Origin of the sequence: Streptomyces sp. NPDC050439 (genome assembly GCF_040655335.1) — a bacterium.
Classification (GTDB): Bacteria; Actinomycetota; Actinomycetes; order Streptomycetales; family Streptomycetaceae; genus Streptomyces.
The window spans coordinates 506,943-961,297 of the sequence record NZ_JBFAJT010000003.1; the positions used below are offsets into that span (position 1 = coordinate 506,943).

The window sequence follows — 454,355 nt, forward strand, 5'->3', positions numbered from 1 at the left end:
GCGACCTGGAGGGCGCCTACCAGCAGGTGATCGAGGACGTCCTGCCGTCGGTCGTCCAGATCGACGCCTCCGACAGCCTCGGCTCCGGTGTCGTCTACGACGACGAGGGCCACGTCGTGACCAACGCCCATGTCGTGGGCAAGGAGGAGACCTTCAAGGTCACGACGGCCACCGGGGAGCAGGCCCTCACCGCGAAGCTCGTCGCCACCTATCCCGAGCAGGATCTCGCCGTCATCAAGCTCGACAACCCGCCGAGCAAGCTGAAGCCCGCCAAGTTCGCGGACTCGACGAAGGCCGAGGTCGGGCAGATCGTGCTCGCCATGGGCTCACCGCTCGGCCTGTCGTCCAGCGTCACGCAGGGCATCATCTCCGCCACCGGACGGACCGTCAGCGAGCCCCGTACGGAGGGCGCGCCCGGCGCCACCATCGCGAACATGGTGCAGACGTCCGCCGCGATCAACCCGGGCAACAGCGGCGGCGCCCTGGTCACCCTGAACAGCGAGGTCATCGGCATCCCGACGCTCGCCGCGACCGACCCGCAGATGGGCGACAGCGCGGCGCCGGGGATCGGGTTCGCGATCCCGTCCTCGATGGTGAAGACCATCGCCGACCAGATCATCAAGGACGGCAAGGTCACCGACTCGGGCCGGGCGGCGCTCGGCATCACCGGGCGCACGGTCCTCGGCGACGACTACAAGCCCGCGGGCGTCGCCGTCGTCGAAGCGCAGAAGGACGGGGGCGCGGCCAAGGCCGGCCTGCGCGACGGCGACATCATCACCAAGCTCGGCAGCTCCGAGATCACCACGATCACCTCGCTCTCCGAGGCACTCGCCGGGGAGAAGCCGGGCGAAAAGGCCCAGGTGACGTACGTACGGGACGGCTCCGAGAAGACGGCCGACGTCACGCTGGGCGAGATGTAGGGGCCCTCGACGCAGAACGCAGGAAGGGGCGCCCGCTCGCAGCGGGCGCCCCTTCCTGGTCAGGCGTCACTCATCCCTGCGCCGCATCCTCCGCGTGCAGGCTCATCGGCCCATAGATCTTGTTCGCGTCCTCGAAGAGCGACACCTGGTCGGCGCCGCCTTCCGCGAGCTCCTTCCAGAACTCGCCGAGCCACGACTCCGCGTCCCCCTGAGTCGTGAACTCCTCGGGTGTCAGAGCGGGCTGGACCTCCGTCCCGTCCGCCTTCTCGAACCGCCACGTCCATGCCGCCATGCCAGCCTCCCGATGGTCCGACAGCTGTGTGAAGCCCTTCGCAGCCTAGCCGGGCGAGCGGCGCTCGCGGTGACGCGGGAGGATCTTCCTGTGGAACTGACTCTGCTCGGCACCGGCGCCCCCGAAGGCCTGCCCCGCCCCGACTGCCCGTGCGCGGCCTGCGCGACCGCGCTGGGCAGCTCGGCGCGCGCCGCCACCGCGCTCCTGGTGGACGGCGTCCTGCTGCTCGACCTCACTCCTGGCGCCGCCTTCGCGGCCGCCCGCTCCGGGCACTCGCTCGGCGGTGTACGCCAGGTTCTGCTCTCCCATCCGCACGACGGCCCCTCCGTGGAAGTGCCCGCGGGTCTGCCGCAACCGGGCCGGGTGCCGGACGGGCGGGAGCTCGCGCTGCTCACCGGGCACCGGGTGCGCGCCGTGGCGATGGACCACCCCGGCACGGGGTACGAGGTCGTGGGCCCCGACGGGGAGCGGCTGCTGTATCTGCCGCCGGGTGGCGCGCCGGCCGGGCTGCCGGACGAGCAGCCCGCGTACGAGATGGTCCTCGCCGATGTGGTCGGGCGCCCCGACGGGCTCGCGCGGCTGCGGGCCACCGGGGCGATCGGACCGACCACGGACGTCGTCGCCGTCCATCTGGGCCATGAGGTGCCGCCGGGCGCGGAACTACCGCGCAGGCTGGCCGCCGCCGGTGCGCGGGCCGTGCCGGACGGGGCGACGCTGGTGGTCGGCGCCTACGAGGACGTACCGGACGTGCCGCGCCGCACCCTCGTGCTCGGCGGCGCCCGGTCGGGGAAGTCGCTGGAGGCCGAGCGCCGCCTGGAGGCCTTCCCCGAGGTGTTGTACGTGGCCACGGGCGGCACCAGGAACGGCGACTCCGAGTGGGCGGACCGGGTGAGCGCCCACCGTGAACGGCGGCCCGGGTCGTGGAGCACGGCCGAGACCTGCGACCTCGTGCCGCTGCTCACGGAGAGCGGCCCTCCCCTGCTCATCGACTGCCTGTCGCTGTGGCTGACGTACGCCATGGACGAGGTGAACGCGTGGGACGACGACGAATGGGCGGGCGGTGGCGAGCGGGCGCTGCGCAAGCGGGTCGCCGAGCTCACGGACGCGGTGCGGGCGACCCGGCGCACGGTCGTCGCCGTGTCGAACGAGGTCGGCTCCGGCATCGTCCCGGCGACCGCCTCGGGCCGCCGCTACCGCGATGAACTGGGCCGCCTCAACGCGGCGTTCGCCTCGGAGTGCGAGCACGTGCTGATGGTGGTGGCGGGGCAGGCGCTTGCCCTGCGCGGCTGAACCGGCCGCTCACGGGGCCGTTCACGCGGTGGGGTTGCGGCGGGCGATGATCCGGTAGGCGTTGGAGAAGCGGGTGCGGCTCACCACGGGGGCGAGGATCCGGTCGGTCAGGGCCGCCGCGGCCAGGAGCGGCACCGCGATGCGGGCCGCCGCACGGATGCGGCCGAGGGCGACGGCGAGCCGTGCGGTCAGGTCGAAGGGGATGTGCGGCTCGCGCCGGTCGGTGGCCACGACGGTGTAGCCGAGGCTCTCCAGCTCGGCGTGCAGGGCCGCGGCCGGGATGCGGTGGTAGGGCTGGGGCCTGATCCATCCCGTGTCGAGGATCCTGGCGTACCGGCTGCGCGGCACCGGGACCTCGATCATCAGATGGCCGCCGGGCCGCAACACCGTACGGGCGGCGATGAGTTCGATGCGCGGGTCGGCGCTGCGCTCCAGGTAGTGGAACATGCTCAGCGCGTCGTAGCGCCCCGCGAGCTTCGGCGCCAGGTCGGCGAGGAGCCCGCGGTGGGCCTCCTCCACGCGGCCTGCCCTGCGGCCCTCCTCCACGCGCCCGGTGAGGTCGAGGCCGTCGAAGGAGGTGTACGGATGCACCTCTTGTGCGACGGCGGGGAAGTGCCCGAGCCCCGTCTCGACGTCCAGCCAGCTCTCGGGCTCGATGAACCGGCCCATCGCGCGGGCCCGTGCCCGGTGGCGGCGGGTGGAGCACGGGACGGCGAAGATCTTCTCGGCCTGGGCGGCGGCGGCCTGGGCTGCGTTCATGGACGTGGCGGGCTCCTCTGTCGGGCGGTGCGGGCGGTACGGGCGGTACGGGCAGTGCGGATGGTGCACGTCATTCCCATGCGACAACTCGCCCCAAACGGTACGTAAAGGATCATCGGCACGGGTGCAACGACACCGTGGAGGGCTGCTGCCGGGCCGTTCGAGTCGGGCCCGGACCCTGCCGGTACTGTTCGGCGAATGAGCTCGCTGAATCTCGACGACTTCACCGACCTGATCGAGCGGCCCGACGGCGGGATCCGCCGCGACGCCGAGGAGCGCAGGGAACGGCAGAGCGTGCCGCCCGGAGCGCTCGGCCGCCTGGACGAACTGGCCGAGTGGCTCTCCGCGGCCCAGTCGTCGGTGCCGGTCAAGCCGATCGAGCGACCGCGCGTGATCCTCTTCGCCGCTGACCACGGGGTCGCTGGCCTCGACGTGTCCGCGAGGCCGGCGGGCAGCGCGGCCGAACTCGTGCGCGCCGTGCTCTCCGGCGCCAGCGCCGTGTCCATCCTCGCGCGCCGTCTCGATGTGCCCGTCCGGGTCGTCGACATGGCCCTGGACTGCGACCCGGACGAGCTTCCGGCGGAGGTCGCGGGGCACCGGGTGCGGCGCGGCTCGGGCCGCGTCGACATCGAGGACGCGCTGACGACGGAGGAGGCCGAGGCCGCCGTGCGCGCCGGGATGGCCGTCGCCGACGAGGAGGCGGACTCCGGGACGGACCTGGTCGTGCTCGGCGACGTGAGCGTCGGCGGCACGACGCCCGCGGCGACGCTGGTCGCCGCGCTGTGCGGAACCGACGCCTCCGTGGTCACCGGGCGGGGCGGCTCGCCGATCGACGACCTCGCGTGGATGCGCAAGTGCGCGGCGGTACGGGATTCCCTGCGGCGGGCGCGGCCCGTGCTCGGGGATCAGCTGGAGCTGCTCGCGACGGTGGGCGGTGCGGACATCGCCGCCATGACCGGATTCCTGCTGCAGTGCGCGGTGCGGCGCACGCCGGTCGTCCTGGACGGCGTGGTCGCGTCGGCCGCGGCGCTCGTGGCCCAGCGGGTCGCCTTCCGGGCGCCCGACTGGTGGCTCGCGGGGCACAACAGCGGGGAGCCCGCGCAGGCCAAGGCCCTGGACCGGATGGCGCTCGACCCCGTCCTTGAGCAGGGGGTGCAGGTCGGCGAGGGTGTGGGCGCGCTGCTCGCGCTGCCGCTGGTGCGGGCCGCCGCGGCACTCTCCGCCGAGCTGCCCGAGCGCGAGCCGGAGCCGGAGCCCGAGCCGGAGGTGGAGCCGGAGGCCGAGGTGGAGCCGGAGGCCGACACCAAGCCGGGGGCGGACCCCGAGCCGGAGGCCGACACCGAGCCGGAGGCCGAGCCTCGCACCGGGGCCGCCTCCGAGGTGCCGCCCAGGGCCGGGGACCCCGCAGCGGAGTAGGCGGCGCGTACGAAGCCGGGTGAGCGGAGTGAGCGGCGCGTCCGCGCGCAGCCGATGACGGCCCGGCGTGCCCCATATGATCCCTTTTCATGGGAGATGAGCAATCTGCTGCCGGGCGCCGTCAGCGCCTCGCCGCGGCCTTCAGCGTCTGGTACCTCCGCGCCGTCACCTTCATCAACTTCCTGAGCGCGGTCTGGGTCTCCCTCGGGCAGGATCTGCGGCGGCACAACACCGAGAACTACTTCACGCCCTATCTGCTCACCGCGGGCTTCGCCTCCGGCGCGTTCACGATGTTCCTGGCGATCACGATGCGCCGCCGCAAACGTGCCGCCTGGATTCTCAACCTCGTGCTCAGCGGTCTCTTTCTGCTCCTCTTCGCGTTCGCGATGGTCTTCCCGGAGATCCGCCGGCACGCGCAGAACTGGATCTCCCTCGCCCTGACCGCCGCTTTCGTCGTCTCGCTGATCGTCGGGCGGCGCGCGTTCTACGCCAAGGGCGACCGCTCCAACCCGAGGCTCGCGGCGGCCGTCGCCGTCGGCGGACTGCTCGTGACCTCGCTGATCGCCGCGCTCCTGGTCACCGTCACCAACAGCGCGCACGACGACGGCCGTTCGACCTTCCTCGACCGCTGGCGCTACGGCACGATGCGCCTGGTCTCGCTGGCCGCCGACGACCGGCGGTTCGAGGGCATCGCCACGCCCGGCTGGGTCAACGTCACCATCAACGTGCTCAGCACGCTTCTCCTCCTGGCCGTCCTGTACGCCGCGTTCCGCTCGCGCAAGGCGGTCGACCCGCTCACCGAGGACGACGAGCGGGGGCTGCACCACCTGCTCGACAAGTACGGCGAACGCGACTCGCTCGGCTACTTCGCGCTGCGCCGCGAGAAGAGCGTCGTGTGGTCGCCGAGCGGCAAGGCCGCGGTCGCCTACCGGGTCGTCGGCGGTGTGTCCCTGGCCTCCGGTGATCCCATCGGGGACCCGGAGGCCTGGCCGGGCGCCATCGAACCCTGGCTCGCCGACGCCCGCGAGCACGGCTGGATCCCGGCCGTGATGGGCGCGAGCGAGGAGGCCGGCACGATCTACGCCCGGCACGGCCTGGACGCGCTCGAACTGGGCGACGAAGCCATCGTCGAGACCGATGAGTTCACACTGGAGGGGCGGGCCATGCGGACGGTCCGCCAGGCGTACAACCGGGTCAAGAGGGCCGGTTACGAGGTGCGGATCAGGCGCCACGAGGACATCCCGGCCGACGAGATGACGTACCTGCTCAAGCGGGCCGACGACTGGCGTGACGGGGCCACCGAGCGCGGCTTCTCGATGGCGCTCGGACGGCTCGGTGATCCCGCGGACGGGCGGTGCGTGATGCTCGAATGCGCCGATGGCGACGGTGAGTTGCGGGCCGTCCTCTCCTTCGTGCCGTGGGGGCCGAACGGGCTCTCGCTCGACCTGATGCGGCGTGACCGCGACTCCGAGAACGGCCTGATGGAGTTCATGGTCATCGAGCTGCTCCAGCGCGCGGCCGAGATCAAGATCACTCAAGTGTCCCTCAACTTCGCGATGTTCAGGTCGGTCTTCGAACGTGGCTCGCGGCTCGGCGCGGGCCCGGTCCTGCGGCTGTGGCGCTCCCTGCTCACCTTCTTCTCGCGGTGGTGGCAGATCGAGTCGCTGTACCGCGCCAACGCGAAGTACCGCCCGATCTGGGAGCCCCGCTTCCTTCTCTTCGAGAAGAGCGGGGACCTGCCGCGCATCGGCCTCGCGTCGGCCCGCGCGGAGGGCTTCCTCGAAGCGCCGGGCCTGCCGAAGTGGCTGCACCGCAAGCATTTGGAGTCCCGACGATGAGTTCCCCGGCCGCCGGACGTCCGACCCGTCCGACCCGGCTGGCGCGTACCGAATGGGGGCCGCTGTACGCCGCCGTGCGCGACGGCATCGCCGAGCGGAGGTGGCGGGCGGCGCCCATGACGCTTGCCGCGGTCTGCCTCACCGCTCTGCTCCAGTTCACGCAGAACCAGTCGTGGGGCTATCAGTTCGTGCAGAACATCGGCTCCGTACGGGCCGACGATCCGCTCTGGCTCGCCCTCCTCCGCACCCCGCTCTCGCTCTTCGTGCCCGCGCTCGACCTGCCCGTCTGGGGTGCGCTCGCGCAGATCCTGCTGGTGTTCGGCATCGCGGAGATCTGCGTCGGCTGGTGGCGCACGCTCGTCGTCGGCTACGCGGCCACCCTCGCGGGCACGCTCTACGCGCGCGTGGGCATCGCTCTGGGGCCCGGCCACCCGCTGGGGCTCCCCGCGTCCGACGCGCAGGTCGTCGACACCGGGCCGTCCGCCGCCGTGGTCGGCCTCGCGGTGTACGTGTGCTGGCGGTACCGGGCCTGGTGCACCGCCGGGCTCGTCGTCGCCGTGATGGTGGTGGAGGTGATCGTCAAGGACAACCTCGCGGGCAAGGAGCATCTGGCGGCGATCGCGGCCGTGCTGGTGCCGTGCGCCTGCTCCGAGGTGCTTCAGCGGCGTGGCGGGCGGGGCAGTTCCGGGTCGGGCCTGCCGCCGATCAAGTCTTGAATCCTGCGGCGCGGCCCGGACCAGCGGCGGTCGTGGTGGAAGGCGCGCAGGCCCGACTTGGCGCGGGCGCGGGGGCGGTTGCGGTAGAAGCGCCTGGCCCACGCCGATCCCGGGCGGGCGAGGCGGATCGCTCCCACCAGCGCGACCAGCGGGATCACCATGCCGATGAGGGCGGTCCGCAGCTTGCCCTTGGCCAGGGCGATCAGGGCGAAGCAGCAGTTGACGGCGATGTTCAGGGCGAAGCCCGCGCGGTTGCCGCGTTCCTCGGGCGTCAGGTCGTTCACGCCGAACGGCGTGAAGCCGGTGAGGATGAGGACCACCAGGGCCGCGGTGAGCATCACGACCTCGACGCTCTTGCGGCCCTGTTCGCTCCAGTAGACGTCGTCCAGGTAGAGGATCAGGGCGAACTCGTCGAGCACGAGGCCGGCGCCGACGCCGAAGATGACCGCCGCGAACATCGAGGCGAGGCTGTGCCGGCCGGCGGCGACCGCCCAGAAACCACCGACGAGCATGAGGAAGATGCCCGGTACGACGTGGTGGATGTGGACGTCTCCCGAGCTGATGTTCCGGAAGGGGCCCTTGCCGGCGCGGATGAGGCGCGTGATGGTCCGCGTGACGAGAAAACAGCCCACAAAGGAAAGCAGCGCCAGAAGCAACGGCAGCTTCCCGGGCTCCGTGATGTTCCGGTACCACCAGTCGGCCATAAGGCCATCCTCGGCCGGGGTCCTGCTTGCCGCATTTCGCTGCGGGCGGGTGGATCATCACCCCCGCGACCGCCTGGGCCCGGCCCGACGGTGGCCGGATACTCTTCCGCGGTGTCCCGAACCTCCCCTGCCGACAGTCTTCGCTTTGCCTTTGGCACTCTTACCGCGCTTCCGGTCCATGTCAGCAAGTGGGATCGTGACGCCGCTCGTGGCGGCATGCTCTGCGCCCCGCTGGCCGGGCTGGTCGTCGGGGGCTGCGCGGCCGCGCTCGGCGCCGCGCTCGTGGCCCTCGGGGCGGGGCCTCTTCTGGCCTCCGTGGCCACCGCCGCCGTACCGGCGGCGCTCACCCGCGGCCTCCACCTGGACGGCCTCGCCGACACTGCCGACGGGCTCGGCAGCGCCAAGCCGGCCGACCAGGCGCTCCGCATCATGAAGCAGTCCGACGTCGGCCCCTTCGGCGTCATCACGCTGCTCTTCGTCCTGCTCGCCCAAGTGGCCGTCCTCTTCCAGCTCTACGAGGCCTCCTGGACCCGGGGCGCGCTCGCCGCGATCGTCTCGGCCACCGCGGCCCGCCTCGCCCTCACCCTGGCCGCCCGCGACGGCGTCCCCCCGGCCCGCCCGGAAGGGCTCGGGGCGGCGGTGGCAGGAACGGTTCCCCGGGGCGCGGCCCTGCTCACGGCGGCGCTCGTCACCGCCGTGGCCGCCCTCGCCGCCGTGCCCTTCGGGGCGCAGGAGGCGGTGCAGTACGCGGCGGCCGTCCTCCTCGCCGTCGGCGCCGCCGAACTCCTGCTGCGCCACTGCGTCCGCCGCCTCGGCGGCATCACCGGAGATGTCTTCGGCGCACTCGCCGAGACCGCGGCCACTACGGCCCTGGTCGTCCTCGCCCTCGGCTGATTCACGGATGCTGCCGCTGAAACATAAAAGCGCCGACACGAACGGATGAATCTGCGCCGACACGATCGAATGGGCGCGACGCGCGTAGGCTCATGTCCGGCGCCTTTCCGGCCCGTTCTAGGCTGGCGCCGGGCGGGTCGACCCACCCCATCGGCCAAGGAACTCAACGGAAGCGAGAATTCACCACCGTGACTGCTCTGACTCTCAGCACTGCCGCCGCGTCCGGCCTGCGCGCCGACGCGATCGTCGTCGGCGTCGCGAAGGGCGCCAAGGGTCCGGTCGTCGCACCGGGCGCCGAGGCCGTGGACAAGGCGTACGACGGCAAGCTCGCCTCCGTCCTGGAGACCCTCGGCGCCTCGGGCGCCGAGGGCGAGGTGACCAAGCTGCCCGCGCCGTCCGGCTTCAAGGCCCCGGTCGTCGTCGCGGTCGGCCTCGGCACGGTGCCGGAGAAGGACGAGACGTACGGCACCGATGCCCTGCGCCGCGCCGCCGGTACCGCCGCGCGTGCCCTGTCCGGCTCGAAGAAGGCCGCCTTCGCGCTGCCCGCCGAGGACGCCGAGGACACCGGCGCGATCGCCGAGGGCGCCCTGCTCGGCGCGTACGCCTTCGACGCGTACAAGGAAAACGGTTCCGCGAAGGGCAAGAACGGCAAGGACGCCAAGGGTCCGCTCGCCGAGATCGCCCTGCTGGGCGGCAAGCCCCGTGACAAGGCGTACAAGGCCGCCGTCGAGCGCGCCACCGCCCTGGCCGAGGAGCTCAACCGCGCCCGCGACCTCGTCAACACCCCGCCGAACGACCTGAACCCCGAGGCCTTCGCCGCGGTCGCCACCGCGGCCGCCAAGGAGCACGGCATCAAGATCCAGGTCCTGGACGAGAAGGCGCTCACCAAGGGCGGCTTCGGCGGCATCCTCGGCGTCGGCGTCGGCTCGGACGCCCCGCCGCGTCTGGTGAAGCTCTCGTACACGTCGTCCAAGGCGAAGAAGCACCTCGCCTTCGTCGGCAAGGGCATCACGTACGACTCGGGCGGCATCTCGCTGAAGCCCGCCGGTCACAACGAGACCATGAAGTGCGACATGGCCGGTGCCGCCGCCGTCTTCGCGGCCGTCGTCACCGCCGCGCGCCTGGGCCTCGAGGTGAACGTCACCGGCTGGCTGGCGCTCGCCGAGAACATGCCGTCCGGCTCCGCGACCCGCCCCGGCGACGTCCTGCGGATGTACAGCGGCAAGACCGTCGAGGTCCTGAACACCGACGCCGAGGGCCGTCTGGTCCTGGCCGACGCGCTCGCCAAGGCCTCCGAGGACAAGCCCGACGCGATCGTCGACGTGGCCACGCTGACCGGCGCGATGATGATGGCGCTCGGCAGCCGCACCTTCGGCATCATGGCCAACGACGACGCGTTCCGCGCCGCGATCCACGACGCCTCCGAGGAGGCGGGCGAGCCGTCCTGGCCGATGCCGCTGCCGGACCACCTGCGCAAGGGCATGGACTCCCCCACCGCCGACATCGCCAACATGGGCGAGCGCATGGGCGGCGGTCTGGTGGCCGGTCTCTTCCTGCGGGAGTTCATCGGCGAGGGCATCACCTGGGCGCACCTGGACATCGCGGGCCCGGCCTTCAACGAGGGCGGCCCGTTCGGCTACACGCCCAAGGGCGGCACCGGCACCGCGGTCCGCACCCTGGTCCGTCTCGCGGAGCGCACGGCCGCGGGCGACCTGGGCTGACCAGCTGATCTGCCGTACGCGCGGCAGGGCCCGGACATCCAGATGTCCGGGCCCTGCCCGATTTCGCCCTCGACGAAATCCGTACGTTCATACGCCTGGGTAACGCTTGAACGTGGCGAATCAGACGTCTCACAGCCCGGCCCGCCGTCCCACCTCCCGCCGACAAGTGCGAAGATGGGTTCTCGGCAGGACAGGGCCCCCACCACAGGGCCGAAACAAGAGCGGCCGATACCAGCCGACCGACCGGTCGTCCCCCGCGATAAGGGGTCCGGCGTACGGCGCACATGCATGGAGGACGTGACGTGGCGAACGACGCCAGCACCGTTTTCGACCTAGTGATCCTCGGCGGCGGTAGCGGCGGTTACGCCGCGGCACTGCGCGCGTCGCAGCTGGGCCTGGACGTCGCCCTGATCGAGAAGGGCAAGGTCGGCGGCACCTGCCTGCACAACGGCTGCATCCCGACGAAGGCGCTGCTGCACGCCGGTGAGATCGCCGACCAGGCTCGCGAAGCCGAGCAGTTCGGTGTGAAGGCCACCTTCGAGGGCATCGACATGGCGGCCGTCCACAAGTACAAGGACGACGTGATCTCGGGCCTCTACAAGGGCCTGCAGGGACTCATCGCCTCGCGCAAGGTGACGTACATCGAGGGCGAGGGCAAGCTCTCCTCCCCCACCTCGGTGGACGTGAACGGACAGCGTGTCCAGGGCCGCCACGTGCTGCTCGCGACCGGCTCCGTGCCGAAGTCGCTGCCGGGCCTGGAGATCGACGGCAACCGCATCATCTCCTCGGACCACGCCCTGACCCTGGACCGCGTGCCGAAGTCCGCGATCATCCTGGGCGGCGGCGTCATCGGCGTCGAGTTCGCCTCGGCGTGGAAGTCCTTCGGTTCCGAGGTGACCGTCGTCGAGGGCCTCAAGCACCTCGTGCCGGCCGAGGACGAGAACTCCTCGAAGCTTCTTGAGCGCGCGTTCCGCAAGCGCGGCATCAAGTTCAACCTCGGCACCTTCTTCGAGAAGGCCGAGTACACGCAGGACGGCGTCCGCGTGACCCTCGCCGACGGCAAGACCTTCGACGCCGAGGTGCTGCTCGTCGCCATCGGCCGCGGCCCCGTCTCGCAGGGCCTCGGCTACGAGGAGCAGGGCGTCACGACGGACCGCGGGTACGTCCTGGTCGACGAGTACATGCAGACCAACGTCCCGACGATCTCGGCCGTGGGCGACCTCGTCCCGACGCTCCAGCTCGCGCACGTCGGCTTCGCCGAGGGCATCCTGGTGGCGGAGCGCCTGGCCGGTCTCAAGACCGTCCCGATCGACTACGACGGCGTGCCGAAGGTGACGTACTGCCACCCCGAGGTCGCCTCCGTGGGCATCACCGAGGCCAAGGCCAAGGAGATCTACGGCGCGGACAAGGTCGTCGCCCTCAAGTACAGCCTGGCGGGCAACGGCAAGAGCAAGATCCTCAAGACCGCGGGCGAGATCAAGCTCGTCCAGGTCAAGGACGGTGCCGTGGTCGGCGTCCACATGGTCGGCGACCGCATGGGCGAGCAGGTCGGCGAAGCCCAGCTGATCTACAACTGGGAAGCGCTGCCCGCCGAGGTCGCCCAGCTCATCCACGCCCACCCGACGCAGAACGAGGCCATGGGCGAGGCTCACCTGGCCCTCGCGGGCAAGCCTCTCCACTCCCACGACTGATTCAGTCACACGGGCGCGACGACCAGACTTCCGCAATTTTCGTAAGGAGCGACTGAAACCATGGCGGTTTCCGTATCCCTTCCGGCGCTCGGCGAGAGCGTCACCGAGGGCACTGTCACCCGTTGGCTGAAGGCCGAGGGCGAGCGCGTCGAGGCCGACGAGCCGTTGCTCGAGGTCTCGACCGACAAGGTCGACACCGAGATCCCCTCCCCGGCCGCAGGCATCCTGGCCTCCATCAAGGTCGCCGAGGACGAGACCGTCGAGGTCGGCGCCGAGCTTGCCGTCATCGACGACGGCTCCGGCGCCCCCGCCGCCGAGTCCGCCCCGGCCGCCGAGCCCGCGCAGGAGGAGGCCCCGGCCCCCGCCGCCGAGGCTCCCGCGGCTCCGGCCCCCGCCGCCGAGGCCCCTGCCGCTCCGGCAGCCCCGGTCGGCGGCGCCTCCGGCACCGACGTCACGCTGCCCGCACTGGGCGAGTCGGTCACCGAGGGCACCGTCACCCGTTGGCTGAAGGAGGTCGGCGAGGAGGTCGCGGAGGACGAGCCCCTGCTCGAGGTCTCCACGGACAAGGTCGACACCGAGATCCCCTCCCCGGCCGCGGGCGTGCTGCTCGAGATCGTCGTGGGCGAGGACGAGACCGCTGAGGTCGGCGCCAAGCTCGCCGTCATCGGCGCTCCCGGTGCCGCTCCCGCTCCGGCCAAGGAGGAGGCCCCGGCCGCCCCCGCGCAGCAGGAGGCCCCCAAGCAGGAGGCCCCGAAGCAGGAGGCCGCCCCGGCCCCCGCTCAGCCTGCCGCTCCCGCGCAGCCCGCGGCTCCGGCTCCGGCTCCCGCGCAGCCCGCCGCTGCCGCTCCGGCTGCCCCTGCCGCTCCGGCCGCTCCGGCCTCCCCGGCCGACGAGGGCGCGTACGTCACGCCGCTGGTCCGCAAGCTCGCGGGCGAGCACGGCGTGAGCCTGTCGGACGTCAAGGGCACCGGCGTCGGTGGCCGCATCCGCAAGCAGGACGTCATCGCGGCCGCCGAGGCCAAGAAGTCGGCTCCGGCTCCGGCCGCCGCCGCTGCCCCGGCCGGTGCGAAGGCTCCGTCCATCGAGGCGTCCCCGCTGCGCGGCCAGACCGTCAAGATGACCCGCATGCGCAAGGTCATCGGCGACAACATGATGAAGGCGCTGCACTCGCAGGCCCAGCTGACCTCGGTCGTCGAGGTCGACATCACGAAGCTGATGAAGCTGCGCGCCAAGGCGAAGGACGCGTTCGCGGCCCGTGAGGGCGTCAAGCTCTCCCCGATGCCGTTCTTCGTCAAGGCCGCTGCCCAGGCTCTGAAGGCCCACCCGGTCGTCAACGCCCGGATCAACGACGACGAGGGCACCATCACGTACTTCGACTCGGAGAACATCGGCATCGCCGTTGACGCCGAGAAGGGTCTGATGACGCCGGTCATCAAGGGTGCGGGCGACCTCAACATCGCCGGTATCTCCAAGAAGACCGCCGAGCTCGCGGGCAAGGCCCGTGGCGGTGGCCTCACCCCGGACGACATGTCCGGCGCCACCTTCACGGTCTCCAACACCGGCTCGCGCGGTGCCCTGTTCGACACGGTCATCGTGCCGCCGAACCAGGCCGCGATCCTCGGCATCGGTGCCACGGTCAAGCGTCCGGTCGTCATCAACCACCCGGACCTCGGCGAGACCATCGCGGTGCGGGACATGACGTACCTCTCGCTCTCCTACGACCACCGTCTGGTGGACGGCGCGGACGCCGCCCGCTACCTGACCACGGTCAAGGCGATCCTCGAGGCCGGCGAGTTCGAGGTCGAGCTCGGCCTGTAGTCCCACAGTCTGTAGTTCTACGTAGTCAGGGCTGTAAGACTCGTCTCATCAGCACGTACGCCCCCGTTCGGAGGTTTCCGAGCGGGGGCGTCGCCGTATTGTCTAGGGGTCACCACGCCCTGGGGCGCTGCCCCCGCCGGAGGAGCCCACATGACCGCGCCCGTCGTTCACTCGCTGCGCGAACAGATCCGCGAGCACATCGTGGAGGGGATCGTCAGCGGGCGCTGGCAGCCGGGCGAGCGGATCGTGGAGCGGCGGATCGCCGTCGAGCTCGAGGTCTCGCAGACCCCCGTACGCGAGGCGCTGCGGGAGCTGGAGACGCTGCGGCTCATCGAGTCGGCGCCCAACAAGGGCGTGCGCGTCCGGAACTTGACCGCGGCGGACCTGGAGGAGAGCTACCCCGTCCGCGCGGGCCTGGAGGCCATCGCCGCCGAACTCGCCGCCCAGAGCCTGGCGGCGGACTGCTCGGCCCTCGAACCCCATGTCGCCGCGCTGTACGAGGCGGACCGGGCCGCCGACGGCACCGCGCAGGTGCGGCACACGGTCGGTTTCCACCGGGAGTTGGTGCGGGCCGCGAACAACTCCGTGCTGCTGCACACCTGGGAGGGCCTGGGCATCGAGGTCTTCACCGCGTTGTCGATCCGGTGGCTCGGGACGGTGCAGCAGTCGTACGCGGAGGAGCACGAGGCCCTGGTCACGGCCTTCCGGCAGCGGGATCCCGCGATCGCCGAGCTGGTGAAGGCCCACGTACTGGGCTGCGCGCCGCGTCCCTGACCGGCTCCCCCGGAGTCTTCGCGGGGCTCGCGCTCATCCGTGACACGCCCGCTCAAACGTGCTCTCACCTGCGACGATCCTTGCATTCGAAGGCACCGCGTGCCCGCATTAATGGCACCGGATGCCTACTTTCTCAATATGAAGGAGTTTTCGCCTTCAACCCTTTGATCGATCATCGATCACGGAGTTAGAGTCTCCGACGGGCTCCCACCCGAGCCTTACGCCCTGTCCTGCCAAAGACCTAGGGCACCCCCACCCCTTACCGAACAGGGGACCCCCTCCGACTCAGGAAGGCGGCGACATGACCGACCCCTCCGCAATCCAGCCGAGCGAGCTCGACCAGCTCCCGGACCGCGACCCCGAGGAGACCGCCGAATGGCAGGCCTCCCTGGACGCCGTTACCCAGGCGGCCGGGCCGCACCGTGCTGCATACCTGATGCGCCGCACGCTGGAGCGCGCCGAGGGCGCGGGCCTGGCGCTGCCCAAGCTCCTTGAGACCGACTACGTCAACACCATCCCCACCTCCGCCGAGCCGGCGATCGAGGGCGACGAGGCGCTGGAGCAGCGCATCGCCGCGTGGAACCGCTGGAACGCGGCCGCGATGGTGACCCGGGGCAGCAAGCACGGCGTCGGCGGCCACATCGCCACCTTCGCCTCCGCCGCCTGGCTGTACGAGACGGGCTTCAACCACTTCTTCAAGGGCAAGGAGGGGGACGGCTCCGGCGACCAGCTGTACATCCAGGGCCACGCCTCCCCCGGCATCTACGCCCGCGCCTTCCTCGACGGCCGCCTGAACGAGGGGCACCTCGACAACTTCCGCCAGGAGGCGGGCGGCAACGGCCTGCCGTCCTACCCGCACCCGCGGCGACTGCCCTGGCTGTGGGAGTTCCCGACCGTCTCCATGGGCCTCGGCCCGCTGTCGGCGATCTACCAGGCGCGCTTCAACCGCTACCTGACCAACCGCAACATCAAGGACGTCTCCCCCTCGCACGTGTGGGCGTTCCTCGGTGACGGCGAGATGGACGAGCCCGAGTCGACGGCAGCCCTCGCGCTCGCCGCCCGTGAGGGTCTCGACAACCTCACCTACGTCATCAACTGCAACCTGCAGCGCCTCGACGGCCCGGTCCGCGCCAACTTCCGCGTGGTCCAGGAGCTGGAGGCCCAGTTCCGCGGTGCCGGCTGGAACGTCATCAAGGTCCTGTGGGGCAACGCCTGGGACGAGCTGTTCCAGCTCGACACCAACGGCGCCCTGGTCCGCCGCCTGCGCGAGGTGCCGGACGCGCAGTTCCAGACGTACGCGACCCGCGACGCCGCCTACATCCGCGAGCACTTCTTCGGCTCCGAGCCCGCGCTCGTCGAGCTCGGCAAGCTGCTCAGCGACGACAAGATCAGCGAGTGCTTCCACCTCTCGCGCGGCGGCCACGAGGCCCGCAAGGTCTACGCGGCCTACCGTGCGGCGCTCACCCACAAGGGCGCGCCGACCGTGATCCTCGCGCAGACGGTCAAGGGCTTCACGCTTGGCAAGGGCTTCGAGTCCAAGAACGCCAACCACCAGATGAAGAAGCTCACGGTGGACGAGTTCAAGGACATGCGCGACCTCCTCGAGCTGCCGATCTCGGACAGCCAGTTCGTCGACGGCGTGGTGCCCTACGGCCACCCGGGCGCCGACTCCCCCGAGGTCCGCTACCTCCAGGAGCGCCGTGCCGCCCTCGGCGGCCCGGCCCCGGCCCGCCGCACGCAGCCCCTCTCCCCGCTGCCCGCCCCGGCCGACAAGTCGTTCGCCGCGTTCGACAAGGGCTCCGGCTCGCAGTCGATGGCGACGACCATGGCCTTCGTACGCCTGGTCAAGGACCTGATCCGCGACAAGGAGTCCGGCAAGCGCTGGGTGCCGATCGTCCCCGACGAGGCGCGCACCTTCGGCATGGAGTCGCTCTTCCCGTCGCTCGGCATCTACTCGCCCAAGGGCCAGACGTACGAGCCGGTCGACCGCGACCAGCTGATGTACTACCGCGAGGCGAAGGACGGCCAGATCCTCAACGAGGGGATCACCGAGGCCGGCTCGATGGCGGACTTCATCGCCGCGTCGACGTCGTACGCGACGCACGGCGAAGCCATGATCCCGTTCTACATCTTCTACTCGATGTTCGGCTGGCAGCGCACGGCCGACCAGATGTGGCAGCTCGGCGACCAGCTCGGCCGCGGCTTCCTCGTCGGCGCCACCGCCGGTCGTACGACGCTGACGGGTGAGGGTCTGCAGCACGCGGACGGTCACTCGCCGGTGATCGCCGCGACGAACCCCGCCGCCATGTCGTACGACCCCGCGTTCGCCTACGAGGTCGCGGCGATCGTCAAGGACGGTCTGCGCCGGATGTACGGCGAGGCCGCCCCCGGTGAGGACCAGAACGTCTTCTACTACCTCACCGTCTACAACGAGCCGATGCCGCAGCCCGCGAAGCCCGCGGGTGTGGACGAGGGCATCGTCAAGGGCCTGTACCGCTTCAACACCGCCGAGACGGCGGGGCACTCCCCCGCGGCCAACGCCTCGCGCATCCAGCTGATCGGTTCGGGCACGGCCATCCACTGGACCCTCGCCGCGCAGAAGATGCTCGCCGAGGAGTGGGGCGTGGCCGCCGACGTGTGGTCCGCGACGTCCTGGACCGAGCTGCGCCGCGACGCCCTGGAGGCCGACGAGGCCATCCTGCGCGGCGAGGAGCGGATTCCGTACGTGCGTACGGCGCTGGAGGGTGCGCAGGGTCCCGTGCTCGCGGTGTCCGACTACATGCGGCAGGTTCCCGACCAGATCGCGCAGTGGGTCGAGCAGGACTACTCGTCCCTGGGTGCGGACGGCTTCGGTCTCTCCGACACGCGTGACGCGGCTCGCCGCCACTTCGGCATCGACGCGGAGTCGATCGTCGTGGCGTCGCTGGCGCAGCTTGCGCGTCGTGGCGAGGTGCAGGCTTCCGCGGTGAAGGAAGCTCGGGCCAAGTACGGTCTGTAGCCTTCGGCTTGGTGCGGGTGCGGGTCTCTGTCTTTTCGGCAGGGGCCCGTTCCCGTGTGCGGGTGCAGTTCTGAGCCGCCGCTTCGCGGCGGATGTTTTCCCGCCCACCCACCCGATTACCGGTAGCGATCAGCCATTCTGTGTGCCGCTTGTGCGAATCGCTCCCTGAGCGTCGTCGGCTCCAGGACCTCCACCTCCGGGCCCAGGGACATGAGCTGCGTGTACGCCACCGTCTCGTTCTCCACGGGGAGGGTCAGCGTCACCCAGCCCTCCTCGTCGGGGGCGCTCGCGGTCTCCAGTGCTTCCTGGGTGGACGCGGAGTCGGTGGCGTGCGGGAGCTGGCGCACGCCTGCCTCGGAGAGCCGCAGCACGACTTCGGAGTGCAGGATCGCCCGCGCGAACTGCGCGGCCCGTTCCTCCCAGAAGCCCGGCAGGTCGAACTCCTCGTCGCGTACGAAGCGGTCCTCGTCGGCGGCGATCGCGGTGAACCGGTCGATGCGGTAGACGCGGAAGGAGCCCGTGTCGGGCACCCGCGCGCACAGGTACCAGACCCCGGCCTTGAGCACGAGGCCGTAGGGCTCCAACTCCCGTTCCACCTCGGTGTCCTGGCGCCGGTAGCGCGCGGTGACGCGCCGGTCGTCCCACACCGCGTCCGCCAGCGCGGGCAGCAGCTCGGGCGCGGGCGTCTCCTTGAACCAGCCCGGCGCGTCCAGGTGGAAGCGCTGCGACGCGTTCTGCGAGGCGTCGCGCAGCGAGGGCATCAACGCCGCCGACACCTTCAGGCGGGCCGCCGACGCCGCGTCCTCCAGGCCCATCTCGCGCAGCGCGCCCGGCACCCCGGAGAGGAAGAGGGCCTCCGCCTCGCTGCGCCCCAGGCCGGTGAGCCGGGTGCGGTAGCCGCCGATGAGGCGGTAGCCGCCGGCCCGCCCCCGGTCCGCGTAGACCGGGACGCCCGCCTCCGAAAGGGCCTGGGCGTCCCGCGTGATGGTCCGCTCGGACACTTCGAGCTCACCCGCGAGCTCGGCGGCGGTCATGGAGGGGCGGGCCTGGAGCAGAAGCACCATCTTGATGAGGCGTGCAGCGCGCATGCCCCCATGATGCCGTCAGCCGGTGGGCGGGAGGCGGCTAGCGGTAGCCGGTGACGTCCGCGGGCTTGCCCTTCTGCTCGACCTCCGCGATGTAGCGCCAGGCATCCGGCGCCGAACCGTCGACGTCCGTGAAGCCGTACTCCTTGGCGAGACCGCCACTGGAGAGCGACTCGCCGTTCCAGCGGGCCACTTCGGGGTCGGCGGCGAGCGCGACCAGGGCCCGGCCGACGAAGGTCGGGGTCTCGGAGATCGCGAAGTGCGGGTTCTGCTCGCGGCCGTCGAGCCAGTTCTCCTCGGTGACCTTGAAGTGCGTGTCGAGCATTGCCTCGGAGCGCAGCCAGCCGGGGGTCAGGCAGAGCGCCGTGCAGCCGTACTCCTTGACCTCCTGGGCCAGTCCCCATGCCATCCGCAGCGGGGTCGACTTCGCGAGGTCGTAGTAGAAGGGCTTGCGGTAGTTGGGGCCGTTGTACTCCTCGGTGCCGTCGGTGACCTCGACGACCAGGCCGCCGGGGTTCTTGATGAGCAGCGGCAGCGCGTACCGGCTGGTGACGATGTGGGTCTCGATGCCGAGGCGCATCAGGCGCAGCCCCTTGTCGAGGTCGTGCTCCCACATCTTCTTGTCCCACTCGACGTGGATGTCGCCGCCCCAGATGTCGTTGACCAGGATGTCCAGGCGGCCCTGCTCACGGTCGATCCGGTCGACGAGGGCCTCGACCTGCTCGGGCTCCAGGTGATCGGTGGGCACGGCGATGCCGGTGCCCGGCCCGCCTGCCTCCCGGCCCGCGGCGGTGATCAGCTCCGCGGTCCCCTCGATGGTCTCCTTGGTGCGCCCGACCTCACTGGTGTGTGCCCGGGTCGTACGGCCCGTCGCGTACACGGTGGCCCCCGCGCGGCCGAGTTCCACGGCCATGGCGCGGCCCGCGCCGCGGGTGGCGCCGGCGACGAGGGCGACCTTTCCGGTCAGGGGGTGCGCGGGTGCGTGCGTGGTGTCCATCTCTTCGCTCTCCATGACGTCGAGGCTGCCACCCAATGCCGACACCTGCTGTCGGGTTTTCCATGGGCATGTGCACGCATAACGAGACAGTCGCATCCGCCGCACTCCGCGTGCGTACCCACCCCTCAGGACCGATGCTTGTCCCGTGATGGACGAGACGGAGTTCTGGGAGATCGTGGACCGCACCCGCGTGGCCGCCGAGGGCGACCCCGAGGACCACGCCGACCTGCTCACGGAGAAACTCCTGGAACTCGAGCCGGACATGGTGCTCGACTTCGCCCGTCACTTCGAGGCGCGCTACAACCGGGCCTACCGCTGGGATCTGTGGGGCGCTTCCTGGGTCCTCCTCGGTGGCGCCAGTGATGACGCCTTCGACTACTTCCGCTGCTGGCTGATCGGTCAGGGCCGCGAGGTCTTCGAGGGAGCCCTGCACGACCCGGACTCGCTCGCGGATCTCCTCGACGACTTCGACGAGGACATCGACGGCGACGGCGAGGAGCTCGGCTACGCGGCGGACGAGGCCTACGAGCAGCTCACCGGCGTGGTCACCCCCGATCTCGGCATCGCCCCCGCCCCGACGGAGCCACAAGGGACGCCGCTCGACTTCGAGAACGAGGCGGTGATGGCCGAGCGCTACCCGAGGCTGTGGGAACGCTTCGCCGAGGCCGACTGAGCCCGAACCCCGCACCTGCCCTGACCGGCCCGTACCCCCTCTCACCGTCCCTGCAGCCGTGCGGCCTTCTCCCTGATCGCGGGGAGCGCGGCCGTCAGCGCCGCACCCGGGCAGGAGGTGGTGTAGCCGTCGCGGTGCCCGGACACCGCGCTGAACGCCTCGACCGCCCCCGCCGGATACCTGCTGAGGCTGTTCGTGGAGACCAGCCGCACCGTGGAGCGCGGGTCCACGCCCGAGAGGCCGAGTTTCCACGCGATCAGCCCGGCGATGGCGTCGGTCATGGCCTTGGGGACAGGCGTCCCCTCCGTGAACGTCCCGATGGCCGCGATCCCCACCGACCCCTTGTTGTAGCCCTGCGTGTGCGCCCCTACGACGGCCCTCTCGATGCCGCCCGCACGCCCTTCGTAGACGGTCCCGCACCGGTCGACGAGGAAGTTGTAGCCGATGTCGTCCCACTGTCTCCCCTCGGTCTGGCCGGTGTGCAGATAACGGATGGTGCGCGCGGCATCGGCGCAGTCGTAGCTGTTCGGGGTGTCCGTGTGGTGGATGAACACGGCCTGGACCCGGCCGGCGTACCGGGCGGGCGGCGTCTCGCCCGTCGCGTCGCCGAGCCACTCGGCGCGTGGCACCACGCGTGGCCGTGCCGCGGGATGGTCCGCCTCCCGCCGCACCGGAGCCGCTGCCGCGGGCATCATCGAGTGCCGCCCGGTCACGCCGGCCCGCTCACCGAGCCCGGCCAACGCCACCGCACCGTCACCCGCCCGCACCGACGCCCCTGAGACCCCCGGTCCCACGAACCACGCGCACAGCAGCAGAAGCGCCACGGCCGCGGCTCCGGGCACACAGCCGAGCACCGCACGCACCACCACCGGCACGCGCGCCGCGGACGACCCACGGAAGACACGCATGCTCCGACTGTCCGGCCCACCCCCTCCACCCGCGATCCGCGCTCGGCCGATCGAGTGAACCGGAGGGCGGGCTCAGAAGTGGGTGCCGCCGTCCACCCGGACCTCGGTGCCGGTGATGAATTTGCCGTCCCGCGAGCCGAGCAGCGCGACGACCGATGCCACCGATTCCGGCCCCGCGAAGCCCTGGCCGATGGCCGGCGCGAGCTTCACGAACAGGCTCATGTCGGCGTCCGCGGGCAGACCGGGGCCCACGCTCTGCCTGCTGGCACCGCTGCCGTCGGTCATGCCGCTGGATATGGAGCCGGGCTGGACGGAATTGAAGCGGATTCCCCGCTTGCCGTACTCACTGGCCAGCGCGTGCGTCATGGACTGGATGCCGCCCTTGCTCGCCGCGTAAGCCGCCATGTACGGGTGGGCGAAGACCGCCGAGGTGGAGCTGAAGTTGATGACGGCGGCGTCATCGCCCGCCAGCAGCGCCGGGATCGCCTCGCGGATCACCAGGAACGTGCCCACCAGGTTGATCCGGATGACGTGCTCGAAGGAATCCAGGCTGGTCTCGTGCGTGTGCGAGGAGCGGAGCACGCCCGCCGCGTTCACCAGGACGTCCAGGCCGCCGAGCGCACTGACCGCGGCGGCGACGCCTTCGCGCACCGAGGTCTCGTCCGAGATGTCGACCACGAGCGTGGTGAGGCGGTCGGCCGCCGCGCCCGCCTTCTCGGCGGTGTCCTTCAGGCCCGCCTCGCTGACGTCGGCGGCCACGACCCTGCCGCCCTCCTCCAGGACGCGCAGGACGGAGGCCTGCCCGATCCCCGAGCCCCCGCCGGTGATGAGTGCGCGACGGCCTGCGTACCGGTTCATGAGATGCCTCCGATCAACTCCGGGCTCCCGGGTCCTTGCATGGCTCCGGCCTTCCCGATCTGATTTCAATGTACGCCTTCATGGCACGTTTTGCCATGACGACAATTCATGTATCAGGGTGAGGATCGCGCGTAGGCTGCGGGGGTGAGCACCCACCCGTCGCAGTCATCGCAGCCCCCGGCGCCGGCTCAGCCGTCGCTGACCGAGCGCCGCAAGGCGGCCACGCAGCTCGACATCGCCCGCGCCGCGGCCGAGCTCTTCGCCGAGCGGGGCCCGGACGGCACCACGGCCGAGGAGATCGCGGGCCGGGCGGGAGTGGCGCTGCGCACCTTCTACCGGTACTTCCGGAACAAGCAGGACGCGGTCGCCCCGCTCCTCGCGGGCGGCGCCGCCGAGTGGCGGGCTCACCTGGCGGCCCTCGACCCGGCCGCCGGGGTGCCGACGGCCCTGGAGCGGTCGATCGCGGACGCGCTGACCGCGGGCGACGACCACGCGGCCGAAGCCCTGGAATGGACCCGCGGTCTGCTGCGCGCGGCGCAGGACGACCCGGCGCTGCGCGCCGTCTGGTACCGCGTGAACCAGGAGTCCGAGGAGCAGCTCGTGCCCGTGCTCGCCCGGCTGGCCGGGGACGACGCCGACGAACTGGACGTACGCCTGGCCGCCGCGGCCGCCACCGACGCCATCCGCCTGGCCCTGGAGACCTGGGCCGCGGGGGACGCGCCGGCCGTGGGGCCCGGCTCCCCCGCCGTCCTCGCGGTGCGCTGCCTGCGCGAACTGACGGGCGGGCTGCGGCTCCTGGCCCCCCGCTAAAGCCCCGGGACCACCCGCGGGTCCGGCCGTCCGTCCGGCCCCAGGTCCAGGGAGAACGCCAGCAGGGCCACGTCGTCCCCGACCCCGCCGGAGAAGCGGACCAGGTCCTTCCAGACCGCGGACGTCATCGCCGCCGGGTCGTCCCGCAGGTCGGCGCAGAGCACCGGAAGGCGTTCGGTCAGCGGGTAGAAGGCGCCGGAGCCGTCCCGCGCCTCGGTCACCCCGTCGGTCACCACGAGCAGCCGGTCGCCGGGCCGCAGGCCCACGGTCACCTCTTCGGGCGGGGCGACTCCCGCGATCCCCAGGCCCAGCGGAGCACCCGGCGCCACGGCGAGCTCCTGGACGGACCCGCCCCGCAGCAGCAGCGGGGGCGGGTGGCCGCAGGAGACGACGCGCAGCTCGGCTGCGTCGTCACGGAATTCGAGGAGCACGGCGGTGGCGAAGAGCTCGGCGTGCTCGGCCTCCTCGGAGTCCACCACGAGCCGACGGTCGAGCCGGGCGGCGACCCCCTCCAGGTCGGGCTGGTCGAGCACCGCCTCCCGGAAGGCGCCGAGCAGCGCGGCGACCGTGCCGACGGCCGCCAAGCCGTGCCCCTGCACATCGCCCACCAGCGCCCGTACGCCGCTGGGTCCCTTGCGCACGTCGAAGAGATCACCGCCGACCAGCGTCCCGCCCTGGGCCGCGCGGTAGAGGCCCGCGCAGCGCACCGGACCCACGCGTTCCGGCAGCGGCGGCAGGACGGCGAACTGGGCGGCCTCCGCGACGGTCCGGACGGTGACGAGCTGCGTGTCACGGCGGCTGCGTACCCAGGCGAACACGATGCTCAGCAGCGCCACGAAGGCGACCGTCAGCACATCGCTGTCCCCGGGGCGGCCGAGCCCGAAGCCCGGCAGGTAAAGGAGCAGCACCACAGTGCCGCCGAAGAGGGCCGTGACAAAGGCGCCGTACGACAGCGCGGCCAGCGGGGGCACGGCGGCGAGCAGGAAGCTGAGATCGACCGTCTCCGGAGTGGACAGCTGGATGACGCAGGTCACGACCAGGAGCACGGGCGGAGGCCAGCGCACCCAGGTGGGCGGCGGCGCGCCGCGCAGCCAGCCGGGCTCGTCCCGGTCCCGCCGGCTGGCAGCAGCGACCCTGAACATCGGTTCGCTCCTTCCGGTCGGCCATTCCACGCTCCTACGCGCGCGTGCCCGCCGCACGCCGGGCCGGTCCGTCGGGTGGCAGCTCCCGGGGGGTGCGGGGGGGGTGTCAGAGCACGCGCCCCATCAGCACGTCGTCCACATAGGCGCCGTCGAGGAAGAACTCACCCGGCAGCACCCCCTCGATCACGAACCCCTCGGAGGCGTAGAGCGTCCGGGCCGGGATGTTGTGGCCGAGCACCCGCAGCGTGATGCGCCGCGCGCCCTGACGGCGGGCCTCCTCCACCGCGGCCTGGACCAGACGGCGGCCCACTCCCTTGCCACGCGCCTCGTCCGAGACGGCGAAGCCCAGGATCTGGCGCACATGGGCGTTGGCCAGGACGGAGGTGGGATATCCGAGCCGTATGTAACCGACGACCACGCCGTTCAGCTCGGCGACCAAGTGGTCGTGCGGTCCGAAGCGTTCACTGAAGAAGGGCGGGTACGGAAGCTGCGGCGCAGGCTGTACCGCGTGCAGGGTGGACCAGGTGACGCGGTCGATGCGGCCAAGGGCTTCTTCGTCGTCCGGCAGAGCGGTACGTATGAGCATGTCCTGCATGGGCGTCACTGTACGACGGCCGCCTGACGCCTTTGCGGGGGTTTCCGGGGCAGGATGACTTCATGGCACCCACCGATCCCGAGAGTTCAGCCCCTTCGCCGCAGCGGTCACGAATCGCCGTGGCCGGAGCGTCCGGCCTCATCGGAACGGCGCTGACACGCGCCCTCGCCGACGACGGCCACGACGTGGTGCGACTGGTGCGCCGGGCGCCTCGTACGCAGCAGGAGGTGCGCTGGGACCCCAAGAAGGGGTACGTCGACACGGCGGGGCTCGCGGGCTGCGACGCGCTGGTCAACCTGGCCGGAGCCGGGATCGGTGACCGCCGCTGGACGGACGCCTACAAGCAGGAGCTCCGCGACAGCAGGGTGCTCGGCACCACGACGCTCGCCGAGGCGGCCGCCGCCCTCGACGAGAAGCCCCGGGTGTTCCTGTGCGCCAGTGCGATCGGCTACTACGGAGACACCGGTCAGCGGGCGGTGGACGAGAGTGCCCCCTCCGGAGAGGGCTTCCTGCCGTCCCTGTGCGTGGAGTGGGAGGGCGCGGCCGCCGCGGCGCACGCGGCGGGCATCCGCACGGTCTTCGCGCGCAACGGCCTGGTGGTGGCGCGCGAGGGCGGGGCCTGGCAGCGCATGTTCCCGCTCTTCAAGGCGGGGCTCGGCGGACGGCTCGGCGACGGCAGGCAGTACTGGAGCTACATCTCGCTGCACGACGCGGTGGCCGCGCTGCGGCACCTGCTCGACACGGATTCGCTCGCGGGCCCGGTCAATCTGACGGCGCCCGACCCGCTCACCAACCGCGAGGTGACGGCCGCGATGGGCCGGGTGCTGCACCGGCCCACGCTCTTCGCGGCGCCCGCGCCCGCGCTGCGCGTCGTGCTCGGCGAGATGGCCGGTGACGTGCTCGGCAGCCAGCGGGTGCTGCCGACCCGGCTCCTGGAGTCGGGCTTCTCGTTCGCGTTCCCGGGCATCGAGGAGACGCTCCGCGCGGCGCTGCGGTAGAGGGCCTGGCCTCAGCCACAGGTTCTTCGCCCCGACCGTCGCGCTACCGCCGCGCGCCCGGCGTGCGACCGTGCCCGGTCGATGCGCGACTCCCCCCGGCCGTTCGTGCTCCTACCCTCGTGCGGAACTCGGTGATTCCGAAGCCCTGTTGAGGGCATGACGTCCCCAGCAGCCGCGCAACCTCGGGGAGGGGCACGTGCCAGAGCCTGCGCACCATGCGGATGTCGTCATCGTGGGAGCCGGCGCCGCCGGCCTGTCGGCCGCCCACCAGCTGACCAGTGCTGGTGTAACGACCGTCGTCCTGGAAGCCGCCCCTTACGTCGGCGGGCGCATGTCGACGGAGAAGGTCGACGGCTTCCGGCTCGACAGGATCGGGCAGCTGCTCACCACGTCCTACCCCGAGTTGCGTCACACGCCGGGGCTCGACGCCCTCGTGCTGCGCCCCTTCGTCCCCGGCGTCCTCGTGCACAGCGACGGCCGGCACCACCGCGCCGTCGAGCCCACGAGCCCCCGGCGCGCAAGGGGCGCACTGACCGCAGCACGCGCCCTGGCAAGCGCCCCCAGGGGTCCGCGCACCGCACGGACCACGCCCCGTACCGCCCCCCTCGGCGGCGCGCTCGACCAGGCCCGGCTCGGTGCCGCCCTGGCCAGGCTCGCGGCGACGGACCCCAGGCGTCTGCTCGCCCGCCCCGAACTCCCCGCCTCGCAGGCCCTCTTCGCCCGGGGCCTGCCCGCGCGCACCGTCACCGGCTTCCTGCGCCCGCTGCTCTCCGCGCTCCTCTGCGACCCGGACCTGACGACATCGAGCCGCTGCGCCGACCTCGCCCTGCACTCCTTCGCCCGCGGCCGCCTGTGCCTGCCCGAGGGCGGCGCCGAGGTGCTGCCCGAGCTCCTGGCGGCCGCGCTGCCACCGGGGACGGTCCGCACCGGCGTACGCGTCACGGGCGTCTCCACGACCTCCGTCACCACCGCCGAACACGGTGAGGTGCGCTGCCGCGCGGTCCTGCTGGCCACCGACGCCCGGGCGGCCGCCGCCCTGCTGCCCGGCCTGCGCGTGCCGTCCTTCCACCAGGTGACGGTGCTGCACCACGCGGCACCCGAACCACCGCTCGCCGAGCCCGCGCTGCTCCTCGACGCCGACCGTTCCGGCCCCGTCGCGCACACGGCCGTCGTCAGCCACGTCGACCCCTCGCGCGCGCCCGCGGGCAGGACGCTCGTCTCGTCGACGGTCCTCGGCCCGCCGCCGGACGAGCGCGCCGTCCTCGCCCATCTCGCCGATCTGTACGGCACGTCGACCGCCCGCTGGGAATCCCTGGCCGTCCACCACACCCGCGAGGCGGTGCCCGCGATGCCGCCGCCGCACGATCTGCGCCGCCCGGTGCGGCTGCTCTCGGGGCTCTACGTGTGCGGCGACCACCGGGACACCAGCACGGTGCAAGGCGCCCTGTACTCGGGCCGCCGCGCGGCGCGGGCCGTACTCGTGGACCTCGGCGTGGACCCCGCTCAAGGCGAGGGGCAAGTACCGATGGCGGCCTGACAGCCATCCGACCTCTGGTTCACCCCTGGAAGCCCTCGCGTCCCCACGCGAGGGCTTCCCCCTTTCCCGTACGCCCCCTCCCAGTACGCCTCACCGAACCTCACCCGCCCCTGCAACTTCCCTTGCCACACCGGTACCCCACGGCTACGGTCCCACCGGATCGCCAAGCCGCGGGAGGACTCACGTGCGTCGCACCATCCCGGTGATATCACTCATCCTCGGCCTATTCATGGGAGGTCTATCGTTGCCGACCGCCACAGCAGCCACAGCAGCCACAGCGGAAAGCGCACGGCCCGAAGGGACCGGCGCGCCTGGCGTGCCCTCCGTGGTCCCCCGCCCCACCGATTGGACCGCGCTCGACGGCCGTACGCAGCTCACCGAACGCACCCGCATCCTGATCGACCCGCGCGCCGGATCCACCACCGCGCTCCCCTCGGGCCGCGCCGAATTCCCGGGCCCCGCACACCAGTCCGTACGCAGGCTCGCGGACCAGCTCCGTACGGAGATCAAGCAGGTCACCGGCATCACGCCCCGGATCGCCCACACGGGCCGACCGGCCGCCGGCGACATCACGCTCGGCCTCACCTCCAAGGGAGGCCTCGGAGCCGAGGGTTACGGCTTCGACAGCGCGGGCCCGATCCGCATCGAAGCCGCGTCCACCCACGGCCTCTACTACGGCACCCGCACGCTCCTCCAGCTCCTGCGCTCCACGGTCGACGACCACCGCGCCGTCCCCCGCGCCCGCTCCACCGACCGCCCCGCGCAGGCCGTCCGCATGGTCCACCTCGACGCGGGACGCAAGTACTGGAAGATCTCCTATCTGGAGAACCTGATCCGCAGGATGGGCGACCAGAAGCTCAACACCCTGTTCCTGCACCTCTCCGAGTCCGAGGGATTCCGCCTCCACAGCCCGAAATTTCCGGGTCTCGCCGACCCCGACCACAGCTACAGCCGCGCCGACATCGAGCACCTGAAGGCCTTCGCGGCCCGCCACCACGTCCAGTTGATGCCCGGCCTCGAACTCCCCGGCCACGCCACCGTGATCAGCGACGCCTTCGGCATCGGCTTCGGGTCCGGGCCCGGCGCGTGCACCGGCGCCCATACGCACTCGCACCTCACGCCCGACTGGATCATCGACATGACCAGCGACAAGGCGATCGCGAAGTCCAAGGAGATCGTGGACGAGTTCGCGGGCTGGTTCGACGCGCCGCTGTTCTCGATCGGCGCCGAGGAGGTCCCCGGGCAGCTCGCCCAGTGCCCGCGCGTGAAGGATCACCTGGCCGGGAGCCCGGACGTGGACACGCTCGGCGACCTCCTGAACCGCTACATCAACACCCTTGACGACGTCGTCACTTCGCACGGCAAGCGCACGGCCGTATACAACGGCTCCGAGCACCTCGACGCGCCCCGCCAGAAGGTGCACGCCCCGGTCGTCTTCCTCACCTGGGAGGGCACGGACGCCGAGCCCGCGATCCCCGGCCACGACGAGATCGCCATCGGCCCGTTCTACGACACCCCGAACAACTACCACCACCTGTATCCGGACGAGCCCTGGATGTACGACTCTTGGGCGCCGAACACCGACCCCGACATGCTCGGTTCCGGCGTCACCAACTGGGCCGACTACAACTTCTGGGCCGACGACGGCTACTTCGAGCAGAGCATGACGGGCGCCCGCGCGATCCTCGCCGACCGCACCTGGAACAAGTCCGCGACGCCGGACACCCTCGCCGACTTCCGGGCCCGCGCCGCCCGCATCGGCGACCCTCCGGGCACGACGCCCGCCCCGGTGCCGCCGAGGGTGGAGGGCCGGCCGAGCCACCACTGGACGTTCGACGACGCCACTTACCCCAGCGGCTGGACGTACGCGGGCAGCCCCGGCAACACGATCCTCGCCGAGGACGTGGCGGGCTCCCTCCCCGGCACCTCGTACATCATCAACAACCCCACCCCCGTGCAAGGCGTGCTCGGTCAGGCCTGGCGCTTCGACTCCGACCGGGACGGGGTGGGCTTCGGCGGTCTCGACGTCGCCGAGCCGTGGACCGTGTCGGTGCAGGTCCGTCCGACGGCCCGGACCGGGGACCAAGTCCTTCTCAGCTCGAAGGCTGGCGCGCTGAAGCTGATGCAGCACGGCACCGGAAAGGTCGGCTTCACGCGGTACGGAGCGGCCGACTTCAGCTTCGACCACACGCTGCCGCTCGACCGCTGGACGCGGCTGACGTGGGTGACGACCCCGGGACACACCACTCTGTACGCCGACGGGAAGCGGATCGGGTCCGTCGACGCGTCGATCCCCTTGCCGCTGCGGTCCATCGGCACGGAGAAGGCGAGTCTGCGCGGCGACCTCGACGAACTGACCACCTGGGACGAGGCGTTGTCCCCCAAGGAGGTCGCGCGACTGCGCTGAGCCCCGATCACACACCGGTACGAGTCGCGCACATGTGTAAGGGGCGGGCCTGCGCAGGCCCGCCCCTTACACACCATCCTCGGATGTCAGCCCAGCGCCGACACCCGGTCGCGATACCCCCGCACCGCCGCGGCATCGCGGTACGGCTCAAGACGCCGCTCAAAGTCGCGTACGTACTCGACGGCACGCACCGACCGCATCTCGCCCGCCGCCTGCGCCGCCTCCGCGCCCAGCTGGCAGGCCTGCTCCAGCTCGCCGAGGGCCAGGCGCGAGGAAGCAAGCACGACCCGGCAGAACAGGCGGCTGCGGGCGTACCCGGGGGCGCGCAGCTGGAGCGAGCGCTCCGCGTGCTGGGCGGCCACGCGGTACTGCTGGAGGTCCCGGTGACAGTGCCCGAACTCGTCCGCGAGCTGGGCCTCGTCGAAGAACCGCGCCCAGTGGGGGACCTCGTCGCCCGGCCGCGACGTCTCCAGTGCGCGCTCGGCCCGCACCATCGACGCCGTGCACGCCCGCACCTCGCCGAGCACTCCGTGCCCGCGCGCCTCGACCGCGTGCAGCAGGGCCTGTACGACGGGCGGCGCCGATGACCCGACGCCCTGCTGGGCCACCCGCGCCAGCTGTACGGCCTCTCTGCCGTGCCCCAGGTAGACGGCCTGGCGGCTCATGGTGACCAGGACGTACGAGCCGTACGCGCGGTCGCCCGCCGCCTGCGAGAGCCGCAGCGCCTGGACGTAGTAGCGCTGGGCGAGGCCGTGCGCCGCGATGTCGTACGAGGTCCAGCCCGCGAGGCGGGTGAGGTCGGCGGCGGCCGCGAAGAGCCGCCGCCCGGCCTGTTCGCCGTACGTGCCGCGCAGCATCGGCTCGGCCTCGTGCTCCAGATAGCGCACGAGCGCCTGCCGGGCGTGCCCGCCGCCGTACGCGTGGTCGAGCGCCCGGAAGAGCTCGCCGACGGAGCGCAGGGCCGAGATGTCGCCGCTGGTCACTCTGGCCCCGGCGCCCCGCTCGGGCTCCTTGCGCTGGCGCGGTATGGCGGGCCGCCCCTGGGTGGGGACGCGGGCGGCGCTCGGCGCGTAGTCGCCGCGGCTCACCCGGTCGTCGGCCCGGCCGATCAGCCAGTCCCGGCTGGGCACGACGAGGCCTGCCGGGGTGAACGCGATCTTCCGCAGTTCGGCATGGCTTCCGGAATCCTTGCGCCAGAGTCCGCCGACGATGTCGATCGCCTCTTCGGGGCTCGCCGCGAACTCAAGACCGGCGTACACCGGCGCACAGGCGTCGAGACCGAGATCCTGTGCGGAGAGGCGGCGCCCTAACCGCCGGGTGAAGACCTCGGCGATCAGGGCGGGGGTGGTGCCGCGCGGCTGCTGCCCGCGAAGCCAGCGGGTCACCGAGGTCTTGTCGTACCGCAGGTCGAGACCGTGCTCGAGGCCCAGCTGATCGACGCGGCGCGCGAGGCCCGCATTGGAGAACCCGGCTTCTGAGATGAGCGCGGCTAGCTGGCGGTTGGGGGTGCGCTGCGGAGGTCGTTCCGTCATCAGCTGTGCGGTCTCCTGCCTTTCGGGCGTTGCCTTGAGCAGCCCTTATGGCTCTGTGAACGGCGTGAATGTAGCGGCCCCCACTGCCCTCATCGCGGCCTTCGACCCGCATTCATCCGATCGTGTGAGGATTGACCGGACGACTGACGAGAATCCGCTGCCCGTACAGTGGCTGGGGGCGCGATATGTGCACGGTGCAGGTTCTAGGGAGGCACTTGCCGTGAGTGAGTTTCGGTTCGTCCGGCTGGGCTTCGGCCCGGATTCGGTCGAGTACCAAGAGGCCTGGGACGAGCAGCGCCGCGTGCACGCCGCCCGCTTCGCCGACGAACTGCCCGACACGTGTCTGCTGCTCGAGCACCTGCCGGTCTACACCGCGGGCCGCCGCACGCAGGACAGCGAGCGTCCGCTGGACGGCACCCCCGTCGTCGACGTGGACCGCGGCGGCAAGATCACCTGGCACGGCCCCGGACAGCTCGTGGGCTACCCGATCCAGAAGCTGCCGCGCCCGGTGGACGTCGTAGCACATGTGCGCCGTCTGGAAGAGGCGCTTATCCGTACGTGTGCGGAATTCGGCCTGGAGACGTCCCGTGTGGAGGGTCGCAGTGGCGTATGGGTCCTCGGTGACCCGGTGGACGAGCGTCCGGCGCTGGGCGGCCTGACGCTGGACCTCGACCCCCGGACGCAGGACGACGAGTTCGACGCCCGGTTCAACGGTCCGGAGTACGCCCCGTCCAACGCGGGCCAGCGCCGCGAGGACCGCAAGATCGCGGCCATCGGCATCCGTGTCGCCAAGGGCGTGACGATGCACGGCTTCGCGCTGAACGTGAACCCGGACAACACCTGGTTCGACAAGATCATCCCGTGTGGCATCCGCGACGCGGGCGTGACGTCCCTCTCGTACGAGCTGGGCCGCGAGGTCACGATCGCCGAGATCCTGCCCGTCGCCGAGAAGCACCTGCGGGACGTCCTGGAGAACGCGGAGCTCAAGCCGCGGACCGTGGAGAAGACCGCCGGACAGACCGCCGGACAGACCGCCGGACAGACGGTTGAGAGCCCGGAAACCGAGAAGGCGACCGCCTAGAAAACCGGTACGGCCGGGCCTGCCGGAAGCTTCGGGGAATGCACCCCGTCGGCCGGAGGTTGGCCGGACGTCAGCCCAATGACATCACGGGCGTACCCTGGTGTGCGCCGAAGAATCGAAGCTACAGGGAGCCGATGTGTCCGCAGTCGCACCGGACGGACGCAAGATGCTGCGCCTCGAGGTCCGGAACGCCCAGACCCCGATCGAGCGCAAGCCCGAGTGGATCAAGACCCGGGCGAAAATGGGCCCCGAGTACACGAAGATGCAGAACCTCGTGAAGAGCGAGGGCCTGCACACGGTCTGCCAGGAGGCGGGCTGTCCCAACATCTACGAGTGCTGGGAAGACCGCGAGGCCACCTTCCTCATCGGCGGTGACCAGTGCACCCGGCGCTGCGACTTCTGCCAGATCGACACGGGCAAGCCGCAGGCCCTCGACCGCGACGAGCCGCGCCGCGTCGGTGAGTCCGTCGTCACGATGGACCTGAACTACGCCACGATCACCGGCGTCGCCCGCGACGACCTGGAGGACGGCGGCGCCTGGCTGTACGCGGAGACCGTGCGCCAGATCCACGCGATGACGGCCGAGCGCGCCGAGGGCAAGACCAAGGTCGAGCTGCTCATCCCCGACTTCAACGCCGACCCCGACCAGCTGGCCGAGGTCTTCTCCTCGCGCCCCGAGGTCCTCGGGCACAACGTGGAGACGGTGCCGCGCATCTTCAAGCGGATCCGCCCCGGCTTCCGCTTCGAGCGGTCGCTGGAGGTCATCACCCGCGCCCGTGAGGCCGGCCTGGTCACCAAGTCGAACCTCATCCTCGGCATGGGCGAGGAGCGCGCGGAGATCAGCGAGGCGCTGCACGCGCTGCACGAGGCGGGCTGCGAGCTCATCACGATCACGCAGTACCTGCGCCCGACGCCGCGCCACCACCCCGTGGAGCGCTGGGCCAAGCCGCAGGAGTTCGTGGAGCTGAAGGAGGAGGCCGAGGAGATCGGCTTCTCCGGCGTCATGTCAGGACCGCTGGTCCGCTCCTCGTACCGCGCCGGGCGTCTCTACCAGATGGCGATCGAGAAGCGCGGGGCGTACGTGGCCTCGCAGGCGGTGTGATCCTCCCCGGAGATCTTCCGGGAGTCCGACTGTGTGAATCGGCGCACAAGTAACTACTGACGAGTAGTGGCCGAGATGACGCGGCCCTTACAGTCCCCGCAGGTGAGGGGTTCGTACGGGCCGCGTCAGGGTTTTGCGGCTCGGCGTCAAGGCTTCATCCGGGTTTGACCGGTCAGTCACGCCCTGGTAACACCAATCAGTGACCCTGGAATTACCCCACGTACAGCCCTACCCATAGCCGCCCAGGAGGGCCCCACCATGCAGGCCGCGCCCGTACGCGCCACCGCCATCCCGTCCGTCACCGACGCACTGCGTGCCGTCGAGTCGATTCTCATGAGCAGCGGTCAGCGCACCGCTCGCCGCAACGCCTGGACGTCCGTGCTCGACGACCGGCGCCGCGCCAAGGACCGGGCCGAGGCGCTGCGCGTGCTCGAAGAGGCGATGACAACCCGCACGTCGTAGTCACCTCCAGGGGCACGTAGACTTCACGGCATGGCGAGGAAGGAAACCGCGGCGGACGCCGCGAACCCCGGGCGACTCAAGCAGATCGCTCAGACCTACAAGATGACCCGCAGGGCCGATCCGCGGATCGGTCTCATCATCGCGGCTGTGGGAATCGTCACCTTTGGTGTCTTCCTCGGAATCGGCTTCTTGATCGGTCACCCGATCTATCTCGGCATTCTCGGCTTTGTGCTCGCCTTCCTCGCGATGGCGATCGTCTTCGGGCGCAGGGCCGAGCGTGCGGCCTTCGGGCAGATGGAGGGTCAGCCCGGTGCGGCGGCCGCGGTGCTCGACAAGATCGGCCGCGGCTGGACGACGACTCCGGCGGTGGCGATGAACCGCAGCCAGGACGTCGTGCACCGCACGGTCGGCAAGGCGGGCATCGTGCTCGTCGCCGAGGGCAACCCGAACCGGGTGAAGAGCCTGCTGGCCGCCGAGAAGAAGCGCATGGCCCGCGTCGTCTCCGACGTCCCGGTCCACGACGTCATCGTCGGCACCGGCGAGGGCCAGGTCCCGCTGAAGAAGCTGCGTACGACGCTTCTGAAGCTGCCCCGCGTCCTCCAGGGACCGCAGGTCACGGCGACGAACGACCGGCTGCGCGCGATGGGCGACCTGATGAGCAACATGCCGCTCCCGAAGGGGCCCATGCCGAAGGGTGCTCGCATGCCTCGCGGTGGCCCGAAGATGCGGTAGCTGCCCGCCTCTTTCCCCCTCTCCTGTCTCTACTGCCCGTACGAACGGCGAAGGCCCAGGAACCGATCGGTTCCGGGGCCTTCGCCGTCTGCGGGCTCGGGAGGGCTCAGATGCGCACCTGGACGGCGCGGCCGAGGCGGTCGTGGAGGCCTCGGCCGTCGCGGTCCCAGATCAGGGCCGGGACGGCGACGCAGAGCAGCACGCTACGGATGAGGACGCGGGCGATGCCGAGCCGGCCGCCGCCCTCGGCGATGACGCGCAGCCGGAAGAGGGCCTTGCCAGGGGTGCAGCCGACCGTGCCGACCGTCAGGACGGTCATGACGAAGAAGATGCCGAGGGCCCAGTTGCCCATCGCCTGCTGGTCACCGCGAGCGAACAGGCCGTATGCGATGAGCATGCACAGGGCCCAGTCGACGACGATGGCGCCCATGCGCCGTCCGGGCCGCGCGATCGATCCCGGCCCCTCCTCCGGCAGGCCGAGCTGCTCGCCCCGATACCCGAAGTCGACACCCGCGTCCTCTGCCGCCGCACGAGGGCCGGAGAGCCACGATCCGATTGCTTGCCTGTTGTCCACCCGTCCACGGTACTGCGCCCGATTTCGTACGAGGACGGGCGGGGTAGGGCGAATGACACCTGACGTGAACCCGCCTCGGTTAACTTCCGCGAAACAAATGGGTCATGCTTGAGAAATCCCCCGTCCCTATGGTCGGGTCCCAGCGTGTGCCACCGCACTGGCCGCACAACGAGCTGCAACCCCGTCCCCGCCTGGGGGTCGGGAGTAGGAGGAGTTGGATGTTCCAGAACGCCGACGACGCAAAGAAGTTCATCGCGGACGAGGACGTGAAGTTCGTAGATGTCCGGTTCTGCGACCTGCCCGGAGTGATGCAGCACTTCACGATCCCGGCAGCGGCGTTCGACCCGAACGAGGAGCTGGCGTTCGACGGGTCGTCGATCCGCGGCTTCCAGGCCATCCACGAGTCCGACATGGCGCTGCGCGCGGACCTGTCGACCGCCCGGGTCGACCCCTTCCGCCGCGACAAGACCATCAACATCAACTTCTTCATCCACGACCCGATCACGGGCGAGCAGTACAGCCGTGACCCGCGCAACATCGCCAAGAAGGCCGAGGCCTACCTCGCGTCGACCGGCATCGCGGACACCGCGTACTTCGGCCCCGAGGCGGAGTTCTACGTCTTCGACAACGTCCGCTTCCAGACGTCGGCGAACGAGAGCTTCTACCACATCGACTCCGAGGCCGGCGCCTGGAACACCGGTGCGGTCGAGAACAACCGTGGCTACAAGGTCCGCTACAAGGGCGGCTACTTCCCGGCCCCGCCGGTGGACCACTTCGCCGACCTGCGTGCCGAGATCTCCCTGGAGCTGGACAAGAACGGCCTCCAGGTCGAGCGCCAGCACCACGAGGTCGGCACCGCCGGCCAGGCGGAGATCAACTACAAGTTCAACACGCTGCTCGCCGCGGCCGACGACCTGATGCTCTTCAAGTACATCGTGAAGAACGTCGCCTGGCGCAACCAGAAGACCGCGACCTTCATGCCGAAGCCGATCTTCGGTGACAACGGCTCGGGCATGCACGTCCACCAGTCGCTGTGGGCCAACGGCGACCCGCTCTTCTACGACGAGCAGGGTTACGCCGGCCTGTCGGACACCGCCCGCTACTACATCGGCGGCATCCTCAAGCACGCCCCGTCGCTGCTCGCCTTCACGAACCCGACGGTGAACTCGTACCACCGCCTGGTCCCGGGCTTCGAGGCGCCGGTCAACATGGTGTACTCGCAGCGCAACCGCTCGGCTGCCATGCGTATCCCGATCACGGGCTCGAACCCGAAGGCCAAGCGTGTCGAGTTCCGCGCGCCGGACCCGTCCTCGAACCCGTACCTGGCGTTCTCGGCGCTCCTGATGGCCGGCCTGGACGGCGTCAAGAACAAGATCGAGCCGCCGGAGCCGATCGACAAGGACCTCTACGAGCTGGCTCCCGAGGAGCACGCGGGCGTCGCCCAGGTCCCGACCTCGCTCCCGGCGGTCCTCGACGCCCTCGAGGCGGACCACGAGTACCTCCTGGCCGGCGGTGTCTTCACCCCCGACCTGATCGAGACGTGGATCGACTACAAGCGCACGAACGAGATCGCCCCGATCCAGCTGCGCCCGCACCCGCACGAGTTCGAGCTGTACTTCGACATCTAGAACGGCCGGGGCCGGGTGAGCCCGGCGCCGCATCAGCAGGGACGGTGGGCCGTCTCCCGGAACGGGAGGCGGCCCGCTGTTCTCTCTCCCCCCACGATCTGCCCAGACCAGCCCCTGCCTAGGTGAGCGCCCCACATGAGCGAAAAAGTGACATTTCCGAGCGTCGTCGGTCCCGCACTGGCCGGCGTGATCGATCTGCCGGAGGGCGAGGTCCGGGGCTGGGGGCTCGTCGCGCATGGATTCACCCTGGGCAAGGAATCGCCGGCCGCCGCGCGCGTCAGCAAGCAGCTGGCGCGCGAGGGGATCGGCACGCTGCGCTTCGACAATCTCGGGATCGGGGACTCCGAGGGCGACTGGGGGGACGGTTCCTTCACGGTCAAGGTGCAGGACACCGTCCGTGCCGCGGCTTTCATGGCGGAGCGAGGGACTCCGGTGGACTTGCTGGTGGGGCACTCGTGGGGCGGCGCCGCCGCCATCGCGGCCGCCTGCGAGATCCCCGGCCTCCGCGCGCTGGCCACGATCGCGGCGCCCGTCGACCCCAGTCATGTCGAGCGGCAGTACGACTCCGTCCTGGATCGCGTCCTCAGTGACGGCGCGCACGAGTGGTTCGTCGGCGGGAGGACTCTGGTCCTCAAGCGCGCCTTCGTCGAGAACGTGCGCCAGGCTCATTTGCGCGACCGGATCAGCGAGGTGGACGTTCCGCTCCTCGTGGCGCATTCGCCCACCGACTCCACCGTCGACATCTCCAACGCCGCGGAGATCTTCCAGGAGGCACGGCACCCGCGCAGCTTCATCTCGCTCGAAGGCGCGGACCATCTGCTGACCGCGCGAGGGCAGGCGCAACGGGCCGCTCACATCATCAGCGCCTGGGCCGACCAGTACCTCGACGAGCCACGGCCCTAGGGCAGCCGAGGCCCGCGTAATTCGGGCGACCGCGGCGGCTTGCCGCACCCTACGATCGCCGTCTCGATGGGCGGGGCGAGGGGGGCGGTGGCGATGAGCTGGTTCGGCTTCGGCGAGGGCAGGGAGAGCGAACTCCTGCGGGTTGTCCGTGGGGCTCCCTTGCGGGATGTGCTGGACGTGCTGGATGTTTCGGACCCTTCCGCCTGGATCGCGTTCGATGTCGACGTGCGCGGACTGTATACGCGCTGGGACGCGTTGGAGCCCGGCGAAAGTCGGACCGCGCTCGATCTGTGCGCCTGCGACGGCCGGGTGCGCGAGGCCGCGTTGCGGCGGGTCGCGTCGTATCCGGTGCTCCTGCCGCTGGTCGTCATTCGCTGTGCCGACTGGGCCGCACCCGTACGGGAGAAGGCGCGCGGCGTGCTGCGTGAGGCGCTGCCCCGGCTCGGTGCCGGGGAGCTGGCGGCGCTCGCGCCCATGGTGTTGCGGGTAGGGCGCCGGGAGCGCGGGGTCTTCGGTGTGGGGCTGTTGCGGGAGGTCCTGAGCGGGGCGGCGGGCCGCGATCGGCTCGTGGCGTCGCTCGGCCACGCGGATCCCGCGGTACGCCGCTTCGCTCATCGCATCGCCGTCGACGAGCAGGTCCTGTCGGCGCCGGAGCTGGCCCGTATCGCCGCTTGCGACAGCGATGTCGTCGTCCAGAACCTCTGCGCCGATGCCGCGCTCGCGGGTGTGCGCGAGGGGGATGAGCGTGCGTATCAGCGCGTCGTCTCGCCGTTGCTCGCTGCGCGCAGCCCCCGTGTCCGGTCCGCCGGGGTCACCGCTCTGCGGCGCGTCGGGCGGGCGCGGGAGGCCCGGTCGTATCTCGTCGACCGTTCGGCGCTCGTGCGGGCCTGCGCCCGTTACGTGCTGAAGCAGGCCGGGGTCGATCCGTTGCCGCTCTACCGGGAGTGGTGTGCCACGCCCGATGACCCGGCTCTGCCGCCCGGTGCGGCCGTCGGTCTCGGTGAGTGCGGTGCGCGTGCGGACGCCGAGTTGCTGCTGCCGCTGCTCGCGCATCCGGTGCCGGCGGTACGGGCGCGTGCCGTGGCCGGGCTGCGTGTGCTCGACGTCGCGGTGACCGAGCGGCTGCGGCCGCTCCTGGACGATCCCGCACCCGCCGTCGCCCGCGAGGCCTGCACGGCGCTGCTGCCCTCCGCGCGGCAACTCCCCACCGAGTGGTTGCTGGCACGCATCGGGCCGGAAGCGCCCCGCCCCACCCGCGTCGCCGCCTTCCGACTGCTCTGCGCGCAGGGCGGTGCCGGTCAACTGCAGGCAGCCAAAGCCCTGCTGCAGGATGCCGACGTCAAACTCCGGCTTCGGGCCGAGCAGATCGTCCGGGGGCGCTGACACGGGTGACGGAGGGCGCCACGGAGGGGTCGGACCAGCCCGCACCCACCGTCGTGGTCGAGGGGGCGCTGACACCAGCAGTCGAGGGCTCAGGGGCGTAGGAAGCGGATCGTTGGGTGAGTTTCCGTTGGGTGTTGCGTTACCTTCGCCCTTACCCCGTACACCTTTGCGATCAGTTCCTCCGTGATTACCTCCGACGGTGTGCCCGACGCGTGGGTCGCTCCCTCGTGGAGGACCAGTACGTGGTCGCAGAACATGGCCGCCAGGTTGAGGTCGTGGAGGGCTATCACGCTGGTCAGGGGGAGGTCCGAGACCAGGGTCAGGAGGTCCAGCTGGTGTTGGATGTCCAGGTGGTTCGTGGGTTCGTCCAGGAGGAGTTCCCGGGGGGTCTGGGCCAACGCCCGCGCTATCTGGACCCGTTGGCGTTCGCCGCCGGAGAGCGTGTGCCAGGACTGGGTCGCACGGTCGGACAGACCCGTGCGGGTCAGGGCCTCCCGTACCGCCTCGTCGTCCCGGGCTGTCGGGGCGGACCACGCCCTGCGGTGCGGGATGCGGCCCAGGCGTACGACCTCCTCCACCGACAGCTCGACCTGTGTGGTTGCCTCTTGGTCCACCACCGCCACCCTGCGCGCCATCGTGCGGCGGCCCACGTCCCGCAGCGGGTCGCCGTCCAGCGTGACCACCCCTGACGTGGGGGCCAGGACGCCTGCCAGGATGCGCAGGAGGGTGGACTTGCCCGAGCCGTTCGGGCCGAGCAGTCCGACCGTGGCTCCGGGGGACGGGGCCAGGGTCACTCCGTCGATGATGAGCCGGCCGCCTGCCTCTCGGGCCACGCGGTCAGCCCGTAGGCCTGAGTCGTTGTGCGGGGTCATGTCGTCTTCCTCGTGCGGTAGAGGACCAGGACGAACGCCGGGACGCCGATCAGGGACGTCACCACCCCCACGGGGACCTCCTGGGGGTCGAGGACCGTGCGGGCCAGCGTGTCCACCCACACCAGGAACACCGCGCCCGCGAGCGCCGTGACCGGGAGCAGGCGTGCGTGCCCGGCGCCGACCAGGGCGCGGGCCGCGTGCGGCAGGACCAGGCCCACGAAGCCGATGGCGCCCGCGCTGCTGACCAGCGCCGCCGTGAGCAGGGCCGTCACGGAAAGCAACAGCAGGCGGACCCGGGCCACATGGACGCCCAGTGTCGCCGCCGCGTCCTGGCCGAACGCGAACGCGTCCAGCGTGCGGGCCTGAGTCAGGCAGACGGCGAGGGACGCGAAGAGCACCGCCGCGCACAGCGAGACGTCCGTCCAGCCCACCCCGCTCAGCGAGCCGAGCAGCCAGAACAGGACACTCCGCGTCGTCTCCGCGTCGCCCGAGGTCAGGATCACGAACGAGGTGATCGAGGAGAAGAGCTGCATGGCCGCGACCCCGGAGAGCACCACCCTGTCGGCGCTTCCGCCCAGGCTGTGGCTGAGCAGCAGCACCAGCGCGAAGGAGACGACTGCCCCGACGAAGGCCCCCGCCGACACCGACACCACTCCCCCGCCGACCCCCAGGACGACGATCGCGACCGCGCCCGTGGACGCCCCCGAGGAGACGCCGAGCACGAAGGGATCGGCGAGCGGGTTGCGCAGCAGGGACTGGAGGACGGTTCCGCAGACCGCGAGGCCCGCGCCGCAGACCGCCGCGAGGAGCGTGCGCGGCATGCGCAGATTCCAGACGATGCCGTCCCGGATGGGCGTCAGCGTCGCCTCGCCCCAGCCGAGGTGCGCGGCGACCGCCGACCACACGTCGGGTACGGAGATGTCCGCGGGGCCGATGGTGACGGCCACCGCCACGGAGAGGGCGAGGGCGGCGACGCCCGCCGTCCAGAGCAGGACGGAACGTATGCCGCCCGCGGCGGCCGCCTTCACTTGTCGAGGCCGAACTCGCGCAAGGCGCCGGCGACTTGTTCGATGCCGTCCACCGTGCGGATGGTGGGGTTCATGGCCTGGCCGCTCAGCAGCACGTACCGCTTCTTCTTCACGGCGGTCAGGTTCTTGGTGACGGGGTTGGACTCCAGGAACTCGATCTTCTTCTTCGCGCTCTCGGCCGTCTGCGACTTGCGGGTGAGGTCGCCGATGACCAGGACGTCCGGGTCGCGGTCGGCCACCGTCTCCCAGTTGATCTGGGGCCACTCGTCGCGGGTGTCGTCGAAGACGTTCCGCACGCCGAGTTCGCGGGTGATGATGCCCGGCGCCCCGCAGCAGCCCGCCATGTAGGGCGCGTCGGAGTTGGCGAACCAGTAGAGGAGCGACGTGTCGGACGCCTTGCTGTCCTTGATCGTCTTCGTGGCTTTCGCCACCCGGCCCTTGAGGTCCGCGATCAGGCGTTCGCCGCGCTTCTCGACCCCGAACGCCTTGGCCAGGTCACGCACTTCGCCGTAGACGGTGTCCATGGTCAGCGTCTTGACGCGGCTGCCGTCTCCGTCGCCGCTGTTGTCCTTGCCCGCGCAGTCGGAGGGCGAGACGTAGGCGGGTACGCCGAGTTCGGCGAACTTGGCGCGGTCGGCGACGCCGCCCTTGCTGACCGTCGCCACGAAGGAGGCGGTGACGAAGTCCGGCTCCTTGGCGAGGACCTTCTCGAAGGAGGGGTAGCTGTCGGCGAGCCGGTCGACCTTGGCGTTGTCCTTCTCCAGGCCCTTGAGCACCGGGTCCGTCCACGTTCCGGTGCCGGCCATGCGGTCCGCGAGGCCGAGGGAGAGCAGGATCTCCGTGGAACCCTGGTCGAGGGAGACCGCTCGCTGCGGCGGCGCCTTGATCTCCGCCTTCTTGCCGCAGGAGGTGAGGGTCAGCGGGTAGCCGGCGGCCTTGTCGTCCGTGGTGGAGGTGGTCGCGGAGCCGCCTCCGCACGAGGTCAGGGTGACGGCCAAGGCCGTGGCGAGAAGAACAGACGTACGTACACGACGGGCAATGGAGGACACGAGATCCCTTGAGTCTCACGGCTCATACGCGGAGCCTGGCCTGCTTCGTCACCTCCGCCGCCCGGTGTGCGGACGAAGGTGCCAGCAGGTCTTCGGACTCGGGGATCGGCCGGGCGGGGCGCCTTCCCAGGCGTCCATGGACGCCCAGTGGCCGTGGCCCCGCCCGTTCCCCCTCACCGCTGCGCGTCAGTTCCGGATTCGCACCGGATTCCCTGGCCCTGGTGTGGGTTGACTGGCGTGCGCAAGCTATCACGCGAGGTCAGGACGGCTGCTGGGGCCTCGGTGCGCCGCGGTAGGTGCCGAAGGACCATTTGTTGCCCTCGGGGTCGGCGATCGCGAACTCCCGGCTTCCGTACGGCTGGTCCTCGATCTCGCGGATGATCTCGACGCCCGCGGTGCCGAGCCGCTGGTAGAGGTCGTCCACGCGGTCGGTGACGACGTACGCGCCGAAGGTGCCGGGCTTCAGGCACCAGGCCTGGGACTTCTCGTCGTACGAGCCGAGCATGATCGCGCCGCCTTCGGGCCAGTCGAGCTCGGCGTGGGCCACGCGGCCGCCGTCCTCGTAGACGGCGGTGCGCAGGAAGCCGACCGTGCCGACCAGGAAGTCGATCAGTGCGGGGGCGTCGTGCGCCTGGAGTGTCGGCCAGACGGCGGGGGCGCGCCCTTCAGGACTTGGGGCTGAGGCGGACTGGGGCTGCTGGTTCTGCTTCTCGGTCGTGTTCATGAGTCCTACTCTTCGCCCCCGCCATGGCTCCCGGCTTGGATATTCCGGCACTCTTCGGCCAGCCAGGCGCTGGGGCTGGCGCCGGTGTACTGCCGGAAGTCCCGCACCAGGTGGGAGTGGTCGTAGTACCCGCAGTCCGCGGCGACGCGGGCCAGGTCGGGGGCCGCGCCCGCCGCGACGGGGCGTACGACGGCGTTCCGTGCGCGCTGGAAGCGCATCAGGCGCCCGGCCTGCTTGGGGCTCAGGCCCGTCTCGGCGCGGAAGAGGGTGGTGAGGCGGCGTTCGCTGAGCGCGACGTGCCGGGAGAGCCCGCGCAGGGTGCCCACGCCCTGGTGCCGGGCCAGCCAGGCCCATGCCTCGCCGACCTCGGGCCGTACGGAGCCGGCGGAGGTGGCGGCGGCCGCACGCTGCCTCAGGTAGGCGGAGAGGGAGGCGAACCGCTCCTCCCAGCCGTCCTGCTCGCACAGCAGCTCCCGCAGCTCGGCGGCGCGGCGCCCCATCACCTCCGCGCCGGGCGTCACCAGCTCACCGGCGAGTTCCGCCGCCGGTACGCCGAACAGGGCGCGGGCGGCCAGCGGGTGCACGGCGAGCTGGATGCCCGCCTCGTGCTCGGGCCGTACGACGTACGCCGGGGACTGGTGGAGGCCGCCGAGGACGATGTCGGTGCCGATGGCGCCGCGGGTTCCGGCCTGCTCGGGGGTGGCGCCGGTGACGACGGGGCCGTCCAGCGAGAAGATCAGCGTCAGGTACGGGGACGGCAGGCCGCGGTGCAGACCCGGCCGCTCGCCCCGTGTGCGGTAGCCGACGGCGGACACCACCATGCCGTCGAGCCGCGGGGCGGCCCGCACGAACTCCCGGGAGACGGTCTCCATGTCTTCCAGTATGCGATGAGCGCCGCCATGGAGCAGGCCCGAAAGCGCGGTGGGCGTCCGTCTCCCCTACCCGCGCACGGCGGTCCCATGCCCGTTCCGTCCGGTGATGTCGATCATGGGAATCCGTGGGGCGACCTCATACGATGACCCGCCGCTCCGGACGGGGCGCAGACCGCTCTCAGGGGGCACCGAACCATGGCATCTAAGGCAAAGGGCAAGCTGGCCGTCATCGGCACGGCGGGCGCGCTCACCGCGGCCGTTCTCGCGGGGACGGCGCTCTGGCCGGGCAAGGACGCGACGGCCGCGGACGCCTCCGCGAAGTCGGCGAGGACGGCGAAGGCCGCGACGTCCGAGCTGAAGCACTGGCCGAAGCCGGTCGCGAAGAAGCTGGGCAAGGTCATCGCGAAGAACGAGGACAAGGGCGCGTACGCCGTCTTCGACGCGGACAACACGACGTACCGCAACGACCTGGAGGAGTCCCTCCTGCCCTTCCTGGAGATGAAAGGGGTGCTGACCCGCAAGTCGATGGACCCCTCGCTGAAGCTCATCCCCTTCAAGGACACGGCGAAGCACAAGGAGAGCCTCTACAGCTACTACAACCGGCTCTGCGAGGTCGACGACCAGGTCTGCTACCCGTGGGTCGCGCAGATCTTCTCCGGCTTCACGCTGAAGGAGCTCAAGGGGTACGTCGACGAACTCCTCGCCCGTGACGAGCCGATCCCCGCCGAATACTACGAGGACGGGAAGCTGACGAAGACCGAGGTGAAGCCGCCCGAGTTCTTCACCGGCATGCAGGAGCTCCACAAGTCGCTGCGCAGGCACGGCATCGAGGTCTACGTGGTCAGCGCGGCCAGCGAGGACCTGGTGCGCATGGTCCTCTCCGACCCCAAGTACGGCTACGACGTGAAGCCCGAGAACGTCATCGGCGTCGGCCTGCAGCTCAAGAACCGCAAGACCGGTGAGATCACCAGCTCCCGCAAGGAGATCGCGGAGGGCCGCTTCGACCAGAAGAAGCTCGCGGGGCATGAGCTGACGCCGAACCTGTGGGCGCCTCTGACCTGGTACCAGGGCAAGCCCGCGGCCATCAACACGTACATCGACGAGTGGAAGAAGCCCGTCCTGGTGGCGGGCGACACCCCCAAGAGCGACGGCCCGATGCTGTTCCACTCGGCGGACGTGGAGCACGGCGGGGCGCGGGTCTGGGTCAACCGCAAGGACGCGTACATGAAGGAGCTGGACGGGATGAAGCGCGAGAACGCCGACCGGCAGCGGGAGCTCGGCCAGAAGGTCACCGCGGACAAGCGGTGGCTGACGGTGGTCCCGGACGAGATCCGCTAGGCACCTGTTGCAGCTTCTGCGTCTCCGGTTTCCCGGCCCGCGGCGGTGACCAGGCCCGAGGAGATCGCCTCGGTCAGCGCCGCGTGGTCCCGGGCGTTCTGCGCGGTGTAGAGCAGCCCGAAGTCCGCTATCGCCCGGTCGAAGGTGTCGGCGCCGCCCAAGTAGGCGGCGATGGCGATGCGGTCGCCGGAGCGGGCGTGGGCGCGGGCCAGGGCCGTGCCGCAGAGGCGGGCGTAGGAGCGCAGTTCCGCGGGGGACATGGACTCGACGTCCGCGGAGCCCTTCATGTCGCGCAGCTGGCGCCAGTAGAAGGCACGGCCCTGGGGGCCCGTCATCCAGCCGAGGAAGATGTCGCCGGCCGCCTGGAGGAGGCGCTGGCCCGCGACCACGCGGTGGCCGGGATGGATGTACGGGCCCGCCGGGAGGTGTTCCTCGACGACCGAGGGGACCGCCTCCTTGATCTGGAGGAAGAGCGGGTCCCCGGCGTCGCGCCCGGCGAGCAGCACGATGTAGCAGCGGGTGCCGACGCTCCCCACGCCGACGACTTTCCGCGCGGCGTCCACGAAGTGGTAGCGGTCCAGGAGGAGTCGGCGCTCCTCGGAGAGCGTGGAGCGGTAGTCGCCGAAGATCTTGCGGAGCGCGGCGAGGTCCGCGGCGCTCACGGGTTCGATGAGCGGCGGGTCGTGGATGATGCGGCGGAGGCCGGGAGCTCCTTCGACCTTCTCGGTCAGCTTGCCGAGCGCCTGGAGGTTCGTGCGGCGGCGGGCGCGGTCCATGGCGGTCGCCGCGCGCTTGCGGTGGCCTGCGGAGCGGATGAGCGGCAACAGGTCGTGTGCGTCGGTCCGTTCGTACCAGACCGCGAGTTCACCGAGTCCGGCCAGACGTCTCATGGAGGTGCGGTACGCCGCCACCGCCGCGAGGCAGGCCACGCGTGCGGCGCCCCGCGGGTGGGCGTTGTCGCGGGACGCCACGGCGATGCTCGCGGCCAGGCGTTTGACGTCCCATTCGAAGGGGCCGGGGCAGGTCTCGTCGAAGTCGTTCAGGTCGAAGAGCAGGGCGCGCTCCGGCGAGGCGAACAGGCCGAAGTTCAACAGGTGCGCGTCGCCGCAGAGCTGGACCGTCAGGCCGGAGTCCCACTGGACGGCGAGGTCCCCGGCCATGACGGCGGCGGCGCCCCGCAGAAAGGAGAACGGGGAGGCCGCCATGCGGGCGTACCGGATGGGCAGCAGGTCCTGGACGCGGTCCGCGCCCTGCCGCTCCAGGACGGCCACCGGGTCTGCGCGGTCGGCGGAGGGTATCCACGCCCCGTGCGAGGAGCGCGAGGCACGCTTGCGGGCGGCCTTGCCCTGGCGGGCACGCTCTTGCGGAGTGGTCATCGCCCCACGCCCCTCTCCGTCGGCGGCACCCGGCAACAGCCTCCCCTCAGGAGCAGCCAATGCCGCCTCCGGCGCGTACGCATGCGGGGTACGCCGAACGGGTGACCGCGCCCGAGGTGTGCCGGTTGTGTCGGGACCTCAGCTTCCGCCCGCCACCGCCCATGCCGCCACCCTCTTGGCCAGCGCTTCTCCGGCCCGTGTCCAGACGAAGTGGTCGAGGCGGGCGCCCGCCTCGGCCACGGAGTACCGCAGGCGGGTGACGCGGGCCGCGGGCACCTTGCCGACGAGGTGGTCCAGGGCGGCCACGGGGGCCCAGGTGTCGCCCTCGACGGAGACGGCGAGGACGGGCAGCGTGAGGGTGCGCAGGGCCGCCTCGTAGTCGTGCGGGGAGCCGGGGGACGAGTAGCGGCCCGTACGCCCCTGACGTGCCCAGTCGCGCATGACGCCCTTGGGCTGGTTGCCGCCGAAGCCGAGCTGCTTTCCCGGCCACCGGCCGAGCAGCGTCGACGCGGCCGCGGTGAAGAGCCCGCCGATGAGCAGCAGGGGTCCGCGCAGGGGGCCGTACGGCCGGAAATAGACGGAGCCCGAGGCGACGAGGGCGACTCCGTCGACGCCGGGGCCGATCCCCAACGCGGCGTGTATCAGGCCCAGTTGTCCGCCCATGCTGTGGCCGAGGAGGTACAGCGGTGACTCCGGGCCCAGTTCGGCGCGTATCGCTTCGACGACCGCGACGAGGTCCTGCTCCACGATCGTGCCGTATCCGTGGTCGAGGGCGTCCGCGTCCGTCACGCGCGGGGTGCTCTCCCCCTGGCCCCGCATGTCCACGGTCAGGGCGGTGAGCCCTTCGGCGTTCAACTGGCGTGCGAACGCACGGTAGTAGCGGGCTGGGGTGCCCATGGCGGGGAGGATCAGGACGGCCGGCGCGGGGCGGGGCGATGCCTCGCTCCCGCGCAGGCCCCGGACGGGAAACCTTGCCCCGTCCGGGAGTTGGGCGGTGACGAGCAGCGGCAGTTCGTCCGCGGGCTCCTGCTGGGCGGGGGCGGATTCCGGCTGAGTCATGCGGACAGCATGACCCACGCCCACGGGCGGCGGCCCTTGGGCCCCCGCCCGTGCGCCCGCGCGCGCGTCCGTTCAGCGGCTGTACCGCATCAGGGCGCGCACCATGTGGCAGGTGATGTCCGACGGCGGGTGGATTCCCACGTCCTCCGCCATGCTCCGGATCCTGGTGTTGTTCGCTTGGTTCGCCAGATAGACGCCGGAGTCGAGCAGGGCTATCGCGAGGCGCATGGCCTTCAGGCGCCGGTTGTGCGTGATGTACCACTCGCGCGGCCGTCCGGCCGGGAGCGGTCGCTTCTCCAGTGGTGCGTACGTCGGGTCGATGAACACGGGCCGGGAAGCGTTGCGCTTCGACTTCGATGTAAGTGCGGCAGCGGGCACAGGCATCCTCCTGTCGCGATCAGGACCCCCGTCGGGAACCCTCGAACATTGCTTCAATTCTACTGCCAGGCACTGACAATCGCCGCTGGCCAGACGGCCTTTGAGGCCATGGGGCGGGTGGGTCTTGGGTGGGGCGCGGGTAGCGTGTGGGGTATGGAGATCTGGATCAATCCCGCTTGCTCGAAGTGCCGCAGCGCGCTCACTCTGCTCGATGCCGAGGGCGCCGACTACACCGTCCGCCGCTACCTGGACGACGTCCCCACCGAGGACGAGATCCGCGCCGTCCTGGAGCGGCTCGGCCTGGAGCCGTGGGACATCACCCGTACCCAGGAGGACGCCGCCAAGGAGCTGGACCTGAAGGACCGTGAGGCCTGGCCGCGCGACGCGTCGGGGCGCGACCGCTGGATCACGGCGCTCGCCGAGCACCCCAAGCTCATCCAGCGGCCCATCATCACCGCCGACGACGGCACCGCGGTGGTGGGGCGCACGGAGGAAGCGGTGCGGGACGCGTTGTCCCGGTAGTCGCGTTGTCCCGGTAGTCGCGGCGGTCTCGCGTGAGACGGCAGCGGCAGCGGCAGATGACGGGCGACTGATGTGCCGCCTCCGGCAAATCGTTACATACAGCCCCATACGGTTGGGCACTCCCCGAAAGGAGTGCACCCGTGCGGAAGCTGACGTCCGGAGGTGTCTACGGGACCATCCTCGCGAGCGCGCTCGTCGCGGCCCTGCACTCGGAGAAGCAGGCCTACACCCCCTTCTACGACGCCGCCTGGATCATGGTCACCGCGGGCACGGCCGCCCTCGCGCATGGCTACGCGCATCACATGTCCACGCACCGGCCCGGGTCGGGCCTGCACCGGTGGCGGCAGCTGCTGCGGGAGCTCATGGACGAGTGGCCGGTGATCGTGGCCTGCTGGCCCACCGTGGCACTGCTCGTCCTCGCCGGGACCTTCGGCTGGCCCGAGCCGCCCGTCACCTACTCCGCGCTTCTCCTGAACGCGGCGCTCCTGTTCGGCTGGGGCACCTTCGCCGCGCGCCGGGCCGGCTACCGGCGCCGCTCGGCCGTGCTGCTCGGCATGGCCGACGCCACGATCGGGCTGCTGATCGCGGCCGCCAACGCCGTCATCAAGTGAGGGCCCTTGGCGTGAAGTGGGCCACATCCACCGCAGGTAACACGGGGTTCACATTCGAGCAATGGACGGGAAATCGCGCGTTGGCAGGCTGCGCGACATCACCACGGCACCGCAGCACCCGCACGTTCTGCGCCGTACCGAGCTTTTAGAGGATGGGCCCCGTGACCTTCAAGGCTGAGTACATCTGGATCGACGGCACCGAGCCGACCGCCAAGCTCCGTTCCAAGACGAAGATCATGACGGACGGCGCCGAGCTCCCGAACTGGGGCTTCGACGGATCCAGCACGAACCAGGCCAAGGGTCACGCATCCGACCGCGTGCTCAAGCCGGTCTTCACCTGCCCGGACCCCATCCGCGGCGGCGACGACGTACTCGTGCTGTGCGAGGTCCTCAACACGGACATGACGCCGCACGAGTCCAACACCCGCGCCGCGCTCGTCGAGATCGAGGAGCGGTTCGGCTCGCAGGAGCCCATCTTCGGCATCGAGCAGGAGTACACCTTCTTCGAGGGCGACCGCCCGCTCGGCTTCCCCGTCGGCGGCTTCCCCGCCGCGCAGGGCGGCTACTACTGCGGTGTCGGCGCCGACGAGATCTTCGGCCGTGACATCGTCGAGGCGCACCTGGAGAACTGCCTCAAGGCGGGCCTCGGGATCTCCGGCATCAACGCCGAGGTCATGCCCGGCCAGTGGGAGTTCCAGGTCGGCCCGCTCGCGCCGCTCGAGGTCTCCGACCAGCTGTGGATCGCCCGTTGGCTGCTCTACCGCACCGCCGAGGACTTCAAGGTGTCGGCCACGCTCGACCCCAAGCCGGTGAAGGGCGACTGGAACGGCGCGGGCGCGCACACCAACTTCTCGACGAAGGCGATGCGCGAGGGCTACGACGCGATCATCACCGCCGCCGAGTCCCTGGGTGAGGGCTCCAAGCCGATGGACCACGTCAAGAACTACGGCGCGGGCATCGACGACCGCCTCACCGGCCTGCACGAGACCGCCCCGTGGAACGAGTACAGCTACGGCGTCTCGGACCGCGGCGCCTCGGTCCGCATCCCGTGGCAGGTCGAGGTGGAGCAGAAGGGCTACATCGAGGACCGCCGCCCGAACGCGAACGTCGACCCGTACGTCGTGACGCGCCTCATCGTCGACACCTGCTGCGCCGCCCTGGAGAAGGCCGGCCAGGTCTGATCGCGTGCTTCGCCACGTCCCCGGAGGGGGTGCCCGCCAGGCCGGCGGGCACCCCCTCCGGCATGGCAGCGTGCGAGAGGGAGCGACCCCGGCCCCCCTCATCTGCTTCAATGGACTCATGGGCAGCCACGGGAACAACGCGACGGGTCGTGATCACGACCTGGAGCCGTTCTGGCCTTCCCGTCAGCACCACGACTTCGACCGGGTGTGTTGCCGCGCGATGAACGCGCAGGCCCTCTAACGCCGTTCACCCGGCTTTCGCCTGACGCGCACGACGTACGTACGTCCTCGACGACTGACGACTCCTTCGCGCGAAAGAGCTGACTTCCATGGCGAACTCCCGTTCCTTCCCGGCCTCCACCGCTTCGACCGCCGCCCTCACGGCCACCGCGCCGCCCCAGGCCGGCCCCGGCCGGGGGCGGCTGCGAGCCGTCGCCCCGGACGAGGTGGCGCAGATCACCGACTTCCTGCCGCCGGGCGCGACCTGGCTGCCCGCGCCCCAGCACACGCTGCCCACGCTGCCGGGCCAGCCGCCGATGATCGGCTACCTGGTCCTCGTACCGGCCGGACAGGAGCCGGTGGCCGCAGCCGCCGCCCCTGCCACCGCCACCGCCACCGCCGCACCCGAGCCCCGGCAGACGTCCGGCGACCCCGTGTGGATCGACGCCGTGCAGCGCGCGGCGCGGGTCGGCGACCGCCCGCTCGACCTCACCTACCTGGAGTTCGAGCTGCTCGCGCATCTCGTGGCCCACCCCCACCGGGTGCACACGCGCGACCAGTTGGTCACCACGGTGTGGGGCTACGGGCATGTGGGCGACGGGCGCACCGTGGACGTCCACATCGCGCGGCTGCGGCGCAAGCTGGGGGCCGAGCACCGCAGGACGATCCAGACGGTGCGGCGGGTCGGCTACAAGTACGCACCGCCGGCATCCCGCTGACCTCCGGTTTCCCGGGGCGGGCCGGGCTCTGCCGCCAGCAGAACCCGGTTCCCCCGACGGCCCGCAGCGTGCAGAGTCTGCGCCATGAGACTTCTGATGCTGGGCGGTACGCGGTTCGTGGGTCGGGGCGTCGTCGAGGCGGCGCTCGCGCGTGGCTGGGAGGTGACGGTCTTCCACCGGGGCCGGCACGAGGCGCCCACCGGCACGGTGTCGCTGCTCGGTGACCGTACGGCCGAAGGCGGCCTGGACGCCCTCGCCGCCTCCGACGGGGAGTGGGACGTCGTCGTCGACACCTGGTCGGGGGCGCCGCGCGCCGTACGGGATACGGCGCGGCTGCTCGCGGGGCGGGCCGGGCGCTACGTGTACGTGTCGAGCGCGTCCGTGTACCGGTATCCGGGAGTGGCGGGTTCGGACGAGAGCTACCCGCTGGTCGAGGGGGATCCCGACGCGGATTCGGTGGCGTACGCGGAGGACAAGCGGGGCGGCGAGCTCGCCGCCGTCGCGGAGTTCGGGGCCGAGCGCACGGTGCTCGCCCGCGCCGGACTGATCCTCGGTCCGTACGAGAACGTCGGGCGGTTGCCGTGGTGGCTGAACCGGGTCGCGCGGGGCGGGCCCGTACTGGCGCCGGGGCCACGGGAGTTGGGCCTTCAGTACATCGACGTGCGGGACCTCGCGGAGTGGGTCCTTGATGCCGCCCTCGCGGGTCTCCACGGCCCGTACAACGTCATCTCCCCCATCGCGCACACCACGATGGAGGAGTTCCTGGAGGCGTGCGTGGCCGTGGTGGGCGCGGCCGACGTAGAGCTGCGCTGGACCGACCCCGCGGTGATCGCCGAGCACGGCATCGAGCCGTGGTCGCAGCTTCCGGTGTGGCTCCCGCCGGGCGAACTGCACGACACCATGCACCGCACGTCGACCCAGAAGGCGGCGGCCGCGGGGCTGCGTGCGCGGCCCGTGGCGGAGACGGTCGCGGACACCTGGGCCTGGATCCAGTCCCTGGGCGGGGTGGCCCCGCAGCTCCCCGACCGCGGGGCGAAGGGCGTCGACCCCGAGGTGGAGGCGAAGGCGCTGGGTCTGTAACGGGGGAACGGGGCGGCGGCCGGGCTGGAGTTTCCAGCCCGGCCGCCGCCCCGCCCCGTCAGGGGCCACGCGGGTCCTACACCCTGGCCGAAGGAACCCGCTGGGGTCCACGCTGCTCAGGTGCCACCGGCTCCTCGCCGTGCGAGATCCTCGGCAGCCACGACAGGTACCGCGGCGTACGCCAGTTGCGCTCACCGAGGAGCGTCATCAGGGACGGCAGCAGCACCATCCGCACGACCGTCGCGTCCAGCAGGACCGCCACGCCGAGGCCGACGCCCATCTGCTGCATGTCCTGCATGGACAGCGTGCCGAAGACCGCGAAGACCGCCACCATGATCACGGCCGCGCCGGTCACCGCGCCCGCGGTCCGTGTGATGCCCTCGCGGATCGCCGCGCGGTTGTCCAGGCCCCGTTCCCGCGCCTCGCTGATCCGTGAGACCACGAACACGTGGTAGTCCATCGACAGGCCGAAGAGGACCACGAGGACGAACAGCGGCATCCAGTTCTCGATCGCGCCCACCTGCTCCGAGCCGATCAGCTCCGCGCCCCAGCCGTGCTGGAAGACCGCGGTCATCACGCCGTACGCGGCACCTACCGAAAGGAGGTTGAGGCCGATGGACGTCACCGCGATGACCACCGATCGAAAGCTGAAGAGCATCAACAGGAACGTCACCGCCGCGATGAAGGCGAACACCGGCACGATGCCCTTGCTGAGCTGGTCGCCGAAGTCCTCGGACTCGGCGAGGTCCCCGCCGACATACGCCTCCGCGTCCAGGCCGTCGAAGGCCGCGGGAACCACGTCGTCCCGCAGTTCGCCAAGGGCTTCCTTGGACTTCGCGTCGCTGCCGTCACCGGGCAGCGGTACGTCGATCTCGGCCACGCCCGCGCTCTTGTGGACGGTGAGTTCGGCACCCTTGCCCGCGTCCCGCACCACCGCGGCCAGCGCGTCCCGGGTCTCCTTCGACCCGATGTCGTCCGCCTTGACGACCACCCGGGCCGGCGCGGGGCCACCCGGGAACTCCTGGGTGATCTCCCGGAAGGAGACCGAGAGCGGGGCGTCCGAGCCGAACTGCTTCTCCAGGCCCAGCTGTTCGGTCTTCATGCCGAGCGCGGGAGCCGCCAGGGCGAGGAGGAGGATCGCCGAGCCGACGGCGAAGATCTTCGGCTTGGCGAGGACCGGCCGCAGCAGCTTGCCCGCGATGCCGCCGCTGGCGTGTGCGCCCTTCTTGTTCTTGCGGTTGAGGAACGGGATGCGCCCCGCGTTGATCCGGTCGCCGAGCGCGGACAGCAGCGCGGGAAGCACCGTCACCGAGCCCAGCATCGCCACGCACACCACCAGGATCGTGGCGACCGCGAAGCCCTTGAAGAGCAGCAGGCCGGAGAGGAACATGCCCGCCATCGCGACCATCACCGTCAGGCCGGAGACAAGCACGGCCCGCCCGCTGGTGGCCGCGGCGATCCGCAGCGCGGTCTCGGCGTCATGTCCCGCCGCGCGCTCGTCCCGCTCGCGCCGCAGGTAGAACAGGCAGTAGTCGACGCCGACGGCGAGCCCCATCAGGAACATCACCGAGTACGTCGTCTCGAACAGGTGCAGCTGGTGGCTGGCGAGCGAGAGCAGGCCGAAGGCCGCCACGCACGCGGTCAGCGCGAGCCCGACCGGAAGCAGTGCGGCGACCACCGCGCCGAAGGCGACCAGGAGAATGCCGAGGGCCAGCGGCACCGCGGTGAACTCGGCCCTCGTGAGATCGTCCGCGAGCAGGTCGCTGAGCTCTTTCTCGGAGCTGGCGTCGCCGAACTGGTAGACGGAGACGCCGTTTTGGGCGCCGTCGTCCTTGGCCTTCTGCACCGCGTCGAGCACCGGTTGCACACGGTCGGTCGCCTCGTCGGAGGCGCCCTTCATCTGGAAGCGGAGCAGCGCGTCCTTGCCGTCCTCGGAGGGCAGCGGCGCCTGCATCTTCTGCGTCTCGCCGGTGGCGGTCAGCGCCTTGGAGAGGTCGCTCGCCGCGTCCCGCCAGCCGTCGGCCGTCTTCGAACTGACCATGACGAGCTCACCGGCGGGCTCCTCGACGCCCGCGTCCTTGAGGATCGTCGCGGCGCGGCCCGATTCGCCGACCCCCATCTCGTCGTCGGTCGCGGTGACCATGCCCGAGGCCCCGCCGATGGTCGTGGCGAGCACGACGAAGAGCAGCCAGCCGAGGATGGCCGTCTTGCGGTGGTGCGCGCTCCACACCCCGAGTCGTGCCGCGAGGTTTGGCCTCATGGCGTTTCGCCCCCATAAGTAAGCAGTGGATAAGCCGGTGGTTGACGAGGACAACGCTAGAAATCCGGGGGCCGCCCACCCAGCCGCCGAAGCCCCCACTGTCCGAAGCACAGGGCGAGGTCAGGGGGTGTCGTCAGGTACACCCCCGGCCCGGGTGCCGGACCCAATGACCGTTGCCTGGCCCAGCGGCGAGAATGTGTTCATGCCACTGGAAGAGATGGGGATCAGAAAATGACGAGGGTCCGTGAATCCGTGATCGCGGGAGCCCGGGGGTTCTTCCTGTCGGTGATCATGCTCGCCGGATCGATCACACTCTTCGTGCTGGCGGTCCTGTCCATCGCCTTCATCCCGCTCGGGATCGGGGTCTTCACGACCCCCGTGGTGCTCTTGGGCGTACGCCAATGGGCCGACCTGCGCCGCCGCCAGGCCGATGCCTGGTCGGGTGTACGGATCCCACGCCCCTACCGTGCCTTCCCACCGGATCTGCGCAACGGCGTCACCGGGCAGGTGGAGCGCACGTCTCTGCTCCTGAAGGACCCGGCGACCTGGCGTGATCTCCAGTGGCTGCTCGTCGACATGACCGCCGGCTACGTGACGGTGATCTTCGCGCCGGCGCTGTTGCTCTACCCGCTGTACGGCTACGTCCTGGCACTCGGCGTCTGGCGGCCGATCTACGACGCGGGCGGCGGCGACTGGTACGGCTTCATTCACGTCACCTCGCAGACCGACGCCAACATGGCGGCCCTGCTCGGCACCGCGCTCGGGGTCGTCGGCATCTTCAGCAGCCCCGCCATCCTCCGCGCCCACTTCCTCCTGACCCGCACGCTCCTCGCGCCCACCACCTCCATGCGGGAACGTGAACTGGCCCAGCGCGTCGACCGGTTGACCGCGACCCGGCATGACGCCGTGGACACCTCCGCCGCCGAACTGCGCCGCATCGAGCGGGACCTGCACGACGGGGCGCAGGCCCGCCTGGTCGCGATGGGCATGGACCTCGGCACCATCGAGGCGATGATCGAGAAGGACCCGGCGAAGGCCAAGGAGATGATCGCCAAGGCGCGGCAGAACTCCGGTGAAGCGCTGACCGAGCTGCGTGACCTGGTCCGCGGCATCCATCCGCCCGTGCTCGCCGAGCGTGGCCTCGGTGACGCGGTGAAAGCCCTCGCGCTGCGGCTCCCGGTGCAGACCGACGTGGACGTGGAGCTGTACGGCCGTGCCGACGAGCCGGTGGAGTCTGCGGCGTACTTCGCGGTGAGCGAGGCGCTGACCAACGCCATCAAGCACTCGGGGGCGGACCGCATCTGGGTGGACGTCCACCACGCGCAGGGCATGCTGCGCGTCGCGGTCACCGACAACGGCAAGGGCGGCGCGTCCATCGGCGCGGGGTCCGGGCTGAGCGGGATCGAACGCCGACTCGGTACATTCGACGGCGTACTTGCCGTCAGCAGTCCCGCGGGCGGCCCGACCATGGTGACCATGGAGATCCCTTGCGAGTTGTCCTAGCCGAAGATCTCTTCCTGCTGCGCGACGGCCTGGTGCGGATGCTGGAGGCATTCGACTTCGAGATCGCCGCGGCGGTGGAGACCGGGCCCGAACTCACCAAGGCCCTGGCAGAGTTGAAGCCGGACGTCGCTGTCGTCGACGTCCGGCTTCCGCCGTCCCACACGGACGAGGGACTGCAGTGCGCGCTGGCGGCGCGCAAGGCACGGCCGGGGCTTCCCGTGCTCGTGCTCTCCCAGCACGTGGAGCAGCTGTACGCGCGCGAGCTGCTCGCCGACGGGAACGGCGGGGTCGGCTATCTCCTGAAGGACCGGGTCTTCGACGCCGCCCAGTTCATCGACGCCGTACGCCGGGTCGCGTCGGGCGGCACCGCGATGGACCCGCAGGTGATCCAGCAGCTCCTGTCGCGCCGGTCGGCGGACCAGCCGCTCGGCAAGCTGACGCCACGCGAGCGCGAGGTGCTCGAACTCATGGCGCAGGGACGGTCGAACGCGGCGATCGCGGCGGAGCTCGTCGTGACGGAACGGGCGATCGCCAAGCACACGTCCAACATCTTCGGGAAACTGGACCTTTCGGTGTCGGACGACGACAACCGGCGCGTTCTCGCCGTACTCGCCTATCTGGATCAAGGGCGCTGAGCGGAAATTCCGCGCCTGATTGAACGGGGCCGACTCCTGTTGCGTACGTAGTCCCATGGGACGCACTCCACGACGCACATCACGAAAACGATCAAAACTCGCCGGGCGCGCGATCGCCGCCTCGGCTGCGCTCATCCTGGGCGGCGGCGGAATGGTCGCGGTGAATGTCTACGCGAACGCCGGCGAGAGCAATGGTCCGCCGTCCGCCTCCACCCGGTCCGGCGAGCAGGGCGGCGGTCCGGGGGTGGGGATGGCGACCATCAGCTGCCCGGACGTGGGCACCCAGCTCTCGGACGTACCGGACGGGGCCCGCGAGGACGTGGACCGGCGGCTCGCGGAGCTGGACACCCAGATCACCGCCGCCTACGAGAAGTTCGCCGACGCGCAGAACACCGAGCAGGCCAAGGCCGTGCTCGAGCCCCTCGAGGAGCAGCGGCGGCCGACCATCGAAGGCATCGGGTCCTCGATCGACCAGGCGGGCGGGCAGCCGCCGCAAGGGATCGACGGCATGGCGCCGTGCACCATGCGGGCGGACGACTCGGCCGGGCAGCAGCAGCCGCCGCAGGACGGGGGCGACGGCCAGGAGCAGCCCCCGCAGGACGGTGGTGACGACGGGCAGGAGCAGCCGCCCGGCGACGGCGGTGACGGCGGCGACCAGGAGCAGCCGCCCGGTCAGAACGGCAACGGCCCCGAGGCCTCCGACTTCGTCGACATCAACTCCGTACAGCCCAACGTCAACCGCCCCGACAAACGACGCGGCGCGTCACGCGGCACCTTCACCACGAAATGCGGGACGAACGAGAACGGCAAGTTCAATCCGGACAATGTCATCGCCGCCCCCGGCGTGAGCAATGGCGCCCACCACATGCACGATTACGTCGGCAATCAGGCCACGGACGCTTTCTCCGGTGACGACGATCTCGCGAACGGCGACACCACCTGCCGCAACCAAGGGGACAAGTCGACCTATTACTGGCCGGTCCTGAGGCTGCAGAACGGGCAGGACGAGAACGACGCCGACGCGGACGGCGGCGGAAAGGACCAGAACGTCGGCGAGATCCAGACCCCGACGTCGGTCACGCTGAAATTCGCCGGGAATCCGACGGGCAAGGTCGTCGCGATGCCGCGCTTCCTGCGCATCATCACCGGTGACGCGAAATCGCTGACCAACGGGGACGCGAACGCCAACGCGTCCTGGAGCTGCACCGGGTTCGAGGACCGGCAGCTGAAGGACAAGTACCCGATCTGCCCCGAGGGCAGCCAGGTCGTCCGGACGTTCAACTTCCAGAGCTGCTGGGACGGCCAGAACACCGACAGCGCCAACCACCGTACGCATGTGGCCTTCGCCGACGAGCAGACCGGCGCGTGCCCGCAGGGCTTCAAGGCCATCCCGCAGCTGGTGCAGCGCATCGTGTACGACGTGCCGCCGGGCCCGGGATTCGCCGTCGACTCGTTCCCCGAGCAGCTGCACAAACCGGTCACCGATCACGGTGACTTCATCAACGTCTTCGACCAGAGGCTGATGAAGCGCATGGCCAAGTGCATCAACAGCGGTCAGCGCTGCAAGTGACCCGCGCCGAGCGGTACTGAGCCGAGCCCCTCGGCTCAGTACCGCAGGCCGGCCCCCATACCGCTGCGCGGTCAGCCCGTGTGGTGACCGGAGTGGCCCGAGTGCCCCGGGCCTCCGTCCTCGTGATCCCCACCACCGCTACTCCCCGAGTGGTGCGAGGACTTCTCCACGGTCCCACCGAGCCGGCCGCGCAGCCGCATGACCACCTTCTCGTCGCCGACCGCGATCCACTTCTTGCCGACGAGGTACGTACCGCCGTAATCGGTCGCCTCGTCGAACCATTCGGCCTGGCCACGGGCATTTGTAAAGGTTACTAGGACGTAGCGGCGGGCACCTTTGTCACAGGTGGCCTGCCGCAGTTCGGCCGCGTCCGTCTGGATGTCGGGCTCGCAGTGCGCCTTGGCCGCTATCTGCTCCAGGCTGCCGCTCGCCGTGTCCGGTGGCGCGTCGTCGCCGTCGGAGCCGCACGCCACGAGCACCGTCAGCAGTCCCGCACCCATCCCCAAAGCCATGCCCGACCGCATGCGCCCACGCATGCCCCCACTCGCGCCCGCAAGCGTCTTTCGCGCTGCCTTCATCGCCCCATCAGTCCCTTCGGGCGAGGTGAACTCGCCATGTCCGTATGCACCGTTGAGCGCAGGACGCCGCACGGATACCGTGCGCCGCACCATTCGACCCAGGGGGTACACATGACCGATCCGTCCCGACGTTCCGTGCTCGGCACCGCCGGGGCCATCGGCCTCGGTGCCGCCGTCGGCGGGGTGGCGGTTCCGTCCCACGCCGCCGAGGGGCCCGTCCAAGGCCCCGCTGTCGCCCTCGATACGGATTCCGCGCGCTCAGCACTCAACAGACTCCTGCCGCATCACGCGGAACAGTTCCGTCTCAGACTCGTCCCCGCGAAGGGCGGCACGGACCGTTTCCGCGTTTCCGGCACGACTGGACGCATCGATGTGTCCGGCACGACGCCTGCCGTGCTGCTCACCGGGGTCCACTGGTATCTGAAGTACGTCTGCGGGGCCCATGTCGCCTGGAACGGCAGCCAATTGGACCTGCCGCGCAGGCTTCCCGCGCCCGCCCGCCCCTTGGAGCGGTCCACCGGGCTCGCGCACCGGTTCGCCCTGAACGACACGAACGACGGGTACACCGCGCCCTACGCCGACTGGGCGTACTGGGAGCGGATGATCGACGTCCTCGCCCTGCACGGCTGCAACGAGGTCCTGGTGATCGCGGGGGCGGAGGCCGTCTACCACCGGGTCCTGAAGGACTTCGGCTACAGCGACGCGGAGGCACGCGCGTGGCTGCCCGCGCCGTCGCACCAGGCATGGTGGCTGCTGCAGAACCTGTCCGGGTACGGGGGCCCGCTGTCCCCCGCCGTCATCGCGGACCGGGCCGAGCTGGGCCGCAAGATCGTGGACCGGCTACGGTCGCTGGGCATGGCGCCGGTGCTCCCCGGCTACTACGGCCACGTCCCCGACGGCTTCGTCGCGCGCAACGGCGGGGACGCGCGGGTGATTCCCCAGGGCATCTGGCACGGGTTCAGGCGACCGGACTGGCTCGACCCGCGCACCTCGGCCTTCGCGAAGGTCGCCGCGTCCTTCTACCGGCACCAGGAGCAGCTCTTCGGGGCCGCCGAGAACTTCAAGATGGACCTCCTCCACGAAGGCGGCACCCCGGGGGACGTCCCCGTGCCGGACGCGGCACGCGGCGTGGAGGCGGCCCTGCGCAAGGCCCGCCCGGGCGCGACCTGGGTGATCCTCGGCTGGGAGGCCAACCCGCTGCCCGAGCTGCTCGACGCGATCGACCGGCGCCGCATGCTGATCGTGGACGGGGTCTCCGACCGGTTCACGAGCGTCACCGACCGCGAGAAGGACTGGGGCGGCACGCCGTACGCGTTCGGGACCATCCCCAACTTCGGGGGCCGCACGACGATCGGGGCCCGCGCCCACATCTGGAACGAGAAGTTCTTCGCGTGGCGCGACAAGGGCGGCAGCGCGCTGGTGGGCACGGCGTTCATGCCGGAGGCGACGGACCGGGACCCGGCCGCCTTCGAGCTCTTCTCCGAACTGGCCTGGTCCAAGGAGAAGCTCGACCTGAAGTCGTGGTTCGACGGCTACGCGGGCTTCCGCTACGGCGGCCACGACTCCGACGCCCGGCGCGCTTGGCGGGCCCTGCACGACACCGCCTACCGGCACACCGCCGTCGAGCGCAGCGACCCGCACGACTCACTGTTCGCGGCCCGCCCCGACCTGGCGGCGAACCGCGCCGCCGAGTACGCGCCGCGCGCGCTGACCTACGACCCGGGCCGCTTCGACGCGGCGTTCGCCGGGCTGCTCGGGGTCCGTGGTGGGCTGCGGGGCAGCGCCGCCTACCGCTACGACCTGGTGGACGTGGCCCGGCAGGCGCTCGCGCACCGGAGCCGGCAGTTGCTGCCGCAGCTGCGGTCCGCGTACCGGCGCAAGGACGCGGACACCTTCCGTGTGCTGTCGACGCTGTGGCTGCGGCTGATGCGGCTCTCGGACGAGCTGACGGCCACCAACTCGGCTTTCCTGCTGGGCCCTTGGGTCGAGTCGGCGCGCAGGATGGGCACTTCCGAGACGGAGCGGGCGGAGTTCGAACGGACCGCGAAGGTGCTGATCACGGTGTGGGGCGACCGGGCGACGTCCGACGGCGGGAAGCTGCACGAGTACGGGAACCGCGAATGGGCCGGGCTCATGGCCGACTTCTATGTGCCTCGCTGGCAGAAGTGGCTCGACGAGCTGGCCGACGCGCTGGCCGCCGGGCGCGAGCCGCGGGCGGTGGACTGGTTCGCGGTGGAGGAGCCCTGGACCCGGGAGCGCAAGGACTATCCGCTGCGGGGCACCGGTGACCCGTACCGGACCGCCTCACGGGTTCGGGACGTGCTGGCACGGGCGCCGTACCAGGGGTCCCTGGAGGTCGTCGCCGACCCGCCGTCGCTGCCGCCCGGCGGGCACGCGCGGGTCGAGGCGGTCTTCCGCAACGTCAACGGACTGCGGGCCACCGGCCGTGTCGACTTCCGGCTGACGGGGGTCGACGCGGAGCCTTCCGGCCCGGTGTCGCTGCCCCGGGTCGCTCCCGCGGCCACGGGCAAGGTGGTGTGGCGGGTGAGCGCGCCGGGCACCCCGCTCGACCGTCCGCTGCGACCGCTCCCGTACGAGATCGCCGTGCGGTACGGCCCCGCGGGCGAGCGGCGGGTGGAGGCGGTCCACGAGGGCGTGCTGTTCGAGGCGGGCCCGGTGAGGGCGGGCTGGAAGAAGTACACCAACAACGCCGCGGTCTTCGGCGAGCTCGACGGCCGGTACGCGATCAACGGCGGGGGCGCGGACCTGTGGAAGGGCACGACGGAGTTCGGCACGCAGTACCGGGAGGGTGCGCTGCGCGGCGGCGTCTCGGTGACGGTCCGGGTCGACACCCAGGCGGTGACGGGTCCCTGGGCCAGGGCGGGCCTGATCGCGCGCAACGAGATGGGGGTCGCGGGGTCCCGGGGCTTCGTCGACCTCGCGGTCACGCCGTCGAACGGGGTGGTCCTGTCGTACGACACGAACGGCGACGGCACCCTGGACACGTACAAGCGCATCACGGGCATCAAGGCGCCGGTGCTGTTGCGCCTGACGCGGGCGGTCGACGCGGTGACGGGCTCGTGCTCGACGGACGGCGGGAGCACGTGGCAGGTGGTGGCGAGCGTGCCGGTGCCGGGGGCCGCGGCGGCGCAGGACGTGGGGCTGTTCATGAGCGCGACCAACGGGGGCGACGGGGCGCGGGGGACGGTGGAGTTCAGCGAGTGGCGGGTCGACTGAGGCACGCCGTGCAAAGGTGTGGCCATGGATATCGCGTGGGAGCAGCGGGTGGCCGAGGCGTGGGCCTCGGTGGAGCAGTACGACGACCGGGGCGAGGAGTTCCGCAAGATCATCGACGCCTTGGCCGAGGAGCTACCGGAGGGAAGCCCCGTCGCCAGCTTCGAAAGGGCCTGCGCCTTCGACTCCACCGGCCACTCGGACCGTGCCGTCCCGCTGTACCGGGAGGCCCTGGCGAACGGCCTCGACGGGTACCGGCGGCGCCGCACCGTGATCCAACTCAGCAGTTCCCTGCGGAACATCGGGCAGGCCGAGGAAGGCGTCGCACTGCTGGAGCCCGAACTCGACGCGCCCAGCGACGAGTTGGACGACGCGGTGCGCGCCACCCTCGCCCTCTGCCTCGCCAGTCTCGGGCGTGAACGCGAGGGCCTGGCGCTGGTGCTCGGCGCCCTCGCGCCCCACCTCCCGCGCTACCAGCGGTCAATGGGCAACTATGCTCGAATGCTCACGGAGAGGTGACCATCCGACGATTCGCTCGTTTTGCTGAACGTGTCGTCGAATGTGAAGTCCCCCTCCCCGCCCCAGGATCTCTCCGGCGTCGTCGATGTCGAGCAGGCCGAGGCCGCCCTCGTCGAGCACTACCCGCGTCTGGTGCGGCTCGCCTATCTGGTCCTGCCGCCCAGCCTCGGGCGCAACCGGCGTGTCCTGACCGCCCACGCCCTGACGCAGCGCGCGCTGCCCCGCAACGGCAGGCCGGCCGACGCCGAGGTCATCCCGGAGCAGCGCGCGGGTGACGGACGCAACGGCGACCCCGGGTACGCGTACGTACGGCTGCGGATCGTCGCCGCCGCCCTCGACGCGGGGCTTCCGCTGCGGCGCAAGGCCTGGCCCAAGCGCGCGCAGCTGCCGCCGCTGCTGCCGCAGGTGTGGGGGCTGCGGCTCTTCCCGCGGTCGGGCGGCGCCGACGAACTCGCCCTGGACCAGCGGCTCTCGGCGCTCTCGGGCCCCGCTCGGGCCGCGTACGTGCTGCGCGGCCTGGAGCGCCTCCCCGACGCCGACGTACGCAAGGCGCTCGCCGCCGCCGGAGTCGACGAGCCGGGCCAGGCGCTCGCCGAGGCCGACGGCGTGGACGCGGCGTACGAGCTGCTCAGGTCACCCGAGTTCGACCCCTGCTCGCTTCAGGCGCGGCCCACCGACCTGATGCGCCGCAGGCAGCACATGAAGGCCGCGGGTGTCGCGCTGGCCGCCGCCCTGGTCTGCGGGGCGCTGCTCGGACTTCCGGGCGAGGGATGGGGTCCCGACGGGGCCGCCGCGCCCGCGTACGCGCAGAATCCGGCGGGGCAGGCCGCCCTGGACCCGGAGCAGGTGACGAAGGTCGCGGCCGGTGCGTGGGAGAAGTCCGCGCGCGCGGACTTCTCCGTGTGGCCCGCCAGGGGCGCGCTCGTCGACGACGACGCCCTGCTGCGGCGCGCCCTGGCCGTCTGGGCGCGCCCCGGAGAGTCGGTGCAGGTCTCCGCCACGCCCGGCACGGCCGCGGGCGCCCCGCCCGGCCCCGCCCAGCTGCTCTTCGCCGGTGAGGTCGACGCGGCCCGGGTCGTCCTCCTCTACGACGGACTGCGCATCGTGCGGTACGCCGAGCCCAAGGACGGCACCAGCGGGGCCGCGCTCGACTTCGCCCGCGTGGACGGCGCGACGAGCGCCGAGGCCGGAGCCCTGGTGGTGAGCCGCGTCGACGGGAACGTCCGCTATCTGACCGCGCCTTGGGTGAGCGGTGTCGGCGTACGGGACCTGCTGAAGCCGCAGCGGAACGCCGATGCGTTGAAGCGGGACGGGGAGGGTGTCACGGAGCCGTTCGCCAGTCCGGCGCAGGCCCGCGCGTGCACCTCCTGGAACGCCCTGCAACTGCGGGACGACGCCGGGGTGAATCGACTCTCCTCCGACCTGGGCGAGCTCGTGCCCGCCCATCTCACCGCCGGGCGCCCGCAGGCCCCGCGCGAGGCCACGGCCGAGAGCTGGTCGACGGCCGCCTGCTCCCTCGCCGACGCGCGCTCGAACGGCGTGCGTTCCGTCAACTCCTGGCAGTACGCACGCCAGGCGCTGCCCGAGGCGAACGGCGCCGCGGCCTGGCTCTGCACCCGCGCCGACACCTGGCGGGGCGACGGAGGCCGGGCCCTCGCGCAGTTCCAGGCGGCGGGCGCGGCGGCGGTCGCGGCGAAGGCGGAGGACTCCGCGGCGTGCGGGGCGCGACAGCCTTCGGTGCTCGCGGGAGTGCGGTGGAAGTCGCGGGGCGGGAACTGGTATCTGCTGGGGGCCGGCAGCAGGGACGTCGTCTCGGTGCAGGCTTCCGGCGGGTCCCGGACCCCCGGGAACACCGTGGCCGCGCCCGTGAAGCGGGGCGCTCGCGCCGGGCTCACCGGGCGTCTCGCGGACGGCTCGAAGGTGTCGACGCTGCGATGACGCCGCGTTGATGTCTCAGGCGTCGGACGGGACCGGGCCCCGCAGCTCCTTCTCCAGGAGCAGCACGCCGTACGTGCTCCCGTCCGCCGCCACCTTCCCCGGCAGCTCCCCCACGACCGCGTAGCCCGCCGCCTCGTAGTACTCCCGCAGCCGCGGGTTGGACGTCACGCAGTCCAGGCGGCAGCGGTCCCGGCCGGCCTCCGCTATCCGGCGTTCCGCGCGGGCCAGCATCGCGCGGCCCGTGCCCGCCGGGGCGCCGCGCCGGGTCATCAGGCGGTGCACGTAGCCCGCGACGGGCGGCTGCTCACCCCAGGCGGGCTCGTCCGCCCACCACACCTCGTAGGCCCCGGTGACCATCGCGCCGTCGTAGGCGAGCCAGACCTCGTCCGATGCGATGCGCCCGCGGAAGTGCTCCGCGCCCTTGTCGCCCGGCTTCCACTGGTCGATCCCCCGGGCCCGCATCCAGTGCGCGGCTCCGTCATAGAGGGCGACGAGGGTGGGGATGTCGTTCTCGTCGGCCAGGCGGTGGGTCAACTGGCCTGCTCCTGCGGGACAAGGCCGATCAGCCGGGTGATCAGCGCGGCGAACGGTCCGTCCGGCGGCTCCTCGGCGAGGATGCGGCGCAGGATCGCGGCCATCTCCTCGTCGTACGCGGCGCTCACGGCGGCGAGCGCCGCGAAGTCGTGCACCAGTTGCAGCTCCAGCTCGGCGCGCGGGATGCGGCGGCCGTCGAGCCAGATGAGCGCCGTGGACTCGGCGAGCGAGATCCAGGAGCGGATCACCAGTTCCAGCCTGGCGGGCGGGTCCGTGACGCCCAGGTGCGCGAGGATCTGGACGTACGCCGCCTGCCGCACCGAGTCGATGAGCGCGTTGGTGGTGGACGAGCCGACGGCGGGACCGCCGCGCATCAGTGCGGAGAAGCCGGGGCCGTGGCCGTCGACGAAGTCCAGGAAGCGGCCCATCACCCGCAGCAGGCGCGCGCCGAGCGGGCCTTCCCGCGGCTCCACGAAGCGGTCGGCGAGATCGTCCGCCGCCCGCTGCAACGCCGCCTCGTACAGGCTGAGTTTGCCCGGGAAGTAGTGGTAGACCAGCGGACGCGAGATGCCCGCGGCCGCCGCTATCTCGTCGATGGACACGTCGTCGGGCGAGCGGTGGCTGAACAGGTCGAGCGCGACCCCGATCAACTGCTGCCGCCGCTCCTCGACACCCATTCTGCGGCGCACCCCGGTAGTCATGCGAACACCTTACCGAGCAGATCCAGCCGTCCAAGGGGTCGGTCCACCCCAACCGTTCACATCTCGCGCCCCATGTCTCACATGTCGAGCACGATTCGGTCGCCGCTCGCCCTCGACACGCAGATCAGCATCGAGTCGGCACGCTCGGCGTCCGTGAGCAGTTCGTCCCGGTGGTCGATCTCCCCTTCGAGGACGCGCTGTTGGCAGGTTCCGCAGAAGCCCTGCTCGCAGGAGTACGCGGTGTTGGGCAGCTCGGCGCGCACCGCGGACAGGACCGTGGAGTCGGCGGCCACGGTGAGGGTCCGCCCGCTGCGGCGCAGTTCCACCTCGAAGGTGCCGTTGCCCTCCGTGGAGGTGTGCGGCGCGAATCGCTCCAGGTGCAGCTCGGCGCCCTCCGGCAGCGTCGCGGCCACCGCCTCCATCAGGCCCTCGGGGCCGCACACGTGCACCGCGGCGGCGGGCGGCAGGTCAGCGAGGAAGGCGGCCAGGTCCGGGCGGCCGCCCTCGTCCTCCGCGACGACCGTGACCCGGCCCGGCATGGCGCCGGCCAGTTTCGCCACGTCCTCCAGGAACGGCATCGAGGCCCGGGAGCGGCCCCCGTACAGCAGCCGCCACGCACGGCCCGCGGCCTCGACCTCCCGCAGCATGGGGAGGATCGGGGTGATGCCGATGCCGCCCGCCACGAAGACGTACGCCTCGGCGTCGGCGAGCGGGAAGCGGTTGCGCGGCCCGCGCACCTCGACCTCCGTGCCCTCCCGGAGCTGCTCGTGCACCTCGCGCGAACCACCGCGGCCGCCCTGCTCCTCGTCGATGAGGCGGGTCGCGACGGTGTACGAGGAGGTGTCCTCCGGGTCCCCGCACAGCGAGTACTGGCGGACGAGTCCCGAGGGGAGGACCAGGTCCAGGTGGGCGCCCGGCTCCCAGGCGGGCAAGTGAGCGCCTTCCAGGCGCAGTTGTACGACGCCGTCGGCGACCGGCTCGTGCCGGGTGACGACCAGGCGCAGCGCGCGGGAGCGCGGGCGGCCCGAGACCGGCTCCTCCAGGGCGGGCAGCGGCCACAGCGGGGAGGCGTCGATGCGGCGCCGCATGGCCCGCTTGGCGAGCAGGGCGGCGCCCGTGACGAGCAGCACGGTGCGGATGCGGGGCATGTCAGCGTGCTCCCTTCGGCGCGGGCAGCGATTCCGTCGCGGCCTCGGCGGCGGTGGCCGCCGGGGACGAGGCGAGATAGGCGACGGCCTGGGCGGTGCTGCCCTCGTGGGAAGGGTGATAGGCCCGGCTCAGATAGCGGGGGATGGAGCGGATCATGTCCGGGGTCGTGGGCAGCGTGCCCTGCTTGCCGCCCCGGTAGAAGTCCTTGAACGAGGCCTTGCCGCCGATGAGGGTCGGGTCGTTCTCCATGAAGAAGCGCGCGCCGCGCTGCCAGAGGAAGACCAGGGCGGTGAAGGCGGTGGCCCAGGTGCGGGCGCGGCGGCGGTAGCTGCCGTCGACGTGCATGAAGAGCTCGAAGGCGACAGAGCGGTGCTCGACCTCTTCGGCGCCGTGCCAGCGCAGCAGGTCCAGCATGGTCGGGTCGGCGCCCCTGCGGTCCAGCTCGTCCGCGTTCAGGACCCAGTTGCCGAGAAAGGCGGTGTAGTGCTCGATGGCGGCGATCATCGCGACGCGTTCCATCAGCCACCACTTGCGGGCCTTGCCGGGCGGCAGCGTCCGGTCGCCGAGCATCTTCTCGAAGAGCCAGTCGACCTGGGCGGTGTACGGGGTGGGGTCCAGGCCCTGCTCCTTGAGGTGCGGCAGCACCTCGTCGTGGGCCTGCGCGTGCATGGCCTCCTGGCCGATGAAGCCGATCACGTCCGCGCGGAGCCGGTCGTCCCGGATGTACGGCAGGACCTGCTTGTAGACGTGGACGAACCAGCGTTCGCCCGCCGGGAGAAGCAGGTGCAGCACGTTGATCGTGTGCGTGGCGAAGGGGTCGCCCGGCACCCAGTGCAGTGGAGTGTCCTCCCAGGAGAAGGAGACTTTGCGTGCCTTGAGCGGTATGTGCTCGGACGCGACGGGCTTCGGCTCCCGGCTCTGCGTATTAGACATGGCGTCAATGTACTGACGGGTAGGCACGTGGGTACAGATCCTTGCGGCGGTTAATTCGAAGGTTGATCCGGTGGTCGATCCGGCGGTCGATCCGTCGGTGCCGGGTCAGTTCGTCCTGCGCAGCGCGAGAAGCGCGATGTCGTCCTCGCGTTCACGGCCGAAGCACGCGAGGAGCGTGTCGCAGAGGTCGGCGACGCCCCGCGGCGCGCCCGCCGCCGCGATCCGCAACTGCTCCATCGACACCGCGAGGTCCATGCCCCGCGTCTCGATGAGCCCGTCCGTGACCATCAGCAGGCGTTCGGTCTTTCGCAGGATGAACTCGCTCGGCTCCGGCCTTTCGAGGCCGAGACCCAGCAGCGGCCCCCGTACGTCGACATACCGGGCCGTGCCCTCGTCCCGCACCACGAGCGGCGGGATGTGCCCCGCGTTGGCGATCCGGACGCGTCCGGTGGCCGGTTCGATCAGGCTCAGGCACATGGTGGCCGTCACGCCCGGGTGGTAGTGCTGCAGCATCCGGTCGAGGCGTCCGGCGAGCGCGCCGGGGTCGGGGTCCTCGACGCAGTAGGCGCGCAGCGCGTGCCGGATCTCGACCATCACGGTGGCCGCTTCGAGCGAGTGTCCGACGACGTCACCGATGCCGGTCAGGACGCCGCCGGGCGTCGGAAGCGCCGCATAGAAATCACCGCCGATCTCCGCCTGGCGCGAGGCGGGTTCATAGCGGACGACGACATCCGTGCCGGGCAGCTCCGGAAGCTTCGACGGCAGGAAGCTGCGCTGGAGGGTCAGCGCGACGTGGCGCTCCTCCTCGTACATCACCAGGGGTTCCGCGGCCAGCGCGGTGGCGTGGGCGAGCCGTTCGACGAGGTGCTCCGTCTCGTCGGAGAGTCCTTCGCGGTACGCGGGCGTCGCGAGGCACACCAGCGTGCGCCCCTCGTTCAGCCGGGCCAGGACGAGGTCGGCCTCCTCCGGCGCCCCGTCACCCCACTGCCCGACGCCGCCGACGGAGCGGAAGAACCCCGCCGGCCACAGCGGTGCCGGCACGACCGTGTGGCGCACGCCCGTACGCCCCGACATGACGCGCCGCATCAGCCGCGCCACCGCCTCGTGCGCCCCGGGGTCCGGCAGCAGGGCGGCGGCTCTGCGCCGGGAGAGCCCCCGGTGGATCTCACCGTCCGCGCCGAGCACGAACACCGTCGCGGGACTCTCGGTCAGTCGCTCCGTGCCGGTGGCCGCCGCGTCCGCCAGCTCGCCCAGGCAGCGGGCGGACTGCACGGCCAGGATCGTCCCGGCGAGCAACGCTAGCCGTCCGGCCCGGAGTTGGGCGTCGCTGCGGGACCGGGCGCCGCGCGCGGCGGCCCGTACGACCGCCTGGATCTCCTCGGGTTCGGCGGGCACCGTCAGATAGGACTCGCCGCCCGCGTCCAGGCCTCGGCACCGGTCGGCCGGCGGGCGGGCCGCCGCCGAGAAGTGGACGACGGGCAGGCTCGCGATGGGCGGCAACTGCTTGATGCGGCGGCACAGTTCGTAACCGCTCATGTCGGGCAGGCCCACGTCCACGAGCGCGACGTCCGGCAGATCCCCGGCCCGCATCCGCACGTCGAGCTCGATCAGCGCCTCGCTCGCGCTCGCGGCGAGCACGACACGGTGGCCGTCCCGGCGCAGCACGGCGCTCAGCGCGTACCTGCTGGCGGGTGCGTCGTCGACCACCAGGACCGTGCTGACTGTGTTCACTGCCTTGCCCTTGACGCTCACGCGGGACAGCCCCTCGGCGCAAAACGGCGCAGGCCGACTCGTGCCTGCCTCATCAAGTTAGCGCGCCGCCGCACGCGCCGGGAGAAGACGGCGGCACTACGACCCCAACCGGTGGAGGTGGACGAACCGGCCGCACGCGCGGCTCGCCTGACAGTAGAATTCCTGGCTTCGGCCTGCGGGAAGGGCGCGCCGGCGCCCTCTGGCAGCCCTTCGCGGCTCCCGGCAGCGGGCGCGGCGGCGTCCACCGCGCGTCCCGCGTCGTGCGGAGGCCGGGAGCGGGGCCGGGCGCACGCGTCCTCAGCAGTTCGCGGTAGTGGTCCTGCGCCTGTTCGACGGGCGATCCGCGCGCCGCCCGGACAGCACACCACCGGTGAGGAGGACATCCTCGTGACCTTCGCCTTCCGCGCGGCGTTCAACAAAGCGCCGCCCGCCCCCGTACTCCCGAGGACTTCATGACCCAGCACGTCACCGCCGCCCTTCCCGCAGACGCCGAGGCCGACGGCTCCGCGCGCCACGAGTGGTGGCGCGATGCCGTCATCTACCAGGTGTATCCGCGCAGCTTCGCCGACGGGAACGGCGACGGCATGGGCGACCTGCCGGGCGTCACGGCCCGCCTCCCCCACCTGCACCGGCTCGGCGTGGACGCCGTCTGGCTCTCCCCCTTCTACGCCTCGCCGCAGGCCGACGCGGGGTACGACGTGGCCGACTACCGCGCGGTGGACCCCATGTTCGGCGCGCTGCCGGACGCCGACGACCTCGTGCGGGAAGCGCACGCGCTCGGGCTGCGGGTGATCGTCGACCTGGTGCCCAACCACTGCTCGGACCGGCACGCGTGGTTCAAGCAGGCACTGCGCGAGGGCAAGGGATCGTCGCTGCGCGAGCGCTTCCACTTCCGGCCCGGCAAGGGCGACGAGGGTCAACTGCCGCCCAACGACTGGGAGTCCGTGTTCGGCGGGCCCGCCTGGACGCGTGTCGCGGACGGCGAGTGGTACCTCCACCTCTTCGCGCCCGAGCAGCCCGACTTCAACTGGGACCACCCGGCGGTGCGCGACGAGTTCCGCTCCATCCTGCGCTACTGGCTCGACCTGGGCATCGACGGTTTCCGCATCGACGTGGCGCACGGCCTGGTCAAGGCCGCGGGGCTGCCCGACATCGGCCACGAGCAGCAGGTGCGGCTGCTCGGCAAGCAGGCCGTCCCCTACTTCGACCAGGACGGCGTGCACGAGATCTACCGTGACTGGCGGGGAATCCTCGACGCGTACGCGGGCGAACGGATCGCCGTCGCCGAGGCGTGGACGCCGACGGTGGAGCGCAGCGCGCGCTACCTGCGCCCGGGCGAGCTGCACCAGGCGTTCAACTTCGAGTACCTGACGACCGGGTGGGACGCTGACGCGCTGCGCTCCGTCATCGACCGCTCCCTCGTCGCGATGAACGCCGTGGGGGCGCCCGCCACCTGGGTGCTGTCCAACCACGACGTCGTACGGCACTCCACGCGCTTCGCGGACGGCGACGCGGCACGGGGCCTGCGCCGGGCGAGGGCCGCCACGCTCCTGATGCTGGCCCTGCCCGGCTCGGCGTACATCTACCAGGGCGAGGAGCTCGGCCTGCCCGAGGTGACCGAACTGCCGGACGAGGTGCGCCAGGACCCGGCGTTCTTCCGCAGCACGGGGCAGGACGGGACACGGGACGGCTGCCGGGTGCCGCTGCCCTGGTCCGGGGAGCGGGCGCCGTTCGGCTTCGGTCCCGTCGAGGGCGGCCCGAGCTGGCTGCCGCAGCCCGCGAGCTGGAAGGACCTCACGGTCGAGGCGCAGGAGGGCGACCCCGCGTCGACCCTGGAGTTCTACCGCCGCGCGCTCGCCGCGCGCCGCGACCACCCGGCGCTCGGCGCGGGCCGCAACGTGGAGTGGCTCGAAGCCCCCGAGGGCGTCCTGTCCTTCCGCCGTATGTCTGCGCGCGGTGCGGTGGTCTGCACGGTGAACCTCACGGCTGCTCCCGTCACCGTCCCCACCCCCGGCACCATGCTCCTGTCGAGCTCCGACGCGACCCCCGGAGCCGACGTGACGATCGTGCCCGCGGATTCAACGGTCTGGTGGGCAGCCTGAGATGTGACCGGTACAGTCCAATCCTGTGACCGCGCGACTGGCCGACATCGCAGCGCAGGCGGGGGTCAGCGAGGCGACGGTCAGCCGGGTGCTCAACGGCAAGCCCGGCGTCGCCGGGGCCACCCGTCAGTCAGTGCTTGCCGCACTCGACGTCCTTGGCTACGAACGTCCGGTGCGGCTTCGCCGGCGCAGCGCGGGTCTGATCGGGCTGATCACGCCGGAGCTGGAGAACCCGATATTCCCCGCGCTCGCCCAGGTCATCGGGCAGGCCCTGACCCGGCAGGGCTTCACGCCGGTCCTCGCCACCCAGACGCCGGGCGGTTCCACGGAGGACGAGCTGACGGAGATGCTCGTGGACCGCGGCGTCTCCGGAATCATCTTCGTCTCGGGCCTGCACGCGGACACCTCCGCCGACATGCAGCGCTATGAGCAGCTCCGAGCGCAGGGCGTGCCGTTCGTGCTCGTGGACGGCTTCTCCCCCAAGGTGCAGGCTCCCTTCATCTCGCCGGACGACCGGGCGGCGATGCGCCTCGCGGTCACCCACCTCGTCTCTTTGGGTCATACACGCATCGGACTGGCCCTCGGCCCCAAGCGGTTCGTTCCGGTACAGCGGAAGATCGAGGGCTTCGTACGCACGGTGCAGGACCAGCTGGCACTGACCCCCGAGGAGATCGAGACGGAGCTGGTCCAGCACTCGCTGTACACGCTGGAGGGCGGGCAGGCCGCGGCGTCCGCCCTGCTCGACCGCGGCTGTACGGCCGTGGTGTGCGCGAGCGACATGATGGCCCTGGGGGCGATACGGACGGCACGGCAGCGCGGCTTCGAGGTCCCGGACGACATATCGGTGGTGGGGTTCGACGACTCCCCGCTGATCGCGTTCACCGATCCGCCCCTGACCACGGTGCGCAAGCCCGTTCCGTCGATGGGGCAGGCGGCGGTCCGTACACTCCTGGAGGAGATCGGCGGCACTCCCGCCCCGCACAGCGAATTCGTCTTCATGCCGGAGCTGGTCGTTCGAGGTTCAACCGCCTCGGCCCCTCGGGGACGCACTCGTCCGTAGGGCGTAGAGAATGCGGCCTGAACCAGACCTTGGGATGATCGGTCGGAGGGTCGGTATCTGGCAGACTCTGTGCCTATGGGTGAGATGACTGTGACGACACTGGAAGGCCAGCAGCGGCCCACCACATCACCCGTCGCGGGCGAGCAGGAGGACCGCAATGGGCGGACTTTCCTGCGCCGTCTTCGCACTCCCCGGCGCCCTCGTCTCTGGTTCGAGATCCTGCTGATCGCGGTGAGTTACTGGACGTACTCCCTGGTCCGTAACGCGGTGCCGGAACAGAAGTCACAGGCCCTGCGCAACGCCGACTGGATCTGGCGCGTGGAGCAGCACCTCGGGATCGCCGTGGAGCAGAGCGTCAACCACGCGGTGGACTCGGTGACATGGCTCATCGTCGGCATGAACTACTACTACGCGACGCTGCACTTCGTGGTGACTCTCGGTGTCCTGGTCTGGCTGTTCCGCAGCCATCCGGGACGCTACGCGGCCACGCGCACGGTGCTCTTCGCGACCACGGCAGTGGCCCTGCTCGGTTACTACCTGTATCCCCTGGCTCCCCCGCGCCTGATGAACGGCCAGGATTTCATCGACACGGTGCTCGTCCACCAGACCTGGGGCTCGATGGCCTCCGGCGACCTCAAGCACATGTCGAACCAGTACGCGGCGATGCCGTCGATGCACATCGGCTGGTCCCTGTGGTGCGGCCTGACGATCTTCGCCCTGGCCTCGGCACCGTGGGCGAAGATCCTCGGCCTGCTCTACCCCACGGCGACCCTGATCGTGATCGTGGCCACCGCCAACCACTTCTGGCTGGACGCGGTGGGCGGCATGATCTGCCTGGCGTTCGGCATCGCGGTGGCCTGGGCGTGGTACGGGGCGCTGCCGCACAGGCTGCCGCGTGAGGTGGCGCCGCGGGACGACGACGGGTCGCCGCTCCTGCCGGCCAGGCTCAGGGCCCGTTTCAGGTCCTGAGCGGGCTCCCTCTCCCTGCGCCCCGGCTACGCCCCGTAGAACCTCTCCTCCATCACGGCCCGTGCCCTGCGGGTGGTCCTTCGGTAGTCGTCGAGCATGTCTCCCACATGGCCGGGGTCGTAGCCCAGGTACCGGCCGACCGCCGCCAGCTCCCGCCCGTCCGAGGGGAACGTGTCCCCGGCCCGGCCGCGCACCAGCATCACCGCGTTGCGCACCCGGGCGGCCAGGACCCACGCCTCGTCCAGGATCGCGGCCTCCTCGGTCGGGATCAGCTCGGCAGCGCAGGCGGCGGCGAGGGCCTCGCGAGTGCGGGTCGTGCGCAGGCCCGGTTCGACCCAGCCGTGGGTCAGCTGCATGAGCTGGACGGTCCACTCGACGTCGGAGAGGCCGCCGCGGCCCAGCTTGGTGTGCAGGGTGGGGTCGGCGCCGCGCGGCATGCGCTCCGCCTCCATGCGGGCCTTCAGCCGGCGGATCTCGCGTACGGCGTCGTCACCGAGGCCCTCCGCGGGATAGCGCAGCGGGTCGATGAGCTCGATGAAGGCGCGGCCGAGATCGGCGTCGCCCGCGACCGGCTCGGCCCGCAGCAGCGCCTGTGACTCCCAGACCAGTGACCAGCGGCGGTAGTAGGCCTCGTACGAGGCGAGGGTCCGCACCAGGGGGCCGCTCTTGCCCTCCGGGCGCAGATCCGCGTCGATCAGCAACGGCGGGTCGGAGCTGGGGAGTTGGAGCAGCCTGCGCATCTCGGAGACCACCTGCGAGGCCGCCTTCGCCGCCTCGTGGTCGCTGACGCCCTCGCGCGGCTCGTGGACGAACAGGACGTCGGCGTCCGAGCCGTAGCTCAGTTCGTGGCCGCCGAAGCGGCCCATGCCGATCACGGCGAACCGCACCGGCAGCGTGTCGCCCCAGCCCTCGCGGACCACCGCGCGCAGGGTCCCGGCGATCGTGGCCGCCGTGAGGTCGGAGACCCCGTCGCCCACCCGGTCGAGCAGGGCCCCGGGGTCGGCCGCCACGGGGCTCTCCTCCGTGCCGTACGAGCCGATGATGTCCGCCGCCGTCGTGCGGAACAGTTCGCGGCGCCGGACGCCGCGCGCCGCCGTCACGGCCTGTTCGGCGCCGTCCGCGCGGCCCACCGCGGCCAGGACCTCCTGCTCCAGGTGGGCGTGGTCGCGCGGTTCGAGGCCACGCTGGTCGCCGAGCAGGGCCACCGCTTCGGGGGCGCGCATCAGCAGGTCGGGGGCCAGGCGGCCCGCGGACAGGACGCGGGCCAGATTCTCCGCCGCCGCTCCTTCGTCGCGCAGGAGCCGCAGGTACCAGGGGGTCTTGCCGAGCGCGTCCGACACCTTGCGGAAGTTCAGGAGGCCCGCGTCGGGGTCCGCCGAGTCCGCGAACCAGCCGAGGAGGACGGGGAGCAGGGTGCGCTGGATGGCCGCCTTGCGGGTGACGCCCGATGCCAGGGCCTCCAGGTGGCGCAGGGCCGCGGCGGGGTCGTGGTAGCCGAGGGCGACGAGGCGTTCGCGTGCGGCTTCCGTGCTCAGCCTGGTCTCCACCGGGGCGAGTTGGGCCACGGCATCCAGGAGCGGGCGGTAGAAGAGCTTCTCGTGCAGGCGGCGCACGACGGAAGTGTGCCGCTTCCAGGCGCGGTTCAGCTCGGTGATCGGCTCAGTGCGCATGCCCAGGGAGCGGCCGATGCGCCGCAGGTCCGCGTCGTCCTCCGGGATCAGGTGGGTGCGCCGCATCTTGAACAGCTGGATGCGGTGCTCCAGGGAGCGCAGGAAGCGGTAGGCGTCGTCGAGCTGGACCGCGTCCACCCGCCCCACGTAGCCGCCGGCCGCGAGGGCCTCCAGGGCCACCAGGGTCGAGCCGCTGCGGATCGAGGTGTCACCGCGGCCGTGCACCAACTGCAGGAGCTGTACGGCGAATTCGACGTCCCGCAGCCCGCCGGGACCCAGCTTCAGCTCACGGTCGACCTCACCCGCCGGGATGTTCTCCACGACCCGGCGGCGCATCTTCTGCACGTCGGGCACGAAGTTGTCGCGCTCGGCCGCGTGCCAGACCAGGGGCGCGAGGGTTTCCACGTACTCCGCGCCCAGAGCCAGGTCACCGGCGACCGGGCGGGCCTTGAGCAGCGCCTGGAACTCCCAGGTCTTGGCCCAGCGCTGGTAGTAGGCGAGGTGGCTGCTGAGGGTGCGCACGAGGGGGCCGTTGCGGCCCTCCGGGCGGAGGTTGGCGTCGACCGGCCAGATCGTGCCCTCGACCGTGGTCTCCGAGCAGATCCGCATCATGTGCGAGGCGAGCCGGGTGGCGGCCTGCAACGCCTTGCCTTCGTCGGCGGCGTCCACGCCGCCTGGGCCCTCTGCGGGCTCGCCGACGAAGATGACGTCGACGTCCGACACGTAATTCAGCTCGTGTCCACCGCACTTGCCCATCGCGATGACCGCGAGCCTGCACAGCGCGGCGTCCTCGGGCGCCGCCTGTTCGGCCATGGCGAGCGCGGCGCGCAGGGTCGCCGTCGCCAGGTCCGCGAGCTCGGCGGCCGCCTCGGGCAGGTCGGTGGTGCCGCAGACGTCACGTGCCGCTATGGCGAGCAGGCAGCGACGGTAGGACACGCGCAGCGACACCGGGTCGGTGGCGTCGGCGAGGCCGCGCTCGAACTCCTCGACGCCGGGGTGCAGGTCGGCCAGTTCGTAGGTGACCAGGGCCTGCCAGTCGCTGGGGTGACGGGCCAGGTGGTCGGCGAGGGCCTCGGAGGCGCCGAGCACGCCGAGCAGCCGGTCACGCAGCGGCTTGGCGCTGACCAGGGTGTCGAGCAGCTCCTGGCGGCTGGTGTCGTCGGGCTGGCCCTCGACCAGCCGTACGAGGCCCAGGAGCGCCAGGTCGGGGTCCGCGGCGGCGCCGAGCGCGTCCAGGAGCACCGGGTCGGTCCGCACCGCCGACAGCTCGGGGGCGCCGAGCAGCCGCTCGGCCGCGGACGGATCGGTGAAGCCATGCCGCAGCAGCCGCGTGAACGTACTGCTTCTGCGCCCTTGCGGCACCGTCATCCCCGCGCCTCCGTTCGATCATCCTGGCCCGAGCCTACGGCCTGACCGATGAGTTCTGCCCGCGTGCGGAGTCCGTACTTGGACGGAAGCATTGGTGGCAGCGCCAGGGAGGCGGACCATGCCGAGCAAGGAACCCCGTACAGAGCTGGATTCCCGGTACAGCAGTGCCGGGGCCGCGGCGACCCCGTGGTCCGACGCCGTGCGGCAGCTCAGGGCGGCCGAGCTCTTCTGGATCTCGACCGTACGCCCTGACGGGCGCCCGCACGTCACCCCGCTGCCCGCGGTCTGGCTGGACGGCGCGCTGCACTTCTGCACGGGCCCCGAGGAGCGCAAGGCGCGGAACCTCGCGGCCAATCCCGAGACCGTCCTGACCACGGGCGTCACCTCTGGGACAAGGGCCATGACCTGGTCGTCGAGGGGACCGCGGTCCGCATCACCGACGAGGAGAGGCTGCGGCGCCTCGCGGCGGCCTGGGAGGACAAGTACGGCAGCTTCTGGCACTACGAGGTGCGGGACGGCTGCTTCCACCACGGGCCCGGCCACGCGTACGTCTTCGAGGTGGCTCCCCGTACCGCTTTCGGCTTCGGCAAGGGCGAACCGTTCAGCCAGACGCGCTGGAGCTTCGGCTGACGGTTCCGGAGCGGACGCGGCCGTTCACGCTGACAGGACCCCGGAGCCTTGATGTACTCGGACCATGGAATACACACTCGAGGTGATCCCGCTCCCCGTCAGTGACGTCGACCGGGCCAAGGAGTTCTACCGCGACAAGCTCGGCTTCCACGTGGACATCGACCAGGAGGTCATGCCGGGCATGCGGATCGTCCAGCTGACCCCGCCGGGTTCCGGCTGTTCCATCGCCCTCGCCGACACCCTCTGGGACACGATGGACGGCCCCACCCCGGCCCCCGGCTCCTACCAGGGCCTCCAGCTGTGCGTCGCCGACGCGAAGGCGGCGCACGCCGAGCTGACCGCACGCGGCCTGGACATCGCGGAGCCGGTCGCCCACGCGCCGCAGGACGGCGGCACGTTCATGTACTTCAAGGACCCGGACGGCAACGGCTGGGCGATCCAGGAGTACCGCGTCCGGGCGGAGACGCCCCTGCGGGCGGCGATCGTGAGCGCCCCTTAAGGGGCGCGGGGAACGGCGCGAGCAACCACAAAAGAGCCGCAGACGCATCTGCCGGGCGACCTGGCAGATGCGTCTGCGGCTCTTCTTCGGGCGAAGCCCTACAGCACCGGCAGGTTCTTGCGGAGCTCGAAGGCGGTGACCTCCGAGCGGTACTCCTCCCACTCCTGCTTCTTGTTGCGCAGGAAGAAGTCGTACACGTGCTCGCCCAGCGTCTCCGCAACCAGTTCCGAGCGTTCCATCAGGGCGATCGCCTCGCCCAGGTTCTGCGGGAGCGGCTCGATGCCCATCGCACGGCGTTCCGCGTCGCTCAGGGCCCAGACGTCGTCGTCCGCGCCGGGCGGGAGCTCGTAACCCTCCTCGATGCCCTTGAGGCCGGCGGCGAGCAGCACCGCGTACGTCAGGTACGGGTTCGCGCCCGAGTCGATCGAGCGGACCTCCACCCGCGCGGAGCCGGTCTTGCCGGGCTTGTACATCGGGACGCGGATGAGCGCGCTGCGGTTGTTGTGGCCCCAGCAGATGTACGAGGGGGCCTCGCCGCCCGCGCCCGCCGTGCGCTCCGAGCCGCCCCAGATGCGCTTGTAGGAGTTCACCCACTGGTTGGTGACCGCCGAGATCTCCGCGGCGTGCTTCAGGAGACCCGCGATGAAGGAACGGCCGACCTTGGAGAGCTGGTACTCGGAGCCGGACTCGTAGAAGGCGTTGCGGTCACCCTCGAAGAGGGAGAGGTGCGTGTGCATGCCCGAGCCCGGGTGCTCGGAGAAGGGCTTGGGCATGAAGGTCGCATTGACCCCCTGCTCCAGCGCGACCTGCTTCATGACCAGGCGGAACGTCATGATGTTGTCGGCCGTGGAGAGCGCGTCCGCGTAACGGAGGTCGATCTCCTGCTGGCCGGGGGCGCCCTCGTGGTGGCTGAACTCGACCGAGATGCCCATGGATTCGAGCATCGTGATCGCCTGGCGGCGGAAGTCCATGCCGACGTTCTGCGGGGTGTGGTCGAAGTAGCCGGAGTTGTCGGCGGGGGTGGGCCGCGAGCCGTCCAGCGGCTTGTCCTTCAGGAGGAAGAACTCGATCTCGGGGTGGGTGTAGAAGGTGAACCCGAGGTCGGAGGTCTTCGCCAGGGCGCGCTTGAGGACGTAGCGCGGGTCCGCGAAGGACGGGGAGCCGTCCGGCATGAGGATGTCGCAGAACATACGGGCGGTGCCGGGGGCCTCCGCGCGCCAGGGCAGGACCTGGAACGTCGACGGATCCGGCTTGGCGATCATGTCCGACTCGTACACCCGGGCGAATCCCTCGATCGCCGAGCCGTCGAAGCCGATGCCTTCGTCGAAGGCCTGCTCCAGCTCGGCGGGAGCCACCGCGACCGATTTCAGGAAGCCGAGGACATCCGTGAACCACAGGCGTACGAACCGGATGTCGCGCTCCTCCAGTGTCCGGAGCACGAATTCCTGCTGCTTGTCCATCTTCCGCTTCCACCCATCCTTGCTGGTCAGGCCACCTGCGTCCGCGCTGTGCTCGCGCTGTTCTCGCGCTGTGCTCTCGTCCGGGGACACCGCGGGGCACATGAGCATCCCACCACACCGTTTCGAGCGCGTTGCGGGCCATGTGCCGCCCTGTGCCCATAGTGCCTGCTGATCGGCGCGCCCGTAACAGCGGGCGGCTCGGATTGCCCCTACAGCCCGCCGGGCTCGCCCATTACGATCAGCGAACCGCTCCACCCTGTTCCGCAACGCGCGTCCCGCCCTTTCCGTCGCATCGCCGCATCGCCGAAGGACACATCATGGGTTCCGCCAAGAACACGAGCAGCTCGTCCCGCAAGACCCGGATAGAGGAGATGCGCCGGGCAGAGCGCGCACGCGACCGCCGGGGCCGCGTCATCACGATCACCCTGAGCGCGGTGGTGGTCGCCGCGCTCGCCGTGGGCGGTGTCATCCTCTTCCAGAAGGCCGATGACTCCGACTCGGCGGCCTCCGACGGGAAGTCCGCGCCGACGTTCAAGACGACCGCGGACGGCGAGAAGGTCTGGGACGCGAAGAAGCTGGGCCGCACGCACGTCACCAAGGACGTCAGCTACGCGATGACCCCGCCGGTGGGCGGCGATCACGACCAGGTGTGGATGAACTGCAACGGCGACGTCTACAAGGACGAGCTCCCGGAGCGGCACGCCGTGCACTCCCTGGAGCACGGCGCGGTGTGGGTGACGTACAACGACAAGGCGAAGGCCGCGGACCTGAAGAAGCTCGAGGCGAAGGTCAAGCAGACGCCGTACACGCTGATGAGCCCGGTCAAGGACCAGAAGGACCCGATCGTGCTGACGGCGTGGGGCCACCAGCGCACGGTGACCGGCGCGTCCGACCCGAAGGTCGCCTCCTTCCTCTCCACGTACGTCCAGGGCAAGCAGACCCCTGAGCCGGGCGCCGCGTGCACGGGCGGCAAGGGCCAGTGAGGCGGCGCACCTGCTGGGCGGTGGGGGCGGTCGCCGCGGTGGCCGTGGCCGGCGGCGGCATCACGGTCGCCGTCGCGTCGTCGGACGGCTCGTCCGCCGCGTCATCGCCCTCGACGGACTCGGCCGACGCGGGCTTCGCCCGAGACATGGCCACGCATCACCAGCAGGCGGTGGAGATGTCGTACATCGTGCGCGACGGCACGAAGGACGAGGAGATCCGCCGTCTCGCGTACGACATCGCCCAGACCCAGGCGAACCAGCGGGGCATGCTGCTCGGCTGGCTCGACCTGTGGGAGCTGCCGAAGGTGCCCGACAAGGCGCCGATGGAGTGGATGGGGATGGGGGACATGCCGCCCGGCGAGGACGGCGCCCTGATGCCCGGGATGGCGACGAACACGGAGCTGAAGAAGCTCGGCGAGCTGAACGGGCGGGCCGCCGAGGTGCGCTATCTGCAGCTGATGATCAAGCATCACAAGGGCGGGGTCCACATGGCCGACGGGTGTGTGGACCGGTGCGAGGTGGGGGCTGAGGTGCGGCTCGCGCGGGGGATGGTGGAGTCGCAGGAGTCGGAGATCGAGCTGATGACGGACTTGCTGAGCGCGCGGGGCGAGAAGCCGTAGTTTTCCCCAAACCCGCCCCTTCCCGGGTATGACCTTTGCGGCTCCGCCGCGCAGGGGGGGGCTCCGCCCCCAGACCCCCGCTCCTCAATCGCCGGAGGGGCTGAAAAATCCAGCCCGTCCGGCGTTTGAGGACGAGCTCGGCGGAGCCGGTGATGGGCGGCGGGCAAGCCCTCGCCCACCAGAACCCTTCCTACGCCAATCGCCCCAGCTCCTCCCGCACAAGTCTCCCCCTCAACGGCGCCCCCGCCAGAAACCGTTCCACCTCCCCCACCGCGAACTCCCCCAGCCGCCGCACCTCACTCCCCTGCGCCCCCGCGACATGCGGGGTGACCAGGACGTTCGGCAGGGTCAGCAGAGGATGCCCCGCCGGCAGCGGCTCCGGGTCCGTCACGTCCAGGAAGGCGTCCAGGCGCCCCGCCCCGCACTCCCTGGCCAGCGCCTCCGTGTCGATCAGTGCGCCGCGTGCCGTGTTGATGAGCGTGCCCCCGTCGGGGATCAGCTTCAGCATCTCCTCGCTCACCATGCCCCGTGTCTCGGGCAGTTGGGGCGCGTGGACGCTGACGATCGAGCTGCGCCGGCACAGCTCCGAGAGGTCGACCAGCTCCACGCCGAGGCCGGCCGCCTCCTCCCGGGTGACGTAGGGATCGCTGAGCAGCACGCGCCACCCCGCGTCGGACGCGCGCAGCGCCGCGATGACCCCGCGGCCGATGCGGGAGGCGCCGATGATGCCGATGGTCCGCGCGTCGGCGCCGGTCCGCTCGGTGAAGGGCGGCCACCCGGCGGCGTACCCCGCCGCGGTCGGCAGCGCGCCCTTCGCCGCGAAGGTGATCGCGGCGAGCGTGTAGGCCACGACGGGCCCCGCGTTCGCGTCGGCCGCCGACGAGACCACCACGCCCCGGTCCCACAGCGCGTCCGTCACCACGGGTTTCACCGATCCGGCGGCGTGCACGAGGGCGCGGAGCCGGGGGGCGTGGGCGAGGACCTCGGCCGTGACGGGCGGGCAGTTCCAGCCGGTGACCAGGATCTCCGCCTCGGCGAGCACCGCGCGCGCCTCGGCCCCGGCGAGTGATCCGGTGAGCAGGCCGGGGACCAACTCCACGCTGCGCGCCAGCCGTTCACGGATGTCGGGGGCGAAGACCCGCTCCGCGACGTCCGCGCTCATCGCGAGCGCCGCGTTCGGTCGGCCCTGCAACTCTGCCTGGTCTGCCACGCGTGACCATCCCTCGTAGTAACCGGTTACCCAACATCGCCTGGAGGCTAGGCCGAAGCTGGGACAGCGGTCAAGAGATCGCGGGGCCAAGGGGGTTGACCAGGTTTAGTAACCGCTTTAGATTCCGGTCACCTTGTTCCGACGACGGAGGGGCTGCCGTGTCAGCGGTGACGAAGGACCGGACGGAAACCGAGGCGGTGAAGCCGCCCGGCAAGCGCATCAATAGGCCAAATGGCAACAAACCAGAGCGTGATGAGCGATGGAAACGGTTTCGCTCCTCGCGAGTCCTGCTGCTGCTCATGGTCCCGGGGGTCGCGTACTTCCTGGTGTTCCACTACGGCGCGTTCATCGGGAACGCCGTCGCCTTCAAGGAGTACGTCCCCTTCGACGGGCTCTGGGCCAGCCCTTGGGTCGGCCTCGAGAACTTCGACCGGATGTTCGGCGACCCGGACTTCTGGCACGCGACCTGGAACACGCTCTTCCTCGCGGTGCTCCAGCTGGTCTTCTTCTTCCCGGTCCCGCTCGGCCTCGCCCTGCTCCTGCACAGCCTGACCTCGGACCTGACACGGCGCTTCGTGCAGTCCGTGGTCTACCTCCCGCACTTCCTGTCGTGGGTCATCGTCGTCGCCCTGTTCCAGCAGGTGCTCGCCGACACCGGCCTGCTCAACTCCGTGCTCGGACAGGCGGGTCTGCACTCCGTCGACATCATCGGCAACCCGGACGCGTACCCGGCGCTGGTCGTCGCGCAGGTCGTCTGGAAGGACGCCGGCTGGGGCACGATCATCTTCCTCGCCGCGCTGATGCAGGTGGACGAGCAGCAGTACGAGGCCGCCGCCATCGACGGGGCGGGCCCCTGGCGCCGCTTCTGGCACGTGACGCTGCCGTCGATCCGGCCGGTCGTCATCCTGCTGCTGATCATGCGGCTCGGCGACATCCTCTCCGTCGGCTTCGAACAGATGCTGCTGCAACGGCAGTCGGTGGGCCCCGAGGCCGGTGAGGTCCTCGACACCTTCGTCTTCTGGCAGGGCATCGTCGGCGGCGACACCGGATACGCCGCGGCGGCGGGCCTGTTCAAGGGCGTGGTCGGCGCGATTCTCGTCTTCGCGGCCAACAAGGTCGCCCATCGCCTCGGCGAGCAGGGGGTCTACAAGTGAGCACGAAATCGACGGCGATACGTGCCGTTCGCGCACCGCGTCCCGTACGCCCCGCACGCCCCGTACGCCCCTCCTGGATGGAGAAGCCGAAGCCGGTCACCCAGGTGGCCAAGGCGCTGGCGATCGTCACCATCCTGGTCATGGTCTTCGTGCCGTTCCTCGTGATCGTCTCGACGTCGTTCGCCTCGAACCGCGAGGTCATCGCCAACGGCGGCTGGGTCCTGTGGCCCACGCACCCCACCCTGCGCGCCTACGAGCAGGTCTTCGAGGGCGGCATCGTCACCAAGGCGCTCGGCGTCAGCGCCGGCATCACGGTCATCGGCACCCTCGCCTCCCTCGCGTGCACCACGTTCCTCGCGTACGCGCTGAGCCGCCCCAAGGTGTACGGCGGCAAGCCGGTCCTCCTGATCATTCTCTTCACGTTCCTCTTCCCGCCCGGCATGATCCCCGCGTTCCTGCTGGTCAAGGGCATGGGGATGCTGGAGAGCTACAGCGCCCTGATCGTCCCGGTCCTCATCAACGTCTTCAACCTGGTCGTCCTGCGCGGCTTCTTCCAGGGCGTGCCCGAGGAGCTGTACGAGGCGGCGCGGCTCGACGGCGCGAACGACTGGCAGATCCTCTGGCGGGTCGTGCTGCCGCTCTCCAAGGCGGCCCTCGCGGTGGTCGGCCTCTTCTACGCGGTGAGCTACTGGAACGCCTGGTTCCACGCCTCGATCTACCTGGAGTCCGACCACTGGCCGCTCCAGCAGGTCCTTCGTACGTACGTCATGGGCGGCTCGCAGATCGCGGACACCGGCCTGAGCGACGCCGCGAACGTGTCGGCGCCGCAGACGATGCAGATGGCCGTCCTGGTGATCGCCACCGTGCCGATCCTGATCGTCTACCCCTTCCTGCAGAAGTACTTCACCAAGGGCGTGCTCACGGGCGCCATCAAGAGCTGAGCCAACTTCCCCGTACCTTCGAAAGGTCGTCACTGTGTCCGGTTCCTCAAGTTCTTCGATGTCGCGCCGTACGCTGCTGCGCTCCATAGCCGTCGGCGGGGCCGCGGTCGCGGCTCCCTCCCTGCTCACCGCCTGCTCCACCGGCTCGGGCGGCGGCGGTTCGGTCAGCAACGCCAACAAGAAGGCGGCGCCCTGGCCGACGTACACGCCCGCCAAGGGCCCGACGCCCGACCTCGCGCCCACGGCCGAGGGCGTGCAGCCCGGCTTCACGAAGTACCCGCAGAAGCTGGTCGCCGCGACGGCCGAGAAGCCGGGCAACGGCAAGCAGAAGATCAAGGTCATGACCATCACCTACGGCACCCCGCCGAAGCCGGTCGGATCGAACAAGTTCTGGCAGGCGATGAACGAGGCCCTCGGCGTGGAGGTCGAGTTCTCGGTCGTGCCGGACGCGGACTTCCGCTCCAAGATGTCCACCCTGATGTCCGGCGACGACCTGCCCGACATGATCAACTTCGGTGGCGGGTACGTCCTGCCGCGCGAGTCGCAGTTCGTGAAGTCGCGCTGCGAGGACCTCTCGGAGCATCTCTCCGGAGACGCGGTCAAGGACTACCCGAACCTCGCCAACATCCCCACGTACGCGTGGGAAGGCATGGGCCGCGTCTCCGGGCGCATCTACGGTCTGCCGGTCGAGCGCGCCAAGGTGCAGGGCGCGATGTTCATCAACCGCGAGGCGTTCGACAAGGCGGGCTACGAGCCGGGCATGGCGGCGACCGACTTCCAGGCGATGGCGCGCGAGGCGTCGCGGAACAAGAAGTCCGCGCTCGGCGCCTCGTCGGTCGGCTTCTTCGGCTACCTCTACCACGCGATGTGGCACGGGGCGCCGAACCAGTGGCAGATCAAGAACGGCAAGGTCACCGACATGTACGGGACCGACGAGTTCAGGGCCGCGCTCGAGTACATGTCGAAGATGCGCAAGGCGGGCTCGTACAACTCCGACGCCACCTCGATCTCGCAGGTCGACCTGAAGACGCAGTTCTACAACGGCACGGTCCGCTCCATGACGGACGGCTGGGGCGCGGCCATCTCCAACGCGCAGGGCATCAAGGGCGAGTTCACGCTGGATGCCGCTGTGCCGTACGTGGTGGACGGCGTGACGCCCGTCTACCAGCAGAACCGCGGCTGTTTCGGCTACACCGTCATCAAGAAGGCCTCCAAGGACCGCGTGAAGCTGATGCTGCGGGTGCTCGACTGGCTGGCGTCGCCGTTCGGCTCCAAGGAGTACGAGCTGATGCACTCCGGAGTCGAGGGCACGCACTTCGAGTACGACAAGAAGGGCGACCCGATCCCCACGTCGCTCGGCCTGGTGGAGAACCGCACGAATCTCCCCTTCGCCTACCTCATGGACGCGCCGCAGCCGCTGTACTTCCCCGGCTTCGCCGACCTGACCAAGCGGCTGCACACGTGGGAGAAGGCGGTCGTGCCGAACCTCGTCCGCGACGACCACTGGGGCCTGATGTCGGACACGTACAACCGGCAGGGCGCTTCCATGCAGCAGGTCATCGAGGACGGCGTGACGGCGATCGTCTCGGGCCGCAAGAAGCTGTCCGACTGGGACGCCGTCTACAAGAAGTGGCAGACCCAGGGCGGCGAGAAGGCACGCGCGGAGTTCGCGAAGGAGTACGAAGCCGCGCACTGATCCGGCGCGGGAGCGGGATGATGGTCCGGGGCGGGGACGGGATGATGGTCCGGGGCGGGCTGTTGTGGGACAGCGCGGGTATCGCGGGCAACGCCGTTCCGGACGCTGCTACTTGAGGACTTGAGGAGACACAGTGGGTGAGCGGGTCACCATCCGTGACGTGGCGGCGCGGGCGGGCGTCTCGGTCGCGACGGTCTCGCGGGTTCTCGCGGGCAACTACCCGACGTCGACGGCGTCACGGGGGAAGGTGCTGCGGGCCGTCAAGGACCTCGACTACGTCGCCAACGCGCACGCGCGCGCGTTGGCGGGCGCGGGCCGCAAGACGATCGCGGTGCTGATGTTCGACGTGGTGAGCTCCTTCTACGCGCATGTGGCGCAGGGCGTGGAGATGGAGGCGGCCCAACGGGGCCGCCTCACCCTCATCTCGTCGACGAACAGCGATCCGTCCCGTGAGCTGGCCCTGGTGCAGATGATGCGCGAGCAGGCCGCGGAGGCGGTGGTGCTCGTGGGCGGGGTCATCGAGGACGACGAGTACCGCGAGCGGATGGCGCGGTACGCGGAGGCCCTCGCCGCGGCGGGCTCCCGCCTCGTCCTGTGCGGGCGTCCGGCGCCGGCGCCGGATGTCCCCGCGCTGGTCGTCGAGTACGACAACGAGGCGGGCGCGTACGCCATCACGAGCCACCTGCTGGGAGCCGGGCACCGCAAGATCGCCCTGATCGGCTACCAACCCGGCCACACCACGGGCGAGGACCGCGTCGCGGGCTACCTGCGTGCGCTGGCCGACCACGGGGTGCCGCGCGAGGAGGCGATCCTGCACGGCATCGGCTTCGGTCAGAATCACGGGTACGAAGCGATCAAGGACCTCCTCAAGAAGGCGGACGGACGGCCGGACTTCACGGCGGTGTTCGCGGGCGACGACAGGGTGGCGGCGGCCACGGTGATCGCCCTGCGGGAGCATGGGCTGCGGGTGCCGGAGGACGTCTCGGTGGTCGGCTACAACGATGATCCGGTGGCGGCGGACATCACTCCCGGCCTGACGACCGTGCACATCCCCGCGGAGGAAATGGGCCGCACGGCGGTCCGCCTGGCCCTGTCGGGCTCCCCCCGAACAGGCCAGGAACGCCACCTTCTGGGCACGCATATCGTGATCCGGGAGAGTGTGCGGGGGGTTCGGGGGGTGGGGTTGTAGGGGGGTGCTGTGTTCCTGCCGGGCGCAGCGGCGGTATGCCCTGAACCGCCGCTGCGCGGCGCCGCACTGCCCGAAGTGCGCGTCAGATCCCCGCTCCGCGGCAAGATTTTCCCACCCACCCACCCGATCACCCGGCATTAAGGCACCGCGAGGCACGCGGGTGGGTAGGCAGCAAAACCGCCGCCACGCTGCCACGAACTAGGACCAGGGACGACGCGACGAACCCCCGAGGGGGACATCCGCTGCAGGGTGCTCGGCTCGGTAGGTGGGAAAAAATCGCCACGCAGCGACGAACACACCGCGGCAACCGCCCGCTGCCGGGCAATAGGGCGGGTGGGGAGGTCCCGCCGCGCAGCGGCGAACCGGGACTACGGACGGCTCGCGCCCGAAGGGCAACCCGCCCCGGACGGGGGGACCGGTCGCTGCCGGGTGATCGGGCGGGTGGGCGGGGAAACCCCGCCGCGCAGCGGCGAAAACCGGGACCACGGACGGCGCGCGCCCGAGAGGCGACCCACCCCCGACGGGGGAACCGGTCGCTGCCGGGCAATCGGGCAGGTGGGCGGGGAAACCCCGCCGCGCAGCGGCGAAAACCGGGACCACGGACGGCGCGCGCCCGAAAGGCGACCCACCCCAGACGGGGAACCGGTCGCTGCCGGGCAATCGGGCAGGTGGGCGGGGAAACCCCGCCGCGCAGCGGCGAAGCAGGGCCACGAGCGACGCGCGCCCGAGAGGCAACCCGCCCCCGGACGGGGGATCCGGCCACTGCCGGGTGGGCTGGTGGGGAAGTCTCGCCGCGTAGCGGTGGGTCGGGGGCGGGTCAAGGTCCAGGGGCCAGTACCGCCTCCGCCACCACCCCCGGAGCATCCCGCATCACCAAGTGCCCCGAAGGCTCCGCCACCCGGAACACCGCGCCGAGCGACGCGGCAAGCCCCCGCTGCCGGGAGAGCCAACCCACCCCGCCCCCACCCCCGTACGCCGCGAGAACCGTCACCGGAAGCCCGCCCCGCAGGGGGAAAGCTCGCCGCAGCGAGGCGAGTTCAAGCGCCGCGTCACCGTACGTCGCGTACTCCAGCAACGCCCCCCGCCACACCCGGCTCACCCCGTAGACGCGCCGCACCGGCCCATCACCCCCCACCGCCACCCTCCGCAGCGCGGGCCCCACCGCCCACGGCAACCCCGCCCCACCGAGTACCGCCCCGCCCGCCCGGGCCGCCCCCACCCGCACCCCACGCGGAACCCGCACCCGAGGCCGTTCCTCGACGCTGGAGTCGACCAGGACCAGGCCCGCCGTACGCTCCGGGAAGAGGCGCGCGAACGCCTCGCAGTGGAATCCCGCCAGGGAGTGTCCGACCACGGTGGCCGGACCGGCGAGGCCCACCGCGTGCAGGACCCCCGCGATCCGCTCGGCCTCTCCCACAAGCGTGGGCGCCACGCGCGCGTGCCCGCTCAGCCCCGCCCCGGGCCGGTCGAAGCGGACGACGGTCCGCCACGGGACGAGGCGCTCCACCACCGCGTCCCAGTCGAACCACGCGAGCCCGAGCCCCGCGCTCAGCACACACACCGGCCCGCTCCCCGCCACCTCCACGTGATGCGGCACTCCCCCGACCCGTACGAAACTCACCCGCGCCGCACCACCGCACGCGCGAGGAACCCCAGCCAGACCGCGATCAGCAACACCTGGAGCCGCTGCCCCGCCCCCAGCGCCCACGTGCCGTACCCCGCGTCGAAGGCGGCGATGGCGGCCAAGGTCCAGACGGTGGCGGCGAGTTCGAGGCCAACGAGGGCGAGGCCGAGGGGGCCCGCGAGGGAGGGCAGGAGCCCGTGCCTGCGAGCCGCGAACGTCAGCGCGACCATCCCCACCAGCGCCCCCGTCACCGCGACACTGCTGCTCACCACATGCGCCGAGTGCGCCACGGGCACGAGCCCCGCCCGCTCCCTGGCCACGCAGACCACGTCGGCGGTCGGCGCGCAGCTCAGCGGCAGCCGCGAGTCGACGGCGGTGGCCGCCCCGAACAGGACGAGCCCGGCCCACCCCACGACCCCGCTCCCCCGCCGCGGCAGCCACAGCAGCGCACCCACCGCACCCGCGAGGACCAGCAGCCCCGCGGTCAGGTCGGTCGTGCGGAACAGCGTGCCGTACGGCTGGTCCTGGGCCCCGAGTTCACTGACGTACGAACTCAGCGGCGACAGCCCCGTACGGAGGAAGGATTCGAGGAGCCAGGTGCTGTAGGCGACCGCGCCGAGCACCAGGAGGGCCGAGACGATGCGGGCGCGAGCGTGGATGCGAGCGCGGGCGCGGCAGGACTCCATCGGCGTGGCCGGCACGGCGGGGCGGCGGACGGCGCTAGTCGGCGACGACACGCGCGTACCCGCCGTCCCGGAACACCAGCACGCGCCCCAATTTGTCCGTAATCGTCATAGGGTCATGATCAGCGGCATGCAGGGGGTCCGCATGTTGTCCCATACCCGGCGGGGGTAAGGTTCCGCCCATGGCGGCCACGAGGAGACCAGGGAACGGCAGGCAACTCCTGCTGCTCGCCGCCCTGCTCTTCGGCATCGTGACGATGCATACGCTGGGCCACCCGACAGGCCACGCGTCGAGCTCGACGACAGCCCACGCGTCGACCCCTGCGCCGGGCCACTCTCCGAGCCACACGAGCCACACGAGCTCCACGACCCTCACGAGCCCCGCGACGAGCCACTCTCAGACCCACCCGAGCCGGCCAAGTCACCATCCGAGCGGGCCCCAACAAGCTGCCGCGCAGCACGAAATGAGCGCGAGCGACGCGGCACCGCCGGGCATCGCCGAAGTCACCGCCCCCGCCGGGATGGACGGGATGGACCCGCTGTCCGTCTGCCTCGCCGTCCTTGCCGCACTCACCCTCGTACTGCTGCTCAAGGCGGGCCTGCTGCGGCCCGGCGGCTTCGCCGTCCCCGCACGTCCGCTCGCCCGGCTGCGCGACGGACTGCGGCCCAATCCCCCGCCGCCCCGCATACTCCTCTCCCACCTCTCGGTGCTGCGCATTTAGGCCGACGCACCGGCTGCTTCACCCTGCCCGCGTCCTGACGCGTCCGTGATCGGGAACCTCCGGGCGTCGAGCGGTGTATCAGAAGCAGCAGATGCGCCCATCTGCACGCACCACCATCACGACGAGGTGTACTCAGCCATGCGCAATCAACCCCCGCGCACCCCTTCGCGCCGCACCCCTTCGCGCCGCGCCCCTTCGCGCCGCGCCCTGCTCGGCGCCGCGACGGCCGTCGCCGGTTCGGGACTTCTGACGGCCTGTTCCGAGTCCGGCCCCGGCTCCGGCGCGGACTCCGCGCACGCAGGACACGGCAGCGGGTCCGAGCCCGAGGGCGTAGACCCCGAGGGCTATGTAGACCCCGCGGGCAAGGAAGTCGCCGCCGCGGAGAAGAAGCGGACCGGCGGCGGCACGGTCCACGAGGTGAAGCTGACGGCGACGGCGGCCAAGCTCGACCTCGGCGGCCGCGGCCGCACGGTCAAGACGTGGGCGTACGGCGACCAGCTCCCCGGCAAGGAAGTCCGCGTCACCGCGGGCGACACCCTCGCCCTCACGCTCGCCAACCACCTCCCCGAGGCCACCTCCCTGCACTGGCACGGCCTGGCGCTGCGCAACGACATGGACGGCGTCCCGGGGCTGACCCAGAAAGCCGTGAAGCCCGGCGCGGAGTTCACCTACCGCTTCGCGGTGCCGCACCCGGGGACGTACTGGTTCCACCCCCACTCGGGCACCCAGCAGGACCGCGGTCTGTACGCACCACTGATCGTCGAGGACCCCAAGGAGCCGTTGCGGTACGACAGGGAGTGGGTCGTCGTCCTGGACGACTGGGTCGACGGGGTGGACGGCTCCACACCGGACGCCGTGCTCGCCGAACTCAGCAAGGGCATGGGCGGCCACGACATGGGAGGCGACAGTGAGGAGGGAGGCAGTTCCGGCGGGGGCGGCGCGGACCACGGCGGCCACGACATGTCCGGCATGACGCTGCGCACGGCCGCGAAGCCGAGTCCCTCCGCGACGCCGAGTGGCCCTACGTCGTCTGCCTCTGCGCCGACTCCCCCTTCCCGCATGATGATGGGCGCCAAGAGCGACCTGCTGGGCGGCGACGCGGGCGACGTCGCCTACCCGCACTACTTGATCAACGGCCGTACGCCGGACGCCCCGTCCTCCTTCAAGGCCCGCCCGGGCGACCGCATCCGCCTGCGCATCATCAACGCGGGCGGGGACACGGCCTTCCGGGTGGCGCTCGGCGGCCACGAGATGACCGTGACGCACACGGACGGCTTCCCGGTGGAGCACGCGAAGACGGACGCGCTGCTGCTCGGCATGGGCGAGCGCTATGACGTCCTGGTCACCGCCGGGGACGGCGTCTTCCCGCTGACCGCGGCGGCCGAGGGCAAGAAGGCGGCGGCGCTCGCGGTCCTGCGCACGGGCGGCGGCCGGCCACCTGCTCCCTCGACCCGCCCCAAGGAACTGAAAGGCCGCCTCCTGACGGCGGACAAGCTCCGGGCGGCACGGTCGGTGGCCCTCCCGTCCCGCGAGCCGGACCGCACGATCAGGCTGCGACTCACCGGCGGAATGGCGAAATACGACTGGGCCTTCGACAAGACCCCCTACTCCCCCGACCGCCGCCACCCGGTCCGCGCGGGCGAACGGGTCCGCCTGGTCTTCGCCAACTCGACGACGATGTGGCACCCGATCCATCTGCACGGCCACACGTTCACCCTGGCCAACACGCCGAACGGCCCTCGCAAGGACACCGCGGTCATCTTGCCGAACGGCACCCTGACGGTGGACTTCGATGCCGACAACCCGGGCCTGTGGATGATCCACTGCCACAACGTCTACCACTCGGAGGCAGGAATGATGACCGTCCTCGGCTACCGCGCCTGACCGTCCCAGGCCACCGCGCCTGACCGGCGGCGAGTGTGTGGGGTGCCCCGCGTGCGGCGCCCCACACCCGCCCCGCAAGGCATCGCGTCGCTCTGACGATTACACTGGGCCCCGTGCCTCAACTACGCCTCGCCCTGAATCAGATCGACTCGACCGTCGGCGATCTCGCCGGGAACGTCGAGGCGATCGTCCATTGGACCCGGCACTCCGCCGAGCAGGGAGCGCACCTCGTCGCGTTCCCCGAGATGGCGCTGACCGGCTATCCCGTCGAGGACCTCGCCCTGCGGTCGTCCTTCGTCGACGCCTCCCGGGAGGCGCTGCGCGCGCTCGCGGCGCGGCTGAACGACGAGGGGTACGGCGAGTTGCCGGTCGTCGTCGGCTATCTCGACCGCACCGAGGAGGCCAAGCCGAAGTACGGCCAGCCCGCGGGCGCCCCGCGGGACGCCGCCGCGGTACTGCACCGCGGCGAGGCCATCCTGACGTACTCCAAGCACCACCTGCCGAACTACGGCGTCTTCGACGAGTTCCGCTACTTCGTGCCGGGCGAGACCCTGCCGATCCTGCGCGTGCACGGCGTCGACGTCGCGCTCGCCATCTGCGAGGACCTCTGGCAGGACGGCGGCCGTGTCCCCGCCACGCGTACCGCGGGCGCGGGGCTGCTGCTGTCCATCAACGCGTCGCCGTACGAGCAGAACAAGGACGACGTACGCCTTGAGCTCGTGCGCAAGCGCGCGCAGGAGGCCGGCTGCACCACCGCCTACCTCGCCATGATCGGCGGTCAGGACGACATCGTCTTCGACGGTGACTCGGTCGTCGTGGACCGGGACGGCGAAGTCATCGCGCGGGCGCCGCAGTTCTCCGAGGGCTGCGTGGTCCTCGACCTGGAGCTGCCGGCCGCCGCCGCGCAGCCGCCGTCGGGCATCGTGGACGACGGCCTGCGCATCGAGCACGTCACCGTCTCGCAGGAGCCCCTGCCGGCGTACGAGCCGGAGCTCACGGGTGGGTATGCCGAGAGGCTCGACGACGAGGAAGAGGTGTACTCGGCGCTGGTCGTCGGGCTGCGTGCGTACACCGCGAAGAACGGTTTCAGCAGCGTCCTGATCGGCCTCTCCGGAGGCATCGACTCCGCGATCACGGCCGCGATCGCCTGTGACGCGCTCGGCGCGCAGAACGTGTACGGCGTCGCCATGCCCTCCCGTTACTCGTCGGAGCACTCCATCAGTGACGCGGAGGACCTGGCCCGGCGTACGGGGCTGAACTTCCGCACCGTGCCGATCGCCCCGATGTTCGACGCCTACATGGGGTCGCTGGGTCTCACCGGGCTCGCCGAGGAGAACCTCCAGTCGCGGCTGCGCGGCACGATGCTGATGGCCCTCTCCAACCAGGAGGGCCACATCGTCCTCGCCCCGGGCAACAAGTCCGAGCTGGCGGTGGGGTATTCGACGCTCTACGGCGACTCGGTGGGGGCGTACGGCCCGATCAAGGACGTCTACAAGTCCCTGATCTTCCGGCTCGCCGAGTGGCGCAACCGCGCGGCGCTCGACCGGGGCCAGACGCCGCCGATCCCGGAGAACTCCATCACCAAGCCGCCGAGCGCGGAGCTGCGTCCCGACCAGGTGGACACGGACTCACTGCCGGACTACCCCGTCCTCGACGCGATCCTGGAGATGTACGTCGACCGGGACCTGGGCGCGGACACGATCGTCGCCGCCGGTTATGACCGGGAGCTGGTCGTGAAGACGCTGCGGATGGTGGACACGGCCGAGTACAAGCGGCGGCAGTACCCGCCGGGCACGAAGATCTCCGCGAAGGGCTTCGGCAAGGACCGCCGCCTTCCGATCACCAATCGCTGGCGGGAGAAGTCCGTCTGACGGTGCCGGGCCGGTGGGTGGGCGGTTCAGTCGCCCGCCCACCCGTCACCCAGCCAGGATCGAGGGCCCCTGGCGACTAGCGCCTGGCCGTCTCCCGTCGCGGCTCGCCCGAAGCCACCAGCCGCTCACCGCCCGCCGCGGACACAGACGCGGACACCTGCGCAGACGCGGGCGACCGCAGGTCCACCACGTACGCCACGCCCGCCACGGCGAGGCCGAGGACCGCAAGGCCCGCGCCCACCACGGCCGGTGACGTCACGCCGAAGCCCGCGGCCAGCGCGAGGCCGCCGACCCAGGCGCCTCCCGCGTTGGCGAGGTTGAACGCGGCCTGGTTGGCGGAGGAGGCCAGGGACGGGGCCGCCGACGCCTTCTCCATCACCATCAGCTGCAGGGGCGAGCCCGTCGTGAACGCCGCCATGCCGAGCAGCGTCACCGCGAGCGCGGCGCTCCACGCCGTACCCATCAGGACGGGGAACAGGGCGAGGACCACGACGAGCGCCATGAGGCCGCCGAAGAGTGTGCCCCGTAGGGAGTGGTCGGCGAGCCGGCCGCCCAGCAGGTTGCCCGCCGTCGCACCGACACCGAACAGCGCCAGAAGCAGCGTGACGCTGGATTCGGCGTAGCCCGCGGCGTCGGTGAGCATCGGCGTCACGTAGCTGTAGGCGGAGAACAGCGCCCCGAAGCCCGCCACGGTGGTGCCGAGCGCGAGCCACACCGGAACGCTGCCGAGCGCCCGGATCTCCCCGCGCAGGCCGCCGCTCTCGCCGTGGCCGTGGTCGGCGGGGACGAGGAGGGCGAGCGCGGCGATGGCGGCGAGGCCGATCGCGCTGACCGCGAGGAACGTCGCACGCCAGCCGAGCTGCTGGCCCATCGCCGTGGCGACGGGCACGCCCACGATGTTGGCGACGGTCAGGCCGAGGAACATGAGCGAGACGGAGCGCGCCTTGCGCTCGGGGGCCACCAGGCCGGTGGCGACGACCGCGCCGACGCCGAAGAACGCGCCGTGCGGCAGGCCGCTGAGGAAGCGGGCGGCCATCAGCCAGTGGTAGTCGGGGGCGGCGGCCGAGAGCGCGTTGCCCGCGACGAAGAGCACCATCAGGCCGATGAGGACGCGACGGCGCGGCATGCGCGCGGTGACCGCGGCGAGCAGCGGGGCGCCGATGACGACACCGAGTGCGTACGCGGAGACCAGGTGTCCCGCGGTGGGGATGGATATGTGCAGGTCGTCCGCGACGTTGGGCAGCAGGCCCATCATCACGAACTCGGTCGTGCCGATGCCGAAGGCGCCCACGGCTAGGGCGAGCAGGGCCAGGGGCATGAAGAACCTTCCGGGGGAGCGCATGAGGGGGACGGGTGTTCCGTAAGTTTACGTACGGAACAAAGTCGCTCGGGCTCAGTATTCCGCAAGGTGGCAAGAGGTGAGGCTAGAGGTCCACCCGCGCCGCGATCGGCAGATGATCGCTGCCCGTCTCCGGCAGCGTCCACGACGACAGCGGCTCGACGCCCTTCACCATGATCTGGTCGATCCGCGCCATCGGGAACGACGCGGGCCAGCTGAAGCCGAAGCCGTCGCCCGCCGCGCCCTGCGTGGAGCGCATCTGGGAGGTGACCGCGTTCAGGGCGCGGTCGTTCATCGTGCCGTTCAGGTCGCCGAGCAGCACGACCTTGGAGACCTGCTCATCGGCGATCGCCTCGCCAAGGGCGTCCGCGCTGTCGTCACGCTGGTTGGCGGTGAAGCCCGCGTCCAGCTTGACCCGCACCGACGGCAGGTGGGCGACGTAGACGGCGACCTCGCCCTTGGGGCTGTTGACCGTCGTGCGCATCGCGCGCGTCCAGCCCAGCTTGATGTCGACGGGCCTGGTGCCGGTCAGGGGGTACTTGCTCCACAGGCCGACCGTGCCCTGCACCGAGTGGTACTTGTACGTGCCGGCCAGCGCCTTCTCGTACGTCGGGACGGCGGCCGCCGTGAGCTCCTCCAGGGCCACGACGTCGGCGCCGGAAGCGGCGACGTCACGGGCGGTGCCCGACGGGTCGGCGTTCTCCGCGTTCACGTTGTGGGTGGCGACCGTCAGATCGCCGCCGGCGCCGGACTTGTCGCTGATCAGGCCGCCGAAGGAGCTGACCCAGACGACCGAGGGCAGCAGCACCGCGATCAGCGCCGTGGCGGACTTGCGCACGAAGCCGACGACGAGCAGCACCGGGATCAGCACGCCGAGCCAGGGCAGGAACGTCTCGATGAGGCTGCCGAGGTTGCCCACGCCGTTCGGGATCTGTGCGTGGAAGAGCATCACCAGGGTGAGCAGCACCGCGATCCCGGCCGTGACGAGCCCGCGTCGCCAGATGCCCCGGTCGCCCCGCCAGCCATCGACCAGGCGCCGGAACCGAGACCCCTGGCGGCCGGGTTCCGAGCCGCCGCTGCCTGTCTCCGTCACATACGCCTGCGCCATACGCTCGTCGCCTCACTGGTGCCGTGCAACCGTCCTCGCCCCTGAAACCCTAGGCGATGATCGGGTGTCCTCCCCGCCGTCCGTGACGGCCGTACGGGACGAGGACGAGCGGCGCGGCGCGGCGGGTTCCGCATCTCACCGCACAACGGGCCGCTGTGACGAAACGCGCACATTCACCCCGTGGGCCGCAGTCCCGCGAGCACGGTGTCCACGATCCGCTCGGCGAGGTCCTCCTCCAGCGGTGCGTCGGAGCGCAGGACGGTGCGTACGAGCATGGGGCCGACGAAGAGATCGTTGGCGAGGACGATGTCGACGTCGGCGGGCAGCTCGCCGTTCTCCGCGCCCCGGCGCAGCACCCCGAGCATGACGCGGCGCTGGGGTTCGACGACGGTCGCGTGGTACGCCTCCCACAGCTTCGGCAGGCTCTTCATCTGCGCGAACACGTTGTGCAGCAGCGCGGAGGAGCGCATGTTCACGCCGCGCCTGCGCAAGTGGTCGAGGAGGACGATGATGTCGCCGCGCATCGAGTCGCCCGCCAGCTCGGGCGGCGGGTCGTCGATGCCGCGCAGGATGTCGACGAAGAGTTCCTCCTTGCCGCTCCAGCGTCGGTAGATGGTCGCCTTGCCGACACCCGCCGTGCGCGCGATCCGCTCGATGGAGAGATCGGCCAGGGGCACGCCGTCCTCGATCAGCTTCAGGACGCCCTCGACGATCGACCGCTCCACGGCCTCACTGCGGGGGCGCCCCCGGACGCCTTTGGCGATGTGGCCCACGTCAACTCCGTCTTCTCGTCGTCCGGCGCTCTGCCGTGGCGATTCTCCCCTGCCCTCCTCCGCCCCGGTCAGCGCCCCGCGCCCACGGGGTCGGCTTCCGGACGGTCCGTCTCCGGCTCCTTGGGCGTGCGGCCCGGCAGGAACAGGGCGACGACCACGACGCCGACCAGGGCGACGCCCGCGCCGCAGAGTGCCGTGATGTGCATGGCGTGCAGGAACGAGTCGTGGGCCGCTGTCACCAGGGGTTCACCGCGCGGGCCGAGCTTGGCGGCGACACCCAGGGTGGCCTCGATGGACTCGCCCGCCGCGTGCCGCGCGTCGGCGGGCAGGAGCGTGAGCTTGTCCTCGACGCCGCTGCGGTAGGCCGCGGAGAGCACCGAGCCGAGCACCGCGATGCCGAGGGCGCCGCCGACCTGCCGGAAGGTGTTGCTCAGCGCGGAGGCGGAACCCGCCTTCTCACGGGGCAGCGCCTGCATGATGACGACGCTGGCGGGGGTCATGATGTGCGCCATGCCGGTGCCCATCAGGAAGAAGATGACCTCCAGGATCCAGATCGGCGTATCGGCCTCAAGGGTCGTGAAGGCGGCGAGCATCGCGGCCAGGAGCAGCAGCCCGCCCGAGCACACGGCGCGGACGCCGAAGCGGTCGACGACGAGGCGGGCACGCGGCGCGAAGATGAGCTGGGCCGCGGCGAGCGGCAGCATCAACAGGCCGGTCTGCAAGGGCGAGTAGCCGCGCACGCTCTGCGTGTAGAAGACCGCGAAGAACGTCACGCCCATCAGCGCGAAGAAGACGAGGGCGAGGCTGCTGATCGCCGCCGAGAAGACACGGTTCTTGAAGTACGAGATGTCGATGGACGGGTGGTCGCTGCGCTTCTCGTACAGCACGAAGCCGACGAGTACGGCGAGGCCCGCGACGACGGTGCCGATGACCGCGGGGTCGGTGAAGTCGGCGAGCTGGCCGCCCTTGATGATCCCGTAGACGAGCAGGACGAGTCCGACGACCGACAGGGCGACGCCCACCAGGTCGATCCGGCCCGGCTTCGGGTCGCGCGACTCGGGCACGAGCCAGATCATCAGCCCGATCGCGACGATCACGATCGGCACGTTCACCAGGAAGACCGAGCCCCACCAGAAGTGGTCGAGCAGGACGCCGCCGGTGATGGGGCCGATCGCGATGGCGAGGCCGACGCCACCCGCCCAGATGCCGATGGCCTTGGGCTGCTCGTCGCGCTCGAAGACGTTCATCAGGACGGCGAGGGTGGCGGGCATCACGAAGGCGGCGCCGAGGCCCATCACCGCGCGGAACAGGATGAGTTGGACGGGTGAGCCGGACTCGGCGGCGAGCGCGGAGCCGATGCCGAAGACGGCGAGACCCGCGAGCAGCACCTTCTTGCGGCCGAGCCGGTCGCCGAGCAGGCCCGCGGTGAAGAGGAGCCCCGCGAAGACCAGGGTGTAGGAGTTGATGGCCCACTCCAGGTCGCCCTGGGTGGCGCCGAGGCCCGTGGGCTCGGGGGTCGAGATCGTCTTGATGGCGACGTTCAGGATCGAGTTGTCGAGCACCACGATCAGCAGGCTCAGCATCAGGACGCCGAGGATCGCCCACCGACGCCGGTGGACGGCTTCCGGGATGCGTGGAGTGGAGGCGGCGGGAGTAGTCATGACTGCCAGCCTAAGGCCATTTCGATACGAGACCGTCTCGTATTGTAAATACTTTACCGAAGGGTCCACTAGCCGACGGGCGCCGCGCGATGCCACCATGGAGGTGATCCGGGGACGCCGTCAGGGCGCCTCGAGATAACAGAAGGAGCCGTTGCGATGACGCAACTTTCGGCTGCCCAGAACCAGCCCGCGGGTTCCGCCGGCCAGTCCACCGACAGCAGCAAGGCGCTGTACGGAGGCAAGAGCACCCGCCGCATCACCGTCCGGGACATCACCGCCGCCAAGGAGCGCGGCGAGAAGTGGCCCATGCTCACCGCGTACGACGCGATGACCGCGTCCGTCTTCGACGAGGCCGGCATCCCCGTGATGCTGGTCGGCGACTCGGCGGGCAACTGCCACCTCGGGTACGAGACGACCGTGCCCGTCACGCTCGACCAGATGACCATGCTGTCCGCGGCCGTCGTACGGGGCACCTCGCGCGCCCTGATCGTCGGCGACCTGCCCTTCGGGTCCTACCAGGAGGGCCCGGTCCAGGCCCTTCGCTCGGCGACGCGCCTGGTGAAGGAGGCCGGGGTCGGCGCGGTGAAGCTGGAGGGCGGCGAGCGCTCGCTCCCCCAGACCGAGCTCATCGTCTCCTCCGGCATCCCCGTCATGTCCCACCTGGGCCTGACGCCGCAGTCCGTGAACACCATGGGCTACCGCGTCCAGGGCCGCGGCGACGAGGCGGCGCACCGCCTGCTGAGCGACGCGAAGGCCGCGCAGGACGCGGGCGCGTTCGCGGTCGTCCTCGAACTGGTCCCCGAGGAGCTGGCGGCCGAGGTCACCCGCTCCCTGCACATCCCGACGGTCGGGATCGGCGCGGGCGCCGCGTGCGACGCGCAGGTCCTTGTCTGGACGGACATGCTGGGTCTGACCGGCGGCAAGATGCCGCGCTTCGTTAAGCAGTACGCGGATCTGCGGGGCGTGATGAGTGGCGCGGCCAAGGCGTTCGCGGAGGACGTGGTGGGCGGTACGTTCCCCGCCGCGGAACACGCGGTCCACTAGCTCCTCCCCCGGGCGTCTCGTCCACGCCCGCCCCTGAGCCATAGCGGCACCACCGGCAGCCCGTCGAACTTCCCCCGTCGACGGGCTGTCCGCTTTTTCCTCGCCGGGGGGCGTTGCGGGGGGCTCGGTGCTTGCTTGCCTCTCCGCCCGGCCGCGGGGCCTTTCGTCCGCCGCTTCGCGGCGATGTTTCCCGCCCACCCGCAGGTGAAAGCAGCCCCCGAAGCCGCCCCACCCCCGGGCAACAGATGACCCGCAGCAGGCCCCCCGGCCAGGTGCAGGCGTCCTGTCGGTGGCTTGTCGGTGGGTTGTCGGTGGGGGCTGACAGCCTTGCGGCATGACGCGAATCGACAACATCCCCGGCGGCGCCGGAAGCGCCGTCACCGTGAGGGGACTGGTCAAGCACTACGGCGAGACCAAAGCACTGGACGGCGTGGACCTCGACGTACGCGAAGGCACCGTCCTCGGCGTGCTCGGCCCGAACGGCGCCGGCAAGACCACCCTCGTACGCTGCCTCTCCACCCTCATCACCCCCGACGCGGGCACGGCCTACGTGGCCGGGTACGACGTCGCCAAGCAGCCCCGCCAGCTCCGCCGGGTCATAGGCCTCACCGGCCAGTACGCCTCCGTGGACGAGAAGCTCTCCGGGCGCGAGAACCTCTACATGATCGGCCGTCTCCTCGACCTCTCCCGCAAGGAGGCCAGGGCGAGGGCGGACGGCCTCCTGGAGCGGTTCTCGCTCACCGAGGCGGCGAACCGCCCGGCCAAGACGTACTCCGGCGGCATGCGCCGCCGCCTCGACCTCGCGGCGTCGATGATCGGCAGCCCCTCCGTCCTCTATCTGGACGAGCCGACCACCGGCCTCGACCCCCGTACCCGCAACGAGGTGTGGGCCGAGGTCAAGCGCATGGTCACCGAAGGTGTCACCGTGCTGCTGACCACGCAGTACATGGAGGAGGCCGAGCAGCTCGCCTCCGAGCTGACCGTCATCGACCGCGGCAAGGTCATCGCCAACGGCGGCATCGACGAGCTGAAGGCGAAGGTCGGCGGCCGCACCCTGCGCATCCGCCCGGCCGACCCGCTGGAGCTGCGCCCGCTGGCCGGCGCGCTCGACGACATGGGCCTGACCGGCCTCGCCACGTCCACCGTGGACGTCGAGTCCGGCACGGTCCTGGTGCCGATCCTCAGCGACGAGCAGCTGACCGCCGTGGTCGGCGCCGTCACCGCGCGTGGCATCACGATCGGCTCGATCGGCACCGAACTGCCCAGCCTGGACGAGGTGTTCCTCTCCATCACCGGCCAGAAGGCCAGCGCCCCGCAGGACGCCCGCCCCGAACTCGAGGAGGTTGCCGTATGAGCAGCACCACTCTCGCGCCGCCCCTCCACCAGGGAGAGGCCGACGCCCGCATCGGTCTTCGCGACCACGTCCGGCACACCAGCGCGCTGGTCCGCCGCAACCTGCTGTGGATCCGCCAGGACCCGGAGTCGATGTTCGACGCGGTCCTGATGCCGATCGTCTTCACGCTCCTGTTCGTGTACGTCTTCGGCGGCTCCATCGGCCAGGCCCTCGGCGGCGGTCAGGACCAGTACGTGCAGTACGTGGTCCCCGGCATGATGGCGATGATGAGCATGAACATCGCCATGGCCGTCGGCACGGGCTTCAACCAGGACTTCCAGAACGGCATCATGGACCGTTTCCGCACCCTGCCGATCGGCCAGGGCTCGGTCCTCTTCGCCAAGATCGTGGTGGAGCTGATGCGTCTGCTCATCGCGACGACGATCATGATGATCGTCGGTGTCCTGGTCGGCTTCGACATCACGAACTGGGGCGGACTGCTCGCCGCCGTGGGCCTGTCCGCGCTCTTCGGCACGTCCATCATGTGGATCTTCCTGGTCCTCGGCGTCTCGATGAAGAGCGCCCAGTCCGTGCAGGCGATGGGCTTCCTGGTCCTGATGCCGCTGCAGTTCGGTTCGTCGATCTTCGCGCCGACGCAGTCGATGCCGGGCTGGCTGCAGGGCTTCACCGACTACAACCCGCTGTCCTCGCTCGCGGACTCCGCGCGCGGCCTGATGGTGGGCGGCCCGGTCGCGCACGACGTCTGGGTGACGGTCGGCTGGTCGGCGGTGCTCACCCTGGCGATGGCGCCCATCGCGATCCACAAGTTCCGCACGAAGAACTGAAGTCGGGCGCGCTAGCCGATGTGCCGGTCACAGAGGGCGGCGGCCTCCTCCACGGAGAGGCTGCCGCCTTCCGCGTACGCGGCCTCGTACGCGGTGTCGCCCAGCGCCCCGCGGGCCGACTTGACGGCGGTGTCGCGGATCTCGCGCTCCGCGGCGGGCGCGAAGTGACCGGGCGGCAGCTCACGGTCGGCGACCGCGATCAGCCGGACCGCGTCGTGGGCGTGCCGGCCGTCGTCCAGGGCGGCCAGGGCGCGGGCGGCGGTGGTGAGGTGCACGGACGTCATCTGCGGCGCCATCATCTTGACCAGCGGGTCGAGGGACTTGCCGAGCGCGTCGCGCGCCGTGGACAGGCCCTCGGCGTGGCGGCCCTCCACGGTGTCGATCCAGGCCTCGGCGCCCAGCATGAAGCCCTCGAAGATGACAAAGTCGACGGCCTTGAACTCCTCCCTGAGAAGCTGGAGTTGCTCCCGCGCCGCCGTGGTGCGGCCGGTGCGGACGAGCAGGTCCACGAGGAAGAAGCGGGCGGCGGGCAGCGACTCACTGGAATTCGCGGCGGCCTGACCGTCGTGCTCGAGGACCGACCAGAGCAGCTCCTCCCCCCGGGCCTCTTCACCGCCCTCCGCGAGCACCGCCCCGAGCCGCGCCGTGAGCACGCTCACCTGCGCGGGGGCACCGAGCCGCTCCGCGTGCCCGATGGCGGACGCGAAGTCCTCGGCGGCCAGGGCGAACCTGCCGCGCCGCTCGTGGGCCTCGCCGCGCGAGGAGAGCGCCTCGGCCATGCCCCACACGTCGTCGAGCCGGGTGAAGATCTCCAGGGACTCGTCGGCGTCACGGCGCGCGTCGCCCGCACGGTCGGCGCGGTTGGCGAGGACGTTGGCGCGCTGCTGCAAGGACGCGGCGAGCTCCCAGTCGTACCCGCGCTCGCGGCAGGTGGCGATGGTCGCGTCGATGATGACGTGCAGCTTGTCGATGTCACCGTCGAGCAGGACCGCGAAGAACCACAGGCTCCCCGGCGTCCAGCAGGTCTGCGGAAGACCCGGCCGGTAGGCCTCCCTGATGCCCGCGAGTTTCTCCACGGACTCCGGTGTGTGCCAGGACTCCAGGTTCATGTCCATGCAGGACAGCTGAATGAGGTGCACGCCGCGCCGCGCCTCCTCCAGCACCTCGGGGCGCATGGGCGGCGGGTTGTCCGTGCAGCGTTCGTAGAGGGGTTCCACCGGGGTGACGGGCCGCGCGAAGGGGTCGGGGCCGAGGGCGACGACGTCGCGGGACCAGTTGCGGGTCTCGATGCGCAGGTCGCGGATCGTCCAGAACCAGGAGAGCGAGAGGACCAGGCAGAGCGCCTCCTGCTCGTCCCGGGCGGCTACGGCGTGCCGCAGGGCGGTGCGCAGATTCTCGTACTCGACCTCGAGCCGTTCGACGGCCTCCCGCTGCCCGCCGCCCCGCAGACGCGGCTCGGTCGTCCGGGCCAGCTCGCGGAAGTACACCAGGTGGGCCCGCTCGGCGGCACCGCGGTCACCGGCCTCGTCGAGCCGCTCCCCCGCGTACTCGCCCACGGTCTCCAGGAGCCGGTAGCGCATGACGCCTTGGGGCGAAGGGGCGGCGACGACAAGGGACTTGTCGACGAGCGAGCCGAGCACGTCGGCGACGTCGGGCGACTCGGCCGGGGCCCCGCACACCGCCTCCGCGGCGGCCAGGTCGCAGCCGCCCGCGAAGACGGAGAGGCGGCGCAGGACGGTGCGTTCGGGGTCGTCCAGGAGGTCCCAGGACCAGTCGACGACCGCGCGCAGCGTCTGCTGGCGGGGCAGGACCGTGCGGGCGCCGTTCGTCAGGAGGCGGAAGCGGTCGTCGAGGCGGTCGGCGATCTGGCGGGGGGTGAGCATGCGCAGGCGGGCGGCGGCCAGTTCGATGGCCAGGGGCAGGCCGTCGAGGCGGTGGCAGATCTCCGCCGCCGCGGCCCTGTCGTCCTCGACACGGAAGCCCGGGCGGGCCGCCGCGCCGCGGTCCGCGAGCAGGCGCAGCGCGATCGGCTCCGGCAGCGGCTCCACGGGGCGCAGCAACTCCCCCGGTACGCCGAGGGGTTCGCGGCTGGTGGCGAGGACGGTGAGGCCGGGGCAGTGCGCGAGCAGCCGGTCCGCGAGGCGGGCCGCGGCGTCGATGACGTGCTCGCAATTGTCGAGGATGAGGAGCATGCGGCGTGCGGCGCAGTGTTCGGTGAGGCGTACGACGGGGTCGTCGCCGTGCCACTCCGAGACCGCCCGCAGCTCTTCGGCGCCGGCGCCGCGCAGCACCGTCTCGCGGGCGCCGAGCGCGGTGAGGACCGCCTCCGGCACGGCGTCCGGGTCCTCGACCGGCGCGAGCTCGGCCAGCCATACGCCGTCGGGCATGCCGTCCGCGTGGGCCTCCGCTGCCTCCTGCGAGAGGCGCGTCTTCCCGGCGCCGCCGGGCCCGAGCAGGGTGACGAGGCGGGCCCGTGCCAGGTCGCCCCGGATGGCCTCGATGTCGCCCTCGCGGCCGACGAAGGAGGTGAGCCTGGCCCGCAGGTTGCCCTGCGGTCTCTGGGGCGGCCGGGTCCGGGCCGCGGGCGGCCGCGGGACGTCGGCCCGCAGCAACTCCTCGTGCAGCGCACGGAGTTCGGGCCCAGGATCGGCTCCGATACGGTCCGCGATGAAGCGGCGTACTCCCTCATACGCGGCGAGGGCCTGCGCCGGGCGGCCCGCGTCGCGCAGCGCCCGCAGCCGCAGGGCCTGGAGCGGCTCGTCGAGGGGGTGGTCGTCGCACAGGGCGGCCAGCTCGGGCAGCGCCTGCTCGGCCCGGCCGAGCGCGAGGGCCGCGGCCAGCCCGGCGCGGCGGGCTTCGAGCCGGCGGGACTCCCAGCGGGCCGCCTCCGCCGTGCGGTCCGGCAGGTCGGCGAGCACGGGGCCCTGCCAGAGGGCCAGCGCGTCGTCCAGGACCGCCGCCGCCTTGGCCGCGTCGCCGTCGGCGAGTGCGTCGGCTCCCTCGGCCGCGAGGCGGTCGAAGCGGTACAGGTCGATGTCGTCCGGGTCGGCGCACAGCTGATAGCCGCCGTCGGTGGAGACGACGGCCCCGGCTCCGACGGCCCGCCGCAGCCGCCCCACCAGGGCCTGCAGCGCACCGGTCGCATCGGCGGGCGGATCACCGTGCCACACCTCGCCGACGAGCACGGACGCGGGAACGGCCCGGGGAGCGCGCAGAGCGAGGATCGTCAGAAGAGCGCGCAGCCGTGATCCACCCACGGCGATCGGGGTGCCGTCGGTACGAAATGCCTGGGTGGTGCCGAGAATGCGGTAGCGCACGGGGTCCATTGTCTCTGGTGGCGATGCGGAGCGATGTCAGGCGCCGCGCCGGGTCGAACACACGGTCGGCGGTCAGGCGGTGTCCTCTGCGACCTCCAAGGAGACCAGCGTCCCCACCTCCCTGCGGAAGCGCCCCTGCTCCCGGCTTCCGTCCACCGACCGCACCCGGCCCACCGTGTCAGGCCCGTACTTCCCGTGCCGTTCGACGGAGTAGAGCGAGGGTCCTCCCCCGAGTTGAGTCATGCCCCCACCCTCCCTGGAACCACCCACCCGGTGCGAGACGTTTTCGGTGTGGGCCGGGGTACGGTCCCGTACGTCAACAGGTCCGCCAGCTTCAGGAGCCTCGCCCCATGACCACCGCTCCCACCCGACCAAGCGACCGGCGGATCAGTCCCGTCTTCCTCGGGATCGCCGCCGTCACCGCGGTCTCCGGCTGGGCCGCGTGGACCGGGTTCGCGGACAACGCCGGGCTCGCGGTCTTTCTCTTCGTGACGGCGGCCTGGATCGTCTCGCTGTGTCTGCACGAGTACGCGCACGCGCGCACCGCCCTGCACAGCGGCGACATCTCCATCGGCGCGAAGGGCTATCTGACCCTCAACCCGCTGAAGTACACGCACGCACTGCTCAGCATCGTGCTGCCGGTGCTCTTCGTGATCATGGGTGGCATCGGCCTGCCCGGCGGCGCCGTCTTCATCGAGCGCGGCCGGATCCGGGGAAAGTGGAAGCACTCGCTGATCTCGGCCGCCGGACCGCTCACGAACGTGGCGTTCGCCGTCGTCTGCACCGCGCCCTTCTGGCTCGACGCGCTCTCCGGCGTCCCCGACACCTTCCGCTTCGCGCTCGCCTTCCTCGCACTGCTCCAGGTGACGGCCGCGATCCTGAACTCGCTGCCCGTCCCGGGCCTGGACGGCTACGGCGTCATCGAGCCCTGGCTCTCGCACAAGATCCGCCGCCAGGTGGAGCCGTTCGCGCCGTTCGGCCTGCTCGCCGTCTTCGGCATCCTGTGGATCCCCGAGGTCAACGGCGCCTTCTTCGACGCGATCGACGCGATCCTGCGCGGTCTCGGGGTCGATGACCTGGAGACGTACTGCGGGCAGGACTTCTATCGCTTCTGGGACGGCGACCCGAGCCAGTCCTGCACGCTCAACCCGTAGCGGTGCGCGCGGCGTCCCGCTCGGCCTTCGCGCGGCGCAGGTAGTACCACGCCATGTTCGAGGAGAGCCCGGCGAGCAGCACCCAGACGACGCCGATCCAGTAGCCCTGGACGAAGGAGACCACGGCCGCGGCGACGGCGAGGGCGCAGACCGTGAGGGCGTAGAGAGCGAGGCGGGGCATGGGGGTCGGCTCCTGTCGGGGGTCGGTCCGTGTGGTTCGACGGTCGGTCCCAGTGTCCCCCATGCCCGCTACGCCCTAGACGTCGGTCACCCGCAGCCCCGCGTGGGCCTTGTAGCGCCGGTTCACGGAGATCAGGTTGGCCACCAGGGACTCGACCTGGTGGGCGTTGCGCAGCCGCCCCGCGAAGACGCCCCGCATCCCGGGGATGCGGGCGGCGAGCGCCTGCACGATGTCCGTGTCCGCGCGGACCTCGCCGAGGACCATCACGTCGGTGTCGATCTCCTCCACGGCCGCGTCCTGGAGCAGGACCGCCGACAGGTGGTGGAAGGCGGCGGTGACCCTGGAGTCCGGCAGCAGGGCGGCGGCCTGCTCGGCGGCGCTGCCCTCCTCGGGCTTCAGGGCGTAGGCGCCCTTCTTGTCGAAGCCCAGCGGGTTCACGCAGTCGATGACGAGCTTGCCGCTCAGCTCCTCGCGCAGCGCCTCGAGGGTCTTGCCGTGTCCGTCCCACGGCACGGCGACGATCACGATGTCGCTGCGCCGCGCGCACTCCGCGTTCTCTGCGCCCTCGACGCCGAGCCCCAGCTCATCGGCGGCGGTCTGCGCCCGCTCGGCCGCGCGGGAGCCGATGATCACCTTCTGGCCCGCGCGGGCCAGGCGGTAGGCGAGGCCGCGGCCCTGGTCGCCGGTGCCGCCGAGTACGCCGACGACGAGCCCGGAGACGTCGGGCAGCTCCCAGGGGTCCTTGGCCGGGGGCTTCTGCGCATTGTCGTTAGAGGTCATGCCGCCGACCTTACTCACCGGTTCGGCGTCGCCACCCTCAGACCAGCGCGCCCACCGGTATCCGCCGGAACGTGATGGTCTCGTACGCGCTGAAGTCTCCCGTCTCGTAGAGGAGTCCGACGGTTTCGTCGTCGACGCGGACGAGGTCGGAGTACGCGGCGGGCAGCCCGTCCACCGTGTACGCGTCCTGCCACGTGGTGCCCCCGTCGTGGCTGCGGCGCACCGTCATCAGGGCACGGAAGCCGGGGTCGGCGGGTCCGGAGAACAGCAGCACGTCCGGCGTACGCAGTTGCAGCACGCTGCATTCGACGACCGGGCCGACGAGCCCTGCCTGCGGCCGGAAGGGCTTGACCAGGCTCTGGCCGCCGTCGAGGGAGTGGGCGTCGGCGCGGGTGCCGGGTGCCGGGGAGTCGTTGCGGGTGTTGAAGTAGAGCCGCCCGTCGGGGAGTTCGGCGGCGGTGGTCTCGTTCACGTTCACATGGCCGTCGGTGTTGTCGTCGACGTAGCCGATGCGCCAGGTCTGCCCGAGGTCGTCGCTGAGCAGGCAGTGACCGCCGTTGTACTTGCCCTCGGTGCCGTTGTCGGTGCCGGCCGGGGGCAGGGAGTGATTGGCGGGCACGACGACGCGCCCCGTGCTGAGCTGCACCGCGTGGCCCGGCGTGGTCGCGTACCACCGCCAGTTCGCCTTCTTCACCTGCCCGGTGATCTCCCTGGCGGCCGACCAGGTCAGCCCGTCGTCGTCGCTGTGCCGCACCCAGATCCGCCGTCCGTTCGCGGCGGAGACCTTGCCGCGCCGGATGGCGTCCTCGGTCGCGGCGGCGGCGTTGCGGACGTGGACGAGGAGGATGCGGCCGGAGTCGAGGACGACGGGGGCGGGGTTGCCGGCGAGGTTCGCGCCGTTCTGGACGACGACCTGGAGCGGGCCCCAGGTGCGGCCCCCGTCACTCGATCGCTTCAGCACCACGTCGATGTTGCCGAAATCCTCCTGCGAGCCGACCCTCCCCTCGCAGAAGGCCAGCACGGTGCCGGAGTTGGTGCGCACGACGGCGGGGATGCGGAAGCTCGCGTAGCCCTCGCGCCCGGCCCGGAAGGGAACAGTTGTCTCATCAGCCATCCCCGGTCCGTCCCCACCCCGGACGAATTCCCGGTGAACTCCGCCTGACGACTCGCCCGTTGCGGCAGGATGCGACCCCATGGACGCCGTACGGGTCGCGCTGCTGCGCGAAGTGCTCGCGGGAACCGAGTGGGTGGGCGCGACGCGCCGCTTCGCGGGGACGCTGCGGTCCTCCGTGGTGCCGCACGGAGGCGGGCTGCTCCTGGTGGGCACGCGGGAGTACGAGCCATGGCATCTGGCCGCCCACCTCGTGGACGAGGCGGCGTGGTCGGGCACGCCGGAACTGACGCCGACGCTCGTACGTCACCGGGTGCGCGAGGGCGATCCCGCGCATCTGTCGACCGGGCTCGGCCGGATCGAGGCGGCGCGGCGCGGCGAGACCCTCCTGGTGGTGGCGCCGGACACGCCCGCCCCGCCCCCGGGGGCGGACCTTCTGGAACGGGTTCACGACGCCCGCGCGGCAGGGGCGACGGTGCTTTCCCTGGGTTCGGGGCACGGCGATCTGCGGGCCATGGCGCACGAGGCCCTGGCGGTCCCGGAGTCCCCCGACCTCGACCTGGACATGGTCCAGCACCTGGTGAGCGCGGCGGCGGGCGAGAACTCCCTGCCCGCGGCGCACGGCCGCAGGCGGCTGCGCGACCGGTTGTCCCGCCTGGCGGACCAGCTGACGGCGCCACCACCGGCGCGGTGGTGAGAGGGCCACACGTAGAGCGCCGCAGAATTCGGTTGCCCCACCCCATGAGCAGCACTGACCATGGCTGTTCGTGTCCCTCTCCTCGATATTGCCCGACCTTTCTCCCTGGCGTTCCACGCGTGACTTCCGGCTGCTCTGGGTGCAGGGGCTCGTCACGACCTTCGGCAGCTTCATGGCCCTGGTCGCGCTGCCGCTCCAGATCAAGGACCTCACGGACTCACCGCTCGCCGTCGGCGCGATGGGCGCGGTCGAGCTGGTGCCGCTGATCGTCTTCGGGCTCTACGGGGGCGCGCTCGCCGACGCGGTGGACCGGCGCCGGGTGATTCTCCTGACCGAGGCGGGGCTCGGCCTGCTGGCCGCGGTGCTCCTGGTGAACGCGCTGCTCCCGGAGCCGATGCTGTGGCCGCTGTACGTGGTGGCGGCGGGCGTCTCGGCGCTCGCGGGGCTCCAGCGGCCCGCGCTCGACTCCCTGATGGCCCGCATCGTGCCGCACGACCAGCTCATCGCCGCCTCCGCGCTCAACTCGCTGCGCTGGAACGTCGGCGCGATCGCGGCCCCCTCCCTGGCGGGCCTGGTCGTCGCCTACGCCGGACACGCACCCGCGTACGCGGTGACGGTGCTCTCCTTCGCCGTCTCCGTGGCCCTGTGCACCCGCATCGCGCCCGCGCCTCCCGCGCACGACGCGGAGAAGCCGTCCTTGCGGGGCCTGGCCGAGGGCGCGCGGTACGCGTGGTCGCGGCCGGTGCTGCTCGGCACGTACGCCATCGACATGGCGGCGATGTTCTTCGCCTTCCCGAACACGATCTTCCCGTTCCTCGCCGAGGATCTTGACGCCGAGTGGTCGCTCGGCCTGATGTACGCGGCCGGGGCGGTCGGTTCGCTGCTCCTGAGCCTGACCAGCGGCTGGACGTCACGGGTGCGGCGGCACGGGCTGCTCGTCGTGTTCGGGGCGGCGGGCTGGGGTCTCGCGATCACGGCCGCCGGATGGTTCGGCAACGTCTGGCTGGTCCTCGTGTGCCTGGCCCTGGCCGGCGCGGGCGACATGCTCAGCGGGCTCGGCCGCTCCACGATCTGGAACCAGACGATCCCGGACGAGCTGCGGGGCAGGCTCGCGGGCATCGAGGTGCTGTCCTACAGCGTCGGCCCGCAGCTCGGCCAGGTCCGCGCGGGGGCGGCCGCCGGCTGGACGGGCACCCGCAGCGCCATCTGGTCCGGCGGCCTCGCTTGCGTGGCCTCGGTCGCCGCCCTGACGGCGGTGCTGCCGAAGCTGCTGTCGTACGACGCGAGCACGGACGAGGACGCGGTCCGGCGCCGGGAGGTGTCCGCCACCCGGTAGCCGGCGGCGTCTCAGCAGCCGGCTGTGCCCCGGCGGCCTGCCTCGCCCCCGCGGCGGATCAGGCGCTGCCGGGGTTCTTGTCGTGCCACTTCGGGTCGGTCTCCCACTCCAGGTTCCGCTCGGCGGCGGTCTCCATCGCCCGCTGGGCCTCCTCGCGCGACGCGTAGGGCCCGAAGCGGTCCTTGCCCGGACAGTCCGGGCCCTCCTCGACCTTCTTGTGCTCCAGGCAGTAGAACCACTCGCCCGGTTTACCGACGGTCCGCTTCTTGAACAGTGGCATGTGATCTGCTCCTCTCTCTCCAGCCATGGTGCCCCGAGACCGCTGGTTAGACTCGCTGGCATGTCTGGCCAGTCACTGCTCGTCCCAGGGGAGCTCTCCCCCATCCGCCCCGTTCCGGGAAACATCAGGCGCCCGGAGTACGTGGGGAAACCCGCGCCCACCCCGTACACCGGGCCCGAGGTGCAGACCCCCGAGACCATCGAACTGATGCGCACCGCGGGCCGTGTCGCCGCGCGCGCGATGGCCGAGGCCGCCAAGCACATCGCGCCGGGGGTGACCACCGATGAGCTCGACCGTGTCGCCCACGAGTACATGTGCGACCACGGCGCCTACCCCTCCACGCTCGGCTACCGCGGCTTCAAGAAGTCGCTGTGCACCTCCGTCAACGAGGTGATCTGCCACGGCATCCCGGACTCCACCGTCCTGAACGACGGCGACATCATCAACCTCGACGTGACCGCGTACATCGGCGGCGTGCACGGCGACAACAACGCCACGTACCTGGTCGGGGACGTCGACGAGGAGTCCAGGCTGCTCGTGGAGCGGACCCGGGAGTCCCTCGACCGCGCCATCAAGGCGGTCAAGCCCGGCCGCCAGATCAACATCATCGGCCGCGTCATCGAGTCGTACGCCAAGCGTTTCGGCTACGGCGTCGTCCGTGACTTCACCGGCCACGGCATCAACACGTCCTTCCACTCCGGCCTGATCGTCCCGCACTACGACAGCCCGCACGCCACGACCGTGATCAAGCCCGGCATGACGTTCACCATCGAGCCGATGCTGACCCTCGGCACGCACGAATACGACATGTGGGAGGACGGCTGGACGGTCGTCACGAAGGACCGCAAGCGGACCGCGCAGTTCGAGGAGACGCTCGTGGTGACGGACAGCGGGGCGGAGATCCTTACGCTTCCCTGAGCTCAGGGCGGGTAGCGTCTTGGCGGAGCGTTTTACCGACAGGACGTCGGGAACCAGTTGACTTAGGTAAGCCTAACTTGGATGATCGGTGGAGGTCACCGGTTCATCCGTTCTACGTCACTGGTTCCTGCCTTTCTTCGGCGTTCCTCGCTTTCCCCGGCTTCGGAGGTCCCTCATGGATCCGTTCTCGACGGTCATCCGCACCGCGTCGCACGAGCAGCACACGGAGGCGGAGACCTCGACGTTCATGAGCGACCTGCTCGGCGGCAGGCTCGGCGTCGACGCGTACGCGCGCTACACGGAGCAGCTGTGGTTCGTGTACCGCGCCCTGGAGGAGGGCGCCGCCGCGCTCAAGGACGATCCGGTCGCCGGACCGTTCATACAGCCCGAGCTGCTGCGGGTGGCGGAGCTGGAGCGGGACCTCTCGCATCTGCGGGGCGCGGGCTGGAAGACCTCCGCCGCTCCCCTGCCCGCCACGGCCGCGTACGCGGCGCGGGTCGCGGAGTGCGCCGAGGAGTGGCCCGGCGGTTACGTCGCCCACCACTACACCCGCTACCTCGGGGATCTCTCCGGTGGCCAGATCATCCGCGGCAAGGCGGAGCAGACGTGGGGCTTCGCCCGCAAGGGCGACGGCGTCCGCTTCTACGTCTTCGAGGGCATCTCGAACCCGGCCGCGTTCAAGCGGGGTTACCGGGAACTGCTCGACGGCCTGGGCGAGATCGTCCCGGACGAGCTGGAGCGACAGCGGATCCTGGACGAGTGCAAGCGCGCTTTCGCTTTGAATACCGGGGTGTTCCGCGAGCTGGGGGATGAGTTCCCGCTGTCGGCGTAGGGCGATCCCTGCGGGGCCTTCCCCAATCCCGCCCCTTCCCGAAACTGGGGCTCCGCCCCAGACCCCGCTCCTCAAACGCCGGAGGGGCTGAATCTTTCAGCCCGGGAAGGGGCGGGATTGGGGAGAGCCCCGCAGGGATAGCCCTCAGCCCCCTGCCAGCCGCACCCGTCCCCCCACCTCGATCACCCCGCCAGGACCCGGCGCCGCAAGGATCTGCGAGCCACGCCCCTGCGTGATGTTCAACGCACGGCCCTGCTCGGCGCACAGCAGCAACGCCGCCGCCCCCGTGGCCTCGTCCTCCCGGATGCCGTCGTCCCGGCCGGGAAAGGCCCTGGCCCGGACCCGGCCCGCCGCCTCGTCCTCCCACGCCCACGCGTAGATCCACTCCCCCGGCGGGGGCACCACGAGCGCGTCCACCTCGGCCGGGCTGTCGAAAAAACGCAGCGTCCGCGACGGCGCCCACGCAGCCCGCGCAGCGATCCAGCTGAACTCCCCGTCCTGACGCGCCTCCACGACCCCCGCGGGCGTCACGAGTTCAGGGACGTCGAGGAGCCAGGACGTACCGACGCACGGGTGCCCGGCGAAGGGGAGGCGCAGCGTGGGCGTGTAGATGTCGATGACCCCGCGCTCGGGGTCATCGACGAACACCGTCTCGCTGAAGCCCAGCTTCCCGGCGACCTCCTGCCGCTCGCCCCGCCCCGGAACACGGGCCCCGTCGCGCACGACACCCAGCTCATTGCCGTGCCGACCGTCGGGCCCGCAGAACACCCGGAGTACGTCGAGACCGTCAGGCAGTTGCGTCATCCCGGCATTCAAGCATCCCCGGGAGTCAGGAAGCCCGGCGGCGAGCCACGTACACCGCCCCGGCGCCCGCGGCGGCGATCGCCCCGGCGGCCCCGAGCAGCGCACCCGTCGGCACCGACGAACCGGTGGACGCCAGCGAGCCCCCCGTACCGCCGCCGACCGTACCGCCGCCGCCACCGAGGTCCGACGAACCCCCGCCCGTGGACCCGGAGTCGCTCGAACCGCCCGTCGAGCCGCCGCTGCCGCCCGGCAGTTCCGCGCCCTCGGCGACGGAGAGCGCCACCGTCACGGGGTCGATCGCGTCGCCCGCCTTGTAGTTGGACGGCGCGTCCTCGCTCGCGAACTGCTTCGCGCCCGCCGCGGTGAACGCCGCGGGCACCTTGTCGAGGACGACGACGTCGTTCTTCGCCGCGTACGACGCCTTGGAGAGGTCGAGGGTCGCGAACTTCACGTTGTCGGCAGTGCCCTTGGGCGTGGTGACGTCCACGCTCAGCGTGCCCTTGGCGCCGTTCGCCGCGATCTTGATGTCGCTGAACTTCATGTCGATGCCGTGCGCCTTGTACGCGAAGCGGACGGCACCGCCGAAGGACGCGTTCAGCTTCTTCGCGTCGCTGTCCACGTCGCCGTCGGCGTACGGGAAGTCGTAGCCGTTGTCGTTCTTCTCGGCACCGCCGGAGAGCGTGGCGCCGCCGCCGGACTCGATGTAGCGGCGGAAGCTCTCCTTCACGCCCCAGGCGAGCGAGCCGTCGTGCACCTCGCCCGCCTCCTGCGAGGGCGCGGGCTTCGAGGTGGACGACGTGGGAGCGGGCGTGGGCGAGGACGTCGTCGTGCCGGACGGCGTGGGGGTGGCCGTCGGCTTCGGCGTCGAGGTCGGCCCGTCCGTGGGCGTCGGGGTGGGCGTCGGCGTCGGGGTGCCCGTCGGAGGCGTCTTCGGCTCGACCGTCAGCGGGTCGCCGTCCGCGCCCGTGTACCGGCCACCGCCGCCGAGCGCCGCGTCCGCCTCCTTGGTCAGCTTGGTCTTCATGCCGGTCATGGTGCGCGTGACGGTGACGTCGGCGAGGGGCACGTCGTCCTGGGGCGTACCGCCGTCTCTGGTGACGTCAGCGGTGATCTTCGCCTTCGCGCTGTCGAAGCGGACGTCCGCGAGCTTGACGTCGAAGCCGTGCAGCTTGGAGGTGAAGTTGACGCTGCCCTTGAAGGTCAGGTCCACGGTGTTCTTCTCGGAGTCGTAGGACCCCGCGCCGTCCACGAAGGTCAACGGCCCGTTGCCGGCGGCCTGTTCGGCACCGTCCGCGACAGTGATCTTCCCGGCCGCCATGCCGGTGACGTAGCTGCGGTAGCTCTCCTTGACGCCCCACGTCAGCCGGTAGTCCTTCAGCGGCACTTCGGCCGCGGACACGGGGGCGGCCGCGAGGACGGTGGCGCCGAGCGCCACGGCGGTGCCGGCTGCTGCGGCGAGGGCTATCGGGCGGCGAATGGCTGCCATGGTCAGTGGTCTCCTTGTTGAGATGAGGCGTGGTGAAGGGGGCTGCCGGACAGGGCGGTAGAGGTGCCCGGCAGGGCAGGACTGTGAGACGGCAGGACGGTGAGGTCAGGCCCGGTCGGCGCCGCGTCGTTTGCGCAGGACCCCGAACGTGACCGCCGCGGCGAGCAGCACCGCCACGCCCGCGCCGACGCCGATCGGCACGGCGGGCGACGAGGAGTCGGACGAGTCGGCGGCGTTCTCGGTCTTCGGCCCGGCGGCCTTCTTCGCCTGCGGGGACGGGCTCGCGGACGAGCCGAGGTCCGGCAGCGCGGGCAGCTTCGCTTCGGCGTCGAGAGCGACGGCGAGGGAGAGCGGGTCCATCGCGGAGCCCGCCTTGTACATGCCGCCGAAGGCCTTGGAGCCGTCGGCGGTGAGCTTCGACGGCACCTCGGTCAGGGAGACGAGCCCGTCCTTCGGCTTCAGGTCCTTGGCCGCGAAGGTGATCAGCGGGGCCTTCTTCAGCGTGACGCCCCTGTTGCCCTTATCGCTTTTGTCGCCCTTGCTCTCGACGTTCGCGAAGAGCGTGCCCTTGCCGTCCTTCACCTCGACGGCGACCTTGCTCAGCGCGAGGTCGAGTCCGTGCTCTCCGGTGAAGCGCACCGCGCCCGCGAAGTCGGCGTCGAGGGTCTGCTTCTTCTTGTCGTACGTCCCCTTCCCCTCGGGGAAGCGGAAGAGCGCGCCGCCGTCCTCGGCCCCTGCCGACAGTTTCCATTCGCCCTTGGCGATGGAGCCGGTGACGTACTCGCGGAAGGTGCGGCGCACGCCCCAGTCGACGGCGGCGTCCTCGATCCGGCCCGCCTTCGTCTCCTTTTTCCCGGCCTTCGAGGACTTCGCGGGCTTCGGCGCGGGCTTCTTCGACTGCTTGTCGGAGGCGGACGGCTTCGCCGCGAGGTCGGTGGACAGGCTCACCCGGTCGAGCTCGGTGCCCGCCGTGTAGTACCCGGCGAACGCCTTCGCGCCCTGGGAAGTGAGCGTGGCGGGGAGGTTGTTGAGGGCGATCGTTCCCGAGCCGCCCTTCATGTTGACGCCGGACATGCCGAGGGTCGCGAGCGGCACCTGGGCGTTGGTCGTGACCTTGCCCGTGCCCTTCTCCTTGCTGACCATGTCGGCGTAGAGCGTGCCGGAGCCGCCGGAGATCTTGACGGTGGGGCGGCTGATGGTCAGGTCGAGCTCGTACGAGCCGCCCTTCTTGTGCCCCAGGAAATGCACGCCTCCGGAGAACCCGGCGTTGAAGGCCCCGCTGTCCGGGTCGTACGAGCCCTTCGCCGAGTGGAAGCGGAACTGGCTGCCGCCGACGGTGGCCGCGCCGCCTTGGAGGGTCGAACTCCCCTGCGCGATCGGCCCGGTGACGTAGCTCTGGAACGAGGATTTGATGCCCCAGTCGAGCCGTCCGCCCTGGACCGTGCGGTCCTCGGCGTGCGCGGCGGCCGTGGGGAGCAGTGCACCGACGAGTGCGGTGAGCACGGCCACGGCTCCGGCGCGGGCGGTGGCTCGCGCCTGTCTTGACGACGACATGGGACCCCTCCGGGTGTAGCTAATGAGGTAAGGCTAACCTAAACTACGATCACTTCGGCTGGAACCCCCATCCCGGCCACCCCGCCCCACACACCCCACGGCGGGCCCTTGGCACCAGCCCCTCAACAGCACGACAGGACGGTGGACTTCGGTGCGTATGCCGCGCTCACTCCGTATCGCCGGCGCGTGGACCGCCGTTCTCGCCCTGGCCCTCACGGGCTGCGGATCGTCCTCGGACGGCGGTGGCGAGGCGTCCCCGAAGGCGAAGGCGGCGGCCTCCGCGCCCGACCGGGTCGAGCCGCTGAAGTCCCGGCACACCCCCGAGCTTCCCGCCACCGTCACGTCGGCCGACGGCAAGAAGGTCACCGTCGAGGACACCAGCCGCATCGTGCCGCTCACCGGCAGCCTGAACGAGATCGTCTTCACGCTCGGCCTCGGCGAGAACGTCGTGGCGCGCGACATCACCGCGACCTTCGAGCAGGCCGGGAAGCTGCCGGTGGTGACGCGCGCGCACGACGTCTCGGCGGAGAGCGTCCTGTCCCTGAAGCCGACGGTCGTCCTCGCGGACACCCTGACGGGGCCCGCGGAGGCCATCGGCCAGATCCGGGACGCGGGCATCCCGCTGGTCGTCTTCGACCCGGCCAAGGGCCTCGACGACGTGGGCCCCCGGATCGACGCGGTGGCCAAGGCGCTCGGGGTCGAGAAGTCGGGCGACGAGCTCAGGTCCCGTACGCAGGACCGCATCGCGAAGGTGCGCGAGTCCATCCCGGCGTCCGCCCGCACCGAGAAGCCCCGCGTCGCCTTCCTCTACCTGCGCGGCTCCGCGTCCGTCTATCTGCTCGGCGGCCGCGAATCCGGGGCGAGTTCGCTCCTGGAGGCGGCGGGCGCGGTCGACGCGGGCAAGGCGTCGGGCCTGAAGAAGGACTTCACGGCGATCACCAGCGAGGCGCTCGCCAAGGCGGCCCCGGACGCGATCCTGGTGATGTCCAAGGGGCTCGCATCGGTCGACGGCGTGGACGGACTCCTGAAGGTGCCGGGGGTCGCCGAGACCCCGGCCGGACTCGACCGGCGCATCGTGTCGATCGACGACGGGGTGCTCCTGAACTACGGGCCGCGCACGGACCAGGTCCTGAAGTCCCTGGTGGAGCAGTTGTACGGGGGCAAGAAGTGACCGTCCTGACCAAGGCGGCGGACGCCGGGCCGCCCGGGACGGAAGAGCCGACGCCTCCCCGGAGCCGGCGGCGCGGCACGGCAGCCACCCTGACCGCCGGGCTCACGGCCGCCCTCGTCCTGCTCTGTCTCCTCTCCGCGGGCATCGGCGCGTACGACATCCCCCTCGGGGACGTCCTCGGCTCCGTCCAGCACCGGATCGGTCTGGGCGGGAGCGCGCTCGACCGGGTCGGCGAGAGCGTCCTGTGGAACGTGCGGCTGCCGCGCGTGGCACTCGCGCTGCTCGTCGGGGCGTCCCTCGGGTGCGCGGGCGCGCTCATGCAGGGCGTGTTCGGCAATCCGCTGGCCGAGCCCGGCGTCATCGGGATCTCGGCGGGCGCGGCCGTCGGCGCGGTGGCGTCGATCGCGCTCGGACTCAGCTTCTTCGGCAACTGGACCGTGACGGTCTGCGCGTTCGTCACCGGCCTCGCCACCGTCCTTCTCGTGTACGTCCTTTCGCGCGACGGCGGGCGCACGGAGGTCGTCACGCTGATCCTCACCGGGATCGCCGCGAACGCGTTCGCGGGCGCCCTGATCGGGCTCTGCGTCTTCTTCGCCGACAACGCGCAGGTCACCCAGATCACGTTCTGGCAGCTCGGCTCGCTCGCCCAGGCGACCTGGCCGAAGGTGCTCGCGGTGCTGCCGTGCGCGCTGGCGGGTCTGGCCGTGGCGCCGCTGTACGCACGGAAGCTGGACCTGCTGGCGCTCGGCGAGCGGCCGGCGCGGCACCTCGGGGTCGACGTCGAGCGGCTGCGGCTCGTCCTTGTCCTGGTGGTGGCGCTGCTGACCGCCGCCGCCGTGGCCGTCGCCGGGATCATCACGTTCGTCGGTCTCCTCGTCCCGCATCTGCTGCGGATGGCTGCGGGTCCTGGCCACCGTTTCCTCCTGCCGGGCAGTGCGCTGGGCGGGGCGGTCGTCCTGGTCGGCGCGGATCTCGCGGCGCGGACGGTGGCGGCCCCGGCGGAGCTGCCGCTGGGGGTGCTGACCGCGTTCGTCGGCAGTCCGTTCTTCTTCTGGCTGCTGCGCAGGACCCGTCGCAAGCAAGGGGGTTGGGCATGATCACGCGGATCGCCGAGCGGCTGTTCCCGTCCGGGCGCGGGCTCGCGCTTCCGGAGCCCTGCGCTCCCGGCACCGCGCTCGCCGAGGCGTCGGGGCTCGTGGTGCGGCTCGGGGGGCGCGAGGTGCTCGCGGGGGTGTCCCTCTCCGCCCGCGCGGGCGAGTTGCTCGCTCTGGTCGGGCCGAACGGGGCGGGCAAATCGACGCTGCTGGCCGCGCTGGCCGCCGATCTTCCGGCCGACGAGGGGTGCGCACGTGTCTGCGGGCGGCCCACCGAGGAGTGGCCCGCGCGGGAACTCGCCCTGCGGCGTGCGGTGTTGCCGCAGGCCGCCGCGCTCTCTTTCCCCTTCGTGGTCGAGGACGTCGTACGGATGGGACGTGCGCCCTGGGCGGGTACGGCGCGTGAGGACGAGGACGACCTTGCCGTGCGGGAGGCGATGCGTGCGACGGAGGTCGGTGAGTTCGCCGCACGTCCCTTCTCCGCGCTGAGCGGGGGCGAGCGGGCGCGGGTCGCGCTGGCCCGGGTCCTCGCCCAGCGGACCCCGCTCCTCCTTCTGGACGAGCCGACCGCGGCGCTCGACCTGCGCCACCAGGAGCTGGTGCTGCGTCTCTGCCGGGAGCGGGCCGCGGACGGGGACGCGGTGGTGGTGGTTCTGCATGATCTTGGGCTTGCGGCGGCGTATGCGGATCGGGTGGCGGTGTTGCGGGGCGGGGGCCTCGCTGCGGAGGGGGCTCCAGGGGAGGTCTTCACCGGGGAGCTCCTGTCGGAGGTCTACCGCCAGCCGGTGGAGGTCTTCCCGCATCCACGGACGGGGGCTCCGCTGGTGGCGCCGGTGCGGGGATAGGGCGAACCCAGCGGGGCCTTGCCCAATCCCACCCCTTCCCGAGACTGGGGCTCCGCCCCGGACCCCGCTCCTCAAACGCCGGAGGGGCTGAATCTCCCTTCCCCTTGACCCGCGCTTTGCCACCCCATGAACCCCCCATCACCCCACCGTGACGCCCCCGTGAGCAGGGCCGAACGGTGAGAGGTGAATCACGGAACAGCTGGGTATCGACCAGGTAAGGCTCAGTTAAGTTAGGTCCGCCTCACCGGCATGTCGGAGTCGTCCGCGTCCCGTCCGTGAACCGCCTTGGAGCCACCATGCACCCCGCCCGCCTCTCCGTCGCCACCGCCATAGCCGCAGCGGCGACCCTCACCGCCGTCACGGGCTGCACCGAGAAGAGCGACGCCAAGGGCGGTGGCAACACCGTCGAGGTGACCGCCACCGACGACAAGTGCGAGGTCTCCAAGACCAAGCTCAGCTCCGGGCACGTCGAGCTCGCCATCGAGAACAAGGGCTCCAAGGTCACCGAGGTCTACCTTCTCTTCCCCGACGACCGCATCGTCAGCGAGCGCGAGAACATCGGCCCCGGCACGAAGCAGAAGCTCACCGCCGAGGTGAAGTCCGGCTCGTACCAGATCGCCTGCAAGCCCGGCATGAAGGGCGACGGCATCCGCCAGAAGGTCACCGTCAGCGGCGGCAAGGCCGTCAAGCGCGACCCGCGCCTGGACAAGGCCGTCGCCGACTACCGCGCCTACGCCCAGGAGCAGGCCGACGCGACGCTGCCCAGGACGAAGCTCTTCACCGACGCCGTCCGCGAGGGCGACATCGAGGCCGCCAAGAAGGCGTACTCCAACTCCCGCATCGGCTGGGAGCGCACCGAGCCCGTCGCCGAGTCCTTCGGTGACATCGACCCCAAGGTCGACCTCCGCGAGGACGGTCTTGAGGAGGACCAGGACCTGGAGAAGGACTGGACGGGCTGGCACCGTCTGGAGCGGGCCCTGTGGAAGGACAAGAAGCTCGGTGAGCGCGAGAAGGAGCTCGCCACCCAGCTCGACAAGGACCTCAAGGACTGGCAGAACCGCGTCGGCAAGGCGGAGATCACCCCGACGTCCATGGCCAACGGCGCCAAGGAACTCCTCGACGAGGTCGCCACCGGCAAGGTCACCGGCGAAGAGGAGCGTTACTCGCACACCGACCTCGTCGACTTCAAGGCGAACGTCGAGGGCGCGGAGAAGGCGTACGGGCTGCTCAAGGCCGTCGCGTCGGAGAACGACCCGGCGCTGACCAAGGAGCTCGACAAGCAGTTCGCGGCGCTGGACAAGCTGCTCGGCGAGTACCGCCAGGGCGGCGGCAAGGACTCGTACACGTTCACGTCGTACGACAAGCTCGACAAGGCGGACACCAAAGAGCTGTCGGACGGCGTCAACGCGCTCGCGGAGCCGCTGTCGAAGCTGGCCGCCGCCGTCGTGAGCAGCAAGTAGCGGCAAGGGGGCCGGGACCATGGCTGAGATCACGCACGAGACCGGGACCGACGCCGGGACCGACGACTTGAACGCCGGCGGCTCCGGCTCCCCCTCCCGGCGTTCGCTCCTCGGCTGGGGTGGTGCCGGGCTCGCGCTCGGCGCCGCCGTCACCGGGGGCGCGGTGGCGGTGACCCGGTCCGGGGACGAGACCGTGCCCGCCGCGTCGGCGGGCGGCGCGGTCGCCTTCCTCGGCAAGCATCAGGCGGGCATCGCGACCCCCGTCCAGGACCGGCTGCACTTCGCCGCCTTCGACGTGAAGACGGACGACCGCGAGCAGTTCGTGCAGCTCCTCAAGGACTGGACGAAGGCCGCCGCGCGGATGACGGCGGGGCACGAGGTCGGTGAGGGTGCCTTCGGCGGTCTCACCGAGGCGCCGCCGGACGACACCGGCGAGGCGCTCGGCCTCAAGCCGTCCCGGCTGACCCTCACCATCGGCTTCGGGCCGGGTCTTTTCGAGAAGTTCGGGCTCGCGGACCGGCGTCCCGAAGCGCTCGTCGATCTTCCGAAGTTCCCCGGCGACAACCTCGACAAGTCCCGCGGCGGCGGCGATTTGTGCGTGCAGGCCTGCGCGGACGACCCGCAGGTCGCCGTGCACGCCATCCGCAACCTCGCCCGCATCGGCTTCGGCAAGGTCGCTGTGCGCTGGTCGCAGCTCGGCTTCGGGAAGACCTCGTCGACCACGCCGGGCGCGCAGACGCCTCGTAACCTCTTCGGGTTCAAGGACGGCACCCGCAACATCTCGGGCGAGGACGACTCCGCGCTCGCGAAGCACCTGTGGGTCGGCGAGAAGGACGGGCCCGGCTGGATGGCCGGAGGCTCGTATCTCGTCGCGCGCCGTATCCGCATGAACGTCGAGACCTGGGACCGGACTCCGCTCGGCGAGCAGGAGGACATCTTCGGGCGCGACAAGGGCGAGGGCGCCCCGGTCGGCAAGGCCAAGGAGCACGACGAGCCGTTCCTGAAGGCGATGAAGCCGGACTCGCACGTCCGGCTCGCGCACCCCGACACCAACGACGGGGCGACGATCCTGCGTCGCGGCTACTCCTTCACGGACGGCACCGACGGCCTGGGCCGACTGGACGCGGGGCTCTTCTTCCTCGCGTACCAGCGGGACGTGCGCACCGGCTTCATCCCGGTGCAGCGCAGCCTGGCGCGCGCCGACGTTCTCAACGAGTACATCCAGCACGTGGGTTCAGCGGTCTTCGCGATCCCGCCGGGCGTCCGGAACAAGGACGACTGGTGGGGCCGGGCACTGTTCGGCTGAGGCCTGAGGGGATCTGACAGACATGTTCGGCAATTACCTGATCGGCCTGCGCGAAGGTCTTGAGGCCAGCCTGGTCGTCTGCATCCTCATCGCCTATCTGGTGAAGACGGAGCGGCGCGACGCCCTCAGGCCCATCTGGATCGGCATCGGGGTCGCGTGCGCTCTCGCGCTCGGATTCGGCTGCGCGCTCACCTTCGGTTCGCAGGAGCTGACGTTCAAGGCGCAGGAAGCGCTGGGCGGTTCGCTGTCCATCGTCGCCGTCGCCCTGGTGACGTGGATGGTCTTCTGGATGCGGCGTACGGCACGCCATCTCAAGGCGGAGCTGCACGGCAGGCTGGACGCGGCCCTGCAGATGGGCACGGGCGCCCTGGTCGCCACCGCGTTCCTCGCCGTGGGCCGGGAGGGCCTGGAGACCGCGCTGTTCGTGTGGGCCTCGGTGCGCGCGTCGAACGACGGGACGCCGGGGCCGCTGATCGGCGTGCTCCTCGGCCTGCTCACGGCGATCGCGCTCGGCTGGCTGTTCTACAAGGGCACGGTCCGCATCAACCTGGCGAAGTTCTTCACCTGGACCGGCGCGATGCTGGTGGTCGTGGCGGCGGGCGTGCTCGCGTACGGCGTCCATGACCTGCAGGAGGCGGAGTTCCTCGGCGGGCTGCAGAACAAGGCGTTCGACATCAGCGCGACGATCCCGCCGGACAGTTGGTACGGCACGCTCCTGAAGGGCGTCTTCAACTTCCAGCCCGACCCGACGGTTGTCCAGGTCACGGTGTGGCTGCTGTACCTGATCCCGACGCTCGCGTTCTTCTTCGCCCCGGTAGGGTTCGGGCCCGGGAAGGGGAAGGTGAACGCAACGCATGAGCAGGCTTCCAAGGCAGCGCACTCCGATGCGGCAGGTCCGGTCGCGACGGCCGGTCCGGTTCGCGATGGCGGCGTCGACGGTGACCGTACTGACGGTGACGGCGAGCGGCTGCGTGACGGTGCACGGGGAGCGGGAAGTCGTCCCGTCGGCGACGAAGGCTGAGGCCGACCGCGCGCTGAAGGACTTCCTCACCGCGTACAACAAGGCCGAGAAGGCGTACGACCCAGCCCTGGACGCGGCCCGGGTCACGGGTCCTCTGAGCGCCATCAACCAGGCGGGCCTGAAGTCGAAGGGCGCGCGGAACCCGGGCGGCAACCCCGGCCAGGTGCCCTTGGAGTTGAAGGACGCGAAGTTCTCCATCCCCAAGAAGGCCGGCTGGCCCCGGTGGTTCGTGGCCGACACGAAGTCCAACCGCAGGGGTGACCTGCGCTGGCTGCTCGTGTTCACCAAGGGCAGCAAGGACCAGCTGTGGGAGGCGTCCTACCTGAATCTGGTGTCGCCCGACAAGATGCCCGAGCTGAAGAAGGACAAGGACGGCTGGGCGGAGCCGGTCGAGGCGGGCTCGTCCGCGCTGGCGGTGGCGCCGAAGAACCTCGGCAAGGAGTACACGTCGTATCTGAAGTCGGGCGGCGACACGTTCGCGCCGGGCGACCACACGTCGACGTGGAAGGCGTTCCGCGACAAGAACACCAAGCGCCGCGGGATCGCCGTGCAGTACATCGACGAGCCGCAGAACGAGGGGACGTTCGCGCCGGTGGGTCTGCGCACCCAGGACGGCGGGGCGATGGTCTTCTTCTCGACGCACCACTACGAGAGGCAGACCGCCGCGAAGGGCGTGAACCTCACCGTCGAGCCCGAGGTGAAGCCCCTCATGAAGGGCGAGGTCAAGCAGTCGGTGACGCTGGAGCGCGTCTCCAACCAGGTCGTCCTTGACCCGGCGGGGTCGGGCAAGGTGGCGTTCCTCAGCCGCATCCAGGGACTGACGGGCGCCAAGGGCGAGTAGCGCCGGGGCGGGTGGCCGGGGGCCGGCGCGCGGGCGTCAGCCCCTCATCGGCCAGGCGGCGACGTCGTGCTGCGGCTCTCCCGCGACACGGGCGCACTCGTCGGTGAGCGTCTCCAGGAGCGTCAGCGGGTCCGGGAGCGCGTGCTCGGGGCCCCGGATCCAGTGGACCGCCAGGTCACCGGGGAGCCGCGCGGGCGGCACGAGGACGTACGAACCGCGGCAGTGCCAGCGCACACCCGGGTGTTCGTTGGTGGTCTCGGGGTGGCAGTCCAGCTCGCAGGGCCACCACTCGTCCTCGTCCTCGGGGGTGCCGCGGGTGAGCGTGAAGAAGAGCATCCGCCCCTCGTCCATGGTGCCCTCGGACTCGGCGACGGGGCCCACCTCGATGCCGTCGGCAAGGAGCCTGGCCAGGGCCTCGCGTCCGGCGGCCAGCGGCACGTCAAGGACGTCGTGGACCATGCCTGTCGCGGTGATGAAGTTGGCCTGCGGCTGATGCCTCGCCCAGCGCTCGATCTGCCCGCGGTCGGTGGTGGACTGCGTCTGCCAGGCGAAGGAGATGGGGTGCCTGGCGGGGGTGGGACAGCCGATGCGGTCACAGGAACATCGGTACGCGGAGGGGTGCGCGGCCGGTGAGAGCGGCAGACCCGCTGCCGCGGCGGCGACCAGCAGGGCCTCGCGGCTCGCCTCGTCACCTGCCGTGTCCTCCGGTCGGGGACTCCGGCGAAGCCACTGGGAAATCCTGCTCTGTCCGCCGGACCGGCGGCCGAACTCCGCGCCCATCTATCCCCTCACCTCGCATGTGTGCCGAGAAGCATCTCCCATGGTCGCACCATCCTGCTCCTCGGGGGGCCAGAGCCCACATCCGGGGTAGCTGGGGTGATGCAAGGCGCAGGGTGACATCGCGCGTCATTGCGTACTAACCGGTGATTTACCCCCCTACCGTGTTCGCCATGGTCACCAGGACTGTGCTCACGGGACTCTCGGGGCTCATGAGCCTCACCACACTGGCCGTCGCCGCGCCCGCCAGACCACTCGCCCCGCTCGAATGGGGAGGCGGTCCCCTGACGGTCGAGGCACTCCCCCGCGTCACGTACACCGCGCATCGCGGCGGCGCCCTGGAGGTGCCGGAGAACAGCATGTCCGGCCTGGTGGCGGCGTACAAACGGGGAACGGCGCAGGTCATCGACGTGGACACGCGGATGCTGCGGGACGGCACCCTGGTGGCCATGCACGACGAGACCCTGGACCGTACGACGACGTCCACGGGGCCGGTGAGCTCGCTCACCCTGAGCGAGTGGCGCCGGGTGAGGCTGCGCCCCGGTTCCGGGCTGCCCGGCAGCTGGCGACCCGAGCGGCCGCCGACGGTCGCCGAGGTCCTCGACCGCTTCGGCGGGCGGATCGTGCTGATGCTGGAGGCGAAGGACCCGCGCAGCCTGCGGCGGCTCGGCTCGCTGATCCGCGCCCGCGGCCTGACGCGCTCGGTGTTCGTGAACTCCAACGATCCCCGTGTCGCCGCGCGCGCCCACCGGATGGGGCTGCTCGCGCAGCTGTGGCGTTCCAAGGCGCAGATGCGCACGGACCGGCCGGCGGGGTGGGCCGGGTTCGTGGACGTCCTCGACGTGGACCACAGGGCGCGGGACGCAGATCTGCTGCGCGCGGTCTACTCCGGGGTCCCCCGGGTGTGGGCGCACACGGTGACCACGCCGCGCCAGCGCGACCGAGCGCTGCGGCTCGGCTGCAACGGCGTGATCACGGACGCTCCCGGGCTGCTCGCGCGGACGCCGGTGAAGGGGGCCAAAGCCGTGAGCACGACCGGCCTGCGACGGAAGTGGCCGGTCAACTCCGCGTGAGCTGTCAGCGGGGCGCGATTCCGTAGAGGGCGTACTCGACGAGCTTGTCGGCGTACTCGTGCGTGAGCGGGCCGGTGCGCTGCAGCCAGCGCTGGGCGAGCGGGCCCGTCCACAGCTCCAGGGCGATGCGGGGGTCCACGTCGGGCGAGACCTGGCCGGCCTCCTGGGCGATCTCGATGCGCCGCACGTACATCTGGAGGCCGGGCTCCAGGAGCTTCTCGACGTACTCGGCGCCGAGCTCCGAGTTGAGCATGCCCTCGGCGGCGAGCGCGCGCCAAGGGGCGTCGTACTTGGGGTTCTTGAACTCGTCGACGGTGGCCCGCATGACGAGCTTGAGGTCCGCCTCCAGGTCTCCGGTGTCCGGGATCTCGGTCGGGGCCAGGTCGCGCCCCGCGTTGTCGCTCGCCTCCTGGTGGGCCTGTTCGCCGAGGTCGAGGAAGGCGTCGAGCAGGACGGCACCCTTCGAGGGCCACCAGCGGTAGATCGTCTGCTTGCCCACGCCCGCGCGGGCGGCGATCGCCTCGATCGTGAGCTTGCCGTACCCGACCTCGGAGACCAGGTCGAGGGCGGCGTCATAGATCGCGCGGCGCGAGCGTTCGCTGCGGCGCTTGGAGTCTGGGGCGGATTTCGTGACCATGCCCTCGAATGTAGCAGCGAACGAGCCGAGACGTACCGTCTCGTAAACCCTTGACAAGACGAACCGTCTCGCTCAAAGTAGGGACATCGAAGCGAGACGAAACGTCTCGCCAGTGACCAACTCTCGACCCGGAGGTACAGACATGACGCGAGGCGGAGCAGGAAACATGCTGGGTGTGGGCGGTACGCGCACCAACCTCTCCCGCAAGGCATTGCGCGGCGGCGGCCGTGGCGGCCAGGTCGGCGGCGGGCTCAGCCCGCAGGCGCAGAAGCGTGAGCTGCTGCGCACATTGCGGGAAGGCCGCGCGGCGGACGGCCGGTCATGACCATTCGATGAACCACCCGTTCAGATCACAGCGCGAGGGCTCCTCAGACCGCACCATGAACAGCAACTGCCCCACTCCGGGCAGGAACTGACCACAGCGGTACGTGAGGAGCCCTCGTTGAGTCGTTTTCCTCGTCGCGCCACACCCCGGCGCTATCTGATGTGCTCACCGGCACACTTCAAGGTCACGTACTCCATCAACCCCTGGATGGACCCCACGAAACCGGTCGACGTCCCCCTGGCCATCGCCCAATGGGAGGACCTGCGCGACCGCTACCGCTCGCTCGGCCACACGGTCGAGGAGCTCACCCCGCGTCCCGGCCTGCCGGACATGGTCTTCGCGGCGAACGGCGCCACCGTCATCGAGGGCCGCGTGCTCGGCGCGCGGTTCGCCCACCCGGAGCGCGGGCCCGAGGCCGTCGCCCACCTGGAGTGGTTCCGGCAGCACGGCTTCACGGACCTGCACGAACCGACGCACATCAACGAGGGCGAGGGAGACTTCGCCGTCACCTCCTCCTATGTCCTCGCGGGGCGCGGCTTCCGGGCGAGCCCTCTGTCCCACGGGGAGGCGCAGGAGTTCTTCGGCCGCCCGGTCCTCGGGCTCGACCTCGTCGACCCCCGCTACTACCACCTCGACACGGCACTCGCCGTGCTCGACGACGCGACGGACGACGTCATGTACTACCCGCCCGCGTTCTCGGCGGGCAGCCAGGCGGTGCTGCGGCGCCTCTTCCCCGACGCGCTGATCGCCGATGAGCCGGATGCAGTGGCCCTCGGGCTCAACGCGGTCTCGGACGGTCTGCACGTGCTGATCCCGCAGGCCGCGGCCGGTCTCTTCGCACCCCTGCGGAAACGTGGCTACGAACCCGTCGCGATGGATCTGAGCGAGCTGCTCAAGGGCGGCGGCAGCGTGAAGTGCTGCACGCAGGAGCTGCGGGGCTAGCTCTCCTGGTGGGGCGGCCAGGGGTCGCCCCACTCCGCGTCGCGGGCCGCGCGGTACAGCGGTCCGTGGCGTTTGGTCACCGTCTCGCGGTGCAGCGTCTCGTCCGCCGCGCACAGGTCGAGGAGGACCTGGCCCTTGCGGATCTGCGGCCTTCGTACGACGCGTTCGGGCGCGGGCTCGGCGTCGAAGCGCACGGCGGCCACGTAACTGAACTTCTCGTCCTCGTACGCCAGCGATCCGCCCTTGACCTTCCGGTGCAGGGAGGAGCGGCTGACGCGGGCGGAGAAGTGGCACCAGTCTTCGCCGGGGACGATGGGGCAGGCGGAGCTGTGCGGGCAGGGCGCGGCCACGCGGAAGCCGGCTTCGATGAGGCGGTCCCTGGCCTCGATGACGCGTGCGTAGCCGTCGGGGGTGCCGGGCTCGACGATGACGACGGCCTGCTGAGCGGCGGCCGCGGCGGCGTCGACGAGGGAGCGCCGGTCGGGCTCGGTCAATTCCTTGAGGACATAGGACACCGTGACGAGATCAGTGCTCTCGATGCTGAGCGCCGATCCGATACGAGAGCGCTGCCACTGCGCGGACTTCAACCACGGGTTCGCGGCGGCCAGTTCACGCCCCAGGGCGAGGGCGGGCTCGGCCCAGTCGAGAACCGTGACAGGGCGCTCGCCGTCCCAGGTCGCGCTCACCGCCCAGGTGGCCGCGCCGGTCCCGCCGCCGACGTCCACATGGCTGCCGGGCGCCCACCCGGCGGGCGCCGCGTCCGCGAGGGCCCCGAGCGCGGAACGCACGGCCTCGAAGGTCGCGGGCATGCGGTACGCGGCATACGCGGCGACATCCGCCCGGTCCCGCAGAATCGGCGCGTCGGTAGGGGTGACCCCCCGGTAATTGACGATCAACCGCTCAACAGCCTGCGCGGCCTGCTTGGGCGGCAACCCATCAAGAAGCCCGGCAAGAGCACTACGCAGGGCTTCACCAGGGGACACCAAAAAACTCGGGACGTTCACCAGACAAGTCTAGGACGCGAAGAACCGGGCCCCGTCAGGGGCGCGGGGCTGTGACACATAGCGGCTCCGCCGCGGGACACGACGGGCCCAGTAAGGGGCGCGGGGAACTGCGCGGCCAGCCCCCACCGGGCCCGCAGGTGATGTCACCGTGCCGAGGCAGGGCCGGGCAAAGCCGCCGCACGGGACGCACCACGCACCCGTAAGGGGCGCGGGGCCGTGACATCTGCGGCTCCGCCGCGGGGCGCGACGAGCCCCCGCCCGACCCGCAGGTGAGATCCCCCCGGGTCAGAGCCAAGCCCCGCGGGCCAGCCGCGTGGCCGCACGGGCCCGGGGCCCGCTGTCGGCGGCCCCCCGCCGTGGGTGAACCGTGTTCGCGAGGAGGATCAGGAACGTGTCCGTGGCGGGGTCGATGACCAGGGACGTCCCGGTGAACCCCGTATGCCCCGCCGCCCCCCGCCCCGCCAGTTCCCCCATGAACCACGCCTGGTCGAGCCCGAAGCCGAGCCCCGGCGGCGTCAGCATCAGCTCGACGAAGTCGGGGCCGAGGATCCGCGCCGTACCGTAAGAGCCCCCGCACAGCAGCGCACGGCAGAAGACCGCGAGGTCACGCGCGGTCGAGAAGAGCCCGGCGTGCCCCGCGACACCCCCAAGCGCCCAGGCGTTCTCGTCGTGCACCTCACCCCGCAGCATCCCCCGGTCAGCCTTCGCCCAGGGCCTGCGCTGGTCCTCGGTGGCGGCGGCGTCGGGACGCGGCCCGAAGCCGGTGGCCGCCATGCCGAGGGGCCGGGTGATCCCCTCCCGGACGAGCACGTCGAGCGGGCGCCGCGTGAGGCGCTCCAGGACCTGCTGGAGGAGCAGCATGTTCAGGTCGGAGTAGAGGTGGTCGCCGGGCGGACTCGACGGAGCCTCAGCCCGCAGCGCGGCGAGGCGCGCCGCGCCGTCCGGCAGGTCGTACAGGGGGAGTTCGGGCCGCAGACCAGAGGTGTGGGTGAGGAGCTGCCGCACCGTGACGCCGTGCTCCGCGGCCGCCGTGAACTCGGGGACGTACGCGGAGACCAGCGCGTCGATGCCGAGCGTGCCCCGCTCCAGCTGCTGCATCGCCGCGACGGTCGTGAACAGCTTGGTGAGCGAGGCCAGGTCGAAGGGGGTTCCCGTGCGGGTCAACACCTGCTCGGCGGGGGGCAGTTCGACGCCCACGTCCTTCTCGGGGTCGTACGCGGCGTACCGCACCGCACGGCCCACCGCCTCATGGACGGCGATCACCGGCCCGCGCCCCGCCAGCACGACGGCGCCCGAGCACCAGGGCCGCTCACCGCGCGTCAGCGCACGCACCTCGCGTACGAGGTGGGCCATCTCGTCCGTGTCGAGCCCCGCGCGATCCGGCGTCCCGGCGCGCAGCAGGCGTGGCGCGGTCAGTGGTCCGTCCCCTCCTGAGTCGGTCTCGCCGAGAACGCCTGCGAGTTCGAGTTCGAGTGCGAGCTCTGCCAGGGCCGGCACAGTCCCAGGAAGCAGCCGATGGCCGCAAGGCCGCAGACGAGCTGGACCACGGCCATCGGCACCGCCGTGGCCTCGCCCGCGATGCCGACCAGCGGGGACGCGATCGCGCCGACGAGGAACGAGGACGTGCCGAGCAGCGCCGACGCGGACCCCGCGGCGTGCGGCGTGCGCATCAGGGCGAGGGCGTTCGTGTTGGGCATCGCGAGCCCCATCGCCGACATCAGGACGAAGAGCCCGGCCGCGACGGGGAACAGGCCGACGGATCCGAAGACCCCCGAGGTCATGAGGAGCAGCGCGGTCGCGGCGAGCACGATGACCGTCAGGCCGAAGGCGAGCGCCTTGTCGAGGCTGACCCGGCCGACGAGGATCTTGCCGTTGATCTGGCCGACGGCGATCAGGCCGACGGAGTTCACGCCGAAGAGCAGGCTGAAGGTCTGCGGGGACGCCCCGTAGATCTCCTGGATGACGAACGGCGAGGCGGAGATGTACGCGAAGAGTGCGGCGAACGCGAACCCGCCCGCGACCATGTACCCGGTGAAGACGCGGTCGGCGAGCAGCGCCTTCATGGTGCGCAGCGCCTCGACGGTGCCGCCGCCGTGCCGCTTCTCGGGCGCGAGCGTCTCGGGCAGGCAGCGCCACACGAGCACCGTCAGGGCGATGCCGACCACGGTGAGCACGGCGAAGATGCCGTGCCAGTCGGTGAAGCGCAGGACCTGGCCGCCGATGAGGGGCGCGACGACCGGGGCGACCCCGGAGATCAGCATGAGGGTGGAGAAGAAGCGGGCCATCTCCACGCCGTCGTAGAGATCACGGACGACGGCGCGGGCGATGACGATGCCCGCGGCGCCCGCGAGGCCCTGCAACAGGCGGAAGGCGATGAGGAGTTCGGCGGTGGGCGCGAACGCGCAGATCGCCGTGGCCAGGATGTAGACGAAGAGCCCGATGAGCAGCGGCCTGCGCCGCCCCCACTTGTCGCTCATCGGTCCGACGACGAGCTGCCCGAGCGCCATGCCGGTGAGGCAGGCGGTGAGGGTGAGCTGCGCGGTCGCGGCGGACGTGTGCAGCGAGCGGGTGACCTCCGGGAGCGCCGGGAGGTACATGTCCATGGAGAGCGGCGGGACCGCGGTGAGGCCGCCGAGCACGAGGGTGACGAGAAGGCCGGTGCGGCGCTGGGCGGTGAGGTCCACGGCGGCGGGTGCCGGGGCCTCCTCCGCCGTCCTTTCCACCGTCCCTGACTGCCGTATGAGGGGGCCTTGCGACCCGCTCGTGGTGCGGCTGCCGTGCTCCGGCATGCGGATTCCCTCCCGATTAGGCGTGCGATTACCTATGCTCTCAGCTCAGCTGTGCTGGTTGAGACCATTTCCGTGCTACTGCGCGGTACTCCGCGGCACTCCGGCTGTACGAACAGGGGTCCAGCAGTGGAAGACAACCGTGCGCCCGTGCGTTGGGGCATCCTCGCGACGGGCGGGATCGCCGCATCGTTCACGGCGAACCTCCTCGACATGCCGGACGCGGAGGTCGTCGCGGTCGCCTCGCGGACCGACGCGTCGGCGAAGGCGTTCGCCGAGCGCTTCGCCATACCGCGCGCGTACGGCGAGTGGGGCGCGCTCGCCGAGGACAAGGACGTCGACGTCGTGTACGTGGCGACGCCGCACGCCTCGCACCGGGCGGCGGCGGGGCTGTGCCTGGAGTCCGGCCGCTCGGTGCTCTGCGAGAAGGCGTTCACGCTGAACGCGCGCGAGGCGGCGGAGCTGGTGACGCTCGCCCGGCGGCGCGGCCTCTTCCTGATGGAGGCCATGTGGATGTACTGCCATCCGCTGATCCGGCGGATGAAGGCGCTGGTCGACGACGGGGCGATCGGCGAGGTGCGGACGGTGCAGGCCGACTTCGGCCTCGCGGGTCCCTTCCCTCCCGCGCACCGGCTCCGTGACCCGGCGCAGGGCGGTGGCTCGCTGCTCGATCTCGGGGTGTACCCGGTGTCGTTCGCGCAGCTGCTGCTCGGGGAGCCCTCGGGGGTGAGTGCGAGAGCGACGCTCTCGGACGAGGGCGTCGATCTCCAGACGGGAATGCTGCTCTCGTACGAGAGCGGTGCTCACGCTTTGTTGCACTGCTCCATCAACGCGGGCACCCCCGTCACCGCGTCCGTCACCGGTTCGCGAGGCCGCATCGACATCCCGAACGGCTTCTTCTTCCCGGAGAGCTTCGTGCTGCACCGCGAGGGCCGTGACCCGGAGGAGTTCGCCGCCTCCCCCGAGTACGGCCCCCGCGACAGCCTCAAGCACGAGGCCGCCGAGGTCATGCACCGCCTGCACGCGGGCGACACCGAGTCGCCTCTCGTCCCGCTGGACGGCACCCTCGCTGTGATGCGGACCCTGGACACGGTGCGGGAGCGGATCGGGGTGCGCTACCCGGGCGAGTGAGCGCACCCCCGGTCGGGGTTATACGGGCTTCAGGCCCGGGTTCCCCGCCTCCGTCACGAAGGAGGCCGCCGTCTTGACGGGCGCTCCCGGCGTCGTCACCGCCGACACCGTCTTGAAGTCGGCGCGCGCGGAGTCCTGGCCGAGGTCCACGGTCACGTAGCCGCGCCGCCCGTTGTAGAACTTCATGTGCGGGTTGGCCTTGGTGTAGGTGTCCCAGGTCGCGGGCTTGTCGGCGCCGTCCCTGCCGCTCGCGACGGACGTGGCGACGATCTCGGTGCCGACCGTCTTGGACGCCTGGTCGTCGAAGTCAGCCTTGATGTCGTAGGCGTACCCGACGTGCACGTCGCCCGTGAGCACCATCAGGTTCTTGATCCCTGCCGACGCCGCGCCCGCCAGGACACGGTCGCGGGAGGCGGGGTAGCCGTCCCAGGCGTCCATGCTGAGCTTCGCCACCGCGTTGAGGTCCAGCTTGCGCTGCGAGAAGTTGACCTGCTGCGGCATGACGTTCCACACCGCCTTCGAGCTGCGCCAGCCGTCGATGAGCCAGCGCTCCTGGGTCGCCCCGGTGATGCTGCGCTTCGGGTCGGTCGACTCAGGGCCCGGGACGTCCGCGCCGTCGCCGTAGGCCTGGTTGGAGCGGTACTGCCGGGTGTCCAGGATGTCGAACTGCGCGAGCAGGCCCCACTGCAGCCGGCGGTAGAGCTGAAGGTCGGGGCCGACGGGCTGCTGGGGGCTGCGCAGCGGCAGGTTCTCCCAGTACGCGCGGTAGGCGGCGGCGCGGCGCACCAGGAACTCGGCGGGCGGGCTGCCGTTCTCGTCGAGGTCGTCCGCGTAGTTGTTCTCGGTCTCGTGGTCGTCCCAGGTGACGACGAAGGGGTGGGCCGCGTGCGAGGCCCGCAGGTCCGGGTCGCTCTTGTAGAGGGCGTACCGCAGGCGGTAGTCCTCCAGGGTCTGCGTCTCGCGGTTGAAGACGGCGGGCAGCACGCGGTCGGTGTAGTTGCGGTGGCCGCCGGCCGAGTTCACCGCGTACTCGTAGAGGTAGTCGCCGAGGTGGAAGACGACGTCGACGTCGTCCTTCGCCAGGTGTTTGTGCGCGGTGAAATAGCCGTCGTGGTACGCCTGGCAGGACACCGCGGCGAACTTCAGGGAACTCACGTTGCTGCCCGCCGCGGGCGCCGTGCGGGTCCGGCCGGTCTCGCTGATCCACTTCCCCGTCTTGAACCGGAAGTAGTAGGTGCGCCCCGCGTCCAGGAAGCCCACCTCGACGTGCAGCGTGTGGTTGAACTCGGGATGGGTGATCTCGAAGCCGCGTCTGGCGACCCGCTGGAAACCGGCGTCATGGGCAAGCTCCCACTCCACGACGACGCGCTGGTTCGGCAGCCCGCCGCCCGGTTCGTACGGGGACGGGGCGAGGCGGGTCCAGAGCAGCACCGAGTCGGGCTGCGGGTCGCCGGACGCGACGCCGAGGGTGAACGGATCGTCGGCGATCTTCCGCGCGTCCATCTCGGCGGCGCCCGCGGCGCCCGCGGTCGGCAGATTGGTGGCGAACGCGAGCGCGGCCGCGGCGCCGGTGACGGTCAGGAAGCGCCGGCGGCCCAGGTGGCGCGCGGCGGCTCGAAGCTCGGCTGTGTCCTGCTGGCCTGTGGGTGTCATGTAGCCCTCCCCTGACGATTGGTGTCCTGGGCATGCAAGTGGCGGGGGAAGACGCGCGACTGTCGCGTACACAACACCCAAATGGCGGGCGGATGATGACCCTATAGACACACCTCCCGTACGCTGCGGGGCCATGAACGCTGAGCCAACTGGGCACCCGAACGGACATCCGACCGGACATGGGACCGGACAGACGAGGACCGCCGTGGTGACCGGCGCGGGATCCGGGATCGGCCGGTCCGTGGCGGTGGAACTGCTGCGGGCCGGCTGGTCCGTGGCGCTCGCGGGGCGCCGCAAGGAGACGCTCGAGGAGACGGCGGCGATCGCCGCGGGGGTGTCGGAGGGCGCCGCGGTGCGGCCCGTCCCGCACGCCGAGGGGTCCGCCGAGGTGAACGCCCCGGCCGAGACCGACGCCCTGTGCGTGCGCACGGACGTCTCACGGCCCGAGGACGTGGCCGCGCTGTTCGCGGCCGTGCGCGACCGCTTCGGCCGGCTCGACCTCCTCTTCAACAACGCCGGTACGTTCGGCCCCGGCGGCGTATCCGTCGACGAACTGGAGTACGACGCGTGGCGGCACGTCGTCGACACGAACCTCAACGGCGCGTTCCTGTGCGCGCAGGCGGCCTTCCGGCAGATGAAGGAGCAGGACCCGCAGGGCGGCCGGATCATCAACAACGGCTCGATCTCCGCGCACGTGCCGCGTCCGCGCTCCATCGCGTACACGGCGACGAAGCACGCGCTGACCGGCCTGACGAAGTCGCTCTCCCTGGACGGCCGCCCCTACCGGATCGCCTGCGGCCAGATCGACATCGGCAACGCGGCGACGGACATGACCGAGCGGATGCAGGCCGGGATCCTCCAGGCCAACGGAGAGCTGGCGCCCGAGCCGGTGATGGACGTGTCGGACGTGGCCCGGACGGTGCGTCACATGGCGGAACTGCCGCTGGAGGCGAACGTCCAGTTCGCCACGGTGCTCGCGACGAACATGCCGTTCATCGGGCGGGGTTAGCCCCACCGGCCCCGTGGCTCGCTCCTCATGCTGTGGCCGACCGTGACCCCCGTTCACGGTCGGCCTACATCTTCACAAACGGAATGGGAAATACCGCGCTAATTAGGCGCATCACCCCCCGTATGCTCAGCGTGCCCTCCACGAGAACTGCACATTCAGAGCACACTCGGAGCACACCTTGCGCATACGTTCCGCGGCCCCGGCCGTCCTCGCCGCGGCCGCACTCGCGGCCCCGCTGCTCGCCGCGTCCCCCGCGACCGCTGCCGCCGCCGCGCACCAGAGCGGACTGCACCTCGGGTACATCCAGTTCGACAGCCCGGGCCGGGACTCCCGTTCCAACTCCTCGCTGAACGCGGAGTGGGTGAACATCCACAACAACTCCGGCTCGGCGATCCAGCTCAAGGGCTACAAGCTGAAGGACAACACGGGCTACACGTACACCTTCGGCAGCTACAAGATCGGCGCCGGCAAGACGGTCAAGGTCCGCACCGGCAAGGGCACCAACGCGTCCGGGGTCCGCTACTGGGGCCGCGGCTCGTACGTCTGGAACAACACCAGCGACAAGGCCCGCCTCATCAAGCCGAGCGGTTCACTCAAGGACTCCTGCTCCTGGACGAACAGCAACCCCGGCTACAAGAACTGCCACTGACGGCGCATCTGCCACACCTGCCGTACCTGCCACGCCTGCGGCATCCGGAGGGGAGCGAGGGTCACTCCTCCCCTCCCCCGCGCAGGATCCGCTCGACCTCCTCCGCCTCCCCCGCGGTCAGCGGCCCGTACTCCAGCGCGCCCACGTTCTCCTCGACCTGCCCCACCGTCCGGAAACCCGGGACGGGCACGGCCAGCGGGCTGCGGGCCCAGAGCCAGGCGAGCGCGCCCTGCGCGAGAGTCCGTCCGCCCCCGGTCAGCACCGACCGCACCGCGTCCACCCGCCCCAGCCACTCCGGGTCCGCGCCCCCGCCCGTCCCGAAGCCCGGCAGCCACGAGGGCGGTGCGCTGCGGATGTCCCCGGCCGCCGGCACACGCCCGCCGCCGAACTTCCCCGTGAGCAGACCCATCGCCAGGGGGCTGCGCAGCACGCTCGCGAGACCGAGCTCCGAGCAGAGCGCCAGCATCTCGGGCGCGTCCTGCAGCACATTGCAGCGGTGCTGGACCGCCGTACAGTGCGGGCCCTCGGCGAACAGGGCCGCCCGGGCGGGGTCGTCCGTACTCCATCCGTAGGCCCGTACGAGCCCTTCGCGCACGAACTCCTCGCACGCGTCGCGCAGCCGCTCGGCGCTCTCGGGGTCCGCGTCACCGATGTGCAGCTGGTAGAGGTCGACGTGATCCGTGCCGAGCCGCTTCAGCGAGGCGGTCAGCGCACGGCGTGCGTACGCGACCGAGTCGTCCGCGCCTCCGACCGCGGTCCGGGTCTCCTCGTCGAAGAGGTTCCCCCACTTCGTGGCGATGACGACGTCGTCCCGGCGCGCGCCCAGCGCACGGCCCAGAACACGCTCGCTGTGCCCGGTCCCGTAGTTGTCGGCGGTGTCGAAAAAATCCACGCCGAGATCGACGGCCCGCCGGATCGCCCGCACCGACTCCTCGTCGTCCACGGCACCCCAGCCGTACGGCTCCCCGCCGGGACCCGACCACTCACCGCCGATGGCCCAGCAGCCAAGCCCGAGCGCACTCACCTCGATGCCGCTGCGCCCCAATGTCCTGCGTGTCGTCTCCATGCGGCAGAACGCTAGGAGTTGAAGCGCACACGAAGACAAGACCCGAAGCGAAATCTTTCACGCGGTGTGCTGCTTCAGAGCGTCACGCCTGCCCCGTCTCGAACCGGGAGACCTTCCCGCCGTCGACGGTGAACCGCCACTTCGTCCGCATCTCCCCCCACGTGTCGTTGCGGTACGAGACGATCAGCGTGCGCCCGCCGTCCGACTCGTTCTCCACGTCCATGTGGCCGTGCGACGAGAAGATCTCGCGGTCCGCCCAGTCGGCGACGTCCCGGTCGGAACCGTCGTCGGACATGGTCGCGCCAGGCGTGAGGACCGTACGGAAGGCGGCCTCGTCGTGGGAGTTCACGGCGGTGACGAAGGCCTGGACCGTCGGATCGGAGAGCCGGTCTACCTGAATGCTCATGCGCCCACGCTCACACCGGCCACCCCGCCCCGCCACCGGACGGGGTCACCCGTACGGCTGCTTGAGCGGGGTGCGCGGCGAGGCTCTGACGGACGGTGGAGTGACGAGCACCCGGATCCCACCCCCGCACCCATCAGGCACCCGCCCGGCACCGACCCCAGGAGACAGCCCCATGACCCGTTCCTGCTTCGACCGACGTGACCTGGGCCTTCTGCTGCTCCGCGTCGGAACCGGCGGTGTCCTCGCCGCCCACGGCGCCCAGAAGCTCTTCGGCTGGTTCGGCGGCCACGGCATCGAGGGCACCGGCGCCTTCATGGAGTCCATCGGCTTCGCGCCCGGCAAGGCGAACGCCGTCATCGCCGGGCTCGCCGAGGCGGGCGGCGGCACGCTGCTCGCCCTGGGCCTCGCGACCCCCGCCGCCGGTTCCGCGGCGGCCGGTGCGATGGCCGGGGCGACCGCGGTGCACGCCCCCAACGGCTTCTTCAGCCAGGCGGGCGGCTACGAGTACCCGGCGTTCCTCGGCATGGTCGCCGCCACCCTCGCCGTCACGGGCCCCGGCGCCTACTCCCTCGACGACGCCCTCGGCCACTCCTTCAACCGCAACTGGATGGTGCCGGCGGCCCTGGCGGGAACGGCGATCGGCGTGCTCGTCTCGGTGGGCTCGCGGGCGAAGAACGTACGGGAGCAGGAGAGCACGGGGGGACCTGACCAGGACTGACGTCCGCTTCACGGTGTACGTGGTTGCCTGACCCCCATGATTGTGTGGGTCAACGGAAGCTTCGGGGCCGGCAAGACCACCACGTCCGAGCGGCTGGTGGGCCTGCTCCCGGGCGCCCGTCTCTTCGACGCCGAAGAGGTCGGCTACATGCTGCATCACGTGCTCGGCCCTCTCCAGGAGGAGGCCGACTTCCAGCACTGGCCGCCGTGGCGGGCCCTGGTCGTGGAGACGGCGCGCCACCTGCTCGCGTACAAGGGCGGGACGTTGGTCATCCCGCAGACGGTGCTGGTGGAGGAGTACTGGACGGAGCTGCGGGCCGGACTCGGCCAACTCGGCGTGCCCGTACACCATTTCGTGCTGCACGCCGAGCCCGAGACGTTGATCCGGCGGATCGAGTCCGACATCCCGGCGATCATTCCCTGGCGCCTCGATCACGTCGTCCCCTACCAGGAGGCGCTGCCGTGGCTGCGGCGCGCGGGCGAGGTGATCGACACGACCGGCATGCCGCCGGACGAGGTGGCACGGCATATCGCGGCGAAAGTCGCTGGTCGGGAGGGGAGTTGACCGGATAGCGTCCTCGCCCATGACCGACACCACCCCCGCCCTCCAGGACGTGCCGCCCCGCCTGACCGGCCTGACCTTCCACGGCCCGCTCTCCGAGGCGCGGGCCGCTCGCCTCGTCGAGCGGGTCGCGCCGGGCACCGGCTCCGTCCTCGACCTCGGCTGCGGCTGGGGCGAGTTGCTGCTGCGCGTCCTCGAAGCCGCCCCGGACGCCACCGGCGTGGGCGTCGATCTGTCATCCGAGGACTTGGCCAGGGGCCGCGCCGCCGCCAAGGAGCGCGGTCTGGCCGAGCGCGTCTCCTTCGTCGAGGAGTCCGCGACGGACACCACCCGCGGCCCCGCCGACCTGGTGCTGTGCCTGGGGTCGAGCCACGCGCTGAGCTCCACCGAACCGCCCGGCCACACCGAGGCGGCGCTGCATGCCCTGCGCCGCCTGGTCGCTCCGGGCGGCCGCGTCGTGCTCGGCGAGGGCTTCTGGCAGCGCACGCCCACCGCCGACGAACTCGCCGGGATGTGGCCGGGGGCCCACGCCGGCGAACACCTCTTCCTGGGCGACCTCGTGGACGCGGCGATCGCCGCGGGCTTCCGCCCCCTGTGGGTGGAGACGGCGAGCGCGGAGGAGTGGGAGGAGTTCGAGTCCGGCTACCGCACCGACGTGGAGGAATGGCTGGCCGCGAACCCCGGCCACCCCCTGGCCGCCGAGACCCGCGAGAAGGCCGACCGCCAGCGCTCCACCTGGCTGCGGGGCTACCGCCAGGTGCTCGGCCTCGCGTATCTGACCCTGATGCCGGTGGCCTGAGGGCAGGCCATCGGGGTTCAGCCGGTTCAGCCGGTTCAGCCGGTTCAGCCGGTTCCGCCGTCGAACCACGTCCGGGCCAGCGCGTCGAGCGTCGGCTCGGGCGGGGCGGGCAGCTCCCGCAGGTACCAGGGCAGGCTGCTGTAGACGTGGAGCAGGGTGTGGGCGAGGAGTTCGCGCGGCTCGAAGGTGTGACCGTACGCCCGCATGAAGCGGCCCAGGAGCCCCGGCTCCGCGCGCGTGACGAAGAGGCCGACACCCACGAAGTCGTACGTTCTGTCCCCGATCATGGCGGGTTCGAAGTCGAAGAGCCCGGTGAGGCGGGGCCGCCCGCCGACGGGAGCGACCAGCAGATGCTGCCGCATGAACTCGGTGTGCAGGAGGACACGTGGCGCGTCGGCCCGCAGCGGCACCGCGTCGAGGAAGCCGGGGATCTGCTCCAGCCAGCTCTCCGGCAGCCCGCGCTCCCGCTGCCGCGCGACGGCCCCGGCACGCTGCTTGCGGAGGAAGGCTCCCCAGTCGCCGGGCCCGAGCACGTCGGCGAGCGGCCCGGGGTCCAGGGCGTGCAGCGCGGCGAGCGCCTCACCGGCCTCGGTGACCAGACGCTCCCGGTCGGCACGCGCGATGCGCGGCCAGGCCTCGGCGAGGTCTTCGCCGGGCAGCCGGGACATCAGCACGTACCGCCAGCCGTTCTCGTACGCGCCCGCCGCGTGCACCCGCGGGGTGGGAACGGGCAGTCGGCCCTGGAGATGGCTCAACACCCGCTCCTCGACGAGGCCGTCGTGGGCGACGGCGCCGGGGAAGAGCTTCAGGACGAGGTCGTCCCCGACGGCGTAGACGGGCTGGGTCCCCTCCGTGAACCGGTCGAGGGGCGCTCCGGCGAGGCCGAGCCTGCGGCAGAGGTCCTCGACTCCGGGCCGCATGACGGCCTCGTCGGGGACGACGGCGTCCCATTGCTCGTCGGTGTCCACGGTGGGCAGCATGATCGGCACGGTAGGAGGGGGCGCCCGGCCACGGCAACGCATTTGTGGACGGCCCGGTCCGCGGCCCGCACCCCCCATTACCGTTTTCGTAGCCCCACAACACCGACCGAAGTCTGCCGCCCATCGACTTTCGGCCGCTCCCCCGCGGATGCCTGCCCGCCTAGCGTCAAGGGCATGACCAGCGAAGAGAGCCTCGGCCGCCCCGTCCCGCTCCACAAGGACCGGACGACGGTCCTCGGTTACCCGCGCGCCGACCTGCTGACCGTGCTCATCGGCATGCCGATCCTCGGTCTCCTGCTCGGCATCGCCCTGCCGCCCCTGGCCCGGTGGCTGAGTGACCTGCCGGTGCTGCCCTGGCGGGACGGCATCACGTTCGTCGGCTCGCTGGACCGGCCGTGGCAGACGGCGATCGCGGCGGGCCTCGGTCTGGTGGCAGGGCTGCTCATCGCCGCCACGGACTTCGACGGGACCCTCAAGCTGAAGCTGACCGACCGGGAACTGGTGGCCGACCTGCACGAGACGAAGCGGACCATCGAACGCGCCCGCGTCTCGGCGGTGTTCCTGGACCGCAAGGAACTGGTGGTCCTCGACGAGTCGTCGCGCGAGTTCACGCGCGGCGTCCACAAGACGGCGGCCGGGCCCCTGGCCAAGGCGTTCCGCTCGCACGGCTACCCGTGGCAGGACGCCGACCCGCACGCGGCCCTGTTCCACCGCTGGATTCCCGGGGCTCCCGGTCTGCCCGCCGAGGCGCACGCGGTCCTCGCCGCGCGGAAGGTCGCGCTGAAGAGCGAGGCCGAGCAGGACGTGCGGGACCTCGCCGAGACGATGCAGGGTCTGGGATACGTCGTACGGGACGAGGGCAAGGACCAGTACTGGCGCCCGCTGGCAGGGGAAACGGGCGAGAGGGGCGGCGCCGCCCGGAACTGAGCGCCACCGCTCGCCCCCTCCACACGGGTGCAAAATGGCGATCATGACTCCGCCGACTCCGTCCATCCCGCCCCGGACGCCCCGGACGCCCCGGACCTATCAGCCGGTCCTGGACCGCATCGCGGCCGAGATCGAGAAGACGCCGGGGCGCGGCAGGCCCGCCGACTACATCCCGGCGCTCGCCGCCTGCGACCCGCGCCGGTTCGGGATGGCCGTCGCGGAGCCGGACGGCACGGTGTACGGGGTGGGTGACTGGCAGCAGCCGTTCTCCGCGCAGTCCATCACCAAGGTGTTCACCCTGGCGCTCGACCTGGCGCGCGAGGGGGACGCCCTGTGGGACCACGTGGGCCGCGAGCCCTCCGGCAACCCCTTCAACTCGCTCGTGCAGCTGGAGTACGAGAACGGCATCCCGCGCAATCCCTTCATCAACGCGGGCGCGCTCGTCGTCACCGACCGCCTCCAGACCCAGACGGGCGACGCGGCGGGCACCCTCCTCGATTTCCTGCGGGCGGAGAGCGGCAACGCCGGGCTCGCCATCAACGAGAGCGTGGCTGCCTCCGAGTCGGCGCACGGCGACCGCAACGCAGCGCTGGGCCACTTCATGGCGTCGTACAGAAACATCGCCAACCCGGTGCCGGTGCTCCTGAACCAGTACTTCCGCCAGTGCAGCGTCGAGGCGTCCTGCGCGGACCTGGCCCTCGCCACCGGCTTCCTCGCCCGCCACGGCATCCGCGCCGACGGCACCCGCCTGCTGAGCCGCAGCCAGGCCAAGCAGGTCAACGCGATCATGCTGACGTGCGGAACGTACGACGCCGCGGGCGACTTCGCCTACCGCGTGGGCCTGCCCGGCAAGAGCGGCGTGGGCGGCGGCATCATCGCCGTCGTCCCCGGCCACTGCACGCTCTGCGTCTGGAGCCCGGGCCTGGACGAGCGGGGCAACTCGGTGTCGGGGGTGGTGGCACTGGACCGCTTCACGACGTTGACGGGGTTGTCGGTGTTCTGAGACTCTCGTACCAAAAACCGGTACCATGGTGGTACCGTTTTTCTGTACCACCAGGAAGGAAAGAGGTCCAGTAAATGACGATAAGCGCCAGCGAGGCCCGCAAGGATCTCTTTCCATTGATCAAGCGCGTCAACGACGACCACACCCCCGTGCGCATCAGCTCCAAGAACGGCGACGCGGTGCTGATGTCCTCCGAGGACTACGACTCCTGGCAGGAGACCGTCTACCTCCTGCGCTCCCCCGCCAACGCGCAGAGCCTCATGGAAGCCGTGGCACGGGACAAGGCCGGCGAGGCTGTGGTCACCAAGACCATGGACGAGCTCGAAGAGCTGGCGGGTGACGGGTGAGGAGCGTGCACTTCGACCCGGCCGGATGGGAGGACTTCCTGTTCTGGCTCGGCTCGGACCGCGCGAGGGCCCGTAGGATCACCCGGCTGATCGCGGAGATCCAGCGCACCCCCTTCACCGGCATCGGCAAGCCGGAGCCCCTGAAGGGTGACCTGTCCGGCTACTGGTCACGCCGGATCGACGACGAGCACCGGCTCGTCTACCGGGTGGACGAGAAGGAAGTCAAGATCCTCAAGGCCCGCTACCACTACTGAGGCTCACTTGTCTGGTTCACCTGGCGCACGGTTCGTCCGACTGATTGAGTAACCCCCCTTGCTAGGTGTCGACTTGGGGGGAGTCCACGGCATGGCCACAGAGGCCGGCGACAGACCGGATACAGAAGCAGCCACACGTGGACAACAAGTCCTCGACCTCCTGAACAAGGCAATCGAAGCCCAGAGTCTGCTGGTGCGCAGGAACATCGCCCGAGCCCGCCAGCGGAACCCGGAGGCGACACCAGCCCAGGTGATCCGCAATCTGGAGCGGATGTACGTCAGCGCCTTGACGGGAACGGGCGCTGCGGTGGGAGCGACTGCGGCCGCGCCCGGCGTCGGCACGGGAGTCGCACTGGCACTGTCGGCAGGTGAGACCCTCTCGTCCCTTGAGTTGAGCGCCCTCTTCGCGCTTTCGGTCGCGGAAGTACACGGCGTCCCCATCGACGAGGTCGAGCGCCGCCGAACGATCGTGATGGGCATCATGCTCGGCGGGAGCGGCTCCGCCACCATCGGCAAGGTCGCCGAGCGCACGGGGCAGCACTGGGGGCGCCAGGTTGTCGCCAAGGTGCCGGTCGAGACGTTGCGTCAGATCAACAAGGTCCTGGGGAAGAACTTCATCACGAAGTACGGGACCAAGCAGGGAATCATCGTTCTCGGTCGAGTTGCCCCGTTCGGAATCGGTGCCGTGATCGGTGGAGGAGCCAACGCTGCCATGGGCTCCCTGTCCGTAAGGGCCAGTCGTCGCGCGTTCGGCCCGCCTCCGACGTCGTGGAAAGAGCCGTCGCAGGGCACGCCGCCGATGCCCCAGGACTCGCAGGGCTGACCTCGGTGGGCGCCGGGGCTTCGGGGCCTTACGTGCCCGCGTCGCTCATCGGGGGCCTTGCCCTCGTCAGAGCACCACGAACTCGACGTACGCGGTCCACGTCGTCGGAAACTCACCTGCCCAGCAATTCGGCTGGTCGTGGGCAGCAAGTGGCAGACGAGTCGGGCTGTACGCCGGGTTTTGTCACCCGGGCGCCTCGCGGCGGCCGGGGAGACGGCCATCCATCTAGGGTCCGCATTGCTGCGGACCTCGTGCGGTCTACCCGCGGACTCGGGCGGGCAGCCCTCGATCATCCGCGCAGAAACACCGAAGTGCTTCCTTTTGACCTTGCTCCAGGTGGGGTTTACCTAGCCGCCTGAGTCACCTCAGGCGCTGGTGGTCTCTTACACCACCGTTTCACCCTTACCGGAGACCGAAGCCTCCGGCGGTCTGTTTTCTGTGGCACTGTCCCGCGGGTCACCCCGGGTGGCCGTTAGCCACCACCTTGCCCTGTGGAGCCCGGACGTTCCTCGGGAAGACCCCCTGGTGAGGGGAGCTTCACGCGGCCGTCCGCCCGGCTCGTCTGCCGTGCCGACCATGCTACCCGGCGGACGGGGCCTCGCGGCCGACGGCCTCGGCTGCGCCGTCCGGCGGGTCCGCCCCGTCGCTGCTTGACCTTGCCGCAGCGTCAACGTTTCTACTGGGCTCATGAACGGGATGCGGATCGGGGAGCTTGCCGGGGTTGTCGGTGTCACCACTCGGGCCATCAGGCACTATCACCACCTCGGGCTGCTGCCCGAGGCCGAGCGGCGGGCCAACGGTTATCGGGAGTACGGGCTGCGGCACGCCGTCGCGCTGGCGCGGATCCGGCGGCTGACCGAGCTGGGGCTCGGGCTCGCCGAGGTGCGGGACGTGCTCGCGGACGACGCGGGGCGCGAGCTGGCCGAGGTGCTCGCCGAGCTGGACTCGGACCTCGCCCGGCAGGAGACCGCGATCCGCGAGCGGCGGGAGCGGCTGCGGGTGCTGCTGGACGACGCGGAGCACGGGCGGCTGTCCGCCGAAGGGCCCGTCTCGCCTCAACTGGGCGAGTTCTTCGCCGAAATGGCCCGTTCCGGCGCCGGCCGCGAGGGCCCCGAGTCCGCGATGGCCGCGAAGGACCGGGAGCTGCTCGCCCTGATCGACACGACGGCGCCCCCGGAGGAACGCGACAGGTTCATGGCCGCGCTGCACCCCGCGCTGTCCACCCCGGAAGCCGTGGAGCGCGCGCACGAGGTGTACGCCCTGCTCGACGCGCTCGCGGAAGCCGACCTCGCCGATCCGCGTACGGAGGCTGCCGTGGACGAGGCGGCGCAAGCGCTCGTCGCGGCTCTGCCCGACTCGCTCCTGGAACAGCTGGGCACCGAGGGCGTACAGGCGGTGGCCGACGGGCGGGGCCGCGGCGACGACCGGTTCCTCGAAGCCTTCTTCTCCGACTTCTCCCCCGCCCAGGCGGAGGCCGTACGCCGCGGGATGCGGCTCCTCATCGAACGGAGTGAGCGATGACCAGGCTCGTGCGGGGCCTCGCCTGGGTGGTCGTACCTGTCGAAGTCGTGCTTGTTGTGTGTCTGTTGACGGGGGGCGTGCTCCCCGTGCGCGTGCTCGTCGGTGTGGAGGCCGTGGCCCTTGCGCTGCTTCTCGTCGAGTGCGCCGGGCTTCTGGTCGTGTACCGGCGGGGCGGGCGCGCGGCGCTCAGGGACGTCGTGCCGGAGCCGGTGCGGCGGATCGTCGGGCATGAGGTGCGGGCGCTGTCGAGCCTGGTGCTGTGGGTGGCGCGGCGGCGGCACGGGGTGCGGGAAGGGGATCTCGCCTTCGGGCACGCCCGGGATCAGGCCGCGATGCTCTACGGCTTCGTGTTCGTCTCCGTCGTGGAGACCATCGGGCTCGCGCTACTGCTGCGGAACTGGCCCACGCTCCACGCGATCACCCTCGTCATCGATGTCTACGGCGTGATCCTGATGCTCGGCATCCACGCCGCCTCCGTGACCCGGCCGCACGTGCTGTCCGCCGACTCACTCCGCGTACGCCACGGCGCCCACCGGGACGTGACGATACCGCTGGAGCGGATCGCCGCCGCGCGCGGTGAGCGGCGCTTCACGCATGAGGCCGCCGAGGGCGTGCTCAACATTCCGGTAGCCGCGCAGACGTCGCTCACGCTGGAGCTGACGGAGCCCGTGATGGCGGTCGGCTTTCTTGGCGGGCGCCGGCCCGTGACGACCGTACGGCTGCACTCCGACGAGCCGGCGGAGCTGCGGGCGGCACTGGGGCGGGCCCTGAGGCGCAAGGGGGAACTTACGCAGGCGCGAACTGCACCTTCGCCGCCCCTGGGTCGGCCTGCGTGAGCCGCACCCGCAGCCGCTCCCCCAGCGGCAGCGGCAGGCCGCCGGTGCCGCCCTCGATGCGGGCGACGATCGCGGGGTCGGTCAACTGGACCGTCCCGACGGTGGGTTCACGTTCCTGTACGTCCACCACCACCCCGTCGAAGAGCTCACCGACCCGGTCCTTGAGCAGCGCGGCCTCGACGAGGTCCACGCACTCGCGCTCCACGGTGTTGGCGCGCCGCGTCCCGTCCGCCATCTCCTTGGGCAGCTCGGGGAGCGCGGCGAGCACCCACTCGGGCGGTTCGTCCCCGGCGGTCGCGGCCAGGCACAGCTCGGAGGCGTAGCGGTCGACGAGGCGGCGCAGGGGGGCGGTGCAGTGGGCGTAGGGGGCGGCGACGGCTGCGTGGGTGATCAGCTCGGGGACGTCACCGCCGCTGAACGCCGTGTATCCGGCGCCGCGCAGCAGCGTGGTGCACTCCTGGAGGAACGCGGCGTGGTTCGGCCGGCGCGGGTCCAGGGAGCGGACGAGCTCGGCGTACGGGACGTGGTGCGGCCAGTCGACGTCCAGGGCCTTCGCGGTGCGGCGCAGGCGGCCGACGGCGCCGTCCGGGGCGGTGGGGAGAGTCCGCAGGATTCCCGCCCCCGACTGGATCATCAGCTCGGCGGCGGCCATGCCGGTGAGGAGGGAGATCTGGGCGTTCCATCCGTCGGCGGGAAGCGGGGCCCGGAATCCCAGCTCGTACGCCCCGCCCCGCTCGACGATCTCCTGTTCGGGCACGTTGAGGGAGATGCCGCCGCGCCCGACCTCCAGCTCTTCGCGCAGCCGCCCGATGTCGGCGAGCAGCGCGAGCGACTCCTCGGCGGTGCCGTCGTCGATGGCCTGCTGCACGCCGTCGTAGTCGAGCTTGGCGCGGCTGCGCACGAGGGCGCGGCGTACGTCGGTGGCGACGGCGCGTCCCTCTCCGTCGAGGTCGATGGTCCACAGCACCGCCGGGCAGTCCTGGCCCGGCAGCAGGCTGGCCGCGCCCTCGCTCAGGGCGGTGGGGTGCAGCGGAACCTTCTCGTCGGGGAAGTAGAGGGTGGTGACGCGCCGGTGGGCCTCCGCGTCGAGCGGCCCGCGGGGCGTGACGTACGCGGCGACGTCCGCGATGGCGTACCGCACCCGGAATCCGCCTCCGCCGCCGTTCCGCCGGGAGAGGTGCATCGCCTGGTCCAGGTCGACGGAGGTGGGCGGGTCGATGGTGAACAGGGGGATGTCGGTCGCGTCGTGCGCGGGAAGCCGTGGGGCGGCAAGGGCCTGCTCGGCCTCGGCAAGCACGCCCGCGGGAAACCCCTCGGGCACATCCAACTTCACACGCAGCTCACGCAGCACGCCCGCCAAGGGGGCTTCAGCTGCGCCGGTCACGCGGAGATGGCGACGGGGCATGGGTCGAGCGTAGGCGGGGTGGGGGTGCGGCGCGAGGCGTTGCGAGGGGGGGGCGGGGCGTGAGCCTTGCTGCCGGGGGGGGCGTGGGCCCCCTGGCACGGCACCTGCCCGCTGCCGGGTATGGGGACGCGCGGGTGGGAGACCGGCCGCGAGGCGGCGGAGACCAGCACCACTGCCGGGCGCGGCACGTCGGAAGCCAGCGCCACCGCCGGGCGCGGCACGACGGAAGCCGGGGCCATCGCCGGACACAGCACGGCGGAAGCCGGGGCCATCGCCGGGCACGGCACGGCGGAAGCCAGCGCCACCGCCGGGCACGGCACGGCAGAGACCGGCCGCGAGGCGGCGGAGGTCGGCACCCCCGCCGGGGTGCGAGGCCGATGCCGCCGTCGAGCGCGAAGGGGCGGAGACCAGCACCACCGCCGGGTGCGGCGACAACGGCTCGTCCGCCGCAGGCGTGGGCGTGCCTTGGAGGCGGTGGCGATTATTCTGGCGCAGGGCCCGCACCCCCACCCGTTGCCCTTCGAAGGAGACCCAGACCCATGCTCGTCCTGTTGCCGCCCTCCGAAGGCAAGGCGTCCTCCGGCCGTGGCGCCCCCCTGAAGCCGGAGTCGCTCTCCCTGCCGGCGCTCGCGGACGCGCGGCAGGCGGTGTTCGACGAGCTGGTCGATCTCTGTGTGGCGGACGAGGAGAAGGCCCGTGACGTACTCGGTCTGAGCGAGGGCCTGCGCGGTGAGGTCGCGAAGAACGCCGAGCTGCGTACGGCGGGTGCGCGTCCCGCGGGTGAGATCTACACGGGCGTTCTGTACGACGCGCTTGGCCTCGCCACGCTCGACGCCGCCGCCAAGCGCCGTGCGGCCCGCTCCCTTCTTGTCTTCTCCGGGCTGTGGGGCGCCGTCGGTGTCACCGACCGCATCCCCTCCTACCGCTGCTCGATGGGCGTGAAGCTGCCCGGCCTCGGCGCGCTCGGCGCCTACTGGCGTACGCCGATGGCCTCGGCGATGCCTGAGGCCGCGGGCGACGGGCTCGTACTGGACCTGCGGTCGTCGGCGTACGCGGCCGCGTGGAAGCCGAAGGGGGAGGTCGCGGACCGGACGGCGACCGTGCGGGTGCTGCACGCGCAGGTGGTCGACGGCGTCGAGAAGCGGTCCGTCGTCTCGCACTTCAACAAGGCGACGAAGGGGCGGATCGTTCGGTCGCTCCTGGAGACCGGCACGCAGCCGAAGGATCCGGCCGAGCTGGTGGAGGCGTTGCGGGATCTGGGGCATGTGGTGGAGGCGGAGGCGCCGGCCAAGGCGGGCAAGGCGTGGGCCCTGGATGTGGTGGTGCGGGAGATTCACTGATCCTCCCCCCACTGAACTGGTTGCAGCATGCGCAACGCCCTTTGCGCATGCTGCTTGTGCCGAGGCAGGATGCAGCCATGACTTCCCCCTCCTCCGCCTCCTCCTCCGCGGCTTCCGGCTCCGTGCTCGATCTCGCCCCCGTCGTCCCCGTCGTCGTCGTGGAGGATGTCGCCGACGCCGTGCCGCTGGCGCGTGCGCTGGTCGCGGGCGGGCTGCCCGCGATCGAGGTGACGTTGCGGACGCCCGCCGCGCTCGACGCGATCCGGGCCGTCTCGGCGGAGGTGCCGGACGCGGTGGTCGGTGCGGGCACCGTCATCTCGCCCCAGGGCGTCGCGGAGTCCGTCGACGCCGGGGCCCGCTTCCTGGTGAGCCCGGGGTGGACGGACACGTTGCTTGCCGCGATGAAGGCGTCCGGGGTGCCGTTCCTGCCGGGGGTTTCCACGACTTCCGAGGTGGTGGCTCTGCTGGAGCGGGGGGTGCGGGAAATGAAGTTCTTCCCGGCTGAGTCTGCGGGCGGTACCGCCTATCTCAAGTCGCTTGGGGGGCCGTTGCCGCAGGCCCGCTTCTGCCCTACGGGGGGTATTGGCCTTGCCTCGGCGCCTTCGTATCTTGCGTTGGCGAACGTCGGTTGTGTGGGGGGTAGTTGGATGCTTCCCGCTGACGCGGTCTCGGCGAAGGATTGGGGTCGGGTGGAGGCCTTGGCCCGCGAGGCGGCGGCTCTTCGCTGACCCGCGGGGGGCCCTGCGGGTGCTTTGTGGCTGGTGGCATCGTTCCCCGCGGATCCCTGCGGGTGCTTCGTGGCCGCTCGCGCAGTTCCCCGCGCCCCTAGCAGCCCTAGCCCGCGCTGGTCCCTGCGGGTGCTTCGTGGTCGCTCGCGCAGTTCCCCGCGCCCCTGACGATCCCTGCGGGTGCTTCGTGGCTGATCGCGCCGTTCCCCGCGCCCCTTACGGGGCCCTCAGCCCCCGCTGATACCTGCGGGTGCATCGTGGTTGCGCGCGCCGTTCCTCGCGCCCCTTGCGGGGCCCCGGTGCACCGCGCCCGAAGGGGCGCGGGGAACTGCGCGCTCAGCCCCCGCTGACCCGCAGAGGGAACACGACGGCATGCCCCCCAGGGGCGCGGGGAACTGCGCGGTCAGCCCCCCCTGACCCACAGGGAAGCCGCGGCCGGCCCCCGCTCGCCCCCGCCAAACGCCTAACGCAAGTGCGACGTGTCGTTCAGGAGGCGGACCGAGGCGTTGCCGTCTGCGTAGTACGCCACCGCTGAGACCGACGCCGCCGAGAGTTCCATGCGGAACAGGGACTCCGGTGGGGCGCCCAAGGCCAGGCGGATCAGGGTTTTGATCGGGGTGACGTGCGTGACCAGGAGCACCGTGCGGCCCGCGTACTCCGTGGTGAGGCGCTCACGGGTCTCCGAGACCCGGTGGGCCACCGCCGCGAAGGACTCGCCGCCCGGAGGCGCCGCATCCGGGGAGGCGAGCCAGGCGTTGAGGTCATCCGGCTGACGCGAACGCACCTCGCCGAACGTCAGGCCCTCCCAGGAACCGAAGTCCGTCTCCCTCAGACCCTCGTCGACCCGTACGTCGAGGCCCAGCCGGACGGCGACCGCCTGCGCCGTCTCCTGGCACCGCTTCAGCGGCGAGGAGACGATCGCCTGGATCGTGCCCCGCGCGGCGAACGCCTCGGCCGCGCGCGCCGCCTGCTCCCGGCCCACCTCGGAGAGGGAGGGGTCGGAGCCCCCACTGCCGGAGAAGCGTTTCTGGGGCGTCAGCGCGGTCTCCCCGTGCCGCAGCAGCACGAAGGTCGCAGGGGCACCCAGGTCAGCGGGCGCCGCCCAGCCGACGGGTGGGGTCGCCTGCGCCGCAACGCCGCTCGCGGCCCGCACGTCAGCCGCCGCCGTCCCCGCCGTCCCCGCCAGCGCCGCCCGCGCCCTCGCCGCACCGGCGACCGCGTCCCCCGGAGGGCCCGCAGGGGCAGACGGAACAGCAGCCTGCCGCGCCGCCCGCGCGTCGAACTCCGCCGTCGAGTCCGACGCCGACCACTGCTCGCCCCGCTTGCCCGCGTCCATCGCCTCGTTGGCGAGCCGGTCCGCGTGCTTGTTCTGCGCGCGCGGGATCCACTCGTACGTCACCTGGTCGGGCGGGAAGATCCGCGCGGCCTCGGCGGCGAGCGGCCTCATGTCGGGGTGCTTGATCTTCCAGCGGCCCGACATCTGCTCGACGACGAGCTTGGAGTCCATCCGGACGTGGACCGAGGCGGCCGGGTCGAGGTCGTGTGCCGCCTTCAGGCCGGCCACCAGACCCTTGTACTCGGCCACGTTGTTCGTCGCGACGCCGATGTACTCCGCGGCCTCCATCAGGGTCTCCCCCGTGGCCGCGTCGATGACGACCGAGCCGTAGCCCGCGGGCCCCGGGTTGCCCCGCGACCCGCCGTCGGCCTCGACGATCAGTTCCCGGACAGACTCCCGGACAGGCTCTCGGACGGACTCCCGCACTGCCACCGTCCCCTACAGGCCCGACTCGGACGTGCGGACGAGGATGCGGCTGCAGTTCTCGCAGCGCACGACCGTGTCGGGCGACGCCGCCTTCACCTCGTTGACCCCGGTGATGTCCAGCTCGATGCGGCAGCCCTCGCAGCGCCGCTGGTAGAGCTTGGCGGCGCCGATGCCGCCCTCCTTGACGCGCAGCTTGTCGTAGAGCTTGAGCAGGTCGGCGGGGACCGAACCGGCCACGACCTCGCGCTCCTTGGTGACCGTGGCGGCCTCGCCGTCGATCTCCTCGAAGGCGGCGTCACGGCGGGCCGTCGCGTCGTCGATCTTCGACTGGACCGAGGAGACACGTTCCGCCAGCTCGGAGACCCGCTCCTGGGCGGACTCGCGGCGCTCCATGACCTCGAGGACGACGTCCTCCAGGTCACCCTGGCGCTTGGCGAGCGAGGCGATCTCGCGCTGGAGGTTCTCCAGGTCCTTGGGCGACGTCACGGCACCCGAGTCCAGGCGCTGCTGGTCGCGGTTGGCGCGCTGGCGCACCTGGTCGACGTCCTGCTCCGCCTTGGTCTGCTCGCGGGCGCAGTCGCTCTCCTCGGTCGTCGAGGCGACGTGCAGATCGCGCAGCTGCGCGATGTCCTTGTTCAGCGACTCGATCTCGGCGTGCTCGGGCAGGGACTTCTTCCGGTGCGCCAGCTGCTGGAGGCGTACGTCGAGTGCCTGGACGTCGAGGAGTCGGATCTGGTCGGCGGGCGCGGCGTTCAGTTGGGGGCTCCTGTGGTGTGGGTATTCGAGGCCGCGTGGGCGGTCCAGGGGTCGGTGACCGTCTTGGAGACGTGGACGCGAAGTCCCCATCCGTGACGGTCGGAGATCTGATCGAGCTGCGTCGCCGCCAGTTCGCACCACGGCCACTCGGTGGCCCAGTGCGCGGCGTCGAGCAGCGCGAGCGGAGTCTGTGCGCGGGCCTCCGACACCGGGTGGTGGCGCAGGTCCGCGGTGAGAAAGGCGTCCACGCCGGACGCGCGTACGTCGTCGAAGAGGCTGTCGCCGGAGCCGCCGCTGACCGCGAGGGTGCGGACGAGCTGCTCCGGGTCGCCCGCGACGCGGATGCCCTGCGCGGTGGCGGGCAGCCGCTCGGCGGCGCGGTCGGCGAGTTCGCGGAGCGTCAGCGGGTGTTCGAGCTCGCAGATCCGGCCGAGGCCGCGGCGGCCGTGCGCATCCGCCGGGTCCGGTACGAGGGGCCGGACGATCCGGAGGTCGAGCGCGCCCGCGAGGGCGTCGGAGACACCGGGGTCGGCGCGGTCCGCATTGGTGTGCGCGACGTGCAGCGCCACGTCGTTCTTGATGAGGTCGTGGACGACCCGGCCCTTGAAGGTGGCCGCCGAGACGGTCGTCGTGCCGCGCAGATAGAGCGGGTGGTGCGTGACCAGGAGCTGGGCGCCCAGCTTCACCGCTTCGTCGACGATCTCCTGGACGGGGTCGACGGCGAACAGGACCCGGGAGACCTCCGCGTCGGGGTCGCCGCAGACCGTGCCGACCGCGTCCCAGCTCTCGGCGAGTTCGGCGGGCCACAGGGCGTCGAGGGCGGCGATGACTTCAGACAGACGGGGCACGGAGAAAGGCTACCTTCCCGCCGCTCTCGGCATGGCGTGCGTTACGCACCGCTACGGCCTGCTACTGAGCGCCCCGCGGCGGAGCCGCACATGGATGCGGCCCTGCCGCGGCCTACGGGGCACTACTTGGAGAGGAAGCCCCTGAGGTCTCCCAGGACCTCGTTCGCCGCCGTCACGCCGAGGCCCAGGTACCACGTCTCGTCCGGGACGTTCTTGGCCCGGCCGGCCTTGACCGCGCCGAGCTTCTTCCACAGGGGGTTCTTCTCGGCCTCGGAGCGGCCCGTCTTCTCCGGGTCGCCGTAGACGCCCGTGAAGATCCAGTCGGCGTCGGCCTCGTCGATCTTCTCGGTGCTGATCTCCGTGGCGAGGTCGTTGACCTGCTGGTTCTTCGGGCGGGGCAGGCCGGTGTCGGCGAGGATCGTGCCGATGAAGGACGCCTTCGCGTAGAGGCGGACGCGGTCCGGCATGTAACGGAGCATCGTGATCGTCGGCTTGTCGTCGCCGAGGTCCCGGCCCAGGGACCTCGCCTTCTCCTCGTACGCGGCCAGCTCCGTCTTCGCCTTGGCGGTCTTGTCGAGCGCGGCGGCGTTCAGGAGGTAGTTCTCCTTCCACGTGAAGCCGGGGCGGATGGAGAAGACCGTCGGGGCGATCTTGGAGAGCTGCGGGTAGAGCTTGGCGGCGCGCAGTTCGCTGCCGAGGATCAGGTCCGGCTTCAGGTTCGCGATCGCCTCCAGGTTGAGGGCGTTGATCGTGCCCACGTCCTTGGGGCTGCCCGCGTCCTTCTTGAGGTAGCCCGGAATGCCGTCGTCGCCCTCGGTGGGCGCGTACCCGACGGGCTTCACACCCAGCGAGACGACGTTGTCGAGCTCGCCGACGTCCAGGACCACGACCCGCTTGGGCTGTGCCTTCAGCTCGGTCTTGCCGCGGGCGTGCGTGATGGTGCGCGGGAACTCGCCCGCCTTCGCCGTCGTGCCCATCTTCGCGGTCTGCTCGGCGGCCTTGGAGAAGTCCTCGCCGCCCTGGGCCACGGCCTTGCTGCCGGTGCCGTCGCCGGACTTTCCGGAGTCGTCGCCGGACCCGCAGGCCGCGAGGGAGAGCGCGCCGGCCACGGCGAGCGCGAGGGCGGCGGTGGCCCGGTGGCGGCGGGGTCGTACGGACCGTGCGGACGGAGAAAACGGTGCAAGCGGTGCCATCGGTGCTCCAGGCTCCAGGGGGTGTGCTGCTGCCGCTTCCGCAGGCCCGCAATCACTTAGGTGGGCCTTACCTTAAGCGCGGACTCCTCACCCAGCACAACCACCCCCGCCCCCTCAGGCGAATCCGTACATCGCCACCCTTCTGTGTGAAACGGGCGTCACAGGTGCCACGGCAGCGCGTGCGAAAACTAGCTTCGTGGCCCGGAGGTTCCCCCATGACAGCGCCCACCCTTGAGCCCGAGCCCATGACCGCGCCGACGTCTCCCCCGGTGCCCGCAGCGCCCGCGGCGCCCCCGGTCATCACCGCCGACGGTGCGTACGCAGCCCGTCTCGCCCTTGACGGCGATTCCTGGTTCCCCGAGCGCTGGACCCTCGACTCCCCCGAGCCGTACGCGGTGCCGCTGCCCTGCCATCAGCCCGAGGAGCCCGGCACCGAGGTGCTCCCGATGGCCGACGGCCGGGTCCTGATCCACCGCGTCGTCGACGGCCGGCACGTCTTCGCGCTCCTTTACCCGACGGGCCCGGAGACCGGCGAGATCCCGCTCGGCGCCGTGGAGTGCGGCGAGTCCCGGCTGACGCTGCTGCCGCCCTCACCGGCGGCCGGTCACGCGTACGCGCTCGCGGTGGGCGCGGGGTCGACCGCCCTGTGGCTGGTGGCGGGCGGCGCCTTCGGTCCCGAGCACGTCGCGGAGATCCCCGGGCACTGTTCGGGCGGGGTCTGGCTGGACGGGGAGGGCCGGATGCTGGCCCTGGACCGGGAGCTGGGCGGCCGGGTCAAGACGGTGGCGGTGGACCTGGAGCGGGGCGGCGAGGTGTCGCCCCTTCTCCAGATCGCCGACGAGAGCGACGACCGGCTGCTGCTCGCGGACCCCGACAGCGGGCTGCTCCTGATCCGCTCGGACGCGCCGGGCCACGACAGGCTCGGCTGGGGGGTGCTCGGCGGCACGCGGCCGGTGCGTTTTCCCGAGTGCCTGCGGCTGCCGGACCTCGCGGTGACGCCGTTCGCCATACAGCCCGGTCAGACGCTGATGCCGGAGAGCTGTGCGGTGGCGCTGCGGATCGACGGGGCGGCGGGGAGCTGGCTCGGCCTGTGGCGGCCCGCCGAGCGGCGCCTGCATCAACTGGCGGCGCCCGAAGGGTGGTTGGCCGGTTCGGGGTGGTGGACGCGGGAGGGTGCGCTGCGTCTTCCGTATGTCACGGAGGCGGTTCCGTGCGGGGTCGCGGAGCTGGAACCTCCTGCTCCGGTGGCTGCGCCCGCGGTGGTTGCCGCGCGGCCCGTTCCGTTGCAGCAGGCGCCCCTCAACGGGCGTGCGGGCGTTGGTTAGACTCGCCCGGCCGCACCGAACGATCTTCTTTACAGAGTTACAGCTTTTACGGGGTGAATGTGTTGACCAGAACCGAGATACGTACGGAATCCGAGCGGAATCCCGAGCCGCGGGAGGCGGCGGGTACTTCCGGTGCCGGTAGGCATCGGGGGCCTGTGGCCGAGCATGACGCTCCGGCGCCGCCGCAGGGGCGGCACCGCCGCCAAGGCGACGAGTAGGGCCCCTGGCCTTGGGCGCCGGATCATCACCGGCTCCGCCGAGTTCGTCCTCAAACGCCGGACGGGCTGGATTCCCAGCCCGTCCGGCGTTTGCGTCAGGGTCAGCCCCGCTTCAGCCCCAGCACCTCCGACGCCGCGAACGTCTCCCCCTCCGGCCGCCCCGCGTAATAAGGCGTCAGGGCCTCCTCCAGTTCCTCGTACGTGAAAACGTCCTTCGCCGTGTCGAACTTCGCCGCCACCTTGGGGCGCTCGACCACCGCCACCATCCCGCCGTGCACGACGAGCAGCTGGCCGTTGACGCCGGCCGCGGCGGGTGACGCCAAGTAGCCGACCAGAGGGGCCACATGCTCGGGGGCGAGCGCGTCGAGCTCGCCCGCGCCCGGCTCCTGGTAGCCCGCGAAAACGTCCTCCGTCATCCGGGTCCGCGCCCGGGGACAGATGACGTTCGCCGTCACGCCGTACTTGCCGAGCGCCAGCGCGCTCGACGTCGTCAGGCCGACGATGCCGCCCTTGGCCGCCGCGTAGTTCGGCTGACCCGCAGAGCCCGCGAGGAACGCCTCCGACGAGGTGTTGACGATCCGGCCGTAGACAGGGCCGCCCGCCGCCTTGGACCGCTCGCGCCAGTGCACGGACGCGAAGTGCGACGTGTTGAAGTGGCCCTTGAGGTGGACGTGGATGACCGAGTCCCACTCGCTCTCGCTCATCGAGAAGATCATCCGGTCCCGCAGGATGCCCGCGTTGTTCACCAGGATGTCGAGCTTGCCGTAGGTGTCGACCGCCAACTGGACGAGCCCGCGCGCCTGTTCGTGGTCCGCGACATCGCCCAGGTGCGCGACTGCCTGCCCGCCCGCCGCGCGGATCTCGGCGGCGACCTCCTCGGCGGGCGTCGCGGACGCCTCGCCCGAGCCGTCACGGCCCGGCTGCCCGAAGTCGTTGACGACGACGCTCGCGCCGAGCCGGGCGAGTTCGAGGGCCTCCGCACGACCGAGCCCCCGGCCCGCGCCCGTCACGATCGCGGCCAAACCGTCCAGTGGCCGTGGCAATGGCTGTGCCATCAGGGATCGAAGTCCTCTCAGATCTCGATGCACGTACGCAGCGCGACGCCCGTACGCATCTGGTCAAGCGCTTCGTTGATCTCGGAGAGCGGCACCCGGTGGGTGATGAGGCTCTCCAGGTCGATCCGGCCCGCGCGCCACAGCGCGATGGCCCTCTCGTAGGACTGCAGGACGTCGCCGCCGCCGTACATGGACGGCAGGATCCTCTTCTCGTCGAAGAACAGCTCGAACATGTTCAGCTGGAGGTTGTCGTCCATGGCGCCCGCGCCGACGACGACCAGCGTGCCGCCGCGCCGCGTCGTCTCGTACGCGGTACGGGCGGTGGCGGACTTGCCGACGACCTCGAAGACGTAGTCGAAGCCCTCGCCCGCGGTGATCCGCTGCTTGGCGTCGGCGAGTTCGTCCGGGGAGACCGCCTCCGTGGCGCCGAACCGCAGCGCGGCCTCGCGCCGCGATGCCACCGGGTCGACGGCGACGATCTGCGCCGCGCCCTTGAGCCGCGCGCCCTGGATCGCGGAGATGCCGACGCCGCCGCAGCCGATGACGGCGACCGACGAACCGGCCTCCACCTTCGCGGTGTTGATGGCCGCGCCGAGCCCCGTCGTCACCCCGCAGCCGATCAGGGCCGCGATGTCGAAGGGCACGTCGTCCGGGATCGGCACGGCGCAGCCCGCGTCGACCACGACCTCCTCGGTGAAGGTGCCCGTGCCCGCGAAGCCGAAGACGTCCCCGCCGGGGCGCTTGAAGTTGGGGGTGCCCGCGTTCATGAAACCGGCGAGGCACAGCTGGCTCTGGCCGCGCTTGCACGCCGGACACTGGCCGCAGGCGGGCAGCCAGCACACCAGGACCCGGTCTCCCCGGCTGATCCCGCTCACGCCGTCGCCGACGTCGACGATCTCGCCCGCGCCCTCGTGGCCGGGGATGAAGGGTGCGGGCTGCGGCAGTACGCCGTTCATCGCGGAGATGTCGGAGTGGCACAGGCCGGTGGCCCGCACCCGGATCTTCACCTTGCCGGGGCCGAAGCCCACCGCCTCGACGTCGTCGAGGACCTCCAGCTTGTCCTGGCCTATCTCGTGCAGTACGGCTGCGCGCATGGTGCGGCTCCTCTCGTACGAAATTCAGGCGGTACGGCGTTTCAGGCGGGTACGGCGGTTCAGGCGAGGCACCGCGCTTCAGGCGTGCTCGACGATCGTGTCGGCGAGGACCGGCGCGTCGTCCCGTTCGGCGGCTGTCACCGAGACCTGGACGCGGCCGCTCTGCGGGCTCCACATACGGATGCGCAGGGTCTCGCCGGGGAAGACGATCCCGGTGAAGCGTGTGCTGTAGCTCCGCACCCGCGACACATCGCCGCCGAGCACCGTGTCGACGACGGCCTTGAGCGTCATGCCGTAGGTGCACAGACCGTGCAGGATCGGCCGGTCGAAGCCGGCGAGCTTGGCGAACTCGGGGTCGGCGTGCAGCGGGTTCCAGTCCCCCGAGAGGCGGTAGAGCAGCGCCTGCTCCTCGCGGACGGGGCGCTCGACGGTCCTGTCGGGCTCGCCCTCGGGGGCCGGGAGGCGGGTCGAGGGTCCGCGTTCGCCGCCGAATCCGCCTTCACCGCGTACGAAGATCTGGGCGTCGCTCGTCCACAACGGGCCCTCCGCGTCGGCCACTTCGGTGCGCAGGACGAGGATCGCGGCCTTTCCCTTGTCGTACACGGCAGCCACCTTGGAGGTGGTGACGGCCTCGCCCTTGACCGGGATCGGGCGGTGCAGCGTGATGCTCTGGCCGCCGTGCAGGACCGCGGCCAGGTTCACCTCGACGCCGGGGGCCGAGAGACCGCCGACGACGCCCATGCCGGCGCCCGCGACGGTCGCGAAGCTGGGCAGGACGTGCAGCCTGGACTCCAGGGTGTAGCGCAGCTCGTCGGGGTCGGTGGCGGGGACGCCCGCGCCGAGGCCCAGGTGGTAGAGCTGGATGTCCTTGTGATCCCAGGTGATCTCGGCCGACCTGGGCTCCGCGGCCAGTGCTTTCGCGGCATCGATGGGCATGTGGTGGCAGCTCCTTGACCGGTCTGAAGACCTCGGTGCGGCCGTCCGCACCGTCGGTCGCACCGAGGTCGCAACAGGGCCGGAAGGAGCCCGTTCTAGAACGCGTTCCAGTCCGGCGATCCCATGTATAGCCGAGGGCCCGGTAGTTGTGAAGACTCCTGACGTCACGTCAGATAGTGCTCGGCGGGCCGCCTCGCCCGGCCCGTGACATTTGTACCGGCCGAGTCCGTACAACCACATCTGCCGCTTTCCGGCCCCGGCTCCGTAAGGTCGGCAGCCTGGGACGAGGCGCCGCGGCGCGACAGGAGAAACGATGTCGGTGAAGGTGGCGGCGAAGGGCTTCTGGCAGCGGCACACGCGGCTCGCCCGCTGGACGCACAGCAGCAGGGACCAGCTGGCCGAGGTGCGGGCGCGGGAGAAGTCCGGCCGGAGCAGACCCGAGGACCTGGGCCCGCCCAACGGCTTCGCGATGCTGCCCTGGCTCCTGATGGGGATGGGCTCCTTCTCCAACGTCCTCCAGGGCGAGACGGGCAACCCCTGGCTCGGCGGGCTCGGCCTGCTGGTCTTCAACTCCCTCTACATCAGCGTCGTGTTCCGCGCCTTCGACAAGAGGGCGCGGGAGGCACGCGTCACCAAGCAGCTCCTCCTCGCGCTGACCGCGGTCACCCTCGCCCTCGCCATCGGCTACGGCGACAGCTGGCTGATGTTCTTCCCGCTGCTCGGCCTGGCCACGGGTTCGGTGCTCCGGGGCCGGCAGCTCGTTCCGGCGGCGTTCGCCCTGAGCATCACGGCGGCGGTGGTCGGCGGCATCAAGGACGGCTGGGACGCGGCGGGCATCGCGTACGGCACGTTCATCTCCGTCATGGTGACGGCCGCGATCCTCGCCCTCTCCGAGACGGTGAAGGAACTGCGCTCCACCCGCGAGGAGCTGGCCCGCAGCGCGGTCGAGAAGGAGCGGCTGCGTTTCTCGCGCGACCTGCACGACCTGCTCGGCCACACGCTCTCGGTGATCGTCGTGAAGGCGGAGGCGACACGGCGGCTCGCACCCCGCGACCTGGACGCCGCGCTCGGCCAGGTCTCCGACATCGAGTCCGTCGGCCGCCAGGCCCTGACCGAGGTCCGCGAGGCGGTCACCGGCTACCGCGAGGGCAGCCTGGCCACGGAACTCGACCGGGCGCGCGACCTCCTGGACGCGGCGGGCATCGAGGCCGTCGTACGCCAGTCGGGCCCGCCGCTCGCCCCGCAGACCGCGGCGCTGCTCGGCTGGGTCGTGCGGGAGTCCGCCACGAACGTCGTACGCCACGCACGGGCGACCCGCTGCGAGATCGAGGTGACGGGCACCGCCGAACGGACTCGGCTGCTGATCACCGACGACGGTCGCGGCGTAGGCTCGGGGACGCCCGGCAGCGGGCTGAAGGGCCTGGCCGAACGCCTGGCGGCGGCGGGCGGCTCCCTGGAGTCGGGCCCCGCACCGGGCGGCGGATTCCGGGTCACGGCGGAGCTGCCGGTCACCGAGCCGAGCCCCGGCCCCGGTTCCGGTCCCGGTTCCCCTTCTGGTTCCGGCCCCCTCCTGGAGGAGCGCACCCCATGATCAGAGTCCTGCTCGCCGAGGACCAGGGCATGATGCGGAGCGCGCTCGCGCTGCTGCTCGGCATGGAGGCGGACATCGAGGTCGTCGCGCAGGTGGGCGCGGGTGACGCGATCGTGGACGCGGCGCTGAACGCCCGCCCCGACGTGGCACTCCTCGACATCGAGCTGCCGGGCCGCAGCGGGCTCGACGCGGCGGCGGACCTGCGGGACGAGTGCCCGGAGTGCCGGGTCCTCATCCTCACGACCTTCGGCAGGCCCGGCTATCTGCGCCGGGCCATGGAGGCGGGGGCGGTGGGTTTCCTGGTCAAGGACGGCCCGGTGGAGGACCTCGCGGAAGCGATCCGGCAGGCGCTGCGCGGCGAGACGGTGATCGACCCCGCGCTGGCCGCGGCGGCCCTGAGCGAGGGGCCGAGCCCGCTGACCGGCCGGGAGGCGGACGTCCTGAAGGCTTCGGTGGACGGCGCGACGGTCTCCGACATCGCGGAGAAGCTGCATCTGTCGGAGTCGACCGTACGGAACTACCTCTCCGCGGCGATCGGGAAGACGGGGACGCGGAACCGGATGGAGGCGGTACGGGAGGCGAGGCAGCGGGGCTGGTTGTGACTGGCCCCTGGGCCCTGACCCGGGTTATGGCTTGTGGCCCCGCGGCCCCCGGCACCGTCAATCACCGGCTCCGCCGAGTTCGTCCTCAAACGCCGGACGGGCTCCTTTGCTCCCTCGGCATCCACACCAGCAGCACCACGACCCCCGCAAGCAGGATGAACCCACTGGTCCTGAACGCCGCCGCGTACCCCTCGGTCAGTGCCTCGGGGCTCGTGGAACCGCCCATCCGCGAGGCCGCGACGGTGGAGAGCACCGCGAGGCCCAGTGCCCCGCCCATCGTGCGCGAGGTGTTGATGAGACCGGAGACGAGACCCGCGTCGCCCGGCGCCGCCCCGGACGTGCCGAGCGAGGCCAGCGGCGTCGCGGCCAGGCCGGCGCCGAACATCATCACGATGCCGGGCAGCATGATCGAGGTGACGTACGCGCCGTCGGCCGTCATCATCGACTGCCAGCCGAATCCGGCCGACGCCACGATGATGCCGAGCAGCGACACGTTCTTCGCCCCGAGCACCGGCATCAGGCGGGGCGCCAGCTTCGAGCCGAAGACGATGGTCAGCGAGGACGGGATCAGGGCGAGGCCCGCCTTCAGCGCCGAGTAGCCGAGGACGTTCTGCGCGTACAGCGTCATGAACATCCACATGGCGAACATTCCCGCGCCGCACACGAACATCGCCGCGTTCGCCGCCGACACCGACCGCACCCGGAACAGCTTGAGCGGCATCAGCGGCACCGCCGCCCGCGCCTCCACCACCAGGAACGCCGCGAGCAGCGCGAGGCCCACCGCCAGGGGCACCAGGGTCTCGGCCGCCGTCCAGCCCTGCTCCTCGGTCTGGACGATGCCGTACGCGAGGGTGGCGAGGCCGCCCGTCACCAGGACCGCGCCCGGCAGGTCGAGCTTGCGGCTGCCGCCCGCGCGGCTCTCGGTCAGCCACAGCACGCCCGCCGCGAGGACGAGCGCGCCGATCGGCACGTTGATCAGGAGCACCCAGCGCCAGGAGAGCAGGTCGGTGAGGACTCCGCCGACCAGGCCGCCCGCCGCGCCGCCGCCCGCGCCGACCGCCGACCAGGTGCCGATGGCCCGTATGCGTGCGGGCCCCTCGGGCACCGCGGAGGTCAGGATCGTCAGGGTCGAGGGGGCGAGCACCGCCGCCCCGAGTCCCTGCACGGCCCGCGCGAGGAGCAGCTGCCACTCGGCCTGCGCGAGGCCGCCCGCGAGCGAGGCCACCGTGAAGAGCGCGAGCCCGACGAGGAACATCCGCTTGCGGCCGAAGAGGTCGCCGGCCCGCCCGCCGAGCAGCATGAAGCCCGCGAAGGCGATCGAGTACGCGTTGACCACCCACTGCAGGCCCACCGCGCTCATGCCCAGGTCGGCCCGCATCGAGGGCAGCGCAGTGTTCACCACGGACACGTCGAGGACGACGAGGAACTGTCCCGCGCAGGCGACGAGCACCACCGCCCACACGGGGGCGGACTTCCGTGGGGTGGCGGGCATGTAAGTGTCGGGGGGCGTTTGGACCATGACAGACATGCTCTCAGGAGTGCATGCCCCTTGCATCGGGGTTTCGCCGCAGAGATCCTCCGCCCCAGGTCCTAGGACCCCGGTCCCTCCCCCGCCCCTCCTTTCTTCTCCTCCCTCACCTCTTGCGCAGCAGCGTCACCACCGCGGCCCCGCCGAGACCGATGTTGTGCGCGAGCCCCACCCGCGCCCCCGCCACCTGTCGCGCGACCGCCTCGCCCCGCAACTGCCAGGTCAGCTCGGCCACTTGGGCGATGCCCGTCGCGCCGAGCGGGTGTCCCTTGGAGATCAGGCCGCCCGAGGGGTTCACCACCCAGCGACCGCCGTACGTCGTCGCGCCGCTCTCGACGAGCTTCCCCGACTCCCCCGCCGCGCACATGCCGAGCGCCTCGTAGGTGAGGAGCTCGTTGATCGAGAAGCAGTCGTGCAGCTCGATCACGTCGACGTCCTCGATGCCGAGACCCGACCTCTCGTACACCTGCCGCGCCGCCGCCCGCGACATCGGCTGCCCCACGACGTCGATGCACGAGCCCGAGCCGAAGGACTCCCCCGTGTCCGTGGTCATCGCCTGCGCGGCGATCTCCACGGCGCGCTCCTCCAGACCGTGCCGCTCGACGAACCGCTCCGACACCACCACCGCGGCGGCCGACCCGTCCGAGGTCGGCGAGCACTGCAGCTTGGTGAGCGGGCGGTGGATGGTCTTGGCGGCGAGGATCTCGTCGACGGTGTACTCGTCCTGGAACTGGGCGTACGGATTGTTCACCGAGTGCCGGTGGTTCTTCGCGCCCACCGCGGCGAGCTGCGCCTCGCTCGTGCCGTGCTTCTCCATGTGCTCGCGTGCCGCGTTGCCGAAGATCTGGGCGGTGGGCGGGGTCATCTCGAAGCCGTGGCGGGCCGCCATCACGCCGTAGTGGCGTGCGACGGGGGATGTCTTGAAGTCCCCGCCGTCGCTCCCACCGCCCAGCGCGCCCCGCGCCATCTTCTCGAAGCCCAGCGCGAGCACGCAGTCGTTGATGCCGCCCTCGACGAACTGCCGCGCCGTCATCAGCGCGGTCGACGCCGTCGCGCAGTTGTTGTTCACGTTGTAGACGGGCACACCGGTCAGACCCAGTTCGTACGCGGCCCGCTGCCCTGCCGTCGAGGCCTGGAAGCAGTAGCCGACCGGCACCTGCTCCACGTCCTCGTACGAGATCCCGGCATCGGCGAGCGCTTTCGTCCCCGCCTCCTTCGCCATGTCCCAGTACTGCCAGTCCCGGGTCTCGGGCTTCTCGAACTTCGTCATGCCGACGCCGACTATGTATGCCTTCACGAGCCGTCTCCTTCAGCGCATCAGATGGTGGGGCGCGGCTCGGGGTCCCTCGGCAGGCCGAGGAGCCGTTCCGCGACGACGTTCAGCTGCACCTGCGTGGTCCCGCCCGCGATGGTCAGGCAGCGCGACATCAAGAAACCGTGCAGCGCCCGCTCCCCCGCTCCCTCGCGCACCGAGCCCGCGGGGCCGAGCAGTTCGAGGGCCAGCTCTGCGACCTTCTGCTGATGCGGGGTCTGCACGAGCTTGCGGACGGAGGCCCCTGCTCCCGGTTCCGCCCCGGCCACCTGCCGCATCGTCGTCCGCAGGCCGATGCAGGCGAGCGCGTGCGCCTCGGCGGCGAGCGCGCCGATCCGTGCGCGGCAGGCGCCGTCGAGCGCGCTGTCGAGCTCGCCGGCGCGCTCGATGAGTGCCTCAAGGCCGGTGTCGAAGGTCAACTGGTCGGCCATGTGGACGCGTTCGTTGCCGAGGGTGTGGCGCGCGACCCGCCAGCCGTCGTTCACCTCGCCGACGACGGCGTCGGCGGGCAGCAGGACGTCGTCGAAGTAGACCTCGTTGAAGAGGGAGTCCCCGGTGATCTCCTTCAGCGGGCGGATGTCGATGCCCTTTGCCCGCTTCATGTCGACGAGGAAGTACGTGAGTCCCTTGTGCTTGGGGGCTTCCGGGTCCGTGCGGGCCAACAGGATGCCGTGGTCCGCCCACTGCGCCGCGCTCGTCCACACCTTCTGGCCGCTGATCAGCCAGCCGCCCTCGACCCGCTCGGCCCGTGTCCGCAGCGCGGCCAGGTCCGAGCCCGCGCCGGGCTCGCTGAACAGCTGGCACCACAGCACCTCGCCCCTGAGCGTCGGCGCCAGGAACCGCTCCTGCTGCTCCCGTGTCCCGTACGCGATGAGGGAGGGCACCACCCAGGTGGCGATCCCGAGATCACTGACGCGCACTCCGGATTCCGCCAATTCCTGCTGCACGGCGAGCTGTTGGACGGGCCCCGCGCCGAGGCCGTACGGCTCGGGCAGGTGCGGTGCGGCATGGCCGGTGGGCGCGAGGGCCTTGCGGGCGGCGGCCGGGTCGAGGCCGCGGGCCGGGGCGATGGCCTGGCGCGCCTGCTCCCGGTAGGCCGCCGCCTCCGGGGGCAGCTCCATCCGCAGCTCCCGGCGCGCCCCGCCCTCCGCGAGCCGCACCGCCCGCAGCCGGTGCGCGTCACCGGCACCGAGCAGCTGCCGGGCGACCAGTGACCTGCGCAGATACAGATGCGCATCGTGCTCCCAGGTGAAGCCGATGCCACCGAGCACCTGGATGGCGTCCTTGGCACAGGAGTACGCGGCATCAAGGGCGACACCGACGGCAAGCGCACAGACGAGACTGCGCACGTCCTGCGAGGGGTCACCTGGCAGAAGATCATCGTGGGGCGCGGGGCCGTCCGCCGCTCGTGCCGCGTCCCAGGTGAGTGCCCGCGCCTGTTCGAGGCGTACCAGCATGTCCGCGCAGAGGTGCTTGACCGCCTGGAACTGTCCGATCGGGCGCCCGAACTGCTCGCGCACCTTCGCGTATTCCGTGGCCGTCTCCAGCGCCCAGGCCGCCACCCCGCACGCGTCCGCCGCGTACAGGGCACAGGCCAGGTCGCGTACGAGTGCCGCGTCGACGCCCAGCACCCGCCCGGCCGGTACTTCGACGCCGTCCGCCGTCACCTCGGCGGTGGGCCGCGTGGGATCGGCGCTCTCCTGGGTACGTACGGTCAGCTCGGCCGCGTCGACGGCCAGCCACACGGTTCCGCGGGCGGACTCGGCGGCCAGGATCAGCAGGTCGGCGTCGGCCCCGCAGAGCACGGGCGGCGCGGTGCCGTCGAGGAGGTAGCCGCCCGCCACGGACACCGCGGTCAGCGTGCCCGCGCCGAGCGCGACGGCGCCGATCCGCGCCCCGGAGGCGAGATCGGCGGCCAGAGCGGCGGCGCCCGCCCGGTGCAGGACGACCGAGGCGAGGGAGGCGGCCAGGTACGGTCCCGGGAGCGCGGCCCGCCCGGCCTCCTCCAGGACGACCGCGAGGTCCACGAGGTCGCCGCCCCCGCCCCCGCACTCCTCGGGCAGGTGCACCGCGAGCAGCCCCTGCTCGGCGAGCCCGTCCCAGTGCGCGGGCCTGCCCCCGGTGCCGGGCGGGGCGTCGAGCAGCTTGCGTGTCTCCTCGGGCGGGACCGCGCGGGCGATCCAGCCGCGCACCGCCGCCGCCAACTCCCGCTGTTCCTGCGTGATTCCGATGCCCATGCGCGTCCTCGCCGGTAGCAGCTTCCGGGACGGCGTCACACTAGAACACGTTCCAATCTTCCGGAAGACTGACGCAGGGTCAGATACGGCCCGCCCCGGCGGCGCTCCCGACCCGTCACCGATGCCGCCCTTAACCGGCCGGTTAACAACAGGTCAAGAATTCCCCTCGTACGACATCCGTCGGAATAGTCGCCCGGGGAAACAGGTTCGCATTGCACGTACCCCTGCCAGCCTTGCACCGCCCTCGGAGGCCCCACGTAATGACGCAGTCGACGACCCACCAACGCGGCACCCGCGGAGTCGTCCCCGTACTCGCCTTCGCCGGCATCGTCGTCGCGGTGATGCAGACGCTCCTGGTGCCGGTCATCAAGGACCTGCCGACACTGCTCGACACCACGCCGTCGAACGCCACCTGGGTCATGACGGCGACCCTGCTCGCCGGCGCCGTCTCCACCCCGATCATGGGCCGCCTCGGCGACCTCTACGGCAAGCGCCGCATGCTGCTCGCGAGCCTCGCCGTGATGGTCGTCGGCTCTCTGGTCTGCGGCTTCACCGACAACCTCGTCATCATGATCGTCGGCCGCGCCCTCCAGGGCTTCGCGATGGGCGCCATCCCGCTCGGCATCGGCCTGATGCGCGACATGCTGCCCCGCGAGAAGCTCGGCTCCGCGATGGCCCTGATGAGCTCCTCCATCGGCGTCGGCGGCGGCCTCGCGCTGCCGCTCGCGGCACTGACCGCGCAGCACGCCGACTGGCACACCCTCTTCTTCGGCGCGGCGGGCCTCGGCGTCATATCGATGCTCCTGACCGTCCTCTTCGTACCCGAGAGCACGGTGAAGGCGCAGGGCACCTTCGACGTGACCGGCGCGCTCGGCCTCTCCGCGGGACTCGTCCTCTTCCTGCTCCCCATCACCAAGGGCAGCGACTGGGGCTGGACCTCGGGCATGACGCTCGGCCTGTTCGGCGCGGCGGCGGTCGTCCTCGTCCTCTGGGGCGTGATGGAGCTGCGCCTCAAGGCGCCGCTGGTGGACCTGCGCACCACGGCCCGCCCGGCGGTCCTGTTCACCAACCTGGCCTCGATCATGGTCGGCGTGGCGTTCTACGCGATCTCGCTGGTCCTGCCCCAGCTGCTCCAGCTCCCCACCTCCACCGGCTACGGCCTCGGCCAGTCCATGGTCGTCGCGGGCCTGTGCGTGGCGCCGCTGGGCCTCACGATGATGTTCACGGCGCCGGTCTACGCCCGCCTCTCGGCGAAGTACGGCCCGAAGGTCACCCTGATCCTCGGCATGCTGATCATCGGGATCGGCTACGGGGCGGGCCTCGGCCTGATGAGTGCCGCCTGGCAGACGATCATCATCGCGGTGGTGATCGGCGCGGGCATCGGCCTCGCCTACTCCTCGCTCCCGGCGCTGATCATCGGCGCGGTGCCCGCCTCGGAGACGGGCGCGGCGAACGGCCTCAACACGCTGATGCGCTCCATCGGTACGTCGGTCTCGTCCGCCGTGATCGGCATGGTCCTCGCCAACACGGCGAACCACGTGGGCGGCGTCGCCGTCCCGACGATGACGGGCTTCCGCACGTCCTTCCTTATCGCCACGGGTGCGGTCGCCCTCGGCCTCGTCTTCGCCCTCTTCCTGCCCTCCGCCCGCCGCTCGGTCAAGACCCAGCTCCGGGCCAGCAGCGAGGAGGACGCGAACCTGCGCGCGGCGACGGAGGCGCTGGCCGGTTTCCACGGCCGCGTCCTGAGCCCTGCCGGGGCGCCGGTCGCACGGGCCAAGGTGACGTTGATCGACCGCCGGGGGCGGCAGGCGGGGTCGGCGCTGACGGATGAGGGCGGCCGCTACGCGCTCTCCGTTCCGGGCGACGGCTCGTACGTCCTCGCGGCCACGGCGTCCGGGCATGCGCCGCTTGCCTCGGCGGCGGCGTATCGCGGGAACGACAGGGCCGTGGAGATGGACCTTTCGCTGCCCGGCGGGAGCGGGGTCCCGGCATAGGGCGGAGCGCCGTCCTCGAACGCCGGACGGGCTGGATTTCCAGCCCGTCCGGCGTTTGAGGACGAACTCGGCGGAGCCGGTGATGACGGCCACCAAGGCTGCCGCTAGGCCCGCGGCGCGGCCTTCTCCAGCTCGTCGATGGTCCCGGACATCACGGTGCGGACATGCTCGGTCAGATGCTCCGCGGGCCAGTCCCACCAGCCGACGGCCAGCAGCCGCGCCACCTCGTCCTCGCTGTACCGCGTACGGATGAGCTTGGCGGGGTTGCCGCCGACGATCCCGTAGTCAGGGACGTCGTCCACGACGACCGACCCCGAGGCGATGACGGCCCCGTGCCCGATCCGCACACCGGGCATCACCGTCACCCCGTACCCGAACCACACGTCATGGCCGACGACGGTGTCCCCCCGCCCCGGCAGCCCGCTGATGAGATCGAAGTGCTCGCTCCACGACCCGCCCATGACGGGGAACGGGAAGGTCGAGGGCCCGTCCATCCGGTGGTTCGCGCCGTTCATGATGAACCGCACCCCGGTCCCGAACGCACAGAACTTGCCGATACGGAGCTTCTCGGGCCCGTAGTGGTAGAGGACGTTGCGCGTCTCGAAGGCGGTCGCGTCGTCCGGATCGTCGTAGTAGGAGAACTCCCCCACCTCGATCAACGGCGACTTCACCAGCGGCTTGAGCAGCACGACGCGCGGCTGGTCCGGAAAAGGATGCAGCACCGTCGGATCCGCCGGTACGAGTTGCATGGTCATGCCGCCTTCCACTCCTCTGCACGGCCCCGCCTCCATGATCGGCCGGGCCATGCGGCAGCATAGGTCGGCCCACGGCGGAGACCCACCGCTTTTCGGAAGCCCAGGAGGACCCCATGGCCGCCCCCCAGCCCACGCCGGAGATCCTCGCCGCCTTCGAGGCGGCCAAGGGCTTCATGCCGGCCGACGAGGGCCTCGCCCTGTACGCCGCGGCGACGGAGGCGGCGGCGCTCGGGCTGCCGCTCCTGGAGGTCGGCACGTACTGCGGCCGCTCCACGATCCTGCTCGCGGACGCCGCCCGCGCGGCAGGCGTCACGGCGATCACCGTGGACCACCACCGCGGCAGCGAGGAGCAGCAGCCGGGCTGGGAGTACCACGACCCGGCGACGGTCGACCCGGAGGTCGGCCGCATGGACACGCTCCCCACCTTCCGCCGCACGCTGCACCACGCGGGCCTGGAGGACCACGTGATCGCGATCGTCGGCCGCTCGCCGCAGGTGGCGAAGGCCTGGGGCGGCCCGCTGGGTCTGGTCTTCATCGACGGCGGCCACACGGACGAGCATGCGACGGGCGACTACGAGGGCTGGGCCCCGCACGTCGCGGAGGGCGGCCTGCTCCTGATCCATGACGTCTTCCCGAACCCGGCGGACATCATGACGGGCCAGGCCCCGTACCGCGTCTACCTCAGGGCCCTGGAGTCCGGCGCCTTCACCGAACTCCCGGCAACCGACTCCCTGCGCGTCCTGCGCCGAACGGGAGCGGGGATCTGACCTCCCCGTTAGAGTCGCTCTCGTGTCGTACGTAGGTCCGGACAGCCAGCCCCCACGCCCGCCCCGCCGTTTCACCGGCGGCCCTCTCACCGTGACGCTCGCCGCGCTGGTGCCGACGGCCCTCGCGGGATGGCTCATCTACGAGGTGACGAGCGGACCCGGCGGCAGTCAGCCACACAGAACGCTTCCCTCCACGAGCCAGTCCGCGCAGGGCTCGTCCGCCGCCGAGCCCTCCCCGTCCGCGTCCGAGAAGGACGACGGCAAGAGTGACAAGGGTGACAAGGGCGACGGCGACGCGAGCGACGAGCCGAGCGCGTCCAAGCCCCCCAAGTCCTCCACCCGCCCCGCCGCCTCCGGCCCGCTCAAGGGCAAGGTCGTCGTCGTCGACCCCGGTCACAACACGGGCAACGGCAAGCACACCGCCGAGATCAACCGCCTCGTCAACGTCGGCACGCACCGCAAGGAATGCGACACGACGGGCACCTCCACCAACAACGGTTACAGCGAGGCCCAGTTCACCCTCGACGTCTCGCGCCGCCTGCGCACGCTGCTCGAGAAGCAGGGCGCCACGGTCAAGTTCACCCAGGACGGCGACCGCCCCTGGGGGCCCTGCGTCGACGAGCGTGCCCGCATCGGCAACAACGCCGACGCGGACGCCGTCGTCTCCGTGCACGCCGACGGATCGGCCGCGGGCAACCGCGGATTCCATGTGATCCTTCCCGCATCGGTGAAGTCCGGCGACGCGGACACCTCGGAGATCGTCGTCCCGTCGCGCGACTTGGGCGAGCGGATCGCGGGCAAGTTCCTGAACGCGACCGGCAGCGCCCCCTCCAACTACGTCGGCGACGGCACCGGGCTCGACGTGCGCAAGGACCTGGGCGGCCTCAACCTCTCCACCGTCCCGAAGGTCTTCATCGAGTGCGGCAACATGCGCGACGCGAAGGACGAGGCGTTGCTCACCAGCGGTGCCTGGCGGCAGAAGGCGGCGCAGGGGATCTCCGACGGAATCGTGAGCTTTCTGCGCGGATAACGGGTTGGTTCGTCGGGGATAACGGGTTGGTTGGTCTTTATCCCGAGCAGACACCCCACCGGCGTGAACGATAATGTCCTCCGTACGATGGGGGGCCATCCCCGCGCTCAGCACCACGACCTTGGGGCGAGCGACGCCTCCACCGACGAGACGACTTACGAAGGACCTGAAGTGAATATCCGCTCTCTCACTCGAGGCGACGGCGTGGTGATCGGGGCAGCGGTGTTGCTCTTCATCGCATCGTTCCTGGACATCTTCGATGCCGAAGGCGCCCCGGACTCCCTGGACATGCCGAACGCCTGGAACAGCGGGCCGGTCCTGCTGGGTGTCATCCTGGCCGGGATCATCGGTGCTGTCTGCATCGTCGTGTCCCGCGGGCTGCCGACTTCCCCGAAGGTCCTCGGTCTCGACCTCGGTCACTTCGGCGTCGCCTTCACCATCGCCGCCGCCTGGAGTGCCCTCGGGCAGATCTTCGACCCGTCCAGCGGCTACGACAACGTGGGCTCGGGCGGCGGTGACTCCGGTGTCGACGCCGGCGTCGGCCTCATCCTCGCGCTGATCGCCACGTTGGTCATGGCCGCCGGGGCGATCCTCTCGCTGACCGTCCCCGCCTTCAAGGCTCCCCTCGTCGGCGCCCCGCGCCCCGCGCCCCAGCCCTACGGCGGCCAGCCGCAGGGTGGGTACGGGTACCCGGGTGCGCAGGGCCAGCCGCAGCAGGGTCAGCCGTACGGCGCCCAGCCCGGTCAGCCGCAGCAGGGTCAGCCCTTCGGCGCCCAGCCGGGTCAGCCCGGCCAGCCGCAGCAGCAGACGCCGCCTCCCGGGCAGGCGCAGGCCACCGGTGAGTTCTCGCCGTTCTGGTTCGCCGTGCCGGTGCCGCGTCCGCTGTACGCGGAGGACGGTTCGCCGACGCCGATCGCCGAACTGGCGCCCGGCACCTGGTACTTGGCCGTCGAGCAGCGCGGTCCCGGCCTGGTGGCCCAGACGCAGGACGGCCGTCGTGGCGTGCTGCAGGACACCACGGGGATTCAGCGCGGCTGATCTCTCCGTACCTCGCGACACCTCGCGGCCCCTCGCCCTTCCGGGCGGGGGGCCGTTGTCGTACAGTCGCCACCCTGCACCGAACTGACGTACCGTCAGAAAGGACCGGGGTATGGGCATGCGCCTGGGACTCGCACTCGGCTACTGGGGGCGCGGGCCCGACCCCGGGCACGTGGCACTCGCCCAGGAGGCCGAGCGGCTCGGATACGACTCCGTGTGGACGGCGGAGGCATGGGGGTCCGACGCCTTCACTCCCCTCACCTGGATCGCGGCGCAGACCTCACGGATCAAGCTGGGTACGGCGGTCGTACAGATGGCGGCGCGGTCGCCGGTCACGACGGCGATGCACGCGCTGACCCTGGACCATCTGTCCGGCGGGCGGATGATGCTCGGGCTCGGGCTCTCCGGGCCGCAGGTGGTGGAGGGGTGGTACGGACGGCCGTTCCCGAAGTCGCCGCTGACCGCGACGCGGGAGTACGTGGACGTCATCCGCCAGGTGTTTCGGCGGGAGGGGCCGGTGGCCCTTGACGGGCGCTTCCACTCCCACCCCTACCAGGGGGAGGACGGGAGCGGCCTGGGCAAGCCCCTGAAGCCGATCACGCATCCGCTGCGGGCGGATCTGCCGGTGCTGCTCGGCGCGGAGGGGCCGAAGAACATCGCGCAGACGGCGCGGATCGCGGACGGCTGGCTGCCGCTCTACTGGTCGCCGATGCGGGCCGATGTGTACGAGGCTTCGCTGGAGGGGGCACCCGACGGCTTCATGGTCGCGCCGATGGCGCGGGCGAAGGTCTGCGACGACGTGGCGGAGGGCCTGCTTCCGGTCAAGGCGATGCTGGGGTTCTATATCGGGGGGATGGGGCACTCCGCGCGGAACTTTCATGCAGATCTGATGGCGCGCATGGGGTTCGAGGCGGAGGCGCGGCGAATCCAGGAGCTGTTTCTGGCGGGGCGCCGGGAAGAGGCGGTCCTGGCGGTTCCGGACGCCTTCGCCGATGAGATCTCGTTGGTCGGTCCGCGTGAACGCATCGCGGAACGCCTGGAGTTGTGGCGAAAGGGGCCCGTCACAGACCTGCTGGTACTGGCTCCGGACCGTCATACGCTGCGGACGCTGGCCGAACTGGCCGGGCTGGCCGGGCTGGAGCGGTAGCTCAGCACGTCCGGCGCCTGACGGCGCCCTCGCCTGCCCTTCTCGCCTGCCCTTCTCGCCTACCCCTTCGCCAGCTCCCCCGCCGAAGGCACCTTGTCCTTGACCTCCGCGCCCGCGTCCTTGCCCGCGCCCTTCACCTGGTTGATGACGTCGTCGAAGGAGTTCACGACCGAGTCCGTGGAGTCGCCCTTGCGGAGCTTGGACGGGAGGTCCTTGAGGGCGTCGATGCCCGCCGTCAGCGGAGCGACCGCCTTGGCCAGCGCCGGGTCGCCCTTCGCGTTCTTCGACGCCGCCTTCAGGCGGTTGTAGGCGAGGGTCCCGGCGAGGCCGGCCTTGATCAGGGCGAACTTCCGTCCGTCGGCGCCCTTCTTGAACTTCCCCGCGCGGAAGGGCTTCACGATCCACTGGTACGTGGCCCCGGCGGCGATCCCCGCGTTCGCCACGAACCGTGCCTTGGCGTACTTCTGCTTCTCGGCGGAGCTGGAACTCGACGGCGTCGAGGAGGACGACGCCGCGTCCGCGTCGTCACCCCCGCACCCGGTCGCCCCCGCGATCAGGGCTCCGCAGAGCACAGGGGCGACGAGAGACCGGCGTACGGTCGCGGCGGACGGCAACACGGGGACCTCCGGGGGTGGGCAGCCTGCGGACAGCTCTCCCGGCAGCCTCACCCCGGTCGGCCGGGCCCGCCACTCGGGCGAGCCCGTACGGGTTTCAACCGGGCCGGGCCAGGTACACGGTCTTTATGTCCACCCGACAAGCACGTGGTAGCACCGCAGCGAGGGTCATCGTCATCGTCGCCGACGTGATGGCCATCATCCTCGGCCTGTGGATCCTCATGTATCTGTTGGACGCGAACCGCGCCAACGACCTCGTCCAGTTCATCCACGACGTGGCCCGCTGGCTGGCCGGCTGGTCACACGATCTGTTCACGTTTGATGAGGCCTGGGCCCGTGTGGTCTGCGGGTATGGCCTCGCGGCACTGGTCTACGTCTTCGTCGGCCACGCCATCGCGGGCCGCCTCCGCCGCTACTGACCGGCACCGGCACGCCCCCGACTCCCACCACGCCAGTCACACGATCCGGGGGTGCGGGGGCACCCCCCGGAAAGACACAGCACCTTTGATGAGGCCTGGGCCCGTGTGATCTGCGGGTACGGCCTCGCGGCACTGGTCTACGTCTTCGTCGGCCACGCCATCGCAGGCCGCCTCCGCCGCTACTGACGGAGGAGGCCGCATGCACCACTGCGGTCGCCGCTGTCACCCCCAGGCAGCGGCGCCGGGTCACCACTGACCGGAGCAGCCCGCACGTACCACCACAGGCGCCGCTGTCACCCCCCGGCAGCGGCGCCGCTGTGGCGCTGCTACTGGTTCCCGGTGGCGGCGTCGCAGCACTCCGGGGGCAGGCCCACGGGGAGGCGTTCGCCCGAGAAGACCGCGCAGGTGGCCTCGTCACCGCCGAGTGCCGCGACCGCGAGCAGCAAGGAGCCCGCCGTCCACGTGGTGAGCTCCTCCGGCCAGATCGCCCCGTCGTCGAAGACGTAGCCGGTCCAGTAGAGGCCGGTCTCCGGGTCGCGCAGGTGCTGGATCGACTGGAGGATCTCCAGGGCGCGGTCCGATTCGCCCAACACCCAGAGGGCCAGGGCCAGTTCGGCGCTCTCGCCGCCCGTCACCCAGTTGTTGGGGATGACGCAGCGCACGCCGAGGTCCGGCACCACGAAGCGGTCCCAGCCCTCCTCCATGCGGGACTTGGCCGCCGCGCCCGTGAGCGCGCCGCCGAGGACCGGGTAGTACCAGTCCATCGAGTAGCGGTCCTTGTCCAGAAAGCGCTCGGGATGGCTCTGGATCGCGTGGGCCAGCGAGCCCGTCGCCAACTCCCAGTCCGGCTGCGGCTCTTCGCGCTGCTCGGCGATCGCAAGGGCACAGCGAAGTGCCTGGTGGATCGATGAACTGCCCGTCAGGAGCGCGTCGTTGACCGGCCCACCGCCGTCCTCGCGCTTCCAGCCGATCTGGCCGCCCTGCTGCTGGAGGGCGAGCACGAATTCCACCGCGCCCACCACCGTCGGCCACATGCGGTCCAGGAACGTGTCGTCGCCGGTCGAGAGATAGTGGTGCCAGACGCCCACGGCGATGTACGCGCAGAAGTTCGTCTCGCGGCCCCGGTCCGTGACGTCGTGCGGATCCCCGTCGGCGTACGCCGCGTACCAGGACCCGTCCGGATTTTGGTGCCGCGCGAGCCAGTCGTAGGCGCGGGCGGCAGCCGCGTGCTCGCCCGCCGCGTCCAGGGCCATGGCGGCCTCGGTGTGGTCCCAGGGGTCGAGGTGGTGGCCGCGGAACCACGGGATCGCGCCGTCCTCGCGCTGGACCGCAAGAATCCCGCGCACCGTACGCGTGGCCTGATCCGCCGTCAGGACGCCGGGCAGGACCAGGTGTTCCGTCCGCTCCGGGCTCGTCACGCGTCGGTCTTCGCGTCGGCCTTCGGCAGGTGCGGCTTCGTCGCGTACGCCACGAAACTCTTGCCCACGACCGGGTTGAGCAACTGCTCCGCCACCTTCGTGGCCAGCGGTTTCTTCATGATGTCCCAGACGAGGAGCTTGTGGTACGCCCGCACCGGCAGCGCCTTGTCGTTGTCCACGCCGAACGCGCACTTCAGCCACCAGTACGGCGCGTGCAGCGCGTGCGCGTGGTGCGTGCCGTACGGCTTCAGGCCCGCCTCGCGCATCCTGCCGAGCAGTTCGTCCGCCTTGTAGATGCGGATGTGACCGCCCTCGACCTCGTGGTAGGCGTCCGAGAGGGCCCAGCAGATCTTCTCGGGGCCGTAGCGCGGGACGGTGACCGCGATGCGGCCGCCGGGCTTCAGGACCCGGACCATCTCGGCGAGTACGCCCTTGTCGTCGGGGATGTGTTCCATCACCTCGGAGATGATCACGACGTCGAAGGAGGCGTCGGGGAAGGGGAGGTTGAGCGCGTCGCCCTCCATCGCGGTGGCGGTCGCGCCCGCCGGTGCCTCGCCCACCTCCTTCATCGCGGCGAACCACTTGGCGACCTCGCGGATCTCCTCGCCGTTCTGGTCGAGGGCCACCACCTGGGCACCCCGCCGGTAACACTCGAAGGCGTGCCGGCCCGCGCCGCAGCCCAGGTCAAGGACGCGGTCGCCCGCGGCGAGCGGGAAGCGGGTGAAGTCGACGGTCAGCATCAGCGATGGCTCCCGGAGTACGTCGGGGTGGTGGCCGGGGGGCGGCCGGATTGCGGGGCCGCGTTGGTGGCGATCGCCGCGCGGTACAGCTCTGCGGTGCCCTGGGCGGCGCGGGCCCAGGTGAACTTGGCGAGAACACGCTCACGCCCGGCGGCGCCGAGGCGGGCCCGCAGCTCCGGGTCGCCGAGCAGCCGGTTCAGTCCGGCGGCGAGCGCGCCGGGGTCGGCGGGGCGTACCGCCAGGCAGGTCTCGCCGTCGGGCCCGGCGACCTCCGGGATGGCGCCGCCGGTCGTCGCGAGGAGCGGCGTCCCGGTGGCCATGGCCTCGGCCGCGGGAAGCGAGAAGCCCTCGTAGAGGGAAGGGACGCAGGCGACCTCGGCCGAGCGGACCAGGTCCACCAGCTCCTCGTCGGTGATGCCCTTGACGAACTCGATGGCGCCTTCGAGCCCGTACCGCTCGATGGCCTGCGCGACGGGCCCGTCCTCGGCGCGCTTGCCGACGACGACGAGGTGGGCGGCGGGGTTCTCGGCGCGGACCTTGGCCAGCGCCTCGACGAGGTGGACGAGGCCCTTGAGCGGGACGTCCGCGCTGGACGTCGTGACGATGCGTCCGGGCACCTCGGGGACCGAGGGGTCCGGCGAGAAGAGGTCGGTGTCGGCGCCGATGTGCACGACGCTGATGCGGTCCTCGCGTACGCCGAGGTGGTCGACGATCTCCTGGCGCGACGTGCCGGAGACGGTGAGCACGGAGGGCAGGCGGCGGGCCACGCGCTTCTGCATGCGCGTGAACGCGTACCAGCGGCGCACGGACATGCGGCGGCGCCAGTCGGGCGCCGCGTCGAGTTCGAGGCGGCGGTCCACGGTGATGGGGTGGTGGATCGTGGAGACGAGCGGGGCGCCGAGGTCGCCCAACAGGCCGTAGCCGAGCGTCTGGTTGTCGTGCACGACGTCGAACTCGCCCCGCCTGGCCCGCAGATGACGGCGGGCGCGCAGGCTGAACGTCGCGGGTTCCGGGAAGCCGCCGGTCCACATCGTCGCCACTTCGAGCGCGTCGACCCAGTCGCGGTACTCGGCGCGCTTGGGTGTGCGGAAGGGGTCGGGCGAGCGGTAGAGGTCCAGGCTCGGCAGCTCGGTGAGCGCGAGGCCTTCGAGGCCCTCGTCCAGGACGGGGTAGGGCTGCGCGCCGATCACCTCGACGCTGTGGCCGAGGCGGGCTAGCTCGCGCGAGAGGTGACGCACGTAGACGCCCTGGCCCCCGCAGAACGGGTTGCCCTTGTACGTGAGGAGAGCGATGCGCAACGGACGATCACCATCGGCGTGCGGCCCCGTCCGGGGGCCCGCCTCCATGGCCTCAGCGGTCACTCTCGGCCCCCTTCTTCCTGCGGTTGTCCGCGAGGTTACGCCGGGACGGTAATCTAGAACAAGTTTCAGACTTGATCGTTGAATGATCGCTGAACGAGCATTGAATCTACCGGCAGGTAGCCGCGCTGTAAGGCCCGGATCAGGTGATTCGCGCCACGGCAGGCGCCCTGGCATGCTGGCCGACCACGTAACCCGACCGGGACGACGGAACAACGGGACATATGACAGCGGAAGCCAAGGCAGCGGAAGTCGCAGCAGCTGATCCGGCGTCGCCGCCCCTGACCGAGCGGCAGGAGGCGCGCCGCCGCCGCATCCTGCACGCGAGCGCCCAACTCGCGAGCCGGGGCGGGTTCGACGCGGTGCAGATGCGCGAGGTCGCCGAGTCCTCCAGCGTCGCCCTCGGCACGCTGTACCGCTACTTCCCCTCCAAGGTGCATCTCCTGGTCGCCACCATGCAGGACCAGCTGCAGCACATGCACACCACGATCCGTAAGCGGCCGCCCGCGGGTGAGACGCCCGCCGAGCGGTGCGCCGAGACGCTGATGCGGGCCTTCCGTGCCCTGCAGCGTGAGCCGCATCTGGCGGACGCGATGGTCAGGGCGCTGACGTTCGCCGACCGCTCCGTCAGCCCCGAGGTGGACACGGTCTCGCGGCTGACCACGGCGATCATCCTGGACGCGATGGGTCTCGCGGACGCGCCGACCCCCGAGCAGCTCTCCGCGGTCCGGGTCATCGAGCACACCTGGCACTCTGCGCTGATCACCTGGCTCTCGGGGCGGGCGTCGATCGCGCAAGTCAAGATCGACATCGAGATGGTGTGCCGCCTGATCGACCTGACGTCCCCTGAGGCCGTCTAGCGGCCGATCAGTGCGCCGCTCCGTTTGCCCGGGAACCCGCGACACCTAACCCCCGAACCGTTGCAAGGGGGGCGCACGCGCTCCTGGCAGTTGCGCCCCTGAGCCTCTCCTTGGTCCCGCTTGGCCAGTTATCCGCGTCCGTACGGGCCGTCGGCGCCGTATGAATGGCTACGTGCTGTACGAAGCCATCGGGACCTCAAGCGGGAACCTGGAGGAGCGAAGCGTGATCCGGGTACTTCTCGTGCACGACGCCTGTCTTCTGCGGTCGGCTCTGGCCGAACGCCTCGCCCGTGAGCCGGACCTGGAGGTCTGTCATGCACCGTGGCACAACGCCCGCGACCGTACGGGTGCGGTGCGTCCCGACGTCTGCGTGGTCGACCCCGAGGGCGACGTGGCCCACGCGTCCGCCGAGTTCGGGGAGCAGTCCCATCCCGTCTTCGGCGGCCTCGGCTGCCCGCTCCTCGTCCTGGTCTCCGGCAACCGGCCGGGACTGCTCCGCCGCTGCATGGACGCGGGGGCCCTCGGTTACGTGGACAAGGCGAGCCCGCCGGACCGGCTGCTGACCGGGATAAGACAGGTGGCCGCCGGCCGGCGGTTCGTGGACGAGACGCTGGGGTTCGGGTTTCTGAAAGCAGCTCAGATGCCGCTCACCGCGAGGGAGTTACTGGTGCTCTCACTGGCCGCCGGGGGTGCGCCGGTCGCCGAGATCGCGCACCGCCTGCATCTGACGAACGGGACGGTGCGCAACTACATGGCCGCGATCACCCGCAAGACCGGGGCCCGGAACAGGATCGACGCGATCCGGATCTCGCGGGTCGAGGGCTGGGTGTGAGGCCCCGTTCGCCGGACTGTTCGCCGGACCGTTCGCCGGCCCCCAGTTGCCGGAGAGCTCGCGGTAGAGGGACGAGGTGGCGAGCAGCTCCTCGTGGCGTCCGCACACGGCGTGCGTCCCGTCCATCACGAGGATCCGGTCGGCGCGGCGTGCCGAGCTGATGCGGTGGGCGATCACCACGAGGGTGCCGCCGGGCCGCGCCGCGAAGGCCTGCTCGGCGCGGGCCTCCGCCACCGGGTCGAGGTGGCAGGTCGCCTCGTCGAGCAGGGCGAGGGACGCGTACGAGACATGGGCGCGGGTCAGCGCGACGAGCTGGCGCTCGCCCGCGGAGAGCGCGGCGGGGTCGACGGGGGCGGCGAGGCCGCCGAGCCGCTCGATCACCGCGCTGAGCCCCACGGCCCGCGCGGCGGCCAGCAACTCCGCGTCGCTGACGGCGTCCGCCCGCAGGTACTCCAGGTTCTGCCGCACCGTGCCGCTGAAGACGTAGGCCTCCTGCGGGATCAGCACCCGCCGCCCTGCCGCCTCGCGCCCCCGCACGGACCGCCCGTCGACACGGACGACCCCACTCCCGGCCTCAAGCATCCCCGCCACGAGCCCGGCAAGGGTGGACTTCCCGATCCCACTGGGCCCGACAACCGCCAGATGCCCACCACGCGGAACACTGAGCGAAAGATCCCGCAGAACGGGCTCGGCTTGGGGGCCGTAGGCGAAGGTGACGGAGGAGAGCTGGAGGGCGGGAGCCCCGGCGGTAGCGGGCTCAGGAGCAGTACCAGACCCTGCGTCCGTGTCCGCGTCCGGCTCCGTGTCCGCGGGCGTTCCTATCGGCTCAGGTGGCTCCGTCGCCTCCGGGGTCCACGTCAGACGGCGCAGGACGATGGCCAGGCGGGAGCCGCTTGTGCCCAGGCCGTGGATCAGGTTGTGGAGGGCCGGGAGCAGGGCCTGGGTGACGTAGGCGATCGCGCCCACGAGGGCGCCCGGCGTCACCCCCTTGTTCAGGAGCCAGGGGGCCGTGACGAGGAGCAGGACGAGCGGGAGCTGGCCGCCGGTCACGAGGGCCGCCGTGCGCAGGATGCCCCAGCGGGCGAGGGAACCGGCCGCCGCGTACTCCGCGGCGATGCCCCGGTCCAGGTCCCCGGCCACGTCCTGTTCCGCGCCCGCGGCGGCGACGTCCCGCAACCCCGGTGCGACCAAGCCCAGTTGACCCGCGATGCCCTCATCGGCGACGAGGAACTCCTCTTGGCGCCGCGCCAGCGGCCGCAGGCTCGCCACGAACAGGGCGACTCCGGCGAGCAGCGGTGGCGCGACGACCAGGAGGAGGAGCGGGGCCAGCGAGAACAGGCCGATCAGCGCGCCCGCCGCCGTGAAGACGAAGGAGCGGGACACCAGGACCAGACCCCCGAAGGTGTCCCTGGCGATCTCCACCTGCTGGGTCAGCCGGGACACGGAGGCTCCGTCCGCGTCCCGCAGCCCCCGGCCGACGACCTGCCGTACGAGGCTGTCTCGCAGTGGTTCCACCAGGTCGGCCATCGCGCGGAACACCCGCCCCGTGCCGTACGCGGCCACGATCACGCCGATCCCGGCGCCGCCGAGCCACCAGAGACCGACCGCCTCACGCCCCGCGAGGAACCCGTCGTCCAGGGCGCGTGCGAGGGCGTAGCCGGTGAGGAAGGTCTGCCCGGTCTCCAGGACGGACCAGAGGGCGAGCCGAAGCACCACCGGCCACCGGCGCAGAAGGAACCGCACGCCACGCCGGTAGGTGCCCGGCTGCGTCGAGAAGGCCGACACCACCGATCCGCCCGCCGCCCGTCCGCCGGAAGACTTCCTCACGCGCCGAACACCTCCCTGTAGTCCGCCCGTTCCCACAGCTCCGCGTGCGTCCCCACCGCCCGGATCCGGCCGCCGTCCAGCCAGGCGACCATGTCCGCGCGGGCCGCCGTCGCCGCGCGGTGGGCGATGATCAGGCGGCTGCGGTGCGGGGTGTGGTGGAGCAGGGCCTCGGCTATGTGGTGTTCGGTCACCGTGTCGAGGCTCGACATCGCGTCGTCCAGAATCAGGATCCGGCCGCCTCGCGCGAACGCCCTTGCCAGGCCCAGGCGTTGGGCCTCGCCCCCGGAGAGGGGCGCGTCGGCGCAGGGCGTGGCGTAGCCGTCGGGGAGGCGCGTGATGAAGGGGTCCGCGTGGGCCGCACGGGCCGCCTCCCGGATGCGGGGCGGCGTCGGGCGCGGGGCGCCGAAGCCGATGGTGCCCTCCAGGGTCGTGCCGAGGAGCGCGGGCCGCTCGAAGGCATAGCCGACCTCACGGCGCAGCTCCTCGCGGCCGAGCGAACGCAGCGGGACGCCGTCCAGGCGTACGTCCCCTTCGTCGGGGTCGGCGAGCCGGCCCGCGACGGACGCCAGGAGCGACTTGCCCGCGCCGGAGCGGCCGACCACGGCGAGCGTGCGGCCCGCGGGGACGGTCAGGTCGACGCCGTCGAGCACGGTGCGTTCGCCGCGGGTCACCTTGATGCCGCGTAGCTCCAACAGGCCGTCGCCGGGCGGCAGTTCCCCGTTGCCGTACGTGGTCGAGGGTTCCGCGAGCACCTCTCCCAGGCGGCGCGCCGCGGCCCTGGCCCGCACCAGGGCCCCCAACTGGCCGACGAGCATGCCGATGCCGGTGGCGAGCACCGCGTACCGGGACGCGGCCAGCAACTCGCCGACGGAGATGCGGTCCCCGACCACCAGATGGCCCGCGACCGCGATGACCGCGATCTGCAGGAGGGGGGCGACCGCGGCGGCCTGCGACTGGGAGCGGCCCTGGACGCGCCACATCCGGTGTCCGTGCCGGGAGAGTTCGGGCAGCGGCCCGAGGACGCGCCGGGCCTCCTTGTCCTCGGTGTGCGCGGCCGCGACGGTCCTGGCCCCGCCGACCGCCTCGCTGAGCCGGCCCGCGATGTCACCCTGGACCTGCTGGTAGCGCGTCACGCAGTCGGAGGTGGCGCGGGTGAACGCCCGTAGGAGCAGGGCGAGTACGGGGACGCCCGCGATGAACGCCACGGCGAGCCAGGCGTCGATCATGGCGAGGGCCACCACGGCCCCGACGGGCACGACCAGGGCGGCGAGCAGCCCGGCGAGCGTGGCGGGCGCGACGCCCGCGTGCGCCGCGTTGTCGATGAGCCGGGCGACGAGGTCGCCGGGGGCGAAGCGTGCGGTGGTGCGGGGGCCGACGGCGAGGACGTGGCGGGCCAGGTGGGCGCGCAGCCAGGCGGTGGTGCGGGCGTTGGTGGTGCCGGTCAGGACTCCGTCGCAGGCCCCGATGAGGGCGCTCGCGCAGATGATCGCCGTGCACACGAGGATCCAGCGGGTCGCGTCGGCGCCGACGTGACCCGCGGCGTGCCCCGCGAGGGCGGCGTCGAGGGCGCGGCCGATCGCGTACGGCAGCAAGAGACTCGCGCCCGCGCCGGCGACGGCGAGCAGGCCCAGGGTGACACAGCGTCCGGCGTTGCGACGGGTCGCGGCACGCAGCAACCGGTCACCGGCGCGCTCTGTGGATGAGGGGCGCTCGGTGGAGGGAACGGTAGATGTCGCCATGCAGGTCCGAGCCTCGCGTCCGGGACGAAGATGTCGGCGGTGATCTGCGGCGGGAAGGCTCCGGGCGGCCTCTTCCCAGGGAAGAGACCGCCCGTGCCTTACTCGCCGTCAGCCCTAGCAGGTGATGACGCTGAGACCGCTGTTGCCGCACAGCAGCAGGCTCGCGTAGCTCACGTCACCGCCGCCGCCACCGCCGCCGGTCATCTCGTCGGCTTCCAGGCTCTGCAGGTCCAAGAGTGCCATGGTCTTTTCCCTTCGTAGTTACCTTGTGGGGACGGGTGTTGCTGCGAACTCCGGCATGAAGCCGGAGCCGATTCAGGGCCGCCTGATCGGCGGCAGGAACGGCAGGTGCGCGCGGGCTCCGTCGCCCAGTGCCGCGCCGAGGGCGAGCAGGCACCCTGCCGTTCCGGTGGTGAGGTCCATGGAGAGGCGCATCATCTGGTCGCCGGGGAAGGCCAGTTGGCCCTGGTAGGACATCGCGTACCAGCTCATCGCCCGGATCTGCGCGTCGAGCCGGGACGGGGTCACTCCCGGTGTCGTGGTGCGGCCGAGATGCGCGATCATCCCGGCGCGGCCGGCGAAGAGTCCGGACTGGACGTAGAAGCGGCTGGTCGCGGCGAGCAGGATACGGGGCCGGGCGCCCTCGAAGGCTTCGTCCTTGCCGTGCTCCAGCCAGTCGTCGAGGACCATGCCGATGCCCACGGTGCCGTCGGCGAGGTAGGGCATGGTGCGCCAGCCCTCGTCGACCTGGAGGCTGCCGTCCTTCTGGACCAGACAGCGTTCCAGGTCGAGGCGGAGCGCGTCCGCCGCCCGTTCGAGCAGGTGGGGCTCGCCCGTGCGCTCGTAGCGGCGCAGCAGGAACAGGGCGGAGCCGGTCATGCCGCGCCGCAGTCCGGCATGCCGTCGCGTGGTGTCCGCGCGGCCGGGAGCGGAGGCCGCCTCGATCCGGTCGCAGACGATCCGAGCGGCCTCGTCGGCGCGCTCCCCCAGGCCGGTCTCCCCTGTGGTGCCCGCGAGGTGGTCGAGCACCAGGCCGATGCCGGGGATGCCGTCGTACAGCTGCGAGGACAGCCGCCGCCAGCCGTCCCGCAGGACGCCGTCGAGGAGGTCGAGGGCGCGCTGGGTGTGCCCGAGGCGGTCCAGGACGTACGCGACGCCCGCGAGCCCGTCGTAGAGACCGAGCGGGGTGCCTTGCGGCACCGGGTCCGTGTGGTCGAGCAGCCAGCGTTCGCCCTGCTCATAGCGTTCCGCGCCGGTCTCGGCGAGGGCGTGCAGGACCCCGGCGGCGCCATGGGCGAGGCCGAGTCCGCCGCCGTCGGCGAACTGGGCGACGTCGCCGGGGAAGAGCCGGTCGTCGCGCTCCGGGGTCGCGGAGGCGAGGATCGCCTTGACCATCGAGTCGCGGCTGGACGGCCAGTCGCCGGGGTCGGCGATCGGTCCGCCGGCGGCCACGAGGACGGGCCCTCCCCGGCCGGCCGGCCGGGTGGCCTCGGGCGCTCCCGCGTCGGCCGGCACCTCCTGCCCGCCGCGCGTGATCTCGGCGACGGCTTCGTCAAGGAACTCCCGGGGTACATCGGGGAATTCAGCCGCGATGATCTCGGCGAGGTGGGCCGCCTTGCCGCGGTCGACGGCGAACAGCGTGGTGATCGGCAGGAACAGCGCGAGCCGCAGACAGGCCAGCGCGTAGCGGTCGACCTCGGTCCCCGTGCGGTCCGCAGGGGCCATGAAGCCCGGGTGGGCGACGATCTGCCGTCCGCTCTCCTCGACGGGCGCGGCCGCCTCGAAGTCGAGCAGAGCAACCGACTGTTCGTCCGGCGCCACCATGATGTTGAACATGTGCAGGTCGTTGAAGACGATCCCGCGTTCGTGCACGGCCGTCACCGCGTCCTCGACGGCACGGTGCATGCGTAACGCCCAAGCCGTGTACGAGGCCACCGCGTCCGGTGTGGGTGCCTGGGTGACCAGCGGATGGCGCTCGGCGAAGAACGAGTTGAGGGTGCGCCCCTCAAGGAAGTCCATGACGAGGAACCGGTGGTCGCCGACGGCGAACCAGTCCCGCACCTCGGGTGCGAGACCGAGACCCGAGAGTCGTTCCAGCGCGGTCTTCTCGCGCTCCAGGCGGGCGACGGCATCAGCCCTGTCGGAGGCCAGGCCTGCGTGCGGGCGGCCCTCCTTGAGGACGACCTTGCGTTCGTCACGGGTGTCGCGGCCCTGGTAGACACCGCCGCCGTTGGAGAAGTGCAGCGCCTTCTCGAAGCGGTAGGGCAGGTCGGCGACGGTCGTCGTGTTGCGCGCCGCGAGCTGCGGTTCCAGGAAGGCGGGCAGGGTGACCCAGGAGGGGATCTTGAAGGCCGGGTCCCTGGGGTCGGGCACCAAGGTTCCCGTGCCGTCCTCGATGGCGGGGACCAGCGTGCCCCGCTCGTCGGCGACGACGCGGCGGGTGAAGGCGCCGTAGCGCACGTAGAGGGGGCCGTCCTGCCAGCGCAGATCGGTGAGGACGTACGGCCCGTCCAGGCCGTGCAGCCGCTCGCCCAGTTCTTCCAGGGTGCTGCGCAACTGGCCTTCGTCGGCGGGGTAGATGGTGGCGAACTTCCCGCTGCTGTCGCGGCCCGCGTACTTGCTGTTGCGCAGGTGCAGCAGATGCGGCGCCGGCACGAACTTGAAGGGGATCAGGCGCTCGACGCAGTAGTCCCAGACGGTCGCGGCGACGCGGTCCGCGTTGTCCAGGGTCGCGGAGGCGTGGATCTTCCAGCCCTGCTGGGGCGTGGGCCGTGGCGTCCCGTCCTCGTCCAGCGGGAACAGGGAGAGCCAGTCGCTGTGCCGCCCGGTGCGCCAGCCGTCCGGGACCGGCCGCCCCGCCGTCTCGAACTCAGGGGCGCTCCCGCCCACGGACAAACGGTCCGGAGTCTCGTAGAAGTGCCTGTCCGCCAGACAGTAGACCTCGTACCGCTTGTCCACGAACGTCTCCTCCCCATGTGGCCTGGCTCAGAGAGTTCCAGGCCGCAAAGGGGACGGACAGTCACGGATGTCATCGATCGGGCATGCGGAACGCATGGGTAAAGTCCTGTTCGCACACTTTCGAGCACACATAACGTCCGCGGAACGTACACAATTCGGCTCAGACGGCGTCACACAAGTAAATTCCGCCGCGGGAGCGGAATCCGCCGGTCCCCGTCAGTCCTCCGGCGGGAAGACGACCTCCCCGCTGCCGGACAACGTGATGGTGATCGCCTCGACCGGGCACCCCTCGGCCGCTTCGAGCACTTTCTCGTTGGCGTCGGTCTCGGGGTCCGCGGGATGCGACTGGCGGGCGGAGTCGAGCGTGAAACCGCCCGGCGCCGTGATCACGCACATCCCGGAGCCGATGCAGACCGACCGGTCCACCTCGACGTGCCAGCGGTCACCCATCAGGCACCCGCCTCCCCGTATCCAGCGGGCAGGTGGATCATCTTGTGCTCGAAGTACTCGCCGTACCCCTCGGGCCCGAACTCCCGCCCGAGACCGGAGTTCTTGTAGCCGCCGAACGGACCGAGCATGTCGAGGCTGAAGGTGTTCACCGAGTACGTCCCGGTGCGCACCCGCCGCGCGATGTCGATGCCGCGCTCCGTGTCCGCCGTCCACACGCTGCCGCTGAGTCCGTAGTCGGAGTCGTTGGCGATCTTCACGGCCTCGCTCTCGTCGCCGTACGGGAGAAGGCAGATGACCGGGCCGAAGATCTCCTCGCGGGCGATGCGCATCGAGTTGTCGACGCCGCCGAAGAGCGTCGGCTCGACGTACCACCCCTCGTCGAACCCGGCCGGACGGCCGCCGCCCGTAAGGATCTTGGCGCCTTCCTCCTGGCCGATGCGGATGTAGTCGAGCGAGCGCTGCTGCTGGCGCCGGGCCACGAGCGGGCCGAGTTCGGTCTCGGGGTCGAGCGGGTCACCGACCTTGAGCGCGGCGGCCGCGGCGGCGAAGGCCTCGGCGAACTCGTCGTGGCGGGAGTGCGGCACGAGGATGCGGGTCTGGGCCACGCACGCCTGGCCGTTGATCATCCAGGCGAAGGGGACGATGCCGGCGACGGCACTCGCCGCGTCCGCGTCCGGCAGGATCACCGCGGCCGACTTGCCGCCCAACTCCAGTGTCACGCGCGTGAGGTTGCGGGCCGCGACCTCCATGACGCGCTTGCCCGCGCCGACGGAGCCGGTGAAGGACACCTTGTCGACGCCGGGGTGCCCGACGAGGTACTCGCTCACCTCGCGGTCGGCCGAGATGATCGAGAGCACGCCCTGCGGCAGCCCCGCCTCGGTGGCGATGTCGGCGAGGATGTACGCGTCGAGCGGCGTCTCGGGCGAGGTCTTGAGGATCACCGGGCACCCGGCGAGCAGCGCGGGCGCGAGCTTGGCCGCGGCGGTGAACTGCGGGACGTTCCACGGGACCACGGCCGCCACGACGCCGACCGGCTCGCGCCGCACCAGGATCTTGCCGAGGGCGCCGTCGCGCGCCTCCTCGTACGTGAAGTTCTTCGCGACCGTGAGCGCGGAGTCCCAGACCATCATCGCGGCGAGGGCCTGCACCATCACGCTCGATGTGTACGGGGTGCCGTTCTGGGAGCTGATGACGCGGGCGATCTCCTCGTGCCGTACGGCGAACGCGTCCTTGATCCTGGTGATGACCTCGATCCGCTCGTCGAGGGTCATCCGGGGCCAGGGGCCCTCGTCGAACGCCTTGCGCGCGGTGGCGACGGCCCGGTCGACGTCGGCGGGCGCGGCGTGCGGCACCCGCGCGAAGACCTGGCCGGTGTGCGGCGAGACCACCTCGATGACGTCCTTGCCGTGGGGATCCACCAACTCCCCGCCGATGAACAGCTGTCCGTGTTCCACGAGCTCGGTCATGGCTGACTGCCTCCTGCGGGATTCCGCCTGCGCGGCACGCTTTCTGACACTGTTTCAGAACTGATACCAGTTCTAGTTCCACTAGTCCACGGAGGGCAAGGCTCAAGTAGCCTGTTGAAACGGTCGACTTAGGCGATCATTGGAACCAGTTCTAGTTACGGTCGAGCGACGAACGAGAGAAGAAGAGGGCGCCCGATGACGCAGGTGACCGAACCGCAGGTGACCGAGCACGGCGGGGGCGTATGGAGCATCAAGGTCCCCATCCCCGACAATCCGCTGGGCTTTACCCTCGTCCACCTCCTGGACACGGACGCCGGCCCCGTACTCATCGACACGGGCTGGGACGACCCCACCTCCTGGGACGCACTCGCCGAAGGCCTCGCCGCCTGCGGCACGTCCGCCGACGCGGTGCACGGCGTCGTCATCACCCACCACCACCCCGACCACCACGGCCTCTCGGCCAAGGTCCGCGAGGCGTCGGGCGCGTGGATCGCGATGCACGAGGCCGACGCCTCGGTCGTACGCCGCACCCGGACCGGGCCGCCCGCCCGCTGGTTCGACTACATGGCGGAGAAGCTGACGGCCGCGGGCGCCCCCGCCGACCATCTGGCCCCTCTCCTCGCCGCCCGTGACGCGGGCCGCGCACCCCGGCTGCCCGGCCTGGCCGCCGCGCTCCCCGACCGCGACATCACCCCGGGCGAGCTCCTCGAACTGCCGGGGCGCAGGCTTCGCGCGATCTGGACCCCCGGCCACACCCCCGGCCACGTCTGCCTGCACCTGGAGGAGGAGCACCCGGCACGGCTGCCGGGCCGCGGCCGCCTGTTCTCCGGCGACCACCTGCTCCCCGGGATCACCCCGCACATCGGCCTGTACGAGGACCCCGACGACGAGACCGTCACGGATCCCCTCGGCGACTACCTCGACTCCCTGGAGCGCATCGGCCGCCTGGGGGTCGCCGAGGTGCTCCCGGCCCACCAGTACGCGTTCACCGACGCCCCGGCCCGCGTCCAGGAGATCCTGGCCCACCACGAGGAGCGCCTGACGGATCTGCTCGCCCTCCTCGCCGAGCCCCTCACCCCTTGGCAGCTCGCCGAGCAGATGGAGTGGAACCGCCCCTGGGCCCAGATCCGCTACGGCTCGCGGAACATCGCGGTCTCCGAGGCCGAGGCCCATGTGCGGCGCCTGGTGAAGCTGGGGCGCGCCGAGGCGGTGGGCAACGATCCCGTGCGGTACCGCGCGGTGTGACCTCCCGCCGGGGGCGGCCACCCCGGGGCGCCTCCCCTACGGGCCGGTAGAGTGGCCCCGTCGTCATCATGCCCGTACGGGGGGAAGCCGGTGCGAATCCGGCGCTGACCCGCAGCCGTGATCCACGGTCCCGCAAGGACCGCCGGAGAGCCGGATCGCCCCGCATGGAACGTGACCGGCTCGCGTCATCGGAACCGCCGATGACCGGCACCGTCGAGGTATACGGAGCCGGAGCCGCCCGGTGCCCGTGCCCGCACGCGCCCGTGCTGCCCCGCTCCCCCGCAGGGAGAGGCACCCGCCGCATCATGAACGTTCGCCGCAGCGCAGCGGTCCTGGCCGCCGTCGCCGTGTTCGGTTCGGCCGCCGCCCCGGCCGCCTTCGCGGACACCGCGTCCCCGTCGCCCTCCGCCAAGCTGCCCTCGGGTCTTTACGGCGACGCGGACCCCAAGTTCGACGGGGTGTTCCGGCAGTCGTACGCCCTGCTCGCCCAGGACTCGGCCGGTGTGAAGCCCGCCGCGAAGTCCGTCGACTGGCTCACCGGGCAGCAGTGCTCGAACGGCGCCTACGCCGCCTACCGCCCCGACGCGGGCGAGCCCTGCGACTCCAAGACGATGCTCGACAGCAACGCGACGGCGTCGGCCGTGCAGGCGCTCGCCGCGCTCGGCGGTCAGAAGAAGACCGTCGGCAAGAGCGTCGACTGGCTGAAGTCCGTGCAGAACCAGGACGGCGGCTGGGGCTACAGCCCCGGCATGGACTCGGACGCCAACTCCACCGGCATCGTGATCGGCGCGCTCGTCGCGGCGGGCGAGAAGCCGGAGGGCGTGAAGTCGCAGAGCGGCAAGACCGCGTACAGCGCGCTGCCCGCCCTCTCGATGAGCTGTGGCAAGGACGGCGGCGCCTTCGGTCTCGCGGACGTCAAGTCCGGCAAGCTCTCGCCGAACGCCGACGCCACCGCGGCCGGTGTCCTCGGCGCCCACGGCAAGGGCCTGGTCGTGGACGCGGCCGAGAAGAAGGAAGCCGCCCCGAAGTGCGCGAAGGCCGACACCGCCGAGCAGGCGGCGGCGAACGGCACGGGCTACCTCCTGAAGACCCTCGCCAAGGGCGACGACCACCTGATGTCGTCGATGCCCGGCGCAAAGAACATGCCCGACCTCGGCAACACCGCCGACTCCGTGCTCGCGCTCGCCGCTGCCGGTCAGCCGGAGCAGGCCGAGAAGTCGGCCCAGTGGCTGGCGAAGAACTCCGCGCAGTGGGCCGAGAAGTCCGGCCCCGCCGCCTACGCCCAGCTGATCTTCGCCGCCCACGCCGCCGGCATGGACCCGCGTGACTTCGGCGGCGCGGACCTGGTCAAGCAGCTCAACGCGCAGGGTCCCGCCCCGGAGGCGACGGAGAAGGCCGCCGACGAGAAGAAGGACAGCGACGACGGCGGCCTGAGCATCTGGTGGATCATCGGCGTCGGCATGGTCGCCGGCATCGGCATCGGGTTCCTCTACAGCGGCAACAAGAAGAAGCAGCAGCTGTGACGCGGGGTCGCGCGCGGTGCGGGCGCCTGATGGTGGGGGCGCTCCTTGCCGCCCTGCTCGGCGTCCTCACCGCCGCCCCCGCCCAGGCCGCCGGGTATCGCTACTGGTCCTTCTGGGACCGGGACGGTTCCACGTGGGCCTACGCGAGCCAGGGGCCGAGCACCGCGCGCCCCGACGACGGGGCCGTCCAGGGCTTCCGGTTCGCCGTGTCCGCCGACTCGAAGGACGCCGCGAAGCCGCGCGGCGCCGCGGACTTCGACACGATCTGCGCCAAGACCCCCGCCAAGGACGACCGCAAGCGGATCGCCCTGGTCATCGACTTCGGCACGCCGGGCGACGCCCCCGACGGGGAGAGCCCGCCGAAGGCGCGTACGGCGTGCGCGCAGATCGCGGACGACGCGACCAGCGCGGACGCGCTCGCCGCGGTCGCCAAGCCCCTGCGCTACGACAGCAACGCCCTGCTGTGCGCCATCGCGGACTACCCGAAGTCGGGCTGCGGCGAGCAGGTCTCGGGCAACGGCGAGTCCGACGGCACGGAGAAGAAGCCGGCCGCGAGCGACGAGGACAGCGGCTCCGGTGGCCCCTCCGTCGGTCTGATCGCGGGCGTGGCCGCCGTCGCCCTGCTCGGCGGGGCCGCCGTCTGGCAGGCACGCCGCCGACGCGGCTGACCACACGATGACCGATCAACCGAGCACCGCTCCCGGTGCGCTGCGGAGGCGTCTGGCCCCCGCGGCGCACCGGAGCAACGCGCTGCACCCCGGCGCCTGGTGGGTGTGGGCGCTCGGGCTCGGCGTCGCGGCGTCGCGCACCACCAACCCCCTGCTGATCGGTCTCCTCATCGGTGTCGCCGGCTATGTCGTCGCGGCCCGCAGGACATCGGCCCCGTGGGCGCGGTCGTACGGCGCCTTCGTGAAGCTGGGCCTCGTCGTGATCGCCATCCGGCTGGTCTTCGCCGTCGTCCTCGGCTCCCCCATCCCCGGCACGCACGTCATCGTGACGCTCCCCGAAGTGCCGCTGCCCGACTGGGCGAAGGGGGTGCGGATCGGGGGCCGGGTGACGGCCGAGGGGCTGCTCTTCGCGCTCTACGACGGGGTGCGCCTGGCCGGTCTCCTCATCTGCGTGGGCGCCGCCAACGCTCTCGCCAGCCCGGCGCGGCTGCTCAAGTCGCTGCCGGGCGCGCTGTACGAGGTGGGGGTCGCCATCGTCGTCGCGATGACGTTCGCGCCGAATCTGATCATGGATGTGCAGCGCCTTCGCTCGGCGCGGCGCCTTCGCGGACGCGCGGACAAGGGCATCCGGGGGCTGCTCCAGGTGGGGCTCCCGGTCCTTGAGGGCGCCCTTGAGCGGTCGGTCGCGCTGGCCGCCGCGATGGACGCGCGAGGGTTCGGCCGCAGCGCGCCGGTTCCGGCCGGGGTGCGCAGGGCGACGGCGGCCCTTACGCTCGGCGGCCTGATGGGTGTCTGCGTGGGCACGTACGGCCTGCTCACCGCGGACGGCACGCGGTACGGCCTGCCCGTCCTCGGCGTCGGTCTCCTCGCTGCGCTCGCCGGGCTCCGGCTCGGCGGCCGGCGCTCCGTGCGCACCCGCTACCGCCCCGACACGTGGGGCGTGCGCGCCTGGCTCGTCGCCGGGTCGGGCATCGCGGTGGCGGGCCTGACGCTCTGGGCCGCCGCGTACGACGCGGCGGCCCTGCACCCGGGAGTCGTCCCCCTGACGGCGCCGACGCTGCCGCTGTGGCCCGCGGTGGCGGTCCTCGTCGGTCTGCTGCCTGCTTTCGTGGCGCCGGTGCCGGCCGACTCCGCCACCACCCCTGTCTCCGCCCCCGCTCGCACCAAGGAGCCCTCATGATCCGCTTCGAGGATGTCTCCGTGACGTACGAAGGGGTCGCGGGCCCCACCGTGCGCGGGGTCGATCTCGCCGTTCCCGAGGGCGAGTTGGTGCTTCTCGTCGGTCCGTCCGGGGTCGGCAAGTCGACGCTGCTCGGCACGGTGAGCGGGCTCGTGCCGCACTTCACCGGGGGCACGCTCCGGGGCCGGGTGACGGTGGCGGGACGCGACACCCGTACCCACAAGCCGCGTGAACTCGCCGACGTCGTCGGCACGGTGGGCCAGGACCCGCTCTCGCACTTCGTGACGGACACGGTCGAGGACGAGCTCGCGTACGGGATGGAGTCGCTCGGGCTCGCCCCCGACGTGATGCGCCGCCGCGTCGAGGAGACCCTCGACCTCCTCGGCCTCGCCGATCTGCGCGACCGGCCCATCGCCACGCTCTCCGGCGGCCAGCAGCAGCGCGTCGCCATCGGCTCGGTGCTCACGCCGCACCCCGAGGTCCTCGTCCTGGACGAACCGACGTCGGCCCTCGACCCGGCCGCCGCCGAAGAGGTCCTCGCCGTACTGCAGCGCCTGGTGCACGACCTGGGCACGACGGTCCTGATGGCCGAGCACCGCCTGGAGCGGGTCGTGCAGTACGCCGACCAGGTGCTGCTGCTCGCGGCGCCGGGCGAGCCGCCCGTGCTCGGCGACCCCGCCTCGCTGATGGCCGTATCGCCGGTCTACCCGCCGGTGGTGGGCCTCGGCCGCCTCGCGGGCTGGTCCCCGCTGCCGCTGACGGTGCGGGACGCCAGGCGGAAGGCCGGCGCGCTGCGGGAGCGGCTGGCGGGGGCCGAATCGCGCGAGGAGGCCACGGCCGTACGTCCGGCGGCGGGCCGCCCGAGCCTCTTCCGGCGTACGAAGAAGACGGATGCCCCGGAAGCTGCCGCCGCGAGCGTCACGGGTCTGGCCGTGCGCCGGGGCCGCGTGGAGGCCCTGCGCCGCGTGGACCTCACCGTCTCCGCAGGCGAGACGGTGGCCCTGATGGGCCGCAACGGCGCCGGGAAGTCCACGCTCCTGTCCACCCTGGTGGGCCTGCTCGAACCGGCGGCCGGCTCGGTCCGCGTCGGCGGCGCGATCCCCCACCGCACAGGCCCCCGCGAGCTGATCCGGCATGTGGGCCTGGTCCCCCAGGAGCCGCGGGACCTCCTCTACGCGGACACGGTGGCCGCCGAGTGCACGGCCGCCGACCACGACGCGGGAGCGGAGCCCGGCACCTGCCGCGCGCTGGTCACCGGGCTGCTCCCCGGCATCGCGGACGACACCCACCCCCGCGACCTCTCCGAGGGCCAGCGCCTCACCCTGGCCCTGGCGATCGTCCTGACCGCCCGCCCGCCGCTGCTCCTCCTGGACGAGCCGACCCGGGGCCTCGACTACGCGGCCAAGGCCCGCCTGGTCACGCTCCTGCGCGGCCTCGCCGCCGACGGCCACGCGATCGTCCTCGCCACGCACGACGTGGAGCTGGCCGCGGAACTGGCCCACCGGGTCGCGATCCTCGCCGACGGGGAGATCGTCGCCGACGGCCCGACCTCCGACATCGTGGTCTCCTCCCCCTCCTTCGCCCCGCAGACCACCAAGATCCTCGCCCCGCAGAAGTGGCTGACGGTCACGGAGGTACGGGAGGCGCTCGCTGCCGGGGGCGGTACCCCGTGAGCGGCTCACCCCTGGCCCGGCAGGCCCGCCCCATCCGCCTGGGGCCGCGCTCGATCGGCGCCCTCGCACTCGTCAGCGCGGTCGGCGTGGTGGCCTTCGGGTGGCCGCTGATCGCGGGCGGGGAGTCAGGGCTGAGCGCGCACGCCCAGGACGCGCCCTGGCTGTTCGCGGCGCTCCTTCCGCTCCTGCTCGCCGTCGTCGTGGCGACCATCGCCGACGTCGGTCTCGACGCGAAGGCCATCGCGATGCTGGGGGTGCTCGCCGCGGCCGGTGCCGCGCTGCGACCGCTGGGTGCGGGGACGGCCGGGATCGAGCCGATGTTCTTCCTGATGGTGCTCAGCGGTCGCGTCCTCGGGCCCGGGTTCGGGTTCGTGCTCGGCGCGGTGTCCATGTTCGCCTCCGCGCTCCTGACCGGCGGCGTCGGTCCGTGGATGCCGTTCCAGATGCTGTCCATGGGGTGGGTCTGCATGGGGGCGGGACTGCTGCCGGGCCCCGACACCCTGCGCGTGCGCGGGGAGCTGTGGCTGCTCGCCGCCTACGGGGCCATCTCGTCCGTCCTGTACGGGACCGTGATGAATCTGCAGGGCTGGCCCTACCTCGGCGGCCTCGCGACCGGCGTCTCCTTCGTGCCCGGCGACCCCGTCGGCGACAACCTCGGCCGTTTCATCGCCTACTGTCTGGCGACCTCGCTGGGCTGGGACCTCCCCCGCGCCGTCGTGACCGTGCTGCTGAGCCTCGCCCTCGGCCCCGCCGTCCTGAAGGCACTGCGCCGGGCCACGCGCCGGGCGGCGTTCGAGGCCCAGGCCACATTCGAGGGCCCGAAAGCGTGAGCGGCCGGTGGCCCTGTGTCACCCGGAGGGTCCCTTCGCGGTGAGGCGGCCCACAGTACTTTGGTCCTCTACTAGGGCGGGCCGTAGAAGTGGCCTGCTGGCGCGTACGCGTCAAAACACGCGCTGACCTGCGGATTGAGAGCCAGGTCACACGAAGGACCTTTCGCGCACATGCGACATCCACTAGTAAAAAGGGTCATTGCGGAGACGTGACAGCCCTGCTTCTCTGGATCGAGTCGCACGGCGCCGCCGGTCGTAAGGCCCCCGGCGCCGACGCATTCCTCCAGCCACACCCCCGTGGCCCACGGCATGCCCGCGACACCATGTCCCCCACGGAAGGCCACGCTTTGTCCGCCACGCTCCTCCGCCGTATCGCCACCCCGAAGAAGGCCCTCACCGGTGCCGCCGTGGCCGTCGCCACGACCGGCATGGTGTTCAGCGCGGGCGCGGCCCAGGCCGCCACCCCCACGGCGGCGAAGGCCGCGGCTCCGGCCGCCGCTCCCGCCGCGGCGCCTTCCTCGGCCAAGGCGATCGCGAAGAAGATGATCCCGGACCCCGCTCAGTACAAGGCGTTCAGCAAGATCGTGGAGCACGAGAGCGGCTGGAACCCCAAGGCCACGAACGCCTCCTCCGGCGCCTACGGCCTGGTCCAGGCCCTGCCCGCCACGAAGATGGCGTCGGCGGGCTCGGACTGGAAGACCAACCCCGAGACCCAGATCAAGTGGGGCCTCGACTACATGAACGACCGCTACGGCAGCCCGGTCGGCGCCTGGAACCACTGGCAGGCCAACGGCTCTTACTGAGCCGCAAGAAACTCCTGAAACACACGAAGGCGTCCACTCCCTCTCGGGGAGTGGCCGCCTTCGTCGTACCCATGCCAGGGAATCACTCAGAGCCGCTGGATGATCGTCCCCGTGGCGACAGCCCCGCCCGCGCACATCGTGATCAGCGCGAACTCCTTGTCGCGGCGCTCGAGCTCATGGAGGGCGGTGGTGATCAGCCGCGCCCCGGTCGCCCCGACCGGGTGGCCGATGGCAATCGCGCCCCCGTTCACGTTCACCTTCTCCAGGTCCTGCTCGAAGACCTGCGCCCAGCTCAGCACCACCGACGCGAAGGCCTCGTTGATCTCCACGAGGTCGATGTCCTTCAGGGACATCCCCGCCTTGCCGAGCACCGCCCGCGTCGCGTCGATCGGGCCGTCCAGGTGGAAGTGCGGATCGGCGCCCACCAGCGCCTGCGCCACGATCCGCGCGCGCGGCCGCAGCTTCAGGGCCCGCGCCATCCGCTTCGACGCCCACATGATCGCCGCGGCGCCGTCCGAGATCTGCGAGGAGTTGCCCGCGGTGTGCACGGCGGTCGGCATCACCGGCTTGAGCCGCTCGAGGCCCTCCATGGTGGTGTCCCGCAGCCCCTCGTCCCGGTCGACGAGGCGCCACATGCCCTGCCCCGCGGCCTGCTCCTCCTCCGTCGTCGGGACCTGGACGGCGAACGTCTCGCGTTTGAAGCGTTCCTCGGCCCAGGCGGTCGCGGCGCGCTCCTGCGAGATGAGACCGAGCGAGTCGACGTTCTCCCTCGTCAGGCCACGATTGCGGGCGATCCGCTCGGCCGCCTCGAACTGGTTGGGCAGGTCGACGTTCCACTCCTCGGGGAACGGCTTGCCGGGACCGTGCTTGGAGCCGGACCCGAGCGGCACCCGTGACATGGCCTCGACGCCGCAGCTGATGCCCACGTCGATGACACCGGCCGCGACCATGTTGGCGACCATGTGGCTCGCCTGCTGCGAGGAGCCGCACTGACAGTCCACCGTCGTCGCGGCGGTCTCGTACGGAAGGCCCATCGTGAGCCAGGCCGTGCGCGCCGGGTTCATGGACTGCTCCCCGGCGTGGGTGACCGTGCCGCCCACGATCTGCTCGACGCAGTCGGCGTGGATGCCGGTGCGGCCGAGGAGCTCGCGGTAGGTCTCGCCGAGCAGATAGGCGGGGTGGAGATTGGCGAGCGCGCCGCCGCGCTTACCTATGGGGGTGCGTACGGCTTCGACGATGACAGGTTCCGCGGCCATGGGCGTCCTCTCCATCCACATCCCGCGCGAGTGTCCCGGCACCCACGCGGAGAACTAGTACGCGTTCTAGTTCTGCAAGCAGTCTGCTGAGCGCGACCCCGGCACCGCAAGGGGCTTGCACGCACCTTGCGCAGGACGTACACAGTGGGGCCTCCCCTGCTCTCTTCAAGAGCTTGGGGAAGCGACCCCTGCGCGGGCCTTGCCACTTGTAGAACCCGTTACTACCTTGCGGGCATCTCCTGATGGACCGTCAGGACAGCTACAGAGCTGCCAGAACTGAACTCCTGGAGTTGCCGATGCCCTGTCCAGCGCTGCCCGACGGGTTCGACTTCACCGACCCCGACCTGCTCCAAGAGCGCGTGCCCCACCCGGAGTTCGCCCAGCTGCGCCAGACGGAACCGGTGCGCTGGATCGCCCAGCCACCCCGCATATCGGGCTTCGACGACTCGGGCTACTGGGCGGTCACCCGGCACGCGGACGTCAAATACGTGTCCACACACCCGGAGTTGTTCTCCTCCAACCTCAACACCGCGGTCATCCGGTTCAACGAGACGATCAGCCGCGACCAGATCGAGGTCCAGAAGCTGATCATGCTGAACATGGACCCGCCCGAGCACACCCGGGTCCGCCAGATCGTGCAGCGCGGCTTCACCCCCCGCGCCATACGCTCCCTGGAGGACGCCCTGCGCCACCGCGCGGACTCCATCGTCGAGACGGCCCGGGCGAACGCCGCGGCCGACGGCTCCTTCGACTTCGTCACGAACGTCGCCGTGGAACTTCCCCTCCAGGCGATCGCCGAGCTCATCGGCGTGCCGCAGGACGACCGGACGAAGATCTTCGACTGGTCCAACAAGATGGCGGCCTACGACGACCCGGAGTACGCGATCACCGAGGAGGTCGGCGCCGAGGCGGCCATGGAGATCGTCTCGTACGCGATGAACCTCGCCGCGGCACGCAAGGAGTGCCCGGCCAAGGACATCGTCAGCCAGCTGGTGGCCGCCGAGGACGAGGGCAACCTCTCCTCCGACGAGTTCGGCTTCTTCGTCATCCTGCTCGCGGTGGCCGGCAACGAGACGACCCGCAACGCCATCACCCACGGCATGCACGCCTTCCTCACCCACCCGGAGCAGTGGGAACTCTTCAAGCGCGAGCGCCCCGAGACCACCGCCGAGGAGATCGTGCGCTGGGCCACCCCCGTCGTCTCCTTCCAGCGCACCGCGACCCAGGACACCGAGATCGGCGACGCGAAGATCAAGCAGGGCGACCGCGTCGGCATCTTCTACTCCTCGGCCAACAACGACCCCGAGGTCTTCGACGACCCGATGACGTTCGACATCACCCGCGACCCGAACCCGCACCTCGGATTCGGCGGCGGAGGCCCGCACTTCTGCCTCGGCAAGTCGCTCGCGGTCCTGGAGATCAACCTCATCTTCAACGCGATCGCGGACGCGCTGCCCGACCTCCGCCTTGTCTCCGACCCCCGCAGGCTCCGCTCGGCCTGGCTGAACGGCGTCAAGGAACTGCAGGTCAGCACCGGCTGACCCGCCGCCAGGGAGGCAGGAGCAACTCCACCCACGCCCTGCTCCTGCCTCCCCCGGGCTTCCCCGGGATCTTTTTCCGCCGAAGCCAACGTTTCCGTTGCGCGACGCGTCTTGAGAAGTGAACCTTGCCTCTCCAAGACTTCGAACGGAAACGGTCGCCGTGGTCTCCGCAGGTCTCTCCGTCGCGCCGTCGGGCAGCACACCCAATGAGCGGAAGACCTCCCTCCGCGCCTTCTGCCGACGGCACCGGATTCCGCTCCTCGCCACGCTGCCCACGCTTCCGCTGTACGCGGTGTGGGCCGCGTTCCTCGCCACCGGTGGCGGCGACCTGGCGGCTCAGGAGGCGTGGGCGCGGTTCGCCTCGGAGCACGGGGCCGCCGCGTACGGCTTGTTCTGGTACGGCGGCATGCACACCGCCAACTACAGCTTGATCTCGCCCTACTTGATGGCCGCCGTGGGCGTGAAGACCGTGACGGTGGTGTCGGGTGTCGCCGGTGCCTGGCTGGTCGCCGCGCTCGTCGAACGCACCGGGATGCGGCGCCCGCTGTGGCCCGCGGTGCTCGCCTCGCTCGCGGTGTGGTGCAACGTGGCGTCGGGGCGCACGACGTTCGCGCTCGGCATCGCCTTCGGGTTCGCGGCGTGCCTGGTGCTCGTCCGGGAGCGGCGGGTGGGGGCCGCCGTGGTGTGCGCGGCGCTCGCGACCATGTCCAGCCCGGTGGCGGGACTCTTCCTCGTGGTGGCGGGCGCCGCCTATTTCCTCGTACGCGACTGGGGGCGGGCCGCGGCCCTGATGGTGCCGCCGGTGCTGGTCGTCGGGATCACCACCGCGCTCTTCCCCTTCTCCGGCGAGCACTTGATGCCGTTCGACCGGATCTTCCCGCCCGTGCTCTTCAGCCTCGCGCTCATCGTGGCGGCTCCGCGCGAGTGGCGCGTGCTGCGGTGGGGAGCCGCGGTGTACGCGGCCGGGACGGTCCTGACCTACCTCATCCCGTCCCCGATCGGCACGAACGTGGAGCGCCTGGCCGAGCTGCTCGCGCCCGCCGCGCTGCTCGGCGCTCTCCTGATGCCCGGCCTGGCCCGCGCGCGCCGCGTCGTGCTCACGGTCGCGCTCATCCTCTCCTCGGCCTGGGTCGGCCAGAAGACCGCGGACGATCTGACGGTGTCGACGGCCGTGCCGAAGTGGGCCGCCGACACGGACGGCGTGGTACGGGAGCTGGAGCGGCTCGGCGCCGACCGGGGCCGCGTGGAGGTGGTCCCGGCCCGCAATCACCGCGAGGCCACGGCCCTGGCGCCGTACGTGAACATGGCGCGCGGCTGGAACCGGCAGCTCGACATCGAGCGCGGGCGCCTCTTCTACGACGGGTCGTTCTCGGCCACCACCTACCGGGCGTGGCTCGACAAGTGGGCGGTCGGCTATGTGGTGCTGCCGTCGGGCAAGCCGGACGGCTTCGCCGAGGACGAGGCGGCCCTGGTCGCCAGTGGCCCCAAGTGGCTCGAACCGGTGTGGCGAGACGCGCACTGGCGGGTGTTTCGGGTGAAGAACGCGGTGCCGATGGTGTCGAAGCCGGCGGCCGTCGTGAAGTCCACCGGGTCGGCCATGGTGGTGCGCGTGCCCACGCGCGGGCCGGTGACGCTGCGCCTGGTGTACTCGCCGTGGCTCCGGGCCGAGGGGGCCTGCCTGGAGCGGCACGGCGAGTTCACCCGGCTGACGGTGTCCGCACCGGGCACGTACACGATCAGCTCGGGGTACGGTCCTTCGCCGAGTCCTTCGTCATGTCGATGACCGGCTCCGTGCCCGTCGCCACCTCCAGGTTCCTGCCCACCCGGGGCCCGGCGAGAAGGTAGCCGATGCCGAAGCCCGCGCCGACGACGGCCGCGCCGCCCACCGCGTCCAGGACCCAGTGATTGCCGGTGGCGACGATCGCGGCGACCGTGCACAGCGGATGCAGCAGGCCGAGCGCCTTCATCCACCACTTCGGCGCGAGGAGCACGATCACCACGCCACACCACAGCGACCAGCCGAAGTGCAGCGAGGGCATCGCCGCGTACTGGTTGGTGAGCGCGGTCAGCGTGCCGTAGTCCGGCTGGGTGAAGTCCTGCACGCCGTGCACCGTGTCGATGAAGCCGAGCTCGGGCATCAGGCGCGGCGGGGCCAGCGGGTAGAGCCAGAACCCGACGAGCGCGAGGAGCGTGGCGAAGCCGAGGGCCGAGCGCGCCCAGCGGTAGTCGGCGGGGCGCCGGACGTAGAGCACGCCGAGGACGGTCAGCGGCACCACGAAGTGGAACGAGGTGTAGTAGAAGTTGAAGAACTCCTCGAGCCAACTGACCTTCACCACCGCGTGGTTGACCCAGTGCTCGATGTCGATCCGCAGGAACTGCTCGATGGCGTGGACCTGCTCGCCGTGCTGCTCGGCGGTGGCCCGTCCGCCCGAGTTGGTGCCGCCCGTCGCGGCGAGGCGTGCCTGCTGGTAGGCGGAGTAGCCGACGCGGATCAGGAGCAGTTCGAGCAGGAGGTTCGGCCGGGTGGTGACCCGCCGCCAGAACGGCAGCAGCGGCACCCAGCTCCAGCGCGCCGGCGCGGGCCTGGCGTAGTCGGTGGGGATGGGGGCCTGGTACCGCGGGTCCGTGCGGGAAAGGAAGGGCACGACCGTGGCGGCGGCGAGCGCGGCGATCAGGACGACGTTGTCGCGGATGGGCTCCACGACCGGCATGTTCGGCAGCATCATCTTCGCCGGCAGCGTCGAGACGAGGACGACGGCGACGGGCCACATGTACCGGTCGGACTGCTTTTTGCCGGCCCGGCCGACCACCGCGAGCAGCACCCACAGGAGCTGGTGCTGCCAGGTCGTCGGGGACACGGCGACGGCGACACAGCCGGTGATCGCGACGGCGAGCAGCAGCTGCCCGTCCTTGGCGTAGCGCACGGCCCGGCGCACGCCGAACCAGACGACGGCCGCGCCCAGGACCACGTAAAGCCCGATCTCCAGCGGCCCTTCGAGGCCGAACCGGAGCAGGGCGCCGTGCAGCGACTGGTTGGCGAGACCGGCCGGACTCGCGCCGAGGCCCGCGCCCGCGATGTGGTGTATCCAGTACGTCCACGAGTCGTGCGGCATCGCGGCCCAGGCGAGCGCGGTGATGGCGAGGAAGGTGGCGCCGGTGGACGCGGTGGCCCGCCTGCGGCCGGTGAACCAGAAGAGGGCGGCGAAGAGCAGCAGCGTGGGCTGGAGCGCGGCCCCAATGCCGATGAGGACGCCGCTGGCGCGTTCCCCGCGGACCGCGAAGCACCCGAGCAGGACGAGGAGCACGGGGAAGATGCTGGTCTGGCCCAGGTACAGGGTGTTGCGCACCGGGAGCGACAGCATCAGGAGGCAGATCGCGACGGGCGCGGCGAGCAGCGAGGTGCGCCGGGAGACGGGCTGGGGCAGGGCGCGGGCGGCGACGAGGCCGAGGATCACGACCAGGATCAGCGTGCCGAACGTCCAGCCCCAGCCGAGCGCCTGCTCGGCCGCGCGGGAGAACGGTTTGAGCACGAGTCCCGCGAAGGGGGTGCCGGTGAACTTGTCCGCGTCGTAGAAGGAGCCGTTCACATGCAGGACGCCGTCCGGGCCGATCCAGGTCTCCAGATCGATGAGCCGCTCGCCTTTCGGCGTACGCAGGACGACGGCCGCCTGACGTACCGCGAGTACTGCGGCGATCAGCCAGAGGGCGACACGGACCGCCCCGATCCGCGTCGTCGGTGCACCGGGTCCCCCCGTCCCAAAGGCATTTCCCGGTCCTCCGTGCTCGACATTCGCCACGCCCCGTCGGCCCTCCCGCCCGCTCGTCGTCTCTTTTCGGTCCCAACGTCCGGTCGGTCCCGAGAGTTCTCCGTCGGCCCCGAGGTGTGCGGTCGGACCCGAAGGGCTCGCGCCCCTTGGTGAGACGCGCGACGCCCCCATTTCACCTGGCAGCCACACCGCTTTCTACCGGCTTTTGCGCAGACTTCCCAACCAGCCTGTTTTGTCCGGTTGTCGGCCGGGCCGACGACCGGGCCGACAGCCAGTGCGACGACCAGGGCAACGACCAGGCCTTTACAGACCGTCCACCTCATATCCATGAGACAACGACCCGGCCCCCTGCGCGCGGTTCCTCGCGTGCGCCGCGACATAGATCACAAGTACGCCTTTCGGCCACCGCCGAAGGTTGATCCATTCGCCCTGCATAGCGCCACATTCCGGACAGTACGCGGCCGACCGGACACCGAACGTAATGGTGCCGTCTACACCTATGGTCGATTGCGGGCCGCCCCTCGATGGGCGGCTCTGTCCTTGTCGTCAACCGAGAGGCAGGCGAGCGAACCCTTGCCGGCAGCCGCTTCCGTCGCACCCGTTCCCCCGCAGACCTCGCGCACGCAGGCCCCTCCGTCCGGCCCCGCTCCCTCAGGCGCCCGGCCGGACGCCCGGCCGGAGGTCACGGTCGTCGACCCGGTGCTGGTCAAGCGGGCAGTGAAGGCGGCGGCACTCGGCAACGCGATGGAGTGGTTCGACTTCGGCGTCTACAGCTACATCGCCGTGACGCTCGGCAAGGTCTTCTTCCCCTCGGGCAACCCCACGGCCCAGCTGCTCTCCACCTTCGGCGCCTTCGCGGCGGCGTTCCTGATCCGCCCGCTGGGCGGCATGGTCTTCGGCCCGCTCGGTGACCGCATCGGCCGCCAGAAGATCCTCGCCCTCACCATGATCATGATGGCGGCGGGCACGTTCGCGATCGGCCTGATCCCGTCGTACGCGACGATCGGCGTGGGCGCCCCGGTCCTGCTGCTCCTCGCCCGCCTGGTGCAGGGCTTCTCGACGGGCGGCGAGTACGCGGGCGCCTCCACCTTCATCGCCGAGTACGCGCCCGACAAGAAGCGGGGCTTCCTCGGCAGCTGGCTGGAGTTCGGCACCCTCGCGGGCTACATCGGCGGCGCGGGCCTGGTGACCCTGATGACGGCCCTCCTCTCCACGGATGACCTCCTCTCCTGGGGCTGGCGCATCCCGTTCCTGATCGCGGGCCCGATGGGTCTGATCGGCCTGTACCTGCGGATGAAGCTGGAGGAGACCCCGGCGTTCGCCGCGGAGCTCGCCAAGGCACACAAGGACGAGCAGTCCCGCCCGAAGGTGCGGCTGCGCGACATGGTCGCGGGCCAGTGGAAGGCGCTGCTCCTGTGCATGGGCCTGGTCCTGGTCTTCAACGTCACGGACTACATGCTGCTCTCGTACATGCCGAGCTATCTGACGAGCGAGCTGAAGTACGACGAGACGCACGGGCTCCTTGTCGTGCTCGCCGTGATGGCGCTGATGATGTGCGTCCAGCCGTTCGCGGGCGCGCTGACCGACCGGGTGGGCCGCCGCCCCGTGATCGCGGCGGGCTGCGCGGGCTTCCTGCTCCTGTCCGTCCCCGCCCTGCTCCTGATCCGCCAGGGCTCGCTCTGGGCGATCGGCCTCGGCATGGCGGCACTGGGCCTGCTCCTGGTCTGCTTCACGGCATCGATGCCGTCAACGCTTCCGGCCCTGTTCCCGACGAAGGTCCGCTACGGCTCCTTGTCGATCGGCTTCAACATCTCCGTGTCGATCTTCGGCGGCACGACCCCGCTGGTGGTGACGGCACTGATCGGAGCGACGGGGAACATGATGATGCCCGCGTACTACATGATGGCGGCGGCCGTGGTGGGCGGCATCGCGGTCTGGTTCATGACGGAAAGCGCGGGGCGCCCGTTGCCGGGGTCGGGGCCGGCGGTCGAGGGGAGTTCGACGGACGCGGCGAGGCGGGGGCTGGTTTAGGCCGAGCTTCGCGGTGGGTGGGGGCGGGGCTGCGGGCCGGCTTGGGCCGCCTGCGAGTCCCCACTGACAATCGGCCCCACCCCCACTAACATCGTTAGCGAACCTAACGAATGCCGATTGCCTTGGAAAGGCCCCCATGCCCCAGCAGCAATGGTCCGCGGTGGACACCTACTTCACCGATCTGCTCGCGCCCGCCGACGAGGCACTGGCCGAGGCCCTGCACGACAGCGACGCCGCCGGTCTGCCGCAGATCAGCGTCGCGCCGAACCAGGGCAAGCTGCTCCAGCTCCTCGCCCAGATCCAGGGCGCGCACCGCATCCTGGAGATCGGCACCCTCGGCGGCTACAGCACCATCTGGCTGGCCCGCGCCCTGCCCGCGGACGGCCACCTGATCACTCTGGAGTACTCCCCGGTCCACGCCGACGTGGCCCGCGGCAACCTCGCCCGCGCCGGCCTCGACAAGCTCACCGAGGTCCGGGTGGGCCCGGCACTCGACTCGCTCGCCGCGCTCGTGGCCGAGGGGGCGGCCCCCTTCGACCTGGTCTTCATCGACGCGGACAAGGCCAACAACCCGCACTACGTGGAGTGGTCGCTCAAGCTCACCCGCCCCGGCAGCCTCATCGTCGTCGACAACGTCGTACGGAGCGGCGCGGTGGTCGACGCGGACAGCACGGACCCCGGCGTGCAGGGCACACGCGAGGCGCTGCAACTCATCGCCGACCACCCGAAGTTGACCGGCACGGCCCTGCAGACGGTGGGCACGAAGGGCTACGACGGCCTGGCCCTGGCCCGAGTACTGGACTGAGCCTCACCCGCCACCAGCCGGCCGGCCCACCATCCGACCTCAACCCTCCACATAAAACCCGACATTCACGCTGCGAGGCCCGGCCCGGTCCTGGATGACGACGTCGCCGGACCCGTCCCTGGGCAGCGGAGCCGTCCCTCCGTACGCAAGGGGCGCCGGCACCCCGCCCACGCTGAGCCGCACCTCCGAGGCGGGCTCGGGGTGCGACCCGCGCACCCACGTCACGGTCCAGGCCCCGTCGGGCCCGCAGCGGAACTCCAGATGCGTGCGCGAGACGAACAGCCAGTCATCCGGCGGCACGAGACGGCACACGCCGCGATCGCGCCCCACCCGCAGCACGGAACCCGGCGCGCTCGGGGCGTCGGCCATGAGCATGCCCGCGGTCGCCCCCTCGTCCGCCCCGGCCAACGAGGCCATGGTCAGCTCCAGCACGTACGCTCCCCCAGCTCTCGGCGTCCAGAAAGCGCGACGGCCGCACACGCCCCCGCGCCGCCGCATCCTATGGCGCACCTCACGTGACCGCACGGTCGCCTGGAACAATGGACGCATGACTGAACGGAAACCACCTGAGGTCAGCTTCGAGTCGTGGATCGACAAACAAATCCGCGAGGCCGAGGAGCGGGGCGACTTCGCCACCCTGAAGGGCCGCGGCAAGCCGCTGCCGACCGGCCTGAACACCACGTCGCACGACGAACAGTGGTGGATCAAGCAGAAGATGGCCCGCGAGGGCCTCTCCCACCTCCCCCCGACGCTCGCCCTGCGCAAGGAGGCCGAGGACGTCCTGGCTGCGGCGCCGGACGCCCCTTCCGAACAAGCGGCCCGCCGCCTGGTGACAGCCCTCAACGCCAAGATCACCGAGGCTCTGCGCCTGCCACCCCCGGGCCCTCCCCTGGGCCTGAAGCCGTTCGACGTGGAAGAGACAGCCCAAGCCTGGCGCAACCGCCACCCGGACAGAAGCTAGGCCTTCACCGACCGCCCGGCCCCACCCGACAACCCAACGTCCGCAACGCAGTAGCCGCAGAGGACCCAGTAGACACAGCCGACGCGACACCCCGCCCCCGCAATCCGCGGCACCCCTGCGGCAGGATGGCCCCATGAGCATCGTCAAGATCAACGTGCTGACCGTTCCCGCCGAGCAGCGGGAAACCCTGGAGAAGCGCTTCGCGTCCCGCGCCGGCGCCGTCGAGAACTCGGACGGTTTCGAGTGGTTCGAACTGCTCCGCCCCATCGAAGGGACCGACGACTACCTCGTCTACACGCGCTGGCGTGACGAGGAGTCCTTCCAGGCGTGGATGGAGGGCCCGATGAAGGCCGCGCACCAGGGCGGCGCCGCAGCCGGCGGAGAGCGTCCCAAGCCCGCGTCGAGCAGTGCCGCCGTATGGTCGTTCGAGGTCGTACAGCAGGCCGCGCCCAAGGGCTAGGGCCCTGGCAGCCGCTCGGCGGGACGGAGCGGAAAAGCAGTACCGGGCCGCACCGCCCCCGTGGTGCCATGAGCATCATGATGTCCTCCGACCGGATACTCGCCTTCGCGGCCATGTCGTTTCTGCTCATCGTGATCCCCGGGCCCAGCGTCCTGTTCGTGATCGGGCGGGCGCTGGCGCAGGGGCGCCGGGCCGCGCTGACCTCGGTGGTGGGGAACACGATCGGCGCGTACGTGCTCGTGGTCGCCGTCGCCCTCGGGGTCGGCACCGTCGTGGAGCGCTCGGTCGTCGTGTTCACGGCGCTGAAGCTCCTTGGCGCCGCGTACCTGGTGTACCTGGGGGTCAAGGCGTTTCGCCAACGCGGTTCGCTGTACGCCGCGTTCACCGGTGAGGCCCCTTCCCACAGTGGACTCCGTACCTTGTGGGAAGGGTTTGCCGTCGGTGTGGCCAACCCCAAGACCATCGTCTTCTTCGCCGCCGTGCTGCCGCAGTTCGTCGACCGCGAGCAAGGGCACGTCATGCTGCAGATGCTGCTGCTCGGCCTGGTCTTCAACGCCATCGCCCTGGCCTCCGACAGCGTGTGGGGTCTGGCCGCGGCCACCGCGCGCAGCTGGTTCGCGCACTCGCCTCGGCGCCTCTCCGCCGTCGGCGGCGTCGGCGGCCTCACCATGATCGGGCTCGGCGTCAGCATCGCCGCCACCGGACGCAAGGACTGACCACCCCGGCAGCAAGGCCGCGCCGCCCCTAATTCGCTTGCGGGGCACGGCAGTCGCGTCCCGACAATGGCCCCCATGACCACCCGCATCGAGCACGGCACCTCGGCCCCCGCCTCCTGGACCATTGCCCCCGAGGCCGTCGACTCCCCCGTCGCCGCCGCACTCTGGCGCGCGTACTACACCGAGGTGAGCGACCGGTACTACCTCCTCCACGAAGGGCGCCGGACCGACCCCGGAGAGCTGGAGCGCGAGGTCGCGGCGGAGACGGGCGACGACCTGCGCCCGCCCACCGGCGCACTCCTCGTCGCCCGGTACGGGGGCGAGCCCGCGGGTACGGCCGGGGTTCGGCTCACGGACGACCTGCCCCCCGGTCCTCCCGCCGCCGAGCTCAAGCGCGTCTTCGTCCGCGAGGACATGCGCGGCAAGGGCGGCGCCGCGCTCCTCCTCGCCGCCGCCGAGGACGCCGCCCGCGCGCTCGGCGCCGAGCGCCTCGTCCTCGACACCCGCCTCGACCTCGTCGAGGCCAGAGCGCTCTACGCCCGGCACGGCTACGAGGAGAGCGAGCCGCTCACCGAGCGGATGTACGCCGAGTGCTGGTACGCGAAGAAACTGACCTGACCCCCACGCACACGAGGGAGAGCGAGGTGGCGGCGCCGCTCAGGCCGCCACCCCGCGCTGTGGCGACCTGCCGTTGTGCGGCTGTTCGGCGTCGGAGCCGCACATCTCGGCGCCGAGCTCCTCCACGAGCTTGACCAGGTCGGTGGGCCGGTCGGGCCCCCACCAGTCGCCGAGCAGCTCGGCCAGCGACTCCTCGCGGGCCTTGGCCAGCCTGGCGACCGCCGCCCGGCCCTCGTCGGTCAGCGTCAGGCCCATGCCCTGGCGCCGGGCGAGCCTGCGCTCCTCGACCTGGCGGGACGCAGCCGTGATCACGGACAGGGGCACGGTCGTCCGCTCGGCGAGCCTCGCCGGCTCGACGTGGCCGTGGCGGCTGATCCGCAGCAGGAGCCAGCTGGCGCCGGGCAGCAGGTCGTAACCCGCCCGCTCGGTGATGCGTACGTAGATCTCGCGGCGGCCCTCCCGCGTCCCGAGGACGGAGAGCGCCCGCGCCACCTCGTCGTACGACGAACGCTCGACGGGATTGCTGGCGAGCGTCTGCGTCTGGTCGGGCGCCGTGACCGAGCCGCGCAGCTTGTCCTCGCGCAGGAACCAGGCCAGGACGAAGGCGACCAGGGCCACCGGCGCCGCGTACAGGAAGACGTCCGTGATGGACGATGCGTAGGCGTGGACGACAGCGGGCCGCACCGCCGCCGGGAGTTCGGCGATGCCGCGCGGGTCCGCCTTGAGGGAGTCCGCGCTGACGCCGGGCGGCAGCTGCTGCCCGGCCACGGCGTCGTTCAGCTTGGTGACGAGCCGGTTGGCGAAGATCGTGCCGAAGATCGCGACGCCGAACGAGGCTCCGATGGAGCGGAAGAACGTCGCGCCGGACGTGGCCACGCCCAGGTCCCCGTACGGGACGGCGTTCTGCACGATCAGCACCAGGACCTGCATGACCAGGCCGAGCCCGAAGCCGAAGACGAAGAAGTAGGCGCTCATCTCGCCCGTGCCGCTGTTCTCGTTCAGCTGGTGGAGGAGGAGCAGGCCGAGCGCCGTGATGCCGGTGCCCGCGACCGGGAACACCTTCCAGCGGCCCGTACGGCTGACGATCTGGCCGGACGCGGTCGACGAGATCAGCATGCCGATCACCATCGGCAGCATGTGCACACCCGACATCGTGGGCGAGACACCCTGGACGACCTGCAAGAACGTCGGCAGATAGGTCATCGCGCCGAACATCGCGAAGCCGACCACGAAGCTGATGATCGCGGAGAGCGTGAACGTCCTGACCCGGAACAGTTTCATCGGGATGACCGGTTCGGCCGCCCTGCGCTCGATGCCCACGAAGGCCGCTGCGAGCACGACGCCGAGCACGGCGAGCACGATGATCTGCGGCGATCCCCAGCCCCAGGTGGTACCGCCGAGCGAGGCGACGAGGACGAGGCAGGTGGCGACGGCCGCGATCAGGAAGGTGCCGAGGTAGTCGATGACGTGCTTCTGCGAGCGCACCGGGATGTGCAGGGCCGCGGCGATGACGATGAGCGCGACGACGCCGATCGGGAGGTTGATGTAGAAGACCCAGCGCCAGCTGAGATGCTCGGTGAAGAGGCCGCCGAGCAGCGGCCCGAGGACGCTCGTCGCGCCGAAGACCGCACCGAACAGGCCCTGGTACTTGCCGCGTTCGCGCGGCGAGACGATGTCACCGACGATCGCCATCGACAGGACCATCAGACCGCCGCCGCCGATTCCCTGGAGCGCGCGGAAGCCGATGAGCTGCGGCATGTTCTGCGCCATGCCGCAGAGCGCCGAGCTGACCAGGAAGATCACGATGGCCAGCTGGAACAGCTTCTTGCGTCCGTACTGGTCGCCGAGCTTGCCCCAGAGCGGCGTCGCGGCCGTCGCGGCGAGCAGATACGCGGTGACGACCCACGAGAGGTGCTCCATGCCGCCGAGCTCGCTGACGATGGTGGGCAGCGCGGTCGAGACGATGGTCTGGTCGAGTGCGGCGAGCAGCATGCCGAGCAGCAGCGCACCGATGGAGACCAGTACGCCGCCGTGCGCGTGCTCATCCGGTGGCCCGGGGACGGGATCCGGCTCCGGCCCCGCGGGGCGGGCGCTGACGTCCTGCGTCATGGACACCTCCTGAGGACTCCCGCGTGTCCTGCGAGGGCTCTCCCTCTCCATCCTGGTCCGTGTGACCCGTTATGGCCTGTTGAAGCCTGGGTCTGCATAATCGCTGGAGTTCTCTAGGGGTGGGGTACGAAGAGTGAGCAGCACGGAAAGACGTCCGGACGGCGGCGACAGCGGCTCGGGGGGCGACCGGCGGTGTCCTGAATGCGGTGCGTCGCGCGCACCGGGCAGCGCGCCTGCCTGCGGCTGTGCGGAACGTGCCGCCGACGCGGCGCGTGCCGCGAGGTCCGCGGACGCGGCCGCGGCGGAGGACTTCGATCCGCTGCGGATCCGTCCGTACGTGACGCTGCCGGAGCCCGGCCTCGCGGAGGAGCCGGCGCCCGAGCCGGACCCGGCCCCCGCCCACGTCCTCCCACCGGAGGCCGCGGCTCCGCCGCGCTCGGCGGACGTGGGGCTGTTCGCGGCGAGTGGTGCGGGCGGAGACCCCTCCGCACCGGAAGGGGACGCTTCCCCACCCCCTCTGCCGTACGCCGACGGATTGGCGCCGCGGCGCGGCCGTGCGGGCCTGTACACGGCCGTGAGCGCCGTGGTGGCGGTGGTGGCCGTGGCGGTGCTCGCCGCGGTACTGCTCTCGCCCGACAAGCCGCAACGGGAGCAGGCGCTGCCGGACGTGCCGACCCACGCGGTGACGGGCCCGTCGGAGTCCACCACGAAGGCACCGTCGCCCTCGACATCGTCCCCGGCGCCCTCCGCGTCAGCGTCCACGTCCGCGTCATCGTCCGCCTCGCCCAAGGCGAGCCCGTCCCCCACCCCGTCGCGCTCGGCCTCGCCGAAGCCGCGGTCCACGCGCCCGCCGAGCCGCTCGACGGCACGGGCGACGGGCTCGGTGGAACCGGCGTCCCCCAAGGCCGACCGCGTCCTGCGCCGCGGCGACAGGGGGCCCGAGGTCGCGGAACTCCAGGAACGCCTGCAGCAGCTGTACCTCTACATGGACGAGCCCCACGGCAGGTACGACAGCCAGGTGGAGGACGCGGTGGCCCGCTACCAGTACGCCCGCGCGACGCACCGCGACGGCAGGGGGGTCTACGGGGAGGAAACGCGGACGGCCCTGGAGGCGGAGACGCGGGAGCCGTAGGGCGGCGGGGGCGCGGGGCGCACCCTGCAACACGGGGATCGTGAGGCACCCCGCATCAGGGGGAACGCGAAACACCCGGGCAACCCAGGGCACCCGCATCCGGAGGGAAAGCGAGGCTCCCGCCCACCCGGGGAAACGTGAGGCACCCAGCACCACGAGGGACCGCGAGACTCCCGCACCACCGGGAAGCGCGAGGCACCCCGCACCACCCGGGAAGCGCGAGGCACCCAGCACCACATATGAACACGGGACGCCAGCACAACCAAGGCACCCGAAGCACCCCGCACCACGAAGAAACCCGAGACCCCCGCGCCACCCGGGAAGCGCGAGGCACCCCGCATCACGAGGAACCCCAAGGCACCCCGCACCACCAGAAAAGCGCAAGCCCCGCCCCGCCCGCCCGGAAACCAAAAAAGCGCCCCGCACCGCAAAGGTGCAAGGCGCCGGGGCCCGCAGCGGACAGTCGCACAGCCGAGCAGTCGCGCAGCCGCACAGCCGCGCGAAAGCAGCAGCAGGCCAACCACAGACCAGCCGAGAATCAGGCGCGACTCAGCCGCAACTCAGCCGAAGCTAAGCCGCAGCCCTCCACCCTCAACCGGCTCCACCCGTACCTCCGTCAGGTCGGCGACATGCACGGTGGGACCGAACTCCCCGGCCCGGGGGCCGATTCCCACGACCCGCATGCCTGCCGCGAGCCCCGCGGCTATCCCCGCGCCGGAGTCCTCGAACACGACGCAGTCGGCGGGGTCGAAGCCCAGCTCGGCGGCGCCCTTGAGGAACCCCTCGGGGTCGGGCTTGCTCGCGCTCACGCTCTCCGCGGTGATCCGCGCGGCCGGAAGCGGCAGCCCGGCCGCGGCCATCCGCCCGTTGGACAGGGGCACGTCGGCGGACGTCACGAGCGCGTGCGGCAGCCCCTCAAGGGAGGCCAGGAAGGCCGCGGCGCCCGGCACGGGGACGACGCCCTCCATGTCGGCGGTCTCGGCGGCCAGCATCTCGCGGTTCTCCGCGTAGTTCTCCTCCATGGGCCGCTCCGGCAGCAGCACCGCCATCGAGGCGTACCCCTGGCGGCCGTGGACGACCTTGATGACCTCGTCGAAGTCGAGCCCGTGCCGCTCGGACCAGCGCCGCCAGCAGCGCTCGACCACCGCGTCGGAGTTGACGAGGGTCCCGTCCATGTCCAGGAGGAGAGCCCGGGCGGTCAGAACAGAGGCGGTCTCAGCCGTCATCGGCGTACTCCAGAGCACAGAGGACAGAGGGAAGTGCAGAACAGAAAGACGTGCACAGATGTGTCGCGGGAAAGAATCAAGGCAGCTCCGCCCGCCGGTCAGGGAACACGGGCGGAGCCACTTTGTTTCTCTACGATACAAAAAGGGGCCAGCAGACGCCAGCACCGCAGGTCACACCCCATACAGGGCATCCCGCCCCCGGGGTCGCCTGGGCCACGTCAGCAGCTCAGGCAATCGCCTCGTACAAGCTCCACACCCCGAGCCCCAGCATCAACAGCGCCGCGATCTTGGTGATGAGCGACAGCGGCACCCGCTTCATCAGCGCCTTTCCGCCGACGATGCCGAGCCCGGCGACCGCCCACAGCGCGAGCACCGCGCCGAGACCCACGGAGAGCGGGTCGTCGTACCGCGCGGCCAGGTTCGCGGTCATGATCTGCGTCAGGTCACCGAACTCCGCGACCAGGATCAGCATGAAACCCGCGCCGGAGACCTTCCAGAAGCTCTGGTCCTTGGGCTCGCGGACCTCTTCCTCGTCCTCGCCGCCCTTCAGGAGCAGCATCGCCGCGCCGCCGAGGAAGAGGACACCGGTGAGCGCGTGCAGCAACTGCTGCGGCAGGAGCGTCAGGACGCTGCCCGCCGCCACGGCGAGCACGACATGGACGACGAAGGCGGCCGCGACCCCGGCGAAGACGTACGAGGCGCGGTAGCGCGTCCCGAGGACGAGCCCGGCCAGCGCGGTCTTGTCCGGAAGTTCGGCAAGGAAGACGACGCCGAAGACGAGCGCCGTCACGCTGATGCTGATCAAGGTTCCTCAATCGGTCGGGGCTGCCCCACCGAGAGCAATCTGTACATCACGTACGACACCTCGGCACGGCAGCACACACGGACGTACACGGTCATGTACGTCGGGCACTGCTTGCCGAAGGTCTCGCTGGCCGGCCCGGTCCATCGCGGTACACCGCGTGGCTGACGAGGCCTGCCTCCGGGCGCCGGCTCAGACGAGCTGAGCAGTATGTCGACGGTCCGGCGAAGAGCTACTCCCCTTCTGCGCCATCCATCGTACGGGACGTACGAACACCCCGGACCAGGGCCTTTCGACCCCCTGGCATGTGACCCGGGTCACTCGGAAACGCCCCCGGGGCACTCAATTCCAACTCCCGTACGCATGCACACACATGACACGTCGCCAGAACTCTTGAACTGACCACCTGATTGACGCGACCCTGTCACTTGACGCACATCCGCAGGAAACCCCACCGCGTCAGCATGGCCGCCCCAACGGCCAACATCCCCCCACCTCAAGGGAGTTCGTATGTCCGCTGTCTACGCGCGTCGACGTCTCGCCACGATCACCGCCCTGACCGCCCTCACCTCCGCCGCGGCCCTCCTCACCGGCGCACCCGCCCAGGCCGCTCCCCCGGCGCCCGTCTCCGCCGCCACCGCCCGCACCTACCTGGGTCAGCTCACCGAGAAGGCCGAGGGCTCGTCCGACGGCTACAGCCGCGAGAAGTTCCCGCACTGGAGCACCCAGTCCGGCGCCTGCAACACCCGCGAGGTTGTCCTCAAGCGCGACGGCACGAACGTCCAGCAGGACTCCAACTGCGCGGCCACCTCCGGCACCTGGAAGTCCCCGTACGACGGCGGCACCTGGACCGCCGCGTCCGACGTCGACATCGACCACGTGGTCCCGCTCTCCGAGGCCTGGAAGTCCGGCGCGAGCGGCTGGACCACCGCCCAGCGGGAAGGTTTCGCCAACGATCTCAGCCGCCCCCAGCTGATCGCCGTCACCGACAACGTCAACCAGAGCAAGGGTGACCAGGACCCGGCGGAATGGATGCCGCCCACCGCGTCGTACCACTGCTACTACGCCCGGATGTGGGTGGACGTGAAGCACCACTACAGCCTCACGGTGAACGCGGCGGAGAAGACCAAGCTGTCGTCGGTCCTCAACGGCTGCTGAGGCCGGCTGCCGAGACCGGCCAGTGAGGCGGCCGGCTGCTGAGACCGGCTGCCGAGGCCGGGTGCTGAGACCACGGCTCGCATGAGCGGTGAGGTCACCGGCCTGTAACCGGCAAGAATCCCCGGAACCTCGCCACGGACCTCCGTCGTTCCGTACCGTACGGGGCGACGGAGGAGAGTGATCATCGTGGCACGGCTGCGCCTGGGTCCACTGCTGAGGTATGTCGACGGTTCGACGGCGACGGTCTGGGTCGAGGCCGACCGCCCCTGCACCGCCGAGGTGCGGTGCGCCGACGGCTCCAAGGGCACGGCGAACACGTTCCAGATCGCGGGCCACCACTACGCGCTCATCCCGGTCACCGGGCTGCGGCCGGGCACGGAGACCGCGTACGAGGTGCGGCTCGGTGACAGCGGCGCGCCCGTGTGGCCGCTGCCGGACTCGCCCTTCCCGCCGAGCACCATCCGCACGCCGGGCGACGGCGACGACGAGGCGATCCGGGTCACCTTCGGTTCCTGCCGCTGGGCCGCCCCGCCGAGCGACGAGCACGATCCCGTCGGGCCCGACGCCCTTGACACCCTCGCCGCCCGCATCGCCACCGGCACGCCTGCCGACCGCCCGGACGTCCTGCTCCTCCTGGGCGATCAGGTGTACGCGGACAACACGTCCGAGGCGACGCGGCGCTGGCTCGCGGCCCGCCGGAACCTGAACGACCCGCCGGGCGACCAGGTCGCGGACTACGAGGAGTACACCCACCTCTATTACGAGTCGTGGCTCGACCCCGAGGTGCGGTGGCTGCTCTCCACCGTGCCCAGCTGCATGATCTTCGACGACCATGACGTCATAGACGACTGGAACACCAGCGAGGCCTGGCTCGCCGAGATGCGCGCGACGCCCTGGTGGCGGGAGCGCGTGCTGAGCGGCCTGATGTCGTACTGGGTCTACCAGCACATCGGCAATCTGCCGCCCGCCGAGCTCGAACGCGACGAGCTGTACGCCACGCTGCGTTCGACGCCCGACGGCACGGACGCGCTGCGCGCCTTCGCCTCCGCGTCGGACGCCGATCCCGGGGCGACCCGGTGGAGCTACCGCCGGGACTTCGGCCGCGTACGCCTGCTCATGATCGACACACGGGCGGCGCGCGTCCTGGACGAGCAGAACCGCGCGATGATCGACCCGGAAGAGGCCCGCTGGCTGCGCGAGCAGGCGCTGGAGGGTGTGGGCGGCTCGGGCGGGGAGGGCGGCTCGGGCGAGGAAGGCGGCTCGGGCAGCGCGGGTGGTGGCTACGACCATCTTCTGATCGGCACGTCCCTGCCCTGGCTCCTGCCGCACCTCATCCATGACGCCGAGGGCTGGAACGCCGCGCTGTGCCGTGGCGAGCGCGGCGCGCGCTGGGCCCGCTTCGGCGAGAACCTGCGCAGGCGCTCGGACCTGGAGCACTGGGCGGCGTTCCCCGCGTCCTTCGACGCGCTGACGTCCCTGATCGCCGAGGCGGGCACGGGGCCCGGCGCCCCGGCGACGGTGTGCGTGCTCTCCGGCGACGTCCACCACGCGTACATCGCGGAACCCACGTGGCCGGACGGCGGCGGCCCCGAATCCCGCGTCCTGCAGCTGACGTGCTCCCCCGTCCACAACTCCATCCCCGCGTCGATAAAGCTGGGCTTCCACTTCGGCTGGAGCAGGGTGGGCCGTGCGCTGGGCCGTCGCTTCGTACGCCACGGCCGTTCGGCACCGGCGGCCATCAACTGGCGGAAAACGGGCGGGCCTTGGTTCGGCAACCAGCTCATGACGCTGACGTTGCGGGGCCGCTCGGCGCACGTACGCCTTGACCAGGCGCAGGTGGTGAAGGGTGTGGGCACCCACCTGAAGACGACCCAGGAGTCACAGCTTTCGTGACGGTGACGCGGCGGGGGCGGGGGCGGGGGCTCACGGGTTCGCGAGGCCCCTCACGCCCCTTTCTTTTCCAGAACCCCTCATAGGGCACCGGCACTTCACACACCTCACGTGACACAGGACACACCCGTCCGGTGATCCTCCGCTGCGGGGTTCGCCTTCCGGTGCCGCGGCGGCATGATGAGGCGGACCGTCCGCTTCCACCACCCCCACATCCCCCACACCCCCCCCACCGCCCGGGAGTCACGCCTTTGTCCGCACCATCCGCATCGGCCGCACCGGACCACGACGTCGCAGTCGCCGTCGTCGGCGCAGGGCCCCGCGGGACGAGCGTCCTCGAGCGCCTCTGTGCCTCGGCAGCCGAACTCCTGCCGACGGGGGCACGGCTGACGGTCCACGTCATCGACCCCTCGCCCCCGGGGCCGGGGCGCGTCTGGCGGACCGCCCAGCCGCCCGAACTGCTCATGAACACGGTTGCCTCCCAGGTCACCCTCTTCACCGACGAGAGCGTCGACTGCGCCGGACCGATCCGGCCGGGGCCGAGCCTGTACGCCTGGGCCGCCGCCGGGCACGCGCCGGGGCTCGGCCCGGACGACTACCCGACACGCGCCTGCTACGGCCGCTATCTGGAGTGGGTCTTCGCCGAAACCCTGCGCGCCGCCCCCGGATCGGTCCGGGTCGAGGTGCACGCGGCACGCGCCGTGCGGCTCGACGGCCCGAGCGACGGCCGGAGCGACGGCCCGCAGTCCCTGGTGCTCGACAGCGGACGCGTGCTCTCCGGGCTCAGCGCAGTCGTGCTCGCCCAGGGGCACCTCCCCGCGGTGGGCGACACCACGCAGCAGCAGTTCGCCGCGCACGCCGCGCGGCACGGGCTTCGCCACATACCGCCGGCCAACCCCGCCGACGTGGACCTCTCGGCCATCGCCCCCGGCGAGCACGTCCTGCTGCGCGGGCTCGGCCTCAACTTCTTCGACCACATGGCCCTCCTGACGCAGGCCCGCGGCGGACGCTTCGTCCCCGCGCCGGACGGCGGGCTGCGCTATCGGCCCTCGGGGCACGAGCCGAAGCTGTACGCGGGCTCGCGGCGCGGCATCCCGTACCAGGCACGCGGCGACAACGCGAAGGGCCCGTACGGACGGCATGAGCCGCTCGTGCTCACCCCCGACGTCATAGCCCGTTTCCGCAAGCGCGCGGACAGCGGCGACGCCCCGGACTTCCTCGACGAGATATGGCCGCTGGTCGCGAAGGAGGTCGAGACGGTCTACTACGCCGCGCTCGTCCGTCCCGCCTGGCGTGCCGAGGAGTTCCGGGACGCGTTCCTCGCGGCGCCGCACCGCAGCCCTCAAGAAGAGCTGACACTGGCCGAGTTCGGGATACCCGAGGCCGCGCGCTGGTCCTGGGACCGCCTCGCGCAGCCGCATTCCGGCCGTAACTTCCGCTCCCCGGACGACTTCCGCGCCTGGCTGCTCGCGTATCTGCGCGAGGACACCGCGCAGGCCGCGCTCGGCAATGTCGCGAGCCCGCTGAAGTCCGCCCTGGACGTGCTGCGCGACCTGCGCAACGAACTCCGCCTGATCCTCGACCACGGCGGCCTGTCCGGGATCTCGCGCCGTGAGCACCTGGACCGCTGGTACACACCGCTCAACGCCTATCTCTCGATCGGCCCGCCCCGGCGCCGCATCGAGGAGATGACCGCGCTCATCGAGGCGGGCGTCGTCGAGGTGCTCGGCCCGCGTCTCGACGTGCGCCCCACCGCGGACGGGGCATACCTCGCGCACTCCCCCGACGTACCGGGGTCGGCTGTGTCGGTCACCACAGTGATCGAGGCCCGGCTCCCCGAACCTGACGTGCGGCGCACCGCGGACGAACTGCTCGGGCAGCTCCTGCGGACGGGGCAGTGCCGCGCCCACGTCGTCGACGGCCACGAAACCGGAGGCGTCGACGTCACGCCTCGCCCCTATCACCTGATCGACCGTCAAGGCCGTTCGCACGCAAGGCGGTTCGCGTTCGGGGTGCCCACCGAGGGCGTGCATTGGGTGACGGCCGCCGGGGCCCGGCCGGGCGTCGACTCAGTCACCTTGTCGGATGCGGACGCGGTGGCGCGGGCCGTGCTGCGGACGGCGGCGGGCGTCGCGAAGATCCCGGCGGCGAGGGGAGTGATCCCGTCCGCGGCCGAAGTGGAATCGCCCGAATGGCCAGATGTTGAACTTGCAAGCATTGATTAGGTTCACCTAACCTTGGGCCTCCACTCGGTTACCGTCCCCGAAAAACCGAAGGAGTCCCCCACCATGACTGGACGTCTCAACAGCGCCCAGCCCTATGTCCTCGGGCTTTTCCGCATCGTCATCGGCCTGCTCTTCGCCTGCCACGGCGCCGCCTCCCTCTTCGGAGTGCTCGGTGGCGCGATGGGCGGCGGCACGGTCGACGCGGGCACCTGGCCCGGCTGGTACGCGGCCGTCATCCAGCTGGTCGGCGGCGGCCTGGTCGCCCTCGGCCTCGGCACCCGCGCCGCCGCGTTCATCTCGTCGGGCTCGATGGCGTACGCCTACTTCAAGGTGCACCAGCCGGAGGCCCTGTGGCCGATGCAGAACGGCGGCGAAGCCTCCGCGATCTTCTGCTGGGCCATGCTCCTGCTCGTCTTCACCGGCTCGGGCGCGCTCGGCCTCGACCGGCTCTTCGCCTCGCGCGGCGAGGCCGCGGACAAGGGCGCCTCGGAGCGGACCCCGGTGGCCGTCTGACGCGGACGCGCGTTCAGATGCACCTGTGACGGCGCCCCCTTCCTCGTACATGTACGAGGAAGGGGGCGCCGTTTGCGTCATCAGACCCCGTCACGCCCCGCGGACCGTCGCGCCTCCGGGGATTTCAGTGGGTCGGCAGGAACGGCACCGTGAAGCACGCCACCCGCTCCCCCGCGCCGCTCCGCTCGCGGTGCAGCACGACGGACCTGGCCTCACCCGGCCGGAACTCCCAGTCATGGCGGGCCGTCGCCGTGCCCGAGCCGTCCGTGCCCGTGGTGAAGTCCAGCCAGACCTCGTTCTCCGCGTTCACATAGGCCGGGTCCTCGGAAGGCTGTACCGGGTCCTTGCGGTGCTGGTAGTGCCCGCCCGCCGCTTCGGGGTCGACGCCGCACGGCTTCTGGTGCACGTGCGCGCCGTACGCATGGCCAGGCTGCATTCCCTTCACCCGGAGCGTGACCGACATGTCGTTCGGCCTGCCGCGCTGGTCGATCTCGATCTGGGACCCGGCGGGCACCAGCTTCGTGTCGTAGGTGACCGCCCACACGTACATGGAGGCCGCGGGCGGCGCGAACCGCCCCCCGACCTTCATCTCGTAGAACGGCGCACCCTCGCCGGCCGCGCCACCGCCGCCACCGACACCACCGCCCGCTGCGAGCACCGCCGTTGCCACGGCCCCGGCGAGCATTCCTGCCACCATCGCCCCGCTCCTTCCGTACCGTCCGCCGACCTGCTGGTCGCTTGAGTTGGTGATGATGTTGGTACGGGACTTCGGCGCGGTATGCCCCATCGGGGGCGGCAGCCGGGTGAACGTGATGTAGCGAACAAATGAGCCCCCCGTGGATCTCCGCGGGAGAGCGCGGCGTACGCTGTACAGCTGTCACCAAGCCGCCCCTGCCGCTCCCCCGCGACGTCGCGGCAGTCAAGTCGTCGGCCGGGGAGTTACGGGGAATTTCGGTGCTTGAGAATCTGGGCTCACTGACCAGCAGCCCATGGATCTACGCGGTGGTCGCGCTCTCCGTGCTCTTCGACATCGTCCTGCCCGTGCTGCCGAGCGGCGTCCTGGTGATCACGGCGGCCACGGCGGCCGCCGCGGCGGGCACCAGCGCGCAGAGCGTGCCGCACGCGGTCCCCGACATCCTGCTCCTGCTGCTCTGCGCGGCCACCGCCTCGGTCCTCGGCGACCTGGCCGTCTACCGCCTCGCCTGGCGCGGCGGCGAACGTCTGGACCGCGCCATCGCCCGCTCGCGTCGGCTCACCACCGCGCAGGAACGTCTCGGCACGGCGCTTTCCCGGGGCGGCGGCGCCCTGGTCGTCATCGCGCGCTTCGCCCCCGCGGGCCGCTCGATCGTCTCGCTCGCAGCGGGAGCCGCACACCGCAAGGTGCGCGAGTTCCTGCCCTGGTCGGCCCTCGCGGGCGTGGCCTGGGCCGGGTACAGCGTCGCGCTCGGCTACTTCGGCGCGCAGTGGCTCGGCGCGACGTGGCTGGCCACCGGCGTCTCCCTGCTCGCGCTGTTCGCGGCGGGCGCGGGGGCGGCGTTCCTGGTCCGCCGGCCGCGTACCGCTACGGGCACGAGCACGAGCACGGGCACGGGCACGGCGGGGACGCCTGCGGCGACCGCGGCGAATTAAGCCGCCGGGGCTTCCTCGGGCGCCTGCTCGGCGGCCCGCGGTTTGCCTCCTCCTCGCACCTCGATCCCGGCGAGCAGCTCGGCGGTGGCCTCGGCGACCGCGTCCACGGCACGGTCGAAGACCTCGCGGTTGTGCGCGGCCGGGGCACGGAACCCCGAGACCTTGCGCACGTACTGGAGCGCTGCGGCCCGGACCTCCTCCTCGGTGGCGTCATCGGGGATGGCGGGCGGACGGAGCGTCTTGATGCTGCGGCACATACCTACAGCTTGCCGCGAGTGGGACGCGCACGGGAAGTCGTGTCGACCACGAGAGTCCTCGCACTCGCAATTCGAACAGGAGTAGCATTACGGAGTGCCTGCAACCCCTGCTTACGACTTTCCGGACGACCTCCTCGCGGGTCAGGAGGAACTGCACCAGGTCCGGGCCGAACTCCTGGCCCTGCTGAAGCGGCTCCCCTGGTCGGTCACGCCCCTCGACGGCTTCAGCGACGACCACGGCTGGCGGAAGGTGGAGCGCCCCGCCTCTCCCGGCTGGACCCCGGACGAACAGGCGGAGGTCGAGAAACTCCGGGCGCGGGAGCGGGAGTTGGCGGTGTTTGTCACTTGTCACCGCTTCTGGGAAGAGGTGACGGGACCCGACTCGGTGGCGGCGCGCGCACGGCTGAAACACATCCACGAGAAAGTCATTGACACCGGGTGACGGCGGGCGTTGACTCCCCCTACGCCGAGGAGGTGCTGCCATGAATTTCTGGTTGGTCGTCCTGCTCCTTGCACTGGTCGGCCTGGGTTTCAGCCAGCCACTTCTGTGGCTGGCCGCTGCGGCGCTCGTCTTCTTCATGGTGCAGCAGTACGACCGCGGGGGCTCGGGCAAGAGCAGCAGCGGAAGCGGCGCGGGCGCGGCCCCTGGTGCCGGAGGAGGCGGTGGGGGCGGGGGTGGCGGAGGCGGCGGCTTCCCCAAGACCTACCGCGACTACCGCATCCGCAAGGAACGTCAGGAGCGCTGGGACCGCAGGTACAAGCGCACGCATCCGGGTTCCGGCCGCTGAGCGGGTCGGTCGCCCCGGGCGGCCGTCCCCGCCGACGCGACGTCTCATCGAGTCGCGCGCCAACGGCGGTGCCTACGAGGCCGGTTACGGTCCCGGCGCCGGTCGCGCGTACCGGCGGAACCGCAAGAACGCCTACGCCGGGAACTGGACGTGCCGGGCCAAGAAGCTGTTCGGCGTCAGCGATTCACCCATGGGCCACGAACAGGGCTGACGTACGCGAACACCGCACCGCCGGCCCCCTCCCGTTCCCTCCCCCCGCCTCAGCCTCCGAGCGGCGCCCCGGCGGGGAGTCCTCCGAGCAGCGAGACCGCGCTCTGCGCCGCGGCCTGCGCCGCGCCGTCGACCGGGGCCGTGACAGCCGAGGGGTTGTTCGCCCGCAGCTCCCCGGTGGCCGGATCGACGGCGACCTGGTCGAGAGGGTTCTGCACGTCCTCCAGCGCAGGCGCGACCCCCGCGACGGAATCGAGCAGCGTCCCGCCGTCGGCAGGCGGCCGCGGCGCGGGGTGTGCTGCGTGCTCGGCTTGCGCGGCTTGCGCGGCGGAAGCGGTCCCCAGAGCGAGCCCGACACCGAGGAGACCGGCGGTGGCCTTGGCGATCTTCATGAGATGAATCCTTTCCGGCGAGGGCCCCACACAGGCCATGCCGAACCCTTCAACTCACCCAAGATCCGCAAAGTTCTGGACGACCACCCGATCGATCGGGTTGCCGTCTTTTCACTCGCGATCACTCGACGGCCGCGCGGCAGCCCCGAAGTGGCGTCCTCCGGTCGGCAGGCGGACGATGGAAGTAAAGGGGTCGGCTGGTGATGACGTCGGCCGTGGGCCCCGCGGCGACTCCAACTGACTCCGGACATATGGGCAGGGCCCGGACGGAGGAAGTTGTCATGATCGAGGTCAAGGCGGTCGAAAAGCCGGACGAGCGACGCGATTTCCCTCGCGGTCACCTCGAAGCCGTCCATCTCACGGGGCTGGACTTCGCCGTGGGCACCTTCGAGCCCGGCTGGCGCTGGTCCGAATCCGTCGCCCCGCTCGCGGGCACCGAGAGCTGCCAGATCCACCACAACGCCTATGTCGTCAAGGGACGGATGCACGTCCGCATGGACGACGGAGGCGAGGCCGAGGTCGGCCCGGGCGACGTCTTCGTCTGCCCGCCCGGCCACGACGCCTGGGTGGTCGGCGAGGACCAGGTCGTGGTGTACGACTTCGCGGGAGGCATGGCCCAGGAGTACGCGAAGGCCGAGGGGAACTAGCCGTTTTGCAAAAGCACCGGCGGAATAGTCGAGGCTGTCCGGCTCCGTCGCGTTCCGATGCCGCTCCTCTCGCCTCAAGGCGGGCGCGGGCGGCATCTCTTGGTACCGCCGGGACTTCTGATGCTTCTGTTGCCGGCGTCCTGAACTCAGGTTTAGCTCCGCGGTAACGAAGGGACTCTCCAACTCGACTTCGGCATAACGTGGTTGTTGAGAGAGGGGGCCCCGTCCATGCAGACCAAATCCGTGATCCTCGTCGTCGACGACCACAAGGACACCCTGTTCGCGCTGGAGAGCGCGCTGGCCCCTCTCGGTTATCCGCTGGTGAGCGCGACCAACGGCGACGACGCGCTCAGAGTGGTGCTGCGCGGCGACGTCGGGCTCATCCTGCTCGATGTGCGCATGCCGGGCGTGAGCGGTCTCGACGTCGTGCGCTACGTACGGCGCCTGGACCAGACACGCGCCATACCCATCATCCTGCTGACCGGTTTCGACGTCAGCCGCGAGGTCGCCGCGGCCGCCTTCCTCCTCGGCGTGGCCGACGTGGCCCTCAAGCCCATCGACCCGCTGACGCTGCGCACCAAGGTCCGCTACCTCTTCGACACCTACGAGCAGCTGAAGGCCATGCGGCAGGAGATCGAGGCGCTCCAGGCCCAGTTGAGGGCCGGAACCGTCAAACCGACGAACGACAGCCACTCGGAACCCGGCTGGACCCCCAGCCCCCAGGTGGAAACCTGACGCGACAGGGCCCCACACACGAAAACCGGCCCCCCACCCGATCAAGGGTGGGGGGCCGGCCATGTCGCACCGTCTACCTGCACGGCGTCACTGTGGGCGCGGACGGTTTCGAACCGCCGACATCTGCCTTGTAAGGGCAGCGCTCTACCGCTGAGCTACGCGCCCGGGATATTTCGACAGCCTACCTTGCCTGTGGCCCCGGGCCGCAAACCCGTACGGGAGGAGCCCCGCCGGCCCCGCGGCCGGTGGGAGCATGATGTTTCCGCCCTCACCGGCAGTGGTGGCCCGCCCCTCGTGTCCGCCCGCAGCGAAGACGGCAAAGTCTCGGTGCGCGGCGCGAACTAACAGGCCCGTGTGTTCGTCATTAACCGGTGGGAGAATGTGACACCGGGCAAGGCGGATGACAGCACGGGAGAGGGATAGTGACGGCGACACCTTCGCAGCCGTACACACCGGACACGTCGAGTGGATCAGCACTGCCGGACGAGGATGTACGTCGCTGCGGGAGCGCGCGGCCTCGTTCCCGCCCCCGCGTCCGCCCGAGCCCTCTGCGCGACGCGCTGGCGCTCGCCCTCCTGCCCCTCCCCCTCCTCGCCCTCGCCCTCCCGGCCGCCTTCGCGGGCGGCGGCACCCGGCGGTGGTTCGGCGGGCGCGGGGAGAGCGTGCGGGCCGACGCGCAGGCCGCCAAGGACGCGGCGGCCGCGGCCTTCTACGAGTTGGACACCGCCCAACGGGATCTGCGCATCTCCATCGAGACCATCGTCGCCGTCGACTCGACGCCCGCCGCCCAGCGTGCCGTGTCCGACTTCGAGGCCATCGGGCGACGGATCGACGAGGCAAGCCACCAGTACATCAGCGCGGTGGACGCCCACGATCTCGACCGCGACGACCTGGAGGCCTCCGTCGCCGCCCGCGCGCGGACCGAGCTCACCGAGGCCAAGGCCGAGCTGGACAAGGCCAAGCAGGACCTGGACCGGTTCCAGCAGGGGCTCGGCCCGTTGCTCGACAAGGCGGAGACACAGCTGGCCCGGCTCGCCCCGGCCGTCGAGCGCGCCCGCCAGACCCTCCTCGCCGCCAGCAACGCCCTCGATGCCGTGCGAGGCGCCGGGCTCAAGGCCGACGATCTCGCCGCCCGCCTGGCCGCCCTCGGACCCGAGCTGACCAAGCTCAACCAAGGAGCGGGACAGCACGGCGTGCCGGAGACGCTGCAGCGCGCCGACCGCGTCCTGCGGGACGCCGAAGCCGTGCGGGCCGAGGCCGAGCGGCTGCCGGAGCGTGCCGCCGAGATAGACCGCCGCCTCGTCTCGCTGCGTACACGCGCGCAGGCCCTCACCACCCGCAGCGGCCAGGTCGAACCAGTCCTCAGCGAGCTGCGGCGGCGCTTCACCGTCGCCTGCTGGCAGGACCTTCAGCGTGTGCCGGACCAGGCCGCCGAGAATGTGCGGCAGGCCGAGGTCAAGCTCAAGGAAGCCCGTCAGGCCCGCGACGAGCAGCGCTGGCCGGACGCCACCTCCCTGCTCTCCACGGTCCGCGCCCTGCTGAACTCGACGGACGAGGCGGTCTCGGCCGCCGGCGACCGGCTGCACCGGCTGAACGCGGTGGCGAAGGACCCTCAGCAGGAGATCGAGCGCACCCGCTTCGCGATCCGCGACGCCCAGCGCCTGGCCATGGCGGGACGCCAGACCCCGGAGCAGCGGCACGCCCGCCCGCTGGACGAGTCCGTCGCCCGCCTGGACCGCGCGGTGGCCTCCCTGGAGGGGCGCCACCCGGACTACTGGCACTTCCTGACCGAGACCGAAGGCGTGCGGCAGGCGGTGGGCCGCGTGGTCACCCAGATCAGGGAGGAGCGCGGGCAAGGGGCCTGAGGCCCGGGAAGCGGGCGGTCCCGGGGCGCCTGGTGGCGGTCCGTGGCCCGCGGGCGGATCCTGGAGCTACGTACGCCGACATCGGGAGGCGGACATGGCCACGCATGTACTTCACTCAGGGACGAAGCGGCCCAGGCGGCGCGTCACGCTGAACGAACACCTGCCCGTCGACCACCGTCTCAGCACGATCTACCGCGTCGGCGCGGGCCTGATGGGGCTCGTCCTGATCGCGTTCGGCATCCTCGGCCTGATCGACAAGGTCGGCTTCTTCGACACCGGGGGCGACACCGTCGCCGGTCTGAGCACCAACGGCGCGCTCAGCGTCCTGTCGATCTGCGTCGGGCTGCTCCTGCTCGTCGGCATGGTGATCGGCGGCAACTTCGCGTCGACGCTCAACATGGTCCTCGGCTGCGCCTTCATCCTCAGCGGCTTCGTCAACCTCGCCCTCCTCGACACCGGCTTCAACTTCCTCGCCTTCCGCATCCAGAACGTGCTGTTCAGCTTCGTGGTGGGCGTGCTGCTGATGATCTTCGGGATGTACGGGCGGGTCGGCTCGGCCCTGCCGCACGACAACCCGTACTGGCGGGCACGCCACCCTGGGGCCGACCGCTCTGGAGCTCACCACTCCGGGGCCCACCACTCCGGGGCCCACCACTCCGGAGCTCACCACCCTGAGCAGGGACGCTGAGCTCCCTGTGCGAGCCTTGGGGCATGTCGGACCTCACCACTGCCTTCAGTTCAGCCCTGCGGACCCGGCGCCTGGTCGCCATCGTGCGCGGCACCGACGCGGAAGCCTCCTTCCGTACGGTCATGGCGCTCGTCGAGTCTGGTGTGCCGCTCGTCGAGGTCTCCCTCAGCGGCGCGGACACGCTGGGCGTCCTGCGGCGGGCGCGCGCCGAACTGGGCGGCGAGGCCTGGCTCGGTGCGGGCACGGTCCTCACCGCGGACGACGCACGGCGCGCCGCGGACGCGGGGGCGAACCTCGTCGTGACGCCGGGGCTCGGAGCCGGGGTGGACGAGGCCCTGCGGCGTGAACTGCCCGTGGCGGCAGGAGTCCTGACCCCCACCGACGTGATCGCGGCGAGCGCAGCCGGCGCCACCGCGCTGAAGATCTTCCCCGCATCGGCGATGGGCGGCCCCGCCTACCTCAAGGCGCTGCGAGCCCCCTTCCCCGACCTCCCCTTCGTACCGGTGGGCGGCGTGGACGCTGCTGCCGCCGAGGAGTATCTGGCGCTCGGCGCGGTCGCGGTCGGCGTCGGCTCCCCGCTGATCGGAGACGCGGCGGACGGCGGCGACCTGGACGCGCTGCGCAAGCGCGCGGCTCAGTTCGTGGCGGTCACGGGGGTCGGCCGATGAGCGCCACGACTCACGGGAGCGCCACTGACGTCCTCACCCTCGGCGAAAGCATGGTCGCAGCCATCGGCCTCGCGCAGCTGGGCCACACCGCACGGTGGACGGGCGCGGACGGCGGCGACCTGGACGCGCTGCGCAAGCGCGCGGCGGAGTTCGTGGCGGTCACGGGGGTCGGCCGATGAGTGCCATGACCCACGCGAGCGCCGCCGACGTCCTCACCCTCGGCGAGAGCATGGTCGCAGCCATCGGCCTCGCCCAGCTGGGCCACACCGCACGGTGGACGGGCGCGGACGGCGGCGACCTGACCGCGCTGCCCAAGCGCGCGGCTCGGTTCGTGGCGGTCACGGAGGCCGGCCGATGAGCGCCATGACCCACGAGAGCGCCGCCGACGTCCTCACCCTCGGCGAGAGCATGGTCGCCCTGCGCGGCAGCGGCCCGCTGAAACTGGGCGGCTCGATGGACGTGTCCGTCGCGGGCGCCGAGTCGAACGTGGCCATCGGCCTCGCCCGGCTTGGGCACACGGCGCGGTGGGCGGGCGCGGTCGGCGACGACGAGGCGGGCGAGCTGGTGCTGCGCACGCTGCGGGCCGAAGGCGTCGACGTCAGCGCCGCCACCCGTGATCCGGACGCGCCCACGGGCCTGATCCTCTTCGAGCCCCGGCTGCCGGAGGTGACCCGCGTGCACTACTACCGCGCGGGCTCGGCCGGTTCACGTCTCGCGGCGACGGCGGTCGAGGCCGCCTTCGCCGCCTCGGGCTCGCCCCGTGTCCTGCACCTCACCGGCATCACCCCGGCCCTCGGCCCGTCCGCGCGCGACGCGTGCCGCCGCGCCCTCGAACTGGCCCGGGAGCACGGCACGACGGTCTGCCTCGACGTCAACTTCCGCTCGCGGCTGTGGAGCGCGGAGGAGTCCGCCGCGGTCATGCGCACCTGGATGCCGTACGTGGATGTCCTCATCGCGTCGGACGACGAACTGCCGCTGTGCGTACCGGAGACGAAGGCCGCCGGTGAGGCCTCCGCCCTGGCCGGGGAGCTCCTCGCGCAGGGCGTCCGCGAGGTCGTCGTCAAGCTCGGCGCCGACGGGGCCACCACGTACGACGCCGCCGGGGAGCTGTACGCTCCGGCGCGCCCGGTGCGGGCGGTGGACGCCGTGGGCGCGGGGGACGCGTTCGTCGCCGGATATCTGTCGGCGCTGCTCGACGGGGAGGACCTGGCGGGGCGCCTCGACCGGGCCGTGACCACGGGCGCCTTCGCCGTGGCGTCGCACGGCGACTGGGAAGGGGCGCCCACGCGTGCGGAGCTCGGGCTGCTGGGCGCCGGGCCCGGAACCGTGGTGCGCTAGCGCCCTCCCGCAGGCGTGCGCACCGGCCTGCTAGCCGCAGCAGCCTCCGCCACAGCAGCCGCCTCCGCCGCCACCGCCGCCGCCCGGGGCGGGAGCGGACGCCGAGGTCGAGCCCCCGACGGCCACGGTGGACAGCAGCTTCACCGTGTCCTCGTGCCCGGCGGGGCAGGCCGCGGGGTCGGCGGACTCGGCCATCGGGCGGCTCAGCTCAAAGGTGTCGCCACAGGAACGGCAGCGGTACTCGTATCGGGGCATGGGCCAAGGCTAGCGGCAGCGGCCCCACCGGTGGTCAGCCGTCGGCAGGATCTTGGCCGAGGAACCGCCGCAGGATCTCCTCCCCCGCGGCGACGCCGCGTTCCGGCAGCACGGTGAGCCCCGGCGCCGTCCAGCCCTTGTCCGCGAGCTCGCCGTGCCCCGGACGCCAGGAACGGTCGGCGGCGAGCAGCAGATCGGCGTCGAGGAGCGAGTCACCGGCGGCGAGGATCTCGTCCGCGCCGATACGGCGGGCCACCTCGCGCACCGCCGCGCTCTTGGTCAGCGGCTTCGGCACGGCGTAGATCTTGCGGCCCTGCAGCGAGACGGTCCAGCCGCGCTCCTCCGCCCACACGGCGAGCTCCTTGACCCATTCCTTCGGCAGCAGGGAGCGCTCGACGACCAGATAGGCGAAGAGGTCCTCGGCCACCCGCTCCTTCAGGAGCCAGGCCGGGTCGGCGGTGCGCACCATGTGCGCGCGGACCTCGTCGAGCGAGGCGCACTCGGCGGCGAGCCGCCGGTCCACGTCCGCCCGCCACGCGGGGTCGGTCACCCCGTCCACCAGCAGGTGTCCGCCGTTGGCGCAGATCGCGAACTCCGGTGCGGGGCCCGGCAGATGGATGCGCCCGTACTGCTCGCGCGTGCGCGTGGTGGTCGGCACGAAGACCGTGCGGCGGCCCACCTCGTCGAGGAGAGCGGCGGCGGTCTCGGTGACGTACGACAGCGGCTTGCTCTCGTACACCTCGACGCAGAGCAGGCGCGGCGCCCGGGCGTCGGGCATGGTCAGGCCGAGGGCCGCGGCCGAGTAGATGAGGGTGCGGTCGAGGTCACTGGCGACCAGGACCTTGGGAGACGTACTCACTTGGAGGACACCGCCTTGCCGTCCGTGCCGGTGGCCCCGCGCGTGAACTGAGGGTGGATCAGCCCGACGCAGGTGTAGGGGAGTTCGTCCACTTCCTCGACCGGCACGCCACGGTGCTCCGCGAGGAGTCGTACGTGATCGAGGTCGGCCCCCGCTCCCGCGCGCGCCAGGATCTTCCAGGGGACGCGTCGCAGCAGAACGCGGGTCGTCTCGCCGACGCCGGGCTTGACGAGGTTCACGTCGTGGATGCCGTACTCCTCGCTGATCCGCTCCACGGCGGCCCAGCCCTCCCAGGTCGGCGCCCTGTCGGCCGAGAGCAGCTCCTTGACCTGGGCGTCGACGGCGTCGGCCACCTCGTCGAAGCGGGCCGTGATGGCATCCAGGAAGTCGAGGGAGACGTCACCGTCGGCGAGTTCGCGGTAGAACTTCGCGCCGTGGAAGTCGTCGGGTCCGACGAGGTCCGCGCGCAGGACGGTGCGCGATATCAGGCCGGAGACCGTCGAGTTGAGGCAGGCCGAGGGGATGAGGAAGTCCTCGCGGGTGCCGTAGGTGCGGACGCAGGAGCCGGGGTCGGCGAGCACCGCGATCTCCGGGTTGAAGCCGGCCGGACCACCGTCCTCCTCGAACTCCCTTACCGCGTCGGCGAGTTCACGCGTGATCGCACCCTTGCCCGTCCAGCCGTCGACGAATACGACGTCGGCGGTGTCGTGGTGGGCGGCGAGCCACCGCAGCGCGTTGGCGTCGATGCCGCGGCCACGGACGATCGACACGGCGTAGTGCGGCAGGTCGAGGCCGTGCCGGTGCTGTGCCCAGCGCCGCATCAGTACACCGACGGGCGTGCCCGCGCGGGCGAGCGACACGAGCACGGGGCGGGGCGACCGCTCGGCGAGCACGGTCTCGGTGACGGTGCCGACGGCCTGCGCGATGCGGGCGGCGGAGGTGCCGAGCGCGGCGCGGAACAGCTCTTGGTACTGCGGGCTCGGCTGATACTCGACCGGCAGCGACTCGGCGTAGTGCGCGCCACCGCTCTGTATCGCCTCCTCGCGCTCCTCGGTGGGCGCCTCGAGACGTACGTCCGAGAGGTCTTGGAGCAGCCAGCCGACGTCTTCGGCCGCGTACGAGGAGAAGGCGGGGCCACGGAGGGGCTCGGGCAGCATGGAGGGCCTTTCGGGGACGTGCTCAGGGGTCTGCTCGGGGACGTACGAGGGCACGACGGCGAGCAGTACCTGCGGTGCGTGTGCGGCGAGTTGCGCCAACAGGCCGTCGGGAGCGTGGAGTTCGGGCCGGTCGCCCACGGAGTCGACGACGAGGACGATCGCGTCGAAGCCGCCGCCCGCGACGTTGTACGCGTACCGGTCGCCCGGTCCGTCGGCGGGAGCGTCGTGGGCGGGGAAGACGAGGCGGCTGCGTATCGCGTAGCCGGGGTCGTCGACGGCGAGGACGGGCGAGCGGGTGGTGGTGGAGTACCGCACCTCCGCGCTCCCGGCGGGCAGCCGCTCCTCAAGGGCGACGCCCAGGGCCAGTGGCGCGTACATCAGCTCCTCGAAGCCGAGCACGAGGACCCGGGCGGAAACGCGGGCGGGAACGCGGGCGGGACCCGCGGCGACCCCCGGGCCGGCTGCCGGAATCAGCGCCTCCGCGAGCCGGTCGGCCATCCCCGGCAGCGCCGCCTCAAGTGCCGTCCGGTGCTCGGGGGTGAACCCGTGGCGCCCGCCGTCCGGCACCCCCGCGGGCCAGCCGATGTCGACCCGGGTGACCGAGCCGCCCTCCTTGCGCGGGGCGGGGAGCGCCGAGGCCTCGTACTCCTCGACCAGTGCCTGGCCCTTCTCCAGGACGCCGTCCGGCAGGCTCACGGTGCCGGACGCCGTGGTGATCAGGTCGACCCGCGCGCCGATCTCCCGGGCGAAGTCAGCCAGGCGGCCCTGGTCCTGCGGGGAGCGCATGTCGACGAGGGCCACGATGACGTACCGCTCGCGCGGGTACAGCTCGTGCAGGGCGCGGATGGTGTTCAGGACCGTGTTGCCGGTGGAGAACTCGTCGTCGACGAGCACCAGCGGGCCCTCCCTGGTGAGCAGCCGGGGGTCCTCGGGGAGCAGCAGGTGCGAGGTCGCGTGCGAATGGGACTCCTCGAAGCCGCCCGCCCGGCGCACGGAGTCGACGGGGCGGCGCGTGGAGTGCAGGTAGGGCGCGAGGCCGATGCCGTCCGCGACGCAGTGGCCGAGGCCGGTCGCCGTCTCCGCGTACCCGAGCACGACCGCGCGCCGGGCCTCCGCGTCGCCCAGGAGCGCGCGCACCCGGACACCGAGGTCGCGCCCGGCCGCGTACACGACGGACGGCAACTGCGGCACATGCTTGCCGAGGACGTTGGACACCAGGAGGTGCGCCCGCTTCGGGTTGCGGCGCAGGGCGAGGCCGAGCAGGTCGCTCAGCCCCGCGTCGCCGGCCAATTCCACACCGAGCCGCTCGGCGACCCACGTCCCTGACCACACCGTCGCCGGCTCCACCACGTCGTCGTTCACAGTCCTCGCACAGTCCTTACGTTCAGCCGGATCAATCGGGGAGGTCCCGGCGGTCACCCGGAGAGCCCGGCGGTGAGCAGCTCCACGAAGCCGATGTCCTCGCGGGCGACGCCGAAGACCTCGGCGCGTTGGAGGGTCCGCTCGGCCCAGGCGCGGTGCGGCTTCACCTCGTTCATCTTGTTCGTGTACGCCGAGCGCATGACCCCGCCGCCGTCCCGCTCCGGGCGCAGGATGTCCTCGGCGTCGCTGAACTCCTCGTGGCTGACGACGGAGAGCGCGTGCACGGGCAGCACGTGCGAGGGGTGGATGCAGGTCTTGCCGAGCAGGCCGTTGGCCCGGTCGAGTTCGATCTCGCGCAGCAGCCCGTCGATGTCGTGCTCGATGAGCGCCTGACGCAGTTCTTCCGCCCGTCCCTCCAGGAAGGGGCTGCGGCGCAGCTGTGGCTTGAACATGCGCTCCTGGGCGCGGAAGTACTCCCACACGGGGCCGGTCACGGTGAAGCCGGTGCCGTCGGCCCTGCCGAGGTGGTTGACGACGTCGGCGATGACGGAGGCCACGATGTGGACGTCGTACGCGGTCATGTGCGGCGGTCTGCGCAGGCCGTACGCCGAGCAGAAGTCGGTGACGCCGAGGCGCAGCGCGAGCACTCGCTCGCGGTACTTGTCGACGGTGCGGGCGATCCCGGCGAGGGTCTCCGAGCGGCTCTCCAGATGCAGCAGCTCGGCCGATTCGAGGACGGGCATCGCGAAGAGCCGGCGGCCGGTGGCGGCCTCCGCCGCGGCGAGCGACTCCAGGAAGGCGACGCCACGCTCCTCGGTGAACTTCGGCAGCACGAATCCGGAGAGGAGCCGGATGCCGGGTCCCAGGCGGGCCGCCAGGTCGGCTATCTGTTCGGGGGCCCGGACCCGGATGAACAGCAGCGGCGGCTCCGCGCCAGCACGCTCGGCCAGGTCGGCGAACTGCCTGACCAGGTTCTCCTCGGCGCCGATGACCTCCGCGTCATCGATCGAGTCCTCGAGGCAGAGGACCATCGAGATCACGCCACGTCCCGCCTGCTTCAGGATGTCGTCGGCGAGGCGGGGGCGCGTGGCCGGGCTGTAGAGCGTGGCTCCCAGGGCGGCGGCGAGCAGGCGCGGGGAGGAGTCCGCGGTGAAGGCGCACGGCTCCCGATGGAAGAGACGCTGTCGCACCTCTGGGGCTATATGCCCGAAATGACGCATGATTTCCCCTGTACTCGTCGGCGCGACCCGACGTGATGTGGCCGGTAATAGTACGTAGGGACGGGTGTCAAGGGTTCCCCACAGGCATGAAATTCAAGTAACTCGGCCATGACAGACACACAGGCCACACACCGTCACCCCCGCGTTGTCCCGTTCAAACCCGGGAAGGCAGGATGACCGCATGACGCACGCGATGTTGAAGGGGTCGAACGTCCCGCTCGAAGCCATGGCCGTCCGCGCCGTGCTGCGCTGGACCCCCGGGCAGGGCGTCCCGGACGTCGACGCGTCGGCTCTGCTGCTCGGTGCCGACGGCCGCGTCCGGTCCGACGAGGACTTCGTCTTCTACAACCAGCCACGTCACCCGTCCGGAAAAGTCTGGCGGCTCGGCAAAAAGCGCGTCTCCCAGGGCCTCTCCGAGGGCCTGACCGACACGATCCAGACGGATATGGCGGGCCTGGATCCGGCGGTGAGCCGAGTCCTGCTCGTCGCGTCCGCCGAGAACACCGCCTTCGAGAACGTACGGGCGCTGCGCATTCTGCTGTACGACGCGGGCGCGTCCGAGGCCGAACCGCTCGCCTACTTCGACATCACCCCGCAGACGGGCGCCGAGACGGCCCTGATCTGCGGTGAGCTCTACCGCCGCGGCGACGTCTGGAAGTTCCGCGCCCTGGGCGAGGGATACCTGAACGGCCTGGAGGGTCTGGCCGGCGACTTCGGCATCTCCGTGGACGAGTCCGAGGCGGTGCCCGAGCCGACGACCGAGGCCTCGCTCCCGCAGCCGTATCCCCAGCGCCAGCCGCTGCCCGCGCCCGCCACGCAGGCTCCGCCTCCGCAGCCCTTCCCCGCCCCGGCCCCGCAGCCCTCGTACGGCTACCCGCCCGAGCCGCCGCGCCACCAGCCCGCCCCGCAGCCGTCCTACGGCTACCCGCAGCACGCTCCCGTGCACGCGGCGCCGGTCCCGCAGCCCTCGTACGGCTATCCGCAGCCCGTGGCCCCGATGCCCGACCCGAACTTCCGGCTGCCGCCGCAGGGGCCGCAGTTCCTCGCACGCTGAGTGCGCGGGGCGGGCCGGGCGCTCCGGGCAGGCGGGGCGCGCTCGGCCCGTGCGGCGCTTCAGGCGCCGCCGACCTTCGTCTTGTAGCCGCGGCCCCACTGCAGCCCCCAGCCGTACAGCCGGTCGAGCTCGGCCTGGAAGCCGTACACGAACTTCACCTCGCGGCGCACGACCAGCTCGTCCTTGACGTTCTCCAGCGTGAATATCGCGCAGGAGCGGGCCTGCGGCTGGCGCTCGTCCAGGTCGATCTCGATCCGCGGGCCGTTGCTGGGGTAGAGCGTCACCTTCGCGTGCGTGCGGTCGAAGGCGGGCGTCTGGTCGTAGATGTACGCGAAGAAGAGCAGCCGCTTGATCGACTCACGGTGGTCCAGGTTCACGTAGATCGTCTCGCCTGACGGCGAACCGAACCGGTCGTCGCCGCTGAGCTTCACGTACGGCGGCGCGTTCAGGTCCCCGAAGAAGCTGCCCAGCGGCTGCACGACACCCTTGGCGCCGTCCACCGTCTCGTACAGACAGCCGAGGTCGAGGTCGACGTTGACCACGCCCTGGGTGTGCGCCTGCACCACGTCGGGCTGGAACATCCGGAAGGGGTGCCGCAGCAGGCCGCCGCCCTTGGGCTTGCCGATGATGTCGGACGTACGCATCTGCCAGGAGAGGTTGACCCGGAGATTGCCGGTGGCCGCGCCCTGTTTGTTGAGCGAGACCGTCGGGTGCCGCTTCGTGAGTTCGATGGAGTTCGTCGCCGCGCTGCCCGACTCGTAGTCCATCGAGCGCCCACGCCACAAACCGTCCCAGAAGGACATCGCCGCCCCCAAAAAAGTGCCGGAGCCCCATGGGCCCCTTACGAATGCGACGGGGCGGCCAGGAGGACTCGTCCTCGATGGCCGCCCCGCTCAGAAGCGTTCCTCACTCGGCCCCGCGTCACACTCCGGGGACGGGTCGGACCCCGCGTCAGACGCCGGAAGGAACCTCGGTCTTCTCGTCCGAGCCCGAGCCCTTGCCCTCCTCGGCCGCGATGCGCTTGTTGCGCATGACGGAGGAGATGAAGGACCAGGCGATCAGGACGACGCCGACGAGGCCGGTGATGACCTCGTGGATCTCGTACTGGATCGTGATGAGCAGGATCGCGGCGAGGGCGCCGATCGCGTAGTGCGCGCCGTGCTCCAGGTAGACGTAGTCGTCGAGGGTGCCCTGGCGGACCAGGTAGACGGTGAGCGAACGGACGTACATCGCGCCGATGCCCAGGCCGAGCGCCATCAGGACGATGTCGTTGGTGATGGCGAAGGCGCCGATGACGCCGTCGAAGGAGAACGACGCGTCCAGGACCTCGAGGTAGAGGAACATGAAGAACGCGGCCTTGCCGGCCATGACGACGGCAGGGACCTTCTTGCCGCTCTTCCTGGCCTCTTCCTCCTCCTCGTGCTCGCGCTCCTCCTCTTCCTCGAGTTTGTTCTCGAAGAATCCGGAGAGCCCGCCCACGATGAGATAGGTGATGAGTCCGGCGACGCCGGAGAGCAGCACCGTCTCCGCCTTGTCCACATGTGTGCCGCCGTGCTGGTGGGCGTTGGTGGCGACGGTCATCGCGGCGACCATGAGGACGATGAGCGCGATGCAGGCCGACAGCATGTCGATCTTGCCGAGCTTGGCCAGCGGGCGCTCGAGCCAGCCGAGCCACTTGATGTCACGGTCCTCGAAAATGAAGTCGAGGAAGATCATCAACAGGAACATGCCACCGAACGCGGCGATCGACGGGTGAGCGTCGGTCACCAGCTGCTGGTACTGGTCCTTGTCGTTGAGCGCGAGACGCACAGCCTCGATCGGGCCGATCTTGGCACTGATGGCCACGATCGCGACGGGGAAAACGAGCCGCATGCCGAAGACGGCGATCAGCACACCGATGGTGAGGAAGATCTTCTGCCAGAAGGCACTCATCTTCTTCAGGATTCCGGCGTTGACCACCGCGTTGTCGAAGGACAGCGAGATCTCGAGGATGGACAGGATCGCCACGATCCCGAAACCTGTCCACCCCCCGTAGAACACCGCCGCGACCAGGCCGAGCGCGGTAACCGCGAACGACCAGCCGAAGGTTTTCAGAAGCACTGGCTACCCAATCGTGTGTGTACGGGCTCCCGATTAGCGGTCTCCCCCGCGCCGGTCCCCGGCTTTACGAAACATTGACCCCGAAGTCTAGAGCGATGCCCCGCAGACCCGACGCGTACCCCTGCCCAACGGCACGGAACTTCCACTCCCCGCCATAGCGGTACACCTCGCCGAAGATCATCGCGGTCTCCGTGGAGGCGTCCTCGGAGAGGTCGTAACGCGCCAGCTCCTGGTGGTCGGCTTGGTTGACCACGCGGATGAAAGCGTTGCTGACCTGGCCGAACGTCTGGCCGCGATTGTCCGCCTCATGGATCGAGACGGGGAAGACGATCTTGTCGCAGTTGGCCGGAACCTTGGAGAGGTCGATCAGGAGCGACTCGTCGTCACCGTCACCCTCACCCGTGAGGTTGTCGCCGGTGTGTTCGACGGAGCCGTCCGGGCTCTTCAGGTTGTTGTAGAAGACGAACCACTCGTCGCCGATGACCCGGCCCGAGTTGCACATCAGCGCGCTGGCGTCGAGGTCGAAGGGTGCGCCGGTGGTGGAGCGCGCGTCCCAGCCGAGGCCGATCAGGACCTGCGTGAGGTTCGGTGCGGCCTTGGAGAGGGAGACGTTGCCTCCCTTGGCGAGCGTGACGCCCATGATGTGGTCCTCCCCGTGGTTCGAGATCAAGAATTCCCCGGTCCCCCGTGGTGCGGTGCGGGGGCAGTGCCCGGGAGCAGGAGTTTTGAGCGCGTCCGGCGCCGCACTCGTGGTGTGCGGCGCCGGACGACAGGCGGAGGGCGTTACTCGGCTCAGACGTTGACGCCGAAGTCCTGCGCGATGCCGCGCAGGCCCGAGGCGTAGCCCTGGCCGACGGCGCGGAACTTCCACTCCGCTCCGTTGCGGTACAGCTCGCCGAAGACCATCGCGGTCTCCGTCGAGGCGTCCTCGGAGAGGTCGTACCGCGCGATCTCCGCGCCGCCCGCCTGGTTCACGACGCGGATGAACGCGTTGCGGACCTGGCCGAACGACTGCTGGCGGGTCTCGGCGTCGTAGATCGAGACCGGGAAGACGATCTTGTCCACGTCGGCCGGGACAGCGGCCAGGTCGACCTTGATCGCCTCGTCGTCGCCCTCGCCCTCACCGGTGGTGTTGTCACCGGTGTGCTCGACGGACCCGTCCGGGCTCTTCAGGTTGTTGAAGAACACGAAGTTGCCGTCGCTGCTGACCTTGCCCTCGGCATTCGTCAGGATGGCGCTGGCGTCGAGGTCGAAGTCCGTACCGGTGGTGGTGCGGACATCCCAGCCCAGGCCGACCAGAACCGCGGTCAGGCCGGGGGCCTCCTTGCTCAGCGATACGTTGCCGCCCTTGCTGAGGCTGACTCCCACAAATCCTCCCAAATAGATGTCCAGGGGCGGGGAGCCCCAGTCATGCTCTGCCATCGGATCAACGAGTGGATCCTAGTGACCGGTTCCCGGCCGCCACAGGCTCTGCACCTGAAGAATCACAGGGTGTCACCCCTGAGGAATCACAGGGTGCCGAGCGCCTTGACGTAGTCGTTCAGGTCGCGGGCGTCCGGCAGGCCGTTCACGACAGTCCAGCGCACCACGCCCTCCTTGTCGATGATGAACGTGCCGCGCACCGCGCAGCCCTTGTCCTCGTCGAAGACCCCGTAGGCGCGCGAGGCCTCGCCGTGCGGCCAGAAATCGGAGAGCAGCGGGTACTCCAGGCCCTCCTGTTCGGCGAAGACACGCAGGGTGTGGATGGAGTCGTTCGAGACGGCGAGGAGCTGGGTGTCGTCGTTGACGAACTTCGGCAGCTCGTCGCGCAGCGCGCAGAGCTCGCCCGTGCACACACCGGTGAACGCGAATGGATAGAAGAGCAGCACCACGTTCTTCTCGCCGCGGAAGTCCGACAGCCGCACGGTCCGGCCGTGATTGTCCTTCAGCTCGAAGTCCGGGGCCTTGGTGTCGGTCGCGATGCCGGCGAGGGCCATGAGTTCGCATCCCTTCGGTGGGGCTGTTCGGGTGATGACCACCCTACGCAACGGACGTTTCGTCCGATCACCCCGCAGGGCGGGCGCTTTCCCGCGCGCCGCTCGCGCCCCACACGCACGCGTGAGCCCCCACCGGCTTGCGTCGGTGGGGGCTCACGGCGATTGGCTCAGTCGACTTCCTGCTGCCTGAGCGGCAGCTTCACCGCTTCTTGGCTGCCGCCTTCGGCGTGACCAGACGGCTGCCCGTCCAGTCCTTGCCCGCGTTGATGCTCTTGGTCTGAGCGAGGCCGGCGGTCTGGGCTGCTTCGTTGATGTCGCTCGGCTCGACATAGCCGTCACGGCCTGTCTTGGGCGTCATCAGCCAGAGGTCGCCGCCTTCTTCGATCAGCTGGGTGGCGTCCACCAGCGCATCCGTCAGGTCGCCGTCGTCCTCGCGGAACCACAGCACCACGGCGTCAGCAGTGTCGTCGTAGTCCTCGTCGACGAGCTCACTGCCGATCACCCCTTCAATGGCCTCGCGGAGCTCCTGATCGACATCGTCGTCGTAGCCGATCTCCTGGACCACCTGCTCGGGCTGGAAACCCAGCCTCGCGGCAGGGTTGGTCCGCTCCTCCGCGTGGTCCGCGGTCGCGCTCACGGCTTGCCTCCTGATCATGTTTTCGGGAATGCCTTCATCCACGCGCGTGCGCGGGACATTGGCGGTAGTCCACACGGGCGGACCGGATCGCGCAAGTACCCGGCCGTCAAGACCGCTGAAACGGTGACGTTCCCGGCCGTGTCGCCGCAACTCAAGGCCCACCTGCCAGATCCTGCTCCGCTCGCACTTCGCTCGTACGACACCGATCGGAACTGAGGTCCGAACGGTCTTACGAACCGGCTAGGCGGGATGGGCGTATCGTTGCGATTTGGTCGAGCCTACCCCAGGGCCGCCGGGCGGACCCGTCGGTTACCCCTCAGTAGAGATGACGATTGCGTCTACGCGGTACACGATGGGGAACGTCTCACAGCCAGGCAGAACCCAGGCGAAAGCCCCAACAGCGAAGGAACAGCGTGGCTTCCGGATCCGATCGCAACCCGATCATCATTGGCGGCCTGCCGAGTCAGGTCCCGGACTTCGATCCCGAAGAGACCCAGGAGTGGCTCGACTCCCTCGATGCCGCGGTCGACGAACGCGGCCGCGAGCGGGCCCGCTACCTGATGCTCCGGCTCATCGAACGCGCGCGCGAGAAGCGCGTGGCCGTGCCCGAGATGCGCAGCACGGACTACATCAACACGATCGCCACCAAGGACGAGCCGTTCTTCCCCGGCAACGAGGAGATCGAGCGCAAGGTCCTGAACGCGACCCGCTGGAACGCCGCGGTGATGGTCTCCCGCGCCCAGCGTCCCGGCATCGGGGTCGGCGGCCACATCGCCACCTTCGCTTCCTCGGCCTCGCTCTACGACGTGGGCTTCAACCACTTCTTCCGCGGCAAGGACGAGGGCGACGGCGGCGACCAGATCTTCTTCCAGGGGCACGCGTCCCCCGGCATCTACGCCCGCGCGTTCCTCCTCGACCGGCTGTCCGAGCAGCAGCTCGACGCGTTCCGCCAGGAGAAGTCGAAGGCTCCGAACGGGCTTTCGTCCTACCCGCACCCGCGTCTGATGCCGGACTTCTGGGAGTTCCCGACCGTCTCGATGGGCCTCGGCCCGCTCGGCGCGATCTTCCAGGCGCGGATGAACCGCTACATGGAGGCGCGCGGCATCGCCGACACCTCCAAGTCGCACGTCTGGGCCTATCTCGGCGACGGCGAGATGGACGAGCCCGAGTCGCTCGGCCAGCTCTCCATCGCCGCCCGCGAGGGCCTGGACAACCTGACCTTCGTCGTCAACTGCAACCTCCAGCGCCTCGACGGCCCGGTGCGCGGTAACGGCAAGATCATCCAGGAACTGGAGTCGCAGTTCCGCGGCGCCGGCTGGAACGTCATCAAGCTGGTCTGGGACCGCAGCTGGGACCCGCTGCTCGCCCAGGACCGCGACGGCGTCCTGGTCAACCGGCTCAACACCACGCCCGACGGCCAGTTCCAGACGTACGCGACCGAGACCGGCTCGTACATCCGTGAGCACTTCTTCGGCGACGACCACCGCCTGCGCTCCATGGTCGAGAACATGACCGACGAGCAGATCCTGCACCTGGGCCGCGGCGGCCACGACCACAAGAAGGTCTACGCGGCGTACGCGGCCGCCAAGGCCCACAAGGGCCAGCCGACCGTCATCCTGGCGCAGACGGTCAAGGGCTGGACGCTCGGCCCGAACTTCGAGGGCCGCAACGCCACGCACCAGATGAAGAAGCTGACGGTCGACGACCTCAAGGGCTTCCGCGACCGCCTGCACATCCCGATCACGGACAAGCAGCTGGAGGGCGGCGCCCCGCCGTACTACCACCCGGGCCGTGACTCGGAAGAGATCCAGTACATGCACGACCGCCGCCAGGGCCTAGGCGGTTACGTCCCGACCCGCGTGGTCCGCTCGAAGCCCCTCCCGCTTCCCGAGGACAAGACGTACGCGACCGCGAAGAAGGGTTCGGGTCAGCAGTCGATCGCCACGACCATGGCGTTCGTCCGCATCCTGAAGGACCTCATGCGGGACAAGGAGATCGGCAAGCGCTTCGTGCTGATCGCCCCCGACGAGTACCGCACCTTCGGTATGGACGCCTTCTTCCCGAGCGCGAAGATCTACAACCCGCTCGGCCAGCAGTACGAGGCCGTCGACCGCGAGCTGCTCCTCGCCTACAAGGAGTCCCCGACCGGCCAGATGCTGCACGACGGCATCTCCGAGGCCGGCTGCACGGCCTCGCTGATCGCCGCGGGCTCGGCCTACGCCACCCACGGCGAGCCGCTGATCCCCGTGTACGTCTTCTACTCGATGTTCGGTTTCCAGCGCACCGGCGACCAGTTCTGGCAGATGGCCGACCAGCTGGCCCGCGGCTTCGTCCTCGGCGCCACCGCCGGCCGTACGACGCTGACCGGCGAGGGCCTCCAGCACGCGGACGGCCACTCGCAGCTGCTCGCCTCGACCAACCCGGGCTGCGTCGCCTACGACCCGGCCTTCGGCTACGAGATCGCGCACATCGTCAAGGACGGCCTGCGCCGGATGTACGGCCCCGACAGCGAGGACGTCTTCTACTACCTCACCGTCTACAACGAGCCGATCCAGCACCCGGCCGAGCCCGCCGATGTGGACGTCGACGGCATCCTCAAGGGCATCTACCGCTTCAAGGCGGGCGAGCAGGGCGCCATCCCGGCGCAGATCCTCGCCTCCGGTGTCGCGGTGCCGTGGGCGGTCGAGGCCCAGCAGATCCTCGCTTCGGAGTGGAACGTCAAGGCGGACGTCTGGTCGGCGACCTCCTGGAACGAACTGCGCCGCGAGGCGGTCGACGTGGAGCGCCACAACTTCCTGCACCCCGAGGAGGAGCAGCGCACCCCGTACGTGACCCAGAAGCTGTCCGGCGCCGAGGGCCCGTTCGTGGCCGTCTCCGACTGGATGCGGAGCGTCCCCGACCAGATCTCCCGCTGGGTCCCCGGCACCTACCAGTCCCTGGGCGCCGACGGCTTCGGCTTCGCGGACACCCGCGGTGCGGCCCGCCGCTTCTTCCACATCGACGCGCAGTCGATCGTGGTCGGCGTGCTCACCGAGCTGGCCCGCGAGGGCAAGCTCGACCGCTCCGTACTGAAGCAGGCCATCGACCGCTACCAGCTGCTCGACGTCACGGCGGCCGACCCGGGCGCTGCCGGAGGCGACGCCTAGGCCTTGCAGTGGCTGCCGCGTGGTCGCGCGGCGCCTGTAGCACGTAGGACGTTCGGAGGGCGGTGGGGCGATGGCTCCCGCCGCCCTCCGGCGTTTCCTACGATGCGCGCATGGAAGCGCCCGAAAAGCACCGGCCGGCACAGCTCCGTTGGGAGCGACGCACCCAGACTCCGCTCCTCGTGCTCGCGGTGGCCTTCGCCGTCGCCTACGCCGTGCCCATCGTGGTGCCCGACGCGAGCAAGAGCGTCGGAACCACCTGCACGGTGGTGGAGTGGATCGTCTGGGCTTCTTTCGCCGTCGACTATCTCGTACGCCTCTATCTCACCGACCACCGCAAGCAGTTCGTCCGCTCGCACTGGCTCGACCTCGGTGCTGTCCTCCTTCCGATGCTGCAGCCGCTGCGGTTGCTGCGGCTGGTCTCGACTCTGCTGCTGGTCGGGCGCCGGGCCCGGATGGCGTCGCAGATCCAGCTGACGACCTATGTCGCCGGGGCTGTGGTGGGCCTCCTCATGTTCGGTTCGCTGGCCGTTCTCTCGGTGGAGCGGGAGTCACCGAACGGCAACATCAAGACCCTTGGTGACGCGGTGTGGTGGTCCTTCACCACGATGACCACCGTCGGCTACGGCGATCACGCGCCGACGACCGGGCTCGGCCGCATCCTCGCGGTCGGCCTGATGCTGTCGGGCATCGCGCTTCTGGGTGTGGTGACCGCCAACATCGCGGCCTGGTTCATCTCGCGCTTCGACCGGGACGACGTCGAGGAGCGGCGCCAGACGGCGGCGATCGAGGCGCTGACGACGGAGGTGCGGGCGCTGCGGGCGCAGGTGACGGCTCTGTCGGCCGGGGCGACGGAGCCTGGCACGGCGGGTGCAGGGGCGGGTGCAGGTACGGGGGCGGGTACGGGTGTCGCTCCGGTCGAGGGTGCTCCTCAGGTGCCTCCGGTCAGGTCTCCCAGACCTTGAACGCCCGTACGCGATAGGGCGATTCGGGGACCCAGGTGCCACCCCCGGGATATGTGTCGAACTCGCCCGTCTCGCCGCACTCCGCGGATTGATATGTGGTGACCGGCCGACCCGTGCGGTTGGCGATGGCTTGAGCGCTGCCCCCCTCCGGCAGCGCTACACAGCTCTCGATGTCGATCTCGGACAGCTCGTACGTCTGTCGGGCCCCTTTGAACTTCGCCTTGCCCCATAGGCAGAGCTCCCCCGGCCCGCATCCGGCGAGCGTGGGTGGCGCGGCGGCCCCCGCATGCTTCGCGGGTGTCGCGAGGTCGGCCTGTGTGGTCGGTGCCGTGGCTCCGGCGTGTGCGGGGGTGAGGATCACTGTGGCGAGCGCGGCCACGGCGAAGGTCGTGGGCATGGTCGTACGCATCTGCATCAACTCCCGTGTCGTGTGGATCACTTGCTGGATCACTTGCCAGAACTGTGACCCACTCGCTAGCTCCGTCGGAAGGGGTACGGATGTGCGTCACCCAGATAGGCGAAAGCCCCCCAGTTGGACCCTGAGGGGCTTTCCCTGATGCGTGCTTGATACGAGCCCTGACGGGTGCTCGCCGCTGTATACCGCCGGATGTGAGAGCGGCTAGATGTGCCCGACTCCGGCGCCCGCGTCGGCGTTGGCGCCTCGCTTGGTCGCCGTGGCGACCAGGGCCGCGACGACCGCGACGACACCGGCGACGGTGAAGGCCAGGCCCATGCCGGACACGAACGTGTCGTGCGCGACCGAGGTGATCGCCTCGGCGACCGGCTCCGGCGCCTTCGGCGGGACCGGGGCCCCGCCCATCTCGATGGCGGCGGACGCCTGGTCGAGCTGGTCCGGGGTCATGGGCGGAAGCTTGGCGTCCGCCCAGTTCGAGGGAAGGTCCTCGTCGACCCGGGCAGCCATCACCGCACCCAGCACCGCCGTGCCGAGCGCACCGCCGACCTGCATGCCGGCCTGCTGGAGGCCCCCCGCCACACCGGACAGCTCCAGCGGGGCGTTGCCGACGATGACCTCGGTGGCTCCCACCATCACGGGCGCGAGGCCGAGGCCGAGCAGGCCGAGCCAGAGCGACATCGGCAGCGTCGCCGTGTCCGTCGTCATCGTGGACATGCCGAACATCGCGATGGCCGTGGCCACCATGCCGCCGACGAGCGGGACGCGCGGGCCGAACTTGGTGATGAGCGCACCGGCGATCGGCGAGGCCACGATCATCATGGCCGTCAGCGGCAGGAGGTGCAGACCGCTGTCGACCGGGCTCATCCCATGCACGTTCTGCAGGTAGAACGTGACGAAGAACAGGCCGCCCATGAAGGCGAACGCCATCAGGACCATGAGCACCACGCCCGCGGACAGCGGGATGGACTTGAACATGCCCAGCGGGATGAGCGGTTCCTTGACCTTCGTCTCCCAGAAGGCGAAGAGCACGAAGAGAACAACGGCACCCGCGAGGAAGAGCAGCGTCGTGCTTCCGCCCCAGCCCCACTCCGAGCCCTTGATGAGGGCCAGGATCAGCGCGAACATGCCGCCCGACAGCAGGACGATGCCGGGGATGTCGAAGGACTTCGGCGCGTTCTCCGCGCGGTGGTCCTTGAGGATCACCAGGCCGAGGACGAGCGCGATGACGCCGACCGGCACGTTGATGAAGAACACCGACTGCCAGCTGACGTGCTCGACGAGCAGTCCGCCGACGATGGGGCCGCCCGCGGTCGAGGCGCCGATGACCATGCCCCAGATGCCGATCGCCATGTTCAGCTTCTCGGCGGGGAAGGTGGCGCGCAGCAGGCCGAGCGCGGCCGGCATGAGCAGCGCTCCGAAGAGGCCCTGGAGCACACGGAAGGCGACGACCAGGCCGACGCTGCCGGAGAACCCGATGGCGCCCGAGGCCACGGCGAAGCCCGCCACGCCTATCAGGAAGGTCTGCCGGTGGCCGAACCGGTCACCGAGCTTTCCGGCGGTGATCAGCGCGACGGCCAGCGCGAGGAGGTAGCCGTTGGTGATCCACTGGACGCCGGCCATCGAGGTGCCGAGGTCCTTGGCGATGGCCGGGTTGGCGATCGCCACGATGGTGCCGTCCAGGGCGACCATCATCACGCCGATCGCGACGGAGAAGAGCGTCAGCCAAGGGTGGCCGCGGAGCCCCTTGGCCGGGGCCGGAGCGGACGACGGCTCCGGCTCCTTGTCCGCCTTGTCGACGGTGATCTGACTAGTCATGCGTTCGAGGCTAGTGTCAGCCGCTGACAGTTGACAAACCAATTCACAAGTCGGTAACTGTCACGTAGCTCACAGGTAAGGTGAGCTGGTCAGAACGGTGGAAAGAGGGCCATGGCGTGAGGACCGAGCAGCGAGCGGCGGACCCCGCGAAACCACGTGCCGAGACCTCCGGGGACATCTCCGTCGAGCCCTCTCGACCTGGCCTGCGCGAGCGCAAGAAGCAGCGCACCCGTGACGCGCTCCTGCGCGCCGCGCTGGAGCTCTTCACGACCAAGGGGTTCGAGGAGACGACGGTCGACGAGATCGCCGAGGCGGTCGACGTCTCCCAGCGCACTTTCTTCCGGTACTTCGCCAACAAGCAGGAGACCGCCTTCGCCGTACAGGAGATGGTGGAACGGCGGTTCGTGGACACGCTGCGCGAACGCCCTGCCGACGAAACACCGTTCGTGGCGCTTCGCGGTGCCGTCCTCGGAGCCTGGGACGCGATGGGCCGGTCCATCGAAGAGGTCGTCCCGGTCGAACTCCATATGCGGACCTACCAGATGATCGAATCCACCCCTTCCCTGCTCGCCGCCCACCTGCGCCGCTCCATCGAGATGGAGGAGGAGATCGCATGCGTGATCGCCGAACGCGAGGGGCTCGACCTGGACAAGGACCCCCGACCGCGCGTGGTGGTGGCCGCTTTCAGCGGTGTGATGCGGGTGACCGGGCGACTGTGGGGCGCGGGCGAGGATTCGAGCGTGGAATCGATCCGCGCGATCACCGAGACATATCTCGACCACCTGGGACCCGCGTTGACGGAAAACTGGCGCTCGGAGTGACGCAGCGCGCCCTCCGCGGAGGGTCACCCGCTGGACCGACCCGTCGAACAAATCAACACGTTCCGTAATTGATTGATGCACCGTCAGTAGCGGCACACCCGGGCGCGCAGCGCACACATTCCACCTACGGAGTGTGACGAAAGCGCCCAAAGTGCGCCCGCTATGCCTCAATTACCCCAGAGGAAACGTGATCTGCCTCACCCGGTGCACGGTAGGCATCACGATTCTCCTAGGGTGTTCCGTAGTGACTTCCTTCGACTCCTCCCCTCAACTCAACGCCTGGCGCGCACTGCTTGCGCTCGCCGTCGTGTTCGTCATGCTCGCGACCACGGGCTGGACTGCGGTACGCCACCACAAGGACGCCGCATCGCCGCTCGCGGCCTCGCTCTCCGCCTGGGAGCGCGGGCACATCGGTGGACGGGCCCTGCCCGACGCCGGTGCGCCGGCCGGCAAGCTCGCCCACTTCTTCGCGTCGCTCAACGCGCAACAGCGCACCCGCCTCGCCACCCGCTATCCCCTTGCGGTCGGCAACATGAACGGTGCCCCCGTAGAGCTGCGATATCGCGCGAACCACATCGCCCTGGGGCAAGCGCGCAAGACCGAGCGACAGCGCATGCACGACAACCGGCTCTCCCTTCTCGGGCAGCAGGAGGCGGAGCGCAGAATGAAGCGCTTCGGCGTGATGATGCGCCCGGGTCGGCAGGTGCTGTCCTTCGACCCCATGGGGACGGGGCGCATCGCCGAGGTTTTCGGCGACCTCGACCGGGCCTCCAGAGTGTCGGTCGTGGTGCCGGGCGTGGACACGAACGTACTGACCTTCGAGCGGACGAACCGCAAGTACTCGGCCCCCGTCGGCATGGCCAAGGCCCTGTACGGCGCGGAGCACTCGGCGAGCCCACGCGCGCGTACCGCCGTGATCGCCTGGGCCGACTACACCGCGCCCGTCGGCCTCGGTGTGGACGCCGCCACGTCCATGCGCGCGGATGACGGCGCGATTCGACTGAACTCCCTGGTCCGTAGCCTGCCGGGGCACTCGCCCGTCGCGCTGTACTGCCACAGCTACGGCTCGGTGGTGTGCGGGGTGGCCGCACGGCAGCTGCCCTCGCGCGTTTCCGACATCGCGGTCGCGGGCAGTCCCGGCATGCGCGCGGACACGGCGACACAGCTGGGCACAGGAGCCCGGATCTGGGCCACAAGGGACGGCGACGACTGGATCCAGGATGTGCCAAACATGGAGGTCGGCGGGCTCGGCCACGGTGCCGACCCCGTCTCCCGGGACTTCGGCGCACGCGTGCTGTCCGCACGCGGCGCGATCGGCCACACCGGCTATTTCGAGCCGGGCACGGAGAGCCTCAAAAACTTCGCCGACATCGGCATCGGTTCATACCGCTCGGTGCAGTGTGCGAGCGGGGATGACACCTGCCGGAAGGAATTTTCCGGCGCGACAGTGGCCTGACGCGCGTAGAAATCGACAAAACAGCGGCACGCCGCAGGAGGGACGGAGGCGCGCGTGCCGCCTACGATGAGCCGCATGGGTGACGTACTGGCCGGATTTCATGCCGCCTGGGAGTTCGAGTCCGACTCCGTGCTCATCCGCTTCGAACGGGGGATCCGCACGCCGAAGCTCCTTCAGGCGCTCGGCGAACGCCGCATCCCCCACGAGGCGATCGCGGCGGTGACACTGACTCCTGGCAAGCGCGGGACGGTCGTCCTGCACGCCGTGCCGAGACCGGGGGCCGATCCGCTGATGGAGGCGGCCGCGGGCCAGCTCAAGGACGGCTGCGACCCGTATCGACTCGTGCTGCCCGCCGAGCGGGAGACGCTCGCCGAGTACTACGCGGACGAGCTGCGGGCCCAGCTCTCGGAGGGCGACTGCGGGCCCCCGGACCGCTACCTGGTGGCCGCGCCGGAGACTCCGCTGCAGTTCAAGGCGTACGACGGGAAGGCGTCCTTCGACGGCAAGTCGGTGGCCTTCCGGTGGTTCTGGACGGGCGCTTCGTCCGCGAAATGGAAAGCCGGCGACCAGAGCTTCCTGGTCACGGACCTGAGCGGCGTCGAGTGGCGCTCCCCCGAGGTCTTCGAGGGCCATCTGCGGCTGCTGCGCCGAGAGACGCCGGTCGCTCAGCCCGCGCAGGCGGACCAGGATCCGGCAGCCGTCGTTTTCGGCCTCGGGTACGGGCCGGTGCACGAGTCGCTGCCGTTCGCGGCATCGGTGCTCGCCGCGGTGCGGTCGTCGGGCCCGGCCCTGACACCCGGCACGGTCCCCGTCAACGCTCCGGTGGCCCGTCGCGACCCGGCGGACATCGCGGAGCGCATCCGGCACCTCGGTGAGCTGCACCAGTCCGGCCTGCTCACGGACGAGGAATTCACCATGAAGAAGGCCGAGCTGCTGGCGGAACTGTGACCTGGCGGAACTGCGACCTGGCCGAGCTGTCGTTCGATGGGTTGCCGACCGGCGGGGCCGCGGGGGTCCCGGCCCGGGGTCATACCTGGGTATCGCGGCGAGCCCGGTTCGTACCTGGGTATGAGGTGCAGGTCAGCTCCGCGGTACGACGGCACGGGGCGTGCTTCTTGCCTACGCTGATCAGGCCATGAGCAGCGCATCGACACCACCTGACCAGGACCCCCGCCCACCGGCCACCGAGCCGGACGGGCCCCGGGGCGCTTCTCGGCGTGCGGCCGCCGGCGTCCGCGAAGGGCTCGGCAGGGCAGGGGCCTTCCTCTCGACGCCCGCGGGGCGGGCGGAACCGCTCCTCGCGCAGGCACCCAAGCGCTGGGTGCGCCTGCTCCCCTTGATCACCGCGCTGGCATTCGTCGCGGTGCTCATCCCGGTCACCACCCAGGTGCTGACGAACGACTACGGGGTGGGCGGCGGCCTTGCGGGCGCCTTGGGGGTGGCCCAGGCCGCACCGCTGCTGCTGGCGGTCAGCCGGCCGTTGGCCGCCTGGTGCATCATCATCGCCGCGGACATCCTCGGGGCGATCGTGACGCTGTCCTTGGGCAACGACCGCCCCGCCCCATGGACGCCCATGATCATCGTGGGTTACGTGGTCGTGTGTCTCCTGCTGTCCCTGCGCGAGAGCCGCCGCACCCTCTTGGGGATCTGGCTGGTCACCGTCGTGGTGAGCCTCGTCCTCGGGGCGTTCCGCGACGACGGCAGCCAGGACACCGGCGTGCTCCTGATCGTGCTGAGCGGCGTCGCCCTGCTGCTCGGCGCGCTGCTGCGCGAGCGCCGCGACGCACAGCGCAGACTCGTCGAGCAGGAGACGATCAGTGAGGCCGAGCGCGCCCAGCGCACGCTCCTGGAAGAACGAGCCCGCATCGCCCGGGAGTTGCACGACGTCGTCGCCCACCACATGTCAGTGATCACGGTGCAGGCCGATTCCGCGCCCTACCGCCTCAACGGCCTCCCGGCCGCGGCGCGCGAGGAGTTCGGGAGCATCGCGGCGAGCGCCCGGGAATCGCTCACCGAGATGCGGCGGTTGCTCGCCGTGCTGCGCAGCGAGGACACACCTGGCGAGCGGTCCCCGCAGCCGGGGCTCAGCCGACTGCCGCATCTCGTGGAGGCCACGGTGCGGGCCGGCATACCGATCGACCTGTCGCGCCCTGAGCTGTCGGTGCTCACCGAGCTGGCCGACGTCACCCCGGCCGTCGACCTGTCCGCCTACCGCATCGTCCAGGAAGCCCTGTCGAACGTGATGCGGCACGCGCCGGGAGCCCGCACCACCATCACCGTGACCCTGGACGAAGAGCACCTGCTGATCCTCGTGGTCAACGGCCCGCCCACCGAGGCACCCGACTCGTTGGAGCACAGCGGCACAGGTCACGGACTCGTGGGCATGCGCGAACGCGTACGGTTGGTCGGCGGCACGGTCGACGCCGGGCCGCTGCCCGACGGCGGATTCCGTGTGGCGGCCCAACTCCCACTCATCGAGAAGGAATCCGGCACCGCATGACCATCCGCGTGATCATCGTCGATGACCAGAACATGGTGCGGGCCGGCTTCGCCGCACTCCTTTCGGCCCAGAGCGACATCGACGTCGTGGGCCAGGCACCGAACGGCAAGGTAGGTGTCGACGTCAGCCGCAACACTCACCCCGACGTCGTCCTGATGGATGTCCGGATGCCGGAGATGGACGGACTCAACGCGGCACGCGCCCTGTTGGACCCGCCTCCCGGCGTGGTGCACGTGCCGAAGGTGCTGATGCTCACCACCTTCGACGTGGACGACTACGTGTACGAGGCACTGCGGGCCGGGGCCTCGGGATTCCTCCTCAAGGACGCCCCGCCCGCCGATCTGATCTCGGCGGTGCGTGTGGTGGCGGCGGGCGATGCGCTGCTCGCGCCTTCTGTGACCCGTCGTCTGATCACGGACTTCGCCAAACAGCGCCCGCGCACCAACCAGTCGCTGAGGCTGAACGGTCTGACGGCACGTGAGACCGAGGTATTGGTGCTGATCGCGCGCGGTCTGTCCAACCAGGAGATCGCCGAGCGCCTGGTCCTCGCCGAGCAGACCGTGAAGACCCATATCGGCAAGGTGCTGTCCAAGTTGGACCTGCGGGACCGCGCACAGGCCGTGATCTTCGCCTATGAGTCAGGGCTGGTCTCCCCCGGAGCGCAGTAGAGCCCTCTCCCCATACCTCGGTATGAGCTGCACCTACCCCGGTATGACCTGCAAGTTGGCTCCCCAGTGTGAGGTGCCGCCAGGCACCGTCTCCCTACTTTTCCCCTCGTCACGCCAGAGCGTGCCACGAGTTGGGGAGGGAGACGGGCCATGCGCCTTCGTTCTTGGAAAGCCCGCGGGAGCTGGAAGACCCGCAGCAAGCGGACACTGATCGCCGCGGCGCTCACGACGACGATCGTGGCGGGTACGACGGGCTGGGCGGTCGGCAATGAGCAGCAGCCGCTCACGGGCCCACCGCCGGGCACACAGGCCTGGCGCGCGGACCGTACGTGGGGGGTCCGGCTGCCTGATCCGGCGGCCGCGGCCCCCGCCCGGGTCGCCGCGTTCTTCGACTCGTTGAGCGAGGCACAGCAGCACAGGCTGGCCGCACGGCACCCCTCGGTCGTCGGCAACCTGGACGGAGCCCCGAGTGCTCTGCGCTTCGAGGCCAACTCCCTTGCGCTCAAGGCCGAGCGCACCCGTGAGCAGGCCCGCGAGAGCGACCCGAGCCTCACCCTGCAGGACCATGAGCGCTCCCGATCCCTCGTCACGCGATACGAGGAGCTCCTGCGCCCAGGCCGGCAGATACTCGCGTTCGATCCGCGGGGGCGGGGACAAGTAGCCGAGGTGTACGGGGACTTGGCGAAAGCCCGACACGTATCCGTTGTCGTTCCGGGCTCGGACATGGACCTGAGCACCTTCGACCGCTCGCACGACGAGTACGGCACACCGGCCGGGATGGCCCGATCCCTGCGCGCCGCTGCGGGCGACGACACGGCCGTGGTGGCCTGGGTCGGGTACACCACCCCGGTCGGCCTCGGCCCCGACGCCGCGACGGGGCGCCTCGCACAGGCGGGTGCACCACGGCTCGCACGGTTCGCGCAAGGTCTGACGGCGACCGGCACCCCACGGCCCGCCGTGTTCTGCCACAGCTACGGCTCGGTGGTGTGCGGCCTGGCCGCCCCCCGACTCCCGGCATCCGACCTGGTGGTGCTCGGCTCCCCCGGCATGCGCGCGGACAGCGTGGCCGATCTGCGCACCTCCGCCCGCGTGTGGGCGGCCAAGGACGACAGCGACTGGATCAGTGACGTGCCGAACGTCGAGCTTTTCGGCCTCGGCCATGGCGAGGACCCGGCCGATCCGGGGTTCGGCGCCCGACGCGTTCCCGCGGAGCGAGCCGAAGGGCACACCGGCTACTTCGCCCCGGGGACGGACTCCCTGCAGGCCTTCGCCGCCATCGCGGAGACCGCTGCCCCCGGCACCCCTGACACACCTGACACCCCTGACACCGGCAACGTCGGCAGCGACGGAAGTGCGCCTTCCGCCGAGGCCCGCCCCATCGGAGAGCGGCCATGAGCCTCAACGCACTGACCAGCCTGCGCAAGACAGCCTCGGCGATCGACGCCAAGACGCCCGCGCATCGTGACCGGGCCATAGACGGGCTGCGAGCGCTCGCCCTGCTCGCCGTGCCGACCGGGCACTGGCTGCTCGGCGGATTCACGCTCGACGCGGGCGGCGCGTTGCACAACGCGAGCCCTCTGGCGTCGTTCGGCTTCTTCGCGCCGCTCAGTTGGGTGCTGCAGATGCTCGGCATCTTCTTCTTGGTGGGCGGCTATGCCTCTGTTCTGTCGTACCGGCGGGCAGCGGCGCGCGGGGAGTCGACGCGACGCTGGCTTCAGGCGCGCGTGGCGCGCCTGGGGCGTCCGGTCCTCAGTGTGACGGCCGTCTGGGCGGCGTTGATCCCCGTGCTGTACGCGATGGGGGTGCCGGGCACGACGCTGCGCACGGGTTCCACGCTGGTGATACAGCCGCTGTGGTTCGTGGGGATCTATGCGGTGATCACCGCACTCACCCCTTGGTGCATCAAGGCCGCCGAGCGGCTCGGTGCCTGGGCCGCGGCGCCACTGCTCGGGTCGGTCGCCGTCGTCGACTTCCTGCGCTACGGCCCGTTCGGGGACGCCATGCCGTCCTGGCTGAGCCTGCTGAACCTGCTGCCCGGCTGGATGTTCGCCTACCAACTGGGTGTCAGTTGGGGCGAGAAGAAGCTGGGCAGGCGAGGGGCGTGGCTGCTGCTCGTCGGGGGGACAGCCCTCTTCGCCGCCCTGCTGTTCGTCTGCCACTACCCGGCGTCGATGGTGGGTGTCCCTGGCGAGGCCCGGACGAACTCCCACCCGCCGTCGCTGCTGGTCCTGGCGCTGGCCGCCGCGCAGAGCGGTGCGGCGATCCTGCTGCGGGATCGCATCGGGAAGTTGCTGCGCAGGCCCGCCCTGTGGGCGCCGGTGGTGGTGATCAACCTGTCGGCGATGACGATCCTTTGCTGGCACCAGACCGCGATGCTCGCGGCCGCCGTACCCGGATCGTTCCTCGGCGGCACCGTGCCGGGGCTGACGGCGGGCCCGGACACCTGGGCCTGGATAGCCGCCCGGATCGCCTGGCTGCCGGTCTTCGGAGGGCTCCTGCTGCTGATAGGCCGCTACACCCGCGGCTTCGAGTCCCCGTGGAAGCGAGCCACACCCCCGCGAAGGGCCCTCGCCGGGCTCCTGGCGTCCGGGTTCGCGGTGTTCGCCCTGGGGCTGGCGTGACCGGCGGGGTCGGGGGCCCGAAGGGCGGGCAGGTCTGCGCCCTTCGGGGTGGCCGATCCGTGGGGTTACTCGCGGCCCGCCGACGTGAAGGTCATGTCGGCGTAGCGGTCGCCTGCCACCTGGGTGGCGATGGGGTCCAGGAGAGCGAGGTCGGAGGGGGTGAGTGCGAGGTGGGTGGCTGCGGCGTTCTCCTCGATGCGGGTGCGCTTGCGGGTGCCGGGGATGGGGACGACGGCCAGTCCGTGTACCTGGGCCCGCTGCTGGACCCAGGCCAGGGCGACCTGGCCGAGGCTCGCGCCATGGGCTTCGGCGACGGTGCGGACGGGTTCGAGGAGGGCCGCGTTGGCGGCGGCGTTGTCTCCCGTGAAACGGGGCTGCTGGCGGCGGAAGTCGTCCTTGCCGAGTTCCTTGTCGGCGCTGACGAACGAACCGGTGAGGAAGCCGCGGCCGAGCGGGGAGTAGGGGACGAGGGCGACACCGAGTTCGGCGGCGGCGGGTACCACGCCCTGCTCGATGTCACGGCTGAAGAGCGACCACTCCGACTGGAGGGCGGCGATGGGATGGACGGCGTGGGCGGCGCGGAGTTCGGGACCGGTGACCTCGCTGAGGCCGAGGTGCTTGACCTTGCCGGCGGCGACGAGTTCGGCCATCACGCCGACCGTTTCCTCGATCGGGACCTGGGGGTTGCGGCGGTGCATGTAGTAGACGTCGATGACGTCCACGCCCAGGCGCTGGAGGCTGGCGTCGACGCAGGCGCGGATGTAGGCGGGGTCGTTGTTGATGATCCGCTTGGTCGAGTCGTTCGGGTCGATGGCCAGGGCGAACTTGGTGGCGAGGACGACCTCGTCGCGGTGGGCCTTGAGGAAGGGGGCGAGGAACTTCTCGTTCTCACCGGCGGCGTAGGCGTCGGCGGTGTCGTAGAAGGTGACGCCCAGTTCGAGGGCTCGTTCAAGGGTCGCCCGGGCCTCTTCGGCGTCGGTGGGGCCGTAGGCGAAGCTCATGCCCATGCAGCCGAGTCCCTGGACGCCGACTTCGGGGCCGCCTGTGCCGAGCTGCGCCTTCGCGATCGGTTCGGGCGTTCCGCCGGAGGCTCCGGTCGACGTGGGGGGCTTGGGTGTCTCTGAGGTCATCGGTGTCAGTGCCTCTCCGACGCCGGGCGGGCGTCAGCGTAAAAGTTGATCTTGTAGTCGAGCACGGCGAGCGTGTCCTGCAGTTCCGCTATGCGGGTGCGGACGTCGCGGCGGGTCTGTTCGAGGAGCTCGTGGCGCTCGGTGAAGGTGTGGTCGCCCTCGCGCACCAGCTCGGCGTAGCGGACCATGTCCGCCACCGGCATGCCGGTGAGGCGGAGCTTGCCGACGAAGGTGAGCCAGTCCAGGTCACGGTTGCGGTAGCGGCGCTGGCCCGTGTGGGAGCGGTCGATGTGCGGCATCAGGCCGATCCGCTCATACCAGCGCAGGGTGTGCGCGGTCAGGCCGATGAAGGCGACGACCTCGCTGATCGTGTAGTGGTCCTGCCCGTTCGGGCGGGGGTGCGTGGTGGGTGCCGAGGCGCAGGCGTCAGCCCCGGTGCCGGTGGCGGCGGAGCTGTCGCCGCTGCCGGCGGCGCTCGGGGGCGCTGCGGTCGCGCCCTGCGCGGGGCCCTTTGTGCGGGTCGTCTCGGTCTCCATCACCGTCATGACCACCACGCTAGAACCTTGGAGTGCACTCCAAGCAAGCGGAACCGGGAGGAAATATGTGACGGAAACAAACCCTCGGAAAATCGGGGGACGCCGCTTCCCGCGGTGGCTACGGTGCCGATCATGAGTGTTGTACGTCGTGCCACGCCAGATGATGCCGAGGAACTGATCAGGTTGCGGCAGGTGATGATCGACTCGATATTCGCCACCGGCTCGGCGGCCGCCGCCGAGTCCGACACCGGCTGGCATGCCGAGTCCCTGCCTGTCGTCCGGGACAAACTGGCCGATCACGGGGGTGACTTCGCCGCCTTCGTCGTCGACCGGCCGGGCCGGCCCGGCGAGCTCGCGGCGCTGGTGGTGGGAACACTGGACTACCGCATCGGGCGGGCGGGCAATCCGCGGGGCGTCATCGGCCATGTGTTCAGCGTGGCCACCGACCCGGACCAGCGGCGGCGCGGGTATGCGCGGGCGTGCATGGAGGTGCTGCTCGACTGGTTCCGGGAGCGTGGTGCGGGGAGTGTCGATCTCAACGCGTCGGCGGAGGCCGAGCCGCTCTACGCCTCGCTCGGCTTCGTGCGCAAGCCTGACCCCTCGATGCGGCTGAGCCTGTGAGGCGCATAGGCTCGTAGGCATGCAGAGCCTGGCGTTGATCGAGAACTGGCCGGTCCCCACCGCTGCCGCCGCCGTCGTGCGCGCGGACGGCACGATCGTCGGGACGCACGGACCCACCGGGCACCGTTTCGCGCTCGCTTCGGTCACCAAGCCGCTGGCGGCGTACGCGGTGCTCGTGGCGTACGAAGAGGGGGCGGTCGAGCTCGATGAGCCCGCCGGGCCCGAGGGTTCGACGGTGCGGCATCTCCTTGCGCACACCAGTGGTCTCGCGTTCGACGAGCACCGGGTGACGGCGCCCGCCGGGACGCGGCGGCTGTACTCGAACTCGGGGTTCGAGGTGCTCGGGGATCACATCGCCAAGGCGACGGACATTCCCTTCGGGGAGTATCTGCGGCAGGCGGTGCTCGAGCCGCTCGGGATGACGTCCACCACGCTCGACGGAGGGGCTTCGCCCGCCAAGGACGGGGTGTCCACCGTCGACGACCTGGTGAAGTTCGCCGCCGAGGTGCAGGCGCCGCGGTTGCTCGACGCGCGGACGGTGACCGAGGCGATGTCCGTGGCGTATCCGGGGCTCAAGGGTGTGCTTCCCGGGTACGGGCACCAGAGCCCCAACGACTGGGGGCTCGGGTTCGAGATCCGGGACTCGAAGTCGCCGCACTGGACCGGGAGTTCCTCGTCGCCGCGGACGTTCGGGCACTTCGGGCAGGCCGGGACGTTCCTCTGGGTCGATCCCGATGCGGGGGCGGCGTGCGTCGCTCTGGCGGACCGGGCGTTCGGGCCGTGGGCCGCCGAGGCGTGGCCCCCCTTCACGGACGCGGTGCTCGCCGAGCTCCAAGAGGCGCCTGCGCGGGCCTGACCGTGCCCCACAGCCTGTTGGTCTGGCCGTGCCCGCAGCCTGAGGGGGAAGGAGGCTCAGCCCGTCATCTCCCACACCAGCAGCTCCGCCGCGCCCCCCGTCCCCGCCACTGCCTCCAGGCCCTCCCCGTCCGTGATGCGGGCCGCATCACCGGGGGTCAGGGTCTGGGTGGCCACGTGGACTTCGCCGCGTACGACGTGGACGTACGCGAAGGGGGCGTCCGGGATGGCGGTGCGCTCGCCCGCGGCGAGTCTGCGGACGTGCAGGAGCGCGCCCGCGGCCGGGACCGCGTACGGGGTCGAGTCCGCGATGCCGTGGACCACCTCGTAGGCCGGGTCGCCGCCGGGACTGAGCGGGGAGAGCCACATCTGCACGAAGACCAACGGGTCTCCGCCGTCGTTGCGTTCCACATGGCGGACGCCACCCGCCGCGCTCAGGTGCTGGACGTCGCCGGGGCGGACCACCGAGGCATGCCCCGCCGAGTCGCGGTGCGTCAGTTCGCCCTCGACCACCCAGGTCACGATCTCGGTGTGGCTGTGTGGGTGTTCGTCGAAGCCCGCGCCGGGCGCCAGACGCTCTTCGTTGCAGGCCAGGACCGCGCCGAAGCGGAGGTTGTCCGGGTCGTAGTGCGGCCCGAAGGAGAAGGCGTGGAAGGTCTCGATACCGGCGCCGGGCTCCCCGCCGCGGTACCGATCGCCGGAGCGCCGTACATCAATCACACCCCCCACGTTAGACCCGGCACCGCACTCCCCCGTCCCGATAAGGCAGTCTTGTCCCCGTGCCCGAACCCTCTGCGAACGAAGCCCGCCAGGACGCCCATCAGGCAGCCCACGAGGAAGCCGCGCGCCACGAGGAAGCCGCTCGTCAGGACGCGCACCGGAAGGCTCACGCGCACTCAGCCACGCTGAAGCGCCTCGAACAGTCATCCGGCAGCCTCGCGGCGCAGGCCATCGCGCGCATGGACGAGACGCTGTCCTGGTACCGGGCCATGCCTCCGGAGAACCGCTCCTGGATCGGACTGGTGGCGCAGGCCGGTATCGCCGCCTTCACCGAGTGGTTCCGCCACCCCGACACCCCCCAGGCCATCTCCACCGACGTCTTCGGCACCGCCCCCCGCGAGCTGACCAGGGCGATCACCCTGCGCCAGACCGTGGAGATGGTGCGTACGACGATCGAGGTGATGGAGTCCGCGGTCGACGAGATCGCGGCCCCGGGAGACGAGTCCATCCTCCGCGAGGCGCTCCTCGTGTACGCCCGCGAGATCGCCTTCGCCACGGCGCAGGTCTACGCGCAGGCCGCCGAGGCACGCGGTGCCTGGGACGCCCGCCTCGAGTCCCTCGTCGTGAACGCGGTGCTCTCCGGTGAGGCCGACGAGGGCGCGGTCAGCAGGGCCGCCGCGCTCGGCTGGAACTCCCCCGAGCACGTCTGCGTCGTCCTCGGCACCGCGCCCGACGGCGACAGCGAGCTCACCGTCGAGGCCATCCGCCGCGCCGCGCGGCACGCCAAGCTGCAGGTCCTGACCGGTGTGCTCGGCGACCGTCTGGTCGTCATCGCGGGCGGCAGCGACAATCCGCTGCAGGTCGCGAAGGGGCTGATCGGCCCGTACGCGGCCGGCCCCGTCGTCGCCGGGCCCATCGTCCCCGACCTGCTGGCCGCCACCCGGTCCGCGCAGGCCGCGGCCGCCGGGCTCAAGGCCTGTGCCGCCTGGCAGGACGCCCCGCGCCCTGTCCTGGCGGACGATCTCCTGCCGGAGCGCGCGATCGCGAGCGATCCCGCCGCGCGCGAGCAGTTGGTGGAGGAGATCTACAGACCACTGGAGGAAGCCGGCTCCGCGCTCCTGGAGACGCTCAGCGTCTATCTGGAACAGGCCAGCAGTCTCGAAGGCGCCGCCCGGATGCTCTTCGTACACCCCAACACCGTGCGCTACCGGCTGCGACGTGTGACTGACGTCACCGGCTGGTCACCCTCCGATGTGCGCTCCGCATTCACTCTGCGGATCGCACTGATCCTGGGGCGTCTGGCCGACGGAGATCTCCAACCGTAGGATTTTGTCGGGCCTCTACAATTCCCCCAGCGGTTCTTCGTCCCTGTCCCCACGGGCGGCTTCCACCGTCCACAAGAGAGAGTGTGAGAGTGCTCGTACTCGTCGCTCCCGGCCAAGGCGCTCAGACGCCCGGCTTCCTGGCTCCCTGGCTCGACCTCCCCGGTGCGGCCGACCGCATCGGTGCGTGGTCGGACGCCATCGGGCTCGACCTTGCCCACTACGGCACGCAGGCCGACGCGGACGCGATCCGCGACACCGCCGTGGCCCAGCCCCTCCTGGTGGCCGCCGGTCTGCTGTCCGCCGCGGCACTCAGTGACGCCCTCGCCGCGCACAAGCCCGGCGCGGTCGCGGGACACAGCGTCGGCGAGATCACCGCCGCCGCGTACGCCGGTGTGCTCACCGAGGAGGCCGCGCTCGGCCTCGTGCGCAAGCGGGGTCTGGCCATGGCCGACGCCGCCGCGATCACGGAGACCGGCATGGCGGCGCTGCTCGGCGGCGACCCCGAGGTCACCATCCCGCACCTGGAGAAGCTCGGCCTGACGCCGGCGAACGTGAACGGCGCGGGCCAGATCGTCGCCGCGGGCACCGCCGAGCAGATCGCGGCGCTCGCCGAGGACAAGCCCGAAGGCGTCCGCCGCGTCGTACCGTTGAAGGTGGCGGGCGCGTTCCACACGCACCACATGGCACCCGCGGTCGCCACCCTCGAAGAGGCCGCCAAGGCCCTCGACCCGGCCGACCCGAAGCTGACGTACGTCTCGAACCGCGACGGCCGGGCCGTGGCGACCGGCGCGGACGTCGTGTCCCGCCTGGTCGGCCAGGTGGCCAACCCGGTGCGCTGGGACCTCTGCATGGAGACGTTCAAGGATCTGGGCGCCACGGCGCTGATCGAGCTGTGCCCCGGTGGCACGCTGACCGGCCTCGCCAAGCGCGCCCTGCCCGGGGTGCGGACGGTGGCCCTGAAGACCCCCGCTGACCTCGACGCCGCATCTGAGCTCATCGCCGACACCGCATCCGCCGCCGACGCGGCGGGTGCCTGAGAAGGAGCCAGGAGAGCATGTCGAAGATCAAGCCCAGTAAGGGCGCCCCGTACGCGCGCATCATGGGTGTCGGCGGCTACCGCCCGACCCGTGTCGTGCCCAACGAGGTGATCCTCGAGACGATCGACTCGTCCGACGAGTGGATCCGCTCCCGCTCCGGCATCGCGACCCGCCACTGGGCCTCCGCCGAGGAGACCGTGGCCGCGATGTCCGTCGAGGCCTCCGGCAAGGCGATCGCCGACGCGGGCATCGCCCCGGAGCAGATCGGCGCGGTCGTCGTCTCGACCGTCTCGCACTTCAAGCAGACCCCGGCCATCGCGACCGAGATCGCGGACAAGATCGGTGCGGGCAAGCCCGCCGCCTTCGACATCTCCGCGGGCTGCGCCGGCTTCGGCTACGGCCTGACGCTCGCCAAGGGCATGATCACCGACGGCTCCGCGGAGTACGTCCTGGTCATCGGCGTCGAGCGGCTGAGCGACCTGACCGACCTGGAGGACCGCGCGACGGCCTTCCTGTTCGGTGACGGCGCGGGCGCCGTGATCGTCGGTCCGGCCACCGAGCCGCAGATCGGTCCCACCGTCTGGGGCAGCGAGGGCGACAAGTCCGAGACCATCAAGCAGACCGTGTCGTGGAACGACCTGCACGTCGGCGATGTGTCGAAGCTGCCGCTCGACAGCAAGGGCAACATCAAGTTCCCTGCGATCACGCAGGAGGGCCAGGCGGTCTTCCGCTGGGCCGTGTTCGAGATGGCGAAGGTCGCCCAGCAGGCGCTGGACGCGGCCGGAATCACCGCGGACGACCTGGATGTCTTCATCCCGCACCAGGCCAACGAGCGGATCATCGACTCGATGGTGAAGACTCTGAAGCTGCCGGAACACGTCACGGTCGCCCGTGATGTGCGCACCACCGGCAACACGTCGGCAGCCTCGATCCCGCTCGCGATGGAGCGGCTTCTGGCCACCGGCGAGGCGAAGAGCGGCGACACCGCGCTCGTGATCGGCTTCGGGGCGGGTCTCGTGTACGCCGCAACGGTCGTTACCCTCCCCTAGGCATGTCGTCCGGATCATCCGATCCGTACGGCTGTAAACCAACCTGCCGCTTCCGCGGCGGGCGCCACACCCTCTGGATACATAGAAGGAGCGCCAACATGGCCGCCACTGAGAAGGAGATCGTTGACGGTCTCGCCGAGATCGTGAACGAGATCGCCGGCATTCCGGTCGAGGACGTCGAGCTGGGCAAGTCCTTCACCGACGACCTGGACGTCGACTCGCTGTCCATGGTCGAGGTCGTCGTCGCCGCCGAAGAGCGCTTCGACGTCAAGATCCCCGACGACGACGTCAAGAACCTCAAGACGGTCGGCGACGCGACCAGCTACATCCTCAAGCACCAGGCCGCCTGACCAGGCTGCTCTGCTGTCGCCACCCGGCGGTGGCGCCGCTGATCCCCTCAACACCGTGGAGAAATTTCCTGTGAACTCGACCAATCGCACCGTGGTCGTCACCGGTATCGGCGCAACCACACCGCTGGGTGGCGACGCAGCCTCGACCTGGGAAGGTCTGCTCGCGGGCCGTTCCGGTGTACGCCTTCTCGAGCAGGACTGGGCGGCCGAGCTTCCGGTCCGTATCGCGGGCCAGATCGCGGTCGAGCCGGGCGAGGTCATTCCCCGTCCGCAGGCCCGCAAGCTGGACCGTTCGGCGCAGTTCGCGCTGATCGCGGCCAAGGAGGCCTGGGCCGACGCGGGTTACACCGCGAAGGCCGGCGAGGACACGTCCGTCGACCCGCACCGCCTGGGCGCGGTCATCGCCTCCGGCATCGGCGGCGTGACCACCCTGCTCGACCAGTACGACGTGCTCAAGGAGAAGGGCGTTCGCCGCGTCTCCCCGCACACCGTGCCGATGCTGATGCCCAACTCGCCGTCGGCCAACGTCGGCATCGAGCTGGGCGCCCACGCGGGTGTGCACACCCCCGTGTCGGCGTGCGCCTCGGGCGCCGAGGCCATCGGCTACGCGATCGAGATGATCCGCACCGGCCGCGCCGACGTCGTCGTCGCGGGTGGCACGGAGGCCGCCATCCACCCGCTGCCGATCGTCGCGTTCGGCAACATGATGGCGATGTCCAAGAACAACGACGACCCGGCGGGCGCCTCGCGCCCCTACGACGTCGACCGCAACGGCTTCGTGCTCGGCGAGGGCGCCGGCGTGATCGTCCTCGAGTCCGAGGAGCACGCCAAGGCCCGCGGCGCGAAGATCTACGCGGAGGCGGTCGGCCAGGGCATCTCGGCCGACGCCCACCACATCACCCAGCCCGAGCCCTCCGGCAACGGCATCGCGGCGGCGCTGCAGAACCTCGTCGACGGCACGGACCTCAAGCCCGCCGAGATCGTGCACGTGAACGCGCACGCGACCTCGACGCCGCAGGGTGACGTCGCCGAGATCAAGGCGCTGCGCAAGGCGTTCGGCGACGACGTGGACCACATGGCGATCGCCTCCACGAAGTCGATGACCGGTCACCTGCTCGGTGGCGCGGGCGGCGTGGAGACCGTGGCCACGGTGCTCGCGCTGAAGCACCGCATGGCCCCGCCGACGATCAACATCGAGAACCTCGACCCCGAGGTCGACGCGGACGTCATCCGCGACGAGGCCCGCGCGCTGCCCGAGGGCAGGATCGCGGCGCTGAACGACTCGTTCGGCTTCGGCGGCCACAACGTGGTGCTCGCGTTCAGGACCATCTGAGCAGTCACCTGTACGAGGAAGGGCCCCCACCGTGCGGTGGGGGCCCTTCCTCGTACAGGCCGGGGCCGTGTCAGACGACCTGGTGCAGCCAGCGGACCGGGGCGCCCTCGCCCGCGTACCGGAAAGGTTCGAGCTCGTCGTCCCAGGGCTTGCCGAGCAGCTTGGCCAGCTCGCCCTCCAGGTCGCTCTCGCCGGCCTGGGAGCGGGCCAGTGCGGCGCGCAGGCGGTCCTCCGGGATCAGGATGTCGCCGTGGATGCCGGTGACCGCGTGGAAGATCCCGAGTTCGGGCGTGGCGCTGTACCGCTCACCCTCGGCCGTGGGGCACGGCTCGGACGTGACCTCGAAGCGCAGCAGCTGCCAGCCGCGCAGGGCCGAGGCGAGTTTGGACGCGGTGCCCACCGAGCCACGCCAGGAGAACTCGGATCTCCAGCTGCCGGGCGCCGCGGGCTGCCTGATCCAGTCGAGGTTGACGCGCGCGCCGAGTACGCCCGCGACTGCCCATTCGACGTGCGGACACAGCGCGCGCGGTGCGGAGTGCACGTAAAGAACTCCACGTGTCGTCACCGGGACCTCCAGTGTGGGTCGAGGTTCGCCTTCCCCAGCGGCCTCGCGCCCGTGCCGAGCGTTGTCGCCCTGAAATCGGGAAACTCCCGAAAACGGGACAGATGTGACGTGATGTAATTTAGCGGAACCGGAAGAGCAGGGTGCCACTGGGTGGCGAGGCTACCGTGCGGCGGAACAAGGAGTGTGACGTACGGTCGGTCCCAAGGCCAGGAATCGCCCAGGCTTCACCCGGCCGGGGGTCTATGGGGGCGCGGTCGGCCTACGGCAGTGGATCGGTTACGGCAACAGAGGGGGACCCGGGATGCGGAACCGAAGGCACCGCTCGCGTGCCGCCGTCGCCATGGCGACGGCGGTTCTTCTCGGCGCCACCGCGCTCACGGCGTGCGACGCCTCCGGCGGCGACTCCCCCGCGCCCCAGGGACCATCGGCGCAGAAGCCGTCCCCCAAGCCCACTCCGGTCTGGGACACGAGCCCGGACTCCCTGGCGGCCGTCGGCGACTCCATCACCCGCGGCTTCGACGCGTGCTCGGTGCTCGCCGACTGCCCCGAGGCGTCCTGGGCGACCGGCACGGACTCCGAGGTGCGCAGCCTCGCCACCCGGCTCCTGGGCAAGGAGCGGGCCGCCGGGCACAGCTGGAACTACGCGAAGACCGGCGCCCGGATGGCGGACCTCCCCGCACAGGTCGAGCAGGCCGCGGCCGAACGGCCCGAGCTGATCACGGTGATGGCGGGCGCGAACGACGCGTGCCGGCCCACCGCGGACTCCATGACGCCGGTCGCCGAGTTCCGCGCGGACTTCGAGAAGGCGATGCGCACGCTGCGGCGCGAGCTTCCCAAGACCCAGGTGTACGTGACCTCCGTGCCGGACCTGAAGCGGCTCTGGTCCCAGGGGCGCACCAACGCGCTGGGCAAGCAGATCTGGAAGCTGGGCATCTGCGCCTCGATGCTGGCGGACCCGGACGCGCGGGACGCGGCGGCGACGCAGCGGCGGGCGAACGTGCAGAACCGCGTGGTCGCGTACAACGACGTGCTCAAGGATGTGTGCGCCAAGGACCTGCGCTGCCGGTACGACGGCGGGGCGGTCTTCGACTACCGCTTCGACGGCGACCAGTTGAGCCGGTGGGACTGGTTCCACCCCAGCAAGGACGGCCAGTCGCGGCTCGCCGAGCTGGCCTACCGGCAGGTGAAGGCCAAGAATCCCAAGGATCCCGGGGCCTGAGGTCACCGCGTCCCGGCGTAGGGTCGCGATCATGCGCAGTGAACTCTTCGGGACACTCCCCGACGGCACGCCCGTCCATCGCTGGACCCTGGAACGGGGCGGGGTGCGGGTACGCGTCCTGACGTACGGCGGGATCATCCAGTCGGCGGAAGTTCCCGACCGGTCGGGGCGGCGCGAGCCGGTGGCGCTCGGCTTCGACGGGCTCCAGGGCTATCTCGACCACCCCGGGCCGTACTTCGGGGCGGCGGTGGGGCGGTACGCGAACCGGATCGCGGGCGGTGAGTTCACACTCGACGGCCGGACCCACCGCTTGGCGCGGAACAACGAGCCCAACGCGCTGCACGGCGGCACGGCCGGTTTCGACAAGCGGGTGTGGGACGCGACGGAGGCCGGGCACGGGGTGCGGCTCTCCCGGGTGAGCCCGGACGGCGAGGAGGGCTATCCCGGGCGGCTCGCGGTGGCGGTGACGTACTCGCTGGACGAGAAAGGCGCGCTGCGGATCGCGTACGAGGCGACGACCGACGCCCCGACGGTCGTGAACCTCACCAATCACACGTACTGGAACCTCGCGGGCGCCGGGAGCGGCAGCGCGGGCGGCCACGAGCTGCGGATCGACGCGGCGCGCATCACGCCGACGGACGGGGCGCAGATTCCCACCGGGGTGTACGAGGACGTCGACGGGACGCGGTTCGACTTCCGGGAGGCGCGGAAGGTCGGGTCCGGGATCGACCACAACTACGTGCTCGACAAGGGGCTCACCGCGAGGCCCGTCGAGGTGGCCGAGCTGAGCGATCCGGGGTCCGGGCGCGTGCTGACCGTGGCGACGACGGAGCCGGGCCTGCAGCTCTACACGGCGGACCACTTCGAGGAGCCGCTGCCATTCGGGCCGGGCGACGGGGTCGCCCTGGAGACGCAGCACTTCCCCGACTCCCCCAACCGGCCGGAGTTTCCGGGAACGGTGCTGCGGCCGGGTGGGGTGTACGCGTCGGAGACGGTGTACGGCTTCTCGGTGCGCTAGGGCACCGAGAGTCAGACGGCGATCGTCTCGGTCAGCCTGCGGTCGGCGATGGAGCGGCCCGCCTGGACCTCGTACGAACCGCCTTGCCGCGACCAGGAGTTGGCGGCCTCGTCCCAGATCTCGAAGGCGCGGCGCGGGAGTTCGATCCGCACCTCCACGCTTTCGCCGGGCGCGGCCTCGACCCCGGCGAAGCCCGCGAGCCAGCGGGCCGGGCGGTTGCCGTCGGCCGCGGTCGGGGCGAGGTAGACCTGGACGACCTCGCGGCCCGCGCGCGGACCGGAGTTGCGGAGGCGGACGGTGGCCGTCGTGCCCTCCACGTCGAGGGACTCGTACGTCCAGTCGGTGTAGCCGAGGCCGTGGCCGAAGGCGTAGGCAGGGGTGGCTCCCGACTTCTCCCAGGCGCGGTAGCCGACGAACACGCCCTCGGTGTAGTCGAGTTCGCCGTCGGCCGGGGTGACCCGGGTGACCGGCGCGTCCGCGAAGGAGCCCCACGTGGTGGGCAGCCGCCCGCCCGGTTCCTGGGCGCCGAGCAGCACGTCGGCGAGCGCGGCGCCGCCCTCCTGCCCCGGGAACCAGCCGAGCAGCACCGCCGCCACGTCCTCGCGCCACGGGAGTTCCACCGGGGAGCCGGAGTTGACGACGACGACCGTGCGGGGGTTGGCCGCGGCCACCGCGCGCACCAGGTCGTCCTGGCGGCCCGGGAGCCGCAGGTCCTGCCGGTCGAAGCCCTCGGACTCGACGCGTTCGGTGGTGGCGACGACCACGACCGCGGTGTCCGCGCCGCGCGCCGCCTCGACGGCCTCGGCGATCAGCTCGTCGGGGTCGCGCCGCGGGCCCAGGTGCACGAAGGAGAACACCACGCCGGGCAGCGGGGCCGCGTACTCCTTGTCGAGCGGGTGGAACAGGGAGACCTCGACCGTCTCGCCCTCCGTCAGGGTCACCTTGGCCCGCTCGACCGGTGAGCCGAAGAACGCCTCGAAGGGGTCGGAGGCGGCGCCCATCCCCTCGGTCCCGTCGAAGACGACATCGCCGCCGACCCGGAGCGTGAAGGCGCCCAGGCCGCGTGTGCCGAAGGAGTGCTCGCCGCTCTCGCGGGGCGTGAACGTGCCGACGACCTCGATGGAGGCCATCGCCTCGTGGGTGACGCCGTCGGGCAGGTCGTCGCCGATCCACTGGACCTGGCCGGTGGGCAGGTTGCCCTCGCCGAGGACGTCGCCGTTCGCGTCGCGGCAGACCGCGCGCAGCTCGAACCCCTTGTCTGCGGGAGCGAGTTCGTCGCTCGGGTCGGCCCCGACGGCGTACGTCAGGGCGTCCTCGCCGAGTGCCGCCGTCAGGCCGTCGAGCGGGGAGACGACGCGAGCGGGGAAGACGGTGGCGGAGCCGCCGCCGAGGACACGGGCGTCGCGTGCGGCGGCGCCGATGAGGGCGACGGACGCGGCGGGCCGCAGCGGCAGCGTGTCGTTCTCGTTGCGCACGAGGACGAAGGCGCGGCGGGCGATCTCGCGGGCGAGCGCCTCACCGTCGATCTCGGCGGGCAGGTCGGTGACCACGGGCTCGGCGCCTTCGAGGACGCCGACGCGGGCGGCGAGCCGCAGGACGTTGCGGACGGCTTCGTCGACCGTCGCCTCCTTGACCCGGCCGCCGCGCACCGCTTCGGCGAGCGCGTCGCCGTACACGGTCCGCGGTCCCGGCATGGCGACGTCGAGGCCGCCCTCGATGGCGCCGGTGGTCGAGCGGGCGGCCATCCAGTCGGAGACGTTGTAGCCGTCGAAGCCCCATTCGCCGCGCAGGACCTCGTTGACCAGGTAGCGGTGCTCGGTCATCGTCGAGCCGTTGACCTGGTTGTACGCGGTCATGATGCCCCAGGGGTGGGCGTTGGCGACGATCGCCTCGAAGGGCGCGAGGTACAGCTCGCGCAGGGCGCGCGCGCCGACCTTGTTGTCGACGGTGAAGCGGTCGGTCTCGGCGTCGTTCGCGACGAAGTGCTTGACGGTCGTGCCGACGCCGCCCGACTGCACGCCCTGGACATAGCCGGTGCCGATGACACCGGTCAGGTACGGGTCCTCGCTGTACGCCTCGAAGTGCCGGCCGCCCAGCGGCGAGCGGTGCAGGTTCACTGTGGGCGCGAGGAGGACGTGGACGCCCTTGCGGCGGGCCTCCTGGGCGAGGAGGGTGCCCGCGCGGCGGGCGAGGTCCTGGTCCCAGGTGGCGGCGAGCGCGGTCGGTGACGGCAGGGCGACGGACGGGTCGTCCGCGGTCCAGCGGGTGCCGCGCACGCCGATCGGGCCGTCCGACATCACGAGGGACGTCAGGCCGATCTCGGGCAGCGCGTGCAGCGACCACATGTCACGCCCGCCGAGCAGCCGGGCCTTGGCGTCCAGGTCCAGCGCGGCGAGCGCGGCCTCCACGGCCGCCTCGCGCGCCTGGTCGGCCTGTGTGGTCCCGGGGCCCTGGGTTCCCGCCATGGCGGTACCTCCTCGTCGAAGTCGCCTGAGTCGCTGAAGTCCGTTCCGTACGTTCCCTCCATCCTGCCTCGTCTACCTGTAGGTCGGTAGTTTTCGTAACCTGGACGTTATATTTACGAGAGCATGACGTACGGTCGTCCCGCGAGCAGGAACAAGAGCGTGAAGGGCAGAGACCATGGCGACCAGGGCCAGAGGCGAGGAGCGGCGCGCGGAGATCCTCCGGGCCGCCCTCGAGGTGATCGCCGAGCGGGGCTACCGGGGCGCGAGCCTGGGCGCCGTCGCCGAGCGGGTCGGGCTCACCCAGCAGGGCCTGCTGCACTACTTCCCCACGAAGGACGCCCTGCTCGTCGCCGTCCTGGAGGCACGCGACCAGTGGGACGCGGTGCCGGCGAACGAGATCCGCCTCGACCTGCTCGGCTCGCTCGTCGACTACAACGCGATGCGCCCCGGCATCATCCAGACCTTCTCCGCGCTGCTCGGCGAGAGTGTCACGGACGGGCACCCGGCACGGGAGTACTTCACCGAGCGGTACGGATCGGTGCGGGCGAAGTTCGCCGCGGTCCTGCGCGCGGAGTACGGCGAGCGGCTCCCCGGCGGCCTCGCCCCGGAGGCGGCCGCGCCGCTCCTCGTCGCGGTGATGGACGGACTCCAGTACCAGTGGCTTCTGGACCCCGAATCGGTCGACATGGCGGGGGCGTTCAGGGATTTCCTCGGGCTGCTGGGCGGCGGCGGGGAGTGATCAGGCGGTGCGCACGGCCGCCACGACGTCGATCTCGATGAGCGCCTCCGGCCTGAAGAGCCGGGGCACCTCGACCGTCGTGCTGGTGGGCGGCGTCGCGGTGAGGAACTGGGCGCGTACGGCGGCGTATTGGGGCAGATCGCCGAGGTCCGTCATGAACGTACGGATGTTGATGACGTCGTCGAGTGTCGCGCCGTGTGCCGTCAGCAGGGCGGACAGGGTCTCGAAGATGCCGCGGCTCTGTGCGGCGACATCGTCGCCTCCGGCGATCTGCCCCGAGAGATACAACAGGGCTCCTCCGCCGTCCAGTTCGACGCGGGCGACCTGGGAGTAGGGGCCCAGGGGCTGGGGCGCGGATGCGGGGTTGTCGATGGTGATGTTCATGGGGCGGACTGCTCCTCCTGGGTCGGGACCGGGTCGTGGCTAGTGGGTCTTCCGGGTGCGGATGTGGGCGACCGCCCGCGCGATGTCCTCGTGGACGATCTCCGGGTCGGCGGCGGCAGCCTGGTAGTGGCCGAGGACCGCTTCCATCGCGGGGAGGCCGGTGACCTCGGTCGCGAGCGTCACGTCCTTCACGGCGAGGTCGCTGCCGAAGTGCACGCCGGTGGCGAAGGCGCGGTTCACTGCCCCGCCGAGCGGCCCGCCCGCGAGCGCCCCCTTGGCCGTCTCCTCGTCGAGACCCAGCGCGTCCGCCAGCCTCATCGCCTCGGCCACGAGGGCCACGCCCCCGATGACGGCGGTGTTGACGACGAGCTTCAGGGCGGCTCCGGAGCCGAGCGGGCCCGTACGGGTCACCGGGCCGAAGCGGGCCAGAATGTGCTCGATCCCGTCCGCCTCACCTCCCGCGAGGATGCCGAGCCGCCCTGCCGCCGCCTTGTCCGTGCTGCCCATGACGGGCGCGTCGACGAGGGTCACGCCGTCCGGCACCCGAGCCGCCAACTCCCTTACGACATCGGGCCCGACGGTGGACATCTCCGCCCACTGGGACCCTGCTCGCAGCTCCGGCACAATGGCGTCGGCGACGGCACGCACCGCTTCGGGACCCGCCAGCATGGTGATGACGACATCGGCGTCACGCACCGCGTCCGCGGGGCCGTCGGCGAGCCGTGCCCCCTCCCCCACCAGTGGCTGCGCCTTCCCGGCGGTCCGGTTCCACACCGTCAGCGGGTGCCCTGCCGCGAGGAGTTGGCGCGCCATCGGCGCGCCCATGTGTCCGAGGCCCAGAAACGCGATCTTTTCCATGGCTCCGACGCTAGGGCCGGACCCGTGATGCGACAAGCGAATGTCTAGCATGACTGCCATGCCCGAACCGCATGTCGCGCCCGGACCGCATGCCACGCGGATGGCCCGGGACCCGGCCCCGCCCGACCTCTCCACCGTCTGGCTCCGCGTCTTCCTGGACGTCGCGCGGCACGGCTCCTTCACCGTGGCGGCGCGCGGCCTCGGCTGGACGCAGTCCGCCGTCTCGCGGCAGATCTCCTCGCTGGAGGCGGCGCTCGGCGGCGCCCCGCTCTTCGACCGGCTGCCACGCGGCGTACGCCTGACCGCGCACGGTCGCACGCTCCTGCCGCACGCCGAGGAGACCCTGGCCCGACTGCGCGCCATGCAGCGGGAGTTGGCGTCGCTGCACGACCTGACCGGCGGGACCCTGCGCGTCGGGGCGTTCGCGACGGCCGACGCGGCGCTCGTGCCACGGGCCATCGCCGCGTTCCGTGCCCGGCACCCCGGCGTGACGCTCACCCGCGAGGAGGGGCTCACGCCGGGGCTGCTCGCCCGCCTTGAGGCCGGCGAGCTCGACCTCGCGATCGTCTCCTCGACGGGCGGCGCGCTCAGCGGCGACATGGGCGCGTTCGAACTGCGTCACCTCCTGGACGAGGGCCTGTACGTCGCCCTCCCTCCGGCTCATCCGCTGGCGGGCCACGCGTCGGTACGGCTGTCCCAACTCGCCGGGGAGGAGTGGATATCCGGCAGCGCGGACGTCGGCGGGACCCTCCTCGATGAGGCACACCGGCACGGTTTCCGCCCCCGGGTCGCCCATGTCGTCGCCGAGTGGACCGCCAAGCAGGGCTACGTGGCCGCGGGGCTCGGGGTCACCCTCGTGCCCGCCCTCGCCGCCGAGTCCGTACGCCCCGACATCACTCTGGTCCCGGTGCACGGCGAGGACGTGCCGCCCCGGGCCGTGTACGCGGCGACCGTGCGGGGCCGCGCGGCCCCACCGGCAGTGGAGCCATTCCTGGAGGCGCTGCGCGCGCACCCAGCCGCCGTGGACGGCTAGGGCTCTAGCGAACGCCGCCTTCCTGCCGGAATACTGCGATCACCCCCACCGGCCACGGAAGGACTCCCGTGTCACTCACGCCCACCGTCTCCCCGCGATTCGCCGCGTTCGGTGTCACCCTGCTGCTCTCCCTCGCCGCGGTGCCCGCGTCCGCGGCCACCGCGGCCCCCGCGCCCGCCGCGACCGCCGAGGAACAGCGCCTCGACCGGGCGGCTCCGCAGGAGATCCTGCGCCGCAGCGGATTCGACTCCGTGGCGCCGCGGTTCGCGCGCGCCCTCGACCGCGCCCACTCGTACGCCGAGGCCAAGCGGGTCGTCGTACGGCAGGGAGACGCGCTGTGGCGGCGTGCCGTCGACCGGGCACAGGGGCGGGGCCCCGCGGCGGGTAAGACCGCGGACCTGAGCCGGGACGACGACCGGCCGCTCTACTGGGCCCGGCTCGGGATGACGCGGGAGCTCCGGCAGTGGGAGCCGAGCCGGTTCGGGGTGAGCAAGACCCAGCACGAGCGGCTCATACGGGCGTTGGAGAACGCCTCGCGCGGGCACGACTCCATCCGCTATCCGCAGAAGGACCGCGCGGGCCACCGCCTCAAGCGCATCCTCGTCACCGGCTTCGACCCCTTCACGCTCGACCGTGACGTCCGCATCAGCAATCCGTCGGGCGCCACCGCCCTGGCGCTGGACGGCGCCGTCATCGAGACCGCCGACGGGCCCGCCCGCGTGGAGACCGCCGTCTTCCCCGTCCGCTGGGACGACTTCGCCCAGGGGACGGTCGAGAGCACCCTGCGCGCCCACCTTCCCCGCGTCGACCTCTTCACCACCATCAGCCAGGGGCGGGTGGGACGCTTCGACATCGAGCGGACCAACGGGGCCTGGCGGGGCGGCTTCCCCGACAACGAGAACCTCTCGCGCACCGAGACCGTCCCGGTCACCGACCCGGCCACGCAGCCCCAGTGGACGTCCACGACGCTCCCGTACAAGGAGATCGTGAGCGCGGAGACGGGCCGCTTCCCGGTGCGGGACAACACGTCGGTGACGGAGATCCCGGCGGGCCAGAGCACCCCCGTCGTCCGCCCGGACGGGCCCACCGCCGGTTCGACGGCCCGCGAGGGCGGCGGCGGCAACTACCTGTCGAACGAGATCGCCTACCGGGCGACGCTGCTTCGCGACCGCCTCGGGCTGCACGACCGGCTGCCCGGCGGCCATGTGCACACGCCGGTCCTGCAGTTCGGGGCGGGCAACACGGACCCGGCCACGGGCGCGATCACCGATCCCGAGTTCGTGCGCAACCGGCTCGACATCATCGCGCAGGTGCGCGAGATCCTGACGACGGCTATGAACGCCCGCCGGTAGCGGCCTGCGGTCCGCCGGGGGCGGCGGGGTCGGCCGCGCCCCGGGGATCGTCGTCGTCCGGGGCCCGGCCGTTGTCCTCGCCCATCAGCTCCCGCGCCATGAGCGTCGCGCCCGCGACCGCCCCCGGCATCAGGAACACGGCGACGAACGGCACCAGGAAGGCCACGGCCAGCGGAGTGCCGAAGCCCCACGCCATCAGCCTGCGGCCGCGCAGCATCGCAAGCCGTTCGCGGGCCTCTACGCCCCGGCGCTGCAGCGCCACCGCCGTCAGCTCCTCCACCAGGAAGAAGCCCGTCACGCAGAAGCCGATCACCGGGACGACGGTCTGGCCGACGACCGGGATGAAGCCGAGGGCGAAGAGCAGGATGCCCCAGACCAGGGCGCGGACGACGATACGGAGGCTGTCGCGGGCGGAGATCCACAGCTCGCGCCAGAGCGGCAGGCCCGACTCGGGGGCGAACCCTGAGACGGAGATGTCGACCTTCTCCGAGAGCGACTCGTAGAAGGGCTGGCCCACCAGGAGCGTCACCGCCGTGAAGGTGACGACCGACAGGAGGAGCGCGAGCGCGAAGAGGAGCCCCGTGAGGAAGCCGCGGAACAAGCCGATCCACGGCGAGGACCAGTCGTCGGCGAACGGCGTGGCCCAGGCGACGAAGTCCGTGCCCCACATCGCGAGCGCGACGAGCGCGGCCGCGTAGAGAAGCAGGGTGATCAGGCCGGGCAGCAGGCCGACTCCGTACTGCTTGCCGTGCTGGGCGACCCAGCGCTGGCCCTTCATCAAATAGCCGAAGCCACGTCCCAGATCACGCATGCGGGACAGCCTATCCGCCGGTCACGGCCCCGCGGTCCACGGGACACGTGGGGACGAAGGGAGGTGAAGGCCCTCTTGTTGCACGGTGATTGAACCGGTAGACCACGCGTACCGACTTCTTTCCCGGAGGTACGTATGGGCATATCCCGGCCATCCAGACCCGTTCTGCTCACCACCCTCGCCTCGGCGGGCGCTCTTCTGTTCACCACCCTCGCCCCCGGCGCCGCGACCGCCGACCCCCGTCCGGGCGGCCGCGACATCCTCCGCGAGGGCTCGCCCCTCAGCAGCACGGAACGGGCCGCGAGGAACCCGGAGAGCGCCGCCGACCGGGCTCTGGGAACCGCCGACACCCCCGGTCTCGACTCCGGGCGCGGCGGCAAGGACCGCGGCTATCCCCGCGAGCAGAAGCTCACCGCGCCGCCCGCGAATCCTGACGACAAGTCGATAAAACTGGGCCTTGCCCCTTACCACTCCCTCGCACCGAAGCTGAATGACATCCAGGGCATCGGCGATCGCGTCAGCGTGGAGATCGCGGGCCGTTCGGCGGGCGGGCACCAGCTCTATCTGGTGACCGTCACCTCCCCCGAGTCCGCCAAGGAGACCGCCCGCCAGGAGCGGATGCGCGACCTCATCGAGAACGAGCCCGGGGCCGCCGCCAAGGACCCGGCGGTCAAGTCCTCGTACAAGACGCCGGTCTTCATCAACAACAACATCCACGGCAACGAGTGGGAGGGCACGGACGCCGCCCTCAAGCTCATCGAGAAGCTCGCGAAGGCCAAGGACGGCAAAACGAAAGATCTGCTCGCGCACAACCGGCTGTACTTCAACGTCACGGCCAACCCCGACGGCCGCATCGCGGGCACCCGCGCCAACGCCAACGGCTTCGACCTCAACCGCGACTTCATCACCGCGTCGCAGCCCGAGGCGCGCGCGATGCGGCAGATCGCGATCGACAAGCAGCCCGCGGTCATGATCGACCTGCACGGGTACGTCAACGGCACGCTGATCGAGCCGACGACTCCCCCGCACGGCGAGAACTACGAGTACGACCTCTTCCTGAAGAACACCTACGCCAACGCCCTCGGCATGGAGGCCGCGGTCAACGGCCTCGGCTACACGCCCGAGAAGGACGGCGTCGAGCCGGCGATCATCCCCTTCCGCGACCAGGAAGAGGGCTGGGACGACTGGCCGCCGATCTTCACCCCGCAGTACATGCCGTTCCACGGCACGGTCGCCGCGCACACCATCGAGTTCCCGATGACCGTCAACAACGACGAGTACGACGAACTTCCGGTGCCCGAGCTGCGGCGGCGGTCCGCGATCAACGTGGACATCGCGGGGGCCGCCATGTCGGCGACGCTCAAGTACACGCAGGAGCACCGCACTTCGGTGATCGCCGACCAGATCGAGACGTTCCGGCGGGGCGCCGTGGGTGCGAAGCAGGTGCCGGTGTCGCCCGAGACCGTGCCGGGCGTGCCCGGCATCGGTCCGGAGGACGTCTACACGACCGATTTCCCGCGTGCGTACGTGATTCCGCGGGGCAAGGAGAAGGGTGAACGCGGGCAGCGCTCGGCTGCGGCGGCCTCGCGTCTTGTGGAGCACCTGCTCGACAACGACGTCGAAGTCCGCAGGTCCACGCGGGACTTCAGGCTCGGCGGCACCTCGTACGCCGAGGGCTCTTACGTCATCGACATGCGTCAGCCCAAGCGCGGACTCGCCAACGTGATGCTCGCGGACGGGCGGGACATCAGCGACAAGGTGTCCACCATGTACGACATCTCGGGGTGGAGCCTCGGGCGGCTGTGGGGCGCGACGGTGGACTCGGTGCAGGGCGGCTCGCTGTCCGGTGTGCGGTCGCGCGTGGTGGACTCCGCCTCGCGTGTCGGGCACGTCGCCTCGCGCGGCTCTCTTCGGCTGCGGCTCGACGACGCGCGTGAGGTCGCCGCTCTCAACTGGCTGCTTGCACGCGGGACTTCCGTACGGCGGGCTGATGACGGCAGCGTGATCCTGCCCTCGTCGGCGCGGGGCGCGGCGGTCGCCGCGGCGAAGAAGTATGACGTCGCCTTTGACGCCACCAAGACGAAGGGTGGCGCGGTGGTCCGGCCTACGCGGGTCGCGGCGGCCGTCACTCCCGGGGAGTTGTTCGCGCTGCGGGAGATGAATTTTGACGTGGTGCCGGTCTCGACCGATGTCCTCAACGCCGGCTTCGACTGGAAGAAGTCGGGTGCGGACGCGCTGTTCGTGTCGGCCGGGCTTTCGTACGGGGAGCTGAACGCGGGGGCGAAGGCCGGGCTCGACTCGTTCCTCGCCGGGGGCGGTGGGCTTGTCGGGCGTGGCTCGGAGGGGGCCTCGCTGAACTCGGACGCGAAGCTGCTTTCCGTTGAGGCGGTCTCTGGGAACGGGGACGCGAATGGTGTGGTGCGGGTGGTGAATTCCGGGGGGCCTGTGACCGGGGGTGCGGTGTCGCACTCGTTCGTCTACTCGCCCATGTGGTTCAAGGGGCTCGGGAGTGGGGTGCGGGTCGATCAGGCTTATGGGGACGGGAATCCACTGGTTTCCGGGCATTGGCGTTCCGCGGAGAGGGGTGGCGGTGGTCCCGCTGACGCTGCGGGGCAGCCTTCTGTCGTGAGTGGGGCCGCTGCGGGGTCCCGTGTGGTCCTGTTCGGCACTGAGCCTCTCTTCCGGGACCACCCCAAGGGGGTGTTCCCGCAGGTGGGGCGGGCGCTGCTGAGTGTGAGCCGGGGCTAGGGCGGTCCCTGCGGGGCCTTCCCCAATCCCGCCCCCTGGACCCCCAAAAGATGGCCTCAAGCGCCGGCCGGGCTGAGTGGTTCAGCCCGTCCGGCGTTTGAGGACGAACTCGGCGGAGCCGGTGATGACGGCACGCACAAGGCCCCTGCGCCAGCGGGTTTCTGGGAAGGGGCGGTTAGGGGAATCGAAAAGCATGACCCGCGAGATCAAAGTGCAAGGCACCACCGCCCCGGGATACGAAGCCGTCCGGGACGAGTTCACCGCGACACTGTCCGGAGAAAAGCCCGATCACGCCGCGCAGCTCTCCGCGTACGTACGAGGGGAACAGGTCGTCGACCTCTGGGTCGGGCCCGATACCGACGGTGACACCCTCTTCGGCGTCTACTCCTCCACAAAGGGCGCCGCCTACCTCGTCGTGGCCCTCCTCGTCCAGGACGGCGTCCTGGATCTGGACCGCGAAGTGCCGTACTACTGGCCTGAGTTCGCCGCCGAGAGCAAGGGAGAAGTCACCCTCAGGGAACTTCTCTCGCACCGCGCCGGCATCGTCGGCGCCGACTCCGGCTTCACGCCGGAAGAGGTCGCCGACGACCGCGCCATCGCCGCCCGCCTCGCGGGCCAGCGGCCCTACTGGCGTGCCGGTACCGCCTTCGGCTATCACGCGCTGTCCGCCGGGGCGCTGGCCGGTGAGGTCGTGTTCCGGGCGACCGGGCAGACCTTGCGGGAGGTGTACGAGGAGCGGGTCCGTGCCCCGTTCGGTCTCGACTTTTTCCTCGGGCTTCCGGAAGCCCTCGAACCCCGCTTCCGCTCTGTGCTGCCGGCGATTCCCTCTCCCTCGGAGCGCGCCCTCATCGACGCGCAGCCGCCGCAGCCCGGCACCCTGAACTCCATCGCCTTCAACCGCAACGGTGCTCACCCCACCGACCTGGAGTCGCTCCCCAACTCCCGCCTGGTGCGCGCCAAGGGGCCCGCGTCCGTCGGCGGTGTCGCCTCCGCGCGTGGACTCGCCACGATGTACGCGGCAGCGGTCGGCGGGCTCGACGGGCGGGAGCCGCTCCTGAAGCCGGACACCGTGGCCGAGTTCGGGCAGATCCATTCCAACGGGTTCGACCTGGTGGCGCGGGCCCACAAATCGTACGGGGTGGGGTTCCAGAACGTCGCCGAGGCCTGGCACCCGTTCCTCGGCGCGGGGACCATCGGGCACAGGGGCGTGGGCGGCTCGCAGGCGTTCGCCGATCCGCGCAGCGGGTTGGCCTACGGGTACACGCGGCGCCGCTTCCCCTTCCCCGGCAGCCCGGCCCCGGAGGAGGAGCGGCTCGTGCGGGCGGTCCACACCGCCGCGGTCACGTGAAAAAGGGCCGCGCCCCTGTCCGGGGTGCGGCCCTCCCTCACGTACGCCAAGAAGCGATCAGGCGACCGCGAGCTCCACCTTGATGTTGCCGCGCGTGGCGCTGGAGTACGGGCACACCTGGTGCGCCTTCTCGATCAGGGACTGCGCGGTGGCCGCGTCCACGTTCGGGATGGAGGCGGTGATCGCGACCTCCAGGCCGAAGCCGCCGGCCTCGGTCTGGCCTATGCCGACCTTGGCGGTCACGGTCGAGCCGGAGATGTCGGCGTTCTCCTTGCGGGCGACCACGCCGAGGGCGCCCTGGAAGCAGGCGCTGTAGCCGGCCGCGAAGAGCTGCTCGGGGTTGGTGCCGGCGCCGCTGCCGCCCATCTCCTTCGGCGGGTTGACGACGACGTCGAGCTTGCCGTCATCGGTGGCGACGCGGCCGTCACGGCCGTTCTCGGCGGTGGCGACGGCGGTGTACTTGACGTCGATCTGCTGGATGGACATAAGTGCCGGTTCCTCCTGAGATGTTCCGCGATGCGCGCCCACAGTCGCGACAATGTGGAATTACTTTATCGGATGACGGAAAACGACGGTCGGCGGCCACCTGAAGCGGCCACCGCCCGTCGCCCTCACCTCACCGGCTCACCACTCTCAGGCGAGGGAAACGACCATCTTTCCGGTGTTCTCGCCGCGCAGCATGCCGAGGAAGGCCTCGACGCCGTTCTCCACGCCCTCGACGAACGTCTCGTTGTACTTGAGCTCGCCGGAACGGATCCAGGCGCCGACCTCCTCCACGAACTGCGGCTGGAGGTTCTCGTGGTCCCCGACGAGGATGCCCTGGAGGCGCAGGCGCTTGCCGATGATCATGGCCATGTTGCGCGGTCCTGGCGTCGGCTCGGTGTCGTTGTAGGCCGCGATCATGCCGCAGATGGTGGCGCGGCCGTGCACGTTCATGCGGCTGATGGCCGCTTCGAGGTGCTCGCCGCCGACGTTGTCGAAGTAGACGTCGATGCCGTCGGGGGCCGCCTCCTTCAGCTGCTCCACGACCGGGCGCGGGTCCTTGTAGTTGAACGCGGCGTCGAAGCCGAGCTCCTCGACGAGGTGCTTCACCTTCTCGTCCGAGCCCGCCGAGCCGATGACGCGCGAGGCACCCTTGAGCTTGGCCATCTGGCCGACCTGGGAGCCGACGGCGCCCGCGGCGCCGGAGACGAACACCGCGTCGCCCTCCTTGAAGGAGGCGACCTCGAAGAGGCCCGCGTAGGCCGTCAGGCCCGGCATGCCGAGCACACCGAGGTACGCCGAGAGCGGCGCGGCCTGCGCGTCCACCTTCACGGCGTGCTTGGCCGGGACGGTCGCGTAGTCGCGCCAGCCCGCGAAGTGCAGGACGTGGTCGCCCACGGCCAGGCCGTCGGCGTTCGACGCGACGACCTCGCCGACCGCACCACCCTGCATGGGCTCGTCCAGCTTGAACGGCGGGGTGTACGACTTCACGTCGTTCATCCGGCCCCGCATGTACGGGTCCACGGAGAAGTGCAGGTTGCGCACCACGACCTGGCCGTCGGCCGGGGCGGTCACGGGGACTTCGCGCAGCGCGAAGTCCTCCGGGACCGGCCAGCCGTGCGGGCGGCGCACGAGGTGCCACTCACGGCTGACGTCGGGGAGCTGCGCGGACCCGGGGGCCTCGGGGGTGACGGACATGCGGGCGTCCTCCTCCTGCTCAGGCTGCCGTCGCCGGCAGACTGACATCGTGGAAATACTTCAGGTTGTGAAACAACCATGCTCCTACATATTTCACTATGTCAAGTATCGGGGTAGCCTGGAGCACATGGCCACCAGCAGCTCCCGCACCCCGCGCACGGACCCCCTGACGCTCGAAGTCGTCGAGCTCATCGGCACGGTCGTCGCGCGCTACCACGAGGAGTACGACGCCGCTGCGGGCAAGCACGCCCTCACCGGGGCGCAGGCGCGCGTCCTTGGACTGCTCTCCCTCGAGCCGCTGCCCATGCGTCGCATAGCGAAGAAGCTGAAGTGCGAGCCGTCGAACATCACGGGGATCATCGACCGTCTTGAGGCACGCGGCCTCGTCGAGCGGCGGCCCGACCCGGCCGACCGCCGCGTGAAGCTCGCGGCGCCGACGGACGAGGGCCTTGAGGTCGCCCGCAGCCTGCGCGATTCGCTGGACTTCGCGCGGGAGCCGCTGGCCGAGCTCTCCCGGGAGGAACGGCTTTCGCTGCGGGCACTGCTGCGCAGGATGGTCGGCGAGGACGCCGCGGCCTGACCGGCCTGACCGGCCCTAGGTGCACCACCACAGGAAGCGGTCGCAGGTCTCCGACGGCTCCGGTTCAGGTGTCGGGTCCGGCTGCTGCGAGCTCGGCGGAGGCGTGGTGGGGCGCGGGGTCCCGGGGGTGCCCGGTGCGTCGGGAGAGTCCGGTGCGTCCGGCGCGGCGGTCGTGCCCGGGCTGGTCGCGTCCGGTTCTTGACCGGCCTCCTCCGTCTCCTCGCCCTTGCCGTCCTCGTCGCCCTTGCCGCCCCTGCGGTCCTTGGCCTTCTTGGACTCCTTGCCCGTCGCGGACGCCGACGCCGAGGGTGTCGCCGATGTGGCACCGCCACCCGTGGCCGCCCCGCTGCCCGGGTCCGTCGGCTTCCGGGACGCGGACCGGCTCGCCTCGGCGTCCGGCGCGGAGGCCGCCGCCGGTTCATCCGAGGGCCCCTCGATGCCGAGCTCGGCCAGGCTCAGACCACCGGCCGCGAGCGCGAGCCCGGCGGTGACCAGGAGGATCTTGCGGCGCCTGCGGCGGTGCGCCGCCCTGCGCCCGCGCTCCCGGCGGCGGCTCCTGCCGCGCGGCGCCTCGTCGTCGTACGGGCGCTCGGAACCCGGCGCCTCGTCCTGCGCGGCGACCGCCTCCGCGTACTCACGGCAGGCTTCGGCCGGAGTGCCGCACCCCGGGCAGGCCAGGGCGCCGTTGAGGTGCCTGTGGCACGGGTGGCAGTAGTCCATGAGGCATGGAGGCTAAGTGAGCCACGGGTGACAGAGGAAGCCGCTGCCGTGAAGGTTGTGTGCGGAATCGAATGTTCCAGCGGCGCGGACACCCGATGTACGGCCGATGTACGGCAAACCGCCTGATCGGCCCCTATCCGGCGAACGCCGCCTGCGCCACGCCCTGTCCCGCGTCCGGCAGCACGAGCACCGACCCGGACAGGGGGTGCGGCGCCCCAAGTCCCGTACGGGCGGAGGTGATGTAGAGGTCGCGCAGTCCCGCGCCGCCGAACGCGCACGCGGTCGGGCGGGCCACCGGCAGCTCGATCACCCGGTCCAGGTCGCCGGACGGGGTGTAACGGCGGATGGCGGCGCCGTCCCACAGGGCGACCCAGAGACAGCCGTCGGCGTCGACGGTCAGCCCGTCGGGGTATCCGGCGTCGGCCTCGATCACCGCCAAGGGGCGCCTGGAGTGCGGGAGTTGATCGTCGCGCAGTTCCACGACGTCGATGCGGCGCGTCGGAGTGTCGATGTAGTATATGAGCCGGCCGTCCGGGCTCCAGCCGAGGCCATTGCTGACGGAGATACGGGAAAGGACCTCGTCCCAGGCGCCGTCACCGGTCAGCCGGATCAGATTGCCGCCGTCCTCCCCCTCGTCGTAACGCATCGTGCCCGCCCATAGCGCCCCGTCAGGAGCGACCGCCGCGTCGTTGCCCCGGCGGCCGGGCACGACCTCGCGGTGCAGCCAGCGGAAGGCGCCTCCGTCGGCCGTCGAGTCGTAAAGGCCCACGCCGTCCCGGAGGTTGACCACCAGGCCGCCGCCCGCGCGCGGCTTCGCGGCGCCCACGTGCTGCTCGGTGGCCAGGACCGAGCGGTGCCCGCTCGACGGGTCGTACGTGTGGACGCGTGAGCTCAGGATGTCGACCCAGATGAGCCGTTGGGCGGCGGAGTCCCAGGTGGGGCCCTCGCCGAGTGCTGCCTGCGCGCGTACCGCCATGTCGATTGCGACCATTGCGGCAGGCTACCCGCAAGCACGGCTGCGGGGGCCTGGGCCGTCCGTCTCAGCCCACGCGGCCCAGTTCTCCCCTCAACCGCCGTGCCCTGAGGACCAGTTCGAGCTCGAAGCGGCGGTCCGGGTCGTCGACCTCGTCGCCCCACAGTTCCCTGATCTGCCGCAGGCGGTAGCGCACCGTCTGCGGGTGTACCCCGAGGCGGGCCGCGACCTCCGGTGCGCCGCCCCGCGTCTCCAGCCAGGCGAGCAGGGTCTCGGCGAGCCGGCGGCCGTGTGCGGGCCCGCAGTGCGCGAGCGGGGCCAGGCAGCGGCGGGCCAGGTCCTCGATGAGCTCCTCGGGCTGGAGCAGGACCAGGGCCTCGGTGTGCTCGGTGCAGTGCAGGACCTCGCCGGAGGGCAGCAGTCCGCGTTCCATCAGGCGGACCGCGGCCTGCGCCCAGCGCAGCGACTTCGCCGCGTCGGCCAGCGGCACGGGCGGGCCGATCGCGCCCGACCAGCCCGCCATGGCGCGCCGCAGGAGCTCGGGGCGGCCCGCCGCGTCGGGGTCGGGGACGACCATGCGGGGCTGTTCCGTCTCCATGTCGAGCAGGACGCCCTGGCCGACGGCGGGCGCCACCGCTTCCCGCGCGGGACGCAGGAGCACGCCGACGGCGACCCGCTCGGGCAGCTGCCAGCCCACGCGCGCGGCGCGTTCGTCGAGGGCGCTGCGGGCGCCGGGCTGTCCCGGTGCGGCGGAGGCACCGGAAGCGTGCCCGAAGTCGGCGGGTGCCGATGCTCCGGGGTCCCCGCGCCGCTCGGAGAGCAGCAGTTCCATCAGCTTGCGCTGCAGGCGCAGCCTCTCGCCCGCCTGCCGGGCCGCGGCCTCGGCGTATCCGCGGACGGACTGGTCGACCAGGCCGTCCAGATACTCGAAGCCCGACTCGGCGAGTTCGTACATGGCCGGCGGCGGAATCTCGATCTGCTGGCCGATCTCGGCCAGGCGGCGCCAGGCCAGCCGTACACCGAGGCGGTAGATCGCCTGGAGCGAGTCGAGGCTGCGGCCGTGCAGGCCCTCGCCCCTGCCGAATTCCTGGAAGACCTCAAGGGGGTAGCACGGCCGCCCGCCCTCGGCGGAGGCGATCTGCTGGACGAACCCCTCCAGGGCACGGCGTATGCCGATGAGCGCCATGGGCTCGCCCGATTCGTCGAGGACGACGGGCAGGCCGGGGTACTCGGAGCGGATCTGCCGCAGGATGTCCTGCGCCAGGGCGGGCACCTCGTCCAGGGCGAGCGCGGCGAACCGGCGCACCTGCATGGGCGGTACGTCGCGCCAGGCGGAGCGGACGGAAAGTGACCCCTGGCTCTCGGTCACGGGCACGGTCACTCACTGTCCCCGCGGGGCAGTCTCGTAGTGCACGAGGGGGGTGTTGGGCTGGTCCGGGGTCGCGTTCAGGAGCGCGACGACGCCGAACGAAGCGGCTACGGCGAGTGCCGCGGCGGCTACGACGGTCAGACCGGCGGCGAGCAATCGGTGCATGTCAGGGTCAGCCTCTCTGCTGGAGGTCGATCCCACCCAGGTCGCGCGGATGTCGTGCACACAGTCCCTCACCGGCCCCACCCGGTTGGTGCACAGTTTCATCAACGCATTGACACTTCGTCAAGGGTCCGCCTAGCGTTCCGGCCCCTACGGCTCGGTAACACTTCTCACCCGCCACCAGGAGTGCCGGATGCGCCGCACAGCCTCGCCCCTCTCGCTGATCCTGCTCGGACTCGGCGTTTTTCTGCTCGTCCTGGCCCCGATGCTCGCGTGGTACGTCGAGCCACGGGCAAAACGCACGCCCATCGACATCGACACGACCACCGTGTTCGAGGGCAAAGGAAGCTATTTCGACACCGGGAAAATCAAGACGGTTCATCACAAGAACCTCACGATCACGCGTCAGGTACGCGGCGACGTCGACGACAGCAACAGCGAGCACGCCGTCTGGGACGTGGTCACGTCCGTCGACCCGGACAAGTCGCTCCCGGCCTCGGACCCGCACGACTCGCTCCAGTTCACGCAGGAGCGCTGGGTCACCGACCGCGAGACGAACAAGCCGGTCCACTGCTGCGACGAGAAGCCCTACTTCGAGGGGGAGGCCTACCTCAAGTTCCCCTTCGACGTGGAGCGACGCTCCTACGTCTGGTGGGACAACACCCTCGGCGCGACCGTCCCGCTGACCTTCCGCGGCACGAAGAAGATCCAGGGCTACGAGGGCTACCGCTTCACCGCCAAGGTGAAGCCCGCCAAGACCGGGACCCGTCTGGTGCCGGGGCGCCTGGTGGGGCAGCCCAAGCGCAGCAACGTGCTCGCCGAGGAGTGGTACTCCAACCACGGCGTCGAGCTGGTCGCCGACAAGCGCACCGGCCGGATCATCTACGCGGCGATCGGCCCCCGCAAGACGCTGCGCGCGCCCGGCTCGGACAAGGACGCGACGGTGCTCCTCGAGAGCAAGCGCATCGCGTTCACCGAGAAGACCCAGAAGGCGCAGGTCAAGCTCGCGGACGACGACAGCAGCCGGCTCAAGCTCCTGGGCGAGACGCTGCCGGTCGGGACCGGTGTGCTGGGTGCGCTGCTCGCCATCGCGGGAGGCGTTCTCGTCCTGCGCGGACGGCGTTCCGACAGTGGGGCGCAAGGGCCCGGAGGGCCGGGTTCCGGGGCGGAGCCGAGCGGTCCGAATAGCGATACGTCACCAAGCGCCCTGCAACCCACCACGATGTGATGAGACGTCAGCAGTTGAAACCCCGAAAGTTGTCACTTCGGTGAGTAGCCGCGTCGAACACTGCGGCGAAAACTAACGGTCCCACCCCAGCACAGTCCCCGCACCGCCCCCGCACCACCCCCGCACAGTCACAGCACAGCACCTCCGCAAGCGACCCCCGAACGGTGCAACCCCCCATAGCGACCTCACGGTTCCGCACCCTGACGAGTTGGAGCACGCATGCCCCAGCACGTGCCTTCTCCGCTGCGCGCCGCGATCCCGCGGGTCGCGCAACGGCTACCGGCACCTCCCCCGCAGCCGCGCCGGATCGTTTTTCTCGCCCGGCGCGACCTGGCGAATCCGGCCGCGGGCGGATCCGAACTGCTCGTCGACCGGCTGGCCGACGGCCTGAGCAAGCTGGGCCATGAGGTCACCCTCCTGTGCGGGGGGCCCGCGGCCTTCCGTGACTACCGCGTCGTGTCGGCGGGTGGTGACCTCGGGCACTATCTGCGCTCGCGTTCCGCCTTCACCCGGCAGGTCGGCGACTGCGACCTCCTGGTCGAGGTCTGCAACGGCATGCCGTACCTGGCGCCGCTGTGGCACCGCGGACCCACGCTGTGCCTGGTCAACCACGTGCACACCGATCTGTGGGGTATGCGCTTCCAGGGCGCCCTCGCGCCCGCGGCCCGGCTCGGCCGAAGACTCGAACACTGGTCGCTCTCCGGTGCCCAGCGCGGCAATCTCCTGGTGGCCGTCTCACCGTCGACGGCCACCGCGCTGCGTGCGATAGGCGTCGACCGTGAGCGCATACGCATAGTCCACAACGGGGTCGAGGAGCCGGGTCCGCTCCACCCCCGCTCGGACGAGCCGATGTTCCTGGCCATGGGACGGCTCGTCGAGTACAAGCGCATCGATCTGCTGCTCCGTCTCTGGGAGCGGGTCAGGCCCGTCACCGGCGGACGTCTGGTGATCGTGGGCGACGGACCCGAGCGGGCCAGGCTCGAACAGATCGCGGGCCCCGGCGTCGAGTTCAAGGGCCATGTCTCCGAGGCCGAGAAACACCGGCTGCTCTGCGAGGCGTGGATGCTCCTGCACCCCTCCGCCGTGGAGGGCTGGGGCCTGGTGATCACCGAGGCGGCGACCCGCTCGACCCCGGCCATCGGCTTCGACGTACCGGGCGTGCGTGACTCCATCGAGGACGGCGTGACCGGGCTGCTCGCCCGGGGCGAGAGTTCCTTCGCCGCCGCCTGGTGCACCCTGGCGCTGAGCACCGAGCGCCGCGAGACCTTCGGCAAGGCGGCGGGCGAACGGGCCACCAGCTACCGGTGGGCCAATTCCGTGCGCGAGTTCCAGGCGGTGGCCTCCGAGGCGATCGTCACGCACCAGACAGCCCAGGGGTCCGCGTGAAGGATCCGTCCCTGCGCCGTTCCGTCACCCTCTTCCGGGCCTTCCTGCGCGAGCAGCAAGAGCCCGAGCGGTGTTACACCCTGCTCGCCCGTGACGCCGCCGACCAGGTCGAGGCCTACGGACCGGTCAAGGGCCGTGTCGTCGTCGATGTCGGCGGCGGCGGTGGCTATTTCACCGAGGAGTTCCGGCGCCGCGGCGCCCAGAGTTTCCTGTTCGAGCCGGACCCGGCCGAGCTGGGGGCCAAGCCGCCGGAGGGCTCCGTCGTCGCCGACGGGTATCTGCTCCCGCTGGCGGACGGCGTCGCCGACGTCACCTTCTCCTCCAACGTCCTCGAGCACGTGGACGATCCGCAGACGTTCCTCAGCGAGATGGTGCGGGTGACCAGGCCGGGTGGCCTGATCTATGTCTCCTTCACCAACTGGTACTCGCCGTGGGGCGGCCACGAGTGGGCGCCCTGGCACTACCTGGGCGGCGCCCGTGGGCGCGCCCGCTATGAACGGCGTACCGGTAAAGCAGCCAAACACACGCTCGGCGAGAACCTCTTCGCTCACCACGTCGGCCCGACCCTGCGCCAAGTGCGGGCGAGGGAAGACGTGTCCGTCGTGTCCGCACGGTCCCGCTACTGGCCGTTCCTGGCCAGTGGCATCACCAAAGTGCCGGGTGTACGCGAGATCGCCACCTGGAATCTCCTTCTCATCCTCAGGCGGTGTCCATGACCACGGTGCAGGCCCCACCCCCGGCGGCAGTCCGGCCAACGGCTGACGCCCCCGAACCCGGCAGAGGGCCGCGCTCCAAGCGCTGGCTGCTCGGGTTCTGGGCCGTGGTCTTCGTCCTCTTCCTGGCCGTGAAGCCGGGGCGGATGACGTTCGACACGAAGCTGGGGGTCGCCGTCGACCCCTGGCGGTTCCTCTCCGACCTGGGCCAGCTGTGGCAGGACCAGAGCGGCTTCGGCGGCATCCAGAACCAGTACGTCGGCTATACCTTCCCGATGCTGCCGTTCTACGGCCTCGCGGACCTCGTCCAGCTCCCCGTGTGGCTCGCGGAGCGCCTCTGGCTCTCGCTGATCGTGGCGACCGCCTTCTGGGGTGCGCTGCGGCTCGCGGAGCGGCTGAACATAGGCAGCAGCGGGAGCCGGCTGCTCGGCGCCACGGCGTACGCGCTGTGGCCGACGTTCACCGTCGTCGTCGGCTCGACGTCGGCGGCTGCGCTGCCCGGCGCGCTGCTGCCGTGGGTGCTGCTCCCGCTGACCAACGACCGCGTCAGCGCCCGCTCGGCGGCGCTGCGCTCGGCGCTTGTCATCCCCCTCATGGGCGGCGTCAACGCGGCCTCGACGCTCGCTTCGCTGCTGCCGGTGGGCCTGTATCTGCTGTCCCGGCCGAACGGGCCACGCAAGCGGAAGCTGATCACCTGGTGGGTGCCCGGCGTCGTCCTCGCCACCGCATGGTGGGTGGTGCCGCTGCTCGTGCTCGGCGTGTACGGCGAGAACTTCCTGCCCTACGTGGAGAACTCCGCCACGACCACCGGCACGATGTCCGCCACGGAGACTTTGCGCGGCGCCGGCAACTGGGTCGCCTATCTGCACTTCGGCGAGGCCTGGCTGCCCGCGGGCTGGACGGTCGCGACGTCCGTGATCGTCGTGGTCTGCTCGGCGTTCGCCGCCGCCCTCGGCCTCGCCGGGCTCGCGCGGCGTGACCTGCCCGAGCGGCGCTGGCTCGTCCTGACCGTGCTCTCGGTCGCGCTGATCACCCTCGCGGGATACGGCGGCTCGTTCGGCGCGCCCTTCCACGACACGGTGCAGTCGTGGCTGGACGGCGGGCTCGTCCCCTTCCGCAACATCTACAAGTTCCAGACGGGCCTCGCGCTCGCGCTGGTCTTCGGCCTGATGCACCTCGTGGGCGTCGCCGCACAGGCGCGCGGGGCGCGGCCGGTGCGCGGGCGCAAGTTCGCCCCGCTGATCGCCGCCCTGCTCGTGCTGCCGGGGCTCGCCTTCCCCTACCTGAACGGCTCGATCCTCCAGCCCGGCTCGTTCCAGAAGCTGCCCAACTACTGGGAGGCGACGGGCGACTGGCTGAAGAAGTACTCCCCCGACTCCCGCGCCCTCGTGGTGCCCGCCACCGCGCACGGCATCTACACCTGGGGCTCGCCCATCGACCAGCCCCTCGACGTGCTCGCCGAGTCGCGCTGGGCGCAGCGGGACTACGTCCCGTTCGGCACGCCCGGCAACCGGCGCGCGATGGACGCGGTGGAGCAGGCCCTCACGACCGGCGGCGCCGTCCCCGGTCTGCAGGACTATCTGACGCGTGCGGGCCTGTACTACGTCGTCGTCCGCAACGACCTCGACCCCGACCAGGTCGGCAACGTGCCGTCCGCGACCGTGAAGCGGACCCTTGAGGAGTCCGGCTTCAAGCGGGTCACCGGCTTCGGTCCGACACAGACCGGCGGGATCATCCCGAAGGACACGCCCCTCCAGGTCGAGGGCCTCTACCCGCGTGAGCGCGCGGTGGAGATCTACGCACCGGGCACGGACACCGAGCGGCCCGGCCAGGCCGGGATCAAGCCGGTCTCGAACACGGCCGTGGTGAGCGGTGGCCCCGAGTCGCTGCTCCAGCTGTCCGCCGACCCCTCGATGCGGGACCGCCCCTCCGTCCTGACGGGCGACAACCACCCGGGGGTCGGAACTCCCGGCCTGCAGGCGGTCGGTGACGGTCTCCGTCGCGCGGACACCCGCTTCGGCCTGGTCAGCTCCAACACCTCGTACACGTACACGCCGGACGAACGCAACGCGAGCGGGGCCCTGCAGGAGCCGGGCAAGAAGCCGCACCAGATCCTTCCCACCACCGGGATCGAGCACCAGACGACGGCTCACCTGCGCGGCGCGAAGTCCGTGACGGCGTCCAGCTACGGCAACTGGCTCTTCCACCTGCCGCAGTACGACCCCGTGAACGCCTTCGACGGCAACCCGGCCACGTCATGGGCGGAGGGCAGTCCCGGAAAGCCGAAGGGCGCGTGGATCAAGGCCGAGTTCCGGGCCAAGGAGTCCATTCCGTCCATGCTCCGGGTCACGCCGCTGCCGCAGGAAGGCGTGCGGGCCGCACCCACGAAGGTGCGCGTGGAGACGGAGCAGGGCAGCCGCACGAGTCCGCTGAAGCCCAACGGCATGCGCCAGAGCATCAAGGCGCCCGAGGGTGACTCCAGCTGGCTGAAGGTCACCATCCTGGACGCGGAGATCGGCCACGAGGGCCTGACCGGCGCCGGATTCGCGGAGATCACCGTGCCGGGTGTGCGCGTGACGAAGCTGCTCCAGCTGCCCACGGACACCGGGTCCGAGGCCAGGACGCCCGCCGAGGGCGCCGACGCGACGACGTACTCGATGCACCGCGCCTCCGACCCGAGCGCCCTTTCGCCGGTGAACACCGAGTCGGGGCTGCACCGCCGCTTCACCACTCCGGCCGAGGCCGAGTACGAGGTGAAGGCGAGCGCGCTCCCCGTGGCGGGGTCCGAGCTCGACGAGCTGCTCTACAAGGTGGCGCCCGAGCAGAAGGACCAGATCATCGCGAGCACCGACTCCACGTCGAAGCTCGGCGGCGGTCTCTCCCCGCGCAACCTCACCGACGGCGACCTGACGACGGCGTGGATCGCCGGCGACAGGCCCGTGGTGCACCTGAAGTGGAAGGGCAAGGTGCCGGTCGGCGAGGTCGTGCTGCCCGCCGCGGGCGGACTCTCGACACGTCCCGAGAAGGTCGAGATCAGCTCGCCGGACGGCGCTGCGATCGCCGGCGTCGACGAGAACGGCAACACACGTTTCTCGCCGATCACCACGGACGAGCTGACCATCACCATCACCGAGACGGCGCCGCTGGCGGTCCACAACCCGGTGGCGGACGAGGAGCTGCAGCTGCCGGTGGGTCTCACCGAGGTCTACGTCCCGGCGCTCGACAAGTTCCGGACGAAGCAGCCGTCGGCGTCCAAGAAGTTCGAACTCGCCTGCGGTGAGGGCCCGGTGCTTGCCGTCGACGGCAAGCTGCACGCGACCAGCGCCAAGGGTTCGGTACGGGACCTGATCGAGCGGCGTCCCATCGAGGTGACGCTCTGCTCGCGCGGCTCGGAGAACACGACCCTGTCGCTCGGCGCGGGCAAGCACACCGTCGAGGCCGGGGACGGGGGCCCGCTCGCCCTGATGGACGTCTCGATGACGCAGGGGACGCCGGGAGCGATCGACGAGGAGTCACGCTCCCTGGACATCAAGGACTGGCTCGGCGACCGGCGCGAGGTGTCGGTGGGCGCGGGCTCGGCCTCGTACCTCTCGACCTTCGAGAACATCAACGACGGCTGGAAGGCGACGCTCAACGGCAAGGAGCTGTCGTCCGTACGTCTCGACGGCTGGCAGCAGGGCTTCCTGGTCCCCAAGGGTGAGGGCGGCACGGTCAAGCTCTCCTACGAGCCCTCGCGGATCTACGAGATCGGCCTGATCGGCGGCGGTCTCGGCATCGTCGCCCTGATCGCCCTGGTCCTGATCAAGCGCCGCGAGCCGAACCCGGACGGTCCGGACCTGGCGCCGCCCGCCCCGGGTCTGATCCTGGGCACGGTCGCGCTGACGCTGGTGGCCGCGGTGATCGCGGGCTGGTTCGCCCTGCTCGTGCCGGCGCTCGCGCTGCTCGCCTGGCGCCGTCACTCGCTGCTCGTGCCGCTCGCCTTCGTGGCGATGGCCGGGGCGGGGATCGCGGCGGCCATCGGTGCGGGTGAGCCGAGCACGGCCGACGAGGGCGCGTTCAGCCCCTTCGCCCAGCTGCTCGCGCTGATCGCCCTGTTCGCGGCGCTGGTGAGTGTGAAGGGTGCCCAGGAGGGGACCACCGCGACAGCCGGCGGACCCGGTGGCGGCGGCGAGTTCACTCCGTATGAGCCGCCTCCGCACCAGCCGCCGCCCGCCGTTCCCCCGGTGATGCCGCCTCCCCCGGTGAGCGGCGGCACACCGTCGCCGGGTCCTGACCGGGACCTGGGCACGACTCCGCTGCCGCGCCGCAAGCGCGGGGAGAGCGGGCCAGGGTCTGACGCGGGCGACGACCCGCGGGCCACCAGTTCGACCATCTCGGCCAGGGGCCCCGCGGCGGCCCAGCCGGAACCGGCACCGCCGGGTGCGCGGACCTCGCGGACCACGCGCTTCAGGCGGCGCAGGCCAAGGAACACGGAGGGGCTCGCGGGAGCCGCGGCGCCGTCCGCCTCCGGGGAGGACACCGACCGATGACCGCACTCGATCACCCGGCACGTCACGCCGACGGACCCGAACGGCCTCCGGAGCGCGTGCCGTTCCCCGTCGTCGACGAGGTCGCCCGGCACTGCCTCCAGGAGGAGGAGCCGGAGACGGTACACATCGAGGTCCATCTGCCCGGCACCCCGGACCCGGCCCGCCTGAAGGCCGCGTTCGACGAGGCCCTGCGCCGCCACCCGCGCATTCTGATGCGGGAGGCGCGGGGGCCTTGGTACCGCCGTCGCTACGAATGGGAGCTGACGGCGGAGCCGGACGTGGAGGTGGTGACGTTCCCGGCGCCGGAACGGGACGCCCTGAAGAAGGCCCGCACCCGCTCCCTCTCGCAGGCCCCGCCCCTGTCGGCTTCACCGCCGATCCGCCTGGAGGTGATCGCCCAGGAGGGGGGCGGCGCCCCGCCGGCCTCCGGCAAGGGTGAGGGCACGGGCAACGGGAGCGCCGCGGAGGGCGAGGGGAGTGCCGCCGCGGGTACCGGCACGGGTGACGGCTCAGAACGCCCCGCCGGCGACGGCAGTGTCCTCTTTCTCACCATCAATCACACCGCCCTCGACGGCCCCGCCTGCCTCCGGGTCCTTGCCACCGCCGCCGAGTTGTACGGCGGGCAGGACAACTCGCCCGCCGCTCCCCCGTCGCGTACGCCCACGTCCACCGATGCCGAGAGCTCGGTGGACGTGGGGGACGCGCCCTCCGGGTGGGCTCCGCCCGCCCGGGTCTCGCGCGGGACGCCCGAGCCCTCGCCCGGCAACGGCATGCTCGTCGCCGAGCTGCCCGTGCCCCGGCGGCCCAAGGGCGCGCCGTTCACCGTGAACGACCAGCTCATGGTGGCGACCGCCCTGATGATCGCGCACTGGAACCGGGAGCACGGCGCGCGACCGAAGCCGTTCCGGATCACCATGCCCGTCGACGACCGGCCCCGCAGCATGGACATGCCCATCGGGAACGGCACCCGGCTCGTCGAAGTCCCCTTCAGCGCGGCCGAGTTGACCTCGAAGGAGTGGGGCCCGGAAGACATCGGGGCGCTCCTGCGCCGCACGGCCGACCGCACCCGCGCGCTCAAGGCCCTCTCCCGGCCCCAACTCGGCCGCGGGGCCGCCCTCCTGACCTCGCCCGTCCTGCCCGTCACCCTCAGGGCCGCCGTGACGCGCGGCCTGCGCAGGGCCGCCGCACCCTGGACGTCCACCACGCTGCTCAGCAACATCGGCCGCGTCCCGTACTCCCTGGACTTCGGTGACGCCGGACGCGCCCACGCCGTGTGGTTCTCCGCGCCCGCCCGGCTGCCCCGCGGTCTGACCGTGACCACGGCGTCCACCGCGGGCCGCCTGCACGTCGCCCTGCGCTGGTCGAAGACCCTGCTCAGCAGCGGCGACGGCGCACACCTGCGCGACCTCTTCGAGCACTACCTCCACGCCACGGAGCACACGGAGCCGACGGAGCCCACGGAGGAGGGGAAGAAACCGTGACCAGCACCAGCACGGTCAGCACCAGCACCGCGCCCCGCGACCTGCGCGACTTCTACGAGGACCCCTCCGTCCCCGTGGCCTCCGGCGACGCCCGCAGCCTGCGCCAGGCGCGGATGCTCGCCGACGCCATCGGCCCCGCCACCGCCCGCACAGCCGTCGTCCTCGACATCGGCTGCGGCGACGGCACCGCGGCCGCGACCGCCGCCCCGCTCCTCGCGGGGCACCGCGTCGTCGGCGTCGACTGGTCCCAGGACGCCCTCAAGCGGGCGCACGCGCATCTGCCGTACGTCGTGCGCGGTGAACTCACCGACGGCGGGCTCCCGTTCGCCGACGGTTCCGCGGACGCCGTCCTGTTCAGCGAGGTCATCGAGCATCTCGTCGACCCCGACAGCGCGCTCGACGAATTGCGGAGAGTGCTCAGGCCGGGCGGCCATCTGATGCTGTCCACGCCCAACCTCGCCGCCTGGTACAACCGCGGGCTTCTGCTCGCGGGGGTCCAGCCCGTCTTCTCCGAGGTCAGCCTGCGCGGCATCCACGGCCGCCCGGGGAGCGAGGTCGTGGGACACCTGCGGCTCTACACCGCCCGCGCGCTGCGGGAGTTCGTCGCCGCGTCCGGCTTCGACGTCGTACGGGTGGCCGGTGCGCCCTTCCACGGCGTACCGCGTCCGCTGCGCGCCCTGGACCGGCTCGCCTGCGCCGTGCCGAGCGCCTCGTCGATCCTGCTGCTGCACGCCCGAAGGCGTTAAGGCCATGTGGTGGGGTGTGACCGCAGCCCTCCTTGCGAACGTCCTCTACAGCACCGGGTTCGTTTTGGAGAAACGGGCCCTGACGGCGATGCCGTCCGTCAGCGTGCGCAAACCGGCGCGGCTGCTGCGGCAGGTGATCTCCAGCCCGCTGTGGATCGGCGGATCGCTCGCGCTCGCCGCCGGGTTCGGCGCGCAGCTCGCCGTCTACCGGACGCTGCCGATCGCCGCCGCGCAGGGCATCTTCGTCTCCGGGCTCGTGCTCCTGCTGCTGCTCTCCTCGGTGCTGCTCGGCGAGCAGACGTCGGGGCGCGAGCGGTACGCCGTAGGAGCCATCCTCGCCGCGCTGCTCATGGTCGTCCTCTCGCTGGACGAGGAGGCGGACACCGTGAGCCGCGGCGCGCCCGTCGCGCTGGTCCTCACGGTCTGTCTGCCGTCGCTCGCGGCGGGGGTCCTGCTGTACGGATCGGCCGAGCGCCGCGCGAAGCACCGGCACCGGCTGCCGACGACGGGCGTCGAGTACGGGGTCGCCGTCGGGCTCCTGTACGGGGTCAGCTCGCTGGCCATCAAGGGCGTGTCCAGTTACCTGACGACGCAGGACCTGGGCTCGGCCCTGCTGCATCTCCTTGCCTCGCCGTACCCCTATCTCCTGATGTTCACCGGCGCGTTCGGCCTGATCATGTCCCAGGCCGCGCTGCAGCGCTGCCGGGCCTCGCTCATCGTCCCCGTGTGCACGACGGTTACCGCACTGTTCACCGCGGTACTCGGCACGCTGGCGTTCGGCGAGCCGCTGCCGGACGAGCCGCTGCGGCTCGCCCTGCGGATCGCGGGCACCGCGCTCGCGGTCTCCGTGCTCCTCGCCATGCCCAAGCATGACGCGCCGCCCCCTCAACCGACGCCCCCGACCAAGGAGTTGACCAGCTGATGAACCCCGAAGACCCGCTTCTGAAGATCCTCGCCTGTCCGCTGGACAAGGGCCCGCTGCACCTTCTGGAGCCCGCGGAACCCCTCGTACCGGATGAGGTCCTCTACAACCCGCGGCTGCGCCGCCGCTACCCGATCATCGACGGCATACCGCAGCTCCTGCCCTCGTCGGGAGAGCAGATATCGGAGGACGAGCACGAGCAGCTCCTGAAGCGGATCTCCCCGTGACGGGCCCCGGCGATACCGGGGACAGCCCCCACAAGACCGTGGCCGCGCGCCTCGCCCCGCACCTCCCCGCCCGGCTCATCGGCGCCCTGGCCCGCCTCGTCTACCCGCGCTTCGAACCGGAGCTGGCCCGCCTCGCCGACCTCTGCCCGCGCGGCTGCGGCACTGCGGTGGACGTCGGCGGCTGGTATGGGCCCTGGTCGCGCCGCCTGGCCTCGCGTGCGCGCCGCGTGGTGACCGTGGAACCCGTGCCTCACCTGGCGCGACTCCTGGAGACCTCCACGCCGGGCAACGTCCGGGTGATCCAGGCCGCAGCCACCGACCGCCCCGGCACGGCACGGCTCTGGCTGCCGCAAGGCGACCGCGGGGACCGCGGGGTCTCCTCGCTCATCCGCAGGGACATCCATGCCAAGGCGGTCGAGGTGCCCTGCCTCACCCTGGACGGGCTCGGCCTGCGCGACGTCGACTTCATCAAGATCGACGTGGACGGCAACGAACTGCCGGTCCTGCACGGCGCCCGCGATCTGCTGACCCGGGACCGTCCCGCCCTCTTCATCGAGCTGGAGTCACGCATCCAGCCGATCAAGCCGATCGTCGAGCTGCTCACCCGGCAGCACGGTTACGAGGGCTGGGTCCTGCCCCACCACACCTGGCTGCCGCTCGCCGACTTCGACCTGGAGGCACACCAGAACGACACGTCGTACGTCGTGTCGCAGGGCCTCCTGCGCAGGGTGCTCACGCCGCGCAGGCCCCGGTACGTCAACTCCGTCCTCTTCCTTCCCGACGGGCGCCGCCCGGGAGCCGCGACGGTGCGCGACCATGGAGCCCATGTCCGCTAGCTCCGCGTTCACCCCGCTCGACTTCCAGCTGGTCCTGTTGCGCCGCATGGCCGACCACCACCCGGACCTGGTAGAGGCGGCCCGGCACGAGCTCGGCGCCTCCGTCGCGGACATGCGCGAGGCCAACCGCCGCTGGCAGGCGATGTCCCGCTCGCCCCGCTCGCGCGGCGCCGCCTCCCGCTACCGCTCGGTCCTGGGCCCGCCCGCGGCCACCGTGACCCGCCGGATCGGCGACCTGGAGTGCGAGGCCCTGTTGTGGCCGGTGCCGCTCTGGCCCGATCTGCGCTTCGAGGTCCTTCGCGCACCGAACGGCGCGGTGTGGAACGAATGGCTGATCCGGGAGCCCGGCGCCCCGGCCCCCGCGCTCCACACCCTCGACGACCTCACCCCCTGGTCGTGCACGGTCGACGAGGCCGCCCGCGCGTTTCCCCCTGCCCGCCCGATGGAGGGCACGGCACCCACACGCTGGCGGCTCGCCTTCACCGCGCCGGACGGCGCAGGTCAGCCGCGGCGCTGCGTCGCGGAGTTCACCTGGGGACTGCTCCAGCGGCTCTCGTTCCCGGACGGCTCCTGACCCCTCCCGCGCAGGAGCGCCACCGCGCCCACCGCGAGCGCGAGCGCCACGAGCAGTGCGCTGACCCACAGCGGCGAGCGGTGGCCGAGCCCCGCAGCGAGGGCGATGCCGCCGCCCACGGGACCGATCGCGGCCCCCACGTTCAGCGCGGCCGTGGCGAAGCCGCCGGAGAGCGTGGGGGCGCCGGTCGCCGCGTACAGCGCCTGGGTGATCAGCGCCGAGCCGACGCCGAAGGACAGCGCGCCCTGGACGAGGACGAGCACGACCGCCGCCACGGAGTTCTGGGCGGTCAGCGCGAGGATCATCCACCCCGCGAGCAGCGCCACCGCGCCCGTGAGGAGGAACGGGACGGGCCGCGCGTCCGCGAACCGCCCCGAGACCGTGACCCCCACGAACGACCCGACGCCGAAGAGCGCGAGGAGCGCGGGCACCCAGCTCTCGGAGAAACCGGTGACGTTCGTGATCACCGGCGAGAGATAGGTGAACGTACAGAAGGTCGCGCCGTTCACCAGCGCCCCGAGCAGCAGCGTCACCACGAGGCGCGGCTCGCGCAGGGACCGCAGCTCCGCGCGCGCGTCGGCCTGGGCGGCGGCGGGAGCGCCGGCGGGCACGGACCGCAGGATCGCGAGGACGGCGGGCACCGAGACGAGGGCCACCGCCCAGAACGCGGACCGCCACCCCCAGAACTGCCCGAGCAGCGCGCCGCCCGGTACACCCGCGACGCAGGCGAGGGTCACGCCGCCGAGCAGGACCGAGGTGGCCCGCCCCTTGGCGTTCGGCTCGACCATGCCGACGGCCGCGACCAGGGCCACCGCGAGGAACCCGGCGTTGGCGAGCGCGCCGACGACGCGGGTCGCGAGCAGCACGGCGAAGCTGCTGGTCAGCGCGCCCACGACGTGGACGAGCAGGAAGGTGACCAGGAAGGTGAGCAGGGCGGTCCTGGGCGGCCGCCGGCGGCCGAGCACGGCCATCAGCGGCGCGCCGACGACCATTCCGACGGCGAAGGCCGAGGTCAGCGTCCCGGCGGTCGACAGGGACACGTCGAGGTCGGCGGCGATGTCGGGGCCGAGACCGGAGAGCATGAACTCGGAGGTGCCTTGCGCGAAAACGGCGAGGCCGAGCATGTAGAGAGCAAAGGGCATGAGAAGACTCCGCACCCACGTCATGGGTCGACAAGGCGGCGGCTCAGCCGTGCGGCTGCCGCGCCAAGGAGAAAAGGGGAATGTCAGTCCGCGCTGCGGCGATGGGTCCGGTGACGTGAGAGGAAGCCACCGGTCATGCCGGCCGGTGGCTGGAGTCTGTCGGACTCGGGACTGGACATGGCGGCAGGCTAATCGGGCCTCTGCCGCCACGTCCACCGATTACCCGGCAGCGGTGAGGATCTCCTCGGTGACCGCGGGCAGCGAGTCCTCGTGCAGGAAGAGGAAAAGGTTCGGCTCGACGAGTTCGAGCTCCATGACGCAGGGCGCGCCGTCCGCGTCGTCGACGAGGTCCACGCGCGCGTACAGCAGCTCGGGCGAGCCCGGCACCGCGGCCAACGCCCGCGCGGAAACGCCCAGTTCGCCGGGGGTCGGCTGCCACGGGCTCAGGTCGGGGTGCGGCATCTTCTCGTCGTCGTACGCCGCGCCCGGCGCGAGCACCGCGCCCTTTCGCACGGCGTGCAGGAAGCGCCCGCCGACGTAGACGAGCGCACGTTCGCCGGTCTCGTCGACGCCCGGCATGTAGGGCTGCACCATCGCGGTCAGGCCCTCGCCGTGCATCCGCTCGATGTGCCGTACGGCGGCGTCGTACTCGCCCTTCTCGTACCGGGCGGCGTAGCGTGCGCCCGCCCCGGTGGTGGGCTTGACGACGAACTCGCCGTCGTCGGGGATCTCCAGGGGGTCGCCGGGCGCCAGATAGCGGGTCGGCACGACGGACACCCCCGCCGCCGCGAGCTCCGCGAGGTACCGCTTGTCGGTGTTCCAGCGCACCACGGAGGCCGGGTTGGCCAGGACGGTGAGCCGCGCGACCCGTCCCGCCCAGGCCACGAACTCGGCGACGCGCTCGCTGTAGTCCCAGGCGGACCGTATGACGACGAGGTCGAACCGCTCCCAGTCGACCTCCGGGTCGTCCCAGGAGACGGTGGCGACATCGGCGTCCGCCGCGCCGAGCGAGCGTGCCAGCTCGGGGAGGTCACGGTCGAGACCGGTCTCCAGCTGAGGCCTGCTGGTGACCAGGGCGATCGTGGGGCGGTCGGGTGACACTGAGCCTCCTGGGTTCGATTATTCGCCCCGCAGGCTAACAACTTCTCGACGTGCTCCCGACAAGCCCCGTCTCGTACGCGATGATCACCAGCTGCACCCGGTCACGCGCGTCCAGTTTGGCGAGCAGGCGGGTCAGATAGGTCTTGGCGGTGGCGACGCTGAGGGAGAGTTCGGCGGCGATCTCCGTGTTGGAGAGCCCTCTGCCGACGAGCGTCAGCACCTCGCGTTCGCGGTCGGTGATGCCGGTGAGGTTCTTCCGCGGCCGGGAGTCCGGTGTCGGCCGGTCCGCGAACTCCTTGATCAGGCGTCGGGTGACGCCCGGCGCGATCAGACCGTCTCCGGCGGCGACCACGCGGACGGCGGCGAGGATGTCGTCGAGCGCCATGTCCTTGACGAGGAACCCGGCCGCTCCGGCGCGCAGCGCGCCGTAGACGTAATGGTCGTCGTCGAAGGTGGTGAGGACGATGACGTGCGTGTTCCGGTGCGGGCCTGCGGTGATCAGACGGGTGGCCTCGATGCCGTCCATGCCCGGCATGCGGATGTCCATCACCACGACGTCCGGGCTCAGTTCGCCGACGAGCCGCACGGCTTCGGAACCGGTGCCCCCCTCGCCCGCGACCTCGATGTCGGGCGCCTCGGTGATGACCATGCGCAGGGCGGCACGGACGAGGGGCTGGTCGTCGACGAGCACGACACGCACGGGTGCCGGGCCCGGCACCTGGTCGGCCGTCATCGTGCGCCCGCCGGGACGGGCAGCCGTGCCGCGACCCTAAAGCCGCCCTCGGGGCGCGGCGCCGCGGAGAACTCGCCGTGCAGCAGGCCGACCCGTTCACGCATGCCGAGGAGGCCGTAGCCGCTGCCCGGGGCGCTGCCGTGCCCGCGTCCGCCGTCGATCACCTCGATGGCAAGCTCCTCGGCACGGCAGTCGACGGACACGCTGCACGCCGCGGTGCTCGCGTGGCGCACGACATTGGTGAGTGCCTCCTGGATGATGCGGTAGGCGGAGACATCGATCTCCGGTGGCAGCGGCCTCGGTTCGCCGAGCCACCGTACGTCGACGCGGACACCGGCGGCGGTCGTCGTCTCGGCGAGCCGGTCGACGGCGGCGAGTCCGGGCTCGGGACCGAGGGGCGCCTCCGTCGTGCCGGGTTCCGCCTCGCGCAGGGCGCCGAGCATCCGGCGCAGCCCGGACAGCGTCTCCCTGCCGGTCGCCTCGATGGCGGTCAACGCGTCGCGTGCGCCCCCGGGTTGGGTGTCGATGACCCGCCGCGCCGCCCCTGCCTGGAGGGCGATGACACCGATGCTGTGGGCGACCATGTCGTGCAACTCCCTTGCGATGCGCAGTCGTTCCGCGGTGACTGCCTGGGTGGCGGCCTGTGAGCGGAGGTCCTCCGCGTGCACACGGGCCTGATGCACCGTGTTCCCGATGAGCCAGGCGACGAGTGCGACCAGCGCGATGTACGGCTCCGCCGCGGCGCCGTCGTCACGCCCGAAGCCCAGCAGCTCCCGCGGGACCCAGAGGACCAACAGCGCCCCGAGGACCAGGGAGCTTGCGATCAGCGAGGTCCGCCGGGAGTTCCGGGCCGTGACGAAGCCGAGGGCGACCGTCACCGGCAGACAGGCCGCCGGCACCATCTCCGTCTGCTGCCAGGCCGCCATCGAGGTGCCCGTGCCCGCCATGAGCAGCCCCGTCGCGGTCAGCGGCCGGCGGCCCAGCACGGCACAGCCCGCGAGGGCCAGGGCGGTGGCCAGGAGCAGGAGCAGCTGGGCGCCGAGCCCGTGCATGCCGTCCCGCGGATAGGCGTACGAGACATCTTGGCGGGGCGGCATCAGGACGTACTCGACGAGGGGCAGGGCCGTCACCGCGCACCACGTCACCGCCGTCCAGACGCCCAGGGGTATGCGCTTGAGCAGGGGAAGACGCGGGGTGGCGGACATGCGCTGATCGTAACGACGCGGCTCTCCCAGGTCATCGGACCGTGGCTGTACACCCACGGTCGACATCGGGGCGCGCGATTGTCGGCGGTGGTCCGACGACGCGGGGGCGGCGGGCCCGGCAGCGTGTGCCAGGTGATCGAAGTCAACGAGCTGACCAAGACGTACGGCGGCAAGACCGCCGTCAAGGACCTGAGTTTCACCGTGCGCCCCGGACACGTCACGGGGTTCCTCGGCCCCAACGGCGCGGGCAAGAGCACCACGTTGCGGCTGCTGCTCGGCCTGCACGACCCCACCCGCGGCACGGTGACCATCGACGGGCGCCCCTTCCGCGACCGTCCGCGCGGCCTGCGTCATGTCGGCGCGCTGCTCGACGCGGGCGACGCGCACGGCGGGCGGTGGGCCGCGGCCCACCTGCACGGCCTGGCGCGCGGCAACCGCATCCCGCGCGCCCGGGTCGACGAGGTGCTGCGCGAGGTGGGGCTCGCGGGCGCGGCACGGCGCCGGATCGGCGGCTTCTCGCTGGGCATGCGGCAGCGGCTCGGCATCGCCACCGCGCTGCTCGGTGATCCACCGGTACTGCTCTTCGACGAGCCTCTCAACGGCCTTGATCCGGAGGGCGTGAAATGGGTGCGCGGGCTCTTCCGACGCCTTGCCGCCGAGGGCCGCACGGTCTTCGTGTCCAGCCACCTCATGTCCGAGATGGAGAACACGGTCGACCAGTTGATCGTCATCGGCCGGGGCGAGCTGATCGCGGCGGAGAGCCTGACAGATTTCGCGGCGCGGGGCACGCGGCCGAGCGTGACGGTGCGTACCCCGGACCCCGGCAAGCTCACGGAAGCATTGAATGCGGAGGGCGCGTCGGTGGAGGCGGACGGCGGCACGCTCATCGTCACCGGCCTGCCCGCGCCCCGCATCGCCGAACTCGCCTTCCGCGAGCGGCTCCTGCTCCATGAACTGACGACCCGCACCGCCTCCTTGGAGGAGGCGTTCATGGAACTGACCGCCGACAGCGTCGAATACCTGGCAGGAGAGACGCGATGACGACCCTCACCGCTTCCGTGGCCGCCGAACCCCGCGCCCGCTTCCGCGACCTCGTCGCGGCCGAGTGGATCAAACTCTGGTCGTTGCGCTCGACGGCCTGGGTGTTCCTGCTGAGCGCGCTGTCGGTCCTCGCGTTCAACGTGGGCACGGCCTACGACACGTATCGCTACTGGTCGGAGCGGAACGACTCCGACCGGGCGGACTTCATCCGTGACGGCATCCCGCTCATGGAGGCCTTCACCTCGAACGGCGCGCTCCTCTACATGCTGACCGTCGGAGCCGCCGGCGCGCTGCCGGTCGTCGGCGAGTACGGCACCGGCATGATCCGTACGACGTTCACCGCGGTCCCGGACCGCCGCGCGGTGACGGCCGCCAAGGTCACCGTGATCGGCGCGGTGACGACGGCGTTCGGTGCGGTGGTGAGCGCGGCCTCCTTCACCCTCACCCAGGCGATCCTGTCCGGACGCGACGCGGGCATCGGGATCGCGCACCCCGGCGCGTTGCGCGCGGTCGTGGCGTCCGCGCTCCTGGCTCCGGTCTGTGCCCTCGCGGGCATGGCGCTCGGCGCGCTCGTCCGGCACGGCGCCACCACCGTGGCCGCCGTCTTCGCGGTGCTCGTCCTCTTCCCCGCCCTCCTCACCGACGACCGCCGCTGGACGGCGACCCTTTCCCACGCCCTCCCCCTCAACGCCTGGGACCGCCTGGCCCAGCCGGGCGGCCCCCCGGACCTCTATCCATGGACGGCCACGGGGGCCTGGACGGTCTACGCGGCCTGGGCCCTGATCGCGGCGACGGTGGCCGTGACCGCCGTGCAACGCCGCGACCAGTGAGGCCCGGGCACATGCCCGTGCTCCACAGCCATTCGTCTCGAAAATGCGAACAGGGGAGCAGTTGTTCCCTGGAACAGGTGATCGTCACGCCAGGGATTGCATGTGGCCTCTGTGATTGACGATGATTACGGTGCGCAAGCGACGGGCTGCAGACCGTAGTTACGGCGCTCCCGGTCCATGTCCCATACGGGGTCCGGGAGTTGGAACATCCTGAAAGTCCCACAAGGAGAAGCACCACCATGAACATCATCACTGACGTCGTCGCCGGTATCGCCCACTTCCTCGGCTGGCTCGTCTGACGTCACCCTGAAGTACTCACAGCGACGCCGCCTCCCCCGTCCCAGGGGAGGCGGCGCCGCCGCGTTCGGCCGTCCGCTACTTCACCCCGACCGCCCGCACGATCTCCTGCGTGACGGAACCGCCCCGGTCATCCTTGGCCGAGGCCCGCAGCGAGATGTACTCGGCGGAACCGGGCACCTTCAGCTTCCCGCTCCAGGCGGCCTCGGTGCCGTCCCGGTCCAGCTTCACCCCGGTCCAGCTCTTCCCGTCGTCGTACGACACCTCCAGCTTGCCGCCGCCGATGGTCCCGGTGTCCGGCGCGCCCTTGACGTACTCGGAGTAGATCCCGACCGGCACGCTGCGGCCGCCCCGTACGTCGCCCGCGAGGTCGGTGTCCACGTCGAAGCCGAGGTTGAGGAGCGGCAGGAAGGTCCTGCGGTCGCTCGGCGTCTCCTTCGACGTGAAGGTCCACTCGGAGTGGCCCTTCGTGGCCAGGCGCCACCGCTCCGGATCGAGCGTCGTGTCCGTCACGACCTTGTACGTCGTCGGCTCCGGGTTCGCGTCCCATGCGTACGCCGCCGAGCTCTGACGCCGGTCGACCAGCTTCCCGTCCGCGTGGACCTCGGTGAACTGCGTCATCGAGTCGTCGTTCCACACGTCACCGAACCCCGTGTGGTCGGGCCCGGAGTCGCCCCACCCGGGGACGTTGAACTCCAGGTCGTTCCCGGTCCGCTGCTGGCCCCAGCCGAGGCCCGTGCCCAGCCACGGATGCCACACGGGCTTGAACCAGTTCAGCTCGCCGCGCTTGCCGCCCCGGTAGGCGATCAGGCCGCTCCGCTCCTCCAGGACGCCCGGACCGACCGACACCGACTCGTGCCACAGCTGGCCGGCTCCCGTGGACGCGTAATCCGTCCGCTCCACCGGATAGTCGATCTTCTCCTGGAAGCCGATCCCGACGTCGAAGGTGTCGGTCAGCGAGTAGCGGAACTCGCCGCCCGCCACGGGCTTCACCGCGTGGAACTTCGTGTTCAGGACGGCCAGTTCACGCTTTGAAGGCTCGTACGTCAGGTCGCGGGGCACCGCGCCCTTGTGGCCCTCCGAGACGTCGTACACGTACGGGGTGCGTGAGGTCGCCGTCGTCTGCACGGTCCGGCCCGCCTTCGCCGCCGCCCGCAGCCGCGCCCCGTCGGCGGCGTCGACCGTGCCGATCCGCAGCGGCCGGTCCGCGTTGTCGTCCGTGCCGAACCAGGCGTTGAGCCTGCCCGGCGCGTCGTCCGTCACGAACAGCGCCTTCACGCCCGCGTCCTGCGCCGCCTGGCCGAGCTGCTGGGGCGTCGTGTCCGATCCGGGGTCGCGCCGCACGATCACGGCCTTGCCCTTGACGTCCTTGCCCGCGTACTCGGCCGCCGTGCCGCCGCCCACGTCCACGATGCGCAGCCTGCTCCGGCCGTCGCCCACCGTGCCGCCGGGCTGGGCGACCACCTCGCCGAGGCCCTTGACGTCCAGGGACGGCTTGCCGAGGCGCCAGACGGTGCGGTATTCGAAGCTGCCGTCGGTCACCTTGGCGGTGGGCGCCGCGAAGACGCTGTCGTACTTCACGGGCACCTGGACCGCGCCCTGCAGAACGGCGCCGTTCGCGCGGCGGTCGTACTCCATCAGGAGCTGGCGGGTCTCCGTGCGCTTGCCGACGTCCACGCCGATCTCGCGCAACTTGCGCCCGTCCAGGGTGACTTCGCGGTCCCGGTCGAGGACGATCTCGGGCGCGGCGAGGAAGCCGAGGCCCAGGGAGTCCTTGCCGTTGCCGCCTCGCACGTCGAGGAAGGAGGAGAGGGCGTACGTGCCGGGCTTCAGGCGCAGCTCCAGCGTGCCGGACGCACCGACCTCCGCCTGGACTGGGTCGACCTGCTCCGCGAGCCGCTGGTAGACGAGGCCGGCTCCGGTCGCGGCGCCGTCACGGTCCTTGACGTGGACGGTGAGCGTGTACCGCTCCTCCTCCTTGACCAGGCCGAACGCGGTGTGCGCGACGGGCTTCCCGGCGGCGCGGGCGACGATGCGGCCACTGGTGCTGCCGACGGGCGCCTTCGCGCCGTCGCCGGTCACCGTGGTCGACGCGGTGCCGTGCGCGGGGACGGTGAGCGTCTTGTCGGCGAGGGTGGCGACGCCCTCGGCCGCTCCCTCGGCGGCGAGGCTCAACTCCACTGCCGCGTCGGTGTTGTTCATGTACGTCACCGTCCTGGTGACGGGCTTGTTGTCCTCGTACGGCCAGGAGTAGAAGCCGAGGTCGGCGCTCCCGGTCGCGGTGACCCGCGCGTCGATCGCGTCGGGCACGCTGACCCGGCCCGCGCCCAGCGCGTACGCCGACGCGTCCAGTCGCGTGGACGTCGACATCAGCGCGTCCTTGAGGCGCTCCCCGCTCCAGTCCGGGTGCTTCTCGGCGAGCAGGGCGGCCACGCCCGCGATGTGCGGCGTCGCCATCGACGTACCGCTCATCTCGGTGTAGTAGCCCTCCCCTTCGGTGAGTTGGGAGCGCGCGGCGAGGATGTCGACGCCCGGTGCCGAAAGGTCGGGCTTGAGGGCGTTGTCGCCGGCGCGCGGGCCCTGGCTGGTGAAGTAGGCGGCCTTGTCGGCGGAGTCGACGGCGCCGACGGTCAGCGCGGAGTCCGCCGCGCCGGGCGAGCCGATCGAGGAGGGGGCACCGGTGTTGCCCGCGGCGATGACGAAGAGCGCGCCGGTCTCCTTGGAGAGGGTGTTGACCGCGGCCGCCATCGGGTCGGTGCCGTCGCTGGCCTCCTGCGAACCGAGGCTCATCGAGACGACCTTGGCGCCGACGTCCTTGGCCGCCCACTCCATGCCGGCGATGATCTGCGACTCGCTGCCGGAGCCCTCGTCACTGAGCACCTTGCCGACGGAGAGCGCGGCACCCGGCGCCACGCCCTTCTCCTTGTCGGCCTCGGACTCGGCGCCGCTGCCGCCGACGGTCGATGCCACATGGGTGCCGTGGCCGTTGCGGTCGGCGACCTCCTCGCCCGGGATGAAGCTCTTGGTGGCGTCCACCCGGCCCTTGAGCCCGGGGTGCCCCGCGTCCACCCCCGTGTCGAGGACGGCCACCTTCACGCCCTTGCCGGTGAGCCCGGCCTCCCATGCCTCGGGGGTGCCGATCTGCTCGTTGCTCCGCGCCATGTCGGCCTCGACGCGGCCGTCGAGCCAGATCCTGTCGATGCCGTCCGCGAGGTCCCCGGAGGGACCCGACCTCGTACGGCCCGACTTGGCGGAGCCCGGAGCGACATCGCGCCAGAAGGTTCCCGGCTCGGCCGCCTTCACCGCGAGGCCGCCCACGCTGGGCAGCGCGCGCACCTTGTCGGCGCCACGGGGCGTCGCCGGTCCCGCGTCACGGCGGGCGTTCTTGTCGTACGTGACGATGAGCGGCAGCGCACCGCCCTTCTCGTCCCCGAGGCCCTGGCGTATCAGCTCCGTCACGTCGAAGAGCCGCTCGTCGAGGGTGCCCGCGCTCAGATAGGGCCGCGCCTCGTCCGGCACGACGGTGATGCGGTCCCCCGCGATCTCGCTCCGCACGGCTCCGGTGGCCCCGGCGGGCCGGTCGACGGTGACGGTCCGCTTGCCGCCGCCGAGTTCCGTGACGGTGACCTTGTCGCCGGTCACCAGGGTGACGGTGTGGGCGGCGTGCGCGGCGGAGGTGGCGGGGGTGGCCCGCCCTTCCGGCACATCGGACGGAGCCGCGGTGGCGGCCTGCCCGGTCGGCAGCAGCGCGAACGCGAGACCGACGGCAGGCAGCAGCCTGGCTCTTCGCCACGCGGGGGATCGGGTCATGGGTGCCCTCTCTTCGTCGGACCCGGGCTGGGGGGTGGTTCCCGGGTGCTGCGAAAAGTGTCGGGGGGCTTGTGTTGCGGGGGTGTTGACGGGTGCTGGCGGGAAGCCGCCAGGGCACCTTCCCGCCAGCCTCACCCGTACGCGTCCGTGGCCCGGTACACGGGTGACAGTTGCAAGGACCTTCCGTAACAATGCGGTTGGCAGGCGTAGCAGGGTGCGACGGGGGCATTGATGGACGATCTGGTGGAGTTCACGACCGACGACGGCACACGGGTCGTCATGGCCGACGTGGAGGACACGCACGGCTCCCACCTCATCTCGCGCGGCGAAGGCCCCTCCCGCGCGGTCCGCACCTTCGAGGAGTCGCTCGCTGGAGCCCGCGCGGCGGCGGAGTCCGCGCTGCGGGTGTTCCGCGACGGCAGCCTGCGCCCGGACTCGGTGGAGATCGAGTTCGGCGTGCGGATGTCGGCGGAGGCGGGCGCGGTGATCGTCAAGGGCACGGCGGAGGGCCACCTGGTGGTGCGCCTCGCCTGGACCCCGGACGGGCCCGCCGCCGCGACCCCGCCGGAGGCCGTCCCCGCCCCATGACCAGCGCATCGTGGCATGCCCGCATCGCGTGCGGGAGCGAGATCGGGGCGGGCTTCCTCGTGTCCGGGCGGCATGTGCTGACCTGCGCGCACGTCGTCCGCAGCAGCGGCGCGCCCATCACCGTCTCCTTCCCGCACCGCGAGGATCTCGGCGTCGTGAGCGCCGTCGTCGAGGCGCACGGCGGCTGGGACGGACACGGCGGCGACCTGGGAGACCTCGCCGTCCTGGAGCTCGCACACGCGGTGCCGGTACGGCCCGCCGAGTTCGCGGCGCCCGACGACGCGTACGCCGAGCCCCGCCCCCGGCTCCTGGTGTACGGATTCCCCAAGGGCTACCGCGAGGGCACCCTCGCCGAGTACCGCGCCACCGCCGCCCAGCGGATCGCCGACGAGTGGGTCCAGCTGGAGGCGTGGAGCGCCCACGGGCAGCCGCTGGCGCCGGGGTTCAGCGGCGCGGCGGTGACCCTCGCGGACAGCAACCAGGTGGTGGGCATGGTGTCGGCCGCCGCCCGCGCGTCCAGCGGCGTACGCAACGGGCGGATGCTGCCCACCTCCGTCATGGCACGCTACTGGCCCCCGCTCGGCGACCTGGTCCCCATCCCCGGGCATCAGCGACCCGCGAAGGGGCGGCTGCGCGCCCTGGTGGACCGGGCGGCGGACACCGAAGTCGGCCGCGATCCGGAGCGGCTGTACCGCGACGCGGTGGGCCCGTTCGGGCCGCCCGTGCCGCCGGAGGGCTTCGGCTCGCTGTGGTCGGCGGCCTGGTACATCCTCTGGGAGGTCGAAGAGCCGGACGCGGTGACGCGCCTCGCCGACCGTCTCGCGGGCCTGCTCGAAGCGCCCGCGGCCCCTGCCCCGCCGAAACCGGGGGAGGCCGGGGAGCTGGGGAAGGCGGGGGAGGCGGGGGCTCCCGAGAAGCCGGGGGAGCCGCCCGTCTGGTCGCCCATCCTCGTCGAGATCGACCACAGCGGCGCGGGCGACGACCAGCTCCTGGTCGAGGTGTCCGCCTACCGCGAGGGGCTGCGCCACCCCGTGAGCTCGCACACCCTGCCCGCGGGGCACGTGCGCGCGTACGTCCAGGAGAGCGTCGACGACGCCTTCTCCCATCTCACCCCCGGCACGGACGAGTTGCTGGCGTTCGTGCTGCCCCGCGCGCTGCTGAACTGGCCGGTGGCCCGGTGGGAGTGCGGGGCCGACGACCCGACCCCGCTCGGCTGCTCGTACCCCCTGGTCGTGACCGACCGTTCGCGCCGCAAGGGCGGTCTGCGGCACCGGCTCGCCCGCAAGTGGGAGCACCTGGACGACGGCGCGCCGACCGTCCTGCACCGCGTCGAGTGCGGCACCGAGGAGAAACCCAACAAGCTGCGGTTCCGGCTGCGGCGCGACGGCGCGGACCTGGCCGGGTTCGCCGCGCCGCCACGCGCCGAGCGCGCCGGTCCCGACGCCGACGTGTCGCACTTCGACGTCTCGCTCACCGTGCCGGTGCCGGTCATCCTGTGGCCGCGCACGGGCTGCGAGGACCCCGGTCACCGCTCCGACCGCTCCGACAACACCTGCGCGGGCTCCGACTTCCTGGACCGCATCGCCGCCCACGTCGCGGGCCACTCACCCGCCGAACTCCCGCGCACCATCCTCACGTTGCGGGAGGCCGCGGAGGCTTCGGACGAGCCGGACACCCACTGGGCGAGGGACGTGCAGCTCCTCTGGGACGACCCGCGCTGCTTCCCCGACGCACCCGCCGCCCACCACCACTCCCCCGTCGCCTGAGCCCGCCACACGCACCGCACGCACAGCACGCACCGCCCGCACCGCACACCTCACATCCCGAGCCCGACGCAGGAATACGGAGAACCCCGATCATGTCCCTGTGGCCCGTCTACACCGGCACGAACGAGCCCCACGACGGGATCACCCGGCTGCCTCCGCCGCCGCCCTGGCGCGCCTTCGACGGCGGCCCGGTCCTCGACACGCCCACGGACGACGGCTCGGCGACCTCCCCGGACCGCGTGCACCGGGCGCACACCTACCGGGCCACGGAGACCTGCGTCCAACTGGTCAACGCGGCGCTGTACTTGCGCCGTCCGCTCCTGGTGACGGGCCCGCCGGGCAGCGGCAAGTCGAGTCTCGCGTACGCGGTGGCACGGGAGTTGGGCCTCGGCCCGGTGCTGCGCTGGAACATCACGAGCCGCAGCGCCCTGCACGACGGCCTCTACCAGTACGACCCGCTGTCGCGGCTGTACGCGGCGGGGCGCGCCCCGCGGGCCAAGGCGTCGCGGGACGGCGCGGGCGTCGAGGACCACCTCCGCCTCGGCCCGCTCGGCACGGCGCTCCTCCCCTACGAACGCCCGCGCGCCCTGCTCATCGACGAGATCGACAAGAGCGACCTCGACCTGCCCAACGACCTCCTGAACATCCTGGAGGAGGGCCAGTACGAGATCCCCGAGCTGGTACGGATCGCCAAGCACACCCCGAAGGCGGCCCTCCTGGCCGACGGCTCGGACGACCCGGTGACCGTCGAGCGCGGCCGCGTGCGCTGCCGGGCCTTCCCCTTCGTCGTCCTCACCAGCAACGGCGAGCGCGAGTTCCCGCCGGCGTTCCTGCGCCGCTGCGTCACGCTGCGTCTGCGCCAGCCCCGCGACGAGCACCTGGAGGAGATCGTCCGGGCCCACCTCGGCGAGCCCGACGCCTACGCCCGCACGCTCATCGCCCGCTTCCTGGAGCGCGGCACCGGCGGCGAACTCGCCACGGACCAGCTCCTGAACGCGATCTACCTGACCGGTGCGGCGGGCGTCGACGCGGGGTCGCGCGACGAGCTCGCGCGGCAGCTGATGCCGTACCTCACGCAGGCCGCGGATCCGGGCCCCGATGCACTCTGACGCGCCCCGGCCCCGGGGTCCCGTCGCGCGGCTCGCCGATCTTCTCGCGGAGGCGGCGGCCGGGTCACGCCCCACGTCGACCGAGCTTGCCGAACTCCTGTGGCTCGCGGGCCAGATGGAGGGCGCCGAGCCGACGCGGCAGGAAGCTTCCGCCGACGCGGCGCAGACGGAGCCCACGCCACCGCCGGTGAGCCCGTCGCCGGACCCGCACCCGGCCGACCCCGCCCCCGCACCCGCGCCGGACGACCGGGTGCCCCTCCTGCTGCCCGCCCGGCCCGACGGCGACGCATCGACGACCTCCGCCTCCCCCGAGAACCCGTCGCACGCATCCGACACACCCACGGCGGAAGCATCAACGGAGCACACCCCGGTCCGGGTCCCCGTCCCCCCGATGGTGACCCACCCCCTCACCCTGCAACGCGCCCTGCGCCCCTTGAAGCGCCGCGTCCCCTCCCCGGTCGGCCAAATCATCGACGAGGAGGCCACGGCCGACCGCATCGCCCGCCTCGGCGGCCACCCCCGCGGCTGGCTGCCGGTCCTGCGCCCCGCCGAGGAACGCTGGCTGCGCCTGTGCCTGGTGTACGACGCGGGCCCCACCATGCCGATCTGGCGCCCCCTGGTCCAAGAACTCCACACGGCACTCGCCCAGTCCGGCATCTTCCGCACGGTGGAACTGCACCGCGCGGAGCCGGACGGCACGGTCCCGCCCCAGGCGGCGCACGCCCCCGCGTCGGGCCGCACGGTCACCCTGGTGATCAGCGACTGCATGGGCCCGCAGTGGCGTACCGGCGCGGCGGGCACCCGCTGGTACCGCACGCTGCGCCGCTGGGCCGCGCACCACCCGGTGGCCGTGATCCAGCCACTCCCGGAACGCCTCTGGCGCACCACGGCTCTGCCCACGACCCCGGGCTCCCTCTCGGCCCCGCACCCGGCGGCACCGTCCGCGGCCCTCGCCTTCACGCCGTACGCCGCCTCGGAGGCGCCGCCCGACGACGCGGTGCCGATCCCGGTCCTCGAACCCGCCGGGACGTGGCTCTCCCACTGGGCGGCGCTGGTGGCGGACGCGGGTGGGGCGCGGCTGCCGGGCGCGGTGGGGTGGCTGGGTACGGCGCCTCCGGATGCCGAAGCGGCCGCCGAGGACGCCACCCGGGCCTCGCCCGAGGATCTCGTGCTCCGCTTCCGGTCCACCGCCTCCCCCGAGGCCTTCCGCCTCGCGGGTCATCTCGCCGTGGGAGAGGCGCAGTTGCCGGTGATGCGGCTCGTCCAGGCCGCGGTGGAGGAGCGTCCGCGTCCGCAGCACCTGGCGGAGGTGATCCTCAGCGGGATGCTTTCCTCGGGCGGGGGCGCCGGGTCCTATGAATTCCGGGACGGCGTACGGGACTTGCTGCTCCGTACGCTTCCCCGTACCGCGCGGGGGCGTACGCGGGAGCTGCTCGCCCGGGTCGGCGGTCTGATCGACGAGCGTGCGGGCACGGCACCCGGGGAACTGCGGGCGGTGGCGGCGTCCGGCGGGGGCGCCGGGCCGGGGACTCCGGTGGGCGAGCCCTTCGCGACGGTCACTCCGGACAGCGTGCGGCAGCTGGGCGGGGTCCGGGAGGCGGAGCTGTTCGGCGATCGCTACCGGATGGTGCGGCGGATCGGGCAGAGCGACAGCGTGTGGCTCGCGGAGGATCTGCGCCGGGACGGCGAGCCCGTGGTGGTGCAGCGCTACCCGCAGGCGCCGCAGTGGCTCCGCGCCGACTTCACGCGGGCGGCGCGGCAACTGTCCCGGTTCCGCCATCCGCATGTGGCGGCCGTACGGGACTACGTGAACGGTGAAGTCCCGTACGTGGTCATGGACTTCATCGAGGGCCGCAGCCTCGCGGAGCTCCTGGCGGACCGCCCGGACGGTCTGCCCGCCCCCCTCCTCCTCGACCTGGTCCCGCCCCTCGCCCGCGCGGTCTCCGCCCTGCACACCGCCGGCATGACCCACGGCGCCCTCTCCCCCGCCTTCGTGCGGCTCCCGCCGCACGGGGGCGCCGTGCTCTGCGGCTTCACGCTCATCCCCCACGGCGAGGAGAGCGGCCGGGCCGACCTCACCGCACTCGGCCGCCTCGTACGCCAGATGTACGCGGGGACCGGCGAGGCCGCCGCGGAGGGAATCGACGAGGTGAGCTCGCGCTTGCGGCCAGGTCGCCGTGAGCCCGGCGGTATCGGTGAGCCCGGTGGCCTTGGTGAGCCCGGTGGCCTTGCTGAGCCCGGTGGCCTTGCTGAGCCCGGTGGCCTCGGCGAGGCGCTTCTCTCGGCCGTCACGGATCTCGGCTCGACGGACCCCGAGCGCCGGAGCCAGGGCCTGAAGCGGCTCACCCAGCTCTCCACGCCCGCGTCGCACGAACGCACGTACTCCCTGCTGGGCCCTCTGCGCGTCGCCCGCGGCGGCCGGCCCCTCGCCACCGGCTCCGCCCGGGAGCAGGCCATGCTCTGCATGCTGCTGCTCGGGCGCGGGCGAGACGTGCCCCACGACGAGCTGCTCCACGGCATGTGGGGCGGGGGCGACAGACCCGCGGACGCGCCCCGCCTGCTCGGCACCTACGCCTCCCGCCTGCGCAACGCGCTGGGCCCCGACTCCGTGGTGGCGGGGAGCGGCACGTACTCGCTGGCCCTCCCGACCGGCCCCGACGTCGTCGACCTGTTCCGATTCCAGCGGCTGCACGACGACGCACGTGACGCCCGCTTCGCGGGCGACCCCACCCGGGCCCGCGAGCTGGTCAGGGCCGCCCTTGACCTGTGGCGCGGCGCCCCCCTGGAAGGCGTCCCCGGCCCGGCGGCCCGCGCCACCCGCGCCGAGATCAACCGCCTGCGGCAGTCCCTGCTCCACGCGCAGGTGGAGCTGAACCGGGAGCTCGGCGCGAGCGAGCAGGAGCAGGAGCAGGCCGAACTGGAGCAGGCCGAACTGGACGAAGTGCTCGCCCCGAACGAGGAACTCCCCAGCGACCAGCTCGACGACCTCGGCGTCCGGCGGGAGACCGCGGACGACCAGCCGGTCACCCCGCCGACCACGGTCACCTTCGAGTACCTCGCGCGCCCTGTGGGCCGCCAGGAGGACGTACGGCAGAACCTGGGCCGGGAGATCTCCCACCTGCTCATCCGGGGCGGCATCACCCCCGATCAGTTCGCGATGCGTCCCCGCCCGCGCGGCTGGGACGTGACCGTGGCCCCCGAGGTGCACGTCCTGCACGTACTGACCACGACGGTCAACGAACTCCCGTCCGCGCTGGAGGCCTTCCCCGTGCTCGGGCTGGGGGTCACCTTCACCCATGAGCCGGACCCGACGGTCTCGGCGCCGACGATCCCGTCCGGGCCGCGGCATCTGCTCGGGCGGGACGGCAGACGCGCCGTCGTGATCGTCTCCAACGACCTGCACCAGCGTCTCAACAGCTCGGGACGTCTGCCGCACCGGTTCGATCCGGTCCCGCAGTCCGACGACTGGTACTGCGAGGTGTCCACCGAGCCGCCCCCAGCCCCACTGCCCGCCACCGTCGAAGCCGTCCTCCTCGGCTTCGACGGGACCCTCGCCCGGCTCTACTCGGATCAGTCCGCCCGGCACGCCGCCCGCGCCCTCACCGCCCTGGTCGCCGAGCGGCGTGACCCCGAGGCGGCGCTGGCCGGCACGCCCCTGCTGCCCGAGGGTTCCTCGCCGGGCGGCACGGCCGACCGCGTCCACCCCATGGACGTGCTGCGCCCCTTCGCCCGGCACCGCACGCTGGCCCAGGAGCTGCGCCTACGCCTGGAGGAGATCGAGATGCAGGCGGCGCTCACCGCGAAGCCGGAGCCGTACGTCGCGTCCGTCCTGCACACCCTGGCCCGGCCCGAGAGGGCTCTCCGCCTGGCCGTCGTCACCGACGCGTCGCCGCGGGCGGTGGTGGCCTATCTGGGCGCCAAGGGGCTCCATCTCCCCGAGGTCCAGATCCACGGCCGCACCTCGGACCTCACCCTCCTCATGCCCGACCCCGACTGCCCGCGCCGCGCGCTGGCGCAGCTGGGCACCCCGGCGGACCGCTGCGTCATGGTCGGCTCCACGACGGCGGAGGCGGCCGCCGCGCGAAGCCTGCGCATCGCCTTCATCGGCTACGCCCCGAGCCCCGGGTCCCGCGAACGCCTGGCGGCCACCGGCGCTTACACGACGATCAGCGACCTGTCCCACCTGACCGACCTACTCCCCAACCACTGACCCCCCCCCACCCCACGAGCCCCAACACCCGAACCCACCCCCTCAAGCCCCGCACGCCCGCCCACACACACGACGACCGCCCCCCACCCCAACTGACCGCGCCCCTAACCCCACAACCGACGAACACCCCCACCCCGCAAACCCCAACACCCCGCACAACGCTCCCCCCAAGCCCCGCACACCCGCCCCCACACACACGACGACCGGCCCCCGCCTCAACTGACGGCCCCTAACCCCACAACCGACGAACACCCCCCGCCTCAACTGACGGCCCCCTAACCGCAAAACCGACGAACACCCCCACCCCGCAAACCCCAGCACCCCGCACAACGCTCCCCCCCCCCAGCCCGCACACCCGCCCCCGCACACACGGCAACCAGCCCCCACCCCAACCGACCGCCCCCAACCCCACAACCGACGAACACCCCCACCCCCACAGCCCACAACACCCCCACAGCGCTCCCCCAAGGCCTGCGGCACGCTCGCAGCGCCCCGCGCTCCGGCCCTACGCCTCCGGCGTCCTCGCGTCGTATCGGGCGAACCGCCGCCACCGCAGGGCCAGCAATCCCACCGCCGCGACACACGCGACTCCGCCCCCCACCACCGCGACCCCGGGCGACGCCAGGTCCCCCACCGACCCCGCGATGAAGTCCCCGAGCCGGGGGCCGCCCGCCACCACCACGATGAAGACGCCCTGCAGCCGGCCCCGCATCTCGTCCGGTACGGCCGCCTGGAGCATCGTGCTCCGGAAGACCATCGAGATGGTGTCCGCGCAGCCCGCCACCGCGAGGAAGAACAGCCCCAGCCACAGATTCCGGGTCAGGCCGAAGACGGCGATCGCCGTGCCCCACCCGGCCACCGCGAGCAGGATCGCCAGACCGTGCCGCCGGATCCGCCCCAGCCAGCCGGAGAACACCGCACCGAGCAGCGCCCCCACCGCGGGCGCCGCGACCAGCAGGCCCACCGTCTTCGCGTCGCCCCCGAACCACACCACGGCCACCGCGGGGAACAGCGCCCGCGGGTGCGCGAAGACCATCGCGCACATGTCCGTGAAGAAGGTCATCCGCAGGTTCGGCCGGGTGGCGAGGAACCGCAGCCCGTCCAGCACGGACGCCCGCTTCGCGCCCGCTCCCGCCCCCTCGGGCCGCATCGCCGGCAGCCGCCACATCGCGTACAGGGACGCGCTGAAGGCCACCGCGTCCACCGTGTACGCGGCCTGGTATCCCCACAGGCCGACGATGAGGCCGCCCAGCATGGGGCCGAGCATCGTGCCCCCCGTCGTCGTGATCGACGACAGCGCGTTGGCCGCGGGCAACTGCTCCGGCGGCAGGAGCCGCGGGATCATCGAGGACCGCGCCGGCGAGTTCAGCGCCCCGCACACCGCTTGCAGCGCGACCACGGAGTACAGGAACCACACGTGGTGGAAGCCCGCGAACGCGCCCGCCGCGAGAGCCATCGAGAGCCCGCACGAGCCGAGCGACGAACAGAGGCCTAGCTTGCGCCGGTCCACGGTGTCCGCGATGGCGCCCCCGTACAGGCCGAACACGACGAGGGGGACCAGCGAGAAGAGTCCCACCAGGCCGACCGAGAAGCTGGAGTGCGTGATGTCGTAGACCTGGAGGGAGACCGCGAGCGCGGTCATCGCCTGGCCGATCCAGGAGATCGTGTTGCCGGCCCAGAGACGGCGGTAGTCGACGGACGTACGCAAAGGCGTCAGATCGGCGAGTATCCGCCTTTTCGCGACGGGCCCCTGGGGCTCCACTGGTAGCGGGGACAGCGGGGGGTCGTCGGCAGCTCCGGGTATGCGGGAGCCGTCGGCCTCGTCTTCTTCCGGGGGCGTATGCGTCACACGGGATGCTAACTGCGCCGCCCGCGACGCGATCAAGACCACCCGTGCGGCGGCACCCCACCCGGCTCAGCCCAGCGCGCGCGCCGCCCGCGGCCACCGCACGATGCGAGATGGGACCGTCGTCCGACGGTCCGTACGGTCTGCGCTCTCGGGAGGATCTGCCATGACCGTCAGTCTGGAGCAGTTGCGCCGCTGCCACATCGCCGTCGACCTGGGTGCCGCGAGGACCCGGGTGTTCGTGAAGGGCGCCGGTCTCGTCGTCGACGAACCCAGCGCCGCCGCCGTGAACACAAGGACAGGCGCGCTCATCGCGGTCGGTCAGTTCGCCGAGCAGATGACGGGACGCACCCCGGGCTACATCCGCGTCGTGCGGCCGGTCTCCGGCGGCACCGTCGTCGACATCGAGATGGCCCAGCGCATGCTGCGTCATCTCCTGGGCGAGAAGCTCCGCCGCACCCTGCGCCGCAAGCCCCGGCTGCGCGCCGCCGCCTGCACGCCGCACGACGCGGACCCGCTGGCCCAGCGCGCCGCCGTCGAGACGATGGTCGGGCTCGGGGCGCGCAGGGTCGAGCTGGTGGACACGCTCATCGCGGCCGCGGTCGGCTGCGGGCTGCCCGTGGAGCAGCCGGAGGCGACGATGATCCTGGTCTGCGGGGCCGCGACCACGCAGGTCGCGGTGCTGTCCCTGGGGTCGATCGTGACGGCCCAGCGGATCCCGGTCGGCGGCGAGGCCATCGACAACGCGATCGTCCAGCACCTGCGCCACCACCACGAGCTGATGCTCCCGAGCCAGTCGGTACGTCCGCTCCAGCTGGCCCTGCGCGGCAACGGCCTCACCCAGCAGGGCCCCGAGTCGACCGAGATCCACGGCCGTGACGTCGCCACGGGCCTGGCCCGCTCGGTGCACGTGGACACCGCCGCAGTCCGCGAGGCGATCCACACGCCGCTCACCGCCGTGCTCGACGGCATCGGCAAGGTGCTGCGGGACTGCCCGCCCGACCTGGTCGCCGACCTGGCAGACCGCGGGATCATGATGGTCGGCGGCAGCGCGCTGCTCCCGGGCCTGGACCAGATGCTGCGGGACGCGACGGGGATGCCGGTGCAGATCGCCGAACGGCCGGACGTGTGCGCCGTGCTGGGGCTCGGGGCGATGCTGGAGGGCAAGATCCAGCCCCTGGTCCTCAACCCGCTCTCCGGCTGACCGGGCTCGGCACGGGCACGGACATGGGCACGGGCATGGGCATGGGCACCTGATGGACACGTCGACGGGCCCGGTCGAGAAGGCGTGGGTCGCCGCGCGATGAACGGCGACGACCTGCCCCTCTCCCTGGTGCCCCTCTTGGACGCGGTCCTCGGCGTCGGCTCGGACCTCGAACTGCACACCACGCTCCAGCACATCGTGGAGAGCGCCACCGAGCTGACCGGCGCCCGGTACGGAGCGCTGGGCGTCATCGACCCCGGGCACGGCAAACTGACCGACCTGTTCACGGCGGGCCTGACCGCGGCCGAGCGGGAGCGCATCGGCCCCCTCCCTGACGGCCACTCGGGCCTCCTGGGCACCCTGATCCGCGAGCCGAAGCCGCTCATCCTGGACGACCTGACGGCGGACCCCCGCTCCTGCGGCGTACCGCCTGGGCACCCGGAGATGCACAGCTTCCTGGGCGTCCCGGTGCACGTCCACGACGAGGCGTTCGGCAATCTCTACCTCACGGAGAAGCGCGAGGGCCGCTTCACCGAGGAGGACCTGCAACTGCTCCGCGTCCTGGCGAGCCAGGCGGGCATCGCGATCGGCAACGCCCGCCTGTACGAGGCGGCCAGGCAGCGTGAACGGTGGATCGACGGCGCCGCCGCGGTCACCACGGCCCTGCTGACCGGCGAACCGGCGGCCGACGCGCTGATGAAGGTCGCCGAGCAGGCCCGCATCCTGGCGAGCGCGTCGGCGGGGGTGATCCTGCAGCCCACGGACCAGGGCGGCATGCGGATCGTCGCGGCGGCGACGGAGGAGGACGACGGCATCACGCCCCCGAGCGGGGCCGAAGCCCACCCGAACGCCCTGCAGAACGACCTCATCGGCACGACCATCGAGCCCGGCAGCGCGGTCCTGGAACAACTCCTCGGGGGCGAGCCGGTGTTCGTCGAGGACTCCGCGACCGACCCCCGGATGACCACGCACGTACGGACCAACTTCGGGCCCAGCATGATGCTGCCGCTGCAGGCGGGCGGGCGGCTCATCGGGACGCTCGCGCTGCCCCGCCGCAGGGGCGAGCGGGCGTACACCTCCGTGGAGCGTCTGCTCGCCACCCAGTTCGCCTCACAGGCCGCGCTGGCCCTCGTCCTGGCGGACGCCCAGCAGAGCAGGCAGCGCCTGGCGGTGTTCGAGGACCGCGACCGCATCGCCCGCGACCTGCACGACCTCGTCGTCCAGCGGCTCTTCGCGACGGGGATGATGCTGGAGTCGACCCGGCGCAGGGACACGTCGCCGCAGGTGGAATCCACCCTCGACCAGGCCGTGGACGAGCTGGAGTCGACCATCCAGGAGGTCCGCACGGCGATCTTCGCGCTCCAGCAGCCACCCGCCGACGCCCCGACCACGTTCCGCGGCAAGGTGCTCCGCGAGACGGCGGGCGCGGCGGCGGTGGTGGGCGTCCAGCCCTCGGTGCACTTCACCGGAGCCGTCGACGCCCGCGTCACCGAGCCGACGGCGGGCCACCTCCTGGCAGCCCTGCGCCGCGCCCTGGCCACCGCGTCCCGCCGCCCCGACGTCACCCGCATCGAGGTGGCGGTGGACGCGCGGGCGACACTGCCGGACGGCCGGACGGGCGTACGCCTGACGGTCTACGACGACGGCACGACGGACGGCGTCGGCGCGGGCACGACCACGACCTGGCAGGCACCGCTCTAGGCGGACTCCGCTTCGTAGTGGTGGGCCCGCCCTCCGCGCCATTTCACCCACGCGGGATCGTCCAGGAGCTCATCGGCGTCCGACAGCCCGGCGAGGCGCAGGAACTCGACCACGTCCGCGTCGGAGTGCGCGAGGCCGAGGATCGCCCCCCGGACCGTCACCCGGCGGCCTCCTGTGCCCGACGACGGATGCACGGCCACCGGCGCGGCCGCCGCGGATCCGGCGTGCGCGTTCAACGCCGCTTCCGCGATTGCACGTACCAGGCCGCGGCCAGGCCGATGACCACCAGGACGATCAATATCTTCATGAGCCCCTGCTGCCCCGGATTCCTGGTCTGAAGCCAGGACGGGGGAGGTTTGCGCTGCTGACGCAGGTGGAATCGTTCCTGCGCCCCAAGCGCTTCGGTGGGGCGGGTGGGACTCGAACCCACGGCCGACGGATTATGAGTCCGCTGCTCTAACCGGCTGAGCTACCGCCCCTAACGGCGCGTCGCGCACATTTGTGCGCGCCGTCTGCCGCAGCATAGCCGCTCATACGATCTCCTGCTTCGGATGGTCGGCTTCGCTCGACCATGAGGACCGCAGGGCTGCCCCGATGGTTCCACCAGGCACGAAAAAGGACCCTTGGGGGCAATCCCAAGGGTCCTTCCCACAAGCTCTCCCGACTGGACTCGAACCAGTAACCTGCCGGTTAACAGCCGGCTGCTCTGCCAATTGAGCTACAGGAGACCGAGCTCCCCCGACTGGACTCGAACCAGTAACCTGCCGGTTAACAGCCGGCTGCTCTGCCAATTGAGCTACAGGGGATCGTCTCGTTGCATCGAACGCCGCTACCTGGGAACTCTCCAGGCGGCGGGCGGTCGCTGCGACACATACATTAGCGCAAGCAGGGGGGTGCTCCGCCAATCGGTATCCCCACCGCCCACACGGGGCAGCAGATGAGCGAACAGACGATCGATGCCGAGGCAAGGGAAGGGTGGCAGCCATGCGCTACCGGCTCACATTCGTCGCGGGACTGGCTCTCGGGTACGTGCTCGGTACCCGGGCAGGCCGCGAGCGCTACGAGAAGCTGAGGAAGTCCGCCCGCGAGTTCGCGCAGAACCCGGCGGTGCGCAACACCGTGGAGTCCGCGACACAGCAGGGCCGCGACGTGGCGGGCAAGGCCTTCCACACCGTGTCCGAGAAGGTCGGGGACCGGGTCCCTGACTCGGTGGCCGACCGGGTGCGGTCGCTGCGCGAGCGCGGGCAGGGCAGTGGTGAGGACGACTGGGGCACCAGTAATACGTAGCCGGGGCGGCTCCTGAGCGCTGAGGTACGGGACACGTCGCGCGGTGCGGCAGAATTCCAGGCATGGGGATAGTCGCAGGGTTGGACAGTTCGCCCGATTTCACGCGCATCGTGGTCTGTGACGCGGACACGGGCGCCGTACTCAAGCAGGGCTATGCCCCGCATCCGACGGAGGGCCCCGATGGCGCGGGCCGTCCGTCGGACGTGGATCCGCAGGCCTGGCTGCTCTCGCTCGGTGAGGCAGCGGGCGGCGGGCTGCTGGAGGGCGTACAGGCCATCGGCGTCTCCGCGCAGCAGAACGCGGTCGTCCCCCTGGACCAGCACGGCAACACCGTGCGGCCCGCGCTGGTCGGCAACGACCGGCGGGCGCAGGTCGCGGCCGCCGACCTGATCGACGGGCTCGGCAGCCGCGAGGCCTGGGCGCAGGCCGTCGGATGCGTCCCGCAGGCGGCGCACCCCGTGACGAAGCTGCGCTGGCTGGCGAAGAACGAACCGGAGGCGGCGCGGCGCGTCGCCTCTCTCATGCAGGCGCACGACTGGCTGGTGTGGCAGCTCCTCGGACGGCCCGCGCGGCGCACGAGCGACCGGGGCGGGGCCTCCGGCACCGGCTACTGGTCGGCGGCGACGGGCACGTACCGCCCCGATCTCGTGGAGCTCGCGCTCGGCCACCAGGCGATGCTGCCCGAGGTGATCGGACCCGCCGAGCCGGCGGGGACGACGCCGGAGGGGCTGCTGATCTCGGCGGGTACGGGCGAGACGATGGCGGCGGCTTTCGGGCTCGGGGTCCAGCAGGGCGACGCGGTCGTCTCGCTGGGCGCCTCGGGGTCCGTCATGGCCGTGCACCACGAGGCCCTGGTCGACGCGAGCGGGACGATCACCTCGCTCGCGGACGCCACCGGCATGCATCTGCCCGTGGTGCACACGCTGAACGCCGTGCGGGTGCTGCGCGGCGCGGCCGAGATGCTGGGGGTGCCCGATCTGGAGGGGCTCTCGGAGCTGGCCATGAAGTCGACGCCGGGTGCGCACGGCCTCGTGCTTCTGCCGTACCTGGAGGGCGAGAAGACGCCGAATCTGCCGCACGCCGCGGGCACCCTGACCGGACTGCGGCGTGAGTCGATGCGGCCGGAGCATCTGGCGCGGGCGGCCTTCGAGGGCATGCTGTGCGGGCTCGGGGACGCGCTGGACGTGCTGCGGTCGCGGGGCGTGGAGGTGCGCCGGGTCTTCCTGCTCGGCGCGGCGGCCGAGCTGCCCGCGGTGCAGGCGGCGGCACCGATGCTGTTCGGCACGCAGGTCGTGGTGCCGCAGCCCGCGGACTACGCGGCGATCGGTGCGGCACGGCAGGCGGCCTGGGCACTGAACGGCCAACTGCCGTACTGGCAGGGCGCGGCCGCGCAGATATTCGAGCCGGGCGAGGAGCACGCCGTGGGCCAGGCGGTACGACAGCAGTACCGAACGGTGCGGGAGCAGGCTCATCCTGGGGCACTCGCGGCGAGCGGTTTCTGAGGGGCGCCCGGGGGAGCGCCCCTCAGGGGCGCGGGGAACTGCGCGACAAGCCACGACGGACCCGCAGGGACCATGAGCACTTATTGACCCGGCCTATTTTTTTACCGGGTCATGACTTAATCGGTTGCACGCCCCCGGGTGCGGTACCGGAGGATAGGGGCGCCCGCTCCAGATCCCGCCCACGCCTCTCGAAGAGACCATGCTCATACGACTCCTGCGGGCCCACCTGAGCCCGTACAAGAAGCCCATCGCCCTGTTGGTGCTGCTGCAGTTCCTGCAGACGTGTGCCTCGCTCTATCTGCCCACGCTCAACGCCGACATCATCGACGAGGGTGTCGTGAAGGGCGACACGGGCTACATCCTGTCGTTCGGCGGCATCATGATCGCCGTCACCGTCGCCCAGGTGATCTGCAACGTGGGCGCCGTCTACTACGGCGCCCGCACCGCGTCCGCGCTCGGCCGCGACGTCAGGGCCGCCGTCTTCGACCGCGTGCAGTCGTTCTCCGCACGGGAGTTGGGGCAGTTCGGCGCGCCGTCGCTGATCACCAGGACCACGAACGACGTCCAGCAGGTACAGATGCTGGTCCTGATGTCGTTCACGCTGATGGTGTCGGCGCCGATCATGTGCGTCGGCGGCATCATCATGGCGCTCGGCCTCGACGTACCGCTCTCGGGCATCCTCGTCGCCGTCGTGCCCGTCCTCGCGGTCTGCGTCAGCCTGATCGTGAAGCGCCTTCGCCCGCTCTTCCGCACGATGCAGGTGCGCCTGGACACGGTGAACCGCGTGCTGCGCGAGCAGATCACCGGCAACCGCGTCATCCGCGCCTTCGTCCGCGACGCGTACGAGAAGGACCGCTTCCGGCAGGCCAACGCCGAGCTGACCGACGTGTCGCTCGGCACCGGCAAGCTGCTCGCCCTGATGTTCCCGATCGTCATGACCGTCGTGAACGTCTCGTCGATCGCCGTGGTGTGGTTCGGCGCGCACCGCATCGACAGCGGCGGCATGCAGATCGGGGCGCTCACCGCGTTCCTCGCGTATCTGATGCAGATCGTGATGTCCGTGATGATGGCCACCTTCATGTTCATGATGGTGCCGCGCGCCGAGGTCTGCGCCGAGCGCATCGAGGAGGTCCTGGACACCGAGAGCAGCGTGGTGCCCCCGGCCTCCCCCGTGACGGAGCTGCGGCGCCACGGCCACCTGGAGATCCGCGACGCGGGGTTCCGCTACCCCGGCGCCGAGGAGCCCGTGCTGAAGGCCGTCGGCCTGGTCGCGCGGCCCGGTGAGACGACCGCCGTGATCGGGTCGACCGGCAGCGGCAAGTCGACGCTGCTCAGCCTCGTGCCGCGGCTCATCGACGCCACCGAGGGCGAGGTCCTGGTGGACGGCGTGCCCGTGCACACCATCGAGCCGGCGCTGCTCGCGAGGACCGTGGGCCTGGTGCCGCAGAAGCCGTACCTCTTCGCCGGCACGGTCGCCACCAACCTCCGCTACGGAAACCCCGACGCGACCGACGAGGAGCTCTGGCACGCGCTCGAAGTGGCCCAGGCCAAGGGCTTCGTCGAGAGCCTGGAGGAGGGCCTGGACGCGCCGATCTCGCAGGGCGGCACGAACGTCTCCGGCGGTCAGCGCCAGCGCCTGGCGATCGCCAGGACGCTCGTACAGCGCCCCGAGATCTATCTCTTCGACGACTCCTTCTCGGCCCTGGACTACGCCACGGACGCCGCCCTGCGGGCCGCGCTCGGCCGCGAGACCGCCGAGGCGACCGTCGTGATCGTCGCCCAGCGCGTGGCGACGATCAGGGACGCCGACCGCATCGTCGTCCTGGACGAGGGCCGGGTCGTGGGGACGGGACGCCATCAGGAGCTGATGGAGAGCAACGAGACCTACCGGGAGATCGTGCTCTCCCAGCTGACGGAAGCGGAGGCCGCGTGATGGCCGGTCCGGGCGGACGGATGATGATGACGGGGCCGGACGCCCGGTCCATGGACTTCAAGGGGTCCGGCAAACGGCTCCTCGCGCAGTTCAGACCCGAACGCACCACGATGTACGGGATGATCGCCGCCGGAGTGCTCAGCGTGGCGCTCACGGTGCTCGGCCCGAAGATCCTCGGCAAGGCCACCGACCTGCTCTTCGCGGGCATCGTCGGCCGTGACATGCCCGACGGGGTCACCAAGGAGCAGGCCATCGAGGGCCTGCGCGACAAGGGCGACGGCGGCATGGCCGACATGCTCTCCGGGGTCGACTTCACGCCGGGCCAGGGCATCGACTTCGACGCCGTGGGCGAGGTGCTGCTCCTCGCCCTCGTCACGTTCCTGATCGCCGGTCTGCTGATGATGGTGTCGACGCGGCTCTCGAACCGCGCCATCAACAAGACCGTCTTCCGGATGCGCGGCGACGTGCAGGAGAAGCTGTCGCGGCTTCCGCTGTCGTACTTCGACAAGCGGCAGCGCGGTGAGGTGCTCAGCCGGGCGACGAACGACCTCGACAACATCGGCCAGACCCTCCAGCAGACCATGGGCCAGCTGGTGAACTCCCTGCTCACCATCGTCGGCGTCCTGATCATGATGTTCTACGTCTCGCCGCTGCTCGCCCTGGTGGCGCTCGTCACCGTGCCGCTGTCGTTCTTCGTGGCGACGAAGGTCGGCAAGCGGTCGCAGCCGCAGTTCGTGCAGCAGTGGAAGTCCACCGGCAAGCTCAACGCGCACATCGAGGAGATGTACACCGGGCACAACCTGGTGAAGGTCTTCGGGCGCCAGGAGGAGTCGGCGAAGGCCTTCGCCGAGCAGAACGACGCGCTCTACGAGGCCGGATTCAAGGCGCAGTTCAACAGCGGGGCCATGCAGCCGCTGATGTTCTTCATGTCGAACCTCAACTACGTGCTCGTGGCCGTGGTGGGCGGCCTGAGGGTCGCGTCCGGCGCGCTGTCGATCGGTGACGTACAGGCCTTCATCCAGTACTCGCGGCAGTTCTCGATGCCGCTCACGCAGGTCGCCTCGATGGCGAACCTGGTGCAGTCCGGTGTCGCCTCCGCCGAGCGCGTCTTCGAGCTGCTCGACGCCGAGGAGCAGGACGCCGACCCGGTGCCGGGGATGCGTCCCGAACAGCCGCGCGGCCGGGTCGAGATGGAGCAGGTGTCCTTCCGCTACGAGAAGGACAAGCCGCTCATCGAGGACCTGTCCCTGAAGGTGGAGCCCGGCCACACGGTGGCGATCGTCGGTCCGACCGGCGCGGGCAAGACCACGCTGGTCAATCTGCTGATGCGGTTCTACGAGGTCACCGGAGGGCGCATCACCCTCGACGGCGTCGACATCGCGAAGATGTCGCGCGACGAACTGCGGTCCGGCATCGGCATGGTGCTCCAGGACACCTGGCTCTTCGGCGGCACCATCGCGGAGAACATCGCGTACGGAGCGGCCAAGGACGTCACGCGTGAGGAGATCGAGGAGGCGGCGCGGGCGGCCCACGCCGACCGCTTCTGCCGCACGCTGCCCGACGGCTACGACACGGTCATCGACGACGAGGGCACGGGGGTGAGCGCGGGCGAGAAGCAGCTCATCACGATCGCGCGGGCGTTCCTCTCCGACCCGGTGATCCTGGTCCTCGACGAGGCGACCAGCTCGGTCGACACGCGTACGGAGGTGCTCATCCAGAAGGCGATGGCGCGGCTCGCCCACGGGCGGACCTCGTTCGTCATCGCGCACCGTCTCTCCACGATCCGTGACGCGGACACCATCCTGGTGATGGAGAACGGGTCGATCGTGGAGCAGGGCACGCATGACGTCCTGCTGGCCGCCGAGGGCGCGTACGCGCGTCTGTACGCGGCTCAGTTCGCGCAGGCCGTGGCCGAGGTCGACTAGCTCGTTGTACCGGGCTAGTCCAGATAGCCCCTGAGCTGGTCCGCGAAGGCGTGGTCCCGCAGCTTGTTGAGGGTCTTGGACTCGATCTGGCGGATGCGTTCGCGCGTCACGCCGAAGATGCGTCCTATCTCCTCCAGGGTGCGGGGCCTGCCGTCCGCGAGGCCGTAGCGCAGCTGGACCACCTTGCGTTCGCGCTCGCCGAGCGTGGAGAGGACCGCCTCCAGGTGCTCGCGCAGGAGGAGGAAGGCCGCCGACTCGACGGGGCTCGTCGCGTCGCCGTCCTCGATGAGGTCGCCGAGCGCGACGTCGTCCTCCTCGCCCACGGGCGCGTGCAGCGACACCGGCTCCTGGGCCAGGCGCAGGACCTCGCTGACCCGCTCGTGCGGCAGGTCGAGGTGCGCGGCGACCTCTTCGGGCGTCGGTTCGTAACCGCGCTCCTGGAGCATGCGGCGCTGGACGCGGACGACGCGGTTGATGAGCTCCACGACGTGCACGGGGACGCGGATGGTGCGGGCCTGGTCGGCGAGGGCCCGCGACATCGCCTGACGGATCCACCAGGTCGCGTACGTGGAGAACTTGTAGCCGCGGGCGTAGTCGAACTTCTCGACCGCCCTGATCAGGCCCAGGTTTCCTTCCTGGACGAGGTCGAGCATGGTCAGCCCGCGCCCGACGTACCGCTTGGCGACGGAGACGACCAGGCGGAGGTTGGCCTCGATCAGGCGGCGCTTGGCCATCCGGCCGACGACGACCAGCTTGTCCAGGTCGAGGGCGAGTTGGGAGTCCAGGTCGGTGGCGAGGCGCAGCTTCTCCTCCGCGAACAGGCCGGCCTCGACGCCGCGCGCAAGTTCCACTTCCTCCGCCGCGGTGAGCAGGGGGATCCGGCCGATCTCGCGCAGATACTGCCGGAACAGGTCGGATGAGGGGCCGCCGGTGTCGGCGCGGCTGCGGGGCGCGGGCGGCAGGGGCAGTTCGCCGCTGTCCGGTTCGAGTGCCTCCACCGGCGCGTCCGAGGGCTCGGGGGCCGTCTGGACCCCGGGGCTTTCGTGACCCGCCTCCGGGTGCCGTGCGGCGCGGCCCTGCTGCGGCACGGCCGCGATGACGTCCGTATCCGCCGCTGCCTCCGCTTCCGCGGCAACGGCGGTCTCGCTCTGGCTGAGGGTCTGGGTCTGCACGGGGGCGACCTCCATGATGATCGCTGCTGAGGCGTGCGGCAGCGGTACAGCGGGATCGGCTTCGACGGCCTCGCCGCTGTCCGTCCCGAACACGATGTGTGGAATCGCGGGTGTACCGGTTCCGCATCCGCTGTCTGCGGGCCGGCCGCGCTCCGAGGACTCAGGCACCGCAACCCAGTGTGGGGTACGACACACGGCCGCCACGAGGGGCGTGCGGTGACTTTTTGAGTCCGGTGCGTGACCGAGCGGTTACCCGACGAGTAACCAATCGGCCGCCGAATGAACCTCGCGAAGCGCCCGGCGAACGTCAGAGCGCGTCGGCGCCGCGCTCGCGGAGGGCCTGGGCGTACTGCTGGAGGACCCACAACTCGTTCTGCACCGCGGCCAGTTGGGCGGGGTCGCCCTGTGCGCTCAGGCGGGTCAGGCTGCCCTGGACGTCACGGATGCGGCGGTCGACGGCGCGCAGCCTGACCTGGACGAGCTGGATGCCCGCGTAGATCTCGTCCACCTGCTTGCGCAGGATCGCCTCGACGGCCAGTTCGGTGACCATGGCGCGGACCGTGTCGTCCGGGGCGGCGTCCAGGACGCGGGCGAGGTAGGTCTGGGGTTCGGGGATGCCCGCCTCGGCGCCGCCCGCCTCCTCGACACACTGGCGCACCGCCGCGTACGGCGGCGCGGTGAACTCGTCCACGCCGTACGCGTCGAAGGCCGGGGAGACCAGCTCCGGGCGCTGCAGGGCCAGCTTGAGCAGCTCGCGCTCGGTGCGGTGGGCGGGGCTGCGCAGGGTGAGCGCGGGGCCAGAGGGCCCTGAGGGCCCTGCGGGCACAGACGGCGCCGAGGGCCCGTACTGCTGGCCCTGGTGGGTGCGCTGCTGCTGCGGGGCCGGGCCCCTGCCGCCCCGGTCGCGGGCCCAACGCGCCAGCTGGGCCACGCGCTTGACCACGAACTGGGTGTCCAGGATGCCGAGCATCCCGGCGAGCTGGACGGCCACCTCGTGCTGCGCGCCGCTGTTCTTGATGCGGGCCACGACCGGCGCAGCCTCGTCCAGGGCGGCGGCGCGGCCCGCGGGGGTCTCCAGGTCGTAGCGTGCGACGATCTGGCGCAGCGCGAACTCGAAGAGCGGCGTGCGGGGTTCGACGAGGTCGGCGACCGCCGAGTCCCCCTTGGCGAGCCGCAGCTCGCAGGGGTCCATGCCCTCGGGCGCGATGGCGATGTACGTCTCGGCGGCGAACTTCTGGTCGTCCTCGAAGGCGCGCAGGGCGGCCTTCTGGCCTGCCGCGTCACCGTCGAAGGTGAAGATCACCCGCGCCGAGCCGTTGTCCATCAGGAGGCGGCGCAGGATCTTGATGTGGTCGCCGCCGAAAGCGGTGCCGCAGGTCGCGATGGCCGTGGTGACACCGGCGAGGTGGCAGGCCATGACGTCCGTGTATCCCTCGACGACGACCGCGCGGGAGGTCTTGGCGATCTCCTTCTTGGCCAGGTCCACCCCGTAGAGCACCTGGCCCTTCTTGTAGATCGGCGTCTCGGGGGTGTTGAGGTACTTGGGGCCGTTGTCGTCGTCGCGCAGCTTGCGCGCGCCGAAGCCGACGACCTCGCCGCTGATGTCGCGGATCGGCCACATCAGGCGGCCGCGGAAGCGGTCGATGGGGCCGCGGCGACCCTCCTGGGAGATGCCGGAGAGGGTCAGCTCCTTGTCGGTGAAGCCCTTGCCGCGCAGGAACCGGGTGAGGTGGTCCCAGCCCGCGGGGCTGTAGCCGACGCCGAAGTGCGCCGCCGCTGCCTGGTCGAAGCCGCGCTCGGCCAGGAACTTCCGGCCGATCTCGGCCTCGGGGCTCTCCAGCTGGTCCACGTAGAACTGAGCGGCGATCTTGTGGGCCTCGACGAGACGGATGCGCTCGCCGCGCTGGCTCGTGGGGTTGTACCCACCCTCCTCGTACCGCAGGGTGATGCCCGCCTGGGCGGCGAGGCGCTCGACCGTCTCCGAGAAGGTGAGGTGGTCGATCTTCATCACGAAGGCGATCGTGTCGCCGCCTTCCTGGCAGCCGAAGCAGTGGAAGAGACCCTTGCTGGGGCTGACCTGGAAGGACGGTGACTTCTCGTCGTGGAAGGGGCACAGGCCCTTGAGGTTGCCTCCGCCCGCGTTCCGCAGCTGGAGGTAGTCGGAGACCACGGCGTCGATCGGGACCGCGTCCCGAACCGCCTTCACGTCCTCGTCATTGATCCTGCCTGCCACGTAGGAATACTACGGCCCTGCTGTGACACTCCCGCCCGGCCCGTCACCCGAGCAGCGACTCCAGGGGGACGGACGGGTCGGAGAGGGACTCGGCGGGCGGCTTCGCGCCCGCGCGGATCAGCCTCTGGATGGGGTCCGTGACGTCCCACACATTCACGTTCATCCCGGCGAGGACCCGGCCCTCGCTCAGCCAGAAGGCGACGAACTCCCGCTTCCCCGCGTCGCCTCGGACCACGACCTGGTCGTACGTACCCGGCGGCGCCCACCCCGAGTACTCCAGGCCCACGTCGTACTGGTCCGAGAAGAAGTAGGGCACGCGGTCGTACGACACGTCCTGGCCGAGCATCGCGCGGGCCGCGGCCGGACCGCCGTTCAGGGCGTTCGCCCAGTGCTCCACGCGGAGCCTGGTGTCGAAGAGCGGGTGCTGGACGGCGGCCACGTCGCCCGCCGCGAAGATGTCCGGGTCCGAGGTCCGCAGCGAGGCGTCGACCACGACACCGCCGCCGTGCGCGCGGTCGGCGATCTCCAGGCCCGCCGCCTCGGCGAGTCCAGTGCGCGGGGCCGCGCCGATCGCGGCGAGCACGTCGTGCGCCGGGTGCTCCTCGCCGTCGTCCGTGCGGGCCGCGAGGACCAGGCCGTCCTCCCCCGCGATCTCGGTGAGCGTGGCGCCGAAGTGGAAGCGCACCCCGTGCTCGGCGTGCAGGTCGGTGAACATCTGGCCGATCTCGGGGCCGAGGACCGCGTGCAGCGGGGTGGCCTGCGGCTCGACGACGGTGACCTCCGCGCCGTACGTCCGCGCGGCGGCGGCCACCTCCAGGCCGATCCAGCCGGCTCCGGCGATCACCAGGTGGCCGTTGTCCCGGCCGAGACCGGACAGGACCTGACGCAGCCGGTCGGCGTGCGCGAGGCGGCGCAGGTGGTGCACGCCGACCAGGCCGGTGCCGGGGACGTCGAGGCGGCGCGGCTCCGCACCCGTGGCGAGGAGGAGCTTGTCGTAGTGGATGACGTCGCGGTCACCGAGGCGGACGGCCTTGGCCTCGCGGTCGATGGAGACGACGGTCTGGCCGAGATGCAGCTCCACGTCCGACTGTGCGTACCAGGAGGGTTCGTGGACGAAGACGCTGTCGCGCTCCTCCTTGCCCAGGAGATATCCCTTCGACAGGGGCGGGCGCTCGTACGGGTGGTCGCGTTCGTCGCCGATGAGGATCACCCGGCCGCTGAAGCCCTCCGACCGGAGCGTCTCGGCCGCTTTCGCGCCCGCGAGACCTCCTCCGACAATGACGAACGTCTGATCCGCGTCGACCACTTGATGCCTCCTCAAAGCCTTGCCGTCAGGGGAGCGTCCCGCACGGAGCGTGATGCGGGAAGGGGTTGCGGCCCGATCCGGCCAGTTTTCGTCACGCCCCGTGGTCGATCGGCTCATTCCGCATATGTCAGGGCCTTATATGTCAGAGCTGTCTCGCCGTGAGCCGCGCGTGCAGGGAACGCGCGGCGGCGTCCGTGAGGGACGCGATCTGGTCGACGACCACGCGCAGGGCCGCGCGGTCGTCGGCCGCCGTGTCGTACAGCGCGCGGAACTGCGGGTCGAGGCCTTCGGGGGCGCGGGCCGTGAGCGCCTCGGCCAGCTCGGCGACGACGATCCGCTGGTCCGCGCGCAGCCGCTCCTGGGCGGGGCGCTGCATCACATACCGGTCGGCGACGGCCTTGAGGACCGCGCACTCGTGGCGGGCCTCGCGCGGGACGACCAGCTCGGCCGCGTACCGCGTGAGGGGGCCCTTGCCGTACCGCAGGCGAGTGGCGGTCTCTGCGGCGAGGCAGAAGTGGCCGATGAGCTGGCTGGTGGCGTCCTTCAGGCGGCCCTGGGCGATCGCCGAGCCGTCGTACCCATGCGGCCACCACTCCTGGTCCAGGAGGCGGTCGAGGGCCTCGGAGAGCTCTTCGGGGTCGGTGTCCGCGGGCACGTACCGGCCGATGGCGACAGCGAAGATGTCCTGGCGCTCGGGCTCGGCGTGCAGGAGGTTCGGGTCGAGGTGCCCGGCGTGCAGGCCGTCCTCGATGTCGTGCACCGAGTACGCCACGTCGTCCGCCCAGTCCATGACCTGGGCCTCGAAGCAGGTGCGGCGGCCGGGGGCCTCCTTGCGGACCCAGTCGAAGACCGGCCGGTCGTCCTCGTAGACCCCGAACTTGGGCGAGTCCGGGTCGGTGGGGTGGGCGCCGCGCGGCCAGGGGTACTTGGTGGCGGCGTCAAGGGCGGCCCGGGTCAGGTTGAGCCCCACGCCGACCAGCTCGTCCGTCTCCTCACTTCTTACGAAGCGCTTCGGCTCGATGCGGGTGAGGAGGCGCAGGGACTGGGCGTTGCCCTCGAAACCGCCGCAGCTCTCGGCGACTTCGTTCAGCGCCTGCTCGCCGTTGTGGCCGAAGGGCGGGTGGCCCATGTCGTGGGAGAGGCACGCCGTCTCCACCAGGTCGGGGTCGCAGCCGAGGGCGGCGCCGAGCTCGCGGCCGACCTGCGCGCACTCCAGGGAGTGCGTCAGACGGGTGCGGGCGCTGGCGTCCCACGCCTCGTTGCTGCGCGTGCCGGGGGTGACCACCTGGGTTTTTCCGGCGAGGCGGCGCAGCGCCGCGGAGTGCAGGACACGCGCGCGGTCCCGTTGGAAGGCGGTGCGCCCCGGCCTCTTGTCGGGCTCGGTGGCCCATCGCTCGACGGCGGCCTTGTCATAGGCCGCCTCTTCGTCGTACACGTTCGGTGCAGTGCCTTCCATGCACCGACAGTAAACGCAAGGAGTGACAAAGAGGGCTTCAGGGCGCCTCGGTGGCCGACGGGCGACGGTCAGGCGGAGGTCAGCTGACGGGGCGGCAGGTGCGTGGCGGGGGTGGCGGGAGTGGTCGCGCGGGCCTTGTCGTAGCGGTGCAGGAGGAGCTGGGCCATCGCCGGGTGGTCGCCGAGCGGGGCCGACGCGATCCAGGGGGCGGCATCGGCGCACTGCGTGGCGAAGCGGCCGGGTGCGGTGAAGTACGAGGCCACGGCGGTGCGGTAGCGGCCACGGGCGGCGAGGGCGCGCACCGCGGCGGTCACGCTGAGCGGGGCGGCCGCGGTCGGCGTGGCGTACGCGGGGATCACCGGCACGCCGAGCCGCTGGGCCAGGAGGTCCGCCGTACGCCGGGTGTCCGTGGCGGAGTCGGGGTCGCGGGAGCCGGCCGCGGCGAGGACCACGCCGCCGGTGCGCCGGCCCGCCCGGCCGGACGCGGCCGGCCAGCCCGCCTCGACGAGCCGGTCGTGCAGCGCGTCGACCAGCAGGGGGTGCGGGCCGAGCGGGGCGGCGAGGCGTGTGTCGAGGTGCGGGGCCAGGGCCGCGGCCTCGGGGATGTCGTGTTTGACGTGGTAGCCACGGCTGAGCAGCAGCGGCACGAGGACGGCGGAGCCGGCGGCCTCGGCGAGGGTGTCGCCGAGCAGGGGTTCGTTCAGCTCGATGTGGCCGAGGCGCACGCTGAGGCCGGGCCGCAGCTCACGGACCCGCGCCAGGAGCGCCGTGACCGTGGCGAGGGCGCGGGGGTCACGGCTGCCGTGGGCGACCACGACGAGGTCGGGCGCCGACTGGGGGCGGCGCGGGGCGGGGCGGCGCCTGCCGTCGAGCGAGACGAGGGCGAGCTGGCTGCCGAGCTGGCTGGTGATCCGGTTCATGAGGTGCGCCGTACTTTCGAGAGGGGTGCTGCCGGACTCGTCGCGAAGAGGGTTCGACGGCGTCATGGACCGAGGATGACCGCGCGGCGTTTCGGTCGCGTTGCGCGCCGGTGACGGGTCCTTTCGGCCTGGCTCACCGACGGTGCCGCCGCGTTGTCAGTGCGGTCGCTTACCGTTGGGGGCAGTGATCGGATCGGGGGGATCCGGCCGGGGGCACGGGGGCATGGGGGAACGGGATGAAGCGTCCTGGGTGGGTGAGGCGTCCTGGGTGGACGCGGCTGCCGCGTACGCGGCAGGGGCAGCGGCGGGCCGTGCAAGTTTTCATGGCCCTCTGCGTGGTGGCGCTGCTGCCCGCGACCTGGCTGTTCGTGACGGCGGAGGGGCGGCTGCGCACGACCGCCGACGTGCCGCGCACCCGGGTCGCGGTCGTCTTCGGGGCCGGGCTGTGGAAGGGCGAGCCCTCGCCGTATCTCGCACACCGTCTCGACGCGGCGGCGGAGTTGTACGAGGCGGGGCGGATAGAGGTCGTCCTCGTCACGGGGGACAACAGCCGCGAGGAGTACGACGAGCCGGACGCCATGCGCGCGTATCTGACCGAGCGCGGGGTGCCGGGGCGGCGGATCGTCAGTGATTACGCGGGCTTCGACACCTGGGACTCGTGCGTGCGCGCCAAGAAGGTGTTCGGCGTGGACCGGGCGGTGCTGATCAGCCAGGGCTTCCACATACGCAGGGCCGTCGCGCTCTGCCGCGCGGCGGGCGTCTCGTCGTACGGGGTCGGGGTCGACGCCAAGCACGACGCGACCTGGTACTACGGCGGCGCGCGGGAGCTGTTCGCGGCCGGCAAGGCGGCGGTGGACTCGGCGTTTCGACCGGATCCGCGGTTCCTCGGGCCCCGGGAGCCCGGCGTGGACCGGGCGCTGGCTGCGCCTCGCTAGTCGCCGGCCTTGAGCGGGGTCTGGCCCCTGGGCCTTGAGCGGGGGTGCGTCTGCCTTGTTTCGCTCGTCCGCCGGGTGCGGGTCGTGGTCCGTCCTCGCGCAGTTCCCCGCGCCCCTGAAGGGGCACGACCGTCCTCGCGCCGTTACCCGCGCCCCTTGCGGGGCATATGACCGGCTCACAGTGCGGTGGGGGGGCTGCTGAGGTCGGTTTACCGCGTGTGTAACGCGATCGCGTCGGGGCGCGTAACAAGGCCGGCGGAGGCTGGACCGTATGCACACCACGGCGACACCCACCCACTGTCCGTACTGCGCGCTGCAATGCGGGATGGGCCTGACCACCGGCCCCGGCGGCACGGAGGTCGTGGAGCGTCCCGAGTTCCCCGTGAACGGGGGCGCGCTGTGCGGCAAGGGCCGCACGGCGCCCGCTGTGCTCTCCTCCCGGGTGCGCCTGACCGAGCCACTCATCCGATCCCACGCCACGGGCCGGCTCGAACCGGCCACCTGGGAGGAGGCGGTCGCTCGCGTCGCCGAGGGCCTTTCCCGCACCCGTACGGAACATGGCGCGGACGCGTGCGGAGTGTTCGGCGGCGGGGGTCTGACCAACGAGAAGGCGTACGCCCTGGGGAAGTTCGCGCGGGTGGCGCTCGGCACGTCGCAGATCGACTACAACGGCCGGTTCTGCATGTCGTCGGCGGCAGCGGCCGGGCAGCGGGCCTTCGGGCTCGACCGCGGTCTGCCGTTCCCCCTGGAGGACATCCCGCGCGCCGGCTGCGTGATCCTCGTCGGGTCGAACCTCGCCGAGACGATGCCGCCCGCGCTGCGCTATCTGACGGAGCTGAAGGAGAACGGCGGCAAGCTGATCGTCGTCGATCCGCGCAGGACCCGCACCGCCGAGCAGGCCGACCTGCATCTGGCGCCGCGCCCCGGCACCGACCTCGCCCTCGCGCTCGGCCTGCTGCATCTGGTGGTGGCCGAGGGCCGGACGGACGAGGCGTTCATCGAGGAGCGGACGACCGGCTGGGAGGACGCGCGGGCGGCGGCGATGGCGCACTGGCCGGAGTACGTGGAGCGGATCAGCGGCATCCCCGTGCCCCAACTGCGGGACGCGGCGGAAATGTTCTGCGACGCCGAGACCGCGATGGTGCTCACCGCGCGCGGCCCCGAGCAGCAGTCCAAGGGGACGGACACGGTCGGCGCGTGGATCAACCTCTGCCTGGCGACCGGCAACGCGGGCCGCCCCCTCTCCGGATACGGCTGCCTGACCGGGCAGGGCAACGGCCAGGGCGGACGGGAACACGGGCAGAAAGCCGACCAGTTGCCCGGCTACCGCAAGCTGACGGACCCGGCGGCGCGGGCGCATGTGGCGGGCGTGTGGGGCGTCGACCCGGACTCGCTTCCGGGTCCCGGCCGGTCCGCGTACGAGTTGCTCGACGCGCTCGGCGGGGACATCAGGGCCCTGCTCCTGATGGGCTCCAACCCGGTCGTCTCGGCACCGCGCGCCGCGCATGTGGAGGAGCGGCTCCGGTCGCTCGACTTCCTGGCGGTGGCGGACGTGGTGCTGTCGGAGACGGCCCGACTGGCCGATGTCGTCCTGCCGGTGACGCAGTGGGCCGAGGAGACGGGCACGGTGACGAACCTGGAGGGGCGGGTACTGCTGCGCCGCAAGGCGGTGAGCGCTCCCGACGGCGTACGCAGCGACCTGGACGTGCTGCACGGTCTCGCCGCGCACCTCGGCCATGAGAAGGGTTTCCCGACGGACCCGGAGGAGGTCTTCGAGGAGCTGCGCCGGGCGAGCGCGGGCGGGGCGGCGGACTACTCGGGGATCTCGTACGCACGCCTGAGGAAAGGCAACGGTGAGGGCGTGTTCTGGCCCTGCCCCGCGAGCGAAGGCCCCGAGGACGGCACGGGCCAGGAGGCACCCCGGGACGCGAGCGGGAGCGAGGCCGGGACGGATGCCGAACACCCTGGCACCCCGCGGCTGTTCCTCGACCGGTTCGCCACCGAGGACGGGCGGGCACGGTTCGTGCCGGTGGTCCATCGCGGCGCCGCCGAGGAACCGGACGCGGAGTATCCCGTGCTCCTGACCACCGGGCGGGTCCTCGCGCAGTATCAGTCGGGGGCCCAGACGCGCCGTGTCGACGAGCTCAACTCCGCCGCCCCCGGGCCCTTCGTGGAGCTGCATCCGCGGCTCGCCGCGCGCCTCGATGTCGAGGAGGGCGAGCCGGTGACCGTCGTCTCGCGGCGGGGACGGGCCGTCGCCCCGGCGCGGATCACGACCGCGATCCGCTCCGACACGGTATTCATGCCGTTCCACTGGCCGGGCGAGGGCCGGGCCAACTCCCTGACCAATCCGGCGCTCGACCCGGTCTCGCGGATGCCGGAGTTCAAGGTGTGCGCGGTGCGGCTCGAACGGTCCGGCGGCCGGGCATGACCGCGGGCCGGGGGAAAACCACCCGGCCCGCGGTCAGTGAGTGGGGATCAGCAGGTGCGTCCCACGTAGTGCGCGCCCTGGATCTTGCTCGCCGAACCGAGCCAGAGCTTGCCCGGACCCACACAGCGCTCGTAGTCGGGGGCCATGGCCACCTCCACCTTGATGACGACGTGCGAGCCGTCGCCGGTGCAGTGGTTGTAGAACGCGTCGCTGCCCGTCTCGTAGAAGCCGCAGGGGTTCATGACGGCGGCCGGGGCGTGAGCGGACGCGGCGGCAGCCACGGGGAGGCCGAGGGTGAGGGCGACGGCGCCGACGAGGGCCGGCAGCGAACGGCGAAGGCTCATGGGGCAACTCCTGCTGAGGACGTGGTGCTCACGCACCGACTCGCGCACCGACTGGTGCACACGGAGAGTGCCACAGCAGCAACCCTTGGTGATCATGCGGTTTGCGTGGGTCGCTCGCACGGGTGATTGAGTCCACCAGATCGAGTTGCGGGCGTTTGAGCTGCGCAAAGGGCGTCTCGGCGCGCCATAGCCGCGACTCACCGGTCGGCCCGGAACGACACCCAGTCCCCTCCCCCGATCACCGCCCCCGAGGCCCGCAGCCGCGCCGCCACCCGCGGTGCCGCCACGTACACCCACGCGCTTGCCGGGGCCCCGCCCAGGAGGATCACCTCGCGCTCCACTCGCTCGTACAGGTTGCGGGGGTCGCCCGGCGCGTATCCCTCCAGTACGTCGAGGTCGGCGATGAGCCGGTCGTACGCGGAAGGGGTCGCCGTGATCAACTCGCCGTGCACAGGGCCGCTTTCGGGGCCCTTCACCAGGTACGGATAACCGGGCCCCTCGTACAGGACCGCTCCCGGGAGCCGGGCGGGACACTCCGTCGCGATGCCGCCGCGCAGATGGACGTCGTGGTGCCGCTCCCCCGGCCGCAGCGTCCCGTACACGAAGAACGGCAGCCGGCCCCCCTCCTGCGTCATTCGGCGGTCTCCTGCCTCACCCACTCCAGGTAGGCTGCGCTCCCCCGCACGACCGGCGTCGCGATGATCTCGGGGGTGTCGTAGTCGTGGGCCTCGGTCAGCCAGGCCTCCAGGGCCTCATAACGCGCGGCGGCCGTCTTGAACAGGATCTGCCACTCGCGGGCGGTCTCCACGGCGCCTTCCCACCGGTAGACGGAGGTGACGGGCCCGACGATCTGCGCGCACGCGGCGACCCGGGCGGCCACCGCGCCGCTCGCGAGGTCCTCCGCCTTCTGCGCGGTGTCGGTCGTGGTCAGCACGGTGAGGACCGTTGCCCGGGCGGACTCGGAGCCGGACCTGGACTCGGAACCGGTTTCGTACGTCGACGTCATGCGCCGATTCTCCCCGGAGCGGCGAACGACCATGACCGATGGGGGCCACCGGCCAGGCCGAAGGTCCCGAATCCCGCGTTTCCGCCCCGCATGACCCTGTCTGTTACACAACCTCCCGTAATCCGTGACGCGCGCTTCCTACCGTCGACGGAGCCATGAACCTTTCCCGCCCCCACCGACGCCGCCTCCTGCGCCGTGCCGCCGTCCTCACCGCCACGGCGGCCGTCGTGCTGGCCGGATGCGGCAGCGTGGACGGGCTCGACGCCGGTGAGCCCGCGCCGTCCGTGTCCGTGCAGCCGCGCCCCCAGCCCCTCTGGCCCGCCTGGTCCAGCACGTCGCCCGAGGCGCCCGGCGCCGACACCGCCACCCACCAGCCGCCGCCACAAGCCCTGGAAGAGCTGCCGAAGCTGGGCAAGGCCGGGTTCCGCAAGGAGGACTTCCGCGCGGTCCTGCGGGCCGACCCGCGGATGAAGCCGCTCGCCGACCGCGACGAGATCGACCACCCCGGGCAGGCCGGACTGCGGCCGCCGCTCCTGACGGACCTGACCGGCGACGGGCGCCCCGAGCTGCTCGTGGCCGCCGACACGGAGAGCGGCCGCAGCGTCCTCTCCGTCTACGAGGAGCGCGACGGGCGCGTCTACCCGGTCCTGTTCACCTCCGGGAAGCGCGTGAGCATCGAGACGCTCGGCAAGGATCTGCTGGTGCGCAGCTCGTGTGCGGACGGCGGCCAGCAGGCCGTGCGGTTCCACTGGGACGGCGTGCGGATGTCGACGGTGAGCGACACCAAGAATTACAAGAAGGACGCCGGTTCCGACGGCTCCCCGTCGCCCATGCCCTCTCCGGAGCCCTCGCGCGGCACGGGCGGGCCGAGGTGAGAGGCATCGGCCGGCGCGCCCGCGCCGCGCTCAACGCCCTCGGCCTGCGCTGGAAGATCGCCGCGCTGCTCGCGCTCGGCTGCGCGGTCGTGGCCGTCGCCATCGGGGTCCTCGTCCACCAGGCGCGGCTCGAACAGGTCTCCGAGGGCGCCAGGTCGGGGGCGACCGCGCAGCTGGTGCGGGTGCGTCAGCTGTACGAGCTGACGGGGCAGGTCGACACCGCCGGAGACGCCCGTACGGACGCCGCCATCGACGCACCCGGCCTCCCGGCGTCGCTGCGGACTGCCGCTCTGGACGGGCGGCGGACCACGTATCTGGACATGGGCGCCGAGCACCCCGTCGTGTGGGCGGCGCGCCCCGTGGGCGGCCATGTGCTCTCGGTCCGCGAGTCGCTGACCGTACAGGCCGCCGAAATGGCGGAGTTCGACCGGCAGCTCCTTGCTTCGGGAGCCGTCGTCGTCATCCTCGCGGCGCTGGGCGGCGCCGCGCTCGCCAGCCGCCTCAGCCGCGAGCTGCGGACCGCGGCGGCCACCGCGCGCCGCATCAGTGAGGGCGATCTGGACGCGCGCATCAACCATCCGCGCGTGCCGGGCAGCCGGCCGGGCAAGGACGAGGTGGCCGAACTGGCCGCCGCCGTCGACACGATGGCGGCGTCCCTGCAGCAGCGCCTGGAGGCCGAGCAGCGCTTCACCGCTGATGTCGCCCATGAGCTGCGCACCCCGCTGACCGGTCTGCACACCGCGGCCGAACTGCTGCCCCAGAGCCGGCCCACGGAGCTGGTGCGCGACCGGGTGCTCGCCCTGCGCACCCTCACCGAGGACCTGCTCGAAGTGGCGCGCCTCGACGCGGAGATGGAACGCCCCGACCTGGGCACGCATCCGCTGCGCGCGCTCACGGAGGGGATCGTGCAGCGGTCGGGATGCGCGGTGCGGTTCGCGGCGGCGCCAGCAGAAAGCAGGACGGACGGCTCGGACTCGGGCGCGGACTCGGCCTCCGGCTCCGGCTCGGGCGGCACCCTCGTACGCACCGATGCGCGTCGTCTGGAGCGGATTATCGCCAACCTCGTCGCCAACGCCCGCAGGCACGGGGCCGGCCCGGTCGACGTGCGGGTGGCCGGGCCCGTGGTCACGGTCAGCGACCACGGCCCCGGCTTCCCCGCGCATCTCCTCGAGGACGGCCCGCGGCGCTTCCAGACCGGCGCCCGCGAGCGCGGTCAGGGCACGGGCCTGGGCCTGACCATCGCGTTCGGCCAGGCCCAGGCGATCGGCGCGCGGGTGGAGCTGCGCAACGCGGAGAGCGGCGGCGCGGTGGCGACGGTGCGCCTGCCGGAGGCCTGACCCCGCGCAACCCTGCACGCTCTCAACTTCCGTACGGGCGGGCCTCCTTGGCGCTGCGCAGGGCCCACGCCCACCAGTGGAGCTGGTCGAGCATCGACTTGGCGGCGGCGTTCGCGGCCGTCGGGTCCTTGTGGGTGCCGTCGTCGGCGAAGAGAGTGCCCGCGTTGTGGAAGGAGACGGTGTCGCGAATCGTCATGGTGTGCAGCTCGGCGAAGACCGGGCGCAGGTGCTCGACCGCGCGCAGGCCGCCGGAGAGCCCGCCGTACGAGACGAAGGCGAGGGGCTTGGCCTGCCACTCGGCGTTGTGCCAGTCGATGAGGCTCTTGAGGGAGGCGGGGTAGGAGTGGTTGTACTCGGGGGTGAGGACGACGAAGGCATCGGCGGCGGCCAGCTTCGGCGTGACCTTGTCGAGCTCGGCGAGGGTCGCGGGCGAGGGGTTGAAGGAGAGCGCGGTCGGCAGGTGGGAATCGGCGAGGTCGATGACGTCCACCTCGAAGTCCGCCCGCTCCCCGATCCGCGCGAGCAGCCAGTCGGCGACGATCGGCCCGAAGCGGCCCTCGCGGTTGCTCCCGACGATGACGGCGACGCGCAGGGGCGCGGCGGACTCGGTGGACGCGCCGGGGAGCGTGGCGGTGGACGTGGCGGTGGACGGGGAATCAGCGGCATTCGTGTTCTGGGTCATGAGAAGGAGCCTCGTTGCTCAACCTAGGTTGAGGTCAAGCGGGACATTCAGGGAGTTCACGGAGGCGTACGGAGGCGCACGAATTCGTCGTACGGAGGCGTCGTACGGTGACGGCCATGACGACAACTCAGCCGCCCCTGCAACGCATCGAGATCGACGGGCGGGACGTCACCGCGGACCGGCTGTTGTGGGCCGCGCTCGGAGGCGTGGGGCACTTCACCGCGATGCAGGTCAGGGGTGGTGCGACGCGCGGGCTCGGGCTGCATCTGGAGCGGCTCGACTCGGCCACCCGCGAGCTGTTCGGCCGGGAGCTGGACGGCGAATACGTGCGCGGGCTCATCCGGCACGTGCTCCGCGACGACATCGCCGACGCCTCCGTACGCGTCCACGTCCACGCACCCGAGGGCGAGCCGTCCGTGACGGTCACCGTCCGGGCGCCGGGCGAGATGTCCCGGAGCCCGCAGGCCCTGCGGTCCGCCCCCTACCAGCGGCCCTTCCCGCACATCAAGCACATCGGCGGCTTCGGCCAGGCCCGCCACGGAGAGCTCGCCCGGCGTGCGGGCTTCGACGACGCGCTGCTCACCGGCCCCGACGGAACGATCAGCGAGGGCGCCGTCACGAACATCGGCTTCCACGACGGCGCCGAGGTCGTCTGGCCCGACGCGCCCTGCCTGGCCGGCATCACCATGCAGCTGCTCGAAGCGCGCCTCCGGGCCGCCGGTATCCCCACGCGCCGGGCCCCTGTCACGCTCGGCGGCCTCTCCTCGTATGTGGCGGCCTTCGTCACCAACGCGCGCGGCATCGCGCCGGTGCGGCGGATCGACGACACCGGCTTCGCGGTCGACGAGAAGCTCATGACGACACTGGCGGAGCTCTACGACGACGTCCCCTGGGACGCCGTCTGAGGCGGGGTCAGGTCGGGCCGCTCCGAGGGCACGGTGAGCCTGCGGTGAGGCATCCGGTCGGCCCTGGGGTCACCCATTCACAGGCGCCCCGCGCCCCCTTCGGACACTGTTCGGCGACACGCCGAGTGACCTGCTGGAATGTTCCCGCCGAAAGGACAGAAGCCGCTCCACCGCAGAGTTTCTGACAGCTCCTCAGGAGGCGTGCGCCGCCGAGTGCCACTTACCTCGGTACAGCGGGGTTCGACCGACGCAGCGGCACTTGGAGGTGCCGCGGGCCGTGCCCTCTGATGGCCCCTCGGAGGAGCAAGCACGATGCGCAAAGCCCGCCTGCTGACCACTGCCGCGCTCGCCGTCGCATCGGCGGCCCTGCTGGCACCCCCCGCCTCGGCCGCCGCACGCGACGCGGGGGGCGGCCTTCAGGTCCACCCGTCCACCGTCATGCCGGGCTCCACGGTCACCGTGGACACCACCGCCTGCGGCAGCGACGGAACCGCCACGGGTGACGCGAGCGCGGTGGGCGCCGGCACGTTCACGCTCGCACCGGACACGCGCAAGGAGAACGCGACCGGCACGTTCAAGGTGCCGCCGTCGGCCCAGCCCGGCACCTACGAGATCGCCGCGCAGTGCTCCGGCTCCGGCGCGGACGGCAAGCAGGTGGCGGGCGACCTGGTCGTGACGATCACCTCCACCGCCGCCGCCCGCGAGGAACAGCAGGTGACCCCGAAGGGCCATGTGAAGACGGGGGTCGGCGGCGCTCTCGGCCCCGACCCCGTGCAGACCGCGGCGGGAGTGGCGGCGCTTGCCGTCGCCGCCGCGGGCGGTACCTGGCTCCTGCATCGCCGGGCGAGAGGCGACAGGATCTGACGGACACCCTCCGCTGTCCACCGGTACCGCCAGCCCCCTCCCTCTCCGGGTCCACCGGTCCCTCGTGGATCCGGAGGGGGATGCGGGGACCGGCCTCCCCGAACCCTGAGGGGGACGAGTCGATTGACGCGCAGGAAGAATCCCGGCAGGAAGCGCCCCGGCGGCAAAGCCGTCAACTCCGCCATAGGCGCGGTCACCGTGCTCGCCCTGTGCTCCGGCGCGTGGCTGCTGCACAACGGCACGGAGTCCCACCCCCCGCCGCAGCCGTCCGCCGAGCAGGCCGCGTCGGCCCACCCCCGGTCCGGCGACGCCCCGGGCGCCGCGGCGCTGCCCCCGTCCCCGCCCGACCGGATCCGCATTCCTTCGATCCGGATCGACGCGCCGCTCATGGGGCTCGGTCTGACGCCCCAGGGCAGCCTCGACGTACCGCCGCCGAAGAAGACGAATCTCGCCGGCTGGTACGAGTCGGGGACCACGCCGGGTGAGACCGGCACCGCCGTCGTGGCGGGGCACGTCGACAACGCGGACGGCCCGTCCGTCTTCTACGACCTGGGCGGTCTGACCCGGGGCCGCACCATCGAGATCGAGCGCAGGGACGGCAGCGTCGCGGTGTTCACCGTCGACGCGAACGAGGTCTACGACGCGAAGAAATTCCCGGACGCCAAGGTGTACGGGGCGGCGGACCGGCCGGAGCTGCGGGTGATCACGTGCGGCGGCGGCTACTCGAAGAAGACGGGGTACGAGGGCAACGTCGTGGTGTTCGCGCACCTGACGGGCGTGCGCTGATCCGCGACCGGTCGCGGGGTGCGGCCTGGCCCCGCCCCACGCATTGCTACGCCAGCCACTGCTCGTACGCCATCTTCGCCACGAGCCCGAACACGGTGGTGAGCAGCACGATGCGGACGAAGCCACTGCCCTTCTTCAGCGCGGTGTGCGCCCCGAACATGCCGCCCGCGAGGTTGAAGACGGCCATCAGCGCGGCCAGCTGCCACAGGACCGCGCCCTGCCAGGCGAACATCGCGAGGGCGCCCGCGTTGGTGCAGCAGTTGACGATCTTGGCGGTGGCGGAGGCGGACACCAGGTCGAGGTGGAGCACGGCGGTCAGCGCGAGCACCAGGAAGGTGCCGGTGCCGGGCCCGATGAGGCCGTCGTAGAACCCGATGCCGAGGCCCGCGAGGCCGATGGCGGCGAGGATGCGCTTGGGGGACGCGGGGCGCGCGGAGGGCGCGGTGCCGAAGGCGGGCCTGAAGATGACGAAGGCGCCGACGCCGAGCAGCACCACCATGATCACGGGCTTGAGCACCTCGGTGCTCATGCCCGCGGCGAAGAAGGCGCCGCCCATCGACCCGGCGAGCGCTGCAAGACCGATCCGCACGGCGGTGGGCACGTCGACCGGCGTCTTCCTGACGTAGGTCACCGCGGCGCCGGTCGTCCCGACGATGGCCACGGCCTTGTTCGTCCCGAGGGCGTGCGCGGCCGGGGTCCCGGCCGGCAGGCCGAGGAGCAGGGCGGGCAGCAGGAGGAGCCCGCCGCCGCCCACCACCGCGTCGATCCAGCCGGCCGCGAGCGCGGCGATACAGAGGACGACGACGGTGGTCAGAGATATGTCGGGCATGATCGCGACCTTATGGAGGGGCCGATCACGCCGTCCATGAATTCAGGGAGAGTTGAGGGACTTCAGAGGTTCCGTTCCCCCTGATCACGGGGCCGCCTGAGGTGCCGGGACGCCCGCCGGGGCGCGGTCGGGGGCCGGTGGTGCCGCCGGGTCGACCGTGAGGGCGAGCACGGTGGCGACCAGCGCGCTCGCGCCCGCGAGGCCCGCCGCCAGTTTGCGGCGCGCCTGCACGGTGGGGCCCAGGACCGGGCCCACGGGTTTGCGGTGACGTCCCACGTCAGCCCCTCTCCAGGGTTCAAAAGACCTATGACTCTCAGAAGGTGAAGCACTCGGCATGGATGCGCTCCTGGGGCACCCCGGCCCGTACGAGCGCCACGGTGGCCGACGCGGCCATCCCGGGCGGTCCGCACAGATAGACGTCGTGCTCGGCGAGGTCGGGGATCAGATTGCGCAGGGCCTGCGGGGCGAGCGGATCGAACGAGGCGTCGGACCGGCCGAGCAGGTAGTGCAGCCCCGCTCCCCTGCTCCGGGCGATCGCCTCCAGTTCCTCCCGCAGCACGAGCTGCTCCGCGCTGCCGGCCCGGTAGAGGAGCGTGAGGTCCCCGGGCCCGCCGGGCAGCGTCTCGAACAGCGCCCGCATCGGGGTGATCCCCACCCCGCCCGCGAGCAGCAGCACCTTGCGCCGCGTACGCCGATGGGCGGTCAGCGCCCCGAAGGGCCCCGTGGCGAGGACCCGCGTCCCCGGCTTCAGGCGCCGCATCCGCCGCGTGTGGTCGCCGATGGCCTTGACGGTGATCCGGAGGGTGTCGTCGCGCACGGGCGCGGACAGCGAGAACGGCAGCGCGGTGCGCCAGAGCCTGCGCCGCAGGAAGCGCCAGCGGAAGAACTGGCCTGGTTCGGCGCGCAGTTCGTCGAGCCCGATGCCCTGCATCACGACCGACACGACACCGGGCCCTTCGTCGCGTACGTCGATGACGCGCAGGCTGTGCCGCAGCGCCTGCCGCACGGGCACGACGACGCGGTACCAGACCAGCAGCACGGCCACCGTGGCGTGCAGCATCGACCACAGCCACACCGTGAGGATGCTGCCCGCCACGTCGGGCCCCGCCAGCTGGTGCACGAAGCCGAGCGCCACGCCGAGGTAGGTCAGCAGGTGCACGGCCCGCCAGGTCTCGTGCGGGACGCGGCGCCGCATCGCACGCGCCGAGGTGACACCGACGGCCACGAGCAGGGACGTGCCGACGGCGGCGAGGGCGAGGCCCGGGTAGCCGAGCAGGTCGAGGCCCGCGCTGAGGAGGTCGGTGTCGGTGTGCGCGGCGTATCCGCACAGGGCGAGCAGGGCGTGGCCCAGGCACAGGGTGAGGACGTAGCGGCCGCCCTGGGCGTGCAGCCGGGCGAGCCGGTCGGCGCCGACCCCGTGCTCGACCGCGGGGACGCGGGCCATCAGGAAGAGCATGACAAGGACGCCGTACCCGGCGAGCAGGCCGGTGAGGTGGGCACCGGTCGCGAAGAGCACGTCGAGCCGGGCCGAGGGTTCGACCTGCACGGCCCAGAGCACGGTGACGGCGGCCGCCGTGCCGAGGATTCCGTTGCGCAGGGCGGCGGGGGTGACACGAATCGGCGGTACGGACGGCGCGGGGTGCGCGGCGGGTCGGGTTTCGGTCACGTCGATGGTCACGGCCGCAGACTAGGCACAGGGACACCGGCAAAAACCCCTGGTCAGCCGGATACGACTGATCCTTAAGGCGCCCTTGAGGACTGCCTCAACGAGGCTTAAGTCCTGTTCGGTCAGAAGGCCGCTACGGGGCAATCGGGCGGGTGGGCGGGAAGGCTTGTTCGGCCAGAGCAGGACGCGGGGCGCCCTCACAACCTGCCCCGGCGCCCGCTGAGGGCAGCGTTCCCGCAGGGAAACAGTCAGGATGCCGTCGGGTAACACCGCCCCCGCACGCTTCCGTACATGACCTCATCGACCCCGAGCCCCGCGCCCCCCGTGGTGGTGATCGGCAGCGGCCTCGCCGGCGTCCGCCTCGCCCAGCGGCTCGGGGGCTCCGGCGACGGACCCCGCGGCGTCACCCTCATCGGGGAGGAGCCGCACGCACCGTACAACCGCGTGCTCCTCGCCGACGTCCTCTCCGGGCGCCTCGGCCCCGAGGTCATCGGCCTTCCGCCCGTCCCCGGCGAGTTCCTCCGTACCCGCGCCGTCCGCGTCGACCGCGAGGACCGGGTCGTGCACTGCGCGGACGGCAGCGTCGTCCCGTACGGCACGCTCGTGCTCGCGACCGGCTCGAACCCGGTGCTTCCGCCACTGCGGGGCCTCTTCGAGCCCGGCGCGGTGGAGCTGCCGCGCGGCGTGCACGCCTTCCGGACGATGGACGACTGCCTGGCCCTGACCAAGGCCGTCGTACCCGGAACCCGCGTCGTCGTCATCGGCGGCGGCCTCCTCGGCGTATCGGCCGCCCGCGCGCTGGCCGTGCGCGGCGCCCAGGTCGTCCTCACCCAGCAGGGCGACCGCCTCATGGAGCGCCAGCTCGACCCCGCCGCGAGTGCGCTCGTGCACCAGCACCTCACCGAACTCGGCGTGGAGGTGCACACGGAGTGCCGCGTGCGCGGGGTGCGGCAGGCCGACGGGGCCGTGCACTCGGTGGAGCTCGCCGACGGCTACGTACTCGGCACCGACCTCACCGTCCTCGCCTGCGGCGTCCGCCCCCGCACGGGCCTCGCGCAGGCCGCGGGCCTGGACGTGCGCCGCGGCATCGTCGTCGACGACGAGCTGCGCACCTCCGATCCGCACATCCGCGCCATCGGCGACTGCGCCGAGCACTCCGGCGAGGCCCGCTGCCTGGCGGCGCCCGCGCTGGAACAGGCCGACGCCCTGGCGGACGCCCTGCTCTCCCCGCGCGAAGCCCGCCCCTACTCCGGCACCCGCGCCCTCACCCGTCTCACCCTGCACAACGGACGCCCCGGCTCCGCTCCCCTGGACCTGGCGGCCTTCGGCGACCCCGAGCACCGGCCCGACGACGACGTCGTCCAGCTCGCGGACGCCACCCGTGGCACGTACCGCAAGGTCATCGTGCGCGGGGACCGGCTCGTCGGCGGCGTACTGCTCGGCGAGCTGACCGCCGTGGGCGCGCTCGCCCGCGCCTGGGAGGCCGACGACCAGCTGCCCGACGACGGCAGCCCCCTGCTCCACCTGCTCACCAACGACGGAGGCCTCTGAGATGCCCACGGACACGGACACCCCCCGCCCCCGCCACAGCGCGCACGACAACACCATCGTCCTGGTCGGGCACGGCATGGTCGGCCAGCGCTTCCTGGAGGCCATCGCCGCCCGCGGCCTCACCGACAACCACCGCGTGGTCGTCCTGTGCGAGGAGCCGCGTCCCGCCTACGACCGCGTCCAGCTCACCTCGTACTTCGCGGGCCGCACGCCCGACGAACTCTCCCTCACGGACCCGGAGTTCATCGAGAAGCACGGCATCGAGCTGTACGTCGGCGACCCGGCCGAGACCGTCGACCGCGACGCGAAGACCGTCACGGCGCGCTCGGGGCAGACCTTCGCCTACGACACCCTGGTCCTCGCGACCGGCTCCTTCCCCTTCGTGCCGCCGGTGCCGGGCAAGGACACCACGGGCTGTTTCGTCTACCGCACCATCGAGGACCTGCTCGCCATCGAGGAGTACGCGAAGACGTACGCCACGACCGGTGCCGTCGTCGGCGGCGGGCTGCTCGGCCTGGAGGCGGCGGGCGCGCTGCGCGGGCTCGGACTCGACACGCACGTCGTGGAGTTCGCGCCGCGTCTGATGCCGGTACAGGTCGACGAGGGCGGCGGCGCCGCGCTCCTGCGCACCATCACCGGCATGGGCCTGACCGTGCACACGGGCGTCGGCACGCAGGAGATCGTCGGCACGGAGGGCGCCGTCACCGGGATGAAGCTGTCGGACGGCAGTGAACTCGCCACCGACCTCGTCGTGTTCTCCGCCGGTGTCCGGCCCCGCGACCAACTCGCCCGCGACTGCGGTCTTTCGGTGGGCGAGCGCGGCGGCATCACCGTCGACGAGCAGTGCCGCACCAGCGACCCGTCCGTGTACGCGATCGGCGAGTGCGCCCTGGCGTCGGACGGCCGGGTCTACGGCCTGGTCGCGCCCGGCTACGAGATGGCTGAGACCGTAGCCGCCTCGATCTCCGCGGAGGAGTCGAGCTTCACCGGCGCCGACCTCTCCACCAAGCTGAAGCTCCTCGGCGTGGACGTCGCCTCCTTCGGCGACGCGCACGGCGCGACCCCGGACTGCCTGGACGTCGTCTACTCCGACTCGCGCTCGGGCACGTACAAGAAGCTGGTCATCGGCGCGGGCGGCGAGCTGCTCGGCGGTGTCCTGGTCGGTGACGCGGAGGCGTACGGCGTGCTGCGGCCGATGACCGGCAGCGTGCCGCCGGTCTCGCCGGAGCAGCTGGTGCTTCCCGCGGGCGCGGGCGGCCCGGTGGCGCTCGGCCCGTCCTCGCTGCCGGACTCGGCGGTCATCTGCTCCTGCCACAACGTCACCAAGGGCTCCATCCGCGGGGCCGTCACCGAACACAACTGCACGACCGTGCCCGAGGTGAAGAAGTGCACCAAGGCCGGTACGGGCTGCGGCAGTTGCGTGAAGGTGCTCGGCCAGCTGGTGAACGACGAGCTGGAGGCGTCGGGCGTCGAGGTCGACAAGGGCCTGTGCGGCTGCTTCGCCCAGACCCGCCAGGAGCTGTACGAGATCATCCACACCCTGGGGATCACCTCGTACCGGCGACTCCTCGACACGCACGGCCGGGAAGCGGCGCGCGGCACCGAGGGCTGCGAGACCTGCAAGCCCACGGTCGGCTCGATCATCGCCTCGCTCGCCCCGACGATCGGCGCCGACGGCTACGTACTGGAAGGCGAGCAGGCCTCCCTCCAGGACACCAACGACCACTTCCTCGCCAACCTCCAGAAGAACGGCTCCTACTCGGTCGTGCCACGCATCCCCGGCGGCGAGATCACCCCGGAGAAGCTGATCGTGATCGGTGAGGTGGCCAAGGACTTCGGCCTCTACACGAAGATCACCGGCGGCCAGCGCATCGACATGTTCGGCGCGCGTGTCGAGCAACTGCCGCTGATCTGGACCCGGTTGGTGGACGCCGGTTTCGAGTCGGGCCACGCGTACGGCAAGTCGCTGCGGACGGTGAAGTCCTGCGTCGGGCAGACCTGGTGCCGTTACGGCGTGCAGGACTCGGTCCGGATGGCGATCGACCTGGAGCTGCGCTACCGGGGCCTGCGCTCCCCGCACAAGCTGAAGTCGGCCGTCTCGGGCTGCGCCCGCGAGTGCGCGGAGGCCCAGTCCAAGGACTTCGGGGTGATCGCCACGTCGAGCGGCTGGAACCTGTACGTGGGCGGCAACGGCGGCGCGACGCCGCGCCACGCGGACCTGCTCGCGCAGGATCTGTCCGACGCCGAACTGGTGCGCCTCATCGACCGGTTCCTGATGTTCTACATCCGTACGGCGGACCGCCTGGAGCGCACGTCGACCTGGCTGGAGCGGATCGAGGGCGGCCTCGACCACGTGCGTGACGTGGTCGTCCATGACTCGCTCGGCCTCTGCGACGAACTGGAGGCCCTGATGGCCGACCATGTCGCGCACTACCGCGACGAGTGGTCCGAGACCATCAACGATCCCGAGCGGCTCGCGCGGTTCGTGTCCTTCGTGAACGCGCCCGACGTGCCGGACCCGACCGTGAGCTTCGTCCCGGAACGGGACCAGATCAAGCCGGACCTGCCGCTGCTCTCCATCGGCTCCCGCCCCCGCGACCTGGAAGGTGCTGCATCCTGATGAGCATTTCGACGAGCATTTCGACGAGCACTTCAACGAGGGTTCAACTCCGCCTGGAGGACGACTGGTTCGAGGTCTGCGACCGTGCGCACCTCCAGCCGGGCCGCGGCATCGCCGCGCTGCTCCCCGACGGCCGCCAGGCCGCGCTCTTCATCGACCGCGCGGGCCGCGCGTACGCGATCGACAACCGTGACCCGTTCACGGGCGCCGCGGTGCTCTCGCGCGGTCTGCTCGGCGCGGCGGCGGGCCGGCCGTTCGTGGCGTCGCCGCTCCTGAAGCAGCGGTTCGACCTGGAGACGGGGCGGTGCCTGGACGACGATTCGGTGACGGTCCAGACGCACCGGATCCGGCTGGCCTAGCAGCTTTACTTGACCGAGCGTTCCAGATAGACCTAGTCTCTCCTCGTGGCCAGGACCAAGGAATTCGATCCGGACGCCGCGCTCCAGTCGGCCCTAGAGCTGTTCTGGCGGCGCGGCTACGAGGCGACGTCGATGGCCGACCTCGTCGAGGAGCTGGGCATCGGCCGCGCCAGCCTCTACGCGACCTTCGGCAACAAACACGACCTGTACCTGAAGGCGCTGGAGCGGTACGCCGAGTCCCAGGACCCGCGGCTGCTCGCGGAGCTCTCGCAGCCCGGCCCCGCACTGCCCGCCGTCCGCTCGCTGGTCCGCCGCTTCGGGGCCGAGGCGGCCTCCGACACGGGCCGCCTGAACGGCTGTTTCATCACCAACACGGCGGCCGAGCTCGGCCCGCACGACGAGGCGGCGACCCGCCGCGTCGAACGCAGCTGGGAGCACATGGAGACGCTGCTGCACTCCGCGCTCGTCCGCGCCCAGGCACAGGGCGAACTCCCCGAGGACCGCGACCCGCTCGCCCTCGCGCGCATGCTGCTGACCCTGATGCAGGGGGTGCGCGTGGTCGGCAAGGCCTCGAAGGACCCGGCGCGGGTGCGGGACGCGACGGAACAGGCGCTGACCCTGCTCGACTGAGCCCCGCCCCCTCGGTCCCCTGGCCTCTTTTTTCATGCCCTGATACTGAACCGATCGTTCAAGAATTAATGCAGGAAACAACTCAAGAAAAGAGTTCCGTCATGACCTCAGCACCGCGCACCCGTTTCGCCGGCCGCACCGCCCTCGTCACCGGCGGCGGCTCCGGTCTAGGCCGCGCCATGGCGCTCGCCTTCGCCGCCGAGGGCGCGAACGTCGTCGTCGCCGGGCGCACCGAGGGCCCCCTCAAGGAGACCGTGGGCCTCATAGAGGACGCGGGCGGCACGGCGCTCGCCGTCCCGGCCGACGTCTCGCGCTCCGCGGACCTCGCCGCGCTGGTCGATGCCACCGTCGAGCGGTTCGGCTCGCTGGACGTGGCCGTCAACAACGCGGGCATCCTGCGTGCGGGGCAGCCGGTCGCGGAGCTGCCCGAGGAGGACTGGCGGACGATGCTCGACATCAACGTCACCGGCGTACTGCTCGCGCTCCAGGCCGAGGTGCGGCAGATGCGTGCGCAGCCGGGCGGCGGGGCGATCGTCAACGTCTCCTCCAACCTCGGCGCCCACACCAGCCTGCCGGGCACCATCGGCTACGGCGTCACCAAGGCCGCCGTCTCCGCGCTGACCAAGGGCGCCGCGGTCGAGTACATCGGCGAAGGGGTGCGGATCAACGCGGTGAGCCCCGGTTCGTCCGACACCACCATGTCGCTGCGTCCGGGCGAGAGCGAGGCCGGGCGGGCGGAGCGGATGAAGGGCGCGACGCCGCTCGGCCGCGTCTCGTCGACCGCGGAGGTCGCGGCCGCCGTGCTCTACCTCGCCTCGGACGAATCGGCGTCGGTGGTGGGCGCGGACCTGGTGATCGACGGGGGCGCCGCGGCCTGACTCCCCGCCTTCCCCGGCCTCCCCGCCTTGGGCGCGCGCCCCTACTCTCGGGTAAGAAGAGGCGTGCGCCCAAGCAGAGAGCAGTGAGCAGAGAGCCGAGGGAGCTGTGTCATGACGGGCTGGAACGCGAGCGACATCCCCGACCAGAGCGGCCGCAGCGCCGTGGTCACCGGCGCCAACAGCGGCATCGGCTACGTCACCGCGCGCGAACTCGCCCGTCGTGGCGCCCGCGTGGTGCTCGCCTGCCGAAGCGAGGAGCGGGGCACGCGGGCACTGGAACAACTGCGGTCTGAAGTTCCGTCCGCGCAGGCGGAGTTCAGGCGTCTCGACCTGGGTGACCTGGGTTCGGTACGGGAGTTCGCGGAGTCGTACGACCGCGACGACGCGACCGGCGGCGGCCTCGACCTTCTCGTCAACAACGCGGGCGTGATGGCGCTGCCCTACCGGCAGACGGCGGACGGCTTCGAGACACAGTTCGGGGTCAACCACCTGGGCCACTTCGCGCTCACCGGCCTCCTCCTGCCCCGGCTCCTGCGTACACCGGGGGCCCGGATCATCACCGTGTCCAGCGCCGTCCACGCACTGGCGAACATCGACATGGGCGACCTCAACAGCGAGCGCGACTACCGGCGTTGGATCGCCTACGCCCGCTCCAAGACGGCGAACCTCCTCTTCGTCCACGAGCTGGCACGACGCCTCGCGGCCACGGGCTCGGACACCGTGGCCGCGGCGGCGCACCCCGGATACGCGGAGACGAACCTCCAGGCGGCGGCGCCCAAGATGGAGGGCCGCAAGGTCGTGGAACGCGTGATGTGGCTGGGCAACCGCGTCGTGGCCCAGCCCGCGGCGAAGGGCGCGCTCCCGACCCTGTACGCGGCCACGGCACCGGCGGTCCGCCCCGACTCGTTCACCGGCCCCCGGGTACTGGGATGGCAGGGCGCCCCGGCCCGCTCCTGGCGAGCGAAGTGGACCCTGAACGACACGGCGTCGGAACGGCTCTGGGAGGCGTCGGAGGGACTCACGGGGGTGCGGTACGCGGCACTGAAAGGGTGAGACGGCCCGCCCGAGCAGCCCCACCGCTCACTCCGGACGCACCGAGGGGGCGCACTCCGTGTTCCGCACACCCACTGTTCGGCCGCATATGCCTCCTCGCTGCGTCCATCGACCCCGGATCAACGGAAGTGGTGCGGTAAGGCCTTGGCAACCGCGAGCGGCCCGGGGCACGGGGAGACTGGACGGAGTCGACATGGTGGAGCAGGGCGGGCGCAGGAGCACTGCCGGGCTGGCGGAGGACCCGGCGGACCTGGCATACCGGGCGATGCTGGCCCACGCGTTGAACTGCCCCCGCTGCCAGTGCAACTGGCGTGAGTGCCCCACCCGGCGGGCCCTGGCGGCCATGCTGCGCGAGGCACGCCGCTGACGCCCGGAGGAGCGGCATCTGCGCACGCCAGAGGGCCTGCTGGACCGGATACCGTTGCGCGAGCACTGCCAGATGGGTTTCTGGTGCGTCTGAGGACGTAAGTGTGTGACGTAACGGGGGAATGTTTCGGTGTCGAACCGTCCAGCGGATTGGCATGTCCTTGACTTGGACAAGGACCCAACGCCCGGAGATCCGGACCGGGTCCGGAACCTGGCGAAGAACTTGCACGACTTCGCCGACGACGTCTCAAAAGTCCTGCGGGACATCAAGGGGATGGCAGGCGAGGACGCCATCCTCACCTGGGCGGGCAAGACGGCGGAGTCCTTCACCGCGGAGTTCGAGGACGCCCCGGGCAAGCTGAAGAAGCTCAAAAAGAGCTACGAGATGGCCGGGGACGCGCTCTCGGCGTACTGGCCGGAGCTGGAACGCTCCCAGGCCCTGGCCGACAAGGCCCTGGCCCAAGGCCGCGAGGCCCAGACCAGCCTCTCTGCCGCCCAGTCCCGCCTGACCTCCGCCGACTCCTGGATGGAGCGCGCGGGCAAGGAAGCCGACAAGTACAAGGACGAGGACGGCGGCACCAAGGCCGGCAAGGACGTCCCCAAACCCGACCCGGACAAGGTCAAGGCCGCCACCCGCAACGCCGACTCCGCCGAGAAGGCCCAGACGGCCGCCAAGTCCGACGTCTCCGCCGCGAAGAGCCACCTCGACGCCGCGAAGAAGATGGCCGAGGACGCGCGCAAGATGCGCGAGAACGCGGCCGGGACGGCGAAGAAGAAGCTTGAGGATGCCTCCGACGCGGGCATCCAGAACCGCAAGTGGTGGGAAGAAGTCGGCGACTGGGTCACCGACAACTGGGACACCATCGTCGCCGTCTGCAAGGTCGTCGTCGCCGTCCTCGGCGTCATCGCGATGATCGTCGGCGGGCCCATCCTCGCCGCGATCGTCCTCGTGGCCGCTCTCGTCGTCCTCGCCGACACTCTCCATAAATATGCGAACGGGGAAGCCGGGCTGCTCGACGTCGCCTTCGCCGCCCTGGACTGCATCCCCGGCATGAAGGCACTCACCTCCCTCCGCGGCCTGGCCGGAGCGGCCAAGGGCCTCAAGTCCGCCGCCCGCGGACTGCGCTCCGGTGCCGGCGGACTCCGCAAGGCCCTCTCGGGCGGCATGAAGAAGGTGGCGGGCAAGGGCAAGCCGGCCAAGGGCCGTTGCAAGAACGGCGACCCCATCGACATGGTCTCCGGCGAAATGCTCATGGAGCAGACCGACATCGCCCTGCCGGGCCTGCTCCCGCTCGTCCTCCACCGCACGCACCTGTCCACGTACCGATGGGGCCACTGGTACGGCGACTCGTGGGCCTCGACGCTGGACGAGCGGGTCGAAGTCGACGACGAAGGTCTGATCTACGTCACCGAGGACGGCCAGCTGCTGTCCTACCCCCACCCCGCCCCCGGCGGTGAACCGCTGCTCCCGGCCCACGGCCCTCGCCGGCCGCTGACCGTCGACGACGCGGGCACGGTCACGGTCGCGGACCCGCAGACCGGCCACGTCCGCCACTTCCTGCCGGTCACGCCCGACAGCACAGCGGTCACGCCCGACAGCACAGCGGACACGAAGCCCCTGCCGCTGCGAGCCATCACCGACCGCAACGGCAACCGCATCGACATAGACCGCGACCCCACCGGCGCCCCCACGGCGGTCCGCCACACGGGCGGCTACCACCTGGCGGTGGACACCGACGACCACCGCATCACCGCGCTGCGCCTGCTCACGCCCGCCACAGGCACCGGCACCGAAGCAGGCACAGTCACCGGCACCGGCAGCACCCTGGTGACCGCGTACGGCTACGACGAGGTCGGCAATCTGGCCGAGGTCCACGACTCGGCCGCGCTGAGGCTGCGCCTCGACTACGACGACCGGGCCCGCGTCACGTCCTGGACCGACAGCAACGACACCTGGTACCGCTTCACCTACGACGACGAAGACCGCTGCGTACGCGGCGAGAGCACCGCGGGCCACCTGTCCTGCACCGTCGAGTACCGCGCCGACGAGCAGGAGACCCGCTACACGGACGCCCTCGGCGAGACCACCGTCTACCGCTACAACGACCTCAGCCAGCTCCTGTCCGAGACGGACCCGCTGGGCGGCACCGTCCGCACCGAGTGGAACAGCCGGAACGACCTGCTCGTCCGCACCGACGCGCTGGGGCACCGCACCGAGAACACCTGGGACGAGCACGGCAACCTGATCGCGACGCGGGGTCCGGACGGCACGTACGCCGGCGCGGAGTACAACGACCTCCATCTGCTGGTCGAGTTCGTCGGCCCGGACGGTGCTGTCCAGCGCCAGGCATGGGACGAGCGCGGCAACCGCACCAGCGCGACCGGCCCCGACGGCACGACGCATCACTTCACCCACCACGCCACCGGAGCCGTGGCCACCGTCACGGACCCCCTGGGCCACGCCACCGAGCTGCGCTGCGACGCGGCGGGCCTGCCGCTGGAAGTCATCGACCCGCTGGGCGCGGTGACCCGCTACACCCTCGACGCCTTCGGCCGCCCGTCCACGATCACGGACCCGACGGGCGCGACCACACGGCTTGAGTGGACGGTGGAGGGCAAGATGGCGCGGCGTACGGAGGCGGACGGCTCGTCGGAGTCGTGGACGTACGACGGCGAGGGCAACTGCGTCTCGCACACGGACGCGATGGGCGCGGTCTCGACCCACGAGTACACGCACTTCGACCTGATCGCGGCCCGGACAGGCCCCGACGGCGCCCGCATCGAGTTCGAGCACGACACCCAGCTCCAGCTCCGCAGGGTCACCAACCCACAGGGCCTGACGTGGAGTTACGCGTACGACCCGGCGGGCCGCCTGGTGGCGGAGACGGACTTCGACGACCGCACGCTGACGTACGCCCATGACGCGGCGGGCCGACTGGCGACCCGTACGACGGCCATGGGCGACGTGATCACCTTCGAGCGTGACGCGCTGGGCCGGACGGTCGCGCAGAACGTGGCGGGCGCCGGAATCACGCGCTACACGTACGACGCGACAGGCGCCCTCACCGAGGCGGTGGGCCCGGACGTGACCCTGACCCTGGAGCGGGACAGGGCAGGACGTCTGCTCTCGGAAACGGTCAACGGCCGCACCCTGACCCACACCTACGACGCGCTGGGCCGCCGCACCGGCCGCACCACACCGTCCGGCGCGACGAGCACCTGGACGTACGACGCGGCCGGCCGCTGCACCGAACTGACCGCGTCCGGCAGAAGGCTGGCGTTCACGCACGACGGGGCGGGCCGGGAACTCACCCGCACGGTGGGCGAGGCCCTGACACTCACGAACGGGTACGACGCCGTGGGCCGCCTGACGAAACAGGAGCTGATGGGCCCGGGCCGCAGGCACATCCAGCGGCGCGCGTACACCTACCGCGCGGACGACCAGCTGACCGGCATGGAGGACCAGCTGGGCGGCGCGCGACGCTTCGACCTGGACGCGGCAGGCCGCGTCACGGCGGTCCAGGCGGCGGGCTGGACGGAGACCTACGCCTACGACGAAGCGGGCAACCAGACCGACGCCTCCTGGCCGGCCCCCATGCCGGGCCAGGAGGCCACAGGCGCACGCACCTACACCGGCACCCGTATCACCGCGGCAGGCAATGTCCGCTACGCATACGACGCAGCAGGCCGCACCACCCTGCGCCAGAAGACCCGCCTGTCCCGCAAGCCCGACACCTGGCGCTACACATGGGACGCGGAGGACCGCCTCACCTCCGTGGTGACCCCCGACGGCACACGGTGGCGCTACCTCTACGACCCGCTGGGCCGCCGCGTGTCCAAGCAGCGCATGACGGAACAGGGCGCGGCGGAACAGGTCGTGGCGGAACAGACCGACTTCACCTGGGACGACATGACTCTCTGCGAACAGACGAGCCACGCCCCGGGCGCACCGGAATCGGTGACCCTCACATGGGACCATGACGGACTGTGCCCCCTGGCCCAGACCGAGCGAAAACACCTCACCGACGAGGAGGTGGACGCCCGTTTCTACGCCATCGTCACGGACCTCGTCGGGACCCCGACCGAACTCCTCGACGAACAGGGCGACATCGCCTGGCGCACCCGGACCACCCTCTGGGGCACCACGGTCTGGAACCGGGGCGCCACCGCCTACACACCCCTGCGTTTCCCCGGCCAGTACCACGACCCGGAGACAGGGCTGCACTACAACTACTTCCGGCACTACGACCCCGAGAGCGCCCGCTACCTCACCCCGGACCCGATCGGTCTGGCCGGTGGCTTCGCACCGCACAACTACGTCCCGAACCCGTTCATGTGGATCGACCCGCTGGGTCTGTCCCTCCTCGACGTCAGCAAGAACGGCGTGAAGATCGTCGTGCACGAGTACGACGTCGACAAGCCCGCGCACGCTCACGTCACCGGTGGCGGAGGCCGCGAGGTCAGGATCGGGCCGAACGGCAAACCCCTCCACAACCAGCCGGAGCTCTCGAGCAAGCAGCGGCAGGCGGTGGAGCACTTCAAGCCGCAGATCAGGACCGCCGTCAGGAAGCTCGGCAAGCGCAGCCAGGCGGAGGAACGGGCTGCGAAGGAGCAGCGCGAGGCCGCAGAGGCCGCCAAGAAACCCTGCAAGTAGGGATGAAGCGATGACATTGCACGATGATGTGGCCGAGTTGCTGGCGGAGGCCGGGATCGTCGACGTGGACGTCGACGAGGCCGTCGCGGACGACCACGTCCGAACGTCCGCGTATCTCCGCGTCGTCTCGGTGATCGCTGACTCGCCGAGCCGCGACCGGGACCGCGCGATCGTGGCCACGATCCTGCGCGACCCCAACGAGATGGGGGCCAAGACGGCAGTGGTCGCCCTCGTGGACAGGGTCGCGTGGCAGGTGAGCGGTCCCGCCGAGTTCCGGCAGTGGTCGGACGGCCTGCTGCCGGAGATCGACCGGCTCCCCGTGGAGGGCTTCCGCGACTTCATTCGCCGCCGTGTCCAGGACTGGCTGCTCTACCTCTCCGTCAAGGACGGCCACGTGCCGACGGCGGCCGAGTTGGCGGAGGTCACGGACTGGATGCAGCGCTACCTGGCGGAGGGGTCGACGTCGCCCGCGGTACTCGCCGTGGTCGCCGAGTCGGCCCGCACCAAGAAGACAAGGAACATCGCGAAGAACCGGGCCAACAGCCGCGAGCTGAGAGCGGAATGAGCAGCCAGTAGGGAGCGTCCCTGCCGGAGAACGACCGAAGGGGCAGCTCCCCCGCACAGGGAGCTGCCCCTTCGTGGTGAACCGGGACCGACGCCGCATCGGTGAGGGTCGGGGACACGGCGTCGGTCCCGGAGTTCTGCCGGTGGTCCGTCAGGACTACCGGTGGTCGCTGCCCGCCGACTCGGAGGCGGCGCGGCCGGCCTCCAGGCGGGCCACGGGGATACGGAACGGGGAGCAGGAGACGTAGTCCAGGCCCACCTCGTGGAAGAAGTGGACGGACTCCGGGTCGCCGCCGTGCTCGCCGCAGACGCCGAGCTTCAGGTCCGGGCGGGTGGCGCGGCCCGCGGCCACGGCGTCCCGCACCAGCTTGCCGACGCCGTCCTTGTCGATGGTCTCGAAGGGCGAGACCCCGAAGATGCCCTTCTCCAGGTACGCCGTGAAGAAGCTCGCCTCCACGTCGTCCCGCGAGAAGCCCCAGACGGTCTGCGTGAGGTCGTTCGTGCCGAAGGAGAAGAACTCGGCGGCCTCGGCGATCTGGTCGGCCGTGAGCGCGGCACGCGGCAGCTCGATCATGGTGCCGAGCGCCAGCTTCAGGGCCACGCCGGTCGTCGCCTCGACCTCGGCGATGACCTGCTCGGCCTCCTCGCGGACGATCTCCAGCTCCTGGACCGTGCCGACGAGCGGAATCATGATCTCCGCGCGCGGGTCGCCCTTGGCGTTCTTGCGCTCGGCGGCGGCCTCGGCGATGGCCCGTACCTGCATGGTGAACAGGCCGGGGATCACCAGGCCCAGGCGTACGCCGCGCAGGCCCAGCATCGGGTTCTGCTCGTGCAGGCGGTGCACGGCCTGGAGGAGGCGCAGGTCGTTCTCGTTGGAGTCCTTGCGGGACTCGGCGAGGGCGACGCGGACGGACAGCTCGGTGATGTCCGGCAGGAACTCGTGCAGCGGCGGGTCCAGGAGGCGGACGGTGACCGGAAGGCCGTCCATCGCCTCGAAGAGCTCCACGAAGTCGCGCTTCTGGAGCGGCAGGAGCTCCTTGAGGGCTTCCTCGCGCTCACCGTCCGCGTCGGCGAGGATCAGCCGCTCGACCATCTCGCGGCGCTCGCCGAGGAACATGTGCTCGGTGCGGCACAGGCCGATGCCCTGGGCGCCGAAGCGGCGGGCACGCAGCGCGTCTTCCGCGTTGTCGGCGTTGGCGCGGACGCGGAGGCGGCGTACTCGGTCCGCGTACGCCATGATCCGGTGGACGGCGCCGACCAGCTCGTCCGCGTCGTCGGCGCCGGCGTGCATGCGGCCCTCGAAGTACTCGACGACCGGCGACGGCACGACGGGCACCTCACCGGCGTAGACCTTGCCGGTGGAGCCGTCGATGGAGACGACGTCGCCCTCTTCGATGACCACACCGCCGGGGGCCGTCAGGCGGCGCCGCTTGGTGTCGACCTCGATCTCCTCGGCGCCGCAGACACAGGTCTTGCCCATGCCGCGGGCGACGACGGCGGCGTGCGAGGTCTTGCCGCCGCGGGAGGTGAGGATGCCCTCGGCCGCGATCATGCCGTCGAGGTCGTCCGGGTTGGTCTCACGGCGGATGAGGATGACCTTCTCGCCCGAACGCGACCACTTGATGGCCGTGTACGAGTCGAAGACCGCCTTGCCGACCGCGGCACCGGGTGACGCGGCGATGCCCCGGCCGAGCTGCTCGACCTTCGCGGTGTCGTCGAAGCGCGGGAACATCAGCTGGGCGAGCTGGGCGCCGTTGACGCGCTGCAGCGCCTCGGCCTCGTCGATCAGGCCCTGGTCGACGAGCTGCGTCGCGATGCGGAAGGCGGCACCGGCGGTGCGCTTGCCGACGCGGGTCTGCAGCATCCACAGCTGACCGCGCTCGATGGTGAACTCGATGTCACAGAGGTCCTTGTAGTGCGTCTCAAGGGTCTCCATGATCTGCATGAGCTGGTCGTACGACTTCTTGTCGATCTGCTCGAGATCGGCGAGCGGGACGGTGTTGCGGATGCCCGCCACCACGTCCTCGCCCTGCGCGTTCTGCAGGTAGTCGCCGTACACGCCCTGGTGGCCGCTGGCCGGGTCGCGGGTGAACGCGACGCCCGTGCCGGAGTCCGGGCCGAGGTTGCCGAAGACCATCGAGCAGATGTTGACCGCGGTGCCCAGGTCGCCGGGGATGCGCTCCTGACGGCGGTAGAGCTTGGCGCGGTCGGTGTTCCACGACTCGAAGACCGAGCGGATGGCGAGGTCCATCTGCTCGCGCGGGTCCTGCGGGAAGTCGCGGCCCGTCTCGGTCTTGACGATCTTCTTGAACTTCGTGACCAGCTTCTTCAGGTCCGCGGCCTCCAGGTCGGTGTCGACCGTGACCTTCTTGGCGGCCTTGGCCGCCTCCAGGGCGTCCTCGAAGAGCTCGCCGTCCACGTCCATGACGGTCTTGCCGAACATCTGGATGAGGCGGCGGTAGGAGTCCCACGCGAAGCGGTCGTCGCCGGACTGCTTGGCGAGACCGGTCACCGACTTGTCGGAGAGCCCGATGTTCAGGACGGTGTCCATCATTCCGGGCATCGAGAACTTGGCGCCCGAGCGGACCGAGACGAGCAGCGGGTCATTGGCCTGACCGAGCTTCTTGCCCATGGTCTTCTCAAGGGCGTCGAGGTGCGCACTCACCTCGTCGCGCAGCTCGACCGGCTCCTCGCCGCTGGCGAGGTAGGTCTTGCAGGCCTCAGTGGTGATGGTGAAGCCCGGAGGGACGGGCAGCCCGAGGTTGGTCATCTCGGCGAGGTTCGCGCCCTTCCCGCCGAGAAGGTCCTTGAGGTTCCTGTTGCCCTCGGTGAAGTCGTAAACGAACTTCACCGCCGCATCGCTCGCGTCGCTCGCGTCGTTCGCGTCGTTCTGCGCTACGTGGGGATCTTTGTTTTCCGACACGGGTCTCGACTCCTCGAGGACTCGGTGGCTGCCCTGACGGCGAGGAACATACCCAGATCGAAGGCGCATGGGTACGTCCACTTGTGCGTCATGCGGCCGTAACCACCCGTCCGCCAGTAGATCGAAAGTGACCCAGCGGTAGCTGGACAGGCGATCATTCGTTCAACTCTTGAAGACGCAACCCCCGTAGACCAGGGGTTTTGCTCATGTGAGCGGCTCATTCTCAGATGTGAGTTCATCTCATGAATGATCGAGCAGTGGCACTGAGTGCCACCCCTTGGAGAAGTGCAGTCACCCCGAAAGCGCTCATCTGAGCGCAATGCCTATCAGGGGTGGCGAGAATCACGCCGTTTGAGGCGGCCAGATGTCAGTATCCGGACGCCTGACGAGACGATTCGCGCACCGGTCGTACGCCGCTCGCGCGCAGGCCGGAGGCTGCCCACGCGCCGAGCAGGGCAGGGGGCATCGACGGGGTGGCTGTGGCGCACCCCGGCAGGGAAAGGTGTTCAGGCCAAATCTCGCGCGGGCGGCGCAGGCGGCTCGGACTGGGCAGGCGGAGGGGGCTGGGGCTCAGCCGCCCGACGTGTCCAGTTCCGCGTCCTCGCTGATGCCCGCGCAGTCGTAGGGGTCCTTCAGCCAGCCGTCCGGCAGGACGACGCGGTTGTTGCCCGACGTGCGGCCGCGCGGGCCGTCCGCTCCCGTCGGCCACGCCTGGTCGAGGTCCAACTCGCCGAGGCCGTCCTCCAGTTCGGCGAGGGACGAGGTGATCGCGAGACGCTTGCGCATCTCCGAGCCGACCGCGAAGCCCTTCAGGTACCAGGCCACGTGCTTGCGGAAGTCGATGACACCGCGGGCCTCGTCGCCGATCCACTCGCCGAGCAGGGTCGCGTGCCGCAGCATGACCTTGGAGACTTCTCGCAGGTCAGGGGCCTTGGGCGCGCCCGTGCCCTCGAAGGCGGCGACCAGGTCGGCGAAGAGCCAGGGGCGGCCGAGGCAGCCGCGGCCCACGACGACTCCGTCGCAGCCGGTCTCCTTCATCATCCGCACCGCGTCGTCGGCGGACCAGATGTCGCCGTTGCCGAGCACCGGGATCTCGGGGACGTGCTCCTTGAGGCGGGCGATGGCGTCCCAGTCGGCGGTGCCGCCGTAGTGCTGGGCGGCCGTGCGGCCGTGCAGGGCGATGGCCGTGACGCCCTCCTCGACGGCGATGCGGCCCGCGTCGAGGAAGGTGATGTGCTCGTCGTTGATGCCCTTGCGCATCTTCATCGTGACCGGCAGGTCACCTGCCCCCGCGACCGCCTCGCGGAGGATCGCGCGAAGGAGCGGCCTCTTGTACGGGAGCGCGGAGCCGCCGCCCTTGCGGGTCACCTTGGGGACGGGGCAGCCGAAGTTCAGGTCGATGTGGTCGGCGAGGTTCTCCTCGGCGATCATGCGGACCGCCTTGCCGACCGTCGCAGGGTCGACGCCGTACAGCTGGATGGACCGGGGCTTCTCGGTCTCGTCGAAGTGGATCAGCTGCATGGTCTTCTCGTTGCGCTCGACCAGTGCCCGGGTGGTGATCATCTCGCTGACGAAGAGGCCCTTGCCGCCGCTGAACTCCCGGCACAGCGTCCGGAACGGCGCGTTCGTGATGCCGGCCATGGGTGCGAGCACGACGGGCGGCCGCACGGCGTGCGGGCCGATCTGAAGCTGGGGCTCCATGGCGCGGGAATCCTCCGGGGCGAGCGGTACTAAAGCGAGGGCAGACCTCCTATTGTCCCCCATCCGCGTGCGTGCCCTTGCGCCTGCCTTCGCGGGGTGGTGCAGGCCGCATCTCGGGGTGCGGGTCCGCTGTGCTTGCTCGCGCCGTTCCCCGCGCCCCTGCAGGGCGCCCCTGACGGGCGCCCCCGACCGGCCCTGAACCGGCGCCCCCCATCCCCCCGGGATACCGTCGAACCCATGCCCCAGCAAGAACTCACGCACCGTCGGCGCATGCTCGTTCTCGGTATCTGTTGTATGAGTCTGCTCATCGTCAGTCTCGACAACACCGTTCTGAACGTCGCGTTGCCCTCGATGGCGCGGGAGTTCGGGACCAGCATCTCGGGCATGCAGTGGACGATCGACGCCTACACCCTCGTGCTCGCCGCGCTGCTCATGCTCGCGGGGTCGACGGCGGACCGCGTGGGGCGGCAGAAGATCTTCAAGGTGGGGCTCGTGGTCTTCACGGCTGCCTCCGTCGCCTGCTCCCTCGCGCCCAACCTCGAATCCCTCGTGGCCTTCCGCATGCTCCAGGCGGTCGGCGGGTCCATGCTCAACCCGGTCGCGATGTCGATCATCACCAACACCTTCACCGAGCCGCGCGAACGCGCCCGCGCCATCGGCGTCTGGGGCGGCGTCGTCGGCATCTCCATGGCGGCGGGCCCGCTCGTGGGCGGCCTCCTGGTGGACTCCGTCGGCTGGCGCTCCATCTTCTGGATCAACCTGCCGGTCGGCCTCGCCGCGCTCCTCCTCACCATCCGCTACGTCCCCGAGTCCCGCGCCCCCAGGCCCCGCCGCCCCGACCCCGTGGGCCAGCTCCTGGTCATGGTGCTGCTCGGCGCCCTGACGTACGCGATCATCGAGGCGCCGACAGCGGGCTGGACCTCGCCGCTGATCATCGCCTTCGCGGGCGCCGCGCTCCTCGCCCTCGTCGGCCTGCTCGCCTACGAGCCCCGCCGCGCCGACCCCCTCATCGACCTCCGCTTCTTCGGCTCCGCCCCCTTCAGCGGGGCCACCGTGATCGCGGTCAGCGCCTTCGCGGCGCTTGGCGGCTTCCTCTTCCTCTCCACGCTCTACCTTCAGAACGTACGCGGCCTGAACGCCCTGCACGCGGGCGTGTGGATGCTGCCCATGGCCGCGATGACCTTCATCTGCGCCCCACTCTCGGGCCGCCTCGTCGGCAGCCGGGGCCCGCGCCTCCCCCTCCTGATCGCCGGTGTCGCGATGACCTCGTCCGGCGTCCTGTTCGCCGCCTTCGACGCGGAGACCACGAACGCCACGCTCTTCATCGGCTACGTCCTCTTCGGCCTCGGCTTCGGCTTCGTGAACGCCCCCATCACCAACACCGCCGTCTCCGGAATGCCCCGCTCCCAGGCGGGCGTCGCCGCCGCCGTCGCCTCCACCAGCCGTCAGATCGGCCAGACGCTCGGCGTCGCCGTCATCGGCGCCGTCCTCGCCTCCGGGGTGGGCTCCTCCTCGTACGCCGCCACCTTCACGGAGGCCAGCCGCCCCGCCTGGTGGATCATCGCGGGCTGCGGCCTCGCGGTCCTCCTTCTCGGCGCCCTGACCAGCGGCCCCTGGGCGAGGAAGACGGCCCGGCGCACCGCCGAACGCCTGGAGGCCGTGCCCCAAAAACCGGGCACCGGCACCGACTCCCGCACTACGCTCGCGCCGTGACCGCTACTTGGGACCCCACAGCACCAGGCGTACTGCGACTCCCCTCGGGCCGGCTCGTCCGCGGCCGGGGCCTGCGGCATCCGCTCCCGGACGGCCCGACGCCCGACTTCGCGCTGTATCTCCTCGGCAAGGAACCGCCCGCCGTCCCCTGGGAGTTCCGCTGGCTGCGCTGGCCCGACTTCCGCCTGCCCACCGACCGCGCGGCGACGGCCACCGCCCTGCGCGAAGCCCTGAAGCGGTCACAGACCGAGCGCGTCGAGGTCGCGTGCGGCGGCGGACAGGGGCGTACGGGAACGGCGTTGGCGTGCATGGCGGTACTCGACGGGGTGCCGGCCGACGAGGCGGTGGCCTACGTACGGGAGCACTACGCGCCGCGAGCGGTGGAGACACCGTGGCAGCGGAGATTCGTGCGGCGCTTCAACTGACGACGCCAGTAGCGGGGCCGAAGGTCACGGCACCGAAGGGTCCACCGTCGCCTGGTGCTCCTCCGCGAGGTGTTCCTCCGCCTTCAGCCACGGCAGGAACTGCACGCGCTTCTTCCAGGCGCACGTGTCGCAGCTCAACTGCCGCTGCACACCCGCCTTTCGCACGTGCACCACATGCGCGCGCCCGTGCTGGTCCCATCTGCTGACCTTGCTCGTGGTCATCGAAGGCATGGCGAACAGTGTGCAGCAGAAGGCCCCGGTTCCGTATGCGGAACCGGGGCCTTCTTTCAACCTTCACTCAGCCGACGGCCGAGCGGATCTGGCGCCGAGAGGCGTCAGCAGCCCACCAGGCGCGAGGCGAGGTAGCCCTCGATCTGGTCGAGGGAGACGCGCTCCTGCTTCATCGAGTCACGCTCGCGGACCGTGACCGCGTTGTCGTCCAGGGTGTCGAAGTCGACCGTCACGCAGTACGGCGTGCCGATCTCGTCCTGGCGGCGGTAGCGGCGGCCGATGGCGCCCGCGTCGTCGAACTCGATGTTCCAGTTCTGGCGGAGGGCGGTCGCCAGGCCCTTGGCCTTCGGCGAAAGCTCCGGGTTGCGGGAAAGCGGGAGCACCGCGACCTTCACCGGGGCGATGCGGTGGTCGAAGCGCATGACCGTCCGCTTCTCCAGCTTGCCCTTGGCGTTCGGGGCCTCGTCCTCGATGTAGGAGTCGAGGAGGAAGGCCAGCATCGTGCGGCCGACGCCCGCCGCGGGCTCGATGACGTACGGAGTCCAGCGCTCGCCGGCCTCCTGGTCGAAGTAGGACAGGTCCTGGCCCGACGCCTTGGAGTGCGCGGAGAGGTCGTAGTCCGTGCGGTTGGCGACGCCCTCGAGCTCGCCCCACTCGCTGCCGCCGAACTGGAAGCGGTACTCGATGTCAGCGGTGCGCTTCGAGTAGTGGGAGAGCTTCTCCTTCGGGTGCTCGAACCAGCGCATGTTCTCCTCGCGCAGGCCCAGGCCGGTGTACCAGTTCCAGCGCTGCTCCATCCAGTACTCCTGCCACTTCTCGTCCTCGCCCGGCTTGACGAAGAACTCCATCTCCATCTGCTCGAACTCGCGGGTCCGGAAGATGAAGTTGCCGGGCGTGATCTCGTTGCGGAAGGACTTGCCCATCTGCGCGATGCCGAACGGCGGCTTCTTGCGCGAAGTCTGCTGGACCTGGCCGAAGTTGGTGAAAATGCCCTGCGCGGTCTCGGGGCGCAGGTAGGCGACGGAGCCGCTGTCCTGCGTCGGGCCGAGGTGCGTGGAGAGCATGCCGGAGAACTGCTTGGGCTCGGTGAACTGGCCCTTGGTGCCACAGTGCGGGCAGTTGACCTCGGCCAGGCTCTCGGGCGGACGGCCGTGCTTGGCCTCGAACGCCTCTTCAAGGTGGTCGGCGCGGTGGCGCTTGTGGCAGGACAGGCACTCGGTCAGCGGGTCGGAGAACGTCGCGACGTGACCCGAGGCCTGCCAGACCTCCGTGGCCAGGATCACCGACGAGTCGATGCCGACTACGTCCTCGCGCGAAGTGACCATGTAACGCCACCACTGGCGCTTGAGGTTCTCCTTGAGCTCGACGCCGAGCGGCCCGTAATCCCAGGCGGCACGCTGGCCGCCGTAGATCTCACTGCACGGGTAAACAAAGCCACGGCGCTTGCTCAGGCTGACGATGCTGTCGATCTTGTCGGCGGCCACGGTGCTCTCTTCATTACGACGGTGGGCGAAGCGAATGACTCAGGTTACCGGCGGCCTTACCCCCCTAATCAAATCGGTTCCGGATGAGAGTCCTCGACGGCCTCCGGCCGGACCCCGCCACGAGCGCTAGTTGACAATCGTTTCCAGATTTGTTGAAAATGAGTGTCATGAACGTACGTCGCCTGATACCCACCGCCGCCCTCGCCTCCGCCACGGTGCTCGGCCTCACGGCCCTGACCGCCTGCTCCTCCTCCAGCGCCGCGGACAAGAACGGCGACGGCAAGCTGAGCGTGACGGCGTCGTTCTACCCCATGCAGTACCTCGCCCAGGAGATCGGCGGCGATCACGTCTCCGTGGACACCCTGACCAAGCCGGGTGTCGAGCCGCACGACCTGGAGCTCAGCCCGAGGCAGACCGCCGCCCTCGGCGAATCGGACGTCATCCTGTACCTCAAGGGCATCCAGCCCGCCGTCGACGACGCCATCGGCCAGTCCGGCGTGAAGAACACCGTGGATGCCGCGACCCTCACCAAGCTGGAGAAGCACGGCACGGGCGTCGGCCACGACCACGGCCACGACCACGAGGGCGAAGAGCACGCCGAGGAAGAGCACGGCCACGACGAAGAAGGCGAAGCCGGCGCCGACCCGCACGTCTGGCTCGACCCGGTGAAGTACGCCGAGGTCGCCGAGGGTGTCGGCAAGGCGCTGGAGAAGGCCGACCCGGACCACGCGGCGGCGTACAAGAAGAACACGAAGGCCCTGGTCGAGAAGCTGGACGCGCTGAACACGAAGTTCGAGGGCGGCCTGAAGGACACCAAGACCAAGACCTTCATCACCACGCACTCCGCCTTCGGCTACCTCGCCGAGCGCTACGGCCTGGACCAGGAGGGCATCTCCGGCATCGACCCCGAGTCGGACCCGAGCCCCGCCCGCATCAAGGAGCTCCAGGACATCGCCAAGGAGGACAAGGTCTCCACGGTGTTCTTCGAGACCCTCGCCAGCGACAAGACCGCCAAGACCCTCGCGAACGACGCGGGCCTCAAGACGGACGTCCTGGACCCCCTCGAGGGAATTACGGACAAGTCCAAGGGCGATGACTACATCGAGGTCATGGAGTCGAACCTCGGCGCCCTGGAGAAGGCACTCGGCGCGAAGTGAAAGAACCGCTAGCGGCAGCATCGGAGGCGCACGCCATGGGAGACACGGCCTCAAGCGAGACCACCCCGCCCGTCATATCCGTGCGGGCGGCCACGGCCACCCTCGGCGCGCGCCCGGTGCTGCGCGGCATCGACCTCGCCGTCAGGCGCGGCGAGGTCGTCGCCCTGCTCGGCGCGAACGGCTCCGGCAAGTCCACCGCCGTCCGCTCGGTCATCGGCCAAGTCCCCCTGACCGGCGGCGACATAAGCCTCTTCGGCACCCCCCTGAAGCGCTTCAGGCAGTGGGCCCGCATCGGCTACGTACCGCAGCGCACGACAGCCGCGAGCGGTGTCCCCGCGACGATCCGCGAGGTCGTCTCGTCGGGCCGCCTCTCGCGCACGAAGCTGTCGAAGCTCGGCTGGGCGACCAAGGCGGACCGTGCGGCGGTCGACCGGGCCATCGGGCTCGTCGGCCTCGGCGACCGCGCCAAGGACTCCGTGAGCGCCCTCTCCGGCGGCCAGCACCAGCGCGTGCTCATCGCCCGCGCGCTGGCCTCCGAGCCCGAGCTGCTGATCATGGACGAGCCGATGGCGGGCGTCGACCTGGCGAGCCAGGAGATCCTCGCCCAGACCCTGCGCGAGCAGGTCGCGGCCGGTACGACGGTCCTGCTCGTGCTGCACGAGCTCGGCGCCCTGGAGCCGCTGATCGACCGCGCCATCGTCCTGCGTGACGGCTGCGTGACCCATGACGGGCCGCCGCCCAAGGCCACGGGACAGCACGCGCTGCCCGGCCACGACCACGTACATCCGCACTCGGCCGACGAGCACGAGCCGATCCGCACGGGACTGCTGACCTGATGATGGAAATCTTCCAGACCGAATTCATGCAGCGGGCGCTGATCGCCGCCGTCCTCGTCGGCATCACGGCCCCCGCCATCGGCATCTACCTCGTCCAGCGCCGCCAGGCCCTGATGGGCGACGGCATCGGCCACATCGCGATGACGGGCGTCGGTCTCGGCTTCCTGCTCAACTCCAGCCCCGTCTGGATGGCGACGCTGATCGCCGTCGTCGGCGCGGTGACGATGGAGCTGATCAGGGCGTACGGCAAGACGCGCGGTGACATCGCCCTCGCGATGCTCTTCTACGGCGGCATGGCGGGCGGTGTCCTGCTGATCAACCTCTCGGACACCGGCTCCAACGCAAACCTCTCCTCGTACCTCTTCGGCTCGCTCTCGACGGTCTCCGACTCCGACGTCACGGCGATCTGCCTGCTCGCGGCCTTTGTGGTGCTCGTCACCGTCGGCCTGCGCAAGCAGCTGTTCGCGGTGAGCCAGGACGAGGAGTTCGCGCGGGTCACCGGGCTTCCGGTGCGGGCGCTGAACCTGCTGATCGCGGTCACCGCCGCCGTCACGGTCACCGTCGCGATGCGGGTCGTGGGACTGCTCCTGGTGAGCGCGCTGATGGTGGTGCCGGTCGCCGCGGCCCAGCAGATCACCCGCTCGTTCAAGGTGACGTTCATCCTGTCGGTGGTCATCGGCACCGCCGTGACCCTCTCCGGCACGGTCACCTCGTACTACCAGGACGTGCCGCCCGGAGCGACCATCGTCCTCATGGCGATCGGCGTCTTCGTCGTCCTGACGGCGCTCGCGACTCCCCTGGCCAGACGCCGGGCACGGGCGGCGTCCGCCGCGGAGGCGACCTGCACGGCGGACGTCCCGAGCGCGCGGCGCCCGGCGGACGAGGTCACCGTCTGAGAGCGAGCTGGCACAATGGCCCGACGGGATATGACAGATGTGCGGGCGATCGTGCGAGTTTTTCAGTTGAGGAGGCACCTGTGACAACGGCTGCGGGACCCCCGGTACGAGGCCGATCCACCCGGCAGCGCGCCGCTGTGGCGGCGGCCCTGGGCGAGGTGGACGAGTTCCGCAGTGCGCAGGACCTGCACGACATGCTGAAGCACAAGGGCGATTCGGTGGGCCTGACCACGGTCTACCGCACGCTCCAGTCCCTCGCCGACGCCGGCGAGGTCGACGTGCTCCGCACGGACGAGGGCGAGTCGGTCTACCGCCGCTGCTCGACCGGCGACCACCACCATCACCTGGTCTGCCGGGTGTGCGGCAAGGCGGTCGAGGTCGAGGGCCCGGCGGTCGAGAAGTGGGCCGAGGCCATCGCCTCCGAGCACGGGTATGTGAACGTGGCGCACACGGTCGAGATCTTCGGCACGTGCGCGGAGTGCGCGCAGAAGTAGCCTGAACGCCTTGAACGCCCTGTGGGCCCGCACCGGCTTCGGTGCGGGCCCACAGTGCGTCTGCGTCGGCTGTTGGCCGTCAGCTGTTGGCGATCTCTTCCTCGTTCGGGATCGCGCCGCCGAAGCGGCGGTCGCGCCCGGCGTACTCCAGGCAGGCCCGCCACAGGTCGCGCCGGTCGAAGTCCGGCCACAGCACGTCCTGGAAGACCATCTCGGCGTAACTCGACTGCCAGATCAGGTAGTTGGAGGTGCGCTGCTCGCCGCTGGGGCGCAGGAACACGTCCACGTCCGGCATGTCCGGGTAGTACATGTACTTGGCGAAGGTCTTCTCGTTCACCTTCGACGGGTCGAGCTTGCCCGCCGCGACATCGCGCGCGATGGCCTGCGCGGCGTCCGCGATCTCGGCGCGCCCGCCGTAGTTGACGCAGAAGTACAGGGTCATCGCGTCGTTGTCGACGGTCTGCTCCTGGGCGATCTGGAGCTCCTGGACGACGGACTTCCACATCTTGGGCATGCGCCCCACCCAGCGGATGCGGATGCCGAGCTCGTTCATCTCGTCCCGCCGCCGCCGGATGACGTCGCGGTTGAAGTTCATCAGGAAGCGCACCTCGTCGGGCGAGCGCTTCCAGTTCTCGGTCGAGAAGGCGTACAGCGAGAGGTTCTTGACGCCCATCTCCAGACAGCCCTTGAGCACGTCGAGGACGACGCCCTCGCCGACCTTGTGACCCTCCGTGCGCGGCAGCCCCCGCTCCTTGGCCCAGCGGCCGTTGCCGTCCATGACGATCGCCACATGCTGCGGCACCAGCTCGCCGGGGATCTTCGGCGGCCGGGCGCCCGAGGGGTGCGGCTCGGGGACCTTGTACTCACGGCGGGACCGTCCGAGGATTCCGCGTCGTGCCATGGGGGGCTCTCTCCTACCTAGCGTTCTCTGTACGTGACGTGCTGACGTGCTTACGTGGTTTTCTCTACGTACCGCAATGAGCGGAGCCCGCGCTCCAAGTGCCAGTGCAGATAGGCGGAAACAAGCCCGCTGCCCTCCCTGACATGCCGCGCCTCGCAGGCGTCCGCCGTCTCCCAGTCTCCGGTGAGCAGCGCGCCGAGCAGGCCGAGGGCTTCCATCGAGGGTACGACGCTGCCGGGCACCCGGCAGTCGACGCAGACCGAGCCGCCCGCGGCGACGGAGAAGAACCGGTTCGGCCCGGGCATCCCGCACTTCGCGCAGGAGCTGAAGCTGGGCGCGTACCCGTTCACGGCGAGGGAGCGCAGAAGAAACGCGTCGAGGATGAGATGCGGCTCGTGCTCGCCGTTGGCGAGGGTCCGCAGGCCGCCCACGAGCAGCAGATACTGCTGCACGGCGGGCTCGCCCTCATGATCGGTGAACCGTTCCGCCGTCTCCAGCATGGCCGTGCCGGCGGTGTAGCGCGCGTAGTCGGTCACGATTCCACCACCGTACGGAGCGATGGTCTCACTCTGTGTGCACAACGGCAGCCCGCGCCCGATGAGTTCGCTGCCGCGCGCGAAGAACTGCACGTCCACATGGGAGAAGGGCTCGAGCCGCGCCCCGAACTTGGACTTCGTGCGCCGCACTCCGCGCGCGACGGCGCGGACCCGGCCGTGGCCGCGGGTGAGCAGCGTGATGATGCGGTCCGCCTCACCCAGCTTCTGGGTGCGCAGCACGATGCCGTCATCACGGAACAGACTCATGGCCCCATTCTCGCGTACGGCACCGACAGCCGTGGCCGGGGTCGCACCGACCTGTCCTGCCCCCTGGTCATATCAGTCACGCCTGCCAAAATGCCCGCATGAAGAGTGAGCTGTTCTCCACGGAACACATGGCGCAGCAGTCCGTCGTCCCCGGGATGACCCTGCAGAACGCCAAGTCCATCAAGTACGCGGTCAACGGCGAGATGCACGCACGGCAGGGCGCGATGATCGCCTACCGCGGCGACCTACAGTTCGAGCGCAAGGGCCAGGGCATGGGCGGCATGCTGAAGCGGGCGATGACCGGTGAGGGTCTTCCGCTGATGGCGGTGCGCGGCCAGGGAGAGGCCTGGTTCGCGCACGAGGCGCAGAACTGCTTCATCGTCGACATCGAGCCGGGCGACGTCCTCACCGTCAACGGCCGCAACGTCCTGTGCTTCGACGCGACGCTCTCGTACGAGATCAAGACGGTGAAGGGCGCGGGCGTCACCGGCGGCGGCCTCTTCAACAGCGTCTTCACCGGGGCCGGGCAGCTCGGCCTGGTCTGCGACGGCAACCCGCTGGTGATCCCGGTGTCACCGCAGCAGCCGGTGTACGTGGACACGGACGCGGTGGTCGGCTGGACCGCGAACCTGGACACCTCGCTGCACCGCTCGCAGTCCGTCGGCTCCATGATCAGGGGCGGTTCCGGCGAGGCGGTGCAGCTGATGCTGCGCGGCGAGGGCCACGTCATCGTGCGCCCGAGCGAGCTGACCCAGTCGAAGCCGACGCAGCACTAGACGCTCCGCTGGGGAGTGCGGTGATCAGTCCGCGGGCCGGTGGGGGCTGGCCGCGCAGTTCCCCGCGCCCCTTCGGGCGTCGGGTCCGCTCAGCGGGCAGGGCGCGCCTGGTCGGGGCGGCTGATCGCTTCCCAGGGGGCGAGGTTCCACGCGCTGGAGCGGTTCGCCGGGTCCAGGAGCTTCTGGAGGTGGGCGTCGGACGCGGCCTGGGGCGCCGGAAAGTCCGCGTCCTGCGTGCCCTGCAGACTGTCCCGCCAGACCTTCCTCCCGAGAAGGTAGTGGTCGGCGTACTCCCCCCAGGAGGAGTACGTCCCCACCACCGTCGGCACGACGTTCTTGAGCCGGTTCCAGGTGTCGGCCTCGCTCAGCATCCCGCAGGCGAACCCACGCCGGGAGATGTCCACGTAGAGCGCGATGTCCCAGGCAAGCGGCGCGACGCCGATCCGCCTCTGCGCCATGGCGCGATAACCGGTGCTCGCCAGACCGCTCAGGCGCCCGAGCAACTGCTCGGGCGCGGTGATCTCCCACTGCTCGGCCAGCCACTTCCGCGCCTTGCCGTCGTCGATGCGGGTGAACGGATACAGGGTCGTCCGGGACGCGTCCTTGTCCCGGCTGACCGGCGCGCTCAGCGACACCATCCACATCTGGTGCATGGTGAGCGGTCTCGGGTACTTCGACTCGACCCTCGGCTTGCTCCACTTCCATATGGCCATGGCGCCGCACACTACGTCACGGCACTTCCCCCCCGACTCCGGGCATTCGCATAGGCGGTCGCCGCCCTCAGCCGCTCGGACGTGGTGGCGGTCCGCAACGCGTCCGGCGCACAGTCCCACTCCCGCCCGCCGCCGAAGGGCCGCAGCTGGACATAGGGCCCCTCGTGCCCCATGACCCTGCCGACCTGGCCTGTCCGCGTGTCCACGGCGTACGCGCCGACGGGAAGGTACAGATTCATGGCGCGACCCCCAGCGCGGCGACGAGCCGCGCGGCCGTCTCGACCCGGCAACCGCCCAATTCGATGATCGGGCAGGGCGCCTCCCGAGCCAAAGATGTGGGGTCGATCCGCAATGACGGCAAAGTAATTCCCGCCTGCGCGAGTGCGGTGCGCAATTCCTTCATGGTCTCCTCCGCGTCCTCGACGCATACCGGCGCGTGCGCCTTCTTCTCACCCATCGGGTGGCTCCCCTTTGCCGTCGGATCTCACTCTTCGCATCCCTACGGTGACGGAATCCACCTAGACTCGTCAGGAGTCTGTCTCCTACAACTGCGAGGCAGCGAAAGGCGGTTGGCCATGGCCAATGGTTCACGTCAGGCGGCCTGGGAGTTCTTCGGAGCGGAACTGAAGAGACGGCGCGAGGACGCGGGGCTCACGCAGTCGGCGCTGGGGTTGCGGGTTTTCGTTTCCGGTGGATACGTCGGCCAATTCGAACAGGCCATTCGCAAACCGCAGTTGGATGTGGCGGAGAGGATCGATGAGGTGCTGCAATCCGACGGTATTTTCGAGAGGATGTGGCGCAAGCTGATCGACGACCGGCGGTACGCGGATTACTTCGCGGCGGTCGTGGAGTTGGAGCGGTTGGCCACAGAGATCTGCGAGTTCGAGCCAACGGTCGTGCCGGGCCTGCTGCAGACAGCCCCCTACGCTCGCGCACTCACTCTGGCGAGCCACCCGTTCGCAGTGGATGAGTTCATCGCGGACACAGTCTCTGCACGGATGGAACGCGGGAACATCCTCAAGGACGCTGCACGGCCCGTGTATTGGGCGATCATGCACGAATGCGTGCTACGCATCCCGGTGGGCGGCCCGTCGGTCATGGCCGGCCAGCTGGGCCGCATCACCGAGCTGGCACGGAACCGCCACGTCCTGACGATGGTGCTCCCGTACAAGGTGGGAGCGTATGCCTCAATGCACGGGCCCATGAAACTCATGCGGTTCGAGGATGCGCCGCCAACGCTCTATACAGAAACGGGGTTTTCGGGAAACCTCATCGACGAACCAGCCGTGGTCAAGCGTGCCCATGCGACTTACGATCTGCTTAGGGCCGCCGCATTGTCGCCGGAGGCGTCCCTCGCCCTGATCGAGTCGGCGGCTGAGGACTACAGACGATGTACGAGTACGACCTGAGCACCGCACACTGGTACAAGAGCACGTACAGCAACGGTGATGGCGGCAACTGCGTCGAGGTCGCGTACGACTTCATCGGCGCCGCCCGCTGGCGCAAGAGCACGTACAGCAGCGGCGACAGCAACGCCTGCGTCGAGGTGGCCGACGGAGTCACCGGCGTCGTCCCCGTCCGCGACAGCAAAAACCCCCAAGGCCCCGCCCTGCTGATCCGCGCCGAAGCGTGGGCTGCGTTCGTGGGGAACGTGGGCGCCGCCTAGGGGAAGCGCCCCGTAGGGGGCGCGGGGAACTGCGCGACCAGCCCCCACCGCCCCGCAGGGAATCGCCACCCTACTGACGACTGATCGCCCTCGTGATGCCGGCGGCAATCGTCGTGGCGAGGGTCCAGCCCATGATGACCAGGGCGTACCCGAACCACTGCCACGCCCCCCGCGCGGCATACGCATGCTCCTGGCCGAAGTCGATGATCGGCAGTAGCAGGTCCAACGTGTAGAAGACGGCGCTGAACTCCGGCGCCTCCTTCGGCTTCAACGCCACCGGCTCCCGCACCGCGTACGCGACGGAGCCGATCAGCAGCAACGAGAGCAGCCAGACCGCAGCGCGCGTAGGCCGGAAGCCGTAGCCGACCGTGAGGTCCTGGAGATACCCCCAAGCCTTGGCGTACCAGGGCAGGGTGGTGCGATGCCGGCGCTGCTTGGCGAGCTGGACGGTACGCGCGGCCGCATCGTCGCCGACACGGCGGTACGCGGCGGTGAGTTGCTCGTACGCGAAGGGGACGTAGCCCTCGGTGTCCCACCCCAAGACCTCGAGCCTTCGCTCGGCGGGCTCGTGCGGGCTGAGTCTGTTGTACGTCAGGCCATCGAGGCGGACCTTGTCCGGCCAGGTCTCCGGGGTTATGTGCAGGAGATCGAGTTGGCAGCCCCGCAGTGTCACCGTGCCCTCGATCGGCGCGGCCCCGTCCAGCCACAACGTGCCCCCGGTGATGCTGGCGCGCAGGGCCATGCCGCCCGGGTTGGAGAGCCGGGCGCCCTCCAGGTTGAACTGGCCGGGGATGCGGGCACCGGGCAGGTTGAGGCGCCCGTGAGCCGTGAGCCGCATCGCGTGCAGATCGTCCCCGGCACTGAGGTTCGCCGCCTGCAGGGCGGTGCCACCCGGGTTGCTGAGCACCGCATCGTTGAGGGTGATGGTCCCGGCGACCACGGCGCCCGCGAGGCGGACCAGCCCGTGGGCGGTGAAGCCGTCGTCGGCGTGGAGATCACCGTCGATGGTGGCGCGATTGAGCGCGAGGACGGGCTCGTCGAAGGTGTCCGACAGACCGCCCTCTCCCAGCAGCGCCCCGTCGAGGAATACCGCTCCGGCGATCCGCGCGCCCCCGAGCCGGATGGACCTCCGGACGCGGACACCGGTCATGCGCAACGAGCCGTCGACCCGTAAGCCCGTGCCGTACAGGTCGGGAAGGACGGACCACCCCAGATTCAGCTGACGCAACTGCGCCCCGTACAGGTCCAGTTCTCCGTCGAAGTAGCAGGACCACAGGTGAATCGCCCCGGCGACCTCCGCGTACTCAAGGTCGAGCTTGCCCGTGATACGAGCACCATGCAGCCGCAGGACAGGCGTCTCCCCCTCCTGGCGAGGCCCGTCGATGAGAAGAGCCCGCAGCACCTCGGCCCGTACGGTCCGCTCGGGGCCCCAGTCCGCGCCGGCATCGGCGGGTTCCCCGTGCCGCTCCCGGAAGTCGACGCCCCGCCCCAGCGGGAACGCCTCCCACACCTGCCGCTCGGCCTCGCTCAGATCCCTGATCTCCACCGGCGCGACTCTGACGCGGGCCGGATCATGTGTCAACCAGCAGCCAGGTCAAGGCGATAGCGCACCTCGGTCCACCCCTGGCCCTCGACCTCCATCTCACCCACGACCACGAACCCCGCACGCACGAGCACCGCCCGCGACCCCGCGTTCCCCGCATCCGTAGCCGCCCGCAGGGCAGTGAGCCCGTACTCCGAGCCGGCGACCCCGCACACCTCCCGTACGGCCTCCGTGGCGAGCCCGCGGCCCACCGCGCTCTCGGCGACGCGATACCCGAGCTTGGCCTCGCCGTCCGCGACGTCGACCAGGTTGACGCGCCCGAGCACGGCCCCCTCACCGTCCACCAGCACGTGGAAGTGGCAGGCCCCGGCCGCCTGTTCGGCCAGCAATGAAGCATGCCGCGCGGCGAACTCGGCGAAGTAGGCGTCGCCACGGTCAGGTACGTGCTTCGCGAAGTAGGCGCGGTTCTCGCGCTCGAAGGCGAGCAGGGCGGGGGCGTGATCGGGGCGCAGACGCTGGAGTTCGGGCATGGCGGCAACTTAGCCGCGGGCCTCCGGTCGCCGCCTCGGCTTTTCGTCCCGCGCTGTCAGTGGGGACCGGTAGCGTCCGTCCCCCTGTCACCCTCTGCCGCCCCACACCGAGGAGAATCCGTGCCCGCCGCCTACTCCCCCATACCCGAGCTGAATCTGCTCAAGGAGTTCCACGACGGGCCGGGGAAGGCGGGCTTCTCCGACGGGTTCGAGATGTACGAGTACGGACGGCGCGACGCCGGTCTCGGATCTGGCGACGCTGCCGGTCGTCCTCTTCGGTGACGAAGGCGATCTCGATGTGGTGGCGTCCGGCCTGCGTGATCTGTTCCGTCTGCTGGCCATCGACCACGAGTGGTACTTCGCGGAGGAGGAACGGGACGTCGACGAGGAGCACAGCTCGGGGCACGAGGAGTATCTCGTCTGGCTGGAGGAGAGGTTCGGCCTCACCGCGCCCGAGGCCGCCGATCCCATCATCGCGCGGGCGCGGGAGGAGTACGGGCGGCGGTTCATGGACTGGCTCCTCGAGTTCTCGCCCGAGTACGTGGTCGACGCGCTCCGCGAGAACCTCGGCGCCTACTTCTTGACCGGCGGGCAGTAGCCGGTGTCCGCGCCGATGCTGTTGATCTCCGCGTTCGGCCGGGAGTCACCGGCGTAGTCGATCTGGTCGGTGCAACTGACGCCGGGCTTGTTGGGCGTACCCGACGGCTTGTCGCCCTTCTCGGGGGTGGGGCAGGTCCCGGTGTCGGCGCCGATGCTGTTGATCTCGGCGTTCGACCGCGGGTCACCCGCGTAGTTGATCTGGTCCGTACAGCTCTTGCCCGCCTTGTCGCCCTTCTCCGGGGTGGGGCAGGTGCCCGTGTCCGCGCCGATGCTGTTGATCTCGGCATTTGAGCGCGGGTCACCCGCGTAGTTGATCTGGTCGGTACAGCTCTTGCCGGACTTGGCCGGCGTGCCCGACGACTTGTTGGTGGCGGAGTCGCCACCGGTCTTGCCGGTCGTCTCGCCAGACCCGCCGGACTTACCGGTCTCGGACGCGGAAGCGGGGGCCGGGGCGGAGGACGACGAGGCGTCGTTCCCGCCGCCCTGGCAGGCGGTGAGCCCGAACGCGGCGACGGTGATGACCATGGCGGCTGCGGCCTTGCGGGCGTGGAGGAGGGCGGTGTGCGACATGGTCTTCCCGTTCTGTGCGGTGCTTCTTGCTTCGTGCTCGTGAGAACAAGACTGTCCGCCGCCGCTGGTGATCCGTCGCCGTCTCGCTAACGCCTCACTAACGTCCCCCGCAGGTCACTCATCTGCAGCAAAATCCCACGTCAACGCACCCCGGGGCGGGATTTACTTGCAGTTGCCCTGCCCCCCTCCCGCACCTCCACGCCCAACCCGCGCTCATCCATCACCACGAGGACCCGCTCCCCGCCCCTCGTGACCCGTGCCCGCGCCTGCACCCCCTCCGGGAGGTCCGGCAGGACCGGCGCCACCCCGCACTCCGCGCGCACCCGGTCGAGGAGCTCCCGCATCTCCTTCGGGGCGGGGCGCGTGCTCAGGTACCAGGCCACGCCCTCGCCGTAGGGGTGGCGGGTCACCGTCGGGGCGCCCGTGGAGGAAGTACTCACGGCTTCCGCGCCCTCCAGGTGGATCTCCTCCGACCACGTGCCGTCCGGGGCCGGGTCGAACTCCTCCACCCGGAGGCCGAGCAGCTCGCGGAACGGGGCCGGGTAGCCGCCGAGGTGGACGCGGTCGTGTTCGTCCACGATTCCGGAGAAGTAGGACATGAGCAGGGTGCCGCCGCCGTGGACGTACGCGCGGATTCGTTCCGCGGTCTCCTTCGTTACCGAGTAAAGATTGGGGATCAGGAGCAAGCGATACTCGGTCAAGTCCCCGTCCACCGGGACCACGTCGCACGCCACGGACGCGTCGTACAGCGGCTTGTGGTGGGCCAGGGCCGCGTCCAGGAACGTGACGTCCGCGCTCGGGTGCGCGTCCAGTTCCAGGGCCCACCAGCTCGGCCAGTCCATGAGCAGCGCCGCGTCCGCACGGTCGGGGCGGGAGCACAGGAGCTCGGGATACGAGGCGAACTCCGCGCCCAGCTCCCGCACCTCCCGGAAGATCCGCGTCTCCCGGCCCCCGTGCGGGACCATCGCCGAGTGGAACTTCTCCGCTCCCCCGCGCGACTGCCGCCACTGGAAGAACAGCACCGCGTCCGCCCCGTGCGCCACCGCCTGCCAGCTGTCCAGGCGCATCCGGCCCGGCGGCTTCCTGCCGTTGCGTTCGCGCCAGTTCACCGCGCCCGGCGCCTGTTCCAGGAGCAGCCACGGCTGCCCGCCCTTCAGGCCGCGCATGACGTCGTACGAGAAGGCCGTGCGGTGGAGTGCGTCCGGATCGAGCGGGTCCGGGTACGAGTCGTACGACACCACGTCCAGGTGCGGGGCCCAGCTGAAGAGGTCCAGTGTCTTCGCCACCGGGACGAAGTTCGTCGTGACGGGGATGTGCGGGGTGATGCGGGTCAGGACCTCCTTCTCCGCCAGGTAGCACGCGAGGAGCTCGTCCGAGGAGAAGCGCCAGTAGTCGAGCTGCTGGGCCGGATTGCGGAAGGACGGGGCCTTGCGCGGGGTGTGGATCTCCTCGAAGGTGCCGTAGCGCTGCGACCAGAAGTCCGTCGACCAGGCGTCGTTGAGCGCCGTCACCGTCCCGTACCGCTCCCGCAGCCACCTGCGGAACGCCGCCGTCGACACCTCGCAGTGGCAGTGGCGTGAGATGTGGCAGCCGTATTCGTTGCCGATGTGCCAGAGCGCGAGCGCGGGGTGCGCGCCGTAGCGCGTGGCCAGGCGTTCGGTGAGGCGTACGGCGTGGGTGCGGTACACCGGGCTCGACGGGCACCAGTGCTGGCGGGAGCCGGGGTGCAGCCGGACCCCCTCATCCGTCACGGGGAGCATCGAAGGGTGCAGGCGCGTGAGCCACGGGGGCGGGGACGCCGTCATCGTCGCCAGGCTGACCGCGACGCCCGCCTCCGCGAGGCGGTCCATGTGGCCGTCCAGCCACGCGAAGTCGTACGTGCCCGGGGCCGGCTCCGTCTTCGCCCAGGAGAAGATCCCGAGCGTGATGAGGTTGACCCCCGCCTCGCGCATCAACTCGGCGTCCTCGGCGTGGACCTCGGGACCCCACTGCTCGGGGTTGTAGTCGCCCCCGTACCCGATCGACGACAACTGAGAACGAAATCGCTCGGCGAGGCGCTCCCGGCCCATGTCATCCGACCTTTCGTAGCTCACCGTCGTCGAAGACCGCGACCATCACCAGATTGCCGCCGAGCGCTTCGACATACCGCGCCATCACGTCCGTACCTGAGACTTGCCCACTCTCGATCTGGGACACCCTCCCTTTGCTCACCCCCATACGCTCGGCCACCTGCGTCTGGGTGTACCCCCGCTCCTGGCGCATCTCGACGAGGCGCCAGGCCCGAACCTCGGCAAGCATGCGCCGGGCCCCCTCCGTGAACTCGTCCCGGCCACCGGCCAGTTCCTCCGCGCGCTCCCGGTGTCCACTCGCCGACCACCTGATGTGTCCGCTCATTTCCCCAGCTCCTTCTCACGGTCGGCGACGTACTCCGCGTACCGCCGCTCGGCCAGCACGTTCGCAAACATGAACAGGACGCGCACCTCACTCCGCCCCGCCGAACCGGGCCGTAAATGTTTAGCAACCACTAAACACGCGCCGCATGGCCTGACGCGCCGTGATCCCCGAACCCTCACCCGCACGAGTGCACTGTCCAGCGCACTGTCCAGGGCCTTGACCGCCCTCCCGGCCCCTTTTATGGTCGCCACGCCACCACGACGTAGGACGTGGGATCTCTCAAGGGAGCAAGGGGAGACACAGTGAGCGACCAGAAGATCAGCACAGGCTCCGGCGGGGCGACCGGATCCACCGGACACACCGGACCCGCACCGGACCGTCGGTCCTTCCTCAAGTACACCGGTGTGCTGGGCGCGGCCGCCGCCATCACCACCACGCTCTCCGCCTGCTCGGGAGGACCCGAGTCCACGAACGAGGCCGGGGACGGCGGCGGCAAGGGCGGCGACTCGACCCTCACCGCCGTCATCGGCTACGGCAACGACGGCAGTTGGGACCCGACGCAGACCGCGTCCGCCTTCGCGATGGCCGGCAACGAGCACATCTACGAAGGTCTGCTGAACACCGATCCCATCACCCGCGAGCCGTATGCCGCGCTCGCCACGGAGATCCCCACCGACGCCAAGGCGACCACCTGGAAGTTCACGCTGCGGCCCGGCGCCAAGTGGCACGACGGGAAGCCCGTGACCGCCGACGACGTGGTGTTCGTCTTCGACCGGATTCTCGATCCGAAGACGCAGACGCTGGCCAAGGGCTTCTTCGAGAGCTGGCTGAAGGAGGTCAAGAAGATCGACGCGACCTCGGTCGAGCTGATCCTGAAGTTCCCGTTCCCGGAGGGCTTGGCCCGGCTCTCCCTCGCCAAGATCATGCCGAAGCACGTCTTCTCCGAGCCCGGCGCCTGGGACGAGGCGACCAAGGGCAAGGCGGTGGGCTCGGGCCCGTACAAGCAGGCGTCGCACGCCCCGAAATCCAACACCACCTTCGAGGCCTTCGACGACTACAACGGCCCCCGCAAGGCCGCCTTCAAGAAGATGAACTGGCTGACCATCGTGGACGCGGCACCCCGCGTCGCGAAGATCTCCGGTGGCAGCGCGGACTCGGAGATCTCGGACAACATCCCGTACGCCAACATCGAGCAGCTCAAGAAGGGCGGGCTCACCGTCGAGGGCGGGGCAGGGATGAACAACCTGTTCTTGATGTTCAACACCGCGCACAAGCCCTTCGACGACGTACGCGTGCGCCAGGCCCTGCACCACGCCATCGACACCGAGAAGATGATCCAGGTCGCCCTGAAGGGGCACGGGAAGGCCTCCACCTCGTTTCTCAACGAGTCCAACCCCGCCTACCGGCCGGCCAAGACGGTCTACGAATACGACCCCGCGAAGGCGAAGAAGCTCCTGAAGGAGGCCGGGGTCAAGGATCTGTCGATCAACCTCATCGCGGTGAACGTGAGTTGGATCGTCGACTGCCTGCCGACCATCAAGGCCTCGTGGGACGCGATCGGCGTCAAGACGACCCTTGACCCGCAGGAGACCACGGCCGTCTTCACCAAGATGGATCAGAAGAAGGACTACCAAGTCGTCGCGGCCGCGTCGAATCCCAACCAGTTCGGCATCGACCCCGACCTGATCATGCACTACAACTACGGGCCCGAGAACCTGTGGATGGGCTACGCCCGCTGGGCGGACAACTCCGTGGCCAAGAAGCTCTTCAAGGACATGGACCAGGCGACGCGCGAGCCGGACGCGGCCAAGAAGAAGGCCATGATCCAGGACTACATCGACACCGTCGCCGAGCAGGCGGTGATCTATCCGGTCGTCCACAACGAGCTGATGACCGCCTGGGACCCGAAGAAGCTCACCGGCGTCAAGGCCCAGCCCTACCCGGGCATCAACCTGCTCCAGGCGAAGTGGGCGACGTGATCGCGGTCCTCCGGATCCTGGTCCGCCGCTTGGTCCTGCTCGTCCCGCTGCTGCTCGGCATCGTCCTGTTCGTCTTCCTCGTGATGCGGTTCTCGGACGTCGACCCGGCGTCGGCGTTCTTCCAGGGCGCCAATCCGACCGAGGAGCAGCTGCATGACTTCCGCGAGGAGAACGGGCTGCTCGATCCGCTGCCGGTGCGCTATGCCGCGTTCGTCGGCGATCTGGTCCAGGGCGACATGGGCATCAGCGTGCTCACGCGCTCGCCGGTGATGGAGCAGGTCACCACCGCGCTGCCGCTCACCCTCCAGCTGACCTTCCTGGGGCTCGGCATCGCGGTGGTCGTCTCGCTGCTGCTCGGCGTGACCGCCGCGATCTACCGCGACCGGCTGCCGGACCAGCTGATCCGCGTCATCTCGCTGACCGGTGTGGCGGCGCCCGGCTTCTGGCTGGCGCTGCTCATGATCCAGTACCTGGCGGTGGAGGCGGGCTGGTTCCCGACCGGCGGGTACGTCAACCCCGGTGACTCCTTCACCGGCTGGCTGAAGACGATGACGCTCCCCGCCCTCGCGCTCTCCCTGCCGGTGGCCGCCGGGCTCACCCGCATCATCCGCACGGCGGTGGTCGAGGAACTCGACAAGGACTACGTGCGGACGGCGATCGGCAGCGGCCTGCCACCGGTCGTGGTGGTCGGCCGCAACGTCCTGCGCAACGCCCTCATCAACCCGCTGACCGTGCTCGGCCTGCGCGTGGGCTATCTGCTCGGCGGCGCCGTCGTCATCGAGACGATCTTCTCGCTGCCCGGCATGGGCAAGCTGATGATCGACGCGGTGAAGAACGGCGACCCGGCCGTCGTGCAAGGAGTCGTCATCACGACGGCCGTCGGATTCGTGGTCGTCAACCTGGTCCTCGACATCCTCTATCTGCTGGTCAATCCGCGTCTGAGGGGGACCGCCTGATGATCACGTCACGCAAGGCCTTGGCCGAGCGCCTCTCGCGGCCCGGCATCCGGCTGCGATCCCTGCGCCGCCTGCCCGTGCTCTCGCGCATCGCGGTGGGCGTGATCGGCGTGGTCGTCCTCGTGGCGCTCTTCGCGCCGCTGATCGCCCCGCACGACCCGCTCGACCAGCAGCCGCAGGCCGACGGCACGGGCCACCCGACCGCCGACCACTGGATGGGGCAGGACAGCCTCGGCCGGGACATCCTCAGCAGGCTGATGTACGGGGCGCGCTGGTCACTCGCGATCGGGCTCGGGGCGACGCTGCTCGCCCTGATCGTCGGGGCCGCGCTCGGGGCGATCGCTGCGACCTCGCGCAAGGCGGTCGACGAGACGCTGATGCGGTGCCTGGACATCGTCATGGCGTTCCCCGGGATCGCCCTCGCCGCCGTCCTCGTGGCGGTCTTCGGCGGCGGCATCCTCGTGCTGATCTGCGCCATCGCGTTCCTGTTCACCCCACCGATCGCGCGGGTCGTGCGGGCGAACGTGATGGATCAGTACGGCGAGGACTACGTCGTCGCCGAGCGCATCGTCGGGGCCCGCACCCCGCACATCCTCATCAAGCACGTGGCCATCAACTGCGCGGCGCCGATCCTGGTGTTCTGCACGGTGCAGGTCGCCGAGGCGATCGTCTTCGAGGCCTCGCTGTCGTTCATCGGCGCGGGCGTGCGGCCGCCGGACCCGTCCTGGGGCAGCGTCATCGCCGACGGCAAGAACATGGTGCTGCTCGGCGGCTGGTGGGCGACGGTCTTCCCCGGCCTGCTCATGCTGATCACGGTCCTCGCCCTGAACATCCTCTCCGAGGGCGTGTCCGACGCGTGGGCGGCGCCCGCGACCCGCGACGTACCGGGAGAGGCCCGCAAGGAGGACCGTCTCGAAGCGCCCGAGCCGGGCAGCGGCGAGGTCCTCGAACTGCCGGGCCTGACGGAGGCGGCCGAGCGCCTGCGCTCACGCGCGCGCCCGCTGCCGGAGGGCACTCCGGTGCTCACGGTCTCCGACCTCACCATCGGCTTCGACGCCCGTCACGGCGGCGTGGACATCGTCGACGGCATCAGCTTCCACGTCCGGCCCGGTGAAGTCCTGGGCCTGGTGGGCGAGTCGGGCTGCGGCAAGTCGCTCACCGCGCTGACCGTGATGGGCCTGGAACCCAAGGGTGCCCGTACCGGCGGCCGGGTCACCTTCGACGGCGAGCAACTGCTCGGCATGCCGATGCGCGTCCGCAGACGGCTCCTCGGCCACGACATGGCGATGATCTACCAGGACGCCCTGTCCTCCCTCAACCCCGCGATGACGGTCCGCTCCCAGCTCAAGCAGGTCGTACGAAGAGAAGGGCGCCGCACGGCCGTCGAACTCCTCGAACTGGTCGGCCTCGACCCGGAACGCACCCTGCGCAGCTACCCGCACGAACTCTCCGGCGGCCAGCGCCAGCGCGTCCTGATCGCGATGGCCCTCTCCCGCGACCCGAAACTGATCGTCGCCGACGAGCCGACGACGGCCCTGGACGTCACGGTCCAGGCCCAGGTCATCCAACTCCTCCTCCGTCTGCGCGAGGAGCTGGGCTTCGCGCTGATCCTCGTCTCGCACGACCTGGCCCTGGTCGCGGACGTCACCGACCGGGTGGTGGTGATGTACGGCGGCCAGATCGTCGAGACGGGCGTGACGGCGGACCTCGTCGAGGCGCCGTCGCACCACTACACGCGCGGCCTGCTCGGCTCGGTCCTCTCGCTCGAATCGGCGGCGCAGCGCCTGACCCAGATCAAGGGCGTCGTCCCCTCGCCGGCCGACTTCCCCGCGGGCTGCCGGTTCGCGGACCGGTGCCCCCTGGCGAGCGAGGTGTGCCGTACGACGGCGCCCGAACTCGTGGGCGGGGCACATCATTCCATCGCCTGCCACCACCCGGCGCAGCAGCCGCCGCGGGTGCCGCGGCCCAGGGGAAACGAGGCCCTCAAATGACGACGAACAATACGGCGGCCGAGAACCTCATCTCCCTCTCCGACGCGCACGTCGTGCACCGCGCACGCTCGGGCGGCCTCTTCTCGCGCGAGCGGGTGTACGCCCTGACCGGCGCCGATCTGACCATCGCGCCCGGTGAGACGGTGGGTGTCGTGGGCGAGTCGGGGTGCGGCAAGTCGACGCTCGCGAAGGTGCTCGTGGGGGTGCAGCAGCCCACGGCGGGGACGGTGTCCTTCCGGGGACGCGACCTGTGGACGATGAAACCGGCCGAGCGCCGGACGGCGATCGGCCGCAACACCGGCATGATCTTCCAGGACCCGTCGACGGCCCTGAACCGCAGACTGACCGTACGCCAGATACTCCGCGACCCCCTGGACGTGCACAGGATGGGGACGTCGACCCAACGTGACGCGCGTGTCCGTGAGTTGATGTCCCTGGTCGGCCTCCCCAAGGTCCTGGCCGACGGTCTGCCCGGCCAGCTGTCGGGCGGCCAGCGCCAACGCGTGGCCATCGCGCGCGCCCTGGCCCTCGAACCGGAGCTCGTGGTGGCGGACGAGCCGACGAGCGCGCTCGACGTCTCCGTGCGCGCCCAGATCCTCAACCTCCTCCTGGACCTGAAGGAGCGGCTCGGCCTCGCCCTGGTCTTCGTGTCGCACGACATCCAGACGGTGCGGCGGATGAGCGACCGGGTCATCACCATGTACCTGGGCAGGATCGTGGAGGAGTCACCGGCCGAGGAGATCCTGGACCGAGCGCGCCACCCGTACACCCGGGCCCTCTTCTCCGCGACGCCCGGCCTCCTGGACCCCATCGACCCGATCCCGCTCGTCGGCCCGGTGCCGTCGGCCACGCGACCGCCGAGCGGCTGCCCGTTCCGTACGCGGTGCTGGAAGGCGGACGACGTCTGCGCGGCCACGATGCCGGACCTTGAGTCGACGTCGGGGTCCGGGTCCGGCCGGTCCGGGCGGTCCGGGCACCGCTACCGCTGCCACCACCCCGTGCCGGACGGCCAGTCCACGCACGAGCTAGTGATCCAGTCCGCCGCCACGGACGCGAGCCCCAGGGAGACCCCATGACACTGCCCACCCCGCTCACCGGTGTCGTTCCGCCCGTCTGCACGCCCCTGACACCGGACCGCGAGGTGGACACGGCGTCACTCGTCAGGCTGGTCGACCATCTGGTCGCGGGCGGGGTCGACGGCCTGTTCGTCCTCGGTTCGTCGTCGGAGGCGGCGTACCTGACGGACGCCCAGCGGAGGCTGGTCATCGAGACGGTGGCGGGCCATGCGGGGGGCCAACTGCCGATCCTGGCCGGGGCGATCGACATGGCGACGCCAAGGGTCCTGGACCACGTCCGCTCCGTGACGGACGCGGGGGCGGACGGCGTGGTGGTGACGGCCCCCTTCTACACGCGCACGCACCCGGCGGAGGTGGCCCGCCACTTCCGCCTCGTCGCGGCGCGTTCCCCGGTCCCGGTCTTCGCGTACGACCTCCCGGCCTCGGTCCACTCCAAACTGCCCGCCGAGCTGATCCTGGAACTGGCGGCGGACGGCGTCCTGGCAGGCCTGAAGGACTCCAGCGGGGACGAGGGAAACTTCCGGGAGGTGGTGCTCGGGGCGCGGGGCCGGACGGACGTCACGGGCTTCAGCGTCCTTACGGGTTCGGAGACGACGGTGGACTCGGCGCTGGCGATGGGGGCGGACGGGGTGGTGCCGGGGTTGGGGAATGTGGACCCGGAGGGTTATGCGCGGCTGTATCGCTACTGCCGGGAGGGGGACTGGGTGCGGGCTCGGGCCGAACAGGAGCGGTTGTGCGGGCTGTTCGGGATGGTGCGGGTGGGGGATGCGGGGAGGATGGGTGCGAGCTCTTCCGCGCTGGGGGCGTTCAAGGCGGCGCTGCACCTACGGGGCGTGATTGCCTGCCCCGCTACTGCGGAGCCGCAGGTCCCCCTGGCCCCAGGGGAGGTTGAGCGGGTGGGGAAGTTCTTGGCTGGGGCCGGGCTGTTGTAACGGTCTTTCAGTCCCCAACCCCACCCCTTCCCGAAAACTCGCTCTGGCGCGAGGGCCTTGGCGTGCCTTCATCACCGGCTTCGCCGAGTTCGTCCTCAAACGCCGGACGGGCTGAACCACTCAGCCCGGCCGGCGTTTGAGGCCATCTTTTCGGGGGTCCAGGGGGCGGAGCCCCCTGGTTTCGGGAAGGGGTGGGATTGGGGAAAGCCCCGCAGGGACCGCCCCTACCTGGCGCCCTCCACCCCCGGCCGCACCAACCCCGACTCATAAGCCACGATCACCAGCTGCGCCCGATCCCTCGCCTCCAACTTCCCCATGATCCGGCTGACATGAGTCTTCGCCGTCAAGGGGCTCAACCCCAGCGACTCCCCGATCTCCGCGTTGTTCAGGCCCCGCGCGACCAGCGCGAGAACCTGACACTCCCGCTCGCTCAACTGACCGGAAAGCGCATCCGGCAGCGCAACCTCCGCCGGCCCCCGCAACACCCGCGCAACAAGCCGAGAAGTCGGGCCCGGCGACAGCAGGGACTCCCCCGCCGCCACCACCCGAATCGCCTCCAGCAACTCCGCCGGCTTCGTGTCCTTCACCAGAAACCCCGAGGCCCCCACCCGCAACGCCTCCACGACATGCTCGTCCGTGTCGTACGTGGTCAGCATCAGCACCTTCACCCCGGCCAGATCCTCGTCCCGCGCGAGCAGCCGCGTCGCCTCGATCCCGTCCAGGTCCGGCATGCGGATGTCCATGACGATGAGGTCGGCCCGCTCCGAGCGGGCCAGGTCGACCGCGGCCCGCCCCGTCCCCGCCTGCCCCACCACCTCCATGTCCGGAGCGGACTCGACGAGCATCGCGAAGGCCGCACGTACCAGGGTCTGATCGTCGGCAAGCAGCACACGGATCGTCATCGAAGCCCTCCCACAGGCACCAGGGGCAGTACGGCCGACACCATGAAACCGCCCTCGGACCGGGGCCCCGCCTCCAGGGTGCCGCCCACGCTCCGGGCCCGCTCCCGCATCCCCACGAGGCCGAACCCGGGGGTGTGCGAGGGGTCATCGGCGGCCCGCCCGTCGTCCGTGACCGTCACCCGCAGGGCCGCGTCCACCACCCGTATCCCCACCCGGATGGTGAGCCCCGGCCCGCCGTGCCGCACCGCGTTCGTGAGCGCCTCCTGCACGATGCGGTAGGCCGCCGCGCCCACGGCGGGCGGCGCGTCGGCCTCCCGTACGGCGAGGTCGACCTCGGCGCCGGACGTACGCGCCGCCTCCGCGAGATCGGCGAGGCCGTCGAGGCCGGGCAGCGGGCCCCGTGACTCCTCCGCGGTGCCCGTCTCCCTCAACACCTCAAGCGTGGCGCGGAGTTCGCCTCGCGCCGAGCGGCACGTGTCGGCGATGTCGTCCAGGGCCTTGGCCACCGCCGCCCGGTCGAGGCGCTCCGGATCGGCGGCGAGGACATGTGCCGCGACGGAGGTCTGCACGCCGACCAGGGTGATGCTGTGCGCGAGCAGATCGTGCAGATCGCGGGCGACCCGCAGCCGTTCCTCGGCGACCCGCCGCCGCGCCTCCTCCTCCCGCGTGCGCTCGGCCCGCTCGGCACGTTCCAGTACGGAGGTGACGTACTGGCGGTGGATGCGCACGTACACGCCGAGCAGCAGCACCGCGACGATCCACCCGGCGATCCTCAGCACCTCGGCCACCTGATGCGGGGCCACGCTCGCGTTGACCGTCATCGTGACGCCGACGACGAGGGACCCGGTGATCAGGGCGCGGCGCGGACGGCCGGACACGGCGACGGTGTAGAGGGCGACCATGCCGACCGGGACCGCGGCCACATGGGTGTAGTCGACGGCGTGGTAGGGCGCGACGCAGGCCATGACGGCAAGCAGCACGGGCACGGGACGGCTTCGCCGCCACACCAGGGGCAGGTGGGCGCCAAGGAGGAGCGCCCAGCCCAGCGCGTCCGGCCGCCGCCCGTCCACGACGAGGACCGCGAGCAAGGTGGACAGCACCGCGAGACCCGCCGCGAACACCGCGTCGTCCCGCAGTGCGCGCGAAGTGCCGGGCACGGCCCCGGTGAAGGGCAGCACACCACGCGGCCCCGACGGACCCGGGCGGACCTGAACCTGCGGCTCTCTCCCCACCGCTGCATCCTCCCGTACGAGGACGCCCCTCCGGCAGGGAAGGGGCGTCCTGAAGCGGTCAACTGTCAGGGCGCGGGCACCCGTTCGGGCCGCGTCTCCGGGACCGGGCCGGTGGCGGGCGCGGGCCGCGACAGCTTGCCCGGCCACCACACCTTGCGCCCCAGCGCCACGCTCGCGCTCGTCACCAGGTACGTCCGCACCAGGAACGTGTCGAGCAGCACGCCGACCGCGATCACGAAGCCGAGCTCGACCAGTTGCACCAGCGGCATGCTGGTGAGTACCGCGAACGTGGCCGCGAGCACCAGTCCCGCCGACGCGATGACGCCGCCCGTCGTGCGCAGCGCGGTGAGCGCGGCCTCGCCCGGCTCCGCCCCGGCGAGGGACTCCTCGCGCATGCGGTGCATCAGGAAGATGCCGTAGTCGACGCCCAGGGCGACGAGGAAGACGAAGGACAGAAGGCCGAGCCCCGGGTCGGTGCCCTCGAAGCCCAGGAGCGGCTCGAAGACGAGGCCCGCGATGCCCAGCGAGGCCCCCCACACCGCGACCACGGCCGCGAGGAGCAGCAACGGCGCGACGAGTGACCGGAGCAGCACGACCAGGATCAGCAGCACCGCCGCGAGGACCAGCGGCACGATGATCATCGTGTCACGGTCGTTCGTCTCCTTCAGGTCGAGCTGCTGGGCGCTGGCACCGCCCACGTACGAGCCGTCCAGGTCGGCCCGCAACGCCTTGATCGTCGCCGTCTCGCCCGCCGACTCGGGCGCGGCCTTCGCGATCACGGAGATCTCCGTCCAGCCCTTCCCCGTACGCCCCTTCTGCGCGTTCTCCACGCCCTTCGTGTCCTTGATGGCGGACAGGGCCGCGGCGGCACGGTCCTCGGGGGCCATCACGGTGAGGGGCCGGGTGCCCTGTTCGGGGTAGGCCTTGGCGAGGGTCTCCATGGCGGTGACGGAGTCGGGTGTCTTGGTGAAGGAGTCCTCCTGCTTCAGCGCACCCGGCAGGCTGAACGCCCCCAGGGCGAGCGCGCCGAGCAGCACGGCGCCGCCCAGGAGCACGGTGCGGGGCCTGCGCCCCGCGGAGCTTCCCATCATGGAGAAGAGACTGCGGCGCTTCTTGGGCTCGCTCCCGAAGGTGGGCACGAGCGGCCAGAACACGCGCCGTCCGAGGAGGACCAGGAGCGCGGGCAGCAGCGTCAGCATCGCGACGAGCGCGCACAGCACGCCGACCGTGCCGAGGGGGCCCATGCCCCGGCTGCTGTTGAGGTCGGCGGCGAGCAGGCAGAACAGGCCGAGCGCGACCGTCCCCGACGAGGCGAGCACGGCGGGACCGCATCCCTTCAGCGCGGCGGCCATCGCGTCGTAGGGGCGCTCGATCCTGCGCAGCTCCTCGCGGTAGCGGGCAACGATGAGCAGGGCGTAGTCGGTCCCCGCGCCGAAGACGAGGATCGTCATCACACCGCTGCTCTGGCCGGTGACGGACGTCCCGAAGCCCTCGTGCAGCCCGTACGCGATGCCCATCGCCAGGTAGTCGGCCATGCCCGCCACGGCGAGCGGCACGAGCCACAGGAAGGGGCTGCGGTAGATGATGATCAGGAGCAGCGCGACCACGCCGGCGGTGGTGTAGAGCAGCGGACCGCCGAGCGAGTTGTAGACCTTGCCCGCATCGGTGGTGAGGGCCCCCGGGCCACCCACGTCGACGCTCAACCCGCCCTTGCCCTCGGCGACTTCGCGTACGTCGTCGACGAGCGCGTCCCTGGCCTCCTCGTCCTGGCCGGGTTCGTTGCTCGCCACCGGATACATCAGCGTGGTGCCGTCCTTGGACGGTACGGCGCGCGGGGTGGCGGTCAGCTTGTGGTCCCGGCCGATCTCGGCGACCTGGGCGGCCGCGGTCTCGCGGTCGGCGGCGGTCAGACCTTTGGCACGGTGGTAGACGAGCACGAGTTCCGTGGCCTCGCCGCCGGGCAACTGGGCCTGGAGCTCCGCGACGTGGGTGGAGTCGGCGCTGGCGGGGAGGTAGTCGACGACACGGTCCTGCTGGGTGTCGGCCAGTTTCGAGGCGAAGGGCCCGGCGAGCGCGATGACGGCGATCCACAGCCCCAGGAGCCCCCAGGGCACGGCTCGTCGCCGTCGTGCGGTGGTCTGTTCGGCCCGCATGACGGGCCTCCTTCCGGCAGGTCGGCAAGTTCGGTGCCAACCCTTCCGGAGGGGCCCGCGCGTTCCGTCGGGCGCGAGGGCGAGTTGGGGAGTACGGCGCTGGGAGACATCCGCGTCGCAGTACTCCCTGGGGAGTAGCGCCCCTACACCCCTGAGGTGACCTCAGGGGCCGCCCCTGAGGTCAGAAGTGCGTCGTCCGCGCCGCGACCATCAGCCGCGTCACCTCGTCCGCGCCGATGGTCAGCGCGCCGCCCGCCGTGGCGAGCACCTCGCGCTCGGCGGGGGTGTACGGGCCGTCGGCGAGGGCGATCCGCGCGCCCTGGAGCAGCAGCGCCTCGCGTCCGGCCGGGGCCAGGTGCGGGGCCAACGGGCCGAGCGCCTCGTGGAGTTCTATGGCCAGACCTGGCCCGCAGTCCGGGACGGTGGCCCGTCCGGTGTCCGCGGCGAGCGCGTCGACGAGCGCGACGAGCTGTTCCTCGCGGCAGTCGTCGAAGCCCGCCCCGCGCAGCGCGCCGACGGCCGCGTCGAGCGTGGTGCGCGAGGAGGTGCCGCCCGCGGCGAGGACGGCGAGGACGACGGTGTGCACGGCGTCGCGCACCATGGCCGAGAGACGTGTGGTGGTGGGATGGCCGAGAACGTCCGTGCCGAAGTGGTCGCCGCAGGCGGCGCACTCGACGATGGGGCCCGCGGCGCCGCGCGGCAGGACCGGCACACCGAGCAGGACGAAGCGGCGTCGGCCAGTTCGGCGCTGGTAGTTGCGGTCACCGCCGCAGCCGGGGCAGAAGAACTCGCCGTCCCCGACGGTGGTCCAGGCCGTGTGCACGCCGATCACGCGCCGGCGCAGGACCCGCCCGCGGGAAACGGGCGTGGCGAAGATGCGGGATTCCCGGCCGTTTCGTCCCCGATCTGGCTGCACCGCGCACCTCCGTAACGCCCCGGCAACATTGCCGCGTTGGGCGTGATGTTAGCCACATTGTTGATGTGGCGTCAGCACCCTGTGCGAGAGATGGCCGGTAGACGATCGCCGGGCAGGCTCATTTTCGGCCTGCCCGGCGGCCGGAAGGCGTCAGCGTGCGGCGCGGTTCACCGCGGAGACCGCGGCCTTCAGCGACGCGCGCGTCGTGTTGGGGTCGATGCCGATGCCCCACAGGACCTTGTCACCGATGGCGCATTCGATGTACGACGCGGCCTGCGCGGAGGCTCCTTCGCTCATCGTGTGCTCCTGGTAGTCCAGCAGGCGTACGTCGATGCCGATGCCCTGGAGCGCGTTGAAGAAGGCCGAGATCGGACCGTTGCCGGTGCCGGTCAGGACGGTGTCGGCGCCGTCGACCGTCGCCTCGACGGTCAGCGTGTCCGTGCCGTCCTTGTCGGTGGTGGTCTGGCCGTTCTTGACCTGGATGCGTCCCCACGGGTTCTCGGGGTTGGGCAGGTACTCGTCCTGGAAGATGCCCCAGATCGCGCCCGGCGTGACCTCGCCGCCCTCGGAGTCGGTCTTCGTCTGGATGATCTTCGAGAACTCCACCTGCATGCGGCGCGGCAGGTCCAGCTTGTGGTCGTTCTGCAGGACGTAGGCGATGCCGCCCTTGCCGGACTGCGAGTTGACGCGGATGACGGCCTCGTACGAACGGCCGACGTCCTTGGGGTCGATGGGCAGGTACGGGACGGCCCACTCGATGTCGTCGACCGTCTTGCCCTGCTGCTCGGCCCGGACGCCCATGGCCTCGAAGCCCTTCTTGATGGCGTCCTGGTGGGAGCCGGAGAAGGCGGTGTAGACGAGGTCACCTGCGTACGGGTGGCGCGGGTGGACCTCCATCTGGTTGCAGTACTCGGCGGTGCGGCGGATCTCGTCGATGTCGGAGAAGTCGATCTGCGGGTCGACGCCCTGCGAGAAGAGGTTCATGCCCAGCGTGACCAGGTCGACGTTGCCGGTGCGCTCGCCCTGCCCGAACAGGCAGCCCTCGATGCGGTCGGCGCCGGCCATGATGGCCAGTTCGGCGGCGGCGACGGCCGTGCCGCGGTCGTTGTGCGGGTGGACGGACAGGCAGACGTGCTCGCGGCGGGTCAGGTTGCGGGACATCCACTCGAAGCGGTCCGCGTGGGTGGAGGGCGTCGAACGCTCCACGGTGGCGGGCAGGTTCAGGATGATCTCGCGGCCCTCTTCGGGCTGCCATACGTCACAGACGGCCTCGCAGACCTCCAGGGCGAAGTCCAGCTCGGTGTCGGTGAAGATCTCGGGGCTGTACTGGTAGCCGAAGACCGTCTCGGGGCCCAGCAGCTTCTCCGCGTACTCCATGACCAGGCGCGTGCCGTCGACGGCGATCTGCTTGACCGCGTCCTTCGAGCCACGGAAGACGACCTCGCGCCAGACGGGCGCGGTCGCGTTGTACAGGTGGACGGTGGCGCGCTTGGCGCCGACCAGCGACTCGACGGTGCGGGAGATGAGTTCCTCGCGGGCCTGCGTCAGCACGGAGATCGTGACGTCGTCCGGGATCGCGCCGTCCTCGATGATCGACCGTACGAAGTCGAAGTCCGTCTGCCCGGAGGAGGGGAAGCCGACCTCGATCTCCTTGTAGCCCATGCGGACCAGCAGGTCGAACATCTCGCGCTTGCGCGCGGGGGACATCGGGTCGATCAGCGCTTGGTTGCCGTCGCGCAGGTCCGTGGAGAGCCAGCGGGGAGCGACCGTGATCCGGTTGTCGGGCCACGTGCGGTCGGGGATGTCGACCTGGTCGTACTGCCCGTACTTGTGGATCGGCATGGAAGTGGCGCGCTGCAGATTGGGCTTGATCGCCATGATGCGGGGGCTCCTCGGGAGTGTCCTTAAGGACGGCCGACGGTCGCTTCGCGAGCAACACCGAACTCCGCGGGGAGGGGGTCGGCCTCGACTACAGGCCCTCGCCGCGGCAGCTAAGGAGAAGCAGCCCGTAACGCATGATGCTCCGCAGCCTAGCCGAGCCGCGCTGTGTGCGCGGGTGCGTATCAGTATGCGGGATCGCCGCCAGGTTACGGGTATGAGGTGATCAATACCTCTATTTCATTAATCATGGTTGCAGGTAGTGACAGCGGCATGACCCAGTGCCACATTGCCGCCATGACCGCCAACCCAGGCTTCGAGCCTGTCTTCTGCACCATCATTCCGCCCCACGTGCTCGACACTCTGGCCCAGAGTGACGACGCCACGCTCGCGGGTCCCGCCCGCCGCACCCTGGAACGGGACTCCATCGAGCGCACCCACCGCCGTCTGACCACGGTCATCGGCGCCCCGTCCGTCTCACTGCCCAAGGAAGCCGCGGAGAGCAAGCCGCACCGCACGATCTACGACGCCAGGCACAAGACCGAGCTGCCGGGCCGCAAGATCCGCGGCGAGGGCGAGAAGCCCGGCAAGGACGCGACCGTCAACCGCGCGTACGCGGGCCTCGGCGCGACCTTCGAGCTGTTCCTGAAGACGTACCAGCGCAACTCCATCGACGGCAGCGGTCTGCCGCTGAACGCGACGGTCCACTACGGCGAGAAGTACGGGAACGCCTTCTGGAACGGCGAGCAGATGGTGTTCGGCGACGGTGACGGCGAGATCTTCCTCGACTTCACCATTCCGGTGGACGTCATCGGCCACGAGCTGACGCACGGCGTGGTCCAGTACACGGCGAACCTCACGTACTTCGGCCAGCCGGGCGCCCTGAACGAGTCCTTCGCGGACGTCTTCGGCTCGCTGATCAAGCAGTACACGCTCGGCCAGACCGCCGCCGAGGCCGACTGGCTGATCGGCGCCGGGCTGCTCGCCCCGCGCGTGACCGGCAAGGCGCTGCGCTCCATGAAGGCCCCCGGCACGGCGTACGACGACGACGTGCTCGGCAAGGACCCGCAGCCCGCCGACATGGACCACTACGTCCGCACGGGCCGCGACAACGGCGGCGTGCACATCAACTCCGGCATCCCCAACCACGCCTTCTACCTGCTGGCAGAGGCGCTCGGCGGCAACGCGTGGGAGCGGGCCGGACAGATCTGGTACGCGGTCCTGACCGGCGGCGAGCTGGCCCAGGACGCGTCCTTCGCGGACTTCGCGAAGCTGACCGTGGCCGCGGCGCGCGACAAGTACGGCGAGGGCGAGGAGCACGGCGCCGTGGTGAAGGCGTGGTCCCAGGTCGGGGTGCCTTACAACTGACCGGCCCGTGGAGTAGACAGGACCCATGCGTATCCAGGTGAAGCGCACGGGAGGTTTCGCGGGCATCGAGCGGCACGCCGAGGTCGACACCTCGGAGCTGCCCGATGCCCACGCGTGGCACGCCCTGGCCGAAGAGGCCTTGGCCGAAGGCAGGGGCACGCCACCCATAGGAGTGCCGGACGGCTTCAACTACCAGCTCACCGTCGACGGGCACACGGTGTACTGCTCGGACCCACGTCTGACCGATCCGCAGCGGAAGCTGATCTCGCGGGTCCTGAAGGAGGGCTCGTAAAACTTGAGAAGTGTTCATCTTTTCTGAGGCACGCCCATTGACTTCCGTGCGCGGCCGTACGGAAGATCGCGCCCATGGCAGCGACCCGTGCGACCCATGCGCGTGAACCACTCCCTCAGTTCCCCCGCGACTTCGTGTGGGGGGTGTCCACATCCGCTCACCAGATCGAGGGCGCCGTCGACGAACGCGGTCCCTCGGTCTGGGACGCGTTCACGGCGGTGCCGGGCCGGGTGAAGGACGGCACGACGGCCGCCGTCGCCTGCGACCACTACCACCGCTACCGCGAAGACGTCGCGCTGATACGCGAGTTGGGCGCGGACGCCTACCGCTTCTCGGTGTCGTGGCCGCGCGTGCTGCCGAGCGGGGCGGGCCAGGTGAGCGCCGCGGGCCTGGACTTCTACGACCGCCTCGTCGACGAGCTGTGCGCGGCGGGCGTCAGCCCCGTCCCCACGCTCTTCCACTGGGACACCCCGCTCGCCCTGGCCGATGAGGGCGGCTGGCTGCGGCGGGACACGGCCGAGCGTTTCGCCGAGTACGCGGCGGTGGCGGCCGGGCGCATCGGCGACCGCGCCAAGAAGTGGATCACCCTGAACGAACCCGCCGAGCACACCCTCCTCGGCCATGCGCTCGGCCAGCACGCGCCCGGACAGCAGCTCATGTTCGACGCGCTGCCGGTGGCGCACCACCAGCTCCTCGCCCACGGTCTCGCCGTACGGGCGCTGCGCGCGGCGGGCGTCACGGACATCGGCATCGCCAACTCGCACGGCCCCACCTGGCCCGCGTCGTCCTCGCCCGAGGACACCCAGGCGGCGGACTTCTACGACGTGCTCCTCAACCGCCTGTTCGCCGACCCGCTCATCCTGGGCCGATACCCGGACGGCATCGGGGAGTTGATGCCGGGCGGCAGCGACATCGAGGCCGACCTGAAGGTCATCGCCGAGCCCGTCGACTGGTACGGCATCAACTTCTACCAGCCGACCAAGGTGGGCGCCCCGCTCCCGGCATCGGCAACGGCGGCGGCGCCGACGGAGTTCTCCGGCCTCACCCTGCCGCCCGAACTCCCCTTCTCCCCCCGGGAGATCGAGGGCCGCCCCGTGACGGACTTCGGCTGGCCGGTGGTCCCGGAGTCGCTGACCGAGCTGCTCACCGGCTTCCGCGACCGGTACGTCGACCGCCTGCCCCCGCTGGTGATCACCGAGAACGGCTGCTCGTACGAGGGCATCGACGACCAGCGCCGGATCGACTACCTCGACGGCCATCTGCGGTCGCTGCACCGCGCGTTGGAGGAGGGAGTGGACGTACGCGGCTACTTCGTCTGGTCCCTGATGGACAACTTCGAGTGGGCCGAGGGTTACCGGCAACGCTTCGGACTCGTCCACGTCGACCACACGACCCTGGACCGCACCCCGAAGGCGTCGTACGCATGGCTGCGCGAGGCGCTGCGGGCGCAACGGGCATGACGGCCGACGCGCTGCGGGAGCCGGTCGACCGGGTCGGCCGGGGCTGGACGGCATCCCTGTCGCTCGCCAACGGCGCGATCTGGGTGGGCTGGTACGGCCCGCTGCAGATCCTGCTCGCCGTGCAGGCGGAGGATCTGGCCCCGGCCGGCACCTCAAAGGAGACGGTCCTCGCGTGGGTCGCGGGCGCGGGCGCGGTGGTGTCCCTCGCCTCGAACCCGCTCTTCGGGGCGCTCTCGGACCGCACCGTGTCGCGCTTCGGGCGGCGTACCCCGTGGATCGTGGCGGGCACGGCGGGCGGCGCGGCGGCGCTCTTGCTGCTCTCGGCCGCCGGCTCCGTGTGGTGGATGGCGGCGGGCTGGTGCCTGGTCCAGCTCACCCTGAACGCCGCGTTCGCCGCGGTCACGGCGGCCGTGCCGGACCGGGTGCCCCGGCTGCAGCGGGGCGCGGTGGGCGGCTGGCTGGGGGCGGCGCAGATCCTGGGCGTGGTGGTGGGGACGGGCCTCGCGACGGTCGCCGGGGGCGTGGCCGCGGGGTACGCGGCGTGCGCGGTGTTCACGCTGGCCGGAGTCCTGCCCTACGTCCTGCGCCACCGGGACCTGCGTCTCGCGCCGCGGGACAGGCCGCCGTTCGCGTGGCGGTCGTTCGCCCGCGCATTCTGGCTGAGCCCGCGCCGCTACCCGGACCTGGGCTGGGCCTGGCTGACCCGCTTCCTGATCAACCTCAGCAACGCCCTGGTCCTGCTCTATCTCCTCTACTACCTACGGGACCGCCTCGACTACTCCGACCCGGACGAGGGCGTCCTGATCCTCACGGCGGTGAACGGCGTGACGCTGCTCGCGACCGTGGTCGTGGGCGGTGTCTGGTCGGACCGCGTGGGCCGCCGCAAGCCGTTCGTGCTCTGGTCCGGCGTCCTGATGGCGGTGGCGACGGCCCTGCTGTCCGGCTGGCAGACCTGGACGGGCGCGATCGTCGCGGCGGCGGTGCTCGGCGTGGGCTTCGGCGTCTTCACGTCCGTGGACTTCGCCCTGATGACGGACGTCCTGCCGAAGGCCATGGACCGCGGCAAGGACATGGGCGTCATCAACATCGCCAACTCACTCCCCCAGGTGGCGGCCCCCGCCCTGGCGGCCCCGCTCGTGACACACCTGGGCGGCTACCGGGTGCTGTATCTGGTGGCGGCCGCGATCGGGCTCGCGGGGGCGCTGCTCGTGACGCGGATCAGGGGCGTGGAGTAACCCGGGGTGGACTGACCTCAGAAGCCCAGCTTGCGCAACTGCTTCGGGTCGCGCTGCCAGTCCTTGGCGACCTTCACGTGCAGGTCGAGGCTGCATCAATATGCGGCTACCGCCGCGCGGCCGGCCTGCATACTGCCAGCGACGCGACAACCCCAACCCGTCAGAAGCCCAGCTTGCGCAACTGCTTGGGGTCGCGCTGCCAGTCCTTGGCGACCTTCACGTGCAGGTCGAGGCTGCATCAATATGCGGCTACCGCCGCGCGGCCGGCCTGCATACTGCCAGCGACGCGACAACCCCAACCCGTCAGAAGCCCAGCTTGCGCAACTGCTTGGGGTCGCGCTGCCAGTCCTTGGCGACCTTGACGTGCAGGTCGAGGCTGTATCAATATGCGGCTACCGCCGCGCGGCCGGCCTGCATACTGCCAGCGACGCGACAACCCCAACCCGTCAGAAGCCCAGCTTGCGGAGCTGCTTGGGGTCACGCTGCCAGTCCTTGGCGACCTTCACATGCAGGTCGAGGAAGACCGGCGTGCCGAGGAGTGCCTCGATCTGCTGGCGGGACTTGATCCCGACCTCCTTGAGGCGCTTGCCCTTCGGGCCGATGATGATGCCCTTCTGGCTGGGGCGCTCGATGTAGACGTTCGCGTGGATGTCGAGCATCGGCTTGTCCGCGGGCCGGTCCTGGCGCGGCAGCATCTCCTCCACCACGACGGCGATGGAGTGCGGCAGCTCGTCCCGCACACCTTCGAGCGCGGCCTCGCGGATCAGCTCGGCGACCATGACCTGCTCGGGCTCGTCCGTGAGGTCACCCTCGGGGTAGAGCGGCGGGCTCTTCGGGAGCATCGGGACGATCAGGTCCGCGAGCAGCTGCACCTGCTTGTCGCCGACCGCCGAGACCGGCACGATCTGCGCCCACTCGAAGCCGAGCTCCTTGCCGAGCTGGTCGATGGCGATGAGCTGCTCGGCGAGCGTCTTGCTGTCGACGAGGTCGGTCTTCGTCACGACCGCGATCTTCGGCGTCTTCTTGATGCCGGCCAGTTCCTTGGCGATGAAGCGGTCGCCGGGGCCGAGCTTCTCGTTCGCGGGCAGACAGAAGCCGATGACGTCGACCTCGGCCCACGTGGTCCGCACGACGTCGTTGAGCCGCTCGCCGAGCAGCGTGCGCGGCTTGTGGAGCCCGGGGGTGTCCACCAGGATCAGCTGGGCGTCGGGCCGGTGCACGATGCCGCGGACCGTGTGCCGCGTGGTCTGCGGCTGGTTCGCGGTGATCGCCACCTTCTGGCCGACCAGAGCATTCGTGAGGGTGGACTTGCCCGCGTTGGGGCGGCCCACGAAGCAGGCGAAACCGGCGCGATGGGTGGCCTCGGACGGCTCGGATGACTCGGTACGAACGCTCATGGCGCCCATTCTCCCTGATCGCCGGAGGGCCGCAGCACCCCGAGGCGCTCTCGGACCCCTGATCGGGCACCGGCAGGCCGTTCGTGAGCGTCCGGAAACCCTCGCGCAACACGAAACACGCCGGAAACGCCCGGGTGCCCGTTCGGAAACGCGGGGCGGTGACGCTCTCCCTCTGCCCCCACCCGGAGGAGAGATTCCCCGTGCAGTCCGTGCAGTACGCGCAGTACGCGCACTCCCTCACCACCCTGGCCGCGGCCGAGGGCCCCGACACCGGCGACACGGCCTGGCTGCTCGCGGCCACCGCCCTGGTCCTCCTGATGACACCGGGCCTCGCGCTCTTCTACGGCGGCATGGTCCGCACGAAGAGCGTCCTCAACATGCTCCTGATGTCCTTCGTCTCGATCGCCCTGGTCACGGTGGTGTGGCTGCTGGCCGGCTACTCGCTCGCGTTCGGCGAGGACGCGTTCGCGGGCCTGATCGGCGGCGTCGACCACCTCGGCCTGGCGGGCATCGGCCCGCAGACCCTCACCGGGACGGTCCCCACCCTCCTCTTCACCACGTTCCAGCTGACCTTCGCGATCCTCACCACGGCACTGATCAGCGGCGCGATCGCGGACCGCACGAAGTTCGCGGCCTGGCTGGTCTTCGTGCCGGTGTGGGCGCTGCTCGTATACGTTCCCGTGGCGCACTGGGTGTGGGGCCCGGACGGCTGGATCTCCTCGTCCCTCGGCGCCCTTGACTTCGCGGGCGGCCTGGTCGTCGAGATCGCCTCCGGAGCCTCCGGCCTCGCCCTCGTCCTGGTCATCGGCCCGCGCATCGGCTTCAAGAAGGACGCGATGCGTCCGCACAACCTCCCGATGGTCCTGATGGGCGCGGGCCTGCTCTGGTTCGGCTGGCTCGGCTTCAACGGCGGCTCGGCACTCGGCGCGAACGGTCTCGCGGCGGCTTCCCTCCTGAACACCCTCCTGGCCGGCTGCACGGGCCTGCTCGGCTGGCTCTTCGTGGAGCAGCGACGTGACGGCCACCCCACCACCTTCGGCGCGGCGTCGGGCGCGGTGGCGGGCCTGGTCGCCATCACGCCCGCGTGCGGGGTCGTCGGGGTGCTCGGCGCCGCGGTGGTCGGTCTCGCGGCCGGGGTGGTCTGCTCGTACGCCGTGGCGTGGAAGTTCCGCCTCGACTACGACGACTCACTCGACGTCGTGGGCGTCCACCTGGTCGGCGGCGTGGTCGGCACGCTCCTGATCGGCCTGTTCGCGACGGCCACGATGACGGACGGCGCGGAGGGCCTCTTCTACGGGGGCGGGCTCGCCCAGTTGGGCAAGCAGACGGTGGCGGTGCTCGCGGTGGCGGCGTACACGTTCTCGGTGACGTACGGCATCGGCAAGGCGATCGACAAGCTCATGGGCTTCAGGGCGTCGGCGGAGGACGAGCAGACGGGCCTCGACCAGACGCACCACGCGGAGACGGCCTACGATCACGGCGTCCTGGTCAGCCCGATGAAGGGGAGCACCGTCCGATGAAGCTCATCACCGCGGTCATCAAGCCGTTCCGCCTGGACGAGGTGAAGACCGCGCTCCAGGAACTGGGCATCCAGGGCCTCACCGTCACCGAGGCAAGCGGGTACGGCCGCCAGCGGGGTCACACGGAGGTGTACCGGGGCGCGGAGTACCAGGTGGACCTGGTCCCGAAGGTGCGGGTGGAGGTCGTGGTCGACGACGCGGACGCGGAGCCCGTGATCGACGGAATCGTCCGCGCGGCATCCACGGGCAAGATCGGCGACGGCAAGGTGTGGGCGGTCCCGGTGGAGACGGTGGTGCGGGTACGAACGGGGGAACGGGGCCCGGACGCAATTTGATCTTTCCCCAACCCCACCCCTTCCCGAAAACCCGCTCTGGCGCGGGGGCCTTGGTTGCCGTCATCACCGGCTTCGCCGAGTTCGTCCTCAAACGCCGGACGGGCTGAAAATTCAGCCCGTCCGGCGTTTGAGGACAAGGCCCTCGCGCCGAGCGAGTTTTCGGGAAGGGGCGGGGTTGGGGAAAAGGTCAGTTCGCCTGAGCCCGCACTCGGACTTCACCATCAGCCCCCGCCAGGAACACCGGCGTCCCGGCCCCGCCAAGATCCCGCACAGCGGAAAGGTCCTCGGCGGAAAGCTCCTCCGCAGAGGAGACGACCGCCGCCGCCTCCAAAGACTCCGCCCCCGAAGCAACCGCCATCGCCACGGCGGTACGCAAGGCGGAAAGCGACAGCGAGGGAAGCGAAACCGTCCCGGCGACATACGTCCGCCCCGTCTCGTCCCGCACAGCGGCCCCCTCGGCCACCCCATTCCGCGCCCGCGCCGAACGAGCCAGCGTAACGATCTTCCGGTCCTCAGCGTCAAGCGCGTCAGGCGACGCAGCACTCTCGGTCATGATCCGAGCATACGGAGGCACACGGAGGACGAAGAACAGGGGCTCACCCGGCCACCGGGTACATGGACCCCCGCCGCCCCTCCGGCGAGGCCAGCCACTCCAGCTTCGCCGCGGTCTCCGCCTCCGGCAACGGCGTATGCAGCACGATCGTGAGATCGGGCCGCGCCGGCACCCGCAGGGCCGTCGACTCGACGTGCAAGGCACCCACCAGCGGATGCGTGAGCTCCTTGTGCACCTGCCCCGCAGGCCGCACGTCCCGCCGCTCCCACAGCTCGGTGAACTCCTCGCCCGCCGTCTCCCGCAGCTCGGCGAGCACCGCCTGGAACCCCTCGTCGTCCGGGGTCTCCGAGCAGGAGGCACGGAACTGCGCGACGACGTTCTCCGCGTTCTCCCTCCAACTCACGCTCCGGGAGCGGTAGATGGGATCGGTGAAGAAGTCCACGATGCAGTTCTGGGTGATCTCGGGCCGCATCCCGAAGACCATCCCGGCGGCGTCGTTGTAGAGGACGCAGTTGTAGTAGCGGTCCATGATGTGTGCCGGGTACGGCATCCACGTGTCGATGAGCCGCTGCAACCCCTCGCACATGTCCCGGTCGGCCTGCTCGACCTCGGGCGCGGGCGGATTCAGCCCGGCCAGCACGTAGAGATGCCGCCGCTCGGTGCTCGACAGCTTCAGGACGCGTCCCACGGAGTCCAGGACCTGCGGCGACACGGAGATGTCGCGGCCCTGCTCGAGCCACTGGTACCAGGATGCGCCGACCCCGGCGAGCACGGCGACCTCCTCGCGGCGCAGACCCGGCGTACGCCGCCGCGCGCCGCCGTCCGGGAGGCCTGCCTCCGCGGGGCTGACCCGGGCGCGGCGGCTCATCAGGAACTCGCGCAGCTCGCCGAGCCGCCGCGCCTTGGCCTCGTCCTGGGGCCGCACAGCCGCAACTGCCGCCGCCTCACTCGTCCCTGCCATCCGCAACTCCCCCTGCCTGGTGGTACGACCACCAGCATAAGTTCCCGCTCCCCACGGGTATTCCGGACGCCCGAAGCTCATTGCCATGGCGATCGACACCACCACCGCTCCCCCGTCCACCACGGTCCCCGCCCCTCAAGCACCCAAGCTCTCCCCCCGCGACAGACTCGTCCTCTTCGTGCTCTGCGCCGCCCAGTTCATGGTCGCGCTCGACTTCTCCGTGCTGAACGTGGCGCTGCCCGTGCTCGGCGCCGACCTGGGCATGAGTCAGTCCGCGCTGCAGTGGGCGGTGACCGCGTTCGCCCTGCCCTCCGGCGGCTTCCTGCTCCTCTTCGGCCGCACCGGCGACCTGTTCGGCCGCCGCAAGCTGTTCGTCGGCGGCCTCGCGCTCTTCGGCCTCGCCTCGCTCCTCGCCACCTTCGCCTGGGACCCGGCGTCCTTCCTCGCCGGGCGCGCGCTGCAGGGCGTGGGCGCGGCGGCCATCGTGCCGACCGGCATGTCCCTGCTCACCACGACGTTCCCGGAAGGTCCGCAGCGTGACCGGGCGCTCGGCATATCCGGCACGCTGCTCTCGCTCGGCTTCACGATCGGCATGGTCCTGGGCGGCGTACTCACCGACACGCTCGGCTGGCGCTCCACGATGGGCCTGCTGACCCTCTTCGTGCTGATCGTGCTGCCGCTGGCGCCGGGCCTCCTGCCCGAGTCCCGCACCCCGGACCGCCCCCGCCTCGACATCCCCGGCGCGGTCACCGTCACGGGCGGCCTGCTCGCCCTGATCTACGCGCTTTCCACGGCCGCCGAGCGTGGCTTCGGCGGCGCGGACGTAATCGTCACGCTCGTCGCGGGCGTGCTGCTGCTCGCGGCCTTCGGTTACGTCGAGTCGCGTGCCACCTCTCCGCTGGTCTCCCTCCCCATGTTGCGGCGGCGGACGGTGGCGTGGGGCAATCTGGGCGGGCTCGTCACCTTCTCGATGATGTCGGCGGTCATCTTCGTCCTCACCCTGTATCTGCAGGAGGTGCTGGAGCTCTCCGCCTTCCGGACCGGGCTCGTCTTCGGCGTGCAGGGCGTGCTCTCGGTGGTCGCCGGGATCTACGCGCCCAAGGTCATCAGCCGCTTCGGGGCGCGTCGCACGCTCGTCGTCTCGCTGCTCGGCCAGGGCCTGTTCATCGCGACGCTGCTCGGCATCGACGAGGGCTCCTGGTCGGTGTGGCTCGCCACGGCGGGCGTCTCGGTGGCGAGCATGTTCCACCTGGGCGCGATCATCTCGTACGGCGTGACCGTCACCTCGGGTGTCCCGGACGAGGAGCAGGGCCTGGCCACGGGCCTGGTGACGTCCACCCAGCAGGTGGGCATCACGATCGGCATCCCGCTCCTGGGCGTCCTGGCGACCACGAACACGGATCTCCTGGCGGGGACGCGGACGGTGCTGATGATCGACGCCGCGGTCCTGCTGGTGACGGCGGCCCTGGTGGCGACGGGCCTGCGCGTCCGGCGTACCGCCTAGGGCCGGTCGAGCCGCAGGCGCTGTGCCTTCGGGAGACCGGCCACCACCAGGTCGTACGAGTCCTCGACCAGCTCCCGGACCATCGCGTCCGGGAGCTCGGCGTCGGCCGTCACCGTGTTCCAGTGCCGCTTGTTCATGTGCCACCCCGGCACGATCTCCGGGTGGGCGTCCCGCAGCTGGACCGCCATGTCGGGCTCGCACTTCAGGTTCACGGTCAGCGGCTCGGCGTCCAGGAAGGTCAGCGCGAACATCTTGCCCGCGACCTTGAACACCGAGATCTCGGGGCTGAACGGAAACTCCTCCACCGCGTCGTTGAACGACAGGCAGAACGTGCGCAGCTCCTGCGGTGTCACCCCGGGGTCTCCTTCTCCGCGCCCGCGGGCGCGAGCGGCTCCACGAGCACCGTCACGATCTTGTTCCGCCGCCCGGCCGCGGATTCCGCGGTGAGCCGCAGCTCACGGCCGTCCGGCAGCGGCACGAGCGCGGACGCGTCGGCGATCGGCACCCGGCCGAGCGCCTTGGCGAGCAGGCCGCCGACCGTCTCGACGTCCTCGTCGTCGAACTCGTCGAGCCCGAAGAGTTCGCCGAGGTCGCCGATGTCGAGGCGTGCGGTGACGCGGTAGCAGCCGTCGTCGAGTTCCTCGACGGGCGGCAGCTCACGGTCGTACTCGTCGGTGATCTCGCCGACGATCTCTTCCAGGATGTCCTCGATGGTGACGATGCCGGCCGTGCCGCCGTACTCGTCGATGACGACGGCGACGTGGTTGCGCTCCTGCTGCATCTCGCGCAGGAGGTCGCCCGCGTTCTTCGTGTCGGGCACGAACGTCGCCGGGCGCATGGCCGTCGACACCAGATCCGACTCGCTGTCGCGGTTGATGTGCGTCTTGCGGGCCAAATCCTTGAGGTAGACCATGCCGACGACGTCGTCCTCGCTCTCCCCGGTCACGGGGATGCGGGAGAAACCCGAGCGCAGGGCGAGGGTGAGCGCCTGGCGGATGGTCTTGAAGCGCTCGATCGCGACCAAGTCCGTCCGGGGCACCATGACTTCGCGGACGAGGGTGTCGCCGAGCTCGAAGACGGAGTGCACCATGCGGCGCTCGTCGTCCTCGATGAGGGATTCCTTCTCGGCGAGGTCGACCATCGCGCGCAGCTCGGCCTCGGAGGCGAACGGGCCGCGCCTGAAGCCCTTGCCGGGCGTGAGCGCGTTGCCGATGAGGATCAGGAGCGGCGGGATCGGGCCCATGACGCGGGCCAGCGGCAGCAGGACGTACGCGGCGGCGGTGGCCGTGTTGAGCGGGTGCTGGCGGCCGATGGTGCGCGGCGAGACGCCCACCGCCACGTACGACACGAGGACCATCACCGCGATGGCGACGGCCAGCGCCTCCCATGTCTCGGCGAATTCGTTCAGGCAGGCGTACGTCACGAGGGACGCGGCCGCCATCTCGCACGCCACCCGTACGAGCAGCGCCACATTCAGATAGCGGGTGGGGTCGGCGGCGACCTGCGCGAGCTTCGCGCTGCCGCGCCGCCCGGAGCGGACCGCCTCCTCCGCCCGGAAGCTGGAGGTGCGGGCGATGCCCGCCTCGGCGCAGGCGGCGAGCCAGGCGACGACGACCAGGGCGACGGCGCCCGCGATCAGCTGGAAACTCATGGGCCTACGAGACCGTGGGCGCCGGAGAGGGGCCGGTCAGGCCGTTCTCGGCGCGCCAGCCGTCGACGATGGCCGCCTGGAGGCCGAACATCTCGGCCTTCTCGTCCGGCTCCTCGTGGTCGTACCCAAGGAGGTGCAGCACCCCGTGAACGGTGAGCAGCTGCAGCTCCTCGTCCATGGAGTGCTCCGTGGGCGCTTCCTTGCCCTGCTTGGTGGCGACCTCGGGGCAGAGCACGATGTCGCCGAGGAGGCCCTGCGGGGGCTCCTCCTCGTCCTTGGCCGGCGGGCGCAGCTCGTCCATGGGGAAGGACATGACGTCCGTCGGCCCCGGCAGGTCCATCCACTGGATGTGGAGCTGCTCCATGGCGTCCTCGTCCACGACGATCACCGAGAGCTCGGAGAGCGGGTGGATGCGCATCCGCGCGAGGGCGTAGCGGGCGATGTCGAGGATCGCCTGCTCGTCGACCTCGGTTCCGGATTCGTTGTTGACGTCGATCGACATGGTGCGGCTTCCGCTACTTCCCGTGTTTCTTGTTCTGCTGACTCTGCTGGCTGTCGTCGTACTTCTCGTACGCGTCGACGATACGGCCGACGAGCTTGTGCCGGACGACATCGTGGGACGTGAGCCGCGAGAAGTGCACGTCGTCGATGCCCTCCAGGATGTCCTGGACCTGGCGCAGACCCGACTTGGTGCCGTTCGGCAGGTCGACCTGGGTGACGTCGCCCGTGATCACGATCTTCGACTCGAAGCCGAGGCGGGTGAGGAACATCTTCATCTGCTCGACGCTGGTGTTCTGTGCCTCGTCGAGGATGATGAACGCGTCGTTCAGGGTGCGGCCGCGCATGTACGCGAGCGGCGCCACCTCGATGGTGCCCGCCGCCATCAGGCGGGGGATCGAGTCGGGGTCGAGCATGTCGTGCAGCGCGTCGTACAACGGCCGCAGATACGGGTCGATCTTCTCGTAGAGCGTGCCCGGCAGGAAGCCGAGCCGCTCGCCGGCCTCGACGGCGGGGCGGGTCAGGATGATGCGGTTGACCTGCTTGGCCTGGAGGGCCTGCACGGCCTTGGCCATGGCTAGGTAGGTCTTGCCGGTGCCCGCGGGGCCGATGCCGAAGACGATGGTGTTCTTGTCGATGGCGTCGACGTAACGCTTCTGGTTGAGCGTCTTGGGGCGGATCGTGCGGCCGCGGGACGAGAGGATGTTCTGCGTGAGGACCTCGGCCGGGGTCTCCTGGCCGTCGCCCTCTCCGGCCTCGTCCGCCCTGAGCATGGCGATCGAGCGTTCCACTGCGTCCTCCGTCATCGGCTGACCGGTGCGGAGCACCAGCATCATCTCGTCGAAAAGGCGCTGGATGAGGGTGACTTCATGGGCGTCACCGACAGCGCTGATCTCATTGCCCCGGACATGGATGTCGGCCGCCGGGAAGGCCTTCTCGATCACGCGCAGCAGGGCGTCTCCGGAGCCGAGCACCGTCACCATCGGATGGTGGGCCGGGACGGTGAAGTGTGCTCGCGACTGGCCCTGGGCAGGGGTAGGAGCTGTGGGTGTCTGAGTCATGGGCCGGCACTTAGGCCTGCTCATCCTCCTCATGCGGGGCTTGGTGGCCGCTCGACAGCCTTGCACTGCCAAGAGTACGACGCACCACTGTCACCGCCGTAGGGCTTTTCCACTCCGGTCACGCACGACTGTGCGATTTTCGGGCTGGAGCTACGCCGACCGGAACCCGATCGTGGGCACCGCGCGCCGCAGCGGCCACGGACGCGTGGCCTCCGGAAGCAGGCCCTCCAGGAACCCGTACCTGCGCAGCGCCACGGGGTCCTGGTCGTCGACCTCCCGCACGGTCCGCCACCACGTGGCGACCTCCGCCCAGCCCGGCGCCGAGAGGGAGCCGCCGAACTCCTGCACGGAGAGCGCCGCCGTGAGCCCCGCGAAGGCGAGCCGGTCCGCGAGGGGCCACCCGGCGAGGGTGCCGGTCACGAAGCCCGCCACGAAGACATCACCGGCCCCGGTGGGATCGAGCGCCTCGACCGCGATGGCCGGAACCTCGGCGGTCTCGCCGGTCCGCCCGTCCACCGCGTACGCCCCTTCGGCACCCAGCGTCACCACGGCGAGCGGCACGTGTTCGGTCAGCGCACGTGCGGCGGCCCGGGGGCACTGGGTGCGCGTGTACCGCATGGCCTCCTCCGCGTTCGGCAGGAACGCCTCGCAGTGCCGCAGGTCCCCGAGCCCCGCCAGGTCCCAGCGCCCGGTGTCGTCCCACCCGACGTCGGCGAAGATCCGCGTGCCGGTGCGTGCGGCCTCGGCGATCCACGGCGCGCGCGTGCCGGGCGTCAGGGAGGCGACCGCGGCACGCGCGCGTGGCGGGCAGGTCGGGGCGCCGCCGTCCGCCGATCCGGCGTCGGGCGGCGGCTCGTGCCCGTGGCTGACCATGGTCCGCTCACCCTCGTACGCCATGGAGACGGTCACCGGCGAGTGCCACCCGGGCACGGTGCGTGACGTCGCGAGGTCGATGCCCTCGCCCTGTTCGAGCGCGTCCCAGCAGTACTCGCCGTAGTGGTCGTCCCCGAACGCCGCCGCCAGTGACGTGCGCAGGCCGAGCCGGGCCAGCGCGGTCGCCATGTTGGCGACGCCGCCGGGGCTCGACCCCATGCCGCGCGCCCAGGACTCGGTGCCGCGCACGGGCGCGGAGTCGAGCCCGGTGAAGATGATGTCGAGGAAGACCGTGCCGGTGAGGAACACGTCGCAGGGCGGATCGCCTGCTCTGCGGGCTCCCTTGAGCGGGTCGATGCTGGGTTTGAGAGGTACGACCATGCAGGCAACGTAACGGATTCAGGCCACCGGAGGCCGAACGCCGAGCTCCGCCTCGACGAGATCAGCCGCCCGGGCCGTGCCGCCCTCGGCCCGCACCTCCGCCTTCAGCCGGGCGACCCGGGCCGCGACCTCGGGGTCGGAGGTCAGGTCGAGCAGCGCGCGGCGCAACGCGTCCGGCGTCGCGTCGGCCGTGTCGATCCGCCGCGCGACCCCCAGCTCCACGAGCCGGTCCGCGTTGAGCGGCTGCTCGGCCCCCTGCGGCACGGCGATCATCGGCACCCCGCTGTGGAGCCCCTCGCTGCTGCTGCCCATGCCCGCGTGCGTGACGAACGCGTCGGCCTGCTCCAGGATCGCCAACTGCGGTACCCACGAGCGCACTTCCACGTTCCCCGACACCTCGCCGAGCTCCGCGGGGTCCACGTGCCTGCCGATCTGCAGCACCACGTGCCAACCGGCGAGCCCGCCGAACGCCTCCACGCAGCGCCGGTAGAACTCGGGCTGCTGCGTGTAGGCGGAGCCCAGCGACACGAGCAGCACCTTCTCGGCGCCCTCGGGCCGCTGCCAGCCGCCCTGCGCCGAGCGGTCGCCGAAACACGGCCCGACGAAGGCGACCCGCTTGGGGTCGACCCGGTCGGCGAAGAGCTGCATGGCACGGGGAATCGTGGCCACGGCGTGGTCCGGCGTCCCCGAGAAGGTGTCGACGTCCAGGGTCGTGGCCCCGCATTCCGCGAGCCACTCCCCGAACCGCGCCTGCAGTTCGGCGGCCCCGGGGAGCTGCTTCAACTGCGCCCCGACCTCCTCCTGGTAGCCGTCCCAGGACACGAAGGTGGGCGAGAGCTGCATGAACGGCCGTCCCTGCGCCTCGGCGAGCGCGCGGGCGACGTACGCACCGATGTCGTACAGATACAGGTCGGCGGGGTCGTCGTCGTAGAACGCGCGCAACTGCGGGAGCACCGACATCGCGTCGTCGAGGAACAGACCGCTGGCGGCGATCGGGTCCTCGGGCCACACGTTCTCCTTGAACGGCAACTTCGAGGTGCACGGGACGAGTTCGGCGCCCGTGGGCTCGATCAGCTCACGGGTCGCCGGGTCGTTCGCGTACGTCACCCGGTGGCCACGCGCCACGAGTTCGCGGATGATCTCCAGGCCGGGCAGCACATGGCTGACCATCGGGACACCGACCATGGCGACATGGGCAGGGCGGCGGGGGGTTCGAGGATGCATGGGCGAACCGTAGGCCCGCCCTCCGCGATCAGTCGAAGGAATATTCCGCGACCTCGGCGAGATACCGCGCCCGCAACTCCTCGTCCTGCGCACTGCCGTCGAGGAAGGACGCCTCGAAGGAGTTCCGCGCGAGCTCCCGCAGCCGTTCCTGGTCGAGCGCGAGGGCTTCGCGTACGGCGTGGAAGGTGTCGTCGACATAGCCGCCGAAGTACGCGGGGTCGTCGGAGTTGACCGTGCACAGCAGCCCGGCGTCCATCATCCGCACCAGGGGATGCTCCTCGAGTACGTCGATGGCGCGCAGCCGGACGTTGGACAGCGGGCAGAGCGTGAGCGGCACCCGCTCGCTCACGAGCCGCTCCACCAGCTCCCGGTCCTCCATGCAGCGCAGCCCGTGGTCGATGCGCTCGACGCCCAGGACGTCCAGGGCCTCCGTGATGTACGCGGGCGGGCCCTCCTCGCCCGCGTGCGCGACCCGGCGCAGGCCGAGCGCGGCCGCCGCCTCGTACACCTCGCGGAACTTGGCGGGCGGGTGGCCGACCTCGGCGGAGTCGAGACCGACGCCGATGATGCGGTGCAGGTGGGGCTTGGCCGCCTCCAGCGTCTCCAGGGCGGACTCGGCGGACTCGTCACGCAGGAAGCACATGATGAGCTTGGTCGAGATCCCGTGCCGCTCGACGCTGCGGTCGAGGGCGCGCCCGAGCCCTTCGATCACGGTGCCGATGGCGACGCCGCGCGTCATGTGCGCCTGCGGGTCGAAGAAGATCTCCGCGTGCCGCACGCCCTGCTGGGCCGCTCGCGCCAGATAGGCGTCGGCGAGCTCCTCGAAGTCCGCCTCGGTCCGCAGGACGGCCATGAGGCCGTAGTACAGGTCGAGGAAAGACTGCAGGTCATCGAAGAGGTAGGCCTTGCGGAGCTCTTCGGTGTCCGCGTACGGGAGCGTGACGCCGTTGCGGGCGGCGAGGGAGAAAGCGAGCTCGGGTTCGAGCGTCCCCTCGATGTGGAGGTGGAGTTCGGCTTTGGGAAGGGGCATGGCGGCGGCTCACTCAGGTGGTTCGTTTGGGCAGAGGTACACGCAGCAGGTCTTTGGCGACGGTGAGTTCACCGTCGAATCCCGCGTCCCGGGCCTGCTGCTCGAAGACGCCGGGGTCGGGGTAGCGCTGGCTGAAATGGGTCAGCACGAGATGCCGGACGCCGCCGTCCACGGCGACCCGGGCGGCCTGCCCCACGGTCAAGTGCCCGTGGTCGCGGGCCAGTTGCTCGTCCTCGTCCAGGAAGGTGGACTCGATGACGAGCATGTCGCAGCCGTCGGCGAGCGTGTGGACGCCGTCGCAGAGGCGGGTGTCCATCACGAAGGCGAACTTCTGCCCCCGCCGTACCGCGCTCACCTCGTCGAGCGTGACGCCCCGCAGCGAGCCCTCCCGCTGCAGGCGGCCCACGTCGGGTCCCGCGATGCCGCGCGCGGCGAGCAGCTCCGGGAGTATCCGCCGGCCGTCGGGCTCGGTGATGCGGTAGCCGAAGGACTCGACGGGGTGCGAGAGCCTGACGGCGTCGAGCGTGAAGGAGGGGGTGACGGCCAGGGGTCCGTCGTCCGCCACGGGCTCCTGGACGAGGGAGACGGTCTCGCGGTAGGCCGTGGCGTACCGGAGCCGGTCGAAGAAGTGCTGCCCGGAGCGCGGGAAGTGCACGGTCACGTCGTGCGGGACGCGATCCAGGTTGATGCGCTGGATGACTCCCGGCAGGCCCAGCGAGTGATCGCCGTGGAAGTGCGTGACGCAGATCCGGTGCAGGTCGTGCGCGGCGACCCCGGCACGCAGCATCTGGCGCTGCGTGCCCTCGCCGGGGTCGAAGAGGATGCCCTGCCCGTCCCAGAGCAGGACGTACCCGTTGTGGTTGCGGTGCCGGGTGGGGACCTGGCTCGCGGTGCCGAGGACCACCAGTTCACGTACGGACAAGGTCAGTTATCCCGTTGTCCCGTTATCCCGGAGGCCACTGCAGGCCGCGTCCGCCGAGGACGTGGGCGTGCGCGTGGAAGACGGTCTGGCCGGCGCCGGTGCCGGTGTTGAAGACGATGCGGTAGCTCTCCGCCTTCTCCTCGGCGGCGACCTCGGCGGCCTCCCGCAGGACGTCGGCGGCGATGGTGGGTTCGGCGGCGGCGAGGGCCGCGGCGTCCGGGTAGTGCGCCTTGGGGATGATCAGTACGTGAGTGGGGGCCTGCGGGTTGATGTCCCGGAAGGCGACCGTCGTGTCCGTCTCCCTGACGAGGGTCGCGGGCACGTCCCCCGCGACGATCTTGCAGAACAGGCAGTCAGCCTGCGGTTCGCCCGCCATGCGGAGCCTCCGGTCCTCGCTCTTCATCGGTCCCTGGGCATGCTATCCGGCGACGTCAGGACCCCGGCAGCTCCGGTGCCGTCTTGGGGGGTGTCGTCTCCAGGGAAGCCAGAGCCAGGCGGATCGCCTCGTCCAGTTGTGGGTCCCGGCCCGAGGCGTAGTCCTCCGGGGTCGTCACCACCTCCACGTCCGGGTCGACCCCGTAATTCTCGACGCCCCAGCCGTAGCCCTCCAGCCAGAACGCGTACTTGGGCTGGGTCACCAGCGTGCCGTCCACGAGGCGGTACCGGCTGTCGATGCCGATGACGCCGCCCCACGTCCGCGTCCCCACCACGGGTCCGATCCCCAGCGCCTTGATCGCCGCGTTCACGATGTCCCCGTCGGAGCCGGAGAATTCGTTGGCGACGGCGACGACGGGCCCGCGTGGCGCGTCCGCCGGATAGCTGAAGGGCTGAGCACCCCGCGGCAGGTCCCAGCCCACGATCTTGCGGGCCAGCTTCTCCACCACCAGCTGCGACGTGTGCCCGCCACGGTTCTCCCGAACGTCCACCACCAGACCGTCCCGGGCCACCTCCACCCGCAGATCACGGTGGATCTGCGCCCAGCCGGGAGCCTGCATGTCCGGCACATGGAGGTATCCGAGCCGGCCGCCCGACCGCTCGTGGACGTACGCACGCCGGTCCACGACCCAGGCGTGGTACCGCAGCGGCTCCTCGTCGTCGACGGGGATCACCACCGCGTGCCTCGGGTCGCCCCCGCCCGCGGGCGACACCGTCAGCTCCACCGGCTTCCCCGCCGTGCCCACGAGGAGCGGTCCGGGACCCGTCACCGGATCGACCGGCCGCCCCGCGACGGCAAGGAGGGCGTCCCCGGCGCGCACCGCGACCCCGGGTGCGGCGAGCGGCGAGCGGGCGGAGGGGTCGGAGGTCTCGGAGGGCAGGATGCGGTCGATGCGCCACGCCCCGTCCGCGCCCGGGGATACATCAGCACCGAGCAGCCCCTGCCGTACCGCCGAACTCCCCCGTCCCCCGCCTCCCATGACGTACGCGTGCGAGGTGCCGAGTTCCCCGGCGACCTCCCACAGCAGGTCGACGAGGTCGTCGTGCGTGGCCACCCGGCCGAGCACCGGACGGTACCGGTCGAGGACGCCGTCCCAGTCGATCCCGCCCAGGTCGGGCCGCCAGAAGTTGTCCCGCATGAGGCGCCCGGCCTCGTCGTACATCTGCCGCCACTCCGCGGCCGGATCGACGGTCTGCCGGACCCGGGTGAGGTCGACGGTGATGTTCGAGTCGGAGCTCTCGTCGCCGGAGGCACGCCGGTCGCTCGGCACGACCTTCAGCTTCCCGTCGGCCCACAGCAGCACCCGCTTGCCGTCCCCGCTGACGGCGAAGTGGTCGGCGTCCGAGGCCAGTTCCTCGATGCGCTGCTGCACGAGGTCGTAGCGTTCGAGCTCGGTCTGCGGGTCGGGGTCGGACGGGGTGGCCCGGGACGCGCCGAGGACGCCGCGCACGGGGTGGCGCAGCCACAGGACGCCGTCCTTGGCGGCCCGCAGCGTCGAGTACCGGGCGGCCTCGACCGGGAACGGCACGATGCGGTCGGCGAGACCGTCGAGGTCGATGCGGGTGACGGGCGAGCCCTCGCTGTCCGGGGTCTCGTCCTTGTCGGGCGCCTCGAAGGGCCGCCCGTGCCGCTGCGGCCCGAAGGGCGAGGGCGTGGTGGCGGCCAGCGTGATGAGGTGGGGCCGCGATCCGCCGACGAAGGCGAGGTCGAAGACGTGCTCGTCGTAGACGGGGTCGAAGGCCCGCGCGGACAGGAACGCGAGATGCTTGCCGTCGAGGGTGAACGCGGGCGCGTAGTCGCGGAACCGCAGCGGCGTCGCCTCGGACACCGAGAGATCCGCCGTGTTCGCCAGCTTCAGCTGCCGCAGCGGACTGGGCCCCGGGTGCGACCACGCGAGCCAGGCCGAGTCCGGCGAGAAGACGAGCCCGGTGGCGTCCCCGTGCTCGCCGCGGTCGACCTCCCGCACCTCACCGCTCTCCCGCTCGACGAGGAGCACCCGGCCGTCGTGCGAGGCGACGGCGGCCCGGCTGCCGTCGGGCGCCACGGCCAGCGTGAGCACCCGGCCCAGCTGCCCGGCGGCGATCCTGCGTGGGGTGGCGCCGGGTGCGAGGCCGGTGGCCGGTGCGAACTGGAGCGCGTCGTCGCCCTCCGCGTCCGTCACCCAGACGACGTGTTCCTCGCCGTCGACACGGAACGTGCGCGGCAGCCGTGCGCGTACCCCGTGCTCGGCGGCGAGCGCGCGGGCGGGCCCCTCGCGGTGCGTCACCCAGTGCACGCCGCCGCGCACGGAGACGGCGCTGCCCCGTCCGGTGTGGTCGGGAGCGGCGGCGCCGAACCAGCGTGAGGCGCTGACGGGGTGCGGCTGGAGATCGGTGCGCTGGCCGCCGAGACGGACGTCGAGGCGACGGGGCGCGGCGTCCACCAGGTCGTCGAGGAGCCAGAGTTCACCCGCGCACGCGTACACGACGCGGGCGCCGTCGGTCGCAGCGTGCCGGGCGTAGAAGCCCTCGACATCGGTGTGCCGCCGAAGATCGGAGCCGTCGGGCAGCGAGGAGTAGACGGCGCCGACGCCTTCGTGGTCGGAGAGGAAGGCGATGCGCTCACCCACCCACAGGGGGTACTCGATGTTCCCGTCGAGCTCTTCATGGACGCGTACGAAGCGTTCCTCGTCACCCGCGCCCCCGCGCCGGATCCAGAGCTTGCCCGCGGTGCCGCCGCGGTAGCGCTTCCACCAGGCTGCCTCGCGCCCCATCGGCGCGGAGAGCAGCAGGACTTGGCCGTCCCGGGGGCCGTACGCGACATCTCCCACGAGTCCGTACGGCAGCGTGTCCGCGGGCCCGCCGTCCAGCGGGACGGCCCGTGCCCAGCTGCGGCGCAGCGAGGCCTGGCCGGCGGTGCTGACCGCGAGGACCCGCCCGTCCGGGGTCCAGCCGCGCACCGAGGTGCGTGAACTGCCCCAGTGCGTCAGGCGCTTGGAGGGCCCGCCGTCGACCGGGGCGACATGCACCTCGGGGGAGCCGTCACGCGTGGAGGTCCAGGCGACGGTCGTTCCGTCCGGGGAGACGCGGGGGTGGTTCACCGGTGTGTTGTCGGCGCTGACGCGCCACGCCCGGCCGCCGTCGAGGGGCGCGACCCAGACGTCGTCCTCGGCGGTGAAGGCGACCAACTCGCCGCGCAGATGGGGAAACCGGAGATACGCAGAGTGCCCAGTCAGTGTCACCCAGCCAGCCTAGGCAGCGCGGGCGGAGCCGGACAGGGTTTTGGATCACTTGCCCCTGATGCACGAGCAGCTCGGATGGGGCGTGACGGTCACCGTGACGGTCGCGGCGGGCGGCTGGTCGGGCTCATCCGGCTGGTCCGGCTGGTCCGGCTGGTCCGGTTCCTCCGGCTGCTCCGGTTCGTCGCCCCCGGAGCAGTCGCCGAGCACGTCCACCCGGAACCACTGCTTGCCGTCGACCTTGGCGGTGAGGTTGCCGCGTACGCAGTGCCCGTCGACGACGGACCACACGGAGCCCTTGACGGTGATGTCGCTGGTGTCGTCGGAGCCCTTGCCGGTCTTGGCCTGGCCCTGGCAGTCGACGGTGGCGACGGCGTCCCGGTCCGGGGAGCCGCTGGACGGTGTGACCCGGGACTTGTAGCGGGCGGTGCAGCTGATCCACAGCACGTCGAGATGCTGCCGCTCCAGCTCCTTGGTCGCCATCTCGTCCGTGGTGATCGCGATGGCCGCGGTGTTCATGCCGCCGTCGACCGGATCACACGCGGCGACCCCGATCACCGCCGCCCCCGCGAACCCGACGGCGCCCCACACCCGCCGACGCCGCCCGCGCACGACCACCGCACGATCACGTAAGCGCCTCAATGCCCCCATAGGCGGCAGAGTGCCACCCCGAGCCGCCTGACGATAGTCCCCTTTGCGTCCAAACTCCGGGGGCACCCGGCGCGGGAGTTCAGGACCAGCGGCCCGTGCGTCCCAGGAGCAGTGCGGCCGCCGCCGTCCCCGCGGTCGACGTACGCAGCACGCTGCGCCCCAGGCGGTACGGCTTCGCCCCCGCGTCCGCGAAGGCCGCGAGCTCGTCCGGTGACACGCCGCCCTCGGGGCCGACCACCAGGACGATGTGCCCGGCCGCGGGGAGATCAGCCGTGGCCAGCGGTTCGCTGCCCTCCTCGTGCAGGACCGCGGCGAGGTCGGCGGACGCGAGCAGCGCCGCCACCTGCTTGGTCGACATGGCCTCCGCCACCTCGGGGAACCGCACCCGGCGCGACTGCTTGCCCGCCTCGCGGGCCGTGGCACGCCACTTGCCGAGCGCCTTGAGCCCGCGCTCGCCCTTCCACTGCGTGATGCAGCGCGACGCGGACCACGGCACGATCGCGTCGACACCGGTCTCCGTCATGGTCTCGACGGCGAGTTCACCGCGGTCACCCTTGGGCAGGGCCTGTACGACGGTGATGCGGGGCTCCTGCGGCGCCTCTTCCCGTACGGCGTCCATCCGCAGGATCAGCCGGTCCTTGCCCTCGGTGTCCTCGACCACGCAGTCGGCCCAGCGCCCGGCCCCGTCGGTCAGGACGACGTCCTCACCTGCGTGCAGCCGCTTCACGGAGACGGCGTGGCGCCCTTCGGGACCGTCGAGCACGTAGCGTCGCTCGCCACCCCCGGCACGGCCCTCGAAGGTCTCGACGACGAAGACCGGCGCGGTCACGCCTGGCTCCCGGACTGGGTCCCCTGCTGCCCTCCGGCCGCCAACGCCGCCTTGGCCTCGGCCAGTTCGGCCGCGAGGACCTCCACGAGCTGCCCGGCGGGAAGCTCCCGCGCCATGCGGTGACCCTGCCCCGCCCACAGCGCCATGCCCTGCGCGTCACCGGCCTTGGCCGCGGCCTTGCGCAGACCGCTGGTGAGGTGGTGGACCTGGGGGTAGGCGGCGGGGGCGTAGGGCCCGTGCTCCCGCATGAAGCGGTTGACCAGGCCGCGCGCGGGGCGTCCCGAGAACGCGCGGGTCAGCTCGGTCCGGGTGAACAGCGGGTTGGTCATGGCCTGCTTGTGCAGGGCGTTCGCGCCCGACTCGGGACAGACCAGGAAGGCCGTGCCGAGCTGCGCGGCGTCCGCGCCGGCCGCGAGCACCGCGGCGATCTGCGAGCCGCGCATCAGGCCGCCGGCCGCGACGACCGGGATCTGCACGGTGTCGCGCACCTGCGCGATGAGCGAGAGGAGACCGAGCCCCGCGCCGTCCGTCTCGGGATTGTCGCGGTGCGTGCCCTGGTGGCCGCCCGCCTCGATGCCCTGTACGCACACGGCGTCGGCGCCCGACCACTGGGCGGTCTGCGCCTCTTCGGGCGAGGTGACGGTGGCGACGGTGATGGTGCCGACCCGCGCGAAGGCGTCGAAGACGTCACGGGTGGGGCAGCCGAAGGTGAACGACACCAGCGGCACCGGGTCCTCGACGAGGATCGCCAGCTTGGCGTCGTAGCCGTCGTCGCGGCCGCTGTCCGGGTCGCCGAGCTGCGTCTCGTACCAGGAGGCCTCACCGGCGAGCTGGTTGCGGTAGACGTCGACGGCGGCGGCATCGGCGTACTCGGGCTGCGGCATGAACAGGTTCACGCCGAACGGCCGGCTCGTGAGCCCCCGCAGCTGTTTGATCTCCTGGTACATCCCGTCGGCGGTTTTGTATCCGGCGGCGAGATATCCGAGCCCCCCGGCCTCGGAGACGGCCGCGGCGAGCTGGGGGCACGAGGCGCCTCCCGCCATGGGGGCCTGCACGATCGGAAGGCGGCAGAGATCGGTCAGTGCGGTGGGCATGAACGCATCGTGCCACTTCCTGGCCGGGGGGCCGAATCGCGGGGACTTCCCCACCCACCCACCCGTCACCCGGCACGACCAGGAGCGCCCCGTAAGGGGCGCGGGGAACTGCGCGAGCAACCCAGGACAGCCCGCGGACAGACAGCGAAGCGCCCCCGGCACGGGCGAACCGCTACCGGGGGCGCAGGAAAGGCACCGCTCAAGGCGCCTCGCCCGTAAAAGGCGTTAGCGCCCGTTGAACGCATCCTTCAAACGCGAGAACAGACCCTGCTGTCCCGGCTGGAACTGCCCCGTGGGCCTCTCCTCGCCGCGCAGCTGCGCAAGCTCCCGCAGGACCCGCTCCTGCTCCGCGTCCAGCTTGCTCGGCGTGAGGACCTCGACGTGCACGATGAGGTCACCTCGTCCGCCGCCCCGCAGGTGCGTGATGCCCCTGCCGTGCAGCGGCACCGACTGGCCGGACTGCGTGCCGGGCCGGATGTCGACCTCCTCCAGGCCGTCCAGCGTCTCCAGGGGCACCTTGGTGCCCAGAGCCGCGGCCGTCATGGGGATGGTGACCGTGCAGTGCAGATCGTCCCCGCGCCGCTGGAACACGGCGTGCGGCAACTCGTGGATCTCCACGTACAGGTCGCCGGCGGGGCCGCCGCCGGGGCCGACCTCGCCCTCGCCCGCGAGCTGGATCCGCGTGCCGTTGTCGACACCTGCGGGGATCTTCACGGTCAGCGTCCGCCGCGACCGGATGCGGCCGTCGCCGGCGCACTCCGGGCAGGGGGTGGGCACGACCGTGCCGAAGCCCTGACACTGCGGGCACGGCCGCGACGTCATGACCTGGCCGAGGAAGGACCGCGTGACCTGCGACACCTCGCCGCGACCGCGGCACATGTCACACGTCTGCGCGGACGTCCCCGGCGCGGCACCTTCACCGCTGCAGGTCGTACAGACGACCGCCGTGTCGACCTGTATGTCCTTGGTGGTCCCGAAGGCCGCCTCGTCCAGGTCGATCTCGAGCCGGATCATGGCGTCCTGGCCACGGCGCGTGCGCGACCGGGGGCCACGCTGCGACGCCGTCCCGAAGAACGCGTCCATGATGTCCGAGAAGTTGCCGAAGCCACCGGCCCCGAAACCGCCCGCACCACCGCCGCCCGCCTGGGACAGCGGGTCACCGCCGAGGTCGTAGACCTGCTTCTTCTGCGGGTCCGACAACACCTCGTACGCGGCGTTGATCTCCTTGAAGCGCTCCTGAGTCTTCGGATCCGGATTGACGTCCGGGTGAAGCTCTCGCGCAAGCCTCCGGAAGGCCTTCTTGATCTCGTCCTGGGAAGCGTCGCGGCGCACGCCTAGTACGGCGTAGTAGTCCGTGGCCACTTACGACTCCGCCAGGATCTGTCCGACGTAACGTGCCACTGCGCGTACTGCTCCCATCGTTCCCGGATAGTCCATGCGGGTCGGGCCGACCACGCCGAGTTTGGCTACTGCCTCGCTGCCCGAACCGTAGCCGACGGAGACCACGGACGTAGAGCTGAGTCCCTCATGGGCGTTCTCGTGACCGATCCGTACGGTCATGCCCGAATCCGTGGCCTCGCCAAGCAACTTGAGCAGGACGACCTGCTCCTCAAGAGCCTCCAGGACGGGCCTGATGGTGAGGGGAAAGTCATGTCCGAAGCGGGTGAGGTTGGCCGTTCCGCCGATCATCAGCCGCTCCTCGGTCTCCTCGACAAGAGTTTCGAGGAGTGTCGAGAGCACCGTCGCCACCGTGCCGCGGTCCTCCGCGTCGAAGGACTCCGTCATGTCCTGCACGAGCTGCGGCACGTCCGCGAAGCGACGGCCCGCGACCCTGCTGTTGAGCCGCGCCCGCAGGTCCGCGAGCGAGGTCTCGCCGAACGGGGCGGGGCAGTCGATCATGCGCTGCTCCACCCGGCCCGTGTCCGTGATCAGTACGAGCATCAGGCGGGCGGGAGCCAGCGAGAGCAGCTCCACGTGCCGCACCGTCGACCGCGTGAGGGACGGATACTGCACGACCGCGACCTGCCGGGTCAGCTGCGCGAGCAGCCGCACCGTGCGCGCCACGACGTCGTCGAGGTCGACGGCGCCGTCGAGGAAGTTCTGGATGGCCCTGCGCTCAGGGGCCGCCATCGGCTTGACGCCCGCGAGCCGGTCGACGAAGAGGCGGTACCCCTTGTCGGTCGGGATACGGCCCGCGCTGGTGTGGGGCTGGGCGATGAACCCTTCCTCCTCCAGCGCCGCCATGTCGTTGCGGACGGTGGCCGGCGAGACCCCGAGGCTGTGCCGCTCGGTGAGCGCCTTGGAGCCGACGGGCTCCTCGGTGCCGACGTAGTCATGGACGATGGCACGCAGCACCTCGAGCCTGCGTTCACTGAGCATCCGCGCAACACCTCCACCTTTTCGCCCTGGGACCCGTCTGCCCCGCGGCCTTGCCTGGCACTCCCCGCAGGTGAGTGCCAGCCTGCACCGCGCCCAGTGTACGGCTGCGAGGTACGGGCCCGGCAAGGGCCGGACCCTATGTCGGCCCGACGGCCGGGGCGACGGCTGCCAAGCCGCCCGCGCGGGGCTAGCGTCGGCTGCATGGACGTGGCACTGGCTTGGGACGAGGCGGGTTGGGAGCGGCTCGCGCCGCATGTGGGACGCAGGCGCCTGCCGGTCTGGGACTGTACGGCGGGCCTGGTCGTCGGCGGCGAATCGGCGCTGATGATCGAGGCGGGCGCGACGCTGCGCGAGGGAGCGGAGCTGCGCAACCAGGCGCGCGGCATCCTCGGCGGGGGCCGCCGGGTCACCCATCTCGCCCTGACGCATCCGCACTTCGATCACGTTCTCGGCGCCGCGGCGTTCGCGGGGGTCGAGGTGTACGGCGCGGTCGGGCTCGACGCGCTGCTCGCGAGGGGACGCGACGAGCTGCGCGCCGACGCCGTGCGACACGGGGTCGCCCCGGACGCCGCGGCGGAGGCGGCCGACCTGCTCGTCCGCACGCGTCACGCGGTGTGCGGGGAGTGGACGCTGGATCTGGGCGGTGGGGTGCAGGTCCTGCTCGCGAACGTCGGGCCGGGTCATACGGGCCACGACCTGGCGGTCCTGGTGCCCGGCACGGGTGACACCCCCGAGATCGTCTTCTGCGGCGACCTGGTCGAGGAGTCGGGCGAACCGCAGGCCGGACCCGACGCGGTCCCGACGCGGTGGCCGGCGGCGCTCGACCGGCTGCTTGACCTGGGCGGCGAGAACGCGCTGTACGTGCCGGGGCACGGCGCGGTGGTCGATGCGGCTTTTGTCCGCGCGCAACGCGCCACACTGGCGGCTCGCTTCGGCGTGTCGTAGCCGCTCGTACGCCGCTTCTCTTATCGTCATGCGAATGCGCCAGTACTCCGCAGACCTCACTCCCCCGTGGAAGAAGCCGAAGCCCGTGCCGGAGGTCGCCGCGGAGGCGGACCTCGTGGTGGAGGAGCTGAGCACCGGGTTCTGCGGGGCGGTGATCCGCTGCGAGAAGACGGCGGAGGGTCCGACGGTGACCCTGGAGGACCGCTTCGGCAAGCACCGCGTCTTTCCCATGACGCCGGGGGCCTTCGCCCTGGAGGGCCGGACGGTGACGCTGGTCCGCCCTTCGTCCGCTGCCTCCACTCCGGTACGTGCCACGCGTACCGCATCGGGTTCGGTGGCCGTGCCGGGGGCGCGTGCCCGGGTCGCCCGTGCCGGGCGGATCTACGTCGAGGGACGGCACGACGCGGAGCTGGTCGAGCGGGTGTGGGGCGACGACCTGCGGATCGAGGGCGTGGTCGTCGAGTACCTGGAGGGCATCGACGACCTCCCGGGGATCGTCGAGGAGTTCTCCCCCGGGCCCGACGCGCGCCTGGGCGTCCTGGTGGACCACTTGGTGCCCGGCTCGAAGGAGTCACGGATCGCGGCGCAGGTGAGTTCCCCTTCGGCCCTGGTGGTGGGGCACCCCTACATCGACGTGTGGGAGGCGGTGAAGCCGTCGTCGGTGGGGATCGCGGCGTGGCCCCGGGTCCCCCGCGGCCAGGACTGGAAGACGGGCGTCTGCGAGGCGCTGGGCTGGCCCCTCAACACGGGCGCCGCGTGGCAGCGGATCCTGGGCTCGGTGCGCAGCTACCGCGATCTTGAGCCGGCGCTGCTGGGCCGCGTGGAGGAACTGATCGACTTCGTCACGGCGGAATAGCGTACGGCGGCCTGCGGCCCCGAACATTCCCGCCGCTTCGCGGCGAATTTTCCCCACCCACCCACCCGATTGCCCGCAGCCTGTCCCACCCGGACCCGGGACCCCGCCATCTGCACGTCCGAACAGGACCGCCGCTTCGCGGCGGATTTTCCCCACCCACCCACCCGATTGCCCCGTGGTTGCCCGCCCGGGGGCAGGTATTTCCAGCCCGTCCGGCGTTTGAGGACCGGGGTCTGGGGCGGAGCCCCAGTTTCGGGAAGGGGCGGGATTGGGGAGAGCCCCGCAGGGCAAGCCCGAACCCCAGCCGATCAGTCCACCAGATCCCGCACCACCGCATCCGCCAACAACCGCCCCCGCAGGGTAAGCACGGCCCGCCCCTCCCCATAGGGCCCCGCCTCAAGGAGCCCATCCGCGAGAGCCCGCCCCGCCGCCGCAAGGCCGGCGGGACGGAGGAGGGTCAACGGACACCCCTCAAGCAGCCGCAGCTCCAGCAGAATCCGCTCCACCCGCCGATCCTCAGCGGCAAGAATCTCCCGCCCGGCCCCAGGCGAGCGCCCAGCGCCCAGCGCCCCCGCATAAGCCCCCGGATGCTTGACGTTCCACCACCGCACGCCCCCCACGTGGCTGTGGGCCCCCGGCCCGGCCCCCCACCAGTCGGCCCCACGCCAGTACAACTCGTTGTGCAGGCACCTCCCGGCATCGGACGTGGCCCAGTTGGACACCTCGTACCAGGAGAATCCGGCGCCCCCGAGGACCTCGTCGGCGATCAGGTACCGGTCCGCGTGCACGTCGTCGTCCGTCATGGGCACCTCCCCGCGCCGAATCCGCCGCGCCAGCTGCGTGCCCTCCTCGACGATCAGCGCGTAGGCACTGACGTGGTCGGGTCCGGCCCCGATCGCCGCGTCAAGCGTGGCCCGCCAGTCGTCGTCCGTCTCGCCCGGCGTGCCGTAGATGAGGTCGAGGTTGACGTGCTCGAAGCCTGCCGCCCGCGCCTCCGCCACGCAGGCCTCGGGCCGGCCGGGGGTGTGCGTACGGTCCAGCACCTTCAGTACGTGCTGCTTGGCGCTCTGCATCCCGAAGGAGACGCGGTTGAAGCCGCCGGCCCGCAGCTCGCTCAGGTAGGCCGGGTCGACGGACTCCGGATTCGCCTCGGTGGTGATCTCCGCGTCGTCCGCGAGCCCGAACTCGTCGCGCACCGCCCCCAGCATGCGGACCAGGTCGGCCGCGGCGAGGAGGGTCGGCGTGCCGCCCCCGACGAAGACGGTCCGCACCGGGCGCGGGTCGTCCCCCAGCACCTTCCGGGCGAGCCGCACCTCGTCGATCAGGGTGTCCGCGTAGTTGTCGCGCGAGGCGAGCACACCGCCGGAGCCGCGCAGCTCGGTCGCGGTGTAGGTGTTGAAGTCGCAGTACCCGCAGCGCGTGGCGCAGTACGGGACATGCAGGTAGAAACCGAGCGGACGCGACCCCGCACCCGCGAGGGCGGACGCGGGCAGGGCCCCGTCCTCGGGCATGGGCTCACCATCGGGCAGTGCGGAAGGCATACCCCGATTGTCCCGCACCCCGGAGGACCCGAGCGCCGCCAGCGCGTCTCACCCGCACACCACCTCACTGCGCCTGCAGCACAAGCACCGCCAAATCATCATCCGGCGGCCGCTCCGAGAATTCGTGCACCAGGCGCTTGATCCGTTCTGCCACCAGGGTCGCGTCGAGGCCCGCGCAACCGGCGAGGGCCGTGGCGAGGCCGTCGCTGTCGTCGAACATGCGCCGGCCCGTACGCCGCTCCGTCACCCCGTCCGTGACGCAGAGCATCGTGTCGCCCGTGCGGAGCTCGAAGGTCTCGCTCTTGTACGTCGCGTCGTCGACGACGCCGAGCAGCAGCTGGGGCGTGGCCGCCGCCCGGACCGTCCCGTCCGGGGAGAGGAGGAGCGGCAGGGGGTGCCCCGCGCTGGCCACCGTGCAGCGGACGCCGCCGTCGTCCATGGGCACCAGCTCGCCGTAGAGGAGGGAGAGGAAGCGGGAGGTGGCCCCGTCGGGCGGCACGCCCTGGCCGCCCGCCACCGCGACGACCGCCGCCGCCGCGTCCGCCGCCTCCGTGGCGTCGTCGAGGAGGAGCTGGTTGAGACGGTCGAGCACCTCCGCGACCTCGTACCCCTCACGGGCGAGCAGCCGCAGCCAGGGCCGGGCGAGGCCGATCACGACGGCCGCCTCGACGCCCTTGCCCTGGACGTCGCCGAGCGCGAAGCACCAGCGGCCCTTGCCCGCCTGGAACACGTCGTAGAAGTCGCCGCCCGGCCCGCCCTTGTCCCGCGGCTCGTACACGACGCCGCTGCTCACACCGGGGATGTCCGCGACGGAGCTCGGCAGGAGTCCGCGCTGCAGGACCTGGCTGATGGTGGCCTGGCGCTGGTAGCGCCGCGCCGCGCTGATGGCCAGGGCGACGCGGCGGCTGAAGTCCTCGATGAGGCCGGTGACTTCGTCCGCGAAGCGCATCATCCCGGCCCGCCCGATGATGAGCGTGCCCAGCACACGACCGCCCGCCGTGAGGCGGTACGCCAGGGCCGTGCCGTTCGCGTCTCCCGCCGACGTCTCGCCGGGCCAGGGCACGGGGACGGCGCCGGAGCCCACCTCGTCGGGCAGCTGGGGCGGGTCCTTCTCCAGGCTGCGGCGCAGTTCCTCTATCCGCTGCTCGCTGGTGTGCCAGACGCGGGCGAGCCGGGAGCCGGTGCCGCCGCTCGCGGAGCCGTGCGGCGCGACCTCCGCCTCGTCGTCGAGCCAGACCGCGCACCAGTCCGCGAGCCGCGGCACGAGCAGCTGCCCGGCGAGCGCGGCCACCAGGTCCTCGTCGAACTGTCCTGCGAGCAGATCGGAGGCCTCGGCGAGGAAGGTGAGCGCGCCGCGGTTGACCCACTCCGTGTCATGCGTGATCCGTCTGGGCAGCGGCGCGAGGATCTCGGCGGCGCGCAGACCCCGCTGCGCCGCCTGTTCACTCGCGTACGACTCGATCTCCTGTCCGGTCTGCCCGGCCTGTACGTCGCCGACGGGGAGGCGGGCCCAGACGGCCTTGGTGCCGGTGCGGTAGGTGATGCCCCAGGAGTCGGAGAGGGTGGCGACGAGCTGGAGGCCGCGGCCGTACTCGGGCATGCCGGGCTGCTGGGGCGCGGGCTCGCTGCGGACCGCGCGGGCGGGGTGGTGGTCGGAGACCTCGATGACCAGGGTGTCGCAGTTCTCCCCGAGGCCCGCCTCGTCGAGCCTGCACACCAGATCGACCGTCGTGCCCGCGTGCACGACGGCGTTCGTGACGAGCTCGCTGACCAGCAGCACGGCGTCGTCCGCGAGGCGGTCGGTGACGCCCGCGGCGGCGGGCACGGAGAGTTCGACCCAGTCGGCGAGCGCGGCGCGCACGAACCTTCGTGCGGCGGCGGGCGCCATCGGATTTCCGGGCAGCGATGTGCACACCACCGCCGGCGGGCCGGGCTGGTACCCCGGCTGGGCGGACGCACGGAAAGTGGTCTCCCGTTGCATCGGAATGGACCCCACGTTTCGGCTCCTGAGCAGTTCGGTCGAATACGCCTCAGGCGACACGGACAGAGTGACAGACTGGCCACGCCCATAAGCACCGAGTTACTGAAGTGGGCCGCTATGAGTGATAACAGTGCTATGCCCGCGCTCGGTTACGGTCGGATTCCGGCACCGAAACCAGCTTCGACACCTCAGTCGCGCACCGGGAACGATCCGGACGCAGCAGTAGAAAACATCTCGGAGGCCGCCCCGGAAGCGGCGTCCGATCTGCGCAACCTCCTGGCCGCCATGCGGTCGGCGCGCGACGGGGACTTCACCAAGGTCACGGTGAGTGGCCACGGCGTGGTCGCCGAGCTGCACACGGTGTTCAACGAGATGCTCGACCGCTCCCTGCACTTCGACAGCGAACTGACGCGCGTACGCCGGGAGATCATCCGGCACGGCCACCTCGACGAGCGGTTCACCGCGAGTCCGGGGCAGGGCAGCTGGGCCACGCGCGTGGCGGACGCCAACTCGCTGCTGGACTCGCTGGTCGCCCCGGCGGCCAACGCGACGCGCGTGCTGAACGCGGTCGCGGGCGGTGACCTCACCCAGCGCGTGGATCTGCACGACGGCTCCCGTGAGCTGCGGGGAGACCTGCGGCGCCTTGGTCGCGCGGTGAACACGATGGTCGACCAGCTGTCGCTCTTCACGGGCGAGGTCACCCGGGTCGCGCGTGAGGTCGGTACGGAGGGGCGGCTCGGCGGCCGCGCCAAGGTGCGGGGTCTCTCGGGCAGTTGGCGTGACGTGACGGAGGCCGTCAACACGATGGCCTCCCGGCTCACCGCCCAGGTGCGCGACATCGCCCTCGTGACGACGGCGGTGGCCCAGGGCGACCTGACGCGGACGGTCACGGTCGAGGCGACGGGCGAGCTGCTCGAACTGAAGCTGACCGTCAACACGATGGTCGAGCAGCTCTCCGCGTTCGCGGCCGAGGTGACCCGGGTGGCCCGCGAGGTCGGCACCGAGGGTCAGTTGGGCGGCCGGGCGCAGGCCCGTGGTGTGTCGGGGGTCTGGAAGGACCTGACGGACAACGTCAACTTCATGGCGTCCAACCTCACCTCTCAGGTGCGGAACATCGCCCAGGTGACCACGGCGGTCGCCAACGGAGACCTGAGCCAGAAGATCACCGTCGACGCCCGGGGCGAGATCCTGGAGCTGAAGTCGACGGTCAACACGATGGTGGACCAGCTCTCCGCGTTCGCCGACGAGGTCACGCGTGTGGCCCGCGAGGTCGGCACGGAGGGCAATCTGGGCGGTCGTGCTCAGGTGCGCGGCGTGTCCGGGGTCTGGAAGGACCTCACGGACAACGTCAACTTCATGGCGGACAACCTCACCTCTCAGGTGCGCAACATCGCCCTCGTGTCGACGGCCGTCGCCCAGGGAGACCTGGGCAAGAAGATCACGGTCGAGGCGAAGGGCGAGATCCTCGAACTGAAGTCGACCATCAACACGATGGTGGACCAGCTCTCCGCGTTCGCCGACGAGGTCACGCGCGTGGCCCGCGAGGTCGGCACCGAAGGAAACCTGGGCGGCCAGGCCCAGGTGCGCGGCGTGTCCGGCGTCTGGAAGGACCTCACCGACAACGTCAACTTCATGGCGCTGAACCTCACCTCCCAGGTGCGCAACATCGCCCAGGTCACCACGGCCGTCGCCAACGGCGACCTGTCCAAGATGATCACGGTGACGGCGCGCGGCGAGATCCTGGAGCTCAAGGACACCGTCAACACGATGGTGGAGCAGCTGCGCGCCTTCGCGGACGAGGTGACCCGCGTGGCCCGCGAGGTCGGCACGGACGGCCGGCTCGGCGGGCGGGCGCAGGTGCTCGGCGTATCGGGCGTGTGGAAGGACCTCACCGACAACGTCAACTACATGGCCGACAACCTCACCGGCCAGGTCCGCAACATCGCGCAGGTCGCGACGGCGGTGGCCCAGGGCGACCTCTCCAAGAAGATCGACGTGGACGCCCGCGGCGAGATCCTGGAGCTGAAGACCACCATCAACACCATGGTGGACACGCTGTCCTCCTTCTCCTCCGAGGTCACCCGCGTGGCCCGCGAGGTCGGTTCCGAGGGTCAACTGGGCGGCCAGGCGCGGGTCGAGGGCGTCTACGGCACATGGAAACGCCTCACGACGAACGTGAACGAACTCGCCCTGAACCTCACCACCCAGGTCCGCGCGATCGCCGAGGTGGCGTCGGCCGTGGCGCAGGGCGACATGACGCGGTCCATCACGGTCGAGACCCGTGGCGAGGTCTCCGAGCTCAAGAACAACATCAACGTCATGGTCTCCAACCTCCGCGAGACCACCCGCGCCAAGGACTGGCTGGAGTCGAACCTGGCCCGTCTGGCGGGTCTGATGCAGGGCCACCGTGACCTGATGGAGGTCGCGGACCTGATCCTGCGCGAGCTGACCCCGCTGGTGAACGCGCAGTACGGCGCGTTCTTCCTGGCCGACCCGGAGGCCGGGGACGCCACGACACTGCAGACTCCCCCGGTCAAGGGGCTCGCCTTCATCGCCGGGTACGGCTCCGCGCAGGGCTCGGTCGTCGACACGGGCGCGATGCCCGCGCACGGCCTGGTGCGGCAGGCGGCCCTGGAGAAGAAGCGGATCCTCGTGGACGAGGTGCCGCCCGACTACATCAAGATCACCTCGGGGCTCGGGGACGCCGCCCCGGCCAGCCTGGTGATCATCCCCATCCTCTTCGAGGACAAGCTGCTCGGCGTCATCGAGCTGGCCACGTTCTCCCGCTTCTCGGACGTGCACCTGGCGTTCTTCGACCAGTTCGTGAGCACCATCGGCGTCGCGATCAACACCATCATCGCCAACTCCCGTACGGAGTCGCTGCTCAGCGAGTCCCAGCGGCTGGCCACGCAGCTCCAGGACCGCTCGGACGAACTTCAGCTCCAGCAGGCGGAGTTGCAGCGCTCGAACGCGGAACTGGAAGAGAAGGCGGCGCTCCTCGCCACGTCGTCGCAGTACAAGTCGGAGTTCCTCGCGAACATGTCGCACGAGCTGCGCACCCCGCTGAACTCCCTGCTCATCCTGGCCCGGCTGCTCTCCGACAACCCCGACAGCCATCTCTCCGACCAGGAAGTGCAGTTCGCGACCACGATCCACCGCTCGGGCTCCGACCTCCTCCAGCTGATCAACGACATCCTGGACCTGTCGAAGATCGAGGCGGGCCGGATGGACGTACGCCCCAAGAAGCTCCCCCTCATCAAGGTCCTCGACTACGTCCACGCGACGTTCCGACCGCTCACCCTGGACCGCGGTCTCGCCTTCGAGGTGTCGGTCGGCGAGGACGTGCCGCGCGAGATGTTCTCCGACGAGCAGCGGCTCCAGCAGATCCTGCGCAACCTCCTGTCGAACGCGGTCAAGTTCACCGCGAGCGGCCGGGTCGAGCTGCGCGTCAGCCGCGTCAAGAACACCGGGGACCGGCGGCTCCACGACGGCGGCGACCGCCTCTGCTTCGCCGTCACGGACACCGGCATCGGCATCCCCGCCGATCAGCTCCCGGCGATCTTCGAGGCGTTCCAGCAGGCCGACGGCACCACCAACCGCAAGTACGGCGGCACCGGCCTCGGGCTCTCCATCAGCCGCGAGATCGCCGGCCTCCTCGGCGGCCGCATCACCGCGGAGAGCAGCCCGGGGCAGGGCTCCACGTTCTCGCTCTACGTCCCCGTGGTGCACCCCGGCCACGGCCCGGCGGCGGCGGCGTACGCGGCGACCAGGTCGCTGACCACGCCGGAGCCGCAGGAGGAGCGGGTCACCATGTCCCCGCACACCTTCCACGAACAGAACGACAGCTGGCCGACGCCGACCAAGCTGGAGGAGTACCGCGAGGGACCCGCGGGCCGCATACTGCGCGGTCGCCGCGTCCTGATCGTGGACGACGACATCCGCAACGTCTTCGCGCTCACCCATGTGCTGAGCCGCGTAGGCATGCCGGTCCTCTACGCGGAGAACGGCCGCGAAGGAATCGAGACCTTGGAGCGCAACCCCGACACCGACCTCATCCTGATGGACATCATGATGCCGGAGATGGACGGCTACGAGACCATCGCCGCGATCCGCCGCACCCCGCGCTGGACCGGCCTTCCCATCATCGCGCTGACCGCCAAGGCGATGCCCGGCGACCGCGAGAAGGCCATCGAGCAGGGCGCCAACGACTACGTACCCAAACCCGTGGATGTGGACCAGCTGCTCACCGTCGCCTGCGCGCTTCTGGCACCCGAGAGCGCGGACAGGACTGGGCCGGACACCCCCACCACCACAGAAACGACCGTCGAACCGGAACCGGCAGGCGCTCATGGGGAGGCCGCTGTTCCGCCGACGATCGAGTGAGGCACTGTCACCATGAGCACAGAGTTCCTGACCGACAACCGCGCGAGCATCCTCCTGGTCGATGACATGGAGGACAACCTGATGGCGCTCGAAGCCGTCCTGGGATCACTCAACGAACCACTGGTACGCGCCCGTTCGGGCGAGGAGGCGATGAAGGCCCTGCTGCGCCAGCGTTTCGCCGTGATCCTCCTCGACGTGCGCATGCCGGGGATGGACGGCTTCGAGACCGCGTCGAACATCAAACGGCTCGACCAGACCAAGGACGTGCCCATCATCTTCCTGACGGGCACCGACAACGACGCGGGCTACGCCTTCAGGGGCTATGCGACGGGTGCCGCGGACTACCTCACCAAGCCGTTCGACCCCTGGGTGCTGCGGGCCAAGGTCACCGTGTTCCTCGAACTGCACCGCAAGAACCAGCAGTTGGAGAAGATCCTGGCCCGCGAGCAGCAGCAGTTCGACGAGCTCGCGGCCCGCCTCTCGGCCATCGAGACGCACATGGCGGCCAGCAGCCTGGGGGACATCCTCGAACTGCGCCACCACGTGACGCACATGGAGGAGCTGGTGAAGGAGATGCGGCGCGGGCGGGGCGGCGGCTGACCCATGAGTCGCGCACCACCCCGCCCGCGTACGGGCGCCGGGGCTCAGGCCTCGCGCGAGCCCGCGTACATCTCGTCGATGAGGTGCTGGTACTCGCGCTCGACGACCGGGCGCTTCAGCTTGAGGCTGGGCGTCAGTTCGCCGTGCTCGATGTCCAGGTCGCGGGGCAGCAGCTTGAACTTCTTGACGGTCTGCCAGCGCTGGAGGCCTTCGTTGAGCTCCTTCACGTAGCCCTCGACCAGGGCGACCGTCGCCGGGGCCGCGACCACGTCGGCGTAGCTCTTGCCGTCCAGGCCGTTGTCCTTGGCCCAGGCCAGGATGGACGGCTCGTCGAGCGCGATCAGAGCGGTGCAGAAGTTCTTGTCGGCGCCGTGCACCAGGATGTTGGAGACGTACGGGCAGACGGCCTTGAACTGGCCCTCGACCTCGGCGGGCGCGATGTACTTGCCGCCGGAGGTCTTGATCAGGTCCTTCTTGCGGTCGGTGATCTTGAGATAGCCGTCGGCGGACAGCTCGCCGATGTCGCCGGTGTGGAACCAGCCGTCGGACTCCAGGACCTCGGCCGTCTTGTCGGGGAGGCCGTGGTAGCCCTCCATGATGCCGGGGCCGCGCAGCAGGATCTCGCCGTCGTCGGCGATCCGGACCTCGGTGCCGGGCAGCGGCTTGCCGACCGTGCCGGTGCGGTAGGCCTCGCCGGGGTTGACGAAGGAGGCGGCCGAGGACTCGGTGAGGCCGTAGCCCTCCAGGATGTGGATGCCCGCGCCGGCGAAGAAGTAGCCGATCTCGGGGGCGAGCGCGGCCGAGCCGGAGACGGCGGCGCGCAGCCGCCCGCCGAAGGCGTCACGCAGCTTGGAGTAGACGAGCGTGTCGGCGACCTTGTGCTTGGCGCCGAGGCCGAAGGGCACGGACGCGTTGCCGGTCCTGCGGAAGTTGTCCTGGCTGACCTTCGCGTACTCGCGGGAGACCTCGGCGGCCCACAGGAAGATCTTGTACTTGGCGCCGCCGCCGGCCCGGGCCTTGGCCGCGACCCCGTTGTAGACCTTCTCGAAGATGCGCGGCACGGCGGCCATGTAGGTGGGCTGCACGACCGGCAGGTTCTCGATGATCTTGTCGACGCGGCCGTCGACCGCGGTGACGTGCCCGAGCTCGATCTGGCCGGAGGTCAGCACCTTGCCGAAGACGTGCGCGAGCGGCAGCCACAGGTACTGCACGTCGTCCGGGCCGAGCAGCCCGGTCGCCGCGATGGCCTTGGCCATGTACGACCAGTTGTCCTGCGGCAGGCGCACGCCCTTGGGCTTACCGGTGGTGCCGGAGGTGTAGATGATCGTGGCGAGCTGGTCCTTGGTGATGGCGGCGATCCGCTCCTTGACCGCCTCCGGGTTCTTCTCCAGATGGGCGGCGCCGCGCGCCTCCAGGTCGGCGAGCGTGAGCACCCAGCCTTCGGGGTCGCCCTCGACGGGCCCCGCGCCCTCGGCGTCGATCACCACGACATGCCGCAGATCGGGCAGCTCGGCCCGCTTCTCGCGCGCCTTGGCGAGCTGCTCGGCGTTCTCCGCGATCAGGACCCGACTGTCGGAGTCGGCCAGGATGTAGGTGGACTCCTCGGCGTTGGTCTGCGGATACACCGTGGTGGTGGCCGCGCCCGCGCAGAGGATGCCGAGGTCGGCGAGAATCCACTCGACCCGCGTGGACGAGGCGAGCGCCACCCGGTCCTCGGGCGCGAGACCGAGCTCGATCAGGCCGGCCGCGATGGCGTAGACGCGCTCGGCGGCCTGTCCCCAGCTCAGCGACTTCCAGTCGTCGGGGCCCTCGCCGGACGCGGCGGGCACCGGGTAGCGGTAGGCCTCCGCGTCGGGCGTGGCCGCCACGCGCTCCAGGAAGAGTTGGGCCACGGACGGCGGACGGTTCTCGATCAAGGTCTGTGTGTCGCTCACGACATCCTCCGGACCCGCGACTATGCGGCGACTGGCTGGCGGCTGCTGGTCTTGTTTAACTTGCGAGTAACCTACGAGCAGTGATCAGAGTAGAGCGCGGAAGCCCGGTGCGTAAGGGGCTTCTGCCTGTCACTTCCTACAAGAACGGGTCCGCCGCGCAAGAGCGCGACGGACCCGCTGAGATGCCTGTGTGACGCCCGTGCCGGACGGGACGGCGGCCGAGGCGTGAGCTACTTCTTCGCCTTGCCGGGACCGCTGTCGTCACTGGAGAGCACTGCGATGAAGGCTTCCTGCGGCACCTCGACGGAGCCGACCATCTTCATGCGCTTCTTGCCCTCCTTCTGCTTCTCCAGGAGCTTGCGCTTACGGGAGATATCACCGCCGTAGCACTTGGCGAGGACGTCCTTGCGGATGGCGCGGATGGTCTCGCGGGCGATGACCCGGGAGCCGATCGCGGCCTGGACGGGGATCTCGAAGGCCTGGCGCGGGATGAGCTCGCGCAGCTTGGCCACCAGGCGCACGCCGTACGCGTACGCGGCGTCCTTGTGGGTGACGGCGGAGAACGCGTCGACCTTGTCGCCGTGCAGCAGGATGTCGACCTTGACGAGCTGCGCGGACTGCTCGCCCGTGGGCTCGTAGTCCAGCGAGGCGTAACCACGCGTCTTGGACTTCAGCTGGTCGAAGAAGTCGAAGACGATCTCGGCGAGGGGCAGCGTGTAGCGGATCTCCACGCGGTCCTCGGAGAGGTAGTCCATGCCGAGCAGGGTGCCGCGCCGGTTCTGGCACAGCTCCATGATCGAGCCGATGAACTCGCTGGGCGCGAGGAGCGTGGCGCGCACGACGGGCTCGAAGACCTGGTCGATCTTGCCCTCGGGGAACTCACTCGGGTTGGTGACCGTGTGCTCGGCACCGTCCTCCATGACCACGCGGTAGACCACGTTCGGAGCGGTGGCGATGAGGTCGAGACCGAACTCGCGCTCGAGCCGCTCACGGATCACGTCGAGGTGCAGCAGACCCAGGAAGCCCACGCGGAAGCCGAAGCCGAGGGCGGCCGAGGTCTCCGGCTCGTAGACCAGCGCGGCGTCGTTGAGCTGCAGCTTGTCCAGGGCCTCGCGCAGGTCGGGGTACTCCGAGCCGTCCAGCGGATACAGACCCGAGAAGACCATCGGCTTCGGGTCCTTGTAGCCGCCGAGGGCCTCGGTGGCGCCCTTGTGCAGCGAGGTGATCGTGTCACCGACCTTGGACTGACGGACGTCCTTCACGCCGGTGATGATGTAGCCCACCTCGCCGACGCCGATGCCGTCGGCCGGGGTCATCTCGGGGGACGACACACCGATCTCGAGCAGCTCGTGCGTGGCGCCCGTGGACATCATCCGGATGCGCTCACGCTTGTTGAGCTGGCCGTCGACCACACGGACGTACGTCACGACACCGCGGTACGAGTCGTACACCGAGTCGAAGATCATCGCGCGCGCGGGGGCGTCGGCGACACCGACCGGCGGCGGGACCTCGGCGACGACCTTGTCCAGGAGCGCCTCGACGCCCATGCCGGTCTTCGCGGAGACCTTCAGCACGTCCTCCGGGTCGCAACCGATGAGGTTGGCGAGCTCCTCGGAGAACTTCTCCGGCTGGGCGGCCGGCAGGTCGATCTTGTTGAGCACCGGGACGATCTTGAGGTCGTTCTCCATCGCCAGGTAGAGGTTGGCGAGAGTCTGAGCCTCGATGCCCTGCGCCGCGTCGACCAGGAGGATCGTGCCCTCACAGGCCGCCAGCGAGCGCGACACCTCGTACGTGAAGTCCACGTGCCCCGGGGTGTCGATCATGTTGAGAACGTGCGTGCTGCCCTTCTCGGGCCCCTCCGTGGGGGCCCAGGGCAGACGCACCGCCTGGGACTTGATCGTGATGCCGCGCTCGCGCTCGATGTCCATGCGGTCGAGGTACTGAGCACGCATCTGGCGCTGGTCGACCACGCCGGTCAGCTGGAGCATCCGGTCGGCGAGCGTGGACTTGCCGTGGTCGATGTGCGCGATGATGCAGAAATTACGGATCAGAGCCGGGTCGGTACGGCTCGGCTCGGGCACATTTTTAGGGGTCGCGGGCACGCAGGGTCCTGTCTCTTGAGGCGCCTGTCGCCTCGGGTCGGATCTATACGTAGGTTCCATGGTCCCATGGGTGAGGCACTGGACCTGGTGTGGGCCGGTCGGGGTGGGGAGCGGGGCCTGGATCGGGCCCGTCGAGACGGGGAGCGGAGCCCGGATTGGGACGGTCGGGGAGCGGCTGGTAATCTGGGCAGCTGTGTCTCCTGGCCCTCTCGGCGTTGAGGCACGTGTCAAAGAAACTCATCTGCAGTACCTCTGCAGTACCTGAACCTGAAAAGGCTCTTTCGTGGCGAACATCAAGTCCCAGATCAAGCGGATCAAGACCAACGAGAAGGCGCGTCAGCGCAACAAGGCGGTCAAGTCTTCGCTGAAGACCGCGATCCGCAAGGCCCGCGAGGCCGTTGCCGCAGGCGACACCCAGAAGGCCGTCGAGGCGACGCGTGAGGCTTCGCGTCAGCTCGACAAGGCTGTCTCGAAGGGTGTCATCCACAAGAACCAGGCCGCCAACAAGAAGTCGGCGCTTGCTTCGAAGGTTGCGACCCTCCAGGGCTGAACCCCTTGCCCCGGTCCGCCGGGGCGCTGATCAATCCTCCCGCGAGGGTAATTCGAGCCCTCTACCTCGATTCGCGGACAGACCACGCAGTACGCCACGCTGCGACGATGCCCCCGGCCCACTCCGGGGGCATTGCTGTGTTCGGGGCGGGAAGGCCCCGTCAGGGGCGCGGGGAACTGCGCGAGCAACCACGACGCACGCGCGAACGACAAACCGACGCAGGGCCCCGTCAGGGGCGCGGGGAACTGCGCGACCAGCCACGACGCACGCGCGGCTTCAAGACGGCGGGACGCTACCTCAGGGGCGCGGGGAACTGCGCGAAGAACCACAGCAGCCCCGCACGGGACTAGCCCCGCCGAGACCTAGCCGCACGAGCAATCGCGACAACGGCCTTTTCGAGGGCGTACTCGGGATCATCGCCCCCACCCTTCACCCCCGCATCAGCCTCCGCACAGGCCCGCAAAGCCACCGCCACCCCATCCGGCGTCCAGCCCCTCATCTGCTGCCGCACCCGATCAATCTTCCACGGCGGCATCCCCAGCTCACGAGCAAGATCCGCCGGCCGCCCGCCCCTCGCAGAGGACAGCTTCCCGATCGCCCGCACCGCCTGCGCCAACGCACTCGTGATCAGCACGGGAGCGACCCCGGTCGACAGGGACCACCGCAACGCCTCGAGCGCCTCCGCGGCCCGCCCCTCCACCGCCCGGTCGGCCACGGTGAAACTGGAGGCCTCGGCCCGCCCCGTGTAGTAGCGGCCGACGACGGCCTCGTCGATCGTGCCCTCGACGTCGGCCACCAGTTGGGACACCGCCGAAGCAAGCTCCCGCAGATCGCTGCCGATCGAGTCGACAAGGGCCTGGCACGCCTCGGGCGTGGCCGAACGCCCCAGCGCGCGGAACTCGCTCCGTACGAACGACAGCCGGTCCGCGGCCTTCGTCATCTTGGGGCAGGCAACCTCACGGGCCCCGGCCTTGCGCGCCGCGTCGAGCAGCGCCTTGCCCTTGGCGCCGCCGGCGTGCAGCAGCACGAGGGTGATCTCCTCGGCGGGCGACGCGAAATACGCCTTCACGTCCTTGACCGTGTCGGCCGACAGATCCTGCGCGTTGCGTACGACCACGACCTTGCGCTCGGCGAAGAGCGAGGGACTGGTCAGCTCGGCGAGCGTGCCGGGCTGCAGCTGGTCGGAGGTGAGGTCGCGCACGTCCGTGTCGGCGTCCGCGGCACGCGCGGCCGCGACCACCTGCTGCACGGCACGGTCGAGGAGGAGGTCCTCCTGGCCCACGGCGAGCGTGAGGGGAGCGAGCGGGTCGGCGGTATCTGTCTTCCTGGCCATCGCGGTAAAGCATCCCACGCGGCACTGACAGCCCGTCCCGTACAGCCGGACAGCCGGACAGCCGGTCCCGTACAGCCGCTTCCCGCCCGCCTCCCCCCGTATCGGAGAATGAGCGGGTGACCGACGTACGACATGTCCTGGTGCTGCCCGACCGCGATGCCGCGGAGGTAGTGGCCGAAGAGCTCCCCGACCGTTTCGGCGTGCGCGAGCAGCCCCAGCTCGTCCGTGACGCCCTGGCCGGCGAGGACGACGCCGAGGACGCCCAGTGGCTGGTCGTGGTCGAGGACCCGGAGCAGCGCCTGGACCGGACGGCTCTGGACGATCTGGCGGCGGAACACGAGGGCTGGCTCGAAGCCCCGTGACGGCCCTGCGCGCTCAGGTGTTCTACAAGCCGGGCGTCAGCTCTTGGGCAGGACCTGGATGTCCAGATCGATCGAGATGCTGGGCCCGACCGCGGCGATGCCCCGGGCGAGCATCGTCTGCCAGTTGATCGTGAAGTCGTCGCGATGCAGCTCGGTGGAGGCGCGGCAGGCCACCCGGGTCTCGCCCTCCAGGCCCTGGCCGACCCCGAGGTACTCCGTCTCCAGCGTCACCGTGCGCGTCACGCCGTGCAGCGTCAGGCCGCCCGTGATCGCCCAGCGGGTGCCGCCCTTGTGCACGAAGCGGTCGCCGTAGAACTCCATCGTGGGGAAGCGCTCCACGTCGAGGAAGTCCTTGGACCGCAGGTGGTCGTCGCGCATCCGCACCGCGGTGTCGATGGAGGCGGCGTCGATGACGACGTGCATCGCGGAGTCCTCCATGCGCTCCCCCAGCCGTATGGCCCCCGCGAAGCTGTTGAACCGGCCGTGGATACGCGCAAGACCGATGTGCCGCGCGGTGAAGGCGACCGACGAGTGCAGGGGGTCGATCTCCCAGTCACCGGGCTCGGGCAGCGCCGGGGGCGGGGCGATCTGGAGCATGACGTCACCGAGCGAGGCGTGCGCGCTCTCCCCGACCGTGGCGTTCGCCCGGTACGGGGTGAACCCCTCCGCCGAGACCGCCAGGCGGTAGTCCCCGGCAGGAACGGTCGCGACGAACGAACCGTACGGATCAAGACCCCCACCGACGACCTTGCGCCCCATGGCATCGCTCACCGCGAACTCCGCGTGCCGCACGGGCTCATTGACGGGGTCGAGCACCCGGCAACTGAGCACGCCCGCACTGGGCGGCACCGCCACCGCGGAGAGAGGCCCCCCTCCCCGCCCCGCTCGCCCTGCCTGGCCGACACTGCCCACACCGCCGGCTCGGTTCGTACGGTCTCCCAGCCAACGGCCGAACATTTGCGACACACCCCCGCGCACCTTGACAACTCTGGTCACGAAGAGGCATTCGATCACCGTTGTGGCATTCGATGCAACATGAACCCACTGCACTGAAAACCCGCGTTAGCGGACGGTGTCCTACGGCCCGTCATGGAGGGCGCGTTGTCACCTTCAGGGCTGGAGCCCCGTCCCCCGGCCCGGCCGCTGAGCTGCCGGTCGGCCCGGATACCGCGATCGAGCCGCTCGTGTCCGTGCGCAGCACCTCCGCTCCCCCGGCCCGCAGCGCCGCGACCGTCCGGGGTGCCGGGTGTCCGTACGAGTTGTCCCGGCCGCAGGAGATGAGGGCGAGGCGAGGCGCGGCCCTCCGAAGGAGTTCGGGGTCCTGGTAGGCCGAGCCGTGGTGGGCGACCTTGAGCACGTCCACGGGTGGCAGCGCCGCCACGGCAGGGGTACGCGTCAGGGCTCGCTGGGCGGGCGGTTCGAGGTCACCAAGCAGGAGCAGGGTCACGCCCATGGCCCGGACGAGCAGGGTGACGCTGGCGTCGTTGGCACCCTCAGGGGTCGGCCCCACTCCCGGCCCCGCTCCCGGCCCCGTCCCCGGGCCGCCCGCCGTGGGCCAGAGCACCTGCCAGTCGAGGGCTCCCGCACCCGCGCGGCGCCGCTCCCCCGCCACGGCCTGGCTCACCGGGACCCGATGGGCGGCCGCCTGCACCCGTACGAACCGTGCCTGTTCGGGCGGCTCTTGATACCCCGTCGTCTGGATCGCCCCGACCGAACGCCCCCGCAGCACCCCCGGCAGACCCGCCACGTGATCAGCGTGGAAGTGCGTCAACACCACGAGCGGCACACGGGTCACGCCCAGCGCACGCAGGCAGCGGTCCACGAGCACCGGGTCGGGGCCCGCGTCGACGACCACTCCCGCCCCGTCACCGGCGGCGAGCACCGTCGCGTCCCCCTGGCCCACGTCACACATCGCGAACCGCCAGCCCGGCGGAGGCCAGCCCGCGATCACCCTGGTCAGGGGCGGAGGCTGCACGACCGCGAGGAGAAGCAGCAGGGCGCAGGCCGCGCTGAGCCACGGGTGCCTGACGAGCCTGCGCCCGACCAACACCACGCCGACCGTGGCGAGGGCCAGCAGCAGACCGCCCCGCCAGCCGCCGGGCCAGTCGATCCCGCTGCCGGGCAGGGCCGCACCCGTGCGGGCGATGTCCGCGATCCACCCGGTCGGCCAACTCGCGCACCACGCGAGGGCCTTGGCCACCGGCATCGCGACGGGCGCGGTCGCGAGCGTGGCGAAGCCGAGGACCGTGGCGGGCGCCACGGCCACCTCCGCGAGGAGATTGCAGGGCACCGCCACCAGGCTCACCCGTGCCGCCATGACGGCCACGACGGGCGCGCACACCGCCTGCGCCGCGGCTGCGGCGGCCAACGCCTCCGCCAGCCGCGGAGGAACCCGGCGTCCACGCAGGGCGGCACTCCACCTCGGGGCGAGGGTGAGCAGCGCTCCGGTGGCCAGGACGGAGAGCAGGAATCCGGGGCTCCGGGCCAGCCACGGGTCGTACAGGACGAGCAGCAGTACGGCGGCGGCCAGAGCCGGGATCAGCGAACGGCGCCGCCCTGTGGCGATGGCGAGCAGCGCGATCAGCCCGCAGGCCGCGGCCCGCAGCACACTGGGGTCCGGTCGGCAGACGATGACGAAGCCGAGGGTGAGGGCACCGCCTGTCAACGCGGTCGCCCGCAGCGGAATCCCAAGCCGTGGCGCGATACCCCGGCGTTCAGCGCGCTGGGCAAGGCCGGGCGGACCGATGAGCAGCGCGAGAACGATCGTGAGGTTGGCCCCGCTCACCGCGAGGAGATGCGTCAAGTCGGTCGCCTTGAACGCCTCTTCCAACTCAAGCGGGACGCGCGAGGTGTCCCCCACCACCAGCCCCGGCAACAACGCCCGCGCGTCGGCCGGCAGCCCATCCGTGGCCTCCCGCAACCCACCCCGCAACCGCCCTGCAACCCGCTGCGCCCCCGACGGCCCCTCGACCACCCGCGGCACCGACTCCCCACCCACCCGCAACACCGCCGCCACACGGTCCCCCCGCAACAAGGGTGCCGAAAAACTCCCCTGCACACGCACCCGAGTCGAAGGCAAAAGACCCAGCCAACGCGTTTTGGCCCAGGGACCCACAAAAGCCTCGTCCCCCCGCCGCGGGGGCCCGACGGACCCCCCGGGCCAGGGCCCACCGGCACCCTCGCCGCCTGCCCGCCAAGGACCTGCGGCTTCCCTGCCACTGGGCCCGCCCCGCCCCGCCTTCTTGTCCCCGTCCCCGCCCTCAGCGAAGACCAGGACCGGGGTGCGGGTCACGGAGGTACGCCCGTCCCGTGACGTCACCCTGACGATCTCCGCGTTCAGCATGACGGAGGGCGGCATCGCATGGGCCCCCGTGATGCGGGGACGGGTTAACCGGGGGTCGGAGGTGACCTCCAACTCGACCTCCGCTTCTGCGTATTGGCGCGCCAGGGCAGGGACTGGCCCCCGGTACAGGTCGGCCCCATGCAGTGCCGCCGAGGTGGCGCCCGCCGCGGCACAGAGGAGGACGGCAGCCACCGACACCCGCCGCCAGGGCTGCCGTCGGCCGTCGGGCGGCTCTGTCGCAGCCCCTACGTGCCGCCCATTTCGCCTCAGCGTCCACGTCACCAGTACGACACCCGCCGCCGCCACACAAACCACCACGACTGCGATCACCCACCGAGGCGGGGCGTCCAGCGTCAGGGCCGCGGTGCCCCATGCCGCGAGGGCGGGCGGCACGAGGCGTAGGTCCAGCGGACCCTCCGGGCGCGGCCGGGATCCCGTGAGCCGATCGCCGTCCGAGGCATGAGCGGCGGGATGGCTCGGGCCCCTTGGCGCTTCCGGTGCGACCGCCGTCCGGCTCGGCCCCCTCATGGCCGCACGAGATTCTGCAGGTCGGCGTAACGCTTGTCCCCGATTCCATTGACCTCCCGCAGCTCGTCCACCGCGCGGAAACCGCCGTGTTCCGTGCGGTAGTCGATGATGTGCTGCGCCAGCACGGGGCCGACGCCCGGCAGTTCGTCGAGTTGCTCGGCGGTAGCCGTGTTCAGGCCGATCGGGGCGGCAGGGCTCGCTCCCGTCGCCCCCGCCGCCGTCCCTGCCGCCGCCCCCGCGCCAGGTGGCACCGGAGCTGTCGGTGCCGTCGCCGGGGCGCCGACCACCACCTGTTCGCCGTCGACGAGTAGACGGGCACGGTTGAGGCCGTCCGTGTCCGCGCCGGGCCGCACGCCGCCCGCGGCCTTGAGCGCGTCGGCGACCCTGGAACCCGGGGGCATCCGCAAGATCCCGGGGGTGCGGACCTTTCCACTGACGTCCACGACGATCCGACCCCCGCCGGGTCCGGCCGCCGGTCGGCCAGCACCCTCCGAGGGAGGCGGGACCCCTGGTGACGGAGCCGGCTCCGCGCCCCGGTCGGGTGCCGCCCCGACCACGTCCGGTGCACGCACCGGCTGCGTGCGCCCCGCCCAGAAGTGCTGGGCGGCGAAGACCGCCGCGACGGCGAGGACCACCAGGAGCGCGACCAGGCTCCGCCGCTCAAGGCCGCACCGCAGCTGCAACCACAAGGGCAACCGCTCCCGCACCGCAAGCCCCACCCGCCCCGACAGCGGCGGTACCGCCGGTACCGACTCACCATCGGCCTCGGGAGCCACCGCCCGCTGACCCCCTCCAGGCTCCGAAAGCCGCGCCCGCGCCTGCGCCCGCGGCAACGTCACGGCCCCCGGCTGCTGCGACACCCCCCGAGCCGACCGAACACCCGGCGCCGCCGGCACACCCTGCGTTCGCCCCACCCCCTCCCGCTCCGACTCCTCGGCCTCGGGAGCCGCCACCCGCTGAGCCCCTCCGAGCTCCGAAAGCCGCGCCCGCGCCTGCGCCTGCGGCAGCGTCACGGCCTCCGGCTGCTGCGACACCCCCCGAGCCGACCGAACCGACCGAGCCGACCGCACACCCCGCGCCGCCGGCACAACCTGCGTTCGCCCCACCCCCTCCCGCTCCGACTCCTCAGCCTCGCCCTCCACAGCCCCCAACTCCGGCTGCCGCCACCGCGCGGCCCCCACCCGAGCCGGGGCCCCCGACCCCGGCGGCGCCCCCGACCTCAACTCCCCACCGCTTCTTCCCTCTTCGCCCGCTTCGCCCCCTTCGGCTCCGGCAGGAAAAAGCAGCTCCACCCGCTGCCGCAACGCCAGTGCCCGCGCTTCCGCCACAGCGTGTCTGCGCCGGGTCGCCCGCCCGCGGGCATGGCGGTATCGCGCTCGGTCGGCTGGGGTGGGGCGGGGGCCGCCCTGGGCGCGGCCGGTGGAGGCGCGGCCGTCTGACGCAGGGCCTCGCCCCGGTCCGCTCGTCGCGGCAGATGTTCGTGAAAGTGATCGAAGTGCCATGCAGTCGACGCTAGGCACCCAACCGGAATCAGGTTGATCTTGGTCAATTCCCGTGGATTACCCAGGGGGTGTGGAAAACTCCGTCACCCACACCAACCCCCGCGACCCCACTGACCCTCCCCCTCCCCCTCCCTCTCACTCTCACTCTCACCAGGGCGAAACCACAGCCCCCAACAACCCCGGCCCCGTATGCGCCCCGATCACCGCGCCCACCTCGCTCACGTGCAGCTCCGCGAGGCCGGGCACCCGGTCCCTGAGGCGTTCCGCCAAGGTCGTGGCGCGGTCCGGGGCCGCCAGGTGATGCACCGCGATGTCCACGCGGTCCGATCCGGCCCGCTCCGCCACGATCTCCTCGAGGCGGGCGATGGCCTTGGACGCCGTCCGCACCTTCTCCAGCATCTCGATGCGTCCGCCGTCCAGCTGCAGCAGCGGCTTCACCGCGAGGGCCGAGCCCAACAAGGCCTGGGCGGCGCCGATCCGGCCGCCCCGGCGCAGGTAGTCCAGTGTGTCGACGTAGAAGTACGCGGACGTGTTCGCGGCTCTCTTCTCCGCCGCGGTCACCGCCTCGTCCACCGAGCCGCCCGACTCGGCGGTCTCCGCCGCCGCGAGGGCGCAGAAGCCGAGGGCCATCGCGACCATCCCGGTGTCCACCACCCGCACCGGCACCGGCGCGTCCTTCGCGGCGAGCACAGCCGCGTCATACGTGCCCGAGAACTCGGCGGACAGATGCAGCGAGACGATGGCCGACGCACCCGACTCGGCGACCTTGCGATAGGTCTGCGCGAAGACTTCCGGGCTCGGCCGCGAGGTGGTCACGGAGCGCCGTTTCTGCAGTGCCAGAGCCAGGGAACGGGCGGAGATCTCCGTGCCCTCTTCGTAGGCCTGGTCACCGAGGACCACGGTCAGAGGTACCGACGTGATGCCGTGCCGCTCCATCGTCCGCTGCGGCAGATAGGCCGTTGAATCCGTGACGATCGCGACATGACGGGACATGCGCTGGAGATTACCTGCCTGGGCCCGACGACGGCAGCCCGGCCCCATGCCCGGCCCCGTGCCCGGGCCCCGGCTCGGCCCCTCGATCAGTCACGTCGTGCTCTCGGGCCTGGTCTGCTTCTCCCAGGGGTAGGTGGGCCGCGGCGTGGGCGGCGTGATGGCGGGCCGCTCCGACTCCGACCGGGGCTCCGCCGGTACCGACGGCTCCGTCCACGTCTGCTCGGCCTTGCCCGCATCCGCCGCCGGCTCGGGCTCGGGCCACGCGGCGGGTGCCTGGGTGGGCGCGGGCTCCTTCGTCCAGTGCCGCAGGGCGCCCGTCTCCAGGTCGATCTGCGAACTCAGCGAGTCCAGGTCGTCGTCCGCGAACCGGTGGGCGCGGTCGCGCACCACCCACCGCAGCGAATCCGCCGACTTGGTGATCTGCGCCGTACGCTCCCGCAGCGCGGGAAGCCGCGATGCCAGGGACGTCTTGTCGGGGTCCCGCTCAAGGCGCCGGAGCTCGTCGTCCAGCTCGTGGCCGTGCGCGCTGAGCCGCTCGAAGAGGCCCAGGGACTCCTTCAGCGAGGCGTCCTCGACCACGCCTGCCTGCAGGGCGTCCTGCGTGGCCCGCATGGACGTACGCAACGAGAGGCGCAGCTGGGCCAGTTCGCCCGCCGTGCCGACCTGCGCGAAGCTCCTGGCGCGCAGTGTCGTGTCCTCCACCGACCGGCGCGCCTGCGAGATCGTGCGGTCCACGCCGCGCTTGGCGGCTCCGACCGCCTTCACCGTCATGTACGCGCCGAAAACGACAAACAGCAGGACGAGCAGTGCCACGATCACGCCCACGGCTTCCATGACGCTCCTCTCAGGTCCTGCGGCGAGTTCCGCACCGACTCTTCAACGGTAAACGCAAAGAGCAGGCCGAGGGTTCCAGCGGAACCCCCAACCTGCCCGTAGGGGACTACCCTCATGCCCCCTCGCACGCGTTCACCGCTCGGCGGTACGCCGAAACGAGCTCAGCGCCCGGCATTACGCCGGAACGATGTTCACCAGCTTCGGCGCCCGGACGATGATCTTGCGGATTCCGGCGCCGTCCAGCGCCGCCAGCACCCTCTCGTCGCCCAGGGCCACCTTCTCCAGTTCCTCGTCCGAGATCGACGGGGAGACCTCCAGGCGCGCCCTGACCTTGCCCTTGATCTGCACGACGCAGGTCACGCTCTCGTCCACGACGTACGCCGGGTCGGCCACCGGGAAGTCCTGGTGGACGACCGTGTCGGTGTGGCCCAGCTTGCGCCACAGCTCCTCGCCGACGTGCGGGGCCAGCGGGGCGATCAGCAGCACCAGGCGCTCGGCGACCGAGCGCGGCAGCGTGCCGCCCTCCTTGGTCAGGTAGTTGTTCAGCTCGGTGATCTTGGCGATGGCGGTGTTGAACCGCATGCCGTCCAGGTCCTGGCGCACGCCGTCGATCGCCTTGTGCAGGGCGCGCAGCGTGCCCTCGGCGATGTCGGACTCCGCGACGTCGGCGACCGTGACCTCGCCGGTCGACTCGTCGACGATCAGGCGCCACATCCGCTGCAGCAGGCGGTACTGGCCCACCACCGCGCGCGTGTCCCACGGGCGCGAGACGTCCAGCGGGCCCATCGCCATCTCGTACAGGCGCAGGGTGTCGGCGCCGTACTCCTCGCAGATCTCGTCCGGAGTGACGGCGTTCTTCAGGGACTTGCCCATCTTGCCCAGCTCGCGCCTGACCGGCTCGCCCTCGAAGAAGTACTGGCCGTCGCGCTCCTCGACCTCGGTCGCCTGAACCGGGAAGCCGCGGCTGTCGCGGTACACATAGGCCTGGATCATGCCCTGGTTGAACAGCTTGTGGAACGGCTCGGCGGACGAGATGTGGCCCAGGTCGAACAAAATCTTCGACCAGAAGCGGGCGTACAGCAGGTGCAGCACCGCGTGCTCGGCGCCGCCCACGTACAGGTCGACGCCGCCCGTCGGCTGGCCCTCGCGCGGGCCCATCCAGTACTGCTCGACCTCCGGGTCGACCAGCTTCTGGTCGTTGTGCGGGTCCAGGTAGCGCAGCTCGTACCAGCACGAACCCGCCCAGTTGGGCATGGTGTTGGTCTCCCGGCGGTAGCGCTTCACGCCGTCGCCCAGGTCCAGCTCCACGTTGACCCAGTCCTCGTTGCGGGACAGCGGCGTCTCCGGAGAGGTGTTCGCGTCCTGGGGGTCGAAGGTGCGCGGGGAGTAGTCCTCGACCTCCGGCAGCTCCAGGGGCAGCATCGACTCGGGCAGCGAGTGGGCGACGCCGTCCTCGTCGTAGACGATCGGGAAGGGCTCGCCCCAGTAGCGCTGGCGGCTGAACAGCCAGTCGCGCAGACGGAAGTTGACGGTGCCCTCGCCGATGCCGCGGGTGGCCAGCCAGCCGGTGATGCGCGCCTTGGCCCCGGCGACGTCCAGGCCGTCCAGGGAGATCTCCGGGTTCGTGGAGTTGATCAGCTTCGCCTCGTACGAGGAGAAGGCGTCGTCCCACGTCGCGGGGTCGGTGCCGCGGTCGTCCGCCGGCTCGACCACACAGCGCATGGGCAGGTTGAAGGCGCGCGCGAAGGCGAAGTCGCGGCTGTCGTGCGCCGGGACGGCCATGATCGCGCCGGTGCCGTAGCCCATCAGCACGTAGTCGGCGATGAACACCGGGACCTGCTCGCCGCTCACCGGGTTGGTGGCGTAGACGCCGGTGAAGACGCCGGTCTTCTCCTTGGCGTCGGCCTGACGCTCCACGTCGGACTTGGACGCTGCGAACGCGCGGTACTTGGCGACGGCCTCGGCCGGCGTGGCGTGCCCGCCGGTCCACGTCTCGTGGGTGCCCTCGGGCCAGGCGTCGGGGATGACCTTGTCGACCAGCTCGTGCTCGGGCGCCAGGACCGTGTAGGTGGCGCCGAACAGGGTGTCCTGGCGAGTGGTGAAGACGGTGATCGCGTCGCCGTCCTCGGTGCCGACGGGGAAGGCGACGCGGGCGCCTTCGGAGCGGCCGATCCAGTTGCGCTGCTGCAGCTTGATGGCCTCGGGCCAGTCCAGTGCGTCCAGGTCGTCCAGCAGGCGGTCCGCGTACGCGGTGATGCGCATGTTCCACTGGCGCAGCTTGGCCTTGAAGACGGGGAAGTTGCCGCGCTCGGAGCGGCCGTCGGCGGTGACCTCCTCGTTGGCCAGGACGGTGCCCAGGCCGGGGCACCAGTTGACGGGCGCGTCCGACGCGTACGCCAGGCGGTACTCGCCCAGGACCTCCGCGCGCTCCGCGGCGTCCAGCTCGCTCCACGCGCGCGTGGTGCCCGGTACGGCACGCTCACCGCTGTCGAACTGGGCGACCAGGTCGGCGATCGGGCGGGCCTTCTGGGCGTCGGTGTCGTACCAGGAGTTGAAGATCTGTACGAAGATCCACTGGGTCCACTTGTAGTAGTCCGGGTCGATCGTCGCGAAGGAGCGGCGCTTGTCGTGGCCCAGGCCCAGACCGCGCAGCTGCGCCTTCATGTTCTCCATGTTGGCCTCGGTGGAGGCCCGCGGGTGGGTGCCCGTCTGCACGGCGTACTGCTCGGCGGGCAGGCCGAACGCGTCGAAGCCCAGGGTGTGCAGGACGTTGTGGCCGTTCATCCGCTGGAAGCGCGCGAAGACGTCCGTGGCGATGTATCCCAGCGGGTGGCCGACGTGCAGGCCCGCTCCGGAGGGGTACGGGAACATGTCCATGATGAACTTCTTGGGCTTGGCGACCAGCGCGGCCTGCGCCGAACCCTCGGCGGACGGTGCCAGGTCACCGCTCGGGTTGGGCGCCTCGTACGTGCCCTCGGCGTCCCAGAAGTCCTGCCAGCGTGCCTCGATCTCGGCGGCCAGGGCGGCCGTGTAGCGGTGCGGTGCGGCCACCTCGGAGGGGGCAGCAGAATTCGTCTCGCTCATGATCCTCAAAGCTCCATCGATCGTCTCTGCCTGCGGAAATGACCGTCCCGGCCAAATGAAAAAGCCCCTCACACAGGAGGGGACGCCGCGCCGATGCCGACCGCGATTTTCCGGCGGTCGGGACTGATCAGCGCGGCCCGCTAAGCAGAAGGCGTACGGCACGCATGGCGTCAGGGTACCGCAGCGCTCGCGCGGCTCGCGACGAGGTTCCACCCGGCGGCTCGGCGCCGCCGCGCGGTTCACGGGCGAGCCGGAGCCCCACCTTTGGCCAAGGGTTACTCCGCGTACCGACCGCTATCGGGGCAACACCAAGATCGCATCGCTTTTAGATAACGACGCAATAACTCAAACCGCGTACTCGCCGGTATGAGGACACTTAGCATGCGGCGATCGAGCCATTTCGGAGTCGCCCCCATGAACCCTCTGAATCCTCCTCGCAAGAGCCGCTCCAACCGCTCCAACCGGTCCAACCGCACCGCCCGCAAGAGCCGTTCGTTCGCAGCCTTCCCCGAACCGAGCAGAACCACGCGCGGAGTCCTGATGACCGCCGCGCTGTTTCTCATACCCCTGCTCGTGATCATCGGGAGCGACGCCTTCCGCGCCGCTCTCGACTTCACCACCGGCGTCCTGTCCCTGGTCTCCCTGACCGCCGCCGTCGTCTGGGGCCTGGTCGCCACCGACCGGCTCTTCCTGCACTCCCGTCAGCGACTGCTCGCCCAGGCCGTGCACCGGGCCACCGCGGTCGCCTCCATCGGTTTCCTCCTGCTCCACGTCACCGTCAAGCTCGCGCTCGACCACGTGTCCCCGGTCGGCGCCCTCATCCCCTTCGGGATGGGCTTCTCCGGCAGCGACGGGCTCATCGGCCTCGGCTCGCTCGCCGGGCTCCTGATGGTGGTCACCGGCGTCACCGGGGCCCTGCGCAGCGCCTTCGCCTCACCGGCCCAGGTCGCGTCGCGCTGGCGCGCGCTGCACATGCTCGCCTACCCGGCCTGGTGTTCGGCGCTGGTCCACGGCCTGTACGCGGGACGCGCCCCCGCCCCATGGGTGACCGTCCTCTACAGCCTCTGCCTGGTCGCCGTCGCGGGCGCGGTCGCGTTGCGCGCGTCCCCGCTCCCGATCAAGCGGAAGGTGGCCGCCCGCATCCTGGCCGTCCTCGAACCGGAGGGCAGGGCGGGCGGCAGAGACGCCGCCCGCCGGGACACCGCCGAGTCCCCGCTCCCCGGCACGGCCGCCGCTCCCGGCCGTGCCCCCGAACCCGGTCCCGACACCACCCCGGTGGTCGGCATCGCGGCGGCCTACCGTGTCCTCGCCTCCACCAACCAGCCCACGGAGGTCACGGAGGTGCTGCCGCACATCGAGCCGCCACCCCGCTGGCCGTCCCCGTCCCCGCCACCCCCGGCCGAGGCCCCTCACATCCCGTACGACGACACGACATACGCGTACGACACCCACTCCACGGCGTACGGCTCGGAGGACCCCGGCTACCGCTCCCACGACACGGCGTACGACCCGTCATACGGCGCGGCCACCGACCCTCCGTACGAAGCCCCCTATCAAGCCCCGTACCAACCCCCGTACGACAACGGTCCCGCCACTGAACCGCTGCCCCAGACCTTCCAGGCGCCGAGTTCGGGCGAGCCCTGGAACGCCGCCACCGGAGGCCCCAAGTGAACGCGTCGCTGCCCGACGTCCCCGAAGTCCGCGTCGTCGGGCTTCCGCTCCTGACCTCGGGCTTCGACCTGGTCGAGCGCCTCGATCTGGCGATGCACCTGAAGGTGCACGGCCCGCTCGAACCCATGGCGGGCGAGTCCCTCGCCTCCCTCTCCGAGGCCATCTCGCTGCGCGGCAGGGGCGGCGCGGGCTTCCCCTTCGCCAAGAAGCTGCGCTCGGTCGCCGACGCGGCGATACGTCGCGGGGTGCGCCCCGTGGTCGTCATCAACGGCAGTGAGGACGAGCCGGCCTGCCGCAAGGACACCGTCCTGATCAACCGGGCCCCGCACCTCATCCTCGACGGCGCCCTCCTCGCCGCCGAGGCGCTGGGCGCCCGCACGCTCGTCGTGGGCGTCACGCGGGACTCCACCGAGTCCTCGATGCTGGCGGCGCTCGCCGAGCGCGGCCTGACCAACCGGCGCGGATCGAGCATCCGCGCGCGCGTGCAGCGCAATCCGGTGCGCATGGTGACCGGCGAATCGTCGGCCCTTGTGCGTTCGGCGGACGGCGGCCCGCCCATGCCGCCGGGGCGCAAGGTGCGCACCTCCGACTCCGGGGTGGGCGGCGCGCCCACGCTCCTGTCCAACGCGGAGACCTTCGCCCAGCTCGCGGTCGCCGCCCGGATCGGCCCCGACCGCTACTGCCGCACCGGCCTGCGGGACGAGCCCGGCACGGTGCTGCTCACCGTCTCCGGAGCCGTCGCGAGGCCCATGGTGGTCGAGGTCCCCACCGGAGTGCCGCTGCGGTACGTCCTGCAGCTGGCCGGTGCCCCGCCGCTCCCCCAGGGCGTCCTGACGGGCGGCTATCACGGCAAGTGGCTCGACGCGGTCACCGCTCATGACGCGGTCGTCTCACGCGCCTCCCTGGAGGCCTGCGGAGGTGCGCTCGGCGCGGGCGCGATCCTGCCGATCGGCGCGGGCACCTGCCCGCTCGGGGAGGCGCTGCACGTGGCGAACTGGCTGGCCTCGGAGAGCGCGGGACAGTGCGGCCCCTGCTATCTGGGCCTTCCCGCGGCGGCCCGCGGCCTCGCGGACGTCCTGGACGGCGGCGGTCCCACGGCCTTGGAGGCGCTGCGCGAGGTGACACGGGCCGTGAAGCGGCGCGGTGCCTGCAAGCACCCGGACGGGACGGCGGCGTTCATCGAGTCCACGATCTCCGCGTTCACGGACGACCTCGCCGCGCACGTCCTCGGCGGTGGCTGCGGCCGTCCCGTGGAAGGCGTTCTGCCGCTCCAGGAGGAGGTGTCGCAGGCCGAGGCCCCCAGCGGCCGCAGGCTCGCCGTCGACTGGACGCTGTGCCAGGGCCACGGGCTGTGCGCGGACATCGTCCCCGAGCTGATCCAGCTGGGCCCCGACGGCTTCCCCGGTGTGGCGGAAGCGGCCGTACCGCGCTACTCCGAAGCACGCGCCGAGCGTGCCGTACGCCGTTGCCCGGCGCTCGCGCTGCGCATCGAGGAGGACCCGTCCAGGCCCTCGCCGCGCACGGCGCTGCCGCTCGCCCTGCCGCCGGGCCGCGGCCGTGGCCGCCGGGCGCTCGGCAGCGGACGGCAGTGACCCGCCCGTAGATCCCTGGTCAGACACACGAAAGCGGGCCACCCGATCCGGGTGGCCCGCTCTCATCTGCTGTGGAGCTAAGGAGAATTGAACTCCTGACCTCCTGCATGCCATGCAGGCGCTCTACCAACTGAGCTATAGCCCCTTGCTTGTCCGCCCGGTTTCCCCGGCGACTTCGTAAACATTACACGGTCCTCCCCGTGCTCCACCAAATCGTTTCCGGTCTGTACGGATACGGGCGGTACTGTCTGCCTTCGTGACCGTGATCGCGCTTGCCGGCGCCCGCCGCCGCGTGCCCCTCGCCGCCGGGGCCTGCCTGCTCTCCTTCACGGCTTTCTGGCTCGCGCAGCGCGCCGCGGACGTCTCGATGATCGACCTGATGGTCTACCGGGCCGAGGGCGAGACCGTGCGCGCGGGCGGCGATCTCTACGCGCTGCGGACCACCGAGGCCCATCTGCCCACCACCTACCCGCCGTTCGCCGCCCTGCTGTTCACGCCGCTGACGCTCCTGGACACGGCGGACATGCGCACGCTGGCGACACTGGGGAACCTGCTCCTCCTGGTGGCCTTCGCCCACCTCGCCCTGCGTCTCGTCGAGCCCGCCACGGACACCGGGCACGCGCGCGTGGAGAGCGCCCTGTGGGTGGCCGCGCTCGCGGTCTGGGCCGAGCCGGTGTGGACGACCCTGCGGTACGGCCAGATCAATCTGCTGCTCGCCGTCCTGGTCCTGTGGGATCTCTCCCGCCGGCCCGGTCACCGCTGGGCGGGCCTGGGCATCGGCATCGCGGCCGCGATCAAGCTCACGCCCGCGCTCTTCGCGGTGTTCCTGCTGCTGACCGGCGCCGCGGAGGCCGCGCGGCGCGGGCAGTGGCGCGTACCCGTACGGCACGCGTGCGTGGCGGCCGTCTCCTTCGTCGGCGCGACGCTGCTCGCGGCCGCCCTCCTGCCGTACGACTCACGCCGTTTCTGGACCCGGATGGTCTTCGAGGCGGGCCGGGTCGGGCTCCCCGAGGACACCGCGAACCAGTCTCTGCGCGGGGTGCTCGCCCGGCTCCTGCACACCCAGGAGCCCGGCATCTGGTGGATCGGGGCCGCGGCGGCGGCCGCCGCGCTCGGTCTTACGGTCGCCGTGCGCGCGGCGCTCCGCGGCGAGCACGCCCGAGCGGCGGTGAGCTGCGCGGCGACGGCGCTCCTGGTGAGCCCGGTGTCGTGGTCGCACCACTGGGTGTGGTGCGTGCCGATGGCGCTGCTCGTGTGGACGGAGGCGGTGCGCCGGGGAGGCCGGGCCCGGTGGGCGGGCACCGGCGCGATGGTCCTCGTCTTCTGTTCGTACGCCCTGTGGTGGGTCCCGCACGGCGTGGGGCGGCTCGAACTCGACCAGAATTATGGCGAGATGACGCTGTCGGCCCTCTACGTAGGGACCGCTTTCGCGTTCCTGCTGCAGGGAGCCGGACGTCGGGCCTGCCCGAGATCAGGCGAGGTCAAGCCGTGGCGAAGGAGTAGAAGCGCTTGAGCGTGCAGTGTTCGTCGAGCAGCCGGCCATAGATCGGCTCCCCTTCGAGTTCGCGGTACGTCTCGATGGGGTCGCCCTTTATGATCAGCGCCCGCGCGCACTCCTCGCACCAGTACTGGTAGTCCTGGTTGACCGGTTCCATGTCGCGGACGATCGGCGTGCCACTGCCGCACCAGTCGCACTTCCGCCTGTGTGCACCCATCAATCAGCTCCAGCTGCGGCCGCAGGCCGTGCACACGTACGAGACACCGCCGTTGTCGCCGAGAACTTGGGCGACATGGGACGAACCGCAGGACGGACAGGTGAGGAGAGGGGTCGCCGCGAAGGGAGAGGCAGCGCGTCGTGGCGCGGCCACTGCGACGGGGCCGTCGGCCCCGTCGAGGATGCTCGCAGGCATCGCTCTCCCTCCCGTCGGGTCACAGTCGGTGGTCTGGTGCGGTCCCCTTCCGGCTGTCCGATTCTGCCACGGCCTGAGCGACCCGGTCAGCGACGCACTCGTACCAGTCCGGACACGGCGCCCAGTGCGGCCGCCCCGGCCAGGGCGTATGTGCACACCAGGAGGGCGTCCGCGGATGAATACGCCCCCGGAGACCCTTGTGACTCAAGCCGGTTGAGGAAAAGTGCGCCAAAACACGCGACGCCGATCAACTGGCCGAGCTGAGCGACCGTCGACAGAAGACCGCTGGCGTCCGCGGCGTCCTCGGGCCGCACCGTGGAGAGCGCCCGGGTCAGTGTCGGGCTGAACCCCAGGGAGAGACCCGCACCGATGGCCACGAAGGCCACATACAGCCACGGTCCGCCCTCCCCGCCGTCCCGGAGCAGCAGTCCCACGGCGGCCGACGCGAGCGCGGTGAGCGCGAACCCGGCGGGGATCAGTGCCCGTTGGAGACCGCGGGCCAGCGGCGCCACGTCAGGCCGACCGCGCCGAAGACCACCGCGGTCGGCGCGAACGTCAGACCGGCGCGCAACGCGCTGTAGCCGAGGCCGCCCTGGATGTGCAGCGTCAGCACGAACAGGAAGCCCGCGTTGACCCCCATCACCGCGGCGATCCGGAAGACGGCGAGGCCCACGCCGGGGATGCGCAGGACCCGGGGCGAGATCAGCGGGGCGCCGCCGCCACGGGCCAGCCGGGACTCGTACGCGCAGAAGAGGGCGAAGAGCGGCAGCGCGGACCCCAGCGAGAGCCAGGACCACAGCGGCCAGCCCTCCTGCTGGCCGAGCACCAGCGGCACGGTGAGCAGCGACACGGCGGCGCCGAGCAGCACGAGCCCCGGCAGATCGAGCCCACGCGCCCGCCGGCCTTCCCCCGGTCCCGGGGCGGCGTCACGCGGCAGCACGCGCCCCGCCATGATCAGCAGGATCACACCCACCGGCACGTTCACCAGAAACACCGGCCGCCATCCCGTGCCGAACAGGTCGGCGCTGACCAGGACTCCGCCGAGCACCTGCCCCGCGGCGGCCCCGACGGCGAGCGTGGCCGCGTACGCGCCGAGCGCCTTCGTCCGCGCCTCCCCGGTGAAGTTGCGCTGGATCAGGCTGAGCACCTGCGGGATGAGCAGCGCCGAACCCGCACCCTGCAACAGCCGGAAGGCGATCAACTCGCCCGTCCCACGGCTGAGTCCGCAGGCGAGCGAGGCGACGGTGAAGACCGCGAGGCCGATGAGATAGACGCGCCGGTGTCCGAGGCGGTCACCGAGCCGCGCACCCGTGATCAGGAGCACGGCGTACGTGATGGTGTAGCCGGCGACCACCATCTGCAGGCCCGCGCCCGACGCGCCCAGTTCGGTGCGGATGGTGGGCGCGGCGACATTGACGATGAAGACGTCGAGCAGCGCCATGAACTGCGCGGCGATGACGACGGCGAGCAGCCGCCCGGGGCGATTGTCATTGCCGGGGGCTTTACTGGATGTGGGGCTCGAACCGACGGGATCCGCCGCGGTGGGCGGGGATGTGGTGGTCATGGCACCGAGCATGGCGGCGAGTTGGTACGGGTAACGAGAGCCCGCTGATGCTGGTACTGGCAGCACCTGGCAAGGCCCGGGGCGAGGACCGACCATGGGGGATGTGACGACGATGGGGACGACTCAGCGACGCAGGCCGGAGCTCGCCGCCTTCCTGCGCGGCCGCAGGGCCAGGGTGACACCGGCCGACGTGGGCATGCCGCCGGGCCTGCGCCGCCGTACGCCGGGGCTGCGCCGCGAGGAGGTCGCCCAGCTCTCCGGAGTCGGCGTCACCTGGTACACGTGGCTGGAGCAGGGCCGCCCCATCAACGCGTCGGCGCAGGTCCTGGACGCCGTGGCGCGCACGCTGCGCCTCGACAGGGCGGAGCGCGAGCACCTGTACCACCTGGCGGAGGTTCCGTACGAGCCGGTCCGCAGGACCACGTCCCCCGCGGCCGTCGGCCCGGAGATCCAGGGCATCATCGACGCGCTCGACCCCCACCCGGCGGTGGTCTACAACGCGCGGTACGACATCCTCGCCACCAACCCCGCCTACCGCGATCTCTTCTTCGTCCCGCAACTGGCGTCCATCGGCGCACCGAACGTGCTGTGGACACTGTTCATCGCGCCCGATCCCGTCTGCCCGCTGGTCTTCCGCGACGAGGAACTGCCGGTGATGGTGGCGACGCTGCGCAGTTCGTACGGACGGCATGTGGGCGAGCCCGCCTGGGAGGACTTCATAGGCCGGCTGTCCGCCGCGAGCGCGCACTTCGCCGAGCTGTGGGAGCGGGGTGACGTGGCGCCGCCGGGACCCCGGGTGAAGACGTTCCGGCACGAGGCGGTCGGAGAGCTGCGGATGACGTCGGTCTCGCTGTCCATCAACGGCATGCCGGAGTGCCGGATCGTCGCGTACACCCCGGACGACGAGGAGAGCCGCCGACGGGCGGCCGAGCTGCGCGAGCTCAGGCCTCCAGAAACGGAAGAATCCCGCCCTCTGATGAGGACGGGATCCTGATTGTGGGGTGTTCTTGAGTACCGCTGATCAGCAGCTTTGGTGAGTGTGTGGTGATCGTTGCCCGTTGTGGGGTTGATCGTTGCCCGCGTCTGGGGGC

General features: G+C 71.1%; 398 protein-coding genes, 5 tRNA genes, 1 other RNA gene, 3 pseudogenes and 2 riboswitches (1 of these 409 only partly in view). Of the genes and pseudogenes, 222 read left to right on the forward strand and 185 right to left on the reverse strand.

The features are described from left to right. Positions 1-920: the 3' portion of a trypsin-like peptidase domain-containing protein gene (locus AB0I66_RS15320; protein WP_363208307.1), read on the forward strand. The gene continues 133 nt to the left of window position 1, outside the view; 920 of the gene's 1,053 nt are visible here — the last part of the coding sequence; the start codon falls outside the window, past its left edge; its stop codon occupies positions 918-920. Between the two features lie 70 nt (positions 921-990). Here AB0I66_RS15320 and AB0I66_RS15325 read toward each other — a convergent pair whose 3' ends face one another. Then, the gene (locus AB0I66_RS15325; protein WP_363208308.1) at positions 991-1,212 is read right to left on the reverse strand and encodes a hypothetical protein; all 222 of its coding nucleotides are present in this window, start codon (positions 1,210-1,212) and stop codon (positions 991-993) included. Between the two features lie 90 nt (positions 1,213-1,302). Between AB0I66_RS15325 and AB0I66_RS15330 the strand changes: the two genes are divergently transcribed. Further along, positions 1,303-2,502 (forward strand): bifunctional adenosylcobinamide kinase/adenosylcobinamide-phosphate guanylyltransferase, encoded by a 1,200-nt coding sequence (locus AB0I66_RS15330; RefSeq protein ID WP_363208309.1) that lies wholly within the window; start codon positions 1,303-1,305, stop codon positions 2,500-2,502. A gap of 21 nt (positions 2,503-2,523) precedes the next feature. Here AB0I66_RS15330 and AB0I66_RS15335 read toward each other — a convergent pair whose 3' ends face one another. Further along, a complete protein-coding gene (locus AB0I66_RS15335; RefSeq protein WP_363208310.1) occupies positions 2,524-3,261 on the reverse strand; it encodes a class I SAM-dependent methyltransferase in 738 nt (245 codons plus the stop codon). A 198-nt stretch (positions 3,262-3,459) separates the two neighbouring features. Here AB0I66_RS15335 and cobT point away from each other — a divergent pair, with 198 nt between their 5' ends. The 3 genes from cobT (at position 3,460) to AB0I66_RS15350 (ending at position 7,231) form a co-directional block, all read left to right on the forward strand. Beyond that, the gene (gene cobT / locus AB0I66_RS15340; RefSeq protein ID WP_363208311.1) at positions 3,460-4,677 is read left to right on the forward strand and encodes a nicotinate-nucleotide--dimethylbenzimidazole phosphoribosyltransferase; all 1,218 of its coding nucleotides are present in this window, start codon (positions 3,460-3,462) and stop codon (positions 4,675-4,677) included. A gap of 89 nt (positions 4,678-4,766) precedes the next feature. Continuing rightward, complete coding sequence (locus tag AB0I66_RS15345; protein WP_363208312.1) at positions 4,767-6,515, forward strand: phosphatidylglycerol lysyltransferase domain-containing protein; 1,749 nt, start codon at positions 4,767-4,769, stop codon at positions 6,513-6,515. Further along, entirely contained in the window at positions 6,512-7,231 is a 720-nt protein-coding gene (locus tag AB0I66_RS15350; protein WP_363208313.1) for a hypothetical protein, read from the forward strand. Before AB0I66_RS15345 ends, AB0I66_RS15350 begins: the two co-directional genes overlap by 4 nt. Here AB0I66_RS15350 and AB0I66_RS15355 read toward each other — a convergent pair. Then, entirely contained in the window at positions 7,174-7,935 is a 762-nt protein-coding gene (locus AB0I66_RS15355) for a hypothetical protein (RefSeq protein WP_363208314.1), read from the reverse strand. The two genes, AB0I66_RS15350 and AB0I66_RS15355, sit on opposite strands and share 58 nt — an antisense overlap. 111 nt (positions 7,936-8,046) lie before the next feature. Between AB0I66_RS15355 and AB0I66_RS15360 the strand changes: the two genes are divergently transcribed. From AB0I66_RS15360 to aceE (AB0I66_RS15385), 6 genes are all read left to right on the forward strand, one after another. Continuing rightward, positions 8,047-8,829, forward strand: a complete 783-nt coding sequence (locus AB0I66_RS15360) for an adenosylcobinamide-GDP ribazoletransferase (protein ID WP_363208315.1) — start codon at positions 8,047-8,049, stop codon at positions 8,827-8,829. 188 nt (positions 8,830-9,017) lie between these two features. Continuing rightward, a complete protein-coding gene (locus AB0I66_RS15365; protein ID WP_363208316.1) occupies positions 9,018-10,550 on the forward strand; it encodes a leucyl aminopeptidase in 1,533 nt (510 codons plus the stop codon). A 302-nt stretch (positions 10,551-10,852) separates the two neighbouring features. Continuing rightward, a complete protein-coding gene (lpdA, locus tag AB0I66_RS15370) occupies positions 10,853-12,241 on the forward strand; it encodes a dihydrolipoyl dehydrogenase (RefSeq protein WP_363208317.1) in 1,389 nt (462 codons plus the stop codon). A 60-nt stretch (positions 12,242-12,301) separates the two neighbouring features. Beyond that, positions 12,302-14,059 carry a 2-oxoglutarate dehydrogenase, E2 component, dihydrolipoamide succinyltransferase gene (gene sucB, locus AB0I66_RS15375; RefSeq protein WP_363208318.1) on the forward strand — a complete coding sequence of 586 codons (1,758 nt, stop codon included), beginning with the start codon at positions 12,302-12,304 and terminating at the stop codon, positions 14,057-14,059. 150 nt (positions 14,060-14,209) lie between these two features. Beyond that, positions 14,210-14,833, forward strand: coding sequence for a GntR family transcriptional regulator (locus AB0I66_RS15380; RefSeq protein WP_363208319.1), 624 nt, complete (start codon positions 14,210-14,212; stop codon positions 14,831-14,833). Positions 14,834-15,134: 301 nt separating this feature from the next. Beyond that, entirely contained in the window at positions 15,135-17,831 is a 2,697-nt protein-coding gene (gene aceE / locus AB0I66_RS15385) for a pyruvate dehydrogenase (acetyl-transferring), homodimeric type (RefSeq protein WP_363208320.1), read from the forward strand. Positions 17,832-17,947: 116 nt separating this feature from the next. On the opposite strand, the gene AB0I66_RS15390 is transcribed toward aceE (AB0I66_RS15385), so the two are convergent. Beyond that, the gene (locus AB0I66_RS15390) at positions 17,948-18,919 is read right to left on the reverse strand and encodes a YafY family protein (protein WP_363208321.1); all 972 of its coding nucleotides are present in this window, start codon (positions 18,917-18,919) and stop codon (positions 17,948-17,950) included. A gap of 37 nt (positions 18,920-18,956) precedes the next feature. Beyond that, entirely contained in the window at positions 18,957-19,928 is a 972-nt protein-coding gene (locus tag AB0I66_RS15395) for an SDR family oxidoreductase (RefSeq protein WP_363208322.1), read from the reverse strand. Between the two features lie 133 nt (positions 19,929-20,061). Here AB0I66_RS15395 and AB0I66_RS15400 point away from each other — a divergent pair, with 133 nt between their 5' ends. After that, a complete protein-coding gene (locus AB0I66_RS15400) occupies positions 20,062-20,586 on the forward strand; it encodes a DUF4240 domain-containing protein (RefSeq protein ID WP_363208687.1) in 525 nt (174 codons plus the stop codon). Between the two features lie 41 nt (positions 20,587-20,627). Here the strand turns inward: AB0I66_RS15400 and AB0I66_RS15405 are convergent, their stop codons facing one another. Then, entirely contained in the window at positions 20,628-21,494 is an 867-nt protein-coding gene (locus tag AB0I66_RS15405; RefSeq protein ID WP_363208323.1) for a peptidoglycan recognition protein, read from the reverse strand. A 72-nt stretch (positions 21,495-21,566) separates the two neighbouring features. Then, positions 21,567-22,352 (reverse strand): SDR family NAD(P)-dependent oxidoreductase, encoded by a 786-nt coding sequence (locus tag AB0I66_RS15410; RefSeq protein WP_363208324.1) that lies wholly within the window; start codon positions 22,350-22,352, stop codon positions 21,567-21,569. Positions 22,353-22,496: 144 nt separating this feature from the next. On the opposite strand from AB0I66_RS15410, the gene AB0I66_RS15415 reads away from it, so the two are divergent. Beyond that, complete coding sequence (locus AB0I66_RS15415) at positions 22,497-23,162, forward strand: TetR family transcriptional regulator (RefSeq protein ID WP_363208325.1); 666 nt, start codon at positions 22,497-22,499, stop codon at positions 23,160-23,162. On the opposite strand, the gene AB0I66_RS15420 is transcribed toward AB0I66_RS15415, so the two are convergent. Both AB0I66_RS15420 and AB0I66_RS15425 read right to left on the reverse strand, forming a co-directional pair. After that, positions 23,159-24,304, reverse strand: a complete 1,146-nt coding sequence (locus AB0I66_RS15420; RefSeq protein WP_363208326.1) for a PP2C family protein-serine/threonine phosphatase — start codon at positions 24,302-24,304, stop codon at positions 23,159-23,161. The genes AB0I66_RS15415 and AB0I66_RS15420 overlap by 4 nt on opposite strands. A 106-nt stretch (positions 24,305-24,410) precedes the next feature. Continuing rightward, positions 24,411-24,899 carry a GNAT family N-acetyltransferase gene (locus tag AB0I66_RS15425; protein WP_363208328.1) on the reverse strand — a complete coding sequence of 163 codons (489 nt, stop codon included), beginning with the start codon at positions 24,897-24,899 and terminating at the stop codon, positions 24,411-24,413. A gap of 62 nt (positions 24,900-24,961) precedes the next feature. Here AB0I66_RS15425 and AB0I66_RS15430 point away from each other — a divergent pair, with 62 nt between their 5' ends. The 3 genes from AB0I66_RS15430 (at position 24,962) to AB0I66_RS15440 (ending at position 29,841) form a co-directional block, all read left to right on the forward strand. Then, positions 24,962-25,897, forward strand: coding sequence for a TIGR01777 family oxidoreductase (locus AB0I66_RS15430; protein ID WP_363208329.1), 936 nt, complete (start codon positions 24,962-24,964; stop codon positions 25,895-25,897). Positions 25,898-26,093: 196 nt separating this feature from the next. After that, positions 26,094-27,434 carry an NAD(P)/FAD-dependent oxidoreductase gene (locus AB0I66_RS15435; RefSeq protein ID WP_363208330.1) on the forward strand — a complete coding sequence of 447 codons (1,341 nt, stop codon included), beginning with the start codon at positions 26,094-26,096 and terminating at the stop codon, positions 27,432-27,434. 316 nt (positions 27,435-27,750) lie between these two features. After that, on the forward strand, positions 27,751-29,841 hold the full coding sequence (locus tag AB0I66_RS15440) for a family 20 glycosylhydrolase (protein WP_363208331.1): 2,091 nt from the start codon (positions 27,751-27,753) through the stop codon (positions 29,839-29,841). An 86-nt stretch (positions 29,842-29,927) separates the two neighbouring features. Here the strand turns inward: AB0I66_RS15440 and AB0I66_RS15445 are convergent, their stop codons facing one another. After that, positions 29,928-31,373 carry a regulator gene (locus tag AB0I66_RS15445; protein ID WP_363208332.1) on the reverse strand — a complete coding sequence of 482 codons (1,446 nt, stop codon included), beginning with the start codon at positions 31,371-31,373 and terminating at the stop codon, positions 29,928-29,930. A gap of 220 nt (positions 31,374-31,593) precedes the next feature. Here AB0I66_RS15445 and lipB point away from each other — a divergent pair, with 220 nt between their 5' ends. The 4 genes from lipB to AB0I66_RS15465 all read left to right on the forward strand — a co-directional run bounded on the left by lipB (position 31,594) and on the right by AB0I66_RS15465 (position 34,750). After that, entirely contained in the window at positions 31,594-32,454 is an 861-nt protein-coding gene (gene lipB / locus AB0I66_RS15450) for a lipoyl(octanoyl) transferase LipB (protein WP_363208333.1), read from the forward strand. Between the two features lie 136 nt (positions 32,455-32,590). Further along, complete coding sequence (locus AB0I66_RS15455) at positions 32,591-33,556, forward strand: lipoyl synthase (protein ID WP_363208334.1); 966 nt, start codon at positions 32,591-32,593, stop codon at positions 33,554-33,556. Between the two features lie 258 nt (positions 33,557-33,814). Then, positions 33,815-34,018 (forward strand): hypothetical protein, encoded by a 204-nt coding sequence (locus tag AB0I66_RS15460; RefSeq protein ID WP_363208335.1) that lies wholly within the window; start codon positions 33,815-33,817, stop codon positions 34,016-34,018. Between the two features lie 30 nt (positions 34,019-34,048). Further along, positions 34,049-34,750, forward strand: coding sequence for a DUF4191 domain-containing protein (locus AB0I66_RS15465; RefSeq protein ID WP_363208336.1), 702 nt, complete (start codon positions 34,049-34,051; stop codon positions 34,748-34,750). 106 nt (positions 34,751-34,856) lie between these two features. Here the strand turns inward: AB0I66_RS15465 and AB0I66_RS15470 are convergent, their stop codons facing one another. Beyond that, positions 34,857-35,324, reverse strand: a complete 468-nt coding sequence (locus AB0I66_RS15470; protein ID WP_363208337.1) for an RDD family protein — start codon at positions 35,322-35,324, stop codon at positions 34,857-34,859. A 218-nt stretch (positions 35,325-35,542) separates the two neighbouring features. Here AB0I66_RS15470 and glnA point away from each other — a divergent pair, with 218 nt between their 5' ends. From glnA to AB0I66_RS15485, 3 genes are all read left to right on the forward strand, one after another. Further along, entirely contained in the window at positions 35,543-36,952 is a 1,410-nt protein-coding gene (glnA, locus tag AB0I66_RS15475) for a type I glutamate--ammonia ligase (protein WP_363208338.1), read from the forward strand. Between the two features lie 135 nt (positions 36,953-37,087). Beyond that, positions 37,088-37,855 carry an alpha/beta fold hydrolase gene (locus AB0I66_RS15480; RefSeq protein WP_363208339.1) on the forward strand — a complete coding sequence of 256 codons (768 nt, stop codon included), beginning with the start codon at positions 37,088-37,090 and terminating at the stop codon, positions 37,853-37,855. 66 nt (positions 37,856-37,921) lie between these two features. Further along, positions 37,922-39,238 carry a hypothetical protein gene (locus tag AB0I66_RS15485; RefSeq protein WP_363208340.1) on the forward strand — a complete coding sequence of 439 codons (1,317 nt, stop codon included), beginning with the start codon at positions 37,922-37,924 and terminating at the stop codon, positions 39,236-39,238. Between the two features lie 89 nt (positions 39,239-39,327). Here the strand turns inward: AB0I66_RS15485 and AB0I66_RS15490 are convergent, their stop codons facing one another. The 5 genes from AB0I66_RS15490 to AB0I66_RS15510 form a co-directional block, all read right to left on the reverse strand. Continuing rightward, positions 39,328-40,110: an ABC transporter ATP-binding protein gene (locus AB0I66_RS15490; protein WP_363208341.1), complete on the reverse strand. Its 783-nt coding sequence runs from the start codon at positions 40,108-40,110 to the stop codon at positions 39,328-39,330. After that, a complete protein-coding gene (locus tag AB0I66_RS15495) occupies positions 40,107-41,138 on the reverse strand; it encodes an iron chelate uptake ABC transporter family permease subunit (RefSeq protein ID WP_363208342.1) in 1,032 nt (343 codons plus the stop codon). The genes AB0I66_RS15490 and AB0I66_RS15495 overlap by 4 nt, the downstream gene beginning before the upstream one ends. Beyond that, on the reverse strand, positions 41,135-42,187 hold the full coding sequence (locus AB0I66_RS15500) for an ABC transporter substrate-binding protein (RefSeq protein ID WP_363208343.1): 1,053 nt from the start codon (positions 42,185-42,187) through the stop codon (positions 41,135-41,137). Before AB0I66_RS15500 ends, AB0I66_RS15495 begins: the two co-directional genes overlap by 4 nt. A gap of 65 nt (positions 42,188-42,252) precedes the next feature. Further along, a riboswitch (cobalamin riboswitch) is annotated at positions 42,253-42,439 on the reverse strand. Between the two features lie 7 nt (positions 42,440-42,446). Beyond that, a complete protein-coding gene (locus tag AB0I66_RS15505; protein WP_363208344.1) occupies positions 42,447-42,911 on the reverse strand; it encodes a VOC family protein in 465 nt (154 codons plus the stop codon). Between the two features lie 5 nt (positions 42,912-42,916). Beyond that, positions 42,917-43,783 carry a helix-turn-helix domain-containing protein gene (locus AB0I66_RS15510; protein WP_363208345.1) on the reverse strand — a complete coding sequence of 289 codons (867 nt, stop codon included), beginning with the start codon at positions 43,781-43,783 and terminating at the stop codon, positions 42,917-42,919. A 195-nt stretch (positions 43,784-43,978) separates the two neighbouring features. Between AB0I66_RS15510 and AB0I66_RS15515 the strand changes: the two genes are divergently transcribed. Further along, on the forward strand, positions 43,979-45,121 hold the full coding sequence (locus AB0I66_RS15515; protein ID WP_363208346.1) for a haloacid dehalogenase-like hydrolase: 1,143 nt from the start codon (positions 43,979-43,981) through the stop codon (positions 45,119-45,121). Here AB0I66_RS15515 and AB0I66_RS15520 read toward each other — a convergent pair. From AB0I66_RS15520 to AB0I66_RS15530, 3 genes are all read right to left on the reverse strand, one after another. Next, positions 45,118-46,497 carry a DUF2252 domain-containing protein gene (locus AB0I66_RS15520; protein ID WP_363208347.1) on the reverse strand — a complete coding sequence of 460 codons (1,380 nt, stop codon included), beginning with the start codon at positions 46,495-46,497 and terminating at the stop codon, positions 45,118-45,120. The two genes, AB0I66_RS15515 and AB0I66_RS15520, sit on opposite strands and share 4 nt — an antisense overlap. Positions 46,498-46,635: 138 nt before the next feature. Continuing rightward, on the reverse strand, positions 46,636-47,556 hold the full coding sequence (locus AB0I66_RS15525) for an alpha/beta fold hydrolase (protein WP_363208348.1): 921 nt from the start codon (positions 47,554-47,556) through the stop codon (positions 46,636-46,638). A gap of 72 nt (positions 47,557-47,628) precedes the next feature. After that, positions 47,629-47,934: a hypothetical protein gene (locus AB0I66_RS15530; RefSeq protein WP_361045748.1), complete on the reverse strand. Its 306-nt coding sequence runs from the start codon at positions 47,932-47,934 to the stop codon at positions 47,629-47,631. A gap of 153 nt (positions 47,935-48,087) precedes the next feature. On the opposite strand from AB0I66_RS15530, the gene AB0I66_RS15535 reads away from it, so the two are divergent. From AB0I66_RS15535 to AB0I66_RS15560, 6 genes are all read left to right on the forward strand, one after another. Then, positions 48,088-48,456 carry an arsenate reductase family protein gene (locus AB0I66_RS15535; protein ID WP_363208349.1) on the forward strand — a complete coding sequence of 123 codons (369 nt, stop codon included), beginning with the start codon at positions 48,088-48,090 and terminating at the stop codon, positions 48,454-48,456. Positions 48,457-48,596: 140 nt separating this feature from the next. Beyond that, a complete protein-coding gene (locus tag AB0I66_RS15540) occupies positions 48,597-49,067 on the forward strand; it encodes a hypothetical protein (RefSeq protein WP_363208350.1) in 471 nt (156 codons plus the stop codon). 161 nt (positions 49,068-49,228) lie between these two features. Further along, a complete protein-coding gene (gene glnII, locus AB0I66_RS15545; protein WP_363208351.1) occupies positions 49,229-50,248 on the forward strand; it encodes a glutamine synthetase in 1,020 nt (339 codons plus the stop codon). 118 nt (positions 50,249-50,366) lie between these two features. Beyond that, positions 50,367-50,489: a hypothetical protein gene (locus AB0I66_RS15550; protein ID WP_363208352.1), complete on the forward strand. Its 123-nt coding sequence runs from the start codon at positions 50,367-50,369 to the stop codon at positions 50,487-50,489. A gap of 88 nt (positions 50,490-50,577) precedes the next feature. After that, complete coding sequence (locus AB0I66_RS15555) at positions 50,578-51,186, forward strand: winged helix-turn-helix domain-containing protein (protein WP_363208353.1); 609 nt, start codon at positions 50,578-50,580, stop codon at positions 51,184-51,186. An 84-nt stretch (positions 51,187-51,270) separates the two neighbouring features. Beyond that, entirely contained in the window at positions 51,271-52,266 is a 996-nt protein-coding gene (locus AB0I66_RS15560; RefSeq protein WP_363208354.1) for an NAD-dependent epimerase/dehydratase family protein, read from the forward strand. 76 nt (positions 52,267-52,342) lie between these two features. Here AB0I66_RS15560 and AB0I66_RS15565 read toward each other — a convergent pair whose 3' ends face one another. Further along, positions 52,343-54,526 (reverse strand): MMPL family transporter, encoded by a 2,184-nt coding sequence (locus AB0I66_RS15565; protein ID WP_363208355.1) that lies wholly within the window; start codon positions 54,524-54,526, stop codon positions 52,343-52,345. A gap of 231 nt (positions 54,527-54,757) precedes the next feature. Between AB0I66_RS15565 and AB0I66_RS15570 the strand changes: the two genes are divergently transcribed. From AB0I66_RS15570 to AB0I66_RS15580, 3 genes are read left to right on the forward strand one after another with little or no spacing between them, the layout of a single operon-like run. Continuing rightward, positions 54,758-56,029, forward strand: a complete 1,272-nt coding sequence (locus tag AB0I66_RS15570) for a sensor domain-containing protein (protein ID WP_363208356.1) — start codon at positions 54,758-54,760, stop codon at positions 56,027-56,029. Further along, complete coding sequence (locus tag AB0I66_RS15575) at positions 56,014-56,664, forward strand: response regulator transcription factor (RefSeq protein WP_363208357.1); 651 nt, start codon at positions 56,014-56,016, stop codon at positions 56,662-56,664. The genes AB0I66_RS15570 and AB0I66_RS15575 overlap by 16 nt, the downstream gene beginning before the upstream one ends. Before the next feature lie 55 nt (positions 56,665-56,719). Then, positions 56,720-58,234: a DUF1996 domain-containing protein gene (locus AB0I66_RS15580; RefSeq protein WP_363208358.1), complete on the forward strand. Its 1,515-nt coding sequence runs from the start codon at positions 56,720-56,722 to the stop codon at positions 58,232-58,234. A gap of 71 nt (positions 58,235-58,305) precedes the next feature. Here the strand turns inward: AB0I66_RS15580 and AB0I66_RS15585 are convergent, their stop codons facing one another. Continuing rightward, positions 58,306-58,746, reverse strand: coding sequence for a hypothetical protein (locus tag AB0I66_RS15585; protein WP_363208359.1), 441 nt, complete (start codon positions 58,744-58,746; stop codon positions 58,306-58,308). Positions 58,747-58,923: 177 nt separating this feature from the next. Between AB0I66_RS15585 and AB0I66_RS15590 the strand changes: the two genes are divergently transcribed. Genes AB0I66_RS15590 through AB0I66_RS15600 form a run of 3 tightly spaced genes read left to right on the forward strand, consistent with a single transcriptional unit; the run spans position 58,924 to position 64,503 of the window. Next, on the forward strand, positions 58,924-62,049 hold the full coding sequence (locus tag AB0I66_RS15590; protein ID WP_363208360.1) for an alpha-N-acetylglucosaminidase: 3,126 nt from the start codon (positions 58,924-58,926) through the stop codon (positions 62,047-62,049). Between the two features lie 24 nt (positions 62,050-62,073). Further along, positions 62,074-62,565 (forward strand): tetratricopeptide repeat protein, encoded by a 492-nt coding sequence (locus AB0I66_RS15595; RefSeq protein WP_363208361.1) that lies wholly within the window; start codon positions 62,074-62,076, stop codon positions 62,563-62,565. Between the two features lie 30 nt (positions 62,566-62,595). Beyond that, positions 62,596-64,503 (forward strand): hypothetical protein, encoded by a 1,908-nt coding sequence (locus AB0I66_RS15600; RefSeq protein ID WP_363208362.1) that lies wholly within the window; start codon positions 62,596-62,598, stop codon positions 64,501-64,503. A 15-nt stretch (positions 64,504-64,518) separates the two neighbouring features. Here the strand turns inward: AB0I66_RS15600 and AB0I66_RS15605 are convergent, their stop codons facing one another. The 5 genes from AB0I66_RS15605 to AB0I66_RS15625 all read right to left on the reverse strand — a co-directional run bounded on the left by AB0I66_RS15605 (position 64,519) and on the right by AB0I66_RS15625 (position 69,551). Beyond that, positions 64,519-65,037: an N-acetyltransferase gene (locus AB0I66_RS15605; protein ID WP_363208363.1), complete on the reverse strand. Its 519-nt coding sequence runs from the start codon at positions 65,035-65,037 to the stop codon at positions 64,519-64,521. After that, positions 65,034-65,738, reverse strand: a complete 705-nt coding sequence (locus AB0I66_RS15610) for a TetR/AcrR family transcriptional regulator (protein WP_363208364.1) — start codon at positions 65,736-65,738, stop codon at positions 65,034-65,036. Before AB0I66_RS15610 ends, AB0I66_RS15605 begins: the two co-directional genes overlap by 4 nt. A 77-nt stretch (positions 65,739-65,815) precedes the next feature. Beyond that, positions 65,816-66,886 carry a PDR/VanB family oxidoreductase gene (locus tag AB0I66_RS15615; RefSeq protein ID WP_363208365.1) on the reverse strand — a complete coding sequence of 357 codons (1,071 nt, stop codon included), beginning with the start codon at positions 66,884-66,886 and terminating at the stop codon, positions 65,816-65,818. A 1-nt stretch (position 66,887) separates the two neighbouring features. After that, the gene (locus tag AB0I66_RS15620; protein WP_363208366.1) at positions 66,888-67,820 is read right to left on the reverse strand and encodes a metal-dependent hydrolase; all 933 of its coding nucleotides are present in this window, start codon (positions 67,818-67,820) and stop codon (positions 66,888-66,890) included. Between the two features lie 105 nt (positions 67,821-67,925). Continuing rightward, positions 67,926-69,551, reverse strand: coding sequence for a fused response regulator/phosphatase (locus AB0I66_RS15625; protein WP_363208367.1), 1,626 nt, complete (start codon positions 69,549-69,551; stop codon positions 67,926-67,928). Between the two features lie 473 nt (positions 69,552-70,024). On the opposite strand from AB0I66_RS15625, the gene AB0I66_RS15630 reads away from it, so the two are divergent. The 3 genes from AB0I66_RS15630 to AB0I66_RS15640 all read left to right on the forward strand — a co-directional run bounded on the left by AB0I66_RS15630 (position 70,025) and on the right by AB0I66_RS15640 (position 73,703). After that, positions 70,025-71,674 (forward strand): glycoside hydrolase family 13 protein, encoded by a 1,650-nt coding sequence (locus tag AB0I66_RS15630; protein ID WP_363208368.1) that lies wholly within the window; start codon positions 70,025-70,027, stop codon positions 71,672-71,674. 25 nt (positions 71,675-71,699) lie between these two features. Continuing rightward, the gene (locus AB0I66_RS15635) at positions 71,700-72,734 is read left to right on the forward strand and encodes a LacI family DNA-binding transcriptional regulator (protein WP_363208369.1); all 1,035 of its coding nucleotides are present in this window, start codon (positions 71,700-71,702) and stop codon (positions 72,732-72,734) included. 75 nt (positions 72,735-72,809) lie between these two features. Beyond that, positions 72,810-73,703 carry a phosphatase PAP2 family protein gene (locus AB0I66_RS15640; RefSeq protein WP_363208370.1) on the forward strand — a complete coding sequence of 298 codons (894 nt, stop codon included), beginning with the start codon at positions 72,810-72,812 and terminating at the stop codon, positions 73,701-73,703. A 26-nt stretch (positions 73,704-73,729) separates the two neighbouring features. On the opposite strand, the gene AB0I66_RS15645 is transcribed toward AB0I66_RS15640, so the two are convergent. After that, positions 73,730-76,741 (reverse strand): bifunctional [glutamine synthetase] adenylyltransferase/[glutamine synthetase]-adenylyl-L-tyrosine phosphorylase, encoded by a 3,012-nt coding sequence (locus tag AB0I66_RS15645; RefSeq protein ID WP_363208371.1) that lies wholly within the window; start codon positions 76,739-76,741, stop codon positions 73,730-73,732. A 118-nt stretch (positions 76,742-76,859) separates the two neighbouring features. On the opposite strand from AB0I66_RS15645, the pseudogene AB0I66_RS15650 reads away from it, so the two are divergent. Then, a pseudogene (locus AB0I66_RS15650) lies at positions 76,860-77,371 on the forward strand (pyridoxamine 5'-phosphate oxidase family protein). A gap of 64 nt (positions 77,372-77,435) precedes the next feature. Further along, positions 77,436-77,870 (forward strand): VOC family protein, encoded by a 435-nt coding sequence (locus tag AB0I66_RS15655; protein ID WP_363208372.1) that lies wholly within the window; start codon positions 77,436-77,438, stop codon positions 77,868-77,870. 98 nt (positions 77,871-77,968) lie between these two features. On the opposite strand, the gene AB0I66_RS15660 is transcribed toward AB0I66_RS15655, so the two are convergent. Next, positions 77,969-79,330 carry a glutamine synthetase family protein gene (locus AB0I66_RS15660; RefSeq protein ID WP_160504710.1) on the reverse strand — a complete coding sequence of 454 codons (1,362 nt, stop codon included), beginning with the start codon at positions 79,328-79,330 and terminating at the stop codon, positions 77,969-77,971. A gap of 317 nt (positions 79,331-79,647) precedes the next feature. On the opposite strand from AB0I66_RS15660, the gene AB0I66_RS15665 reads away from it, so the two are divergent. Further along, positions 79,648-80,313, forward strand: coding sequence for a DUF3105 domain-containing protein (locus tag AB0I66_RS15665; protein ID WP_363208373.1), 666 nt, complete (start codon positions 79,648-79,650; stop codon positions 80,311-80,313). Next, the gene (locus tag AB0I66_RS15670; protein WP_363208374.1) at positions 80,310-80,933 is read left to right on the forward strand and encodes a DUF305 domain-containing protein; all 624 of its coding nucleotides are present in this window, start codon (positions 80,310-80,312) and stop codon (positions 80,931-80,933) included. Before AB0I66_RS15665 ends, AB0I66_RS15670 begins: the two co-directional genes overlap by 4 nt. Before the next feature lie 190 nt (positions 80,934-81,123). Here AB0I66_RS15670 and AB0I66_RS15675 read toward each other — a convergent pair whose 3' ends face one another. Further along, entirely contained in the window at positions 81,124-82,095 is a 972-nt protein-coding gene (locus AB0I66_RS15675) for a hydroxyacid dehydrogenase (protein ID WP_363208688.1), read from the reverse strand. Between the two features lie 347 nt (positions 82,096-82,442). Here AB0I66_RS15675 and AB0I66_RS15680 point away from each other — a divergent pair, with 347 nt between their 5' ends. From AB0I66_RS15680 to AB0I66_RS15695, 4 genes are all read left to right on the forward strand, one after another. After that, the gene (locus tag AB0I66_RS15680; protein WP_363208375.1) at positions 82,443-83,297 is read left to right on the forward strand and encodes an ABC transporter permease subunit; all 855 of its coding nucleotides are present in this window, start codon (positions 82,443-82,445) and stop codon (positions 83,295-83,297) included. 77 nt (positions 83,298-83,374) lie between these two features. After that, a complete protein-coding gene (locus AB0I66_RS15685) occupies positions 83,375-84,238 on the forward strand; it encodes a carbohydrate ABC transporter permease (protein ID WP_363208689.1) in 864 nt (287 codons plus the stop codon). Positions 84,239-84,296: 58 nt separating this feature from the next. After that, complete coding sequence (locus AB0I66_RS15690) at positions 84,297-85,934, forward strand: extracellular solute-binding protein (protein ID WP_363208376.1); 1,638 nt, start codon at positions 84,297-84,299, stop codon at positions 85,932-85,934. Positions 85,935-86,067: 133 nt separating this feature from the next. Continuing rightward, positions 86,068-87,123: a LacI family DNA-binding transcriptional regulator gene (locus AB0I66_RS15695; protein ID WP_363208377.1), complete on the forward strand. Its 1,056-nt coding sequence runs from the start codon at positions 86,068-86,070 to the stop codon at positions 87,121-87,123. 817 nt (positions 87,124-87,940) lie between these two features. Here AB0I66_RS15695 and AB0I66_RS15700 read toward each other — a convergent pair. Further along, the gene (locus AB0I66_RS15700) at positions 87,941-88,744 is read right to left on the reverse strand and encodes an alpha/beta hydrolase (RefSeq protein ID WP_363208378.1); all 804 of its coding nucleotides are present in this window, start codon (positions 88,742-88,744) and stop codon (positions 87,941-87,943) included. Next, positions 88,741-89,433 (reverse strand): DUF998 domain-containing protein, encoded by a 693-nt coding sequence (locus AB0I66_RS15705; RefSeq protein WP_363208690.1) that lies wholly within the window; start codon positions 89,431-89,433, stop codon positions 88,741-88,743. The genes AB0I66_RS15700 and AB0I66_RS15705 overlap by 4 nt, the downstream gene beginning before the upstream one ends. A gap of 461 nt (positions 89,434-89,894) precedes the next feature. On the opposite strand from AB0I66_RS15705, the gene AB0I66_RS15710 reads away from it, so the two are divergent. The 3 genes from AB0I66_RS15710 (at position 89,895) to AB0I66_RS15720 (ending at position 93,907) form a co-directional block, all read left to right on the forward strand. After that, on the forward strand, positions 89,895-90,152 hold the full coding sequence (locus tag AB0I66_RS15710) for a hypothetical protein (protein ID WP_363208379.1): 258 nt from the start codon (positions 89,895-89,897) through the stop codon (positions 90,150-90,152). 138 nt (positions 90,153-90,290) lie between these two features. Continuing rightward, complete coding sequence (locus tag AB0I66_RS15715; protein ID WP_363208380.1) at positions 90,291-92,036, forward strand: multicopper oxidase family protein; 1,746 nt, start codon at positions 90,291-90,293, stop codon at positions 92,034-92,036. 113 nt (positions 92,037-92,149) lie between these two features. Further along, positions 92,150-93,907 (forward strand): NAD+ synthase, encoded by a 1,758-nt coding sequence (locus tag AB0I66_RS15720; RefSeq protein WP_363208381.1) that lies wholly within the window; start codon positions 92,150-92,152, stop codon positions 93,905-93,907. 76 nt (positions 93,908-93,983) lie between these two features. Here the strand turns inward: AB0I66_RS15720 and AB0I66_RS15725 are convergent, their stop codons facing one another. The 4 genes from AB0I66_RS15725 to AB0I66_RS15740 form a co-directional block, all read right to left on the reverse strand. After that, positions 93,984-95,225 carry an MFS transporter gene (locus tag AB0I66_RS15725; RefSeq protein WP_363208382.1) on the reverse strand — a complete coding sequence of 414 codons (1,242 nt, stop codon included), beginning with the start codon at positions 95,223-95,225 and terminating at the stop codon, positions 93,984-93,986. Positions 95,226-95,331: 106 nt separating this feature from the next. Beyond that, a complete protein-coding gene (locus tag AB0I66_RS15730) occupies positions 95,332-96,354 on the reverse strand; it encodes an endonuclease/exonuclease/phosphatase family protein (RefSeq protein WP_363208383.1) in 1,023 nt (340 codons plus the stop codon). A 173-nt stretch (positions 96,355-96,527) separates the two neighbouring features. Next, positions 96,528-97,127, reverse strand: a complete 600-nt coding sequence (locus AB0I66_RS15735) for a TetR/AcrR family transcriptional regulator (protein WP_363208384.1) — start codon at positions 97,125-97,127, stop codon at positions 96,528-96,530. Between the two features lie 68 nt (positions 97,128-97,195). Next, positions 97,196-98,788, reverse strand: coding sequence for an MFS transporter (locus tag AB0I66_RS15740; protein ID WP_363208385.1), 1,593 nt, complete (start codon positions 98,786-98,788; stop codon positions 97,196-97,198). 156 nt (positions 98,789-98,944) lie between these two features. Between AB0I66_RS15740 and panB the strand changes: the two genes are divergently transcribed. The 3 genes from panB to AB0I66_RS15755 all read left to right on the forward strand — a co-directional run bounded on the left by panB (position 98,945) and on the right by AB0I66_RS15755 (position 102,010). Continuing rightward, complete coding sequence (panB, locus tag AB0I66_RS15745) at positions 98,945-99,832, forward strand: 3-methyl-2-oxobutanoate hydroxymethyltransferase (RefSeq protein ID WP_363208386.1); 888 nt, start codon at positions 98,945-98,947, stop codon at positions 99,830-99,832. 334 nt (positions 99,833-100,166) lie between these two features. Beyond that, positions 100,167-101,186, forward strand: a complete 1,020-nt coding sequence (locus AB0I66_RS15750) for an ATP-binding cassette domain-containing protein (protein WP_363208387.1) — start codon at positions 100,167-100,169, stop codon at positions 101,184-101,186. Next, positions 101,183-102,010, forward strand: coding sequence for an ABC transporter permease (locus tag AB0I66_RS15755; protein WP_363208388.1), 828 nt, complete (start codon positions 101,183-101,185; stop codon positions 102,008-102,010). The genes AB0I66_RS15750 and AB0I66_RS15755 overlap by 4 nt, the downstream gene beginning before the upstream one ends. An 11-nt stretch (positions 102,011-102,021) precedes the next feature. On the opposite strand, the gene AB0I66_RS15760 is transcribed toward AB0I66_RS15755, so the two are convergent. Continuing rightward, positions 102,022-105,336, reverse strand: a complete 3,315-nt coding sequence (locus AB0I66_RS15760; RefSeq protein WP_363208389.1) for a BTAD domain-containing putative transcriptional regulator — start codon at positions 105,334-105,336, stop codon at positions 102,022-102,024. A gap of 63 nt (positions 105,337-105,399) precedes the next feature. Then, entirely contained in the window at positions 105,400-105,570 is a 171-nt protein-coding gene (locus AB0I66_RS15765) for a hypothetical protein (protein ID WP_363208390.1), read from the reverse strand. 107 nt (positions 105,571-105,677) lie between these two features. Here AB0I66_RS15765 and AB0I66_RS15770 point away from each other — a divergent pair, with 107 nt between their 5' ends. Further along, a complete protein-coding gene (locus tag AB0I66_RS15770; protein WP_363208391.1) occupies positions 105,678-106,481 on the forward strand; it encodes a site-2 protease family protein in 804 nt (267 codons plus the stop codon). On the opposite strand, the gene AB0I66_RS15775 is transcribed toward AB0I66_RS15770, so the two are convergent. From AB0I66_RS15775 to AB0I66_RS15785, 3 genes are read right to left on the reverse strand one after another with little or no spacing between them, the layout of a single operon-like run. Continuing rightward, the gene (locus AB0I66_RS15775; protein WP_363208392.1) at positions 106,471-106,725 is read right to left on the reverse strand and encodes a hypothetical protein; all 255 of its coding nucleotides are present in this window, start codon (positions 106,723-106,725) and stop codon (positions 106,471-106,473) included. The two genes, AB0I66_RS15770 and AB0I66_RS15775, sit on opposite strands and share 11 nt — an antisense overlap. A 12-nt stretch (positions 106,726-106,737) precedes the next feature. Continuing rightward, positions 106,738-107,442 carry an NADPH-dependent F420 reductase gene (gene npdG, locus AB0I66_RS15780; RefSeq protein ID WP_363208393.1) on the reverse strand — a complete coding sequence of 235 codons (705 nt, stop codon included), beginning with the start codon at positions 107,440-107,442 and terminating at the stop codon, positions 106,738-106,740. Positions 107,443-107,479: 37 nt separating this feature from the next. Further along, entirely contained in the window at positions 107,480-108,556 is a 1,077-nt protein-coding gene (locus tag AB0I66_RS15785) for a sialidase family protein (protein WP_363208394.1), read from the reverse strand. Between the two features lie 79 nt (positions 108,557-108,635). Here AB0I66_RS15785 and AB0I66_RS15790 point away from each other — a divergent pair, with 79 nt between their 5' ends. Further along, positions 108,636-109,250 (forward strand): hypothetical protein, encoded by a 615-nt coding sequence (locus AB0I66_RS15790; RefSeq protein WP_363208395.1) that lies wholly within the window; start codon positions 108,636-108,638, stop codon positions 109,248-109,250. 64 nt (positions 109,251-109,314) lie between these two features. After that, complete coding sequence (locus AB0I66_RS15795) at positions 109,315-110,586, forward strand: MFS transporter (RefSeq protein ID WP_363208691.1); 1,272 nt, start codon at positions 109,315-109,317, stop codon at positions 110,584-110,586. 58 nt (positions 110,587-110,644) lie between these two features. On the opposite strand, the gene AB0I66_RS15800 is transcribed toward AB0I66_RS15795, so the two are convergent. Beyond that, entirely contained in the window at positions 110,645-110,866 is a 222-nt protein-coding gene (locus AB0I66_RS15800) for a hypothetical protein (protein WP_363208396.1), read from the reverse strand. Positions 110,867-110,926: 60 nt separating this feature from the next. Between AB0I66_RS15800 and map the strand changes: the two genes are divergently transcribed. Both map and AB0I66_RS15810 read left to right on the forward strand, forming a co-directional pair. After that, positions 110,927-111,784: a type I methionyl aminopeptidase gene (gene map / locus AB0I66_RS15805; protein WP_363208397.1), complete on the forward strand. Its 858-nt coding sequence runs from the start codon at positions 110,927-110,929 to the stop codon at positions 111,782-111,784. Between the two features lie 175 nt (positions 111,785-111,959). Then, positions 111,960-112,616, forward strand: coding sequence for a biliverdin-producing heme oxygenase (locus AB0I66_RS15810; RefSeq protein WP_363208398.1), 657 nt, complete (start codon positions 111,960-111,962; stop codon positions 112,614-112,616). 144 nt (positions 112,617-112,760) lie between these two features. On the opposite strand, the gene AB0I66_RS15815 is transcribed toward AB0I66_RS15810, so the two are convergent. The 3 genes from AB0I66_RS15815 to AB0I66_RS15825 form a co-directional block, all read right to left on the reverse strand. After that, positions 112,761-113,420 carry a PhzF family phenazine biosynthesis protein gene (locus AB0I66_RS15815; protein ID WP_363208399.1) on the reverse strand — a complete coding sequence of 220 codons (660 nt, stop codon included), beginning with the start codon at positions 113,418-113,420 and terminating at the stop codon, positions 112,761-112,763. Between the two features lie 25 nt (positions 113,421-113,445). Next, positions 113,446-114,906 (reverse strand): HtaA domain-containing protein, encoded by a 1,461-nt coding sequence (locus AB0I66_RS15820; protein ID WP_363208400.1) that lies wholly within the window; start codon positions 114,904-114,906, stop codon positions 113,446-113,448. Between the two features lie 105 nt (positions 114,907-115,011). Then, on the reverse strand, positions 115,012-116,460 hold the full coding sequence (locus AB0I66_RS15825) for an HtaA domain-containing protein (protein WP_363208401.1): 1,449 nt from the start codon (positions 116,458-116,460) through the stop codon (positions 115,012-115,014). 157 nt (positions 116,461-116,617) lie between these two features. Here AB0I66_RS15825 and AB0I66_RS15830 point away from each other — a divergent pair, with 157 nt between their 5' ends. The 7 genes from AB0I66_RS15830 to AB0I66_RS15860 all read left to right on the forward strand — a co-directional run bounded on the left by AB0I66_RS15830 (position 116,618) and on the right by AB0I66_RS15860 (position 124,198). Further along, positions 116,618-117,631: an ABC transporter substrate-binding protein gene (locus AB0I66_RS15830; protein WP_363208402.1), complete on the forward strand. Its 1,014-nt coding sequence runs from the start codon at positions 116,618-116,620 to the stop codon at positions 117,629-117,631. Between the two features lie 5 nt (positions 117,632-117,636). Continuing rightward, positions 117,637-118,728, forward strand: a complete 1,092-nt coding sequence (locus tag AB0I66_RS15835; protein ID WP_363208692.1) for an iron ABC transporter permease — start codon at positions 117,637-117,639, stop codon at positions 118,726-118,728. Further along, entirely contained in the window at positions 118,725-119,570 is an 846-nt protein-coding gene (locus AB0I66_RS15840) for a heme ABC transporter ATP-binding protein (RefSeq protein ID WP_363208403.1), read from the forward strand. The genes AB0I66_RS15835 and AB0I66_RS15840 overlap by 4 nt, the downstream gene beginning before the upstream one ends. Before the next feature lie 296 nt (positions 119,571-119,866). Beyond that, on the forward strand, positions 119,867-121,030 hold the full coding sequence (gene efeO / locus AB0I66_RS15845; protein WP_363208404.1) for an iron uptake system protein EfeO: 1,164 nt from the start codon (positions 119,867-119,869) through the stop codon (positions 121,028-121,030). Between the two features lie 19 nt (positions 121,031-121,049). After that, complete coding sequence (gene efeB, locus AB0I66_RS15850) at positions 121,050-122,336, forward strand: iron uptake transporter deferrochelatase/peroxidase subunit (protein WP_363208405.1); 1,287 nt, start codon at positions 121,050-121,052, stop codon at positions 122,334-122,336. Between the two features lie 22 nt (positions 122,337-122,358). Next, on the forward strand, positions 122,359-123,357 hold the full coding sequence (gene efeU, locus AB0I66_RS15855) for an iron uptake transporter permease EfeU (RefSeq protein WP_363208406.1): 999 nt from the start codon (positions 122,359-122,361) through the stop codon (positions 123,355-123,357). Next, on the forward strand, positions 123,260-124,198 hold the full coding sequence (locus tag AB0I66_RS15860; protein ID WP_363208693.1) for a hypothetical protein: 939 nt from the start codon (positions 123,260-123,262) through the stop codon (positions 124,196-124,198). The genes efeU and AB0I66_RS15860 overlap by 98 nt, the downstream gene beginning before the upstream one ends. 36 nt (positions 124,199-124,234) lie before the next feature. Here the strand turns inward: AB0I66_RS15860 and AB0I66_RS15865 are convergent, their stop codons facing one another. Next, positions 124,235-124,978 (reverse strand): bifunctional DNA primase/polymerase, encoded by a 744-nt coding sequence (locus AB0I66_RS15865; protein ID WP_363208407.1) that lies wholly within the window; start codon positions 124,976-124,978, stop codon positions 124,235-124,237. Between the two features lie 170 nt (positions 124,979-125,148). Between AB0I66_RS15865 and AB0I66_RS15870 the strand changes: the two genes are divergently transcribed. Further along, positions 125,149-126,048: a glycerophosphodiester phosphodiesterase gene (locus tag AB0I66_RS15870; RefSeq protein WP_363208408.1), complete on the forward strand. Its 900-nt coding sequence runs from the start codon at positions 125,149-125,151 to the stop codon at positions 126,046-126,048. Between the two features lie 4 nt (positions 126,049-126,052). Here the strand turns inward: AB0I66_RS15870 and AB0I66_RS15875 are convergent, their stop codons facing one another. Further along, positions 126,053-126,685: a TetR/AcrR family transcriptional regulator gene (locus AB0I66_RS15875; RefSeq protein WP_363208409.1), complete on the reverse strand. Its 633-nt coding sequence runs from the start codon at positions 126,683-126,685 to the stop codon at positions 126,053-126,055. Between the two features lie 142 nt (positions 126,686-126,827). Here AB0I66_RS15875 and AB0I66_RS15880 point away from each other — a divergent pair, with 142 nt between their 5' ends. Together AB0I66_RS15880 and ddaH are read left to right on the forward strand one after the other, a co-directional pair. After that, complete coding sequence (locus AB0I66_RS15880; RefSeq protein ID WP_363208410.1) at positions 126,828-127,010, forward strand: DUF6243 family protein; 183 nt, start codon at positions 126,828-126,830, stop codon at positions 127,008-127,010. A gap of 117 nt (positions 127,011-127,127) precedes the next feature. Then, positions 127,128-127,952, forward strand: a complete 825-nt coding sequence (ddaH, locus tag AB0I66_RS15885) for a dimethylargininase (protein ID WP_363208411.1) — start codon at positions 127,128-127,130, stop codon at positions 127,950-127,952. Here the strand turns inward: ddaH and AB0I66_RS15890 are convergent. The 3 genes from AB0I66_RS15890 to AB0I66_RS15900 form a co-directional block, all read right to left on the reverse strand. Beyond that, entirely contained in the window at positions 127,949-128,956 is a 1,008-nt protein-coding gene (locus tag AB0I66_RS15890) for a small ribosomal subunit Rsm22 family protein (RefSeq protein WP_363208412.1), read from the reverse strand. The genes ddaH and AB0I66_RS15890 overlap by 4 nt on opposite strands. Before the next feature lie 285 nt (positions 128,957-129,241). Beyond that, a complete protein-coding gene (locus AB0I66_RS15895; RefSeq protein ID WP_363208694.1) occupies positions 129,242-130,309 on the reverse strand; it encodes a serine hydrolase domain-containing protein in 1,068 nt (355 codons plus the stop codon). 59 nt (positions 130,310-130,368) lie between these two features. Next, complete coding sequence (locus AB0I66_RS15900) at positions 130,369-131,745, reverse strand: Bcr/CflA family multidrug efflux MFS transporter (protein ID WP_363208413.1); 1,377 nt, start codon at positions 131,743-131,745, stop codon at positions 130,369-130,371. Between the two features lie 126 nt (positions 131,746-131,871). Here AB0I66_RS15900 and AB0I66_RS15905 point away from each other — a divergent pair, with 126 nt between their 5' ends. Further along, positions 131,872-132,873, forward strand: a complete 1,002-nt coding sequence (locus AB0I66_RS15905) for a Gfo/Idh/MocA family oxidoreductase (protein WP_363208414.1) — start codon at positions 131,872-131,874, stop codon at positions 132,871-132,873. 18 nt (positions 132,874-132,891) lie between these two features. Here the strand turns inward: AB0I66_RS15905 and AB0I66_RS15910 are convergent, their stop codons facing one another. Then, positions 132,892-134,526, reverse strand: coding sequence for an alkaline phosphatase D family protein (locus AB0I66_RS15910; RefSeq protein WP_363208415.1), 1,635 nt, complete (start codon positions 134,524-134,526; stop codon positions 132,892-132,894). Positions 134,527-134,659: 133 nt separating this feature from the next. On the opposite strand from AB0I66_RS15910, the gene AB0I66_RS15915 reads away from it, so the two are divergent. After that, positions 134,660-135,535 carry an SDR family oxidoreductase gene (locus tag AB0I66_RS15915; RefSeq protein ID WP_363208416.1) on the forward strand — a complete coding sequence of 292 codons (876 nt, stop codon included), beginning with the start codon at positions 134,660-134,662 and terminating at the stop codon, positions 135,533-135,535. A gap of 178 nt (positions 135,536-135,713) precedes the next feature. Continuing rightward, positions 135,714-136,184 (forward strand): lamin tail domain-containing protein, encoded by a 471-nt coding sequence (locus tag AB0I66_RS15920; protein ID WP_363208417.1) that lies wholly within the window; start codon positions 135,714-135,716, stop codon positions 136,182-136,184. A 61-nt stretch (positions 136,185-136,245) separates the two neighbouring features. Here AB0I66_RS15920 and AB0I66_RS15925 read toward each other — a convergent pair whose 3' ends face one another. Beyond that, positions 136,246-137,250, reverse strand: a complete 1,005-nt coding sequence (locus AB0I66_RS15925) for an aldo/keto reductase (protein WP_363208418.1) — start codon at positions 137,248-137,250, stop codon at positions 136,246-136,248. Between the two features lie 82 nt (positions 137,251-137,332). Beyond that, complete coding sequence (locus AB0I66_RS15930) at positions 137,333-137,656, reverse strand: nuclear transport factor 2 family protein (protein WP_363208419.1); 324 nt, start codon at positions 137,654-137,656, stop codon at positions 137,333-137,335. 172 nt (positions 137,657-137,828) lie between these two features. Here AB0I66_RS15930 and AB0I66_RS15935 point away from each other — a divergent pair, with 172 nt between their 5' ends. Genes AB0I66_RS15935 through AB0I66_RS15945 form a run of 3 tightly spaced genes read left to right on the forward strand, consistent with a single transcriptional unit; the run spans position 137,829 to position 139,734 of the window. Continuing rightward, positions 137,829-138,374: a DoxX family protein gene (locus AB0I66_RS15935; protein ID WP_363208420.1), complete on the forward strand. Its 546-nt coding sequence runs from the start codon at positions 137,829-137,831 to the stop codon at positions 138,372-138,374. A gap of 36 nt (positions 138,375-138,410) precedes the next feature. After that, positions 138,411-138,938, forward strand: coding sequence for an AAA family ATPase (locus AB0I66_RS15940; protein WP_363208421.1), 528 nt, complete (start codon positions 138,411-138,413; stop codon positions 138,936-138,938). Positions 138,939-138,957: 19 nt separating this feature from the next. After that, complete coding sequence (locus AB0I66_RS15945; RefSeq protein ID WP_363208422.1) at positions 138,958-139,734, forward strand: class I SAM-dependent methyltransferase; 777 nt, start codon at positions 138,958-138,960, stop codon at positions 139,732-139,734. Positions 139,735-139,778: 44 nt separating this feature from the next. Here AB0I66_RS15945 and AB0I66_RS15950 read toward each other — a convergent pair whose 3' ends face one another. Beyond that, on the reverse strand, positions 139,779-140,714 hold the full coding sequence (locus AB0I66_RS15950; RefSeq protein ID WP_363208423.1) for an aminoglycoside phosphotransferase family protein: 936 nt from the start codon (positions 140,712-140,714) through the stop codon (positions 139,779-139,781). A 174-nt stretch (positions 140,715-140,888) separates the two neighbouring features. Between AB0I66_RS15950 and AB0I66_RS15955 the strand changes: the two genes are divergently transcribed. From AB0I66_RS15955 to AB0I66_RS15975, 5 genes are all read left to right on the forward strand, one after another. Beyond that, positions 140,889-141,641, forward strand: a complete 753-nt coding sequence (locus AB0I66_RS15955) for a DUF883 C-terminal domain-containing protein (protein ID WP_363208424.1) — start codon at positions 140,889-140,891, stop codon at positions 141,639-141,641. A 43-nt stretch (positions 141,642-141,684) separates the two neighbouring features. Then, positions 141,685-142,644 carry a glutaminase gene (locus AB0I66_RS15960; protein ID WP_363208425.1) on the forward strand — a complete coding sequence of 320 codons (960 nt, stop codon included), beginning with the start codon at positions 141,685-141,687 and terminating at the stop codon, positions 142,642-142,644. 74 nt (positions 142,645-142,718) lie between these two features. Further along, the gene (locus AB0I66_RS15965; RefSeq protein WP_363208426.1) at positions 142,719-142,991 is read left to right on the forward strand and encodes a type II toxin-antitoxin system Phd/YefM family antitoxin; all 273 of its coding nucleotides are present in this window, start codon (positions 142,719-142,721) and stop codon (positions 142,989-142,991) included. Beyond that, positions 142,988-143,245, forward strand: a complete 258-nt coding sequence (locus AB0I66_RS15970) for a Txe/YoeB family addiction module toxin (RefSeq protein WP_363208427.1) — start codon at positions 142,988-142,990, stop codon at positions 143,243-143,245. Before AB0I66_RS15965 ends, AB0I66_RS15970 begins: the two co-directional genes overlap by 4 nt. Positions 143,246-143,336: 91 nt before the next feature. Then, positions 143,337-144,068, forward strand: coding sequence for a hypothetical protein (locus AB0I66_RS15975; RefSeq protein ID WP_363208428.1), 732 nt, complete (start codon positions 143,337-143,339; stop codon positions 144,066-144,068). A gap of 153 nt (positions 144,069-144,221) precedes the next feature. Here AB0I66_RS15975 and rnpB read toward each other — a convergent pair. Next, positions 144,222-144,629: RNase P RNA component class A (rnpB, locus tag AB0I66_RS15980), an RNA gene on the reverse strand. A gap of 135 nt (positions 144,630-144,764) precedes the next feature. Here rnpB and AB0I66_RS15985 point away from each other — a divergent pair. Both AB0I66_RS15985 and AB0I66_RS15990 read left to right on the forward strand, forming a co-directional pair. After that, positions 144,765-145,589: a MerR family transcriptional regulator gene (locus tag AB0I66_RS15985; RefSeq protein ID WP_363208695.1), complete on the forward strand. Its 825-nt coding sequence runs from the start codon at positions 144,765-144,767 to the stop codon at positions 145,587-145,589. After that, entirely contained in the window at positions 145,586-146,425 is an 840-nt protein-coding gene (locus tag AB0I66_RS15990) for a hypothetical protein (RefSeq protein WP_363208429.1), read from the forward strand. The genes AB0I66_RS15985 and AB0I66_RS15990 overlap by 4 nt, the downstream gene beginning before the upstream one ends. Here AB0I66_RS15990 and AB0I66_RS15995 read toward each other — a convergent pair. Further along, positions 146,376-147,830 (reverse strand): RNB domain-containing ribonuclease, encoded by a 1,455-nt coding sequence (locus tag AB0I66_RS15995; RefSeq protein ID WP_363208430.1) that lies wholly within the window; start codon positions 147,828-147,830, stop codon positions 146,376-146,378. The genes AB0I66_RS15990 and AB0I66_RS15995 overlap by 50 nt on opposite strands. Before the next feature lie 539 nt (positions 147,831-148,369). Here AB0I66_RS15995 and yaaA point away from each other — a divergent pair. Next, the gene (gene yaaA / locus AB0I66_RS16000; RefSeq protein WP_363208431.1) at positions 148,370-149,170 is read left to right on the forward strand and encodes a peroxide stress protein YaaA; all 801 of its coding nucleotides are present in this window, start codon (positions 148,370-148,372) and stop codon (positions 149,168-149,170) included. A 77-nt stretch (positions 149,171-149,247) separates the two neighbouring features. Next, positions 149,248-149,898, forward strand: coding sequence for a bifunctional 4-hydroxy-2-oxoglutarate aldolase/2-dehydro-3-deoxy-phosphogluconate aldolase (gene eda / locus AB0I66_RS16005; RefSeq protein ID WP_363208432.1), 651 nt, complete (start codon positions 149,248-149,250; stop codon positions 149,896-149,898). Positions 149,899-150,361: 463 nt separating this feature from the next. Here eda and AB0I66_RS16010 read toward each other — a convergent pair whose 3' ends face one another. From AB0I66_RS16010 to AB0I66_RS16025, 4 genes are all read right to left on the reverse strand, one after another. Continuing rightward, a complete protein-coding gene (locus tag AB0I66_RS16010; protein ID WP_363208433.1) occupies positions 150,362-151,660 on the reverse strand; it encodes a bifunctional RNase H/acid phosphatase in 1,299 nt (432 codons plus the stop codon). A 12-nt stretch (positions 151,661-151,672) separates the two neighbouring features. Then, a complete protein-coding gene (locus AB0I66_RS16015) occupies positions 151,673-152,416 on the reverse strand; it encodes a C4-type zinc ribbon domain-containing protein (protein WP_363208696.1) in 744 nt (247 codons plus the stop codon). Beyond that, a complete protein-coding gene (locus tag AB0I66_RS16020; protein WP_363208434.1) occupies positions 152,413-153,264 on the reverse strand; it encodes a Nif3-like dinuclear metal center hexameric protein in 852 nt (283 codons plus the stop codon). The genes AB0I66_RS16015 and AB0I66_RS16020 overlap by 4 nt, the downstream gene beginning before the upstream one ends. Positions 153,265-153,386: 122 nt before the next feature. Next, positions 153,387-154,457 (reverse strand): iron-siderophore ABC transporter substrate-binding protein, encoded by a 1,071-nt coding sequence (locus AB0I66_RS16025; protein ID WP_363208435.1) that lies wholly within the window; start codon positions 154,455-154,457, stop codon positions 153,387-153,389. 245 nt (positions 154,458-154,702) lie between these two features. Between AB0I66_RS16025 and AB0I66_RS16030 the strand changes: the two genes are divergently transcribed. After that, complete coding sequence (locus tag AB0I66_RS16030) at positions 154,703-155,782, forward strand: hypothetical protein (protein ID WP_363208697.1); 1,080 nt, start codon at positions 154,703-154,705, stop codon at positions 155,780-155,782. A 319-nt stretch (positions 155,783-156,101) separates the two neighbouring features. On the opposite strand, the gene AB0I66_RS16035 is transcribed toward AB0I66_RS16030, so the two are convergent. The 3 genes from AB0I66_RS16035 to AB0I66_RS16045 form a co-directional block, all read right to left on the reverse strand. Continuing rightward, positions 156,102-157,055, reverse strand: a complete 954-nt coding sequence (locus AB0I66_RS16035) for a 3-oxoacyl-ACP reductase (protein WP_363208436.1) — start codon at positions 157,053-157,055, stop codon at positions 156,102-156,104. Positions 157,056-157,072: 17 nt separating this feature from the next. Beyond that, positions 157,073-158,149, reverse strand: a complete 1,077-nt coding sequence (locus tag AB0I66_RS16040; RefSeq protein ID WP_363208437.1) for a Zn-dependent alcohol dehydrogenase — start codon at positions 158,147-158,149, stop codon at positions 157,073-157,075. Between the two features lie 78 nt (positions 158,150-158,227). Beyond that, positions 158,228-159,085, reverse strand: a complete 858-nt coding sequence (locus AB0I66_RS16045; protein ID WP_363208438.1) for a MaoC/PaaZ C-terminal domain-containing protein — start codon at positions 159,083-159,085, stop codon at positions 158,228-158,230. Positions 159,086-159,398: 313 nt separating this feature from the next. Between AB0I66_RS16045 and AB0I66_RS16050 the strand changes: the two genes are divergently transcribed. Then, entirely contained in the window at positions 159,399-160,676 is a 1,278-nt protein-coding gene (locus AB0I66_RS16050) for a sensor histidine kinase (RefSeq protein ID WP_363208439.1), read from the forward strand. Next, positions 160,673-161,278 (forward strand): response regulator transcription factor, encoded by a 606-nt coding sequence (locus AB0I66_RS16055; RefSeq protein WP_363208440.1) that lies wholly within the window; start codon positions 160,673-160,675, stop codon positions 161,276-161,278. The genes AB0I66_RS16050 and AB0I66_RS16055 overlap by 4 nt, the downstream gene beginning before the upstream one ends. An 85-nt stretch (positions 161,279-161,363) precedes the next feature. On the opposite strand, the gene AB0I66_RS16060 is transcribed toward AB0I66_RS16055, so the two are convergent. The 3 genes from AB0I66_RS16060 to AB0I66_RS16070 all read right to left on the reverse strand — a co-directional run bounded on the left by AB0I66_RS16060 (position 161,364) and on the right by AB0I66_RS16070 (position 166,355). Next, entirely contained in the window at positions 161,364-162,797 is a 1,434-nt protein-coding gene (locus tag AB0I66_RS16060) for an MFS transporter (RefSeq protein WP_363208441.1), read from the reverse strand. A gap of 115 nt (positions 162,798-162,912) precedes the next feature. Then, positions 162,913-164,103 carry a lipid-transfer protein gene (locus AB0I66_RS16065; protein ID WP_363208442.1) on the reverse strand — a complete coding sequence of 397 codons (1,191 nt, stop codon included), beginning with the start codon at positions 164,101-164,103 and terminating at the stop codon, positions 162,913-162,915. Between the two features lie 20 nt (positions 164,104-164,123). Continuing rightward, positions 164,124-166,355: an acyl-CoA dehydrogenase gene (locus AB0I66_RS16070; protein WP_363208443.1), complete on the reverse strand. Its 2,232-nt coding sequence runs from the start codon at positions 166,353-166,355 to the stop codon at positions 164,124-164,126. 260 nt (positions 166,356-166,615) lie between these two features. Here AB0I66_RS16070 and AB0I66_RS16075 point away from each other — a divergent pair, with 260 nt between their 5' ends. Further along, complete coding sequence (locus tag AB0I66_RS16075; protein ID WP_363208444.1) at positions 166,616-168,349, forward strand: MFS transporter; 1,734 nt, start codon at positions 166,616-166,618, stop codon at positions 168,347-168,349. Positions 168,350-168,453: 104 nt separating this feature from the next. Here AB0I66_RS16075 and AB0I66_RS16080 read toward each other — a convergent pair whose 3' ends face one another. Continuing rightward, positions 168,454-169,098, reverse strand: a complete 645-nt coding sequence (locus tag AB0I66_RS16080; RefSeq protein ID WP_363208698.1) for a CatB-related O-acetyltransferase — start codon at positions 169,096-169,098, stop codon at positions 168,454-168,456. A 119-nt stretch (positions 169,099-169,217) separates the two neighbouring features. Here AB0I66_RS16080 and AB0I66_RS16085 point away from each other — a divergent pair, with 119 nt between their 5' ends. The 4 genes from AB0I66_RS16085 (at position 169,218) to AB0I66_RS16100 (ending at position 173,086) form a co-directional block, all read left to right on the forward strand. Next, positions 169,218-169,871, forward strand: coding sequence for a class I SAM-dependent methyltransferase (locus tag AB0I66_RS16085; protein ID WP_363208445.1), 654 nt, complete (start codon positions 169,218-169,220; stop codon positions 169,869-169,871). 22 nt (positions 169,872-169,893) lie between these two features. After that, a complete protein-coding gene (locus tag AB0I66_RS16090) occupies positions 169,894-170,901 on the forward strand; it encodes an N-acetylmuramoyl-L-alanine amidase (protein ID WP_363208446.1) in 1,008 nt (335 codons plus the stop codon). A gap of 171 nt (positions 170,902-171,072) precedes the next feature. Then, on the forward strand, positions 171,073-171,939 hold the full coding sequence (locus tag AB0I66_RS16095; protein ID WP_363208447.1) for a hypothetical protein: 867 nt from the start codon (positions 171,073-171,075) through the stop codon (positions 171,937-171,939). A gap of 118 nt (positions 171,940-172,057) precedes the next feature. Further along, positions 172,058-173,086: an LLM class F420-dependent oxidoreductase gene (locus tag AB0I66_RS16100; RefSeq protein WP_363208699.1), complete on the forward strand. Its 1,029-nt coding sequence runs from the start codon at positions 172,058-172,060 to the stop codon at positions 173,084-173,086. A 59-nt stretch (positions 173,087-173,145) separates the two neighbouring features. On the opposite strand, the gene AB0I66_RS16105 is transcribed toward AB0I66_RS16100, so the two are convergent. After that, the gene (locus AB0I66_RS16105; RefSeq protein WP_363208700.1) at positions 173,146-173,700 is read right to left on the reverse strand and encodes a hypothetical protein; all 555 of its coding nucleotides are present in this window, start codon (positions 173,698-173,700) and stop codon (positions 173,146-173,148) included. 128 nt (positions 173,701-173,828) lie between these two features. Here AB0I66_RS16105 and AB0I66_RS16110 point away from each other — a divergent pair, with 128 nt between their 5' ends. Further along, positions 173,829-174,119, forward strand: coding sequence for a hypothetical protein (locus tag AB0I66_RS16110; protein WP_361189676.1), 291 nt, complete (start codon positions 173,829-173,831; stop codon positions 174,117-174,119). 326 nt (positions 174,120-174,445) lie between these two features. Here the strand turns inward: AB0I66_RS16110 and AB0I66_RS16115 are convergent, their stop codons facing one another. The 3 genes from AB0I66_RS16115 to AB0I66_RS16125 are packed head-to-tail and all read right to left on the reverse strand — an operon-like array spanning position 174,446 to position 177,638. Beyond that, on the reverse strand, positions 174,446-175,537 hold the full coding sequence (locus tag AB0I66_RS16115; RefSeq protein WP_363208448.1) for a prenyltransferase: 1,092 nt from the start codon (positions 175,535-175,537) through the stop codon (positions 174,446-174,448). Further along, positions 175,534-176,277 (reverse strand): class I SAM-dependent methyltransferase, encoded by a 744-nt coding sequence (locus AB0I66_RS16120; RefSeq protein WP_363208449.1) that lies wholly within the window; start codon positions 176,275-176,277, stop codon positions 175,534-175,536. The genes AB0I66_RS16115 and AB0I66_RS16120 overlap by 4 nt, the downstream gene beginning before the upstream one ends. Continuing rightward, entirely contained in the window at positions 176,277-177,638 is a 1,362-nt protein-coding gene (locus AB0I66_RS16125) for a glycosyltransferase family 4 protein (protein ID WP_363208450.1), read from the reverse strand. The genes AB0I66_RS16120 and AB0I66_RS16125 overlap by 1 nt, the downstream gene beginning before the upstream one ends. A 221-nt stretch (positions 177,639-177,859) precedes the next feature. On the opposite strand from AB0I66_RS16125, the gene AB0I66_RS16130 reads away from it, so the two are divergent. Together AB0I66_RS16130 and AB0I66_RS16135 are read left to right on the forward strand one after the other, a co-directional pair. Further along, positions 177,860-178,495: a TetR family transcriptional regulator gene (locus tag AB0I66_RS16130; protein WP_363208451.1), complete on the forward strand. Its 636-nt coding sequence runs from the start codon at positions 177,860-177,862 to the stop codon at positions 178,493-178,495. 505 nt (positions 178,496-179,000) lie between these two features. Beyond that, positions 179,001-179,243, forward strand: a pseudogene (locus AB0I66_RS16135) (LuxR C-terminal-related transcriptional regulator); the annotation flags it as partial. On the opposite strand, the gene AB0I66_RS16140 reads toward AB0I66_RS16135, so the two are convergent. The 6 genes from AB0I66_RS16140 to AB0I66_RS16165 all read right to left on the reverse strand — a co-directional run bounded on the left by AB0I66_RS16140 (position 179,169) and on the right by AB0I66_RS16165 (position 187,767). Then, a complete protein-coding gene (locus AB0I66_RS16140) occupies positions 179,169-181,043 on the reverse strand; it encodes an ABC transporter ATP-binding protein (protein WP_363208701.1) in 1,875 nt (624 codons plus the stop codon). The pseudogene AB0I66_RS16135 and the gene AB0I66_RS16140 overlap by 75 nt on opposite strands. Before the next feature lie 107 nt (positions 181,044-181,150). After that, the gene (locus AB0I66_RS16145; protein WP_363208452.1) at positions 181,151-182,893 is read right to left on the reverse strand and encodes an ABC transporter ATP-binding protein; all 1,743 of its coding nucleotides are present in this window, start codon (positions 182,891-182,893) and stop codon (positions 181,151-181,153) included. A 114-nt stretch (positions 182,894-183,007) separates the two neighbouring features. After that, positions 183,008-183,136 carry a SapB/AmfS family lanthipeptide gene (locus tag AB0I66_RS16150; protein WP_363208453.1) on the reverse strand — a complete coding sequence of 43 codons (129 nt, stop codon included), beginning with the start codon at positions 183,134-183,136 and terminating at the stop codon, positions 183,008-183,010. Positions 183,137-183,208: 72 nt separating this feature from the next. After that, positions 183,209-185,851 (reverse strand): class III lanthionine synthetase LanKC, encoded by a 2,643-nt coding sequence (lanKC, locus tag AB0I66_RS16155; protein WP_363208454.1) that lies wholly within the window; start codon positions 185,849-185,851, stop codon positions 183,209-183,211. A 216-nt stretch (positions 185,852-186,067) separates the two neighbouring features. Next, positions 186,068-186,301: a ferredoxin gene (locus tag AB0I66_RS16160; protein WP_363208455.1), complete on the reverse strand. Its 234-nt coding sequence runs from the start codon at positions 186,299-186,301 to the stop codon at positions 186,068-186,070. Then, the gene (locus tag AB0I66_RS16165) at positions 186,301-187,767 is read right to left on the reverse strand and encodes an aldehyde dehydrogenase (RefSeq protein ID WP_363208456.1); all 1,467 of its coding nucleotides are present in this window, start codon (positions 187,765-187,767) and stop codon (positions 186,301-186,303) included. The genes AB0I66_RS16160 and AB0I66_RS16165 overlap by 1 nt, the downstream gene beginning before the upstream one ends. A gap of 195 nt (positions 187,768-187,962) precedes the next feature. Here AB0I66_RS16165 and AB0I66_RS16170 point away from each other — a divergent pair, with 195 nt between their 5' ends. From AB0I66_RS16170 to AB0I66_RS16200, 7 genes are all read left to right on the forward strand, one after another. Beyond that, the gene (locus tag AB0I66_RS16170; RefSeq protein WP_363208457.1) at positions 187,963-189,012 is read left to right on the forward strand and encodes an MBL fold metallo-hydrolase; all 1,050 of its coding nucleotides are present in this window, start codon (positions 187,963-187,965) and stop codon (positions 189,010-189,012) included. 52 nt (positions 189,013-189,064) lie between these two features. Further along, a riboswitch (cobalamin riboswitch) is annotated at positions 189,065-189,194 on the forward strand. Between the two features lie 123 nt (positions 189,195-189,317). Next, a complete protein-coding gene (locus tag AB0I66_RS16175) occupies positions 189,318-190,535 on the forward strand; it encodes a prenyltransferase/squalene oxidase repeat-containing protein (protein WP_363208458.1) in 1,218 nt (405 codons plus the stop codon). Between the two features lie 29 nt (positions 190,536-190,564). Further along, complete coding sequence (locus tag AB0I66_RS16180) at positions 190,565-191,203, forward strand: SCO2322 family protein (protein ID WP_363208702.1); 639 nt, start codon at positions 190,565-190,567, stop codon at positions 191,201-191,203. Positions 191,204-191,210: 7 nt separating this feature from the next. Further along, a complete protein-coding gene (locus AB0I66_RS16185) occupies positions 191,211-192,383 on the forward strand; it encodes an energy-coupling factor transporter transmembrane component T (protein WP_363208459.1) in 1,173 nt (390 codons plus the stop codon). After that, the gene (locus tag AB0I66_RS16190; protein ID WP_363208460.1) at positions 192,380-194,056 is read left to right on the forward strand and encodes an ATP-binding cassette domain-containing protein; all 1,677 of its coding nucleotides are present in this window, start codon (positions 192,380-192,382) and stop codon (positions 194,054-194,056) included. The genes AB0I66_RS16185 and AB0I66_RS16190 overlap by 4 nt, the downstream gene beginning before the upstream one ends. Further along, the gene (locus tag AB0I66_RS16195; RefSeq protein ID WP_363208461.1) at positions 194,053-194,886 is read left to right on the forward strand and encodes an ECF transporter S component; all 834 of its coding nucleotides are present in this window, start codon (positions 194,053-194,055) and stop codon (positions 194,884-194,886) included. The genes AB0I66_RS16190 and AB0I66_RS16195 overlap by 4 nt, the downstream gene beginning before the upstream one ends. Positions 194,887-195,233: 347 nt before the next feature. Continuing rightward, positions 195,234-195,689 carry a transglycosylase SLT domain-containing protein gene (locus AB0I66_RS16200; protein ID WP_363208703.1) on the forward strand — a complete coding sequence of 152 codons (456 nt, stop codon included), beginning with the start codon at positions 195,234-195,236 and terminating at the stop codon, positions 195,687-195,689. 86 nt (positions 195,690-195,775) lie between these two features. On the opposite strand, the gene AB0I66_RS16205 is transcribed toward AB0I66_RS16200, so the two are convergent. Further along, positions 195,776-196,945 carry a steroid 3-ketoacyl-CoA thiolase gene (locus tag AB0I66_RS16205; RefSeq protein ID WP_363208462.1) on the reverse strand — a complete coding sequence of 390 codons (1,170 nt, stop codon included), beginning with the start codon at positions 196,943-196,945 and terminating at the stop codon, positions 195,776-195,778. A 296-nt stretch (positions 196,946-197,241) separates the two neighbouring features. On the opposite strand from AB0I66_RS16205, the gene AB0I66_RS16210 reads away from it, so the two are divergent. Together AB0I66_RS16210 and AB0I66_RS16215 are read left to right on the forward strand one after the other, a co-directional pair. Continuing rightward, entirely contained in the window at positions 197,242-198,486 is a 1,245-nt protein-coding gene (locus tag AB0I66_RS16210; protein ID WP_363208464.1) for a cytochrome P450, read from the forward strand. Positions 198,487-198,646: 160 nt separating this feature from the next. Then, entirely contained in the window at positions 198,647-200,269 is a 1,623-nt protein-coding gene (locus AB0I66_RS16215; RefSeq protein ID WP_363208465.1) for a hypothetical protein, read from the forward strand. Here the strand turns inward: AB0I66_RS16215 and AB0I66_RS16220 are convergent. Further along, the gene (locus AB0I66_RS16220) at positions 200,223-202,283 is read right to left on the reverse strand and encodes a bifunctional glycosyltransferase 87/phosphatase PAP2 family protein (RefSeq protein WP_363208466.1); all 2,061 of its coding nucleotides are present in this window, start codon (positions 202,281-202,283) and stop codon (positions 200,223-200,225) included. The genes AB0I66_RS16215 and AB0I66_RS16220 overlap by 47 nt on opposite strands. 543 nt (positions 202,284-202,826) lie before the next feature. On the opposite strand from AB0I66_RS16220, the gene proP reads away from it, so the two are divergent. Both proP and AB0I66_RS16230 read left to right on the forward strand, forming a co-directional pair. After that, a complete protein-coding gene (proP, locus tag AB0I66_RS16225) occupies positions 202,827-204,284 on the forward strand; it encodes a glycine betaine/L-proline transporter ProP (RefSeq protein WP_363208467.1) in 1,458 nt (485 codons plus the stop codon). Positions 204,285-204,420: 136 nt separating this feature from the next. After that, the gene (locus tag AB0I66_RS16230; protein WP_363208469.1) at positions 204,421-205,089 is read left to right on the forward strand and encodes an O-methyltransferase; all 669 of its coding nucleotides are present in this window, start codon (positions 204,421-204,423) and stop codon (positions 205,087-205,089) included. Positions 205,090-205,128: 39 nt separating this feature from the next. Here the strand turns inward: AB0I66_RS16230 and AB0I66_RS16235 are convergent, their stop codons facing one another. Beyond that, complete coding sequence (locus tag AB0I66_RS16235) at positions 205,129-205,521, reverse strand: hypothetical protein (RefSeq protein ID WP_363208470.1); 393 nt, start codon at positions 205,519-205,521, stop codon at positions 205,129-205,131. A 115-nt stretch (positions 205,522-205,636) separates the two neighbouring features. Here AB0I66_RS16235 and AB0I66_RS16240 point away from each other — a divergent pair, with 115 nt between their 5' ends. From AB0I66_RS16240 to AB0I66_RS16255, 4 genes are all read left to right on the forward strand, one after another. Further along, positions 205,637-206,050, forward strand: a complete 414-nt coding sequence (locus tag AB0I66_RS16240) for a DUF1992 domain-containing protein (protein ID WP_363208471.1) — start codon at positions 205,637-205,639, stop codon at positions 206,048-206,050. Between the two features lie 133 nt (positions 206,051-206,183). Next, on the forward strand, positions 206,184-206,510 hold the full coding sequence (locus AB0I66_RS16245; RefSeq protein WP_363208472.1) for an antibiotic biosynthesis monooxygenase: 327 nt from the start codon (positions 206,184-206,186) through the stop codon (positions 206,508-206,510). A gap of 77 nt (positions 206,511-206,587) precedes the next feature. Continuing rightward, positions 206,588-207,226 carry a LysE family translocator gene (locus AB0I66_RS16250; protein ID WP_363208704.1) on the forward strand — a complete coding sequence of 213 codons (639 nt, stop codon included), beginning with the start codon at positions 206,588-206,590 and terminating at the stop codon, positions 207,224-207,226. A gap of 75 nt (positions 207,227-207,301) precedes the next feature. Then, positions 207,302-207,844, forward strand: coding sequence for a GNAT family N-acetyltransferase (locus AB0I66_RS16255; protein WP_363208473.1), 543 nt, complete (start codon positions 207,302-207,304; stop codon positions 207,842-207,844). Positions 207,845-207,883: 39 nt separating this feature from the next. On the opposite strand, the gene AB0I66_RS16260 is transcribed toward AB0I66_RS16255, so the two are convergent. Next, complete coding sequence (locus tag AB0I66_RS16260) at positions 207,884-209,953, reverse strand: MDR family MFS transporter (RefSeq protein ID WP_363208474.1); 2,070 nt, start codon at positions 209,951-209,953, stop codon at positions 207,884-207,886. Positions 209,954-210,086: 133 nt separating this feature from the next. On the opposite strand from AB0I66_RS16260, the gene AB0I66_RS16265 reads away from it, so the two are divergent. Beyond that, positions 210,087-211,085, forward strand: coding sequence for a peptidoglycan-binding domain-containing protein (locus tag AB0I66_RS16265; RefSeq protein ID WP_363208475.1), 999 nt, complete (start codon positions 210,087-210,089; stop codon positions 211,083-211,085). Positions 211,086-211,645: 560 nt separating this feature from the next. Here the strand turns inward: AB0I66_RS16265 and AB0I66_RS16270 are convergent. Both AB0I66_RS16270 and AB0I66_RS16275 read right to left on the reverse strand, forming a co-directional pair. Next, positions 211,646-212,311, reverse strand: a complete 666-nt coding sequence (locus AB0I66_RS16270; protein ID WP_363208476.1) for an HAD-IA family hydrolase — start codon at positions 212,309-212,311, stop codon at positions 211,646-211,648. A 226-nt stretch (positions 212,312-212,537) separates the two neighbouring features. After that, a complete protein-coding gene (locus AB0I66_RS16275) occupies positions 212,538-213,116 on the reverse strand; it encodes a TMEM165/GDT1 family protein (protein WP_363208477.1) in 579 nt (192 codons plus the stop codon). 507 nt (positions 213,117-213,623) lie between these two features. Here AB0I66_RS16275 and AB0I66_RS16280 point away from each other — a divergent pair. The 4 genes from AB0I66_RS16280 to AB0I66_RS16295 all read left to right on the forward strand — a co-directional run bounded on the left by AB0I66_RS16280 (position 213,624) and on the right by AB0I66_RS16295 (position 218,899). Further along, on the forward strand, positions 213,624-214,271 hold the full coding sequence (locus AB0I66_RS16280; RefSeq protein WP_363208478.1) for an HNH endonuclease family protein: 648 nt from the start codon (positions 213,624-213,626) through the stop codon (positions 214,269-214,271). A gap of 186 nt (positions 214,272-214,457) precedes the next feature. Next, positions 214,458-216,164, forward strand: a complete 1,707-nt coding sequence (locus tag AB0I66_RS16285; RefSeq protein ID WP_363208479.1) for an alkaline phosphatase D family protein — start codon at positions 214,458-214,460, stop codon at positions 216,162-216,164. A gap of 248 nt (positions 216,165-216,412) precedes the next feature. Beyond that, positions 216,413-218,386, forward strand: coding sequence for an FAD/NAD(P)-binding protein (locus AB0I66_RS16290; protein WP_363208480.1), 1,974 nt, complete (start codon positions 216,413-216,415; stop codon positions 218,384-218,386). A gap of 63 nt (positions 218,387-218,449) precedes the next feature. After that, complete coding sequence (locus AB0I66_RS16295) at positions 218,450-218,899, forward strand: DoxX family protein (protein ID WP_363208481.1); 450 nt, start codon at positions 218,450-218,452, stop codon at positions 218,897-218,899. A gap of 124 nt (positions 218,900-219,023) precedes the next feature. Here AB0I66_RS16295 and AB0I66_RS16300 read toward each other — a convergent pair whose 3' ends face one another. Further along, the gene (locus AB0I66_RS16300; RefSeq protein WP_363208482.1) at positions 219,024-219,596 is read right to left on the reverse strand and encodes a superoxide dismutase family protein; all 573 of its coding nucleotides are present in this window, start codon (positions 219,594-219,596) and stop codon (positions 219,024-219,026) included. Positions 219,597-219,853: 257 nt separating this feature from the next. On the opposite strand from AB0I66_RS16300, the gene AB0I66_RS16305 reads away from it, so the two are divergent. Next, positions 219,854-220,528, forward strand: a complete 675-nt coding sequence (locus tag AB0I66_RS16305; RefSeq protein WP_363208483.1) for a VTT domain-containing protein — start codon at positions 219,854-219,856, stop codon at positions 220,526-220,528. On the opposite strand, the gene AB0I66_RS16310 is transcribed toward AB0I66_RS16305, so the two are convergent. Further along, a complete protein-coding gene (locus AB0I66_RS16310; protein WP_363208484.1) occupies positions 220,525-220,785 on the reverse strand; it encodes a DUF2277 domain-containing protein in 261 nt (86 codons plus the stop codon). The genes AB0I66_RS16305 and AB0I66_RS16310 overlap by 4 nt on opposite strands. Positions 220,786-220,879: 94 nt before the next feature. On the opposite strand from AB0I66_RS16310, the gene AB0I66_RS16315 reads away from it, so the two are divergent. Then, entirely contained in the window at positions 220,880-221,227 is a 348-nt protein-coding gene (locus AB0I66_RS16315) for a hypothetical protein (RefSeq protein ID WP_363208485.1), read from the forward strand. A gap of 40 nt (positions 221,228-221,267) precedes the next feature. Further along, positions 221,268-221,573 (forward strand): hypothetical protein, encoded by a 306-nt coding sequence (locus AB0I66_RS16320; protein WP_363208486.1) that lies wholly within the window; start codon positions 221,268-221,270, stop codon positions 221,571-221,573. 260 nt (positions 221,574-221,833) lie between these two features. On the opposite strand, the gene AB0I66_RS16325 is transcribed toward AB0I66_RS16320, so the two are convergent. Further along, positions 221,834-222,175: a hypothetical protein gene (locus tag AB0I66_RS16325; protein ID WP_363208487.1), complete on the reverse strand. Its 342-nt coding sequence runs from the start codon at positions 222,173-222,175 to the stop codon at positions 221,834-221,836. A 281-nt stretch (positions 222,176-222,456) separates the two neighbouring features. Here AB0I66_RS16325 and AB0I66_RS16330 point away from each other — a divergent pair, with 281 nt between their 5' ends. Together AB0I66_RS16330 and AB0I66_RS16335 are read left to right on the forward strand one after the other, a co-directional pair. Then, the gene (locus AB0I66_RS16330) at positions 222,457-222,822 is read left to right on the forward strand and encodes a cupin domain-containing protein (protein WP_363208488.1); all 366 of its coding nucleotides are present in this window, start codon (positions 222,457-222,459) and stop codon (positions 222,820-222,822) included. A gap of 228 nt (positions 222,823-223,050) precedes the next feature. Then, the gene (locus AB0I66_RS16335; RefSeq protein WP_363208489.1) at positions 223,051-223,557 is read left to right on the forward strand and encodes a response regulator; all 507 of its coding nucleotides are present in this window, start codon (positions 223,051-223,053) and stop codon (positions 223,555-223,557) included. A 93-nt stretch (positions 223,558-223,650) separates the two neighbouring features. On the opposite strand, the gene AB0I66_RS16340 is transcribed toward AB0I66_RS16335, so the two are convergent. Beyond that, positions 223,651-223,722: transfer RNA gene (locus tag AB0I66_RS16340), tRNA-Val, on the reverse strand. A gap of 257 nt (positions 223,723-223,979) precedes the next feature. Here AB0I66_RS16340 and AB0I66_RS16345 point away from each other — a divergent pair. The 6 genes from AB0I66_RS16345 to AB0I66_RS16370 all read left to right on the forward strand — a co-directional run bounded on the left by AB0I66_RS16345 (position 223,980) and on the right by AB0I66_RS16370 (position 228,116). Then, a complete protein-coding gene (locus AB0I66_RS16345; RefSeq protein ID WP_363208490.1) occupies positions 223,980-225,422 on the forward strand; it encodes a hypothetical protein in 1,443 nt (480 codons plus the stop codon). Between the two features lie 94 nt (positions 225,423-225,516). Next, a complete protein-coding gene (locus AB0I66_RS16350; RefSeq protein ID WP_363208491.1) occupies positions 225,517-226,110 on the forward strand; it encodes a DUF4383 domain-containing protein in 594 nt (197 codons plus the stop codon). Positions 226,111-226,133: 23 nt separating this feature from the next. Then, the gene (locus AB0I66_RS16355; protein ID WP_363208492.1) at positions 226,134-226,778 is read left to right on the forward strand and encodes a bifunctional 4-hydroxy-2-oxoglutarate aldolase/2-dehydro-3-deoxy-phosphogluconate aldolase; all 645 of its coding nucleotides are present in this window, start codon (positions 226,134-226,136) and stop codon (positions 226,776-226,778) included. Further along, positions 226,775-226,957 (forward strand): hypothetical protein, encoded by a 183-nt coding sequence (locus AB0I66_RS16360; RefSeq protein ID WP_363208493.1) that lies wholly within the window; start codon positions 226,775-226,777, stop codon positions 226,955-226,957. Before AB0I66_RS16355 ends, AB0I66_RS16360 begins: the two co-directional genes overlap by 4 nt. Beyond that, positions 226,954-227,136, forward strand: a complete 183-nt coding sequence (locus tag AB0I66_RS16365) for a hypothetical protein (RefSeq protein WP_363208494.1) — start codon at positions 226,954-226,956, stop codon at positions 227,134-227,136. Before AB0I66_RS16360 ends, AB0I66_RS16365 begins: the two co-directional genes overlap by 4 nt. After that, complete coding sequence (locus AB0I66_RS16370; RefSeq protein ID WP_363208495.1) at positions 227,133-228,116, forward strand: sugar kinase; 984 nt, start codon at positions 227,133-227,135, stop codon at positions 228,114-228,116. Before AB0I66_RS16365 ends, AB0I66_RS16370 begins: the two co-directional genes overlap by 4 nt. A 30-nt stretch (positions 228,117-228,146) precedes the next feature. On the opposite strand, the gene AB0I66_RS16375 is transcribed toward AB0I66_RS16370, so the two are convergent. From AB0I66_RS16375 to AB0I66_RS16390, 4 genes are all read right to left on the reverse strand, one after another. Continuing rightward, entirely contained in the window at positions 228,147-228,371 is a 225-nt protein-coding gene (locus AB0I66_RS16375; protein ID WP_363208496.1) for a zinc ribbon domain-containing protein, read from the reverse strand. Between the two features lie 34 nt (positions 228,372-228,405). Next, complete coding sequence (locus AB0I66_RS16380) at positions 228,406-229,149, reverse strand: HAD family hydrolase (RefSeq protein ID WP_363208705.1); 744 nt, start codon at positions 229,147-229,149, stop codon at positions 228,406-228,408. Between the two features lie 77 nt (positions 229,150-229,226). Next, positions 229,227-231,749: a phosphoribosyltransferase gene (locus AB0I66_RS16385; RefSeq protein WP_363208497.1), complete on the reverse strand. Its 2,523-nt coding sequence runs from the start codon at positions 231,747-231,749 to the stop codon at positions 229,227-229,229. Positions 231,750-231,802: 53 nt separating this feature from the next. After that, on the reverse strand, positions 231,803-232,969 hold the full coding sequence (locus AB0I66_RS16390) for an HpcH/HpaI aldolase/citrate lyase family protein (protein WP_363208498.1): 1,167 nt from the start codon (positions 232,967-232,969) through the stop codon (positions 231,803-231,805). Between the two features lie 181 nt (positions 232,970-233,150). On the opposite strand from AB0I66_RS16390, the gene AB0I66_RS16395 reads away from it, so the two are divergent. After that, positions 233,151-234,023 carry a TerD family protein gene (locus tag AB0I66_RS16395; protein ID WP_363208499.1) on the forward strand — a complete coding sequence of 291 codons (873 nt, stop codon included), beginning with the start codon at positions 233,151-233,153 and terminating at the stop codon, positions 234,021-234,023. Positions 234,024-234,082: 59 nt separating this feature from the next. Here AB0I66_RS16395 and AB0I66_RS16400 read toward each other — a convergent pair whose 3' ends face one another. The 6 genes from AB0I66_RS16400 to AB0I66_RS16425 all read right to left on the reverse strand — a co-directional run bounded on the left by AB0I66_RS16400 (position 234,083) and on the right by AB0I66_RS16425 (position 238,736). After that, positions 234,083-234,826: a Tellurium resistance gene (locus AB0I66_RS16400; protein WP_363208500.1), complete on the reverse strand. Its 744-nt coding sequence runs from the start codon at positions 234,824-234,826 to the stop codon at positions 234,083-234,085. Positions 234,827-234,974: 148 nt separating this feature from the next. Beyond that, positions 234,975-236,123 (reverse strand): DUF475 domain-containing protein, encoded by a 1,149-nt coding sequence (locus AB0I66_RS16405; protein WP_363208501.1) that lies wholly within the window; start codon positions 236,121-236,123, stop codon positions 234,975-234,977. 64 nt (positions 236,124-236,187) lie between these two features. Further along, positions 236,188-236,763, reverse strand: coding sequence for a TerD family protein (locus tag AB0I66_RS16410; RefSeq protein WP_190081128.1), 576 nt, complete (start codon positions 236,761-236,763; stop codon positions 236,188-236,190). 152 nt (positions 236,764-236,915) lie between these two features. Further along, complete coding sequence (locus AB0I66_RS16415; RefSeq protein WP_361827689.1) at positions 236,916-237,491, reverse strand: TerD family protein; 576 nt, start codon at positions 237,489-237,491, stop codon at positions 236,916-236,918. A gap of 140 nt (positions 237,492-237,631) precedes the next feature. Further along, a complete protein-coding gene (locus tag AB0I66_RS16420) occupies positions 237,632-238,099 on the reverse strand; it encodes a peroxiredoxin (protein WP_363208502.1) in 468 nt (155 codons plus the stop codon). A gap of 199 nt (positions 238,100-238,298) precedes the next feature. Beyond that, on the reverse strand, positions 238,299-238,736 hold the full coding sequence (locus AB0I66_RS16425) for a DUF3052 domain-containing protein (RefSeq protein ID WP_361189495.1): 438 nt from the start codon (positions 238,734-238,736) through the stop codon (positions 238,299-238,301). A gap of 413 nt (positions 238,737-239,149) precedes the next feature. Here AB0I66_RS16425 and aceE (AB0I66_RS16430) point away from each other — a divergent pair, with 413 nt between their 5' ends. Next, a complete protein-coding gene (gene aceE / locus AB0I66_RS16430; RefSeq protein WP_363208503.1) occupies positions 239,150-241,882 on the forward strand; it encodes a pyruvate dehydrogenase (acetyl-transferring), homodimeric type in 2,733 nt (910 codons plus the stop codon). Between the two features lie 110 nt (positions 241,883-241,992). Next, positions 241,993-242,844, forward strand: a complete 852-nt coding sequence (locus AB0I66_RS16435) for a potassium channel family protein (protein ID WP_363208504.1) — start codon at positions 241,993-241,995, stop codon at positions 242,842-242,844. Here the strand turns inward: AB0I66_RS16435 and AB0I66_RS16440 are convergent. Then, entirely contained in the window at positions 242,825-243,241 is a 417-nt protein-coding gene (locus tag AB0I66_RS16440; RefSeq protein ID WP_363208706.1) for a peptidase inhibitor family I36 protein, read from the reverse strand. The two genes, AB0I66_RS16435 and AB0I66_RS16440, sit on opposite strands and share 20 nt — an antisense overlap. 222 nt (positions 243,242-243,463) lie before the next feature. Then, the gene (locus AB0I66_RS16445; RefSeq protein ID WP_363208505.1) at positions 243,464-245,074 is read right to left on the reverse strand and encodes an MFS transporter; all 1,611 of its coding nucleotides are present in this window, start codon (positions 245,072-245,074) and stop codon (positions 243,464-243,466) included. 203 nt (positions 245,075-245,277) lie between these two features. On the opposite strand from AB0I66_RS16445, the gene AB0I66_RS16450 reads away from it, so the two are divergent. The 7 genes from AB0I66_RS16450 to AB0I66_RS16480 all read left to right on the forward strand — a co-directional run bounded on the left by AB0I66_RS16450 (position 245,278) and on the right by AB0I66_RS16480 (position 253,140). Continuing rightward, on the forward strand, positions 245,278-245,895 hold the full coding sequence (locus tag AB0I66_RS16450; RefSeq protein WP_363208707.1) for a TetR family transcriptional regulator: 618 nt from the start codon (positions 245,278-245,280) through the stop codon (positions 245,893-245,895). A 244-nt stretch (positions 245,896-246,139) separates the two neighbouring features. Continuing rightward, entirely contained in the window at positions 246,140-247,351 is a 1,212-nt protein-coding gene (locus AB0I66_RS16455; RefSeq protein ID WP_363208506.1) for an alpha/beta hydrolase, read from the forward strand. Positions 247,352-247,417: 66 nt separating this feature from the next. Beyond that, positions 247,418-248,299, forward strand: a complete 882-nt coding sequence (locus AB0I66_RS16460; protein WP_363208708.1) for a DUF4429 domain-containing protein — start codon at positions 247,418-247,420, stop codon at positions 248,297-248,299. Positions 248,300-248,486: 187 nt separating this feature from the next. Next, entirely contained in the window at positions 248,487-249,851 is a 1,365-nt protein-coding gene (locus tag AB0I66_RS16465) for a histidine kinase (protein ID WP_363208507.1), read from the forward strand. Next, positions 249,848-250,519: a response regulator transcription factor gene (locus AB0I66_RS16470; protein ID WP_363208508.1), complete on the forward strand. Its 672-nt coding sequence runs from the start codon at positions 249,848-249,850 to the stop codon at positions 250,517-250,519. The genes AB0I66_RS16465 and AB0I66_RS16470 overlap by 4 nt, the downstream gene beginning before the upstream one ends. Positions 250,520-250,669: 150 nt before the next feature. Continuing rightward, the gene (locus tag AB0I66_RS16475) at positions 250,670-251,914 is read left to right on the forward strand and encodes an alpha/beta hydrolase (protein ID WP_363208509.1); all 1,245 of its coding nucleotides are present in this window, start codon (positions 250,670-250,672) and stop codon (positions 251,912-251,914) included. After that, a complete protein-coding gene (locus AB0I66_RS16480; RefSeq protein ID WP_363208510.1) occupies positions 251,911-253,140 on the forward strand; it encodes an acyltransferase in 1,230 nt (409 codons plus the stop codon). The genes AB0I66_RS16475 and AB0I66_RS16480 overlap by 4 nt, the downstream gene beginning before the upstream one ends. A 65-nt stretch (positions 253,141-253,205) precedes the next feature. Here the strand turns inward: AB0I66_RS16480 and AB0I66_RS16485 are convergent, their stop codons facing one another. Beyond that, positions 253,206-254,147: an aldo/keto reductase gene (locus tag AB0I66_RS16485; protein ID WP_363208709.1), complete on the reverse strand. Its 942-nt coding sequence runs from the start codon at positions 254,145-254,147 to the stop codon at positions 253,206-253,208. A gap of 128 nt (positions 254,148-254,275) precedes the next feature. Beyond that, on the reverse strand, positions 254,276-254,815 hold the full coding sequence (locus AB0I66_RS16490; RefSeq protein ID WP_363208511.1) for a MerR family transcriptional regulator: 540 nt from the start codon (positions 254,813-254,815) through the stop codon (positions 254,276-254,278). A gap of 123 nt (positions 254,816-254,938) precedes the next feature. On the opposite strand from AB0I66_RS16490, the gene AB0I66_RS16495 reads away from it, so the two are divergent. Both AB0I66_RS16495 and AB0I66_RS16500 read left to right on the forward strand, forming a co-directional pair. Beyond that, entirely contained in the window at positions 254,939-255,427 is a 489-nt protein-coding gene (locus tag AB0I66_RS16495) for a GNAT family N-acetyltransferase (RefSeq protein ID WP_363208512.1), read from the forward strand. A gap of 19 nt (positions 255,428-255,446) precedes the next feature. Further along, the gene (locus AB0I66_RS16500; RefSeq protein ID WP_363208513.1) at positions 255,447-256,283 is read left to right on the forward strand and encodes a serine hydrolase domain-containing protein; all 837 of its coding nucleotides are present in this window, start codon (positions 255,447-255,449) and stop codon (positions 256,281-256,283) included. Positions 256,284-256,339: 56 nt separating this feature from the next. Here AB0I66_RS16500 and AB0I66_RS16505 read toward each other — a convergent pair whose 3' ends face one another. After that, entirely contained in the window at positions 256,340-257,002 is a 663-nt protein-coding gene (locus AB0I66_RS16505; RefSeq protein ID WP_363208514.1) for a pirin family protein, read from the reverse strand. 185 nt (positions 257,003-257,187) lie between these two features. On the opposite strand from AB0I66_RS16505, the gene fasR reads away from it, so the two are divergent. The 5 genes from fasR to fabF all read left to right on the forward strand — a co-directional run bounded on the left by fasR (position 257,188) and on the right by fabF (position 262,096). Then, positions 257,188-258,327 (forward strand): fatty acid biosynthesis transcriptional regulator FasR, encoded by a 1,140-nt coding sequence (gene fasR, locus AB0I66_RS16510; RefSeq protein WP_363208710.1) that lies wholly within the window; start codon positions 257,188-257,190, stop codon positions 258,325-258,327. A gap of 89 nt (positions 258,328-258,416) precedes the next feature. After that, positions 258,417-259,364, forward strand: a complete 948-nt coding sequence (locus AB0I66_RS16515) for an ACP S-malonyltransferase (RefSeq protein WP_363208515.1) — start codon at positions 258,417-258,419, stop codon at positions 259,362-259,364. A 17-nt stretch (positions 259,365-259,381) separates the two neighbouring features. After that, complete coding sequence (locus AB0I66_RS16520; protein ID WP_363208516.1) at positions 259,382-260,413, forward strand: ketoacyl-ACP synthase III; 1,032 nt, start codon at positions 259,382-259,384, stop codon at positions 260,411-260,413. Positions 260,414-260,511: 98 nt separating this feature from the next. Then, complete coding sequence (locus AB0I66_RS16525; RefSeq protein WP_363208517.1) at positions 260,512-260,763, forward strand: acyl carrier protein; 252 nt, start codon at positions 260,512-260,514, stop codon at positions 260,761-260,763. A gap of 70 nt (positions 260,764-260,833) precedes the next feature. Next, positions 260,834-262,096, forward strand: a complete 1,263-nt coding sequence (gene fabF, locus AB0I66_RS16530) for a beta-ketoacyl-ACP synthase II (RefSeq protein WP_363208518.1) — start codon at positions 260,834-260,836, stop codon at positions 262,094-262,096. A gap of 70 nt (positions 262,097-262,166) precedes the next feature. Here fabF and AB0I66_RS16535 read toward each other — a convergent pair whose 3' ends face one another. Further along, a complete protein-coding gene (locus AB0I66_RS16535) occupies positions 262,167-262,661 on the reverse strand; it encodes a DUF3145 domain-containing protein (protein ID WP_363208519.1) in 495 nt (164 codons plus the stop codon). A 301-nt stretch (positions 262,662-262,962) separates the two neighbouring features. Here AB0I66_RS16535 and AB0I66_RS16540 point away from each other — a divergent pair, with 301 nt between their 5' ends. Next, positions 262,963-263,880: an SGNH/GDSL hydrolase family protein gene (locus tag AB0I66_RS16540; protein ID WP_363208520.1), complete on the forward strand. Its 918-nt coding sequence runs from the start codon at positions 262,963-262,965 to the stop codon at positions 263,878-263,880. A gap of 31 nt (positions 263,881-263,911) precedes the next feature. Continuing rightward, on the forward strand, positions 263,912-264,898 hold the full coding sequence (locus tag AB0I66_RS16545) for an aldose epimerase family protein (RefSeq protein WP_363208521.1): 987 nt from the start codon (positions 263,912-263,914) through the stop codon (positions 264,896-264,898). An 11-nt stretch (positions 264,899-264,909) separates the two neighbouring features. Here the strand turns inward: AB0I66_RS16545 and AB0I66_RS16550 are convergent, their stop codons facing one another. Continuing rightward, complete coding sequence (locus tag AB0I66_RS16550) at positions 264,910-267,363, reverse strand: glycoside hydrolase family 3 C-terminal domain-containing protein (RefSeq protein WP_363208522.1); 2,454 nt, start codon at positions 267,361-267,363, stop codon at positions 264,910-264,912. 175 nt (positions 267,364-267,538) lie between these two features. Here AB0I66_RS16550 and AB0I66_RS16555 point away from each other — a divergent pair, with 175 nt between their 5' ends. Next, the gene (locus tag AB0I66_RS16555; RefSeq protein WP_363208523.1) at positions 267,539-268,102 is read left to right on the forward strand and encodes a TetR/AcrR family transcriptional regulator; all 564 of its coding nucleotides are present in this window, start codon (positions 267,539-267,541) and stop codon (positions 268,100-268,102) included. Here AB0I66_RS16555 and AB0I66_RS16560 read toward each other — a convergent pair whose 3' ends face one another. Both AB0I66_RS16560 and AB0I66_RS16565 read right to left on the reverse strand, forming a co-directional pair. Beyond that, positions 268,103-268,486 (reverse strand): RidA family protein, encoded by a 384-nt coding sequence (locus tag AB0I66_RS16560; RefSeq protein WP_363208524.1) that lies wholly within the window; start codon positions 268,484-268,486, stop codon positions 268,103-268,105. Between the two features lie 39 nt (positions 268,487-268,525). Continuing rightward, positions 268,526-269,344 (reverse strand): NAD(P)-dependent oxidoreductase, encoded by an 819-nt coding sequence (locus AB0I66_RS16565; protein WP_363208525.1) that lies wholly within the window; start codon positions 269,342-269,344, stop codon positions 268,526-268,528. Positions 269,345-269,444: 100 nt separating this feature from the next. On the opposite strand from AB0I66_RS16565, the gene AB0I66_RS16570 reads away from it, so the two are divergent. Then, entirely contained in the window at positions 269,445-270,377 is a 933-nt protein-coding gene (locus AB0I66_RS16570; RefSeq protein ID WP_363208711.1) for a LysR family transcriptional regulator, read from the forward strand. Positions 270,378-270,499: 122 nt separating this feature from the next. Then, positions 270,500-271,729, forward strand: coding sequence for a pyroglutamyl peptidase (locus AB0I66_RS16575; RefSeq protein ID WP_363208712.1), 1,230 nt, complete (start codon positions 270,500-270,502; stop codon positions 271,727-271,729). Here the strand turns inward: AB0I66_RS16575 and AB0I66_RS16580 are convergent. Beyond that, positions 271,710-272,540 (reverse strand): EI24 domain-containing protein, encoded by an 831-nt coding sequence (locus AB0I66_RS16580; protein ID WP_363208526.1) that lies wholly within the window; start codon positions 272,538-272,540, stop codon positions 271,710-271,712. The two genes, AB0I66_RS16575 and AB0I66_RS16580, sit on opposite strands and share 20 nt — an antisense overlap. Before the next feature lie 135 nt (positions 272,541-272,675). Between AB0I66_RS16580 and AB0I66_RS16585 the strand changes: the two genes are divergently transcribed. Beyond that, the gene (locus AB0I66_RS16585) at positions 272,676-275,288 is read left to right on the forward strand and encodes a M14 family zinc carboxypeptidase (protein ID WP_363208527.1); all 2,613 of its coding nucleotides are present in this window, start codon (positions 272,676-272,678) and stop codon (positions 275,286-275,288) included. 193 nt (positions 275,289-275,481) lie between these two features. Beyond that, positions 275,482-276,636 (forward strand): serine hydrolase domain-containing protein, encoded by a 1,155-nt coding sequence (locus tag AB0I66_RS16590; protein ID WP_363208528.1) that lies wholly within the window; start codon positions 275,482-275,484, stop codon positions 276,634-276,636. Positions 276,637-276,693: 57 nt separating this feature from the next. Here the strand turns inward: AB0I66_RS16590 and AB0I66_RS16595 are convergent, their stop codons facing one another. Both AB0I66_RS16595 and AB0I66_RS16600 read right to left on the reverse strand, forming a co-directional pair. Further along, on the reverse strand, positions 276,694-277,122 hold the full coding sequence (locus AB0I66_RS16595; RefSeq protein ID WP_351160091.1) for an organic hydroperoxide resistance protein: 429 nt from the start codon (positions 277,120-277,122) through the stop codon (positions 276,694-276,696). Positions 277,123-277,269: 147 nt separating this feature from the next. Further along, positions 277,270-278,316 carry an NADP-dependent oxidoreductase gene (locus AB0I66_RS16600; protein WP_363208529.1) on the reverse strand — a complete coding sequence of 349 codons (1,047 nt, stop codon included), beginning with the start codon at positions 278,314-278,316 and terminating at the stop codon, positions 277,270-277,272. A 127-nt stretch (positions 278,317-278,443) separates the two neighbouring features. Here AB0I66_RS16600 and AB0I66_RS16605 point away from each other — a divergent pair, with 127 nt between their 5' ends. After that, complete coding sequence (locus tag AB0I66_RS16605; protein WP_363208530.1) at positions 278,444-278,896, forward strand: MarR family transcriptional regulator; 453 nt, start codon at positions 278,444-278,446, stop codon at positions 278,894-278,896. A gap of 15 nt (positions 278,897-278,911) precedes the next feature. Here AB0I66_RS16605 and AB0I66_RS16610 read toward each other — a convergent pair whose 3' ends face one another. From AB0I66_RS16610 to AB0I66_RS16625, 4 genes are all read right to left on the reverse strand, one after another. After that, positions 278,912-279,616, reverse strand: a complete 705-nt coding sequence (locus AB0I66_RS16610) for a hypothetical protein (protein WP_363208531.1) — start codon at positions 279,614-279,616, stop codon at positions 278,912-278,914. A 133-nt stretch (positions 279,617-279,749) separates the two neighbouring features. Further along, complete coding sequence (locus AB0I66_RS16615; RefSeq protein WP_363208532.1) at positions 279,750-280,607, reverse strand: SMP-30/gluconolactonase/LRE family protein; 858 nt, start codon at positions 280,605-280,607, stop codon at positions 279,750-279,752. A gap of 49 nt (positions 280,608-280,656) precedes the next feature. Continuing rightward, a complete protein-coding gene (locus AB0I66_RS16620) occupies positions 280,657-281,958 on the reverse strand; it encodes a helix-turn-helix domain-containing protein (RefSeq protein ID WP_363208713.1) in 1,302 nt (433 codons plus the stop codon). A 12-nt stretch (positions 281,959-281,970) separates the two neighbouring features. Next, positions 281,971-282,123 (reverse strand): hypothetical protein, encoded by a 153-nt coding sequence (locus AB0I66_RS16625; protein ID WP_363208533.1) that lies wholly within the window; start codon positions 282,121-282,123, stop codon positions 281,971-281,973. 190 nt (positions 282,124-282,313) lie between these two features. Here AB0I66_RS16625 and AB0I66_RS16630 point away from each other — a divergent pair, with 190 nt between their 5' ends. The 10 genes from AB0I66_RS16630 to AB0I66_RS16675 all read left to right on the forward strand — a co-directional run bounded on the left by AB0I66_RS16630 (position 282,314) and on the right by AB0I66_RS16675 (position 294,762). Then, the gene (locus AB0I66_RS16630; protein WP_363208534.1) at positions 282,314-283,348 is read left to right on the forward strand and encodes a DUF3068 domain-containing protein; all 1,035 of its coding nucleotides are present in this window, start codon (positions 282,314-282,316) and stop codon (positions 283,346-283,348) included. A 219-nt stretch (positions 283,349-283,567) separates the two neighbouring features. Then, positions 283,568-284,734 (forward strand): glycosyltransferase family 4 protein, encoded by a 1,167-nt coding sequence (locus AB0I66_RS16635; RefSeq protein WP_363208535.1) that lies wholly within the window; start codon positions 283,568-283,570, stop codon positions 284,732-284,734. Beyond that, positions 284,731-285,450 (forward strand): class I SAM-dependent methyltransferase, encoded by a 720-nt coding sequence (locus AB0I66_RS16640; protein ID WP_363208536.1) that lies wholly within the window; start codon positions 284,731-284,733, stop codon positions 285,448-285,450. Before AB0I66_RS16635 ends, AB0I66_RS16640 begins: the two co-directional genes overlap by 4 nt. After that, positions 285,447-289,976 carry a DUF3367 domain-containing protein gene (locus AB0I66_RS16645; RefSeq protein WP_363208537.1) on the forward strand — a complete coding sequence of 1,510 codons (4,530 nt, stop codon included), beginning with the start codon at positions 285,447-285,449 and terminating at the stop codon, positions 289,974-289,976. The genes AB0I66_RS16640 and AB0I66_RS16645 overlap by 4 nt, the downstream gene beginning before the upstream one ends. Continuing rightward, positions 289,973-291,457 (forward strand): condensation protein, encoded by a 1,485-nt coding sequence (locus AB0I66_RS16650; protein ID WP_363208538.1) that lies wholly within the window; start codon positions 289,973-289,975, stop codon positions 291,455-291,457. The genes AB0I66_RS16645 and AB0I66_RS16650 overlap by 4 nt, the downstream gene beginning before the upstream one ends. Continuing rightward, positions 291,454-292,203, forward strand: coding sequence for a class I SAM-dependent methyltransferase (locus tag AB0I66_RS16655; RefSeq protein ID WP_363208539.1), 750 nt, complete (start codon positions 291,454-291,456; stop codon positions 292,201-292,203). The genes AB0I66_RS16650 and AB0I66_RS16655 overlap by 4 nt, the downstream gene beginning before the upstream one ends. A 16-nt stretch (positions 292,204-292,219) precedes the next feature. Then, positions 292,220-293,125 carry a hypothetical protein gene (locus AB0I66_RS16660; protein WP_363208540.1) on the forward strand — a complete coding sequence of 302 codons (906 nt, stop codon included), beginning with the start codon at positions 292,220-292,222 and terminating at the stop codon, positions 293,123-293,125. Further along, positions 293,125-293,352: a Trm112 family protein gene (locus AB0I66_RS16665; RefSeq protein ID WP_363208541.1), complete on the forward strand. Its 228-nt coding sequence runs from the start codon at positions 293,125-293,127 to the stop codon at positions 293,350-293,352. The genes AB0I66_RS16660 and AB0I66_RS16665 overlap by 1 nt, the downstream gene beginning before the upstream one ends. After that, the gene (locus AB0I66_RS16670; protein WP_363208542.1) at positions 293,349-294,188 is read left to right on the forward strand and encodes an FkbM family methyltransferase; all 840 of its coding nucleotides are present in this window, start codon (positions 293,349-293,351) and stop codon (positions 294,186-294,188) included. Before AB0I66_RS16665 ends, AB0I66_RS16670 begins: the two co-directional genes overlap by 4 nt. Then, positions 294,169-294,762, forward strand: a complete 594-nt coding sequence (locus AB0I66_RS16675) for a hypothetical protein (RefSeq protein ID WP_363208543.1) — start codon at positions 294,169-294,171, stop codon at positions 294,760-294,762. The genes AB0I66_RS16670 and AB0I66_RS16675 overlap by 20 nt, the downstream gene beginning before the upstream one ends. On the opposite strand, the gene AB0I66_RS16680 is transcribed toward AB0I66_RS16675, so the two are convergent. The 4 genes from AB0I66_RS16680 to AB0I66_RS16695 form a co-directional block, all read right to left on the reverse strand. Next, positions 294,690-295,904, reverse strand: a complete 1,215-nt coding sequence (locus AB0I66_RS16680) for a Cmx/CmrA family chloramphenicol efflux MFS transporter (protein WP_363208545.1) — start codon at positions 295,902-295,904, stop codon at positions 294,690-294,692. The two genes, AB0I66_RS16675 and AB0I66_RS16680, sit on opposite strands and share 73 nt — an antisense overlap. 219 nt (positions 295,905-296,123) lie before the next feature. Further along, on the reverse strand, positions 296,124-297,005 hold the full coding sequence (locus AB0I66_RS16685; RefSeq protein WP_363208546.1) for a hypothetical protein: 882 nt from the start codon (positions 297,003-297,005) through the stop codon (positions 296,124-296,126). Positions 297,006-297,039: 34 nt separating this feature from the next. After that, positions 297,040-297,738 (reverse strand): response regulator transcription factor, encoded by a 699-nt coding sequence (locus AB0I66_RS16690; protein WP_363208547.1) that lies wholly within the window; start codon positions 297,736-297,738, stop codon positions 297,040-297,042. Then, positions 297,735-298,943, reverse strand: coding sequence for a sensor histidine kinase (locus AB0I66_RS16695; protein WP_363208548.1), 1,209 nt, complete (start codon positions 298,941-298,943; stop codon positions 297,735-297,737). Before AB0I66_RS16695 ends, AB0I66_RS16690 begins: the two co-directional genes overlap by 4 nt. Before the next feature lie 132 nt (positions 298,944-299,075). On the opposite strand from AB0I66_RS16695, the gene AB0I66_RS16700 reads away from it, so the two are divergent. Together AB0I66_RS16700 and AB0I66_RS16705 are read left to right on the forward strand one after the other, a co-directional pair. Next, complete coding sequence (locus tag AB0I66_RS16700) at positions 299,076-299,984, forward strand: ATP-binding cassette domain-containing protein (protein WP_363208549.1); 909 nt, start codon at positions 299,076-299,078, stop codon at positions 299,982-299,984. After that, positions 299,981-300,814, forward strand: a complete 834-nt coding sequence (locus tag AB0I66_RS16705; RefSeq protein WP_363208550.1) for an ABC transporter permease — start codon at positions 299,981-299,983, stop codon at positions 300,812-300,814. The genes AB0I66_RS16700 and AB0I66_RS16705 overlap by 4 nt, the downstream gene beginning before the upstream one ends. Before the next feature lie 375 nt (positions 300,815-301,189). Here AB0I66_RS16705 and AB0I66_RS16710 read toward each other — a convergent pair whose 3' ends face one another. Then, complete coding sequence (locus AB0I66_RS16710; RefSeq protein WP_363208551.1) at positions 301,190-304,921, reverse strand: S8 family serine peptidase; 3,732 nt, start codon at positions 304,919-304,921, stop codon at positions 301,190-301,192. A 231-nt stretch (positions 304,922-305,152) separates the two neighbouring features. Between AB0I66_RS16710 and AB0I66_RS16715 the strand changes: the two genes are divergently transcribed. The 4 genes from AB0I66_RS16715 to AB0I66_RS16730 all read left to right on the forward strand — a co-directional run bounded on the left by AB0I66_RS16715 (position 305,153) and on the right by AB0I66_RS16730 (position 312,594). Further along, on the forward strand, positions 305,153-305,509 hold the full coding sequence (locus AB0I66_RS16715; RefSeq protein ID WP_363208552.1) for a CU044_2847 family protein: 357 nt from the start codon (positions 305,153-305,155) through the stop codon (positions 305,507-305,509). After that, on the forward strand, positions 305,506-307,275 hold the full coding sequence (locus AB0I66_RS16720; RefSeq protein WP_363208553.1) for a trypsin-like peptidase domain-containing protein: 1,770 nt from the start codon (positions 305,506-305,508) through the stop codon (positions 307,273-307,275). Before AB0I66_RS16715 ends, AB0I66_RS16720 begins: the two co-directional genes overlap by 4 nt. A gap of 92 nt (positions 307,276-307,367) precedes the next feature. Beyond that, complete coding sequence (locus tag AB0I66_RS16725) at positions 307,368-308,384, forward strand: MoxR family ATPase (RefSeq protein WP_363208554.1); 1,017 nt, start codon at positions 307,368-307,370, stop codon at positions 308,382-308,384. After that, a complete protein-coding gene (locus AB0I66_RS16730) occupies positions 308,374-312,594 on the forward strand; it encodes an SAV_2336 N-terminal domain-related protein (protein ID WP_363208555.1) in 4,221 nt (1,406 codons plus the stop codon). The genes AB0I66_RS16725 and AB0I66_RS16730 overlap by 11 nt, the downstream gene beginning before the upstream one ends. Positions 312,595-313,099: 505 nt before the next feature. Here the strand turns inward: AB0I66_RS16730 and AB0I66_RS16735 are convergent. Further along, positions 313,100-314,356: an MFS transporter gene (locus AB0I66_RS16735; protein ID WP_363208714.1), complete on the reverse strand. Its 1,257-nt coding sequence runs from the start codon at positions 314,354-314,356 to the stop codon at positions 313,100-313,102. A gap of 250 nt (positions 314,357-314,606) precedes the next feature. On the opposite strand from AB0I66_RS16735, the gene AB0I66_RS16740 reads away from it, so the two are divergent. Beyond that, positions 314,607-315,644, forward strand: coding sequence for a rod shape-determining protein (locus AB0I66_RS16740; protein ID WP_363208556.1), 1,038 nt, complete (start codon positions 314,607-314,609; stop codon positions 315,642-315,644). 99 nt (positions 315,645-315,743) lie between these two features. Then, entirely contained in the window at positions 315,744-317,345 is a 1,602-nt protein-coding gene (locus AB0I66_RS16745) for a GAF domain-containing protein (protein WP_363208557.1), read from the forward strand. On the opposite strand, the gene AB0I66_RS16750 is transcribed toward AB0I66_RS16745, so the two are convergent. From AB0I66_RS16750 to AB0I66_RS16765, 4 genes are all read right to left on the reverse strand, one after another. Continuing rightward, positions 317,342-317,581: a hypothetical protein gene (locus tag AB0I66_RS16750; protein ID WP_363208558.1), complete on the reverse strand. Its 240-nt coding sequence runs from the start codon at positions 317,579-317,581 to the stop codon at positions 317,342-317,344. The two genes, AB0I66_RS16745 and AB0I66_RS16750, sit on opposite strands and share 4 nt — an antisense overlap. A gap of 169 nt (positions 317,582-317,750) precedes the next feature. Then, positions 317,751-317,824: transfer RNA gene (locus AB0I66_RS16755), tRNA-Ile, on the reverse strand. 176 nt (positions 317,825-318,000) lie between these two features. Next, a tRNA-Asn gene (locus tag AB0I66_RS16760) sits at positions 318,001-318,073 on the reverse strand. A gap of 5 nt (positions 318,074-318,078) precedes the next feature. Next, positions 318,079-318,151: transfer RNA gene (locus tag AB0I66_RS16765), tRNA-Asn, on the reverse strand. Between the two features lie 178 nt (positions 318,152-318,329). Between AB0I66_RS16765 and AB0I66_RS16770 the strand changes: the two genes are divergently transcribed. From AB0I66_RS16770 to AB0I66_RS16785, 4 genes are all read left to right on the forward strand, one after another. Beyond that, positions 318,330-318,632 carry a YtxH domain-containing protein gene (locus AB0I66_RS16770; protein WP_363208559.1) on the forward strand — a complete coding sequence of 101 codons (303 nt, stop codon included), beginning with the start codon at positions 318,330-318,332 and terminating at the stop codon, positions 318,630-318,632. A gap of 62 nt (positions 318,633-318,694) precedes the next feature. Next, the gene (locus tag AB0I66_RS16775; protein WP_363208560.1) at positions 318,695-320,134 is read left to right on the forward strand and encodes an FGGY family carbohydrate kinase; all 1,440 of its coding nucleotides are present in this window, start codon (positions 318,695-318,697) and stop codon (positions 320,132-320,134) included. A gap of 199 nt (positions 320,135-320,333) precedes the next feature. Then, positions 320,334-322,067, forward strand: a complete 1,734-nt coding sequence (locus tag AB0I66_RS16780) for an ABC transporter ATP-binding protein (RefSeq protein ID WP_363208561.1) — start codon at positions 320,334-320,336, stop codon at positions 322,065-322,067. Continuing rightward, entirely contained in the window at positions 322,067-323,992 is a 1,926-nt protein-coding gene (locus AB0I66_RS16785; RefSeq protein ID WP_363208562.1) for an ABC transporter ATP-binding protein, read from the forward strand. Before AB0I66_RS16780 ends, AB0I66_RS16785 begins: the two co-directional genes overlap by 1 nt. A 14-nt stretch (positions 323,993-324,006) precedes the next feature. Here AB0I66_RS16785 and AB0I66_RS16790 read toward each other — a convergent pair whose 3' ends face one another. From AB0I66_RS16790 to AB0I66_RS16810, 5 genes are all read right to left on the reverse strand, one after another. Continuing rightward, on the reverse strand, positions 324,007-325,332 hold the full coding sequence (locus tag AB0I66_RS16790; RefSeq protein ID WP_363208563.1) for an RNA polymerase sigma factor: 1,326 nt from the start codon (positions 325,330-325,332) through the stop codon (positions 324,007-324,009). Between the two features lie 139 nt (positions 325,333-325,471). Then, on the reverse strand, positions 325,472-327,397 hold the full coding sequence (gene dnaG / locus AB0I66_RS16795) for a DNA primase (RefSeq protein ID WP_363208564.1): 1,926 nt from the start codon (positions 327,395-327,397) through the stop codon (positions 325,472-325,474). 43 nt (positions 327,398-327,440) lie between these two features. Continuing rightward, positions 327,441-328,703 carry an FAD-dependent oxidoreductase gene (locus AB0I66_RS16800; RefSeq protein WP_363208565.1) on the reverse strand — a complete coding sequence of 421 codons (1,263 nt, stop codon included), beginning with the start codon at positions 328,701-328,703 and terminating at the stop codon, positions 327,441-327,443. A 142-nt stretch (positions 328,704-328,845) separates the two neighbouring features. Next, positions 328,846-330,159 carry a deoxyguanosinetriphosphate triphosphohydrolase gene (locus AB0I66_RS16805; RefSeq protein ID WP_363208566.1) on the reverse strand — a complete coding sequence of 438 codons (1,314 nt, stop codon included), beginning with the start codon at positions 330,157-330,159 and terminating at the stop codon, positions 328,846-328,848. 68 nt (positions 330,160-330,227) lie between these two features. Next, positions 330,228-331,145: a sirohydrochlorin chelatase gene (locus AB0I66_RS16810; protein WP_363208567.1), complete on the reverse strand. Its 918-nt coding sequence runs from the start codon at positions 331,143-331,145 to the stop codon at positions 330,228-330,230. A gap of 170 nt (positions 331,146-331,315) precedes the next feature. Between AB0I66_RS16810 and AB0I66_RS16815 the strand changes: the two genes are divergently transcribed. Further along, the gene (locus AB0I66_RS16815; RefSeq protein ID WP_363208568.1) at positions 331,316-332,014 is read left to right on the forward strand and encodes an ElyC/SanA/YdcF family protein; all 699 of its coding nucleotides are present in this window, start codon (positions 331,316-331,318) and stop codon (positions 332,012-332,014) included. A gap of 271 nt (positions 332,015-332,285) precedes the next feature. Continuing rightward, positions 332,286-334,445: a molybdopterin oxidoreductase family protein gene (locus tag AB0I66_RS16820; RefSeq protein ID WP_363208569.1), complete on the forward strand. Its 2,160-nt coding sequence runs from the start codon at positions 332,286-332,288 to the stop codon at positions 334,443-334,445. Positions 334,446-334,492: 47 nt separating this feature from the next. Here the strand turns inward: AB0I66_RS16820 and AB0I66_RS16825 are convergent, their stop codons facing one another. The 3 genes from AB0I66_RS16825 to cutA all read right to left on the reverse strand — a co-directional run bounded on the left by AB0I66_RS16825 (position 334,493) and on the right by cutA (position 335,795). Then, entirely contained in the window at positions 334,493-334,789 is a 297-nt protein-coding gene (locus AB0I66_RS16825) for a DUF6355 family natural product biosynthesis protein (RefSeq protein ID WP_363208570.1), read from the reverse strand. Positions 334,790-334,986: 197 nt separating this feature from the next. Next, positions 334,987-335,424 (reverse strand): gamma-glutamylcyclotransferase family protein, encoded by a 438-nt coding sequence (locus AB0I66_RS16830; protein WP_363208571.1) that lies wholly within the window; start codon positions 335,422-335,424, stop codon positions 334,987-334,989. After that, positions 335,421-335,795, reverse strand: coding sequence for a divalent-cation tolerance protein CutA (cutA, locus tag AB0I66_RS16835; RefSeq protein ID WP_363208572.1), 375 nt, complete (start codon positions 335,793-335,795; stop codon positions 335,421-335,423). Before cutA ends, AB0I66_RS16830 begins: the two co-directional genes overlap by 4 nt. Before the next feature lie 155 nt (positions 335,796-335,950). On the opposite strand from cutA, the gene AB0I66_RS16840 reads away from it, so the two are divergent. Together AB0I66_RS16840 and AB0I66_RS16845 are read left to right on the forward strand one after the other, a co-directional pair. After that, positions 335,951-336,670 carry a hypothetical protein gene (locus tag AB0I66_RS16840; protein WP_363208573.1) on the forward strand — a complete coding sequence of 240 codons (720 nt, stop codon included), beginning with the start codon at positions 335,951-335,953 and terminating at the stop codon, positions 336,668-336,670. After that, positions 336,667-338,007, forward strand: a complete 1,341-nt coding sequence (locus AB0I66_RS16845; protein WP_363208574.1) for a HAMP domain-containing sensor histidine kinase — start codon at positions 336,667-336,669, stop codon at positions 338,005-338,007. The genes AB0I66_RS16840 and AB0I66_RS16845 overlap by 4 nt, the downstream gene beginning before the upstream one ends. Positions 338,008-338,029: 22 nt before the next feature. On the opposite strand, the gene AB0I66_RS16850 is transcribed toward AB0I66_RS16845, so the two are convergent. Next, positions 338,030-338,689: an NAD(P)H-dependent oxidoreductase gene (locus AB0I66_RS16850; protein ID WP_363208575.1), complete on the reverse strand. Its 660-nt coding sequence runs from the start codon at positions 338,687-338,689 to the stop codon at positions 338,030-338,032. 116 nt (positions 338,690-338,805) lie between these two features. Here AB0I66_RS16850 and AB0I66_RS16855 point away from each other — a divergent pair, with 116 nt between their 5' ends. From AB0I66_RS16855 to AB0I66_RS16865, 3 genes are all read left to right on the forward strand, one after another. Then, positions 338,806-339,594 (forward strand): aminotransferase class IV family protein, encoded by a 789-nt coding sequence (locus AB0I66_RS16855; protein ID WP_363208576.1) that lies wholly within the window; start codon positions 338,806-338,808, stop codon positions 339,592-339,594. A gap of 312 nt (positions 339,595-339,906) precedes the next feature. Further along, positions 339,907-340,458, forward strand: a complete 552-nt coding sequence (locus AB0I66_RS16860; RefSeq protein WP_363208577.1) for a hypothetical protein — start codon at positions 339,907-339,909, stop codon at positions 340,456-340,458. A 123-nt stretch (positions 340,459-340,581) separates the two neighbouring features. Then, positions 340,582-341,244 (forward strand): class F sortase, encoded by a 663-nt coding sequence (locus tag AB0I66_RS16865; protein ID WP_363208578.1) that lies wholly within the window; start codon positions 340,582-340,584, stop codon positions 341,242-341,244. A gap of 46 nt (positions 341,245-341,290) precedes the next feature. On the opposite strand, the gene AB0I66_RS16870 is transcribed toward AB0I66_RS16865, so the two are convergent. From AB0I66_RS16870 to AB0I66_RS16880, 3 genes are all read right to left on the reverse strand, one after another. Further along, the gene (locus AB0I66_RS16870; RefSeq protein WP_363208579.1) at positions 341,291-342,073 is read right to left on the reverse strand and encodes a TSUP family transporter; all 783 of its coding nucleotides are present in this window, start codon (positions 342,071-342,073) and stop codon (positions 341,291-341,293) included. A gap of 84 nt (positions 342,074-342,157) precedes the next feature. Beyond that, positions 342,158-342,349 (reverse strand): hypothetical protein, encoded by a 192-nt coding sequence (locus tag AB0I66_RS16875; RefSeq protein WP_363208580.1) that lies wholly within the window; start codon positions 342,347-342,349, stop codon positions 342,158-342,160. Between the two features lie 37 nt (positions 342,350-342,386). Then, positions 342,387-343,751, reverse strand: coding sequence for a ferredoxin reductase family protein (locus AB0I66_RS16880; RefSeq protein ID WP_363208581.1), 1,365 nt, complete (start codon positions 343,749-343,751; stop codon positions 342,387-342,389). A gap of 279 nt (positions 343,752-344,030) precedes the next feature. Here AB0I66_RS16880 and AB0I66_RS16885 point away from each other — a divergent pair, with 279 nt between their 5' ends. The 9 genes from AB0I66_RS16885 to AB0I66_RS16925 all read left to right on the forward strand — a co-directional run bounded on the left by AB0I66_RS16885 (position 344,031) and on the right by AB0I66_RS16925 (position 356,415). Continuing rightward, the gene (locus AB0I66_RS16885; protein ID WP_363208582.1) at positions 344,031-345,290 is read left to right on the forward strand and encodes an FAD-dependent oxidoreductase; all 1,260 of its coding nucleotides are present in this window, start codon (positions 344,031-344,033) and stop codon (positions 345,288-345,290) included. A 1-nt stretch (position 345,291) separates the two neighbouring features. Continuing rightward, positions 345,292-347,910 (forward strand): nitrite reductase large subunit NirB, encoded by a 2,619-nt coding sequence (gene nirB, locus AB0I66_RS16890; protein ID WP_363208583.1) that lies wholly within the window; start codon positions 345,292-345,294, stop codon positions 347,908-347,910. Beyond that, complete coding sequence (gene nirD / locus AB0I66_RS16895; RefSeq protein ID WP_363208584.1) at positions 347,910-348,269, forward strand: nitrite reductase small subunit NirD; 360 nt, start codon at positions 347,910-347,912, stop codon at positions 348,267-348,269. The genes nirB and nirD overlap by 1 nt, the downstream gene beginning before the upstream one ends. A 45-nt stretch (positions 348,270-348,314) precedes the next feature. Continuing rightward, positions 348,315-348,899, forward strand: a complete 585-nt coding sequence (locus tag AB0I66_RS16900; RefSeq protein WP_363208585.1) for a TetR family transcriptional regulator — start codon at positions 348,315-348,317, stop codon at positions 348,897-348,899. A 101-nt stretch (positions 348,900-349,000) separates the two neighbouring features. After that, positions 349,001-349,777, forward strand: a complete 777-nt coding sequence (locus AB0I66_RS16905) for an SDR family oxidoreductase (protein ID WP_363208586.1) — start codon at positions 349,001-349,003, stop codon at positions 349,775-349,777. 111 nt (positions 349,778-349,888) lie between these two features. Then, the gene (locus AB0I66_RS16910) at positions 349,889-350,830 is read left to right on the forward strand and encodes an oxidoreductase (RefSeq protein WP_363208587.1); all 942 of its coding nucleotides are present in this window, start codon (positions 349,889-349,891) and stop codon (positions 350,828-350,830) included. 193 nt (positions 350,831-351,023) lie between these two features. Further along, positions 351,024-351,197 (forward strand): hypothetical protein, encoded by a 174-nt coding sequence (locus AB0I66_RS16915; RefSeq protein ID WP_363208588.1) that lies wholly within the window; start codon positions 351,024-351,026, stop codon positions 351,195-351,197. Between the two features lie 165 nt (positions 351,198-351,362). Next, positions 351,363-355,850 (forward strand): RHS repeat-associated core domain-containing protein, encoded by a 4,488-nt coding sequence (locus AB0I66_RS16920; RefSeq protein ID WP_363208589.1) that lies wholly within the window; start codon positions 351,363-351,365, stop codon positions 355,848-355,850. A gap of 10 nt (positions 355,851-355,860) precedes the next feature. Beyond that, positions 355,861-356,415 (forward strand): hypothetical protein, encoded by a 555-nt coding sequence (locus tag AB0I66_RS16925; RefSeq protein ID WP_363208590.1) that lies wholly within the window; start codon positions 355,861-355,863, stop codon positions 356,413-356,415. A 156-nt stretch (positions 356,416-356,571) separates the two neighbouring features. On the opposite strand, the gene ppdK is transcribed toward AB0I66_RS16925, so the two are convergent. Both ppdK and dusB read right to left on the reverse strand, forming a co-directional pair. Next, positions 356,572-359,265 carry a pyruvate, phosphate dikinase gene (gene ppdK / locus AB0I66_RS16930; protein WP_363208716.1) on the reverse strand — a complete coding sequence of 898 codons (2,694 nt, stop codon included), beginning with the start codon at positions 359,263-359,265 and terminating at the stop codon, positions 356,572-356,574. Positions 359,266-359,907: 642 nt separating this feature from the next. Beyond that, the gene (gene dusB / locus AB0I66_RS16935) at positions 359,908-361,038 is read right to left on the reverse strand and encodes a tRNA dihydrouridine synthase DusB (RefSeq protein WP_363208591.1); all 1,131 of its coding nucleotides are present in this window, start codon (positions 361,036-361,038) and stop codon (positions 359,908-359,910) included. Positions 361,039-361,275: 237 nt separating this feature from the next. Here dusB and AB0I66_RS16940 point away from each other — a divergent pair, with 237 nt between their 5' ends. Together AB0I66_RS16940 and AB0I66_RS16945 are read left to right on the forward strand one after the other, a co-directional pair. Further along, the gene (locus AB0I66_RS16940; protein ID WP_363208592.1) at positions 361,276-362,751 is read left to right on the forward strand and encodes an MFS transporter; all 1,476 of its coding nucleotides are present in this window, start codon (positions 361,276-361,278) and stop codon (positions 362,749-362,751) included. Further along, entirely contained in the window at positions 362,748-363,176 is a 429-nt protein-coding gene (locus AB0I66_RS16945; RefSeq protein ID WP_363208593.1) for a protein-tyrosine phosphatase family protein, read from the forward strand. Before AB0I66_RS16940 ends, AB0I66_RS16945 begins: the two co-directional genes overlap by 4 nt. Positions 363,177-363,200: 24 nt before the next feature. Here the strand turns inward: AB0I66_RS16945 and AB0I66_RS16950 are convergent, their stop codons facing one another. Together AB0I66_RS16950 and AB0I66_RS16955 are read right to left on the reverse strand one after the other, a co-directional pair. Continuing rightward, complete coding sequence (locus tag AB0I66_RS16950; RefSeq protein ID WP_363208594.1) at positions 363,201-363,407, reverse strand: hypothetical protein; 207 nt, start codon at positions 363,405-363,407, stop codon at positions 363,201-363,203. Positions 363,408-363,511: 104 nt separating this feature from the next. Then, on the reverse strand, positions 363,512-364,891 hold the full coding sequence (locus tag AB0I66_RS16955) for a glycine--tRNA ligase (RefSeq protein ID WP_363208595.1): 1,380 nt from the start codon (positions 364,889-364,891) through the stop codon (positions 363,512-363,514). 167 nt (positions 364,892-365,058) lie between these two features. On the opposite strand from AB0I66_RS16955, the gene AB0I66_RS16960 reads away from it, so the two are divergent. From AB0I66_RS16960 to AB0I66_RS16975, 4 genes are all read left to right on the forward strand, one after another. Further along, entirely contained in the window at positions 365,059-366,048 is a 990-nt protein-coding gene (locus AB0I66_RS16960; RefSeq protein ID WP_363208596.1) for a metal ABC transporter substrate-binding protein, read from the forward strand. 35 nt (positions 366,049-366,083) lie between these two features. Then, positions 366,084-366,884, forward strand: a complete 801-nt coding sequence (locus AB0I66_RS16965) for a metal ABC transporter ATP-binding protein (protein WP_363208597.1) — start codon at positions 366,084-366,086, stop codon at positions 366,882-366,884. A gap of 2 nt (positions 366,885-366,886) precedes the next feature. Beyond that, complete coding sequence (locus tag AB0I66_RS16970; RefSeq protein ID WP_363208717.1) at positions 366,887-367,780, forward strand: metal ABC transporter permease; 894 nt, start codon at positions 366,887-366,889, stop codon at positions 367,778-367,780. Between the two features lie 80 nt (positions 367,781-367,860). Continuing rightward, positions 367,861-368,274, forward strand: coding sequence for a transcriptional repressor (locus tag AB0I66_RS16975; protein WP_190081029.1), 414 nt, complete (start codon positions 367,861-367,863; stop codon positions 368,272-368,274). A 79-nt stretch (positions 368,275-368,353) separates the two neighbouring features. Here the strand turns inward: AB0I66_RS16975 and AB0I66_RS16980 are convergent, their stop codons facing one another. Together AB0I66_RS16980 and recO are read right to left on the reverse strand one after the other, a co-directional pair. Next, positions 368,354-369,175, reverse strand: a complete 822-nt coding sequence (locus tag AB0I66_RS16980) for an isoprenyl transferase (RefSeq protein ID WP_363208598.1) — start codon at positions 369,173-369,175, stop codon at positions 368,354-368,356. Between the two features lie 50 nt (positions 369,176-369,225). After that, complete coding sequence (recO, locus tag AB0I66_RS16985; protein WP_363208599.1) at positions 369,226-369,978, reverse strand: DNA repair protein RecO; 753 nt, start codon at positions 369,976-369,978, stop codon at positions 369,226-369,228. A 98-nt stretch (positions 369,979-370,076) separates the two neighbouring features. Between recO and AB0I66_RS16990 the strand changes: the two genes are divergently transcribed. Continuing rightward, positions 370,077-370,754 (forward strand): AIM24 family protein, encoded by a 678-nt coding sequence (locus tag AB0I66_RS16990; protein ID WP_363208600.1) that lies wholly within the window; start codon positions 370,077-370,079, stop codon positions 370,752-370,754. Positions 370,755-370,843: 89 nt separating this feature from the next. Here the strand turns inward: AB0I66_RS16990 and AB0I66_RS16995 are convergent, their stop codons facing one another. Genes AB0I66_RS16995 through AB0I66_RS17005 form a run of 3 tightly spaced genes read right to left on the reverse strand, consistent with a single transcriptional unit; the run spans position 370,844 to position 371,924 of the window. Continuing rightward, on the reverse strand, positions 370,844-371,467 hold the full coding sequence (locus AB0I66_RS16995; protein WP_363208601.1) for a DUF1266 domain-containing protein: 624 nt from the start codon (positions 371,465-371,467) through the stop codon (positions 370,844-370,846). An 11-nt stretch (positions 371,468-371,478) separates the two neighbouring features. Further along, positions 371,479-371,706: a hypothetical protein gene (locus tag AB0I66_RS17000; protein ID WP_363208602.1), complete on the reverse strand. Its 228-nt coding sequence runs from the start codon at positions 371,704-371,706 to the stop codon at positions 371,479-371,481. Further along, on the reverse strand, positions 371,703-371,924 hold the full coding sequence (locus tag AB0I66_RS17005) for a hypothetical protein (protein ID WP_363208603.1): 222 nt from the start codon (positions 371,922-371,924) through the stop codon (positions 371,703-371,705). The genes AB0I66_RS17000 and AB0I66_RS17005 overlap by 4 nt, the downstream gene beginning before the upstream one ends. A gap of 118 nt (positions 371,925-372,042) precedes the next feature. Here AB0I66_RS17005 and AB0I66_RS17010 point away from each other — a divergent pair, with 118 nt between their 5' ends. From AB0I66_RS17010 to AB0I66_RS17020, 3 genes are all read left to right on the forward strand, one after another. Then, on the forward strand, positions 372,043-372,876 hold the full coding sequence (locus AB0I66_RS17010; RefSeq protein ID WP_363208604.1) for a helix-turn-helix transcriptional regulator: 834 nt from the start codon (positions 372,043-372,045) through the stop codon (positions 372,874-372,876). Further along, positions 372,858-373,133, forward strand: a complete 276-nt coding sequence (locus tag AB0I66_RS17015) for a DUF397 domain-containing protein (protein WP_363208605.1) — start codon at positions 372,858-372,860, stop codon at positions 373,131-373,133. The genes AB0I66_RS17010 and AB0I66_RS17015 overlap by 19 nt, the downstream gene beginning before the upstream one ends. A 416-nt stretch (positions 373,134-373,549) precedes the next feature. Then, a complete protein-coding gene (locus tag AB0I66_RS17020) occupies positions 373,550-373,654 on the forward strand; it encodes a hypothetical protein (protein ID WP_363208718.1) in 105 nt (34 codons plus the stop codon). A 1,057-nt stretch (positions 373,655-374,711) separates the two neighbouring features. Here the strand turns inward: AB0I66_RS17020 and AB0I66_RS17025 are convergent. Next, positions 374,712-375,206: a GNAT family N-acetyltransferase gene (locus AB0I66_RS17025; RefSeq protein WP_363208606.1), complete on the reverse strand. Its 495-nt coding sequence runs from the start codon at positions 375,204-375,206 to the stop codon at positions 374,712-374,714. Between the two features lie 120 nt (positions 375,207-375,326). On the opposite strand from AB0I66_RS17025, the gene AB0I66_RS17030 reads away from it, so the two are divergent. Both AB0I66_RS17030 and AB0I66_RS17035 read left to right on the forward strand, forming a co-directional pair. After that, positions 375,327-375,488, forward strand: a complete 162-nt coding sequence (locus AB0I66_RS17030; protein ID WP_363208607.1) for a hypothetical protein — start codon at positions 375,327-375,329, stop codon at positions 375,486-375,488. A 16-nt stretch (positions 375,489-375,504) separates the two neighbouring features. Continuing rightward, positions 375,505-375,804: a hypothetical protein gene (locus AB0I66_RS17035; protein WP_363208608.1), complete on the forward strand. Its 300-nt coding sequence runs from the start codon at positions 375,505-375,507 to the stop codon at positions 375,802-375,804. Here AB0I66_RS17035 and AB0I66_RS17040 read toward each other — a convergent pair. From AB0I66_RS17040 to AB0I66_RS17050, 3 genes are all read right to left on the reverse strand, one after another. Then, positions 375,780-376,376, reverse strand: a complete 597-nt coding sequence (locus AB0I66_RS17040) for a hypothetical protein (RefSeq protein ID WP_363208609.1) — start codon at positions 376,374-376,376, stop codon at positions 375,780-375,782. The genes AB0I66_RS17035 and AB0I66_RS17040 overlap by 25 nt on opposite strands. 140 nt (positions 376,377-376,516) lie before the next feature. Further along, a complete protein-coding gene (locus AB0I66_RS17045; RefSeq protein ID WP_363208610.1) occupies positions 376,517-378,445 on the reverse strand; it encodes a beta-galactosidase in 1,929 nt (642 codons plus the stop codon). A 1-nt stretch (position 378,446) separates the two neighbouring features. Then, positions 378,447-378,770: a helix-turn-helix transcriptional regulator gene (locus AB0I66_RS17050; RefSeq protein ID WP_363208611.1), complete on the reverse strand. Its 324-nt coding sequence runs from the start codon at positions 378,768-378,770 to the stop codon at positions 378,447-378,449. Between the two features lie 317 nt (positions 378,771-379,087). Here AB0I66_RS17050 and AB0I66_RS17055 point away from each other — a divergent pair, with 317 nt between their 5' ends. Genes AB0I66_RS17055 through AB0I66_RS17075 form a run of 5 tightly spaced genes read left to right on the forward strand, consistent with a single transcriptional unit; the run spans position 379,088 to position 385,704 of the window. Next, the gene (locus AB0I66_RS17055; protein WP_363208719.1) at positions 379,088-380,749 is read left to right on the forward strand and encodes an ABC transporter substrate-binding protein; all 1,662 of its coding nucleotides are present in this window, start codon (positions 379,088-379,090) and stop codon (positions 380,747-380,749) included. Next, positions 380,746-381,705: an ABC transporter permease gene (locus AB0I66_RS17060; RefSeq protein WP_363208612.1), complete on the forward strand. Its 960-nt coding sequence runs from the start codon at positions 380,746-380,748 to the stop codon at positions 381,703-381,705. The genes AB0I66_RS17055 and AB0I66_RS17060 overlap by 4 nt, the downstream gene beginning before the upstream one ends. After that, positions 381,705-383,696, forward strand: a complete 1,992-nt coding sequence (locus AB0I66_RS17065) for a dipeptide/oligopeptide/nickel ABC transporter permease/ATP-binding protein (RefSeq protein ID WP_363208613.1) — start codon at positions 381,705-381,707, stop codon at positions 383,694-383,696. Before AB0I66_RS17060 ends, AB0I66_RS17065 begins: the two co-directional genes overlap by 1 nt. Further along, positions 383,693-384,772, forward strand: a complete 1,080-nt coding sequence (locus tag AB0I66_RS17070) for an ABC transporter ATP-binding protein (RefSeq protein WP_363208614.1) — start codon at positions 383,693-383,695, stop codon at positions 384,770-384,772. Before AB0I66_RS17065 ends, AB0I66_RS17070 begins: the two co-directional genes overlap by 4 nt. Next, complete coding sequence (locus tag AB0I66_RS17075) at positions 384,769-385,704, forward strand: dihydrodipicolinate synthase family protein (RefSeq protein ID WP_363208615.1); 936 nt, start codon at positions 384,769-384,771, stop codon at positions 385,702-385,704. The genes AB0I66_RS17070 and AB0I66_RS17075 overlap by 4 nt, the downstream gene beginning before the upstream one ends. A 224-nt stretch (positions 385,705-385,928) precedes the next feature. On the opposite strand, the gene AB0I66_RS17080 is transcribed toward AB0I66_RS17075, so the two are convergent. The 5 genes from AB0I66_RS17080 to leuA all read right to left on the reverse strand — a co-directional run bounded on the left by AB0I66_RS17080 (position 385,929) and on the right by leuA (position 392,785). Beyond that, positions 385,929-386,606 carry a response regulator transcription factor gene (locus AB0I66_RS17080; RefSeq protein WP_363208616.1) on the reverse strand — a complete coding sequence of 226 codons (678 nt, stop codon included), beginning with the start codon at positions 386,604-386,606 and terminating at the stop codon, positions 385,929-385,931. Then, the gene (locus tag AB0I66_RS17085) at positions 386,603-387,763 is read right to left on the reverse strand and encodes a histidine kinase (protein WP_363208617.1); all 1,161 of its coding nucleotides are present in this window, start codon (positions 387,761-387,763) and stop codon (positions 386,603-386,605) included. The genes AB0I66_RS17080 and AB0I66_RS17085 overlap by 4 nt, the downstream gene beginning before the upstream one ends. A 140-nt stretch (positions 387,764-387,903) precedes the next feature. Further along, positions 387,904-389,991, reverse strand: coding sequence for an MMPL family transporter (locus tag AB0I66_RS17090; protein ID WP_363208618.1), 2,088 nt, complete (start codon positions 389,989-389,991; stop codon positions 387,904-387,906). A gap of 181 nt (positions 389,992-390,172) precedes the next feature. Further along, entirely contained in the window at positions 390,173-390,868 is a 696-nt protein-coding gene (locus AB0I66_RS17095; RefSeq protein ID WP_363208720.1) for a TerB family tellurite resistance protein, read from the reverse strand. A gap of 189 nt (positions 390,869-391,057) precedes the next feature. Continuing rightward, positions 391,058-392,785: a 2-isopropylmalate synthase gene (gene leuA, locus AB0I66_RS17100; protein WP_363208619.1), complete on the reverse strand. Its 1,728-nt coding sequence runs from the start codon at positions 392,783-392,785 to the stop codon at positions 391,058-391,060. A gap of 297 nt (positions 392,786-393,082) precedes the next feature. Here leuA and AB0I66_RS17105 point away from each other — a divergent pair, with 297 nt between their 5' ends. The 4 genes from AB0I66_RS17105 to AB0I66_RS17120 all read left to right on the forward strand — a co-directional run bounded on the left by AB0I66_RS17105 (position 393,083) and on the right by AB0I66_RS17120 (position 397,140). Then, positions 393,083-394,153 carry a M4 family metallopeptidase gene (locus AB0I66_RS17105; protein ID WP_363208620.1) on the forward strand — a complete coding sequence of 357 codons (1,071 nt, stop codon included), beginning with the start codon at positions 393,083-393,085 and terminating at the stop codon, positions 394,151-394,153. A gap of 25 nt (positions 394,154-394,178) precedes the next feature. Next, positions 394,179-394,445 (forward strand): protealysin inhibitor emfourin, encoded by a 267-nt coding sequence (locus AB0I66_RS17110; RefSeq protein WP_363208621.1) that lies wholly within the window; start codon positions 394,179-394,181, stop codon positions 394,443-394,445. A gap of 74 nt (positions 394,446-394,519) precedes the next feature. Then, positions 394,520-395,905: a GH1 family beta-glucosidase gene (locus AB0I66_RS17115; protein WP_363208622.1), complete on the forward strand. Its 1,386-nt coding sequence runs from the start codon at positions 394,520-394,522 to the stop codon at positions 395,903-395,905. Beyond that, positions 395,869-397,140 (forward strand): MFS transporter, encoded by a 1,272-nt coding sequence (locus AB0I66_RS17120; RefSeq protein ID WP_363208623.1) that lies wholly within the window; start codon positions 395,869-395,871, stop codon positions 397,138-397,140. Before AB0I66_RS17115 ends, AB0I66_RS17120 begins: the two co-directional genes overlap by 37 nt. Before the next feature lie 446 nt (positions 397,141-397,586). Here the strand turns inward: AB0I66_RS17120 and era are convergent, their stop codons facing one another. Beyond that, positions 397,587-398,546, reverse strand: a complete 960-nt coding sequence (gene era, locus AB0I66_RS17125; protein WP_363208624.1) for a GTPase Era — start codon at positions 398,544-398,546, stop codon at positions 397,587-397,589. 200 nt (positions 398,547-398,746) lie between these two features. On the opposite strand from era, the gene AB0I66_RS17130 reads away from it, so the two are divergent. Together AB0I66_RS17130 and AB0I66_RS17135 are read left to right on the forward strand one after the other, a co-directional pair. Beyond that, a complete protein-coding gene (locus tag AB0I66_RS17130; protein WP_363208721.1) occupies positions 398,747-400,057 on the forward strand; it encodes an ammonium transporter in 1,311 nt (436 codons plus the stop codon). Beyond that, on the forward strand, positions 400,054-400,392 hold the full coding sequence (locus AB0I66_RS17135) for a P-II family nitrogen regulator (RefSeq protein WP_363208625.1): 339 nt from the start codon (positions 400,054-400,056) through the stop codon (positions 400,390-400,392). Before AB0I66_RS17130 ends, AB0I66_RS17135 begins: the two co-directional genes overlap by 4 nt. Positions 400,393-400,579: 187 nt before the next feature. Here AB0I66_RS17135 and AB0I66_RS17140 read toward each other — a convergent pair whose 3' ends face one another. Next, entirely contained in the window at positions 400,580-400,945 is a 366-nt protein-coding gene (locus AB0I66_RS17140; RefSeq protein WP_363208626.1) for a cytidine deaminase, read from the reverse strand. 43 nt (positions 400,946-400,988) lie between these two features. After that, positions 400,989-401,813, reverse strand: coding sequence for a helix-turn-helix transcriptional regulator (locus AB0I66_RS17145; RefSeq protein ID WP_363208722.1), 825 nt, complete (start codon positions 401,811-401,813; stop codon positions 400,989-400,991). 178 nt (positions 401,814-401,991) lie between these two features. On the opposite strand from AB0I66_RS17145, the gene AB0I66_RS17150 reads away from it, so the two are divergent. Further along, on the forward strand, positions 401,992-403,410 hold the full coding sequence (locus AB0I66_RS17150; RefSeq protein WP_363208627.1) for an MFS transporter: 1,419 nt from the start codon (positions 401,992-401,994) through the stop codon (positions 403,408-403,410). Here AB0I66_RS17150 and AB0I66_RS17155 read toward each other — a convergent pair. From AB0I66_RS17155 to hrcA, 15 genes are all read right to left on the reverse strand, one after another. After that, positions 403,407-403,763 (reverse strand): MmcQ/YjbR family DNA-binding protein, encoded by a 357-nt coding sequence (locus tag AB0I66_RS17155; RefSeq protein WP_363208628.1) that lies wholly within the window; start codon positions 403,761-403,763, stop codon positions 403,407-403,409. The genes AB0I66_RS17150 and AB0I66_RS17155 overlap by 4 nt on opposite strands. Beyond that, positions 403,760-405,061 (reverse strand): hemolysin family protein, encoded by a 1,302-nt coding sequence (locus AB0I66_RS17160; RefSeq protein ID WP_363208629.1) that lies wholly within the window; start codon positions 405,059-405,061, stop codon positions 403,760-403,762. Before AB0I66_RS17160 ends, AB0I66_RS17155 begins: the two co-directional genes overlap by 4 nt. Before the next feature lie 4 nt (positions 405,062-405,065). Continuing rightward, positions 405,066-405,563, reverse strand: a complete 498-nt coding sequence (gene ybeY, locus AB0I66_RS17165) for an rRNA maturation RNase YbeY (protein ID WP_363208630.1) — start codon at positions 405,561-405,563, stop codon at positions 405,066-405,068. 13 nt (positions 405,564-405,576) lie between these two features. Beyond that, positions 405,577-406,620, reverse strand: coding sequence for a PhoH family protein (locus AB0I66_RS17170; RefSeq protein ID WP_363208631.1), 1,044 nt, complete (start codon positions 406,618-406,620; stop codon positions 405,577-405,579). A 150-nt stretch (positions 406,621-406,770) separates the two neighbouring features. After that, positions 406,771-407,874, reverse strand: coding sequence for a PfkB family carbohydrate kinase (locus AB0I66_RS17175; protein ID WP_363208632.1), 1,104 nt, complete (start codon positions 407,872-407,874; stop codon positions 406,771-406,773). A gap of 18 nt (positions 407,875-407,892) precedes the next feature. Then, positions 407,893-409,098, reverse strand: coding sequence for a macrolide family glycosyltransferase (locus tag AB0I66_RS17180; protein WP_363208633.1), 1,206 nt, complete (start codon positions 409,096-409,098; stop codon positions 407,893-407,895). Between the two features lie 28 nt (positions 409,099-409,126). Further along, entirely contained in the window at positions 409,127-410,128 is a 1,002-nt protein-coding gene (locus AB0I66_RS17185) for an adenosine deaminase (protein WP_363208634.1), read from the reverse strand. A gap of 13 nt (positions 410,129-410,141) precedes the next feature. Next, positions 410,142-411,050, reverse strand: a complete 909-nt coding sequence (locus AB0I66_RS17190) for a ribonuclease Z (protein ID WP_363208635.1) — start codon at positions 411,048-411,050, stop codon at positions 410,142-410,144. Positions 411,051-411,072: 22 nt separating this feature from the next. Continuing rightward, complete coding sequence (locus AB0I66_RS17195) at positions 411,073-411,426, reverse strand: HIT domain-containing protein (RefSeq protein ID WP_363208636.1); 354 nt, start codon at positions 411,424-411,426, stop codon at positions 411,073-411,075. Between the two features lie 55 nt (positions 411,427-411,481). After that, positions 411,482-414,700: a S41 family peptidase gene (locus AB0I66_RS17200; protein WP_363208723.1), complete on the reverse strand. Its 3,219-nt coding sequence runs from the start codon at positions 414,698-414,700 to the stop codon at positions 411,482-411,484. Between the two features lie 51 nt (positions 414,701-414,751). Continuing rightward, positions 414,752-415,354 carry a hypothetical protein gene (locus AB0I66_RS17205; RefSeq protein ID WP_363208637.1) on the reverse strand — a complete coding sequence of 201 codons (603 nt, stop codon included), beginning with the start codon at positions 415,352-415,354 and terminating at the stop codon, positions 414,752-414,754. A gap of 79 nt (positions 415,355-415,433) precedes the next feature. Continuing rightward, on the reverse strand, positions 415,434-416,183 hold the full coding sequence (locus AB0I66_RS17210; protein WP_363208638.1) for a 16S rRNA (uracil(1498)-N(3))-methyltransferase: 750 nt from the start codon (positions 416,181-416,183) through the stop codon (positions 415,434-415,436). Beyond that, the gene (locus tag AB0I66_RS17215; protein WP_363208639.1) at positions 416,180-417,277 is read right to left on the reverse strand and encodes a nitronate monooxygenase; all 1,098 of its coding nucleotides are present in this window, start codon (positions 417,275-417,277) and stop codon (positions 416,180-416,182) included. Before AB0I66_RS17215 ends, AB0I66_RS17210 begins: the two co-directional genes overlap by 4 nt. A gap of 225 nt (positions 417,278-417,502) precedes the next feature. Next, on the reverse strand, positions 417,503-418,639 hold the full coding sequence (gene dnaJ, locus AB0I66_RS17220) for a molecular chaperone DnaJ (protein ID WP_249589974.1): 1,137 nt from the start codon (positions 418,637-418,639) through the stop codon (positions 417,503-417,505). Continuing rightward, positions 418,640-419,656, reverse strand: coding sequence for a heat-inducible transcriptional repressor HrcA (gene hrcA, locus AB0I66_RS17225; protein ID WP_351160429.1), 1,017 nt, complete (start codon positions 419,654-419,656; stop codon positions 418,640-418,642). A gap of 201 nt (positions 419,657-419,857) precedes the next feature. Here hrcA and AB0I66_RS17230 point away from each other — a divergent pair, with 201 nt between their 5' ends. Further along, entirely contained in the window at positions 419,858-420,601 is a 744-nt protein-coding gene (locus AB0I66_RS17230) for an MBL fold metallo-hydrolase (RefSeq protein ID WP_363208640.1), read from the forward strand. A 34-nt stretch (positions 420,602-420,635) separates the two neighbouring features. After that, positions 420,636-421,457: a DUF3097 domain-containing protein gene (locus AB0I66_RS17235; protein WP_363208641.1), complete on the forward strand. Its 822-nt coding sequence runs from the start codon at positions 420,636-420,638 to the stop codon at positions 421,455-421,457. A 308-nt stretch (positions 421,458-421,765) separates the two neighbouring features. Here AB0I66_RS17235 and hemW read toward each other — a convergent pair whose 3' ends face one another. Together hemW and AB0I66_RS17245 are read right to left on the reverse strand one after the other, a co-directional pair. Beyond that, positions 421,766-422,998: a radical SAM family heme chaperone HemW gene (hemW, locus tag AB0I66_RS17240; protein ID WP_363208642.1), complete on the reverse strand. Its 1,233-nt coding sequence runs from the start codon at positions 422,996-422,998 to the stop codon at positions 421,766-421,768. A gap of 64 nt (positions 422,999-423,062) precedes the next feature. After that, a complete protein-coding gene (locus AB0I66_RS17245) occupies positions 423,063-424,886 on the reverse strand; it encodes a SpoIIE family protein phosphatase (RefSeq protein ID WP_363208724.1) in 1,824 nt (607 codons plus the stop codon). Positions 424,887-425,264: 378 nt separating this feature from the next. Here AB0I66_RS17245 and AB0I66_RS17250 point away from each other — a divergent pair, with 378 nt between their 5' ends. Both AB0I66_RS17250 and AB0I66_RS17255 read left to right on the forward strand, forming a co-directional pair. Then, positions 425,265-429,362 carry a HAMP domain-containing protein gene (locus tag AB0I66_RS17250; RefSeq protein WP_363208643.1) on the forward strand — a complete coding sequence of 1,366 codons (4,098 nt, stop codon included), beginning with the start codon at positions 425,265-425,267 and terminating at the stop codon, positions 429,360-429,362. A 12-nt stretch (positions 429,363-429,374) separates the two neighbouring features. Then, the gene (locus AB0I66_RS17255; RefSeq protein WP_363208644.1) at positions 429,375-429,962 is read left to right on the forward strand and encodes a response regulator; all 588 of its coding nucleotides are present in this window, start codon (positions 429,375-429,377) and stop codon (positions 429,960-429,962) included. Positions 429,963-430,006: 44 nt separating this feature from the next. On the opposite strand, the gene AB0I66_RS17260 is transcribed toward AB0I66_RS17255, so the two are convergent. Continuing rightward, positions 430,007-431,896 (reverse strand): AMP-dependent synthetase/ligase, encoded by a 1,890-nt coding sequence (locus AB0I66_RS17260; RefSeq protein ID WP_363208645.1) that lies wholly within the window; start codon positions 431,894-431,896, stop codon positions 430,007-430,009. 230 nt (positions 431,897-432,126) lie between these two features. Next, on the reverse strand, positions 432,127-433,998 hold the full coding sequence (gene lepA, locus AB0I66_RS17265) for a translation elongation factor 4 (protein ID WP_363208646.1): 1,872 nt from the start codon (positions 433,996-433,998) through the stop codon (positions 432,127-432,129). 283 nt (positions 433,999-434,281) lie between these two features. Here lepA and rpsT point away from each other — a divergent pair, with 283 nt between their 5' ends. After that, the gene (rpsT, locus tag AB0I66_RS17270; RefSeq protein ID WP_135334171.1) at positions 434,282-434,548 is read left to right on the forward strand and encodes a 30S ribosomal protein S20; all 267 of its coding nucleotides are present in this window, start codon (positions 434,282-434,284) and stop codon (positions 434,546-434,548) included. A 346-nt stretch (positions 434,549-434,894) separates the two neighbouring features. Here the strand turns inward: rpsT and holA are convergent, their stop codons facing one another. Beyond that, entirely contained in the window at positions 434,895-435,881 is a 987-nt protein-coding gene (gene holA, locus AB0I66_RS17275; RefSeq protein ID WP_363208647.1) for a DNA polymerase III subunit delta, read from the reverse strand. Positions 435,882-435,997: 116 nt separating this feature from the next. On the opposite strand from holA, the gene AB0I66_RS17280 reads away from it, so the two are divergent. Then, positions 435,998-436,243, forward strand: coding sequence for a hypothetical protein (locus AB0I66_RS17280; protein ID WP_363208648.1), 246 nt, complete (start codon positions 435,998-436,000; stop codon positions 436,241-436,243). 36 nt (positions 436,244-436,279) lie between these two features. Here the strand turns inward: AB0I66_RS17280 and AB0I66_RS17285 are convergent, their stop codons facing one another. The 6 genes from AB0I66_RS17285 to leuS form a co-directional block, all read right to left on the reverse strand. Further along, positions 436,280-437,200, reverse strand: a complete 921-nt coding sequence (locus tag AB0I66_RS17285) for a YceI family protein (protein WP_363208725.1) — start codon at positions 437,198-437,200, stop codon at positions 436,280-436,282. 130 nt (positions 437,201-437,330) lie between these two features. Beyond that, positions 437,331-440,114 carry a ComEC/Rec2 family competence protein gene (locus AB0I66_RS17290; protein ID WP_363208649.1) on the reverse strand — a complete coding sequence of 928 codons (2,784 nt, stop codon included), beginning with the start codon at positions 440,112-440,114 and terminating at the stop codon, positions 437,331-437,333. Next, positions 440,111-440,890 carry a ComEA family DNA-binding protein gene (locus tag AB0I66_RS17295; RefSeq protein ID WP_363208650.1) on the reverse strand — a complete coding sequence of 260 codons (780 nt, stop codon included), beginning with the start codon at positions 440,888-440,890 and terminating at the stop codon, positions 440,111-440,113. Before AB0I66_RS17295 ends, AB0I66_RS17290 begins: the two co-directional genes overlap by 4 nt. Positions 440,891-441,763: 873 nt before the next feature. Then, positions 441,764-442,609, reverse strand: a complete 846-nt coding sequence (locus tag AB0I66_RS17300; RefSeq protein ID WP_363208651.1) for a DegV family protein — start codon at positions 442,607-442,609, stop codon at positions 441,764-441,766. 90 nt (positions 442,610-442,699) lie between these two features. Then, positions 442,700-443,443, reverse strand: coding sequence for a hypothetical protein (locus AB0I66_RS17305; protein WP_363208652.1), 744 nt, complete (start codon positions 443,441-443,443; stop codon positions 442,700-442,702). Between the two features lie 174 nt (positions 443,444-443,617). Beyond that, positions 443,618-446,527 carry a leucine--tRNA ligase gene (gene leuS, locus AB0I66_RS17310; RefSeq protein WP_363208653.1) on the reverse strand — a complete coding sequence of 970 codons (2,910 nt, stop codon included), beginning with the start codon at positions 446,525-446,527 and terminating at the stop codon, positions 443,618-443,620. Positions 446,528-446,941: 414 nt separating this feature from the next. On the opposite strand from leuS, the gene AB0I66_RS17315 reads away from it, so the two are divergent. Then, positions 446,942-448,198 (forward strand): cytochrome b/b6 domain-containing protein, encoded by a 1,257-nt coding sequence (locus AB0I66_RS17315; protein WP_363208654.1) that lies wholly within the window; start codon positions 446,942-446,944, stop codon positions 448,196-448,198. Continuing rightward, complete coding sequence (locus AB0I66_RS17320; RefSeq protein WP_363208655.1) at positions 448,195-449,790, forward strand: NADH-ubiquinone oxidoreductase-F iron-sulfur binding region domain-containing protein; 1,596 nt, start codon at positions 448,195-448,197, stop codon at positions 449,788-449,790. Before AB0I66_RS17315 ends, AB0I66_RS17320 begins: the two co-directional genes overlap by 4 nt. 72 nt (positions 449,791-449,862) lie before the next feature. On the opposite strand, the gene AB0I66_RS17325 is transcribed toward AB0I66_RS17320, so the two are convergent. Next, positions 449,863-449,935 (reverse strand) — tRNA-Ala (locus AB0I66_RS17325). 111 nt (positions 449,936-450,046) lie between these two features. Here AB0I66_RS17325 and AB0I66_RS17330 point away from each other — a divergent pair. Beyond that, positions 450,047-451,303, forward strand: coding sequence for a glycosyltransferase 87 family protein (locus tag AB0I66_RS17330; RefSeq protein ID WP_363208656.1), 1,257 nt, complete (start codon positions 450,047-450,049; stop codon positions 451,301-451,303). On the opposite strand, the gene AB0I66_RS17335 is transcribed toward AB0I66_RS17330, so the two are convergent. From AB0I66_RS17335 to AB0I66_RS17345, 3 genes and pseudogenes are all read right to left on the reverse strand, one after another. Continuing rightward, the gene (locus AB0I66_RS17335) at positions 451,272-451,505 is read right to left on the reverse strand and encodes a hypothetical protein (protein ID WP_006137425.1); all 234 of its coding nucleotides are present in this window, start codon (positions 451,503-451,505) and stop codon (positions 451,272-451,274) included. The two genes, AB0I66_RS17330 and AB0I66_RS17335, sit on opposite strands and share 32 nt — an antisense overlap. A 3-nt stretch (positions 451,506-451,508) precedes the next feature. After that, positions 451,509-451,700 carry a hypothetical protein gene (locus AB0I66_RS17340; RefSeq protein ID WP_363208657.1) on the reverse strand — a complete coding sequence of 64 codons (192 nt, stop codon included), beginning with the start codon at positions 451,698-451,700 and terminating at the stop codon, positions 451,509-451,511. An 86-nt stretch (positions 451,701-451,786) separates the two neighbouring features. Next, positions 451,787-453,141, reverse strand: a pseudogene (locus AB0I66_RS17345) (MFS transporter). A 217-nt stretch (positions 453,142-453,358) separates the two neighbouring features. Here AB0I66_RS17345 and AB0I66_RS17350 point away from each other — a divergent pair. Continuing rightward, positions 453,359-454,258: a helix-turn-helix transcriptional regulator gene (locus AB0I66_RS17350; protein WP_363208658.1), complete on the forward strand. Its 900-nt coding sequence runs from the start codon at positions 453,359-453,361 to the stop codon at positions 454,256-454,258. Positions 454,259-454,355: the final 97 nt, after the last annotated feature.

Excerpts from the sequence above, each read along its gene's own strand:
- glnA (WP_363208338.1), top strand. The coding sequence starts at position 35,543 with ATGTTCCAGAACGCCGACGACGCAAAGAAGTTCATCGCGGACGAGGAC.
- AB0I66_RS16550 (WP_363208522.1), bottom strand. The coding sequence starts at position 267,363 with ATGGCGGGAACCCAGGGCCCCGGGACCACACAGGCCGACCAGGCGCGC.
- AB0I66_RS17050 (WP_363208611.1), bottom strand. The coding sequence starts at position 378,770 with ATGAGCGGACACATCAGGTGGTCGGCGAGTGGACACCGGGAGCGCGCG.
- AB0I66_RS16055 (WP_363208440.1), top strand. The coding sequence starts at position 160,673 with ATGATCAGAGTCCTGCTCGCCGAGGACCAGGGCATGATGCGGAGCGCG.
- AB0I66_RS15825 (WP_363208401.1), bottom strand. The coding sequence starts at position 116,460 with ATGTCGTCGTCAAGACAGGCGCGAGCCACCGCCCGCGCCGGAGCCGTG.
- AB0I66_RS16780 (WP_363208561.1), top strand. The coding sequence starts at position 320,334 with ATGCTCATACGACTCCTGCGGGCCCACCTGAGCCCGTACAAGAAGCCC.
- AB0I66_RS15400 (WP_363208687.1), top strand. The coding sequence starts at position 20,062 with ATGGACGAGACGGAGTTCTGGGAGATCGTGGACCGCACCCGCGTGGCC.
- AB0I66_RS15915 (WP_363208416.1), top strand. The coding sequence starts at position 134,660 with ATGAACGCTGAGCCAACTGGGCACCCGAACGGACATCCGACCGGACAT.
- AB0I66_RS16185 (WP_363208459.1), top strand. The coding sequence starts at position 191,211 with ATGACCGATCAACCGAGCACCGCTCCCGGTGCGCTGCGGAGGCGTCTG.
- AB0I66_RS15620 (WP_363208366.1), bottom strand. The coding sequence starts at position 67,820 with ATGTCTAATACGCAGAGCCGGGAGCCGAAGCCCGTCGCGTCCGAGCAC.
- hrcA (WP_351160429.1), bottom strand. The coding sequence starts at position 419,656 with ATGCTCAGTGAACGCAGGCTCGAGGTGCTGCGTGCCATCGTCCATGAC.
- AB0I66_RS17045 (WP_363208610.1), bottom strand. The coding sequence starts at position 378,445 with ATGGGCCGGGAGCGCCTCGCCGAGCGATTTCGTTCTCAGTTGTCGTCG.
- AB0I66_RS16495 (WP_363208512.1), top strand. The coding sequence starts at position 254,939 with ATGAGTGTTGTACGTCGTGCCACGCCAGATGATGCCGAGGAACTGATC.
- AB0I66_RS16255 (WP_363208473.1), top strand. The coding sequence starts at position 207,302 with ATGACCACCCGCATCGAGCACGGCACCTCGGCCCCCGCCTCCTGGACC.
- AB0I66_RS15900 (WP_363208413.1), bottom strand. The coding sequence starts at position 131,745 with ATGCCGGAGCACGGCAGCCGCACCACGAGCGGGTCGCAAGGCCCCCTC.
- AB0I66_RS16650 (WP_363208538.1), top strand. The coding sequence starts at position 289,973 with ATGACCGCACTCGATCACCCGGCACGTCACGCCGACGGACCCGAACGG.
- AB0I66_RS16520 (WP_363208516.1), top strand. The coding sequence starts at position 259,382 with ATGTCGAAGATCAAGCCCAGTAAGGGCGCCCCGTACGCGCGCATCATG.
- AB0I66_RS16395 (WP_363208499.1), top strand. The coding sequence starts at position 233,151 with ATGACGCACGCGATGTTGAAGGGGTCGAACGTCCCGCTCGAAGCCATG.
- AB0I66_RS16555 (WP_363208523.1), top strand. The coding sequence starts at position 267,539 with ATGGCGACCAGGGCCAGAGGCGAGGAGCGGCGCGCGGAGATCCTCCGG.
- AB0I66_RS17315 (WP_363208654.1), top strand. The coding sequence starts at position 446,942 with ATGAACCCTCTGAATCCTCCTCGCAAGAGCCGCTCCAACCGCTCCAAC.
- AB0I66_RS15705 (WP_363208690.1), bottom strand. The coding sequence starts at position 89,433 with ATGGAGTCCTGCCGCGCCCGCGCTCGCATCCACGCTCGCGCCCGCATC.
- AB0I66_RS15395 (WP_363208322.1), bottom strand. The coding sequence starts at position 19,928 with ATGGAGAGCGAAGAGATGGACACCACGCACGCACCCGCGCACCCCCTG.
- AB0I66_RS15995 (WP_363208430.1), bottom strand. The coding sequence starts at position 147,830 with ATGCCCCGTCGCCATCTCCGCGTGACCGGCGCAGCTGAAGCCCCCTTG.
- AB0I66_RS16300 (WP_363208482.1), bottom strand. The coding sequence starts at position 219,596 with ATGGTGGCAGGAATGCTCGCCGGGGCCGTGGCAACGGCGGTGCTCGCA.
- AB0I66_RS16950 (WP_363208594.1), bottom strand. The coding sequence starts at position 363,407 with ATGCCTTCGATGACCACGAGCAAGGTCAGCAGATGGGACCAGCACGGG.
- AB0I66_RS15345 (WP_363208312.1), top strand. The coding sequence starts at position 4,767 with ATGGGAGATGAGCAATCTGCTGCCGGGCGCCGTCAGCGCCTCGCCGCG.
- AB0I66_RS16165 (WP_363208456.1), bottom strand. The coding sequence starts at position 187,767 with ATGACCGAGCTCGTGGAACACGGACAGCTGTTCATCGGCGGGGAGTTG.
- AB0I66_RS16390 (WP_363208498.1), bottom strand. The coding sequence starts at position 232,969 with ATGCGTCATTTCGGGCATATAGCCCCAGAGGTGCGACAGCGTCTCTTC.
- AB0I66_RS17340 (WP_363208657.1), bottom strand. The coding sequence starts at position 451,700 with ATGCCTGCGAGCATCCTCGACGGGGCCGACGGCCCCGTCGCAGTGGCC.
- AB0I66_RS16435 (WP_363208504.1), top strand. The coding sequence starts at position 241,993 with ATGGAAGCGCCCGAAAAGCACCGGCCGGCACAGCTCCGTTGGGAGCGA.
- AB0I66_RS16675 (WP_363208543.1), top strand. The coding sequence starts at position 294,169 with ATGGAGCCCATGTCCGCTAGCTCCGCGTTCACCCCGCTCGACTTCCAG.
- AB0I66_RS16325 (WP_363208487.1), bottom strand. The coding sequence starts at position 222,175 with ATGAAGATCGCCAAGGCCACCGCCGGTCTCCTCGGTGTCGGGCTCGCT.
- AB0I66_RS15565 (WP_363208355.1), bottom strand. The coding sequence starts at position 54,526 with ATGAGGCCAAACCTCGCGGCACGACTCGGGGTGTGGAGCGCGCACCAC.
- AB0I66_RS15480 (WP_363208339.1), top strand. The coding sequence starts at position 37,088 with ATGAGCGAAAAAGTGACATTTCCGAGCGTCGTCGGTCCCGCACTGGCC.
- AB0I66_RS16665 (WP_363208541.1), top strand. The coding sequence starts at position 293,125 with ATGAACCCCGAAGACCCGCTTCTGAAGATCCTCGCCTGTCCGCTGGAC.
- AB0I66_RS15425 (WP_363208328.1), bottom strand. The coding sequence starts at position 24,899 with ATGCAGGACATGCTCATACGTACCGCTCTGCCGGACGACGAAGAAGCC.
- AB0I66_RS15880 (WP_363208410.1), top strand. The coding sequence starts at position 126,828 with ATGACGCGAGGCGGAGCAGGAAACATGCTGGGTGTGGGCGGTACGCGC.
- AB0I66_RS16130 (WP_363208451.1), top strand. The coding sequence starts at position 177,860 with ATGACAGCGGAAGCCAAGGCAGCGGAAGTCGCAGCAGCTGATCCGGCG.
- AB0I66_RS16080 (WP_363208698.1), bottom strand. The coding sequence starts at position 169,098 with ATGCAACTCGTACCGGCGGATCCGACGGTGCTGCATCCTTTTCCGGAC.
- AB0I66_RS16610 (WP_363208531.1), bottom strand. The coding sequence starts at position 279,616 with ATGGACTACTGCCACCCGTGCCACAGGCACCTCAACGGCGCCCTGGCC.
- AB0I66_RS15760 (WP_363208389.1), bottom strand. The coding sequence starts at position 105,336 with ATGGACCCCGTGCGCTACCGCATTCTCGGCACCACCCAGGCATTTCGT.
- AB0I66_RS15750 (WP_363208387.1), top strand. The coding sequence starts at position 100,167 with ATGACGCGAATCGACAACATCCCCGGCGGCGCCGGAAGCGCCGTCACC.
- AB0I66_RS17215 (WP_363208639.1), bottom strand. The coding sequence starts at position 417,277 with ATGCCCACCGCACTGACCGATCTCTGCCGCCTTCCGATCGTGCAGGCC.
- AB0I66_RS16120 (WP_363208449.1), bottom strand. The coding sequence starts at position 176,277 with ATGCTGACCGTCGACTTCACCCGCTTCCCGCTCGCCGCGGGCGACCGC.
- holA (WP_363208647.1), bottom strand. The coding sequence starts at position 435,881 with ATGGCCAGGAAGACAGATACCGCCGACCCGCTCGCTCCCCTCACGCTC.
- AB0I66_RS16745 (WP_363208557.1), top strand. The coding sequence starts at position 315,744 with ATGAACGGCGACGACCTGCCCCTCTCCCTGGTGCCCCTCTTGGACGCG.
- AB0I66_RS17065 (WP_363208613.1), top strand. The coding sequence starts at position 381,705 with ATGATCACGTCACGCAAGGCCTTGGCCGAGCGCCTCTCGCGGCCCGGC.
- AB0I66_RS17185 (WP_363208634.1), bottom strand. The coding sequence starts at position 410,128 with ATGCCCCTTCCCAAAGCCGAACTCCACCTCCACATCGAGGGGACGCTC.
- AB0I66_RS16480 (WP_363208510.1), top strand. The coding sequence starts at position 251,911 with ATGAGCCTCAACGCACTGACCAGCCTGCGCAAGACAGCCTCGGCGATC.
- AB0I66_RS17010 (WP_363208604.1), top strand. The coding sequence starts at position 372,043 with ATGGCCAATGGTTCACGTCAGGCGGCCTGGGAGTTCTTCGGAGCGGAA.
- AB0I66_RS15710 (WP_363208379.1), top strand. The coding sequence starts at position 89,895 with ATGAGCGCGAGCGACGCGGCACCGCCGGGCATCGCCGAAGTCACCGCC.
- AB0I66_RS17250 (WP_363208643.1), top strand. The coding sequence starts at position 425,265 with ATGCGGTCGGCGCGCGACGGGGACTTCACCAAGGTCACGGTGAGTGGC.
- AB0I66_RS16470 (WP_363208508.1), top strand. The coding sequence starts at position 249,848 with ATGACCATCCGCGTGATCATCGTCGATGACCAGAACATGGTGCGGGCC.
- AB0I66_RS15535 (WP_363208349.1), top strand. The coding sequence starts at position 48,088 with ATGGAGATCTGGATCAATCCCGCTTGCTCGAAGTGCCGCAGCGCGCTC.
- AB0I66_RS16715 (WP_363208552.1), top strand. The coding sequence starts at position 305,153 with ATGGACGATCTGGTGGAGTTCACGACCGACGACGGCACACGGGTCGTC.
- AB0I66_RS17150 (WP_363208627.1), top strand. The coding sequence starts at position 401,992 with ATGGCGATCGACACCACCACCGCTCCCCCGTCCACCACGGTCCCCGCC.
- AB0I66_RS15630 (WP_363208368.1), top strand. The coding sequence starts at position 70,025 with ATGACCCAGCACGTCACCGCCGCCCTTCCCGCAGACGCCGAGGCCGAC.
- AB0I66_RS16645 (WP_363208537.1), top strand. The coding sequence starts at position 285,447 with ATGACCACGGTGCAGGCCCCACCCCCGGCGGCAGTCCGGCCAACGGCT.
- nirB (WP_363208583.1), top strand. The coding sequence starts at position 345,292 with ATGCCCACGGACACGGACACCCCCCGCCCCCGCCACAGCGCGCACGAC.
- AB0I66_RS15840 (WP_363208403.1), top strand. The coding sequence starts at position 118,725 with ATGATCACGCGGATCGCCGAGCGGCTGTTCCCGTCCGGGCGCGGGCTC.
- AB0I66_RS15520 (WP_363208347.1), bottom strand. The coding sequence starts at position 46,497 with ATGACCACTCCGCAAGAGCGTGCCCGCCAGGGCAAGGCCGCCCGCAAG.
- AB0I66_RS17080 (WP_363208616.1), bottom strand. The coding sequence starts at position 386,606 with ATGACGATCCGTGTGCTGCTTGCCGACGATCAGACCCTGGTACGTGCG.
- AB0I66_RS16590 (WP_363208528.1), top strand. The coding sequence starts at position 275,482 with ATGACCCGCGAGATCAAAGTGCAAGGCACCACCGCCCCGGGATACGAA.
- AB0I66_RS15715 (WP_363208380.1), top strand. The coding sequence starts at position 90,291 with ATGCGCAATCAACCCCCGCGCACCCCTTCGCGCCGCACCCCTTCGCGC.
- AB0I66_RS17285 (WP_363208725.1), bottom strand. The coding sequence starts at position 437,200 with ATGTTCGGCCGTTGGCTGGGAGACCGTACGAACCGAGCCGGCGGTGTG.
- AB0I66_RS15610 (WP_363208364.1), bottom strand. The coding sequence starts at position 65,738 with ATGACTACCGGGGTGCGCCGCAGAATGGGTGTCGAGGAGCGGCGGCAG.
- AB0I66_RS16805 (WP_363208566.1), bottom strand. The coding sequence starts at position 330,159 with ATGGAAGGCACTGCACCGAACGTGTACGACGAAGAGGCGGCCTATGAC.
- AB0I66_RS15955 (WP_363208424.1), top strand. The coding sequence starts at position 140,889 with ATGACCAGCGAAGAGAGCCTCGGCCGCCCCGTCCCGCTCCACAAGGAC.
- efeU (WP_363208406.1), top strand. The coding sequence starts at position 122,359 with ATGTTCGGCAATTACCTGATCGGCCTGCGCGAAGGTCTTGAGGCCAGC.
- AB0I66_RS16560 (WP_363208524.1), bottom strand. The coding sequence starts at position 268,486 with ATGAACATCACCATCGACAACCCCGCATCCGCGCCCCAGCCCCTGGGC.
- AB0I66_RS16400 (WP_363208500.1), bottom strand. The coding sequence starts at position 234,826 with ATGTCCTTCTGGGACGGTTTGTGGCGTGGGCGCTCGATGGACTACGAG.
- AB0I66_RS16100 (WP_363208699.1), top strand. The coding sequence starts at position 172,058 with ATGCGCCTGGGACTCGCACTCGGCTACTGGGGGCGCGGGCCCGACCCC.
- AB0I66_RS17145 (WP_363208722.1), bottom strand. The coding sequence starts at position 401,813 with ATGAGCCGCCGCGCCCGGGTCAGCCCCGCGGAGGCAGGCCTCCCGGAC.
- AB0I66_RS16820 (WP_363208569.1), top strand. The coding sequence starts at position 332,286 with ATGCACACCACGGCGACACCCACCCACTGTCCGTACTGCGCGCTGCAA.
- AB0I66_RS16280 (WP_363208478.1), top strand. The coding sequence starts at position 213,624 with ATGTCCGCTGTCTACGCGCGTCGACGTCTCGCCACGATCACCGCCCTG.
- AB0I66_RS15725 (WP_363208382.1), bottom strand. The coding sequence starts at position 95,225 with ATGCCCCTGGCCCTGCTCGCCCTAGCCGTGGGCGCCTTCGGCATCGGC.
- AB0I66_RS16370 (WP_363208495.1), top strand. The coding sequence starts at position 227,133 with ATGAGCGCCATGACCCACGAGAGCGCCGCCGACGTCCTCACCCTCGGC.
- AB0I66_RS15860 (WP_363208693.1), top strand. The coding sequence starts at position 123,260 with ATGGCGGCGTCGACGGTGACCGTACTGACGGTGACGGCGAGCGGCTGC.
- AB0I66_RS16680 (WP_363208545.1), bottom strand. The coding sequence starts at position 295,904 with ATGCCCTTTGCTCTCTACATGCTCGGCCTCGCCGTTTTCGCGCAAGGC.
- AB0I66_RS15645 (WP_363208371.1), bottom strand. The coding sequence starts at position 76,741 with ATGACGGTGCCGCAAGGGCGCAGAAGCAGTACGTTCACGCGGCTGCTG.
- AB0I66_RS15615 (WP_363208365.1), bottom strand. The coding sequence starts at position 66,886 with ATGCCCCGCATCCGCACCGTGCTGCTCGTCACGGGCGCCGCCCTGCTC.
- AB0I66_RS16295 (WP_363208481.1), top strand. The coding sequence starts at position 218,450 with ATGACTGGACGTCTCAACAGCGCCCAGCCCTATGTCCTCGGGCTTTTC.
- AB0I66_RS16490 (WP_363208511.1), bottom strand. The coding sequence starts at position 254,815 with ATGACGGTGATGGAGACCGAGACGACCCGCACAAAGGGCCCCGCGCAG.
- AB0I66_RS16445 (WP_363208505.1), bottom strand. The coding sequence starts at position 245,074 with ATGACTAGTCAGATCACCGTCGACAAGGCGGACAAGGAGCCGGAGCCG.
- recO (WP_363208599.1), bottom strand. The coding sequence starts at position 369,978 with ATGAGTCTGTTCCGTGATGACGGCATCGTGCTGCGCACCCAGAAGCTG.
- AB0I66_RS16635 (WP_363208535.1), top strand. The coding sequence starts at position 283,568 with ATGCCCCAGCACGTGCCTTCTCCGCTGCGCGCCGCGATCCCGCGGGTC.
- AB0I66_RS16180 (WP_363208702.1), top strand. The coding sequence starts at position 190,565 with ATGGTGGGGGCGCTCCTTGCCGCCCTGCTCGGCGTCCTCACCGCCGCC.
- AB0I66_RS16580 (WP_363208526.1), bottom strand. The coding sequence starts at position 272,540 with ATGCGTGATCTGGGACGTGGCTTCGGCTATTTGATGAAGGGCCAGCGC.
- AB0I66_RS15950 (WP_363208423.1), bottom strand. The coding sequence starts at position 140,714 with ATGCTGCCCACCGTGGACACCGACGAGCAATGGGACGCCGTCGTCCCC.
- AB0I66_RS17075 (WP_363208615.1), top strand. The coding sequence starts at position 384,769 with ATGACACTGCCCACCCCGCTCACCGGTGTCGTTCCGCCCGTCTGCACG.
- AB0I66_RS15430 (WP_363208329.1), top strand. The coding sequence starts at position 24,962 with ATGGCACCCACCGATCCCGAGAGTTCAGCCCCTTCGCCGCAGCGGTCA.
- AB0I66_RS17300 (WP_363208651.1), bottom strand. The coding sequence starts at position 442,609 with ATGTCCCGTCATGTCGCGATCGTCACGGATTCAACGGCCTATCTGCCG.
- AB0I66_RS15935 (WP_363208420.1), top strand. The coding sequence starts at position 137,829 with ATGACCCGTTCCTGCTTCGACCGACGTGACCTGGGCCTTCTGCTGCTC.
- AB0I66_RS16075 (WP_363208444.1), top strand. The coding sequence starts at position 166,616 with ATGACGCAGTCGACGACCCACCAACGCGGCACCCGCGGAGTCGTCCCC.
- AB0I66_RS15770 (WP_363208391.1), top strand. The coding sequence starts at position 105,678 with ATGACCACCGCTCCCACCCGACCAAGCGACCGGCGGATCAGTCCCGTC.
- AB0I66_RS16050 (WP_363208439.1), top strand. The coding sequence starts at position 159,399 with ATGTCGGTGAAGGTGGCGGCGAAGGGCTTCTGGCAGCGGCACACGCGG.
- AB0I66_RS15550 (WP_363208352.1), top strand. The coding sequence starts at position 50,367 with ATGGGCAGCCACGGGAACAACGCGACGGGTCGTGATCACGACCTGGAG.
- AB0I66_RS16110 (WP_361189676.1), top strand. The coding sequence starts at position 173,829 with ATGTCCACCCGACAAGCACGTGGTAGCACCGCAGCGAGGGTCATCGTC.
- AB0I66_RS15755 (WP_363208388.1), top strand. The coding sequence starts at position 101,183 with ATGAGCAGCACCACTCTCGCGCCGCCCCTCCACCAGGGAGAGGCCGAC.
- AB0I66_RS15790 (WP_363208395.1), top strand. The coding sequence starts at position 108,636 with ATGGACGCCGTACGGGTCGCGCTGCTGCGCGAAGTGCTCGCGGGAACC.
- AB0I66_RS17170 (WP_363208631.1), bottom strand. The coding sequence starts at position 406,620 with ATGACTCAGACACCCACAGCTCCTACCCCTGCCCAGGGCCAGTCGCGA.
- AB0I66_RS15910 (WP_363208415.1), bottom strand. The coding sequence starts at position 134,526 with ATGACACCCACAGGCCAGCAGGACACAGCCGAGCTTCGAGCCGCCGCG.
- nirD (WP_363208584.1), top strand. The coding sequence starts at position 347,910 with ATGAGCATTTCGACGAGCATTTCGACGAGCACTTCAACGAGGGTTCAA.
- AB0I66_RS16785 (WP_363208562.1), top strand. The coding sequence starts at position 322,067 with ATGGCCGGTCCGGGCGGACGGATGATGATGACGGGGCCGGACGCCCGG.
- AB0I66_RS16905 (WP_363208586.1), top strand. The coding sequence starts at position 349,001 with ATGACCTCAGCACCGCGCACCCGTTTCGCCGGCCGCACCGCCCTCGTC.
- AB0I66_RS16260 (WP_363208474.1), bottom strand. The coding sequence starts at position 209,953 with ATGACGCAGGACGTCAGCGCCCGCCCCGCGGGGCCGGAGCCGGATCCC.
- AB0I66_RS16485 (WP_363208709.1), bottom strand. The coding sequence starts at position 254,147 with ATGGGCATGAGCTTCGCCTACGGCCCCACCGACGCCGAAGAGGCCCGG.
- AB0I66_RS16270 (WP_363208476.1), bottom strand. The coding sequence starts at position 212,311 with ATGACGGCTGAGACCGCCTCTGTTCTGACCGCCCGGGCTCTCCTCCTG.
- AB0I66_RS15350 (WP_363208313.1), top strand. The coding sequence starts at position 6,512 with ATGAGTTCCCCGGCCGCCGGACGTCCGACCCGTCCGACCCGGCTGGCG.
- AB0I66_RS15390 (WP_363208321.1), bottom strand. The coding sequence starts at position 18,919 with ATGCGCGCTGCACGCCTCATCAAGATGGTGCTTCTGCTCCAGGCCCGC.
- map (WP_363208397.1), top strand. The coding sequence starts at position 110,927 with ATGTCTGGCCAGTCACTGCTCGTCCCAGGGGAGCTCTCCCCCATCCGC.
- AB0I66_RS17140 (WP_363208626.1), bottom strand. The coding sequence starts at position 400,945 with ATGACCGAGAGTGCTGCGTCGCCTGACGCGCTTGACGCTGAGGACCGG.
- AB0I66_RS16320 (WP_363208486.1), top strand. The coding sequence starts at position 221,268 with ATGAATTTCTGGTTGGTCGTCCTGCTCCTTGCACTGGTCGGCCTGGGT.
- AB0I66_RS15740 (WP_363208385.1), bottom strand. The coding sequence starts at position 98,788 with ATGACTACTCCCGCCGCCTCCACTCCACGCATCCCGGAAGCCGTCCAC.
- AB0I66_RS16335 (WP_363208489.1), top strand. The coding sequence starts at position 223,051 with ATGCAGACCAAATCCGTGATCCTCGTCGTCGACGACCACAAGGACACC.
- AB0I66_RS16710 (WP_363208551.1), bottom strand. The coding sequence starts at position 304,921 with ATGACCCGATCCCCCGCGTGGCGAAGAGCCAGGCTGCTGCCTGCCGTC.
- AB0I66_RS15785 (WP_363208394.1), bottom strand. The coding sequence starts at position 108,556 with ATGGCTGATGAGACAACTGTTCCCTTCCGGGCCGGGCGCGAGGGCTAC.
- AB0I66_RS17350 (WP_363208658.1), top strand. The coding sequence starts at position 453,359 with ATGGGGGATGTGACGACGATGGGGACGACTCAGCGACGCAGGCCGGAG.
- AB0I66_RS16870 (WP_363208579.1), bottom strand. The coding sequence starts at position 342,073 with ATGCCCGACATATCTCTGACCACCGTCGTCGTCCTCTGTATCGCCGCG.
- AB0I66_RS17205 (WP_363208637.1), bottom strand. The coding sequence starts at position 415,354 with ATGGGGGCATTGAGGCGCTTACGTGATCGTGCGGTGGTCGTGCGCGGG.
- AB0I66_RS16210 (WP_363208464.1), top strand. The coding sequence starts at position 197,242 with ATGCCCTGTCCAGCGCTGCCCGACGGGTTCGACTTCACCGACCCCGAC.
- AB0I66_RS16980 (WP_363208598.1), bottom strand. The coding sequence starts at position 369,175 with ATGGCACGACGCGGAATCCTCGGACGGTCCCGCCGTGAGTACAAGGTC.
- AB0I66_RS16605 (WP_363208530.1), top strand. The coding sequence starts at position 278,444 with ATGGCCACCAGCAGCTCCCGCACCCCGCGCACGGACCCCCTGACGCTC.
- cobT (WP_363208311.1), top strand. The coding sequence starts at position 3,460 with ATGAGCTCGCTGAATCTCGACGACTTCACCGACCTGATCGAGCGGCCC.
- AB0I66_RS16775 (WP_363208560.1), top strand. The coding sequence starts at position 318,695 with ATGGGGATAGTCGCAGGGTTGGACAGTTCGCCCGATTTCACGCGCATC.
- AB0I66_RS16915 (WP_363208588.1), top strand. The coding sequence starts at position 351,024 with ATGGTGGAGCAGGGCGGGCGCAGGAGCACTGCCGGGCTGGCGGAGGAC.
- AB0I66_RS16705 (WP_363208550.1), top strand. The coding sequence starts at position 299,981 with ATGACGACCCTCACCGCTTCCGTGGCCGCCGAACCCCGCGCCCGCTTC.
- era (WP_363208624.1), bottom strand. The coding sequence starts at position 398,546 with ATGGGCGCCATGAGCGTTCGTACCGAGTCATCCGAGCCGTCCGAGGCC.
- AB0I66_RS16460 (WP_363208708.1), top strand. The coding sequence starts at position 247,418 with ATGAGCCGCATGGGTGACGTACTGGCCGGATTTCATGCCGCCTGGGAG.
- AB0I66_RS15960 (WP_363208425.1), top strand. The coding sequence starts at position 141,685 with ATGACTCCGCCGACTCCGTCCATCCCGCCCCGGACGCCCCGGACGCCC.
- eda (WP_363208432.1), top strand. The coding sequence starts at position 149,248 with ATGACTTCCCCCTCCTCCGCCTCCTCCTCCGCGGCTTCCGGCTCCGTG.
- sucB (WP_363208318.1), top strand. The coding sequence starts at position 12,302 with ATGGCGGTTTCCGTATCCCTTCCGGCGCTCGGCGAGAGCGTCACCGAG.
- AB0I66_RS17290 (WP_363208649.1), bottom strand. The coding sequence starts at position 440,114 with ATGAGGGGGCCGAGCCGGACGGCGGTCGCACCGGAAGCGCCAAGGGGC.
- AB0I66_RS15985 (WP_363208695.1), top strand. The coding sequence starts at position 144,765 with ATGCGGATCGGGGAGCTTGCCGGGGTTGTCGGTGTCACCACTCGGGCC.
- AB0I66_RS16625 (WP_363208533.1), bottom strand. The coding sequence starts at position 282,123 with ATGCACCGATTGCTCGCCGCCGGTCTGACCGTCGTAGCCGCCGCGGCA.
- AB0I66_RS15820 (WP_363208400.1), bottom strand. The coding sequence starts at position 114,906 with ATGGCAGCCATTCGCCGCCCGATAGCCCTCGCCGCAGCAGCCGGCACC.
- AB0I66_RS15945 (WP_363208422.1), top strand. The coding sequence starts at position 138,958 with ATGACCGACACCACCCCCGCCCTCCAGGACGTGCCGCCCCGCCTGACC.
- AB0I66_RS16850 (WP_363208575.1), bottom strand. The coding sequence starts at position 338,689 with ATGACCCAGAACACGAATGCCGCTGATTCCCCGTCCACCGCCACGTCC.
- AB0I66_RS16375 (WP_363208496.1), bottom strand. The coding sequence starts at position 228,371 with ATGCCCCGATACGAGTACCGCTGCCGTTCCTGTGGCGACACCTTTGAG.
- AB0I66_RS17120 (WP_363208623.1), top strand. The coding sequence starts at position 395,869 with ATGGCTGCGCGAGGCGCTGCGGGCGCAACGGGCATGACGGCCGACGCG.
- AB0I66_RS16230 (WP_363208469.1), top strand. The coding sequence starts at position 204,421 with ATGCCCCAGCAGCAATGGTCCGCGGTGGACACCTACTTCACCGATCTG.
- panB (WP_363208386.1), top strand. The coding sequence starts at position 98,945 with ATGACGCAACTTTCGGCTGCCCAGAACCAGCCCGCGGGTTCCGCCGGC.
- AB0I66_RS15510 (WP_363208345.1), bottom strand. The coding sequence starts at position 43,783 with ATGGAGACCGTCTCCCGGGAGTTCGTGCGGGCCGCCCCGCGGCTCGAC.
- AB0I66_RS15555 (WP_363208353.1), top strand. The coding sequence starts at position 50,578 with ATGGCGAACTCCCGTTCCTTCCCGGCCTCCACCGCTTCGACCGCCGCC.
- AB0I66_RS15560 (WP_363208354.1), top strand. The coding sequence starts at position 51,271 with ATGAGACTTCTGATGCTGGGCGGTACGCGGTTCGTGGGTCGGGGCGTC.
- AB0I66_RS17000 (WP_363208602.1), bottom strand. The coding sequence starts at position 371,706 with ATGAATCTGTACCTTCCCGTCGGCGCGTACGCCGTGGACACGCGGACA.
- AB0I66_RS16365 (WP_363208494.1), top strand. The coding sequence starts at position 226,954 with ATGAGTGCCATGACCCACGCGAGCGCCGCCGACGTCCTCACCCTCGGC.
- AB0I66_RS16085 (WP_363208445.1), top strand. The coding sequence starts at position 169,218 with ATGGCCGCCCCCCAGCCCACGCCGGAGATCCTCGCCGCCTTCGAGGCG.
- AB0I66_RS15515 (WP_363208346.1), top strand. The coding sequence starts at position 43,979 with ATGGCATCTAAGGCAAAGGGCAAGCTGGCCGTCATCGGCACGGCGGGC.
- AB0I66_RS16960 (WP_363208596.1), top strand. The coding sequence starts at position 365,059 with ATGAACGTACGTCGCCTGATACCCACCGCCGCCCTCGCCTCCGCCACG.
- AB0I66_RS16330 (WP_363208488.1), top strand. The coding sequence starts at position 222,457 with ATGATCGAGGTCAAGGCGGTCGAAAAGCCGGACGAGCGACGCGATTTC.
- AB0I66_RS15800 (WP_363208396.1), bottom strand. The coding sequence starts at position 110,866 with ATGCCACTGTTCAAGAAGCGGACCGTCGGTAAACCGGGCGAGTGGTTC.
- AB0I66_RS15925 (WP_363208418.1), bottom strand. The coding sequence starts at position 137,250 with ATGGAGACGACACGCAGGACATTGGGGCGCAGCGGCATCGAGGTGAGT.
- AB0I66_RS17245 (WP_363208724.1), bottom strand. The coding sequence starts at position 424,886 with ATGGCGCCCGCCGCCGCACGAAGGTTCGTGCGCGCCGCGCTCGCCGAC.
- AB0I66_RS16070 (WP_363208443.1), bottom strand. The coding sequence starts at position 166,355 with ATGGGCATCGGAATCACGCAGGAACAGCGGGAGTTGGCGGCGGCGGTG.
- AB0I66_RS17025 (WP_363208606.1), bottom strand. The coding sequence starts at position 375,206 with ATGCCCGAACTCCAGCGTCTGCGCCCCGATCACGCCCCCGCCCTGCTC.
- AB0I66_RS15325 (WP_363208308.1), bottom strand. The coding sequence starts at position 1,212 with ATGGCGGCATGGACGTGGCGGTTCGAGAAGGCGGACGGGACGGAGGTC.
- AB0I66_RS17070 (WP_363208614.1), top strand. The coding sequence starts at position 383,693 with ATGACGACGAACAATACGGCGGCCGAGAACCTCATCTCCCTCTCCGAC.
- AB0I66_RS17255 (WP_363208644.1), top strand. The coding sequence starts at position 429,375 with ATGAGCACAGAGTTCCTGACCGACAACCGCGCGAGCATCCTCCTGGTC.
- AB0I66_RS17090 (WP_363208618.1), bottom strand. The coding sequence starts at position 389,991 with ATGCGGGCCGAACAGACCACCGCACGACGGCGACGAGCCGTGCCCTGG.
- AB0I66_RS16420 (WP_363208502.1), bottom strand. The coding sequence starts at position 238,099 with ATGGCCCTCGCCGGCATCGCGACCGACACCAAGGCCCCGGACTTCGAG.
- dusB (WP_363208591.1), bottom strand. The coding sequence starts at position 361,038 with ATGGAGCCCCAGCTTCAGATCGGCCCGCACGCCGTGCGGCCGCCCGTC.
- AB0I66_RS16175 (WP_363208458.1), top strand. The coding sequence starts at position 189,318 with ATGAACGTTCGCCGCAGCGCAGCGGTCCTGGCCGCCGTCGCCGTGTTC.
- AB0I66_RS16995 (WP_363208601.1), bottom strand. The coding sequence starts at position 371,467 with ATGGCCATATGGAAGTGGAGCAAGCCGAGGGTCGAGTCGAAGTACCCG.
- AB0I66_RS15765 (WP_363208390.1), bottom strand. The coding sequence starts at position 105,570 with ATGACTCAACTCGGGGGAGGACCCTCGCTCTACTCCGTCGAACGGCAC.
- AB0I66_RS15930 (WP_363208419.1), bottom strand. The coding sequence starts at position 137,656 with ATGAGCATTCAGGTAGACCGGCTCTCCGATCCGACGGTCCAGGCCTTC.
- AB0I66_RS15965 (WP_363208426.1), top strand. The coding sequence starts at position 142,719 with ATGACGATAAGCGCCAGCGAGGCCCGCAAGGATCTCTTTCCATTGATC.
- AB0I66_RS15810 (WP_363208398.1), top strand. The coding sequence starts at position 111,960 with ATGGATCCGTTCTCGACGGTCATCCGCACCGCGTCGCACGAGCAGCAC.
- AB0I66_RS16250 (WP_363208704.1), top strand. The coding sequence starts at position 206,588 with ATGATGTCCTCCGACCGGATACTCGCCTTCGCGGCCATGTCGTTTCTG.
- AB0I66_RS15585 (WP_363208359.1), bottom strand. The coding sequence starts at position 58,746 with ATGGCTTTGGGGATGGGTGCGGGACTGCTGACGGTGCTCGTGGCGTGC.
- AB0I66_RS17005 (WP_363208603.1), bottom strand. The coding sequence starts at position 371,924 with ATGGGTGAGAAGAAGGCGCACGCGCCGGTATGCGTCGAGGACGCGGAG.
- AB0I66_RS17175 (WP_363208632.1), bottom strand. The coding sequence starts at position 407,874 with ATGGTCGTACCTCTCAAACCCAGCATCGACCCGCTCAAGGGAGCCCGC.
- AB0I66_RS15420 (WP_363208326.1), bottom strand. The coding sequence starts at position 24,304 with ATGTTCAGGGTCGCTGCTGCCAGCCGGCGGGACCGGGACGAGCCCGGC.
- AB0I66_RS16565 (WP_363208525.1), bottom strand. The coding sequence starts at position 269,344 with ATGGAAAAGATCGCGTTTCTGGGCCTCGGACACATGGGCGCGCCGATG.
- cutA (WP_363208572.1), bottom strand. The coding sequence starts at position 335,795 with ATGACGTCGACGTACGAAACCGGTTCCGAGTCCAGGTCCGGCTCCGAG.
- AB0I66_RS16360 (WP_363208493.1), top strand. The coding sequence starts at position 226,775 with ATGAGCGCCACGACTCACGGGAGCGCCACTGACGTCCTCACCCTCGGC.
- AB0I66_RS15680 (WP_363208375.1), top strand. The coding sequence starts at position 82,443 with ATGGTCCCGGGGGTCGCGTACTTCCTGGTGTTCCACTACGGCGCGTTC.
- AB0I66_RS16770 (WP_363208559.1), top strand. The coding sequence starts at position 318,330 with ATGCGCTACCGGCTCACATTCGTCGCGGGACTGGCTCTCGGGTACGTG.
- AB0I66_RS16940 (WP_363208592.1), top strand. The coding sequence starts at position 361,276 with ATGCCCCAGCAAGAACTCACGCACCGTCGGCGCATGCTCGTTCTCGGT.
- AB0I66_RS16190 (WP_363208460.1), top strand. The coding sequence starts at position 192,380 with ATGATCCGCTTCGAGGATGTCTCCGTGACGTACGAAGGGGTCGCGGGC.
- AB0I66_RS16030 (WP_363208697.1), top strand. The coding sequence starts at position 154,703 with ATGACCGCGCCGACGTCTCCCCCGGTGCCCGCAGCGCCCGCGGCGCCC.
- AB0I66_RS16310 (WP_363208484.1), bottom strand. The coding sequence starts at position 220,785 with ATGTGCCGCAGCATCAAGACGCTCCGTCCGCCCGCCATCCCCGATGAC.
- AB0I66_RS16475 (WP_363208509.1), top strand. The coding sequence starts at position 250,670 with ATGCGCCTTCGTTCTTGGAAAGCCCGCGGGAGCTGGAAGACCCGCAGC.
- AB0I66_RS17195 (WP_363208636.1), bottom strand. The coding sequence starts at position 411,426 with ATGGCGGGCGAACCGCAGGCTGACTGCCTGTTCTGCAAGATCGTCGCG.
- AB0I66_RS15570 (WP_363208356.1), top strand. The coding sequence starts at position 54,758 with ATGACGAGGGTCCGTGAATCCGTGATCGCGGGAGCCCGGGGGTTCTTC.
- AB0I66_RS16600 (WP_363208529.1), bottom strand. The coding sequence starts at position 278,316 with ATGTCCGTCACCCCCGAGGCCCCCGGGTCCGCGCAGCTCCCCGACGTC.
- AB0I66_RS16160 (WP_363208455.1), bottom strand. The coding sequence starts at position 186,301 with ATGGGTGACCGCTGGCACGTCGAGGTGGACCGGTCGGTCTGCATCGGC.
- AB0I66_RS15355 (WP_363208314.1), bottom strand. The coding sequence starts at position 7,935 with ATGGCCGACTGGTGGTACCGGAACATCACGGAGCCCGGGAAGCTGCCG.
- AB0I66_RS17105 (WP_363208620.1), top strand. The coding sequence starts at position 393,083 with ATGACCGCCAACCCAGGCTTCGAGCCTGTCTTCTGCACCATCATTCCG.
- AB0I66_RS15640 (WP_363208370.1), top strand. The coding sequence starts at position 72,810 with ATGGGTGAGATGACTGTGACGACACTGGAAGGCCAGCAGCGGCCCACC.
- AB0I66_RS15335 (WP_363208310.1), bottom strand. The coding sequence starts at position 3,261 with ATGAACGCAGCCCAGGCCGCCGCCGCCCAGGCCGAGAAGATCTTCGCC.
- AB0I66_RS15895 (WP_363208694.1), bottom strand. The coding sequence starts at position 130,309 with ATGGCCCACCTCGTACGCGAGGTGCGTGCGCTGACGCGCGGTGAGCGG.
- AB0I66_RS17180 (WP_363208633.1), bottom strand. The coding sequence starts at position 409,098 with ATGCATCCTCGAACCCCCCGCCGCCCTGCCCATGTCGCCATGGTCGGT.
- yaaA (WP_363208431.1), top strand. The coding sequence starts at position 148,370 with ATGCTCGTCCTGTTGCCGCCCTCCGAAGGCAAGGCGTCCTCCGGCCGT.
- AB0I66_RS16035 (WP_363208436.1), bottom strand. The coding sequence starts at position 157,055 with ATGGCACAGCCATTGCCACGGCCACTGGACGGTTTGGCCGCGATCGTG.
- AB0I66_RS16410 (WP_190081128.1), bottom strand. The coding sequence starts at position 236,763 with ATGGGCGTCACGCTCGCCAAGGGAGGCAACGTCTCCCTCTCCAAGGCC.
- ybeY (WP_363208630.1), bottom strand. The coding sequence starts at position 405,563 with ATGTCGATCGACGTCAACAACGAATCCGGAACCGAGGTCGACGAGCAG.
- AB0I66_RS15870 (WP_363208408.1), top strand. The coding sequence starts at position 125,149 with ATGGTCACCAGGACTGTGCTCACGGGACTCTCGGGGCTCATGAGCCTC.
- AB0I66_RS16695 (WP_363208548.1), bottom strand. The coding sequence starts at position 298,943 with ATGTCCGCCACCCCGCGTCTTCCCCTGCTCAAGCGCATACCCCTGGGC.
- AB0I66_RS16465 (WP_363208507.1), top strand. The coding sequence starts at position 248,487 with ATGAGCAGCGCATCGACACCACCTGACCAGGACCCCCGCCCACCGGCC.
- efeB (WP_363208405.1), top strand. The coding sequence starts at position 121,050 with ATGGCTGAGATCACGCACGAGACCGGGACCGACGCCGGGACCGACGAC.
- npdG (WP_363208393.1), bottom strand. The coding sequence starts at position 107,442 with ATGACCTCTAACGACAATGCGCAGAAGCCCCCGGCCAAGGACCCCTGG.
- AB0I66_RS16825 (WP_363208570.1), bottom strand. The coding sequence starts at position 334,789 with ATGAGCCTTCGCCGTTCGCTGCCGGCCCTCGTCGGCGCCGTCGCCCTC.
- AB0I66_RS16830 (WP_363208571.1), bottom strand. The coding sequence starts at position 335,424 with ATGACGCAGGAGGGGGGCCGGCTGCCGTTCTTCGTGTACGGGACGCTG.
- AB0I66_RS16545 (WP_363208521.1), top strand. The coding sequence starts at position 263,912 with ATGCGCAGTGAACTCTTCGGGACACTCCCCGACGGCACGCCCGTCCAT.
- AB0I66_RS16615 (WP_363208532.1), bottom strand. The coding sequence starts at position 280,607 with ATGGTCGCAATCGACATGGCGGTACGCGCGCAGGCAGCACTCGGCGAG.
- AB0I66_RS15405 (WP_363208323.1), bottom strand. The coding sequence starts at position 21,494 with ATGCGTGTCTTCCGTGGGTCGTCCGCGGCGCGCGTGCCGGTGGTGGTG.
- AB0I66_RS16025 (WP_363208435.1), bottom strand. The coding sequence starts at position 154,457 with ATGGCACCGCTTGCACCGTTTTCTCCGTCCGCACGGTCCGTACGACCC.
- AB0I66_RS15990 (WP_363208429.1), top strand. The coding sequence starts at position 145,586 with ATGACCAGGCTCGTGCGGGGCCTCGCCTGGGTGGTCGTACCTGTCGAA.
- AB0I66_RS15815 (WP_363208399.1), bottom strand. The coding sequence starts at position 113,420 with ATGACGCAACTGCCTGACGGTCTCGACGTACTCCGGGTGTTCTGCGGG.
- AB0I66_RS16170 (WP_363208457.1), top strand. The coding sequence starts at position 187,963 with ATGACGCAGGTGACCGAACCGCAGGTGACCGAGCACGGCGGGGGCGTA.
- AB0I66_RS16885 (WP_363208582.1), top strand. The coding sequence starts at position 344,031 with ATGACCTCATCGACCCCGAGCCCCGCGCCCCCCGTGGTGGTGATCGGC.
- AB0I66_RS16205 (WP_363208462.1), bottom strand. The coding sequence starts at position 196,945 with ATGGCCGCGGAACCTGTCATCGTCGAAGCCGTACGCACCCCCATAGGT.
- AB0I66_RS15690 (WP_363208376.1), top strand. The coding sequence starts at position 84,297 with ATGTCGCGCCGTACGCTGCTGCGCTCCATAGCCGTCGGCGGGGCCGCG.
- AB0I66_RS16540 (WP_363208520.1), top strand. The coding sequence starts at position 262,963 with ATGCGGAACCGAAGGCACCGCTCGCGTGCCGCCGTCGCCATGGCGACG.
- AB0I66_RS16725 (WP_363208554.1), top strand. The coding sequence starts at position 307,368 with ATGTCCCTGTGGCCCGTCTACACCGGCACGAACGAGCCCCACGACGGG.
- AB0I66_RS17335 (WP_006137425.1), bottom strand. The coding sequence starts at position 451,505 with ATGGGTGCACACAGGCGGAAGTGCGACTGGTGCGGCAGTGGCACGCCG.
- AB0I66_RS15445 (WP_363208332.1), bottom strand. The coding sequence starts at position 31,373 with ATGACGGAACGACCTCCGCAGCGCACCCCCAACCGCCAGCTAGCCGCG.
- AB0I66_RS16245 (WP_363208472.1), top strand. The coding sequence starts at position 206,184 with ATGAGCATCGTCAAGATCAACGTGCTGACCGTTCCCGCCGAGCAGCGG.
- AB0I66_RS17230 (WP_363208640.1), top strand. The coding sequence starts at position 419,858 with ATGGACGTGGCACTGGCTTGGGACGAGGCGGGTTGGGAGCGGCTCGCG.
- leuA (WP_363208619.1), bottom strand. The coding sequence starts at position 392,785 with ATGGCGATCAAGCCCAATCTGCAGCGCGCCACTTCCATGCCGATCCAC.
- AB0I66_RS16630 (WP_363208534.1), top strand. The coding sequence starts at position 282,314 with ATGCGCCGCACAGCCTCGCCCCTCTCGCTGATCCTGCTCGGACTCGGC.
- AB0I66_RS16585 (WP_363208527.1), top strand. The coding sequence starts at position 272,676 with ATGGGCATATCCCGGCCATCCAGACCCGTTCTGCTCACCACCCTCGCC.
- AB0I66_RS16595 (WP_351160091.1), bottom strand. The coding sequence starts at position 277,122 with ATGTCCATCCAGCAGATCGACGTCAAGTACACCGCCGTCGCCACCGCC.
- AB0I66_RS15460 (WP_363208335.1), top strand. The coding sequence starts at position 33,815 with ATGCAGGCCGCGCCCGTACGCGCCACCGCCATCCCGTCCGTCACCGAC.
- AB0I66_RS15580 (WP_363208358.1), top strand. The coding sequence starts at position 56,720 with ATGGGACGCACTCCACGACGCACATCACGAAAACGATCAAAACTCGCC.
- AB0I66_RS16965 (WP_363208597.1), top strand. The coding sequence starts at position 366,084 with ATGGGAGACACGGCCTCAAGCGAGACCACCCCGCCCGTCATATCCGTG.
- hemW (WP_363208642.1), bottom strand. The coding sequence starts at position 422,998 with ATGCCTTCCGCACTGCCCGATGGTGAGCCCATGCCCGAGGACGGGGCC.
- AB0I66_RS17015 (WP_363208605.1), top strand. The coding sequence starts at position 372,858 with ATGTACGAGTACGACCTGAGCACCGCACACTGGTACAAGAGCACGTAC.
- AB0I66_RS15465 (WP_363208336.1), top strand. The coding sequence starts at position 34,049 with ATGGCGAGGAAGGAAACCGCGGCGGACGCCGCGAACCCCGGGCGACTC.
- AB0I66_RS16150 (WP_363208453.1), bottom strand. The coding sequence starts at position 183,136 with ATGGCACTCTTGGACCTGCAGAGCCTGGAAGCCGACGAGATGACCGGC.
- AB0I66_RS16740 (WP_363208556.1), top strand. The coding sequence starts at position 314,607 with ATGACCGTCAGTCTGGAGCAGTTGCGCCGCTGCCACATCGCCGTCGAC.
- AB0I66_RS15830 (WP_363208402.1), top strand. The coding sequence starts at position 116,618 with ATGCCGCGCTCACTCCGTATCGCCGGCGCGTGGACCGCCGTTCTCGCC.
- AB0I66_RS16840 (WP_363208573.1), top strand. The coding sequence starts at position 335,951 with ATGAACCTTTCCCGCCCCCACCGACGCCGCCTCCTGCGCCGTGCCGCC.
- AB0I66_RS15730 (WP_363208383.1), bottom strand. The coding sequence starts at position 96,354 with ATGGCGCAGGCGTATGTGACGGAGACAGGCAGCGGCGGCTCGGAACCC.
- AB0I66_RS16970 (WP_363208717.1), top strand. The coding sequence starts at position 366,887 with ATGGAAATCTTCCAGACCGAATTCATGCAGCGGGCGCTGATCGCCGCC.
- AB0I66_RS16910 (WP_363208587.1), top strand. The coding sequence starts at position 349,889 with ATGACGGGCTGGAACGCGAGCGACATCCCCGACCAGAGCGGCCGCAGC.
- AB0I66_RS16145 (WP_363208452.1), bottom strand. The coding sequence starts at position 182,893 with ATGGCGACATCTACCGTTCCCTCCACCGAGCGCCCCTCATCCACAGAG.
- AB0I66_RS15590 (WP_363208360.1), top strand. The coding sequence starts at position 58,924 with ATGACCGATCCGTCCCGACGTTCCGTGCTCGGCACCGCCGGGGCCATC.
- AB0I66_RS16040 (WP_363208437.1), bottom strand. The coding sequence starts at position 158,149 with ATGCGCGCAGCCGTACTGCACGAGATAGGCCAGGACAAGCTGGAGGTC.
- leuS (WP_363208653.1), bottom strand. The coding sequence starts at position 446,527 with ATGAGCGAGACGAATTCTGCTGCCCCCTCCGAGGTGGCCGCACCGCAC.
- AB0I66_RS15660 (WP_160504710.1), bottom strand. The coding sequence starts at position 79,330 with ATGGACAAGCAGCAGGAATTCGTGCTCCGGACACTGGAGGAGCGCGAC.
- AB0I66_RS15675 (WP_363208688.1), bottom strand. The coding sequence starts at position 82,095 with ATGAGCGCGGACGTCGCGGAGCGGGTCTTCGCCCCCGACATCCGTGAA.
- AB0I66_RS15485 (WP_363208340.1), top strand. The coding sequence starts at position 37,922 with ATGGGCGGGGCGAGGGGGGCGGTGGCGATGAGCTGGTTCGGCTTCGGC.
- AB0I66_RS15505 (WP_363208344.1), bottom strand. The coding sequence starts at position 42,911 with ATGAACACGACCGAGAAGCAGAACCAGCAGCCCCAGTCCGCCTCAGCC.
- AB0I66_RS15875 (WP_363208409.1), bottom strand. The coding sequence starts at position 126,685 with ATGGTCACGAAATCCGCCCCAGACTCCAAGCGCCGCAGCGAACGCTCG.
- AB0I66_RS16720 (WP_363208553.1), top strand. The coding sequence starts at position 305,506 with ATGACCAGCGCATCGTGGCATGCCCGCATCGCGTGCGGGAGCGAGATC.
- AB0I66_RS16440 (WP_363208706.1), bottom strand. The coding sequence starts at position 243,241 with ATGCCCACGACCTTCGCCGTGGCCGCGCTCGCCACAGTGATCCTCACC.
- AB0I66_RS16690 (WP_363208547.1), bottom strand. The coding sequence starts at position 297,738 with ATGACGGCCGACCAGGTGCCGGGCCCGGCACCCGTGCGTGTCGTGCTC.
- AB0I66_RS16350 (WP_363208491.1), top strand. The coding sequence starts at position 225,517 with ATGGCCACGCATGTACTTCACTCAGGGACGAAGCGGCCCAGGCGGCGC.
- AB0I66_RS16860 (WP_363208577.1), top strand. The coding sequence starts at position 339,907 with ATGCGCAAAGCCCGCCTGCTGACCACTGCCGCGCTCGCCGTCGCATCG.
- AB0I66_RS16570 (WP_363208711.1), top strand. The coding sequence starts at position 269,445 with ATGGCCCGGGACCCGGCCCCGCCCGACCTCTCCACCGTCTGGCTCCGC.
- AB0I66_RS16500 (WP_363208513.1), top strand. The coding sequence starts at position 255,447 with ATGCAGAGCCTGGCGTTGATCGAGAACTGGCCGGTCCCCACCGCTGCC.
- AB0I66_RS16240 (WP_363208471.1), top strand. The coding sequence starts at position 205,637 with ATGACTGAACGGAAACCACCTGAGGTCAGCTTCGAGTCGTGGATCGAC.
- AB0I66_RS15410 (WP_363208324.1), bottom strand. The coding sequence starts at position 22,352 with ATGAACCGGTACGCAGGCCGTCGCGCACTCATCACCGGCGGGGGCTCG.
- AB0I66_RS15865 (WP_363208407.1), bottom strand. The coding sequence starts at position 124,978 with ATGGGCGCGGAGTTCGGCCGCCGGTCCGGCGGACAGAGCAGGATTTCC.
- AB0I66_RS15595 (WP_363208361.1), top strand. The coding sequence starts at position 62,074 with ATGGATATCGCGTGGGAGCAGCGGGTGGCCGAGGCGTGGGCCTCGGTG.
- AB0I66_RS15380 (WP_363208319.1), top strand. The coding sequence starts at position 14,210 with ATGACCGCGCCCGTCGTTCACTCGCTGCGCGAACAGATCCGCGAGCAC.
- efeO (WP_363208404.1), top strand. The coding sequence starts at position 119,867 with ATGCACCCCGCCCGCCTCTCCGTCGCCACCGCCATAGCCGCAGCGGCG.
- AB0I66_RS15655 (WP_363208372.1), top strand. The coding sequence starts at position 77,436 with ATGGAATACACACTCGAGGTGATCCCGCTCCCCGTCAGTGACGTCGAC.
- AB0I66_RS16730 (WP_363208555.1), top strand. The coding sequence starts at position 308,374 with ATGCACTCTGACGCGCCCCGGCCCCGGGGTCCCGTCGCGCGGCTCGCC.
- AB0I66_RS16925 (WP_363208590.1), top strand. The coding sequence starts at position 355,861 with ATGACATTGCACGATGATGTGGCCGAGTTGCTGGCGGAGGCCGGGATC.
- AB0I66_RS15940 (WP_363208421.1), top strand. The coding sequence starts at position 138,411 with ATGATTGTGTGGGTCAACGGAAGCTTCGGGGCCGGCAAGACCACCACG.
- AB0I66_RS16060 (WP_363208441.1), bottom strand. The coding sequence starts at position 162,797 with ATGGTCCAAACGCCCCCCGACACTTACATGCCCGCCACCCCACGGAAG.
- AB0I66_RS16525 (WP_363208517.1), top strand. The coding sequence starts at position 260,512 with ATGGCCGCCACTGAGAAGGAGATCGTTGACGGTCTCGCCGAGATCGTG.
- AB0I66_RS15685 (WP_363208689.1), top strand. The coding sequence starts at position 83,375 with ATGGAGAAGCCGAAGCCGGTCACCCAGGTGGCCAAGGCGCTGGCGATC.
- AB0I66_RS16815 (WP_363208568.1), top strand. The coding sequence starts at position 331,316 with ATGAAGCGTCCTGGGTGGGTGAGGCGTCCTGGGTGGACGCGGCTGCCG.
- AB0I66_RS17160 (WP_363208629.1), bottom strand. The coding sequence starts at position 405,061 with ATGAGTTTCCAGCTGATCGCGGGCGCCGTCGCCCTGGTCGTCGTCGCC.
- AB0I66_RS15775 (WP_363208392.1), bottom strand. The coding sequence starts at position 106,725 with ATGGGGGACACTGGGACCGACCGTCGAACCACACGGACCGACCCCCGA.
- AB0I66_RS17135 (WP_363208625.1), top strand. The coding sequence starts at position 400,054 with ATGAAGCTCATCACCGCGGTCATCAAGCCGTTCCGCCTGGACGAGGTG.
- AB0I66_RS15525 (WP_363208348.1), bottom strand. The coding sequence starts at position 47,556 with ATGACTCAGCCGGAATCCGCCCCCGCCCAGCAGGAGCCCGCGGACGAA.
- AB0I66_RS17115 (WP_363208622.1), top strand. The coding sequence starts at position 394,520 with ATGGCAGCGACCCGTGCGACCCATGCGCGTGAACCACTCCCTCAGTTC.
- AB0I66_RS17305 (WP_363208652.1), bottom strand. The coding sequence starts at position 443,443 with ATGGAAGCCGTGGGCGTGATCGTGGCACTGCTCGTCCTGCTGTTTGTC.
- AB0I66_RS17110 (WP_363208621.1), top strand. The coding sequence starts at position 394,179 with ATGCGTATCCAGGTGAAGCGCACGGGAGGTTTCGCGGGCATCGAGCGG.
- AB0I66_RS16990 (WP_363208600.1), top strand. The coding sequence starts at position 370,077 with ATGAAGAGTGAGCTGTTCTCCACGGAACACATGGCGCAGCAGTCCGTC.
- AB0I66_RS15490 (WP_363208341.1), bottom strand. The coding sequence starts at position 40,110 with ATGACCCCGCACAACGACTCAGGCCTACGGGCTGACCGCGTGGCCCGA.
- AB0I66_RS16355 (WP_363208492.1), top strand. The coding sequence starts at position 226,134 with ATGTCGGACCTCACCACTGCCTTCAGTTCAGCCCTGCGGACCCGGCGC.
- AB0I66_RS17235 (WP_363208641.1), top strand. The coding sequence starts at position 420,636 with ATGCGCCAGTACTCCGCAGACCTCACTCCCCCGTGGAAGAAGCCGAAG.
- aceE (WP_363208320.1), top strand. The coding sequence starts at position 15,135 with ATGACCGACCCCTCCGCAATCCAGCCGAGCGAGCTCGACCAGCTCCCG.
- AB0I66_RS17040 (WP_363208609.1), bottom strand. The coding sequence starts at position 376,376 with ATGTCGCACACCGCCCTCCTCCACGCCCGCAAGGCCGCAGCCGCCATG.
- AB0I66_RS16045 (WP_363208438.1), bottom strand. The coding sequence starts at position 159,085 with ATGCCCATCGATGCCGCGAAAGCACTGGCCGCGGAGCCCAGGTCGGCC.
- AB0I66_RS15665 (WP_363208373.1), top strand. The coding sequence starts at position 79,648 with ATGGGTTCCGCCAAGAACACGAGCAGCTCGTCCCGCAAGACCCGGATA.
- AB0I66_RS16810 (WP_363208567.1), bottom strand. The coding sequence starts at position 331,145 with ATGACGCCGTCGAACCCTCTTCGCGACGAGTCCGGCAGCACCCCTCTC.
- AB0I66_RS16380 (WP_363208705.1), bottom strand. The coding sequence starts at position 229,149 with ATGCCCGACGCCCGGGCGCCGCGCCTGCTCTGCGTCGAGGTGTACGAG.
- AB0I66_RS15975 (WP_363208428.1), top strand. The coding sequence starts at position 143,337 with ATGGCCACAGAGGCCGGCGACAGACCGGATACAGAAGCAGCCACACGT.
- AB0I66_RS16855 (WP_363208576.1), top strand. The coding sequence starts at position 338,806 with ATGACGACAACTCAGCCGCCCCTGCAACGCATCGAGATCGACGGGCGG.